This is a genomic window from Erwinia sp. 9145 (assembly GCF_000745075.1).
GTDB classification, from domain to species: Bacteria; Pseudomonadota; Gammaproteobacteria; order Enterobacterales; family Enterobacteriaceae; genus Erwinia; species Erwinia oleae.
Map to the genome: position 1 here is coordinate 173,015 of NZ_JQNE01000001.1, position 459,901 is coordinate 632,915.

Here is a 459,901-nt window from a genome sequence, read left to right on the forward strand (position 1 = left end):
CGCGGCCTATAGCTTTGGAGCGATTTGCTTCGAGTGCTTCGTCCCTGAATAATTTGTTACTCATATCTCTTCTGCTTATCTATTGTTAATGACAGACATAGGTATTTAATGTCGAATAATCTAAATCACCGGTAGACGCTGCCAGTATAATTTTTTGTTTTAGGAAATTATTTTCAGCTTCAGTCAGCTCCTGCATGGATTTAAACAGGTCTCTTTCTGCGCTGAACTGATCGACCAGGGTGCGTAAGCCCACCTCTTTACCAAAGATGGTTGAGGCCAGTTTCTTTTTTGCCGATTCACTGGCTCTTTTATAAGCATTGATTTTCTCAAGGCCATTTTTGACGCCAAGCCATGAGATTTGCGTGTTTTGAATCGTTTTTCTGCGTGCATCCTCAAGCAGCTGCAATGCCTGATCGCGACGGCTTAGCGATTCGAAACTTTGCGATAACTGCCTTCCTCCGGCAAAAATGGGAATAGAGACGTTAACGCCAACATAGGTATTTTTGGTTTTATTGGTGGTACCAAAAATTGAATCCCAGACGTTTTCATTTTCTCCCCTGCTCCAGTTTCCTCCGTAACTGGCCTGCAACGACACCACAGGCAGATGGGCTGCTGATGTGGCGATGATATCTGAACGCGCTTCTTCCAGCTGATGACGTGCGGCAACAATATTTAGATTTTTTTGTACCGCCCTCTCAAGCGCGCTCTGAAGAGACTCATTCGATGAACGGAAAAGACACTGCATATTATCTTCCCGAATGTCTTCGGCCGGCAGGCCGGTCATACGGGAAAAATTAATATGGGCATTGTTCAATTCATTTTCAGCAGAAAGCATTTCAGCAATGGCGCGATCGAAATTTGCCTGCGCTTCATCAATATCGAGTTGTGTGCCATCGCCCACCTGTAACGCCGTTTTGACCTTATTTAACTGGATCTCGTAGGCTCTTTTTTCCTGCTGTAACGTAGCAAGTTGTTTGCGGGAAAAGATAACGGTGAACCAGGCGTTGCTGACATCCTGAATCAGCTTTTGTTGTGCTGACATGAAGGTGATGTCGGCCAGATCGGCTGAGGCATCGGCCCGGCGCCAGGTGGCGTATTTCGCCAAATCAAAAATTGGCTGCGTCATATTCAGCGTATAACTGTGACGTTTAACGCCCGCTGCGTAAGAGGCGTCTGGCTGATCCTGCTTATAATAACTGCCTGATAACGATATTTCAGGCAGAAGACCCGAGAACCCCTGAATACGTTTTTGGCTTTCGGCATCGTGTAGATTAGCGGCGGCGGCAAGCTCACTGTCATACGTACTGGCAGCCAGAACGGCCTGTTGCAAAGTAATACCCTGAGCATTACCTCCCGTCAGAAGAGCAACCAGAACGATTAAAGATTTTTTATCGACTTTCATCTGCTTACAACATTCCATTCAGATAAGCATATTTGAGCAGTTCGCCGTTTGTCGTGACGTTCAGCTTTTTCATGGCGCTGTGTTTTTGCGTCGCAACCGTGCTGACCGCACGATTTTTCCTGGCTGCAATGGTTGAGAGCGAGTGGCCCTGAACCACAAGAAAGATAACCTCCCATTCTTTTGACGTAAGTGCGACGTCTGAAGAAATATTGACGTTATTCTCCTTCGCTTCGCGAAGAGCCTTCGAAACAAAGCTTTTTTCAGTGCCGGAAACCAAATGGCACAGCGCATGATGAAACTCCTCAATGCTGTCATGGGCGCTGATGAGTGCATCAAACTCGCTTTGAATAACTTTATTGATTAAGTGAGGATCGGTTTGTTGAAGAAATATTAGTGTTTTCACACTACGTTTATTGCAAAGCATTTTTAGTTGTTTTTGTTCACCCGTACTACAATTTTTGTGTAAAAAATAATACTCGGTGAATAAAATATCCGTGTCGCCGGACTCAAGTGCTGCATACAGAGAGGTATGATCGCTGCAAACCTTAATGTCCAGGTCGATATCACCGGTTTCTTTTTGAATATATTCACAGATTGCTTTTTCTAATATATTAAAATTGAAATAAATCACTACCCTGAGTCGAGTCTTTAATTCTTCCATTATGCTTTCCATGCTTATTATTGGTGATGCTTAATTATAAAGTTTTTTTGATGTTTTTTAATGTTAACGTTAATGGTTTTAACTTTCTGACGTCATTTGAACGATTGTTGTAAGCATTGACGTTTTTTTAAGTGCATGCGTTTTTTGAAAGCCAGGGCCATTATCCGAATGGCAGATAAAAGCTGGCAAGGATCCCTCCTGCTGGTGTGGTTGATTGTCCCTTTCAACGTATGAGTGTTGTATGGCCGGGTAATCTGTTCCTGTTACCGGTTCAGCTAAACAACAGAGAGCATTCTTCCACTTAGAATTTGTCTTGGCAAGAAAGAATAGAAAATTATCGCATTGTTTTTTTAGTATGCCCCGTGGTTCTTTCTTGGGTTTTTTTACTGCATATCAGGCATTAATATGGATTTTTATGCTGATTTTTATTTGTTTTTTGGGCTAATGGCTTCGGCGGGCTAGTAGTTTTTTTATAATGCTCATTTGAAACTGTGTGTTAACACTTCTGTTTGTTTATCGCCCACATTTTTTTCTGTTAATATGAGAAAATCCCTTCAGAGAAGGCTCACAAAGGCGGCCAATATCGATGTTGCACAGGCTGAAAAAATGTAATAGTGAAGAGTAAACGCACCGTTCTCAGGTAAATCAGAATGACTTTTCATGAATGAATGACGGGCTTTTTACCAGGTTACAGGAGGGTTCTGACGGATAACGGAAAAATTATTGTAAATTTTTTAATTAAGATCGGCGAAGGTCGCTTTTGATTATGACATGGATAGCGTACGAGGAAGATTATGGAACGATATTTCACAGGCGCTGAGGATGTTTCCACTCCAAATGCCCAATCCTTGAGCTCTGTTTACACCAGTGCCGGACAATTTCAGCAAACGCTGGGAAATAACGCCAGCAGGGCTGAAAAAACAGGTTCGCTATTGCGTCCTGAACTGGAGTTGAGCTACAGAAAATTTATTAATATCTTTTCGCCGTTCATGCTTAATGCTGAGCCGGACGAGATATCGCGTAAAAAAAGGCGCTATCGGTTTGATAAAAATGATCAGTGCGTCGTCTATTTTTTGCAGGAAGGCGATTACTTTCTTAGTACGCAAAACGGCCACAAAATAATCGATATCCTGTCTTCACCCTCCATTGCGGGTGTAGTGCCAGGCCTGAGCAAGATGCCGTTATATCTTGAACGCGTCGATTACGGAAAAATTAGTTATCTACCTCACGATGATTTTTGGCGTCTGGTATTTGAATTCGATCTCTTTGACGACGCCATGTTGATTATGTCTGCTCAGCAATCTGAACTGATAAATTATATCGCATTAAACAAAGCCAATGCTCTCGAAGAAGTCCGTTCACTGATTGGGTGGTGGAGTAAAATACCCGATCATCTGAAAAGACGCTTTTCAATTATGTATCTTATTGAAAACAGTTCATGGCTATCGAAAAGTTCAATAAGCCGCGCGCTAAAGGCAATGAAAGAAAAAGGGGAGATCGCCCTGGAAAGAGGACGAATCAGCTGAAGCGTTGATTCAGATGTTTCATTTGATTTAAATTCAGCACCTGAATCGAATAAAAACAGCAAACGCAGGTCGCCCTGGCGGGCGTAGGCGCGATAATTCACCTGTCGGTTTTTTTATCGCGTTCCGGTACTACAATAAAGTCTGCAACGAATTTTTTAAGCAGCCTTTCAAGTTCCGCGCGTTCATGCGCCTGCCAGTGCAAAAAAATACTTTCGTACAGTTTTGCGCGTGTCACATCAATTTTATCGGTCATCGCTTTGCCGGCGGAGGTAATGGCAGCTTCATTAATCCTCTTGTCTTTTGGACTCTTCTGCCGTTTTGCCAGCCCAATTTCCTCCAGTTTCGCCACCTGACGGCTGACCGTGGTGTAATCGCGCCCAACACGATCGGCGAGTTCGACCACGCCAACAGGGCCGAAGCGGCCAATCTGCACCAGCAACGGGAACAGCGCGCGATCGAGCTGTATGCCTGACTTTTCAATCATTAATACATCCCGCTGCGGTCGGTTAAAAGCACCTACCAGCATCAGGAAAGCATCGTGCAAATCCTCAATGTCTGAATTTTTATGTGTATTTTGCACTTTTTTCATTGACGTCGCCTGAGCAGAAATATAGCGTGTATTTTACACATAGTATTTTTATTGATAAAGGATAACGTTGAATGAAAGCAGCCGTCGTACACCACGCCGGAGAGAAGCCCGTTTACGCTGATTTTCCGGAGACTCAGACTGATGACAACTCTGTGATGGTAACGGTGAGCGCTGCCGCGATGAGCCAGTTGGCAAAAGCGCGTGCGACGGGAACCCACTACAGCGCAGCATCGACGTACCCGTTTATTGCGGGCATTGACGGAACGGGACACCTCAGCAGTGGCGCGCCGGTCTATTTTCTGGCATTCAGCTCGCCGTGGGGTAGCATGGCGGAAAAAACGTGGGTGGCGAGCGACAGTATCGTGCCGCTGCCCGCAACGCTTGATCCGGTACTCGCTGCGGCCATCGCCAATCCTGGCATGTCCTCCTGGGCGGCATTAACGCGTCGGGCACATTTTCAAAAAGGAGAAACCGTGTTGATTAATGGCGCGACCGGAACTTCAGGCGGCCTGGCAGTACGCATCGCACGCCAGCTGGGCGCAGGGAAAATTATCGCGACCGGGCGCAATCATCAGGCGCTGGAAAAGCTGTATGCGGAAGGCGCGGATATCACTCTTTCCCTGGAGAGCTTACCCGCCGCACTTCCTGCATTGATGGCTGAGGGTATTGATGTGGTGCTGGATTATCTCTGGGGCCAGAGCGCGCTTGATATCATGACGGCTGCCGTTGCCCGAGGCGAAAAGGCGGTGCGATTTGTGCAAATTGGTTCGCTCAGTGGGCAGGAAATTTCGCTACACAGCAAATTGCTGCGCTCTTCAGGACTGACTCTGATGGGAAGTGGGCTGGGCAGCGTGTCGCAGGCCGGGCTGATTGCCTCAATCGGCGAGCTGCTGCAAGCGGCTGCGGCAGATAATTTTACCGTTCCTTTTCAGCAACGTCCGCTAAGTGAGGTGAACCAGGCATGGGATGAGGACGACAGCCGCTGCCGCACTGTGTTTACGCCCTGATAACGCCAGATTTGAAACGCCGATAAGCAGCAGAAGCAAAAAAGCAAAAACCCCCGCCTGAGCGAGGGTTTGAAATGATGGTGCCCGGACTCGGAATCGAACCAAGGACACGGGGATTTTCAATCCCCTGCTCTACCGACTGAGCTATCCGGGCAACGGGGCGCATTAAACCGTAAAGGCTCTCTTCCGTCAACGGCTTTGTTATAAAAATCACGTAAACCCTGACTGACTGCGCGCTTTTCAGACAGTCAGAGCGTGGGGTGACGGGGTTTACGTCCTTGTCGCCTGATTTGTTGTCAGCATCACGTCAGCGCGCCGTTCTTACGGCATAATGCGAAGTTGAGCACATCCGCAGCAAGCAGGCGGGCGATTTCCACCTCATCGACCTTACGTTTAATCAGCAGGCGGCTCAGACAGCCTTCAAGGATCAGTTCCATCTGATGCGCCACCAGCGCCGGATTATCGGTACCCAGCTCGCTGAGCAGATCGTGCGTGTACTGCCACGAGGCGCGTTTCTGCTGATCGGCAAGCTGATGAATAGGGTGGTCTGGCTGCGGATAAAAGCTACAGGCGGCGATAAACAGACAGCCAGGGTAGCGATTGTTATTGACTGCTTCTTCCAGCACCTGATAGCGCGCCAGCAGCTTTTGTTCGGCATTCATTCCTTCATCCAGCAGCAGCTGGCGCCGCCAGGTATCAATTTGCTGGCTGTGATAGCGCAGCGCGTCATAAAGCAGCGCCTCACGATCGGGCCAAAAGCGCTTTAGTTCCTGCTCATTACACTCCACTTCTTCCGCCATCATCGCGAAGGAAGTGGAGGAAGCCAGCCCGTTTTGCTCGAGTACGTTAAGTGCATGCTCGAGTACCTGTTCACGTTGCAAGTGACTCTCCTCTTGTATGCGTCGGTTCCGGCCGGGGCCGGAAAACTTTCCCAAGTGTCGTTTACCGCGCCAGTTTCTGCAAATGCTGATGAAACGCGTCGGCGTTCATATAGCCTGCCACCCGCGACCGGGGAATTTCTTGCCCTTCAGCGTCGAAGAACAAAATTGTAGGCAGTCCTGGCACGTTCAGATGCCGCAAAAGATCGCGGTCGCGCTGATTGTTCGCCGTCACGTCAGCCTGAATCAGCTGTATGTTGCCCAGCGCGGCCTGAACCTGCTCATTACTGAAGGTTTTCTTCTCAAACTCTTTGCAGGCCACGCACCAGTCGGCATAGAGATCGAGCATGGTGATACGTCCGTCGTTGTGCTGAAGCCTCTGCGCAAGGCTGTCGACGTCGGCGATGCGGGTAAAGTTTAGCGCGATCGGCGTGGGCGCGCGCGTATCCGCCCCAAACGCCCAATCCTGAAGCGGACGCGCGGCAATCAGCGCAGCAACCAGCATAACGATCTGCCCCAGCCGCAACCAGCCGTTGGTGGCGTTGAGGCTGAGAAAAGCCCAGACGAAGAAGGTGACGCCAAGCAGGCTCCACAGGCGCACTCCCCAGGCATCGCCCACCACGCGCTCCAACAGAAAAACAGGCAGCGCGAGGATCACAAAACCAAACCCTTCTTTCACCGTCTGCATCCAGACGCCGCTCTTCGGGAGCAGGCGGTTACCGAACAGGGTGACCGCGATCAGCGGCATCCCCATGCCGAGCGCGTAAAGATAGAGCGTGCCTGCGCCCGCCAGCAGGTTGCCGCTCTGCGCAATATAGAGCAGGATCGCACTGAGCGGCGCGGTGGTGCAGGGCGAGCAGATCAGCCCTGCCAGCGCGCCCATCAAAAACACGCCCGGCAGAGATCCGCCGCGCTGATGGTTGCTCCACAGCGTCAGGCGCGTTTGCAGCGCCGACGGAAGCTGCAAGGTGAACAGGCCGAACATGGAGAGTGCCAGCAGCACAAACAGTATCGACAGTCCGATCAGCACGGCCGGCGACTGAAGCGCGGCCTGAAACCGCAAGCCCGCCGCCGCAACAATCACGCCCATCAGCGTATAGGTCAGCGCCATGCCCTGCACGTAAACCATTGACAGCGCAAACAGACGCTTCAGCGAATAACGGCGGTTGCCGCCAAGTATGATGCCGGAAATCAGCGGATACATCGGCAGCACGCAGGGCGTAAAGGCAATGCCAAAACCAATCAGCAGCGCCCAGAGCGGCGAAAACGGCAGATCTTCACTAATCGCAGGCGGCGGCGAATCAGGAACAGCTGCCGCGCTGACTTCGCTCACCGGAACGGTGCGCGTCTCCGGCGGATAGCAAAATCCCGCCGCCGCGCAGCCCTGATAGGTCACGACCACGGATGCGTCTTTGCCCGCCTGGCGCAGGATAAGCGGTAGCGTCAGATTTTCAGGATAGATCTCGGTTTTGCCATAAAACTCGTCTTCATGGGCCTTTCCGCGAGGAAGCTGCCACGCTGCCAGCGTTGCATTTTTCGATGAAACCACGATCTGTTGACGGTACAGGTAGTAGCCGGGTTTCACCTGCCAGTTCAGGGTCAGCCGGTTGCCCTGCTGCGAAAAATCAAAGGCAAAGGCCTGGTCGACCGTGCCGAAAGGGTTGCCGGATTGCTTGTTAAATAGTGACGCGCCGGCATTAACGCTAATCAGCGCAATTAACAGTAAAAAAAGCGTCGTTGTAATGCGCTGAACCATAAGATTGAACCGCTCACTCCGTTGTTAATTCATTTAACCGATGTTCTACAGGAAAAGGTGCCCGAACAGGAAACCAAACGCAACCGACAGCGCGATAGCCAGCGTACCGGGAATGATAAAGGAGTGGTTAAAAACAAACTTACCAATGCGGGTCGACCCTGTATCGTCCATCTCCACTGCGGCCAGCAACGTTGGATAGGTCGGCAGAACAAACAGCGCCGACACGGCGGCAAAGGATGCCACGGCGGTAATGGGCGATACGCCCAGCAGCAGCGCGGCAGGCATCAGCGCCTTGGTGGTGGCCGCCTGAGAGTAAAGCAGCGTGGAGGCAAAGAACAGGATCACCGCCAGCATCCACGGGAAGTCCACCAGCAACTCGCCCGCGAACTGTTGGATCTCGCCGATATGCGCCTTCACAAAGGTATCGCCCAGCCAGGCAACGCCCATCACACAGACGCAGGCGCTCATGCCGGATTTAAAGGTGCTGGCCGAGAGAATTTTCGCCGTATCCACCTTACAGCTCAGGCAAATCAGCGTCGCGACGGTGAGCATGAAAATGACAATCGCTTCGTTGCGGGGCAGCACAGGATGAGCAATCAGTCCGACGGTATCGCTGATGGCGGTGGCGTACAGCACCACGGCGATGATACCGGCCAAAAACAGCAGAACAGCTCGCTTCGCGCCAGGCTGTTCGTTAAAAACGCTGGCGCCGCGCAGCACCACTTCACCGTTTGCCAGACGCGCCTGGTAAACGGCGTCGTCCTTCAGTTCTTTGCCGAGAAAATTGGTCACCAGCGCGGCGAAAAAAATGGCGAGCAGCGTGGAGGGAATCGACACCGCCAGCAGCGCAAGATAGCTGATGCCTTTTGGCTCAAGAATGCCGGCCAGAAAAACCACCGCCGCAGAAATAGGCGAGGCGGTAATCGCTATCTGTGATGCCACCACGGCGATAGAGAGCGGACGGGAAGGCCGTACGCCCTGTTCCTTTGCCACTTCGGCGATAACCGGCAGCGTGGAGAAGGCGGTGTGGCCGGTGCCCGCCAACAGCGTCATAAACCAGGTCACCAGCGGCGCGAGAAAGGTGATATAGCGCGGATGCCTGCGCAGCAGCTTTTCGGCCAGGCCGACCAGATAGTCCATGCCGCCCGCCACCTGCATTGCCGCAATAGCGGCAATGACCGCCATAATAATTTCGATCACGTCAAAGGGGATGGCGCCGGGTTTAACGCCGAATCCAAGCGTGAGGATCAGCATGCCCGCGCCGCCGGCAAAACCAATACCGATGCCGCCAAGACGCGCGCCCAGATATATCGCCAGCAGGACGATAATGAGTTCAGGCACGATCATTGTTTACTCCTTAAAATTTTGCTAACTAACCGTTAATAACTTGTTTTGTTCAATAAAAAAGGCACGCCGTTATGGGGTTGGCGTGCCTGATAAACCTCAAATCACGTTATTCATTTTCATCGGTATAACGCTTTGCTTTATAAACCGGATACATCAGATTTTGCGTCGAGAAAATGTCATCCAGTTCGGCCTCGGTCAGTAACCCGCGCTCCAGCACCACTTCGCGCACGCTTTTACCGGTTTCAGCGCAGATTTTGCCCACGATATCGCCATTGTGGTGGCCGATGTAAGGATTCAGGTAGGTGACGATGCCGATAGAGTTAAAGACGTAGGCTTCGCAAACCGCGCGGTTAGCGGTAATGCCGTTAACGCATTTTTCCAGCAGATTTGAGCAGGCGTGAGTGAGAATGTGCACTGATTCAAACATCGCCTGACCGATAACCGGCTCCATGACGTTAAGCTGGAGCTGGCCCGCCTCAGAGGCCATGGTGACGGTAACGTCGTTGCCAATCACTTTGAAACAGACCTGATTGACCACTTCTGGCACCACCGGATTGACCTTGGCAGGCATAATTGACGATCCCGCCTGCAACTCCGGCAGGTTAATTTCATTGAGTCCCGCGCGCGGGCCAGAGGAGAGCAGTCGGAGATCGTTACAGATTTTAGACAGTTTCACGGCCAGACGCTTTAGCGCGCTGTGTACCATCACGTAGGCGCCGCAGTCCGACGTTGCTTCGATGAGATCTTCTGCGGGCACGCAGGGCAGGTTGCTGACTTCCGCCAGCTTTTTCACCGCCAGATGCTGGTAGCCGTCAGGCGTGTTGAGCCGCGTGCCGATTGCCGTCGCGCCAAGGTTAACCTCCAGCAGCAGTTCAGCGGTGCGCAGGATGTTTTTAATCTCTTCATGCAACAACACGTTAAAGGCGTGAAACTCCTGCCCAAGCGTCATGGGCACGGCGTCCTGAAGCTGGGTGCGGCCCATTTTCAGGATCGTTTCAAACTCTATCGCCTTGCGCTCAAAACCTCCGCTGAGCTGGCCAATCGCGTCGAGCAGTTTCAAAATGGAGGCGTAAACCGCAATACGAAAACCGGTTGGATAGGCATCGTTGGTGGACTGGCACTTATTGACATGATCGTTGGGATTTAAAAACTGATACTCGCCTTTTTGATGGCCCATCAGTTCCAGCCCGATGTTCGCCAGCACCTCATTGGTGTTCATATTGACCGAGGTGCCCGCGCCGCCCTGATAGACGTCAATCGGGAACTGATCCAGACACTTACCGTTATCCAACACCTCATCGCAGGCCTGAATTATGGCATTCGCCACCGGACGCGGAATGGTTTGCAACTCTTTATTAGCCATCGCCGCCGCTTTCTTGACCATGACCATGCCGCGTACAAATTCAGGGATATCGCTGATTTTATTGTTGCTGATGTAGAAATTTTCAATCGCACGCAGAGTATGAATGCCGTAGTAAGCATCCGCCGGAACTTCGCGCATGCCTAACAGATCTTCTTCGATACGAATGCTATTTGCCATGAGGACCAGAACCTTAATGTGCTTGCTGTCGGAGAACCCACTACGTCGGACGTGAGGGAGGGCATAAACTTAATTGGCGGCATTTTATCTGTTTATGGTTGAAAAGGCACGGCAGAGTGCCCATCTCATCTGTGAGTTAATCTGATTTTATGCCATTGCGCGCGTTGCGCGATGGCTCTGACACAGGAGACCGCGGTGCGCTGGTTACCCTTTTTAGTTCTGTTTCTCGTCGCGTGGATTGAGATAACCCTTTTTATCCAGGTGGCGCACGTTCTCGGTGTGTTGATGACGATGCTGCTGGTGATTTTCAGTTCAGCTATCGGTATTTCGCTGGTGAAAAATCAGGGAATGAAAAATTTCATGCTGATGCAGCAAAAGCTTCAGGCGGGTGAAAGCCCTGCGGCCGAAATGATCAAAAGCGTTTCGCTGATTCTGGCGGGATTTTTACTGCTGGTGCCGGGCTTTTTCACCGACTTCATCGGCCTGCTGCTGCTGCTGCCGCCGGTACAAAAGCACCTGACGCTGAAGCTGATGCCGCACCTGCGCGTCTGGCGCGGTGCTGGCGCAGGCCCGGATAGCGGTTATACCGTAGACGGCGAGTTTGAACGGCGTGACACCGATCGCATCGATTATAAAGACGATGACAAGCCTTAAATTACCTGTCACTCATCGCGCCGGCTACAGCGTGATTCCATAATACTTTTGGTTACTGACGCCAGCCTTCTGCTGGCGTCATTCGTTTTCGTTTCAAACAGTTGCCGTAAAATATTGGCGCGCGCCGCCTGTTTGTCGTCGTGACAAAGCGCGTTTTCTGCCGTGGCGGTCAGCGACGCATTGATCAATTCATGCCCCGCTGCCGGGCGGATCAGCACCTCATTACGTGGATAGGCGGCACGAATGAGCTGACGGCAGGCGAAACAGTCGCGCCAGAAACTGTCAAAAACACTGGCGGTGCTGAGGAAGTAATCGGGCGCGGTAGCCCATCTGATCAGCGTTCATGTCCAGACAGGGCAGACCGGCGGCGGTCAGTTCCGCAATCACTTTTGGCGTATAGCTGCACCAGATAACCTCAATTTCCGGGCAGGCCCGACCATGTCAAGGTAAATATATTTACAGTTATCGGCGACGCTTTCCCGGTCAAAAAACAGTACGCGTGGGCGCTTACTCATGCGAAGCGAGATTTTTTCGAAATTTTCTTTGGTTGTTGCCAGTGCGTTGTTCATTGCCTGAACAGGGTGCGCCAGAGGGAAATGCGCTTTAAAAGCGACAGCAGAATGGAAAACTTAAACCGGCTGATTTTTTTTTGATAAAGCGGCTGAAAAAACAGCAGAGGCAGCATTCAGGAAAAAAATTTGCGCTGCGCACTTGAAACGTTGCCCGCGCGTCCCTATCTCCTTCGTCACGAGGCCGGTGCCATTTGCCCCGGCGTTCATCCCAAAAAACTGATTGGACTTCTCAAAGGAGAGCTATCAATGAAAATTCGTCCTCTGCACGACCGTGTGATCGTCAAGCGTAAAGAAGTGGAATCTAAATCAGCGGGCGGCATTGTGCTGACCGGCTCCGCAGCGGGTAAATCCACCCGTGGCGAAGTGCTGGCTGTTGGCAATGGCCGTATTCTGGAAAACGGTGACGTGAAAGCGCTGGACGTAAAACCAGGCGACGTGGTGATTTTCAATGAAGGCTACGGTGCCAAAACTGAGAAAATCGACAATGAAGAAGTGCTGATCATTTCTGAAAGCGACATTCTGGCAATTGTTGAAGCGTAATTTCGCGTACTCACTGAACGAAACGAATTTAAGGGAAATTTAAGATGGCAGCTAAAGACGTAAAATTCGGTAATGACGCACGCGTAAAAATGCTGCGTGGCGTGAATGTACTGGCAGATGCAGTAAAAGTTACCCTGGGCCCGAAAGGCCGTAACGTGGTTCTGGATAAATCTTTTGGTGCACCGACCATCACTAAAGATGGCGTTTCTGTCGCACGTGAAATCGAACTGGATGATAAGTTCGAGAACATGGGCGCGCAGATGGTGAAAGAAGTCGCCTCTAAAGCAAACGACGCTGCGGGCGACGGCACCACCACCGCCACCGTTCTGGCTCAGTCTATTATCACCGAAGGTTTGAAAGCCGTCGCTGCGGGTATGAACCCAATGGATCTGAAGCGCGGTATCGACCAGGCGGTTATCGCTGCGGTTGAAGAGCTGAAAAAACTGTCTGTACCTTGCGCTGACTCTAAAGCGATTGCGCAGGTTGGCACCATCTCCGCCAACTCCGACGAAACCGTTGGCCAGCTCATTGCTCAGGCGATGGAAAAAGTGGGCAAAGAAGGCGTTATCACTGTTGAAGAAGGCACTGGTCTTCAGGACGAGCTGGACGTGGTTGAAGGTATGCAGTTCGATCGTGGCTACCTCTCTCCTTACTTCATCAACAAACCAGAAACCGGTGCGGTTGAGCTCGAAAGCCCGTTCATCCTGCTGGCTGACAAAAAAATCTCCAACATCCGCGAAATGCTGCCGGTGCTGGAAGCCGTTGCGAAAGCAGGCAAACCGCTGCTGATTATCGCTGAAGATGTGGAAGGCGAAGCGCTGGCAACGCTGGTGGTCAACACCATGCGCGGCATCGTGAAAGTGGCTGCGGTGAAAGCGCCTGGCTTTGGCGATCGTCGTAAAGCAATGCTACAGGATATTGCCGTGCTGACCGGTGGTACCGTTATCTCTGAAGAGATCGGTATGGAGCTGGAAAAAGCGGCGCTGGAAGATCTTGGCCAGGCAAAACGCGTGGTGATCAACAAAGATACCACCACCATCATCGACGGCGTGGGCGAAGAGTCCGCTATTTCCGGACGCGTGACTCAGATCCGTCAGCAGATTGAAGAAGCGACCTCTGACTACGATCGTGAAAAACTTCAGGAGCGCGTTGCGAAACTGGCAGGCGGCGTAGCCGTACTGAAAGTTGGCGCAGCAACCGAAGTTGAAATGAAAGAGAAGAAAGCTCGCGTTGAAGATGCTCTGCATGCGACTCGCGCAGCGGTAGAAGAAGGCGTGGTTGCCGGTGGCGGCGTGGCGCTGGTTCGCGTGGCTTCCGTGCTGGGTAACCTGACCGGTCAGAACGAAGATCAGAACGTGGGGATCAAAGTTGCGCTGCGCGCGATGGAGTCACCGCTGCGTCAGATCGTTGCTAACGCAGGCGAAGAGCCTTCTGTGGTGGCGAACAACGTGAAAGCGGGCGAAGGTAACTACGGTTACAACGCCCAGACCGAAGAGTACGGCAACATGATCGACTTCGGTATCCTGGATCCAACCAAAGTGACCCGTTCTGCATTGCAGTACGCTGCTTCCGTTGCTGGTCTGATGATCACCACCGAATGTATGGTAACCGATCTGCCTAAAGCCGATGCGCCTGACTTAGGTGCTGCTGGCGGTATGGGCGGCATGGGTGGAATGGGCGGCATGATGTAAGCCGGGCTTCCAGCCAAACGAAACCCTCTGTCTCTGACAGGGGGTTTTTCTTTTTGGGGGGAACAGGGTAAAGTCAGAACGCAATAACCGATTTGAACGGCAGGGGCGCCGGGCGAAGCGTAACATGATGGATGCCCTCGCTCAGGAACGACTCTGTAAATAAAAAAATGGGGATTAACATGCGGATTAACGTTTTGCTGGTAGGTGCGGCGGCAGCGATGTTGCTGGCAGGTTGTAGCAGCTCTAAACAACTGTCGTCTTCAGGTGAGCGTGTGACCTTTACCGATCAACAGCCAGCAAAAGAGTGCCAGCTTCTCGGTAACGTCACCGGCTCGCAAAGTAACTGGTTAAGCGGTGCAGGCGGGGCGGAAAGCAGCTCACTACGCGGCGCGGCAAACGATCTGCGCAATCGCGCGGCGGAGATGGGCGGCAATGTGATTTACGGCGCAACCAGCCCGACGCAAAATATCTGGTCAGGGTTCGCTCCGCTGGACAGCAAGATGAGCGGCCAGGTTTATAAATGCCCTTAACGCCCTAATGAGTCAACGTGTTTACCAGGGGAGGAGAGCGTCCTCCCAATTTCCGATTGGGCTTCGATCAGCGAACGCAATTTAACTGCCAGATAATTAACTGGATAACCATTTTTTTCCCTCACGTTTCATGTTTTTCTCCAGCTCACTGCCGCGTGTGGCAAAAACACGTTGCATCGGGAAACCACTTTTTTCCAATACATAGGCAAGCGCTGCATATTCTCGCGGGTACGTCGTCACGATGCTCTGGTCTATTTCCACCAGGCCCAGCGGGAAAGTAAAGGTTCCCATATCGTAAATACTCTGGCGGTGAAACAGTTTCCATACGCCATCGCGCTTTTCAGCCATGTCGTAAAACCGATTATGGCTTTCACAGCCCACGTTAATTTTTACGTTTTCAGCTACAATCATTGCATTCGTTTCGAGAATTGCCTTAGTCCCGCTGGCATTGAACGTGATGGCTGGCGTCGCGATAAGATGTTTGGTTCGTAGATCTGATGCACCCATACGCATTGAACCATTGACGAAATCACTGCCCAGCCCTTCAAACCACGTGATTTCGATCGTGCCATCCGGGTGGAACACATCGCGTAGTTGATCCCATTCCCCGAGATCGCGATGCATCCAGCCGTTGATGAGATCGTTAAGTTGTTGGCGGTCCTGAATTTGGTTTTCCATTTTCTGATTCCTGTGGGTTGACTGAATTCAGTTTGACCGCAGTAAGCGTTAAACTCAAACAAATAGATTTGGCATAGGGACATCTTCGCCGTGACTGAAGAGGCATATTTTGGCAGAACTGCAATAGTGTTCACCCTGCATGAAATGTGCAGATAAAAACGCTGGAAAGGCCATTATTTTTTCTCATCCGTATTGAGCCAACTCACGCCGGGTTACTTTTATGACTGCCGAAGCTGTAAATCCAGCGGCGTTTTGCTCGGTTCACCGCCGATTTCGCGCGCCAGTTTCGGCACCAGGTAACCGGAAACCTGCGTCAGCAGCGCCCGCATAATCATTCTGGCTTCTTCATCCGACACATAGAAATGCGCGGCGCCCTGCACTTTATCCAGCACGTGCAGATAATAGGGCAGAATACCGGCGTCAAACAGCGCATTACTCAGCTCGGCCAGCGCAGCGGCGCTGTCATTCACGTTGCGCAGCAGTACGCTCTGATTAAGCAGGGTTACGCCTGCGCGCTTGAGCTGTTGCATAGCGTCGCGCAGCGCATCGTCAATTTCCTGCGCATGGTTGATATGCGTCACCAGCAGCGTCTGAAGGCGCGTCTGCGCCAGGCGTCGGCAAAGCGCAGGCGTGATACGGGCGGGGATCACCACCGGTAGGCGACTGTGAATACGCAGACGCTTAATATGCGGGATCTGCTCCAGCTCGCCTATCAGCCAGTCCAGCTCGTGGTCTTTTGCCATCAGCGGATCGCCGCCGGAGAAAATAATCTCATCCAGTTCGGGCTGCTGTCGGATATACTCCAGGGCCTGCTGCCAGTTGCGCCTGTTACCCTGATTATCGGCGTAGGGAAAATGGCGGCGGAAGCAGTAGCGACAGTTAACGGCACAGCCGCCTTTAACCAGCAGCAGCGCACGATTGCGATATTTATGTAACAGGCCCGGCACCACGCTGCTCTGCTCGTCAAGCGGATCGGTACTGTAGCCGGCCGCAGTGATAAACTCCTCGCTGGCGGTAATGACCTGAAGCAGCAGAGGATCGTGCGGATCGCCTTTGCGCATTCTTGCAGCAAAGGTGCGGGGCACGCGCAGCGCGAAAAGGCGACGTGCTTCACAACCCGCCACCAAAGCCGGATGAGAATCCAGCCCCAGATGCTGTAATAATTCATGGGGATCGGTGATTACATCTGCAAGTTGATGCAACCATTCTTCTCGCGAAGGGTTATTTAGGGTTACAATGTCTGCCATTTTTTTGGCTACGTACCAGTAATAAATTGTAGAGGGCCTTTATGGCGACTTATTCTAGCAACGATTTCCGTCCCGGTCTTAAAATCATGTTCGAAGGCGAGCCTTACGCTATCGAATCCAGCGAGTTTGTTAAACCCGGCAAAGGCCAGGCTTTCGCCCGCGTAAAAATGCGTCGCCTGCTGACCGGCAGCCGCGTTGAAAAAACCTTCAAATCCACCGACTCCGCTGAAGGCGCAGACGTTGTTGATTTGACGCTGAATTACTCTTACAACGACGGCGATTTCTATTACTTCATGCATCCTGAGAATTTTGAACAATATCAGGTAGAAGCGAAAGCGGTTGAAGACATCGTTAAGTGGTTGCAGGACAACGCCGACTGTATCGTGACGCTGTGGAACGGCCGTGCCATCGCTGTTCAGCCGCCGAACTTTATTGAAGCTGAAATTACGGAAACCGATCCGGGCCTGAAAGGCGATACCGCAGGAACAGGCGGCAAACCGGCAACGCTTTCTACCGGTGCCGTGGTTAAAGTGCCGCTGTTCGTGCAGATTGGCGAAGTGGTACGCGTTGACACCCGTTCAGGTGAATACGTTTCACGCGTAAAATAATGTCAGGCCGCCACGGCGGCCTCTCTTTTCCTTCCTTCCTTTCGTCTTAAATATTCCTTTTTCTCAGTCCGATCTGAGGCGGCAGGTAAAATTACGGCTATGCTTAAAAAGCTGTACTTTACTTCTACTTAAAAGGAAATTCGCATGTTAAAGAAAAGTATTGTTTCTGTCCTTTCCGTACTGGTGCTTTCTTCTGTACTCACAGCGTGCAACACAACTCGCGGCGTGGGTGAAGATGTGTCCGCAGGCGGCCAGGCGATCCAGAGAAGCGCTCAGTAATTCGCGTGCCGGTGCTCAGGCACCGGCCCCGTTCAGTTCTGCTTTATCCACAGTAGCTTCGAGACATCAAACCCTGCCTGACGCGCTTTCAGCAACAGCTTTTCTTTCACCTCGTGACGCAGTTCCGGCGTCCGCGACAGGATCCACAAATAATCACGATTCGGGCCGCAAACCAGCGCATATTGATAGTCATCATCCAGCGCAATCACGTTGTAACCCGCATAAAACGGGCCAAAAAACGACACTTTCAGCGCCGCCTGGTCAGGCGAACCTGTGAAATACGCCTTGCCGATACTCTCCTGCCAGCGCTGCTTCTTCTCACTGAATCCCCGATTGACCACTTTCAGTCCGCCATCGTCGCGTTTGCTGTAGGTGGCGGTAACATTATTCAGGCCGCGTTCAAAACGGTGATCGAAGCGGGCAACCTCATACCAGGTGCCCAGATAGCGTTCGCTGTTAAAGCCGCCGATTGGCACCACGCCTTTTGGCGGCGAGGTGGCGCAGGCAACGGAGAGCAGGGCGGCGGTGCCTGCGGTGATCATTTTCCACAAAGACATAGCTATTCCATTCAGTAATGCACAACCTGATGAGTATAGATGAGTTTGCGCAGGCGGCCCCGCGGCCGCCTGATAAATCAGATCGTTACCACGCCGATGAGCGTGATGAGAGTAAGAATGGCGGCAAAACCATAGAACACCCATTTCCCGGCGGGTACATGGATTTTTATATCGTGCATGCAGTGATGAAGACGATGCACGCTGCACCAGATCGGCAGCACTATTGCCAGCAGCACAAACAGTCGGCCAACGGGCGACTGCGCGAAAGCAAGGAACCGCTCATAGCTCAGCGCAGAGTCCGGCGCGCCGCCCAGCGGCAAAAGCAGGCCGATCAGCAGAACGATCACCGGCGAGACCAGCGCGGCCCACATGCCGCCAGCACCAAAAAGTCCCCAAAAAACAGGTTCGTCGGAACGCCGTGGTTGTACTTTCATTTCGCCTCCTAAGCCCACATTGCCCATGCCAATACCACCAGACTGATCAGCGTCATCGCTATCCACAGGCCGATAATAACCGGACGCGGCGACAGCTTCTTATTGCCGATCACAATCACGCTGGCTTTAGGGGCCAGCTCAAACCAGGTTTTACTGTGCAAAATCGCGGCGGCGAGTGCGATAACGTTCAACAGCAACACGACGGGATGCTGTAGAAAATCGACGAAGCCGATCCATGCAGTCGGCCCGCGCTTAAGGGCAAACAGTCCGGCAATGAGCTCAAGACTAAACCACAGTGCGGGCAGCGCCGTGCCTTCGCGCAGCATATAAAAGCGGAAAAACCCTGATTTCTGCCACCAGTTGGCAGCCATCGGGCGGTGATAAGCGTTACGCCTGGTGGTCATATTTCTCCTCCTCGCGAGGTTTCAGACGGGCGATCAGAAAATCTTTTGCGCTTTCCACTTTGCTTTGCTGGATTGCCGCAGCGGGATCGACATGCTTCGGACATACTTCAGAGCAGAAGCCGACAAAGGTGCAGGGCCAGACGCCGTTTTCCCCATTGAGCTGCGGCATGCGCAGTTTTTTACCACGATCGCGATTATCAAGGTTGTAGCGGTGCGCAAGCGTAATGGCGGCAGGCCCGATAAATTCCGGATTCAACCCAAACTGCGGGCAGGCCGCGTAGCAAAGACCGCAGTTGATGCAGCCGGAGAACTGATGATATTTCACCATTTGCGCGGGCGTTTGCTGACCGGGGCCGTCCGCAGGATCGCGATCGTTGCCGATCACCCACGGCCTGATCGCCTCAAGGCTTTCAATAAAGTGGCTCATATCCACCACCAGATCGCGCTCGATCGGAAAGTTAGCCAGCGCTTCCACGCGCGGGCCTTGAGGATAGTCACGCAGAAACGTTTTACAGGCGAGCTTCGGTACGCCGTCGACCATCATGCCGCAGGAGCCGCAGATTGCCATGCGGCAAGACCAGCGAAAGGAAAGGTCTTCGGCAAGGTTGTCTTTGATATAACCCAGCGCATCAAGCAGTGAAGTTTGTTCGTCCCAGGGCACCTCATAAAAAACGGTGTGGGGCGCGTTATCGACCTCCGGGTTGTAGCGCTGAATAGCAATTTTTATCTTCTTCAGATCGCTCATACCTTGCCTCCTTTTTGCTCGCCTTCCGCACCATAAACGCGCCTGGCCGGCGGCAGTCGGGTAATTTTCACCTCATCCCAGGCGATGGTTGGCGCGCCTGACGGATTGAAAAAGGCCTGTGAATGTTTAAGGAAATTGACGTCGTCCCGGCTGGTACATCCCTCATCCAGACGCTGGTGCGCCCCGCGCGACTCTTTGCGTTCGAAGGCCGCATGCGCCATGCATTCGGCCACGTCAAGGCCGTGCGCCAGTTCAACGGCATAAAGCAATTGCGTGTTAAACACGCTGGAGGTGTCGCTGATGCGCACGCGTGAGAAGCGTGTTTTCAGTTCGGCGAGCTTGTCGATGGTTTTCTGCATCAGTTCCGGCGTGCGGTAGATGCCGCAGCCTTCTTCCATTGAGGTGCCCATTTCATCGCGCAGCACCGACCAGCTCTCATCGCCCTGCTGGTTTACCAGCCCCTTCAGGCGACGCTCGCAGTCGCTGGCCTGCGCGGTCATGGCCGCGCCTGCGCCTTTGTTGTTACCTTCCAGCGCGCGCCGGGCGGCGTGCTCGCCCGCTGCACGGCCAAACACCACCAGTTCTGCCAGCGAATTAGAGCCCAGGCGATTCGCGCCGTGCAGACCCACCGACGAGCATTCGCCAACGGCAAACAGGCCGCGAATACGGGTTTCGCACTGCGCGTCGGTTTCGATGCCGCCCATGGTGTAGTGCGCAGTAGGGCGAACGGGGATCGGCGCGTGAATGGGATCGACGCCGACGTAGGCTTTGCTGAGTTCACAAATAAACGGCAGTCGTTCCAGCAGTTTCTTTTCGCCCAGATGGCGCAAATCAAGATGCACGACGTCGCCGCGCGGCGTGGCAATGGTTCGTCCGGCCCGCCACTCATGCCAGAAGGCCTGCGACAACTTGTCACGCGGCCCCAGCTCCATGTGTTTGTTTTCAGGGTGACCGAGCGGCGTTTCCGGCCCCATGCCGTAATCCTGAAGATAGCGATAGCCATCTTTGTTAACCATAATGCCGCCTTCGCCGCGACAGCCTTCAGTAATCAAAATGCCGGAGCCGGGCAGACCGGTAGGATGGTACTGAACAAACTCCATATCACGCAGCGGCACGCCGTGGCGCAGCGCCATGCCCATGCCGTCGCCGGTGACGATGCCGCCGTTGGTGTTGTAGCGGTAAACCCGGCCAGCGCCGCCGGTTGCCAGCACCACCGCGTTGGCCTGAATATGCACCAGCGTGCCTTCCATCATATTCATCGCCACCAGTCCGCGCGCCTGGCCGTCGTCTACCAGCAGGTCGAGAACAAAATGCTCATCGAACCGTTTGATTTGCGGATACTTCAGCGAGGTCTGGAACAGCGTATGCAGCATATGAAAGCCGGTTTTGTCTGCGGCAAACCAGGTTCGCTCGATTTTCATTCCGCCAAAGCGGCGCACGTTAACCGAGCCATCGTCGCGTCGGCTCCACGGGCAGCCCCAGATTTCAAGCTGCGCCATCTCGCGCGGACACTGTGCGACAAAATAGTCGACCACGTCCTGCTCGCACAGCCAGTCGCCACCGGATACGGTGTCCTGAAAATGGAGATCGAAGCTGTCATGCGCCTGCGTAACGGCGGCGGAACCGCCCTCGGCGGCAACGGTGTGGCTGCGCATGGGATACACTTTAGAAACCAGCGCGATAGAAAGGGTGGGGTGGGCTTCGGCGGCGGCGATGGCGGCGCGAAGACCGGCACCTCCGGCACCGACGATGACCAAATCGGCAGTAACGTGTTGCACGGCTATCTCCCTGTCTGCTTGTTGTAAAGGAAAAAAAGGAGTACCCCTTAATTTCCCAGGGGGATTAAGTATAAGGCTCTTCGTGCGGACGAAATTTGATGTGTTCAGGTATAGGGTGAAGAAATAAACAGAATAAACGCGATCGGCATCTGGTTTTTTTGTGTGAAATTCTGCGTGTCGGCGGCACCGCGCGCGGAGATTAGTTTGTTTTCGCCTGGTGAGGTGGGTAGACTGCTTCACCCTGCTTACTGAGGAATCACCATAATGAGCGATACGGCCAGCTGGCTACCGAGCGCATCCATCCCGAATCTGTTGAAACGCGCGGCGATCATGGCGGAGATCCGGCGTTTCTTTGCCGATCGCGGCGTGCTGGAGGTAGAAACGCCGGCTATGAGTCAGGCGACGGTGACCGATATCCATTTGATTCCTTTTCAAACCCGCTTCGTCGGGCCGGGCGCGTCAGCCGGGCGCGATCTCTTTCTGATGACCAGCCCCGAATACCACATGAAGCGCCTGCTCGCGGCGGGAAGCGGCCCGATTTTTCAGCTGTGTCGCAGCTTTCGTAATGAAGAAGCCGGACGTCACCATAATCCTGAATTCACCATGCTGGAGTGGTATCGCCCGCACTACGATATGTACCGCCTGATGAACGAAGTGGACGATCTGCTCCAGCAGGTGCTGGACAGCGCGCCAGCGGAAACGCTCTCGTACCAGCAGGCGTTTCTGCGCCACGTGGGCATCGATCCCTTATCAGCCGATAAGGCGCAGCTGCGTGAGGCGGCGCAAAAGTTAGGTGAAGGCGAGCTGGCAAGCCGTGAAGAGGATCGCGATACGCTGCTGCAATTGCTGTTTATGATCGGCGTTGAGCCGCATATCGGCAAAGAGAAACCGGCCTTTGTTTACCATTTCCCGGCCTCTCAGGCGGCGCTGGCGGAAATCAGTACGGAGGATCATCGGGTTGCCGAGCGCTTTGAGGTTTACTTCAGGGGCATTGAGCTGGCGAACGGATTTCGTGAGCTGACCGACAGTCGCGAACAACGCTTGCGTTTTGAACAGGATAACCGCAAACGCGCCGCGCGCGATCTGCCGCAGCAGCCGATTGATACGAATTTACTGGATGCGCTGGCGCACGGCCTGCCGGACTGCTCCGGCGTGGCGCTGGGCGTTGATCGTCTCGTTATGCTGGCGTTAAAGGCAGAGAGCCTGAGCGACGTCATTGCCTTTACCGTCGATCGCTGCTGATGGCGTGGCGGCTACAGGCCGCCTGATTTATAGGTGCGTACGGTCGGTGCGCTGTTGGCGGCAGGCGCGCCGCGCCCGACGGTTTCCATTCTGACCTGGAACGGCGGGAATGGCATCTCCAGCCCGTGCTCCTGATAGCCTCGCAGAATGAGCTGATGCAGTTCATGTCGCAGCGGCATCCGGTGTCCCATCTCCGCCGCATAAATGCGCAGTTCAAAAAGCTGAATCCCCTGCTGCAAGTCCACCAGCCACGCCTCAGGCGGCGGCGTATCCAGCACGTACTGGCAGCGCCGCGCGGCGGTCAACAACACCTCGGTCACCTGTTCGCTGCCCGCTTCGGCGGCGGCGGGAATGGTCAGCACCACGCGCGTGACCGAATCAGAGAGCGACCAGTTAACAAACTGCTCGGTGATGAAAGCCTTGTTTGGCACGATGATCTCTTTGCGATCCCAGTCGGTAATGGTGGTCGCGCGGGTGTTGATGCGCGTAATACTGCCGGTCAACTCGCGAATGGTGACGGTATCGCCAATGCGGATAGGCTTTTCAAAAAGAATAATCAGGCCTGAAATAAAGTTGGCGAAGATCTCCTGCAAGCCGAAACCCAGCCCAAGACCCATTGCGGCGACCAGCCACTGAAGCTTGGACCAGTCAACGCCAATCATAGAGAAGCCGGTCAGCCCGCCCACCAGGATCAGCACATATTTGGTCAGCGTGGTGACCGCGTAGCCGGTGCCGGGCGTCAGGCTGAGGTGCTGCAACAGCGCAAGCTCCAGCAGGGCCGGCATGTTTCGCACCAGCTGCGTGGTGATGAGCAGTACCAGGATGGCAATCAGCACCGATCCCAGCGTAACGGGTTGCAGACTCTCCACGCCGTGAACGGTGCTACTGGCGTCCCACAGCCGGATATTTTCCAGAAAGCCAAACGCTGAATGGATCTCTGACCACAGCACAATCACCGACACCAGCGCAATCAGCGTCAGGATTGAGCGCACAAGCCGCAGCGACTGGGCGCTGATGGCATCCAGATCGATGATCGGCTCATCAACGTCCACGTTCTCCGCGTTGAGGGCCTGCGCCGTGATCTCTTCTTCGCCTTTTGCGCGATGGGCCAGAATTTCTGCGCGGCGGTTACGGGCGCGGTCAAAGGCGATGCGGCGGCGCTGGATCAGCATCCAGCGCCGGATAATATGATAGATAACCAGCAGCAGGAACCAGATCGCCACCGAGGTTTCCAGCCTGGCGAGGAGCGCCTGCGCGGTTGCCAGATAACCGATGCAGCTGGCCAGCGCGGCAACCAGAGGAATGCAGATCAGCAGATTCCAGAAGACATTGTTAACAAAGTTTTCGCCGCTTCCCTCTTTGTCCAGATAAAGCGGGATGCCGGCGCGTTTCAGGCTGACGGTGACCACGCTCAGTGCGCCACAGATCAAAATGAAACAGACCCGACCAAGCGTGGCGGAATACTGGCGGTCATCGAGATTATCAAAGCTGATCAATAACATAATCAGCGGGACCACCAGCCAGATGGTAAGCGTATAGAAACGCATGGCGCGCGCGACGCGCGCTTGTGGCCAGCGGAAGTGGACGATAAACAAACCCTGCTTGCGGGCAAATGCGGCGCTGATCATAAACGCCCACAGTAACGGCACGGTGGCGGTGACGCCGTCGCCGATGGCAACCGCAACCGGCCACGGCCAGGCATGTTGCAGGCCATAGCCCAGCGCCATCCACAACACCGGCAGCGGTAGCGCCACCAGGATCGACCAGAAAACGGTGCGCATCGTTAACCCGAAGCGATCCTGCGTCACCTTACCGACTCTACTGGCGGAGCGGGCAAGGAAATCACGATAGTGTCGGCGGGAACTGATGCTGAGGACAACCAGCAGCAGCGCGCCCAGCACCGGCAGCACGGTTTCACGGCTGGTAAACATCATGACCATCGCGTTGCCAAGCTGGCCGAGCGTATCCAGTGAGAGAAGGCTTTTCAGATCGCGCACAAAATCAACAGGAAAGCTCAGGCTCACTGCGTTAACGTCCGCCGTCCAGAACAGGTAACGGTGGGTCGCTTCTTTGACCTCGTTCAGCGCATCCACCAGTTGCCCGTTCGAAACCTTCAGTTTTGTCAGTTCCAGAATCAGGTTGTCACAGCCGGAGAGCAGCGAACCAATCAGCTCGCGCTGGGTTTTGAGCTGCGCATCAAGCACGCGCCGCTGATCGACGGTGAGCGCGCTGCCGTCATCCTGCTTAAGCTGGCGAAGCTGCTGCTGTCTTTCCAGAAGATCTTCATAGTTCAGTCGCTGCACGCGCAGTTCAGCCAGTTCACTGTCTGACTGCTGAGGCTTTGGCATATCCGGCAGACGCGCCACCTGAGCGCGCAGCGCTTCGCCGAGCACGTTTGATACGCCAAGCCACTGTGACTGTTCGCGAAGAGTGCTCAGCGCCTGACGAACCTGAAGCGTCTGATTAACGGCGGTACGCTGCTGCGACGCCACCAGATCCATCCGCTGCGCCTGCATGTTAAGGGCCGAGGAGAGTTCGCGGTTCACCCGGAACTGTCTGCTGATCCCTTCCGGCAGCTCGCCGCTGTTTTCCGCCAGTTGCTCGGTACGCGCCAGGGCAATTTCGGCTTCGCGCTGGCGACGGCTGTTGAGCTGATTGCGCAGATCCTGAAGGTAGCCGTCCAGTTGAGAAGCCAGCCGCTGATGCACTTCGCTGCGCATCCGCGCCAGCTCCTGGCGGTTATTGGCCGAAAGCTGCGCCAGTTCGAGTTCATCGACGCGCGCCTTCTGCGCGGCGGACTCCGCCTGGCGAACCAGACGTTGCGCATGCGCCAGCGGCGTGGCGGCTTCCGGTTGGCCCTGAAGCCTGCGCTCGCTGTCATTCAGCGCGCGGCGGGCTTCGGTCTGCTGCTGCGGCAGCTGGCTGAGCGAGTCGCTGATTTCACGGGCGCGCTCCTGCTCCTGCTGCGCCTGGCGGCTCTCTTCAAGAAGCTGGCTGCTGACCTGAAGGATCTCCTGATCCAGTTCAGACGCGGTCATGGTGCTGCGAACGGTTTTTGGATTCTCCGTCAGCGAGGCGATTTGCTGGCGCAGTTCGCGCGAGAGTTTAGGGAAATCATCAATAATGCGCTGATAATCCTGCGCGTTAGCAAGCGACTTTTTTTGCTCGTCCAGCGCGCTGAGCGCCGCCTGGAAAGCATCAACCACTGCCGCCTGATCCGCGATGTTTTTGTCCGATTTCGCCTCTTCAAGCTGCTGCCTGATCTGCGAAGCGTCGGGTGCGCTGGCGCCCCAGGCGGGCTGGAGCAGCAGCGCGAAAATAACAGCGAGGATCAGACGTATTGGGATCATGGATGATGTAAAACTTCTTCCGCGCTGGTTTTTTGACGCGCAATCGCCAGCGTCTGACCGAGACGGGTCACGGTTTCCGGCGTCAGGCTCTCAGCCAGCATCACTTTATCCGGCGCAAAGAGATTAATCACCGTCGAGCCCAGCTTGAAGCGGCCCATCTCCTGACCTTTCAGCAGCACGACTGAACCTTCTTCATCGGCACCCGGCCAACGCCAGCGTTTAATCACGCCTTCGCGCGGTGGCGTGATGGTACCGGCCCAGGCTGTTTCGATGCTGCCGACGATGGTGGCGCCGACGAGGATCTGCGCCATCGGACCGAATTCGGTATCGAAGAGACAGATAACGCGTTCGTTGCGGGCGAACAGGTTGGGAATATTTTGTGCCGTCAGGGGATTAACAGAGTAAAGGTCGCCCGGCACGTAGATCATTTCACGCAGGATGCCATTACAGGGCATATGCACGCGGTGGTAGTCACGAGGCGCAAGATAGACGGTAACGAATTCACCGCCGCGAAACATTTCAACCATCGCCGCGTTACCGGCCAGCAGCGCTTCCAGCGTATAGGTATGGCCCTTGGCCTGGAAAATGCGATCGTCTTCGATGTGGCCTAACTGGCTGATTGCGCCGTCTGCGGGCAGCACCAGCAGGTTCGGATCGGTTTCAAGCGGGCGCGCATCATCGCGCAGCGGACGAACAAAAAAGTCATTAAAGGTGCGATAGCTGGCGGTATCCGGCTTTTGCGCCTCTTTCATATCAACTTTATAGAACCAGACAAAGAGATCGATAACGGCTTTTGTCAGCCAGCCGCCGCGCTTGCCTGCGCCCCAGCCAGCCAGTTCAGTCAGAGCCTTTTTCGGTAATAGATGATTAAGTCCGAGTTTTATACGATCTAACACGTTAGCCTCCGGGCTGATTACAAAGTAGAAAGGGGGCGGATTGTATCAGCGCCCCGGTATTTAGGCTATGCACCCGTCAGTCACTGCTTTCGGAAAAGTTACGGCGCGTTTTCAACTGCATATCAGACATGCTGTCCAGAATGCGGTGATAGCTTTCAAAGCGCGCTTCATCAATCTCGCCGTTGTTTACCGCTTCGCGAATGGCGCAGCCGGGATCGGTATCGTGTTTGCAGTCGCGAAACTTGCAGTGGCCTAAAAATTCACGAAATTCGACAAATCCCTGGGTGATTTGTTCCGGCTCTAAATGCCATAAACCGAATTCGCGCACGCCCGGCGAATCGATCACGTCGCCCCCGTGAGGAAAATGGTAGAGCCGGGCGGCAGTGGTGGTGTGCTGCCCAAGCCCCGAGACGTCGGAAACGTCGTTGGTGAGGATCTCATTGGTGCCCGGTTCCAGCCCCAGCAGGGCATTCAGCAGGCTGGATTTTCCCACGCCAGACTGACCGGCAAAAATGCTTATGCGATCGGTCAGTTCGGCTTCAAGCGCCGCCAGACCCTGCCTTTCATAGCTGGATACCATCAATACGCGATAGCCGATGCGGCGGTAAATACCCATCTGCTCATCAACAAACGCGCGGCCTTCATCATCGAGCAGATCGGTTTTGTTCAGAACCAGCAGCGGCTCGACGTCCAGCGTTTCGCTGGCAATCAGGTAGCGATCGATAATATTCAACGACAGTTCCGGCAGAATGGCGGAGACAATCACTATCTGGTTGATATTGGCCGCAATGGGTTTTACGCCGTCGTAGAAATCGGGGCGGGTGAGTACCGACGTGCGATCGTGAACCGCTTCGACGATACCCTTTACGGTTGCGCCGCCTTCCTGACCGGGGCGCCAGCGCACGCGATCGCCGGTAACGAGCGAGCGGATGGTGCGACGGATGTTGCAGCGATGCACTGAGGCATCGGCATCCTCCACGTCGGCATGCATACCGAAACGGCTGATGACCACGCCGTCACGCGCTTCGCCAAACAGGCTGTCATCCGGCTCAGGTTTGTCCGCGCGCTGCCTGAGGCGGCGCTGGTGATTAGCACTAACGCGACGTTGCTGACCTTTCGACAGTTTGTTTTTGCTCACTCTTCCTCACACGGTTTGACAGGCTTCGCCCTGACAGGGCAAAACGTCTATGATACACCCTTACGTATTATATAAGCCACGGCGAGGAACCCATGAGCGCAAATGCCAGTAACCTGATTTGGATTGATCTTGAGATGACCGGGCTGGACCCGAAGCAGGATCGCATTATTGAGATCGCCACGCTGGTTACCGATTCAAACCTTAATATCCTCGCGGAAGGGCCGGTTCTGGCCGTTCATCAGACCGATGAGCAACTGGCGCTGATGGATGAGTGGAACGTGCGTACCCATACCGGCAGCGGGCTGGTTGAGCGCGTGAAGACGAGCCAGCACAGCGAGCGCGCTGCTGAGCTGGCAACGCTTGCGTTTTTAAAGCAGTGGGTGCCTGAAAACAGTTCACCCATCTGCGGCAACAGTATCGGTCAGGATCGCCGGTTTCTTTTTAAATACATGCCTGAACTGGAAGCGTACTTCCACTATCGCTACCTTGACGTGAGCACGCTGAAAGAGCTGGCGCGTCGCTGGAAGCCAGAAATTCTGCCAGGCTTCAAGAAGCAGGGCACGCATCAGGCGATGGACGATATTCGTGAGTCGGTGGCTGAGCTGGCCTACTATCGCGAACACTTTATTCAGCGTTGATGGGTGAAGGTTATGCTGCTGCTTAAATCAGCATTCTGTCGTTTTAAACAGCAGTTGAAGGGGCGGCGAAAAAAATTACGCTCAGAGACTTGCAGCGAAAAGTAATTTTCGTATAATTCGCACCCCGTACCGGAACACAATTGTCGCGGTACGCGAAACGCCGTTAAGCGGGAATAGCTCAGTTGGTAGAGCACGACCTTGCCAAGGTCGGGGTCGCGAGTTCGAGTCTCGTTTCCCGCTCCAAAGCGTTACAGCACGGCATCAAACAGTTTGCGGGAATAGCTCAGTTGGTAGAGCACGACCTTGCCAAGGTCGGGGTCGCGAGTTCGAGTCTCGTTTCCCGCTCCAAAATGATTACCGTGCGGCATTAAACAGTATTGCGGGAATAGCTCAGTTGGTAGAGCACGACCTTGCCAAGGTCGGGGTCGCGAGTTCGAGTCTCGTTTCCCGCTCCAGATTACAGATGCGTGCCTTTGACGGCATGCAGCGCTTTTAAGGAGCTTCGGCTCCTTTTTTGTTGTCTTTTTTTAGCTTTTACTTCCTCATTTTCCAGCCCGCCTCGCAAAAAACATTGCAACGTTTTAAACACTGCTCGGTTTGTCTGAAGAGATCCCGCACGGCCTGCTTTTACCGTTTCGCCCGATGCTTCACCGATGCTAGCTTCTCGTTTCACTGTATGGATACGATGACGAGAGGGAATATGCCTTTGATGGAAACAGTTGTATCACCGCTAACAGGATGGGTTGCGCTAACGCTGGCAGGACTGTGTATTGGCAGCTTTCTGAATGTGGTTATTTATCGGCTGCCGTTGATGATAGCCCGAGGCGATAACGACACGTTACCGCCCCTGACGCTGTTTCGTCCGGCCTCGCATTGTCCCGCGTGTGGCGTTCCGCCCGGCTGGCTGGCGTTGATCCCTGTATTGAGCTGGTGGTGGCTTCGGGGAAAGTGCCGCCATTGCGCCATATCTATACCGGTAAGATATCCATTGACCGAGGCCGTCACGTTGGCGATAACGCTTTTTATCGGTTGGCTTCTTCCGCCGGGCGGCGAACTGGTTGGCATGCTGATTTTTAGCTGGCTGCTGCTGGCGCTGGCGGCAATTGACGGCATGACTTACCTTCTGCCGGACGCGCTTAACGGCCTGCTGCTGTGGAGCGGTCTGCTATTCACCCTCTGCTACCAGCGCGACGCACTGCCGGATGCGATAACAGGCGCGGCGGCAGGTTATTGTGTTTTGCGGCTGTTTACGGCGATTGTCAGCAATATGTCAGGTAAAATCTGTATGGGGCAGGGCGACTTTAAGCTTACCGCTGCGCTGGGTGCCTGGACAGGCTGGCAGAATTTACCTCTGCTGCTGCTTATCGCCTCATTATGTGGCATCTCGTGGGCCCTCGTCGCCAGAGGCGTATTCGCCAGAAAACTGTCAGCTCCCATACCTTTTGGGCCGCCGTTGGCGTTAAGCGGCTGGCTGCTGGTTATTTACGCCAGATTTTGAGGCCCGGGAAGCCTAAAGGCGCCATGTGTTGAATTTTCCACGTTGTGACCGGTGCCCTCAGGTAGGGTGAAAAAGATCTTGTCATCGTCAGGCAATGAGTCCATAATGCCTCCCATTCCAAGGCGAAGCACTTATAGATTATTATAAATCAATGAGTTAGCTCACTCTCCGGTTCTGGAATAGCGTAAAGAATCTGCACCAAAAAGCGGGAATAGCTCAGTTGGTAGAGCACGACCTTGCCAAGGTCGGGGTCGCGAGTTCGAGTCTCGTTTCCCGCTCCAAATTTTCTTCATCATCAGTTCAATCTGACATTTATCCACAGCAGCATGCTTGTTGCCCGCTGGCTTTTCCTCTGATGCCAAAATGTTTATAACAGACTTATCCACAGGATACGTTGTAATACATTCATTTTCACCGATATGTGCAAATCTGAATAAAAATAATAATCCATTGTTATTTAACGATATTTTAATATTACAAAGTATGAGCAGAACCGCTTGCGCTTTTTGTGACGATTGAATGACAACGATTTTTTATTTTTATCAACAGCGTGTGGACAACTTAACGGTCAGCAAACAGGCATGTGCGTTATTCAGGCGTCACGCGGTAACCCTTTTTCAACCGCACGCACCAGACGTTTATGTTGTGCGGGCGTTACCTCAATAGCATTTTGCTGCCTTTTCTCCCGCTGACGCGTCAGCGCCCACTCAATATGTTCATCCAACATGGCGTTTTCGCCGTGACGAGCCGTCAACACCTCTACCGCTTCCTCCGACCAGGGCGCATTGCCCAGTGCAACCGCGATATTGCGCAGCCAGCGCAGATGACCAATCCGCCGAATGGCTGAGCCTTCCGTAATTCGTAAAAACGTTGCCTCGTCCCAGCGAAAAAGCGCGGTTAACGGGGGCGCATGCAGCACCGCTCGGGGGCTGAAATCGTCTTCGTCGGTAAGCTGACCATAGCGATTCCACGGGCAGATTAACTGGCAGTCGTCACATCCATAGATTCTGTTGCCAATCAGCGGTCTGAACGCTTCAGGTATAGCGCCTTCCAGTTCAATCGTCAGATAGGAGATGCAGCGTCGTGCATCGACGGTATAAGGCGCGACGATGGCACCCGTCGGACAGGTGGTGATGCAGGCAACGCAGCGTCCGCACTGTTCTGCCTGCGGTGCGTCAACGGGCAGCGGCAGATCAATCAGCAGTTCGCCGAGGAAAAACCATGAACCGGCTTCACGATTGAGAATGAGCGAGTGCTTGCCCGTCCAGCCCAGCCCGGCTTTTGCAGCCAGCGGCCTTTCCAGTACCGGTGCGGAATCGACGAAAGGACGAAACTGCACGCTTTCGCAGCGCTCACGGATCATATCGCCGAGCTTTTTTAATCGATTGCGCAATACTTTATGGTAGTCACGCCCCAGCGCATAACGGCTGACATAGCCCAGCTGAGGATTTTTTAAGGTGCTGGCAAAGGCGGCCCTGGCCGGCAGATAGTTCATTCGCACGCTGATGACCCGCAGCGTGCCGGGCAGAAGTTCATGAGGTCGCGCGCGCATCATGCCGTGACGTGCCATCCAGTCCATCTCGCCGTGATACTGTTTGTCGAGCCATGCCTGAAGCCGCGGTTCTTCCGGGCTGAGATCGGTATCGCAGATACCGACCTGCTGGAAGCCGAGCGTCTGCCCCCATTTTTTAATGTCGAGGGCGAGTTGATTGAGATCGAGAGGATGCGACATGAATAACCTGAACCCGCTAAAAAACCCCGCTAGTTTACCCTATTCTGTCTGGCCTGTAGAGGCGATAAAACAGCTTGAACAACAGGGGGCCGACAGCCTTGGCATCACGTTGTTTGAACTGATGCAGCGCGCGGGAGAAGCTGCTTTTGCAAAAATCCGCGCGCTGTGGCCTGCTAAAGAGCACTGGCTGATCCTGTGTGGGCACGGCAACAACGGCGGCGACGGTTTTATTGTGGCGCGCCTGGCGCAATCCGCCGGACTGACGGTCAGCGTTATCGCCTGCGAAGGCAGTAAACCGCTGCCGGAAGAGGCACAGCAAGCGCGCGATGCCTGGCTGGCGGCTGGCGGAACCCTTCACGATCCTTCCGCGCCCTGGCCGGAAAAAGTGGAGGTTATTGTTGATGCTCTGTTAGGCGTCGGGGGCAATCGTGCACCTGAGGAACCTTACAGGGCGCTGATACAGCAGGCTAATCAGCATGATGCGCCCGTGTTCGCAGTAGACTGCCCGTCCGGGTTAGTGGCCGCTAACGGAACGACGCCCGGCGAAGTCATCGTTGCTGACCATACGCTTACCTTCATCGCACTCAAACCTGGCCTGCTCACCGGTAAAGCCCGCGACGTGACAGGCACACTGCATTTTCATGCGTTATCCCTCGATACCTGGCTTAACGGGCAAATCGCGCCCGTTTCGCGCTTTGACGCCACGTCGCTCAGCCGCTGGCTGAAACCCCGAAAACCCACCTCGCATAAAGGCGATAACGGTAAGCTGGCGATTATTGGCGGCGATCACGGGACGGCGGGTGCGATACGCATGACCGGCGAAGCCGCATTACGCGCGGGCGCAGGGCTTGTGCGAGTACTCACTCACAAAGATAATATTACGCCGCTTGTCACTGCCCGACCCGAACTGATGGTGCAGGAGCTGACCACCAACGCTATTGATGATGCGCTGGAGTGGGCCGACGTTATCGTGATCGGACCCGGGCTTGGCCAGGGCGAATGGGGTAAAAAAGCGCTGCAAAAGGTAGAAAATTCTCAGAAACCGATGCTGTGGGATGCTGATGCGCTTAACCTGCTGGCAATCAGGCCGGAGAAACGTCAAAATCGAATTATCACGCCTCACCCGGGCGAGGCCGCGCGTTTACTGAATGTTAAAGTCAGCGAAATTGAGAGTGACCGCTTACATTCAGCTCAACAGTTAGCAAAGCGCTATGGCGGCGTGGCGGTATTAAAAGGCGCGGGCACGATTATCGCCAGCGCAGACGGTGAGACAGCTATTGCCGATGTAGGCAACGCGGGAATGGGCAGCGGCGGGATGGGTGATGTGCTGTCGGGTATCATCGGCGGATTATTAGGCCAGAAGCTCTCGACGTATGAAGCGGCCTGCGCCGGATGCGTGGCTCATGGCGCTGCCGCAGAGGCGGTGGCGGAAAGCTACGGTACACGCGGAATGCTGGCCACCGATCTGTTTTCAAGACTCTATTTGTTTGTTAATCCAGAGATGTTAAATAAAAAGAATGAAGACCAGCGTAATCACATTGTCCGATGAAACCGCCACGCTCGCGTTGGGCGCCAGCCTCGCCCGTGCCGCCGGCGCGGGCGCTGTCACACTTTATCTGTATGGCGATCTCGGCGCGGGGAAAACCACCCTGAGCCGGGGCTTCCTGCACGCGCTGGGTCATCAGGGAAACGTGAAAAGCCCAACCTACACGCTGGTTGAGCCTTACATTCTGCCCGACAGGCGGGTCTATCACTTCGATCTTTATCGGTTGGCCGATCCTGAAGAGCTCGAGTTTATGGGCATTCGTGATTATTTCACCGAGGATGCGCTTTGTCTGGTCGAATGGCCGGAAAAAGGCGCTGGCGTGCTGCCCGCGCCGGATATTGAACTGCATCTCAGTTATCAGGGAGAGACGCGCAAGGCTGAGGTTATCGCCTGCTCCAGAACGGGCGAAGAGATGATGCAACAGGTCGCGACAAATAAGGATGGGCAATGAATTTGCGTATGAAGTTTGGCTTAGTACTGGCGCTTTTATTGAGTTCGTTTTTCAGCTCGGCAGCAAATTTATCAGATATCAAAGTGTCCAACGGCAGCAGTAGCGCGACCGTTACGCTGAGCTTTAGTGGTCAGCCGATTTATGCTTTTTTCCCGCTGAGTAATCCCAGTCGTGTCGTGCTGGACGTGCGGCAGAGCGGCGTTATTCAGGGGCTACCGCTGAACTTCAGCGGTGAGAACATCGTTAAGCGCATTCGTTCCAGTACGCCAAAAGATAATCAGAGCATTCGACTGGTGTTTGAACTGACCCAGCCGGGGAAAACCCGCGCGGTCACGCAGCGCAGCGGCAACGCGTACAACGTGGTGTTTACTATCAACGGCTCGCGCACCACCGCGGCGAAACAGCCGGTTGAGGTTTCTCCCGCACCTGTTCCGACGCCTTCATCGCCAGCCGAAAACCCGTTCAAATCAAATCCGGTTACGGCTGTCAGCAGTGGTAACGAGGTTGTCAGGCCCGGCGCTACCGCCAGCAAGGGCAACGATTCGGTGATTGTAGCCATCGATGCCGGGCACGGCGGGCAGGATCCTGGCGCAATGGGGCCGGGCGGACTGAAAGAAAAAAACGTCACCATCGCCATCGCGCGCAAGCTGAAAGCGTTGCTGAACGCCGATCCGATGTTTAAAGGCGTGATGACTCGCGACGGCGACTACTTTATCTCTGTGATGGGCCGCTCGGACGTGGCGCGTAAGCAAAATGCCAACATGCTGGTTTCCATCCACGCCGACGCCGCGCCAAATCGCAGCGCGTCCGGCGCATCCGTTTGGGTGCTCTCTAACCGGCGCGCCAACAGTGAGATGGCAAACTGGCTGGAGCAACATGAGAAACAGTCCGAGTTACTGGGCGGCGCGGGCGATCTGCTGGCAAACAGCCAGGCCGATCCTTACCTGAGCCAGGCCGTGCTCGATTTGCAATTCGGCCATTCGCAGCGCGTGGGTTACGACGTTGCTGTAAAAGTTATCGCTCAACTCCAACGCGTCGGATCGCTGCACAAGCGTCGCCCTGAGCATGCGAGCCTTGGGGTGCTGCGTTCACCGGATATCCCTTCACTGCTGGTTGAAACCGGCTTTATCAGTAATCCTTCGGAGGAGCGACTGCTTGGCAGTAGCGCATACCAGGAGAAAATTGCCGAGTCGATCTACAAAGGACTCCGCAACTACTTCCTGGCGCACCCGCTACAATCGCTCCCAAAGGAGGAAAACCGACCGTTGCAGTCCGCAGCGGCGGTTAGCGTAGAGCCCAACCCCGCGCCGGCGAATACGCAATATACCGGCGCCACCCAACGCCACGTGGTTGCGCGTGGCGAAACGCTGTCCGGTATTGCCGCGAAGTACGGCGTGAGCATGGCGACGCTGCGTGACCTGAACGCCCTTAAACGCGATGTGGTTTGGGTCGGTCAGCGTCTGAAAGTGCCTGCTGGCGGCACGCCGGTCAGCGCGCCGAAAAAAGCGGCGCGGCACAAGGTGGTTCAGGGAGATTCCCTCACCGCCATTGCCGCGCATTACGGCGTAAGTGCGAAGTCGATCCAGGAGGCGAACAAGATGAAAACGCAAAACGTCATGCTGGGTCAGACGCTGAAAATACCTACATCGTAATCCACCGAGGAATCGTTATGCCCATTCAGGTGTTGCCTCCCCAGCTCGCCAATCAGATCGCCGCCGGAGAAGTGGTCGAGCGGCCGGCATCAGTGGTCAAAGAGCTGGTAGAAAACTGTCTGGACGCGGGGGCGACGCGCATCGATGTTGAGATCGAAAAGGGCGGCGCAAAGCTGATCCGCATCCGCGACAACGGCTGCGGTATTACTAAAGATGAGCTGGCGATGGCGCTGGCCCGCCATGCAACCAGTAAAATTACCTCGCTGGATGACCTGGAGGCGATTGTGAGCCTTGGTTTTCGCGGCGAAGCGCTGGCGAGCATCAGCTCGGTTTCCCGCCTGACGCTGACTTCACGCACGCAGGCGCAAAGCGAAGCCTGGCAGGCGTACGCGGAAGGACGCGAAATGGCGGTGACGGTAAAACCGGCGGCGCACCCGGTCGGCACCACGCTGGAAGTGCTTGATCTGTTTTACAACACGCCCGCCCGCCGCAAGTTTATGCGTACGGAGAAAACGGAGTTTACGCACATTGATGAAATCATCCGGCGTATCGCGCTGGCGAGGTTTGATGTCGCGTTCTCACTGACGCATAACGGCAAGCTCATCCGACAGTATCGCGCCGTCAGCGAGGCGAGCCAGCGCGAGCGGCGACTGGGTTCAATTTGCGGTACCGCTTTTCTGGAGCACGCCCTGCGCATTGAATGGCAGCATGGCGATCTCAGTCTGCATGGCTGGGTCGCCGATCCGGCCGGTTCGCGCGCAATCACCGATTTACAATATTGCTACGTCAACGGGCGGATGATGCGCGATCGGTTGATCAATCACGCCATTCGCCAGGCGTATCTGGATCGGCTGGGCGACGATCATCAGCCCGCCTACGTGCTTTACCTTGAGATTGACCCGCACCAGGTTGATGTCAACGTACATCCGGCCAAGCACGAAGTGCGCTTTCATCAGTCAAGGCTGGTGCATGATTTTATCTATCAGGGCGTAGCCACTGCCCTACAGGAAACCGTACCGTCCGGCACGTCGCCCGCGCGGGCGCAACCGGAAAATCGTCAGGCGGCGGGTGGCAATCACTTTTCGCTGCCGGTCACGCCGGCTGCGCCGCGCGCTGCGACAGGGGCGTCTCGAGGCGGCGGCGCGCAGAAAGGTTTTGGTGCTCAGCGTCAGGAGCAGCCCACCTACCAGAAACGCGAAGGCGCGCTTTATCAGCAACTGATGAAAGTGGGTGACAAACCCGCCTCGCAGGAGCCTGCGCCTTCCCCTGTCGCAGAGGCGCCGCTGGCTGGTCACCAGCAGAGCTTTGGCCGCGTGCTGAGCGTGGTGCAGAACGGCTTCGCGCTGGTTGAAAGGGGCGACAGGCTGGCGCTTATTTCGCTCGCCGTTGTTGAGCGCTGGCTGAAACAGGCGCAGCTTGAACCCGGCGAAGACGGACTCAAGCCGCAGCCGCTGCTGATCCCACTGCGTATGAAGGTCGACAAAACCGATCGCGATGCGCTTGCCCGCTTTCATTCGTTACTGGTGAAAATGGGCGTTGACGTTGATATTGATGGACATCACGTCACGCTGCGCGCGGTGCCTTTACCATTGCGCCAACAAAATTTACAAATCTTGATTCCAGACCTGTTAGGCTATTTAGCCGGACAGCAGGATGTGACAGTTTTGCAGGTGGCGCAGTGGCTGGCGCGTCATTCGGCGATTGAACATCCGCACTGGAATCACTCGCAGGCGATTGCGCTGCTGGCAGAGGTTGAAAGACTTTGTCCGCAACTGATGAAATCGCCGCCTTCTGGCCTTTTACAGTATATCGATCTGGAACCGGCGTTGAACGCCCTGAAGCATGAGTGAAACATCCAAGGCTGGCCGACCAAAGGCTATCTTTTTAATGGGGCCAACGGCTTCCGGTAAAACCGCGCTGGCGATGGCCTTACGCCAGCGGTTGCCGGTTGAGTTGATTAGCGTCGATTCCGCCCTTATCTATCGGGGAATGGACATCGGCACGGCCAAGCCTTCCGCAGAAGAGCTGCGGCTTGCGCCCCATCGTTTACTGGACATTCGCGATCCCGCTGAGGCTTACTCAGCCGCGGAGTTTCGTCGCGATGCGCTGGTTGAAATGGCGGAAATTACCCAACGCGGGCGAATTCCGCTGCTTGTTGGCGGTACCATGCTCTACTACAAGGCGTTACTGGAAGGATTGTCGCCATTGCCCCCGGCCGATCCTGAGGTGCGTCAGCGTATTGAGCAAATGGCGAGCGAGCGCGGGTGGGACGCGCTGCACCGTCAGTTATGTGAAATAGATCCCACGGCAGCGAATCGTATTCATCCGAATGATCCGCAGAGACTCTCGCGAGCACTGGAAGTTTTTTTTATTTCGGGTAACACTTTAACGGAACTGACTAAAACTTCAGGCGAGGCGTTGTCATACGATGTGACTCAATTTGCGATTGCCCCTTTGCAGCGCGAACAGCTCCATCAACGTATTGAACAGCGTTTCATGCAGATGTTGGCGTCAGGATTTGAAACGGAGGCTCGGGCGCTTTTTGCACGAGAAGATTTGCATACGGACCTGCCTTCCATTCGTTGTGTCGGCTATCGCCAGATGTGGTCATATCTGGCTGGCGAGATCGATTACGATGACATGGTTTATCGGGGAATTTGCGCAACCCGGCAATTAGCGAAGCGTCAGATGACCTGGCTACGTGGCTGGGACGGTGTTCACTGGCTCAATAGCGAACAACCTGACGCCGCGCTGGTCAGAGTATTACAGGTTCTTGATGCGAACACTGGGTGAATGTGTACAATTGGTACGTTATCCTGCGCAATTTTTTACGCTGTATTTCAGGGCCGACAGGTTCTTAAGCAACAAACAACAAGCATATAAGGAAAAGATAGAATGGCTAAGGGGCAATCATTGCAAGACCCGTTCCTGAACGCACTGCGTCGCGAACGGGTTCCGGTTTCGATTTATTTGGTAAACGGCATCAAACTTCAGGGTCAGATTGAGTCGTTTGATCAGTTTGTAATTTTATTAAAAAACACGGTGAGCCAGATGGTATATAAGCACGCTATCTCAACCGTAGTTCCGTCCCGTCCGGTCTCCCATCATAGTAATAATACGGGTGGCGGAAGCAATAACTATCATCACGGTGGCAGTAATCAGGGGGCGTCTTCGCAGCCTCAGCAAGACAGTGACGACACAGAGTAAGTGTGGATTTTACCCGGCGGGGGCGTGATCGTTCCCGACCAGGTAGGTCTTAAGCCGGTTTTTACAGCCAAAGCGGCAGAATATTATGCGGCTTTTACTTAACGAAACGCGCAATTTGAATCTGATTTCCACGCAGTATGGCCATTGTGTAGCAGGTTTAACAAGGTTCTGAGAGGTTTTAAGTTTGTTTGACCGTTATGATGCCGGTGAGCAGGCCGTACTGGTGCACATCTATTTCTCTCAAGACAGAGATATGGAAGATCTTCAGGAATTTGAAACCCTGGTATCTTCTTCGGGTGTCGAGGCGCTGCGAGTGGTAACAGGCAGCCGCAAATCCCCCCATCCTAAATATTTTGTTGGCGAAGGGAAGGCCATTGAAATCGCCGAAGCGGTGAAAACATCCGGCGCTTCCGTGGTGCTCTTCGATCACGCCCTTAGTCCGGCGCAGGAGCGTAACCTTGAGGCACTGTGTCAGTGCCGCGTTATCGATCGTACCGGGCTGATCCTGGATATTTTTGCCCAGCGGGCGCGTACGCATGAAGGTAAATTGCAGGTCGAGCTGGCGCAGCTTCGACATCTTGCCACGCGTCTGGTACGCGGCTGGACGCATCTCGAACGTCAGAAAGGCGGTATCGGCCTGCGTGGGCCGGGCGAGACGCAGCTTGAAACCGACCGCCGTTTGCTGCGCAATCGCATTACATTAATCCTTTCCCGACTGGAACGCGTTGAAAAGCAGCGTGACCAGGGACGACAGTCGCGTAACAAAGCCGATGTGCCCACGGTGTCGCTGGTGGGTTATACCAACGCCGGTAAATCGACGCTGTTTAACCGTCTGACTTCGGCCGACGTTTATGCCGCCGATCAGCTCTTTGCCACTCTGGATCCCACGCTCCGCCGTGTTGACGTCGCAGACGTCGGCGAAGTGGTACTGGCGGACACGGTTGGGTTCATCCGCCATCTTCCGCACGATTTAGTTGCCGCCTTTAAGGCCACGCTTCAGGAAACGCGCCAGGCGGCGCTGCTGCTGCATGTGATTGATGCGGCCGATAACCGCGTTGATGAAAATATCAAGGCGGTCGATATTGTGCTGGAAGAAATTGAATCTGACGAGATCCCGTCACTACTGGTAATGAATAAAATCGATATGCTGGAAGATTTTGTCCCGCGTATCGATCGCAATGAGGAAAATATTCCGGTTCGCGTCTGGCTTTCAGCGCAAACGGGCGAAGGGATTCCGTTGCTGTTTGAGGCGCTCACCGAGCGGCTGGCCGGCGACATAGCACAGTACGATTTGCGTTTGCCGCCTGAAGCCGGGCGATTGCGCAGCCGCTTTTATCAGCTTCAGGCTATTGAAAAAGAGTGGAATGAAGATGACGGCAGCGTGGGTTTGCATATCCGCATGCCTGTCGTCGACTGGCGTCGCCTGTGTAAACAGGAACCGACGCTGGTGGAATACATTGTTTGACTGATTTTGCCTGATACGCGTATCCCGGTTTTGGGATACCACCGCATACACAATTAATGGAGTATAAACATGGCGTGGAATCAGCCCGGAAATAACGGACAGGACCGCGACCCGTGGGGAAGCAGCAATAATCAAGGCGGCAACTCTGGGGGAAATAAGGGAGGGCGCGATAAAGGGCCACCCGATTTGGATGATATTTTTCGCAAGCTGAGCAAAAAGCTTGGCGGCTTTGGCGGTGGTAAAAACGATAGCGGCAGCGGACAGCGTACACCCGGACGCGGCGGACGCGTGCTTGGGATCGTTGTGGTGGCGGCGGTAGTCATTTGGGCCGCCAGCGGTTTCTATACCATTAAGGAAGCGGAACGCGGCGTGGTCACGCGCTTTGGCAAATTCAGCCATCTGGTGGAGCCAGGCCTGAACTGGAAACCCACCTTTATCGATCAGGTCCGGGCGGTTAACGTTGAGGCCGTACGCGAGCTGGCGGCATCCGGCACCATGCTCACCTCAGATGAGAATGTGGTGCGCGTGGAGATGAACGTTCAGTATCGCGTGACCAATCCTGAACGCTATCTGTTCGCTGTCACCAGCGCAGACGACAGCCTGCGTCAGGCCACTGACAGCGCGCTGCGCGGCGTAATCGGCCGTTCTTCCATGGATCGCATCCTGACCGAAGGGCGTACCGTGGTGCGTAGCGAAACCCAGCGCGAACTGGAAGAGACCATTCGTCCTTACGATATGGGCATTACGCTGTTGGACGTGAACTTCCAGGCTGCGCGTCCGCCGGAAGAGGTTAAGGCCGCGTTTGACGATGCGATTGCCGCGCGTGAAAACCGCGAGCAGTACGTACGTGAGGCGGAAGCCTATGCCAATGAGGTCCAGCCGCGTGCGAACGGTCAGGCACAGCGTATTCTTGAAGAGGCGCGCGCTTACAAATCGCGTACCGTTCTGGAAGCGCAGGGTGAAGTGGCGCGTTTTGCCAAACTTCTGCCGGAGTATAAAGCCGCGCCGGAAATCACCCGTGAACGTCTCTATATTGAAACAATGGAACGCGTGCTCAGCCACACCCGCAAGGTGCTGGTTAACGATAAAGGCAACAACCTGATGGTGCTTCCGCTCGATCAGCTCATGCGTGGTCAGAATGACGCAGGGGCCGGTGCTGCGCGCGACAACAGTTCCAGTCTGCTGCGGCTGCCGCCTGCTTCCGGCAGCAATGAACGCGCCAGCGGAAGTTCGTCGTTCAGTCCGGGCGACATCATGGATCAGCGCCGGGTAAACGCTCAGCGCAACGATACCCAGCGCCAGGGGAGGGATTAATCGATGCGTAAGCCATTGATCGTATTATTAGTAGTTGTACTGGTGCTGCTTTACGCGTCACTGTTTGTTGTTCAGGAAGGCCAGCGCGGCATTGTGATGCGCTTCGGCAAAGTTCTGCGCGATGATGAAAACAAACCGCTGGTGTATGCGCCCGGCCTGCACTTTAAGATCCCTTTCCTGGAATCGGTAAAGTCGCTGGACGCGCGTATCCAGACCATGGATAACCAGGCGGATCGCTTTGTCACCAAAGAGAAAAAAGATCTGATTGTCGATTCTTACATTAAGTGGCGCATCAGCGACTTCAGCCGTTACTACCTGGCAACGGGCGGCGGCGATGTTTCTCAGGCGGAAGTGCTGCTGAAGCGTAAGTTCAGCGACCGTCTGCGATCTGAAATTGGTCGTCTCGACGTGAAGGATATCGTTACCGATTCGCGTGGACGGCTGACCACCGACGTACGCGACGCGCTGAATACCGGCACGTCAGGTAAAGATGACGAGGTTGCAACGCCGGCTGCCGACGACGCCATCGCCTCTGTGGCCGCGCGCGTTGAGCGTGAAACCACCGGCGACGCGCCGAAAGTGAATCCTAACAGCATGGCTGCGCTGGGCATTCAGGTGGTGGACGTACGGATCAAGCAGATCAACCTGCCTACTGAGGTGTCAGACGCCATCTACAACCGTATGCGCGCCGAACGTGAAGCCGTTGCTCGCAGCCAGCGCTCGCAGGGGCAGGAAGAGGCCGAGAAACTGCGTGCGGGTGCGGATTACGAAGTGACCCGCACGCTGGCGGAAGCGCAACGTACCGCGCTGATTACGCGTGGTGAAGGCGACGCCGAAGCGGCTAAGCTGTTCGCTGATGCGTTCAGTCAGGATCCTGACTTCTACGCCTTTATCCGTAGTCTGCGCGCCTACGACAACAGCTTCCAGAGCAGTCAGGACGTCATGGTTCTCAGCCCGGACAGCGATTTCTTCCGCTTTATGAAATCGCCCTCTAACGCCACGCGCTAAGAATCTGCTATAAATTGAAGGCCGGATAATCCGGCCTTTTTTTTTGTATTTATCGGATAACGAAATGAACCCAACCATTTGGATGGCGCTGGCGTTGGTGCTGGTTTTAGAAGGTTTAGGGCCGGTGTTGTTGCCGCGCATCTGGCGTCGAATGATACTCGCGATGGCGCAGCTTCCCGATACGGTGCTTCGTCGCTTTGGCGGCGGTTTAGTGGTGGCAGGCGCGGTGATCTACTATATGGTTTCAGCACGAAACGGCGGGTAAAAACGTCGCGGTTCACCGGTTTTAGCGGCTCTGCAATTGCCAGGTTATTTGCGGTGCTGCGGGCAAAAAAGTCGCCAATTGGCGGTTAAAACAGCTGAAAGAGACACTTTACGGTGTTAGAATCCATTTTTAAGCAATCGGTGATTTTGAGAAATGGGTAAGAACGTCGTCGTACTGGGCACCCAATGGGGTGACGAAGGTAAAGGAAAGATAGTTGATCTGCTGACTGAGCGTGCTAAATACGTTGTGCGCTACCAGGGCGGTCATAACGCTGGCCATACGCTAGTCATCAACGGTGAAAAAACCGTACTCCACTTAATTCCCTCTGGCATCCTGCGCGAAAATGTAACCAGCATCATCGGTAACGGTGTTGTGCTGTCGCCTGCTGCGCTGATGAAAGAGATGAAAGGTCTGGAGGATCGCGGCTTCCCGGTACGTGAGCGTCTGTTTATTTCTGAAGCCTGCCCGCTCATTCTTGAATATCACGTTGCGCTGGACGTGGCGCGCGAAAAAGCGCGCGGCGCGAAAGCTATCGGCACCACCGGTCGCGGCATCGGCCCGGCTTATGAAGACAAAGTCGCCCGTCGCGGCCTGCGCGTTGGCGATCTGTTCAATAAAGAGACGTTTGCCGATAAGTTGAAAGAGGTGATGGATTATCACAACTTCCAGCTGGTGAATTACTACAAAGAAGAGGCCGTCGACTATGACACGGTGCTCAGCGATATCATGGCTATCGCCGATATTCTCACTGGCATGGTGGTTGACGTCTCTGAACTGCTCGACGGCGCACGCCAGCGCGGCGACCTGATTATGTTTGAGGGCGCTCAGGGCACGCTGCTGGATATCGATCATGGCACTTATCCTTTTGTCACCTCGTCAAACACCACCGCAGGCGGCGTGGCAACGGGTTCCGGTATCGGCCCGCGCTACGTAGATTACGTGCTGGGTATTGTTAAAGCCTACTCAACCCGCGTCGGTGCAGGCCCGTTCCCTACTGAGCTTTTCGACGAAACCGGTGAGTTCCTGTGTAAAAAAGGTAACGAGTTTGGCGCCACTACCGGCCGCCGTCGCCGCACCGGCTGGCTGGACGCGGTTGCCGTGCGTCGTGCCGTGCAGATCAACTCACTGTCCGGTTTCTGTATGACCAAACTGGACGTGCTGGATGGCCTGAATGAGGTAAAAATTTGCGTGGCGTACCGCATGCCTGATGGCCGGGAAGTCACCACCACGCCGCTGGCGGCAGAAGGCTGGGAAGGGATTGAGCCGATTTACGAAACCCTGCCGGGCTGGAGCGAAAACACCTTTGGCGTGAAAACGCTGGAAGGGTTGCCCCAGGCGGCGCGCGACTACATCAAGCGCGTTGAAGCGCTTACCGGCGTGCCGGTCGATATCATCTCAACCGGCCCGGATCGCAGTGAAACGATGATCCTGCGCGATCCATTTGATGCATAACGCTGCTACTGAGGCCGGGTTTTCCCGGCCTTTTGCTTATTGCGTTGTTTTCCCGCCGATGATTTTCCAAATAAACGAGGCCTGACGGCAGAGGCTGGTTTATTATCATCAATAATATTCCTGTTAATTATCAAATAGCGGCAGTTACCGCGTTATATATCGCGCTTTGAGGTCATCGTGCAGCTAACCAGTTTTACCGATTATGGATTACGAGCGCTGATTTTCATGGCCACTTTGCCGCCGGGCAAACTGACCAGCATCACCGAGGTGACTGAAACCTATGGCGTATCGCGTAACCATATGGTCAAAATTATCAATCAACTTAGCCGGGCAGGTTACGTGGCGGCCGCGCGCGGTAAAAACGGCGGGATTAAACTTGGCAAACCGGCGTCGGAAATTGTGATTGGTCAGGTGGTGCGCGATATGGAGCCGCTCCAGCTGGTTAACTGCCACACCGATTTTTGCCACATTACCTCAGCCTGCCGCTTAAAAAAGGCGCTGAACGAGGCGGTACAGAATTTTCTTGCCATATTGGACGGTTATACGCTGGCCGATATGATTGAAGACAATCAGCCGCTCTATCACTTGTTGTTGGGTGAACGTCCTTCACTCAGCATCTGATGACAACGGAGGAACCGACATGTCACAAGATCCATTTAAGGAACGGGAAGCGGAAAAATACGACAACCCCATTCCCAGTCGTGAATTTATCCTTTCCCATCTCGATAAACGTGAAAAACCGGCCAGCCGCGAAGAGCTGGCCGAAGAGCTGTCCATCTCTGATGAAGAGCAGATTGAAGCGTTGCGACGTCGTCTGCGCGCGATGGAGCGCGATGGACAGTTAGTCTTTACTCGCCGCCAGTGCTATGCGCTGCCGGAGCGCCTCGATCTGCTGCGCGGTAAAGTTATCGGCCATCGCGACGGTTTTGGCTTTTTACGCATCGAAGGCAGTAAAGACGATCTTTACCTCTCTGCCGAGCAGATGAAAATGTGTATGCATGGCGACGTGATCCTGGCGCAGGCAATGGGCGCCGATCGCAAGGGCCGCCGCGAGGCGCGCGTGGTTCGCGTGCTGGAGCCGCGTAACAATCAAATCGTTGGTCGCTACTTTACCGAGGCGGGCGTTGGCTTCGTGGTGCCGGACGATGGTCGTCTGAGCTTCGATATTCTCATTCCGCCCGAGTCGCTGATGAATGCCCGCATGGGCTCTGTGGTGGTGGTCGAGCTGACCCAGCGTCCTACCCGCCGCAGCAAAGCCGTCGGTAACATTATCGAAGTGCTGGGCGACAATATGGGTACCGGCATGGCCGTTGAGATGGCGCTGCGCACCCACGATATTCCGCATAGCTGGCCGCCGGAGCTTGAGCAGCAGATCGCTAAGCTGAAAGAAGAGGTGCCGGAAGAGGCGAAAGCAGGGCGCGTGGATCTGCGCGATCTCCCGCTGGTGACCATTGACGGTGAAGACGCTCGCGACTTTGACGATGCCGTTTTCTGTGAAAGAAAACGCGGCGGCGGCTGGCGTCTGTGGGTGGCCATTGCCGATGTCAGTTACTATGTGCGTCCCGGCACGCCGCTGGATGACGAAGCGGTGAACCGCGGCACCTCGGTCTACTTCCCTTCTCAGGTTGTGCCGATGCTGCCTGAAGTGCTCTCCAACGGCCTGTGCTCGCTCAATCCGCAGGTGGATCGCCTGTGTATGGTATGCGAAATGACCATCTCCGCTACCGGCAAACTCACCGGCTACAAGCACTATGAAGCGGTAATGAACTCCTGGGCGCGCCTGACCTATAACAAAGTGTGGAGCATTCTCCAGGGCGATCAGGCGCTGCGCGAACAGTATCAGCCGCTGGTGAAAGATCTCGAAGAGCTGCACCGCATGTATCTGGTGCTGGATAAGGCGCGCGAGCAACGCGGCGGCATCTCGTTTGAAACGGAAGAGGCGAAGTTTATTTTTAATGCCGAACGCCGTATCGAGCGCGTGGAACAGGTTTCACGCAACGACGCCCACAAGCTGATCGAAGAGTGCATGATCCTGGCAAACATCGCTTCTGCGCGCTATGTCGAGAAAAACAACGAACCGGCGCTGTTCCGCGATCACGATCGTCCGAGCGAAGAGAACGTAAAAAGCTTCCGTTCCGTGTTGAACGAGCTGGGCCTGTCGCTGGGCGGCGGTGCCAAACCGCATCCGCTGGATTACGCGGAGCTGCTGACGCAGATTGCGCATCGGCCCGATCATGAAATGCTGCAAACCATGCTGCTGCGCTCGATGAAACAGGCGGTTTACGATCCGGAAAACCGCGGCCATTTTGGCCTGGCACTGGCGTCCTATGCGCACTTCACCTCGCCGATCCGCCGCTATCCCGATCTGCTGCTGCATCGCGCCATCAAATATCTGCTGGCGAAAGAGAACGGGACGCTGAAGGGTGAAACCACGCCGGGCGGCGGCTGGCACTACGATCTGCAACAGATGTTGCAACTGGGTCAGCACTGCTCTCTGACCGAACGGCGCGCGGATGAAGCCACCCGCGACGTTGCCGACTGGCTGAAGTGCGACTTTATGCAGGACCAGGTGGGCGAAACCTTCAGCGGCGTCATCTCCAGCGTCACCGGTTTCGGTTTCTTCGTGCGCCTGACCGATCTGTTTATTGACGGACTGGTTCACGTCTCCACGCTGGATAACGATTACTACCGCTTCGACGCGGTGGGTCAGCGGCTGGTGGGCGAGTCCGGCGGCAAGTCCTGGCGCCTGGGCGACGCGGTAGAAGTGCGTGTCGAGGCCGTGCACATGGAAGAGCGCAAAATCGATTTCGCGCTGATTTCAGGCGGACGCAGGCCGCGTAGCGAAGGCAAGACCGAGCGCGAACGGACGAAGAGAGGCGCCGCAGCGCCAAACAGCGGCAGACGCCGTCGCGAGCAGCGCAAAGGGAAAAACTTCGAACCTGACAGCGCGTTTCGCGCGCCGAAAGAGAAAGAAAATGCGACCGCCGGACGGCCTGAAAAAACCAAAAAGCCGTCGGACAAAACACGCAAAATTGCGCAGGCCACGCGTTCGAAGCGTGCTGCGAAGAAAGCTGAATAAGCGATAATTTGTTGAGTAACGTGAATGAGTGAAATTGTTTTTGGCATCCATGCTGTACAGGCGCTGCTGGAGCGCGATCCGCAGCGCTTTCAGGAAGTTTTTATTCTGAAAGGGCGCGACGATCGTCGCCTGCAACCGCTGGTGAAAGCGCTGGAAGCGCAGGGGCTGGTGATTCAGATCGCCAGCCGTCAGTGGCTGGACAGCCAGGCAGAAGGCGCGGTGCATCAGGGGATCGTGGCGCGCGTTAAGCCGGGCCGTCAGTATCAGGAGGCGGATCTTCCTGACCTGCTGGAGAGTCTGGATTCGCCGTTTTTACTGATCCTTGATGGCGTCACCGATCCGCACAACCTCGGCGCCTGCCTGCGCAGCGCCGATGCGGCGGGCGTGCATGCGGTAATTGTGCCGCGCGATCGATCGGCCACCCTGAACGCCACGGCGAAGAAAGTGGCCAGCGGCGCGGCGGAAAACGTGCCGCTGATCCGCGTGACCAATCTGGCGCGCACCATGCGCGTGCTTCAGGAAGCGAATGTCTGGCTGGTGGGCACCGCAGGCGAAGCGGATCACTCCCTGTTTCAGAGCAAAATGACCGGCCCGATGGCGCTGGTGATGGGCGCAGAAGGCGAAGGCATGCGCCGCCTGACGCGCGAGCACTGCGACGAGCTGATCAGCATACCGATGGCGGGCAGCGTCTCTTCGCTGAATGTATCGGTAGCAACCGGCATCTGCCTGTTTGAAGCCGTGCGTCAGCGGCGCGGTTAAACGCTAACAACGGCAGCGCCAGCTACGGCTGCGCGCCGCCGTTTGCTGTTGCGTAAAGCACCGCCGTTGCGTACCAGACGCCAGGGATAACGGTTTCGCTGACCAGCTGCACCACATAATAGTTCGCGCCCGCCTCATTCGCCTTCGCCTTAATCGCTCGCTGGGCATCATCCGGTGAACCGCGCTCCTGCACGCTGATGCTGCCCAGACGCGTCAGCCCGCCCGTTTGCGCGCGCGTGATTTCCTGTGCCTGAGCGGTCGGCGCGGGCGCGGGCTGCGGCGTGGTAGCAAACAGGCTACAGCCCGCAAGCAGAAGTGTGACGATCAAGGGAACAAAGCGGCGCATGATGTGGCCTTTTAACAGGGATGGCCTTTAAGTGTAAGCCATCCCTGCGGGATTTCAGGCTTTGACGGTAAAGATGCTGACCAGTTGCGTCAAATGGTGACCTTTTCGACTCAGTTCATGAGCGGTTTGCCCGGAAGCGGCCACCAGTTCGGTGCTCTGATGCGTGGCCTGTCCGATATGCGTCATCGCCTGATTCACCTGGCCAATACCGGCAGCCTGCTCTTTTGAGGCCACGTCGATTTCACTCATCAGCGTTTTTACCTGCTCGATGCGTCCGGTGATCTCCGCCATTGCCTGCTGTGTCTGCTCAGAGAGCGTGTAGCCCTGCACGATTTGACCAAGCGAGTTATCGATGAGCGTGTTGATCTCTTTCGCCGCCTGCGCGCTGCGCTGCGCCAGCGCACGCACTTCCGCCGCCACCACGGCAAAGCCTTTGCCATGTTCTCCGGCGCGGGCGGCTTCGACCGCAGCGTTAAGCGCCAGAATATTGGTCTGGAAAGCGATAGATTCGATAACCTGAGTGATATCCGCAATATTTTGTGAGGCGCTTTTGATGTCCGTCATCGTCATTACCGAGCGCGAAACGGTTTCACCGCCATGCTGAACCGCCGTGGCGGCCTCGCCGACCAGCATCAGCGCCTGTGTGACGTTAGCGGCATTTTGCGCAACGGTCGCGCTGATCTCCTCCATGCTGGCCGAGGTTTGCTCAACGCTGCTGGCCTGGCGTGAAATCTGTTCGCTGATGTTCTCGCTACCCAGCGCAATGGCATCCGTGCCGCTGCTTATCTCCTGCGCGGCGCCGCGAACCTGAAAAACCACGCGCTCCAGACCGTCGCCGATACCGTTAATGGCGGTAATCAACTGGCCTACTTCATCATGACGCGTTGTTTCCAGCGTAGCCAGCAGGTTACCTGAGGAGTAGTGGCGCGCCAGCTCAATGACCTGCTGCAACGGCCTGCTGAGCCAGCGGCGGGTGGTAATGGCAAAGGTGAGGGCGAACAGCACCACCAGCGCGGCGCCAATCAGCAGAAACAGATTACGGATATGGTTAATGGGCGCCAGCAGACTGGCCTTGTCCACCTCACCGATGATCACCCAGTTCCAGCCTGGTAACCGTTGCCAGGTGATAATCTGTGCGTGGTCATCCTCTTCCTGTAACTCTTCTGCACCGTTCGTCTGCGTCAGTAGCCGCGCCTGAAAGTCGGCGGGCCAGTCAGGCTGTTTGCCTTCGAGCGTGGGATGAAAAATAAACTGGCCGTGCGTTTTGCCGGGCGCGCTGCTCAACACAGAGAAGCGTCCGCTATCGCCCAGTTTTCGGCTTAAAACTTTATCCCGAATAAGCGCATACTGTTTGGTGATGTCCACGCCAACGAACAGGATGCCGATTACCTTGCCGCTGCTGTCTTTAACGGGTTGATACTGGGTGATATAGCGTTTGCCAAACAGCATCGTCACGCCCTGATAAGTGTCGCCGTTCAGCGCCAGCTTCCAGACCGGACCGCCGCGATCAAGGCGCGTGCCGACAGCGCGCTCGCCGTTCTCGGTACGCAGCGAAGTGGAAATACGCAGGAAATCATCACCGGTGCGTACAAAAATGGTTGAGATGGCGCCGGTACGCTGTTGGAAGTCGTCCACCATCACCTGATCAAGGTTCAGCGTCTTCAGGCCCGCACGCAGTGTACCTACCTGTTCGGTGCCAACGGTGATGGGCTGCGTATTATCCAGTGAGAAGCGCTTGGGAAGGAAGCTTTGAAGCAGCATCATATAGTTCGCGACTTCTTCGCCCAGCGTACTGTTAAACATGCTGGCCATATCACTGATGCCGCTGACCTGATTTTCCATGTTCTGTTGGGTCAGACTCTCCATCTGGCGCGATGCATTATGCGTCAGGGCCAGCGTCAGGATCAGAAACAGCACGGCCACCGTGGCAGAGGCAATCGCCGACAGCTTGACGCCAAGGCTCCAGCGGCCCAATGAGAAGTGTTTCATAGGTTAGCCTGTAAAGGATGAAAGTGGGTTGTAACGGTTAACGGCAATTTTCGTAAAAAATTTAGTGTGGCAGGTTGTAAATGCGATAATTTTGCGATGCTTTTTAAAGGAGCGTTCCATGATTGAAGTCAGTACAGAAATTTTTGCCGGTATCGAATGCCTGCACGCCGCGCCAGCCGCAAAACGACACGCGCCGTTGCCGACCGTTGTTTTCTGGCACGGCTTTACCTCGTCGAAAGAGGTGTACGCCTGGGCCGCAGTCGGGCTGGCCAACGCGGGCTTTCGCGTGGTGATGCCGGATGCCGATCAGCACGGCTCTCGTTACGGCGGCGATGCTGATTACCGGCTCGGTTGTTTCTGGGAGATCCTCAGGCAAAATATTGACGAAACGCCCCTGCTCGAAACGGCCCTTCGTCAGCAAGCGCTGGTGGAAGGGGGACGATTCGCGGTGGCAGGCGCCTCAATGGGCGGGATGACGGCGCTGGGCGCCATGGCGCGCAATCCGCAGATCGCCAGCGTCGCCTGCATGATGGGATCGGGCTATTTTATGTCGCTCTCACAGACGCTGTTTCCTCCGCTGACGCAAAAAACGCCCGATGAACAAACAGCGTTTGAAGCACGCACAGCGCCGCTGGCTGACTACGAGGTCAGCCATCAGTTGGCGAAAATCGCCGACAGGCCGCTGCTGATATGGCACGGCGAGGCGGATGAGGTGGTGCCGGTGGCAGAAAGCGTCCGGCTGGAAAACGCGATGCGCGAAGCGAACCTGAACCAACAGCTCACTTTTATTACTGAAAAGGGTGTTGGACATCGTATTACGCCACCGGCGCTGGATACGCTGGTGGCGTTTTTCCGGCATCATTTATGACCTGTTAAAGTCGTTCCGCTGTCGCCGGAACGCCGGGTGAGGCTGCTTCCGTCGGAGAGACGAGCCGGTTGATATAGACGTAGCTGTTCGCCGCTTTGCTGGTGTAGCTTTTCACCTGTTGCGCGCAGCCAGTTGTACTGGCAAAGGCGGATGTGGAAAGTTCGATCCCGAGTAAGAGGGCGATTGCGATGGTTTTCATGCGATAACTCCACAATCTGGCTGGCGCTTTCGGCGGCGCCGGGACATAACCTGTTAAGCTTAGCGCGCCTGCAATAAAAAGGTATTAGTAATTCTTGCTTTTTATTGGTTGTTGCCGGGCCTGTTTCTTTAACTGTTTGATATCTGAAAATAAGCAGCGCGTTCTCTGGCTGTGATTTTTCATCACCTGACTAATTTATCTTTTACCGCGACTTTGCCTTGAGTTTCCGGCACTCCGCCAGTATTATTACGCGTCAATTTTTCAGCCGTAATCTCAGGTTGTTTTACACAACCTTTAACGTTCCTTGCTTCCATGGGCCACGGCTGACCCTGACAGGAGGCTGAATAATCCGTAAGGAGCAAATTCGATGCGTCATTACGAAATCGTATTTATGGTTCACCCTGACCAAAGCGAACAGGTTCCTGGCATGATCGAGCGTTACACGGGTGCTATCACCGGTGCAGAAGGCACGATCCATCGTCTGGAAGACTGGGGCCGCCGTCAGCTGGCTTATCCGATCAACAAACTGCACAAAGCTCACTACGTTCTGCTGAACGTTGAAGCGCCGCAGGAAGCGATCGATGAGCTGGAAACTAACTTCCGCTTCAACGACGCCGTTATCCGCAGCATGGTTATGCGCGTTAAGCACGCGGTAACTGAAGCTTCTCCAATGGTTAAAGCGAAAGACGAGCGCCGCGAGCGTCGTGAAGATTTTGCTAACGAAACCTCGGATGATGCTGGGGATTCTGAAGAGTAATTGACCGTGACGGCCAATCGACTGACGCTGTCTGGCACCGTGTGCAAGACGCCGATGCGAAAAGTGAGCCCGTCAGGTATTCCACACTGCCAGTTCGTGCTTGAGCATCGTTCACAGCAGATGGAAGCCGGTTTTAACCGGCAAGCCTGGTGTCGGATGCCGGTGATTATCAGCGGCAAGGCCCATCAGGCACTTACTCAAAGTATAACGGTCGGCACGCTGCTCATCGTTTCAGGTTTCATCAGCTGCCATCAAGGCCGCAATGGACTGAATAAAACGGTGCTGCATGCCGAGCAGATTGAATTGATAGATTCTGGAGACTAGCCTAATGGCACGTTATTTCCGTCGTCGCAAGTTCTGCCGTTTCACCGCGGAAGGCGTTCAAGAGATCGATTATAAAGATATCGCAACGCTGAAAAACTACATCACTGAAAGCGGTAAGATTGTACCGAGCCGTATTACCGGTACTCGCGCAAAATACCAGCGTCAGCTGGCTCGTGCTATCAAGCGCGCGCGTTACCTGTCTCTGCTGCCGTATACCGATCGTCATCAGTAACGGCTGTTGTCCATTAACGACTTTAAGAGGATAAGGTAATGCAAGTTATTCTGCTTGATAAAGTAGCAAACCTGGGCACTCTGGGCGATCAGGTTAATGTTAAAGCGGGCTATGCTCGTAACTTCCTGGTACCACAGGGCAAAGCTGTTCCTGCTACTAAGAAAAACGTTGAGTTCTTCGAAGCACGTCGCGCAGAGCTGGAAGCCAAACTGGCTGACACTCAGGCTGCGGCAAATGCACGCGCTGAGAAAATCAACGCGCTGGGCAACGTTACCATCACCACCAAATCCGGTGACGGCGGTAAACTGTTCGGTTCCATCGGTACTCGCGACATCGCTGACGCTGTAACAGCGGCTGGCGTTGAAGTGAGCAAAAGCGAAGTTCGCCTGCCAAACGGCGTTCTGCGTACTACCGGTGAGCACGAAGTGGACTTCCAGGTTCACAGCGAAGTCTTCGCTAAACTGGTTGTCAACATCGTTGCTGAAGCTTAACAGGCTTCAGGTAACGCATAAAAAACGCCGGCCTCGCGCCGGCGTTTTTGTTTTTGTCGATTGCCGTAACTCTACTGCGCGCGAAGAAACGTACCATCCGGCTGACGCGTAAATAACACCTCTGCACCTGCGCTCTCCACGGTCAGGCCGGTAATCACACCCTGCGCATTTTGACGAATTTTCACCGTCTGGCCGGTTTGCAGATTGCTCAGCGGCTTGTCATTGCCTTCCACCTGTGCCATTGCAAATACGTCATTAACCGGCAACCCATTGTCGCGGAAAAGCTGCGCAAGGGTCTGTCCTGATGCGACCTGATAATCTCGCCATGCGCCCTGAGAGTCCGGGGTGGCGGCAGGCGCCGCTTTCCCGGGCTGTTCGCCGACAATCTCAGCCTGCATTGGCGGCGCGTTATTAGCGAGCGGCTTATCCGGCTGCCGCTGAGTTTGCTGCTGCGGCGCGGGAGACGGCCAGAGGAAGGCCAGCAGCACCACCAGCACGGCAACAATGATGGCGCGGCGGTGAAAGGGCGGCAGCGGATCCATCCAGCGCACCGATTCCGGCAGATGCCAGATCCGCTTGAAGAACTGTAGTGCTGGAGACGTGTTGGGCATGGTGTCGTCCTCCTGGCGCGACTCTCGCGTAAATAGTGTGCATTTCGTCACCCGACGTAAAACGTCGTTGAACGAAAGCGGCTGGCTTTTCCTTCGCCTGCGGGCAGGATGGCCCATATTGACCTCAAATATAGCTGATAACGCGTTGTCCGTACGGAGTTTATTCCGTTTGTGAGATGCTCATATTGTTTACTTTTCAGCGGGGAAAGTCACCTGAAGACGATGAAATTTTACGGCCGTTGCCTGCGCTGTTATGCTTCGTCTTCATTTTTCTATTATGAAAGGAAAACTCATGTCCACTCCTTCTTTTGACAGTGTAGAAGCGCAGGCGAGCTACGGAATCGGTTTACAGGTTGGTCAGCAGCTGCTGGAGTCCGGCCTTCAGGGCCTGGAGCCTGAGGCGCTGTTGGCCGGTTTACGTGACGCACTGGAAGGGAATGCGCCAGCGGTGCCGGTCGACGTTGTGCATCGTGCGCTGCGTGAAGTCCATGAGCGCGCCGACAGCGTCCGTCGTGAGCGTCAGCAGGCGATGGCGGCGGAAGGGCAAACCTATCTGGAAGAGAACGCGAAACGTGACGGCGTGAGCAGCACTGAGTCAGGCCTTCAGTTCAGCGTGCTGAAGCAGGGCGAGGGCGCTATCCCTTCACGTCAGGATCGCGTACGCGTTCACTATACCGGCAAACTGATTGACGGCTCTGTCTTTGACAGTTCCGTTCAGCGCGGCGAACCCGCAGAGTTTCCGGTAAGCGGCGTTATTCCTGGCTGGATCGAGGCGCTGACGCTGATGCCGGTTGGTTCCAAATGGGAACTGGTTATCCCACAAAATCTGGCCTACGGCGAGCGCGGTGCTGGCGCGTCCATTCCGCCTTTCAGTACGCTAATATTTGAAGTTGAACTGTTGGAAATTCTGTAAGTATTAAGCGTGGGATGACATTATTACTCGCTTAACAGGCCAGTGTGCTCTCCGCCGCTGGCTTTTTTATTAATAAAATAATATTCATATGAAGTTTATTTCATTTATTATGTGAGAAATGTTCATGCCTCTCTTTCCAGAATGCGCTGATAGTTGACTGTTTTTAACCAGTTAATAAGTTTAAATATCAATAAATTACTATTTGATCTCCAATAAACAAAAGGTGTAATATTAATTCGCTTTAATGATTAAAGCGAATTAATATATGGAGAGTATAAAATGCGTGAGCTAAATACTAAAGAAATTTCCCATGTTTCAGGCGCGGGTTTTTTTGGTGATATTGGTGAGCAGATGGGTAAAGCAATTGGTACCGCTGTTAGCGAAGCGGTAGCTGAGTCAGCCAGCCTGCTGGGAAAAGGGATTGGCAGCATCCTTGATTTTAATATCATTGGCGCTATTAACGACATGGCTCAGGGTATTCGCGGTATCGTTGATTGGGCAAAAAGCCTGAAAGCGGGTAAAGCTTAATAAACTGTTCTGCCCCTCTGGATACAAACCAGCTCTGACTTTAAAGCTGGTTTGTTATTGCAAAGCGGAAGGCAATTACGTCCTCTTCTTATTCACCTTCACGTCCGACAGCCTCTTTCTGAAGATCAAGCTGATAAATGGCAAAGCCAATTTCATCTGTTCCTTTGGGATGCAGTGGATATTGTGCATGCTGACGTATAAACGCGCTGGCTTTTTCTCCCGGCGAGGTTTCAAAACGTATATCCAGCGGCATTTGGCTGGTAATCGTCCTTAGCTTCCAGTTATTATCCGCCTGTGGTTTTACTTCTCCCTGTGATTTTGTCTGCGCACTGATATACGCTGCTACCACGCTACGATTCTCATCCGGCGAGGCAAAAGCAACATGCGATTCTCCCGTTCCGGCGAATTTGCCGCCATAAGCACGATAGTTATTGGTTGCCACCAGGAAAGTTGCTGCGGGATCGATGGGTTTGCCTTCATAGGTCAGGTCGGTGATCCGTGAGGCGTTCTCATTAATCATCTGGCATTCCGCGTCATAACGTGCCGGCTGCGTCACGTCGATACGGTAGTTCACGCCGTCGATAACATCGAAATTATACGTCCGGAAGTTCCAGTTTATCAGCGCCTGCGGCTTACTGCTGGCGGTATCGATCTGGTTAAACTGTCCCGCAGAGCACTCCAGCCACTCTTTTACCTCTTTTCCGCTGACTTTCATCACCACCAGCGTATTGGGATAGAGATAGAGATCGGCGGCATTGCGGAAGGTGAGCTGGCCTTTCTCAACCTCAACATAGCTGGCCGGATCGTTTTTACGCCCGCCCGCTTTAAACGGCGCAGCGGCAGACAATACGGGCAAGGCGGCTAAATCAGGATCGCCCTGAATAAAATGCTTCACATAGTCGCGCTGGGCATTATTGACGATCTGTACCGTCGGATCGTCCTGGACCAGCGATAAATAGCTGTACATCACATCGGCCGCCTTGCCGATGGGCTTACTGACAAACTCGCGGGTTGCCTTGTGGTCGGGCGCCAGCAGGCTAACCAGCGCCGGATCTTCCGCCGCCAGCGACTTCTTCGCCGCTTTATCATAGATCGGGCGCGCCTGTGCTTTCGCACTGCTCACCTGCCAGCGGCCGGCCTCATTATTCAGCACCAAATCCACAATACCCAAATGATCGCCCCACATACCCGGCATCACCGCCGGTACGCCATTGAGCGTTCCTGCTGAAATGTCAGCGCCCTTGATAGCGGCAAAATCTTTGCCGGGGAAAACGGCATGGGCGTGACCAAACATGATGGCGTCAATTCCGGGCACCTGGCTGAGGTAATAAACGGAGTTCTCCGCCATCGCTTTATAAGGATCGCCCGACAACCCGGAATGGGTAATGGCCACTACCAGATCGGCACCCTGTTTACGCATTTCCGGCACCCAGCGGCGCGCCGTTTCCGTAATATCGTTTACCGTCACCTTACCGCTGAGATTTTTTTTGTCCCACACCATGATTTGCGGCGGAACAAAACCAATAAAGCCTACTTTTAACGAATGCGTTTTGCCCTCGCGGTCAGAAACCTCAAGCTCTTTGATCAGATAAGGCGTGAACAACGGCTTGCCGGTTTTCACATCGATAATATTGGCATTGATATAAGGAAAGCGCGCGCCGCTGATGGCTTTATGTAGATAGTCCAGCCCGTAGTTAAACTCGTGGTTTCCCAGGTTACCCACGGTGTAATTCAGCGTATTGAGCGCTTTATACACCGGATGCACATCACCTTTCTGTAATCCTTTTGCCGCCATATAATCACCCAGGGGGCTGCCCTGGATGACGTCGCCGTTATCAACCAGCACGCTGTTGGTCGCCTCTTTGCGTGCCGCGTTGATCAGCGTGGCGGTACGCACCAGCCCGAACTTCTCGGTCGGCGCATCCTTGTAATAATCGAAATCCATCATGTTGCTGTGCAGATCGGTGGTTTCCAGCAGGCGAAAATCCACCGTTGCGGCGTGGATCGTTGTGCTGACCAGCAGCGCCATCAGCGTCATGCAGGGCTTTTTCATCTTTCTCTCCATGTCAGTGTGTTGCAATGCGCTTAAACATCTCAAATTTTTGTAAGGTTGTTATCTTAAGTTTCATCGTTATGTGATCAATAACAAAATTTCTTTGTTTATCAGCGCACTTCTTGATATTGCGCCTGGCTGCTATGATCAGAGAAAGAACGTTTGCCCGCCACAGCGGCAGGTATCAGGATTCTCCGGCCGATAAAACCGGCACTCAGAGACGAAGCAGGAGGTCAACAATGCTGGATAATATTTGTCAGCTCGCAAGGGACGCAGGCGATGCGATCATACAGGTTTACAACCAACAGGCGCCGCTTGATGTGGCCCATAAGCAGGACAACTCTCCGGTAACGGCTGCCGATATCGCCGCGCATGAGGTGATTTTACAGGGGCTGACACGGCTTTCGCCCGATATTCCGGTGCTCTCCGAAGAGGCGCCGCCAGGTTGGGACGTTCGCCGGCACTGGCAGCGGTACTGGCTGGTCGACCCGCTGGACGGTACCAAAGAGTTCATCAAGCGCAACGGCGAGTTCACGGTGAATATTGCGCTGATCGAGCAGGGCAAGCCGGTGCTTGGCGTCGTTTATGCACCCGTACTCGGCGTGATGTATTCCGCCGCAGAAGGGCAGGCATGGAAAGAAGAGGGCGGACGCCGTGAAGTCATTCAGATCCGTGAAGCGCGTCCGCCGCTGGTGGTGGTGAGCCGTTCGCACGCCGACAGCGAACTGGAAGATTATCTCAGCCAGCTTGGCGAGCATCAGACAATCGCTATCGGCTCTTCGCTGAAGTTCTGCCTGGTGGCGGAAGGAAAAGCGCAGCTCTATCCACGCTTCGGGCCAACGAATATTTGGGACACGGGCGCCGGTCACGCGGTGGCGATTGCCGCAGGCGCGCACGTTCACGACTGGCAGGGGAAAAGCCTCGACTACGCACCGCGCGAGTCGTTCCTCAACCCCGGCTTTCGCGTGTCGATTTTTTGACGCATTGCGGGGCCTGAACTAACGCAGCAGCTGATGCAGCAGCGCCATCACGTTATTGACTTCCTGCTGGCTCAGCGCCCCGTCTTTTGCAAAACGCACCTCGCCATTATTATCCAGCACAATAATGGCCGAACCGCCGTTTTCCAGCTTCCAGGCTTTTTTAGCCACGCCGTTATCGTCGACAATAAACTGCGACCAGGGGAATTGCTTTTTATTACTTTCGATACTGCTGCGCACGAACATGCCGGTACCAGGAATGGCATCATCGGTGTTAACCAGCGTGGTAGTTTGGTAGCGATCGCGAGGCAGCTTAGCGGCCTTGATGGCCTCAATCAGGGCGGCGTTTTTCTCTTTCGCCGACGAGCGCCCGGCAATGTGCTGAATCACCCGCACCTTGCCCGGCAACTGCGCGCTGTTCCAGCTTTTATAGCGAAACGTCTCCTGCTGATAAATCAGCTCGCCTTTATCGGCGATGCCCACAGGCGCAACGCGTTCGCCCGTCACAAAATTATGTGCATTCGCGGTGAAAGCCACAAGCGCGACGGGAAGCGCGCACAGCGTACGATAAAAAATCATTTCGGCTCCTGATGATCTCATCCGACCAGACGGTCACATTCCTGCAATAGTAAGCAGAGAAAATGTCCTTGTCGCCCTTAGGTAACAATTTTGCAACAAGCAGCACAATTCCGTCATATTTGAAGGGATATACTGTTTCAACGTGTCGCAGGCTCAGAGCGTACTGTCATGATATGTAAAAGCAGTAAAATAATTCGGTTTTCGGAATTCGTGAAGGTCAAGTTGGTCTATAGTGAATCCACTTCGCGCTGCAAAGATTCGTACCAATAGTGGTTACGGCGCAGCGTGCATCATAAAGCATAGAGAATTAACAGAATGAAAATATTCCAAAAATACAACCCACTACAGGTCGCTAAATACGTTAAAACCCTGTTCCGCGGGCGTCTTTATATCAAAGACGTTGGCGCGTTTGAGTTTGATAAGGGGAAAATCCTTATCCCGCGAATCAAAGACAAACAGCACTATAGCGTGATGTCTGAAGTGAACCGTCAGGTGCTGCGCTTACAAACCGAATTTAACTGATTTTCAGGCGAAAAAAAGGCGCGAATGCTCGCGCCTTTTTTGTTGCCATCACCTTTCCCGCCTGCACTACTCTTCCAGTACTTTGTTCAACACCGTGGCCGTCACAGGGCGAGCGTCAATGCGCGTGACCAGCAGCTGATCGATACGATAGCTGTCGATATCCACCACCTCAAACTTATAGCCGTGGAACTTGACGAAGTCGGTACGTTTGGGGATTTTGCGCAGCATATACATCATAAAGCCGCCGATGGTTTCGTAATTGCCGGATTGAGGAAACTCGTCGATGTGCAGCACGCGCATAACGTCATCAATCGGCGTGCCGCCCTCAACCAGCCAGGAGTTTTCGTCACGGGCGACGATCTGCTCCTCCAGCCCCTGACCCACCAGGTCGCCCATCAGCGTAGTCATCACGTCGTTCAGGGTAATAATGCCGACCACCAGCGCGTACTCGTTCATGATCACCGCGAAGTCTTCGCCGGCGGTTTTAAAGCTTTCCAGCGCTTCTGACAGCGTCAGCGTGTCCGGCACAATCAGCGCCGAGCGGATCTGTACGCCGCTGTTCAGCGCCATGCTCTGATGCCCGAGAACGCGCAGCAGCAGCTCTTTGGAATCAACATAGCCAACGATATGGTCAATGTCGTCGTTGCAGACAAGGAACTTCGAATGGGGATGGTTGGCGATTTTTTCTTTCAGGCTCTCTTCATCTTCATGAAGATTGAACCAGACCACGTTCTCACGTGAGGTCATGGATGAGGGAACGGTGCGCGACTCCAGTTCGAAGACGTTTTCAATCAGTTCGTGCTCCTGCTTACGCAGCACGCCCGCCAGCGCGCCCGCTTCCACCACCGCGTAGATGTCATCTGAAGTGATATCGTCCTTACGTACCAGTGGAATTTTAAACAGCCGGAAAATAATGTTGGCGCCGCCGTTAAAGAACCACACCAGCGGCCGGAACAGAAACAGGCAAAGACGCATCGGGTTGATGATCTTCAGCGCGATCACTTCCGGCGCAATCATGCCAAGGCGCTTGGGGAAAAGGTCAGCAAACAGAATAAACAGGCTGGTGACGAGGGTAAACGAACAGATAAAGCTGAGTTGATCCGCCAGTTCCGGGCTGACCACGCGCTCAAGCATCGTGCGAAAACCCGGTGAAAAGGCTGAATCGCCGACGATACCACCAAGAATAGCCACGGCGTTCAGGCCAATTTGCACCACGGTAAAGAAGGTGCCCGGCGTCTCCTGCATCTTAAGGACGTGCTGCGCGTTAATGTTGCCATCGTCCGCCAGCAGCTTCAGCTTAATTTTGCGCGCCGCCGCCAGAGAGATTTCTGAAAGGGAGAAAAATGCGCTGACCGCAATCAGCAGTAAAATGACAAGCAAGCTGTCTAACATAAAACATCCATAAAATGGCTCTGTTCAGTTGCTATCACGTGGGAAGCGTACCAAAACTGGCCTTTAGTTAATTACCTGTCATTTTTGGCCTGGGCAGCGATGAGGATCCGCGAACGTTCTTTCGTTCAGTCAAGCTCGGCTGTCCGTGCCAAAAATGTCTGCGCGATATCGGCGCAGAATTCAGTGTGGAACGCCGCGCGTCCCATGCAAGGGATTATAGCTGTGGTCACGAAGGCTTACAATTGCAGCCATCATTGTCACGCTGACAGTATGGCGCATCAGGCGGCTAAGATTAATCCGACTGTCATGCCACTTTGTTCGACTGATTGATATTCCGTTGGGGTTGTTGGTTGTATCAGCGCTATTCTTTGCACACAATAAGTCAAAATTTGGCTTTACGGGTGTGCGTAACAGGCAAAATGCCGCCATGCCCCGGTGAAAACGAAAAAAGAAGACGTTGTGCCTGAAGGGAACCCGGGCCGACCAGATAACCAGGAGTAAGCGTGTCACGAATTTATGCGTATTGTCTGTTCACTCTGCTTGCCGCTGCGCCCGCCGTCGAGGCCGCAACGGTGCGATTGCAGGTAACAGGATTATCCGGCGCGCTGGAGAAAAACGTGCGGGCAAGGCTTTCCACCATTGCCAGCGATGAGATTTCCGCCGATGGTCGCTTTCGGGCTCGGGTCAGTGAAGCGGTAAAAGAAGGCCTGAAGGCGTTAGGTTATTACGATCCCACCATTGAATTTACCCTCCTGCCGCCGCCAGCGGGCGGAAAACGGCCTCTGCTGCTGGCGAAAGTCTCGCCCGGCGAGCCGGTTAAGCTGGTGGGCGAAACGGTGATTATTCGCGGCGGCGCCCGCACCGATGAGGATTATCAGAGTCTGGTGCGTGACGGCAAGAGCAAGATCGGCGGCGTGCTGAATCATGGCGACTACGATCGTTTTAAAAGCTCCCTCAGCAACCTGGCGCTGCGCAAAGGCTATTTCGACGGCGACTACGCAAAAAGCCAGCTTGGCGTCTCCCCGGCGCGGCGCGAGGCGTTCTGGGATATCGACTATGACAGCGGCCAGCGCTACCGCTTTGGCGACGTCAGTTTTGAAGGATCGCAGATCCGCGAAGAGTATCTGCAAAATCTGGTGCCGTTTAAAAAGGGCGACTATTACAGCTCGCGCGATCTGGCCGAACTGAACCGACGCCTTTCCGCAACCGGCTGGTTTAATGCGGTTGTGGTGGCGCCAGAGTTTGAAAAATCGCGTAAAACCAAAGTGCTGCCGCTGCACGGCGTGGTCACGCCGCGCACTGAAAACACCATTGAGACCGGCGTGGGCTATTCAACGGACGTCGGGCCGCGCGTGAAGGCTACCTGGAAGCGTCCCTGGGTTAACAGCTACGGACACAGCTTTACCACCAGCGCTAACGTCTCCGCGCCAGAGCAGCAGCTGGATTTCAGCTATAAAATTCCGCTGCTGAAAAATCCCATCGAGCAGTATTATCTGTTGCAGGGCGGCCTGAAACGCACCGACCTTAACGACACGCGCTCGGATTCCACCACGCTGGCCGCGTCGCGCTATTGGGATTCGTCCAGCGGCTGGCAGCGCGCGCTCAATCTGCGCTGGAGCCTGGATCACTTTACTCAGGGCAACGTGACCAACACGACCATGCTGCTCTATCCGGGCGTCAGCGTTAACCGTACCCGCTCACGCGGCGGCCTGATGCCGGTATGGGGCGATTCTCAGCGTTACTCACTGGATGTCTCCGACACCACCTGGGGCTCGGACATTGATTTCGCCGTGGTTCAGGCGCAGAACGTCTGGATCCGTACTCTGGCGGACAAGCATCGCTTCGTGGTACGCGGCAACCTCGGTTGGATTGAAACCAACGATTTCGATCGCGTCCCGCCCGATTTGCGCTTTTTCGCCGGTGGCGATCGCAGCATTCGCGGCTACAAATACAAAGGCATTTCGCCACGCGACGAGGACGGCAAACTGACCGGTGCCTCAAAGCTGGCGACCGGTTCGCTGGAATACCAGTACAACGTGACCGGCAAATGGTGGAGCGCGGTATTTATCGACTCCGGTGAGGCGGTTAACGACATCAGGCAGAGCAACGTAAAAACCGGCGCGGGCGTTGGCGTGCGCTGGCAGTCGCCGGTCGGGCCGATCAAACTGGATATCGCCCGTCCCATCGGCGATGACGAAAAACGAGACATACAGTTTTATATCGGATTGGGGCCTGAGCTATGAGTTTGTGGAAAAAGGTCCTTATTGGCATCCTGATTTTCCTTTTGCTGCTGCTGGGCGGGGTGGCGTTTTTAATTGGCACCACTACCGGCCTGCATCTGGTGCTGAACGGCGCAACGCGCTGGGTGCCGGGGCTGGCGATCAAACAGGTGAAGGGCGGCTGGCGCGATCTGCGGCTGACCGGCGTGCAGTATGACATGCCCGGCGTGACGGTCAACGCGGGCGAATTCCACCTCGCGCTTCAACCGGGCTGCCTGAAAAGCCGTGCGCTGTGCGTCAACGATCTGTCGCTGAAAGACGTGAACGTGGTGGTGGACAGTAAAAAGATGGCGCCTGCCGGAGAGAAGCCGGTTGAAGACGACGGCACGTCCGGCGAGCTCTCCACGCCCTATCCGATTACGCTGCGCAATCTTGCGCTGCACAACATCAACGTAAAAGTTGATGACACGGCGATTTCTCTGGCTGACTTCACCTCCGGCATGCAGTGGCAGGGGCGCGCGCTGACGCTATCGCCCACGCACATTCAGGGGCTGCTGATTGCGCTGCCAAAGGCGGCGAAAGTGGCCGATGAAGAGGTGGTTCAGCCGAAAGTACAACAGCCGAAGGCCGATGAGCCGCCGCTGGGCGAAACGCTTAAGGCGATGTTTGCCAAACCGCTGCTGCCCGATCTGCCCGACTTTACTCTGCCACTGGATGTGGATGTACAGGCGATCCTTGGCGAACAGTTGCGCATTACCGGCGATACGGATATTGCCGTCAATCGCCTGTTGCTGAAGGCGAAAACGCAGGATCGCCTGCTGCATCTTGAAACGTTGGACGTGGATTCGCCGCAGGGGCAGCTTAACGCCCAGGGCCAGGCGACGTTGCAGAACAACTGGCCGGTCAGTTTTACGCTCTACAGCGCGCTCAATATGGAGCCGATGAAAGGCGAGAAGATCAAAATGACCGTCGACGGTGGGCTGCGCGAGCAGCTCAACGTCGCGCTGAATCTCTCCGGGCCGGTCAGAGTGCAGATGGAGGCACAGACGCGGCTGGCCGAGGTGGGGCTGCCGCTGGCGATGACGTTACAAAGCCCGCAGCTGCGCTGGCCGCTGACGGGCGAGGCGCAGTACCAGGCGGACAATTTCAATTTCAGCATCAAAGGGAAAGCCACAGACTACGCCGTTTCGCTGAAAACCGCCTTACAGGGCCAGAGTATTCCGCCCGCAACGCTGACGCTGGACGGCAAAGGCAACGTCGAACAGTTTGCGCTCGACAAGCTGCGGCTGGCGGCGCTCCAGGGCAATACCGATCTCACCGCGCTGGTTGACTGGAGCAAGGCGATCAGCTGGCGCAGCGAACTGACGCTCTCCGGTATCAACACGGCGAAGCAGTATCCCGACTGGCCTGCGAAACTTGACGGGAAAATCACCACGCGCGGCAGCCTCTATGGCGGAAGCTGGCAGATGCGCGTGCCGGAGCTGAAGCTGCGCGGCAACGTTAAGCAGAATGCGGTCACGGCCGACGGCTCTCTGTACGGCAACAGCTACAACCAGTGGGATATTCCGGGCCTGAAGCTGGTGCTGGGGCGCAATAATATTGACGTGAAAGGATCGCTGGGCGAGAAGCTGGCGCTGGACGCCAATATCGACGCACAGCATCTGGACAATGCGTTGCCGGGCCTTGGCGGCGTGGCAAAAGGGACGATTAAAGCGCGCGGCGATCTGAACACGCCGCAGCTGCTGGCGGATCTCACCGCCACCGGCCTGCGCTGGCAGGCGCTGAGCGTTGGCCGGATCAAACTTGAAGGCGACGTCAGTTCGGGCGAACAGATCCGGGGCAAAGTGGCGCTTCGCGTTGAGCGTCTTAAGCAGGAGACGCTGAGCATTTCGCAGCTCACGCTGGACGCCAGCGGCAGCGAAAAGCAGCATAAGTTGACGCTTAACGTCAACGGCGAACCGGTCTCCGGCCAGCTTGCGCTGACCGGCAGCTTTGATCGCCAGCAGCAGCGCTGGAAAGGCGAGCTGAATAACACGCGATTTGATACGCCGGTCGGCGAATGGCGGCTCACACGCGCCATCGCGCTGGATTATCTGAATGCGAAACAGACCGTCAGCATCGGCCCGCACTGCTGGCAGAATCCGAATGCCCAGCTCTGCGTGCCGCAAACCATCGAAGCAGGCCCGTCAGGGCATGCGAAAATAGTGCTCAGCCGCTTCGACCTGGCGATGGTGAAACCGTTTATGCCTGATGCCACCGCCCTGAGCGGCGTGTTCAGCGGTGATGCAGACGTTAGCTGGCGCGCGGAAGGCGGTTTGCCGCAGGGCCGCGTCGCGCTGAAGGGCAGCGGCGTTAAAGTGGTGCAGGATGTGCAGGGCAATCCCCTGCCGATTGCCTTTGATACGCTCAATCTGAATGCTGCAATGCGTGATAACCGCGCGCAGCTTGACTGGCTGGTCCGTATTGCCAATAACGGGCAACTGTCGGGCAACGTGCAGATCGCCGATCCGCAGGGCCGACGTACGCTGTCGGGCAACGTCAATATCGCCGATCTCTCGCTGGCGCTGCTCAATCCGGCGCTGATGAAAGGTGAGAAGATTGCCGGGATACTCAACAGCGCGCTGCGGCTGGGCGGCAGCCTGCAACAGCCGCAGGTATTTGGTCAGCTTGCCCTGAAAGGGGTCGACGTTGATGGCAACTTTATGCCGGTGGATCTGACGGCGGCGAACCTCACCATGATCTTTAACGGCATGAGTTCGACGCTGGAGGGCGCGGTGCAGACATCGAAAGGTCAGCTTGCGCTGAGCGGCGATGCCAACTGGCAGCAGCTTGATGCCTGGCGCGCGCGCATTGCCGCGAAAGGGAAAAACATTCGCGTAACCGTACCGCCGATGGTGCGGATGGACGTCTCGCCGGATCTGGTCTTCGACGCCACGCCAGAGATGTTTAACCTGGATGGCCGCGTGGATATTCCCTGGGCGCGTATCACCGTGCAGGAAGTGCCGGAAAGCGCGGTGGGCGTTTCAGGCGACGAAGTGCTGTTGGATGAACAGTTAAAACCGATTGCGCCGAAAACGGCCGCCATTCCGATTAACAGCAACCTGATTATTCACGTCGGCGACGACGTGCGGCTCAGCGCCTTTGGGCTGAAGGCTAAGCTGAACGGCGATCTCAAGCTGGTGCAGGACAAGCGCGGCCTGGGACTGAACGGCCAAATCAATATCCCATCGGGGCGCTTCCACGCCTATGGGCAGGATCTCATCGTGCGCAAAGGCGAACTGCAATTCGCGGGGCCGCCTGACCAACCTTATCTGAATATTGAGGCGATCCGTAACCCTGAAGCCACAGAAGATGACGTGACGGCAGGCGTACGCGTGACCGGCCTGGCCGATGAACCGAAGGCGGAGATCTTTGCCGATCCGGCGATGTCGCAGCAGGAAGCGCTCTCCTATCTGTTACGCGGACAGGGGCTGGGTGCCAACGGCAGCGACAGCAGCGCGGTCACGTCAGCGTTAGTCGGATTGGGGCTTGCGCAAAGTGGTCAGGTTGTGGGTAAAATCGGCGAAACCTTTGGCGTAAGCAATCTGGCGCTTGACACCACCGGCGTAGGCGACAGTCAGCAGGTGCAGGTCAGCGGCTATGTGCTGCCGGGGTTACAGGTAAAATACGGTGTTGGCATATTTGATTCACTGGCGACCTTAACCTTGCGTTATCGCCTGATGCCTAAACTCTATTTGGAAGCGGTGTCGGGTATCGACCAGGCGCTGGATTTACTCTATCAGTTTGAGTTTTAGCAATGCGAATAATTGTTTATGGCAGCCTCAGACGCAAACAGGGCAACAGCCACTGGATGACCAACGGCCAGTGGCTGGGCGACCATCAGCTTGAGGGTTACGCGCTTTATAGTCTGGGGCACTATCCCGGTATCGTGGCGGGTGAAGGGCAGGTTTACTGCGAAGTTTACCGTATCGACGCCTCCACGCTGGGCGAGCTGGATGCGCTGCGCACAAAAGGCGGAGAATATAAACGTGAACTGGTGCGAACGCCTTATGGCAGCGCCTGGCTCTACGTTTATCAGCGTTCAGTGACGGGAATGCGGCGTATCAACAGCGGCGACTGGCTGCTGCGCGATGCGCCGGATGCAGACTGACGAAAAAAAACGCCTTCATCAGGAAGGCGTTTTTTATCATGAAAGAGAAAATTATTTCTTCGCGCGTTCGAAAGAAGAGATGATTTCTGCTTTTGCCGCTTCGGCGTTATCCCAGCCTTCAACTTTAACCCATTTGCCTTTTTCCAGCGCTTTATACTGCTCGAAGAAGTGGGTGATCTGCGCACGCAGCAGCTCAGGCAGATCGTTCACATCTTTGATGTGATCGTACTCTTTGCTCAGCTTGGTGTGCGGAACGGCTACCAGCTTGGCGTCTTCGCCAGACTCGTCGGTCATTTTCAATACGCCAACCGGACGGCAGCGGATAACTGAGCCAGGTTGCAGCGGATAGGGGGTTGGGACCAGCACGTCCACCGGGTCGCCATCCAGAGACAGCGTGTGGTTGATGTAACCGTAGTTGCACGGATAGAACATCGCGGTGGACATGAAGCGGTCAACGAACAGCGCGCCGGACTCTTTGTCGACTTCATATTTAATCGGATCGGCATTCGCCGGGATCTCAATAACGACGTAGATATCTTCCGGCAAATCTTTGCCCGCTGGAACCTGGTTCAAACTCATGGTGAATTCCTTTATGCAGTCTCAAATAGAGTGACGCTCATTATAGCCAACTGATACTGAAAGTATCCCCCCTTTTTGGCCTTTCGGAATGCTCCACATTAGCACTCATCGGGATTCGCACAGCTGCCGCTCGCCAGTGACTTGAGCGCCTGCACCTGATTCCTGATCAGCGCTACGCGCTGGGCGCCGAGCGAAACGGTTGCCAGCGTGCCGCCGTCGCGCATCCGTTCCCTGCTGGCAGCCAGCCAGCTATCGCGATAGGTCAGCCACGCGCGCTGCGCCTCGCGCAGTCTGGCTTTCTGCGTCTTATCCAGCGTGGACAATAGCGTGCTGTATTGCTGATTCATCTCGTTGTCCCACGCGCTGCCCGCTTCGCTGTAGCACTGCTGCATATCAACCGTCGAATTGGCTTTATCCAGACAGGCGGCCTGGGCGGTATCAATCGGGTTGGTTTCCGCATGGCCGCTGGCGGCATAAAGCACGCAGGCAATCGCAAAAAGTTTTCTCATCAGGTTATCATCGCTCAGAAGGTTTAATTAAGTTTCAGAAAAATACCTTAGCTGAATCAATCGTTTTTGTCCTGCAAGTGCTAAAGAACACCGCTTTCCTGCCGATAAGAGACCTGTTTTCTGGTGCTTTCTGGAGCTTATTTCAGCCTTTTTGGACTTTAAAATCATGCTTAAAAAAATTTCAATAAGAAGTGGTTTGTTGGTACTGATGGCGATGATGACGTTGATGCTTTTGCTGGTCAGCGTAATGGGAATTCTGGCAATCAATAAAGGTAACCGGTCGCTGGAGGTGGTTAACCGCATTCAGGGCATCGAACTGAACAGCCTGTTTCTGGCGAATACTAAGCTCTTACGCGCCCGTACTTCCGCTGCCACGTCGGTTCGCAAAATGGAGATTGGCATGATGGACGATGCGGCCGCCTCAGTGGCCCGGACGGAGAAATATATCGCTTCTTCACAAACGGAAGTGAAACGTTTTATGGATGCAGGAACGGTCACGCTACGCGGCAAAGAGCTGGCGGATGAGGTTAAAAAAACGTACGACGTTTACCTTGAACAGGGCATTCTGCCGCTGTTTGCGGCAATTAAAAAGCAGGACCCCGACGGCTACTATACGATTCTGGAAGGTAATCTGACGCCGTTGAGCACCGCGTTTTCCGAGGCGGTGGAAAAATTCAACAGCTATGCCAATCAGGTGACGGATGAGCGTCTCGCTGAAGCCAGCCGCAATGAACGCATTCTGATGACGCTTATTATACTGTGTGGCGTGCTGACGCTCGTTCTGCTCAGTATCGCGTGGTATATGCTGCGAACCATTCTGCTCAGGCCGCTGGATGTTGCCATTGCGCATCTCGAATTTGTCTCTGAAGGCGATCTGACGCAACCGCTGCCGGAAAGCGGCAAAAACGAGCTGGGCCGCCTGAATGCCGCGCTGGCGAAAATGCAGGCATCGCTTCAGGACTCGGTGAGCCGCGTGCGCGACGCCAGCATGCAGATCGACGTGGGCAGCCGTGAGCTGGCTTCCGGTAACCTCAACCTCTCGCAGCGTACCGAAGAGTCCGCCGCCTCGCTGGAGCAGACCGCCGCCAGTATGGAGCAGCTTACCGCTACCGTGAAACTGAACGCTGAAAACGCCACCCAGGCGCATCAGTTGGCCCGTTCGGTATCGGACAGCGCCGATCGCGGCAGCGAAGTCGTTTGCTACGTTATTGAGAAAATGCAGGAGATTGCCAGCAGTTCAAAACGCATTGGCGATATTCTTGGCGTGATCGACGGCATTGCTTTCCAGACGAACATTCTGGCGCTCAACGCCTCGGTTGAAGCGGCGAGAGCAGGCGAGCAGGGCCGTGGCTTTGCCGTGGTGGCGAGCGAAGTGCGGAACCTCGCGCAACGCAGTGCGACCGCCGCAAAAGAGATCCGCGAGCTAATCGGCGAATCACAAACGCGGGTGAACGAAGGCTCGCAGATGGCGACGAAAGCCGGCGAAACCATGGATGAAATCACCACGGAAGTAAGCCGTGTAACCACGCTGATGAAAGAGATTTCCAGCGCCTCGCAGGAGCAGAGCCGCGGCATTGAGCAGGTTAACCTGGCGGTGACGCAAATGGATGAGGTGGCGCAGCAAAACGCGGCGCTGGTTGAGCAGGCGTCGGCCGCTACTCAGTCGCTGGAGGAGCAGTCGGTGCAGTTAGTGCAGTCGATGGCCGTATTCCGCCTCAATCACGCCTGAGCGCAGACGCAGAAATAAACGGGGCGATCAAATGATCGCCCCGTTTTCTTTTGCCTGATACCCACGTTATGCGTCCGGGTACTCGCGCAGGAAGCGTTCGGTATCGTCCACCATGTCGGTGTTGCCAACAAAGAACGGCGAGCGCTGGTGCAGCGTTTCCGGCACCAGATCGAGAATGCGGTTTTTACCGTCGCTCGCCTTGCCGCCCGCCTGCTCGGCGAGGAAGGCCATCGGGTTGCACTCATACAGCAGGCGCAGCTTGCCCTGTGGGTGGCTGGCGGTGCTTGGGTAGAGATAGATGCCGCCTTTCAGGAGGTTGCGGTGGAAATCCGCCACCAGCGAGCCAATGTAGCGTGACGTATAGGGACGATGGGTCGCTTTATCTTCTTCCTGGCAGAATTTCAGGTACTTTTTCACGCCCTGTGGAAAACGGATATAGTTGCCTTCGTTGATGGAGTAGGTGTAGCCCTCTTCAGGAAACGCCATTTTCTCCGCGCTGAGGCAGAACACGCCCAGAGAGGGATCGTAGGTAAAGGCGTGAACTCCGCAGCCGGTGGTATAAACCAGCATGGTTGACGACCCGTAAACCACGTAGCCTGCCGCAACCTGCTGGCTGCCAGGTTGAAGGAAATCTTCTTCCGTGACGGGTGTGCCTGGCGGGGTAATGCGGCGGTAGATAGAGAAAATGGTGCCAACTGACACGTTCACATCAATATTTGATGATCCGTCAAGCGGGTCCATCAGCACGACGTACTTGCCGTTTTCCACGCCCTCAAAAATGACGATCTCATCTTCTTCTTCAGAGGCGATACCGGCTACGATGCCGCGTGCTTTCAACGCTGCTTTAAGCTTCTCGTTGGCAAACAGATCCAGTTTCATCTGCTGCTCGCCCTGAATGTTTTCAGCACCGCTGGCGCCCAGAATATCAACCAGCCCGGCTTTATTGATATCGCGATGAATAATTTTTGCGCCAAGCTTGATGGCGGAAATCAGCGCCGTCAGTTCACCTGTAGCGTGAGGAAAGTCATGTTGCTTCTCGACGATAAATTCGCCCAACGTTTTCATAACACAATCCCTGAATCTGCGATTAAATGACAGCCTGGTTAACAAACTGCCAACGTGTTCGGGCAGTTTAGCCGAATGGACGTTAAAGAACATAGGGTAAATCCGTTTATTCCGGGAGAGGGGGGCGTTACACTGTGCGCCGAACTTTAAGTAAACGGACCTGTTATGCGTATTCATATCCTTGGTATCTGCGGTACTTTTATGGGCGGGCTGGCCGTACTGGCACGCGCGCTGGGGCATGAAGTCACGGGCTCAGATGCCAATGTTTATCCGCCGATGAGCACACTGCTTGAAAAGCAAGGTATTGATTTAATTCAGGGATACGATCCTTCCCAACTCGATTCTGCGCCGGATCTGGTCATTATCGGCAACGCGATGACGCGCGGCAACGCCTGCGTGGAAGCGGTACTGGAGCGCAACATTCCTTACCTTTCCGGCCCGCAATGGCTGCATGACTTCGTGCTGCGCGACCGCTGGGTGCTGGCCGTCGCCGGAACGCACGGTAAAACCTCCACCGCAGGCATGTTGGCGTGGATTTTACAGGCCTGCGGTCTTGAACCGGGTTTCGTCATTGGCGGTGTGCCGGGAAACTTCGATGTATCGGCAACTTTAGGAAAAAGCCCATTCTTCGTGATTGAGGCTGATGAATACGACTGCGCGTTTTTCGACAAGCGCTCCAAATTCGTTCATTACTGCCCGCGCACGCTGATCCTCAATAACCTTGAATTCGATCATGCCGACATTTTTGACGATCTGCGTGCTATTCAGCGCCAGTTCCATCATCTGGTACGCATCGTGCCTGGGCAGGGCAAAATTTTACTGCCGGAAAACGACGCCAACCTGAAGCAGGTCATCGCGATGGGCTGCTGGAGCGAGCAGGAGAGCCTGGGTGAAGGCGGTCGCTGGCAGGCGAAAAAGCTGACCGCCGATGCTTCGCACTGGCACGTGTGGCTGGACGGCGAATGCGTGGCAGAGGTGAACTGGGCGTTGGTTGGCGAACACAACATGCATAACGGCATGATGGCAATCGCGGCAGCGCGCCACGTGGGCGTCAGGCCAGAAGATGCCGGCCGCGCGCTGAACGACTTTATTAATGCGCGGCGTCGCCTGGAACTTCGCGGCGAGGCCAACGGCGTAAAAGTGTATGACGACTTTGCGCACCATCCCACGGCGATCCTGGCCACGCTGACCGCCCTGCGCAGCAAAGTGGGCGGCACGGCGCGCATTCTGGCGGTGCTTGAACCGCGCTCAAACACCATGAAAATGGGCGTGAGTAAAGACGATTTGGCGCCTGCGCTGGCGCGCGCCGACGAGGTCTTTCTGCTTCAGCCGCACCATATTCCCTGGCAGGTTGCGGAAGTGGCGGATGCCTGCGTGCAGCCCGCGCACTGGAGCGCCGATGTTGATGCCCTGGCAGAGCGAGTAGTGAAAAGCGCGCAGCCCGGCGACACGATTTTAGTGATGAGCAACGGCGGGTTTGGTGGGATTCATCAGAAACTGCTGGACGGGTTGGCGAAACGGGCAGGAGTATAAAAAATAAGGCGGAGACTATCCGCCTTTTTTTTATCGGGCTTCGGCAAGCTCGCGCAGATATTGAAAAATCTGACGCCAGGCTTTCGGCGGTTTGCTGGCGGCTTTCTCTTTTTGTGCGTTACGGATCATCGCACGTAGCTGCTGGCGATCGGCGTCGGGATACAGATTCAACACCTCCGGCAGGGCGTCGTCACCCTGTTCAACCAGCCGGTCGCGCAGCATTTCCAGCTTGTGAAACAGCGCCACCTGCTGGTTATGACGGTTCTTCAGCTTATCCAGCGCCTGGCGGATCGGATCTTCATCACGCGAGCGCAGCATTTTGCCAATCAGCTGAAGCTGGCGGCGGCGTCCCTCTTTTTTGATCTTCTGCGCCAGTTCGATAGCCGCGCGCAGATCTTCATCCAGCGGGATCTTATCCAGCGAGGTTTTACTGAGATCGACCAGCTCTGCGCCAAGCCGCTTGAGCTCTTCCGCATCGCGTTTGATTTCACTTTTACTGACCCAGATAATCTCTTCGTCTTCTTCTTCTTCGTTATCCGGTACGTCATCGAGCCAGTCGTCGGGCTGCCTGGTCATAAAAGGCTCCTTAAAAAAGATGCCAATGTTAACAGGTTACTTCGCTACTGCGAAATTGTTCTCTGAGTCTGTTAGACTCAAACTATCTCACAGGCAAAATGAGTGCGTTATGTGCGATTGTCACCGGGCAGACAGCACTCACTAATTATATGGCAGGCCGATGAAATTACTCCCCCAGGTTGCAGAACAGCGTAAAATCCTTGAACAGGCGGTCGCGACAGCGCTCGACCTCGCGAAAGCCAATGCTGACGGCGCGGAAGTCGCGGTATCGAAAACCACTGGCATCAGCGTCAGCACGCGCTACGGCGAAGTGGAAAACGTTGAGTTCAACAGCGACGGCGCGCTCGGCATCACCGTTTATCAGCAAAACCGCAAGGGCAGCGCATCTTCAACCGATCTCAGCCCTGAAGCCATTAAACGTACCGTTCAGGCGGCAATCGACATCGCGCGGTACACCTCGCCCGATCCTTACGCTGGCGTTGCGGATCGTGAACTGCTGGCGTTCGAGGCGCCGGATCTGGATCTGTTTCATCCTGCCGATCTCGATCCTGACCGTGCTATCGAGCTGGCAGCCCGCGCGGAGCAGGCGGCGCTGAAATCCGACCCGCGCATCAGCAACACCGAAGGCGGCAGCTTTAACAGCCACGTCGGCGTACGCGTCTTTGGCAACAGTCATGGCATGATCCAGAGCTACGCCTCCAGCCGCCACTCGCTCTCCAGCAGCGTCATTGCCGGGGCGGAAGGCGACATGGAGCGCGACTACGCCTACACCATCGGCCGCGCAATTGACGATTTGAAATCGCCGGAATGGGTTGGCGAAGAGTGTGCCCGTCGCACGCTTTCACGCCTTTCGCCGCGTAAGCTCTCCACCATGAAGGCGCCGGTTCTCTTTGCTGCCGAAGTCGCAACCGGGCTGTTTGGTCACCTGGTGGGGGCCATCAGCGGCGGCAGCGTGTACCGCAAATCAACCTTTTTGCTCGAAGAGATGGGCCAGCAGATCCTGCCGGCGTGGCTGACTATTCAGGAGCAGCCGCACCTGCTGAAAGGATTAGCGTCTTCACCGTTTGACAGCGAAGGCGTCAAAACGCATCAGCGCGATATTATTAAAGACGGCGTGCTGCAAACCTGGCTGTTGACCAACTATTCGGCGCGCAAACTGGGTTTACAGAGCACCGGCCACGCGGGCGGTATCCATAACTGGCGTATCAACGGCCAGGGCGACAGCTTTGAACAACTGCTGAAAAAGATGGGCACGGGCCTGGTGGTCACTGAACTGATGGGGCAGGGCGTCAGCGGCATCACCGGCGACTACTCGCGCGGTGCGGCGGGCTTTTGGGTGGAAAACGGCGAGATCCAGTATCCGGTAAGCGAAATTACTATCGCCGGCAACCTGAAAGAGATGTGGCGAAACATGGTTACCGTCGGCAGCGACATTGAGACCCGCAGCAATATCCAGTGTGGTTCGGTGCTGCTGCCGGAAATGAAAATCGCCGGACAGTAAATTTTCATCCATAGTAAAAGGGCGGTCTTTTTGACCGCCTTTTTTTATGCTTTTTATTCAAAAAATAATAAGGAACCGAGCAATGCGTAAAACACTGTTGGTCATGTTCACCACCACGCTGCTATGTACCAGTATTCCGGCGCTGGCCAGTCTGGAAGATGATATGGATATGCTGAAAGGCGGTCTGCGTACCGTGATGAAATCGGATGATGCCGGAGAGATAAAAAAAGCGCTGACCGATATGCGTTCGGCGGCGGAAGATGCCAAAACGCAGACGCCGGACAAGCTCAAAGGTCAGCCAGCCGACAGCGCTCAAATGAAAGATTTCCGCGCCGGTCTTGATACGCTGCTCGGGCAAATTGATTCAAGTCTGAAGCTGGCGGAGGCGGGCGATGTGGCTGGCGCGAAGGCAGAAGCCAAAAAATTTGCTGATACGCGTGATGCCAATCACAAAAAATTTCGCTAAAGGTAACGGGTCCGGCCGGACCCTTTTATCGGGATGTTAATCATATTCACTTATCTTTAAATAGCGTGAAAATATTGTCGTTTTTATATTAATAACTGCCGCAGATGCCTGATATGGCTGATGCCATTATATTTTTTACTGTGCTTTATTTATCATTTAATAATACGTCAGATAAGTTTTTCCTCTGTAATCCTTTCTTTTTGAATCATTATTCATTGAAAAATCACTTTTAAATGCATGGACTTAGCATAATTAAATGCAGAATTGTGATATCTCTCGCATTTCCTCTCTCTGCATGCACAAATTAACGATTTTGTGGCACAGATCGCATTCCATCTGTCTGTTTCCACTTTGAAACGGAAAAAGTCGTTCTACACAGTCAGGCTTCAGAACGTTAATTTGATGACATCAGAAATTAATGGCCTTTTGTGCCAGCACTATGACGAGGTTCGTAACGTGGAAAATGGAGCGGTATCGGTGAGTACGGCTAACGAGGAACAGGCTATTCAGGCGTTGGCGGATCGCGTAATGGGTCAGATCGCCACGCTTTTTGCTACAAAAGAGATCCATCCCAACGCGGTGCAGCAGCAGATGCTGACCTCGCACGTTAAGGCGATGGCGCTGCGTTCCATCACCGGCGAGCCGCTGCCGGAAGTGGAAGCGGAGCTGTTTGAGGATATCTCTTCTGACTCCATGTCACTGGCGCAGCAGGTGGTCGATCTGTTTGGCAATCTGCCACAAGAAGAGGCCTGGCTATTGTCGGTCCATTTTGAAGTCGCAAAAGAGAACGCCTGATAGTCACGCAATTACGCAGTTATTTTTCAACAAATTAAGGAATAGAACATGTCTCAGGTCATCGTAGTGATTGGCGATCGTTTAGGTAAAGGCCAGAAGGTTGCCGCAGGCGTTGAAAAAGCGGGCGGCAAAGCGATTGTCGTACCGGGCGTGGCGGCGGATATGAAGCTGGGCGACGTCATGAAGGCGGAAAACGCCTCTTTCGGCATCTCTTTCTGCGGCAGCGGCGGCGCAGGCGCAATCACCGCGCAGAACAAACACGGCTATAAAGCGAAATACGGCATGCGCTCCATTGAAGAAGGCGTCACGGCCATCAATGAAGGCGCGCTCGCGCTGGGCTTTGGCTTTATGGATAAAGAAGAGCTGGGCGAGCGTCTGGTGCAGGCCTGGAACAAGAAGCACGGCGGCTGACCGATGAAGGAGCAATTCACCACCACGGTGAACGTCAGCGGCAAGGGCGAGAGCAAAGCGCGCGCTTTTGCCGATGCGCTGAGCCGGGTACAAAACACGCTACTGAAATCCACCAACAAAGTACTGCTTCGCATTGAACCTCAGGATGTGAAAGTGGTTCGGGCGCAGGAGAGCGTCAGAAAAGAGAAGTTTCTTTTCTTTTTTCTGGCGAGAGAGCGACGGAGTTACAGCGTTGAGCTGGATATTACCGTCAACGTGAGCGTAATCGACGCTGATAAGGTCGATTTCGACGCGCAATAAAGCACTGCCCTTCGGGGCAGCAATAACCACGATTTAAAAACGTTGGCGTAAGCCTGAAAGGAAAGACTAATGTTTTTAATTATTTTATTAAAATCGCTCATTATTGGCGGCTTTGTCGGCGTGGGCGTAGGCGCGGGTGCCGCGCGTATGTTTCATGCACCAACGACGCAGGGCATGGGCGCATTTCGTACACTGGGTGAGCTGAATTCCTGTGAGGGCGATCCCGCTTCTCACTTCTCGTTCGGCCTGGGCTTCTTTTTTAACGCATGGGCGTCTTCCGTGGCGGCGGGTTCCTTCACGCAGGACGTTGACCACCGCATTATCCCGCACTGGGGCGCCGCCGCGTTAATGGTGAAAAACCGAAACGTGGCTGAAACGTTGCACAATCCGAAGAAAATGGCGATCGCCTGCGGCATCATCGGCATGATCGTCGTTGCCTTCCTCAACTCCACCGCGTCTGCCGTTCCTGCCGCGCTACAGGTTACCGCCGTTAAGGTGCTGGTGCCTGCCGCAAACCTGCTGGTCAACACCGTGATGCCGGTTATCTTCTGGCTGGCGGCGATCGACGCCGGTAAGAAATCGGGCTTCTGGGCCACCATTTTCGGCGGCCTGGCGCAGCTGATTATGGGCAATGCCGTACCGGGTCTGGTGCTGGGTATTCTGATTGGTAAAGGCGTTGAGGAGAGCGGCTGGAACAAAGTGACCAAAATCATGATGGTGGCTATTGTTCTGCTGTTTGTGTTGAGCGGCTTCTTCCGCGGCTTTGACATGAAAATGCTGCAATCCTTCCAGCTTGGCGTGCCTGGCTGGCTGGAGATGATTCATAACTCCCTGAGCGGCAAATAAGAGGACAATGAAAATGGAAGAAACCAATAAAGGGTTCTGGTATGCCGACTGGTCGTTCCCGATCTTCGTCGGTCTGCTCTCCGCAGGCGTGTTTGCGGGTACGCACATGTACTACGTTTACGGCCTCGGCGCGTTTAACGAAGTCGCTTTCGTCTCCATGCTGCGTGCAGGAATGGAAACCGGTGTGTACGGTGCGGTCGCGGCCTTCGGCGCCAGCTTCCTGTTTGCCCGTATTATCGAAGGTTCGCTGGTGGGAATTCTCGATATCGGCGGTGCCATCCAGACCGGCGTCGGCCTGGGCGTGCCCGCGCTGCTGCTCGGCGCAGGCATTGTCTTTCCCGTGGCAAACTTCGCCGCTTCACTGGTCACCGGACTGGCGATCGGCGTGGCCATTGGCTATGTGATCATTCTGGCGCGTAAGTTCACCATCAACAACAGCGACTCCACCTACGGCGCTGACGTGATGATGGGCGCAGGTAATGCGTCTGGCCGCTTCCTGGGGCCGTTGATTATCCTCTCCGCCATGACGGCTTCCATTCCGATCGGCTTAGGTTCGCTGCTGGGCGCGCTGGCGTTCTATCTCTGGAACAAGCCGATTACCGGCGGCGCTATTCTTGGCGCCATGCTGCTGGGCGCATTTTTCCCGGTAGCCCTCTGATGTAACGGCGGCCTGCTCTCCCTGAGCTGGCCGCTCTGACGGACGCCGCTGGCGTCCGGTTCTACAGGAGTCTGCAATGTTTGACCTCATTATTCGCCGGGCGCGTCTTGCTGACGGCAGCCTGACTGATATCGCTATTCATGACGGTAAAATTGCCGCCCTGGGCGACGTACAGGGTGCAGCGATCCGGGAACGCGACCTCGAAGGGCGCTACTGGCTGAGCGCGGGATGGATTGATTCTCACGTTCACTGCTATCCCAAATCGCCGATTTATCACGATGAAGCCGACCGAATCGGCGTCTACACCGGCGTGACCACCGTGGTCGATGCCGGCAGTACTGGCGCGGACGATATCGATGACTTTTATGAAATTACCCGTGCCGCCAGCACACGGGTTTACGCGCTGCTGAATATTGCCCGCACCGGCATCGTGACGCAAAACGAGCTGGCGGACATGAACCAGATCGACAAGGTTGGCGTGCGTGATGCGGTTCAGCGTCTGCCGGGTTTTATTATTGGCATCAAAGCACGCATGAGCAGCAGCGTGGTGGGCGAGAACGGTATTCAGCCGCTGCTGCGGGCTAAAGAGATCCAGCATGAGAACGACGATCTGCCGCTGATGGTGCATATCGGCAATAACCCGCCGGATCTCGATGAGATAGCCGATCTGCTGAGCAGCGGCGACATCATTACCCACTGCTACAACGGCAAGCCTAATCGCATTCTGACCCCTGCGGGTGAACTGCGCGCGTCAATTACCCGCGCGCTCAAGCGCGGCGTGCGGCTGGACGTAGGGCACGGCACCGCCAGCTTCAGTTTTGAGGTGGCGCGCGTCGCCATCGCGCAGGGCATTCTGCCACATACCATCAGCTCTGATATTTACTGCCGCAATCGCATGAACGGCCCGGTTTACACGCTGGCGCACGTGATGTCCAAATTCTTCAGCGTTGGCATGACGCTGCCGCAGATTATTGACTGCGTCACCCACCAGGCCGCCGACGGCCTGCGTTTGCACGGCAAGGGACGGCTTGAGCCAGGCGCCGACGCCGACCTGACCATTTTTGACGTCAAAGAAGAATCTTGTCTGTTTATCGACTCCGAAGGGCAGTCGGTCAGCGGTGAGAAACAGCTAATGCCGCTGGCGGCTGTGGTGGCCGGACAGTGGTTTATTACCGACGAAGGGAAAAAGCATCATGTCTTCGATTTATGAAAAATATGACCTCAAGCAGGTCATCAACGCCTCCGGCCGCATGACCATTCTTGGCGTCTCCACGCCGAGCGCTGATGTGGTCGACTCGGTGAAATACGGTCTGAACCACTATTTTGAGATCAAGGATCTGGTCAACAAAACCGGCGCCTGGATCGCGAACCTGTTGGGCTGCGAAGATGCGGTCGTGGTTTCCTGCGCCTCTGCCGGGATCGCGCAGTCGGTCGCTGCCGTCATTGTGAAAGATAACGACTGGCTGCTGGAAAACCTGCACGCCGCGCCGCTGATTGTGCCGCACGATATTGTGGTGCCGAAAGGACACAACGTGAACTTCGGCGCGCCGGTGGGCACCATGGTCGCCATGGGCGGCGGCCGTCTGGTGGAGGCAGGCTATGCGAATGAATGCTCGCCGGAACAACTTTCGGCCGCAGTCACCCCGCAGACCGCCGCCATTCTCTATATCAAGTCGCACCACTGCGTGCAGAAAAGCCACCTCAGCGTTGAGCAGGCGGCGGGCGTCGCACGCAAGCACGGCGTGCCGTTGATTGTGGATGCGGCAGCAGAAGAAGATTTGCAGTGCTACTACCAGTACGGTGCGGATCTGGTTATCTACAGCGGCGCAAAAGCGATTGAGGGGCCAACCAGCGGCCTGGTAATGGGCCGTAAACAGTATGTTGAGTGGGTGAAACGTCAGTCGCTCGGCATTGGTCGCGCCATGAAGGTCGGCAAAGAGGGCATCCTTGGCCTGACCCAGGCGATTGAAAACTATCTGGTGCAGGAGAAAGTCTCCGGCGCGAAGATGGTGGAAAAAATGACGCCGTTTATCGACAGCCTCAATTCGCTCAACGGCATCAGCGCGCGCGTGGTGTGGGATGCGGCGGGGCGCGATATTGCGCGTGCCGAGATCCATTTCGATGAAGCGGTTATCGGCCATACCACTGGCGAGGTGGTACAGGCGCTCAAAACCGGTGATATCGCTATTTATTTCCGCGGCTACAAAGCCAACGAAGGCATTGTTGAAGTTGACGTGCGCAGCGTGTCGCCAGATCAGTTAATGACGATTTTCATTTGCATTAAGGCCTTGTTGGCAGGAGAGAAATAAGCATGACGCTGAACCCGAAATTTTATCAGGACCGCGTGTGCCTGAACGTGCTGGCCGGTTCGAAAGAGAATGCCCGCGAAATCTGGCAGGCGGCGGAAGGGCACGTGCTGGTTGGCGTACTGTCCAAAAACTACGACAGCGTTGAAAGCGCGGTTGCCGACATGCGCGAATACGCCGCACTGATCGACAATGCGCTTTCGGTCGGTCTGGGGGCAGGCGATCCTAACCAGTCGGCGATGGTCAGCGCCATCTCGGCGCAGATCCAACCGCAGCACGTCAACCAGGTCTTTACCGGCGTGGCAACCAGCCGCGCGCTGCTGGGCCAGAGCCAGACAGTGGTCAACGGACTGATTTCGCCAACCGGCACGCCGGGCCAGGTAAAAATCTCCACCGGCCCGCTCAGTTCGAAAGCCAGCGACGGCATCGTGCCGATTGAAACCGCCATCGCCCTGTTGAAAGACATGGGCGGCAGTTCGGTCAAATACTTCCCGATGGGCGGCCTGAAGGCAATCGACGAATTCAAAGCCGTTGCCAAAGCCTGCGCTGAACAGGATTTCTGGCTGGAGCCAACCGGCGGTATCGACCTGGAAAACTACGAAGCCATCCTGAAAATCGCGCTGGACGCGGGCGTCAGCAAAATCATTCCGCACATCTACAGCTCAATCATTGATAACGCCTCCGGCAATACGCGCCCGGCCGACGTCAGTACGCTGTTATCCATGACAAAAAAACTGCTTGGCTAAGCACTCCGCGGCGGGCATCCTGCCCGCCGTTTTCAGCTCCTGCGAGGAACAACTATGCGTAACTGGTCTTTTGCAGTCTCTTTTGCTCTGATGGCGGCAACGCCCCTGGCCGCTCAGGCGCAGTTTGCCTGGGTTGGTACCTATAATCCTAACGGCGAAGGCGTCTATCGCTTTCAGGTCAATCCACAGTCCGGCGCGCTTAGCGAAAAAACGCTGGTCAGCCGTCTGGCAAACCCGGCTCAGCTGACTGTGGATGCCGCCGGGAAAACGCTTTATGTCGCCAGCGAGAGTGAAAAAGGCCTGGTTGCCGCCTACGCGGTTGGCGCAGACGGCGGCCTGACCTTGCTCAATCAGGTCAGTTCGCAGGGCGCCGGGCCGGTTTATCTGACGCTGACGCCGGACGGCAAATTCCTGCTGGTGGCGAATTATGTCAGCGGCAGTAAGGCCGTCCTGCCGGTTCTGGCCGATGGACGACTTGCCGAGGCCAGCGACGTGCAGCAGGATAAAGGGCCGGCCGGCGCAGCCAGACCCGCTGCGGCCGCAGAAGGCAGCTTTGCCATCAGCGATCACAACGGGCCGCACGCGCATATGATCGCCGCCGATCCCAGCGGTAAGTTTGTTTTTTCAACCGACTTAGGCCTGGACCGCATTTATCAATACCGGCTTGATCGTAACGGCATGCTTACGCCAAACGATCCTGCATGGATTGAGGCCTCTTCCGCAGGCGCCGGTCCAAGGCACTTTGTTTTTCATCCTGACGGAAAGTCGCTCTGGCTGATTAACGAAGAGGCATCGACGCTGACGCACTACCTGCTCAACAGAGCGACCGGACGGCTGACCGAAGGCGCGACGGTTTCTGCACTGCCTGCCGGATATAAAGGCACCAGCTTTGCGGCCGGACTGGTGATTGACCGGGCAGGGAAAAATCTCTATGTCGCTAACCGTTTACATAACAGCATCGCGCATTTTGCTATTGAGCCCAACGGCGCGCTGAGCCATAAAGATGATATCTGGACGCGCGGTGACTATACGCGCACGCTGACGCTGTCGCCTGATGGAAAAACGCTTTACGCCATGAACCAGCGCAGCGATAACATCACGCGATTTGACGTGGATGCGCAGAGCGGCGCACTCTCTTTCAGCAATGATTATACGGCGGTGGGTGCACCGTCACAGATGGTACTGACGCCATAAAATACGTAAAGTGGGCCGTAACGTTCGGCCCCAATAATATCAGGAAGAAAAGTGAGATTTCCGAACCAGCGGCTTGCACAGCTGTTTGATTTACTGCAAAAAGAGACGTTGCCCCAGGACGAACTGGCGCGACGTTTTGACGTTTCAACACGCACCGTACGCACGGACATCACCGCGCTTAACGAACTGTTGGCCGATCACGGTGCGCGCTTCGTGCTCAGCCGCGGCGAAGGCTATCAGCTCAAGGTCGAGGATGCCGCGCGCTACAGCCAGCTACTGCATCAGTCGCCTTCGCATCTGCGCGTGCCGCGCACCTCTGCCGCACGCGTGCATTATCTGCTGACCCGTTTTCTCACCTCAGCCTTCTCTCTGCGACTGGAAGATCTGGCAGACGAGTGGTTTGTCAGTCGCGCTACGTTGCAAAGCGACATGGCTGAGGTGAGAGAGTGGCTCAATCGCTACCAACTGACGATTGAAACCAAGCCGCGTTACGGCATGAAGCTGTTCGGGAGCGAAGTTGCGATCCGTACCTGCCTGACCGATCTGCTTTATCAGGTGGCACAGGAGGACAGTGACGATCCGCTTTTGACGCTGGAAGCGCTGAACAGCGGCATGCTGGAGACGCTCCAGCCGCTGCTGCACCCGTGCTTTACCCGCTTTGCCATTCGCCTGACTGATGACAGCGAATTTTACCTGCGGCTTTACTGTGCCGTGGCCGTGCGTCGCATCAGCGAAGGCTATCCGCTTTCGGACTTCATCGCCGACGACGTTGATGAAGACGTAAGAAGCGCCGCTCGTCATATCATCAATTTGATGCGGCCCATTACCGGAAAAGCGATATCGCCTTCGGAAGAGTCCTATCTGCGGGTCAATATCGCGGCACGGCGCATTGAAGAGATTGCGCCAAGCGCCATCAGCCCTGACGATGGCGATTCGCTGGTGGACTATATCCTCAGCTACGTTAATACCCACTACAATTTCAACCTGCAAAACGATCCCCAATTGCGCGCCGACCTGCTGACGCACATCAAAACGATGATCACCCGCGTGCGCTATCAAATTAATATTCCCAATCCGCTGCTGGGCAATATTAAGCAGCACTATCCGCTGGCGTACGACGTGACGCTGGCGGCGGTATCAAGCTGGGGAAAATACACGCCTTATGTGATCAGTGAAAACGAAATTGGCTTTCTGGTGTTGCATATTGGCGTCGGGCTGGAGCGCCACTACAACGTGGGCTATCAGCGGCATCCGCAGATTCTACTGGTCTGCGATACCGGCAACTCAACGGTGCGCATGATCCAGGCGCTGTTGATGCGTAAGTATCCGCAGATTGTGGTCAGCAATATTGTTTCGCTGCGCGAGTACGAACAGCTTGAGAGCATTGACGAGGATTTTGTTATCTCTACCGCGCGCCTCAGCGAAAAAGATAAACCTGTCGTGCTGATGTCGCCATTTCCTACCGACTATCAGCTGGAGCAGATCGGTAAGCTGGTGCTGGTCGATCGCACCCGGCCTTATATGCTGGAGAAGTTTTTCGACGCCAGCCATTTCTGTATTATCGATGGGCCGATGGCGCAGTCCGATCTCTTCAGGACGCTGTGCAATCGCCTTGAGCAGGAGGGCGTGGTCGATGACGCTTTCTATCCATCGGTCGAGGAGCGCGAAGCGATAGTCAGTACCATGCTGGGCGAGGGCATTGCGCTGCCGCATTCGCTGGGGCTGTTGGCAAAAAAAACCGTCGTCTATACCGTGCTGGCGCCGCAGGGCATCGCCTGGGGAGATGAAACGGCGTACGTTATCTTTCTGCTGGCGATCAGCAAAACCGAATATGAAGAGGCGATGGCGATTTACGATCTGTTCGTCACCTTTATGCGGGAAAGGGCGATGACGCGCCTGCGCGACAGTCAGGATTTTGAGAGCTTTAAAGCGGTGGCGATGGATTGCCTGAGCAGGCTTTAGAGAGGCATGACCGCCCGCGCTGTCAGACGCGGGCGGCACTTCACTTATTTCAAGGTGGTAAAGGCGGTGGTAACGTGCTTAACGCCGCTTACCCGACTGGCGATGTCCGCCGCCGCTTTCGCTTCCTGATCGGTGACCAGCCCCAGCAGGAACACTTCACCGTTTTCGGTGGTGACTTTCACATTAGACGACTTCACCTGATCGCTCGACAGCAGTTGCGAACGCACCTTGGTAGTGATCCAGGTATCGGAAGAAGCGGTGCCAAAACTGGCTTTGTCGCCGGTGCGGATCTCATTATAGACTTCCGTTGCGCCATCCACGCCCATCGTTATCTGCTTCGCGCGGCTTGCCAGTTCAGCGTTTGGCGACTGGCCGGTCAGCAACACTTTGCCCTGATAGGCGGTTGCCACGATATGCGCATCTTTTTTAATCTGCTCATCTTTTGATAACGCGTTGCTGACGCGCAGTTCTAATGTGCCGTCGTCAACCTGCGTACCCACCGTACGCGGATCGGTAGCGGTTTTAGTCGCCACCGCAGCGCTGCCAACCACCGCCGCGACGCAGCCCTGTAACATCAGCGCAGTAAGCACGACCGCAAGTGCGGAAAATAATTTCATTTAAGCTCCTTTAAGCATCCTGATGGGGAAATAAGGTGTTATCGATTAAATCGCACAGGCAATTTACGGTTAACATATGCATTTCCTGAATCCTCGCGCTTCGGTGCGAAGGAATACGAATTTCCACATCCTGTGGCCCCAGTAAACCGGCGAGTTCGCCGCCATCATAGCCGGTAAGCGCGATAATTGTCATATCGCGTGTTACGGCTGCTTCAACGGCCTTCACAATATCACGCGTGTTGCCGCGCGTTGAGATGGCCAGAAGAATGTCGCCAGCCTGACCCAGTGCCCGTACCTGTTTCGCGTAGATTTCATCATGCAGGCGATCGTTGCCGATGGCCGTTAGCATCACGTTATCCGCGCTGAGCGCAATGGCCGGCAGGCTGGGCCGCTCGCTTTCGTAGCGATTAATCAGGATGGCGGCAAAATGCTGAGCGTTGGCGCTTGAGGCGCCGTTGCCGCAGCAGAGTATTTTGTTGCCGTTGAGCAGCGACTGCACAAGCGCGATCGCCGCGCGGGATATCGCATCCGGTAACGCCTCGGCCGCCGCAATTTGGGTTTGAATACTTTCGGTAAAACAGACTTTTATTCTTTCCAGCACATCTCTCACCTGGTCAGTCACTGGCGGAAAAGTATTCCGCCGAAAAAGCATTGGGTAACCACTCGACCTGGTTTCCGGTCATGGCTACGACGTCAAAGCGGCAGTCAGCAGTATCAACGCTGAGGCCGCGTCCGCTCAGCCACAGCGAGGCGGCTTGCAACAGCTTACGCTGTTTGCTGCGGGTGACGCTTGCCGCCGCGCCGCCAAACAGCGCATTGCGGCGATAGCGAACTTCAACAAAAACCCAGGTCTGCGCATCGCGCATAATCAGGTCGATTTCGCCGCTGCGATAGCGCACGTTGGCGGCGATAAAGCTGAGCCCTGCGCGTTCCAGCAGACGGCGCGCCTGGCGTTCAAAACCCGCGCCAGCCTGTTGCCGGCTCAGGAGGCCGGAACGATTTGCCCCTGGCGGTACTGGTTCCATGTCAACGTCCTGTTGATAACGCAATCCTGATTGGCGCTCAGCTCGCCCGTTTCGCCGCGAATATGCGCACCCGGCGTCTGGCGCATTTCGTTAAAGCGATTCGCCAGCGTCCAGGCGTCCACACCCATCGCGTACAGGCGCACCAGCGAGTAATCATTGTTGAAATTACGCGCGGCCTGCTGCATCAGCGAGGGATTATCGCCGGACAATAGCGGAATATCGCTGAACTGTAAGCCTTCCATTTCAAGACGATAGTCCTGACCTGCACCCGCCTGGTAGCTGCGCGAACTGGCATACATCTGTACCTGGCTGCGGCTGCTGACGCGCATTGAGAGCATGGGCTTAATCAGCGCCATCTCGCTCTGTGAACCGATAATATAAACAGAGTCCACGCTGCTGCCAGCAGAGGAGGCGGGCGTATCCTGCACCGGCGCCGGAATAGTCAGGCCGGCGATGGAAACATCCTGAGGCTGCTGCGACGGTGCCGCAATCGGCGTTCCCGTCAGGCTGAGGCCCGCGCCGCTGTTAATTCCCTGCTTCAGTTCCGCCGTTGAGCCAAACTGCTGTTGCAGCACGGTGTTGCCGCCCAGCGTTTGCCATTCAGCGGCAAAGGTTTTGCTGACACGAGCGCCCAATGCGTTGCGTGGCACAATCAGCAGCGGCGAACGTTTGCCCTGATCCCACATATGATGAGCGGCATCGCGCGCTTCGTCTTCAGGAGAAAGCGCAAAATAGCAAAGATTCGGACGGTTCTGGACGGTTTCCGGCGTGTTCAGCGCAAGGATATTAAGCGGCGTCTGAATATCAGCCAGCTTCTCAACGTTACCTTTGATCAGTGGGCCGACTACCAGCGTTGCACCATCCTGCTGTGCTTTAGCCAGTACCTGATCGACAGGCTGGGTGCTGGTGTCATAGACCTGAACCTGTGTTGAGCTGGCGGCCGGCGCGGTTTGCGCCGATGCGCTGCTCTGCGCCACCGGCTGCGCGGAGGCTGTCTGCGGCGCTTCAACGGGCGCAGCGGACGGGCTGACCGCCGCATCCGGGTTAGCAGGAGAATCGTTGGCTGGCGCGGCGGCCTCAACGGGCTGCGCGGCAGGCTGGGCCAGCGCGCCGTTTTTCGCATCGTTAAAGCCTTTCTGGATGGCGTTAGCAAAGGCCTGGGCCTGGCCGCTCAGCGGCAACAGCAGCGCGATTTTATTGGTTGATGACGGCTGGAAATTTTGAATCTGACTCAGCGCCGAAGGCAACATTTTTGCGCCGGGATTGACCGGATAACGCTTCTGCCAGTCGCTGATGCCTGCCTTAAGCATGTCAGCATCGCTGCCGTTGGCTTTATAGATATTCAGCAGATCCAGCCATCCCTGAAGCGTGTTCTCATCGGCGTTGATAACCAGGTTGTTGACCTGCTCTGGCGTCATCTGCACCAGCGCCTGCCACGTGGCATCAATATTTTTCTGTTTATCGGCAGGCTGCGACAGCAGCGGCTCCTGCGCGATCAACGCGCGCAGGAGATCCAGCCCGCGGCTGGTGGCGATCAACAGCTGGTTGTAGCGAACCTGCTGCTCTTTGGATAGCGACTCTGTATCAATTTGCCTGAGCAGCGCGTTGGCACCGGTGATGTCCTGCTGCGCGATTTTAAGCTGTGCTGCAAGCAGTCGGCTCTCCTGACGCTGAGTGTCGTTCAGGTTTTGCGGCAGTTTTGCAAACTGATCGTTGGCCTGCGGGAACTTTCCTTCCTTAAGAAACGCCCGGATGGCAAGTAATTGCCAGTCAACCTTGTTATCATCAGCGCTTTGCTGCATCTGTTGCAGATAGTAGTCGGATGTGCCCGTCGCCGCGCCCTGCACGTTAACGGCGGGTGTTTGCGGCGCCTGGTTGGTACACCCGGCGAAAATCAGGGCGGCCAGTAATACAGGCACGTAGCGTCCTGCTTTGTTATGAGTGACTTTCAAAGGAAGCATACTCGGTCCAGTAATGTTTTTTCAGGATGCTCAATATTAAATCGGCAATTCGGATCTCACAATGAAACAACGCGAAGATATTTCAGCCAGCACGCTCTATATTGTTCCCACGCCGATCGGTAACCTGGGCGATATCACCCAGCGCGCGCTGACGGTGCTGGCGCACGTTGATCTTATCGCAGCGGAAGATACACGTCACACCGGGCTGTTGCTACAACATTTCGCCATCAATGCGCGCCTCTTCGCATTACACGATCATAACGAGCAGCAGAAGGCCGAGACGCTGCTGGCAAAGCTGCGCGAAGGGCAAAGTATCGCGCTGGTCTCCGATGCCGGTACGCCTTTAATCAACGATCCGGGTTATCACCTGGTGCGTCAGTGCCGCGAAGCAGGCATCCGCGTGGTACCGCTCCCCGGCGCCTGCGCGGCGATCGCGGCGTTGAGCGCGGCGGGTCTGCCTTCGGATCGCTTTTGTTATGAAGGGTTTCTTCCGGCGAAAAGTAAAGGACGCTGCGACGTGCTGCGCGCGCTTGAGCAGGAGCCGCGCACGCTGATTTTTTACGAATCCACTCACCGGCTGCTCGAAAGCCTGGAGGACATGGTGAACGTGTGGGGCGAGGGGCGCTACGTGGTGCTGGCGCGAGAAATAACCAAGACGTGGGAGACGATCCACGGCGCGCCAGTGGGCGAACTGCTTGCCTGGGTGAAAGAGGATGAGAATCGCCGTAAGGGCGAAATGGTACTGGTGGTGGAAGGTTATCACGCTGAGGAAAACGCGCTACCGCCTGAAGCGCTGCGTACGCTGGCGCTGCTGCAAAAGGAGTTGCCGTTAAAAAAGGCCGCTCAACTGACGGCGGAAATTCACGGCGTGAAGAAGAACGCGCTCTATAAGTACGCGCTTGAGCAGCAAGAAGGGTGACAAAGAGCGAGGAATCGCCTATCATCCGCGCCGAAGCTGACCAGACAGTCGCCGCTTTGTTGCCGTCCTCCTTCGGGGGAGACAGACAGAGGGGAGGAAAGTCCGGGCTCCATAGGGCAGGGTGCCAGGTAACGCCTGGGGGGCGCAAGCCTACGACCAGTGCAACAGAGAGCAAACCGCCGATGGCCCTTTAGGGATCAGGTAAGGGTGAAAGGGTGCGGTAAGAGCGCACCGCGCGGCTGGCAACAGTTCGTGGCACGGTAAACTCCACCCGGAGCAAGGCCAAATAGGGGTTCACAAGGTACGGCCCGTACTGAACCCGGGTAGGCTGCTTGAGCCAGCGAGCGATTGCTGGCCTAGATGAATGACTGTCCACGACAGAACCCGGCTTACCGGTCAGCTTCAACTCATTCGACACAAAACCCCGCTTCGGCGGGGTTTTTGTTTTATGGGAGAGAGAGCGATGACTGGCGGGCCATGCCCTCCATTGCTGTCAGGATCGGTCAGATTCTGAAAAGTCTTGGTGCGCAGGTTGCGCAGGCTGTACAATTTATGTTCAGCTATAAAAGAAAGATTTTCCGATTGTCAAAGGAATGAAAATGGCCAACCTGCTGGATATAAAAAGCATTATTCAGCGTACGCTTAGTACGACTAATGACATCTTCAGCGAACTTGAATATAACGTACGTGTTCATGAGTTAACGGCTGAGGATATAGACTGGTGCATTCATTTGTCGAAAATGCTACCGAATGAAAAGCAACTACCCTGGGACAGGAGTGGCTCTACACTTACGGATGATGATGCTTTTAATTTCAGCTTTAAGATAACTGATGCAGATAACAAACCGGCGGGTGCATGTATTAGCAGGTTTTGTCAGGAAAATGATGAAAATCAGGCTTTTTTAAATATCGAAATGATTCAAAATTTCCATATTTATGACTCGATACTTGACGGTAACACATTGAAACTTGCTCTTTTTGCAGCGATATTGTTTATGGCTGAGACGAATTGCGCCGGTTTACGTCTGATTTCCCCTCTTAATGATGAGATCGCCGATTATTATATCGATACATACGCATTCGAAGATATATCAGGCAACAAGGAAATTTTGTTTCGCGATGCACACAGCCTTTTGGCGTGGTTTGCTTCACAAGTGACGCCGGTTGCCGATGCTTAATTAATGAGCGATAATAACTACCGTATCAACTTTCAGGAGGCAATATGGTAAACAGAATGGCTAAATTGTCAGGGCCTCTTCCAGCCTCTTATGATTTAAAAATCCGTCGGGCTGGCGTTAACGGTGCAATGATCGAAAAAACACTTAGTTCCAGCGAGATTGACAAGTTAACACCCAACGGCAAAGCGATCACCACTTCTCGTGAGGAGATTTTGAGTGTCCTCAGACGATCTGGCCGGAACATCAAACGGCAACCGTCGGCGGCGCCTGAGGCTGCGGGCGCGGCAAAAGTTCCTGCAATAAAATAAAATTACTCTCGCCTGTGAGGCTTCACCTAAGCCTTACAGCATCATCAAACCGGCAAATCAATCACCAGCGCGCGCACAGGCGTGTCCGCCGTTAATGTCACGCTCTGCTCTTCTCGTACAAACGCGCCGTCCCCGCATTTCAGTATTTCTCCCGCCTGTGAATGCGCCACGGCGCGCAATGAACCATGAATGGATTGCAGGTAAGCGCGAGGGCCGAGCAGGTCAATGCTCATGCTCTCACCTGGTGCGAGCATGACGTGATGGATCCATACCTGCTGGCGGAGTTGAAGACTGCCTTCCGCGCCGTTTGGCGACGCCAACAGCATGTGGCGCGCCTCCGGCGGGATACGTACCCGCTGCACCGGATCGTTATCCTGTGCGGGACAGGCGTCCAGCCAGAGCTGCATGCGCGTCAGCGTACTCTCTTTACTGATATTGTGTTCGCTATAGCTGACGTTGGGCTGGGTGGCCAGCAGGAGCGCTTCCCCGGTGTCGGCGCTGACGTGATTGCCTTCGCTGTCGCGGTACTCCGCCCGTCCCTGCAAAATCAGGTTCAGCACGTCAACTCTGGGATAGGTTCTGGGTTGAAAACAGGCGGCGGGCCTGAGCACTTCCTGATTAAGGACGCGCAGTGAAGCGTAGCCTAATAAATTTGGATCAAAATAGTGTCCAAAAGAAAAGGTATAACGTGCCTGAAGCCAGCCATAATCGGCCTTGCCGCAGGCCTGCGCGGTACGGCTGGTAATCATGATGTCTCCTCGTTTATCGTCCGGCCACGCCAGCATTTGTTATGCCGCTATGGTAAGTTTCTGGACGGCGGATTGTTAGCCAGTTAATCTGCTCGCTATATTCAAATTTCCTGACAGAGACCCGCTATGGCCAAAGATCGCGCCCTCACGCTGGAAGCGCTGCGAGTAATGGATGCTATCGATCGCAGGGGCAGCTTCGCAGCGGCAGCGGACGAGCTGGGGCGCGTGCCCTCCGCGCTCAGCTATACCATGCAAAAGCTGGAAGAGGAGCTGGACGTGGTGCTGTTTGACCGCTCCGGCCATCGTACAAAATTCACCAACGTTGGGCGTATGCTGCTTGAGCGCGGCAGGGTGCTGCTTGAAGCCGCAGATAAGCTGACCACCGATGCAGAAGCACTGGCACGAGGCTGGGAAACGCATCTGACCATCGTTGCCGAAGCGCTGGTGCCAAGCGACTCGCTCTTCCCGCTGATCGAAAAACTGGCCGGCAAGGCGAATACACAAATTTCGCTGATCACCGAGGTGCTGGCAGGTGCCTGGGAACGGCTTGAACAGGGACGCGCTGATATCGTTATTGCCCCTGATATGCACTTTCGCGCCTCGTCGGAAATCAATACCCGCAAGCTTTACAGCATGTTAAGCGTTATTGTCGCCAGCCCGAACCATCCGATCCATCTTGAACCGGAACCGTTGTCAGAGGTAACGCGGGTAAAATATCGCGGCATTGCCGTGGCGGATACCGCTCGCGAGCGACCGGTGCTGACCGTACAGCTGTTGGACAAGCAGCAGCGGCTGACGGTCAGCACCATTGAAGATAAACACCGGGCGCTGCTGGCCGGGCTGGGCGTTGCCTCCATGCCTTACCCGATGGTTGAGAAAGACATTGCTGAAGGCCGTTTGCGCGTGGTCAGCCCGGAATACACGCGGGAGGTCGATATCATCATGGCCTGGCGACGCGACAGCATGGGCGAAGCGAAAGCCTGGTGCCTGCGCGAGATCCCAAAACTGCTGGCGAAGCGGCAGGGTTAACCGCCGCTCATCTTAACGAAAACGTACGTCGCGCCCGTGTGGCTCATCCCAGTTAAACGCGGGGCCAACGGAGATTATCCCTTCCGGGTTAATCATTTTATGGCTGCGGTAATAGTGATGGCGAATATGGGCCAGACTGACCGTTTCTGCCACACCCGGCATTTGATAAATTTCCCGCAGAAAACCATTCAGATTCAGGTAGTCGCTGATGCGTTGCCGGTCGCATTTAAAATGAGTGACGTACACCGGATCGAACCGCACCAGCGTGGTCCAGAGTCGTAAATCCGCTTCGGTCAGACGATCGCCAGCCAGCCAGCGATGCCGGCCCAGTATCTGCTCCAGACGATCCAGCGCGTTGAAGAGCGCATTCACCGCCTCATCGTAAGCCTGTTGGCTGGTGGCAAAACCCGATTTATAGACGCCATTGTTAACGGTATCGTAAATCCAGCTATTCAGTTCGTCGATTTTGTCACGTAAATCCGTGGGGTAGAAATCACCCGCCCGCGCGCCAACCGCATCAAACGCGCTGTTAAACATGCGCAGAATATCGGCCGATTCATTACTGACAATGGTGTTCTGCTGCTTATCCCACAGCACCGGTACGGTGACGCGCCCGCTGTACTCTTTATCGGCATGCAGATAGAGCTGATAGAGAAATTCGTTTTGATACAGTGAATCGCCGGTCGCATCAGGAAAGTCTTCGTCGAATGTCCAGCCGTTCTCCAGCATCAGCGGATGTACAACCGAAACCGGGATCAATGTTTCCAGCCCCTTCAGCTTGCGCATCAGCAACGTGCGGTGCGCCCAGGGGCAGGCGAGCGATACGTAGAGATGATAGCGATCCTTTTCGGCGCGAAAGCCGCTCTTGCCGGTCGGGCCTGCTTCGCCGTCAGCGGTCACCCAGTTACGCCACGGGGCTTCAGAACGCCTGAAGCGGCCGCCGGCCGATTTGGTGTCGTACCAGGTGTCGTGCCAGACACCCTCAATCAGTTGTCCCATAACGCCTCCCGATAAACGTAGCGCGCGGGGCGATCCCTGCGCGCTGATGTTACTGAGTATAGCGGCTGTCGCTTACCATTTTTTCTTTAACAGGCGATCGATGCTGTATGCGCCCGGGCCGGTAATAAACAGCAGCAGATAGCCACCGGCGATGGTCAGGTTCTTCATAAAGTTGATGGAGTTGCTGTCCACTGAAAAGTCGCCATGGAAAATCAGCGCGGTGATGATGGCAAATACGGCGGTAAAAATAGCGGTAAAACGGGTCAGGAAGCCCAGCAGCACGGCAAGACCGCCGCCCAGTTCAAGCAGGATGGTCAACGGCAGAAAAAAGCCGGGAACGCCCATATGCGCCATATACTGCTGCGTACCTGCGTAGCCGCCAACTTTTCCCCAACCCGCCACAATGAACAGGACAGGCATCAGAATGCGCGCCACCAGAAAGCCAACATCTTCTAATTTTTTCATCATTAACTCCAACAGGATTGATTGGGCGGGAGAGCATCCCGGCCGTCTGATTTTCAGGCCTGACGTGCAGGCGCCGTTCGTTGTTGGAGATAGTAGTGGGAGAAGAAAAGGATTGTAAGCAAGTTAAACTGTCGAAGTCTTTCAGGAAAATTGAAAAGGCCCGGCAAGCCGGGCCTGAAGACAACAGAGCGTAAGGGAAAGCGAGCGAACTAGCGGCCGGGAAGATAGTTACGCATCAAACGCCAGGTACTCCAGACGCCAAGACCGCGTTTGGTCCAGCGGGTAATAAAGCGTGGATTGCGAACCGACCAGACGGCCATCAGACCGCTGCCGATAGCCACATAACGACGCATACTTACCAGCGTTAACCAGCCGCGATCGTACCGCGCGGTGACCTCAAGAAAATGCTTTTTATGCGCACTCAAATCAAGGCGTTGCTGCTGCACCTGGCGCAGCAGTTCGGCTTTACGCTCGTCGCGTTCGCGGCCCATTATTCATCCTCCAGCAGCTTACGGTCGGACTTCAGCTCCCGGCGGGTTGCGCTTAATAACGTTGAGCGCCGTGATTTGGCAAGCGTCCACAGGCCAAAGATGATCGCCAGAGCAAACAGTGCGGCGGTGGTGATGCCGATTGCCATCAGTCTGTATTGCACGTCCACGGCCCAGATAATCAGCACCATCAGGCTCATCAGACCAAATGCGGTGAAGAGCATGGTCAGGCCGATCATGATCAGCATCTGGACGATATTGGACTTTTCTTCTTCCAGCTCAACAACCGCGAGCCGCACACGCGTTTCAACAATGCCTACCAGCGTAGTGATAATCCGCTGACCGATATTAACGACCCCTTTGCCCGGGCCCTGGCTCTGCTGTGAATAGGCCATTTTAACGACGCGTCAGCAGGACGCCCAGCACCACACCGACTGCGGCACCGATACCCACGCTGGTCCAGGGATTTTCTCGTACGTAAACGTCAGCCTGATCGGCGACTTCACGCGAGGTCTGAGCAATACGCTCACCGGAATCGCCCAGGCGTGCACGCGTCTCGCGCAGCGCGCTGTTGGCTTTGCTGCGCAGCTTGTCCAGCTCGAATTTAGACCTGTCGCTGCCGCTGCTTAACACTTCTTCCAGCGTGTCGGCCAGGTTACGCAGTTCTGCACGCAGATGCTCAGATGTTGTATCTTTAGACATAACAAACTCCTTTAGTCATTAGTTATAAGAATCCGGCTCGTTGGCACCTAATAGTGCGCAGCCCGGACTTCCTTTAGTTCACGCTCAGCTTCTGCCAGTTTTTTCTCACGCTTTGCGATTTTTTTACGGTCGTCGCCGTCCGCTTTTTCTTCATTCAGCTCTTTCTGACGCTTTTCGACCGTCTGCTGATGTTCTTTAACTTTCTCCTGATGGAGAGATTTTAATTTTGCATCGCTACAGTCGGCACGCGTTTCAGTCAACGCGCGTTCCAGCCCGTTTACGCGGCGCGCATTGTTGTGCTGACGCGCCAGGTCGATTTCGTGCTGAATGTCCTGTGCTTTTTGCTGACATACCGATCCTGCTGCCTGAGATACAGGCGCAAGAACAAGAAGACTCAGTCCGAGAAGTGTGCGGTATTTCATAACAGGTATTCCCTTCCAGTTTTTCAGGCCGCAGGAACAATACCAATGATTCTGAACGGCTTTCCAGGTTCTCTGACTCAGTAAGCATAGTCATGAAATCTGGAAAGCTCAAAAAGAGAGAGGAATCTTAAGCAGGTGACGCAGGAAGGCGAAAAGCCTCAACCAAATTTGTTACGCGGGTTGGGCATGCCGGAGAGGCTCACCTGGGCTATCTCGAAGTCATAAGGAAGCAGCTGGCGCAGAACCTTTTCTGCGGCGGCGCTTTGTTCTGACGACTCGAACTGGATGATCAATGTATTGTTGTCAGGGGTGATGCTTTTAATATGAATCCCCTGCGCCGACAGGCGTTGCCATACATAGAAGCCGTCTGGCAGCGAGACGCCCTGACGGGAAGGCTCGATCTTCAGCGCGGTGTCATTGTGAAACAACATCGGCAAAGTCGTCATAAGCAGCAGGACAAGTGCGCCCGCCAGCAGAAAAGCGACGGCACGGCGGGTTAAACGAGATCTCAGAGCAGTCAACATTACGCGTTTTATCCTTTTCCCGCACTGCTGCGTTTCCGCCATAACACATAAAGCGAACCCACCAGACCGAATACCAACAGCACCAGCGGCAGGAGCATCAGGCAGAACATCAGCTGATCTTCATATTTAAGGAACAGGGGCGTTTTGCCCAGCGCGAAGCCCATAACGGTCAGGATCAATACCCAAAGCAGAGCGCTCACCCAGTTAAAAAACTGAAAGCGTGCGCTGCTCAAACCCGACAAGCCTGCAATGGTAGGAAGCAGCGTGCGCACAAAGGCGATAAAGCGGCCAATCAGCAGCGCGGAGAGCCCGTGACGGTGAAAAAGCTGGTGCGCGCGCTGATGATACTGCGCGGGAAGATGCGAAAGCCATTTCTGCACCAGGCGCGTATTACCCAACCAGCGGCCCTGAATGTAGCTCACCCAACAGCCCAGGCTGGCGGCAGTGGTTAATATAAAGAGCGTCAGCGGAAAAGACATGGTGCCTTTGGCGATCAGCACGCCTACCAGGATCAACAGGCTGTCGCCGGGCAGGAAAGCGGCCGGGAGCAGGCCGTTTTCGAGGAACAAAATCATAAAGAGAACGAAGTAAATAGCCCAGACCAGCGTGGGATCGGCCAGAGTATCGTAATCCTGCTGCCAGAGCGCGCTGACGAGTGCTTTAAAAATATCCATAGGATGTCCCTGAACGTCATTGTGACATAGGTCTGGCTAAATCCGGCTCGGCGTAGATGTCATTATTATAGATGCAGGCGCTGTCCTGAACACGGATACTTATCTGATAAAGGGGCAAAAAAGGCGCATTCCCTTTATTCGCTGGTGAAAATTCTAAAAACCAGAAACTTTTAACAAATAATTACTTAACATAGCGAGTAAAACGCATCGTCCCGTATGTTTTACAGGGGGTTGCGTTGAGCGAAAAGAAGTTTTACACATGCTGACACTACTGAAGACGCTTTGACGTGCCGGCCCTTTAAAACGCGGAAAGGGCACTTTTAACCGTTTCTGGTCTTAATCTCTTTCGAAGCCGTCATTTTTTTAAGTATTATTGCCTTGTAACGGCCAGGCAGAGCGCCTGACCGTTTCTGGCATTATGATGACACGTTTATGTTATCGCGCTCATCTGCCATGCAGGCTGCGGCGGTAAAGAGAATGTCCGCCGACGAATTCAGCGCTGTCTCTGCGGAGTCCTGTAGTACGCCGATGATGAAACCCACCGCCACCACCTGCATGGCGATGTTGTCCGGGATGCCAAACATATTACAGGCAACCGGGATCAGCAGCAGAGAACCGCCCGCCACGCCTGATGCGCCGCACGCGCAGATAGCAGCCACCACGCTCAGGAGAATCGCCGTTCCGGCATCAACATCAATTCCCAGTGTATTCACCGCCGCCAGCGTCAGTACGGTAATGGTGATGGACGCGCCTGCCATACTGATATTGGCGCCAATCGGAATCGACACGGAATAGGTGTCCTCATCCAGATTGAGTTTTTTCGCCAGCGCCATATTCACCGGTATGTTAGCGGCAGAGCTGCGGGTGAAAAAGGCGGTGATGCCACTTTCCCGCAGGCAGGTTAATACCAGCGGATAGGGATTGCGGCGGATTTTCCAGTAAACCAGAAGGGGATTAAATACCAGCGCCATCAACAGCATACATCCCAGCAGGAGCGCAAGCAGGCTGGCATATTCCATCAGCGCTGAGAAACCGGTTGAGGCTAACACTGAAGCAACCAGACCAAAAATGCCCAGTGGCGCAAAGCGGATGACCACTCTCACCAGCGAGGTCACGGCTTCTGACGCATCGTTCAGGAAAGCGCGCGTGGTGGAACTGCTGTGACGAAACGCGAGGCCGAGGCCGATTGCCCAAACCAGAATGCCGATATAATTAGCGTGCATCAGCGCGTCAATGGGGTTTGCCACCATGCTCATTAGCAATGAATGCAGCACGGAAAGAATGCCGGAAGGCGGCGTGATCTGCTGCGAGGCATCCGCCAGGGTAAGCGTCTGCGGTAGTAAATGGCTTGCGACCACTGCCACGACGGCGGCAAAAAAGGTACTGAGTAAATAGAGCGTGATGATGGGACGAATGCGCGTTTTTTGTCCCTGCTGATGATTCGCGATTGAGGCAATCACCAGAACCATCACCATCAGCGGCGCAACGGCCTTCAGGGCGCTGACGAAGAGTTCGCCAAACAGGCCTGCCGCCAGCGCATTTTCTTTTGAAAACCAGGCCAGCGCCATCCCGGCCACCAGACCGATTAAAATTTGTGTTACCAGACTTCCCTGCATCAGACGCTGAACCAGCCCTGAACGATCTTTTTCCAGACTCATAATTTAAAACCAGTTGTTGTCATATTAATTTAACGCGCGGCGGCGTCGTACATCGTGTTTGCGCAGGGAAGTATAAGGAAATGTGATTGCAGGGGAAGTAAAAAATGCCCGGATGCGGCAGTCCTGCCGCAGGCCGGGCCTTAAGAGAGGAAAAGCTTAACGCTGAGACATTTGACGATCGCGGCGATGATTGACCCAGGCGTTAATCAGCAGGGTCACGGCCAGGATGCCGCCAACGGTACCCAGCGAAACGGCAACCGGAATGTGATAAAGATCGACAATCAGCATCTTGATGCCGATAAACACCAGCACAATCGCCAGGCCGTATTTCAGCATTGAGAAACGTTCAGCTACGTTTGCCAGCAGAAAATACATCGCACGCAGGCCAAGAATGGCGAACAGATTTGAGGTCAGCACGATAAAGGGATCGGTGGTCACCGCGAAAATCGCCGGGATGCTGTCGACCGCGAAGATCACGTCGCTGAGTTCTACCATAATCAGCACCAGCAGCAACGGCGTTGCGAACAACAGACCATTACGGCGCACGAAAAACTTCTCGCCTTCGAGATTTTCCGTCATGCGCAGATGGTTGCGAAGCCAGCGTACCACCGGCTTGTCTCCCGGATCGCCATCGTGACCGCCGCCCGTAGCCATTTTCACACCGGTAAACAGCAGGAAGGCGCCGAAAATGTAGAGTATCCAACTGAACTCGGATACCAGCCAGCTACCGGCGAAGATCATCACCGTTCGCAGGACGATCGCGCCCAATACGCCATAAATGAGCACGCGACGCTGAAGAGAAGTGGGTACGGAGAAGTAGCTGAACAGCATCAGCCAGACAAAGACGTTATCCACCGCGAGCGCTTTTTCCAGCACGTAGCCGGTCAGAAACGCCAGGGTTTGCGTGTGCGCGATTTCAGGGCCAGCGGTGCCTTTGAGATACCACCAGAGCCCGGCGCTGAACAGCAGCGAAACGGAGATCCAGACAATTGACCAGAAGGCAGCCTGCTTGAGCGACATGGTCTGCTCGCCGCGACGGCCCTGCATCAGCAGATCGATCGCCAGCATAATCAAAACAATGACAGCAAAGCTGCCCCAGAGAAGCGGTGTGCCTACGGTATTCATAGGGAGGATCCTGTTAAAATAAAAAAGGCCAACATCGGAAGACGTCAGCCACAGTATTTTCGCTGTAAGCAAACCTCGCCTTCCGGCAAGGTCTCACTTACAACGCAGGATCTTTTCTGGTTGCCCGGTAACCGGGTGCTTGCGCACCGTAATGACGATTGACCGACGAAGAAGTTACTCCCCTTTGCTGCTCAAGAAGATAGGCGGAGCAGCAAAAGAGGTCAAACGTATTTTGCAATATTTAGAAATATTTACACAGCGGCCGGTGCCGCGTCGGCGGGAAAGACCACGCCCGTCTGGCGGCGGATTTCCGTCAGTAATTTTGCTGTAATCCGCGACGTAACTAATCCTTCATGATGTATCTGATGATTTTCTACTAACGAAGCAAAGGTTTCCGCTTCGTAAAGCATGGTATTAATGTGCTGCGGCTGGCTGATATCCTGCGCGCGCGCGCCGCGCGGTACCGCGCTGACGCGCTGGCATTCGGAAATTTGCTCGATAAGCAGCGAACCGGCTTCGCCCTGAATCTCGCTGGCCATCCCCGACTGGCTGACTTTGGAGTGCAGCAACGTCACGTCAAAATCGCCATAATCGAGCACCACGGTACCATGTGCATCAACGCCGCTTTCCAGAAGCGTGGCGCTGGCATGCACCGCGTGCGGTTCGCCCCACAGGCTGACAGCGCTCGCCAGACAGTAAAAGCCAATGTCCATGATCGACCCGTTGGACCAGGCGGGATTGAAAGTATTTGGATTTTCGCCGTCCAGATAGCGCTGATAACGGGAGGAGTACTGACAGTAGCTGAACAGCGCCTTACGCAGTTTGCCAACCTGAGGCAGCGAACGGCGCAGCAGATGAAAGTTGGGCAGGCTGGCGGTTTTGAACGCTTCAAACAGCACCACCTGATTATCGTGCGCGCAGGCGATCATTGTTTCAACTTCCCGCAGATGAGATGCCAGCGGCTTTTCGCAAATCACATGTTTCTTGTGCTGCATAAACAGCATCGCCTGCGGACAGTGCAGCGCATTGGGGCTGGCGATATACACGGCATCAATGTCTTCGCACTGCGCCAACTGCTCAAGAGAGATAAACAGATGCTCAACGGGATAATCATTGCTGAAGGTTTGCGCCTGCGCCAGCGAGCGTGAATAAACGGCAGTCAGCTTCATTTTGCCGGTTTCATGCGCGGCGTCGATAAACTGACGCGTTATCCAGTTAGTCCCTACTACAGCGAAGCGAATCATAGCGCGTGGCCTTCTCCATACGTTCAGAAGATGTCCGGGGCGGCTCTGCCCCGCCGATTTCTCAGAGTAGCACGTGTGATTTGCAGAGTAATGGCTAAAAAAAGCGGCGCTGTCATGATAAATATCATCAGCATAACGGGATAAAATCTCGCATCATTAACGATGATATGGCGTTATTGGCGACAAACATTTCCTGTTTTTCCGGCCAGACAGAGTTAATAACCGATTTTCAGATGGGCAAAATAATGACAATGGGCAGCAGACACGCACTGAACTGGACCAGCATTCTGGTTGCCGTTCCCGTTGGCCTGGTCGCCACGTTAGCTACGTTGGGATTCCGGGCGCTGATCGAACTTATCACCGCAATGATTTTCGGCACACGTCATGACGTGACGCAGGCGATGACGGTTTACCCCTGGTATTTCTGGCCGCTGATTGTAGGCAGTGGTGGGGTGATTGCCGGATTTTTTCTGCGCTACGCCGCCGCCATTGAACAGAAAGAGACGGTGCGCACCGACTATCTGGATGTGATCAACGCCCGGCTCGATGCGGTACCGACCAAAACCTCGCTGTTTCGTGCGCTCTCCTCGCTTGCCAGCATCAGCAGCGGCGGCTCGATTGGTAAAGAGGGGCCGATGGTGCAGCTTTCAGCGCTCAGCGGCAGCCTGATGGGCCGTCTCTGTTTCCGGCGCCTCAACCTGCGCAACAGCGATGTTGTGGCAATGGCGGCGGCGGCGGGGCTGTCGTCGGTCTACCATGCGCCGCTGGCGTCGGCCATTTTTGTGGCTGAGATCGCCTTTGGCATTTCGGCCATGCAGCGCCTTGTGCCGCTGATTATCTCCTCCGGCGTGGCGGTGCTGATGATGTGGTCGCTGGGCTACCGTTCCGCTATCTATCCGTTCTCGCACGTGCTGTTTGAACTCACGCCCGCGACGATACTGTTAACCGTTGCGGTTGGCCTGCTGGCCGGGCTGGTTGGCTGGGCGATGATTTGGCTAATCGCGCAGAGCAGGCAACGTTTTGGCGTTGTCCGGAGCCTGCCGCTGCGGCTGGGATTCGGCGGGCTGATTGTGGGTACGATGGCCATTGGCTCGACAAAAATTCTGGGCAACGGCTATGAAGTGATTGTTGAGATCATGGCCGGCGGCTTTCTGATCAAGGCGCTCTTTATGTTACTGTTGCTCAAGATGTGCGCCACGGCAGTGTCGGTGGGTTCCGGGGCGGTCGGCGGCCTGTTTACGCCTTCACTGCTGATTGGAGCCATTCTTGGTGTGCTGGTGGCCTCGCTGGCGGTTCTGGCTGGGTTGCCGATAAGTAACGTGCTCATTTTTGCCGCTGTCGGCATGGGCGCGGTGCTGGCGTCGGTTAGCCAGGCGCCGCTGATGGCGATGCTGATGGTGTTGGAAATGACCCTGAACAGCAGCCTGCTGTTTCCCGCGATGATCGCCTGCGTGCTGGCTTCCATGACCGTTTACCGCCTGCACGCCAACAGCACCTATCCGGTTATCAAAAACCATTTTCGGCGCTCAGACGCCAAGTTCGATTTTGATAACGGCATCATTTCACAGTTTATCGTTTCCGGCGCGGCGCTGACGCCGACCGCCTCGGTCGGAAAAGCGCTGGCCGTCAGTTCATTAAAGCGCGAGCGTTTTGTGTATGTGATCGGTGAAGAGGGCGAATTCCTGGGCGCGGTATCGATTCACGATATTTCGCGGCAGGTGCTGGATAAAGTTATCACGCTGGACTCGCCGGTGAGCTGCGTGATGGATGAAAGCTTTCCTTATATTTTTGAAAACCAAACCATCACCGAAGGCTGGGAAGCGTTTGCAAAAGTGACGCTGGAGCGCCTGCCAGTGCTGAACAACCCGCGGGAGAAAAAATACCTCGGCGCGCTGACCAAAACCAGCCTGATTCAGAAAGCGAAAGACTTCTTATAAAGACGTCAGCTTTCGCGCCCGTGCAGCGCCTGCTCGGTCAGCCAGAGCCGTGTATCAAACTCTAACTGATGATACTGCGGTTCCATGTGGCAGCAGAGCTGGTAAAACGCCTTGTTATGCGCTTTCTCTTTGATGTGCGCCAGTTCATGTACCACGATCATCCGCAGAAAGGCTTCCGGCGCCTGTTTGAAAATGGTCGCCACACGAATTTCCGCCTTCGCTTTCAGTTTCCCGCCCTGAACGCGGGAAATGGCGGTGTGCAGGCCGAGCGCATCCTTCATGATCCTGATTTTGCTGTCGTACAGCACTTTATTGAGCGGGGGCGCATTGCGCAGCGCCTGATTTTTAAGCGCCATTGCATAGTCATATAGCGCGCGGTCGCTGGTCACGCTGTGGCTCTCCGGATAGCGTTTGCGCAGCACGTCGCCGAGCCGCTGCTGAGCGATGAGCTGACGCACCTGCGCCAGCAGCGATTCAGGATAGCCCTGAAGGTAAATCAATGACATGCCAGCTCCTGCAAGAAAAACGTTTACTGTCGGCGCGATTTAGGGGATAAAGCGCGGGAATTTTACCACTAAGGTTATCCCATGAGCCAACTTGAACTGAGCCACCGCACGCTGACGCTGCATCGCTTTCCCCCCATGCGTGAGGAGAGCCCGCTACAGGCGTGGGATGCCGCTGATGAATACCTGTTAAACACGCTGAACGAGACGTCCGTCAGCGGCCCGACGCTGATCTTTAACGACGCCTTTGGCGCGCTGGCCTGTGCGCTGGCGGACGATGCGGTGTTCAGCATAGGCGATTCGCTGCTCAGCCAGCTGGCGACACGGCAAAACCTGAAGCTTAATGGCAGGGAAGAGGATGCGGTCACGCTGCTGGACAGCCTTGCGCCGCTGCCTGCCGCTCCCGCCCGCGTGCTGATCAAAATCCCGAAAACGCTGGCCCTGCTGGAGCATCAGCTGCGCGCGCTACGCAGCGTGGTTACGCCGGAGACGCAGATCGTCGCCGCCGGGAAAGTCAAAGAGATCCACAGCTCAACGCTTCAGCTTTTTGAGCGCGTACTGGGGAAAACCACCACCTCGCTGGCGGTGAAGAAGGCGCGCCTGATCTACTGCACACCGGATTTGCCCGCGCTGGCGGATGCGCCCGCCACGCTGACCTGGCCGCTCGACGGCACTGATTACCACATCCACAACCATGCCAACGTGTTTGCCCGCAGCAGTCTTGATATCGGCGCGCGCTTTTTTATGGCGCATCTGCCGGAAAATATCGACGGGGAGATCCTTGATCTTGGCTGCGGCAACGGCGTTATTGGCCTGATGGCCCTTGAGAAAAACCCCGATGCGGTGGTGCACTTTGTGGATGAATCGATGATGGCGGTGGCGTCCAGCCAGCTGAACGTTGAGGTGAATCGCCCGCAGGATCTGGCGCGAAGCCGTTTTTCAGTGAACAACGTGCTGTCAGGTTTTCCCTCAGACAGCCTGAGCGCAGTACTGTGCAATCCACCTTTCCATCAGCAAAACGCGGTCACCGATCATGTTGCCTGGCAGATGTTTCGCGATGCCCGTCGTTGCCTCGCCTGGGGCGGCGAACTGCGCATCGTGGGTAACCGCCACCTCGACTATTACCACAAAATGAAAAAGCTGTTCGGCAACTGTGACACCGTGGCGTCGAACCAGAAGTTCGTTATCCTGCGTGCGGTCAAAGTCCGCTAACCACGCCGCTGTATCCATGAATACCGCTGCTGATAGCCATGACTGAAATGGGTGTTGCGACGATAGCTTGCCTGCTCTTCTGCCATACAGTAGGTACAAACGCGACTCAGTTCGATCTGCGTTGCCGGCACACCTTCGCGTAGGGCAATGCGTTTCGCCAGCAGCGGCAGGTCAAACCACACGCCCTGCGTGGTGGCCGCCGCCTGTGTCCGTACGGCGGCCGGGTTGGCTGGCTGGTGTGCGGTAACGGGCAGCAGCGGCGTCAGCCCGTGCGGATTTTCCTGCCCGACGCGCGTTATCAGATCCTTACCCAGCTCGTAGCAGCACGGGCCGATCGACGGGCCGACGGCGATCGTCAGGCTTTCCGGCGTGGCGCCTTGCTCGCACAGACGATGAAGCGTGTTGATCAGCACGCCTTTCAGCGTGCCGGTGAGGCTGGCGTGAACGGCGGCAACCTGCTTGCCGCGCGCGTCGGCAATCAGTATCGGCAGGCAGTCGGCGGTATAGACCGCCAGCGGACGATGGCCGCTGCCGATCAGCCCGTCGGCCTCACGGCTTTTCACCGGCAGCGCTTCGCTGTCGGTGACCACCGTCGCACTGTGGCGCTGATGGTTATAGATGGCATCGTCCGGCGGTGCCTCGCCGGCTGGCAGAAAGGCATGATCGAGCCAGTCAAAGGCAGAGAGCAGCGTTGAGCGGCAGGTATCAGGCATCAGGGCGTCCTTCCGGGTTGGGATCGTATCCTGTCATTATGGCTGAAAGCGTATCGCCGATCCCGCTTAAATCGCCAGCGCCAGCGCGGTGGCCTGGGCGATAGCCCGACGTGCATCCAGTTCCAGCGCCAACTCTGCGCCGCCAATGATATGAACCGTTTTGTTTTTTGCCGCTAATTCATCGGCCAGCGGACGGTAAGATTCCTGCCCGGCGCAGATCACGACGTTGTCAACCGGCAGCAGCTCCGCTTTTCCTTCATGCAGAATATGCAGACCCTCATCGTCTATTTTCAGGTACTCAATGCCGCCCCACATCTTTACCGCGCGCATCTGCAAACTGGCGCGATGTATCCAACCGGTGGTTTTACCCAGCGTCGCGCCGGGCTTTCCTGAACGCCGCTGCAACAGCCAGATTTGACGCGCTGACGACGGCAGCTGCGGCGCGGTGAGACCGCCCGGCTGCGCCAGCGTGCGGTCGATTCCCCACTCTTCGCAGAACGCCGCCACGTCAAGGCTTGCCGACGGACCATGCTGGCTGAGATATTCCGCCGTATCAAACCCAATGCCGCCCGCACCAATAATGGCAACGCGCTGACCAACCGGGACTTTATCTCGCAGCACCGCCAGATAGCTGAGCACCGACGGATGATCGATACCGGGGATGTCGGGGACGCGCGGCGCGACGCCGCTCGCCACGATAATTTCATCAAAGTTTGTCAGCATATCGGCGCTGGCTGCCTGATTGAGGCGCAGCGTGACGTTTTTTAACGCCAGCTGGCGCTGAAAATAGCGCAGGGTTTCGCTGAACTCCTCTTTGCCGGGGATCTGCCGGGCAATGCTGAACTGGCCGCCAATCTCCGGCGCGCGGTCGAACAGCGTTACCTGATGGCCGCGCCCGGCTGCGTTAACGGCAAAGGCCAGACCTGCCGGGCCCGCGCCCACCACCGCCAGTTTTTTCACCTGACGAGCCGGCGTTACCGGCATCTCGGTTTCGTGGCAGGCTCGCGGGTTTACCAGGCAGGAGGTCACTTTTCCGGCAAAAATCCGATCGAGGCAGGCCTGATTGCAGCCAATGCAGGTATTGATTTCATCGCTGCGTCCGGACTGCGCCTTGCTGACGAATTCGGCATCGGCAAGAAAAGGGCGCGCCATCGAGATCATATCGGCGCAGCCTTCATCAAGTAGCGCCTGCGCGACGGCGGGATGGTTGATGCGATTAGTGGCGATCAGCGGCACGCTGACGTGGTGACGAAGCTGTTGCGTTACCCAGCCAAATGCGCCGCGCGGCACGGAGGTGGCAATCGTGGGAATGCGCGCCTCGTGCCAGCCGATGCCGGTGTTGAGAAGCGTCGCGCCGGCCTGCTCAACAGCCTGCGCCAGCTTCACCGTCTGCGCCAGCGTGCTGCCCTCCTCAACCAGATCCAGCATCGACAGGCGGTAAATAATAATGAAATCGCGACCTGTTGCCTCGCGTACCGCACGAACGATCGCTACCGCGAAACGCATTCTGCGCTGCTCGTCACCGCCCCATTCATCGTTGCGCTGGTTGGTGCGCACCGTGAGAAACTGATTTATCAGATAGCCTTCCGAGCCCATGATTTCGACGCCGTCGTAGCCGGCCTGCTGCGCAAGGCGGGCGCAGCGCGCAAAGCTGGCGATCAGCGCGAGAATGTCGTCATGGGTGAGTTCACGCGGTCTGAACGGGTTAATCGGCGCCTGAAGCGGAGAGGGCGCCACCAGCGCGGACTGATAGCTGTAGCGTCCGGCATGGAGGATCTGTAGCGCGATTTTCCCGCCTGCACGATGAACGGCTTCGGTGACCGTGCGATGGTGGTCAAGCTGTTCCGGGCTGTCAAGGACGGACGCGCCCGCCATCACCACCCCTTCCGCCGAGGGCGCGATGCCGCCGGTCACGATCAGCGCCACGCCCGCTGCGGCGCGTTCGGCATAAAATGATGCCAGACGACGCGCGCCGTCGGGATGTTCTTCCAGCCCGGTATGCATTGAGCCCATCAGCACCCGATTTTTTAACCGGGTAAAGCCAAGATCCAGCGGAGAAAAGAGAGAGGCGCTCATAGAATATCAACGGGTAAGTGGTCGGATGAGTTAACTTTAGCGAGGAAAAGCGGCCAGGCAACGGGATGTTCTCGGGAGTGTGACCTGCGTCTGCAAATGAGCGCGCTATCTGTCGGTTGCAAAGGATCAAACATGACAATAAACAATTCAGAAATGAATAAAGGAAACGCGTCAGCGAGGCATTTTGATTGGTGATTATTAGCGTGAGAACATTTTCGCGTACCGTCATTAATGTAAAGATAATTAAATAATCATATTTGATTGCTGACATTTATTGATAAACAGAGTGAGTTTATTTAACCGTTCCCTTCTTGCTATTTAACCTCTTTTAAATTGTGGAAAGAAAAAAGGTCGAGGATTTTCAAAAGAGATACGCGTCTTAAATAAGCGCGTTCGTGATTTCTGAAAAAGTATTTTAAATGAATTATATTTTTATCTTTTTGATTAAAAAGGAAATATTATTACATTGTCTTTGCTATAAGCACATCTTATTGCCTTTGTTTCTAAAAGAGAGATATCGTCAGTAAGAAAGTTTTCAGTTACTAAAATTACAAAATGCGCAGGGTAATTTCCATCCAGGATTAATCTTAATGATTATATTAATGGCAAAGTGTTAGAACTTATTTTTATTATTGCAGACTTACTTAAAGCGGAGCATTTCCGCTAATTATTTTAACCCGGCGCCCAGGTTTATTCCTGTTGTCCTAGAAGAGAGACTCTATTTTGACGACTCTAAAACCCCTGTTAGCGAAAAATCGTAGTTGGGCCTTACAGCGCCGCCAACGCAATCCGCACTATTTTCGACAAAACGTACATTCGCAGCAGCCGCATTCGTTGTGGATTGGCTGTTCAGACAGTCGTGTGCCTGCCGAAGTACTGACGGGTGCGCATCCCGGAGAACTGTTTGTCCATCGTAATATCGCCAATATGGTGGTGAGCGGCGACGACAATTTTATGAGCGTGCTGCAATACGCGCTGGAGTATCTGAAAGTGTCGCGCATTGTGCTGTGCGGGCACTACGGCTGCGGCGGCGTACAGGCGGCGACATCGCTGCCGGATATTCCACTTTCTGATGAAAACTCACCGCTGGCTCGTCGTATCACCCAACTGCGGGAAGCCATATCGCCGGGTCTGGCTGAAGCGACGGACGGGGAAGATGAAACCGCGCGATTGAACCGGCTGGTTGAGGTTAACGTCCTCGCGCAGTTTGCTCATCTCATTGAAGCCGAACCGGTACGTAACGCCTGGCGCGACGGCGTGCAGCTGGATGTATTCGGCTGCGTTTACGATCTCAAAAGCGGTCACCTCAAAGAGCTTATCCAGCAGAATGCGGAGGGAAAAACGGTATGAATTTCAACACGCTTCGCCAGGACATTCCTGCGGGACTGGTGGTTTTTCTGGTCGCGCTGCCGCTGTGTCTGGGGATTGCTCAGGCCAGTGGCCTTCCGCCGTTTGTCGGTTTGCTGACCGGCGTGATCGGGGGATTGGTGGTCACTACCTTCAGCCCGTCCAAATTTGCGGTAAGCGGTCCGGCCGCCGGATTGGTCACCATCGTTACCGGCGCTATCGAGACGCTGGGTTCGTTTTCTGCGCTGCTGCTGGCGCTGGTTATCGCTGGCGTTCTCCAGTTCCTGCTGGGACTGGCGCGCGCCGGGCGGTTCATTACGCTCGTACCCGGCACGGTGATCAAAGGCATGCTGGCGGCGATTGGTATTCTGCTGATTATTCAACAGATCCCCGTCGCACTGGGCGCAGCCGAAGAGAGTGAACTGAGCGATATGGTGACCGGCGGTGCCTTCAGCTTCTCCCTCTCCGCCATCGTGGTATCCGGCATTGGCCTGCTTATTCTGTGGTTCTGGACTACGCCAACGCTGAAAAAGGTTAAGGCGCTGAGCTGGATGCCCGGCCCGCTGGTCGCCGTGCTGTTTGGCTGTCTGGCAACCGTGGTCGGTGGGCGCCTGTTCCCGGAGATCGTCAGCAACCTGCCGCGTATCTCGCTGCCAGCCTTCGACAGCATTCAGGCGCTGACCGGGGAACTGGAAAGCCCTGACTGGGCGGCCTGGCAAAATCCCGCCATCTACGTGGTTGCCGTGACCCTGGCTATTGTAGCCAGTCTGGAAACGCTGCTGAGCCAGGAGGCGTTGAAAAAACTTCGCGCTCAGCATCCTGCGCCGTCGCCGGATAAAGAGATGCGCGCTCAGGGGATCGGTAACCTCATCAGCGGCTTTTTAGGTGGCCTGCCTATTACCGCCGTTATCGTGCGCAGTTCGGTAAACGTCAGCGTAGGCGCGCAGAGCAAACTCTCAATCTTTGTTCATGGCGTTCTGCTGCTGGTGTGTGGACTGTGGTTCAGCGATTTACTTAATGCAATCCCGCTGGCCAGCCTCGCGGCGGTACTGCTTTACACCGGTTACAAACTCGCCACGCCGCGTCTGTTCATCGAACAGTTTCGTCAGGGGGCGCAGCAATATGTACCATTCCTGGCGACCATCGGCGGCATTCTGGTGTTCGGCATGCTGGCGGGCATCGGTATTGGCCTGGCGACGCAAATCCTGTTCAGCGTTTACAAAAGCCATCGCAACGCCATGCTGTTAACGCGCTATGACGATCACTATGTGCTTCGCTTCCAGCAGAATCTGACGTTTATGCACAACCCGCGTCTGAAAGGGCTGCTGGCGCAAATTCCCGAAAACAGCGTGGTGATCGTCGATCACGATAACGCGGAGTATCTCGATCCCGACGTTAAAGCCGTGCTTGAAGATTTCGGCGAAGGCGCGGGCAAACGCGGTATTGTTTTAAATCAGTGGCCGGTGAAAGTCGCGGGGTAAGACGACATCCGTAAACGGTAAAAGAAGGGTCTGATAAGACAGTGTTGTAAAAATGAGGGGCAAAGCGCCCCTCATTTTATTCCTGATGATTGTTGCAAATGGTGTGGCGCGTTCTATGCTTCGGGAGCAAATTTGCTGTTCAGAGGGATTGCTATGAGATTTAAGGGTTTGACGAAAGGATTTTTCATTCTGATTTTGTTTATCGTAACGGTCGCGTTTTTCGACGTTCTTGGCCCTTACTTTTCCGCCATTTTATGGGCGGCGATCCTCGCCGTTATTTTCCAGCCGATGAAAACCCGTCTCAGAACGCTGTTAGCCGACAGAAACGGGCTGGCATCACTGCTGACGCTGTTAATCATCTGCCTGATTGTCTTCACGCCGTTGGCCATTGTCGCGTCATCCATGGCGATTGAATTCAACGTGGTCTATCTCAAGCTTCAACACAACAATACGCAATTGCCGGTCATATTTACCGATGCGATACAGCACCTGCCGCAATGGGCGCGTAATTTCCTCGCCGATCACGATCTGGATAACGCCGCGAGCATTCAGCAAAAACTGTCGCAGTTTGCGCTTCAGGGCAGTCGATACGTCGCAGGAAGCGTTTTCCTGATCGGTAAAGGCACGTTCAGTTTTGTGGTGGGCTTTGGCGTGATGCTTTATCTGCTGTTCTTCCTGTTGAAGGACGGTGCCTGGCTGGTGAATCTGATCCTGGAATCGTTGCCGCTGTCGAAATACGTTAAGCATCACCTTTTTATGAAATTTGCCGCCGTTGCGCGCGCGACGGTGAAAGGAACGGTGGCGGTCGCCATTGTTCAGGGTACGCTGGGCGGCATCGCGTTCTGGTTCGCCGACATTGACGGCAGCCTGCTGTGGGGCGCGCTGATGGCGTTTCTTTCTCTGATCCCCGCTGTCGGTTCGGCAATCATCTGGGTTCCTGCTGCCATCTACCTCTTTGCCACGGGAATGCTGTGGAAGGGCATCCTGCTGGTGGCGTTTTTCGTGGTGGTGATTGGGCTGGTGGATAATATTTTGCGTCCGCTGCTGGTGGGTAAAGACACCAAAATGCCTGACTATCTGATCCTGATTGCCACGCTGGGCGGTATGGAAATTTACGGGATCAACGGCTTCGTGATCGGCCCGCTTATCGCTGCGCTCTTTATTGCCTGCTGGAATCTGCTGTCTGGCCGCGATCATCAGGGCAACAGTGATGAAATCGATGAGGATTTTATCGAAGAAGGTAAAAATCATTCTGAATCAAATGGTTAAATAATTGTTAAGCGCGGCGCCTTCGCGCCGCGTTCCCTGCTGGCGTGCAGGTATTCGGCGTTCTTGCGAGCCAGGTCAAATTCTTTGCACTGAATTTCCCCTCACCGTAAAAAGCATTTCACATTTTTAATAAACAGATGTACTGTGTTTATATACAGTATTTCCTGCGGCCTGTTTCATCTCAGGCCAGCTCTGGCGCGATGCCGCACAGGGCTGTTTCAGTATGCCAAATGTTCATTTCTATCTGAGCCATGACAATGCGGTTATGGTTTGTTCGCCTGTATCCTACGCAGAATATCACCGCGGCATTAACAGGCAGACGTGGCGGAGGATCGGTGTGTCGCTGCTTATAGTGTTCCCCGCGTTTGCGGGGTTAACCGCGATGCCTCCAATGTTAAATTCCTGCTGAAGGGTGAGCGGCATGATTAGAAAGTTTCAGGTCTTCATCTCGTCAACGTTCAATGACCTGCTTGACGAGCGTCAGGCGGCGGTGAGTGCGATTCTCACGGCGGGGCACATTCCGGCGGGTATGGAGCTGTTTAAACCCGGCGATCAAACCCAGCTCGACATTATCAAAAGATGGATAGATGAGTCCGACATTTACCTGCTGGTGCTGGGGGGACGATACGGATCGATTGCGCCGGGCAGCGAGTCCAGCTACACGGAGCTTGAGTATGACTACGCGTTGAAAACCAATAAGCCCCTGTTTTCCGTTGTCATTGATGAAGACTATCTGGCGCATAAAGTGCGCGATTTCGGACAGCGGGTGCTGGAGCTTGACCATCCTGATAAGTACAGAGCATTCAGAAGTAAAGTCGTCAGCTATCCGGTAGCCTTCTTCAGGGATAACAAAGATATACAGATTGCTGTTTATAAAACCTTGCCGGCGCTGGTATCGGAAAGAGACCTTAAGGGCTGGGTATCAGGCAGGGATCTTCCCGATAACCAGGGGCTGATTGAACAGATCTCCCGCCTCACGCAGGAGAACGCAAGCCTGCGCTCGCTGGTGACGTTGCTGTCGACATAAATGCATCGCGGCTTTGCCGCGCCGCTGCCGGAAAAAAATAAACTCATCGTGTCTTGCAGCTCACAGGAACGCCCGTTAAGAGGGTTACCTGTCTTTTTTGTTAGTCCGTAAAAATCGTTAACTCATCTCGTTATAAATACCGGTGACGCGGCCCAACAGTTGAATATCGCTTACGGCGCATTCAAAGGGAACCTTGCCGCCGGTGACGTGAAGTTTTTTGCCCGGCAGGACGGTCAGTTCACGAAGGCTGACCGTATTTTCTATCTCCACCAGCCAAAGGCCATCGGTAAGAGAGAGCGTTTTATCAACAAAATGCAGGCGACCTTCGGTGCGAACGGCGATGCCTTCACCCGGGGGTTTGCTGAAAAAATGTGCATCGATAGCTAAACTGCTCTCTTTTTTCAACGCGCCATCATCAAAAATGAATACCGAAATATTTAAAGATTCACTTTTTGGGATTTCCGAACCGCTACGTTTCTCTCCCAGACCGGTCATCAGCCACTGGATATTCACCCCTGTTTCCAGCGCGCAATGTACGGCAAAATCATAGGACATGTTACCGCGTTTGTAGCGATTTTGCAGCGAACTGGCGGCGATATTGAAGTGATTCGCTAACTGGATCTTCTGGGTGAAACCATACACCTCACAAATCCTGTTCAGTAATTCTTCATTGTTGAAAGTAGTGTCAGATACCATAAATAGCATTCTCTTAATTGACTGATGCTAAAATTAGCATTATCATTATCCGTATTGACCGCTAAGAAGGGCTTTTGAAGAGCGAACGCGGGCAAAGAGGGAATGATGCAATATGGTTTGTGAAATCGCAATCCTCAAAATTTTGTCATGCGATTCTGCACTGAACATTTGTTACCTCTGACAGCGCGTCAATACAGATTGCGCGCCATTGGCGAAGAATTCACTTTCGGGGAATTAACCGACGCGCGCGGCCTTTCAACAGGTGAAAACAGGAGGAGGCAGAGCTATGACTATACCGGTTGTTACCGCCCCGCACCGCGCGGGCGAGCGGCTTTCCGGCCTGAACCATGTTGCCGAATTGCGGGCGCGTTTCTGGCCCGATAGCTGGCAGGATATTGAGCGGTTTTTCACCAGGCTGCGCGACACGCGCGACCTGCACCGTGCGGAAAATGCTCGCGCATTAGCTGCCATCTTCTTTCTGGCAAACATTCCTCTGGCGGCTCACCAGCGTCCTCTGAGCGAACTGACCCGTGAGGAGAAAAAAGCGCTCATTTCTGCCATGAATCATTTACGCGCCGTCGTCAGCCTGTTCCCCAAACGGCTAACCATGCCGCTTTAATCAAGCCAAAAATTAATCAAGGCGTTAAACCCGCCGGGCACTGTATTGCCTGAATCCAGGAGATCTGAGATGAAAAAGAGTACCCGCAGTCACGACGCAGAGCACATTGCTGATTTGCTGCACGAAACCCGCCTCGATGAGCGGCGAACGCGTGCCAATTTACTGTCAGCACGACTGGATAAACTGGCCGATTATCTGTCGGATAACGCGCTGAGCGGCACCGATGCCGTCGGACTGCTGCGTCAGGAAGCGGAAAATATCCAGCGCCAGACCGGGGAGCTGTGCTGATGGGCGACATCGTGGATCGGGCGCAACAACAGGAGCAGGACGATCGCGAGCGGCTGCTGCACGCTATCCTGCATCGTCAGGTCACGCCTTCACGCCTCACCTGCGAAGAGTGTGAGGTGGCGCTGCCGGAAGCCCGCCGGATTGCAGTGCCGGGCGTCAGGCTTTGCGTCAACTGCCAGGCCATCGCCGAACTGAAATCAAAACACTATCGGGCGCTCTAAGGTGGCGATTTCATCCGCTTTTCCGTGGAACGCCCGGCAGTCGGCGATCGTCCGCCCCTTATTAACCTACAAGGAACAGTATCGTCGCGATCGCATGATGGCGGCGCTGCTACATGCCAGAAAATCGCTCTCTTTACAGCCGGAATGCGTGCGCCGTGATGCTTATCGCCTGTTCGATGCACTGGAAGCGCGTGCGGGAAGCCAGCGAGCGAATGCCTGGCTTATCACTTTCAGTAAAAAAACGCTGCCGAGACTTGAGCTGGTCAATAAAAGATATCGGGTGAATACGATCGGCCAACAAACCTCCGCCGCACTGTTTGCCGGGCATTTTGATACGTCAATTTTGCAGCACGTTGCCTCACGGCTGGTCGATATTATCAACCGATACAATCGCCTGGCGGACATGTCAAAAGCCGATATTGAACTGCTGAGTAAAGACGTCGCCCATTTCATTCGCGCCGCGCTGGCCGATATCGACACCACAGGTTTCAGCGATCTGAAAACCCTTTACTGCTGGTATATGCATGCTGCGCGACTGTGCCGACAGCTTAACGTCACGCCGCCGCTCTGGGCGCGCGCCAGCCAGAAATATGTGGCGGAGGAGGAGATTGCGCCTGCCGTCACACGTATGTTCAGCGAAAGCTGGTGGCGCGCGTCACTGCGCCGGACCGCTGCCGCCTGGCGTGAACATCTCTTCATCGCGCTGGGCAGCGTCAGCAAAAAAAAACAGCCGTACGCGAGCAAAAACTGCGTCGCCGACTGGCGGGAACAGAAGCGGCGCACGCGCGAGTTCCTCAAAGGGATGGAGTTAGAGGACGAACAGGGCAACCGCATCAGCCTGATCGACAAATACGATGCCTCGAACGCCAATCCCGCCATTCGCCGCTGTGAACTGATGACGCGCATTCGCGGTTTCGAAACGATTTGTCACGCGCTGGGCTACGTCGGGGAATTTTATACCCTCACCGCGCCGTCAAAATATCACGCCAGCCGCGGCGCGGGTTACCACAATCCCACATGGCACGGCGCCAGCCCGGCGGAAACGCAGCACTATCTGAATCGTTTGTGGGCACGCATCCGCGCGAAACTGCATCGCGATGGTATCCGGCTGTTTGGCATTCGCGTCGCCGAACCTCATCACGATGCCACGCCGCACTGGCATATGCTGATGTTTATGCTGCCGGAAGATGTCGCACAAGTACGTGCAGTGATGCGCGAGCACGCCTGTCAGGAAGACCAGCACGAGCTGGCCAGCGACAAAGCTCAAAAGGCGCGTTTCCACGCCGAAGCCATCGATCCGGCGAAGGGCAGCGCGACCGGCTATGTGGCGAAATATATCGCGAAAAACATCGATGGCTATGCGCTGGATGGCGAGCGCGACAAGGAGAGCGGGGCGCTGCTGAAAGAGGCCGCCGCTGCTGTCTCTGCGTGGGCATCGCGCTGGCATATTCGCCAGTTTCAGTTTATCGGCGGTGCGCCGGTGACGGTCTGGCGCGAGCTGCGGCGCATGGCCGACGCGGAAACCGCCCGCGCGCTGAGCGTTGAGTTTGCCGCCGTGCACGAGGCCGCCGATACCGGCAACTGGGCCGACTACGTTAACGCACAGGGCGGCCCGTTCGTGCGTCGTGATGAATTGCAGGTACGGACGCTGTACGCCCCGCGCGAGGCGCTTAATCGGTATGGCGAAGCGGTGCTGGCGGTTCGCGGCGTTTATGACGCCGCCGTGGGTGCGGGTTGTCCGATAGTCACGCGCCTTGTGCAGTGGAAAATCGTGCCGAAAAAGACGCAGGTTGAGGATATTCAACGCGCGCCCTCTTGGAGTTCTGTCAATAACCGTACGCCGGACGACAGGCATCGGCCGCTGGACTTCACCAGGCCACTCAGCAGGACAGATCGACAACGACTTTTCCAGCGGTTAAAAGCGGCAAGCCCTGTCGGCCGGCGACAAGGGCGAGAGGAAACGAGGTTGTTCAGGTACGGCTGCCGACGGCCTGAAAGCGATGTCAGTACGCGCAGGATTGTGTGCGATACCTCAAGCTTTTTAATGGAATAACAAAGCGTACTGGAAAGGGATTTAATAAATTATCGCTATATATCATCAGCATAAGAAACTTGCCGTTAACAATAATTTTCTTCACTTTTCGAAGTTATTACGCAATACTGTATTTTTGTACAGTATCTTTGAGGGGGATCTGTGAGCAGCGAATTTGAAGAACGGGTCATGCTTGAGCGGGTAGAAATGATCGCGCGGTTAACCACCGAAGGCATTTGTCAGGAGCGGGATCGTGAAATTGCACTGGATCTGATTGCCGAAATTGCACGAGGTAATCTGATTAAAAACGATGCCTGGTCCATTCTCTTTGCCGGGAATCGCCCCAAAAAATAACGATCATAACGGGCGAGAACGGCAGCGGGTTCCAGCGCGACGTTGTTCCATCACTACGCCATCCGGCGTTGCTGGCGGTGATTGGGTGTGAGAAGCAAACTACTCCCACACCCAATCATCCATCAACCAGGGCGGCTGACATGTCAAAAAAATCTCTACATCCTTATCTGTCAGCGCTGGCGGTTGTGCCGTCAGCGCGCGTCGGGGCGAGCATATCGCTATCAACGCTTCCCTGAATATCGCGCCACCGGTTTCCGTCGGTGCCGCGCGCGTCCGGCATTTTACCCTTTTCTGAGAGAGCACATTCTGATGCAGATCATTGCACAACAGGGCGACACCCTTGATGCCATCTGCCTGCGCTACTACGGGCGCACCGAGGGCGTTTTTGAACAGGTACTCGCCTTTAACCCGTCGCTGGCGACGCACGGCGCGGTGTTGCCGCATGGCACCGCCGTTGCGCTCCCGGAGGTAGCCGCGAAGCCGGTTACCTCCACGGTCAACCTCTGGGACTGACGATGGAAAGGATCAGCACCTTTATCACCTACTGGCTGTCCGCCGCGCTCGCCTGGTTTGGCACACAAGCGCCGGAGAAGTACGCATTTTTTATCGGTGGAAGCTGCGCCATTTTTACCGCGCTGGTCAATTTTTGGTATCGACGTAAAACCTATCGCTACCTGACGACAATGGCTAACGACAAAGGGTTGACGCGTGAACTCAATTGTTAAGCGATGCAGCGTGGCCGCCGTGCTGGCGCTGGCGGCGCTGCTGCCGGACTACCGACTGCTTCACACCTCGCCTGAGGGACTGGCTCTGCTCGCCAACCTTGAAGGCTGCCGTCTGCGCCCTTATCAGTGCAGCGCTGGCGTATGGACATCGGGTATCGGGCATACCGCAGGCGTGATGCCGGAAAGCGATATTACCGGACGCGACGCGGCGACAAATCTGGTGGCCGACGTGCTTAACATTGAGCGCCGTCTTGAAGCCTGCGTGCCGGTGAAGATGCCGCAGCCGGTGTATGACGCAGTCGTCAGCTTTGCCTTCAACGTGGGAGCCGGCGCCGCCTGCCGATCAACGCTGGCGTCTCATTTGCGGCGCCAGCAGTGGCGTCAGGCATGCGGGCAGCTCGGCCGCTGGGTCTACATCAACGGCGTTAAAAGCCACGGGCTGGAAAACCGTCGTCAGCGCGAGCGTGAACGTTGCCTTCTGGGGGCTGCGTGAGAACGCTGCTGGTGCTGTTGGCGGTTGCGGTCGTCGGGCTGCTGTGGTTGCGTCATGAAAACGGCGCATTGCGCGCACGTCTGGAAAGTGCGCGCCTGGTCGCCAGCGAGCAGCAGGCTGAGACAGAACGGCTGACGCGTCGGCTTGCCGCAGTGACGTTGCGTGCGGAAAAAAACGAGCGGGCGCAGGTGGAACTGCGTCAGAAACTGAGCGCCGCCGGTGAACGCCAGGCGCAGCGCGAGCAGATCATTAAGAGGTTACTTAACAACGATGAAAACTTTCGCCAGTGGTATGGGGCTGCTCTTCCTGATGCTGTGCGTCGGGTGCACCGGCGCGCCGCCTGCGCCAGCGCCGGTAGCTGTTTACAACCGTTGCCCGAAGGTGAGCCTCTGCCCGATGCCGGGCAGCCGGCCGGAAACGAACGGCGATCTGAGCGCCGATATTAACCAGCTTGAGCGTGCGTTAGTGAGCTGCGCGCTTCAGGTTGAAGCCGTTAAACAATGCCAGGATGAAACAGATGCTGAAACACGAAACCCTTCGCCGGGCGCTGACTGATGCCGTGCCAACGCTGCACGCAAATCCCGACGCGCTGCGTATCTCCCTGACGGACGGCAGTATTGCGGCTACGCTGGCCGCATCATTGTCGTTTGAAAAACGGTTCACGCTTCGCCTTACGGTAACGAACCTGGCGGAGGATATCGACGTGCTGCTTGCGCCCGTCCTCGCCTGGCTGCGTGAGAATCAGCCGGATGTGATGACGGATGATGTGTCGCGATCAAAAGGATTTACCTTCGCCGCGGATTTCAACAGCGACGGCAGCCTCAGCGTCATTATTGACCTGTTGCTGACTGAACGCACGCTGGTGGAGGAAAAAGAAGACGGTCTGCACGTGCAGAGCATTGCTGAGCCGCCTGTGCCGAAGCCGGTGACGCGTCCGGTGGCGCTGTACGTTCATGGCGAACTGATAAGCCGCTGGGAGGAGTAATCGGGCGAGGAAAGACTTGCCGCCGCCGTTGCCGACAGGTCGCGCGGCGGTTTTGCATTGATGAACGGTCGGTTTGAACAATGTTGTGTCATAGGCGGTTAAACGCCTTCACATTGCCGATGAATGCCTTCAGGCGGCATCATTTCTCCCATGAATACACTCGCATCCATCCATGAATTAACCCGTACGCTGCGCAACATGATCCGCATTGGCGTGATTGTTGATATCGATCTTGCAAGCGGGCGCTGTCGCGTGCAGACCGGCGGCATTTGCACCGACTGGCTTCAGTGGCTTACCCAGCGCGCCGGACGTTCGCGCAGCTGGTGGGCGCCTTCCATCGGTGAACAGGTGTTGCTGTTGGCGCTGGGCGGCGAGCTGGAGACGGCATTTGTGCTGCCGGGCATCTTTTCTGACGATCATCCCGCGCCGTCGTCCTCAGCAGACGCATGGCAGGTGACGTTCCCTGACGGCGCGGTTATCGCTTATGAGCCGTTGACCAGCGCGCTGACCGTCCACGGCATCAAAACCGCTGAGGTTAACGCTTCAGATAGCATCACCGCCACGGCGCCCACCCTGACTCTGAACGCATCAAGCCGCGTCACGCTTAATACGCCGGAGGTGGTCTGCACCAGCAAGCTGATTACCGGCACGCTGGAGGTGCAGAACGGCGGCAAACTGAGCGGCAACATCGAGCACGCCGGCGGCGCGCTGTCGTCCAACGGCAAGGTGCTGCATACCCATAAACATCCCGGCGACAGCGGCGGAACCACAGGAGCGCCACTATGACGGCACGCTATATCGGCATGAACCAGACAACCGGCCGAACCCTCACCGACGTTGAGCATATCAGCCAGAGCCTGAGCGATATTTTACGCACGCCGGTGGGGTCGCGCGTGATGCGCCGCGACTACGGATCGCTGCTCTCATTGATGATCGATCAGCCGCAGACCGCCGCCCTTGAGCTGCAAATTATGGCGGCCTGTTACATGGCCATTTTGAAGTGGGAGCCGCGCGTCACGCTGAGCGCGGTGACCATCGAGCGTCAGCTCAGCGGTCAAATGGTGGTCAACCTGACCGGTGTACGTGAGAGCGGCGAAAGCCTTTCGTTAACCCTTCCTGTGAGTTGAAACCATGCCAATTATCGATCTGAACCAGTTGCCTGCGCCAAACGTGGTGGAGACGCTGGATTTTGAAGCCCTGCTCGCCGAACGCAAGGCAACGTTGATTTCCCTGTTTCCCGGCGAGCAGCAGGAGGCCGTTGCCCGCACGCTGGCGCTGGAGTCAGAGCCGCTGACCAAATTCCTTGAGGAGAACGCCTATCGCGAAGTTATCTGGCGTCAGCGGGTCAACGAGGCGGCCCGCGCCGTGATGCTGGCCTATGCGGAAAATGCGGATCTCGACCTGCTGGCCGCAAACAACAACACCGTGCGGCTGACCATCACGCCCGGCGACAGCAGCACCCTTCCGCCGACGCCCGCGGTGATGGAGTCTGATACGGATTTACGGCTGCGCGCGCAGCAGGCCTTTGAAGGGCTGAGCGTGGCGGGGCCGATCGGCGCTTACGAATATCATGGCCGCAGTGCTGACGGGCGCGTTGCCGACATCTCCGTGGTCAGCCCGACGCCTGCCAGCGTCACGATCAACGTGCTGTCACGCGAAGGGGACGGGACGGCAAGCGAAGCGCTGCTGGCGGTGGTGCAGAAGGCGCTCAGCGCCGACAACGTGCGGCCGGTCGGCGACCGCGTGACCGTGCAGAGCGCAGAAATTGTGCCCTATCAGATTGACGCCACGCTCTATTTTTACCCCGGCCCGGAAGCCGAACCCCTTCGTCAGGCTGCGGAGCAGCAGTTAAAAACCTATATCAGTTCGCAGCACCGGCTGGGACGCGATATCCGCCAGTCCGCTATTTATGCCGCGCTTCATGTCGAAGGCGTGCAGCGCGTCGAGCTGGCTTCCCCGCTGGCCGATATCGTGCTCGATGAGCATCAGGCCTCTTACTGCACGCACTACAGCATCACCGCCGGAGGCATGGATGAGTAACGATCGTCTGCTTCCCGTTGGTTCCTCGACGCTGGAGGTTGCGGCGGCCGGGGCGGCGGCAAACATCATGCGCGTGCCGGTGCCGCTGCGCCAGTTGTGGAACCCGGCCACCTGCCCGACGGCGCTGCTGCCGTGGCTGGCGTGGGCGCTCTCCGTCGATCGCTGGGACGAAGCCTGGCCGGAAGCGACCAAACGCAGCGTTATCGCCGCCTCGTTTTTTGTGCATCAGCACAAAGGCACGCTCAGCGCGCTGCGCCGCGTGGTGGAACCGCTCGGCTTTCTGATCCAGATACAGGAGTGGTGGCAGCTCGACGAGGAGCCCGGCACGTTTCGTCTGGTGGTCGGCGTACTCGACAGCGGCATCACCGACGAGATGTATCAGGAGCTTGAGCGGCTGATTAATGACGCCAAACCCGCCAGCCGCCATTTAACCGGCCTGACGATCAGCCTGAGTTCCAGCGGAAGCGTGTATGTCGGTGCGGGCTGCTATGAGGGCGATGCGCTAACGATTTACCCCTGGACCGCAGAGCAGATCGTTGTCGGCGGTGAAACCTGGCCGGCTTCGGCCATCCATTTGATTGATAACCTGAGAGTGAACGCATGACAGCAAAATATTATGCCATTCTGACCAGCCAGGGCGCGGCGAAACTGGCAAACGCGACCGCGCTCGGCACCCGTCTTAACCTGACGCAAATGGCAGTTGGCGATGCCAACGGCAGCGTATCCATGCCCGATGCCGGGCAAACGACGCTGATTAATCAGAAGCGTATCGCGCCGATCAATCAGCTGAGCATCGACCCGAATAATACCAACCAGATTATTGCCGAGCAGATCATCCCGGAGAGCGAAGGCGGCTTCTGGATCCGCGAGATTGGCCTGTTTGATGACGCTGGCGTGCTGGTTGCCGTGGCAAACTGCCCGGAATCCTATAAGCCACAGTTGCAGGAGGGCAGCGGCCGCACGCAGACCATTCGCATGGTGCTGATTGTTTCCAGCACGGCGGCGGTAACGCTGAAAATCGACCCGGCGGTGGTGCTGGCGACGCGGCAATACGTTGACGACAGAGATGCGGCGCACCTCGCTGCCGCCAATCCGCATCCTCAATATCTGAAAGTGGCTGATATTGCCCAATACACGCCGGTCGGCGTGCCGCTGCCCTATCCCTCGGCTACGCCGCCAGCAGGCTGGCTGAGCTGTAATGGAGCGACGTTTGACAAGGCGAAGTATCCTGGCCTGGCGGCAATATTTCCTTCCGGCGTCCTCATCGAACTTCGCGGAGAATTTATTCGTGGCTGGGATGACGGACGAACACTAGACAATGGGCGCAGGATATTAACCACGCAAATCGCGACGTCCTTTCGTACGGCGGCGCTGGATTATCCGGGGATTGACTCAACCAGCGAGGGCGCCACCATCGGTACGGCTTTCGCAGAGGCGGACCAGGTCACCACTTCTCAGCCTGGCGAAGCCAAAGCGCCCAACAACACCGCGCTGGGGGGAGTACTTGCAGATAACCTGATAACGGCAAAACAGCTTAATACGGGCCTGGCAGGCACTGGCGCTATTTGGGTTTCAATGCGTCCTCGCAACGTTGCACTTAACTACATCATAAGGGCTGCCTAATGACTCAGGCTATGTTGAATGAAAAAGGTTTTGCCGCCAACGCCGGTGAAATCACCGTTTACCACTACAACAGTGAAACGCGTGAATACCTTTCGTCCTCGGTGGAATTTCTTGCCGTTGGCGTGGGGGTTCCGGCTCAATCATGCGTCGATGCGCCGCCCGGTGTAAAAGCCGGTTTTGCTGTGTGCCGTACGGCAAGCCTTGATGGATGGGAATACCTGCCTGACCATCGGGGAGAAACGGTTTATAGCACTGTTAATGGTCAGGCCGTTGGAATTGATGCACCCGGAGATTATTCCGCCCAGATTACGCCGCTGGCACCTGCTACCGCTTACGATCGCTGGGATGGCAGCCAATGGGTAACGGATGAGGCGGCACAGAAAAATGGTCAGGTTGCGGAGGCCGAACAGCATAAAGCAGCGCTGCTGACGGAGGCCAAAAGCACCATCAGCCTGTGGCAGACTGAATTGCAGTTGGGAATTATCAGCGAAGAAGACAAAACGAACCTGAAAGCCTGGATGGAATATATTCAGTCACTGCGCAACACCGATACCGCCGCTGCGCCAGATATTAGCTGGCCGCAACAACCATAATTACTCATGGGTAGAAAACTGTCCTCAGATGAAGCAGCGCAGTTGAGCGAGTGGGTTGATTATATTGACATATTAACAGCAACAGATACCGGATACGCTCCAGATATAAACTGGCCTGAGCAACCGGACTAGCCATCTTTTATAAGTAGCGGGCGAAAGCCCGCTTTTTTTTGCCTGTCTCTGTTGTGCCAACCTCAATATAACCCTGACAAATAGCCTGCCACCGTCGCTCAACGGACAATAACTCTCACCCAAAAACCACGGAGTTAAACGGATGAGTGACTTTCATCACGGCGTACAGGTTGTCGAAATCAACGACGGCACGCGCGTCATTTCCACCGTCTCAACCGCGATTATCGGCATGGTCTGCACCGGCAGCGATGCAGATACCGCAACCTTTCCCCTCAATGAACCGGTTCTGATCACGAACGTACAAAGCGCCATTGCGAAGGCGGGCAAAAAAGGCACGCTGGCCGCCTCGCTCCAGGCCATAGCCGATCAGGCTAAGCCGGTGATCGTCGTGGTGCGCGTTGAAGAAGGCACGGGCGACGACAGTGAAGCCGCGCTGGCGCAGACCCTGTCCAATATCATCGGCACCACCGATGAAAATGGTAAATACACCGGCCTCAAGGCGCTGCTGACCGCTGAAGCCGTGACCGGCGTTAAGCCGCGCATTCTTGGCGTGCCGGGGCTGGACACGCTGGAGGTGGCTACCGCGCTGGCGCCCATTTGCCAGAAGCTGCGCGCCTTTGGTTATGTCAGCGCCGGGAACAGCAAAACCCTGTCCGATGCCATCAAGTATCGCGAAAACTTCAGCCAGCGTGAGCTGATGGTGATTTGGCCTGATTTCCTCGCCTGGGACACTAATACCAACGCCACCACCACGGCTGTTGCCACCGCACGCGCGCTTGGCCTGCGCGCCAAAATCGATCAGGAGCAGGGCTGGCACAAAACGCTGTCTAACGTTGGCGTTAACGGCGTCAGCGGCATCAGCGCCTCGGTTTTCTGGGATCTCCAGGAGTCAGGCACCGATGCCGATCTGCTTAACGAAGCCGGCGTTACCACGCTGGTGCGCAAAGACGGTTTCCGCTTCTGGGGCAACCGCACCTGCGCGGACGATCCGCTGTTCCTGTTCGAAAACTACACCCGCACCGCACAGGTGATAGCCGATACCATGGCCGACGCGCACATGTGGGCGGTGGATAAGCCGGTCACCGCGACGCTTATTCGCGACATTATTGACGGCATCAACGCCAAATTCCGCGAACTGAAAACCAGCGGCTATATTATCGACGCCACCTGCTGGTTCGACGAGGCGGCCAACGACGCGGAAACCCTCAAAGCCGGCAAGCTGGTCATTGATTACGACTACACGCCGGTTCCTCCTCTGGAAAACCTGACGCTTCGCCAGCGCATTACCGATAAGTACCTGGCCGATCTGGTTTCTTCCGTTAACAGCAATTAAGGAGCCTGATAAATGGCTATGCCGCGCAAGCTCAAATATATGAATGTCTTTCTGAATGGCTACAGCTATCAGGGAGTGGCGAAATCGATCACGCTGCCGAAACTGACCCGCAAACTCGAAAATTATCGTGGCGCGGGCATGAATGGCGTTGCGCCCATTGATCTCGGCCTGGATGACGACGCGCTGTCAATGGAGTGGTCGCTTGGCGGCTTCCCGGACGCCGTCGTGTGGGAGATGTATGGCGCTAAGGGAGCCGATGGCGTTCCGGTTCGCTTTGCCGGTTCGTATCAGCGCGACGACAACGGTGAAACCGTGGCGGTTGAGGTCATGATGCGGGGCCGTCAGAAGGAGATCGACACCGGCGAAAACAAACCCGGCGAAGATACCGAAGCGAAGATCACCGTGATCTGCACCTACTTCAAGCTGACGATGGATGGCAAAGAGCTGGTTGAAATCGATACCGTGAACATGGTTGAGAAAATCAACGGCGTTGACCGCCTGGCGCAGCACCGTCGCAATATCGGTCTGTAATCTTGACCCGGCCAGCGTGACTGGCCGGTGCCTTCCCACAGAGAAGAGACAAATTTTCTATGACGCAAGCAAATGAACACAGCATAACCCTTGATACGCCGGTGAAACGTGGTGAACAGGTCATTGATGTCGTCACCCTGATTAAACCCAACGCGGGCACGCTGCGCGGCGTGGGGCTGGCGGCGCTGGCTAACGCCGAGGTTGACGCGCTGATCAAAGTCCTGCCGCGTATGACCCTGCCTTCCCTGACTGAGCAGGAAGTCGCAGCGCTCTCGCTGCCGGACCTGGTGACGCTGGCCGGCAAGGTGGTTGGTTTTTTGTCGCCGACTTCGGCGCAATAGACTTCCCGAAAGATCTCTCGGTCGATGATCTGATGGCGGATATCGCGGTGATATTTCACTGGCCGCCGTCAGAACTTTATCTTTTAAGTCTGACCGGGCTCATCAGATGGCGCGAAAAAGCGCTTCAGCGAAGCGGAAACATACATGAGTAACAGCGTACAGATACTCCTCAAGGCTGTTGATCAGGTCACCCGCCCGTTTAAATCCATCCAGTTAGCGAGCCGGGCGCTGTCGGGCGATATTGTGTCAACGGAAACGAAACTGGGCGAGCTGAATATGCAGGCTTCCCGCATCAGCGCGTTTCGCCAGACCCGCGCAGAACTCGCCGCAACCGGGCGGGAACTGCAAACGGCCAGGCAGGAGACGCGCGCGCTGGCTGTCACGTTTAACAGCACGGTGCAGCCCACGCGCGAACAGGGGCTGGCCTTTGAGGCCGCGCGAAGCAACGCCGCGGCGCTGCAAGTGAGGCAGACCGGGCTGCGGCAGTCGGTGCAGCAGCAGCGTCTGGAACTGGGGCGCGCGGGCATCAACACGCGCACTCTGGCGGCGGACGATCGCCGCCTGAGAAACTCGCTGGCACAAACCACCCTACAGCTCAACGCGCAGCGTGATGCGCAGGCGCGGCTCTCAGTGCAGCAGGCGAAGCTCGATGTCATCAGGCAGCGTTATCAGCAAGGCCAGCGGCTGGCGGGCCGGGCGGCATCCGTTGGCGCTACAGGCATTGGCCTGGCAAAAACCGGGCTGACGGCCGGTGTACGCCTGTTGAAGCCGGGTTATGAACAGACGCAACAAAAATCCGCGCCCGGCGAAATAACGAACAAGGAAAGCGCGCCGGTGACAAACCGCCCGGCGGCCCTTGCGCTGAACGGCGGCGTAAGCGCAGCGCCGGATAACCTCGGCGGCGACATTGGCCAGCTTCAACAGGCGTATGACGCGCTGAACGTCAGGATCTTTGAGCAGCAGGAGCCGGGTCTGCGCAAGCTGACGCAAGTGACAACCGATTACTTGTTAAAACTTGACGGCTGGGTGCAGCGAAACCAGTCGCTGGCGCAAATGACTGGCGTTATTGGCGCGGTCGCTATCGGCGTCGCCGGACTGGTCGGCGCGGTGGGTTACGTCGCCGTTCCGGTTATCAGCGGCATCAATCTGCTTATTGCCGGAGCAGGCCTGCTGGGTTCGGTTTTCACCTCTGTGGCAGGCGGCATTGCGGTGGCGATCGGCTCCCTGACCTGGCCGGTTATTGCCGTGGTCGCCGCCGTTGCCGCCGGCGCGCTGCTGATCCGCAAATACTGGGAGCCGATTAGCGCATTCTTTGGCGGCGTGGTTCAGGGCCTGGCGGCGGCATTCGGGCCGGTTGGCGAGATGTTCGCGCCGCTTGAGCCGGTGCTGGGCGCCATCAGTGAGACATTGCAAAGCGTATGGCAGGGGTTCAGTAACCTCATCGCGCCGATCAAATCCAGCCAGGAAACGCTTAACGGTTTTCAGAATGCAGGCGTGGTTTTCGGCCAGGCGCTGGCTGATGCGCTGCTGCTGCCGTTGACCGCGCTGGATACACTGCGCGGCGGCATCGACTGGGTGCTGGAAAAACTCGGCCTGGTCGATAACGCATCGCGCAAGCTTGATCAGACCTCGTCGCGGGCCGATGCCGCCATGCAGAGCGGCAGCTACATTCAGGCGACCAGCTCGCTTAACGTCTATCAGGGTTATCAACCGGCAACGGTGGCGGGCGGCAAGAGCTATACCGATCGGAGCAGCAGTACCTACAACCTCACGTTTAACGGCGAGGCTGCGACGGCTGACGATCTCCCACGCAGGGTACGCGAAGAGTTGGCCAGAGCCGAGCGCGAGAAGGCCAATCGCAATTACTCAAGTCTGATCAACAACGGCTAAGGAGGATAAGAAAATGATGCTTGCACTGGGTATGTTCGTTTTTATGCGTCAGACATTGCCCTATCAGAATTTGCAGCGTAATGCAGCATATCAGTGGCAGTCAAACTCGCGCGTCGGCAAGCGCGATGCGTACCAGTTTCTCGGCGCCGGTGAGGAGAAAGTCCAGCTTGACGGCTCGCTTTATACCGAGCTGACCGGCGGCAAGCTGAGCCTGACGGCGGTGCGGCTGATGGCTGAACAGGGCCGCGCCTGGCCGCTGCTCGATGGCAACGGCACGATTTACGGCATGTACGTTATCAGCAACGTCACTGAGACCGGCAGTGAGTTTTTTGCCGACGGCACACCGCGCAAAATCGATTTCAGCCTGTCGCTGACGCGCGTGGATGAGTCGCTGGCACAGATGTTTGGCGATATTCGCGATCAGGCCAGCATTCTCATTGGTAAAGCCGGAAAAATAGCGAATCAGCTGCCCGGCATGCTGGGGATGGGCTGATGCTTGATGCGCTGACGAATGACCTTGCCCGCGTGCGGGCGCCCGACTATGTCCTCAGGCTCGACGGACGCGATATCACGCCCAATTTCAGCGATCGTCTGATCAGCCTGACCATGACCGATAACCGGAGCCTGGAGGCCGATGAGCTTACGATTGAACTTGACGATAGCGACGGACGGGTCGAACTGCCGACGCGCGGCGAGCGGCTGACGCTTTTTCTGGGCTGGAAAGGGCAGTCGCTGACTGGAAAAGGCGATTTTACCGTCGATCGCATTACCCATGCAGGCGCGCCCGACAGGATAAGTCTTCACGCCTCCAGCGCGGACATTCGCGGCTCGCTCAATTCACGGCGAGAGCAGGCGTGGCATGGTCAGACGCTGGGCGCTATCGCCGACGCTATCGCCGCACGTAATCATCTGACCGCCAGCGTTGTACCGGCGCTGGCAAATATTATCATCCCGCACATCGACCAGTCGCAGGAGTCTGATGCAAAATTCCTGACCCGGCTCGCCGGGCGAAACGGCGGAGAGGTCTCGATCAAAGCAGGAAAGCTGCTGATGTTACAGGCGGGCCGACGCGTGACGGCCAGCAGCAAGCCGATCCAGGAGATAACGATTGCGCGTAGCGAGGGCGATCGGCATGAGTTCTCCATTGCCGATCGTTTTAATTACACCGGCGTGACGGCAAAGTGGCTTGATACCAAAGATCCAAAGCAGCAGCAGCGGCAGGTGTCGACGACACGCAAATTTGAAAAGCCATCGTCACCGGCTCAGCAGCACCCGCAGGCACAGCAGGCGGTGGCATCAGGCGGCGCTGCATCGCAGAAAGCGCAGCAAACAGCCTATATGGTTGGTGAGCCCGATAACGTCTTCGCGATGACGACCACATTTCCCACACAGGCTGAGGCAATCCGGGCCGCGCAGGCAAAATGGGAAAGTTTACAGCGCGGCGCGGCGGAATTATCACTGAACCTGGCGATGGGGCGGGCAGACATTTACCCGGAAATGCCCGTCAGGCTGACGGGATTCAAACCGGCTATTAACCAGCAGCCGTGGATAATCACCCGCGTGGTTCATTCGCTCAGCGCGCGCGGCTTTGTGACAACGCTGACGCTTGAAGTCGACATAGCCGGTGTTGAATATGAAATTAGTGAATAATTTTGTTCCCTTTTTGTGATTCATTACGTATCATTAATTCACTTTATGGGGATTTAAGAGGTGACTAATGTTTCATTGTCCAAATTGCCAACACGCGGCACATGCGCGTACCAGTCGTTATCTCAGTGAGAATACGAAGGAGCGCTATCATCAATGCACCAATATTCACTGTAGCTGCACTTTTGTGACGATGGAAGCGGTAGACCGCTTCATCACGTCGCCGGCGAAAACGGCCGCGCCACAGTCGTCAATGCAGTGATCCGCAGCGCAACACCAGCGCCCGCTTCGGCGGGCTTTTTTTATGGCGGCAACCGCCGCCTCTTGGAGTTCTGTCAATAATTGTAGGGCGCGCAAAGAGGCATAAGCAGTGTTAAAGTCGATAACTGTACGGAGCCGAAACGCCGATCTTAAAAAATCTGTTTACTACGTAATTGCGCAATATCATCGCCCCCCAAAAGCGATTTTTATACAGATAGTTACTACCAACTCAACTTTTTGCCACTCGTTTTCAGGTTTGGTTAAACATCATGTAATGATTGAAAAATTGCACAGAGCCAGTCCGCTGTGGCAGGGGTTATCAATGCCCGTGTTCCTCTGCTTGTCGACAGGCTGACGTATTCCAATAAATACCGGGATCCTGCGGAAAAAGTAATAATGTAAGCCTGGCTGAAAGGAGGGGAAAACTTGCCAAAATATGAACTTAATTCATCAGAAGAACGGTATCAGCCTGGCTCTGGTAATTCAGTCCTGGCGAATAAGCTGGAGATTACTGACATGGAGAAAATGGAGGCACTTGAGTCCGGTTTACTACTGATGCTGTATGAACAGCTATTTATTGAAGGCCAACTGCCTGAGGTGCTGACTTTTGAGCACGTCAGAAGGTGGCATCACCAATGGCTGGGGAATGTATACGACTGGGCCGGGAAGCCGCGTGACGCTAACCTGACGAAGGACGGCTTTCAGTTTGCTGCTGCCGGAAGAATTCGGCCATTGATCGCTGGTTTTGAGAAACAGTTCCTCGCCCGTTATGGTGAGTTGAGAGCGCTGCCTCGTCCGGAACTGGTCAGCTATCTGGCTGAATGTCACGTGGAGTTTATTTTGATCCATCCATTCAGGGAGGGGAACGGGCGTTTGTCGCGGCTGCTTTGCGATGTATTGTCAGTCCAGGCGGGAAAGAGCTTACTGGATTATAGCTTATGGGATGCACATAAGGCTTTTTACTTTAAAGCAATTCAGGCTGGTATATCAGGAAATTACAGACCTATGGTAAAACTGATAAGCGATATTTTGCCTGATTAGCGCGCGAGGCCAACGGCTTTCGCCTGTGCCTGATTGCGTTTAAGTTGCTGCTCAATTTTTTGCACAGTAGCGCCTGTTTCTATCGCGGTTGAACTGGCGACGGCACGGTAGATTTGGGTTTTGGTGATCGGGTTGTGTGTTGTTGTTTTTGTCATGGGGAACGCCTCGTTGTTTCAACCCTGATTCTAGTTCGAACAGGAATGGCTGGCAAGGCTGATACCTATGGTTAGCTTACCAGGAGACGTAGGTTTTCATGGGTTGAGTCGGCGTACTGCGATTCCCCACCTTTACTAAAAAATATATATTTATCAATTTATTGAATGTTATATATGTTTCCGTGCTGCATAGCGTGACTGTCGATTAAACATGTAAGTTCAGTCAGCCAAAAAGCGTAACCCGTCCTGATTCTTCAGGATTCTATCTTGATGTCAGACTCCATGAACAGTTCTCGTTAATCGGGAAGCTCAGATCGCGTTATTCTGTGATCACACTCAGTCATGTGCGTGGGGTTCACCGTAGCACAGTTCCAGATACTGGAAAATCATCCTGAAGAACCGGATATCAGGATGAATCGCCCCGGATAATCCAGACACTTCTCAGCCGTTGGCATCTGCTCGCTCGAGTCATGCCGACGTTTACTGTTATAAAACATTTCGATGTAATCAAAAATATCGCTTCTGGCTTCGTCTCTCGTCCCGTAGATCTTTTTCTTTAGCTCCTTCTGGAGTCGGCGGATTCCGGCCTGAGCATCTGACTGTTCTTTATCGGTGGAGGAGTCCGGCCCGACTTCTTTATCCAGGCGTAAAGACTGTGGGTAATGATATCGAGACGAGTTGCGACGCTGGAAACAGAATGGCCACGCGCAACAACCTGTTTTACCGCTTCAATTTTAAACTCTTCAGGATAACGTTTTTCGCTCATGGGACCTCTCTCTTAAGTCACCTTAAATGACTCTGAGGTGTCTGTTAGACCTGTGGCGATTCATGCGACACTCACAACGTGAATAACAAAAAAGCCACCTCGGAGGTGGCTTAATATCATGATTTTAAAGCTAAAATTTGGTGGCCCCTGCTGGACTTGAACCAGCGACCAAGCGATTATGAGTCCCAATTTGAAGCGAGTGATATCAGTAACTTACTGATTTTTAAGTTTTCATCAGGCCGAATAGTGATGTAAAGTGGCGCATAGCGTTGCGCTCTGCTGCCACTTTGCTGCCAATTTTAGGGGCAAAAATCACCGCATTTTTACTTTCGAGGTTTGATTTTTAAAAATATAAAAGTTGAGAAAATACGCTTTTAACTAAGTTTAATTATTTCTCTGCCTATAATTTCAGCCATTAATGGTGGCACGGCATTCCCAATCTGTCTGGCTTTAGATTGCAAGGCACCAAAAAATTTATAGTCTCTAGGGAATGTTTGTAAGCAAGCAGCCTCACGTACAGATAGAGCACGATTTTGTTCCGGGTGCCCAAAACGACCGTTAGAATAACTAATGCATTTAGTCGTCAAACTACTTGCCGGCTTATCCCAACTGAGGCGGCCATAGACATCAGTATGTCCAGCATGGTGTTTATGACAATTAAGTAGCAACTGCTCCGGCCAGCTTTCTCGCCCACCACCTTCTGGAGTTACTTTTATCCTTTCAATATTCAACGGAGACAATTTAGCTGTTTCGTGGTCAGCTATTTCAGGATGTATGCAACCAGCCTTTATTTCTGGTAAATCATATATCCAATCTTTAACGGTGGAGTAAGGGTTTATTAGACCATCGTGTGTGGCTTTTGGTAATTGAATGATTTTATGTTTAGATGCCACTAAAACTAAGCGTTCTCTTCTTTGGGGAACCCCAAACCATAAAGCAGGAAGCACCTTATGTTCATAAAAGTAACCTAGTTCATTCAACGTCTCTATAAAATCAAGAAAGGGTCGCGATTTACTAGAAACTTTTTGGATTCCAGGTACATTTTCTACAAAAACAAAATCGGGTAAGATACCTTTCACAAATCGAGAAAACTCTCCTAACATATCAATTCTAGGGTCATCATCCGCTTTATTATTGTTTTGAGATGAGAATGGCTGACAAGGAGCGCAGCCAGAAAAAAGAATATAATCTTTTTTAGGGTTTTTTGTTTTTACAATTTCCTTGATTTTAGAAATGGATAGATCTCTAATATCCATATTCATGAATATAGAATCCGAGAAATTGGATTTGAAAGTCTCTCCCGCATCTTTATTTAAATCAATGCCGAAAGCTATCTCCATTCCAGCCTGTTTAAAGCCCTGACTGGTTCCACCGCAGCCAGAAAAGAAATCAAAAACCTTAATTGTTTTTTTCATCTTTCCCTCAAGTTAATTATTAAATTCATCTTTTTTTATTCTACCATAATCGGCAAAGTTTGTAATTATATTTCTTATTTTAACAAAGTCTTCAGATTCGGAATTTATACGGCTTATTATTCTTCTTTGTGTATTAAATATGTCTTCTGAAGTACATTCATCACAATCTAAATCGAGCTTGCAAATTTCTCTGAAAATTACTTTTTCCGATGAGTTTTTATCTATTTCTTCGGCAAGTGAGTTATAATTATCAGGCATGTTTTCTAAAATAAAAGACTCGGGAGTCTTCATAGGTAGATAAGAGACATACTTTTCAATGTAGTCAATGAAATCGCGTTGCATCTTATAAAGAGATTCTTTGTTAACTTGGCCGCCGTTTCCGTTAGCTAGGAATTTTACGTCACATCCTATCATTTCTTTTATCTTTGTACTGAGTGTGTCATTTTCCGATAAAGGTATTGATGAGGAATTGATAAAGTTAACACCGGTATTCTTATCTCCGTCTAATAGGAATATTATTTTTTCATTTCTTGCGGCAGAAAAGGGCGCAATGTACCCTTTTATAATTGCATCAGCACCTCCGGGGATGAATTTTATGTCAAATTGAGAATAGAATGCTTTTCCTTTTTCTTTTATTGCTTTTTTAATGATTTCCACGGCTAGGCAATCTTCAACGAAAATAGTTTTCTTATGAAGTTTGTCTCCTAGATGAAAGAATGCTTCATCGGGACTTATATTGGAAGTAATGACGACTTTATTAGTTTTTTCATTAACATGGAAAAGCTTAATGGCATCTTTAGGAAGATTATTCAAAATGCTTGAAGCATGGGTTGAGATTACAATTTGGTGCTTTTGACTTTTGCACTCTTCTATTAAAAAGTTTACCAGCCTTTCTTGGGCTCCCGGATGCAGTGATACTTCAGGTTCATCTAGTAAGATCAACGAATTAGGTGTAGCAGTTTTAACCTTTATCACAAGCATCGCAACTGCAAATTCGCCACTACCAGCAAATGCTTCAGAATAGTCTAAGTGTGATGTCTCTAATATAGCCGTAGCAGATCTAACATTAAAGAAAGAATGAACTATTAGCCTAACACTGCTATAAGTTCTACCCAGAATTTCGGATATTTTCTTTAATTCTCCATCTGTGCATATTCTATTGGCGAAAACTTTCTTTTTTCCATATCTTTCATATGTTTTTAATTCATTATCAATCACTTTACGTAAGTGAACAGATTCTCTCCTGATAAAATCTTTTTTAGATAAGCTCCCAATGCTATTGCCATGATAAAAGAATTTATCAAATGCACTTAGCTGCGATCTGAAATCAATGTAAACAACTTTTTTATCAATTGCTTTCCATCTGGTTTTAGTTCTATTTGATGAAGTTTCCTCATTTTGAGGCGGGATCATGCCATCCGCAGTTAAAGGTCGAGATGGTTCCCAGTAGTCTGGATCTTCATCTTTTTTTATTCTTGTTTTAATTACTTCAACGATTTTTTTGGTATCTGGATCGAAGTAACCATAAATCATTCTTGAGCGACCCCCATCATCTATGGGGTCAACGCTGGTTGAAAACCAAAGTGAACCCAAACTGTATCCATTTGGAGTGCCATATAATGCTTTTAAGACTGAGCTTTTATTAGTTCCATTCTGGCCGACGAGCACTGTGATAGGAAAGGTAAAATCAATTCGAACGCCTTCAGCTAAATTTTTATAGAAAGGGAATCTGATATGTCTTATGAACGGCTCCATATGATTTTGAGCCAATATAAGGCGCAAAATATTCTCAGTCTTGTAATCCATTATACCATTCTCCTCATTATGAACTGTGTTTTTTTCAATGAAAAATCCCGTAAGATATTGATATTTAATACATATTAATCATTTTATTTGTTTCGTTGCCTTCATTTTCCATTTTACTTATTGGGTTGAGTAGCATAGCTTCAGCCAAATGGTCTGGAGCAAAATGTGCGTAACGCATTGTCACCTTAATGTCAGTATGTCCAAGTATTCTCTGGAGCACTAAAATATTGCCACCATTCATCATAAAATGAGAGGCGAAAGTGTGACGTAAAACATGTGTCAGCTGCCCGGCGGGTGTCTCGATACCGGCACGTTGCATGGCCTTTCTAAAGGCTGAATAGCATGGTTTAAAGAGTAACTGTGCTTTCCTGCCCGATGTTAGCTCGGCCTGTAATTTTACAGTTACCGGCACCGCTCGATTTTTCTTGCCTTTAGTTTTCACAAATATGATCTGACCGGCGCGGATTTGATTTCCCTTCAAGCCTTCGGCCTCACTCCATCGTGCTCCAGTTGACAGGCAGATTTTTACGACAGTCGTCAGATCCTTAGAGCGGCTGTTCTCACATTCAGCGAGTAAAGTTCTAATCTCCTCAATAGTAAGATACGCCATCTCAGATTCACTGATCTTAAACTCACGCACATTCTCTAGCGGATTGGGTGCGGTCCATTCATCCAACCGCCGCAGCTCGTTAAACATCGCCCTGAAATACGCCAGCTCTAAATTTACCGTTCGAGGCGTGACTGTCTTCACTCTACTGGAGCGGGTGATCTTCCCGCTTAACCGCTGTTCGCGATATGACGCGAAAATCTTCGCGTTGAATTCGGTAGCCAGTGGGTTTCCCATCGCTTCGCAGGCGAACGCCATAGTGGTTCGCCGCTTTTCGCCATCCGCTAACGTGATGCCATGCGTATTGAACCATAATTCAACCAGCTCAATTACACGCCGCTTATCTGCCTTCTCACCTAGCCAGGGCTTGTCCTGAGCCTGCTCTTTTACAAACTTCTCATAGGATTGCGCTTCGCCCTTCGTCGCAAACTGGCGGCGTATCCTTTTGCCGTTACGGCCGTTTGGGAAAACTTGTGCCTGCCATTTTCCGTTGGGTAATTTACTAATTGCCATGCTGTGCCTTTATAGGTACTCAGTGCGGGCAACGACTTTGCCCAAAACCTTGATGTCGTCTGCTTTGCATTCGAATGAGGCTTTTCCATTCTCAACGCGAATACGCCCGGCGGGAAAACGGTATAACTCCTTAACGCTGACTAGCTTATCGATCTCGATGAGCCACAGCCCATCGGTAATCTCTGCGGCCGTCATATCAACCAGGTAATTCTGCTTCTCGAAATGTACTAACAGAGGGGCTTTAACATCACTGGGTAAGAGCTGTGCGTCATATTCAACCCAATCAGATGAAATGAAATTCCCATTTGTGATTTTTTTAAGTTCGATTTTGGTCGATGGCTCGTCTTGGTTTGTGATGTTTGAATCACCGCGGCCATACGTCAGCCATTCCAGCGAAGTGCCGGTCTCCATAGAACAGATCAGAACCCAATCAGCGGGAAAATTCCCACGCATTATGCGGTTAGCCATTGTGCTTTGAGATACATTCAAATGGCGACATAGTGCTTGCCGGGACGAGAAACCATAAGCCTGAACGATACGTTCAATGGGTTCTTTACCACCCTCTGGTAAAGTTGGCGCTTTACGACTCGTAAAATCTTTCGTTGACCTTTCCAATTTGTGATCCTAATATTCACTCGTCGTATCAAGACGTGTTTAATAGTGATGAATAGAGTTGGCTAGAACTCAACAGAGGATAGTGCATCATGACCCGTAAACTTTCAATGCGCCCTTCAATCAATCTCGTGATTTCGGAACCCTACATTACCGTAGAGGAGTTCTGCCGTCGCACCGGTTACAAGGAAGGCACCGTTCGCCAGATGTACCGTGAAAACCGTCTACCCATCAGAAAGAAAGAAGGGTTAAACGGGCTGATCGAAATCAACATGGTTGCCCTGACTATCGAAGCTGCGGCTGGCTGCGAAATCACAATGCAGGCTTGATACATCCATATTGGGATAGCAGAAGGGATTTATCATGTTTGATTTCAAAGTTTCCACCCATAACCATTACGACGACGCTTGCCGCCGGTTTGCTCTCGCCCACAACATGACCGAGCTGGCACCGCAGGCTGGCATGAAAGTGCAGACACTGCGTAACAAGCTCAATCCTGATCAGGAACATCAGCTGACCGTGGCAGAAATGCTGCTGCTTACTGATCTGACTGAGGATGCAACGCTGATTGACGGCGCGCTGGCGCAGCTGCAATGTCTGCCTTGTGTGCCGGTAAACGAGATTGCTAAGGAAAAATTTCCGGTATACGTCCTCAAGGCAACGGCAGAAGTCGGAATGCTGGCGGCCAATGCGGCAAGTCAGGGCAGTATTACAACTGCGTGCCGGCGCAATGTGGTCAGCAGCGTTAATACCGGCATCCGTTGCCTGACACTGGCGGCGCTGGCCGTTCAGACGCGTATTCAGTCAAACCCCGCTCTTGCCTCAACCGTAGACGCTATAAGCGGCCTGAGTGCATCAATGGGCATCAACTGAGGATAACGCGATGATCTCCTTTGCAGCTCGTCTCACGCGTCAAAGCCCGTCAGTATCATACGGCAACGGCTGGATTACGGGCGATAAAGGTCAGCGCTGGCACCCGTGCAATGACCAGACAGATTTATTGAAAGAGCTGTCCGGCAGACGAAAAACGGTTAATTCCAGGAAGGTTTCTTTTCGGGGGATAGTATGAGGCACGTTTCCGGCAACACACCCGCACAACATGCACCGGCACCTTTTGCCAAAGCTCATACGGGTAACTGTGGTGAAGCAGTCAGGCCAATGTCATTTGATGAGTTTCGGAAAAGCTGGCGGCAGATGCGTGATAATAACGCTAATCCGTCGCTGCGTTATTTTAATCATCAGAATGATGAATTTAAATTTTGTGTATTAACGCTGGCTAATCGTGAAAAACCAAAAACGTTCAGCATGGAGGAAATAGGAAAACCCTTTGAATATTTCGACGAGCACCGCCGCGAGTTAATTATTTTGGCAATGAATAAAATGGCTCGCTGGGGCCGTATATTACCGAGGCAGTTCTCTGCCGCAGACTGTTTTCTACCTGAGTAAATAAAACTCAAAAATTAATCAGGCGTAAACCCGCCGGGCATTCCTTTGCCTTAAATCAGGAGTTTTTAATATGCGAAATACCGAAACCCGTAAATTTGAAGCTGATGCAGACGCGCTGAATGCAATGCTGCGTAAAGCCAAAAAAGAACAGCGTAGCGATGATGCGCTGTCCGTATCACTCCATCTTGCCGCGCTGGTAATACACATCCGCAATAAAGAATTGTCCGCTGTGGAAATCACCGAACTGCTGGTTCAGGAAGCGGAACGCTTTGAGAACAAGGCGCGGGAGCTGCACTGATGGCTGACTCAATGGATTTAGTACAGCAACGCGTTGAAGAAGAGTTAGCGCGCAACCTCGCAAATGCACGTCACCAGCCCGCCGGGGCGGGTGAATTCTTTTGCGTTTCCTGTGGTGAAGAAATACCTGCAGCACGGCGCCGCGCCGTTCAGGGCGTCACCCGCTGCGTGACCTGTCAGGAAATTAACGAGCTGAAAGGCACCCATTACAAAGGTGGTACGGTATGAATACGATCCTTAAATGGGCGGGCAATAAGTCGCGCCTGATGCCTGAGCTGCGGGCACACCTGCCCGCAGGTGATCGACTGGTCGAACCGTTTGCCGGTTCCTGCGCGGTTATGATGAATGTGGATTATACGGCTTATCTGGTGGCTGACGTTAATCCCGACCTCATCAATATGTACCGTCAAATCAAAGAGCATACACGCCCGTTTATTGTGCAGGCGGCCAGCCTGTTTAACCTGAATAAAACAGAAGAGCGATATTACCGCGTCCGTGAGGCATTCAATAATGACCACACTCTGCCCTTACTGGAGCGTGCGGCGCATTTTCTTTACCTGAATCGCCACGGCTATCGTGGCCTTTGCCGTTATAACCGCCGGGGCCGGTTCAATATCCCGTACGGTAATTATTCAGAGCCTTATTTTCCGCTGGAAGAAATCGAAGCGTTTTCCCTAAAGGCCCTGCGTGCCACCTTTATCTGTGCTGATTTTCGCGAAACGCTGAGCCTGGTCAAATCTGGAGACGTGGTTTATTGCGACCCACCGTATGACGGCACCTTTTCTGATTATCACTGTGCGGGTTTTGGCAAAGACGAGCAGCATAATCTGGCCTGTGAGTTGCTGGGCGTGGCTGAGCACTGTCCGGTCATCGTTTCGAACAGCGATACCCTTTTCACCCGCAGCATTTACCGGGAATTCGACATCACCAGCGTCAGCGCCGCCCGTTCGGTTGGCGTTGCTGCCGGCAAGAGTAAACAGGCATCTGAAATCATCGCCGTTTATCGCCCACTGGCAGAATCAGCGAGAAAGGCATCATGATGAGTAAACGCACGCTGAGTTTGTTTAACGACGACTGTTTTAACGTGCTTCCGACGTTAGAAGCCAGTTCTGTGGATCTGGTTTGCGCTGATGTGCCTTATGGCACCACCGGATGCAAATGGGATTCTGTTCTTGAACTTGAGCGCATGTGGCAGGAGCTTTATCGTGTTGCCAGGCCTGATGCGGCGATCGTTATTTTTTCTGCACAGCCATTTACCAGCGTTCTTGTGGCGAGCAATCTTAAGCACTGGCGCAGTGAGTGGATTTGGGAAAAAGGCAATGCGACCGGCTTTCTCAATGCGAAAAAGCAACCGCTGAGGTCGCATGAAAATATTGAGGTTTTTTACCGCCGCCAGCCAACTTATAACCCTCAGTTTACTCACGGGCATGATCGCAAAACCAGCAAGCGCAAAGCGGTCAATTCAGATTGCTATGGTGAGGCATCCACACTGACCGTTTATGACTCAACATCCCGTTATCCACGCGACGTACAGTTTTTCTCAAGCGATAAGCAAAAAAGAAGTTATCACCCTACTCAGAAGCCCGTCGCATTACTGAGATACCTCATTGAAACCTACAGTAACACCGGCGACACCGTTCTTGACTTTACAATGGGTAGCGGTACCGCTGGCGTAGCGTGTCAGGAAACAGGTCGCAAATTCATTGGCATCGAAAAGGATCGGCAATACTTCGATGTTGCGTTGCTGCGCTTCAATGAAAATCGTCTGGCGTCAGAGGTAGCCTGATGCTGAACGAATATGCTTACCCGTGGAATGCACCACGGGAAGCCATCCCCAGCCCTTATCCTACCTATGAGGAAATGCGCAGCCGCAGTCAGATGATTGCGGCTTTAGCGCACGCGCAGGAATTGCTGGAGCTACAGCCGAAGCTGATCCAGATTGATGTAAAGCGCCGTACCAGTGAGCTTGAAAAAACACAGGGCATTGCCCGCGCCAGTGCGTACTTAACAAAGACCTTTGTTGAGCGCACATTGCCGCGTGTTGAATGTGTAAATGCGCAATATCGCCTTGGTGAAATGACTACCGCCACATTTGCCATTCTGGCGCAGAATGCTGAAACCGCACGCGCCGGCGGCACGCTGTGGGAACTGATGAAGCGATTTAACCGCCTGGCTGATATGGCGCGGGCTGATATTGATTTGCTGGCTGGCGACATAGCCAGCTTCATTCTGGCCGAACTGGTGCAGACGCACGCGCAGGCCGGGGAGGAATCTGATTACCATTACACGCACCGCCTCTACATGACCGCCGCAGCCATTACCCGCGAATTCAGCCAGACGCCGCCGTTATGGGAAAAAGTCACATCCCGCCTGTTCGACCCGGAAGAAGTCACCCCGGCGATCATGCGTATGCAGACAGAAAAATGGTGGAAAGGCCGCCTGCGTCGAATCGCTGCTTCATGGCGCGAGCACCTGCAGATTGCCCTGGCTAACGTGAGTAAAAAGCATACCCCTTACGCCAGCAAAATGACGGTGATGGAATGGCGGGAGCAGAAGCGCCGCACCCGCGAGTTCCTGAAAGGCATGGAGCTGGAAGACGAAGACGGCAATCGCATCAGCCTGATTGAGAAATACGACGGCAGCGTGGCTAATCCGGCGATCCGACGTTGTGAGCTGATGACGCGTATTCGCGGCTTTGAGAATATCTGCAATGAACTGGGCTACGTTGGCGAGTTTTACACGTTCACCGCGCCCTCGCGCTATCACGCCACCATCAAAACCGGCCACCGCAACCGCAAGTGGAACGGGGCCAGCCCGGTTGACACACAGCGTTATCTCTGTGGCATGTGGCAGCGCATCCGCGCCAAACTGCACCGCGAAGATATTCGCATCTTTGGTATTCGCGTGGCTGAGCCTCACCACGACGCCACGCCACACTGGCACATGCTGATGTTTATGCTGCCGGAAAACGTAGAGCAGGTGCGGGCCATCCTGCGCGATTATGCTTATCAGGAAGACGCCGCAGAGCTGACCACGGAAAAAGCCCGTAAGGCGCGCTTTCATGCGGAGGCTATCGATCCCGAAAAAGGTAGCGCTACTGGTTACGTCGCTAAGTACATTTCCAAAAACATAGACGGGTACGCGCTGGATGGTGAACTGGACGATGAAAGCGGTAAAGAGCTGAAAGAAACCGCACCTGCCGTTTCTGCCTGGGCTGCACGGTGGCATATCCGGCAGTTTCAGTTTGTTGGTGGTGCGCCGGTTACGGTTTACCGCGAACTGCGCCGCATGGACGACAGCGAAACCGCGCACGGCCTGAGTGTTGAATTTGCCGCTGCGCATGATGCCGCCGATGCCGGAGACTGGGCCGCCTACGTTAACGCGCAGGGTGGCCCGTTCGTCCGTCGTGACGATCTGGCCGTGCGCACATGGTATCAGCCGGGAAATGATCTGAACGAATACGGCGAGGAAACCTTCCGTATTAAAGGCGTTTACGCAACGGAGATTGGCGCAGATACGCCGATTTTAACCCGCCTCGCACAGTGGAAGATTGTCCCGAAACGGGCCGTTGATTTTGGTTTTGACCTTAAGGACGCGCCGGCGTCCTCTCGGAGTTCTGTCAATAACTGTACGGGAGGTTTGAGATCTGAGGATTCAGGCCCCCCGGAAAGTTATGGGGAAACAGAGCTGCCTGGAATGAGCCGCAAAGAACGGCGGCGTTTACTGAGCCGCATCAGGGCACAACAGCCGGAAAAGCGGCATCTCGAATTAAGGCGATCAGAGAAAATCGAGGTTGCGTGCGACAATGTCATAAGCCAGGTAAAAGACTTGTGCTGCGAAACCATTAGCCGCGGGCTGGCTGTGCGCCTTATAGGCGGACAGCAAATGAAAATAGCCGGAAAAATATTTCGTAGCACGGCCTGCGGCGACTTAGTGCGGCCATTGAATTCGGGTAAGGGAATATCCAGGAAGATGGAAATATTGAGCCGTTTCAATCTGCTGGCTGAAAAGGTAAAGGCGAATAAACAAGAACGTTTGGGAATTAAAACGCAAAAAAATTAGCTCGATAGTGAAAAAACTGTTCACTTTAAGAATTACCTCATATACTGTATTTGTATACAGTACTTAAGTATAGGGGGAAAGACGTGCAAGATTACTTTATGGAGTCTGTTAAACTCCAGCGTATTGATTTATTTATGAAACTTGTTGCATCCAGCGAATGTAGTGATGATGAAAAGTCCGTAGCTATCCAGTGGGTTTCAGAACTTACCGATGAGTTAGTGGCAAAGGTGAAAAATTATGAATATAGCCGCTCAGTGAGTTCTTCTCAGTAGTAAAAAACGCCAACATGAAGGATTGATGATGCGTAAATCTCACTCCGTTGCCAAATGCAATTGGTGCATGGCTATGCCGCATGAGTTCGCATGATCCCGGAAGGATCATTTATGCCTCAGCCTGCCAGTACTGGCGGGCTTTTGCTTATGTCATGCAGTCGCATGAAAACCACTCCTTTAAGCGCGCAGGCGTGGCGGGGGTACGAGCGCGCGCTACAATGTTTGAGGATGCTTTCTGCCTCATTTTCATTTAAAATTTAGGAAAGTTCTCACCCTCGAATCCTTACCAAGGAGTACTCCTAATGCACGAAAAGATTGCAGAACTAAAAGACAAACTTGAGCAAATACATACATCCGTAGAAGAACTTCAATTTCCTCATGCAGATCTTGTAGCTTGGAACTCGACATTATTACCCGCTATACACACTCATGACCTTGCTTTACTGATGTATGATTTAAAAACTAAAGCCTCACGTTTTAAAAAGTTTATCCCCTCCTCTGATGATATTGTCACTATAGACTCTATACTATCAGCCTTAGAGAATTGTAAAATAAACATACCAAACTTAACCAATGCCAATGTAAATATTGCATCCCAATCTATACATAATTTTTTGCTAACAATGTTTTATGTTAGCAACTCAATTAATGAATTATTTTCGTTCGAAACACTAAAGGATAGAAGCTTATTACCCAAAGCAGTTATTAACAGGCTTTCTTTATATGAAGATAACTTAGAAGAGATAAAGGATAAAGCTGGTAACATTGAAAATAAAATTAAAACAATTTTAGAAGCTTATGACGCAGCGGAAGGCTTACCGACTACTGTCAAAGCCCTTCGCAAAACGAATGAAGAGTTAGAAAACCTCCAAGCTGAAGCCACTTTAAATTCCAAGACGATTGAAGAGTATAAGAACCAATCAGAAAGTTATTATGATGAGTTAGTTAAAAAACATACTGATATTTATGATTTGGCTGAGAAAATGCATGAGCAAATACATGATTATATGCAGTCCTACCAAGATCAAGCTCAAACTTATATTGAAAGTTGCGAAATCGCTTTTAGAACCACTACTACAAAAGGGCTTGCTGGGGCTTTTCAGGATAAGGCGCAAAAACTGAATGCAAGCATAAGGTGGTGGGTTGGTGGGTTAATGGGGGCATTAGTCATGGGAGCCGGTGTAGGTTATTTTCGACTTAAGGTTTTGGAGGAGTATTTATTAAGCGATAACGAATCCCCTATTAAATTACTAGTTCAATTATTTCTTGCATTATTAAGCGTCGGAGCACCATTATGGTTTGCGTGGCTTGCAACCAAACAAATTGGTCAAAGATTCCGTCTTGCTGAAGACTATGAATTTAAAGCTTCTGTATCGAAGGCATACGAAGGATACCGTAAGGAAGCCGTGACTATGGATGATTCTTTTGCGCAGAGGCTTTTTGGTAATGCATTAACGCGGTTAGAAGAACCACCATTACGATTTGTTGAGGAAAATACTCACTCATCCCCCTTAATGGAGATATTAAATTCAGTAAAATTTAGGGATTTTGTGGCAAAAAGTGATAAAAGTATTGATGTAGCATTACAGCGAGCAGGACTAAAAAGAAGTAATTCTGAAAATGATAACTTTGAACGTGATATTAAAAAGACCACTCCGTCAATTTCAGAAGCAAAGAATCTCGATATTGATGAAAAAGATGCCGCCCAATAAGGCGGCTTACCCTTATTCGCTTGCTAAATGATAGTTTTCAAAATTAATTATATTCTCGCCCAACCAGTTATTTAGCTCTTGAAGCCGTTTCTGTAATGGCATTAGTTCATTCCGCACAAAGACGCGGCTGGCCTTTTCAACATCGCCAAACCCACCTGTGTTATTCGGAATAATCCCCATCATCTGCGGTGGCACCCGGTGCGCGGCCATCATATCGTCTCGTGACACATTTTTAATGTTCAGAAATTCATCCTTGGCCGCCACCTCTGACAGCGGGATGATCTGAATCCCGTCTTTCTTGCCGTTCGGTGAGTACATAAACAGATTACGGAAGTTGCCCGGCCCCTTCGCGCTTTTCATCGCGCTGCGGATGTTGTTTACATCCTCTTGACTCTGCGCCGCGTCGGTCATGTACATAATAAAACCGGCATGACTGCCATTGATGTAATACTTCCGGCGGAACAGCGTGGCCGACTCGTTCAGCAGTGCCGACGGGATGGCAGACAGGTATTCCGGCAGGCCGTAAATCTCCTGATTTAAATCCGGCTCCATCAGGTGAAAGATACTGCCTTCCGTGAACTGGTACGGCTTGGCGGTCAGGCCGTACTGCACAAACCAGTAGGTATCCAGATCCGTGCCGCGCCGTGTGAATTTCGCCAGCGATGGCTCAAGCGCGATGGCATTTCCCAGGCGGTTGGTGCGCTTTTCCAGATAGGCATTCCCGAACACCAGATAATCCTGCACAAAACGGCTGAATGCCTGCTGGCTTAACAATGGGTGCGGGATAAATGTGCTGGTGAGAATGTTGCGCTTCACTGCAATCGGCGAGCTGTGATGCACGGCGGCGCGGAACGTGCGCGCCAGCCCGTCGAAGCTCACCGGCGGCTCATACCACCGATCCATAACCACGCATTCCACATAGTCCAGCAGTTCGCGGCGATCCAGCACCGGCACCGGGTCACCGAAGCTGAATGCTTCCGCTGCCGGTCCGCTGCGGGCCATCTGTGCTGGCTGGCTGCCCGGCTGTGTGCGGGTGCGGTTCTTACGTTTACTCATCAGAAAATCTCCATAATATTGCCGGTGTGTGCCGCTTCGCCCTGCAGCGGTTCGTGTGCGAGCGCGTGCATGGTTGCCCAGGCTAAATCCGCGTGGCTCGCTTCTTCGCTGCGGCTGGCTTCATAGGTCGGACGGTTGCCGCTGGCCGTGGTGGAGCGGCGGATCGCCATAAAGGACTGCGCAATGTCGGTGTGCCCGGCGTCAAACTCAATCCGCCGGTGGCTGATGATGTCGTAGGCTTTCAGCACCAGGGCATTTTTGACGTTGGGGTTATAGACAAACTCGGTGACGGCCGGGAAAAAGGTTTTCACGTTCTCATAGACGCCGTGGCCAACGCCGGTGGAGTCGATGCCGATATAGGTCACGTTATACTGCTGCGTGAGCTGCTTAATGGAGTCCGCCTGCGCCCGGAAATCCATCCCGCGCCACTGGTGGCGCTCCAGAATGCGGAACTTGCCACCCGGTACGGCGGGCGGCGCAATCACCACGCACCCGGCGCTGTCGCCGTTCTGCGTGCCTTTCGCCGGGTCATAACCGATCCAGACTTCACGCCATCCGAACGGGCGCAGCGCCAGCGCCTCAAAGTCCTGCCACACTTCCCAACTGTCCACCATGCACGCCTGCAGATCGGCCAGCGGGAACACGGACGCGAGGTCGTCAACGAATTCGCACATCAACAGGTTCTGGTATTCCGGCGGGCTGTACTCCAGGCGCAGCTGATCGAGGTCGAACAGGTTACAGCCGCCGCGTACCGCATCTTCCACCGTGACAATCTGGCGGAACTGGCCGTCATCGCAGAAGCGGCCGGGTGCCAGACTGCCGTGGGTCAGATCGATGTCCACACGATCCGTTTTAGCGCGGCCCCGGTTAAAGAGCGCGCCGGACCAGAACGGATAGGCGCTGTGGGTCAGGCTGGAGGGGGTGGAAAAGTAGGTCTGCCGCCATTTCTTGTGCAGCGCCATACCGGACGCCACCTTGCGCAGCTCCTGAAATTTCGGTATCCAGAAATATTCATCAAGGTAGAGGTTGCCGTGATAACTCTGTGCGGTTCGGGCATTGGTTCCGAGAAAATAGAGGCACGCGCCGTTGCTAAGCGTCATCGGATCGCCTTTCAGATCCACATCCGCCTCACGGGCAAACTCAATGATGTACTGTTTGAAGACGTGCGCCTGCGCCTTACTGGCCGACAGGAAAATCTGATTGCGCCCGGTGGTCAGTGCATCCATCAGCGCCTCTCGGGCAAAAAAGAACGTTGCGCCGATCTGGCGGGATTTGAGCAGATTTCTGATGCGGTGTTTATTGCCCGCTTCCCACCACTGGCGCTGGTAGCCGAACATTGTGCTGTGGAAAATCTCCTGCAGCTTTTCGATCTGCTCGTCTGAAAACACGTTTTTTTCCGGCGGCTTGCGCGGTCCGCTGTTGCGGTTCGCCACCTTCGGATTCAAATCGGCCTCATTGCCGCCGTTGCTGAATTTGCCGATGCGGGCGTGACGCTCGGACTGGCGCGCCAGCAGGTCGATTTCCTTGAAGTCTCTCCCTTCCTTTGTCTCCTTCATGATCAACTGACAGTAGCGCGCGGCAGTGGTGAGCTGCATCTGGTCCAGCGGGCCGTAATCACCCCACTTGTCGCGCTTCTTCCAGCTGTGAACGGTTGCGGGTTTCTCTCCCAGCATTTCAGCAATGCGGGCGATGCGGTATCCCTGAAAGTACAGCAGTAAAGCCTGCCTGCGGGGATCGAGGTCGTCGGGGGCGGGTGTCATATTCATGGCCTCAAAATACGGTCACCCGGCGGGCTTTTCTGCCGCCCCGCATTGTGTGGTTACAGACACAATGCCAGCGCATTGTTTCGATACCCCTGCCGCCGCAAACATAGGGCCTCACAGAGTTATTTAAACGGAGCCTGACCTATGGCAGTGGCAGTGAAAGCAAAGCGTTTTCGCATCGGGGTGGAAGGTGCCACCACGGACGGACGCGAAATCCAGCGTGAATGGCTGGTCGAAATGGCGGCGGCGTACTCCCCGACGGTGTACACGGCGCTGATTAATCTGGAACACCTTAAATCTTATTCGTCTGACGGGGAATTCCGCCGCTATGGCCGGGTGACGGCACTGGCTGCAGAGGAAATTACCGAGGGAGCGCTGGCGGGCAAGATGGCGCTCTACGCCGAAATTGAACCTACGCCTGATTTAGTGGCGCTGACGAAGAAGTGGCAGAAGTTATTCACCTCAATGGAAGTGAGTCCGAAATTCGCCGACACCGGCAAAGCCTATCTGGTGGGGCTGGCGGCCACGGACGATCCGGCCAGTCTCGGTACTGAAATGCTGGTGTTCAGCGCCAGTGCCGCACACAACCCGCTGGCAAACCGTAAGAAAGACGCCGCAAACCTCTTTTCTGTCGCAGAGGAAACCGTGATCGAGCTGGAAGAGGTGGCGGAAGAGAAACCGTCCCTGTTTACCCGCGTAACGGCAATGTTCAGCAAAAAGCAGCAGTCCGATGATGCCCGCTTTTCTGACGTGCATCAGGCGGTGGAGCTGATTGCCACGGAGCAGCAGGACTACGGCACGCGCACCGATGCCGCCCTGAGTGCGCAGGCTGAACGCACCGGCACGCTGGAAAGTGAGCTGCAGGATTTCCGTGCGGCGTTTGACGATCTGAAAACGCAGCTAAGCCGCGAAGACAGCCGCAAAGACTATCGCCAGCGGGCACCGGGTGGTGACGCACCGGCTGGCACCCTGACCAATTGCTGATGGAGCAACAATCGTAATGAAACAGAAAACCCGCTTTGCCTTTAACGCCTACCTGACGCAGCTGGCCCGCCTCAACGGTATTGATGTAACTGACCTGTCCAGCAAGTTCAGCGTGGAACCGTCTGTGGCGCAGACGCTGGAAGACCGCATTCAGGAGTCCGCCGCGTTTCTGACGAAAGTTAACGTGATGGGCGTGGCTGAACAGTCCGGCCAGACGCTGGGCCTTGGCGTCGGCGGCTCTATTGCCGGCACCACGGACACCACGAATAAAGAGCGCGTGCCCACCGATCCGACGCTAATGGCGGGCGCGGAATATAAGTGTGAGCAGACTAACTTTGATACCGCGCTGACCTACGCCAAGCTGGATATGTGGGCCAAGTTTCAGGATTTTCAGGTGCGCATCCGTGATGCCATCGTGAAACGCCAAGCACTGGACCGCATCATGATCGGATTTAACGGTGAGCATCGCGCTAAGACGTCAGATCGCACTGCGAACCCGCTGCTGCAGGATGTCAACAAAGGCTGGCTGCAAAAAATCCGTGAAGACGCGCCGGATAACGTTATGGGCAGCAGCACCAAAGACGGCGTAACCACTAAAGGCGCGGTAAAAGTCGGCAAAGGTGGTGATTACACCAACCTCGACGCGCTGGTGATGGATGCCGTGAACGAACTGATCGATCCGATTTTCCAGGACGATGACGAGCTGGTTGTGGTTTGTGGCCGTGAGCTGCTGTCCGACAAGTATTTCCCGCTGGTGAATGCTGAGCAGGCAAACACTGAAAAGCTGGCCGCCGATCTCATTATCAGCCAGAAGCGCATGGGCGGGCTTCAGGCGGTGCGTGCGCCATACTTCCCGGCGAATGCGGTGATGATTACCCGCCTGGATAACCTTTCCATCTACTGGCAGGAAGAAACCCGCCGCCGTTCCGTTATCGACAATCCGAAGCGCGATCGCATCGAAAACTTTGAATCAGTCAACGAGGCGTATGTGGTTGAGGATTACCGCTGCGCCGCGCTGATTGAAAACATCGAAATCGGTGATTTCAGCGCCCCCGCCGAAAATACAGGAGCGTAACGCATGAGCCTGAGTCCCGCACGGCGACACCGCCAGCGCATTCAGGCAGAACAGGCCGCCCGTCCGGGCGGCAGTGTTCGCCATGCCAGCGGCTATGACCTGATGCTGATGCAGCTGGGTGAAGACCGGCGCCGCCTGAAAGGCATCCAGTCCACGGTCAAAAAAGCAGAAATCAAGGTTGAAGTGCTGCCGAAGTATACCGCCTGGGTGGAGGGCGTGCTGGCCGCCGATGGCGCACAGCAGGATGACGTGCTGATGTACGTGATGCTCTGGCGGATCGATGCCGGTGATTATGCCGGTGCGCTGGAGATTGGTCGCCATGCCCTGCGCCACGGCTGGGTGATGCCGCCGGGCTTTAACCGGAACGTGCAGACGCTGCTCACCGAGGAAATGGCCGACGCGGCGAAAGCGGCTTTGCTGGCTGGCGTACCGTTTGATGCCGCGCTGCTGCTGCAGACGCTGGATGTGATCGGCGATATGGATATGCCGGACCAGTCACGCGCGCGCCTGCACAAATCCATCGGGCTGGTACTGCGTGATGGCCAGCCTGTTTCTGCGATGAACCATCTGCAGCAAGCCATGCAGCTTGACGAGCGCTGCGGTGTGAAAAAAGACATTGAGCAGTTGGAGCGGAAAATCCGCAAGGCCAGCTGAAAACCGGACGTGCCAACGCGCGGGGCGGCACGGGGTGAAGACAGGCAGAGCCTGACCTGACCCCCGTCCACCGCCCGACTAATCAGGAGAATGCAGCAATGAAATTCGTTGCGCCGGAGCAGGCACCGGACACGCCGGACATTATCGAAAACACCTTTTTCTGGCCGGACATCGGCCTGGCCGACTTTCGCGAGTCAATGCGTCTGGACGGCACCGTGACCGCCGCCCGCCTGCGTCAGGTGGTACTGACCGCCATCGCGGAGGTGAACGCAGAGCTTTACGGCTTCCGGGAGCATCAGCAGCGGCTGGGCTATGCCCTGCTGGCCGACGTGCCGGCGGAAAAGCTGGCCGGACACAGCCAACGGGTACACCACTACCGTAACGCGGTGATGTGCTGGACGCGGGCGGTGCTGAACGAACGCTATCAGGATTTTGACGCCACGGCGTCAGGCGTGAAGCGTGGCGAGGCGCTGAACGATACCACCGGGGATTTATGGCGGGATGCCCGCTGGGCCATCAGTCGGGTGCGGGATGCACCACACAGCATTGTGGAGCTTATCTGATGAAAGTGCGTGCGCAGCAGCATGACACGGTGGACGCGATTTGCTGGCGTCATTACGGGCGAACGCAGGGACTGACGGAGCAGATTCTGCAGGCCAATCCGGGGCTGGCCGTTTACGGTCCCGTCTTACCTCACGGGCTGGAAATTGAGCTGCCGGACATCGCGCCGGCGGCCACCGTCCAGACCGTTCAGCTTTGGGACTGAATCATGACAACCGAACGTATCAGCGCCTTTATCGCCTACAGCATGGCGGTAGTAATGGGCTGGCTGGGGCAATGGGATTTACAGGAGGTTGCCACGCTGCTGGGCATGGTGCTTGGCGTGGGAATGTTTCTGGTGAGCTGGTATTACCGGCGCAAAACTTTCCAACTGCTGGTCAGCGGAAAAATCAGCCGGAGTGAATATGAGTCTGCAAACCGTTAAGCGCTGTGCCGTCGGTGCGGTGCTGGTAATAGTGGCGCTGCTGCCGGGCTTTCAGCAGCTGCAGACGTCGGTTGAGGGACTGGCGCTGATTGCCGATTACGAAGGGTGTCGCCTGCAACCTTACCAGTGCAGCGCCGGCGTCTGGACGGACGGGATCGGCAATACGCGCGGCGTGGTGCCGGGGAAAACCATCACGGAACGGCAGGCGGCACAGGGCTTTATCAGTAACGTACTCAGGATCGAGGCGGCGCTGGCGCGCTGCGTGCCGGTGACCATGCCGCAACCGGTATACGACGCGCTGGTGTCGTTCGCGTTCAACGTCGGCACCGGCAACGCCTGCGGCTCAACGCTGGTCAGGCTGCTGAAAGAAAAGCGCTGGCGTGAGGCGTGCCGGCAGCTGCCGCGCTGGGTGTACGTTAACGGCGTGGTCAGTCAGGGGCTGGAAAACCGGCGTGCGCGTGAGCTGGCATGGTGTCTGAAAGGCGCCGCGTCATGATGCGCACGCTGGTGATGGTGGCACTGCTGCTGGCCGCGCTGGGCCTGCAGTCGTGGCGACTCGGTAACGCTAAGGAGCAAATCGACACGCAGAAGGCCGCACTGAAAAGCCGTGAGGCGCAGCTGGCACGGAAAAACAGCCAGCTGATGGCCCTGAACATCCTTACGCAAACCAACAGCCGGGAACAGATGCGGCTCTATGCCGCTGCCGAAAACACCGCCGGACTGCTGCAAAAGCGCCAGCGCCGGATCGAGGAACTGACACGTGAAAATGAAGACTTCCGCCGCTGGGCTGCTGCCGCTCTGCCTGATACTGCTTTCCGGCTGCGCAGCAGACCGGCCATCACCGGAGGTCACTCTTACCGTGACTGGCTGTCCACGGATAACCCGTTGTCACCTGCCGCCGTCCGCACCGCAAAGTAACGGCGACCTGCTTCGCGTGCTGGATGAAACAGAGGCCGCCTGGGCCAGCTGTGCGGACAAGGTGGACACAATCGTGACCTGTCAGGAAAAAGACAATGAACAAGCCGCAATCCTTACGCAACGCGCTGAATAAATCCGTGGCCTACGTCCGGGAAAACCCGGACCGGCTGCACCTGTTCGTGGATAACGGCTCACTGGTTGCCACCGGCGCCGCGTCCATCTCATGGGAATACCGCTACACGCTTAACGTGGTGGTGACCGATTTCACCGGTGACCAGAATCTGCTGATGGCGCCGATCCTGTTCTGGCTGCGGGATAACCAGCCGGACATGCTGCACAATGCCGGTGAGCGGGAAAAGCTGTTTACGTTCGAAGTGGATATTCTCGGCAACGGTGCCTGCGATTTGAGCCTGAACCTCACGCTGACGGAACGGGTGATCGCGCGCGAGGTTAACGGCAGTATGCAGGTGGAAGCCGTGCCGGAACCGGATGCGCCGGAAGAAAACTGGACGTCATCACATGAGTGAACTGCATGAGGTGGACGCCTGGCTGGCGGCGCTGCTGGCGAAACTGGAACCGGCGCAGCGGAAACAGATGTTGCGTAACTTGGCGCGGGACGTGCGCTGTATTCAGCAGCAGAACATCACCGCACAGCGCAGCCCGGACGGCACTGCCTGGGAGCCGCGCCGGGTGACGGCCCGCACAAAAAAAGGGCGGATAAAGCGCAGGATGTTTATGAAGCTGAAAACGGCAAAATATCTGAAGGCTACGGCCAGTGCTAACAGCGCCATAGTTGCATTCGATACGAGTGTTCAGCGTGTCGCACGTGTACATCACTATGGACTTAGAGACAAAGTGAATCGGAAGGGTAAAAAAGTAAGATATGCTAAGCGCCCGCTATTAGGATTCGCTCAAAAATCAATTGAAATTATTTATCATCATTTGATATTAAACATGTAAATTTAATGAGCACTAACAATTTTTTAAAAAAAATCCCCGTATAAAGCCATTTGTGACTAACATCACAAAACCCTCCTAAATAATTACTTTTTTATAAGATTAATACGATAACGTATTTTAAGTCATTGTTTATTTTAACCTTTTAAAAATTACGCATAAGAAGTTTTTTAATATTATAAAAACCATTTGCATTAAAATTAGAGATGTAAATTTTCACTATGCGGATTTAAATGCTAAAATAAAATTTCAAAATAGTATTTCTATCTGTTAATTTAATTTTTTACGACCACTTAATCTTAATTTATCCTTATCAATTAAATTTTAGTGATGAATTATTTTTTTATAAGTAGTATCACAGTTGTTATACTACTCTTGGAGATAAAAAATGATTGTTGGACTATTTTTAAGATATTTTAAAATTTATAGTGGAACTAACTACATCCCATTAAGTAGTGGTGATAATTTTTGCGGAATTATAGGTAATAATGGAATTGGAAAAAGTTCCGTTTTAGAAGCACTGGACTGCTTATTAAACAATAAGACTTGGAATGTAAATGCTGGGTTTAGAAAAGCTTCTCATTCAACTTCTTTGCCACATATCGTCCCTTTGTACCTGATTAAGCGAGACGATATCCCAGATGAACTTAGCAATAAAGCTCAAGAGCTAAATGATCTTGTGCTGAATTTTAATGATAAATCTGCTGGCATTACTATTACTCCTACAACCCGGTATCTTTATGCCAGCTTTTCAGCTCATATAAAAAAAATAAGAAGAAATTTAGATCTTGATGATTATTATTTAATCCCTATTGGGGTTAATAAGGAAGGTGCTTTACATTTATCCATTTTAAACAGTAAGCTTCTTGCTGAATTGATTTGTTGTGAAATGGATGAAGACAGTAAGGTATCAGAAAAGGAAATTAATCAGAGGTATGGTGAGTTAAATGTGCTCTTAAAGAACAAGCATCAATATATCTATATACCAAAAGATATAGATCCAGAGTCCTTTACTAAATTAGAGACCACTGAAATACAAAAGTTAATGGGGGAAAGTCTAGAGGAGATAATAAAAGATAAAATAAAGGATGAAACCATTGATAGAATTAATAATGACCTAACTAGCTTCATAAGTGAAATAGAAACCGAACTAGTAGATTATAGCTATAGGATGAGCGGAGGGAAGCAATTCAGACTAAAAAGAAGAGATGTATACAATTTAATCATAGAGGCATTTTTCAAAGTCAGGAAAATAAATAAGAAGAAATCATCAACTTGGATTGAAATATCTGCTTTAAGTTCTGGTGAGAAGCAAAGGGCAATAATAGATATTGCCTACGGATTTTTAACTAACCATAATCAAAATGGAAAGGATTTAATTATTGCTCTTGATGAGCCTGAAAGTTCATTACATATGTCAGCTTGTTTTGAGCAATTCGAGAAATTATACAAAATCAGTAAAAACTGTAAACAATTAATCTTCACATCTCATTGGTATGGTTATTTGCCTACCATAGAAAGTGGTTGCACAACGTCAATTATTGAAAAAGAAAGTGGCGAACATCATTTTGAACTTCTCGACCTTGAAAGTTACAGGGAGGAGATAAAGCAGAAAGTTAAAGGGGCTAATATTAAACTGCCTTATGATATTAGGCTAAAAAGTATAAACGATCTTATACAATCTATCATATCAAGCACCATTTCTGATCCTCATTACAATTGGTTAATTTGCGAAGGAACCACTGAAAAGAAATATTTATCCTATTATTTAAGCGAGTTAGTAAGGATGCATAGACTGAGAATAATACCGGTAGGCGGTGCTGTTGAAGTTAAAAAAATATACAAGTATCTCGAAGCTTCTCATGAGGATATTAAAAGGGATATGAAGGGGAAGGTTTTTCTTTTGTCAGATACAGATGCCGAATTGGTTAGTTATGAAACGATAAAATCCAATGTAATTTACTGTAAGAGACTCATAAATCATTCTTCACTGAATGAAACCCAACTAGTAGATATGGAATCTATAAAAGTTTCTCCTGCTACGGAAATAGAGCACTGTTTAAACGGAAATTCATTTTTGAAAGCATTAAACGGTTTTATCCCTGATCATCCTTATCTTCAGGGATTAGTACAGGGGAAGTCATCTAATGGAAATGAATCATCGTATTTTGCCTTAAATTTAACTCCTAAAGATAATCAGCTTCTTGATAACTTTTTTAATTCAGATGGCATGAAGTATGCCTTTGCAAAGGCTTATCTAATGGAAGAGGACTTTTCTACAACTCCTATGCCTCCATGGATTTCTGAGATTTCGACATTTTTTACTGATTCATAAGTACAAAATCTGGTTGTGCCATCAGTGGCACAACCAGATTGTATTCCTGCCAAGAAAATTTATATTCATATTAGTTTATATGAATATAAACCTTACCGAAATCATGCGCCTTATCACCAACCTTATCCGCACCGGCACCGTCTCGGAAGTGGATAAGGTTAACTGGCTGTGCCGGGTGAAAACGGGCGACCTTGAAACCAACTGGATCAACTGGCTGACGCTGCGTGCCGGCAGTTCGCGCATATGGTGGAAACCAACCGTGGGTGAGCAGGTTGTGCTGCTGAGCCTCGGCGGCAACCTCGAAACTGCCTTTGCGCTGCCCGCGATTTACTCCGACACATTCCCGCCGCCTTCCGACTCGGAAGACGGCAGCGTCACCGCATACCCGGACGGTGGCTGGTTTGAATATGACCCCGCCCGCCAGCTATGGCTGATTAAGGGCGTGCAAAACATCGTGATTGAAGGTGCGGAAAACATGACGCTCAACACGCAGCGGTTTGTGCTCAACGCCGAGCAGGCCGACATCAATGCGGCGGTGACCATTAAGGGCAGTGTAACCCAGACCGGCGGCACACTGAGTTCAAACGGTGTTGTGCTGGACGCGCACAAACATGGCGGCGTGAAATTCGGTGTCGATGTGTCAGGAGGCCCGCAGTGATGTATCTCGGCATGAATCAGCAGACCGGCCAGGCGTTGACGGACACCGATCATATTCGGCAGTCCGTGCGCGACATTCTGCTAACCCCACAGGGAAGCCGCCTTGCGCGCCGGGAATATGGCTCTTTGCTGTTTGCACTGACGGACCAGCCGCAGAACGACGCGCTGAATCTGCAACTGATGGCCGCTATCTACTCTGCGCTGAGCCGCTGGGAACCGCGCATTAAGCTGAGTGCCATTCAGATAAAGCGGAACTATGACGGGTCGCTGCAGGTGGACCTGTCCGGCCAGCGTGCGGACGGCTCGCCGCTTGCCATGAACGTCTCAACGGGAGGAAACAGTGGCGGTAATTGATCTCTCACAGCTGCCGGCGCCGGAAGTGGTGGAGGTGCCGGATTTTGAATCTTTACTGACGGAACGCAAAACAGCGTTTATTGCGCTTTATCCGGCAGACCAGCAGGACGCGGTGAGGCGCACGCTCGCGCTGGAGTCGGAGCCGGTCGTCAAGCTGTTGCAGGAGAGTACGTACCGTGAAATCCTGCTGCGCCAGCGCATCAATGAGGCCGCGCAGGCGGTGATGGTGGCCTATGCACTCGGCAGCGATCTGGACCAGCTCGCCGCCAATTACAACCTGAGTCGCCTGGTGGTGACGCCTGCTGACACCGAAGCCGTTCCGCCGGTTGACGCGGTGATGGAAACGGACGACGCCCTGCGTCTGCGGGTGCCGGATGCATTTGAAGGGCTGAGCATGGCCGGGCCAAAGGCGGCCTATGAGTTCCGCGCCAAAAGTGCGGACGGGCGCGTTTCTGATGTGTCCGCGACCAGCCCCGCTCCGGCGGAAGTGCTGATCACTGTGCTTGGCCGGGAGAACGACGGTACGCCACCGGCTGATCTGCTGGCCGTAGTGGACAAGGCGCTGAACGATGAAAGCGTGCGCCCCGTCGCTGACCGCGTGACAGTGCAGGGGGCGACGATTTTCCCGTATCGCGTGGAAGCCAGGCTGCACCTCTTTGACGGCGTGATGGCCGGTCCGTGTCTGGCGGCAGCAAATGACGCGCTGGCGGCTTACCTCACGGAGCAAAACCGGCTGGGCCGCAGCATTCGTCAGGATTCTTACGGCGCCGTGCTGCGTGTGGCCGGGGTGGACTGGGTGGAAATCATTGAACCGGCCAGCGACATCATCATGGACCGCACGCAGGCGGGCCACTGCACCGGCACGCAGGTAACGGTGGCGGATGATGTCGGGGTGATCGTATGAGTGAGACGGATCGCCTTTTACCGCCGGGTTCGTCAGCGCTCGAGCGCAGGCTGGCAGCCGCATGCAGTGACCTGTCCGGGCTGGATGTGCCGCTGCGTGCGCTGTGGAGTCCGGCAGCGTGTCCGGTATCCTTTCTGCCGTATCTCGCCTGGGCCTTCTCGGTTGACCGCTGGGATGAAAGTTGGGCTGAAAGCGTCAAGCGGCGCGTCGTACAGGACGCGTTTTATATCCATCAGCACAAAGGCACGACCAGCGCCATCCGCCGCGTGGTGGAGCCGTTCGGCTTTATGATCCGCATCCTTGAGTGGTGGCAGACCGGCGAGGCGCCGGGTACGTTCCGGCTGGATATTGGCGTACAGGACCAGGGCATCACGGAAGAAACTTATCAGGAGCTGGAACGCCTGATAAGCGACGCGCGCCCGTGCAGCCGCCATATGCTGGGAATGTCCATCAACCTGCAGAGCAGTGGCCAGTTTTTTACCGGCGCCGCCAGTTATGACGGTGACGATCTCACCGTTTACCCGTACACACCTGATGTTATCTCCGTCAGCGGCCAGTCTTACGCGGGCGCGGCGGTTCACATACTCGATCTGCTGGAAGTGGGACCATGACACAAAAATTTTATGCAATCGTGACGAATCTCGGCGCGGCAAAAATTGCCAATGCCGTCTCACTCGGCATAAGACTGGACATCACGCACATGGCCGTTGGCGACGGTGGCGGCACGCTGCCGACGCCAAACGCCGCACAGACGAAACTGGTTAACGAGGTCAGGCGCGCGGCGCTTAACTCGCTCACCGTTGATGCGGCCAACAACAGCCAGATTATTGCTGAGCAGGTTATCCCTGAAACAGAAGGTGGATTCTGGATCAGGGAAATGGGCCTTTTCGATGCGGACGGCACGCTGATTGCCGTGTGCAATACCGCTGAAACCTATAAGCCGCAGCTGCAGGAAGGCAGCGGACGCACACAGCGTCTGCGAATGCTGATTATTGTCAGCAGCACCGACGCTGTCACGCTGAAAGTAGACCCGTCCGTGGTACTGGCAACGCGCCAGTATGTGGATGAAAAAGTGATCGAGGTGAAGACATATGCTGACAGCCTGATGGCGGCGCATCTGAAAGCCGCAGATCCGCACACGCAGTATGCGCCGAAGGCCAGCCCGACATTCACCGGCACGCCAGAGGCGCCAACGCCTGCTGCCGGTAACAGCTCAACGCAGCTCGCCACCACGGCATTTGTGAGTGCAGCCCTTGCGGCACTCGCCGGGAGTGCACCGGCGACACTGGACACGCTGAAAGAAATTGCTGAGGCGCTGGACAACGATCCGGCCTTCTCTGCAACGATGCTCAACAGGCTGGCCGGAAAAATGGACATTGCCAAAAATGGCGCGGATATTGCCGACGTATCAGCGTTTATCGCCAATATCGGACTGGGTGATGCGAAGTATGTGATTAACCGTGGCAGGAATGTGAACGGCACGTTTGAAATCTGGAACGACGGCACCATTATTATGTCCGGTTCCAGCGGTGCGCCGGTGTCCGGAGTGTTAACCATCACGTACCCGATCCAGCTGCCCGGCAGCAAATCTCCAACAATCCAGATCACTGACATGATTTCAAGTGATCCGGGTAACACGTCTAACATTCACCAGACCATCCTCATTGCCTCGTCCATCTCGCGGACAGGATTTTCAATCCGTCAGCGTTCTACCAATGGGGTGGTGCCTGCGAATGGTTTTCTATGGAGTGCCAGCTATGCGCCTGTTTAATCCGGTAACCCTGACAGAAGTTATCCCCGGCCTGCATGACACGTCGCAGGCGACCGGACTGCCCGACGATCACTGGTTTTTTACATATGATTATCTGCCTGATGGAATGGCGCTGGCCGTCAATGAGGCTGGCGAACCGGCACTTGAAAAAATCGACACATCACACGTGAAATAATCATTCATACGACACGGCAGCCAGGCCTGATTGCCGGGTTGCCTTGTGCCATTCCCTGCACAATGTCTGCCGGGTGCACCGGAAGCCGTCTCATTTCACCATAGCAAAACCCCTTAACAGGAGATTTGCTACATGGCGCAGGATTATCACCACGGCGTGCGCGTTACCGAAATTAACGAAGGCACCCGCTCCATTTCAACGGTAAGCACCGCTGTCGTCGGCATGGTCTGTACCGCAGACGATGCCGACACGGCCACCTTTCCGCTGAATAAACCCGTTTTACTTACCGATGTACTGACCGCCAGCGGCAAAGCAGGCGAGTCCGGCACGCTTGCGCGCGCGCTGGATGCGATTGCTGACCAGGCAAAACCGGTCACCGTCGTTGTGCGCGTGGCGCAGGGTGAAAGTGAAGCAGAAACCACGTCCAACATCATCGGCGGCGTCACCGCCGAAGGTAAACGCACCGGCATGAAAGCGCTGCTGGCCGCGCAGGCGCAGCTGGGGGTGAAACCCCGCATCCTTGGCGTACCCGGTCACGACACAAAGGCGGTGGCAACGGAGTTGTTGTCCGTCGCGCAGAGTCTGCGCGGCTTCGCCTATCTGGCGGCGTACGGCTGTAAAACGGTGGAGGACGTCATTGCCTATCGCGACAACTTCAGCCAGCGGGAAGGGATGCTTATCTGGCCTGATTTCATCAACTTTGACACCGTGCTGAACGCGGACGCAACGGCGTATGCCACCGCCCGCGCGCTCGGTCTGCGCGCAAAAATCGATGAACAAACCGGCTGGCATAAAACCCTGTCAAACGTCGGCGTGAACGGCGTGACCGGTATTTCCGCTGATGTGTTCTGGGATTTGCAGGACCCGGCCACCGATGCGGGCCTGCTGAACCAGAACGATATCACCACGCTTATCCGTCAGGACGGCTTTCGCTTCTGGGGTTCCCGCTGCCTGAGTGACGATCCGCTTTTCGCCTTTGAAAACTACACCCGTACGGCGCAGGTGCTGGCCGATACGATGGCAGAAGCGCAGATGTGGGCGGTTGACGGCGCGCTGAATCCGTCACTGGCCCGCGACATCATCGAAAGTATTCGTGCGAAATTGCGCAGCCTGGTCAGTCAGGGTTATCTCACCGGCGCGGACTGCTGGCTGGATGCCAGCGTGAATGACAGGGACACGCTCAAGGCAGGCAAACTGATTATTGATTACGACTACACGCCGGTGCCGCCGCTGGAAAACCTGATGCTGCGCCAGCGCATCACTGATCAGTATCTGGTCGATTTCGCCAGCCGTGTCAGCGCATAAGGAGACAGACAGATGGCATTACCCCGTAAGCTCAAACACCTGAACCTGTTTAACGCCGGTAATAACTGGCAGGGGCTGGTCGAGTCGCTGACCCTGCCCAAAATCACCCGCAAGTTTGAGAAGTATCGCGGCGGCGGCATGGCCGGTGCGGTGGATATTGATATGGGCCTGGACGACGGCGCGCTGGATACAGAATTTACCATCGGTGGCACCGAGGCACTGCTGTTTAAACAGATGGGCGTTGAAACCGTGGACGGCGTGCAGCTGCGCTTTACCGGTTCGATCCAGCGTGACGACACCGGCGAAGTCCAGGCGGTGGAACTGGTCATTCGCGGGCGTCACAAGGAGCTGGATTCCGGTGAGTGGAAAACCGGCGAGTCCAGCACCACCAAAGTGTCCGGCACCAACACCTACGCGAAGCTGACCATCAATAACGAGGTGCTCTACGAAATCGATCTGGTCAACATGATCCACACCGTGGACGGCAAAGACCTGATGGAAGCGCACCGTAGCGCGCTCGGCCTCTGATAACAGCGGCAGGGGAGCCCCTGCCGGTGTCCCTTACTTCATTCAGGAACTGAAAAATGACGGAAAAGAAAACTGACGCGGCAACGCAGGAAAAAAACATCACGCTGGACACACCTTTGCAGCGTGGAAAGGAAACCATCACCACCATAATGCTGCGCAAGCCGCAGTCCGGCTCCCTGCGCGGTACCCGCCTCCAGGCGCTGATGGATATGGATGTAAACGCGATGATGGTTGTGCTGCCGCGTATTTCAGTGCCCGCGCTCCTGCCGCATGAAATCAACGAAATGGACCCGGCGGATCTGCTGTCGCTGTCCGTGGAGGTGGTCACTTTTTTGTTGCCGAAGTCGGTGCTGTCGGATTTCCCGACGGCCTGACGGTGGACGATCTGGTGGCGGATATCGCCACTGTATTTCACTGGCCGCCCTCCGCAACGGAACACATGCCACTGACGGAGGTGCTGGAGTGGCGGCACAGGGCGGTTTTACGCAGCGGAGCCGGTGACGATGAGTAATACAAACCTGCGTTTGCAGGTGGTGCTTAACGCGGTGGATAAAATAACCCGCCCTTTCAAAAATGCACAGGCTGGCTCAAAGGAGCTGGCCGCCGCGCTGAAGGCCAGCAAAGACGGCCTGAAATCCCTCAACGAACAGGCCGGACGCATTGACGGCTTTCGTAAAACGCGCTCGCAACTTGCCATTACGGAAAAGAATCTGGCCGCTGCCCGACAGGAAGCCGCGCAGCTGGCAACGCAGTTTGCCGCCACGAACCGGCCCACGGCGCAGCAGGCGAAGCTGCTGGCGCAGGCAAAAAGCCGGGCGGGCGAATTACAGCGGACTTATAACGGGCTGCGCCTGTCAGTACAGCGCCAGCGTGAGGCGCTTAACGCAGCGGGGATCGATACGAAGCAACTGAGCGCCGCGCAGCGACGCCTGCGCGCGGATGCGAACGGGGCCAGCGCAGCGATTGCGCGTCAGCAGGCTGAGCTGAGAAAGCTGGGTGAACGCCAGCAGAAACTGAGCGCTATCCGGGCACGGCATGAAAAAACCATGAGCCTGCGCAACAGCCTGGCCGGAAACGGGGCGGGTATGTTGGCAACCGGCGTGACCACCGGTATGACCATGATGGTGCCGGTGCGTGCTTATTCAGAGTCAGAGGACGCGTCCACGCAGCTTGCCGCCTCGCTTATGGGGCCGGGTGCAAAGGTCGCGCCGGAGTTTGAAAAAATCAACCGGCTGGCCGTGAGCCTTGGCGACAAACTGCCCGGCACCACGGCGGACTTTCAGAACATGATGACCATGCTGCGCCGCCAGGGTATGAGCGCGCAGGTGATCTTGGGCGGGCTGGGAGAGGCAACAGCTTATCTCGGCGTACAGTTGAAAATGGCACCAACCGACGCGGCGGAGTTTGCGGCGAAGTTGCAGGATGCCACGCAGACCTCTGAACAGGACATGATGCGGCTGACTGACATCATTCAGAAGGGATTTTATGCAGGCGTGGACCCGAACAACATGCTGCAGGGGTACGCAAAAATTGGCAGCGCGATGGACATCATCAAAATGAAAGGACTTGATGCCGCTAAAACGTTTGCGCCGTTGCTGGTAATGGCCGATCAGTCGAGCATGGCGGGCGAGTCAGCGGGGAATGCATACCGCAAGGTTTTTCAGGGAATGATGAACGCGGACAAGATTAAGGGCGTTAATCAGGATCTGAAAGTAAGCGGCGTAAGCTTTGACTTCACCAATGGTAAAGGTGAATTTGGCGGTATCGACAGGATGTATCGGCAACTGGCGCAACTGAAAAAATTAACCACGCAGCAACGCCTGACCACGCTGAAGGATATGTTTGGCGACGATGCAGAGACGCTGCAGGTGTTGAACATACTGATCAGCAAGGGCATTGATGGTTACCGGGAAACGGCCGCAAAGCTGGAGAATCAGGCATCGCTGCGCGAAAGGGTGGATGCCTCGCTGAATACCCTTGGCAACAAGTGGGAAGCGGCGACTGGATCATTTACTAACTCAATGGCCGCCATCGGCGAAACCGTTGCGCCCGCGCTGAAACAGCTGGCCGACTGGCTCGGCGATCTGGCCGGTAAACTCGGTGCGTTTGTGAAGCAGCACCCGCAACTGACGGCAGGGCTGTTTAAGCTGGCGGCAGTGTTTGTTATTGCTGCCACGGCACTTGGCGCGCTGTCGCTGGCAGCGTCGGCCATCCTCGGCCCGCTGGCATTGCTGCGCATGAGCTGTGGGGTGTTGGGCATCAAAGCCGTCAGTGCATTCGGCCTGATTCGTGGAGCAATGGGTATCGTGGGCAACGGTGTTTTGTGGCTGGGGCGGCTGATGTACGCCAATCCCATTCTGGCCATTATCGGCCTGATTGCTGCCGCTGCGCTCTATATCTGGCAAAACTGGGACACACTGGGGCCGAAGTTCGCCGCGCTGTGGGATGCCATCAGCAGCAAAGTGAGCAGCGTGTGGACCGCCATCCGCACCTACCTGAGCACAAAATGGGCTGAGATTGTCGCCGATGTCCGGGCGCTGCCCGCCCGCTTTCAGGAGGCAGGTTCACAGATGATTGACGGCCTGCTGGCGGGCGTCAGCCAGAAATGGGACATGTTGAAAAACAAACTGACCTCGCTGACGGATTACCTGCCGGACTTTCTGAAGCCCGGCGGAGACAAGTCCGGCGCGCCGGTACTGCCGGGACGCAGCCCACAGTCCGCCTCCGGCTTTGCCGGTCTGTACGACAGCGGCGGGTTTATTCCGTCCGGGCAGTTTGGCATCGCGGGCGAAAACGGCCCGGAGCTTATAAACGGCCCGGCACACATCACCAGCCGTAGTCGCACCGCGAGGCTGGCCGCACTGGCCGCGCTGACGCTGGGCGGCGCAGCCGGGACCGCTGAGGCGAAGCCACTGCACCCTTTGAGCCTGCCCGCACAGGCTTACCGGCAGGAAGCACCACGCCAGCAGGCGCAGGTAAACGCGCCGCCCGTCAGCATTCATGCCCCCATCACTATTGTGCAGCAGCCGGGGCAGAATGCGCAGGACGTGGTGACGGAAGTCATGCGCAGGCTGGAGGCAAAAGAGCGGCAGGCGCAGTCACGCGCCCGCAGCAGTTACCACGACCGGGGAGGATTTGACGCATGATGATGACGCTGGGCCTGTTTGTTTTTATGCTGCAGACGGTGCCTTATCAGGCGCTGCAACACCAGCGCAGCTGGCGCTTTCCGGCCAGCGGTCGCGTGGGCATTCGTCCGTCCCTGCAGTTTCTCGGTCCCGATAACGACACGCTGACCTTATCCGGCGTGCTGCTGCCGGAAATCACCGGCGGCAGGCTGTCGCTGCTGGCACTGGAGCAGATTGCAGAGCTGGGCCGCGCCTGGCCGCTGATTGAAGGCAGCGGCACCATTTACGGCATGTTCGTGATCGAAAGCCTGAGCCAGACGAAAGCGGAGTTTTTCCGCGACGGCACCTGCCGGCGGATTGAGTTCACGCTGACGCTGAAACGCACGGATGAATCGCTGGGGGAAATGTTCGGCAGCCTGAACGACCAGCTGACGGCCATGAAAGGCGCGGCTGCGACTGCCGCCGGCAAGCTGACCGCCGCAGCGGGAGGTTTGTTCTCATGATGGCCGCACAGTGGATAAACGGCCAGAAGAATTCCCCGGCGTTCAGGCTGACGCTGGAGGGCGCCGACATCACGCAGAAAATTGAGCGGCGGCTTATCAGCCTGACGCTCACCGATAACCGGGGATTTGAGGCGGATCAGCTGGACGTTGAACTGGATGATGCGGACGGCCAGCTGCAGCTGCCGCGCCGGGGCGTGTCTCTCACGCTGGCACTGGGCTGGCAGGGTGAGGCGCTTTTTGTCAAAGGCTCGTACACCGTGGACGAGATTGAACACACCGGCACGCCTGACCGGCTGGTGTTGCGGGCGCGCAGTGCCGATTTTCGCGAAACGCTGAACATCAGGCGTGAGAAATCATGGCACCGGACCACCGTGGGCGACATGGTTAAGGACATAGCCAGCCGGCACAAGCTGAAAACGGCGCTGGGTGATGACATGGCGAAAATGCAGATTGACCATCTTGACCAGACCAACGAATCAGACGCCAGCTTTCTGATGCGGCTGGCGCAGCAGTGCGGCGCCACTGCCTGCATCAAGGAGGGCAACCTGCTGTTTATCCGTCAGGGTCAGGGCAGGCGGGCCAGCGGTAAGGCGCTGCCGGTTATCACGCTGCAACGCCGCGACGGCGACAGCCACCGGTTTACCCTGGCTGACCGCGACGCTTACACCGGCGTGATCGCCAGCTGGCTGCACACCCGCGAACCCGCAAAAAAGCCGGTGGCAAAAGTGAAACGCAGGCGCAAAACCCCGGCGAAGAAAAAGGAACCGGAGGCGAAACAGGGAGATTATCTGATTGGCACTGATGAAAACGTGCTGGTGCTGAGCCGCACCTATGCCAACCGGAGCAATGCGGAACGGGCTGCTAAAACGCAGTGGGAGCGACTGCAACGCGGCGTTGCCTCATTCTCTCTGCAGCTGGCGCGGGGGCGCGCCGATCTCTATACGGAAATGCCGGTGAAGGTCAGCGGTTTTAAACAGCCGATTGATGGCGCCGAGTGGATTATCACCACGCTGACGCACAGCCTGACGGCTGACAGCGGCTATACGACCAGCATTGATCTTGAAGTAAAAGTAGACGCGCTTGAAATGGAATAAGAGCTACCCCAAAATGGTTTGTTTATGTATTATTTATCTCAATTGTGATTAGGGGCGTTGAAAAAATGATGAATTGTCCGGTGTGTGGAAATGCAGCGCATACGCGTAGCAGCACTCAGATTTCAAAAGAAACGAAAGAACGTTATAACCAGTGCCAGAACATAAATTGCAGTTGCACATTTAAATCGCTGGAAACTGTGTCAGCTATCATTACTCAGCCTGCAAAAGTAAATCCGGTGCCGCCGCATCCCGACAGGAGGCTGCAAGGTGCGTTATGGCTTTAGAATTTGACCCGCTTAGCGGGTTTTTTTATAGCTTTAGAAAAAAAAGCTGCTGCCACTTTGCTGCCAATGGCGAATACAGAAAACAAAAAAGCCACCTCGAAGGTGGCTTAATATCATGATTTTAAAGCTAAAATTTGGTGGCCCCTACTGGACTTGAACCAGTGACCAAGCGATTATGAGTCGCGTGCTCTAACCAACTGAGCTAAGGGGCCTGCGGCGCAGGATTATAATGTAACTTCATGGTGCAATCCAGCGTTAAACAACCAGTTGCTGATTTTTAAACCATCATGGCTTACTGTGTAACCCGGTGAAATGCCATCTTTTTCTCCCCGCCGCGACGACAGCCCAGAAAGGAGTGCACATGAGTAATAACACCCGCGAGCAGCAGGCGGAAAGCCGTCGCCAAAAAATGGCAATGCTGATCGGCGAGCTGGCGCCTGAAAATGGTTACACTCAATCGTTGCTCGACGACGTGCGCTTTTTGCGATCCGATCTGCCGCTGGAGCACACGCCGGTACTTTATGAGCCGTCGATTGTCATCGTGTGCCAGGGGCGCAAGCGCGGTTTTCTTGGCGATGCGGTTTACCTCTACGATGCCCAACACTTTTTGGTGGTGGCGGTGCCGCTGCCTTTTATCAGCCAGACGGAAGCTTCCAGCGAAGAGCCAATGCTGGCGGTGGCGATCCGCCTGGATCTTCAGGCTCTGGCCGATCTGCTTATCTCGCTGGATATCGCGCCGATGCGCGATTGTCCACCTGCGGGCATGCACTCGACCGCGCTGGATGAAACGCTTGGCGACTGCGTGCTGCGCCTGCTTGATGTGCTGCGCTCGGCACAGGAGGGCAAAATTCTGGGGCCGGGCCTGCTACGCGAGATTTATTACCGCGTGCTGATGGGCGAGCAGGGCGCAATGTTACGGGCGGCGCTGGGCCAGCAGGGTTATTTTGCACAGGTGGGACGCGCGCTACATATTTTACAGACGCGCTATCGTGAACGTCTTGAAGTGGCGGATCTGGCGCGGGAAGTGGGAATGAGCGTCGCCGTGTTTCATGCGCATTTTAAAACCGTCACGCAAAGCTCGCCGATGCAGTATCTGAAGTCAACGCGCCTTCATCAGGCGCGGCTGCTGATGGTGCGGGGCGGCTTTTCGGCCGCCGCCGCCGCGGTGGATGTCGGCTATGAAAGCCCTTCGCAGTTCAGTCGGGAATTTAAGCGCTTCTTTGGCCGCAGTCCGGTGCAGGAAGCGCGCTATATGAAAGAGGTTCTGCGGCTTTCGCCCGCCGTGTCATCGGCGGAACGGGCTGCATCGTAAACCTCAGTGCGGGCTGGCGGTGGGGCGGATAATCATCTCGCTGACGTCCACGTCGTCCGGCTGGCCAATAGCCCAGGCGACCGCACGGGCAATCGCTTCAGGTTCGAGCGCAACGTTGCGCCAGCTTTTCATTGCTTCGCGCGCGGTAGCGTCCGAAATAGTGTCCGCCAACTCCGACGTCACCACGCCGGGCGAAATTACCGTCACGCGCAGTTTATCCGTTTCCTGCCGCAGCCCATCTGAAATGGCCCGCACGGCAAATTTCGTGGCGCAGTAGACCGCTGCCGTGGGTGAAGCCGACAGCCCGCCGATAGACGAAATATTAATAATGTGACCGTGCTGCTGTGCCTCCATCAGCGGCTGAGCCGCAGCGATACCGTGGAGCACGCCGCGAATATTCACGTCGATCATGCGGTTCCACTCATCAACCTTGCGCGATGAGAGCGGCGAGAGCGGCATGACGCCCGCATTATTCACTATCACATCCAGCCCGCCGAAACGCTGCTTCGCCTCGGCAACGAAATCCTCCATGCTGGCGAGGGTAGTCACGTCCAGCGCCTTATAAAAGGCGTGGCCGCCCGCTTCACGAATTGCGTCGACCAGTTTTTCCAGCCGATCGGTGCGTCGCGCACCAACCAGTACGCGCGCGCCGCTGGCGGCCAACACGCGTGCCGTGGCTTCGCCGATGCCGCTGCTGGCGCCGGTGATAGCAACAATTTTACCGTTGAGTTCAGACACAGGACTCTCCTTACAGATAAACGTCGACGGCCTCTCCGTCGACAGCATCAAGCGTAAAGAAGAACCCGGACGCTGCGAATATCCGGGACTCTTAAGGCCTTGCCTGTTTCTCTTTAAATCACCTCAGACGCGACGATCTATTGAAGGCGTCATCCTTTCTGCGCCTCCGGCGCGAAAGGTCGCTGTTTTCACGCAGTGATTCAATCACTTTCATCATGCTGAAACATAAGGCGAGGTAAACTACCGCACGCTGAGCCTGAAGAGGTTTTACAACGTCTGTCGGCAAGAATAACGATTGCTTGCAATATCTACGCGCGTAGATACAATGTCGACGTTGTAAAATTCACGGTGCTTGACGTTTGTCAGCTCGCTAAGATCATCGTTGCCTCACGTTATAGAGTTGATTGGTTAATGAAAACCAACAGATGTGAAGGCAATAGCCGGATTCCAACACCAGGGAATTTGATATCGATCTTTAGTTTGGCTTAGCAAAATAACGTCCTCACTGGCGAAGCACTCTCCTGATAAAGGACTGGCCAGGGAAGGCAAATAAAAACCTCTCATACCATGGAATTTTCATGTCCACACAACACGAGCTTCAGCAAGGTTCGGCGGCGGATGAGCGTCTGAACACCCCGGAAGGGCGCAAGGATTTCTGGCAGGCAACGCTCTCCTGCTGGCTGGGAACGGCAATGGAGTATGCGGACTTCGCGCTCTATGGTCTGGCGGCCGGCATCATTTTTGGCGACGTTTTCTTTCCTGAAGCCACTCCGGCGATGGCGCTCCTCTCAAGCTTTGCTACCTGGTCCGTCGGTTTTATCGCGCGGCCCATTGGCGCGCTTTTCTTTGGCTGGCTCGGCGATCGTAAAGGACGCCGGGTAGTGATGTTCTCCACCATCATCCTGATGGGCGCCTCCACCACGTTAATCGGTCTGATCCCTGGCTATGCCTCTATCGGCGTATGGGCGCCTGTCTGTCTGGTGCTGCTGCGCTTTAGCCAGGGGTTTGGCGCCGGGGCAGAATTGTCCGGCGGCACGGTTACGCTGGGCGAATACGCACCGGCAAACAAGCGCGGTCTGGTTTCCTCCATTATCGCGCTGGGATCGAACAGCGGTACGCTGATTGCTTCGCTGGTCTGGCTGGCGGTGGTGCAGATGGAGCCGCAGTCGTTGCAGGAGTGGGGTTGGCGCATTCCTTTCCTTTGTAGCTCACTGATTGCGCTGGCGGCGCTGTGGATCCGTCGTCATCTGAAAGAGACGCCGGTATTTGAACGTAAAAAAGCGGAAATGGAGGCCCGGCGCCATCAGCAGGCGCTCGCGCAGCCTCGCGACACCCGCAGTTTCTGGCAGCGTAGCCGTTCGTTTCTGGTGATGATTGGCCTGCGTATCGGCGAAAACGGCCCCTCTTACCTGGCGCAGGGTTTTATCATTGGCTACGTGGTGAAGGTGCTGGCGGTGGATAAATCCGTTGCCACCACGGCAGTATTTATTGCTTCGCTGCTGGGCTTCCTGATCATTCCGTTTGCCGGCTGGCTGTCCGACCGCTTTGGTCGCCGCGTAACCTATCGCGGCTTCTGCCTGCTGCTGATGATCTATGCGTTTCCGGCGTTTATGCTGCTCGATTCACGTGAGCCGGTTATTGTGATTTCAACCATTGTTGTCGGCATGGGGCTGGCCTCGCTGGGTATTTTTGGCGTGCAGGCCGCGTGGGGCGTGGAGCTGTTCGGCGTCAACCACCGCTATACTAAAATGGCGACGGCGAAAGAGGTGGGATCGATCCTTTCCGGCGGAACGGCACCGCTGGTCGCGGCCGGGCTGCTCTCCTGGACCGGGCACTGGTGGGCGATTGCCGCCTACTTTGCCATCATGGCGGCGATCGGTTTTCTGACAACCTTTGTCGCGCCGGAAACGCGCGGGCGCGATCTTAACGCGCCGGAAGATGCTATCTGACGATGGACAGATGCGGTTCGCGGTTCGGTCATTGACATTCACAGGGCGACGTTTGATAAAAAATACGCTTAACCGCACCACGCGGGCTGATGTGGCCCGCGAAGCAGGCACCTCCGTAGCGGTGGTCAGCTATGTAATCAATAACGGGCCGCGACCGGTGGCGGACGCCACGCGTCATCGCGTGCTGGAAGCAATCAAAAAAACCGGCTATCGGCCTAACAGTCTGGCGCGCGCGCTGGCTTCCGGCACCACCAAAACCTACGGGCTGGTGGTGCCGAATATCGCCAATGCGTTTATTGCCTCTTTTGCCCATGCGCTTCAGCAGGAAGCGCTACGCAACGGGATGGTGATGCTGCTGGGCGATGCCGGCGACAGCCGTCAGCGCGAGCTGGAACTGATAAATAATCTGCTCAGCCAGCAGGTTGACGGCCTGTTTTACAACAGCGTTGACCGCCATCCCTACATTGATGTGATCCAGGCCAGCGGTACGCCGCTGGTGATGTTGGATCGCGTCGAACCCGACCTTAACGTCAATATCCTGCGCGTGGATGAACAGGAAGCCGCGCGTCAGGTCACCGCCCATCTGCTCAGCCACGGCTATGAAGACGTGGGCATCATCTGTGGCCCGATCGAGATGTTCAACACGCAGGATCGCCTTTCCGGCTGGCGTCAGGCGCTGGCGGAAGCAGGCGTCACGGAGCATCCGGAGTGGATTTTTCCGGCGAGCTACACGCGGGAAGGCGGCTACTTCGCGGCGAAACAGATGCTGAAGGGCGAACGCCTGCCGCGCGCGCTGTTTGCCTCCAATGAAACCCAGGCCATCGGCTGCATCCGCGCGCTGGCCGAGCACAATATCACCGTTCCGGCGCAGATCGCGCTGGTCTGCTTTAACGGCACCGAACAGTCGGCGTTTCACGTTCCTTCGCTGACCACCGTGCGGCAGCCGGTCAGCGAGATGGCAAAAAAAGCGCTGGCGATGCTCGCCGCGCCGAAGAATGAGGCGCAGCTGTGTGAGTTTTCACATCAGTTGGAAATAGGCGAGTCGTGCGGCTGTCGGGCAGGAAAGATCGGAAAGAATGAAACGTATCATTATTGATTGCGATCCCGGAAACGGCATCGCCGGGGCCAACGTGGACGACGGGCTGGCCCTCGCGGTGGCGCTGGGTTCGCCAGGCATTGCGCTGGAGCTGATTACCATTGTGGCGGGCAACACGCCCGCAGAGGTCGGTTTCAACGTGGCGAAGGATTTGATCGACAGGCTGGGCCTCGCGGTGCCGGTGTTGAAGGGCGCCGGGCAGGCGCTGGTTGAACCGCATGGCCCCTGGCGCGAAGCGCTGGATAACCGCGTCCATAGCAGCGGCCTGAGCCATCTGTGGAACGGCGTCCGCCAGCCGCAGCGCTTTACGGCACCGGCGAAGACGGCGGCCGACGCCATTGGCGAACGTATCTGCGCCAGTCCGGGCGAGATTACGCTGGTGGCGCTCGGCCCGTTGACCAACGTGGCGCTGGCGCTGGAACGCTATCCGGCTATGGCCGAGGCGGTGCAGGAGATTGCGATCATGGGCGGCGTATTCGCGCTTGATGACTTTATCAAAGACACCAACTTCGGGCTGGATCCTGAAGCGGCGAAGGCAGTGCTGAACAGCGGCGCGAATATCACGCTGGTGCCGATGGATGTCACCACGCAAACGCTGTTGACCCATGCGGATCTGGATCGTATCGCCAGCCTGGAGACGCCGCTCTCCCGCTACGTGGTGGAAACGCTGCGTCCGTGGCTGGACTACTCAATGCACACGCGTCGTTTGTCAGGCTGCTGGATCCACGACGCGCTGGTTGTTGCCTGGCTGATGAATCAGCAGATTGCGACGGCGGCGGACTACTTTGTGGATGTGGAGATCCGCCCCGGCCAGACGCGCGGGAAGTCATGGCGTTATCGTCCGCCGCTGCGGGTGAACATCGGCATTGAGGCACCCGCGGGCGGCCCGATCCACGTGTTGAAAACGGTGGATAACGCGCGGCTGCTCTCGCTGATTGAGTACGCGCTGGCGGGATGAGAGGCACAGCCGCCGCGTCCTTGCGGCGGCGGGTTTACCGGCTGACGCTTACCGCTCGCCGCCAGCGGACGGCATCAATTATCAGCAGAACGACCAGGCTGGCGCCCATCACCGGCAGGCAAAGAGCCAGCGCCAGCGTAAAAGTCATTACCACAAGGCGCGCGCCGAATGAAAGCCGTCGCCAGCAGTGACGCAGGGTATCGGCCGGATGCACGCCCGCCGCCGGACGCCGCTGCCACCACAGGCGATAACCCAGCACGATCGTTACGCACAGCCCCAGCCCGAAGACCGCCAGCATCAGCTGGTTAGGCAGGCCGAACAGCACGCCCATATGCGCATCCACGCCCCAGCGTGTCAGCTTCGCCAGCAGGCCGAACTGCGCGAATTCAACCTTATCCACCACCGCAAAGGTCTGCGGATCGACCGCCGCGCTGTCAACCTGCGTCGGCCAGCGCCTGTCCACCTCGCTCACCGTCCACGCTTTGTTTGCCGCCTGCGTCGGGCGCACCTCAATTTTTCCGGCGTCAATACCTGCCGCCCGCGCGGCGGCAACCACCCGATCAAACTGCATTGGCGAGATAGTGACGGCAGCGCTTTCGGTCATCTCTGCCATAGTATGCCCGGCGTGTTCGTCGGTGTGCATCTCATCAGCGTCCGCCTGCGGCAGCAGACGGGTGTTCACCGCCGGCGTCGTCCAGCCGAAGTGCGTCCGCATCAGAGCAATGTTATCGCCTGCCCAGCGTGACCAGGTGAGACCGGTGGCGGAGAAAAACAGCAGCCCCAGCAGCAGTCCCAGTCCCAGCGTGCCGTGCCAGTAACGGTAGCGCTGCCGACCGTGAGCGCGCGAGGTGGTACGCTGCGTCGCCCACAGCAACAGCCCGCCGAGCGCGGCGATCCACAACCAGCTGGCGGCCAGCTCGCTGTAGTTGCGGCCAATGTCGCCCAGCAGCAGATTACGATGCAGGTAATCCAGCCAGGTACGCAGCGGTAACACGCCGCTGGTGCCATACACCGGCTCCACGCCGTGCGACGCCAGCGTGACCGGATCGATAAACACCGCCGTGCTCTCTGACGGGCCGGAGGTTGCGGTCGTGAACATCACGCGCGTGGTGTCACCCGGCGCGGGCGACGGCCTTACCGCCGCAATCACTGGCGCATCGCCCCTCATCTGCTGCGCGGCAACAACCTGTGCGGCCTGAATCTGTGCTGAGAGCGGCTGTGCTGCACCACGCGATGAGGTGTAGAGCTGGTCGGCATAGAGAAGGTTTTCAAGCTGCGGCGTCAGCACATAGAGCGTGCCGGTCAGGGCCGCGATAAAAATAAACGGGGCGATGAATACCCCAATATAGAAGTGCAGGCGTTTGAGCAGCGGCAGCATTGCGCTGCGGCTTTTTTCGGCATGCGCGGGCGCCGCCAGCGTTTTTTCTGACATGGTTTTTTCCTCCGCCTGTCGCCAGGCATAAGCAGGATGCCCGCCGTGGCAACGGCGGGGGAACAGAGACGATTAAAAAGCGGTAAATCGCTCTGTTGGCGGCGCTCGCGGATGGAAAAAGTGGGCGACGATACGCGGGATGGCGATCTGAAAACGCGGCGGTACGGGCTGACGTGCCGCCTGAAGCGCTGACCAGAGCGGAGGAAGCGAGGTGAGGTCGAGCGGCAAATGGGCCAGCAACACACAATAGCCGCAGGCGCTGTCATCCATCATCGATAATGGATGCTCCATCATCATTCGCGCGTGTTCGGCGGGCGACATCGTTGCCATCTCGTGCATGTCGTCATCCATCATCATGCCTGAATGAGAGGCAGACGAAAGCGCCAGCGATTTGGAGATCGCAGGCGCAATGAACAGCAGCAAAATGGCGCACAGGCCGAGCCACGCAGCAAAGCGACCCGGTGACTGATGCATTTTTATCAGCGACAAACCGTGCGGTTCCCGTCAGTCAGTTAGCCCGGCGAGTGTAACAGAAAAAAATAGTGCTGGCCGGAGGGAATAAACCTGCGGCTGGTTCGTTCTGTTTGTTCTTATCTCATCGTGAGCAATGATAATGACTTCATCCACCGCAACATCTTCCCGTCTGATCCGCCTGGCGCTGGTCGGCGGCATTCCACTGCTGCTGGCGCTGCTGTTCTTGTGGGCGGGCGGCTGGCTCACCCCGCAGCGGCTGTCGGCTGATAAGTTGGTTGATACGCTCCAGGCAGCACCCGGCGCGCAATCGGGCTTTCGTCGTAATCATGCCAAAGGGCTGTGCGTGATCGGCGAATTTACCTCAAGCGGCCGCGCAGGCGCGCTTTCTCGTGCCGCGCTCTTTGGCGAAGGAACAACGCCGGTGACTGGTCGCTTCGCCATTGCGGGCGGCAATCCCCACGCGCCGGATTACGCCGTGCCGGTACGCAGCCTGGCGCTGGAATTTACTTCGCCTTCCGGCCAGCAGTGGCGAACGGGCATGAACGCGATGCCGTTTTTCCCCGTCGCCACGGTGCAGGGTTTTTACGATCAGCTGCTGGCGTCGAAACCCGATCCCGCCACCGGCAAGCCCGATCCAAAAAAGATGCAGGCCTTTCTGACCGCACACCCTGAAGCAAAGCCTTTTCTGGCCTGGGCGAAACAGGCCGGGCTTTCAGCCAGTTGGGCGGTCGATCGCTATAACAGTATCAATGCCTTCCGCTTTATCGACAAAGCGGGACAAAGCCATCTGGTGCGCTGGAGTATGGTGCCGCATCAGCGCTGGCAGCCCATCGCCGCCGAACAGAAAGTGGATAAAGACTTTCTCCAGCGTGACTTAACCCGTCGTCTGGCAGAGGGGCCGCTGGCGTGGGATCTGATTATCACCCTCGCCGGGAAAGGCGACCGGGGCGATGATGCCAGCAAAGCCTGGCCTGCCGACAGGCAGACGGTGAACGCAGGCACGCTGGTGCTGCGTCGCGCCGTGCCGCAGGAGGGCGGTCCCTGCAATAATATTAATTACGATCCGCTGATTTTGCCGGACGGCATCGCCGCCTCGGACGATCCGCTGCTTAACGCGCGCTCGTCAGCCTATGCGAAATCCTACAATCGCCGTACCCATGAAGAAGCGCGCGGCGCGGCGGGAGAAAGTTTATGAAACAGGTGACACATTTTCATCCGGCGCTGCGTGCGCTGCACTGGCTGATGGCTGCGGCTATTATCGCAATGCTGTTTATTGGGGTGGCCATGGTCTCTACCGTTTCGTCGCTGCACGCGCTGCTGGTGGCGATCCATAAACCGCTTGGCGTGGCGATCCTGCTGCTGGTGGTGGTTCGTCTGTGGCTGCGCTTTACCACGCCAACGCCGCCGCTGCCGGCCTCGCTGCCGCCGTTGCAAAAAATGATGGCGCGCCTTTCGCACGTGCTGCTGTATACGCTGATGCTGGCGCAGCCGCTGATTGGCTGGGCAATGTTGTCGGCGGCGGGCTATCCTGTCAGCCTGGGGCCGGATTTTCTGTTACCGGCCATCGTGCCGATCAATAATACGCTGTATGCACTGTTGCGCCCGCTGCACACCTGGGTCGCGCTGCTGCTGTTCGCTACGGTGATGCTTCACCTGGCCGCGGCGCTGCTGCATGGGTTGCTTCTGCGCGATGGCGTATTCAGCAGCATGGCCGGATTCAAACGTCGGAGGTAAAAACGATGCCGCCGTTATCGGATGAGCAGATACGTGAGGTATTGCCCCATTTGCAGCGTTTTGCCCTCTGGCTGACGCGCAACCCGCCCCAGGCGGAAGATCTGGTGCAGTCCTGCCTGACAAAAGCGCTGAGCAGCCGACGCGGTGGGCAGGCGCCGCAGAGTCTGCGCGCGTGGCTGTTTGCCATTCTGTATCGGCAGTTTATTGACGGTGAACGGCGGCGAAAGCGTTATCAGCGCATCCTTTGTTTTTTTACCGGCGACGAGGCGACCGCACCCTCTGCGGAAGCGCTGGCGATCACTGACGATACCCTGGCGCAGTTTGCGCAGCTCGCGCCTGAATCGCGTGCGCTACTGCTGATGGTCAGCGTGGAGGGCATGAGCTATCAGGAGGTGGCGGTCGCGCTGAATATTCCTGTTGGCACGGTTATGTCGCGCCTGTCACGCGCGCGTAAACAGTTACATCAACATCTGGAAGGACACGCGCCCTCTGTCGCGCTGAGGAGACTGAAATGAAACGTCAGCAACCTGATGAGGCTGAGCTGCACGCCTGGCTGGACGGTCAGGCGGATGCAGACACGACGCAGCGCGTGGTGCGCTGGCTGGCGGAGCATCCGGCCACTGCCGCCGAGCTGGAAGGATGGCGACAGGACGCGCGGCAGCTTCGGCTGGCGATACACCAGCATCAACCCACGCTGGAAACGCCGCCGCCTGCGCTGTTTCGTCAGCGTCTTCGCCGTCAGCGACAGTGGAAAATGGCGACCGCCTTCGCACTGGTATTGACGCTCAGTCTGGGCGGCTGGTCGGGCTGGCAGCTTAAGGATGCGCAGCTTGCCGGGCGTCATCTGCCGATGGAGGATGCCGTGCAGGCGTTCAGGATCTTTGGACGCGACGGCGGTGCCAGCCTTGACGTCACCGCCGGGCAGGGCGGCGAGCTGGCCGCCTGGGTCAGGCGCTATTTTATCGATGGCTCGCTGCCGCCCAATCTTGAGCAGTTTGGCTTCAGGCTGTTAGGCGCGCGGCTGACGGCAACCAATAACGGCCCGGCGGCGCTGGTGATGTATCAGGATCCGCAGGGCATGCGCGTGGCGTGGTATATCCGGCCGATCCAGCCGGTCAGGCTGCCGCACGGCGAGCGCAAGGCAAGCGATTTGATGGCGCAGTACTGGAGCGATAATCACTATAACTATGCGCTGGTCACGCCTGCCGCATCGGAAAAGGCGAACGGCCTGCGTAACGTTTTCAGACAGACAACCAGTTAGGTGTCAGAGGGCAGGCCCGTCATTCAGACGGGCTTCAGCGTACAGTTGCCGCAGCGTTGTACCGCAGGCAGGCGATAGCGCTGGCAGCAGGTGCGGCGTTGCATTTCACCGTCGCGCGGCAGCATAGTGCGATAGAAGGGATTGTCCGAACCGTCGAGCAGCGTTTTGGAAAAGAACATGGCATGCTCCAGCTCGGCGTGCAGGCTTTCGCCCAGCAGCGGCGCAAGTTCACCCAGGAACCACCAGACGGAGAAGCCGGTGTTGCTCCAGATGAGCTTGCCGTTGATGTCGCCGTGCCGTTCAATGCCCTGCACCACCGGGATCAGATGGCGCTGGATCAGGCGATCCATCCGGCGGCGCGGGCTGAGAAAGCGCGCCTCCTCATCCTCCCGCACGTCAAGCCAGAAGGTTTCCGGACGGCCCGTTTCATGAAAGGCAACGTGGCAGTGCTCCGGCGCGCAGTCGAGCGCGCGCGATTCAAGCAGCAGCGCCATCATCATCGGCGGCAGGATCAGCCCAAAATACCACTGTGCCCACAGTGATTGCAGCGGCTTATTCTCACGGGCGTCTTCGGGATGATCCCGATAGATAAAGTCGCCGTAAAGCGCGTTAAGGCGGGTAAAGTTTTCCGTTTCTGACCAGCGCGCCAGCGTCATGCAGCGCGGCGGCGCTTCTTCGCCCAGTTTGACCGTTTCCAGAAAATAGTCCCGATGCTCGCTGAACAGCGCGCGCAGCGATGCCGCCAGCGGACGATCGCTCTGCAAAAAAATCAGCGGGTGCGCGCCGTAATCTGCAACCTGATGGACAATCATGGACATAGCGGATCCAGAATCGAAGTATAAAAACAAATGATAATCGTTCTTGATTGTATCTGAGGTCAGCGCGCCGCACAAGCCTTCTGAGGCTTGCGTCAGCAGAAACGGGTAAGGCCAGTGATAAATAAAATGTTAAACAGATCACACTTTTCATTTACCGCAAATGTGCAGAAAAAAACATATTATGTGCATAACTATGCTGATGGTAATTGTCGTAATGTAAAAAATATAAATGCTATTCGAGGTTATTCGAATAAGTAAGCGGAGGCTTATTTAAATATAAAGAAATTCTTATTGGCTAATCGTATTCGTAAAATAATTCTCTGTAAAAACAGAGCGAGACGCGGCGTGTCCGTTTGTAATTTGAATTAAAAAGACTTATTACCTGACAATATTACTCAGGTAATACGTCAGGCGTTAACGCGCACTCGCAGAAGTAAGCTGGCCGGCAATATCTTCATAGGGGACAATGGTATTTCTTCCGCAGCTCTTGGCAAGATAGAGCGCGCGATCGGCATTGACCAGCGCGCTGTCGAAATCATCATTGATCAGCGGCGCAAACCCGGCGCTGATGGTGACATGCGTGGCCACGCTCTCGTTAAAACGATGAGGGATCGCCAGATTAAGCACGTAGAGGCGAATGCGATCTGCCAGCTTCATGGCAATGGAGGCGTTAACGTTCGTCAGCAGCACCAGGAATTCCTCGCCGCCGTAGCGGGTGACAATATCGCGCGAACGCACCGCATCGCGGATGGCGACTGACACGCGGGCCAGCGCCTGATCGCCCATCGCATGCCCATAGTTGTCGTTATAGGCCTTGAAGTTGTCGATATCGATCAACAACACAAAATGGCTGCCAGAATGGTTGGCCAGCGTGTTATCCAGACGGTTCTTCAGGCCACGGCGATTATAAAGACCGGTAAGCGGATCGAGCATGCTCAGGTCGCTGTAGGTCTGCTTCTCTTCATAGAGCTGGCGCATCAGGCGGCGGGTGAAGTGGTCGCGTCGCCGCTGCATCATGTGGTGCAGGGTCAGACCGGTCAGCGGCAGCGCGATGCTGAAGAGGATCAGTAGCGTATTGTGGCCCTGATCCAGCAGCAGCACGGCCGCGGACGGCGGCGTAATATGCAGGCAAAACGCAGAAAGGTAATCGCCCAGCGCGATAGCGCCAATAAAGAAAATGCCCACCAGACTGACAATAAGGAAGCTATCGCCGAAATAAGATTCCGGGTGCTTCAGGACTATTTGCCAGGTCCACAGCAGTCCGCTAATAGATGCCACAACATTTAATATCGGCAATTTGACCGAACGCTTTAAAAGCATCCAAAACAATATAATTATGCCAAGAGAAGCAATGATAATCTCAGGGGCCGTCAACAGCTGATGTATATTTTTTTTGGTGCTGAACATAAAAAAGAGTGACGTTGCTGAGTTAAGAAAAAGGAATAGCATCAGCGACAGCCTGTGCTTGCTGTTAAGCAATTCATCGTAGCTTTGTAATTTCATTTTGTTCTACTCGCAACTGCTATAAATTGCGCCGGGCGGGAATGAAATACGCCAGGTCATTTCGTGTGAATAATTTAAGACTGTTATTATATGGTTTTTTATTTAATCGTTTTCAATCTATCACGCCGCCACAAAACTGTCATCCGCTGGCACACAGTTTCAGATAATGGCGTTGAAATTCTGCTGCAATATGATAAAAGTTCTTATATGCTAGTGGGAATCATTATCATTTAAACTGTGAGGTTATCAGGCTGCTGCCTCAGCAGAGTGCGGCATCTGAGCCAGAGGGAACAAACATGATATCAGGTAAAAGACTCGACAGCGCCTGGGGTATCGTATTGCCTTGCGCACTGGTCATGCTGATGGATCTCACCTTTCGCGAGTGGCGGATGGTTATCGCGGTTGCGCTGTTGGCGACCGTGGTGATGCTTTATCATAAACGATTGCGTCACTACCTGCTGCTGCCGTCCTGTCTGGCGCTTGCGGGCGGCGCGGCGGCAATATCGATGAATTTTACTACGTTTTGAAAGGTGTGAAGACCACAGGGAACGGGCAGGAAGAGCGGAGGGGAGATTCAACGTGGTGCGAAGAGAGGGACTTGAACCCTCACGTCCGTTAAGACACTAACACCTGAAGCTAGCGCGTCTACCAATTCCGCCACCTTCGCATCTTTGTTGAATATTTTGCTTATCTCACTGCGTTGGTGCGAAGAGAGGGACTTGAACCCTCACGTCCGTTAAGACACTAACACCTGAAGCTAGCGCGTCTACCAATTCCGCCACCTTCGCGCATACACAGCGATTTTTTTGAACAACGTGGTTTGGTGCGAAGAGAGGGACTTGAACCCTCACGTCCGTTAAGACACTAACACCTGAAGCTAGCGCGTCTACCAATTCCGCCACCTTCGCCTGCCTGCAATACAGCTATTCTGTATTGTTACCACGGAGGCGCATTCTAGAGGTTTTACGCAACAGGTCAATAATTATTTAGTGTCTCTGCGGCGATCGCTGCAAAAAGCAACATCCTTCGCCGCGCCTTTGCCACCGGGCTCAGCGTGCGCTTTTGCCGCTGCGCGTCAGTACCGCGCGATACACTTTAAAGCGGCCATTTTGCGTTAACATTTCATGGTTGCCGAAGGTTTCATCCAGCACCTGCGGATAGGGAAGAAAGGCGTTTGCCACGATACGCAGTTCACCACCGATATTCAGATGCTTCGCCGCGCCGCGGATCAGCATCTGCGCCGCCTCCAGGCTGGTTTGCATGCCGTCGTGAAACGGCGGGTTAGAGATGATCATATCAAAACGGCCATTAACCTCGGAGTAGACGTTGCTGGCAAAAACCTCGCCCTCAAGCTGATTGACCGCGAGGGTTGCCCGGCTGGCCTCAACCGCAGCGGCGCTGACGTCGGTCAGGGTCAACCGCACTTTTGGCGAGAAGCTGGCCAGCATCGCCGAGAGCACGCCCGCGCCGCAGCCGACATCCAGCACTTTGCCCTTGGTATGCGGCTTCAGCGTGGAGAGCAGCAGATTGCTGCCCGCATCCAACCCGTCACGGCTGAACACGCCCGGCAGCGTTTTAATGGTCAGCGCGCCCAGCGGATAGGCATCCCACCACGCCTCTGCGTCAAAGCCCGGTCGCGTAACAAGCTGTCCATGATAAAGTCCGCAGCGACGCGCGCTGTCAATTTTATTCAGCGTTACCCAGGACTCAACCATCTGCTCTGCGCTGCGGACGCCGCTGCGGTTTTCACCCACCACAAACAGCTCACTGCCCACCGGCATCAGCGACAGCAGGTTTTCCAGTTGAAACTGCGCTTCGGGTTTATTCTTAGGCCAGAAGTAGATCAGCGTATCGCAATCAGCAACCATGTCAGCCGTTGCGGTCAGTCCGAAACAGGCGTTTTCTCCCAGCGTGCGGCTCAGGATCTGCCAGTGATGGTACTGCTGGGTGTGCACCCGGCTCAGCGCGGTTTCCAGCCGGGCAGGCAGATCATCCTGCATGTCGCCAGCGAACAGAATGCGGCGTTGTGTAAATTCATCACTGTGGCGCAGTAACACTTCGCTGGCCGGGGTAAAAGCAGACATGGGTGGCTCCTCAAAAATCAGAGCGGCGATTATACGCAAATTTCACGCAAGAAGGGGAGAGAGGTTTATTGGCGCAGGCCAGTGGGTTTGTTAGCATAGCGACGTATTCGGGCGGAGAAAGTAAACGATGTCTTCCAGACGCGACCGGTTATTACAGCAAATGGGTATTACGCAGTATACGCTGCGGCGTCCGCGCGCGCTTCAGGGCGAGGTGTCCATCTCGCTTGCGTCAGAGACGCGCCTGCTGATTGTTGCCAGCGTGCCGCCACCGCTTTCCGATCCGCTACTTTGTGATGTGCTGCGTGCAATGCAGGTGAAAGAACCGCAGGTAATGGTGCTGACGCCTGAACAACTCGCGATGCTGCCCGATGAGACGCGCTGCGTTAGCTGGTGCCTTGGCCTTGACGCGCCGGTTCCCCTTGCGGGCTCGCAGATTGCTTCGCCTGCGCTTGCGGAGCTTTACCACAACCCCAACGCTAAAAAGGCGCTCTGGCAGCAGATTTCCCACTATGAATCCGATTTCTTTACTGACGCAGAACGATCTTGAGGCCGCATTTGCCATTGAGCAGCGCGCGCATGCCTTCCCGTGGACCGAACAAACGCTGGCCAGCAATCAGGGCGAGCGATATCTGAATTATCGGCTGGACGTTGACGGTAAAATAGCGGCTTTCGCCATCACGCAAATTGTGCTGGATGAGGCTACGCTGTTTAACCTTGCGGTTGATCCCGCCTTTCAGCGCCAGGGTCTTGGGCAGGAGCTGCTACAACATGTGATTGCTGCACTGGCGCAGCGCCATGTGCATACGCTCTGGCTGGAAGTCCGTGCCTCCAATCATCCGGCTATTGCTCTTTATACCAGGCTGAATTTCAATGAGGTCACGGTGCGCCGCAACTATTATCCCGCAGCCAACGGTCGGGAAGACGCCGTCATTATGGCGCTGATTATTTAAAAAAAGGGTTTATCAACATGTTAAATGAGTGGGACTGGATCCTCTTCGACGCAGACGACACGCTGTTTCACTTCGACGCGTTTGCCGGTTTGCAGCGCCTGTTCCAGCAGTATGACGTGACCTTTACCGCACAGGATTACGACGATTACCAGGCGATCAATAAACCGCTGTGGGTTGATTATCAGAACGGCGCCATTACGGCGCTCCAACTCCAGCATCAGCGCTTTCAGGGATGGGCGGATCGGCTGAACGTGATGCCGCACGATCTGAACAGCGGTTACCTGGCGGCGATGGCGGAGGTTTGCGTTCCGCTTGCGGGCGCGGTGAACCTGATCAACAGCCTGAAAGGGCGCGTCAATATGGGCATCATCACCAACGGCTTTACCGCGCTTCAGCAGGCTCGTCTGGAACGTACCGGCTTTATCGACTGTTTTGATCTGCTGGTTATTTCAGAACAGGTTGGGCATGCCAAACCGCATCCGGCAATATTCAACTATGCACTGGAAAAAATGGGAAACCCACCCCGCGATCGCGTGTTGATGGTGGGCGATAATCCGGATTCAGACATTCTGGGCGGCATGAATGCAGGCCTGGCGACCTGCTGGCTCAACGCCGACGGACGCGTTTTGCCAGAGGGAATTCATCCGACCTGGCAGGTAAAAACGCTGAAAGAACTGGAAACGATTCTTATCACTTAAGTTTGCTTTTTCCGAATATTTATCCTCTCTAAGGCGCTATTTTCTGGTGTTAAATCCTGAAAAGGCGCTTTCATATCAAGAAAAACCTCATTTTTCTCTGGAGACGGCTGTCTCAATATCTCAGTTGTTGTAAATATGTATCCAAAAAGAAATATTTAAGCCCTTCTTATATAATTTCTTAATATAAAAAATTCTATTTTTATCTCAAAGAGAAATAAAGCAAGGGGTAAATTAGCGTGTGATTATGGTTAATGTGCGATTTTCAGGGCCAATTCACAAGAATTTACCTTATTTCTCTCAGTTAAAATTCGCTTAACTTTATTGTTGTGCTACCGGCAATCTTGAATAAACAGCGTGACTCTGTAAACTTGCATGAAATTACTCATTGAGCTGTAGCGTTGTCATCGCGTAGTGCGTCACGTGCGTACTCGTGCGGTAGCTATGGCACTGCGCGATATCTTACTGGTATGATTTATATGGATTAATCGATACCGTTACGCAGTTGACTTACTGAGTGTCATGTTTTGCAACATGTGTTATTGATCGATTAATATAAATATATCTGACATTTATTAGCGCTTTTCAGCACAGGATGCTGCTATGACAGCGACGTGACAGGTTTTTTTAAGCGTCTGACGCCATAGTAACCCAGGGAAGGATTCAATCGGATTGATGTTTTTCCTCCATTCAACCAGGTTTTAACCTTTTCTCTGCAAAAAAACACAGGTCTTACTTTCCGTGCTGTGAAGCGTGCTTTCGGCCATGTTATGCCTTGGGGTTTTTATGCGCTGTTCATCCCATTAATAGCGTAATGCGTCTCATTGCACCTTCACACTTCAAATTTTTTATACGCTATTGCCCTCTGGCGATGGTTATGGCGAAGCTCCAGCCGGAGCGGCGCTTTTTTACTCTCTAAAACTACATGAGGATCATGGTGAATAGTCGAATTGCGCTCAGCCTGCTTTTTGTTTTGATGGTTTCCGGATGTAAAACGCCACCGCCGCCGATGACGGATGACACTGTCGTCTCCAGCACGGTTGATGGCGTTAAGCTCACTCACCGCCATGCTGTACAGCCACCCAAAACATTTACGCCAGTGAATGAGGCGTATCGCGCGTTATATAGCGCGTCGGTCATGACGCGGCCAGACTTTGGCGGCAAGGTGGTGAGCTATCTGGAGAACGGCAAAACCTATACGGTGCTTGGCAGCGTTGAAAATAACTGGTTCGCCATTGCGGAGCAGGATCAGGAACAACTGCTTGGATATGTTCCGTTGCGTGCGGTTGTAAAGAGCGATCTTTATGACAGCACGGTGAAGGCCGATTCGCGTCGCAAACGTCCCCGGACGCCAGCGAAAAAAACCTGTGTTGCCGTCGATGGCGACAGCAAGGCCTGCCAGAACAATAACAACGGCACCTGGATCATAGAATAAACATGCGCTTATGGCTGTAATATGATGAAAATAAACCTGTTTCAGCGCCTGATCCTTCAGGCGCTTTTCCTTATCACGTTCGGCCTGTTGACGGGCTGTTCTTCCTCTTCACACAGCGATCCTTCTCAATACAACCTGATGTTTCAGGCTCACCCGCAGGTCAATAATGCTGCGCCGCTCAAAGTCAGGGTCATGCTGCTGAAGTCGGATGCCGACTTCATGTCCGCTGATTTTTATTCGTTGCAAAACAATGCCGCTGCCCTGTTGGGCGGCAACCTGCTTAACAGCGAACAGTTCTTCCTGATGCCAGGACAACTCAACAAAACGGTGAGCGGACAAAGCATCCCGGAGGCGCGTTACATCGGCATTCTGGCAGAATATCAAACGCTTGACGGGAAAAAATGGCGACTCTCTCTGCCGTTGCCCGCGCCGGGAAGCGCCAGCTTTTACAAATTCTGGCAGAGTTCGACGGACGAGCTGAAAGCGGAAATCATCGCCGATATTGGCGGTTTGCGCGTCGTGGGCCAATAAGCATTGACTGTAAACGGAAGCCATTATGAATAATGCCAAGAAAGTGGTCTGGACCGAGGGCATGTTTCTGCGCCCGCATCATTTCCAGCAGTCAGAAAGTTACCAACTCAGCGCGCTCCGCCAGTGGGGCAGCGCGCAGCGCCCGTGGATGTGGGGCTTTCTCGATTATGAAATTGACGAAGGGATGCTGCAACAGGGGAAAATCGCACTCAGTTCTGCCAGCGGACTGCTGCCTGACGGAACGTTTTTCTCTTTTCGTGACGCGAACGGCGCACCGCCGCCGATTGAGATTGCCGACAATCAGATCGGCGAGAAAGTCGTGCTGGCGCTACCCGCGCGGCGCAACGGACGCGAAGAAGTGATCTTTAGCGAAACAGCCGACTCCCTCGCGCGCTACGTCAGTTTCGAGCAGGAAGTGGACGACTTCAACGCCATGTCCGTCGGCGCGGCGGCGGTACAGTTCGGTAAACTACGCCTGCGGCTGATGCCCGAGAGCGAGCTGTCGGCGGAATGGACGGCGATGGCGGTGGTCAGCGTGGCGGAAAAACGCAGCGACAATCAGGTACAGCTCGACAGCAGCTACATTCCGCCGATGCTGCACAGCGGGGCTCATTCGCAGCTCGATAGCTGGCTCAATGATATCGCCGGCCTGCTGATGCAGCGAAGCCAGCAGATCGGTCAGCGCCTGCAACAGCCGGGACGCTTCAACACCGCCGATTTAGTCGATTTTATGCTGCTGGCGCTGATTAACCACCACGTCGGCCAGGCCAGCCATCTTAAAAATCTGCCGCTGCTCCATCCTGAAAAGCTCTTCGCCCACTGGTTGGCTTTCGCCTGCGAACTGACCACGTACACGCCGTCGCGTACCCCGGATGCCTTGCCGGTCTATGACCATGACGACCTGGCGCGCTGCTTCAGCAAACTGATGCTGACGCTGCGTCAGGGATTGTCGCTGGTGATGGAAGAGAACGCGATCCAACTGCCGCTGACCGAACGTTCCCACGGCCTGAACGTGGCGACGGTGCCGACCAGCTCCATGGTGCACGATTTCGGTTTTGTACTGGCCGTTCGCGCCAACGTGCCGGGCGACATGTTGCAAACGCACTTCCCCGCACAGATGAAGGTGGCGCCGGTAACCAAAATCCGCGATCTGGTTCAGCTCCAACTGCCGGGTATGGTGCTGCGCGCTATGCCTGCCGCGCCGCCGCAAATTCCCTGGCATGTCGGCTACAGCTACTTCGAGCTGGAGAAGGGGAGCGAACTGTGGCTGGAGATGGAAAAATCCGGCACCTTTGCGCTCCATCTCGCCGGCGACTTCCCTGGCCTGACCATGGAGTTCTGGGCCGTTCGTAATCACTCAGCCTGACGCAGGGAACAGAAAAGATGCAGGAACGACAGGCTACTCAGAACGATCTCTTTACCGGCGCCAGCAGCAGCAATCCGCTGGTGGCGGCGGCAAACGGTTTGCTCAACGCCATTCCACAAATTCGTCACTCGGTCACTCATGACGATCCCGCAGGTTTGCGCCAGCGACTGATTGATGAAATCCGTCAGTTCGAAATGAACTGCCAGCGGGCGTCGCTGCCGTATGAGGTCATTATTGGCGCACGCTATTGTCTTTGCACCGCGCTGGACGAAGCCGCCGCGCTCACGCCGTGGGGCAGCCGCGGCGTCTGGCCGGGGCAGGGGCTGCTGGTCACCTTTCATAATGAAACCTGGGGCGGCGAAAAGTTTTTTCAACTGCTCGCCAAACTTTCGCAAAATCCGCGCGAGCAGATTGCACTGCTGGAACTGATCAACTACTGCCTGCAACTGGGTTTTGAAGGCCGCTACCGCGTGCTGGACAATGGTCGCTCCCAGTTGGAAACCATCAAACAGCGTCTGTTGCAGATGATCCGCTCCGTGCGTGGCGGTTACGCGCCGCCGCTCTCTCCCCATCCGGAAGATCATCCCGTTATGCGCAAACTGTGGCGACCAGTCGTGCCGCTGTGGGCCTGCGCCGCGCTGGTTGGTTTCCTCGCCTGTCTGTTTTACATCCTGCTCAACTGGCGTCTCGGCGACGCGACCAGTCCGGTGCTGGCCGCCGTTTATCAAACGCCGCTGCCGGAAGTGACCATCAATAACCCGGCACCGCCGCCGCCGGCTGCGCTCAACCTGAAGGCCTTTTTACGCCCTGAAATTGAGCAGGGATTGGTGGCGGTTCGCGATGAAGCCGATCGCAGCGTGGTGACGCTGAAGGGCGATGGCCTGTTCACCTCCGGCTCGACCGCCGTACGCGGGCGCTATGAGCAGGTGCTTGATCGCATTGCCCAGGCGATGAACAACGTTAACGGCCGTATTCTGGTGGTGGGCTACAGCGACAATGTGCCGATCCGCAGCGCCCGCTTCGCCTCCAATTATGAACTTTCCCTCGCGCGTGCGCAGTCGGTACAGGAGCGGCTGCAACAGCATCTGAGCCAGCCGCAGCGCGTGAAGGCGGAAGGACGAGGCGAAACCAATCCGCTGGTGCCCAACACCACGGCGGAAAACCGCGCGCGCAACCGCCGGGTGGACATCACGCTGTTAGTTTCTCCGCAGAATACGCGTGCGGAGATCAACGGCTTGCAGCAAGGAAATTAACGGATGCTGAATATTTTTTTCGCCATTATGACTAACCGGCTGATGTGGGGATTTGTCGGTATCACCGCGCTCTCCTTCATCATCTGGGTGATCGGGCCGGTGTTTTCCATTGTCGATTCACGTCCGCTCGAACCGGAAGTCAACCGTCAAATCAGTATCGCGCTGCTCTATATCGTCTGGGGTGTGAGTAATCTTGTGCCGCGACTCTACAACGCCTGGCTCAACCGCAAGCTGATGGGCAGCCTGAAATCCACCTCAGAAGAGAGCGCCGATCCCGATCGCAAACGCCTGACCAATGAGGATCGGGTGCTGGCCGAGCGCTTCTCCGAAGCGTCAGATCTGCTGAAAAAAGCGCATTTCAGCCGTGCAGGCAACCGCCGCTGGACGCAACGCTTCAGTCGCCAGTATCTCTATCAGCTTCCCTGGTACGTGATCATTGGCGCGCCCGGCGCGGGCAAAACCACCGCGCTGGTTAACTCCGGGCTTCAGTTTCCGCTTGCCGACCGCTTTGGCAAGGCGGCGCTACGCGGTATAGGTGGAACGCGCAACTGCGACTGGTGGTTCACCAATGAAGCGGTGCTGCTGGATACCGCAGGCCGCTACACCATGCAGCAAAGTGAAGAACAGCAGGACGCGGGCGAGTGGAACAATTTTATCGGCCTGCTGCGCAAATACCGCGGGCGTCAGCCGATCAATGGCGTGATCGTCACTATCAGCGTATCCGATCTGCTCACCCAATCCGCAGAAACGTCGCAGCAGCAGGCGATTTCGCTGCGCCAGCGGCTGACTGAGCTGCACGAACAACTCGGCATTCGCTTTCCGGTCTACGTGCTGGTAACGAAAACCGATCTGCTGAAGGGCTTTCGCGCCTATTTTGCAAAGTTCGATAAAGCGCAGCGCGACCAGGTGTGGGGCTTCACCTTTCCGTGGGAGCGCTCGAAGCATGCGGATTTTGACCTGTTAAGCACCTTCACCCAGGAGTTCGCGCTCCTTCAGCAGCGGCTGGACGCCGGACTGCCGGACACGCTGCTTCAGGAGAGCGACGCCCGGGCGCGCGCAGAGAGCTATCTCTTCCCGCAGGAGTTTGCCGCGCTCCGCCCGCTGCTTCATGACTACCTTGATACGGTGTTTGCCCGTTCCAACTTTGAAACGCAGTTTTCGCCGCGCGGTATCTACTTTGCCAGCGGCACGCAGGAAGGCCTGCCGTTTGACCGGGTTATGGGCGAGCTGAGCCGTGCGCTACAGCTCCCTGATACCGAAAGCGGCACCAGCGGCAACTGGAACAACGTCAACAAAGAGGCTCCGATCCCGGCCAACAAAGGCCAGAGTTTTTTCCTTAAAGATCTGCTGCAAAATGTCATCTTTCAGGAAGCGGGCCTGGCGGGCAGTAACCGCTGGTGGGAACTGCGCAACCGCGCGGTGCTGTGGTCGGGCTATCTGCTGCTGGCGGCGGTGCTGGTGATCGCGGCGCTGCTATGGACAACCAGCTTCCGTAACAATAAAGCCTATCTGCACGCCGTGAATGCGAAAGTGCCGAAGGTGGTGCAACTGAGCCGCAACCTGGAGGCCGGCGATCTGAGCGATCTCTATGCGCTACTTCCCTTCCTCAACGGCGTGGTGAAACTCCCTGAAAGCGACGATTTCGATCTGAACGATCCGCCGATCACCCGGCGCATGGGGCTGTATCGCGGCGTGGAGGTGACCGACGCCACCCAGGCGCTGTATCAGAAATCACTGCAACAGTTACTGATGCCGCAGGTTGCCAGGATGATCACCACCTGGCTGCGTAACGACAACGGCAGCGATGCGGATTACAGCTACGAAGCGCTGAAGGCTTACCAGATGCTTTATCAACCGAAGCATTACGACGGCAAATTTCTGCATGCGTGGGTGATGCTCAATATCCAGCGCAATCAGCCGCAGAACGTGACGCGTGAGCAGACCAAACAGCTCGAATGGCACCTGATGCAGCTGCTGGAGACGCAGATCCAGGCGTCCCCTTACGCGCGGGATGATGCGCTGGTAAAGCGCGAGCAGGCGCTGATTAATCAGATGCCGCTGTCGCAGCGGGTCTACGGACGCCTCAGGCGCCTGCTACAAAGGGATGAAAGCCTGAAACCGGTATCGCTGGCTTCGCTGGGCGGCCCGCAGAGCGAGCTGGTGCTGGCGCGCAAAAGCGGTAAATCCATCGGCGACGGCATTCCCGGTCTGTTCACGCCGGAAGGCTACTGGAACAGTTTTGATAAGAATATCGACAGCGTGACGGCGGCACTGCACGACGACGATCGCTGGGTGCTGGGCGGACAGGTTGGCGGCGAAACCAAAGCGCAGACCGACCTCGCCGTGCGTCAACTCTACATGGCCGATTACATGCGGCAATGGGATGCGCTGTTACAGGATATTCAACTGAACAGCAGCGCGGATCTTTCCCAGCGCATCAACGCTGCGCGCCTCCTTTCCGGCAGCAACTCGCCGCTGCGCAAGCTGGTGATTAACCTCAGTCACTATCTGGTACTGGAAAAAACAGTGCCTGTGGACGACAAAACCCAGGCGGAAAACAAGACCGGCAGCATGGCAAGCAATACGCTCGACGCGCTGTTCCGTTCCCGACAGAACACGACCGATACCGGCCAGCAGCAGGCGCCTGAACAGTCAGTAACTGCTCACTTTTCGCCGATCATCGAGCTGGCGCAGCCGCTGGAAAAAGGCGGAAAAACCATCGCCTTTGATGATTTCCTGAAGCAGATCGACGATCTCTATCGCTATCTGACAGCGGTGCAGGACGCGGCAAACAGCGGTATGCCGCCGCCTGCCGGCGATGCGATCAGCCGTCTTCAGGCCAGCGCGGGACGGCTGCCGGGCGCGCTGCAAAACATGTTCACCAGCATGGCGGTGGGCGCCAGCAGCGACACGCAGCGCCGCGATCTTGATAACGTGCGCAAGCGCATCAACATGGAAGTCGGCAGCTTCTGCCGCCAGGCGATTGCCGGACGCTATCCGCTTTCGCGCAACGGCCGCGCGGAAGTGACGCCGGACGACCTGGCGCGCATGTTTGCGCCAGGCACTGGCCTGATGGACAGCTTCTTTCGCGATAACCTGGCGAACAAGGTCGATACCACCCAGGCGAACTGGCGCTTTACCCCAGGCATCGATGGCAAAACGCTGCCCGGCGGCGAAAGCGTGCTGCGACCGTTTCAGCAGGCGCAAAGCATTCGCGACGCTTTTTTCGCCAACGGCGCCGCCTCGCCCGCGTTTCGCGTGACGGTACGCACGGTGCAGATGGATAACAATATTCTCACGCTTTCGCTGGACGTTGATGGTCAGCTGTTGCGCTACAGCCACGGGCCGCAGGCGGTACAGCTGATGAACTGGCCGGGGCCGGGCGGCACCAGTCAGGTGAGAATGCAGCTCGGTCTGGCCGATGGCACGACCGCAACGCTGGTAACCAACGGCGCCTGGGCGCTGAACCGTTTCTTTGATCGCGCCCAACAAGCACGCGGCGCAGGCAGCCTCAGCCGTCAGGCGACATTTAACGTCAACGGCCACCGCGTGGTGCTGGAATTCACCCCGAACAGTATTCGCAACCCGTTTCAGCTTCCCGGGTTCTCATGCCCATAACTGCAAGGAAATGATGATGAGCCAGACGCCCGCGATTGGCTGGTATGGAAAATTGCCCAGTGCCGGCGATTTCTTAAAGCGCCGTTTTCCTGATGCCATCTGGCAGCAGTGGACCCACTGGTTTCAGGTAGGGTTACTTAACTGGCAACAGAACGAAGAGCAGCGCCCCGACAGCGAACAAAAGTTCAGCAGTGCGCCCGTCTGGAATTTTATCGTACCGCCGATGCTCGGCAGCCAGCTGGTGCAGATGGGCTGTCTGCTTCCTGCGCGTGACAGCGTCGGGCGGCAGTATCCGGTCTGCGCGCTGATGACCTTTTCGCCGCAGAGCTGGGCGCATTCGCAGCTGTCGATGGCCGGAGAATGGTATCAACAACTGGGGCGCGTATTGATACAGGCGGTGCGCGAAGGCTATTCCGCCACGCGGTTAGACGAGGCATTGCTGTCGGTTCCCACGCCACAGGTGCCTTCCGATGCGCAGCGTTCGGAAATTCTCGAGGTCATCGGCCCCGTCGATCAACCCTGCACGCTGAGCTGGCGGCAGGCGTGCGAGAGCTTCGATCCGCAGCGACCAACCAGCTTCTGGTGGACGAATCAGACCGACGGCTATCCGCTTTATACCCACATTCACAGCGGCAACTTTACCAGCCAGCTCTTTACCATGTTGTTCGACCCGGCGGCAGGGGCTAAACCGGGGCGGCACGGCCTCTACCCGCCGATGTTTGAATAAGGAATCACGATGAATATTGATGCGCTTCTCGTACCGGTCAGTGACGACCGCCCCTGCGGCGAGAATCTGGAATATGACGCGGACTACATGGCGATGGATCAGGCCAGCGAAGGCAAAGCCGAGCAGCAGTTTGGCACAACCATCATTCCTGCCGAACCGCCGGACTGGAACAAAGTGGAGCGGCTGGCGAGCGATCTGCTCACCCGTACCAAAGATCTGCGGGTGATGCTGGCGCTGACGCGGGCCAGAACACAGCTCAAAGGGCTGCCCGGTTACGCTAACGGGCTTGCGCTGATCGAGCAGGCGCTGAACCAATGGTGGACGGCGCTCTGGCCGATGCTGGAAGAGGATGGGCATCACGATCCTTTTTATCGAATCAATGCGCTGGGCGCGCTTGGTGATAAGTCAGCGCTTACTAACGCTGTGCGTCAGGCGCCGTTGCTACGCAGCGCCTCGGATGAGATTTCGCTGCGTGACGCCTGCGCGCTGTTGGACGGCAGCAAAACAGACTGCCCGGACTATCCGGGCGGGCGCGCGCGTTTAATCGACGAACTGGCGCGCGGCGGCCAGCCTGGCGTTGAGGCTCTGCTGGATATAAGTGAGCGTTTGCAAACGATACAGGCCACGCTGGTCAGCTATTTAGGTGAAACCGGGGTGCCTGAAATGACGCAGTTGATGAAAACTGTTCAGACCGTTGCGCAGGCGTGCGTCGCCACCGATCTTTCAACGCTGATACCTGCCGCCCAACCGCAGGACATCACGTCGGAAAGAACGGTGCAAAAGAAGGTGAGCCACGGCGTTGACTGGCGCAGCGCGCAGCCCACCTCGCGCGCGGATGCACAACTGATGTTAGAAAAAGTAAAGCAGTACTTTGTGCAGCATGAGCCAAGCCATCCGGCTCCGCTGATGATCGACCGCGTACAGCGGATGATCGAAATGGACTTTATGGACATCATTCGCGACCTGGCTCCGGACGGCGTTCATCAGTTGGAAAACATTTTCGGACGCCGCGACGGATAACCCCGGCGTTCACCCTTTTTACCGCGCATACCAATGGAGAACACCATGGCAATCAGTAAATCCAGTGGGCAGAAGTTTATCGCCCGTAACCGCGCGCCGCGCGTACAAATTGAGTACGACGTGGAGATCTATGGTGCGGAACGCAAAATTCAGCTGCCGTTCGTTATGGGCGTCATGGCAGATCTGGTCGGCAAGCCGGTCGAAGGCCTGCCCGCCGTCGATGAGCGAAAATTCATGGAGATCGACATCGATAATTTCGATGAGCGTATGAAGGCGCTGAAGCCCCGCGTGGCTTTTCAGGCCGACAATACGCTGACCGGCGAAGGCCGTCTGAATATCGATCTTACCTTTAACAGCATGGAAGACTTCTCGCCAGATGCCGTGGCGCGCAACGTTGAGCCGCTGAATAAGCTGCTGGAAGCGCGTACCGAGCTTTCTAATCTGCTGACCTATATGGATGGCAAAAACGGCGCGGAAGAGCTGATCTCGAAAATTTTGCAGGATCCAACGCTGCTTAAGTCGCTCAGCCATCTGCCAAAGCAGGATGATGCTGAGAACAAAGGCGGGGAGGCATAAACGATGAGCAATCCATCACAGCAGCAGCAGGAACAGCAGCAGGGCTGGAGCCAGGACGAGTTCAGTTCATTGCTGAACAAAGAGTTCCGTCCGAAAACCGACACCGCGCGCTCAGCGGTTGAAAGTGCGGTAAAAACGCTGGCGCAGCAGGCGCTGGAAAACAGCGTCACCGTCTCCAGCGATGCCTACCGCACCATTCAGGCGCTTATCGGTGAAATTGATGAGAAGCTGTCGCAGCAGGTCAACCAGATCATCCACCATGAAGACTTTCAGAAGCTGGAAGGCGCGTGGCGTGGACTGAGCTACCTGGTGAACAACACCGAAACCGACGAGATGCTGAAAATTCGCTTTATGAGCATCTCCAAGCAGGAACTGGGCCGCACGCTGAAGCGCTATAAAGGCGTGGGCTGGGATCAGAGCCCGATCTTCAAAAAAATCTACGAAGAGGAGTATGGTCAGTTCGGCGGCGAGCCGTTTGGCTGCCTGGTGGGCGATTACTACTTCGATCACAGCCCGCAGGACGTGGAGCTGCTGGGCGAAATGGCGCGCATTGGTTCTGCGTCGCACTGTCCGTTCATCACCGGCACCGCGCCGGAAGTGATGCAGATGGAGTCCTGGCAGGAGCTGGCGAACCCGCGCGATCTGACCAAAATCTTCCAGAACAGTGAATACGCCGCCTGGCGCAGCCTGCGTGAATCAGAAGACGCGCGCTACCTGGGTCTGGTTATGCCGCGGTTCCTTGCGCGTCTGCCTTATGGCATTCGCTCGAACCCGGTCGACACCTTTGATTTTGAAGAAGAGACCGAAGGCGCCAACCACGCCAACTACACCTGGACCAACGCGGCTTATGCCATGGCTGCCAACATCAACCGCTCGTTCAAAGAGTACGGCTGGTGCACCGCCATTCGCGGCGTTGAGTCCGGCGGCGCGGTAGAAAATCTGCCCTGCCATACCTTCCCGAGCGACGACGGCGGCGTGGACATGAAGTGCCCGACCGAGATCGCCATCAGCGATCGTCGTGAAGCCGAGCTGGCCAAAAACGGCTTTATGCCGCTGGTTCACCGCAAGAACTCCGACTTTGCTGCCTTTATCGGCGCGCAATCGTTGCAGAAGCCGGCGGAATATCACGACGCAGACGCCACCGCCAACGCGCGTCTGGCTTCACGTTTGCCGTATCTGTTCGCCTGCTGCCGTTTTGCGCACTATCTGAAGTGCATCGTGCGCGACAAGATCGGTTCTTTCCGCGAGCGTGATGAAATGCAGCGCTGGCTGAACGACTGGATTATGAACTATGTCGATGGCGATCCGGCTAACTCATCCCAGCAGGACAAATCCCGCAAGCCGCTTGCTGCTGCGAACGTTGAGGTGCAGGAGATCGAGGACAACCCGGGCTATTACGCCGCCAAGTTCTTCCTGCGTCCGCACTATCAGTTGGAAGGCCTGACGGTATCATTGCGTCTGGTCTCTAAGCTGCCGTCGTTGAAGGCGGATAACGCGTAATCAATTTTACAGAGGTGACGACAGTTACCTCTGAATAAATTCGTGGGAATATTACCGCAATATTCCAGCGATCCTCTGAATATTCCATGTAGCGATATTCGAGAGTGAGGCAGAGGTAAAATATGGACTGTTTTATTCAGCCCCATGCTTTCCTGTTTGCCATATCAGTGCTTTATCTAAAGCAAATTTCAACTAATGAAGAGTAGATAATCATGGCTATTGATATGTTTTTAAAAGTAGATGGTGTTACGGGTGAATCTAAGGATTCTAATCATACAGGTTGGACAGATATCACTTCATTCTCATGGGGTGCAACACAGCCAGGGAATATGTCCGTTGGCGGCGGCGGCGGTGCGGGTAAAGTTAATTATAACGATCTTCATGTAAATGCTTTGATCGATAAATCTGCTACGGCAATTCTAAAATATTGCTCAAGTGGGAAGCATATAAACAAAGTTGAGCTTTCGATATGCAAAGCTGGCGGAAATCAAGTTGAATATACTCGTATTACTTTAGAAGATGTTTTGGTAACCTCTGTGGAATATAGTGGTGAAAATGATGGAGATTTAGTTGGTCTGGCTTACGCTTTCCAGGCAGCAAAAGTCAAGCAACAATATTGGGAGCAAAGCTCATCAGGTGGTAAGGGAGCTGAAAGCAGCGCAGGCTGGAATATAAAAGAAAATAGAGAGGCATAATCTCAACCTCCGCCCATATTATTTTATGGGCGGAGGATTTTAATTATATAATCTTTCTCAAGGCTGAACAAGATGACGGTACTTAGAAAAGGTGATCGCGGGATAGCGGTTAAAAGGCTTCAGGAACTTCTGAACAGTAAAGGTATAAACACCAGTACTGATGGTATGTTTGGGATTAAAACAGAAACAGCCGTAAGAAAATTTCAAATGAAAAGTAACATCCATAAGGATGGCGTTGCGGGGCGTGAAACTTTTTTAAAATTAGGTCACTCAGTTATTGAGAGAGCACCACAACCGCCAATAGGAAGAAGATTAGGAAGGCAAACTTCAGGGGCAATGGCTATATCCGCTAATGGCTTGTACTTTATTTTCAAAAGAGAAGCATGGCCTGGACATAGCTGTTACTTACACTGGCCTGGGGGAGCTAGTGGTGTGACATTAGGGCCAGGATACGATATGAAGGAGCGCTCTGAAATTTCAATAAAAAACGCAATGATTCAAATTGGGATTCCTGAAAAAATTGCTGCAGAAATCAGTAAAGCTTCTCATTTGATCAATGGCGAAGCTAAGCGATTTTCAGAAAATAACAAGGCGCTTGTCAAGCTTACGTCTTTACAAGAAACTGCCCTGCTCAAATTTACAATACCGCCATATGTAAAAATGGTAAAAAATAATATATTTGTACGAATTACTCAAACTGAATTTGATGCGCTAGTTTCTTTTGCTTATAATCCTGGCGGTAGATTCAAAAAAGTTTGCGCATTCATAAATCAAGGGAAAGTATCTGATGCCATGAATGAAATAAATAAGGCAATAACCTCTGGGGGAAAAGTGTCTCGGGGGCTAATTAACCGAAGACGTTATGAGGTTGATTTGTTTTTGAATGGTATATATCAATGATTAATGGAAGGGTTTATTTAATGAAAAGATTGGTTTTTTTTATTTTGTTAATTAACTTTACCCCCTTGGCAAAATTATCATTTGCTGGAGCGCCTGAAATTCCTGAGGGTATATGGATGGTTGAAAAAACTAGCATCAATATAAACTCTGAAAGAACCTTAAACTATCAGTATAATGATCCTAGATTGAACGGGAGATACATTAGTTTTAATAAAAATGTTGTTAGAACTAATCTACCTGAAAAATTTGAATGTAATTCCCCAGGTTATTCGTCTTCTACATCAGATCTCAATGAATTGATCTTGACCTCAATCGGAAATGCTAACGCAAGTGATTATGAAGTAGAGTCTGGTAGCGACAAAATCACTGCTATTAAGATAGTCTGCAAGAGTGGGAGTTTTGGTGGGGCTGATACCGGAGTTAACTCTTGGGTAGCCCTAATTAATGATCATACCATAATTATCAACTGGTATGATGATACTTTACTTACTTTAAAAAAGACCGGGAATCTTTCAGCTCCTAACCCTTCTTTCGATTGTAAAAAAGCGACAGCTAAATCAGAAATAAAAATTTGTTCTGATGCAATTCTATCATCGTATGACCAAAGTGTTAATAAAGCCTGGTGGCTGGTAAAAAACAGTCCTGATTTAAAAAATGATCTGCGTTCTAAGGAGAATATGTTAAATATGCAGAAAGCTTGGTTAGTTAAACGTAACCGATGTGATGATGATACTGAATGCCTGACCAGAAATATGATTCAAAGATTAAATGAGCTAATGGCACGTAGTAACCAGTAAAAATTCAGATAAAGTTTTTTATTTAAAAGATAGTGATGAAAATGACTCCATTACTATCTTTCACATTGTCTGTCAGCTAATATGCTGCATTATAAAAAGATGTAAATAAATGAGTCGGTTTTTCCATTGCCTACTCAATGTATAATATAGTATTAATTTTTGCCAGAAGCTCCAGAAAACAAGGTGCAATACAATTAATTTGCTTAATGTTGCATTCCTGGATGGGTTCACTTTAAATTATTTTCTTTATCGATCTTTCTGGATATACAGCAAAAAAATGAAGTTTAAATCACTAATATTAGAATAAAGATGTACTTCATTACATGTGAATTTAAAAGCATTAAATAAAGTAAAAATATTTAAGAGGTTTTTCCTGGTTAACAGTTTCATCGTTTCTTTTTCAATAGCAGACTTTTCTATAATCTCAACCAAAAAAAATCAACAGGGAGTAACTATGCCAATACTGAAAGAAGGGAACTCCAGACCGTTAACCGCGGGTGAGAAATTGTTGGCGATGAAAATATTTGGTGATGCGATACATTATCAGTCGGTCAAAATTCATAACGGCAGTTATCTGCCCTTCAATATGCAGTCTCAGGATGTGGCAATGACACCAAATGGTGAAATTTACTTCAGAGAACCACACTATATGGATGATTTCTCGACATCAGAATCGCGATATATTCACTGGTTTATTCATGAAATGGTGCATGTGCTTCAACACCAGCTTGGTATGAATGTCAGAACGCGTGGCGCGTTTAGTTGGGCAGTAAACTATAAATACACATTACCACCAGATAAGATTTTATCAGAGTATGGGATGGAGCAGCAGGCTTCTATTATTGCTGACTACTTTTATCTGACGCACTTCGGTAAAGATAATTTTCAAGAAATAATGAGCTTTGAGGGCATTGTCGGGCCAGATCTTTTGGATAAATACAGAAACAATCTCAGCGTATTTCTTGCAAATCCGGGTGATAAAAAGGCATTTTTATGAAAATCAAATACGTTATTCTGGTAACAATATTCCTGCTGGCAGGATGCCACCTCGAACGTCCCTGGTTTACTGTTATGAAAGTCAGGATTGAAAATAACCAACCCTGTTTTTTAATCCCTGAAAATGCCGCCCGTGCTGATGAAACTCTGCAAAGCCATGGCGTTATGGTCGAGCGCCATGAGGGAGGAAAATGGCAGGTGATCTCACCACCATCGACAACGTCTCCAGTAAGAAACGTCAGGGCGGGCGAGTGTACGCGCTGGGAGGGGACTACCTGGACTGCCGGGGAATATTCAGCTCTGATGCGTGTTGATAATATTTCCACCGAAAACACCGTGCGCTACGCAGTAAAGTTTTATCTTACCGAAGACGCCTCTGGTCAGTTGAGCGTCATTAATAAATAACTGCCTGCCTGAAACGAGCTGTGGTGCCTGAAGAACTCGCCCTTTTACAATCTCGGGGCAAAAAAAGGACTTTTATGAAATGCATCTGCATGGTTCCGGCAATCATCTTCCTGCTGGCAGGATGCCACTTTGGCGAACCCAGGTACGGGGTCATGAAGGTGAAGATTGAAAATAACCAACCCTGTTTTTTAATCCCTGAAAATGCCGCACGCGCTGGTCAAATCTTACGTAGCAATGGCGTGACGGTTTCCCGCCGCGAAGGAGCGAAATGGCAGATGATCTCTCCGTCAGCGGCTGCCACGCCCGCAAGCGATGTCAAACCGGGTGAATGCACGCGCTGGGAGGGTACTCCCTGGGGAGCCGGAGAATATGGCACCTTGATGCGCATTGATAGCGTCTCCACCGAAGATACGGTGCGCTACCTTGCAGAATTTTACCTTACCGAAGACGCGTCAGGCCAACTGAGCGTCATCAATAAATAATCGCCCGCCTGCACCCCCGTTCGTCGGCTGCGGCAATGCATAAAGTACTCGCCCTCCAATAATCGTTTTTGCGCCTGTTTTCACCATGGATGTAACTCATGGAACAGGCTTTACATCCAATGCAGGAATCCGTTATGCGATTTACGATAATAGCGAATAAACCGGGTCACCAGCCGCCGCAGAGCAGTTTCGACTTTGCGCCGCCGGGCGGCACTGTAGGCCGCGGGCCTGAAAATAACCTTGTGCTGCCGGACGATAAACGCACCATCTCCCGCCTTCAGGCGCTGGTGCATATTAACGCCGAGGGCGAATGTCGCATCACCAATCGCGGCAATGTCACACAGGTTCATCTCAACGATATTCCGCTGGCGCGTGGGCGTCAGGTGGAGTTGCAGGAGGGCGACGTTCTCACGATTGATGAGTACCGCATCCAGGTCAGCGAACTCTCCGCCAGCGTGCCGCAGGCTGCGCCGGTAGTGCAGCCTGTTGTCGCGCAGCAGCCCGCTCCGCAACCGGCGGCAACGGAAAGCACGCCTGCCGCGATCCCCAGTGAAATCTGGGACAGCCTGGCGCAGGAGTTCTCAATTACCGATAACCTTTCCAGCCGCAGCAAGCCCGCGCCGGTCAGCGGCAACCCGCTCACCGAAGGGCCGACGCCGGATCGCAATCCGGTCGATCCGCTGGCGCAGTTCAGTTCCGCCGATCTGAATCTGGATCGCCGCGAAAGCACGCCGGATGCGCTGTTTAACGAGGATCCTCTGTTTAAACAGCAGAGCATTTTCGATGACAGCACGCCAAGCACGCTGCTTCAGCAGCCTGCCGCCACACCGCAACAGCCGGTAAAAGGTCATGACGAGGTCGATCCGCTGGCGCTGTTCGGCGGCGGCGGGGTGCCTCAACAAACCCACCGCGATGACCCGCTGGGCCTGATGATGGGCAATGCGGTGCCGCTGACGCCGCCGGAAGGGCAGACAGCGAAGCAGACCGACAACGATGTCAATCTCCAGGGCGGGACGTCGTCAACGGCGATTCCCGCGCAGCCGGACGCATTGAACAACTCGCCGCTCTTCGATGCGCAGCCGGACGCAATGAACAACTCGCCGCTCTTCAACGCGCAGCCGGACGCAATGAACAACTCGCCGCTCTTCGACGCGCAGCCGGACGCATTGAAAAACTCACCGCTTTTCAACGAGCCGCAGGAAGCAAGCCAACGCACGCCCCCTGCTGACGAGCTACCGCAGGCCTCGCCGCTGTTTGAGGAGCGCGGCGCGCAGCCCGACTACGGCGGCATCACGCTGCCGACGCCGCAGGCGGTTGCCCGCAATACCACGCCGCCACCGAAAGGGCGTCTGCGTATCGATCCGGTTTCCGAGCCGGTTTCACATCAGGCCAGTGCGGCTTCCAGCGGCGAAATGCTGGAAGGCGAACTGCTTGATGCGCTGATTGGCGGTATGGGACTGAACGATCTCCAACCCACGCCGCGTTTCGATCGCGACTCAATGCAGGAGTTGGGCCAGATGCTCAGCATGTTCTCGCAGGGCACCGTGGCGCTGCTCTCGTCGCGCTCAATCCTCAAGCGTGGCGTTAAAGCAGAAATGACGGTGATCCTTGACGAGGCCAACAACCCGTTCAAGCTGCTGCCGTCGGGCAAGTCGGTGCTGATGCAGATGTTCGGCAGCCGCATGCCGGGTTTTATGCCGCCGAAACAGTCGGTGCGCGATGCGCTGGTCGATCTTCAGGCGCACCAGTTGGGCATGATCGCCGGGATCCGCGCCATTATCGCGTCAATGCTTCAGTCGTTTAACCCGCAGCAGCTTGAGGAAGAAGCGCGTCAGGAGGGCATCACCTCGCGCCTGTCGCTGCCGGGCAGCCGCAAAGCCGCGCTGTGGGATCACTTCACCAAACGCTACGGCGAAACGGCAGGTGAAATTGAAGATGACTTCCATACGCTGTTTGGCGAAGCCTTCTTACATGCTTACGACATGGAAGTGAATCAGTACAAAGACTCTCAAATCAGATCGGAAGAATAATGAATATCACCCTTGCCTCTATGTCGAATCAGGGCGCCCGCGACAGCAATCAGGACCAGACCGGCGAGCGCATCGGCGAGCGCTCCGCCTGCTTTGTGGTCTGTGACGGCGTGGCCGGCCTGCCCGGCGGCGATGTCGCGGCGGAGCTGGCGCGCAACACCATCCTGGAACGCTTCGACGGCGACCAGCATCTCAATGCGCAGAGCATTCGTCGCTATGTTAACGATGCCAATCGCGCCATTCGCCAGCAGCAAAAAGCGACCAGCGATTACAAACGCATGGGCACCACGCTGGTCAGCTTATTCATCGACAGAGATTACGAGCTGGCCTACTGGGCGCACGCGGGCGACAGCCGCCTCTATCTGTTTCGCCGCGGCTATCTGTACGAGGTCACGACCGACCACAGCCTGGTGCAGCAGATGAAGGATGCCGGGCATCCCACCGAGGGCATCAACAGCAATATGCTCTATTTCGCACTGGGAATGGGCGATGAGGAGCGCGACGCCAGCTACAGCGACGTGGTACCCATTGAAGATGGCGATGCGTTTCTGCTCTGTACCGATGGCTTCTGGCATGGACTGACGCCGAATCATATGCAGCAGTCGCTGCACATGGTTAACACGCCTGCCGAATGGCTGACGCTGATGCAGGAGGTGATCCGTAAAAACGATCGTGAATCCTCCGGCAGTCAGGACAATTACAGCGCCGTCGCCGTCTGGATAGGCGACCCGCAAGACACCACGCTGCTGCACTCTTTATCAGAAGCAGCCCAGTTTTTCCCTCTTCGTGATTAAATTACGGCCTTCAAGGAACCCTATGAAATATTGGCTAACAGGTGCGTTTTCCCTGCTTATCGCGTCAGGCGCCTGGGCGCAGAATTACAACATCGTCTCCTCGCCTTCGCTGAAACTGAATATCTGGATCGACAACGTGAAGAGCAACGCGCCGGCAAGCTGGTGCGCCAGCGAGCTGCCGCTGCGCATTGTGGCGAACGGCAGCAAAGATCCCGCCGTGCTGAATGAGTTTCTGCCGCGCGTCGGTAGCCTGCTGGCGAAACAGTGCGCAAAGCTGACCACTATTCGCTGGCAAATGAATGACGGCAGCGGGCAGACGCTGGCGAAAGGCAGCGCCAGCAAAGCACAAAAATGGGCAGTGCAGGTTACGCCGGAAGCCGCGGCGCCGGTTGCTGAACCCGCCACCGCGTCCGCTCCCGAACAGACACCCGCCACCGCGTCTGTTCCTGAACAGGCGCCCGCGGTCGCGCCGGAAACGCTTTCCCCGCCTGCGGACACCACGCCGTGGAGCCAGTTCAGCCTGATGGACGGCTGTCACTTCCGCACCTGGTGGCGCAGCGGCCAGACCCACGCGCTGTTTGTACCGGCGAAAGGCGGCGTGACCTGCGGCAGCGACGGCTGGCTGAGCGGCGAAAGCCAGATAGAGCGTTCAGACTCCCGCGCGGCCAAAAGCCAGCGCGTGATCTTCCTTCAGGGATTCCCGGTAGCCGGCCTGAGCGCGAAAGCGCTGGGACGCGATCTGCAAATCACCACGGTAAATAACGAGCGCATGGTGCTGAGCGATGAGAAATCGCCGCAGAGCTGGATGCTGGTGCCCTATGCGCCGACGCTGAACGGCTGGCAGGCCGATGGCACGGTGGCGATACAGATATCGCCCGCTGAGGCCAGCGACGAAAGCGCGCTCAAGGCGCGTCTCGATGAAGTTCGCAAAGTGTGGTCGCCGTATCTGGCAAACGCCAAATCACTGTCGTTCAGGCTGGTTCCCGCGCTGCATCCGCAACTGCGCGATCCTGCTGCTGGCGCGTTTCGCACCATCAATTAGTTTATCGTCTGGCTGAGGAAAGGCTATGCACTCTCTTAATCAACTGATGGCTGGCGCGACGCTGGCAGACACCCTGACGCGCGTTGAAGCGGATATCAGGCGACGCCCGGCAGACGCCGATCTTCGCGCCGCGTTTGTGCAACTGCTGTGCCTGGCAGGCAACTGGCCGCGGGCGCAGATGCAGCTTAAGTCCTGGCTGGCGATGAAGCCGCAGGCGCAGCCGACGGTAACGCTGTTGGAGCAGGCGGTGGCGGGCGAGATGCAACGTGCCGATGTGTTTGCCGGTCAGGCGCAGCCGCGCATGCCTGGCGAAGCATTTGGCTGGGCCAGCTTGCTGCTGGGCGCATTGCAGGCTGATGTTGCGGGCCTGCACAGTGAAGCTGAAACGCTGCGCGCATCGGCTTTTGAGGCCGTCGACGTTAATCCGGCTACCCTGACGGAGCAGGGAAGCGACGCGCTTCATTCCGTTGAGTGGCTCATTGATGGCGACGTTCGGCTTGGCCCGATATGCGAACTGATTGTAAACGGTCGCTATACGTGGCTGCCCTTTGCCGCCGTCAGCGAGCTGCGTTTTCAGGCGCTCGCCAGCGCGACCGACCTGGTCTGGCGGCACACGCTGGTGCGGCTGATCGACGGCAGCGAGCAGGTCTGCCAGATCCCGGTGCGCTATCCGTTTGCCAGCGACGCCGCCGATGCGCTGCTTCTGGGTAGCGTCACAGAGTGGCATCCGCTCGGCGAGCAGTTTATCGGTCACGGACAGAAAACCTGGCTGAGCGCGGAGGCCAACTTTCCGCTGTTAAACCTGGACGTTGTCACCTTTAACCCTGATGGCCGCGCACCATGAGTAATGATTTCGAGCGCAATCCGCAGCAGGATCTGCTGCGCGGCGGTCATCGCCATCGCAGCAAGCAGGATGCGTTGAACGTACGTGACAAAATGCAGCCTTCGCTGCTGGATCGCCTCACCGATGACGCGCCGGATAAACAGCAGGAGCCGCTGAGCAGTACGGTGATTTCGCACAGCGCGCTGCGCCGCAACGTCCTGCGCGATCTGCAATGGCTGTTTAACAGCATCAATAATGAAGCACAGCAGGATCTCCAGCCGTTTGCACATGTTCAGCGCTCGGTGGTTAATTTTGGTGTGGCGGCGCTGGCCGGTCAGCTGATGTCGGATATTGAATGGGCCGATATTGAACGAAACCTCGCGCAGGCGATTTTGCACTTCGAGCCGCGCATTTTGCCGGCGGGCCTTGCGGTGCGGTGCGTCTCCGATGATAAGAAAATCCAGCTGCACAACATGCTGTCGATTGAGATCAAAGGGCGGCTGTGGTGCGTACCTTATCCGCTGGAGTTTCTGTTTCGCACCGATGTCGATCTGGAAAACGGTCATTTTGAGCTTAAAGACGTAGGGTAACCATGGACAGCAAACTGCTCGATTATTACAACCGCGAACTGGCCTACCTGCGTGAGATGGGCGCGGAATTTGCCGAACGCTATCCAAAGGTCGCCGGGCGGCTCGGCATGCGCGGTATTGAAGTGGCCGATCCTTATGTCGAACGGCTGATGGAAGGGTTTGCCTTTCTGACCTCACGCGTGCAGTTGAAAATGGATGCGGAGTTTCCCCGTTTCTCTCAGCGGATGCTGGAGATGATCGCGCCGAACTATCTGGCACCAACGCCATCAATGGCGATTGCGGAACTGCATCCCGATGCCAAAAAAGGCGACATCACCCGTGGCTTTCTGGTGCCGCGCGGCACGTTGATGGACAGCCAGGCATTGAAAAAGAACGGCGTAACCTGTAGCTACACCACCGCGCATGACGTCGTGCTACAACCGGTGAGCATCGAACGCGTGGAGCTGGGCGGCGTCCCGGCGGATATCCCGTTGGCGTCGCTGGGCCTTAGCCAGCGCGGTGCGGTGAGCGCGTTGCGGATACGTCTGACTACCCGTAACGAGATGATGCTGAATAACCTGACCTTCGATAATCTGATGTTCTTTCTCAGCGGGCCGGATATTCAGGCGCAGCAACTGCTGGAGCTGATTATGCAGCACAGCGTCGGCTTCTTCTGCCAGACCGTGGAGGCCAACCCGCAGCGCGTAGTCATGGGCGATGACGCGCTGAAGCAGGAGGGCTTCGCGCCGGAACAGTCGCTGCTGCCGGACGACCTGCGTAACTTTGACGGTTATCGCCTGCTCCAGGAATACTTTGCCTTTCCCGCGCGCTTCCAGTTTGTCAGCATCGGCCAGCTCAGGCCGCTGCTGGCGAAGTGCGGGCCTGGCGTGAAAACGATGGAGATCGTTCTGCTGCTGGACAAAGCCGATTCCGCGCTGGAGCGGGTGATCGATAAAAGCCATCTGGCGCTGCACTGCACGCCGGTGATCAACCTTTTTCCCAGAACGGCCGAGCGGCAAAAAATCAGTGACGACGTGCATGAGTACCATCTGGTTGCTGATAATATCCGGCCGCTCGATTATGAAATTTTTTCGGTACAAAAGCTTTACGTCTCCGGGGAAAACAGCCGTGAAGAGCAGGTCTTCCGGCCGTTCTGGAGCACCTTCGGCCGCGACGAAGGCGACTATGGCGCCTACTTTTCGCTGCGCCGCGAGCCGCGCACGCTGTCGGAACACGCCCGGCGCTACGGTACGCGAACCGGCTACGTGGGTTCGGAGGTTTTTCTCTCGCTGGTGGATGAACGCCAGTCGCCGTGGCGCGACGATCTGCGTCATCTGACGGCGGAAGTCATGTGCACCAGCCGCGACCTGCCGCTGATGCTGCTTCAGCAGGATCAGGGACACTTTATGATGGCGGACTCCATTCCCGTTGGGCAACTGACGCTGCGCAAAGGCCCGACGCCGCCGCGTCCGGCCCTGGCGGAAAACATGGCGACGTGGCGATTGATAAGCCATCTGCAAATGAACTACCTGAGCCTGATGGACAGCGAAGACGGCCAGGGCGCATCGGCGCTGCGTCAACTGCTTGGCCTGTATGCCAACCTGGCCGAACCGTCAGTCGCCCGGCAGATCGACGGCATTCGTCACTGTCAGCTCAAGCCGGTTTACCGGCGCGTGCCGGAACCCGGCCCGATTGTTTTCGCGCGCGGCATCGGCATCGATTTGAGCGTGGATGAACAGGCCTTTTCGGGCGCCAGTCCGTGGCTGCTGGGCAGCGTACTGGAGCGCGTTTTCGCGCGTCTGGTGGCGATCAATGCCTTTACGGAAGTCACGCTCAATAGCCAGCAGCGCGGTGAAGTGGGCTACTGGGCGCCGCGTATGGGTAAAAGGGCGCTGATATGACCGCGCCGCTGAAAATCTGGTCTCTCCAGCGGCTGCCGAAATCGTTTTGGCAGACGGTAAGCCATAAGCCCTGGCGATACGATCTCTTTCAACTGCTGCGTCGGCTGGATGCGCAGGGCGGCGAACGTTATCCGCTGGGCCGTGCGCCGCTGCCGCGTCATGAGCCGCTGCGCATCGGTCAGGAACCCTCGCTGGCGTTTGCCCCGTCAACGCTGGCGAAGGTGAGCCCGCGCGAGAACACGCCATACCATGACGTCTCTGTTTACAGCTTTGGCCTGTTTGGCCCGAACGGCCCGCTGCCGGTTCACCTCACCGAATACGCGCGCGAGCGCATTTATCATCATCAGGATCACAGCCTGTCGGCGTTTGCCGACCTGTTTCATCATCGCCTGACGCTGCTGTTTTATCGCGCATGGGCCGACGCACAGCCGACCGTGTCATTGGATCGCGCCGACAACCGTCGCTTCGAACACTATCTGGCCAGCCTGATTGGTATGGGGCAGCCGGGGCAGCTTAACAACGGCAGCCTGAGCGCGCATGCACGCTACGCGGTAGCGGGCCATTTGTCCCGCAACGGGCGGGACGCCAGTGGGCTGGAGAAAATTCTTCGTCACTATTTTAACGTGCCGGTCAGGCTGGTTGAGAACGTACCGCACTGGCAGCCTGTCAGCCCACGCGAACGGGCAAGGCTCGGTGCCGGACGGCATATGCCGAGACTGGGAGAGTCCGCCTTTTTGGGCGTGGCGGTGCGCGATATTCAGCACAAACTCCGCATCGAGCTCGGCCCGATGCCGCTGGAAGACTACACGCGGTTTTTGCCCGGCAAACCGTGGGCGACGCAGCTTCGCGACTGGGTGAGGCAGTATCTCGGCATTGAATACGTCTGGGATGTGCGGTTGATCCTGCGTGCCGACGAGGTGAAAGGCGCGACCCTCGGCGGCCAGTCTCTGCTGGGTCTGAGCTGCTGGCTGGGGCAGGCGGCCCGGTCAACTCCACGGGGCGAGCTGTTGTTCAGCCCGGAACCACGCGAGGGCACCGGCGAATAAGCAATATAAAGGACGCATTCAGGACGTATTACTATAAGGAAAATAGTATGTTCAGGACGACAGGCAGTAGTGAATTTAACAACGCTGTTCAAGCGTTAAAGACGGTCAGTAATGCGCTGGGGTTCCACTATATCAACGGTCACGAGGCCCGGCGGCGATTCTTTGACGAAATAAATCAGTTAATTGCCTGGGTAAAGCATGAAGTGGATATCCACTGTATGTCGCAGAGCGGCGCCATCAAAACGTTGCAAGAAGAAACCGCCAGCCTGCGGCAGCAGGAATTTCAGATGATCACCCGACACGTAAATCACTTTGCGGGGGTAGAGAAGAAGAGCGAAAACGGTAAGGCAAACCTTGTGCTTAAGCAGGTGGGATTCGTCGGCGGCGGGACGCAGATATTTGCCGGTTTTGGCGTCTGTATGGCCTCAATGGGTGCGGCCTGCGCCGCCTTCGGCAGCCCGTTGATAGCGCATGGTCTGAATAATTTTTATGAAAATGGCTATTACCTGCTGTTCAGAAAAGAGGTAAGCGGCTATACGCGGGAAAGCTACCGGAAAGTCGCGCGGGTGCTGGGATACAGTGGCAACCAGGCTGATATGGCTTATAGCGCGGTAGATATAGGGTTGTCTGCTTATGGTACAGGCAGGCTGGTTTTAAAGGAGAATACTTATCGGCTCTTCAGACATATTAATAAAGATTTTATTCGCAACTGGAGAACAATGGGTAAAATTCCACTGGCACTGGAGGCATTTGGTAGCGGCGTTAACCTTTACGGAATTCATCAGCTGAGTAAAGGAGATGAGTGATGTATGATGATGTTACTCTCTATCAGCAAAATGCGTGGCTGGGCGTAATCTACATGGCAGTGTCTGCAATTTTCGCCTGGTGCTTTTGGGTATTGAAAAGGAAAAAATATTTTTCTTCCTCATCTGTAAAGGTTTCAGTTTTTATTACCATTCTGTCTTTGGCGTTTTCTCAATACCTGATATTCAGATTTGGTATGAGTGATATCTATGAATTGCTCTCACTGTATCCTGCTCGCGATTTATATATCAGGTTAGCTGCATTACTTTTCTGCATAGTCTATTTGTATTTTCTTCCCATCAGAATGAAGACGGACTTTGATGCAAGAAAACAGTGAGTAAGGGAATGCCAATATACAGTATGCTGGCTGGCAACTGGAGCAGAGGCGGTAAGGATAGAAGCTCGATGGAAACGGAGTTTCGCAGCGTGGTACACTCTCGCAAAGCTCATTGGGTTATTTTTTTCATTTTCTTATCTCAATTTTAATTATGATGGTAATGACATTGGTTAAGCTTAAAATAAGCCTTCAATCAAGGTGTTATCAATTCTGTTCTTATTGTGTCGTTATGCTTTTGGCCACCATCCAGTTAATCATATCACAAGATAGCATTGACGACGTCTATCGTTACTTCGGCTATCCGATATGGGACGACACTTACGTCAGATATTCAGCGCTTTTTTTCTTTATTCTTTATCTTTTTTATACGCCAGAGTGGCGAACAGATAAGACGTAAATATTAATACAGCAGTGAGACGTTAAAATCTACTTCACAGCAATTCCGCTTAATCAGTTAATTAACCACTGAGAATCATTATGTCTGAAATCAGCCGCGCCGTACTGTTCGGCAAACTGGACACGCTGTTATTCACTTCGCTGGAAAGCGCCACCGCCTTTTGCAAACTGCGCGGTAATCCCTATGTGGAGCTGGTGCACTGGCTGCATCAGCTGATGCAGCAGCAGGAGGGCGATCTGCAACAGCTGATCCGTTATTTTTCACTGGATGAAGAGGCGCTGACGCGGGATATTGTCGCCGCGCTGGATCGCCTGCCGCGCGGCGCCAGCGCGGTGTCAGATCTCTCGGAGCACATCGATAGCGCCGTAGAACGCGCCTGGGTGTACGGTTCGCTGAAATTTGGCGTACAGCAGATCCGCGGCGGACATCTGATTATCGGCCTGCTCAAAACCTTCAACCTGGCAAACCTGCTGAAAAGCATCTCACCGCAGTTTGCCCGCGTCAGCGCCGACACGCTGCTTGAGCAGTTCGACAGCGTGTTCGAAGGCAGCAAAGAGACGCAGCAGATGGCCGCTGCGCCACAGGATCCCGCCGCCGCGCCGCAGCAGAAAGGCACGCTGGCGCAGTATGCGCAGGATCTCACCGCGCGGGCGCGGGAAGGAAAAATCGATCCGGTTGCCGGTCGTGATGAAGAGATCCGACAAATGGTCGACATCCTGATGCGCCGTCGCCAGAACAATCCGCTGCTGACCGGCGAGGCGGGCGTGGGTAAAACGGCCGTCGTCGAAGGGCTGGCGCTGCGCATCGCGGCGGGCGACGTGCCCGCGCCGCTTCAGGCGGTGCAGCTATGGCTACTGGATATCGGCATGTTGCAGGCGGGCGCAGGCATGAAAGGCGAATTTGAGGCGCGGCTTCAGGCGCTGATCAACGAGGTGCAAAGCAGCCCGACGCCGATCGTTCTCTTTATCGATGAAATCCATACGCTGGTCGGCGCGGGAGGCCAGCAGGGCACCGGCGATGCGGCCAACCTGCTTAAGCCTGCGCTGGCGCGCGGCCAGTTGCGCACCATTGGCGCCACCACCTGGGCTGAATACAAAAAATATATTGAAAAGGATCCGGCCCTGACGCGCCGTTTTCAGACCGTACAGGTGCATGAGCCGGACGAGCAGAAAGCGCTGCTGATGCTGCGCAGCACCGTCTCGCCACTGGAAAAACATCACCGCGTGCTGCTGCTGGATGAGGCGGTGTCGGCGGCGGTCACGCTGTCCCATCGCTATATTCCTGCCCGCCAGTTGCCTGATAAAGCGGTGGCGCTGCTTGATACCGCGTGTGCGCGCGTCGCCGTCAGCCAGAGCGCGCAGCCGCCGCAGCTTGAGGACTGCCTGCACCGCATTCACGCGCTGGAGATCGAAAAAGAGATTGCCGCGCGGGAAACCAAAGTCGCCATTGGCGATGCCGGGCGCATTGATGCGCTGGACGCGCAACTGGCCGATCTGGCTGCGCAGCGCGACGCACTGAACACACGCTGGCAGCAGGAGCGGGAACTGGTCGGGGGCATTATTGCCCTGCGTGCGCAGCTCCATGACGAGGCGGCGGCAGACGTTGACGCCCTTCATCTGGCGCTGGCCGACCGGCAGCAGCAGCTCCAGGTGCTTCAGGGCGATGCGCCATTGCTGTTTGCCGCCGTTGACGCCAACGTGGTGGCGGCGGTGGTCTCCGACTGGACCGGCATTCCGCTGGGCCGCATGGTGAAAAATGAGATCGACGCCGTGCTGAATCTCGCAGACACGCTGAATGAGCGGGTAATAGGCCAACGTCACGGGTTGGATCTGATCGCTAAACGTGTGCGCACGTCCCGCGCGCGGCTTGACGATCCTGACAAACCGGTCGGCGTCTTTATGCTGTGCGGCCCGTCCGGCGTCGGTAAAACTGAAACCGCGCTGGCGCTGGCTGAAACGCTCTACGGCGGCGAGCAGAACATCATCACCATCAATATGAGCGAGTTCCAGGAGGCGCACACCGTTTCAACGCTGAAGGGCGCACCGCCGGGTTACGTGGGATATGGCGAAGGTGGCGTGCTGACCGAAGCCGTGCGCCGTCGTCCTTACAGCGTGGTGCTGCTTGATGAGATCGAAAAGGCGCACCCGGACGTGCATGAGATCTTCTTTCAGGTCTTCGATAAAGGCTGGATGGAAGATGGCGAAGGGCGTCATATCGACTTTCGCAACACCATTATTATCCTGACCTCCAACGTTGGCACGCAGTTGATCAGCGCAATGTGCGCCGATCCTGAGCTGATGCCGGAACCGGACGCGCTGAGTGGCGCGCTGCGTGCGCCGCTGCTGGAGGTTTTCCCGCCTGCGCTGCTGGGCCGCCTGCTGGTGGTGCCTTACTATCCGCTGAGCGATGAGATGCTGGCCAGTATTGTTCGCCTTCAGCTTAAGCGCATTCAACGCCGCCTGGAGCAGAATCACGGCATTGTTTCCGAGGTGGATGAGAGCGTGATTGCGCAAATTGTGCAGCGCTGTACCGAAGTCGAGTCCGGCGGACGCATGGTCGATGCGATTCTCACCAATACCCTTCTGCCGCAAATGAGCCAGATATTGCTTTCCGCCAGCGCGCGCGATGAACGCTATCGCCGCCTGCGCGTAACCCTGGAACAGGGCGAATTTACCTGCCAGTTTGAGGCGTAAGCCCTTAACACTCAGAGAGTTGTCCATTATGTCAGAACACGATAATCCGCACGCAGTCCCGAAGGCCTTACCGGTGGGCTACCGCTTTAACGAGTTTGAAATCAAGGAAGTGATTGGCGGCGGCGGCTTTGGCATTGTCTATCGCGCCTGGGATCATCAACTTGAACGTACCATCGCCATTAAAGAGTTCATGCCTGCCTCGCTGGCGGTGCGTAATGACGATTTAACGCTGGTGCTGCGCAGCGATCGCTTCAGCAAAACCTTTCTTGCCGGTCTGAACAGCTTTATTCAGGAAGCGCGGCTGCTGGCCCGCTTTAATCACCCCAATCTGCTGCATGTGCTGCGCTTCTGGGTGCAGAACGATACCGCCTATATGGGCACCGCTTTTTATACCGGCACCACACTTTCTCAACTGCACAGCAAACGACCCGAAATGGTGAGCGATGCGTGGATACGCACGCTGCTGCCGCCGCTGTTCGGGGCCATCAACACCATCCATCAGGAAGGCTATCTGCATCGCGATATCTCGCTGGACAATATCCAGATTCAGGAGAACGGCGTGCCGGTGCTGCTGGATTTTGGCTCCGCGCGCAAGGCGATTGGCAACCTTTCTGACGAAACGGAAACCATGCTCAAGCCTGGCTTTGCGCCTATTGAGCAGTACAGCGACGACAACGAAAGCGAGCAGGGCACCTGGACTGATATTTATGCACTGGGCGCGGTGCTGCATACGCTGGTGGTGGGCGCGCCGCCGCCGGTCAGCGTGGTGCGCAGCATTGAAGACAGCTATCAGCCGCTGATGACGCTGCGGCCGGCGGGGTATTCGCTGTCGTTGCTGAACGCAATCGATCGTGCGCTGGCGCTACAGCCGGAAGATCGTCCGCAAACCGTGGACGATCTGGCCGCGCTGATGGAGCTGTCGCCAACCGATATCAACGAGATACACGAGGTGAAAATCAGCGGGCCAGGCACCATGTTGGTGCCGGTGGAGCCAGAGGCAGAGGTGCCGCCGAAAAGCGCAACCCTGAAGCGTTTTATTGTACCCGGACTGATTGCTGCTGGCGTGCTGGTCGGCATTGGCGTCGGCGCGATGATAGCCGGCGGCGACAGCAACCCGCCGCCGCCGACCGCGACTGTCCGCACCGACGCGGCCGCGCCTGTGGCGCCCTCTGAAACGGCGAGCGTTGCCGCGCCGGTTGAAACCACCAAACCGGTAGAAAAACCGGTCAGCCCGCCGCCGCCGGAGCCTGTTGCGCAGGTTTATATCAAGCTGCTGCCGGGCGACAGGGTAGCCATGAACGGCGATCCTCAGGCGCTGGTGCCGTCACCGAATGGATTCGCACTGCTCCAGCTACCGCCAGGCAACTACCGCTTCAGCATCAGCAACAGCGGTAAAACGCGCGATCAAAGCATTACCGTCGATCGTGAAGGTGTCTGGCTGCTGGATCCGCAAAGTTAACCTTTTTCCGCCCACCCCTACAGGGAGTTTATTATGTTTGATCGCATTACCGCGCAGCTGCCGGTGGAAGGTCTGCGCTTCTGGAAATTCGGCGGCAGCGAGGCCCTCTCAGGCGCCTTCATCTTCACGCTGCAACTGCTGGGCGAGGACGCCCGCGTTGACGGCCGGGCGCTCCTCGGCAAACCGGTCACCGTCACCGTTCCTCTGCCGGGCCTGGTCAGCGCGCCGCGTTATTTCAACGGAAAAATCACCGCCGTCTCGGTCGGCAGTCAGGCGCTGAACGACACGCGCTACGCCGTTTACACCCTCACCGTGGAATCTGACCTGTGGCCGCTGACCCGCGACAGGAACCAGCGCATTTTTCAGGGACAGACGGTGCCGCAGATGGTGAAAACGGTGCTGGGCGGCTACGGGGTGACGGTGGAAGACCAGCTGCGCGGGCGCTACCGCGTCTGGGAATACTGCGTGCAGTACCAGGAAAACAGCTTTGAATTCATCAGCCGCCTGATGGCGCTGGAAGGCATCTACTGGTACTTCCGCCATGCGGCAGACAGCCACACGCTGGTGCTGGCGGACGCGGCAGAGCAGCACACGCCGTTTCCCGGTTATGAAAGTATCCCGTACCACGTCACGGCTTCCGGCGGCACCACGTCGGAAGAAGGGCTTACCGGCTGGTTCGCCACGGAGCGCGTGACGCCGGGACTGTACAGCACCGACGACTACGACTTCCGCAAGCCGAACGCGTGGCTGCTGCATGCGCGGCAGAACCCGGCGTCGCCCTCGCCGGGGCAGATTGACGTCTATGACTGGCCGGGGCACTTCGTCGACCACGACCACGGCGAGGCCTACGCGCGCATCCGCCAGCAGGCGTGGCAGGCAGAGCACCGCCGCATCAGCGCCGGCGGCACCGCGTCGGGCCTGGCGCCCGGGCACACCTTCACGCTGACGAAGGCGCCGCATCCGGCCGATAACGGCGACTACCTTATCCTGTCGGCGACCTACGCGTTTGAGGAGAACAGCTACGCCAGCGGCGGCGGCACAGGCTCGCATCACACCGATATCACGGTGATACCGGCGGCGGTGACCTTCCGGCCGGTGTATGACAAGCCGTGGCCGCGCACGCACGGCCCGCAGACGGCGAAGGTGACAGGCCCGGCGGGCGAGTCCATCTGGACCGACAAATACGGCCGCATCAAGGTGAAGTTCCACTGGGACCGGGAAGGAAAAGGCGACGACACCAGCTCGTGCTGGGTGCGCGTCTCAAGCGCATGGGCGGGCCAGGGCTTCGGCGGGGTGCAGATACCGCGTGTGGGGGATGAGGTGGTGGTGGACTTCATCAACGGCGACCCGGACCGGCCGATAGTGACGGGCCGGGTGTACAACGAGGCGAGCATGCCGCCGTGGTCGCTGCCGGCGGCGGCGACGCAGATGGGTTTTCTCAGCCGCTCAAAGGACGGGTCGGCGGAGAGCGCCAACGCGCTGCGCTTTGAGGACAAAGCGGGTGAGGAGCAGCTGTGGGTGCAGGCGCAGAAGGACATGGAGGTGAACGTGAAGGCGGACGCCAGCCGGTCGGTGGGAAAGAACCACACGCATTACGTGGGTGAAAATGAAGCGCACCGGGTGGCGGGCGGTCGCATCCAGGGGGTGAAGGCGAATGAAACGGTGCTGACCGGGGGCAGAAAAAGCGATGCCGCGGTTGATGAGTACGTGCTGGGGTCAGGAACCACGCTGCGGCTGGTGTGTGGTGACAGCGCGATTGAGCTGACGGCGGCCGGGCAGATAAACATGACCGGGAAAGGTTTTAATATATTTGTGGAGGGGCACGGCTACATCAATACCAGAGACGGTAAGCTGAACCTGAACGACGGCACGGCCGCGGCGACCGTCGCGCCGGGGGCCGGACACAAAGGGGATATTGTCAGCGCATTGAAGGCGCTGTTTCCGGCAAATAAAGAATGAAAGGATGTTGCCTGCTACAGGCTCTTCACAAGCGGAGCAGGCTTTAGCAAATCCTCCCAAACTTACGCCATTTGGCAAACAAGTTGATAGTTTGGTGAGTAAATCACCAACTTTGAGCAGGGATCTGGATACACTGGATAAAAGGAGATGGTTGATTAAGGAAGGTCCGGCAGGGAAAGGCACTTTTGCTGACAGAAGTAATAAGTCTGTCAATATCGATAGTAATGAGCTTACACAACCTGAACGGGCTGTGCAGGCTTTATCACATGAGATCGGATATGCGCTCTATACGCCTGAAACAGACTTAACGTCGAAAGAGGCATATCTCAATAGTGCATTGAGCGATGAGGGTGCCGCCACGTTAAAGAATATTGAAGTGCAAAGAGAAATATTAAAGAATGGTGGTAATGATATCAGTATTGCAGGAAACTCCGCAAATAAGGATAGCTACAATATGATTTACGATAAAATGGTGAGTAAATCAATAGGGAGAAAAACGGCTGAAGAGCAAATTGGTCGGATCTTCGGGAAAGGGGAAGTTACATCGACTACTGGTGACAGTTACGAAAAATATTATGGAGGTTGGTATGATAAAACTTACCCGAATAAATAAAAAATTCGTTTTTCTGGTTCTGTTTTTAATAAAAATTAATACAACCTGGGGGATGGAAATGAAAAATAAAATATTTGGGAATTTATTAAAACTGTGCAAATAACCTTGCAGCAATCTCAAAGTAAAATAATTGACTCTGCTGGCCTTTCTTTTAAATTACAACGAGAAACAAATAATACAGTTTATTTTACTGGACAGGCACTGATGTTAAAAGACCAGACCGCCATTAATAACGTGGATCTCAGGGTCAGTAAAGGGAAAAACGTCCAACCTGCTTTCTTATCTTTCGAGGTGTCAGGTAAGTGCATTTCTAAATCGGATGTAAAAGAAAAATATCCTGATTTAAGCCTGACAGGTACACCTGGTGGTAGGTCACTGGATGAAACAACCAGTTACACAACTGTACCTGATGCTAATGGTATGACGCTTACCTTCAGTTTTGCCGAGAGAAATCCCGATTGTCTTAAAAGAGTGATCTTCGATTCAATTTGATTCAGGTTTAAATAACACCCTCGCTTATTCAGGCGTAATATTAAACGGCTGCTTTCTGGCATATAATATATAATTTAGTCCTCCATCGTAAGCACCTGATGGCACCACATCAAACTGATGGATGTTTATTGAAAAGGTCTGGTTAAGCGATATGAAAAAATTATGAGTTTTTTAATTTGTCAAACAATGGGAATGTAATATGAAGGGTTTGGCAAAAATTACAATCTTGATATTGTATTTTCTTCTGAGCTTTAATGCGTCCTCTGTGGGCGAGGTGCGTCAGTTTTCTTTACCCGATAATCCGGAGTTAATATTTAAAGATAAAGAGTTAAACAGGAAGCTGAAAATATTACTGGGTGGGTGTTATAGTGATTTTATCAATAATTTCGAGATTTATGGTGAGCCAAAGTTAACGCCATCAGGTGGATTTTTTATTGAAGGTTGGATGCAAGATTTACGAATGGAAAATGCTTCAGCCATGGTTGTTGAACCCAACGGGGGAATATACGTAGCCTGGTTGATTCCTGAGAATGAAAAGATTGAATATCGCACTAACGTTAAATCTGGCAGAGCCATTAATTCATATATAAAAGATTGGGCGGAGCGATTCAGCAATGTTTCATTTGATGAGAAAAAATATACTTCAAATCAGATAAGTGAGGAACCATTAGTTCGCCATTTCGATAGTCAGAAATTCACTATTAACCTCACCTTAATCTGCTCTGAAGAAGATTCTGGTTGCAATAGTGTATTATATGAGGGGAAGCGGCGTTCCGATGGCGCAACATTGATGCTAAAAGGTAAAGCAATAAGATCTCGCTGTGAAAAAGATATTTGCCCTGTAAACTCTTATCGGTTTGTTAACAATGGTACGGTTTATCTACTGGATACTCACCTGTCCTCTTTGATGGTTATTGATAAAAAGGGCATAGTTCTGCTCGATGAAAAAGGTAGCTGGTCTTACAGTAATAAGTAGAATCTAATACTCAATAAAAATGCTGACTCAGCGAGTTACGCCTTGAAAGTGCAACGGCTCTTGCTATTAATGCCGGATGGTAAATTTAACATGCTCCGGGTAACTATTTTGATAACAGATTGATCCCTCTCCGGGAAAGTGATGATTTTATTATGTCCGGGAAATTAAATGTGTTTTGTCTGTGTTTTTTTATTGTGTTTCTTTTAATTCCTGTATGTCAAAGTAAAGCGTATCAACAAGTTAAAACTGTCAGGCAGCATGAAAATCAAGAGGATCGCGCGGTAATGGCCGTTTATCAGGCGGTTAAGAAATATAATCTCTCCACGCTAAACGATCATTGTATTGCTTATGATTTTGACGATATTTCTGATATTCACTATTTCATTGTCAGAGTGCGCGAGATCAATACAGACACTATCTGTAAAGGTGATTCCAATATCTCAGTTAATTTATTCAGCTTTAAAGTAAGTCGTAAAGACTATTCTTTGCTGACGGATAAAGATTCGAAAGATGGGATTTTTCACCTTCTGCATTAGTTTAAGTTTTTTTAATAAACTGATTTTCTAAAGGAGATTTTTTATAAGGAAAGGGTACGCTGGGGCCGGTTTTGGGAGACAGCTGTTATCTTAAAATGAAAATGGGAAGAGCCAATTTCTTTTCAAATAATAAAAATAAGTAAGCTGAATAATTCATCAATTATACCTATCGAAATTTCTCATATATCACTAATCAGGTAATACCTATGCAATATCATCTTAATGAAGGATCTTTTTCGCTGCATAACAGCAGTTGGCTGGACAACAGCATGAACGTGCTGCGGGATGATGCGCATGGCATTACGATCGTGGTCAGCCGTGGCCCGGTTCCTGAGGGCAGCGACTTTGAGCAGGAATTCCATCGCCAGTGGGAGACGTTACGCACACAGATGACCGGCCTCCGGCAGTCTGATTTTGTCCGTGTCAACGTGGGCGAGCGTCAGCACATTCGCGGGGTACAGGTAAGCAGCCATTTCGAACGTAACGGTCAGACGCTGTATCAACATCAGCTTGCCGTACAGGCGGAAGGAAAACCAACGCTGATGGTCTTCACGTTTTCCGCGCTGCGCCCTTTTACCGATGAGGATGCGGTACGTTGGGAACAACTGAAAAACACCTTAATGCTTCATAATCCGGGACAGGATGCCTGAGTAATGAGTAATAAACCGGCAGCACGAAAGGATGACGATCTCATCCACTCCAGTATTTTTGCAGATATCACCAGTATCATCGTCGAGGGCGCCGCCTATGCGGCCATTGGCGCGGCAGTGGGCGTGGCGGCCACGGCGGCGGCACCGCTGGCCGGTGCAGGAGTCGCGGCGGCAGGGTTGACGGCGATAGGATCGAGCTGCGTACTCAGCGGCATCATTGGCGGCGTGCTGGCAAATGTGGCGGGCATTACCGATGATATTTCCCATTTCGCCAGCGGCGTCGGCGATTTTCTGTTTCCGCCTTCCGTCAGCGGAAAAATTTCCAGCGGATCGGGCAACGTCCTGACCAATCAAAAAATGGCGGCCCGTGCCGCCGGTAAACAGCTTCCGGCCGGAACCGACACGCCGGAGGAGCAGTCTCCGCTGAGCTTTCTGGACTACGGCCGTAAACTGTTAAACAGTCTGGAGCAGATCGCCAACGCTTTCTGGCAGCCGTCTGTCGCGGGCCCGGCAGAGAATACCGAAACCTGCCAGCAGGATACCGCCGCCTGTGAAAAACATTCCGGCCCGCAGTTTATGGCGGAGGGATCGTCATCGGTGTTGATAAACGGTCAGCCGGCCATCAGGGCGGGCGACCGTACCACCTGTGAAGCCACGGTGGCCGATAACGTCTCGCCGGACGTGATTATCGGCGGTGAAAGCGTGGTGGTGCGCGAAATCAAAAGCGGTAAAACGCCCGGACTGGCGCTGGCCATGATGGTTTTACCTTTACTGCGCGGCCGTCCCGGCCAGGTCATGCGCAACCTGCCCTGCGTGGTCTCAGGCGCGATTGGCGGTATGGCGGCCGATATGCTGGTCAACGCCCTGTTTTCATCATCCCATCCTGTTCACGCCGCCACCGGCGTCAAGGTGCTTAATGATGAGAACGATCTCGATTTTACGCTGCCCGGTCGTTTCCCGCTGGCCTGGCAACGCAACTATAACAGCCGCTCAACGACAGAAGGCCTGTTCGGCACCGGCTGGACCACCGTTTTTGATACCCGCCTGGAAGTGACCGGCAGTGACTGTCTGTGGTTCGACGAGTCCGGCCGTGAACTTCGCTTCAGCATGCCCGCCGAAAACGAACCGCTTTACAGTCCCGCAGACGGGCTTATTTTCCGTCGCGGTCCGGGTGGCGAACTGGCAATAGCCGATGATGACGGCAGCGTCTGGCGCCTTTACCGGCCTTTGCGCGCCAGCCCGCAGCTGCTACAGCTGGCTTCGCTCAGCGATGAGTACGGCAACATGCTGGAGACGGGCTATGACGAACAGGGGCGCCTCGTCCGTATTCATGACGCGCCGGGCGCCATTGACGTGCAGATTGACTATGCCGATCCGCGCTTTCCACAACGCGTCACCTCCCTCAGTCATTACGACGGCACCACCACCTGGCCGTTAATGACCTATTCCTATGCCGACTCGGGCCAGCTTGCGCAGGTCACCGACGCGGCCGGGATCGTCACGCGTGAATTCAGCTACAACGAGCAGGCGCTGATGACCGCGCACCGCCTGCCTGGCGGCATGCTCTGCGAATATCGCTGGCAGCATTTTGATGCGTGGCGGGTGGTGGCCGCCCGCGACAGCGCGGGCGACAGCTGCACCCTGCATTACGACCTGGCGGCGGGGCAGACCACGGTGACGCACGCCGATGGCCGTCAGCATCAGCACGTCTGGAATGCGCAGGCGCTGGTCACCCGCTATGTGGATGAGCGCGGCGGCAGCTGGCTGTACGACTGGGACGAGAACCAGCAGCTCACGCGGGCGGTCGATCCGTCCGGCAACGCGGTGTCGTTTCGCTACGATGACGCCGGCAACCGGGTGGAAGAGCGGGATGCCGCCGGTCACGTGCGCACCACGCAGTGGCTGGAAACGCGGGCGCTGCCCGTGTGCATTACCGACGCCGGCGGGGCCGCCACCCGCTTTATCTATGACGAACGCTACGGTCTGGCGCAGGTGTTTTCAGCGGGCGGGTGCGTGGAGGCGCTGGCGCGTGATGAGCACGGCCAGGTCATCAGCCGCACCGATGCGGCCGGGGGCGTCAGCCGCTACGACTATAACCGCGCGGGCCAGGTGGTGGCGGCCACGGACTGCTCCGGCTTCACCACCCGCTATGGGTATCATCCGCTGGGCTGGCTGGCGGAAGAGGTGGCGGCGGACGGCGAAACGACGCGCCACACCTGCGATGCGGCCGGGCGGCCGGTGAGGCTTGAGCGTGCGGAGGGCTGGGAAGAGTCGCTGCACTGGAACGAGCGGGGCCAGCCTGCGGCGCACCGTGGCGCGGACGGGCGGGAAAGCCGGTTCCGTTATGATGCGGCGGGCCGGCTGGTGGTCACGCGTAATCCGCAGGGCGACGAGGTGCGGCGGGAGTATGACAGCCGTAGCCGGTTAACCGGCCTGATAAATGAAAACGGCGAGCGCTACGGCTTCACCTGGGGCGCGGACGCGCTGCTGCTGGAAGAGCGCGGCCTGGACGGTGGGCTGACCCGCTACGCGTATGACGCCGTCGGACGCGTGGTCCGCCGGACCTTTGCCGCCGACACGCCTGCGGCCTTCAGCCACGTCTTTCGCTACGACGCGCGCGGCCTGGTGACCGGCAAAGGCACGCCGGACGGAGAGACGCGCTTTGCCTGGTCGGCGACGGGGCAGCTGCTGCGGGCGGCGTTCCACCCGGCGTCGGCCGGGGAGGTGACGGACGCGGCGGCGCAGGTGGTGACGTTTCAGTACGACGAACAGGGGCAGCTGACTGAAGAGACGGGCGACCGGGGCACGGTGGCGTACCGTCGTGACGCCCTGGGTAACCGCACGGGCACCACGCTGCCGGACGGGCGGACGCTGCGCCAGCTGTACTATGGCAGCGGGCATCTGCTGGGCATTGCGCTGGACGGCCTGACGGTGACGGAGTTTACGCGCGACAGCCTGCACCGGGAAACCGGGCGCACGCAGGGCGGGCTGATGAGCCGGGTGAGGTATGACCGTCTCGGGCGGCTGCGGGAACGGGATGTGTTCCGTGGCACGCAGCAGCGTCCGGCGCCGCGCGTCTGGTCGGCGCGCTGGCAGCACGACTACCGCAACAACCTCATCCGCGAGGAGCGTGACGACAACCCGTTTGCATGGCGGCAGTGGCAGTACGACGCGGCGGGGCGGCTGCTGAACCAGGGCGGCAGCCTGCCGGACGGGGAGCAGTGGCGGTGGGACGCGGCGTCGAACCCGCTGGACGCGGGCGTGACGCAGGTGGCGCACAACCGGGTGACGCGGCTGCACGGGGCGACGTACCGCTATGACCCGCACGGTCGGGTGGCGGAGAAGGTGGGCGGGGGCACGCGCTGGCGCTACCGTTATGACGGCGAGCACCGGCTGACGTCGGCGGAGAGTGAGACGCGCAGCGGCGTGCAGACGCAGGTGAGTTTTGTCTATGACCCGCTGGGGCGGCGCATCAGCAAGACCAGCCGCCGCGCCCGGCAGGGAGAGGCGCCGGGGCATCCCCGCACCACGTATTTTGTCTGGGAAGGGCTGCGTCTGTTGCAGGAAATCCGCGGGGACGTGCCGCTGACGTACGTGTATGCGGACCCGGACAGCTATGAGCCGCTGGCCCGTATTGACGGGGTGAGCGACCCGGCGATTTACTGGTATCACTGCGCGCCGAACGGCACCCCGGAGCGGCTGACGGATGCGGCGGGCGGGGTGTGCTGGCAGGGTGACAACAGCGCGTGGGGAAAACTGCTGCGCGAGGCACCGCTGAAGGGGCCGGTTTACCCGCAGAATCTGCGGATGCAGGGACAGTACCTGGACAGGGAGACGGGGCTTCATTACACTCTGTTCCGGTACTACGATCCGGACTGCGGACGGTTCACGCAGCCGGACCCGATAGGGCTGGCGGGCGGGCTGAATCTTTACCAGTATGCGCCGAATGCACTGGGGTGGGTGGATCCGTGGGGGTTGAGTAAGTGTTCAAATAATGGCCGCTCAGATCCTTATAAAGGTGCAAAAGATGCATCTGCGTATCTTCGCTCTAAGGGAGTAGATAGAGATACAAGGAAACAGATAATTAATTCTTTTGAGTTAGATACTATATCTGTACAAAAGGCAGGGAATAATCAGTTTGGAACACGTTTCCATGATTATGGAAAATCGGCCTGGCCTCTAGGTCAATATGTTTTTGAAACATTTACCCCTCTAACCAATAGATCAGGCCTTGCATTACCTTATGACTGGAATCGTATGACAGGGATCAAACAGTGGCAGATAAAACCAGGTTCTACGATAATCAGGGGCAGAGCAGCTCCGCAATTTAAATATGGCCCACAATTTAGTGGTGGTGAAGAGCAAATTTTTGTCCTACAGCCTTGGAAATATGGAACTTTATTATGATTTCTTCTTTTGAATTGTTATTGAATGACGCTCTTAATAAAGTAGCTGATGCTATTAATCGGCATGAACGCAATGAGAAAGCCCCTCTTTCTATCCAAGCATTGGCTCAGGTAAAAAAAGAGCTGGAAGAAATGATCAGGGTGATGGATCCAAAGGTTTATATGCCAGGATATCCGCGCTTTATCATAGATTGGCCAGGTGAAGACGTACTGATAAAAGAATTAGTTCATGTCGCCGCTCTATACGAAAAAATAAGGAAAAGCTAAATAAAATCTGGAAACGACCGCAAAGATCCTTCCGGCTTTTATTATGATCAGTCAGTCACTGCCCGTAATCCCCGCAAGATCCAGCTCGCTGGGAAAAGCTCCCAGCCACTCGGCGGTGGTGCGCTCATCGAACGGGGAGCGGCTCAGTCCCGGCAGCATAAACCACAGTTCGCAGATATCCTGCGTGGTGATGATGAGGCACCCGGCATCACGCGCAGCTTGAGCGGCTGCCCGGTGCTGAACCTGACTTCCTGTAGCCACGCCACAGAGGCTAATCGCCGACGTGGAGGTATCGCCCTTGTTGGGCCGGTAGCCAACACGCAGATAGCGCTCCGGCTGTGAGATTTTAAAAACGGTGATGTCTGGCGTAGAATGCGTATTCAGGGTGGTAGCATGCATGATTTCCTACACTATGACGACGATATGAAGGTAATTCACAGCCGATACAGGTAGTACGACGCGGGAATCGGATGAATTGTTGCACTTGACCCGATAGGGCTGGCGGGCGGGCTGAATCTTTACCAGTATGCGCCGAATGCACTGGGGTGGGTGGATCCGCTGGGGTTGAGTCGTAGATGCAAAGATCCTTCTAAAGAAGCAACAAAGTGGCAAGGACCTGCGAATGATGATTATCCGGGAATTGATGTTTATAAGAATAGGAAATTGAGAAAAGGTACAATACTTTATGCATTGTATCCCAATGGAGATCAATTACCTGCATATACTGTAACTCATCCTACAGTTAGGAAATATAAAGGGAACCCTATTGGATATCATGAAGCGCTTCAAGTTAAACTTGATCCACGATGGCCTGTTAGGGGGAAAGTAAGAGCATTCTACGTATCTGAGGATATAAATGTAGCGTATGGAAGGGCATCTGCTAACAAATTATATGGTGATGGTGGTGGTCTTCAATTCTTTATTCCAGAAGAGTCAAGGCACTTACTAGTACCCGGAAAGGTGATAGACATATGATGAGTTTCGATATTGATGTCGATACTGGTAATGTTAGTATTGACGGTAAAAGTCTAAGAAATGAAGAAATGAAGGAGCTAGATTTCACTAGTTCAGCCTTTTATAATAATTTATCAGGCAAAGGGTTAATAAAAAAGCTAATTCCTCATCACTATGTGATTAATGAGATATCGTGGGGGAAGGAGGCGTTTGAGTTAATTATACGACCGCAATGTTTCGATAATTTTCCATTTTTATTGCAATTTTTAGGCAAGGATTGGGAATATTTTCACTGTTTAGATAACTGGGACAAAAAAACGAATATTTCCATGTTAGATAGACAAGTTGTTGTAATGTCAAACTGGCTAACTGAAAATATCTCTTTGCCTTCAGATGTTGAAGTCATAGAAAATGGTAACAGGTGGAATTTTAGTTGGGGACGGATATCTGCATCATATGAAACGAAATCATTCAATTGTGGTATTTACATCTCCTATTTATGAAAGGGCGGTAAATAGCCATTATATTTATCTTGGTTTAAATTTAATTTATTAGGTTAATGCTATATTAAAGAGACTTTAGTTAATTCTAAAAATATCGCTGGTTGTATTGAGATAATAGCGAGTAATGGCTGTTTATTCACCTGTTATTATTATAAATTTAATGAGCTCGTGTTCTTCCGCTCTTTGCTGCCAGAGCACCGCCCGCCTTAAGCCTGGCATAGTGACCGGCAGAGATATGTATGGATTAAATAATATTTAAACGTTATGGATGTTTATCAGTGAAAATGAGGAGAGGTATTACATTAATTATGATTCGGGTGAGGTAATAAATAGAAGTGAAGATGTAAGATAAGTTAAGCACAAAGAGCCCAGCCCAGCAGAGCGGGCAGGATGCTTGCGATATAATACTGATTGCTAAATAAAGTGGTAAAATAAATTATAGGTATAGAGTTTAATATCATGCTGTCATTTTAAATACCTTGGAAGTTATTATGCTAATAATATGGGTCATGAAAAATAAACTGATCTTATAAATGACTTTAAGAAGAAGCTGAATAAAGCGAAGTAAATAAAGTATGAAGCGATCCTCTAATCCTTCCGGCCTTTTACTTGCAGCCGCCTGTTTTCTGCTCCGCCGTCAGGATCAGACAAAGTTCGTCAATCCTCATCGTGACCGGGAATCCGCTATCAAATCCCCCCGAGCTAGTCGCCCTTAATATACGCGCTGGCGCTACCGTTATGACGGCGAGCACCGGCTGACGTCGGCGGAGAGTGAGACGCGAAGCGGCGTGCAGACGCAGGTGAGTTTTGTCTATGACCCGCTGGGGCGGCGCATCAGCAAGACCAGCCGCCGCGCCCGGCAGGGAGAGGCGCCGGGGCATCCCCGCACGACATATTTTGTCTGGGAAGGGCTGCGTCTGTTGCAGGAAATCCGCGGGGACGTGCCGCTGACGTATGTGTATGCGGACCCGGACAGCTATGAGCCGCTGGCGCGAATCGACGGGGTGAGCGACCCGGAAATTTACTGGTATCACTGCGCGCCGAACGGCACCCCGGAGCGGCTGACGGATGCAGGGGGCGAGGTACGCTGGCAGGGTGACAACAGCGCGTGGGGAAAACTGCTGCGCGAGGCACCGCTGAAGGGGCCGGTTTACCCGCAGAACCTGCGGATGCAGGGACAGTACCTGGACAGGGAGACGGGGCTTCATTACACTCTGTTCCGGTACTACGATCCGGACTGCGGACGGTTCACGCAGCCGGACCCGATAGGGCTGGCGGGCGGGCTGAATCTTTACCAGTATGCGCCGAATGCAGTGGGGTGGATTGATCCGTGGGGGTTGAGTAAGTGTGGTCTGCACGGTAAATATAAAGAAATAGATAAGGCCAGCTTACCCGGTTGGATTAAAAATTCATTTAAAAATGGCGAATATAAAACAGTCATGACAACTGAAGATGTTACTTTGTATCGGGTGTTTGGCGGTCATGCGAAAATAGATGGTTCATTTGTTAGTACATCTCCTGCGTTAAACAGAATTCAGTCTAAAATAGATTCCGCTCTATTACCTGAATGGAAGAATACAAGGCAGTTTGAAACGATAATTAACGTACCTAAAGGAACTATTCTTCAGGTAGGTAAAGTTGAAAGACAAACTATGCTCTCTGGTTCTGTACTTGAAGGAGGCGCAGACCAGATACTATTACCACAGGGTTATCCTCTATCCTGGATAAGTGATGTGAGATTTTTATGAAGGATATTACTCTTGGACAAAAAAACATTTTTATCTGAAATAGATAAAACAATTAATAACATTGAAGTAGTTATAAAAGCTGAGCGCAAAGAAGATTTGCGAAATTTTATTGATGATCTTGAACGTTTGAAAGTGAAAGTCATTAATAATGAAATAAAGAATAATCCGTTAAGAGGTTTTGCCCGTCGTTATGCAGAAATGTATAACGACTATCTTAATCCAATTACAGATGTTTTGGACAGAATGGAAAAGGCAGTCGATAGCTATTTAGAAAGAGAATTATAGTTAAATAAGCCGGAAGCGATCCCCAATGATCCTTCCGGCTTTATTTTTAGCAACTGAACTGAACTGAGCCAGCAGCGCCAGCGTCTGCTGGCGGGTCTGTTCAATCTCCCGCTTCTGCTGCTCAAGCTGCGCCTGTTCCCGGCGTAACCGCGTCTCCACGCGGCTGGCAGGGATCGGCACCAGATAACCGTCCAGCACCTTCAGGCTGCCGCTGACCTACGAGTATGCGGACCCGGACAGCTATGAGCCGCTGGCCCGTATTGACGGGGTGAGCGACCCGGCGATTTACTGGTATCACTGCGCGCCGAACGGCACCCCGGAGCGGCTGACGGATGCGGCGGGCGAGGTGCGCTGGCAGGGTGACAACAGCGCGTGGGGAAAACTGCTGCGCGAGGCACCGCTGAAGGGGCCGGTTTATCCACAGAACCTGCGGATGCAGGAACAGTACCCGGACAGGGACAGATTTGTCGGGAACAAATTTGAACAGCGCGCAAGCGCTGGCCCCGGAGGGGCGAGCCTCATGGATGAGGCGAGTATTCGGGGCTTCATTACACTCTGTTCCGGTACTACGATCCGGACTGCGGACGGTTCACGCAGCCTGACCCGATAGGGCTGGCGGGTGGCTTAAATCTTTACCAGTATGCGCCGAATGCCTTAACATGGATCGATCCGCTGGGATTGATGAAGTGTTCTAATCCTCCAAAGGGCAGGAAAGTTAATCGGACTGTCTACAGATTTGAAGAGCCTGACAGAATGAGTACAACATGGACAACTCATAAATGGAATGTAGGGGCAAACCATAGATATACAGGAAAAGGTTTGGGTGGCGTGTATGGGGCAAACTCTCGGAAAACTGCTCTTGCTGAAGTTAATGCATGGAAAGTTGATTTATCTACTCGTAAATTAACTAGCAAGAAAGTACAGCTCAATAATGTCTTAGATCTGACAAGTCCAAATGTCAGAGATCAACTTGGTGTCTCCTTAAAAGATATTACTGGAAGTAAATATGATGTTACACATCAGATTGGAGTATGGGCTAAGTCTCAAGGGTATGACGGGATATTAGCTCCTTCAGCACGAAATCTAACTGGTTCAAATTTAATTGCTTTCTTCGGATTTTAATATGCATAGATTAGAAAGATATTATTCTGGTGACGCTGACTGGAATGACTTTGTAAAGCTCTACGCTGAGGATTATCTAGATGAGAATGCACGTATTTTATCTAGTAAACTCAATGGCACCCTTGACTTAGCAATCGTTATTTACGGAAAAAGAGGGATAAAAGAAGGGGAATGGTGGATAGAGCAGGAAGTACCTATGCTTGACAACATCAGACCCTTAGACTGTCTTGATGATCCCGAGTTACTCAAACGTCTTCGGGAGTGTTTAATGCGGATGCCATAAAGAAATATGGTGATAGCGTAACCGGTTTCCTACAACTATGACGATGATATGAAGGTAATTCACAGCCGAAACCGGTAATACGATCCGAACACCGGATTGATTGTTGCACAAGACCCGATAGGGCTGGCGGGCGGGCTGAACTTATACAGTTACGCTCCTAATCCATTGAACTGGGTTGATCCGCTGGGGTTGAGTCGGTGTTCTTCAGATGCTTATAAGGGCGTCAAAGATGCTTCGGCTTATTTGAAGAAACAAGGTGTTCCCCGGAAATTCAGGAAGCAGATTTTAGAATCTTTTGAAATAGATTCCCTTCGGGTTCGTAAAGCGACAGATTCAGAATACGGATTAAGATATTTCGATGGGATAAATGCAAAGGCAAGAGGACGCTATATATTTGAAACGTTCCCTGCGACAAGAGAAAGTCTGGCAGTGAAAACTGAATGGAATCAGATGACTAATGTTTCTCAATTTAAAGTTACGCCAGGCTCTGTCATTCTTGAAGGTAGAGCCTCATCTCAAGGAGTAGGATTGTCGGGTGGCCAGATACAAAAATACATCACTGACCTCAATAACTTAATAGATTTATAAATATGAATAATAAAGATAACGCGATTTTTAAGTTGAAAAAAGCGATTAATGAACTGAACAAAGTTCTTGCTGGAAATAATATCAACGTTTTAGCTATAAGCTCACATCAACAAATAGGTGAGTTTATAAAAGTGTTTGAAATTACTTTGCAGAAGATATTATCGGATAGTATTCCCCCTAAAAATGAAAGGACACTGGGAATAGCACACTTAATCGCAGACCAATGGCCCTTTGACCTTGAGTTGGGAAGTATAATTATTGATGCAGAACAAGCCTATAAAGAAATATAGTTAAATAAGCCGGAAGCGATCTCCACGATCCTTTCGGCTTTATTTTTAGCCGCTGGCCCGAGCCAGCAACGCCAGCGCCTGCTGTCGGGTCTGCTCAATCTCCCGCTGCTGCTGCTCAAGCTGCGCCTGCTCGTGGCGAAGTCGCGTCTCTTCGCGGCTGTCGGGGATCAGCACCAGGCAGCCGTCCAGCACCTTCAGGCTGCCGCTGACCTACGTGTGTGCGGACCCGCACAGCTATGAGCCCTTGGCCCGTATAGACGGGGTGAGCGACCCGGAAGTTTACTGGTATCACTGCGCGCCGAACGGCACCCCGGAGCGGCTGACGGATGCGGCGGGCGGGGTGTGCTGGCAGGGTGACAACAGCGCGTGGGGAAAACTGCTGCGCGAGGCACCGCTGAAGGGGCCGGTTTACCCGCAGAACCTGCGGATGCAGGGACAGTACCTGGACAGGGAGACGGGGCTTCATTACACTCTTTTCCGGTACTACGATCCGGACTGCGGACGGTTCACGCAGCCTGACCCGATAGGGCTGGCGGGTGGCTTAAATCTTTACCAGTATGCGCCGAATGCCTTAACATGGATCGATCCGCTGGGATTGATGAAGTGTTCTAATCCTCCAAAGGGCAGGAAAGTTAATCGGACTGTCTACAGATTCGAAGAGCCACGCAGAATGAGTACGACGTGGACTACTCACCCGGGAAATATCGGCTCAAGACACCGTTATACTGATGTAGGAAGCGGTGGCGTTTATGGAGCAAACTCTAAAAAAACAGCTTTGGCGGAAGTAACGCATTGGAAAGTGGATTTATCTACTCGCGAATTGACCAGTAAAAAAGTACAGCTTAATAATGTATTGGATTTAACTCGACGGGATGTTAGAGACCAGCTTGGTATATCGTTAAAAGATATTACCGGAAAAGAATATGATGTTACTCACCAAGTGGGGGCATGGGCTAAAATACAGGGTTATGATGGTATATTGGCACCTTCAGCTCGAAATCTAACGGGAACTAATTTAATTTCATTTTTAGGGTTTTAATTATGGCGGGATTAGAAAAATATTATGCTGGAGATGAGACATGGAAGCTGTCAGTAAAAATATTTTCAGAAGCTTACCTGGATGATAATGCCCATTTACTGGCAGAGAAGTTAAATGGCTATTTGGATCTGGCCGTAATTATTTATGGTAAAAGAGGAATAAAGGAAGCTTTATGGTGGATAGAACAAGAAGTTCCAGCATTAGAAGGCATCAGGCCGGTCGATTGCCTTAAAGATCCGTCACTATTAAAACGTCTTCGGGAATGTGTGATGCGAATGTCATAAACATTTTGATTAAATAAACCGAAAGCGATCATATTGATCCTTCCGGCTTTATTTGTAGGCGATCACCTCTTGCTCCGTCAGCTAGGAATCCAACTGGTTCTAATTTAATATCATTTAGTGGATTTTAAATATGCCTTCCTTAGAACATCATTACGCTGGTGATAAAAAGTGGAAAAGCTATTCTGACTTTTATGCCGAAGACTATTTAGATGATAATGCTCATTTACTTTCTGAAAAATTAGAAGGTCATTTGGATTTGGCCGTAGTTATTTACGGTAAAAGGGGAATAAAAGAATCTTTATGGTGGATAGAGCGAGAAGTTCCGGCATTAGAAGGAATAAAGCCGGTCGATTGCCTTAAAGATCCAGAATTATTGAAACGTCTTCGGGAATGTGTGATGCGAATGTCATAAACATTTTGATTAAATAAACCGAAAGCGATCATATTGATCCTTCCGGCTTTATTTGTAGGCGATCACCTGGCTCAACAGCCTCTACCCGTCTAGCCAGGTCAGCTCAATCTCCCGTGTCTGCTCGTGTAGCAGCCGCGTTTCTTCGCGGCTGGCGGGGATCCGCACCAGAGAGCCGGACCTTTGCCGCCGACATGCCTGCGGCCTTCAGCCACGTCTTTCGCTACGACGCGCGCGGTCTGGTGACCGGCAAAGGCACGCCGGACGGGGCGACGCGCTTTGCCTGGTCGGCGACGGGGCAGCTGCTGCGGGCGGCGTTCCACCCGGCGGCGGCCGGGGAGGTGACGGACGCGGCGGCGCAGGTGGTGACGTTTCAGTACGACAAACAGGGGCAGCTGACTGGATGCCGGGAACAAAAGCAAACCGGATTTCTATGTCGGGCCAGACGGACCGAGTGCGACAATGCCTTCTACTGCTTATCGTTATATGAGATATTTGAATGATGACGGCACGCCTGATAGGTTTGTAGAGTCAACCCTGAAAAATAAATCAGCTCCGATCACATATTTCGGTTTTGAAAAATTTGAAAGTGGGCGAGCTACTCGTGATGCTTTTCAAATTAAAGGTGTTAATCCAAAAGATCCTTTAGATGTTTCATGGAGTGATGGGCGATTAAGAGGCACTTTTGATACTTTGCAGTTATATGAAAACGGTGTGCCGCAAGCTAAAGTTCCTACAATGTTTGGTAATAAAGAAGGTGCTCCGCTTGAACCATTCACGAAAGCTTATCCAAAATATGGGAAAGGTGGAGTGCAGCAATTAATTTCTGATAGAAGACAAGTTCAATTCGATGAGATTGATATTTTACCAGAGGGTGATAATGGACCTTGAATCGTATGAAGAGGTTTTGGATTTTCTAATTGAATATTTTACAGTCAGGGTTAAAGATGAAAAATACCTGATTGACTTAAAATGCCTTATTGAAGGTTCTAGAAAGAAAAAGACCGTAACGATTAGGCCAATTCAATTACTTTTCTTAGAATATAGGGAGAAGTTTAATGATTACAGCATTATGAATGAAGGAGAAAGGGAATTGTGGATAGATCTATTGGACTATTGGCAATGATCTTCTACCAACATAATTTTAACAAAATTTCTTTATATGTGATCTCTTTAACCCAAACAATAAGCTTGGAACATCTACGGTGGAAGAGAGGAAGACGGGTAACTTGCTGATATTGTTGTGATGGAATGTGATTAAAATCGCTACGAGAAGAAAGGCTGGACGGTCTGACGGTGACGGAGTTCACGCGCGACAGCCTGCACCGGGAAACCGGGCGCACGCAGGGCGGGCTGATGAGCCGGGTGAGGTATGACCGGCTGGGACGGCTGCGGGAACGGGATGTGTTCCGCGGCACGCAGCAGCGTCCGGCGCCGCGCGTCTGGTCGGCGCGCTGGCAGCACGACTACCGCAACAACCTCATCCGCGAAGAGCGTGACGACAACCCGTTTGCATGGCGGCAGTGGCAGTACGACGCGGCGGGGCGGCTGCTGAACCAGGGCGGCAGCCTGCCGGACGGGGAGCAGTGGCGGTGGGACGCGGCGTCGAACCCGCTGGACGCGGGCGTGACGCAGGTGGCGCACAACCGGGTGACGCGGCTGCACGGGGCGACGTACCGCTATGACCCGCACGGTCGGGTGGTGGAGAAGGTGGGCGGGGGCACGCGCTGGCGCTACCGTTATGACGGCGAGCACCGGCTGACGTCGGCGGAGAGTGAGACGCGAAGCGGCGTGCAGACGCAGGTGAGTTTTGTCTATGACCCGCTGGGGCGGCGCATCAGCAAGACCAGCCGCCGCGCCCGGCAGGGAGAGGCGCCGGGGCATCCCCGCACCACGTATTTTGTCTGGGAAGGGCTGCGTCTGTTGCAGGAAATCCGCGGGGACGTGCCGCTGACGTACGTGTATGCGGACCCGGACAGTTATGAGCCGCTGGCCCGTATTGACGGGGTGAGCGACCCGGAAATTTACTGGTATCACTGCGCGCCGAACGGCACCCCGGAGAGGCTGACGGATGCGGCGGGAGAGGTGTGCTGGCAGGGTGACAACAGCGCGTGGTGAAAACTGCTGCGCGAGGCACCGCTGAAGGGGCCGGTTTACCCGCAGAACCTGCGGATGCAGGGACAGTACCCGGACAGGGACAAATTTGTCGGGAACAAATTTGAACAGCGCGCAAGCGCTGGCCCCGGAGGGGCGAGCCTCATGGATGAGGCGAGTATTCGGGGCTTCATTACACTCTGTTCCGGTACTACGATCCGGACTGCGGACGGTTCACGCAGCCGGATCCGATAGGGCTGGCGGGCGGGTTAAATCTTTATCAGTATGCGCCGAATGGACTGGGGTGGGTGGATCCGTGGGGGTTGAGTAAGTGTTCTCCAGAAATTATACCAATCAAACGAAATTCAGGCAGGAAACTATCAAGAAGTCGTGGGCTAAATAAGCAAATACAGCATGACACTATTAATAGTTTTGACGGGAAAGTATATGCTTCCAGAGGTGCGTCGGGAGATATGTTTACTATTACGGAACATGCTCCAGGAAGTGCTTCACAAGTATATGTTACAAGAGGGAGTGCCGGACTTACCCCGGCGGAAAGGCGTGCAAATCTGGCTTTACCACCCAGTAATTTGGCAACGTATGAGGGGAAAATTGCATTAACCAGAGCACAGGTGCTTCTTGAAGGTAGAGTTGCGCCACAGCTTCAATGGGGTGCAGATAAAATTGGTGGCGGATGGCAAGTAGTAACTGCTGGCGGTAGATATTCAGGAGCAACAGAATTGTTATGAATCTGGAACAAATCAGCGAAAAAATATGTGATATGTTAATCGCTTCTTCTTATTTTGATGAGGCTAATGATATCAGGGTGCTGATGATGAAAATATTAGCGCTAAATAAAAATGACCCTAACAGAGTGAACGCTATAGATAGTTTAATATCACGCTGTCATCCTAAATGGCTTGGGGATTATTACATTAATAATGTCACTTACAAAGAATGGACTGACCTAATTACTCAATTTAAAAATAAACTTAACAATGTGAAATAAAATATAGCCGGAAGTGATCCCAACGATCCTTCCAGCTATATTTTTAGCCACCGACCTGAGCCAGCAGCGCCAGCGCCTGCTGGCGGGTCTGCTCGATCTCCCGCTTCTGCTGTTCACGCTGCGCGAGGTGCGCTGGCAGGGTGACAACAGCGCGTGGGGAAAACTGCTGCGCGAGGCACCGCTGAAGGGGCCGGTTTACCCGCAGAACCTGCGGATGCAGGGGCAGTACCCGGACAGGGACAAATTTGTCGGGAACAAATTTGAACAGCGCGCAAGCGCTGGCCCCGGAGGGGCGAGCCTCATGGATGAGGCGAGTATTCGGGGCTTCATTATCCTCTGTTCCGGTACTAAGATCCGGACTGCGGACGGTTCACGCAGCCGGACCCGATAGGGCTGGCGGATGGGCTGAATCTTTACCAGTATGCGCCGAATACACTGGGGTGGATTGATCCGCCGGGGTTGAGTAGGTGTTCTCTTGGGAAAGAGACTGGCAGATACTCAGCAATAAAACCTGGGCCTTTAGATAAAGACTTAGCTGAAACTTTCTCTGGTGGGAAATATAGAGAAATAATCCTTTCTCAAGATACATCTTTTTTCCGGGCTGGAGTGACAACAAATCCATTTGGTCGTTTCTTTAGTTTGGATAAGCCACAAAGTATTATCCAGGCACGAGTAGATAAAGCAGTATTACCAAAATGGCCTAATGGCTCTGCTTCACCACTTGATAGTGTATATGAAATAAAAATCCCTGCGGGTACTAAAGTTTATGTGGGCGAGGTTGGTTATCAGAATGGTTTCTATCTTGGTGGGACAGAGCAGATAGTTATATTAGAACCCTGGAATGTAGGAACAGTGATAGGAAAATGGCCGCTGCTATGAAAGATGAAATTAAACGAGTGGTAAAAGAAATAATAAGAATGCTATTAGATAATGGCGAAGTACCCTGGGTCAGATATTTTGACAAGTGTTTAAGACAACTGGATGATGATTATCATGAAGGTGTTTATAATATAAGAACGGCCTATGGTGGCATGGGATCTTTCAATGATTTAGTTTTGCACAGTAATGGAAATCCTTTAAAAAAGGAAAATGAACAGTTAGATAAGTTGCGAAAAGAACTTTATCAAATAACAACTTAAAATATTCATATATCCGGAAGTGATCCTGACGATCCTTCCGGCTTTTTTATTTCATCTGTCAGCCTGCGGTTCCACGGTGAGGATCAGGCGCCCTTTGTCGATCTTCACCGTGACCGGGCAGCCGGTATCAAATCCCGCCTCGGGGAGCCAGGCGCCCTTCAGATGCAGGCTGGGGCTGCGTAAGTAGCAGGTGGCGGTAATATGTCACCACCCCGCATAATCGTGCCGTTCACTTTTGGTAATCTTCCGGCATGATAATGTGCGTCAGCAGATGCGGCAAAGCAGAGCGCGGCGTCCATGCCGCGATCTGCCTTAATTACGTGAGTATGCTAAACATTACAACGTTAATGACTGCCCTGATTCATTCCTGTTGCGATGCCATCGCTCGCACCGTCTGATGCCGATGCCAGTAATAACCCAGCGTGTTTTTAAAGTTTTCAATGTCCTTTTTCAGACCCGGCAGGCGGATCTCACTGCGTTTTTTGCCTTGCGCGTCAGGCTGCTTATGTTGCACATAAAGCGTATCCCGTCCAAAACTGCGGGTCACATTGATGTTTTTAACATTATCCCACGCCAGTAACTCAGCACTTTCCGGCTTCACAATGCCCAGGTAGGTGATTTCGATCTGAAAACCATTTTTCAGCGTAAAGGGCACATTCGGGAAATGTTTCAGCACCAACGCGGTTTCTTTTTCACCCGTCGGCTGAAAACGCCATGCCAGGCTCTCCTCATGGGCGGAAGAGAAGTTACGCTCGTATTTCTGCCACAGCTGTTGCTCAATATGTTCAGCAACCGGCATCAGATCAACCCAGCTTTCTGTCGGCAATTCAGATGCGATAGCGGCATAGCCAGCTTCTTCGACCGTATAACCCACGTTGCGCATCCTGTCGGCCAGCGGTGGGTGTGAGTCAAACGGGTGCGGTACATTCTGCTCGCGCATCATGCTGACAAAATCTGGCGAACTAACGTGCTGAGGCAGCCCGCCGGCAATCGCTTTACCGATCCCCAGTTCGTTCTCATGCAACGTTCCGTTCTCGAAAAGATTTCGCTCAACTTCAGTGCGATAGCTGGCATAGGCGGAAACTTTGATCAGCGATTCAACAATGGCAGCGGGTGAAATCAGCGTTGATGCGTTGAGGTCAGCCACAAACTCGCGTTCACGACTGTTACGCTGCCACGCCAGTTCAAACAGTATGCGATACAGGTATAGCGGGTAAAAGACGATGAGCGTCGCCACATTCCTGCCCATTAACTGCATATAGAGATCGAAACGGTGTAGCTTTGGCCCCAATAAAGCGCCCGAGGCGGTATCGCCCTCATGCAAGTGTGTAAGCTCATGCACCATGACGCCGTCAGCCTGTGCCGTGGTCAACTGGCGAAGAAGTGGAATACTGACGTAAAGCTTACGACCAGAAAGCTGATGCTCATTGACGCTAAGTGGCGCTTCCGTGACGTAGAAGTTGATATCAATGCCGGCAACGATGTGTTCGGGCGGCGTGGTACCCACTTTGGCAGCCAGCGCATCAACTCGTGACCAAAGCGCAGGCGCGGCTTCACGCGTGACCACTTCGCCTTCAATGCTCTCCTCAGGTGGCAGCTTTTTAAAGATGCCTTTAATGATGTAGTAAATACCACCCAGCACCATCAGACCGACCGCAATCACCACTTTTGGATAGTAGGTTTGCGTGAAAAAGGCAGTGCACCAAAAAGATAGCCACACCAGCATCGCGCCCTGCACCAGCACTTCCAGCGTGCTGGCGAGCATCAGAAACGGACGAGCCAACGTCAGGCTCAGCAGCTGCCCCTGACGGCTTTTAAATGCCAGGGCGCTGAAGAGCAGCACCATCAGTACCACCACAACGCTGGCGATCAGCGTCCAGAATGCCAGCTTATCCATCATAGAGAATTGCCACAGTTCAGAGTTCTGTGCGCAGACTGCATTTTTATAATCGAGCAGGTTCTCTGCTACCGGCCCGCAAACGCTGGAAGGGGGATTCTGATGAAGGAATGCCGTGAGCTGACCGATATCCTGTCTTTGCGCTCGGGCATCCTCAATAAAGATCTGCGTATATTGCTGGTTAAGCTGGCTCTTGCCATATTCAGCAAATACAAGCACGATCGCAGGAACTAAAAATAATGTGATCAGAAGCCAGAAGCATACCTTTGCATAACCTTTCTTCAATGCCGTTAATTTATCCAAAATAATAAACTCGCTAACTGTCGATAGGGAAGAAGCTGCGTGTATCAGGCAATGTAGAAAAGGATTCCCGGTATAGTGAAAATGGCGTGAGATCCTTCTCTGCATATGTCAGCTCAAGTTGATTTATAAATACCACAACCTGGCTATAAGACAATTTTCAGGCGCCCGGAACAAGCAATAATTAAAGTTTCAGACATTTTTTTATGGCATGCACTTTTTTCATGTTTTCCATCGACAGGATGCTCAGTCGCTGTCAGCGAAAACTGAGTGACAGCATTACCAGCGCATTCCTTTAAAAGGGCTCCACCCCTGCTCGCCTTTTTTCTCTTTCAGGTAATACGCATAGTTAGTCGCAATGCCGTACGCTACATTAAATCCAAACCCCAACCCGGCGTCGAGATACTTTGGCCAGGCTGTCCCTGACAAAGTAAAGGTTATATTCAGGCCAGTACTAATGGCTATGATAAGCACAATTAGCGTTATATTTTTCTTCCAGAGACCGAGAAAAAACAGATAAATCGGCCCAAAGAAGAAGGCAATAAAATTGAAATTGATTTTAACTTTTTGCTTGTAGGGCAGCATTTTTAGCGCAGGTTTGTAGCCCGGTGCGTTGGGCGCACCATGTAAATCAAAGAAATCAAAACGTGCCCGCCATTTAGCACTGTAAGCTTTCTCCGGTTTACCTTTTTCAGTGCTTCTGATCGGCTGATTCATTACGACTCCAACGAGTTATAGGCTGGTTTTATAGTTAACTTGCTGATTTAAAGTATTTTGTGTTTTGTGAAGAGGAAAGTAACCGCACAGATAACGCATATCGCTAAAGCTGGCCACTGCATGGGAATATAAAAAAAATGATGATGCACGCCATCATTATGAATTCTTCGGTTAAGTAACAATCCCACTACGGTATTAATCGCAGAGCCAACGCCCACGCCGATAAGAAACTGCGCCAGTGATGTATTACCGGCTTTGACCGTCGGATCGGGAAATAACCACATTATCAACAGGACCATACAGACTGGCGTTAAAAGCGTCATAATTCCGGCACCACGATAAATCATAAGTAAAGAACCTCTCGCCATAATGTAAAAAATACGTTAATTTTAGCGGGAAGTATGCCGGGTTCGATTTAAAATTCAAGGATAAAACGGATGATAGTCTGGAGCGGAGTGGGTTTTTTCATTGCCGTTTTAATTTGTGCGGCCTACGTTCTTTGTAAATGGCTGTTCGATATAATTTGGGTCGATGGCTATTTTGCCACGCACTTATGGGCAACCGGCGCGACGTTTATCGTGTCCGCTGTGCTGTGCACCGCCTTTGTTTATGCGATCAAACAGGAAAAACTACTGGATTACCTTGCTAAGGTGACTCAAAGCCAACCAATGATTGCGCCCGAAAAAACACATAAGTTCTTTTTGATTCCGGTTCTTTATTGGCCGGTTATTCTGTTTTTGTTTGGTTCCGGAATATGTATTTACGACCTGATGAAGTAACTCTCTCCTGTATTGTGGATATTTAGCGTACTGACGATACGCCAGCGCAACAGGGAAATTAACAGCATGAAGGAGTTCGACGTGAAGTTGAGAAAAACGTTAAATATTATGGGCGCGTTATGCCTGGTGACTACGCTCGGCGGACCGGCTGTTATGGCATCTGCCGCTGAAGTCAAACCAGCGACCACGGCTGAAGCGAAGACCGAAACGCTGACGCTGCTGGACGGTAAGCTGCCTTTTAAATTACAGGGTTACGAAGTCCAGCCGGTTCCGGGCGGTGCGCCAGGCAAAATGTATGTTAACAAGCAGGCCAAACGCGTGCTGATTATTGGCGAAGAGGACGTTCCGTTGGTGGCCCGCGGCATCAGCGAGACTGATTTTCTCGACAGCATGAAAGTCATCAAGGACAAACAAAAGCAGGCCTCGCCGGCTTATCACGTCACCAGCGAAACCACTGAAAATGTTAAGGGTATGCCGGTGTATCACATCGAAGCGACCAGCAATATGGGAGGTAACGATGTACTACAGGCGACGTTACTCGCCACCGCCAACAAGAAATTTACCATCATCCAGGTTATCTCCAATCACAGAGACAAAGCGGGACATCTCGCTGCGGTGAATAATATTCTCGGCAGATAAACTGACGACGCGCCTTTTTACAGCGGCGGATTCGAAAGAGAGCTGCAAAACAGTTCTCTGAGATCACCTGGCGGAACGCATCCGTGCTCTTTAAAGAGTAAGAAAAAACGCCCTACATCAGGTAAACGCCAAATCGCTTGAGTAGTCTCGCCCAAAGTAAAAAGATCACGAGGGTCATCGCACACGATATGGCCAGCGTAGGCCAGAAGCCGATGCGCTGATAGAAAAAAGGAAACAAAATAAACATCGGCAGGGTCGGCACGACGTACCAAAACGTGTACCAGGCATGCGCGGCAATTTTTGCCTGCGGCAGTCCTTCCAGCTTCATCCAGATGAGCACCAGCACCGTTACCAGCGGCAATGCCGCCAGCAAGCCGCCCAGCCTGTCGTTATGTTTTGCCGTCTCGGAAATCAGCACCACCAGCAATGCGGTCAACGCGTACTTAGTAAAGAGCCAAAGCATCTATAACCTCCGGGACGAGCTGATAATCAGTGCAGAAGACGGCTGCGTAACGCCGCCGGCAGTCTCAAGTGATCAGGTGTTTACTGCTCCCTGTTATTGCCGAAAGGCAACATTCTGAGCAGCGTATTATCGCGAAGGAAATAATGATGAAAGAGCGCGGCCACTGTATGCAACCCGATAAGCCAGTAGCCAGCGGGTGCCAGTGTTTCATGCCAGTCAATCAGTGTGGAAGCAAGATCGGGATTGGGTAAACCGGACACAGGCATGCTGACGCCGAACAGTTTCCACTCATTCCCTCGCAGGTAACGCGAGCTGAGGCCCAATACAGGCAACGCGATAAAGAGCGCGTAAATGCAGGTATGGACGAGATGAGAAAGCCCGATCTGCCAGCGTGGGGCCGGTGGCACGATTTCCGGCGTTTTGTGGCGCGTACGCAGGTATAAACGGGTTAGCATGATCAGTAACACACAAGCACCGGCGCTAAAGTGGGTGATGATTATTGCACTTCTCTGCCAGGTACCGCGCTCTGCCAGCCCTCTCAGCTCAATTGTTGAATAGGCAATAATCAGCAGCAAAACCGTTAGCCAGTGAAAAATCATTTGTGACGCCGCATATTTTTTATGCATAACTTAACCTCATAAATAACCTGGGTTTACTTTACCACCTGATTATTTACAGAGCATCAGAGTTTATTTCCACCGTCCGATCGAAAAGCCGGGCAGAGGCGTGACAACGTCAGATGCGGCAGGAAGAAATGCGAATGCGTTCACTCCATACGCGGCGCCTGCACCACCGTATAGGTCGTCAGGTGATGACCTTTGCTGTCCGTACTGTACGCCACGTCGGTGGCGACAATTTCAGGGCTGCGCACTTCAATCAGATCTGCCAGCTCACGGAGCTTCTCGGCCAGGCAGCCGGGCACGGCGGAGATGTAAGGGGGTGGAGTTGCTCTGGCCATCGCTTTCTTCTCTCGTAACAGGGGGATTTCTACTGTTATCGGTAAAAGTCGCTAATAGCTGAGCACTGCTTCGGTAAAAGTCCGGTTGATGCCGTCGCCATGCGAACAGCAAACTCTGGCCTGACCCACGTCAGGCCAGTTCGTCCTGCTTTTTGCGGCGTTACTTCGCCAGCTTATCCTGCGTTTTAAGATCGAAATCGGCGGCGTCATGACGTTCGTGTAGCTGCTCTGAGGGTTCGCCAAAGGTGCGATTCACTATACGTCCGCGCTGCACGGCTGGCCGCATCGCAATCTCTTCCGCCCAGCGGTTGACGTGCTGATAGGAACCTGCATCCAGAAACTCTGCGGCGTTGTAAACCTGCCCGCGAACCAGCGCGCCGTACCACGGCCAGATAGCAATATCGGCAATGGTGTATTCATTACCTGCGATATAGCGATGCTGCGCCAGTTGGCGATCCAGTACGTCAAGCTGGCGTTTGGCTTCCATGGTGAAACGGTCGATGGCGTATTCAATTTTCTCCGGCGCGTAGCTATAAAAGTGGCCGAAACCACCGCCGAGGTAAGGTGCGGAGCCTTGCAGCCAGAACAGCCAGTTCAGCGTTTCGGTGCGGCCTGCGGCGTCTTTTGGCAGGAAATGCCCGAACTTCTCGGCCAGATAGAGCAAAATAGCGCCAGATTCAAACACGCGCGTTGGCGGAGTCGTCGAAACGTCCAGCAGCGCAGGAATTTTTGAATTCGGATTCACCTCAACAAAACCCGATCCAAACTGGTCGCCTTCGCCGATGCGGATCAGATACGCGTCATATTCTGCATCATTAACGTTCAGCGCCAACAGCTCTTCCAGCAGAATCGTCACCTTCTGACCGTTCGGCGTGCCCATTGAGTAGAGCTGGAGCGGATGCTTGCCCTGCGGCAGCGTGACCTCGCTGCGTGGCCCTGCGGTAGGGCGGTTAATGCTGCCCCAGGTGCCGCCGGTGCCTTTCTTTTCTGTCCAGACTTTGGCTGGCTGATAGTCATTGTTGCTCATAACCAAAAGTGTCCTTATCGTTAGGTGAGTGGCTAACCATAGCGTTCTTCGCTGGAAAAAACCAAACCAGAGGGGGCAGGTATAGCATTACCTCTGGCCTGACGTTTGTCCTGAACGAGCACTTGAGGAGAAAATTGATGGATGAAAAGCACGCTGATGCAGGCCTGATCGAAACCAGCGATGGCCGGATTTGCTGCTACTGGCAGCCTGCCATGCCGGACTATCATGATAACGAGTGGGGCAGGCCGGTGGTTGACGATCGCCGCCTGTTTGAAAAGGTCTGTCTGGAAGGTTTTCACTCCGGCATGTCGTGGCAGCTTATCTATAACAAACGCGAAAATTTTCGGCGGGCCTTTGCGGATTTCGATTTTCACATCGTGGCGACGTTTACCGATGAGGACGTGGCCCGTCTGCTAAACGATAAAAGCATTGTGCGTAACCGCGCCAAGATCCTGTCGACCATTAATAATGCGCAGCGGGCTATTGAACTGGTGGATGAAGCGGGTTCGCTTGCCGCCTGGTTCTGGCAGTTTGAACCTGCGCCGGAAGATCGCCCGGCGCGCATCGATCCCCACTACTGGCGCATCACGAAAACCTCACCGGAGGCGATCCGTATGTCGAAGGCGCTGAAAAAGCGCGGCTGGACGTGGGTCGGGCCGGTCACTACATTTTCATTAATGCAGGCGCTTGGGCTGATCAACGATCATCTTGAAGGCTGCCAGTGTCGCGACAAATTTGAGAAGGCGCGGCAGGCGCTGACGCGGCCTGTTGGTCTTTGAAGCGGAAGCCGCCACGCAAAAAATTTTAAAATTACCGGGCAACTTGCAGCGTGCTGCGGCACGTTTGCCATTTCTGCGCTTTACGCCGCGTTCCGCATTGTTTATCACCGCCGGATCGGTGAAAATGCCGGCCATTGATGATTAATTACCTGTGATTTCTGCCGTCAGGCAGACACAGCACCGGACCAGAAGAACTGTCATGTCAAATGCACCCTTTATGCAAGAGGTCGCGCGCCGCCGCACTTTTGCCATTATTTCTCACCCGGACGCCGGTAAAACCACCATTACCGAAAAAGTGCTGCTGTTCGGGCAGGCCATTCAAACTGCCGGAACGGTAAAAGGCCGCGGCAACGCGCAGCATGCCAAATCAGACTGGATGGAAATGGAGAAGCAGCGCGGCATCTCTATTACCACCTCGGTGATGCAGTTTCCCTACCGCGAGTGCCTGGTCAACCTGCTGGATACGCCCGGCCACGAAGACTTCTCGGAAGATACCTATCGTACGCTGACCGCCGTGGACTGCTGTCTGATGGTGATTGATGCGGCGAAAGGCGTTGAGGATCGTACCCGTAAGCTGATGGAAGTGACGCGTCTGCGCGATACGCCGATCCTGACCTTTATGAACAAGCTGGATCGCGATATACGCGATCCGATGGAAGTGCTGGATGAAGTCGAAAGCGAACTGAAGATCGCCTGCTCGCCCATCACCTGGCCCATCGGCTGCGGCAAGCTGTTTAAAGGCGTCTATCACCTCTATAAAAATGAGACCTATCTTTACCAGTCGGGCAAAGGCCACACCATTCAGGAGGTTCGCGTGGTGAAAGGGCTGGATAACCCGGATCTGGACGACGCCATCGGCGACGAACTGGCGGCCCAACTGCGGGAAGAGCTGGAACTGGTGCAGGGCGCGTCTCATGAATTCGACAAAGAGGCGTTTCTTGCCGGTCAGCTTACGCCGGTGTTCTTCGGCACCGCGCTGGGTAACTTCGGTGTGGATCACATGTTGGATGGCCTGGTGGACTGGGCGCCCTCACCGATGCCGCGCAAAACCGATCTCCGTACGGTCACCGCCAGCGATGAAAAATTCACCGGCTTTGTCTTTAAGATCCAGGCCAACATGGATCCGAAACACCGCGACCGCGTTGCCTTTATGCGCGTGGTATCCGGTAAATATGAGAAGGGCATGAAGCTGCGTCAGGTGCGCCTTGGCAAAGACGTGGTGATTGCCGATGCGCTCACCTTCATGGCCGGCGACCGTTCGCACGTGGAAGAAGCCTGGGCGGGCGACATTATTGGCCTGCACAACCACGGCACCATCCAGATTGGCGACACCTTTACTCAGGGCGAAAATATGAAGTTCACGGGTATTCCGAACTTCGCGCCGGAACTTTTCCGCCGCATTCGCCTGCGCGATCCGCTGAAGCAGAAACAGCTGCTTAAAGGGCTGGTCCAGCTCTCGGAAGAGGGCGCGGTACAGGTGTTCCGCCCGGTGCACAATAACGATCTGATCGTTGGCGCCGTGGGTGTGCTTCAGTTTGACGTGGTTGTGGCGCGACTCAAAAGCGAATACAACGTTGAAGCGATTTATGAAGCGATTAACGTTGCCACCGCACGCTGGGTTGAATGCAGCGATGCAAAAAAATTCGAGGATTTTCAGCGGAAAAACGAAGTCAACCTGGCGCTGGACGGCGGCGATAACCTGACCTACATTGCGCCGACCATGGTGAACCTCAATATCACCCAGGAACGTTACCCGGACGTCATCTTCCGCAAAACGCGCGAGCACTAAGCCCCACTTCTCCTGACAAAAGCGATGCCGGGCGCATCGCTTTTTTTATCCGATGACCGCCCCTCAGGTCACTGAAATCTCTCCAGACTCATCTTAAAAAAAACCTTTTTGTGTATTAATCCATCATATCAATCGCAAGCAGCGGTGAAATTCTGATTACCGTCTATATTTACTTCTACAGGACGCAAAATATGCGGCGCGGTAGCTGCAACGTCTTACTACTCCAGCCACGTCGTTTGTGGTTGAAAGCCTGTAATTGCAGGTGCATGTACAAATAAGGAAGAAATCGATGAACAAGACTAAGATTGCTAAAACTCTGATGGCTGTACTGGTGGGTTCTGCGCTTGTTGGTGGTTCTGCAATGGCAGAAGACATGTCAACCAAGGCACAAAACACGGCCGACAGCGCGAGTTCGAAAGTCGATAGTTCTATGAAAAAAGTCGGTGGGTATATGGATGACAGCGGCGTCACTGCCAAGGTCAAAGCGGCCCTGGTTGACGACGACATGATTAAAAGTACGGATATCTCGGTGAAAACCCACAATGGCGTTGTTGAGCTGAGTGGTTTTGTTCCGTCGCAGGATCAGGCAGAACGTGCTGTTGCAGCGGCGAAAAAAGTCGAAGGTGTGAAATCCGTCAGCGATAAACTACACGCAAAAGACAGCACAAAATCAAGCGTTAGCGGCTACGCGGGTGATGCAGCAACAACCAGCGAAATTAAAGCTAAACTGTTAGCGGACGATATCGTGCCATCGCGTAATGTGAAGGTAGAAACCACTAATGGCGTGGTGCAGCTTTCAGGTGAAGTGAAAAGTCAGGCGCAGTCCGAGCGCGCTGAAGGCATCGCTAAAGCAATTGAAGGCGTTAAAAGCGTTAAAAACGATCTGACCGTGAAATCGTAACGGGCATTCAGGCCGCTGTGCAAACAGCGGCCGGGCAAGGAAGTTCAGTAACACAATAACCAGCTATGCCGTAAAGCGGCAGGTTTTAATAACAGAAGCAGTTCATTTTCAAAATAGGGTAAGGAGAGGCTTATGTTTCGTTGGGGCATTATATTTCTGGTTATCGCATTGATTGCGGCGGCGTTAGGTTTTGGTGGTCTGGCTGGTACAGCCGCGTGGGCAGCCAAGATTGTTTTCGTTGTAGGTATCATTATCTTCCTGATCAGCCTGTTTACCGGCCGCAAGAAGCTATAACCTGCAACTCGCAGTATGCTTTAATGAAGACCAGCCCAGGCTGGTCTTCTTTGTTTCTGGGCTGGCTCACAGCGGTACTGGCTCACAGCGGTAAAGGAACGCTGGTATGACACCTTCATTTGTGGATACCCACTGTCATTTTGATTTTGCCCCTTTCTGCGGCGACGAGGCGAACAGTCTGCGGCTGGCGGCTGACGCAGGCGTGGAAAAAATCATCGCCGTGGGCGTCTCTGCCGACCGTTTCGCGGGTGTGATGGCGCTGGCGGAACGCTATCTGCCGGTTTATGCCTCACTGGGCATCCATCCGATGGCCATTGCGGCGTATCACGAATCGCATCTGACGCAGCTGGAAGGGTGGCTCAAAAAGCAGCCTGAAAAACTGGTCGCAATAGGTGAAATCGGGCTGGATCTGTATATTGATAACCCTCAGTTTGAACGTCAGCAGGCGTTGCTGGACGATCAGTTGCGGTTAGCAAAAAAATACGATTTACCGGTTATCCTGCACTCGCGACGCGCTCACGATAAGCTGGCGATGCATTTGCGAAAGCACGATTTGCCGCGCCGTGGCGTGGTACACGGCTTTGCCGGCAGCGAGCAGCAGGCGCTGGCTTTCATTCGCGCCGGCTATGCGATTGGCGTTGGCGGCACCCTGACTTACCCACGGGCGACGAAAACCCGCAACACGCTGGCACGTCTTCCGCTTACCTCTCTGCTGCTGGAAACCGACTCGCCGGATATGCCGTTACAGGGGTTTCAGGGGCAGCCAAATCGCCCGGAGCGCATTAAAAATGTCTGGCGCAGCCTGTGTGACATTCGTGATGAGTCACCCCAGGAGATCGCCGAAACCCTTCGGGACAATACCCGCCGCCTGTTTCACCTTTAACCGTTCCCGCTGGTTTAAATGTTACAATTATAACATTTTCTGTTTGGTGTATTCTCAGGCTTCTCTTTTATTGACGTTCATTGAGTGTGAATGTAATCACTAAATTCCCGCAGCTTTGCATGTTATAATTTTAACATTGAGTGCTTACATTCCTGGAGAAAAAAATGACTGATGCAACCCAAGCCGCCGTTCGCGCGCTGAAACTGATGGATCTGACTACGCTGAACGATGACGATACCGCCGAAAAAGTGATTGCGCTGTGCCATCAGGCCAAATCGCCTGCGGGCAATACCGCAGCCATATGTATCTATCCGCGCTTCATCCCTGTCGCCCGCAAGGCGCTGCGCGAGCAGGGTACGCCGGATATCCGCATTGCTACCGTCACCAACTTCCCGCACGGCAACGATGATATTGAGATTGCGCTGGCTGAAACGCATGCGGCCATCGCCTATGGCGCCGATGAAGTTGACGTGGTTTTTCCCTATCGCGCTCTGATGGCGGGCAACGAGGAGATCGGTTACGAACTGGTCGGCGCCTGTAAAGAAGCCTGCGCCGACGCCGACGTGCTGCTGAAAGTGATCATCGAAACCGGCGAACTGAAAGAGGCCGCGCTGATCCGTAAAGCGTCTGAAATCGCGATTGATGCAGGCGCCGATTTTATTAAAACATCCACCGGGAAAGTGCCGGTAAACGCCACGCCGGAGGTGGCTGAAATCATGCTGCGCGTTATCGCGGACAAAGGCGTGAAGCAGACCGTTGGCTTTAAACCTGCCGGAGGCGTGCGCACCGCCGAAGACGCGGCCCTCTATCTGCAACTGGCCGATGAGATTCTGGGCAGCGACTGGGTCAGCCCGCGTCATTTCCGCTTTGGCGCCTCAAGCCTGCTCTCCAGCCTGTTGAATGCGGCGGGCCACGCCAGTGCTGAAAGTAAATCTGCTTATTAGTCCCGGGGGACACCGTGTTTCTGGCACAAGAAATTATTCGAAAAAAACGTGATGGTCAGGCGCTGAGTGAAGAAGAAATTCGCTTCTTTATTAACGGCGTGCGTGATAACGCCGTTTCCGAAGGGCAAATCGCCGCGCTGGCGATGACTATCTGGTTTCACGATATGACGCTGACAGAACGCGTGGCGCTGACCATGGCTATGCGCGATTCCGGTTCAGTACTCAACTGGCAGGCGCTGGATCTTAACGGCCCGGTAGTGGATAAGCACTCTACCGGCGGCGTCGGCGACGTGACATCGCTGATGTTGGGGCCGATGGTGGCGGCCTGCGGCGGTTTTGTCCCGATGATCTCCGGGCGTGGGCTTGGTCATACCGGCGGTACGCTGGATAAGCTGGAGGCGATCCCCGGCTTTGATATCTTCCCTGACGACGAGGCGTTTCGTCAGATCATTAAAAACGTGGGCGTGGCGATTATCGGCCAGACCAACTCGCTGGCACCGGCGGACAAACGTTTTTACGCCACGCGCGATATTACCGCCACGGTGGACTCTATTCCGCTGATCACCGCCTCGATCCTCGCTAAAAAACTGGCCGAAGGGCTGGATGCGCTGGTCATGGACGTCAAAGTGGGCACCGGCGCCTTTATGCCGAATTTCGAGCAGTCAGCGCTGCTGGCGCAGGCGATCGTGGGCGTGGCGAACGGCGCAGGCTGTAAGACTACCGCGCTGCTAACCGATATGAATCAGGTGCTGGCTTCCACCGCCGGGAACGCGCTGGAAGTTCGCGAGGCGGTGCGCTTTCTTACCGGCGATTACCGCAATCCGCGCCTGCTGGAAGTCACGCTGGCGCTCTCTGCCGAGATGCTGATTTCCGGCGGTCTGGCCGCCACGCAGCAAGAAGCGACCGGCAAACTCCAGGCCGTGCTGGACAACGGCCGTGCGGCAGAGGTGTTTGCGCAGATGGTCGCCGCGCAGAAAGGCCCGACGGATTTTGTCGGGAAGGTGGACAGCTACCTTCCGGCGGCGATGCTGAGCAAAGCGGTTTACGCCGAGGCGCCCGGCGTGGTCAGCGCGATGGATACGCGCGCGCTGGGGATGGCGGTGGTGGCATTGGGCGGCGGACGCCGTCGCGCCAGCGACGCCATCGATTACAGCGTTGGCCTGAGCGACATGGTGCAGATCGGCGATGTTGTCGATGCGCAGCGGCCGCTGGCCGTGATCCATGCGGCCAGCGAGTCCGGCTGGCAGCAGGCCGCGCAGGCGGTGAGGCAGGCGGTGACGCTGAGTGAAACGGCGCCGGAGAAAACACCGGTTATCTATCGCAGAATTGCCGGATAAAGAGCATACTGTTCTGATCGATAAAATTTATGCTCATCGCGTGATACGCGCAGGAGAGGATGATGAAACGTGTATTTATTATGGTGCTGGATTCTTTCGGCATCGGCTCCAGTAAAGATGCTCACACCTTCGACGATGAAGGTTCCGATACGCTGGGTCATATTGCTGAAGCGTGTTTCAATGGCGAAGCGGATAAAGGCCGGAAAGGGCCGCTGCATCTGCCGAACCTGACCGCGCTGGGGCTGGGCAAAGCCGCAGAAGCATCAACCGGACGCTTCCCATTGGGTCTGGATAAAGACGCTGAGATTATTGGCGCTTATGCCTACGCCAGTGAGCTTTCCTCCGGCAAAGATACGCCGTCGGGCCACTGGGAAATCGCCGGCGTGCCGGTGCTGTTTGACTGGGGCTACTTCTCCGATAAAGAGAACAGCTTTCCGCAGGCGCTGCTGGATGAGCTGGTGGAAAAAGCGGACCTGCCTGGCTACCTTGGCAACTGCCACTCTTCCGGCACGGTGATCCTCGACCAGCTTGGCGAAGAGCACATGAAAACCGGCAAGCCGATTTTCTACACCTCTGCCGACTCGGTATTCCAGATTGCCTGCCACGAAGAGACATTTGGCCTGGATCGTCTGTACGCGCTGTGCGAAATCGCCCGCGAAGCCCTGACTGAAGGCGGTTACAATATTGGCCGCGTGATTGCCCGTCCGTTTGTGGGCGATAAAGCCGGTAATTTTGAGCGCACCGGCAACCGCCACGATCTGGCCGTTGAGCCGCCTTCGCCCACCATCCTGAAAAAGCTGGTGGAAGAGAAGAACGGGCAGGTTATTTCCGTCGGGAAAATCGCCGATATTTATGCGCACGTCGGTATCACTAAAAAGGTAAAGGCAACCGGGCTGGACGCGTTATTTGACGCGACGATCGAAGAGATGAAGATCGCGCCGGACAGCAGCATCGTGTTCACCAACTTCGTCGATTTCGACTCAACCTGGGGACATCGTCGCGACGTGGCCGGCTATGCGGGCGGCCTGGAGCTGTTCGATCGTCGTCTGCCGGAACTGATGAAGCTGGTAAAAGAGGGCGATATTCTGATCCTCACCGCCGATCACGGCTGCGATCCTACCTGGAAAGGCACCGAACATACGCGCGAACATATTCCTGTGCTGATTTATGGCCCTGACGTGAAGCCCGGCTCGCTTGGCTATCGCGATACCTTCGCCGATATCGGTCAGACCGTGGCGGCTTATTTCGGCCTCTCCGACATGGAATACGGCAAAAGCATGCTGTAAAACGTAATCCGCCGACGTGATGGCGTCGGCACACATTTAATAAGGACAAAAGATGGCTACGCCTCATATTAATGCGGAAATGGGTGATTTTGCTGACGTGGTGCTGATGCCGGGCGATCCTCTGCGTGCAAAACATATTGCGGAAACCTTTTTGCAGGACGCGGTTGAAGTGAACAACGTGCGCGGCATGTTGGGCTATACCGGCACCTATAAAGGTCGCAAAATTTCAGTAATGGGTCACGGTATGGGCATTCCTTCCTGCTCAATCTACGCCAAAGAGCTGATCACCGAATTCGGCGTGAAGAAAATCATTCGTGTGGGTTCGTGCGGCGCGGTACGTGCCGACGTCAAGCTGCGTGACGTGGTGATTGGCATGGGCGCCTCAACGGATTCAAAAGTAAACCGTATGCGCTTTAAGGATCACGATTTTGCCGCCATCGCCGATTACGACATGGTGCGCAACGCGGCAGACGCGGCGAAAGCGCTGGGCGTGAACGCGCGCGTTGGCAACATCTTCTCTGCTGACCTGTTCTACACGCCCGATCCGCAGATGTTTGATGTTATGGAAAAATACGGCATTCTTGGCGTGGAGATGGAAGCGGCGGGAATCTACGGCGTCGCCGCTGAGTTTGGCGCGAAGGCGCTGGCGATTTGCACCGTTTCCGACCACATCCGTACCCATGAGCAGACCACTGCGGCAGAGCGGCAGACCACCTTCAGCGAAATGGTGCACATCGCGCTGGAGTCCGTGCTGCTGGGCGACAAAGAGTAACGTTCAGAAACATAGCGAGCCGGGGAAACCCGGCTTTTTTTATGTGCTTTATCTGTTCACCAGGCTGCTTGCGGCACATTCTGTCGCCGCAGATTGCGCGCATGGCCTGACGCTCAGGGCTTCTCAGACGGCACGCCTGATTGACGCTCTTCCTCGCTGTCTTCCTTAACCGGGTTGTTGGCGGTTAACAGAAACGGCGACTGCTGCCAGCGCGTGCGGCGATGGCGCAGCAGCGTGCGGCTCAGAATAATGCCGACAGCCAGCGCCAGCAGCATCATCAGGCGCAGAATATTGGTGGTGTTATCCACCTGGCGAGACTCGGTGACCAGCACGTGCGTATCGAGCGTCACGCGCAGAAAACCGTGCGGCCCTTCGGCGCTCTCCAGCGGCTGGACAATCTGATGATTAAAATAGCTGCCGGCGCGCTGTCCATCCAGTGCCAGCCGATCGCGCACGCTGATGGTTTCGCCGCTGTGCGCCAGCAGCGTGCCGTCGTTATCGTAGATTGAGGCGTCAAGAATGCGGCTGTCTTTCGTCAACTGTGCGAGCGTGGCTTCTATCTGCGTATGATTATCATCGCTGTTTTCCATCAGCGGCGTCAGGCTCCACGCCACCTGACGCGTCAGCGTACGCGCAAGCTCTTCAACCTGACCGGAACGCGCCATCTGATGACCGAGGCTGAACCACGAGGCGCCCTGCATCAGCACCACCAGCAGCGCAAGGCAGATCAACACGATTGCCGTGCGGTGCAGTTGAAATTTAAGTTTGGCCTTTGGCATGGTAATTCTTCACGCTTTGAACGACGAACCGTCGTTCCTCTTTGCGCTTTATGTTGCCAGAAGCAGGGCTGTCAGGGTAGCCTCTTGCGTGGTTAAAATGTCTCTACAGGAACTGTAATGCCAAATAGTCTGACCTGGTGCGACCTGCCTTCAGAACTCTCTCTCTGGCCGGGGTTACCTCTCTCTCTCAGCGGCGATGAAGTGATGCCGCTGGACTACCGCGCCGGCCGCACCGGCTGGCTTTTGTACGGACGTCAGCTGGACAAAGACGTGCTCACCCGGCTTCAACATCGTTTAGGGGCGGCGATGGTTATCGTCAGCGCCTGGCGCGTTGAGGATTATCAGGTCGTTCGCCTGGCCGGATCGCTCACGCCGCAGGCGACAACGCTGGCGCACGAGGCCGGGCTGGACGTGGCGCCGCTCGGCAAAATTCCGCACCTGAAAACGCCGGGCCTGCTGGTGATGGACATGGATTCCACCGCCATTCAGGTGGAGTGTATTGATGAGATCGCCAGGCTGGCGGGCTGCGGCGAACAGGTGGCTGAAGTGACGGAACGCGCGATGCGCGGCGAGCTCGACTTTACCGCCAGCCTGCGCCAGCGCGTGGCCACGCTTGCCGGGGCCGATGCGTCTCTTCTTGACCGCGTGCGTGATGAGCTGCCGCTGATGCCGGGCCTGCAAACGCTGGTGCAAAAACTTCAGTCGCTCGGCTGGCACGTGGCCATCGCCTCCGGCGGTTTCACCTTCTTTGCTGACTATTTGCGCGATACGCTGCACCTCTCCGCCGTGGTTGCTAACGTGCTGGAGGTGCGTGACGGCAAACTGACCGGTGAAGTATCGGGCGACATCGTTGACGCGCAATACAAAGCCGATACGCTTGCAAAGCTGGCGGCGCATTTTGAGATTGCACCAGAACAGACCGTGGCGATTGGCGACGGCGCCAACGATTTACTGATGATTAAGGCGTCCGCGCTGGGCATTGCCTATCACGCCAAGCCCACGGTAAATGAAAAAACCGAAGTGAGTATTCGCCATGCGGATCTGATGGGCGTGTTCTGCATTCTCAGCGGCAGCCTGATCTTCGACGAACGATAGGGGAACGAATTGGCGAAAGCGGCAAAACGCGCGTTTGTATGTAACGAGTGCGGCGCAGACTATCCGCGCTGGCAGGGGCAGTGCAGCGCCTGCCACGCCTGGAACAGCATAACCGAGGTGCGCCTGGCGGCGTCGCCCACCGTGGCGCGCAACGAACGCCTCAGCGGCTACGCGGGCAGCGCCGGCGTCAGCCGCGTGCAGAAGCTCTCGGAAATCAGCCTGGAAGCGCTGCCGCGCTTCAGCACCGGTTTTAAAGAGTTTGACCGCGTGCTGGGCGGCGGCGTGGTGCCGGGCAGTGCAATCCTGATCGGCGGAAACCCTGGCGCGGGTAAAAGTACGCTGCTGCTGCAAACCCTTTGCCGTCTCTCGGCCGAAATGAAAACGCTCTACGTGACCGGCGAAGAGTCGCTTCAGCAGGTCGCAATGCGTGCGCATCGCCTCGGTCTGCCTGCGGATAACATCAATATGCTGTCGGAAACCAGCATCGAACAGATCTGCCTGATCGCCGAGCAGGAGCAGCCGAAGCTGATGGTGATCGACTCGATCCAGGTCATGCATATGGCGGATATCCAGTCCTCACCGGGCAGCGTGGCGCAGGTGCGTGAAACGGCCGCTTACCTGACCCGCTTTGCCAAAACGCGCGGCGTGGCGATCGTGATGGTGGGGCACGTCACAAAAGACGGCTCGCTGGCCGGGCCAAAGGTACTGGAGCACTGCATCGACTGCTCAGTACTGCTCGACGGCGACGCCGACTCGCGCTTTCGCACGCTGCGCAGCCATAAGAACCGCTTCGGCGCGGTCAATGAGCTGGGCGTCTTCGCCATGACCGAGCAGGGGCTGCGCGAAGTCAGCAACCCGTCAGCGATCTTCCTGAGCCGTGGCGATGAAGTCACCTCTGGCAGCTCGGTGATGGTGCTGTGGGAAGGCACGCGTCCGCTGCTGGTGGAGATTCAGGCGCTGGTCGATCACTCGATGATGGGCAATCCGCGCCGCGTGGCGGTGGGACTGGAGCAGAATCGCCTGGCGATCCTGCTGGCGGTGCTGCATCGTCACGGCGGGTTGCAGATGGCCGATCAGGATGTGTTTGTCAACGTGGTTGGCGGCGTTCGGGTCACCGAAACCAGCGCCGACCTGGCATTAATGCTGTCGATGGTCTCCAGCCTGCGCGATCGTCCTTTGCCGCAGGATCTGGTGGTCTTCGGCGAAGTAGGTCTGGCCGGTGAAATCCGCCCGGTGCCCAGCGGTCAGGAGCGTATTTCCGAAGCGGCGAAGCACGGCTTTGGCCGCGCCATCGTGCCCATCGCCAACGTGCCGAAAAAACCGCCGGAAAACATGAAGGTCTACGGTGTGAAAAAGCTGGCCGATGCGCTGGCGATCCTTGATGAACTTTAGCAGCGGCAGCGTTCGCTATGCAGGAGGCAACAGATGTCCTTTGATTACCTGAAAACGGCCATTCGCCAGCAGGGATGTACGCTTCAGCAGGTTGCGGATGCCAGCGGCATGACCAAGGGCTATCTCAGCCAGTTGCTGAATGCCAAAATCAAAAGCCCAAGCGCGCAAAAGCTGGAGGCGCTGCACCGTTTTCTGGGGCTTGAGTTTCCGCGCCGTGAAAAAACCATCGGCGTGGTGTTCGGTAAATTCTATCCGCTGCACACCGGGCACATTTACCTGATCCAGCGTGCCTGTAGTCAGGTGGACGAGCTGCACATCATTATGGGTTACGACGAGCCGCGCGATCGCCAGCTGTTTGAAGACAGCGCGATGTCGCATCAGCCGACCGTCAGTGACCGCCTGCGCTGGCTGCTGCAAACCTTTAAGTATCAGAAAAATATTCGCATCCACGCCTTTAACGAAGAGGGCATGGAGCCCTATCCGCACGGCTGGGACATCTGGAGCCGCGGCATGACCGGATTCATGGCGCAGCAGGGCATTGTGCCAAACCGCGTCTACACCAGCGAGGAGCCGGATGCGCCGCAGTATCAGCAGCATCTGGGGATCGAATCCGTATTGATCGATCCCAAACGTTCGTTTATGAACATCAGCGGCGCGCAGATCCGCCAGGATCCGTTTCGTTACTGGGAATACATTCCGACTGAGGTGAAGCCGTTTTTCGTGCGCACCGTGGCCATTCTTGGCGGCGAGTCGAGTGGGAAATCGACGCTGGTGAATAAGCTGGCAAACATTTTCAACACCACCAGCGCCTGGGAATTTGGTCGCGATTACGTCTTCTCCCATCTGGGCGGCGACGAGATGGCGCTGCAATATTCAGACTACGACAAAATCGCGCTCGGCCAGGCACAGTATATTGATTTTGCGGTGAAATATGCCAATAAAGTGGCGTTTATCGATACCGACTTCGTCACCACGCAGGCGTTCTGTAAAAAATATGAAGGACGCGAGCATCCGTTTGTGCAGGCATTGATCGACGAATATCGCTTCGATTTGGTGATCCTGGTGGAAAATAACGTCCCCTGGGTGGCCGACGGCCTGCGCAGCCTTGGCAGTTCGGTCGATCGTAAGGAATTTCAGTCGCTACTGGTTTCCATGCTCAACGCCAATAATATCGATTATGTGCACGTGGAACAGGACAGCTACGACGAGCGCTTCCTGCGCTGCGTTGACCTGGTAAAACAGATGTTGGGGGCGTAGGCCGCCCCCTGATGATGTGTCAGGCCAGCGCGCGCAGGGCATTGACGCTCTGCTGGCGAACGAATAGTCCTAACAGGGCGATACCTACCAGCGCCAGCAGGCTGGCGAGTAAAAAGGCCGAGGCGTAGCCACCGCCGTACTGGATCAGAAAACCGGTGATGCCCGGCGAAAGGATGCCAGCCAGGTTTGCCAGCAGATGGACAAAACCGCCCGCCGTACCGATTCGCTCTGACGGCACAATATCCTGAAGCAGTGACCAGCACGCCTGCGGTGTCATATAGGCGAATATGCTGGCAAGTGTGATCAGCGAAACGGCCACCGTCACGCTGCTGCTCCAGGCCGTTAACATCACGCAAACCGCAGCAATTGCCAGCCCACAAAAGATAACCAGTTTGCGCGACAGCAGAAAATTGCCGGTGCGATGGTAAATCGCGTCCGATATAATCCCGCCGCCAATAAAACCCACCGTTGCGCCCAGCCACGGCAGAATGCCGATCAGGCTCATACTTTTAATATCCAGATGCTGGAAGTCAGTCAGGTAGCTCGGCAGCCACGACAGGAAAAAATACTGGATATAGTTGAAGCAGAAGAAGGCGGAGGCGACACCCAGTACCGGCAGCGAAAACACATAGCGCCAGAGCGATATCGACGATGCTGCCGGGCTTTTTCCCGCACGGCTTGCCGGGCGCTGCGTAACGATTAGCTGCCGCTCAGCATCCGTCACGCGGCTGTGCTGCTCAGGCTTGTCGCGGAACAGCCACAGCCAGAACAGCAGCCAGATAAAACCCAGCACCGCGATCACTACAAAAGAGATACGCCAGCCGAAGTGCAGGCCGACAAGACCGACTACAGGCGCGGCGACCGCTGCGCCCAGCGGCTGACCGGCGTTGGTAAAGCCGACGGCGCGTCCCACCTCTTTGCGCGGGAACCAGTTGGCGATGGATTTGTTTGTCGTCGTACCCATCGGCCCTTCACCAATGCCGAAAAGCACGCGTACGATCAGCAGATGGGCAAAGTTGCCCGCCAGCGCGGTCGCACCACAGAACAGTGACCAGACCGCCGCCGCCCAGCCAAAAACGCGACGTGGTCCGAAGCGATCCGCGCCCCATCCGCCCAGGAAACAGAACAGGCAGTAGCCGATGAAAAAGCAGCTAAACAAGATGCCCATCTGTGCATCGTCGATCTGCAAATCTTTTTTGACCAGCGGTGCCATGACAGACAGTGCTGCGCGATCGAGGTAGTTCAGCATGCCAGCGAAAAACAGCAGCAGCGCCACAACGCTACGATAGTTTTTAAACATGATGCGCATCCTCAAAGTTAAATGTCATCTGACTGACGGTATGCGCTTCCAGCACCTGGCGATCCGGCTCGAAACCGAGGCCCGGCGTATCCGGCAGGGTAAGCGTTGGCTTGAAATCGAGCTGCGGCCACAGCAGGGGAGAGAAGCGAATCCAGGGCACCTCCAGCAACACATCTTCAGGCAGCGTGGCGACAAGGTGTGCTGTCGCCATCAGGCCTGCGCCATAATAAAAACAGTGCGGCACCACCTTCACCCCGAACTCACGGGCGCGGGCAAAAACGCGCAGGGAAGCGGTGATCCCGCCAACCTTCGCGACGCTCGGTTGCACCACATCAACAGCGTGCTGGCTCAGCAGTTCTTCAAATCCCCATTCGCCGGAAGCGTTCTCGCCTGCGGCAAGCGGCGTACCGGCCCGGCGAACGGCGGCCAGTCCGGCGGCATCATCCGGCGGCCAGACGGGCTCTTCCAGCCAGCCCAGTTTTAGCGGTGCCAGGCGTTCCGCATGCTGGCTGGCCTCGTCCACGCGCCAGGGACAGTTCACATCCACCATCAGCGTTGCGTCTTCCGGCAGCGCGGCGCGGGCGGCGGCAATGGCTTCATACGTCGTTTCATGAAGTTTGAGCGTAGTAAAACCGGCCTGCCATGCCCGACGAACCTGTCGAGCCACTTCCTGGGGCTGATTGTTGTAGCTTACCAGACTGGCATAGAGGCCTATTTGCCTGCGCTTCGCGCCGAGAAGCTGCCACAGCGGCTGATTTAACTGTTTTCCCAAAAGATCCCAGAGCGCAATGTCGATGGCGGAGAGGCCGTAGCGAACCGGGCCGCTTCGGCCAAAAGCATGCAGTGCTTTTTCCGCCTCCTGCATCAGCGCCGCCAGTGTTGACGGACTGTCAGGCAGGTTTTTCCCCAGAAAGCATGGCACGATCAGATCCTGCAATGCCTGAACAGTCACAGAGTTCGACAGATGACCAAAGGCTTCCCCCCAACCGTGTAATCCGTTATCTGTTTCGATGCGAACCAGCAGGGTTTCCATCTTTTTGAGCGCCGGTGAGGCGGCGTTCCACGCTGTTTCATTCGCAGGCGCCATGCTTCTTCCGCTTTCGAAAGGAATGGCGAGGCGAACAACCTCGATGTGAGTGATTTGCATACCGTAAACCTTATTTTGTAGGGCCGTCAGCGCCTTATTATTTTTCACTGGCGTGTTCATCAGGCTAAGTGAATAAACCTGAAACCGGCAGTCAGGATTCAGTATAAAAAGTGTATTGATGAGGTTCATCGTTCATGCGCACAAGGTTAACGGCCTAAAAACGCTGCGGTTTTGGCATTTGTTGTAAGGCGTGCGGGGTGAATCACAAAAGAGTGGGTAAGCCGGCGTGAATAAAACAAACAATGGCGTATCGAATGCAGCAGAAAGCGTTCTCGATACGCGCTTTTATTATAAGTAATATGGCATGACGTGGTTGTTTGCAGGCGTATGCGGATAACTCGCGGGTCATCATTCAGAAAAGTTAAGGGCTTTATATTATGAATACCAGTTTTGACACATTCATCTCGCCGCTTCTTTCTCTTATTGATAATAAGCTTCTGCTTTTTATAGTGGTTTTTATCATAACGGTTGCTTCACTCTATTATATTAAGCACAAGGCAAAGTCAGGCTTCAGTATCTCAGACAGATTCTGGATTTTCTGGACTGGCCATAAAAGAAAGGAGGGTAGCGATCTTATTGACGATATTATTGAAATTGAAAAATTTAACTATCATTACAATACCAACGCCGTATCAAAAAGGGAGAAGGTGCAGTTTGAAAATTGGGTAAGGAAATATGAGTTAGATTTTAAGCTGCTTTCTAAACTTAAAGGCTATTTTTCGATCGATATCCTCAAGGTGAAAAAGGTAAAAACGAGATGGTCGCTGGCGGCATTTCTGCTGATTTTTGTTCCTTTCTTTCTTCTTTGGGGATCGTTGATGGTGGCACTAAAACCCGCAGGCCTGATAAAAATGAAAGAAACAAGCTGGTTTTGGCTTAATAAAAATGAAGCCGCAGAATATAATTACTTCGGCGGAAAAAATGAAGGGTGGGTAATTAAACCTGCACAGTGTAATCAGCGTGAAACGCTGCCCGAGGCATTACCCGGCGTTGATGCTATATGCCGTTCCTTTACCGATCAAAAATTTCTGGCTGCCATAGCGGTTTTGATAAAACAGCAGCGATGGTTCTTTGGTGTAATAAGCGGCTTCATGTTGCTGGTTACTGTAGGACTTTTTAAAGCAACCATCACCATGATGATGACCTGGGATGCCAGAAAAATGATTTGCAGGAAAATAAAACACTATCGTGCGACGAGAGTGAAACAACAGACGGGGCAATAGTCAGCGCTGAAATAAAGGGCGCTTTCGCGCCCTTTATTGTGACTTCTGTTATTACTTCGCCATACGTTTGTACTTAATGCGTTTCGGCTCCAGCGCGTCGGCGCCGAGCGTGCGTTTCTTGTACTCTTCGTATTCGGTGAAGTTACCTTCAAAGAACTCCACCTTGCCCTCATCCTGATAATCAAGGATATGCGTGGCGATGCGGTCAAGGAACCAGCGGTCATGCGAGATAACCATTGCGCAGCCGGGGAACTCCAGCAGGGCGTTTTCCAGCGCGCGCAGGGTTTCGATGTCCAGGTCGTTGGTTGGCTCATCGAGCAGCAGCATGTTGCCGCCCACCTGGAGCAGTTTGGCAAGGTGCAGACGCCCGCGCTCGCCACCGGAAAGCTCGCCGACGCGTTTGCCCTGATCGACGCCTTTAAAGTTGAAGCGGCCAACGTAGGCGCGGCTTGGCATTTCCGTGGTGCCGATGCGCATAATGTCCTGGCCGCCGGATACTTCTTCCCAGACGGTTTTTGAGTTATCCATGCTGTCGCGGAACTGATCGACAGACGCCAGCTTGACGGTATCGCCCAGCACGATCGTGCCGGAGTCCGGCTGTTCCTGACCGGACATCATGCGGAACAGCGTGGATTTACCCGCGCCGTTCGGGCCGATGATGCCAACGATCGCCCCTTTTGGCACCGAGAAAGAGAGATCGTCAATCAGCAGACGATCGCCATAGGATTTACGCAAGTTGCTGACTTCAACCACCTTGTCGCCGAGGCGGGCGCCAGGTGGAATAAAGAGTTCGTTGGTTTCGTTACGCTTCTGGTAGTCGGTATTGTTGAGTTCTTCGAAGCGCGCCAGGCGAGCTTTGCCTTTTGACTGGCGGCCTTTCGCGCCCTGACGCACCCACTCCAGCTCTTTCTCAATGGATTTACGGCGTGCCGCTTCAGAAGAGGCTTCCTGCGCCAGACGCGCGTCCTTCTGCTCCAGCCACGAGGAGTAGTTGCCTTCCCACGGAATACCTTCGCCGCGGTCAAGCTCCAGGATCCAGCCGGCCACGTTGTCGAGGAAGTAGCGGTCATGGGTGATCGCCACCACGGTGCCTTCGAAATCGTGCAGGAAACGCTCCAGCCAGGCCACGGACTCGGCGTCCAGGTGGTTGGTCGGTTCGTCCAGCAGCAGCATATCGGGTTTTTCCAGCAGCAGGCGGCACAGCGCCACGCGGCGGCGCTCACCACCTGACAGGGTGGCGACCTTCGCTTCCCAGTCCGGCAGGCGCAGCGCATCCGCCGCGCGTTCAAGCTGGGTATTCAGGTTGTGGCCGTCATGCGCCTGAATAATCTCCTCCAGGCGGCCCTGTTCAGCGGCCAGCTTGTCGAAGTCGGCGTCTTCTTCCGCATAAAGCGCGTAAACCTCATCCAGCCTTTTCAGCGCGCTGACCACTTCTTCCAGCGCCTCTTCCACCGATTCGCGGACGGTATGTTCAGGGTTGAGCTGCGGCTCCTGCGCCAGATAACCAATTTTGATGCCCGGCTGCGGGCGCGCTTCCCCTTCGATATCGGTATCAATACCGGCCATGATACGCAGCAGGGTGGATTTACCTGCGCCATTCAGGCCGAGTACGCCGATTTTGGCGCCGGGGAAGAAGCTCAGAGAGATATTTTTCAGGATATGGCGCTTCGGCGGAACCACTTTGCCGACGCGGTGCATGCTATAGACGAATTGAGCCACGTTATTTTGAGCCTCTTGATGTCTGGGTGATAAATGGGGCAGAAACTCGCCCGCTCAGACCGGCAAGTTTAGCGGGTTTCCGTGGTTAATCACAGCCGTCGCCTGCGGATTATCCTGATATGTCGCTCCCTGAGCGATAAGCGTTTGATTTTTGAACAGCGCGGTTTATGCTGATTTTTTATCTTATAAAGCAGGGAGATATCGATGAAGGTTCTGATTGCCGCCGATGAGGATGCGTGGGGCGGAATGATCCAGCAATTTCGTCAGCGGCTCCCTGACGTAGAGTTTACTGCCTCGGCGCAGCAGGCGACAGAAAGCCTTGCCGGTTTTGACGTGCTGATCCCCGGCTCCGCAGAGGTATCTGCTTCGCTGCTGAGCACGGCCGATCGACTCAAGCTGATTCAGCAGCCGGGCGCCGGACTGGAAAGCGTAGATATCGACAGCGCCAGCGCGCTGGGAATTCCGGTGGCGAACGTGCCTTCCGACAGCTCAGGCAATGCGGATTCCGTGGCGGAACTGGGGATCTGGCTGATGATCAGCCTGGCGCGCGGCGCGCGTGAGATCCCGCAAATGATAGCTACCAGGCAGACAGGCCTGCCGGTGGGGATTGGGCTGGCCGGAAAAACCGTCGGGCTGGTAGGCCTGGGCGGTATCGGTAAAGCGCTGGCGAAGCGCCTGCTGCCGTTCGGCGTACGGCTGATTGGCGTGAAGCGCACGGCGGACAGCGCCTTCGCCAAAGCGCATCGCCTCGACTGGCTGGGCACTATGGAGCACCTGCCCGCGCTGTTGAGCGAGTCCGATTTTGTGGTGCTCAGCCTGCCCAATAATGACGCCACGCATCATATTATCGATGAAACGGCGCTGGCGCAGATGAAGCGGGGCAGTTTTCTGATTAACCTGGGACGCGGCGGTCTGGTTGAGAAGCCTTCCCTCCAGGCGGCGCTGGAAGTTGAACATCTGGCGGGCGCAGGGCTGGATGTGTTCTGGCAGGAGCCGCCGGATCCGGACGATCCGTTGTTTGATTACAACGTCATTGCCACGCCGCATATCGGCGGCGTAACGGATAATTCACTCAGCGGCAACGTCGAAAAAGTGTGTGAGAATCTGCGCCGATTGCGCGACGGGGAAGAGATCCTCAATCGCTGGAACTGACTAACTTCACGCCCTGCTGCGCCAGCCGATCCCCCAGCTTTTTCGGCGGCGGCTCATCGCTGATCAACATTGTAAAGGCGTTCAGCTCGCCAATGCGGGCGGGCAGCACTTTGCCAAACTTGCTGCTGTCCGCCAGCAAAATTTTTTGTGCGGCGCGCTGCATGGCCTGATGCTTCATTGGCAGTTCATTAAGGTTATAACAGGTCGCGCCCTGTTCGGCATCAATGCCCGCCGCAGAGATGAACGCTTTGCCCGGACACAGGCTGTCCATGACCGATCCCGCGCCGAGCGGGGTGAAAATAGCGTTATCGGCATGAAACTCACCGCCGTTGAGGATAACCCGGCACAGCGGCTTCTCCTTCAGCGCCAGAAAGGTGTTCATTGCGCAGCAGATGGCGGTAAACGCCAGCGTATCGTCAATGGCCTCAATCACCCACGGCATCGTGGTGCCGCAGTCGAAAAATACCGTCTCACCCGGCGTTATCAGCGCGGCGGCCAGCGCGCCGAGACGCCGCTTCTTCGCCACGTTCTGCGCCTGCTGATCGGAGACGAAATAGTGCGGCTGGTGCCGTTTGGGATCGCTGACGATATAGCCGCCCAACAGCACCAGCGAAGCGGGCTGCTCGTTAAGATCGCGGCGCACGGTCATCTCAGAAACGGTCAGCAGCTTTGCCGCTTCTTTCAGGTGAATTTTATCGGTTCGCCGCAGCGCCTGCTCAAGCTTGTTAATGCGCTCGTCGCGCCGGGTTTCCATGATCGATGGCTCCTGAGTCTTGCAGTGAAAAATTCTGGTCTGAACGCAGCCTGTCGATATTACCTTTATTGCGTTCGCGCCGTAAACCGCCAGCCGAATGGCAGGTTACGTAAATTTTTATGCTTAACATAGCGGGACGGCCTCAGCCTGGTTAGCATGAAGTCATATCAGGCGTGGGACAACAGAGAGGCGTAACGTGAGGAAAGTCATGGCGGACAAGTGGCAGTGGGGAATTGCAGGCGCCTTATTGGTTATCACCAGCACAGCACAGGCGGATTCGCTGGACGCACAGCGTAGCCGCTATCAGCAAATTAAGCAGGCATGGGACAGCAACCAGATGGATACGGTGGCGCAACTGATGCCGACGCTGCGTGACTATCCTCTCTATCCCTATCTCGAATATCGCCAGCTGGCGCAGGATCTCGATCAGGAGACGGGGCTGGCGGTGAATGCTTTTTTACAACGCTATCCCACGCTCCCGCCGGCGCGCTCGCTGCCGTCGCGCTTCGTCAACGTGCTGGCGTATCGTCAGGACTGGCGCGGCCTGCTGGTCTTCAGTCCTGAAATGCCGAAGCCCGTCTCCGCGCAGTGCAACTGGTATTACGCTAAATGGTCGACCGGGCAGCAGCAGGTTGCGCTGGACGGCGCCAAAACGCTCTGGTTGCGCGGCACTGCGCTGCCCACTGCCTGCGACAAGCTGATTAGCGTCTGGCAGGCGGCGGGGCAGCAAACACCCATCGCTACGCTGGCGCGCATTCGTCTGGCGATGAAAGAGGGCAATACCAGCCTGGTCAACGCGCTTGCAGCTCAGCTACCTGAAGATTATCAAACGATTGCCAGCGCGGTGAAGGATCTGCAAAACAATCCGGGCAGCGTGGAAAATTTTGCCCGTAGCGTGGGGCCAACCGACTTTACCCGTCAGGCTACCGTTATTGCCTTTACGCGCGCGGCGCGCGATGACGCGGAAAACGCGCGACTGATGATCCCTTCGCTGGTGCGGCTGCAAAAAATGGACGAGAGCGACGAGCAGGCGCTGAGCGAGGCAGTCGCCTGGCGGCTGATGGGTAACGATATCACCAGCGAACAGGCGCGCTGGCGCGACAACGTTGTGATGCGCAGCGAGTCCACCGCGCTGATTGAGCGCCGTATAAGAATGTCGCTGGGTAATCACGATCGTCGCGGGATGAATACCTGGCTCGCTCGCTTGCCCATTGAAGACAAACAAAAAGATGAATGGCAGTACTGGCAGGCCGATCTGCTGATAGGTGAAGGGCGTCAGGAAGAAGCGGAAAAGATTTTGCGCACGCTGATGCAGGCGCGCGGTTTCTATCCGATGGTGGCTGCGCAACGGCTGAATGAACCCTACAAAATGCAGATAGATGAGGCGCCTTCGCCGGAAAGCAGCCTGACACAGGGGCCGGAGATTGCCCGCGTACGCGAACTGATGTACTGGGGCATGGATAACCTTGCGCGCAGCGAGTGGAGCTCGCTGGTAACCAGCCGAACGCGCGGCCAGCAGCAGCAACTGGCGCACTATGCGTATCAGCAGAACTGGTGGGATCTCAGCGTGCAGGCGACCATCACCGGTAAACTGTGGAATCAGCTTCAGGAGCGCTTCCCGCTGGCGTATCAGGATCAGTTTCAGCGCTACTCGTCAGGTAAAGCGATTCCGATCAGCTACGCAATGGCGATTGCCCGTCAGGAGAGCGCATGGAATCCAAAAGCGCGTTCGCCGGTCGGCGCGTCGGGGCTGATGCAGGTGATGCCCGCGACGGCACAGCATACGGTCAACAAATACAGCCTGCCGGGCTACAGCAACAGCAGCCAGCTGCTCGATCCTGAAACCAACATTCAGATCGGTACGCAGTATCTGGAATCGGTTTATCAACAGTTCGGGCAAAACAGGATTTTCTCTTCAGCGGCCTACAACGCCGGCCCGTCGCGTGTTAAAACCTGGCTGGGCAACAGCGCCGGGCGGCTGGATGCGGTAGCCTTCATCGAAACCATTCCGTTTTCGGAAACGCGCGGCTACGTGAAAAACGTGCTGGCCTATGATGCTTACTACCGACATTTCATGGATAAACCGGACAGCATCCTCTCTGAGAACGAGTGGCAGCGACGCTACTGATTGCCAGTCGGTTATGGTATGCTTTTGTACTAGTTTATGAGTATGGAGCATCTATGACCGATTTTTCTGCGCTTGTCTCAGCAGAACCGCACAATGAAGAGTGGCAGCGTTTCGTCCGGCTGCTTCAGCAGGCGTTTGAAAGCGGGCTGCATTTGCCGCTGCTGCAACTGATGATGACGCCTGATGAGCGTGAAGCATTGGGCACGCGTCTGCGCATTGTCGAAGAACTGATGCGTGGGGAGCTCAGCCAGCGCGAATTGAAAAACGATCTGGGCGTGGGTATCGCGACCATTACGCGCGGCTCCAACAGCCTGAAGAGCGCGCCGCCAGCGCTGAAGTTGTGGCTGGAGGCACAGTTACTGAACGGGTCAGATAAGGTCTGATTCCGTTTTCATCTGGTAGATTTCATTGTGGAACGGGCAGAGGGCAAGGATCAGCGCCTGGTGATAGACGCTGGTGCGGCTCAACAGTCCGTTGGTAAACGCGCCAATGGCACCGCCTTTCTGTTTAATATTCTCCACGCCCGTCAGACGCGCCATCTCGTCGCCCAGTTCACGGCCCTGATGAATGCCTTTCATTACCACGGCAGGCAGCGTAAAGCTCGCGGAGCGGGATTCACCGCGCTGACGCTGGTTTTCAATCACCATCCAGGCAAATGCGCAGTCGTCTTCGATTCCCGCCTCAATCGCCACCCAGAAACTGGCTTCCGGCCTGACCTTTCTGGCGTTCATCACGCGCTGGCGTGCGCCAGTTCTCGTTTCTGTGTTTGAAACGGGCTGAGGGGCGACGCCGCTGTCGACCTCAACACCTTCTATATGGCAGGATCCCTCCCCAAACACATCGCTGAACGCTTGAGAAATTGCCTTAATTTTTGCCGGATTAGTGGTGGCAGCGACAACATGGTGCATAATTGTTTGAGTCCTTTACGTAAATTTGTCGCAGTATAACGGAAAATCGCATGTTACAGGTCTATCTTGTTCGCCACGGAGAAACGCTCTGGAATGCAGCACGACGCATTCAGGGCCAGTCAGACAGCGCGCTGACGGAAAAAGGAGAGAGGCAGGCGCACCAGGTTGGTGAGCGGGTCAAAAACCTCGGTATTACCCACGTTATCGCCAGCGATCTGGGACGCACACGGCGCACGGCAGAGATCATCGCCGATGCCTGTGGGTGCGAGGTGATCCTCGATCCCCGTTTGCGTGAACTGAATATGGGCGTGCTGGAGCAGCGCGAGCTGGATCTGCTGACCGCCGAAGAAGAAGGTTGGCGATCGGCGCTGGTGGACGGCACGCCGGACGGCCGCATTCCTGAAGGCGAATCCATGACGGAGATGGCGGAAAGAATGCATCAGGCGCTCAACGCCTGTCGCGAACTGCCGGAAGGAAGCCGCCCTTTGCTGGTCAGCCACGGCATGGCGCTTGGCGTGCTGGTCAGCACCATTCTGGGGCTGCCTGCGTACGCGGAACGTCGCCTGCGGCTGCGCAACTGCTCAATCTCGCGGGTGGATTATCAGCAGAGCGCGTGGCTTGCATCGGGCTGGGTGGTGGAAACAGCGGGCGACGTCTCGCATCTTGACGCGCCCGCGCTGGATGAAATACAGCGTTAGCCATGACGGGGCGATAACGCCCCCGCGCAGTCAGGCCTGTTGAGAGCGGATGGGGATCAGATATTCGCAGCGGATCTCCATCGGCGGTTCCGGACGTTTTTTTCCGCCGTGGGTATGAAAACGCTCAATGTCCTGGCCGTGTCGGCGGGTAAGCTGAAGCGTCGGCATGCAGGTTCCGTAAATCAACAGGATAAAATCCTGTAAGTTGGTGCGCGGCCCTTCATAATTAAACTGCACATACTCGCCCGGCTCCAGCAGTACCGTCTGCGTGGCGGGCATGTTCTCTGACACGCGATCGGAAGGGACCGCCGTGGTGTAGAGAATTTCCTGTTCGTCATCTTTTTCCACGCTGGGGCGGGACTGATGCAGGCCGTACAGCTCCGGCGGCACCATATCGGTCTCGGTCAAAAACTGACGCCAGAAGTGAATGCGCATATCGTCACGATAGCTGGAGATCTGCTCCAGCGTACAGGTGTAACTTTGGGTCTGGCCAATCAGCACGGTTTCCGGCAGCGTCACGAAGGTGGCTTCCGGCATGGTGAAATCACCCAGGCGGATCGGCGGGCGCAGGCCATAAGAGTTCCAGTCCGATACGCGGCGATACCAGGCAGGCGTCTGGTTAAACTGCTTTTTAAACGCGCGCGTAAAGGTTTGCTGTGAATCGAAACGGTACTGAAGGGCAATATCCAGGATGGGGCGGCTGGTCAGACGTAGCGCAACGGCCGCTTTTGACAGCCGACGCGCGCGGATATAGGCGCCGATCGCATGACCGGTCACATCCTTAAACATTCTTTGCAGGTGCCATTTGGAATATCCTGCTCTGGCGGCGACATTATCCAACGACAGAGGCTGATCGAGGTGGCTTTCAAGCCAGACAAGCAAATCGCGAATGATACCGGCTTGATCCATAAAGGGCCCTCATCCTGTTTAAAATTAATGCGGGAAGACAATTTGTCGGGTAATGATGCTAACACAGCGTCATTATTATGTTGACGAATGTGATGTATGAGTTTGTTACGAGCGTCGGCATGCTATCACACGCGGCGACGGACCGAACAGATAACTTACAATGTCATCTATTTTTTTTGCAATGGTAACGGAATGACAATGAAAAAAATGCTAATAGTTACATCTGTAATATTTGCCTCACTCACGGCACGGGCAGAACAGGTGGGTTCGGTTGATACGGTTTTCAAAATTTTTGGCCCGGATCATAAGATTGTGGTCGAAGCGTTTGACGATCCGGACGTAAAAAACGTCACCTGCTACATCAGCCGGGCAAAAACCGGCGGCATTAAGGGCGGGCTGGGACTCGCGGAAGATACCTCGGATGCGGCAATTTCCTGCCAGCAGGTTGGGCCGGTGGAACTGAGTGACAAAATCGCCCAGGGAAAAGCGGAAGGCGAGGTGGTTTTTCGCCAGCGAACGTCGCTGATTTTTAAGAAACTCCAGGTGGTACGTTTTTTTGATAAGAAACGTAACGCGTTGATTTACCTGAGCTATTCTGACAGGGTTGTTGATGGATCGCCGAAGAATGCCCTCAGCGCCGTACCGATTATGCCGTGGGTAAAATAGCCAGCAAAAAGGCCGGATTGCCGGCCTTATGGGTTACTGATTAATCCTGCAAATCGCCACAGAAACGGTAGCCTTCGCCGTGAATGGTGGCGATGATTTCCGGCGTGTCGGGCGTGGATTCGAAATGCTTACGAATGCGGCGGATGGTCACGTCAACGGTGCGATCGTGTGGTTTCAGCTCGCGACCGGTCATTTTTTTCAGCAAATCGGCACGCGTCTGTATTTTGCCCGGATTTTCGCAGAAGTGCAGCATGGCGCGGAACTCGCTGCGCGGCAGCTTGTACTGCTCGCCCTGAGGGCTCACCAGTGAACGACTGTTGATATCCAGTTCCCAACCATTGAAGCGATAGCTCTCGACCAGTTTCCGCTCTTCGCTGTGTGGCGCAAGGTTCATGGTGCGCGACAGCAGGTTGCGAGCGCGGATGGTCAGCTCGCGCGGGTTAAATGGTTTGGTGATGTAGTCGTCAGCACCGATCTCAAGGCCCAGAATTTTATCCACTTCATTATCTCTGCCCGTCAGGAACATCAGCGCCACGTTAGCCTGTTCGCGCAGTTCACGCGCCAGAAGCAGACCATTTTTACCAGGCAGGTTAATGTCCATAATGACAAGATTAATGTCGTTATCGGTTAAAATCTGATGCATTTCAGCACCATCCGTAGCTTCATAAACCATGTAGCCTTCGGCCTCAAAAATACTTTTGAGAGTATTGCGAGTAACTAATTCGTCTTCAACGATAAGTATGTGCGGGGTCTGCATGTGTTTGCTACCTAAAATTGCCTACAAAATCAAAACCGGGATACAGCGATGCGCCGCCTCTGTCACTGAGTAAAGGCGATACGGCGCGAAACGACGGCTGTACGGAATAATGTTCCAGATACGCTAATCACTCTGCCGATAACGGAAACGATGCATATGTGTCCGATTCGGCTTATAAAGGGCGTATATCCTAACCACATTAACAGTCATATAACAGTGCAAATGCCAGGCAATGGCGACTAAAACAACGCTATCTTGACTTATATCAAATCAATTGTAGCACATTAACATTTTTGTGAAAAACTCTTCCCTGATTGCCAGCTTAGCTCACAAATTTACTCTTTTGAGTAAGCGCTGTTCTAAAAATCCCTTTTTCTGTCGGGTTGATTTTAACAATTGTTAACTTATTGAAACGTAAATGATTAAGCAAGATAACTCATTTTTATTCGTCAATTCAATGAGAAGTGCTCATAACTTTTGTTTATTACAGCAAAAAGTATGATTTCAATGTTAATTAAATGTTAATTTACGCATTCTTTTTTTTAACGTCAAGTCATGCCACAGTAGACGCTGTATTCATTAACCTGAAAGGTTGCTATGCGTTTTCCTCTCATTCTTGTTTCGCCCGCGCGCCCGGAAAATATTGGCGCAGCCGCACGCGCGATGAAAACAATGGGTTTTGATGAACTGCGTATCGTCAACAGTCAGGCGCATCGGGAACCCGCAGCTCGTTGGGTGGCCCATGGCGCCAGCGAGATCCTTGACAATGCCACCCACTGGGATTCGCTGGCGGCGGCGCTGGCGGATATCGACTTCAGCGTGGCAACCACGGCGCGCAACCGCGCAAAATATCACTATTACGCCACGCCTCAGCAGCTTGAAACGCTGCTGGAAGAAAAAAGGCAGTGGGTAAGCAGCGTGGCGTTGGTATTTGGCCGCGAAGACAGCGGCCTGACCAATGAAGAACTGGCGCTGGTGGATATTCTGACCGGCGTGCCGATGGCGGCCGACTATCCGTCGCTGAACCTTGGGCAGGCCGTCATGGTGTACTGCTACCAGCTCTCTGCGCTGCGCCAGGTCAGCGCGGTCACCGAAGCCGCCGCCGACGGCCAGCAGCTTTCCGCACTGCGGGAACGCTGCGAACGGCTGCTGGTACATCTTGAGGTGAGCGAGGATCGCAAGCTGGCGGAGTGGCTCAATCAGCGCATCGGCCTGTTGGCGCAGCGAGACAGCGCCATGTTGCACCGTTTGCTGCACGATATCGAAAAAAAATTAGCAGATAAAAACGCTGATTAACGTTATTCGTATAGCGTGACTTGCTGTATTTTTTTTGTCATGCCGAAGATTCATTCGGAGGGCGCGATGCAAAAAGCCTTTACGTATTACCCGGACAGTCCGCCTGCACAGGAAATAAATTGACATGGCGGGACGATTGCTTTACTTCTGAGTGCAGACAAATCAATAGCGATGACCAACTTTACATGCGTAATCTCAGCCTGATGACCACCATCATTATTACCACCACCATTACCACAGGTAACGGTGCGGGCTGACGCATCCAGGAAATAAAAAAAAGCCCGCACCTGAACAGTGCGGGCTTTTTTTTCGGCAAAAATTCAGGAGAAAGTAAGAATGAGAGTGCTGAAATTCGGTGGAACCTCAGTGGCGAATGCAGAAAGATTTCTGCGCGTCGCCGATATTCTGGAGAGCAATGCGAAGCAGGGACAGGTTGCTACCGTGTTATCCGCACCTGCAAAAATCACCAACCATCTGGTGGCGATGATTGAAAAAACCATCAGCGGACAGGATGCGTTGCCGAATATCAGCGATGCAGAAGCGATTTTTACCGCGCTGCTCGACGGCCTGGCGGAAGCGCAACCCGGTTTCGACCACCCACGCCTGAAAACGCTGGTGAGCCAGGAGTTCGCCCAGCTCAGGCAGGTCCTCCACGGTATCAGCCTGCTGGGGCAATGTCCTGACAGCGTCAATGCCGCCATTATCTGCCGTGGCGAAAAACTCTCCATCGCCATTATGGACGCGCTGCTCCAGGCGCGTGGGTATGCGGTCAGCGTGATCGATCCTGTCGAAAAGCTGCTGGCCGTTGGTCACTATCTGGAATCAACCGTTGATATCGCCGAATCGACCCGCCGCATCGCCGCCAGTCAGATCCCTGCCGAAAATATGATCCTGATGGCTGGCTTCACCGCAGGAAACGAAAAGGGCGAACTGGTGGTGCTCGGACGCAACGGTTCCGACTACTCTGCCGCCGTGCTGGCCGCCTGCCTGCGCGCCGACTGCTGTGAAATCTGGACCGATGTGGACGGCGTCTACACCTGCGATCCGCGCCAGGTGCCCGACGCGCGGCTGCTGAATTCGATGTCGTATCAGGAAGCGATGGAGCTCTCCTACTTCGGCGCCAAAGTGCTGCATCCACGTACGATTACGCCTATCGCCCAGTTTCAGATCCCGTGCCTGATAAAAAATACCGCCAACCCGCAGGCGCCGGGCACGCTGATCGGCGGCGACAGCGTCGATCCGGTTGAAAACCCGGTTAAGGGCATCACCAACCTGAATAACATGGCGATGTTCAACGTTTCCGGCCCCGGCATGAAGGGCATGATCGGTATGGCGGCCAGGGTGTTTGCCGCCATGTCGCGCAGCGGCATTTCTGTGGTGCTGATCACGCAATCCTCTTCCGAATACAGCATCAGCTTCTGCGTACCGCAGAGCGATCTGGCGCGGGCGCGGTCGGTACTTGAAGACGAATTTTACCTTGAGCTGAAAGACGGGCTGCTTGAGCCGCTGGACGTCATTGAACGCCTGGCGGTGATCTCCGTCGTCGGCGACGGCATGCGCACGCTGCGCGGCATTTCGGCGAAATTTTTCTCAGCGCTGGCGCGTGCCAATATCAATATTGTGGCTATCGCGCAGGGCTCGTCCGAACGATCGATCTCCGTGGTGGTGGACAATGACGATGCGACAACCGGCGTTCGCGTGGTGCACCAGATGCTCTTCGCCACCGATCAGGTAATTGAAGTTTTTGTGATCGGCGTGGGCGGCGTGGGCGGCGCGCTGTTGAATCAGCTCTATCGCCAGCAGGCATGGCTGAAAAACAAGCATATCGATCTGCGCGTCTGCGGCATCGCCAATTCCAGGGCGCTGTTGACTAACGTCCACGGTATCCCGCTGAATAACTGGCAGGAGGCGCTGCAACAGGCGAAAGAGCCGTTTAACCCTGGCCGCCTGATCCGCCTGGTGAAGGAATATCACCTGTTGAATCCGGTGATTGTCGACTGTACGTCAAGCCAGGCGGTGGCCGATCAGTATGCCGATTTCCTTGCCGAGGGTTTCCATGTGGTGACGCCGAACAAAAAGGCCAACACCGCCTCGTGGGATTATTATCAGCAGATGCGCGCGGCGGCGGCCAAATCGCGCCGCAAGTTCCTCTATGACACCAACGTGGGCGCGGGCCTGCCGGTAATTGAGAACCTGCAAAACCTGCTCAACGCCGGTGATGAACTGATCCGCTTCTCCGGTATTCTTTCCGGCTCGCTGTCGTTTATTTTCGGCAAGCTGGACGAGGGTGTTTCGCTGTCGGAGGCGACGAAAATGGCGCGCGAGATGGGCTTCACCGAGCCGGACCCACGAGACGATCTCTCCGGCATGGACGTGGCACGCAAGCTGTTGATCCTCGCGCGTGAGGCGGGTTATCAACTTGAATTAAGCGACATCGACATCGAAGCGGCATTACCCGCGTCTTTTACGGCCATTCCTGATGTGGAAACCTTTATGGCGCGCCTGCCGGAGCTGGACGACGCGTTCGGCGCGCGGGTGGCGGCCGCTCGCGAAGAGGGCAAAGTATTGCGCTTCGTTGGCGCGATTGAAGAGGGCGGACGCTGCCGGGTGAAAATCGCGGCGGTAGACGGCAACGATCCGTTGTATAAAGTAAAAAATGGCGAGAATGCGCTGGCCTTCTACAGCCGCTACTATCAGCCGATTCCGCTGGTGCTGCGCGGCTACGGCGCGGGCAACGATGTGACGGCGGCGGGCGTATTCGCCGATCTGCTGCGTACGCTTTCATGGAAGCTGGGAGTCTGAATATGGTTAAAATTTATGCGCCGGCATCTATCGGCAACGTCAGCGTGGGCTTTGACGTGCTGGGCGCGGCGGTATCGCCGATTGACGGCACGCTGCTTGGCGACTGCGTCAGCGTGGAATCCGCCAGCCGGTTCAGCCTGCGCAACGAGGGCCGCTTTGTGAGTAAACTGCCCACCGTGCCAGAGGAAAACATCGTCTGGCAGTGCTGGGATCGCTTCTGTGAGGAGATCGGTGAGCGTGTCAACGTTGCGATGACGCTGGAAAAGAACATGCCGATCGGATCGGGCCTCGGCTCCAGCGCCTGCTCGGTGGTGGCCGGGCTGATGGCGATGAACGAACACTGCGGCAGGCCGCTTGACGACACGCGGCTGCTGGCGCTGATGGGCGAGCTGGAGGGACGTATATCCGGCAGCGTTCATTATGATAACGTCGCGCCCTGTTTTCTGGGCGGCATGCAGTTGATGCTGGAAGAGAACGGTATTATCAGCCAGCCTGTGCCATGCTTTGATGAGTGGCTGTGGGTGATGGCCTATCCGGGTATTAAAGTGTCCACCGCCGAGGCGCGGGCCATTCTCCCGGCGCAGTACCGTAAACAAGACATTATTAAGCACGGTCGCTACCTGGGCGGGTTTATTCATGCCTGCCACACGCAGCAACCGGCACTGGCGGCCGCGCTGATGCGCGATGTCATTGCTGAACCTTATCGCACGAAACTGCTGCCGGGATTCGCACAGGCGCGCGAGGCGCTTGCCGATATCGGCGCGCTGGCCTGCGGCATTTCCGGCTCCGGCCCAACGCTGTTTGCCGTCTGCAACCGGGCGGATACCGCTCAGCGCACCGCAGACTGGCTCCGGCAGCACTATCTGCAAAATGATGAAGGCTTCGTCCATATTTGCCGCTTAGACACGGCGGGCGCACGTAACCAGGATAACGCATGAAACTCTATAACTTAAAGGATCACAACGAGCAGGTAAGCTTTGCACAGGCGGTAAAGCAGGGACTGGGCAAACAGCAGGGGCTGTTTTTCCCGCTGGAACTGCCGGAATTTGAATCGACCGACATCGATGAGATGCTGGAGATGGATTTTGTCACCCGCAGCAGCAAAATTCTTTCGGCGTTTATCAGCGACGAAATCGCGCCGCATCAGCTCCATGAGCGCCTTAAAACCGCCTTCACCTTTCCTGCGCCGGTGGTTAACGTCACCGACGATATTGCCGCGCTGGAGCTGTTTCACGGGCCAACGCTGGCCTTTAAAGACTTCGGCGGGCGCTTTATGGCGCAGATGCTGGCCTGGGCCAGCGGCGCCGACGAGAAAATCACCATTCTGACCGCCACTTCCGGCGATACCGGCGCAGCGGTTGCGCATGCGTTTTACGGCATGGATAACGTGCGCGTGGTCATTCTCTATCCGCAGGGCAAAATCAGCCCGCTTCAGGAGAAGCTGTTCTGTACGCTCGGCGGCAATATTCAAACCATCGCCATCGACGGTGATTTTGACGTGTGTCAGTCGCTGGTTAAACAAGCGTTTGATGATGAGGTGCTGAAAAAAGCCATCGGCCTGAACTCTGCCAACTCAATCAATATCAGCCGCCTGTTGGCGCAGATTTGCTACTACTTCGAAGCGGTGGCGCAGTTGCCGCAGGAGAAACGCAACCAGCTGGTGATCTCTGTGCCGAGCGGCAACTTTGGCGACCTGACCGCAGGCCTGCTGGCGAAATCCCTTGGCCTGCCGGTGAAGCGTTTTATCGCCGCCACCAATGCCAACGATACCGTGCCGCGTTTCCTGACCGGCGGCGAATGGCAGCCCAACGTGACGGTCGCCACGCTGTCGAACGCGATGGACGTCAGCCAGCCTAATAACTGGCCGCGCGTTGAGGAGATTTTCCGTCGCAAGACCTGGCGCTTAACCGAGTTGGGCTTTGGCGCGGTTGATGATGACACCACCAAATCCAGCATGCGCGAGCTGGCGGATCTGGGCTATTTCTCCGAGCCGCACGCCGCCATTGCGTATCGCCTGCTGCGCGATCAGCTTCAGGACGGAGAGTTTGGTCTGTTCCTTGGCACCGCGCATCCGGCGAAATTCAAAGAGAGCGTTGAGGCGATCCTGGAACGCACGCTGCCGCTGCCGGACGCGCTGGCCGAACGTGCTGAACTGCCGTTGTTATCGCATAAAATGGCGGCGGACTTCGCCCCGTTACGCGAGTTCCTGCTGCACAAATAAACGCCCCGTCGTGCGTTCAGGTCGCCGGGCCTGAACGCGCTGTGACGGAAGCCGGTGCCGGCTCTTCCCTGTCCCTTATCTGAGTAATACGGTCATTGTCGGCGCTCTCAGGTGCCGGTTCTTCGCTGTCCGTCACATCGGTGATGCGATCCTCATCAGCAATTTCCGGATGAGGCGGATGGTTTTCCGCCTGCGCCACGGCGGCACGCACCTTACTGTGTGCCTGGTAAATCTGATTAACCATTTTGTAGGTTAAACCAAAGGCGGCGGCGGTACCCGCGTTGTTGAACAGGCTTGAAAAAGCAGGCGAAACCTTGCCTTTCGTTATGGCGTTCAGAACCTGTTGAGCTGCAAGCGTGCTGCCGCTGGCGAAATTGTTCCAACTAAGGCGCGCCACCGAGTGATCCAACAGGCGCGCATAATCCTTCATTGGCAGCGACAGGGATAATTTCTGCCCATCGCCAACCTGTTTGCTGTCGTAGTGTTTACCGAGAAATGCATCGCCGGTTTCGATGACGGTATTGCAGGCAGCTCGAATACCCGAAACCAACGCGCCCATTTGGTGCAGTTCCTGGCCACTGAGTCGCTGACCGGAAGCGTCCCGAATTTCCGGGCCGGAAACGCTGTACCCCTCAGGAAGCGCCCGCTGGATTAACGCATCCTGGAGCATGCCCATTGCCAGCGTTGAGCAGGTGTACCAGGCGCCATTGGTGCTCATATTGTCATCGTTGACGCCGAAACTGGGCTTACCGTCGCGGGAGGCCACCGCGCTTCCTGTGGCATTCAGCGTTTCCCGCGCGGCGGCATAGCCCACATTGCGTATCTGCGAACTGAGGACGCGCGTAGTGAGCGCCGGATTTCCCGTTACCGCGCCGGCGACCGACAGGCCAATATTCATGAGTTCGGCCATCACCTGCTGTCCGCTGACGCGCTTCGAGTCGTTCTGATGCTGCGTCTGCATGGCCGTCCACAGTGCAGGTTTATCCTGCTTAATCACCGCCGCCTGGCTGGGACTCAGGCCGAAATGGCCGCGAACGGCAACCTCATTGTTCTGTGGGTCACGCGCCAGACGCGGTTCGCGAATGTAATGATGCGCGGCAATATTCGCCAGCGACAGCGCAACCTGCAAGCCGACCGCCGCCGCCGGGCTTTTTTCAACCATATGAGGCAGCATCAGGTTATAGGTTTCAATAAAGGCTTCTTCGCGCATCATGGTCGGTAAGCCGCAGGTGACCATCTGTTGCAGCGTATGTCCGCACAGCGCGCCCCATGCCTTATTTTGTAGCGGCGCTGCGGTAAATTTCGCCAGAGAAACGGCAGTGGCCTGGCCCTCTTTCCAGCCTTCCTTGCCCACGCATTTCGCACCTTTCCAGGCGAGATCTCCGGTGGTTTTCATCCCGCTCCAGGTATATTTCCCGCCCGTTTTCATTCCGCTCCAGGTGTATTCGCCGCCTTTTTTCATGCCACCCAGCACGCGTTCGCCGCCGTTTTTTGCATGTTTGAAGCCGCTGCCAGCCATTGACGCTGTATTGCCAGGCAGAGTGGAGAAAAATTGCGAAACGGCGCTGGCGACCCGTGCTGAACGAGGCGGCGGCGTCGCGGCCGGCGCTCCGCTCTCAAGGTCGGCATGTTGCCCGGTTGCGGTCATGGCAAAACTGCCGGTTGAATGCTGTACAGGATTGCTCATTGTTACCTCCCTGCTGAGTTGGCGATTTGTTTACGACGATCGAGGGCGATGCTCAGGGTCATAAAGTCTGCCAGCCAGGCGGCAAGCGCGTCGCCGTCAAGTCCGGAAGAATCCCAGCGACACACCAGGCACAGCGTGTCGCCCGAGAGGGCCAGCGAGCAGTGCGTGAGAACCTGAAGTTCACTGTTCGCTAACAAAAGCGGCTTCGCCTCAACGTCCTGAGAGAGTTGGAGAGCCAGCGGTGCAAGGAGGTGCAGGTGGCGTCCGTCGCCGTCAGCCAGCACGGAAATAGTTTTTTCCGACAGACGTAACTGGCAGGAACAGCCATCCTGAACATATTGAGAGGGCGATAAACGCAACTGCGTTACGGCCTGTTGCAGCAAAGAATAATGCCATTGCGAAGACACGGCCCGTTTTGCCAGGGCATCAATTCTGGCAGCATGTTGCTGCTGCCAGTCGGCGATCCACGGCGCCAGCGGCGCAGCAGCCGGTTCTTCGGGGGGTTGCGTTGCTCCCGCCTGCGCTGCGGAAAATGTTAAATCGATCAGGCAGGACGCTAAGCTGTTAAAATCATTAAGAATGTCTGCCAGCGCATCGGCATCGTCGACCTCATCCACCGCCAGTCGCCGGGTGAGTAATGCATTACCTTCCTCATCAACCGCCAGGCCGATGCCGTTCATCGTCATGGCAACATCATTGATGCGCAGGAGGGATTCGTACCAGAAGTCGGCGTGCAACGCGGACGGCTTGCGCAGGTAACCGGTTGCCAGCCAGAGCGGTACCGGCGTCGCCTGCTGGCACACCATGACGGCATGCAGCGCATCAAGCTTGATTAACCCGTTTTCGCTGAAGCGACGACAGGCATCCTCCGGGATAGCGAATTGCGCAGCGGTGGCGGTCAGCCACGGCCGCGCAGAGGAAGGCAGAGCGTTTTCAAGGCGTGCATCCGCAGGGTTCGCCCGGGGTTGCGCGGCCTGCCAGGCTCGTTCATTAATCGATTTGCATAACGCCCGCTGATCCATAACCACTCCTGCATCGTGACAAGCAATGGGAGTGGGTGAGTCATAAAACTGTCACAGTTCCTCCAGCGGGGGCAGGTATAAACAAACGGTATGGCAGCACGAGGAATAAGGCAGATTCAGGCGCCCAAACCACGCTGAGAGTAATAAAAAGTTATGCCCTTTCGGCACGTTTAAACACCAGTTCGCTGTCGCTGCTCTCAGCGGCTGAATATGCATAGCCGTCAACGTCAAATTTTTTCAGATCGGCTACCTTGCTCAGCCGGTGCTGAATAATAAAGCGGCTCATCAGTCCGCGCGCTTTTTTAGCGTAAAAGCTGATGACCTTGTATTTGCCGTTCTTCTCATCAAGAAACACCGGTTTAATAATCTGCCCGTTAACCTGCTTTGGCCTGAGGGCTTTAAAATACTCATCCGACGCAAGGTTGATTACTACCTCGTCGCCCTGTTCCGCCAGCGCCGCGTTCACCGCCTCTGTCAGCTTCTCTCCCCAGAAAGCGTAGAGATCTTTGCCCTGTGGATTCGCCAGACGGATACCCATCTCCAGCCGGTAGGGCTGCATCAGATCCAGCGGGCGTAGCAGGCCGTAAAGGCCGGAAAGAATGCGCAAATGCTGCTGGGCGAAGTCGAACTCTTTTTTCCTGAAGGTTTCTGCCTCAAGCCCGGTGTAGACATCGCCTTTGAACGCCAGGATCGCCTGCCGTGCATTTTCCAGCGTGAAGGGCGGCTGCCAGTCATTAAACCGTTCTGCATTGAGACCCGCGAGCTTGTCGCTGATTCTCATCAACGATCCAATCTGTGCTGGCGTCAGTTTACGCGCGACCTCAATCAGCTTTTGTGAATCATCCAGCAGCGCGGGCTGGGTAAACTGCCGTGTGGCCAGCGGGCTTTCAAAATCCAGCGTTTTCGCCGGAGAAATGACCATCAGCATGCCTGAGTCCTTATGTAAATGTGCCCGTGCGGGCGAAAGCGGAAAAGCGTTACTGTAGCAAAAAAGAGGTGGCAAGCGGCAAATCGCTGCCATAGCGATAAGCGACGCGGACGCGCCATGAAACGCTGACCTTGCGCGGCTTCCGACGCGTGATATTATCGCGGGCAGACCCTTTTGATAACTTCACTCTGATGAGAAAGGCCACCATGACGGATAAACTGACTTCCCTGCGTCAACTTACGACTGTTGTTGCCGACACCGGCGACATCGCAGCGATGAAGCTCTACAAGCCCCAGGACGCGACGACGAACCCTTCCCTGATCCTCAGCGCTGCGCAGATCCCGGAATACCGCAAGCTGATTGACGATGCGGTGAGCTGGGCGCGTGACCAGAGCAGCAACCGGGACGAGCAGATCCAGCACGCGGCCGATAAGCTGAACGTCAATATTGGTCTGGAAATTCTCAAGCTGGTGCCCGGCCGTATTTCGACTGAAGTGGATGCGCGCCTCTCTTACGACACCGAGGGCAGCATTAACAAAGCCCGGACGCTGATCAAACTCTATAACGATGCAGGCATCAGCAACGATCGTATCCTGATCAAACTCGCGTCGACCTGGCAGGGCATCCGTGCCGCAGAGCAGCTGGAAAAAGAGGGTATCAACTGTAACCTGACGCTGCTGTTCTCCTTCGCTCAGGCGCGTGCCTGCGCGGAAGCGGGCGTGTTCCTGATCTCGCCTTTTGTTGGCCGTATTCTTGACTGGTACAAAGCCAATACCGATAAAAAAGAGTACGCCGCGCACGAAGATCCGGGCGTGGTTTCCGTCAGCGAAATCTACAAATATTACAAGCAGCACGGTTATGAAACCGTGGTGATGGGCGCCAGCTTCCGCAACATTGGCGAAATCATTGAGCTGGCCGGCTGCGATCGCTTAACCATCTCTCCCGGCCTGCTAAAAGAGCTGGCAGAGAGCGAAGGCGCGCTGGAACGCAAACTGGCCTGGGCTGGCGACGTGAAGGCGCGTCCGGCGAAAATGACCGAGTCTGAGTTCCTGTGGCAGCATAACCAGGACCCGATGGCGGTGGACAAACTGGCGCAGGGCATTCGCAACTTCGCCGTTGATCAGGGCAAACTCGATAAGATGATTGCCGATCTGCTGTAAGCCTGACATGCCGCTGGTTTCGGCCAGCGGTTTTACCTCGCCTGGTACTTCCTGGTTATCACCTCAGCCCGCGCCCTCTCCGGCCGGGGATCGGGTAAAAAAATAATGAATACACTACGCATAGGATTAATTTCAGTATCCGATCGCGCTGCTAACGGCGTTTATCAGGATCAGGGGCTGCCCGCCCTGGAAAGCTGGTTGTCGCAGGCGCTGTCAACGCCGTTTGAACTGGAAAAGCGCCTCGTGCCGGATGAGCAGCCGATGATAGAGCAGGCGATTTGCGAGCTGGTGGACGAGCTTTTTTGCCATCTGGTGCTGACCACCGGCGGTACCGGCCCGGCGCGCCGGGATGTTACGCCCGATGCCACGCTGGCGATCGCCGACCGCGAGATGCCTGGCTTCGGCGAGCAGATGCGCCAAATCAGCCTGAACTTTGTGCCCACAGCGATCCTCTCCCGACAGATGGGCGTGATCCGCAAGCAGTCGCTGATTATCAATTTACCGGGCCAGCCGAAATCGATTAAAGAAACGCTTGAAGGCGTCAGGGATGCCGCAGGCAAGCAGAAGGTTCATGGCATTTTCGCCAGCATTCCTTATTGTATCCAGCTGCTTGAGGGGCCATATGTTGAAACAAATGAGAATGTGGTAGCAGCTTTTCGCCCCAAAAGCGCCCGACGCGAAACAAACGGCTAAAAAAAGAGAATTTCAGGCATAAAATCCAGCCTCGCTGGTGTATCGGTAAATGGACGGTATAGTAAAGCCAGCTTTACGGGCGCGCGTCAGCGTCTCATACCTTTTACTGTGGATATGCCTGAAAAATTATGCATCACGATAGCCATCGCCGCCTGAACCGACAGGATTACAAAACGCTTTCTCTCGCCGCACTCGGCGGCGCGCTCGAATTCTATGACTTTATCATTTTCGTTTTTTTTGCCGCGGTGCTGGGCGATCTGTTCTTTCCGGCAGACATCCCGGACTGGCTGCGTCAGCTGCAAACCTTTGCCATTTTCGCCGCAGGCTATCTGGCGCGCCCGCTGGGCGGCATCATCATGGCGCACTTCGGCGACAGCAAAGGGCGCAAAAAAATGTTCAGTCTCAGCATTCTGCTGATGGCATTGCCGACCCTGGCAATGGGCCTGCTGCCCACTTATCAAACAATCGGCATCGCCGCGCCGGTACTGCTGCTGTTGCTGCGCGTTTTGCAGGGCGCGGCGATCGGCGGCGAAGTGCCCGGCGCCTGGGTTTTTGTAGCTGAACACGTGCCCGAAAAGCGTATCGGCCTTGCCTGCGGAACGCTGACCGCCGGACTCACCGCAGGTATTTTGTTAGGCTCAGTGGTGGCGACGCTGGTGACCAGCACGATGTCGCCGCAGCAGGTGGCGGCAAACGGCTGGCGTATTCCCTTCTTTTTAGGAGGAATTTTTGGCCTGATTGCGCTCTGGCTACGGCGTTGGCTGCATGAAACACCGGTATTTGTCCGGATGCAGGCGCGTAAGGCATTGTCGGCAGAGCTGCCGCTGAAGGCGGTGGTGATGAAGCACAAAAAAGAGGTGGCGGTCTGTATGCTGCTGACCTGGCTGCTTTCCGCCTGTATCGTGGTGGTGATCCTGATGACGCCAACCTGGCTGCAAAAACAGTACGGCATTGCCGCTGAGCAGGCGCTTCAGGCAAACAGCCTTGCCACCCTTGCGCTGATCGCCGGCTGTATCAGCGCAGGCCTGGCCGCCGATCGCGTTGGCGCCAGCAAAACTCTCATTGTCGGCAGCGCGTTGTTAGCACTGTGCAGTTGGCTGTTCTATCACTCGGTGGGCACGCACCCGGAGATGCTGTTTGCCAGCTACGCGCTGGCAGGTTACAGCGTTGGCGTGGTGGGCGCGGTGCCTTACGTGATGGTGCGCGCTTTCCCGGCCGAAGTGCGTTTTACCGGCATCTCCTTCTCCTATAACGTGGCGTACGCCATTTTCGGCGGCTTGACGCCAATCTGCGTCACGCTGGTGATGGCGGTAACGCCGCTGGCACCCGCTTATTATATTCTCGCGCTGTCGCTTATCGGGCTGCTCACCGGCGTTTACCTGCGGCGCGACCTGAACAGCAGCGCGCGACTTATTCACGGATAAAAAAAAGCCCTGCGTAACCGGCAGGGCATTTTATTTCACAATGCAGGGCGCGTTTATATTTCGCCAGTCGGCAACTTTTTGCCGCCCAGCTGTTCGTTAATGACTTCTGCCATTGCCAGATAGATCGCGCTGGCGCCGCAGAGGATACCTTCATAACCAGCCAGCTTCAGCAGCGCCGCATTGCCGCTGATATTGCCGATTGCCAACATCGCGAACAGCAGCGTCAGGCTGGCGAAAACGAACTGCAACGCGCGGTTAGCGCGCAGCGTGCCAAAGAACATAAACAGCGTAAAGACGCCCCACAGCGCCAGCCAGACACCGAGGAATGCCGGAGGGGTCGGTTCTGCCAGTCCCATGCGCGGCAGGACTAAAATTCCCACCAGGCTCAACCAGAAGCAGCCATAAGAGGTAAAAGCGGTCAGGCCGAACGTGTTGCCTTTTTTATATTCCAGCAGGCCGGCAAAAATCTGTGCCAGACCGCCAAAAAAGATCCCCATGCTGACGATCACGGAGGTCAACGGGAAAAAGCCTGCGTTATGCAGGTTAAGTAAAACGGTGGTCATCCCGAATCCCATCAGGCCCAGCGGACCAGGATTCGCCAACTTCGTGTTATGCATATGTCCTCAGCGGAAACAGAAATAATAGAAAAGAGCGGTCAGTGACGTACAGGCATCGCCTGCCGCCGGATTAGCCAGCAGCGCGGCATCATAATGATCCGGGGAGGAGTAAACATTGATCTGGGAAATATAAAACGAAATATTTTTCGCCTTGCCCCTTGATGCGGGGGTGGATGGCCCCATCTTATTTGGCATCCAGGGTTATGGATATTGAAAAAAAGCGTGGCGACGACGGTTGAAACGGTCAAAACAGCCCGCATTAAGTGTGCATAACCTGATTTGAACCAAATTTAAGTGGGAGAAGTGTAGATGGGTAAAATTATTGGTATTGACCTGGGTACGACCAACTCTTGTGTCGCGATTATGGACGGCGGCAAAGCGCGCGTTCTGGAAAATGCTGAAGGCGATCGCACCACGCCATCGATCATCGCCTACACCCAGGACGGTGAAACGCTGGTTGGCCAGCCTGCTAAACGTCAGGCCGTGACGAACCCACAGAATACCCTGTTTGCTATCAAGCGCCTGATTGGCCGTCGTTTCCAGGACGAAGAAGTCCAGCGCGACATCAAAATCATGCCTTACAAAATCACCGGTTCTGATAACGGTGACGCATGGCTGGACGTGAAAGGCCAGAAAATGGCACCGCCGCAGATTTCTGCCGAAGTGCTGAAGAAAATGAAGAAAACCGCAGAAGATTACCTGGGTGAGCCGGTTACCGAAGCCGTGATCACCGTGCCTGCTTACTTCAATGATGCACAGCGTCAGGCAACCAAAGACGCAGGCCGCATCGCCGGTCTGGACGTTAAACGTATTATCAACGAACCTACCGCAGCCGCGCTGGCTTACGGTATGGATAAAGGCCAGGGCAACCGCACCATCGCGGTGTATGACCTCGGCGGTGGTACGTTCGATATCTCCATCATCGAAATCGATGAAGTAGATGGCGAAAAAACCTTTGAAGTGCTGGCGACCAACGGTGATACCCACCTGGGTGGCGAAGACTTCGACAGCCGTATGATCAACTATCTGGTGGCTGAATTTAAGAAAGATCAGGGTATCGATCTGCACAACGATCCGCTGGCAATGCAGCGTCTGAAAGAAGCCGCCGAGAAAGCGAAAATTGAGCTTTCTTCTGCCCAGCAGACCGACGTTAACCTGCCGTACATCACGGCGGATGCAACCGGGCCTAAGCACCTGAACATTAAGGTGACCCGTGCGAAACTGGAATCACTGGTTGAAGATCTGGTAACCCGTTCTATCGAGCCTCTGAAGGTGGCGCTTCAGGACGCAGGCCTGTCCGTTTCCGATATCAACGATGTGATCCTGGTGGGCGGTCAGACCCGTATGCCAATGGTGCAGTCGAAAGTTGCCGAGTTCTTTGGTAAAGAGCCACGCAAAGACGTTAACCCGGATGAAGCCGTTGCCGTTGGCGCGGCGGTTCAGGGCGGCGTGTTGGCCGGCGACGTGAAAGACGTGCTGCTGCTGGACGTTACTCCGCTTTCGCTGGGTATCGAAACCATGGGCGGCGTGATGACCTCGCTGATCAGCAAGAACACCACGATTCCGACCAAGCACAGCCAGGTGTTCTCTACCGCTGAGGACAACCAGTCTGCGGTAACCATTCACGTGGTTCAGGGTGAGCGTAAGCGCGCGGCGGATAACAAATCGCTGGGCCAGTTTAACCTCGACGGTATTCAGTCCGCACCGCGCGGTATGCCGCAGATCGAAGTGACCTTCGATATTGATGCCGACGGCATCCTGCACGTTTCCGCTAAGGACAAAAACAGCGGTAAAGAGCAGAAGATCACCATTAAGGCGTCTTCTGGCCTGAACGACGATGAGATCGAAAAAATGGTTCGTGACGCGGAAGCAAATGCCGAGTCGGATCGCAAATTCGAGGAGCTGGTGCAGATTCGCAACCAGGCCGATCATCTGTCCCACAGCACGCGTAAGCAGCTGGACGAAGCGGGCGATAAACTGCCGGCGGACGACAAGGCGCCTATCGAAGCCGCGTTGACCGAGCTGAATACCGCGCTGAAAGGCGAAGACAAAGCTGAAATCGAAGCCAAAATGCAGGCGCTGATGCAGGTATCCAGCAAGCTGATGGAGTTTGCTCAGCAGCAGGCTGCGGGCGGCGCGACCGACGCAGGCGATGCGTCTGCGAAGCAGGACGACGATGTGGTTGACGCAGAGTTTGAAGAAGTCAAAGACAACAAAAAATAATCGCCCTTGAGCGGGCACGGTGGCTCTGACCGGAGCCACTGATTAACCAGCACGGGCGCGGAGTTTCTCCACGCCCGTGCATGCATGTTAAGGGCAGGACCACCAGAATGGCGAAAAAAGACTATTACGAGATTTTAGGCGTCTCCCGATCGGCGGAAGAGCGTGAAATCAAAAAGGCCTATAAACGCCTGGCGATGAAACTCCATCCCGATCGCAATCCGGGTGACAAAGAATCGGAAGCCAAATTTAAAGAGGTCAAGGAAGCCTACGAAATTCTGACCGACGCGCAGAAGCGCGCGGCCTACGATCAGTACGGCCATGCCGCTTTTGAACAGGGCGGTATGGGTGGCGGCGGAGGCTATGGCGGCGGCGGCGCCGACTTCAGCGATATCTTCGGCGACGTGTTTGGCGATATTTTTGGCGGCGGTCGTCGCCAGCAGCGTGCGGCGCGCGGCTCGGATCTGCGCTACAACATGGAGCTGACGCTGGAAGAAGCCGTGCGCGGCGTGAACAAAGAAATTCGTATTCCCACGCTGGAAGAGTGCGACGTTTGTCATGGCAGCGGCGCAAAAGCGGGCACGCAGCCGCAGACCTGTCCAACCTGTCATGGTCAGGGCCAGGTGCAGATGCGTCAGGGCTTCTTTACCGTACAGCAGGCCTGTCCGACCTGTCATGGTCGCGGTTCGATCGTTAAAGATCCCTGCAACGCCTGCCACGGCCACGGCCGCGTTGAGCGTTCAAAAACGCTGTCGGTGAAAATTCCGGCGGGCGTGGATACCGGCGATCGCATTCGTCTTACCGGCGAAGGCGAAGCGGGCGAACACGGCGCGCCTCCGGGCGATCTTTACGTTCAGGTGCAGGTGCGTAAGCACCACATTTTTGAACGTGAAGAGAACAACCTCTATTGCGAAGTGCCGATCAACTTCATTATGGCCGCGCTGGGCGGCGAGATTGAAGTGCCGACTCTGGACGGGCGCGTTAAGCTGAAGGTACCCGCAGAAACACAGACCGGTAAGCTGTTCCGCATGCGTGGCAAGGGCGTGAAGTCCGTACGCGGCGGCGCGACAGGCGACCTGCTGTGCCGCGTGGTGGTTGAAACGCCGGTTAATCTCAGCGACAAGCAGAAATCGCTGCTGCGTGAACTGGATGAAAGTTTCGGCGGCCCGGGCGGCGAGAAGAACAGCCCGCGTTCGAAAACCTTTTTCGACGGCGTGAAAAAGTTCTTTGATGACCTGACGCGCTAGTTCAAACGCTGTAAACGACAAACGGGCGGCCTTCAGGCTGCCCGTTTTACTTATGCTTCCGTTAACGGACGATCTTCAGTTTGGCCGAATAAAGATGCCACTGCTCTGCCTCCGCGGACGCGCCAACGCCCCGGGCCACACGGTGCAGGGTATAACGTCCGTGAAAATGCTGCTGTTGGCCGCTCTTAAGCGTTGCGAAGACGTCGACCGGCACGTCGATCCAGCGCTGGCTCATGCCGGCGTCTGCGTTTTCAGCTTTACCGGTGATGACGCGCGTGTGGGCTGTCTGACTGAAGCCGTCGCGAAACTGTTTGCAGGTTTTTCCGCTTGCCTCTCCCGCCCGGCTCCAATACAGGTACGCTGAACGATACTCTTTATGTTCGAGCGCCGCATAATAGGCCTCCACTATCTGACGTGGATCGACCGGAGCGCTGCCTGCTGTGGTGGTCGAGAGGGCGGCGGTCAGGAACAGGGGGATCATTTCCTTTCCTTTTAACGGGTTGAGTGATGAATAAGGGTCAGGACTGACGAATACTATCGTTGATGCTGACGCCATTTGCAATCGACGGAAAACCGGCCGCCACCGCGCGCCACCATATAGAATGCCAGGAATGCCATCAGAATCGGATATTCGATTCCCCGATCGATCCACGGCCATGTAGGGCCGAGTGCCACGCTGATACCCACCATCTCGCCAGCAAAGATCATGGCTATGACGCGTGTCGCCAGGCCCAATACCAGCATCATGCTGCCGACCGTTTCCAGTAACATAATCAGAAAAGCCACCTGTGGCGCAAAGGGTAATCCCATGACATCACCGATAAGATGAATCGATCCTGCCATTGGATCACCCATGGAACCGTGTGAGGCGCCAAGCGCCTTAGGAAGGCCATGGGTAAAAAGAATAACACCAAAGGCGATGCGTAACAGGGCGTATGCAGCAGGTTCAAATTGCGCTGCCCGGCTGGCAGCCTGGCTGTAAACATTCTGCGCATAATTTTTCATCACGTTCTCCTTTCCTTTCGATGCGTCGGGCCATTATTGAGCCGTGGTAGATGACGGTGTATTGACGTGGCGCTGCCACGCATGGGCAAGGAACCCGGCCAGGGTGCCGAGGGTTGCCGCAAGCCCAAGGTCAAAGAGCGCGCCAGGTGAGGGAGGCAGATGCGCAGCAAACCAGGCAACCAGTCCGAGAAAGAAAGCCAGCAGGTTATTGAATACAGGCGCTCTGGCCAGTGAGAGAGCGATCGCGGTGATCACCACGACCACCACGCTGATGGCGTAAGCACCGAGTAGCGGACCAAGAACAGGTAACGCGTTGGCGGCGGCGATGCCCAGTAACAACCCGATTAATACACAGGCAAGATTGACCAGACCGCTGCGCAAATTTAAACCGCGCGTGAAAAAAGCGATCCAGCCGATGAACATCGCCCACACCGGCACCTCAAATACCAGCGTCCCGATCGTAGCGGCTGATGAGGCGACGAAAGACTCGCCCAATACAATCCTGAGATGTTTACCCCAGCCGTTATTTACCATGGTGAACGACTCCCTTTTGACGGGGTGATAACAGGTCGCCCATATGAATGCGGCGCAGAAACTCTGCCCGGATACGGTCGGCCACGGCATTAACGACGGCACAGCCATCATCGGAAGGATCGATATGTACACGAAAGGGTCGGTGACCAAAAGGCGTATCGACCACGTCGACGATGGCGCGCGCGACGCTGGCCGGATCGGCATCGGGCGGCTCACAGGCGGCGAGATTTTTCAGAACGTCATCCGGCAACCCGGCAGTGGGGCCTGTATCATATTCGCCCTGCCGCGCGGTATCGGCGGGTTCGCCGGCGTGCAGGAAATGGTTTGTGCCACCGGTAAATGCGCCCGGCACGACAATACTGGTTTCGATACCCCAGGGCGCCAGTTCGGCCGCATAGCTGACCGCCAGGGCGTCCATGGCTGCTTTGGCCGCAAAATAGGGGGCCAGCAGGGGAGGCGTGCCGCCACGATGGCTTGTACTTCCGACCCAAACCAGCAATCCCTGCGCCTGACGCCGCATGACGGGCAGGGCAGCGCGATTAACCCGCTGTGCGCCAAGGACGTTAATGTCATAGAGTTGGGCAAATTGTTCTGGCGTGAAGGCTTCCGCCGGGCCGAATGCCATATGCCCGGCATTATGAACAACCACATCCAGGCAACCGTTCTCATTCACAATATTCGTGATGGCCGCAGCGATGGAGGTTTCAGACTGTACGTCGAGTTCAACCGTGCGGAGATCCACCGCATGATCTGTGGCCCACCGGGTAATGTCGACCACGCGTTGCGGCCCTGCGTTTCGCGCATTGATGCATAGACGACGTGTCCTGCCCCGGCAAGCGCACGTGCTGCCATCAGCCCAAAACCCGATGACGCACCCGTAACCAGTATGGTGTAAGCCATAGTTCTCTCCTGTAAATGGGAAGTCTTAACAGGCGGCCGTCGCGGCGAAGCCTGTCTGTAAAATGAGAGTCCCACTGTTCCAGGAAAAGATAAATGGTGTGAAATGAATATGACTATTCAATATGCATCAATAATTAAATGCAGAAAAGCGCTTTTTTAGCGTAAAAATAGCCAATGCAGCGAGGAATGCACCGTAAAAGATTACATTAGTTGACAGTTTTTACAATAATAAGGCGGTATGATGAGCCACCCTTTTTCCGGCGGATTTACTGCGACAAACTATGGATCGTCTGGCTGCACTGCAACTCTTTACCCGTATTGTTGAACTGAACAGTTTCAGCCAGGCGGCCGATACGCTGGGGATCCCACGTGCAACGGCCACCCACGCCATCAAGGCACTGGAGGCCCGGCTCCAGGTGCGATTGCTTGAACGCTCGACACGTCATGTTCGGCCCACCCTGGACGGGAATACGTTCTATAAGCGCTGCGTACAAATCCTGTCGGATCTGGATAATGCAGAGTCATCCCTGCGCCATATAGCGATCAATCCCCGAGGGATCTTGCACGTGGGAATGCATGGTATTCATGCGGCACATATTGTCCTGCCTGAGATCGATACTTTCCACACGCGCTATCCTGATATTGAGCTGGTTATCAGCAGTGGCGATCGGTTAGCCAACCTGATCCCTGAGGGGATTGATTGTGTCATCCGGGCGGGAGAGCCCAGAGATTCCAGTCTGGCGGCGCGCCGACTGGCTGTTATGCCGCAACTCATTTGCGCCAGCCCACGTTACCTGCGCCGTTTCGGCACGCCCACGCATCCTGATCAACTGGCATCCCACCAGGCTGTCAGGTTTTTTGCCAGCAGTGGGGCATCAGACTATCCGGTTGAACTGTTTGTCGGGGGACAACGTCGCAGCTTTGAGACTGGCGGCTGGTTGTCGGTGAACGATGCCGGGAGCTATGTCAGCGGAGCGATGCAGGGCTGCGGGTTAATCCAACTTCCTCGCTTCCATGTTGAAGATGCCCTGTTCGACGGCGATCTGGTTGAAGTTCTGAAGGGATGGAAAAGCCCCGATATGCCTGTTTCAGCGCTCTATCCTCATCAACGACAGCTTTCCCAACGCGTGCGGGTTTTTATCGACTGGCTCAGCCCGCTATATGAAAAAAAATTTGGCCCATTGAGCACGGTTAATGATACCGCAGGTTAATGGCTATATGACGTTTTCCATTCTTACACAGGCACATTACGCGTATGCTGTTGCCCACGTTTTTATTCTGTTTTAAAGGAATGCCCTGATGAAATGGGGACTGAAAAGAGTACTGAAAAGTGAAGCAACGGGCGGCGTGGTGTTAATCATTGCCGCGGCGGTGGCGATGATCCTGGCGAACAGCGCGGCAAGCCAACAGGCCTATCACGCGTTACTGGCTATGCCGGTTGAGTTTCGCTTTGGCTCGCTTGATATCAGCAAAAATCTGCTGCTGTGGATCAACGACGCGCTGATGGCGCTCTTTTTCCTGATGATTGGCCTTGAGGTTAAGCACGAACTGGTTTCAGGCTCGCTGGCCACGCGGCAGCGCGCGATGTTTCCACTGATTGCCGCCATTGGCGGCATGGCAATGCCGGGCGCGATTTATACGCTTCTTAATCATAACGATCCGCTGGCCATACATGGCTGGGCGATCCCCACCGCCACCGATATCGCTTTCGCACTGGGCATTTTAGCCCTGCTTGGCAGTCGCGTTCCGCCTGCGCTGAAGATGTTTTTGATGGCGCTGGCAGTGATTGACGATCTTGGCGCCATTCTGATCATCGCCTTCTTTTATACGCAGGATCTCTCTCTGGCGTCGCTGAGCGTCGCGGCGGGGGCGGTAGCGGTGCTGGCATTGCTGAATCGCCTTGGCGTGCGCAGCGTGGCGGTTTATATGCTGGTTGGCATTGTGCTGTGGGTGGCGGTACTGAAATCAGGTATCCACGCGACGCTGGCGGGCGTCATTGTGGGCTTCTTCGTCCCGATTGAAAAACAAAATGGCCATTCGCCCGCCATCCATCTTGCTCATGGCCTGGCGCCGTGGGTGGGCTGGCTGATCCTGCCGTTATTCGCTTTTGCCAATGCGGGTGTGACGCTGAGCGGCGTGTCGCTGGACGGTCTGGTTTCTGCCGTGCCGCTCGGCATCATACTTGGGCTGTTTGTCGGCAAACCGGTGGGCATTACGCTGATTTGCTGGCTTGCGGTGAAAACAGGCATTGCTGCGCTGCCGGAAGGCACCAGAATGCGCGACATCGCCGCTATCGGCGTGCTTTGCGGCATTGGTTTTACCATGTCGATTTTCATTGCATCGCTGGCGTTTGATGCCGCTCATGAAGAGATGGTCACGCTGGCGAAGCTCGGCATTCTTACCGGGTCCATCGTTTCTGCGGTGGTGGGCTACGTGCTGCTGCGGATAAAACTTCGCTGAGAGTATTCAGGCTGGCTCTTCAGGAGCTGGCCCGTTACTGAATGGCGGACATAAAAAAAACCGGCAAAGAGCCGGTTTCCTTTCAAAGCCGATTAACAGCTGGCGATTAAGCCAGTTTGTTGATCTGTGCAGTCAGATTTGATTTATGACGTGCCGCTTTGTTTTTGTGGATCAAGCCTTTAGCAGCCTGACGGTCCACAATTGGTTGCATTTCATTAAATGCGTTCTGCGCAGCCGCTTTATCGCCAACAGCGATAGCCGCGTATACTTTCTTGATAAAAGTACGCAACATTGAACGACGGCTAGCGTTTTGCTTACGACGCTTCTCAGACGTTACGGCGCGTTTCTTAGCTGATTTGATATTAGCCAAGGTCCAACTCCCAAATAGTTCTATGAGGACAATTCAAAGGCCGAGGAATATGCCTCTTCCGCCCCAGGTTGTCAATGGATTTGTGCAAATAAGCGCCGCTGAAATGACGACGCCTGGTTACGTTTTGATGGCGCAAGATTCTACCAGCTTCGGGCTGGCGAATACAGCTTAATCATAATAAAAATGAGAATGCCGCACGCAGGCCGCTTCTGTGGCATAAAATGCCCCGTAAAGCCGCATTCGCGGGTTAATTTTCATCGCTGTACAAGGTATAATCCGCCGATTTCCACCCAACTGAGCCAGCCATGAAGTTTATCCGCGGGATACATAATCTCAGAGAGCAGCATCGAGGCTGCGTGCTGACTATCGGCAATTTTGATGGCGTGCATCGTGGCCATCAGGCGCTGCTGGCGCGACTGTGCGAAGAGGGTCGCAGGCGAAACCTGCCGGTCATGGTGATGCTGTTCGAACCGCAGCCGCTTGAGCTGTTTGCCGCCGGTAACGCGCCCGTGCGCCTTACCCGGCTGCGGGAGAAACTGCGCTACCTCAGCGAAGCGGGCGTGGATACCGTTCTCTGCATTCGTTTCGATCGCCGCTTCGCTGAGATCGACGCGCAGAGTTTTGTGAACGACCTGCTGGTAAATAAGCTGGGCGTGAAGTTTCTTGCCGTGGGTGATGATTTCCGCTTTGGCGCTGGTCGCAAAGGCGATTTCCTGTTATTACAGGAGGCGGGCGCCGCACACGGCATGGACGTTATCAGTACGCAAACGTTCTGCAATGACGGCAAGCGCATCAGCAGCACGGCCATCCGTCAGGCGCTGGCGGATGACAACCTCGAACTTGCGGCCTCGCTGCTGGGCCATCCCTTCAGCATCTCGGGCCGCGTGGTACACGGCGACGCGCTGGGCCGAACCATCGGTTTTCCTACCGCCAATTTGCCGCTCAAACGTTATGTTTCGCCGGTAAAAGGCGTGTATGCCGTTGAGGTTCGCGGCATTGCGTCGCATCCGCTGCCCGGCGTGGCAAACATTGGGACGCGTCCTACCGTTGCCGGTATGCGTCAGCAGTTGGAAGTTCACCTGCTGGACGTTGCAATCGACCTGTATGGTCGCCATATCGAGGTGGTGCTGCGTGAAAAAATACGAAATGAGCAGCGTTTTGCTTCACTTGACGCGCTTAAAGAACAAATTGCTAAAGATGTGGTGAGCGCCCGGACTTTCTTTGGGTTGAAAACACCGATTTAAACAGAATCGAAATACGGAACTGAGAATCTGATGAGTGACTTTAAATCTACCCTGAATTTGCCGGAAACCGGGTTCCCGATGCGTGGCGATCTGGCCAAACGCGAACCGGGCATGCTGCAACGCTGGTATGATGACAACCTGTACGGCATCATTCGCGAAGCCAAAAAAGGGAAAAAAACCTTTATCCTGCACGATGGCCCTCCCTACGCCAACGGCAGCATTCATATTGGTCACTCAGTTAACAAAATTCTGAAAGATATTATCGTTAAGTCCAAAGGCCTGGCGGGTTTCGATTCGCCCTACGTGCCGGGCTGGGACTGCCACGGCCTGCCGATTGAGCATAAAGTTGAACAGATGATTGGCAAGCCGGGCGAAAAAGTCACTGCCGCCGAGTTCCGTGAAGCCTGCCGCAAATACGCTGCGGAACAGGTCGACGGGCAGAAAAAAGACTTTATCCGCCTTGGCGTGCTGGGCGACTGGGATCGTCCCTATCTGACGATGAACTTTAAAACCGAAGCCAATATCATTCGCGCGTTGGGCAAAATCATCGGCAACGGCCATCTGCACAAAGGCGCCAAGCCGGTGCACTGGTGTATGGACTGCCGCTCCGCGCTGGCCGAGGCCGAGGTTGAGTATTACGACAAAATGTCGCCGTCCATCGACGTGATGTTTAACGCCACCGACGCCAGCGCCGTGCGCGCAAAATTTGGCGCCGACAGCGTTAACGGCCCGATCGCGCTGGTTATCTGGACCACCACGCCGTGGACCATGCCCGCTAACCGCGCCATCTCTCTGCATCCTGAGTTTGATTATCAACTGGTGCAGATTGACGGTCGCGCGCTGATCCTGGCTAAAGACCTGGTTGAGAGCGTGATGAAGCGTGCCGGTATCGCCGAATGGCAGGTATTGGGCGAAGCGAAAGGCGCCACGCTGGAGCTGATGACCTTCGCGCACCCGTTCCTTGACTACGCCTCGCCGGTGGTGATGGGCGAACACGTAACGCTGGATGCCGGTACGGGAGCGGTGCATACCGCGCCGGGCCACGGCCCTGACGACTACGTTATTGGTCAAAAATACGGTCTTGAAACGGCCAATCCGGTTGGCCCGGACGGCTGCTATTTGCCAGGAACGTATCCGGGGCTGGACGGCGTCAACGTGTTTAAAGCCAATGACAGCGTGGTTGAACTGTTACGAGATAAAGGCGCGCTGCTGCATGTGGAAAAAATGCTGCACAGCTATCCGCACTGCTGGCGCCACAAGACACCAATCATTTTCCGTGCCACGCCGCAGTGGTTTATCAGCATGGATCAAAAAGGGCTGCGTGCGCAGTCGCTTTCCGAAATTAAAAGCGTGCAGTGGATCCCGGACTGGGGCCAGGCGCGTATTGAATCAATGGTCGCTAACCGTCCGGACTGGTGTATCTCACGCCAGCGCACCTGGGGCGTGCCGATGGCGCTGTTTGTGCACAAAGACACCGAGCAGCTGCATCCCGATACGCTGGAACTCATGGAAAAAGTCGCGCAGCGCGTTGAGCAGGACGGCATCCAGGCCTGGTGGGATCTTGATGCGAAAGATCTGATGGGCGATGACGCAGAAAACTACGTTAAGGTGCCCGATACACTTGACGTCTGGTTTGATTCCGGCTCAACCAGCTATTCGGTTGTCGATGCGCGTCCTGAATTTGAGGGGCATTCGCCGGATATGTATCTGGAAGGCTCGGATCAGCATCGCGGCTGGTTTATGTCTTCACTGATGATTTCAACGGCGATGAAAGGCAAAGCGCCTTATCGTCAGGTGTTGACGCATGGTTTTACCGTTGACGGCCAGGGCCGCAAGATGTCGAAATCTATCGGCAATACGGTGTCGCCGCAGGATGTCATGAACAAGCTGGGTGGTGATATTCTTCGCCTGTGGGTCGCCTCAACGGACTATTCAGGCGAAATGGCCGTTTCCGATGAGATCCTCAAACGCTCCGCCGACGCCTATCGTCGCATCCGCAACACTGCGCGCTTCCTGCTGGCGAACCTGAATGGCTTCAACCCGGAAACCGACAGCGTCAGGCCGGAAGAGATGGTGGTGTTGGATCGCTGGGCGGTCGGACGCGCTAAAGCGGCGCAGGACGATATCATCGCTTCCTACGACCGCTATGATTTCCATGAAGTGGTGCAGCGTCTGATGCAGTTCTGCTCGATTGAGATGGGGTCTTTCTATCTTGATATCATCAAAGATCGCCAGTACACCGCGCAGCGTGACAGCCTGGCGCGCCGTAGCTGCCAGACCGCGCTGTTCTACATTGTCGAAGCGCTGGTGCGCTGGATGGCGCCGATCATGTCCTTCACGGCGGATGAGATCTGGAACGAACTGCCCGGCAAGCGTGCGCAATACGTCTTTACCGAAGAGTGGTTTGACGGGCTGTTTGGTCTCGCAGAAAACGAGTCAATGAACGATGCTTACTGGGCGGATCTGCTGAAGGTGCGCGGTGAAGTCAACAAGGTTATCGAGCAGGCGCGTGCCGAGAAGCGCGTGGGTGGTTCGCTGGAAGCAAGCGTTACGCTTTACGCCGAGGCCGGACTGGCGCAAAAACTGACCAGCCTGGGCGACGAACTGCGGTTTGTGCTGCTGACTTCAGGCGCGCAGGTGGCCGATCTTGAGCTCGCCACTGCCGATGCGCAGCAAAGCGAACTGCTGAAAGGTCTGAAAATTGCGTTGAACAAGGCCGAAGGCGAGAAATGCCCGCGCTGCTGGCACTACACTACTGACATTGGTCAGAATGCGGAGCATCCGGATATTTGCGGACGCTGTGTTACCAACGTAGCCGGTGACGGCGAACAGCGTAAATTTGCATAATGCGTAAACCTTTACTCTCAACCGGACTTCGCTGGCTGTGGCTGGTGGTGGTGGTGATCGTCGTCGACTTTGCCAGCAAGCAGTGGATCATGAACACGCTGCAACTGCATCAGTCGATGTCGATCATGCCGTTTTTCAACTTTTTTTATGCACACAACTACGGCGCGGCGTTCAGCTTTCTGGCCGACAAGGGCGGTTGGCAGCGCTGGTTCTTTGCCGGTATTGCGGTAGCCATTGTGGTCGCGCTGCTGGTGATGATGTATCGCACGCCAGCCAGTAACCGGTTAAACAACGTGGCCTATGCGCTGATCGTCGGCGGCGCGACGGGCAACCTGTTCGATCGTGCTTATCACGGCTTTGTGGTTGATTTTATCGACTTCTATGTCGGCAACTGGCACTTCGCGACGTTTAATATCGCTGACTGCGGCATCTGTATCGGTGCCGCGCTGATCGTGCTGGAGGGCTTTCTCAGTCCGTCCGGCAAACGTGCAAAAAATTAAGGGCAGGTCATGACGGATTCTGTACAGCATGACAGCGCAGTACTGGTGCATTTCACGCTGAAGCTGGAAGACGGCTCCACGGCGGAATCGACGCGCGATAATGGCAAACCGGCGCTGTTCAGCCTTGGCGACGGCAGCCTGTCGGACGCGCTGGAAGCGGAACTGATCGGTCTGCGCCAGGGTGAGAAAAAAGCCTTCTCGCTGGTGCCGGAGGCGGCTTTTGGCCTCACCAGCCCCGATTTGATCCAGTATTTCTCCCGCCGTGATTTCACCGAAGCGGGCGAGCCGGAAATCGGCGCGATTATGCTGTTCAGCGGCATGGACGGCAACGAAATGCCAGGGGTGATCCGCGAAATTTCCGGCGACTCCATCACCGTAGATTTTAACCATCCGCTGGCCGGACAGACCGTTCATTTTGACGTTGAAGTGCTGGAGATCGATCCGGCGCTGGAGGCAACCAATGCAAATTCTGCTGGCTAATCCTCGCGGCTTCTGCGCGGGCGTTGACCGCGCCATCAGCATCGTTGAGCGCGCGCTGGAGATGTACGGCGCGCCGATCTACGTTCGCCACGAAGTGGTGCACAACCGCTACGTTGTTAACAGCCTGCGTGAGCGCGGCGCAATCTTCATTGAAGAGATTACAGAAGTGCCGGACGGCTCAATCCTGATTTTCTCCGCGCACGGCGTTTCTCAGGCGGTACGCGCTGAAGCAAAAGCGCGCGATCTGACCATGCTGTTCGATGCAACCTGTCCGCTGGTCACAAAAGTGCATATGGAAGTGGCGCGTGCCAGTCGTAAAGGCACCGAGGCAATCCTGATTGGTCATGCGGGGCACCCTGAAGTGGAAGGCACCATGGGCCAGTACAATAACCCGAAAGGGGGCATGTACCTGGTTGAGTCGCCCGCCGATGTCTATAAGCTTCAGGTTAAAGATGAGGCGAACCTCTGCTTTATGACGCAAACCACGCTGTCGGTCGATGATACTTACGAGGTCATTGATGCGCTGCGCGACCGTTTTCCGAAGATCGTCGGGCCGCGCAAGGACGATATCTGCTATGCCACCACTAACCGGCAGGAAGCGGTGCGCACGCTGGCGAAGGATGCCGACGTGGTGCTGGTGGTGGGCTCGCGTAACTCCTCTAACTCCAACCGCCTTGCGGAACTGGCGCAGCGCGCCGGTAAGCTGGCCCGCCTGATCGACTCTGCGGATGATATTCAGGAAGAGTGGGTGAAAGGCGTAAGCTGCGTTGGCGTGACGGCTGGCGCCTCCGCGCCGGACGTGCTGGTGCAGGAGGTGATCCAGCGGCTGCGTGACTACGGCGGCGATGTGGCGATTGAACTGATTGGTCGCGAAGAGAATATTGTTTTTGAAGTGCCGAAAGAACTGCGGGTCGACGTACGCGAAGTGACCTGACAGCGGCTTTTATTAAAAATGCCGGAAGGTTAACGCCTTCCGGTATTTTTTTGCCGGTACAGTAGCAAAAGAAGACGACAAACGGCCAAATGCTATGAAAAGGCGGGGTTTGCCTGTTGAGACAATGCTGGCCAACAGTGTCGCTTCGCTCCTCTTTTTATTATCCGGTAAACAGCCCCAGCGCCGTGCCTGCTGCTGCCAGAGCCAGCAGCAAGAGCATCGCTTTCACCGGCGACAGGGCGCGTTTTGCCATCAGAAACCAGATGCCAATGACCACGCTGAGCGGCAGCAGTTGCGGGAAAATACCGTCCAACATCTGCTGAACATGAATGTTGACGCCGTCCCGTGTGATAAATTCCAGGCCGGTGCCGAGTTTCACGTAACTTGCCGCTACGCCACCCATCACGAAAACACCCAGCAGCGACAGCGCTTCGCGCAATCGGTTTGATTGACTGCTTACCAGCATCTCAACCGAGCCAGAGCCCATGTGGTAGCCTTTTAAAAACAAAAACCACGAGCCTGGCAGGATAATTGCCAGCCACGCCACGCAATAAAACAGCGGGCCGAGAAGGCTGCCGCCCGCGGCGAGCGCCATGCCGATGCTGAGCAGAATAGGGATCAGCATGCCGGGGATCATGGAATCGCCAATACCCGCCACCGGCCCCATCAGGCCAACTTTCAGCGTGTTGATCGTCTCGCCGTCGATAGGCTCACCGTTGGCGCGTTTTTCCTCCAACCCCAGCACCATGCCGTTAACAATTGCGCCTAACTGCGGTTCAACGTTATAAAAAGAGGCATGTCGTTTCAGCATCTCCTTACGTTCCTGCTCATCGGGATAGAGCTTCTTCGCGGCCGGCATCATGCTCAGGCAAAAGCCAAAGGACGCCAGTCGTTCAAAACTCATCGATGAGAGGCTATACATCATCCAGCTGCGCCAGCAACGGCGCAGATCCCGGCGGTTTAGTTTCCGTTCTTCCATCAGAATTCTTCCTCTTCATCACCCGGTTTCATCATGCCTGTCGACCGGGGCTCTGGTTTATAGTTGTAATGGATCAGCGCCAGCAGACTGCCCACCACCACCAGCGCCACCATATTCAGCTTGAGAAACACGATGCAGATAAAGCCCACCAGAAAGTAGATCAGCATGCTGTAGTTTTTGATGATCTGCTTTAGCAGAATGGCGATGCCTACCGCAGGCAGAATGCCGCCAAGCACGTTCATTGTCGACAAAACCAGCTGCGGCAGGCTTTCCATAAACCCGTTGATATAGCGTGCGCCGTAATAGACTGCGATAAAGGTGGGTATGAAGCGCATCAGAAAGTTGGTGATCTGCGGCCAGACAGCACTATTGAGGTAAACCCCCCGCTCATCGCCTTTTTCCAACGCCATGTCGGCGCGGTGGTTCCACCATGAGTTCAGCACCAGCATGGCGTTAAACAGTACCGTACCGGCAATACCAATTGTGGCGGCCAGCGCCACCGCCACTTCCGGCCCTTTATCAGAGAGAATGCCCAGCGCAATCGCGGGAAAGGCGACGAAATTCAGATCGGCAGGCATCGATCCGCCAGGCGTCACCATAGCAATGTAAACGGCCTGCACGGCCACGCCAACAATGATGCCGGTTTGCACATCGCCAAGAATTATGCCGACCAGCATTCCCGAAACCAGCGGACGGGTGAGCAGATACCAGCCGCCGGTAAGGCCAAAAAGCCAGGGCGTGCTGAGCGCGCCAAGGTAACAGAGAATACCGATGAGTATCGCTTCCAAAGCCATAGCGGCCTCCTTATTTTATTTTTTGCCGGGCATCCTGCCAGCGGTAGCTACCGGCGTCAGGCACCAGACGAAACTCAATCTGATGTCCGCGCTGCGCCAGATAGTCGAATGCCGTCGCCTCGTCTGCCGTGACGGCCTGGTTAGGGCCGATAGTGGTTGTGCTGGCGCGAGCGCTCATGGGCCCGACGTTAATTTTTTTATTCATGTTTTGCAGGCTGATGCCCGCTTCCTCAATACGCTTCAGGGTAAGCGGCGATTTGCCAATCACGAAGTAGCGTTTCTCGCTGGCGATAATTTTGGGCAGCTTTTCAATCGCCGTCGCGGTATCGAACAGCCAGATTTTGATGTCCTGCATCGCACCTTTCATGACGGATGAGAGCAGCGGATCGGCGGCGACGCCATCATCAATCGCAATAATGCCATCGCACGGCAGCTCTTTGGCCCAGCGGGTAACCAGTTGTCCGTGGATCACACGGTCGTCGATGCGTACAAAAGAAATACTCATAGTGACCTCTTAAAAGTCGTCAGATTGCGTGGTTTCAACCGGTCGCGCCTGTACGGTCGCTTCTTTCGCCAGCGATAACAGCTGTGCGGCAGCCTGTTCAACGTTCGTCATTGATTTCAGATCGTCGCTTTCCAGCAGCATAGGAAAATTAACGCCGCTCAGTACCGCTACGGGCGGCGAAGTATCAGTATTGAAAGCATGATGACAGGCGATATTCCATGGCGTGCCGTTCTGAAGATCGCAAAGCACCAACACGCCATCGGTTCCCTGACCGGCCTGGCGCAGCACGGCGGTAAACTCATCCCGAAAATCATTGATGTCTTTTGTTTCGCCAAGCGTGACCGGAAAAACGTGCGGCAGTTCGCCATAAACCATTCGCGCGCTGGCTAACAGCGCCTCAGCCAGCGGGCCGTGCGTAGTGAGAATCACATTTATCATTGTTACCCCCTGACCCAGGCTTTCATGGTAGCGAGTTGCTTTCCTGCACTGCTGCCATAAGGTGAAATGCGGTATTCGCCCACCGCAGCCGGAACAATAAAGGTTTCGGCATAGTGGACGACAAAAGGCTCAAAGGCGTTTTCCGGACTCTCGACCAGCGCCTCGCTGCCCTCGACTAAATTGAGGACATTGACGCCGCCGCAGGTATGGTGCGTGACCGGTTTAGTGAACCAGTGTCGGCGGGTTTCAATAAATTCGCGTGCGTGCAGGCCGGTACGTTCTTCCCGCCAGCCATCGCCTTCGGCGATCTGCTCGACACGGTTTATCAGATGCTCGCTGACCCACTCGCTATCCCGCTGCCAGTCGATAACCTGTGCGCCATGCTCCAGATGCACGGGACGCGGCAGGCCGTCCAGTCCCACTCTTCCCCAGTCCCAAAGTTTGAAGGTGAAAATATAGGGCGTCGCGCTGATCTCCAGCACCACCGCGCCCTGGCCGGAGCAGTGCACCGTCCCTGCCGGGATGAGGAAGTGATCGTGTTTGCGTGCCGGAAAGCGATTAATAAATTTTTCATCATCAAACGCTTTTTCACCGCGCTGCGCACATGCCAGGTCATCCAGCATTGCCTGCGGATCGATGCCGGTTTTGGTACCGAGAAAGACCTCAGCGTGCGGTTCTGCCTCCAGCAGGTAGTAGCTTTCATCCTGTGTGTAGTGCATGCCGAAATTTTGCTGGATATAGTTGGTCAGCGGATGAACCTGAAGACTCAGGTTCTGGCCGCCGATAGTGTCGAGAAAATCAAAACGGATGGGGAACTCTGCGCCAAAACGACCGTGAACCTTTTCACCCAACAGCGGGCGGGGATAAAGCAGCACCAGGTCCTGGGAGGGGATCTCGATGCGTACGTCGCCGACACGCAAAAAAAGGCTGTTCTCCTCGGGTACACAGTCAAAACACCATGCGTAATTAGGCGCCGAGGGATCGAGATCGAACTGGTTCTTCATCCACTGGCCTCCCCAGACGCCGGGATCGAAGAAGGGCACCACCCGAAATGGGTGCCGCGCAGTTTGCCGTAGCGCCTCACGTAACGCTTCGCCGGTAATTAATGCGGGATCGTTCTGCTGGTTTGTATCAAGCAGAAAGTCGGTGCGCCGAAGCAGCGGTGTTTTGTAACGGTCAAACACGCGCCACTCGATAAAGAAAGCGCGCTTGTAGCGACGCAGGAGATCTTCATGGATGTTGTCAGCGCCCCAGTTGCCCAGTTCACCGCGTCGGAATCGCTGCTGAATCTCCCAGCGCGCCAGATCGGCATAAACCAGCACGTCGCCCGAATGGACGAGCGCGGCACCTGAGCCATATATCACCACCAGGCCGTCCTGCACCGCCTCCGCCTTTCGTTGAAGCTGCGCCAGCGTCATAGTGGAGAAGAAATCGGTGAGCTGGTGACAGGAAAGCAGGCCAAAAACCCGATCGTCGGTCAGGTTAAATGCCAGCAATTCACTCAGGGACGTTTCGTCCTTACGCGCCTCTTCAACGTTGATTATCAGCACCGGATCAAGATGCGCGATAAGCTGCGTCACTATTTCATCAAGGCGAACGCCGGGATAGCAATCGATAACCAGCACCCTTTTTGCTGAACATTGTGCAAGCTGGTCACGTAAACGCTGTCTGGTGGCTGACCAGCCCCGGCAGGCATGATGATTAAACCCTTTAATACGGACTTCCGGATATTTGTCATAAGCACTATTTTTCATCACAGGCTCCTTATTGTATTCTGCGGGTAAGATTAATCGATTAACCTCTTTTGAAAAGAGTGGTTAATCGCATTAACCACCTAATTTCAGTGATTATTTTCAGCTCATTTGATGGGGTTGAGGTTTTTTATGGAAAAAAAGTGGCGATTAAGTTATTCGATTAACCTTAAGTCCGGGTAAATGAAAAGGAGAAGAAATGACTTCCGTAACGCTTGCACAAGTAGCAGAAAGGGCGGGTGTTTCATCCGCAACGGTGTCAATGGTACTGCGGAATCAGGGACGTATTTCTGCCGCCACACGACAACGCGTGCTGGCCGTGCTGAAAGAGATGGGATATGTCTACAACCAGACGGCCGCAAACTTGCGGAACCGCAGCAGTAATCAGGTTGGGCTGCTGTTGCACGATATTACTAATCCTTTTTATAGCGAAATGACGGCAGCTCTGAGTCATGAAATGGAGCGCCACAATCTGCTGCTGTTTCTGGCAAACAGCGAAGAGTCCGGCCAGCGTCAGCAAAAATTTGTTGATTCACTGATGCGTAATAACGCCTGCGGCATGTTGCTTTGCGCCGCGCGAGGCACTTCTCCGCTCTTTTTCGACACGCTGAAGCGACATAACATTCCTGTCATTATGGTGGTACGGCCGCTGGATGATGTGGATTTTGATTTTGTCGGCACCGACAATTTTCTCGGCGCCCAGCTTGCCACCCGGCATTTGCTGCGTCTTGGCCATCGTCACATCGCTTTTATTGGCGGCAGTGAGGGATCAACCAGTCGGGCACAGCGTATTGGTGGCTATACAAGCCGGCTTCTGGAGCAGCATATCGCGCCAGTCGCTGACTGGATTGTGCCGTCGCAGGCGTCGCAAAGTGACGGCGCTCGCGTCTCTGAAGACCTGTTCCGTCGCTTTCCACAGATTACCGCTGCCGTCTGTTATCAGGATATTGTGGCGCTGGGCGTTATGCAGACGCTGCGTAAGCTGGGGCGAGCGCCCGGCAAAGATTTCGGGCTAATCGGCTTTGATGATATTACCGAAGCGTCGCTGGTTCAGCCTGCGCTGACAACCATCTCCGTCGCGGCAAAGGAGATTGGTCGTAAGGCGGGTGAGCTGCTTTACAGCCGCATTCAGGGTAATGACGAGCCGCCAAAACGTATTATTTTGCCGCCTGCGTTAGTGGTACGCGAGTCATGTGGTTTTGGTCAGGTATAGTCCCTGAGCAATAAAAGCGTTAATCCATCCTGTTAATAGCAGGGTGGATTTGATGGTAAATATTAATGGTCGCGCTTTTCCGCTGGCTTTAAAGGCGCGTTAAATGTTTTCATTAGGGATTGCCTTTATTCTTCTCGCAGTAGGTGGCTGGAGAATCAACTCAGGGATATATCATGAATGATAAAACAATTCGCATTGCCATCGTGGGCGCAGACGGCCGGATGGGGCGTCAGCTGTTACAGGCAGTGGCAGAGACGAAAGGCGTCGGGCTTGGCGCAGCGGTGGTAAAACGTGGCTCGTCGCTTGTCGGCGCGGATGCGGGTGAACTGGCAGGCAGCGGTGCGTGTGGCGTTCGTATCGTTGATAATCTGCCTGCGGTCGCATCGGACTTTGACGTACTGATTGACTTCACCCGACCTGAAGCCACGCTGGACTACCTCTCTTTCTGTCGCCAGCACCGCAAAGCGATGGTGATTGGCACTACCGGTTTTGATGAGGCGGGTAAAGCCGCCATAAAAGCAGCCGCTGAAGAGATCGGCATCGTATTCGCTGCCAATTTCAGCGTAGGCGTTAATCTGGTACTGAAGCTGCTGGAAAAAACCGCCAAAGTAATGGGCGACTATGCGGATATTGAAATTGTTGAAGCGCATCATCGCCACAAAGTTGATGCGCCGTCAGGCACCGCCCTGGCAATGGGAGAAGCCATTGCCGGTGCGATGGACTGGACGTTAAATGAGCACGCCGTGTACGCGCGAGAAGGGCACACCGGCGAGCGGGCGGCGGGCACCATCGGTTTTGCCACCGTCAGAGCGGGCGATATCATTGGCGAACATACCGCCATGTTTGCCGATATTGGCGAGCGGGTTGAGATAACGCATAAAGCGTCAAGCCGAATGACTTTTGCGAAAGGCGCCGTTCGTGCAGCGGAGTGGGTTTTAGCGTCAGAAAAAGGACTTTATGATATGAAAGATGTGCTTAATCTGGATGATTTATAGGTTTTATTTTTTTGTAACCCGCTGAGGCTACAACAGGTTGTAGCCTTAAAATTTTATAAAACCTGTTCTATTGCTATTTTATTTTCAGGGCGGTATTAATCCTCTTTTTTACTGGTTTTTTTCTTTGTCAGCCCTGCTGGTCGGGCCGTTCCTCCTCTTTTTGTCTGTTTTATACCACTATCACACTCTTTTTCTCGCGCAATCGATTTTATCCGTAGGTATTCTGCCTCTTTCAGCGGTAATCTGAGCATAATCCGCCGGGCCTGCTAAAAAACAGAGAAAAAACGCTGCGCAGGCTGGACAACGACAGAGGTGATCATTAGAATGCGCGCAATTTGCCAAAAATCGAGATTCAGGCGGTTTTTGCGTTGATTTCAGGCTCTCACCTGAATTAATATGCAAATAATGTGACTGTTTATTCTCAGGAGGACGTTTTGATTAAGTCAGCGCTATTGGTTCTGGAAGACGGAACCCAATTCCACGGTCGGGCCATCGGGGCAACGGGGACGGCAGTGGGGGAAGTCGTTTTCAACACGTCAATGACCGGTTATCAAGAAATCCTCACTGATCCTTCCTATTCCCGCCAGATTGTCACTCTCACTTATCCCCATATTGGTAACGTCGGCACCAACGCCGCTGATGAAGAATCTTCCAGAGTTCATGCGCAGGGCCTCGTTATCCGCGATTTACCGCTGATTGCCAGCAACTTCCGCAATGAAGAGGGGCTCTCGGACTACCTCAAGCGTAATAACGTTGTGGCTATCGCCGATATCGATACGCGTAAGCTGACCCGCCTGCTGCGGGAAAAAGGCGCGCAAAATGGCTGCATTATCGCCGGTGACGCGCCGGATGCCGCGCTGGCGCTGCAACAGGCACAGGCATTTCCTGGCTTAAAGGGCATGGATCTGGCAAAAGAAGTTTCCACGCGTGAAACCTACCGCTGGCAACAGGGGAGCTGGACGCTGGCGGGCCTGCCCGCCTCTGCCGATGAGGCGGCGCTGCCGTTCCACGTGGTGGCTTATGATTACGGCGTGAAGCGCAATATTTTGCGCATGCTGGTCGATCGCGGCTGCCGTTTGACCGTTGTTCCGGCGCAGACGCCTGCCGCCGACGTGCTGAAGATGAATCCCGATGGCGTTTTCCTGGCAAATGGCCCCGGCGATCCTGAGCCGTGCGATTACGCTATTACGGCGATCAAAACCCTTCTTGAAACCGATATTCCAGTTTTTGGTATCTGTCTGGGGCATCAACTGCTGGCGCTGGCCAGCGGCGCGAAGACCGTCAAAATGAAGCTGGGCCATCACGGCGGCAACCATCCGGTTAAAGATCACGATAACAATACCGTGATGATTACCGCACAAAACCACGGCTTCGCAGTGGATGAGTCAAATTTGCCGGCAAACCTGCGCATTACCCATACGTCGCTGTTCGACCACACGGTGCAGGGTATTCATCGTACCGATAAAGCCGCCTTCAGTTTTCAGGGACACCCGGAAGCCAGCCCCGGCCCGCACGATGCCGCACCGCTGTTCGATCACTTTATCGAACTGATCGAAGCTTACCGTTCAACCGCGAAATAATCAGGAGCGAGAAAATGCCAAAACGTACCGACATAAAAAGTATCCTGATCCTTGGCGCTGGCCCCATTGTGATCGGCCAGGCCTGCGAGTTTGACTATTCGGGCGCCCAGGCGTGTAAAGCGCTGCGCGAAGAGGGTTATCGCGTCATTCTGGTTAACTCCAATCCCGCCACCATCATGACCGATCCCGATATGGCCGACGCAACTTACATCGAGCCAATACACTGGGAAGTGGTGCGTAAAATCATTGAAAAAGAGCGTCCTGACGCGGTATTGCCAACCATGGGCGGCCAGACGGCGCTGAACTGTGCGCTGGAGCTGGAGCGGCAGGGCGTGCTTGCCGAGTTTGGCGTCACGATGATCGGCGCGACGGCAGACGCCATTGATAAAGCGGAAGATCGCCAGCGCTTCGATAAAGCCATGAAGAAAATTGGTCTGGAAACGGCGCGTTCCGGTATCGCACACACCATGGAAGAGGCGCTGGCGGTGGCCGCTGACGTTGGTTTCCCGTGTATTATTCGCCCCTCTTTCACCATGGGCGGCACCGGCGGCGGTATCGCCTATAACCGTGAAGAATTTGAAGAGATTTGCGAGCGTGGCCTGGATCTCTCACCAACCAATGAGCTGCTGATTGACGAGTCGCTGATTGGCTGGAAAGAGTATGAAATGGAAGTGGTGCGCGACAAAAATGATAATTGCATTATTGTCTGCTCCATCGAAAACTTTGACGCGATGGGCATCCATACCGGCGACTCCATTACCGTGGCGCCTGCGCAGACGCTGACCGATAAAGAGTATCAAATCATGCGTAACGCCTCGATGGCGGTGCTGCGTGAAATCGGCGTGGAAACCGGCGGATCGAACGTGCAGTTCTCGGTCAATCCGGAAAACGGCCGCTTAATCATCATCGAGATGAACCCGCGCGTATCGCGCTCGTCGGCGCTGGCGTCAAAGGCGACCGGCTTCCCTATTGCGAAAATCGCCGCCAAGTTGGCCGTGGGCTACACGCTTGACGAGTTGATGAATGATATCACCGGTGGCCGGACTCCGGCATCGTTCGAACCTTCTATCGACTACGTCGTGACCAAAATTCCACGCTTCAATTTTGAAAAATTTGCGGGTGCCAATGACCGCCTGACGACGCAGATGAAGTCGGTCGGAGAAGTGATGGCGATTGGCCGCACCTTCCAGGAGTCGATGCAGAAAGCGCTGCGCGGGCTTGAAGTGGGCGCCGCAGGCTTTGATCCGAAGGTTGACCACAACGATGCCGAGTCGCTGACCCATATCCGCCGGGAGTTGAAGGACGCGGGCTGCGATCGCATCTGGTATATCGCTGATGCTTTCCGCGCGGGCATGTCCGTTGACGGCGTGTTCAACCTGACCAACGTTGACCGCTGGTTCCTGGTGCAGATTGAAGAGCTGGTGCGCCTGGAAGAGCGCGTAAGCCGCGAAGGCATTAATGGCCTGACGAAAGACTTCCTGCGGGATCTGAAGCGTAAAGGCTTTGCCGATGCGCGACTCTCCACGCTGGCGGGCGTTGCCGAGGCGGAAGTACGCAAATTGCGTGAGCAGTACAATCTGCATCCCGTTTACAAGCGCGTTGATACCTGCGCCGCCGAATTCTCTACCGACACCGCCTACATGTACTCCACTTATGAAGAAGAGTGCGAGGCGAACCCCAACCAGGATCGTGAAAAAATCATGGTGCTGGGCGGCGGGCCAAACCGTATCGGCCAGGGTATTGAGTTTGACTACTGCTGCGTGCACGCCGCGCTGGCGCTGAGCGAAGACGGTTTTGAAACGATAATGGTTAACTGTAACCCCGAAACCGTTTCCACCGATTATGACACCTCCGACCGCCTCTACTTTGAGCCGGTAACGCTGGAAGACGTGCTGGAAATCGTGCGCATTGAGCAGCCGAAAGGCGTCATCGTGCAGTACGGCGGCCAGACGCCGCTGAAGCTGGCGCGCGATCTCGAAGCCGCTGGCGTACCGATTATCGGCACCAGCCCGGATGCCATTGACCGCGCGGAAGACCGCGAACGTTTCCAGCAGGCGGTGGATCGCCTCGGTCTCAAACAGCCCGCTAACGCCACCGTCACCACTACGGAGCAGGCGATTGAGAAAGCCCTGCTGATTGGCTATCCGTTGGTGGTGCGCCCTTCCTACGTGCTCGGCGGCCGCGCGATGGAGATCGTTTACGATGAGGTCGATCTGAAACGCTACTTCCAGACGGCGGTGTCGGTTTCCAACGATGCGCCGGTGCTGCTGGATCGCTTCCTGGATGACGCGGTGGAAGTGGACGTTGACGCCATCTGCGACGGCGAACGCGTGTTGATTGGCGGCATTATGGAGCATATCGAGCAGGCGGGCGTGCACTCCGGCGACTCGGCCTGTTCTCTGCCTGCCTATACGCTGAGCGCTGACATTCAGAACGTCATGCGTCAGCAGGTGGAAAAACTGGCCTTTGAGCTCTGCGTTCGCGGCCTGATGAACGTGCAGTTTGCCGTGAAGGATAACGAGGTTTACCTGATTGAGGTTAACCCACGCGCGGCGCGTACCGTGCCGTTCGTCTCCAAAGCCACCGGCGTGCCGCTGGCGAAAGTGGCCGCGCGCGTGATGGCCGGTAAATCACTGGCGGAGCAGGGCGTGACTGAAGAAGTTATTCCGCCCTACTATTCGGTGAAGGAAGTGGTGCTGCCGTTCAACAAATTCCAGGGCGTTGATCCGATTCTCGGCCCGGAAATGCGCTCAACCGGTGAGGTGATGGGCGTGGGACGCACCTTCGCTGAGGCGTTCTCTAAGGCGATGCTGGGCGCGCAAAGCAACATGAAGAAAAGCGGACGCGCGCTGCTGTCGGTTCGCCAGGAAGACAAAAAGCGTATTGTTGACCTGGCGGCAAAGCTGCAAAAACTGGGCTTTGAACTTGACGCCACCCACGGTACGGCCGTGGTGCTGGGCGAGGCGGGCATCAATCCGCGCCTGGTGAACAAAGTGCATGAAGGCCGCCCGCATATTCAGGATCGCCTGAAGAACGGAGAGTATGCCTATATCGTCAATACTACGGCGGGACGCCAGGCCATTGAAGATTCAAAGCTGATCCGCCGCAGCGCGCTTCAGTACAAAGTGCACTATGACACCACGCTGAACGGCGGCTTTGCCACGGCGATGTCGCTCAATGCAGATCCAACGGAACAGGTGATTTCGGTGCAGGAGATGCACGCGCAGATACAGCGGTAATGTGTGACTGGCCCCGCTTCGGCGGGGTTTTTTTCAGGAAATAAAACATTTCTTGTTACAACTATGTCAGTTTTGTGACAGTGTTAATAGCAAGCGCCAGCGGGTTTCCTTAGTATTGAAAGTGATACTGATGTCTCACTTTTAATGCCTATGCTGGAACCCTTATGAAAAAAATCCTGTTAACCTCACTGATCTGCGCTTTCACCACCCAGCTTGCCTTTGCGGCAAAAGACGTCACCACAAAACCCGACGTCTATTTTCTAAAAGAATCCCAGAGCATTGACAGCCTGGCGCTACTGCCGCCGCCGCCGGCAATGGACAGCATCGATTTCCAGAATGATAAAGCACAGTATGACGTGGGCAAAATGCTCAGGAATACGCCGCGCGGCAAGCAGGCATGGAAGGATGCCCACGTTGCCGGTGATGGCGTAGCGGAAGCGTTATCCGACGCGTTTGGCATGGCGATCAGCAAAGAGAAAACCCCGGAAATCTATCGGCTGGTGATGAAAATGCGTGAAGATGCAGGGGATCTGGCGACGCGCGGCGCAAAAGAACATTACATGCGCATCCGGCCTTTTGCCTTCTACAATGAGCCAACCTGCCGCTCCGACGAAGAGAGCAGCCTGTCTAAAAATGGCTCTTATCCGTCAGGTCACACCACCATTGGCTGGGCCACGGCGCTGGTACTGGCAGAAATAAATCCTGGCCGCCAGGCGGAAATTTTCAAACGCGGCTACGAAATGGGGCAAAGCCGGGTGATCTGCGGCTATCACTGGCAAAGCGACGTGACGGCGGCGCGCGTTGTGGCGTCGGCTATCGTGGCGCGCCTGCATGCGGAACCCGCTTTCAACGAGCAGTTACAAAAGGCGAAAGACGAATTCAAACGCGGTAACGCCTCCTGATAGTAAAAAAACCTGCCGCGGCAGGTTTTTTGCTTCTATGACAGCGCGACTTTTATGCCCAGCGCGATCAGCACGCCGCCGAGCAGCTTATCAACCAGCTTTTGCGCTTTCGCCAGTCCGCGACGCACCGGCGCGCTCTGAATCAATATCACCAGCAGCGGCCACCACAGGCAGGAGAGGGCAATAATAATGCCTGCGTACCACAGTTTTTCCCCAAAGCCGGAATGGACGTTAAGCACCTGAGTAAACATCGACAGAAAAAAAAGCGTCGCTTTAGGATTCAGCAGGTTACACAGATAGCCCTGCATAAACGCTTTCTTATAAGAGGTTGACTCCGCCTTCACGCCGCTGAGATCCATCTTGCCGCCTCCGCGTGAGAGCAGGGCCATCGCGCCGACGTAAATCAGATACGCTGCGCCGGCATATTTAAGCAGCATGAACAGCCACGGCGTGGTGGTGATCACCACCGCCAGGCCAGCCACGCAGTAGGTCATATGGGTGATGACGCCACAGATGACGCCCAGCGAAGTGACCAGCGCCGCGCTGCGACGATAGCGCGCCGCATTTTTGATAATCAGAAAAAAATCCGGGCCGGGGGAGAGCATCCCCAGCGTGGCAATCGTGGCAATAAATAAGCTGGTTTCTAACATGGTCACATCTGCGTTAAATCGAAAGACGGATCTTAGCATGGATGATGAATGATGTGCGGTGGATGGAAAAAATCAGCCTTTTTAACTTTGTGTAAAACGTCCGGTTTAGCTATCGACGAAAGTTTCGCCTTTACGTATGATGGCGCGAATTTTATCGCCTGTTGAGTGTTAATGAATGATTAGCTTTATTGCGGCTATCGCAGCCGATCGCGTGATTGGCATGGAGAACGCTATGCCCTGGCATCTTCCAGCCGACCTGGCGTGGTTTAAACGTAACACGCTGGGTAAGCCTGTGATTATGGGACGCCGGACATGGGAATCAATTGGCCGTCCTTTGCCCGGACGCCTCAATATCGTGATCAGTAGCCAGACAGGCGAAGCGGAAGGCGTAACCTGGGTGAGTTCCATCGACGATGCGCTGCTGGCAGCCGGTGATGCGGAGGAGATCATGATCATTGGCGGCGGCCGGATTTATGAGCAGCTTTTACCCCGCGCCAACCGGCTCTATCTGACGCATATTGACGTGGAAGTGGAAGGCGATACCACCTTCCCGGACTACGAGCCGGATCAATGGCAGTCAACTTTTAGCGAGTTCCACGACGCTGACGAGAAAAACAGCCACAGCTACTGCTTTGAGATCCTCGACCGCCGTTAGCAGAAGGGCGGAACTGTCTCCGCCCGCTGCTACTCTTCCAGCGCGCGCTCGCGGTTAGAAGGCTGCACGAAGAGGCGCTTGTCTTCCCAGCGCAGCATGGTCAGCGTTCCGCCCCAGCAGCAGCCGGTATCCAGACCGATGATGCCCTCGGGCGTGCCTTTGCCCTCCAGCGATGCCCAGTGACCAAAAATAATGGTGTACTCTTTTGACACCGGGCCGGGAATGGCGAACCACGGCTTCAGCGGCGGCGGCGCGGATTCCGGCGAGTCCTTGCAGATCATATCCAACTGACCATTGGGGAAGCAGAAGCGCATTCTGGTCAGCGCGTTGGTGCTGAAGCGCAGCCGCGCGAGTCCGGTCAGTTCAGGCGTCCAGTTATTCGGCATATCGCCATACATGGCATTGAGAAACAGCGGATAGGTATCGCTGGAAAGCACCGCCTCCACCTCTTTCGCGCAGATCTTTGCCGATTCCAGATCCCACTGCGGCGTGATCCCGGCGTGCGCCATCACCAGCTTCTTTTCTTCATCAACCTGAAGCAGCGGCTGACGGCGTAGCCAGTTAATCAGTTCATCGGCATCGTCTGCCTCCAGCAGCACTGAAAGGCGGTCTTTTGGCTTGTTACGACTGATGCCGGCGAAAACGGCCAGCAAATGCAAATCGTGGTTACCCAGGACCAGGCGAACACACTCGCCCAGCGAGCGCACAAACCGCAGTACCTCAAGCGAACCGGGGCCGCGCGCGACCAGATCGCCTGTCAGCCAGAGCGTGTCCTGAGTGGGATTGAAATCAACCTGCTGAAGTAAAGACTGAAGTTCGTCGTAGCAACCGTGGATGTCGCCAATTAAATACGTACTCATTAAGTCTGCCTGCGACAAGACGCCTGTGAACAGGCTTTAGTGAATTTTACTGGGAATGGCCAGCCTGAATACCGGGATCTCAACCTGGAACGTGGTGCCCTGTTGATCAATCATCTCGTAGTGGCCCTGCATGGTGCCCATTGGCGTTTCAAGTACCGCACCGCTGGTATACTGGAACTCGTTACCCGCCGCAATGTGCGGCTGCTCGCCAATCACGCCTTCACCCTGAACTTCCGTTTCACGACCGTTGCCGTTAGTAATCAACCAGTAGCGGCTGAGCAGCTGTACGGCGGACTGCCCAAGGTTGCGAATGGTAATGGTGTAAGCGAAAACGTAGCGGTCCTCTTCCGGGGAAGACTGCGAAGGTATCCAGACGCTCTGCACGTGAACACAAACCCTGGGCGTGTCGGTCATGAATCAGTTCTCCTGCGGCTGAGGATGCGCAATCAGCCAGTTTGCCAGCTGGCAATACTGTGCCACCGAGATATTCTCAGCGCGTAAAATCGGATCGATATTCATCTCTTCCAGAACCTCGGTAGTAAACAGGTGACCAAGGCTGTTACGCAGCGTTTTACGACGCTTGCCGAAGGCTTCCGTGGTAATCCGGCTCAGGGTGCGGATATCCTCTACGGGATACGGCAAACTGGCGTAGGGTACCAGGCGAACCACCGCGGAATCGACTTTAGGCGCGGGCGTGAAGGAGGCCGGCGGCACTTCGAGTACCGGAATTATCTGGCAATAGTACTGCGCCATCACCGACAGGCGCCCATACGCTTTACTGCCCGGCCCGGCAACCAGCCGATTCACCACCTCTTTTTGCAGCATAAAATGCATGTCGCGGATCGCATCAGTATAGCTGAAAAGGTGGAACATCAACGGCGTGGAGATGTTATACGGCAGGTTGCCGAATACGCGCAGCGCCTGACCCTGCTCGCGTGCATAGGCGGCAAAGTCAAAGGTCATGGCATCCTGCTGGAAAATCGTCAGTTTGGGGCCGAGAAACGGATGCGTTTGCAGACGTGCGGCCAAATCGCGATCCAGCTCAATCACCGTCATGCGTTCAAGACGTTCGCCGACCGGTTCGGTCAACGCGCCCAGGCCGGGACCGATTTCGACAACGGCTTCGCCTGGCTGCGGGTGAATGGCGGAGACAATACTGTCGATAATGTACGGATCGTTAAGGAAGTTCTGGCCGAAACGCTTGCGGGCGAAGTGGCCCTGATGGACGCGATTATTCATTGACATTCAATCATGGTGATGGCGAGGTTAAGCGCCGTAGTAAAGCTGCCCGCATCAGCGCTGCCAAGGCCAGCCAGCTCAAGAGCGGTGCCGTGATCGACGGAGGTGCGGATAAAAGGCAGGCCGAGGGTGATATTCACCGCCCGTCCAAACCCCTGATATTTTAATACCGGCAGGCCCTGATCGTGGTACATCGCCAACACCGCATCGGCCTGTTGCAGATACTTGGGTTGAAACAGCGTGTCGGCCGGCAGCGGGCCGGTCAGTAACATGCCGCTGTTGCGCAGTTCGCTCAGCGCCGGGTTGATCACGTCAATCTCTTCGCGGCCCAAATGTCCGCTTTCTCCCGCGTGCGGATTCAGCCCGCAAACAAAAATATGCGGCGACGCGATGCCGAATTTACTTTGCAGATCGGCATGAAGAATGCCAATCGTTTCGAGCAGGCTTTCGCGAGTGATCGCGGCAGAGACGTCTTTCAGCGGAAGATGCGTGGTGGCGAGCGCGACGCGCAGCTCTTCGGTCGCCAGCATCATCACCACGCGCGCCCGACCGGCGCGCTCGGCGAAAAACTCAGTGTGGCCGCTGAAGGGGATACCGGCGTCGTTGATGACGCCCTTATGAACCGGGCCGGTGATCAGCGCAGCGAACTCGCCGTTCAGGCAGCCATCGCAGGCGCGAGCCAGCGTGTCGAGCACGTAATGACCATTCGCCACGCAGAGTTCACCTGGCCTGACCGGCTGTTGGACGGGTACCGACAACACGGTGAGCGTTCCGGCCGCCTGCGGCTGTGCCGCCACGCCGGGCTGGTAATCGCGCAGCGTAAGGGGAAGCCCCAACGCCTGCGCACGCTGTCGCAGTACCACCGGATCGCCGCAAATGACCAGCTCAACGGGCCAGGCGCGCTGGGCAAGTTGAACGGTGAGATCGGGCCCGATCCCGGCGGGTTCGCCGGGCGTGATCACAACACGTGCGTTACTGCGCATTCGTATCCAGAATCTTCACGTAGGCCGATGCACGCTGTTCCTGCATCCAGGTCTGGGCCTCTTCCGCAAATTTGCGGTTAAACAACAGACGATAGGCGCGCTCTTTCTGCGCGGCATCGGTCTTATCGACCTTACGCGTGTCCATTAACTGAATCAGATGCCAGCCGAACGAGGAGTGAACCGGCGCGCTCATCTGGCCTTTATTCAGGCGCAGCAGCGCGTCGCGGAACGCAGGATCGTAGATTTCCGGTGAACTCCAGCCCAGATCGCCGCCCTGATTCGCGGAACCCGGATCCTGAGAAAGCTGTTTCGCCGCTTCAGCGAAGGTGGTTTTGCGGCTGTTAATATCCGCAGCAATCTGTTGCAGCTTCTGGCGCGCCTGATCGTCGGTCAGCACCGGCGATGGCTTCAGCAGGATATGACGGGCATGAACTTCGGTCACGGAGATGCTCTGCTTATCACCGCGCATGTCGTTAACTTTTAAAATATGAAAGCCAACGCCAGAACGAATCGGGCCGATAATGTCGCCTTTTTTCGCCGTCGACAGCGCCTGAGCAAACAGCGATGGCAGTTCCTGAATGCGACCCCAGCCCATGTTGCCGCCTTTTAAGGCCTGCGGATCGGAAGAGTAGGTGATGGCCAGCTTGCCGAAATCGGCGCCGCCTTTGCTTTCGCTGACTAACTGCTTCGCCAGCGTTTCCTGATCGTCAACCTGTTGTTGAGACGGGTTTTCCGGCAGCGGCAGCAAAATATGACTCAGGTTCAACTCGGTGCCTGCATCGTTCTGCGAGGCGACCTGTTTCGCCAGCGAATCCACCTCCTGCGGCAGAATGGTCACGCGGCGGCGCACTTCGTTATTGCGCACTTCGGCAATGGTCATCTCTTTGCGGATCTGCTCGCGGTAGGTGGCGTAGTTCATGCCGTCATAAGCCAGACGGCTACGCAGCTGATCCATGCTCATCTTGTTCTGCGCGGCAATATTGCCAATGGCCTGATCGAGCTGGGCATCGGAAATTTGCATGCCGCCCTGTTTGGCCATTTGCAACAAAATATTGTCCATGACCAGGCGTTCAACGATCTGGTGGCGCAGCGTTTTGTCATCCGGTAACTGCTGACCCGCCTGCTGGGCCTGCCCTTTCACTGACTGCATCATGCCGTCAACGTCACTTTCCAGAACCACGCCGTTATTCACGACGGCGGCAACTTTATCAACAACCTGCGGGGCTGCAAACGCGGTGCTGGCTGTCAGCGCTGCACCAAGGATCAGCATTCTCCAGTTCTTCATACCTTTTCCATTCTTCTATCCGCACTGCGGGTTTGCATACTATCGAACAACATCAGAAAGAGCGCTGGTACGGCAGGATACCCTGACGAAGCATTTCACCCGTGCCCAAACTGTACGAAGGACTCAGACCCCGTAGCTCAATGTTGAATGAGATTTTATTGTCATACTTACTGCTGTCGTTTTCCCAACTGGTGATCTTCCGCTCGTAGCCGAGACGAATCGCGTAACAGCAGGAGCTGTATTGCACGCCAAGCAGCTGGTCGGCCGGTTGTTTCGCTTTGGTATCGTAATACCATGCGCCTACTACTGACCAGGCGTCGGCAATCGGCCAGCTGGCCGTGGTGCCTACCTGTGAAATCCCCTGCTGATAGCCGGGGTTTCTGACCTGACTTAAGGTTTGCTCAATGTACTCCGGGCTGGTATAGCGATAGTTCAGCTGTACCATGCGGTCGGCGTCGCGACGGTACTCCAGTACGGCATTGCCCTGCGAAACATCATCAAGGCGCGTATCGTACTGAACGCCGCCGCGCGCCCCCCAGCGATCGCTGATCTTCCAGTAAGTGTCGCCTGCCCACACCAGGCTGCCACGGTCGTCGTTGTCTGCCGTCGACAGGCCGGTACGGGAAGGCGTGAACGAGTAGATTTGACCTATAGAAGCGTTAAAACGTTCAACCAGATCGTTATCAAAAATTCGCGTGGTCACGCCGCTGGTTAACTGGTTGGCGGAGGCAATACGATCAAGACCGCTGTAGGTACGGTCGCGGAACAGGCCGGTGTAATCACTTTGCAGCAGCGTGGAGTCGTAGGCGCGAATGTCGCTCTGATCGCGATAGGGAATATAGAGGTACTGCATACGCGGTTCCAGCGTCTGCGTATAGCCCGGCGACCAGTCCATATTACGATCGAACACCATTTTGCCATCCATTTTAAACTGCGGCATGGTGCGGTTAACGGTGCTTTTCAGCTGGTTAACTTTAGTGGTGTCGACATTGTCGTTGTAGTACTCAATATTCTCCTGCTGATAGTGCGTCGCCAGCAGTTTCGCTTCCGTATTCAGGCTGCCCCAGCCGTTAGAGAGCGGCAGATTAATCGTGGGTTCAACGTGCAGGCGCGTCGCGTCAGGATAGTCGTCGTTCACGTTAGTGAATTTGACCGCCTGCGCATAGAGATGCGTATCAAACGGCCCGACGTCGTTCTGATAATAGTTGTAATCTAACTGCGGCTCGGCACGGTAAACGTCATTATTGGCATTGGTTGAGAAGATCTGGAACTGCTTGGTTGATAAGGTCGCATCCCAGTTCTTTTCGGCGTAACCCACGCTGAATTTCTGCGTGACGTAGCCGTCAGTCGAGTTACCGTAGGTCGAATCCAGATCGGTGAAGTAGTAAGGATCGCTGACCTTGGTGTAATCGACGTCGAAGCGCCAGTTCTGCTCGTAGACGCCGGAATGCTTCCAGAAGAACAGCCAGCGATTCGAATCTTTCTCATCGGAAATGTTGCGCGCATCAGCGTCTTTGTTGAACTGATCGTCGGTCGGCAGGTAGTCGAACTCCATCAGCCCCGCGCCCGCTTTAGTCAGGTAGCGGAACTCATTCTGCCATTGTAAGCCGCGCTTGCTCATATAGTGCGGCGTGATAGTGGCATCGGCCTGCGGCGCAATGTTCCAGTAATAGGGCAGAATGAATTCAAACCCGTTGGAACTGCCATATTTGGCGTTCGGGATCAGAAAACCTGAACGGCGGCGGTCGCCGATCGGCAACTGCAAATAGGGGCTGTAGAGCACCGGCACTGCGCCGATTTTAAAGCGAGCGTTCCAGATTTCAGCAACCTGCTCTTCACGATCCTCAATCACCTCGGTTCCCGCCACGCTCCAGCTGTTATCGCCGGGCAGACAAGACGTGAACGTTCCGTTTTCAAGAATGGTGTAGCGATTTTGTCCGCGCTGCTTCATCTGATCGCCGGTGCCGCGGCCCTGGCGACCCACCATCTGGTAAGAACCGTCCCAGACGTTGGTGTCTTTGGTATTCAGGTTCGACCAGGCTTTCGGACCTTTCAGGATGACCTGATTATCGTCGTAATGTACATTTCCTAACGCATCAACGGTCCGAACCGGCGTGGCCTCTCCGGGCTGCTGCTTCTGATGAAGCTGCACTTCGTCAGAGAGCATGCGGCTGTTGCCCTGCTGAATATCGACGTTACCGCTGAATACCGCGTTATCGGGATAGTTACCCTTCGCCTGGTCGGCATTAATCGTTACCGGCAGATCGTTGGTATTCTTGCCCTCAATCAGCGGACGATTATAGCTGGGCACGCCCAGCATACACTGCGAGGCGAGATCGTCGGCCAGACCCTGCTGGCTGTAGAGCGCTGAACCGATAAGCGTGGCCAGCAAAGTAGGTAGTCTTTTTTTCATACGCGGTATCGAAAATTCCGTGATAGCTGGCATCATGCCGACAAACGGTCAGAGACTAACGTACTCAACTGCGTTGCGCTAGTGCTATGCCCTTCATCTTACAATTTACAGACGCGTTGCCGTTAGGCTCGTGGCGAAATGACAGGTATGATAATGCAATTTTCAGCCGGGAGCATGGCGAATTGAGGAGTATATGCGCTATTGGGGAAAAGTAATTGGCCTTGTGCTGGGTTTGTTAAGCGGCGCCGGCTTTTGGGGAGTGGCCTTCGGCCTGCTGATTGGTCATCTGTTTGATAAAGCGCGCGCGATAAAAGGGCAGGGCTACTTCGCCAATCAGCAAACGCGTCAAACGCTGTTCTTCAGCACCACCTTTCAGGTGATGGGCCATCTGACCAAGTCAAAAGGGCGGGTGACCGACGCCGACATACAGATGGCGTCGCTGCTGATGGACAGAATGCAGCTGCACGGCGAAGCCAGAACTGCCGCACAGCGCGCCTTTCGCGAAGGCAAAGAGAGCGGCTATCCGCTGCGCGAAAGACTCCGCGAACTGCGCAGCGCCTGCTTTGGTCGTTTCGATCTGATCCGTATGTTTCTGGAAATTCAGATTCAGGCGGCGTTCGCCGACGGCTCGCTTCATCCCAACGAGCGTCAGGTGCTCTACGTGATCGCAGAAGAGTTGGGTATATCTCGCCTACAGTTCGACCAGTTTCTGAAAATGATGGAAGGCGGTCAGCAGTTTGGCGGCGGGCACAGCTACCAGCAGTCAGGCGGCTTTAACCCGGGCCGGCAGCGCGGGCCGACGCTGGAAGCCGCATGCAGCGTGCTCGGCGTAAAACGCAGCGACGACGCCGCCACCATTAAACGCGCCTACCGCAAGCTGATGAGCGAGCACCATCCCGACAAACTGGTGGCCAAAGGGCTGCCGCCGCAAATGATGGAGATGGCGAAGGAAAAGGCGCAGGAGATCCAGGCGGCTTACGACCTGATCAAGCGCGAAAAAGGCTTTAAGTAACCTCGGGAGCGGTCTGCTCCCGGTTCAATACGCTAAAAGTCCGCCGGTTGGCGAAAGGTCATCGGCGTTTTATACAGCGGATGGGTGATGGTCAGCGTCTCTGCATGAAGCTGTAAACGGGGCGCCATCAGCCGTGCGGCGTCGTCAGCGTAAAAGTTATCGCCTAAAATCGGATGCCCCAGCGCCTGCATATGCACGCGTAGCTGATGGGAGCGTCCGGTGATGGGCTTAAGCTGCATGCGCGCGCAGTTGTCCTTCTCATATTCCAGCACCTGATAGAGCGTTTGTGCCGGTTTTCCGGTGTCAAAACAGACCTTCTGCTTTGGCCGGTTCGGCCAGTCGCAAATCAGCGGTAAATCCACCAGGCCTTTCTCCTGCGCCGGATGTCCCCAGACGCGGGCGATGTAGGTTTTCTGCGGCTCCCGCTCGCGAAACTGTCGCTTCAGCTCGCGCTCGGCGGCCTTGTTCAGCGCCACCACGAGAACGCCGCTGGTCGCCATATCCAGACGATGCACCGACTCCGCCGTGGGAAAATCGCGCTGAATACGCGTCATCACGCTGTCCTTGTGCTCTGCCAGACGGCCCGGCACGGAGAGCAGTCCGCCTGGCTTATTCACCACCATGATTGCGCTGTCCTGATAGAGGATGTGCAGCCAGGGCTCTTGCGGTGGGTTATAGGGTTCCATTTCTTTGCCTGTAAAGGGCGGATTGCGCCGCCCTTGCGAAGTTACTGATGCGTAACGACGATCAGGCGCAGCGCGTCAAGACGCCAGCCCGCATCGTTAAGCGCGGACAACACCTGTTCGCGATTGCTCTCCAGCGCGTCGATCTCATCCTGACGAATGTTCGGATTGACGGCACTGAGCGCAGAAAGGCGCGACAGTTCCGCGCTGAGCTTCTCATCGGCCTCCTGACGCGCGGCATCAATGACGTTGCGCGCCTCGGCCGCCGCCTGATCTTCTGCCAGCGTCAGGATCGCATGCACATCCTGTTGCACCGCATTGACCAGCTTGCTGCCGTTATGGCGATTGACCGCATTGAGCTGACGGTTAAAGCTTTCAAACTCAACCTTGCCCGCCAGGTTGGTTCCCTGACGATCGACCAGCATTCTGATCGGCGTGGGCGGCAGGAAGCGCGTGAGCTGAAGATGGCGCGGCGCCTGCGCTTCCACCACGTAAATCAGCTCCAGCAGCAGCGTGCCGACCGGCAGCGCCTTATTTTTCAGCAGCGAAAGCGCGCAGCTTCCGGTATCGCCGGAGAGGATCAGATCCAGTCCGTTACGAATGATCGGATGCTCCCAGGTCACATACTGCGCATCTTCCCGTGAAAGCGCCTGGGCGCGATCGAAGGTGATGGTGCAGCCATCCTCCGGCAGGCCCGGAAAGTCCGGCACCAGCATGTGATCGCCCGGCGTGAGTACGATCAGATTATCGCTGCGATCTTCCTGATTGATGCCGACAATATCGAACAGGTTAAGCGCAAAGTTAACCAGCTCAATATTATTATCCTGCTCGCTGATGACGTCCGCCAGCGCCTGCGCTTTTTCGCCGCCGTTGGAGTGCAGCTCCAGCAGGCGATCGCGTCCCTGTTCAAGCTGCGCTTTCAGGGCCGCGTGCTCTTTACGGCATTCGTCGATGAATGCATCCAGCCCTTCGGTATTTTCCGGTGCGGCGAGGAATGAGACCAGCTGCGGCTGTACCCGATCGTAAATGGCGCGGCCGGTCGGACAGGTGTGTTCGAAAGCGTCCAGCCCTTCGTGATACCAGCGGATCAGCACCGACTGCGCCGTTTTTTCCAGATAAGGAACGTGGATCTGAATATCATGAACCTGACCAATACGATCCAGGCGGCCGATGCGCTGCTCCAGCAGATCCGGGTTGGCAGGCAGGTCGAACATCACCATCTGGCTGGCGAACTGGAAGTTACGCCCTTCAGAGCCGATTTCAGAACAGAGCAGCACCTGCGCGCCATCCTCTTCTGACGCAAACCAGGCGGCGGCGCGGTCGCGTTCGATAATGGACAAGCCTTCATGGAACACCGCCGCACGGATGCCTTCGCGCTCGCGCAGTACCTGCTCAAGCTGAAGGGCGGTATCGGCTTTGGCGCAGATCACCAGCACTTTCTGGTCACGGTGGCTGGTGAGAAAGCCCATCAGCCACTCAACGCGCGGATCAAAGTTCCACCAGGTGCCGCTGTCGCCTTCAAATGCCTGATAAATCTGTTCGGGATAGAGCATGTCGCGGGCGCGCTCATCAACGCTTTTACGGCTGCTCATGATCCCGGAGACTTTAATGGCGGTTTGGTACTGCGTCGGCAGCGGCAGACGGATCTGATGGAGTTCGCGATGCGGGAAACCCTTCACGCCGTTGCGCGTGTTGCGAAACAGCACGCGGCTGGTGCCGTGACGATCCGTCAGCATGCTAATCAACGCCTGACGCGCTTCGTGCTTGCCCGCGCCGTCGCCGTTGGCCGTTTGCAGCAGTGGCTCAATATCCTCTTCACCCATCAGATCGTTAAGCAGATTCATCTCCTGCTGGCTGATGGATTTATCGGCCAGCAGCATCGCCACCGCATCGGCAATCGGGCGGAAGTGCTGCTGCTCCTCAACAAAAGCGGCAAAGTCGTGGAAGCGATCCGGGTCCAGCAGTCGCAGACGCGCAAAATGGCTCTCCATACCTAACTGTTCCGGCGTGGCGGTGAGCAGCAGCACGCCGGGGATCTGCGCGGCAAGCTGCTCAATAACCTGATATTCACGACCTGGCTTGCCCTCTTCCCAGGCGAGGTGATGCGCTTCATCAACCACCATCAGGTCCCAGCAGGCATCGGCCAGCTTTTCCAGGCGCGGCTTGCTGCGGCGCACGAAATCCAGCGAGCAGATAATCAGTTGTTCAGTTTCGAAGGCGTTGTCGCTGTCCAGTTCGGCCTGCGCGTAGCGCTCGTCGTCAAACAGGGCGAAGCGCAGGTTAAAGCGACGCAGCATCTCGACCAGCCACTGGTGCTGGAGCGTTTCGGGTACGACGATCAGCACGCGCTCGGCGCGGCCTGCCAGCAATTGCTGGTGAATGATCATGCCGGCTTCGATGGTTTTCCCCAGGCCGACTTCGTCCGCCAGCAGCACGCGTGGCGCATGGCGGCGCCCGACGTCATGCGCGATATGCAACTGATGCGGGATCAGGCTGGTGCGCATCCCGCGCAGGCCGCTTACCGACAGGCGATACTGCTCGCTGTGATATTTACGTGCGCGAAAGCGCAGGGCGAAGCGATCCATGCGATCGAGCTGACCGGCGAACAGCCGATCCTGCGGTTTGCTGAACGCAAGCTTGCTGTCCAGCATCACTTCGCGCAGCGACACGCCCGGTTCAGCGGTATCCAGTCGCGTACCCACGTAGGTGACCAGATCGTTTTCCGTTACCACCTCATCGACGACTAACTGCCAGCCTTCATGGCTGGTGACGGTATCGCCCGGATTAAATATCACGCGGGTTACGGGAGAATCGCTTCTGGCGTAATGACGGTTTTCACCGGTGGCAGGAAAAAGCAGCGTCACCATGCGCGGTTCTACCGTGACGACAGTTCCCAATCCCAGTTCGCTTTCCGTATCGCTTATCCAGCGTTGACCAAGTGTAAAAGGCATAAATATTCGGCTCGATTCTCGTAAGATGATTTCAGATTTTTTGAGGCAACAGTACAACCGCCCGGCGCAGACGCCCGGCAGGAGGGTTCAGATAATCAGGAAGGGCGCTATGGTACTGGAAGGCCGCGCGTTCGTCACCTGTCAAAAAAGCCCCAGTTGTCCGGTAACCAGTGTAGCAAAGTCATCCTGCAAAAAAGGAAGGATGCCGTCGGCCACCGGCTGAAGCTGACGCTCCAGGTAATGTTCATAGTCAAACGGCGTCGTGCGCGCCTCCAGCGGCTCCGGCCCTGACGTGGCCATCACGTAGCGAATGCGCCCGCCGTTCTGGTAGAGCAGCGGGCGGCCCAGCTTCTGATTCTGTTCATCGGCAATGCGCGCGGCGCGCACGTGCGGCGGCACATTGCGCTGATAGTCACTGAGGGGGCGACGCAGCCGCTTGCGGTAAACCAGCTGCGCGTCCAGTTCGCCCTCAAGCAGCTGTCGCACCGTTTCGCGAATGTAATCCTGATAGGGTTCGCCTTTGAAAATTTTCAGGTAGAGCGTCTGCTGAAACTGCTGCGCCAGCGGTGTCCAGTCGGTACGCACCGTCTCCAGCCCTTTGAACACCATTTTTTCTTCGCCGCCGGTGCAAATCAGTCCGGCATAGCGCTTTTTACTGCCCTGCTCGGCGCCGCGAATGGTTGGCATCAGAAAGCGGCTGAAATGCGTTTCATACTCCAGCTCCAGCGCGCTTTGCAGACCGTATTCCGCAAGAAGGTGTTCGCGCCACCAGCCGTCGATTTTATCCACCAGGCGCCGCCCGATTTCAGCCGCCGCGGCCTCATCGTGCGGGGTTTTCAGCCAGACGAAGGTGGAATCGGTGTCGCCATAAATCACGTCATAACCTTCCGCTTCAATCAGCGTTCTGGTCTGACGCATGATCTCATGGCCGCGCAGAGTGATAGACGACGCCAGTCGCGGATCGAAAAAGCGGCAGGCGCTGGTGCCGAGCACGCCATAAAACGCGTTCATGATGATTTTCAGCGCCTGTGAGAGCGGCTTGTTGCCCTGTTTTTTGGCCCTTTCGCGGCCCAGCCAGATCTGGCTGACGATTTCCGGCAGGCAGTGATTACTGCGCGAGAAGCGCGCGCCGCGAAAGCCGCTGACCGAATCGGCGTCATCAGGATGCGCCAGCCCCTCAATCAGGCCGACCGGATCGATCAGGAAGGTACGAATAATCGAGGGATAGAGGCTTTTGTAATCCAGCACCAGCACCGAGTCGTAGAGGCCGGGACGCGAATCCATCACATAGCCGCCGGGACTGGCCTCCGGCGCCACTTCACCCATCCCTGGCGCAACGAAACCGGCGCGGTGCATGCGCGGCAGATAGAGATGGCTGAACGCGGCGACGGAGCCGCCGTGGCGATCCACCGGCAGACCGTTAACCGACGCGCGCTCCAGCAGGAAAGGCATCAGTTCGGTATGCTGAAAAATCCGCGTCACCAGCTCGCAGTCCTTCAGGTTGTAGCGTGCCAGCGCGGGCTTGTCTTCTGCAAAGCGCTGATCGATCTCCTGCATACGATCCCAGGGATTATCAATCGCTTTACCTTCACCGAGCAGCGTCTGAGAAACCGTTTCAAGGCTGAACGAACTGAAGTTCCAGAATGCGGATTTCAGCGCGTCGATACCGTCGATAATCAGCCGACCGGTGGCCTGAGCAAAAAATACGCCGGGCTTGAAGCCGTGTTCGCGCCACTCAAGCGCCTCGTTGTTACGGCCCAGACGCAGCGGAATAGCGTAGCGGTCGGCGTGCTTTTGTAGCATGCGCAGATCGAACTGCACCACGTTCCAGCCGATCAGCACATCGGGATCGTGGCGGGCGAACCAGGCGTTAAGCTGCTCCAGGAGCTGCGGGCGGCTGGTCACATAATGCAGGTTAAAATCCAGCCCGCGCGCGTCGCCGTTTTCCGGGCCAAGCATGTAGACATCGCGCTGGCCGCACCCCTCCAGACCGATACAATACAGCTCGCCGTGGCGCGTGGTTTCAATATCCAGCGATACCCACTTCAGGGGCGGACGGTAGTCGGGATGGGGTTTAAGGCGCGCGTTAATCAGGCTGGCGCCGTGCGCCTCGCCGCTGAACCACACCGGTGCGGTAATGAAGCGCTCCATGAGAAAGCGGTCGGGCGGACGGACGTCGGCTTCGTAAACCATGATGCCGTTTTCACGCAGCAGTTTTTCCAGCTTCAGTAGCTGACGATAGTGCGTGCAGTAGAGGCCGAAAACCGGGCGCTGGCGGAAATCTTTCAGGGTCAGCGCAGCGAGTCGACAATGGCGCTCCTGTTTGAGCAGCGCGACGGTTTGCGCCCGGTAAGCTTCCGGTATAAAGGCAACGGACTCCTGCGCAGGCAGCACCACGCGCTGCGGGCCCTGGTCGGTCGCCAGCCAAAGCACCACTTCCGTTCCCGTTGACGTATCACGCCAGTGGCGGGTCAGCACAAAGCCTGCGCGCGCGTTATTCACCCGATGCCCCTTTTGATGATGAAGTGAGCGATAATAGCATGTTTATTTATACAGTGTCTTCAGGCGGGTTTGGTGTGGCTGCGCGCACCGTCAGCATTCCCATACAAAACATCCCTTGACGGCATGTTAACGGCTCAGGACAATCCGTGCTCCAATCAGCAGAGTGTGGATTGTATGGAAGCCTGGCTGCAACATTTAATTACGCAATCCCTGGCCTGGTCGTTACTGGCCGTCGGGCTGATCGCCTTTTTCGAATCGCTGGCGCTGGTGGGGCTGTTACTGCCCGGCACGGTGCTGATGGCCTCTTTCGGCGCGCTGATTGGCAGCGGTCAGGTCGGGCTCTATCCGGCCTGGGGCGCCGGTATCATTGGTTGCCTGGCGGGAGACTGGATCTCCTGGTTTATCGGCTGGCAGTTTAAAGGCCCGCTGCACCGCTGGTCGTTTATTAAAAAGCATCAGGCACTGATGAATAAGACCGAACATGCGCTTCATCAGCACAGCATGTTTACGATTATTGTTGGTCGTTTTGTCGGGCCGACGCGCCCGCTGATCCCGCTGGTGGCAGGCATGCTTGAGCTACCGCTCAAGAAATTCATTCCGCCTAATCTGATTGGCTGCCTGCTGTGGCCGCCGCTTTACCTGATGCCCGGCATACTGGCAGGGGTGGCGATCGATGTCCCAAAGGACGCCCACAGCGACGGGTTCACATGGCTGCTGTTGGCGGTGGCGCTGCTTGTCTGGCTGGGCGGGTGGCTGTGCTGGCGCTGGCTGCGTGCGAAAAAACAGTCTGACTGGGCGACGTCTTATCTGCCTGCCGCGCGCCTGCGCTGGCTGGCGCCGTTAACGGTCGTGGTGGCGCTCGGCAGCCTGGCAGCAATCCAGTTCCATCCCATGATGCCGCTGTTCCGTCATCTTCTCTGGCAGGTGTTTATCGGACGTTAACGCCCAGCACTTTTGCTTCCTGCACCTCGCCGTTGAGTAGTGCTGCGGTGCTGCCGTCCCAGTAAACGCGCCCTTCGACGATCAAAATGCTGCGTTCTGCGATGCGCGCAGCGTCTTCCAGACTGTGTGACACCATCAATAGCGTGATAGCGCGCTCCCTGCACACTTCATCGACCAGGTGCAGCATCTCGTTGCGCAGTGCCGGATCGAGCGCCGAGAACGGCTCATCCAGCAACAGCACCGGCTGCCGCCGCACCAGGCAACGCGCCAGCGCGGCACGCTGGCGCTGGCCGCCGGAAAGCTCGCCAGGCAGACGCGACAGGTATGCCGTCAGGCCGACGCGTTCAGCGATGGCGTGCAGCTGTGCGGTTTGCGCCGGTTTCAGTCGCAGGCCGGGATGCAGCCCTAAACCGATATTTTGCGCCACCGTCAGATGGGGAAACAGATTGTTTTCCTGAAACAGCATCGATACCGGGCGCTGCGCGGGCGGCGTACGATCGTGCGCCTCGCCGTTAATGCGCAGGCTGCCGCTTTCGGCGTGAATAAAACCGGCAATCAGGCTCAGCAAAGTGCTTTTTCCCGCGCCGCTGGGGCCGAGCACCGCCACTCTTTCTCCCTGGTGAACGGTAAAAGAGAAACGCATTGGCAGGTGATGATAGAGCCAGGTGAGATCAGTCAGCGTTAGCATGGCGCCCCGGTAGTTTTTCAATCAGCGTAAAAAGTAAAAAGCAGAGCAGCAGCAGCAGCAGGGCGGTGACCGCGCCGTCCGCGCTGCGGTAAGCGCCAATCTGTTGATAGAGATAGAAAGGAAGCGTGCGAAACGCATCGTTGCCGAAAAGCGCCACCACGCCAAAATCGCCAATTGAGAGCACGCAGGCAAAGGCCAGCGCCTGCGCCAGCGGTCGCTTCAGCGCGCGCATTTCGATTAAACGCAGGCGATGCCAGCCACGAATATCCAGCGACAGGCAGAGCCGCCCGTAGCGTTCCGCCACGTCGCGCATCGGGTTTTCCAACACCTTCATTGCGTAAGGCACCGCCATCAGCGCGTTAGTGAATATCACCATGCCGTCCGCGCGCTGCGGCAGCCCGACGCTGGCGTTGAGCAGCAGAAAAAAGCCGGTCGCCAGTACAATCCCCGGCATCGCCAGGATCAGCATGCCGCTCAGTTCCAGCAGTTGACCAGGCAGGACATGCTGCCTGAGCCGCAGCTCGCGGCTGCTCCACAGCAGCATCATGGTCAGCGTGACGCTGACGACGCCCGCCCCCAGCGCAATACGCAGCGAGGTCAACGTCGCCTGCCACAGCGCGGGCTGATGGAACACCGCGTTCAGGCCCTGTCTGAGACCGTCCGCGATGACGGCCAGTAACGGCGGCAACAGCAACAGCAGCGCCAGCGCGATCGGCAAGGCATCAGTGATTTTCGCCCGCAGGCTATCCTGCGGGTCGCGCCAGCCGCCGACCACCGCGCTCCCTGACGGGATCGCCTTGCTCAATCGCTGACTCAGCATTACCAGACCGAGGCAGCAGACCATCTGGATCATTGCCAGCAGCGCCGCGCGGCCGGGATCGTAATCAAAACTGAGCGCCTGAAAGATCGCCAGTTCGAGAGTGGTGGCTTTAGGGCCGCCGCCCAGCGACAGAACGGTGGCGAAGCTGGCGAAGCAGAGCATAAAAATCAGCGCGCCGGCGGGGAAAATTTGCCGCCGCAGCCACGGCCATTCAACGACAGAAAAAAAGTGCCAGCCGCGCAGGCCCAGCTGCGCGGCCAGCTGGCGCTGCTCGCCGGGGATCTGCTCCAGCGCCTGAAGCAGCAGGCGCGCGGCAAGCGGAAGGTTGAAAAAAATATGCGCCAGCAGGATGCCCGCCAGGCCATAAGGCGAAAAGGTGTAATCAATGCCCAGCAGCGCGCAGAGCTTAGCCAGCCAGCCGGTTCTGCCGTACACGCTGAGTATGCCAAAAACGGCGACCAGCACCGGCAGTACCAGCGTCATTGCGCACAGGCGCAGCAGCAGCGCCCTGCCGGGAAAGCGCCTGCGGTATAGCGCCCGTGCCAGCGGCAGCGCAGGCAGCACCGAAAACAGCGCCGACAGAAAAGCCTGCCAGAAGGAGAAACGCAGCACGTGCCACAGATAGTCATCACGCCACAGCGCCTGCCACGCGATGTCCGGCGCGTGACAGAGCAGGGCGGTAAAGGCCAGCAGAGCGGTGGCGGTCAGTAGCGCTGCCGCCACGCTGCCGGGCAGCAGGCCCCTGATCAATGGCTGACGGCGCGTTGCCAGGCGGCAATCCACTGGCTGCGCTGGCGGGCTACCTCTTCCGGCGTGAACTGGAGCGTGGTAGCGGGAACGGTCAGCGTATCAAAACCGGCAGGCAGATCGCTTTTCACCGCCGGATACATCCAGTTGCCGGTCGGGATGGTCTGCTGAAAACGCTTATCCAGCACAAACTGCATGAATTTTTGCGCCAGCGCTGGTTGCTGACTGGCTTTCAACCGCCCGGCCACTTCAACCTGAAGATAGTGACCCTCGCTGAAATCTGCGGCGGCGTACTGAGTCTTTTTCTCTTCAATCAAATGGTAAGCCGGTGAAGTGGTATAGCTCAGAACCATATCGCCTTCGCCCTTCAGGAACAGCCCGTAGGCTTCGCTCCAGCCTTTGGTGACGGTGACGGTTTTCTTCGCCAGCTTCTGCCACGCGCCGTCGGCCTTGTCGCCGTAGACCTTTTGCATCCACAGCAGCAGCCCCAGGCCAGGCGTGCTGGTGCGCGGATCTTCGTAAATCACCCTGAGCGGACGATCGCTCTCGACCAGCTCTTTCAGGCTTTTTGGGGGATTCGGCAGTCTGGTTTTGTCGTAGACGAAGGCAAACCAGCCGTAGTCGTACGGAACGAAGGTCGCGTTATGCCAGCCGCCAGGCACGGCGGTGTTGCTGGCATCAACCTGCGCCGGGGCGAAGAGACCGGTTTTCTCTGCGGCGTCCAGCAGGTTATTGTCCAGCCCGAGCACCACGTCGGCCTTGCTGTTTTTTCCTTCCATCCGTAAACGGTTGAGCAGTGAAACGCCATCTTCCAGCGCAACGTACTTCAGTTCGCAGCCACAGTCGGCTTCAAACGCTTTTTTAATGGCTGGCCCCGGCCCCCAGTCGGCGGAGAACGAGTCATAGGTGTAGACCGTCAGCGTGGGCTTTGCGGCAGCGGCGGGCAGGGCGATGAGCATCAACAGTGGAAAAACTTTTTTTAACACTTTGCGTTCCTTGGTTGCAGGGCGTCGCAAAGGATCTGAGCAGATGGAGCAGTCTCAAATCCCTACGCCGGTATTATCCGGATCAGGTTCGACGGGTCAGTCTCAGCGAAAACAGACGTTTTTCGCACCCCGTTGAGAAGGCTTCATTCTAGTGCGTATGCGCGCGAAGCGAAAGGCCGACTACGCATCGGGCGGCGCAAACCAGGCGGAGGTGAAGTCGAACCAGCCCAGCGTGTTCATTCGCACGCCGCGCATGCCGCGTTCGCCCTCCAGCAGCAGCCAGTGGTGAAACAGCGGATGCAGGAAATCGCGCGCCAGCAGGCTCTGGCACCATTCCGCCAGCGACAGCGTCTGTTCCCGCCAGCGCTGCGCCTCCCGCAGCCAGTCGATCGGGATGCAGTGCTGCATTAGCGGAATGTCATACAACAGCGCGAAAAGGGAATATTCCAGCGGCAGCGTAAAGTTGGCGCTGCCCAGCCAGATATCGCTGGCGGCATCGCCCCGGTGCCAGCGCTCGTAATCCACCTGCTGCGTCACCAGCGTCACGCCGTGCGCCGCCAGCATCGGCGCAATGGCGTTAGCAATACCGACGTGCTCAATATGATCTGAATACCAGGTCAGCGTCAGCGTGGTCAGCCCTGCGGGTTTTTGTGGCGCATTGACGCCGCGCCGGTGATGCCAGCGCGGCAGCAGCCCCCAGGCGGGAAACCAGTAGCGCTGATAGCCCACGCCAAGGTGGTTCAGCAGCGCGATAGGATTCAACACCGCACTGACCCAGCGGCGGATCTCGTCGTTGCGGCCCTGTTCGGAACGACGGTCGAACAGCAGAAAATAGCAGCCTTCTTCGAGCCGGCTCTCTTCTGATTTTTCGCCTGCGCTGAGGCCCTCCAGCCTGACGCCAGCGTAAACCAGCTCCTCCGTAATATCCGGCAGCACCCAGATATTCACCTCGTCGATCAGCGCACGATAGCCAAAATAGTCGTCAAAGGCCCGAATGCGCAGCTGGGTTTGCTCATTGCGCACCACGGCATACGGCCCGGTTCCCACCGGCTGGCGGGCGAAACCGGGCAGCGTGGGCCACTCCTGCGGGAGGATCATCGCGCTGACGCTGGCCAGCAGCCAGGGCAGCCACCGGTCGGGCTGGCGCAAATGAACGTCCAGCGTCCAGGGCGCGGAAGAGGCCACGCGCTCAATATTGGCAAAGAGCGGCTGTGGACGCTGCCGTTCCAGCGTGCCGATCACGTCGTCCATATGCAGTTCGCGGCCGTGATGAAAGCGGATCGCCGGGCGCAAAAAAAAGCGCCAGTGAAGCGGCGTCACCGCCTGCCAGTGATGGGCGATATCCGGCTCGATTTCCCCGTTTTCCTCATTTATATGCGTCAGCCCGCTGAAAATCTGCCGCGCCAGATGCGTTTCCGAACGGCGCAGCGGCGTGCCGGGCAGCAGGTTGGGGAGGGAGCGGTAATAGAGTACGCGCAGGATGTGTTTGCCTTCGCGAAAGCTGCGCCCAAGGTGGGAAATCAGCATCTGACGCACGGCGTTTTTATCGCCAACCAGCTGCACCAACTGATCGATGCGATCCTGCTCAAGCAGATCTTCGGCGCGCTGCTGAGAAAGCGCCAGCCCGGTATAGAGAAAGGTAAGCGTTGAGCGTTTGCCTCTTCCGGCTTCAGCCTGCCACGACAGCCAGCCCGCTTTTTGCATTGCGTTCAGCAGGTTGCGCATGTGTCGGCGCGAACAGTTCAGCCGTTCGGCCAGATCGTTAAGGGTGGTTTCCTGCGTCTGGCCCTGACAGCTTTGCCACAGGCGGATGAACTGCTGCTGCATGCGCGGAGAAGACATAAAAGGGGAATCCTTGTCAGAAAGCAGACTGTTTTTTGTACCCTTTATTATGACGATAATGGATAAAGATGAAAGAGCGGGAGACCTCTTCTCTGAAGAGGGCTCTGACATCGTTAATCTGAGTATGGTGCAACTTCACCAGCCAGCGTGCACAACGACGCTGGCTTTTTTTATGTTACCGCAGGAAGGCAGGCTGCTGCTGTTCGTAAGCGCTGATGGCGTCTTCGTGCTGAAGCGTCAGGCCAATGCTGTCGAGGCCGTTCAGCAGGCAGTGGCGGCGAAAGCCGTCGATAGTGAACGCGTAGCGTTTGTCACCGGCCAGAACCCACTGGTTTTCCAGATCGACAGTAAAGGCGATCCCCGGCTGTGCGGCCACCATCCGGAACAGCGACTCGACTTCTTCTTCGCGTAATGAAACCAGCAGAAGCTGATTGTTAAATGAATTATTGGCGAAGATGTCGGCGAAATCGCTGCCGATAATCGCCTGGATGCCATAGTCGGTCAGCGCCCAGGGCGCATGCTCACGCGAGGAACCGCAGCCGAAATTTTCCCGCGTCAGCATAATGCTCGCGCCGCTGAATTCGGGCTTGTTCAGCACAAAGTCAGGATTCGGGATCTGGCCTTCCGCATCGCTGTAGCGCCAGTCGTAGAAGAGATTGCGGCCAAAGCCGGTGCGGGTGACCATCTGCAAAAACTGTTTGGGAATGATTGCATCGGTATCCACGTTGGCCGCATCCATCGGCACCACAACGCCGGTGTGCCGGGTGAATTTTTTCGCCATTATGCCTTCCTCAATTCACGAATATCGACAAAGTGACCGTTTACCGCCGCAGCCGCAGCCATTGCCGGGCTGAGCAGGTGCGTGCGTCCACCCCGGCCCTGACGGCCTTCAAAGTTGCGGTTGCTGGTGGAGGCGCAGCGTTCGCCAGGGCTGAGACGATCGTTATTCATCGCCAGACACATTGAGCAGCCGGGCAGCCGCCACTCGAAACCCGCCTCGATAAAGATTTTGTCCAGCCCTTCGGCTTCGGCCTGCGCTTTGACCGGGCCGGAACCGGGCACGACGTAAGCCTGCACGCCCGCCGCGAGGGTATGACCTTTCACCACCGCCGCAGCCGCCCGCAGATCTTCGATCCGCGAGTTGGTGCAGGAGCCGATAAAAACCTTGTCGATACGCACATCGGTCAGGCGGATGCCGGGCCTGAGATCCATATAAGCCAGTGCTTTTTCCGCCGAGGCGCGGTCAACCGGGTCGCTGAACGAAGCGGGATCGGGAATGCAGTCGCTAACGGCAATGACCTGGCCCGGATTGGTTCCCCAGGTGACCTGCGGCGCGATATCGGCCGCGTTGATCGTCACCACTTTGTCATAGACCGCGCCGGGATCGCTTTTCAGCGTGCGCCAGTACGCCAGCGCGTTTTCCCAGTCGCTCTCCTTCGGTGCAAACTGACGGCCTTTGACATAGCTGAACGTGGTGTCATCCGGCGCCACCAGGCCCGCTTTCGCGCCCAGTTCAATCGCCATATTGCACAGCGTCATGCGGCCTTCCATGCTCAGTTTCTCCACCGCCGGGCCGCAGAATTCGACCACATGGCCGTTGCCGCCGCCGCTGCCGGTTTTGCCGATGATCGCCAGCGCGATATCTTTGGCGGTGATGCCCGGCGCGGTTTCGCCGACAACCTCAACTTTCATCGTCTTCGCACGCGCCTGCTTCAGCGTTTGCGTCGCCAGCACGTGTTCCACTTCAGAGGTGCCGATACCAAACGCCAGCGCGCCGAAGGCGCCGTGCGTCGAGGTGTGTGAATCACCGCAGACAATGGTCATGCCGGGCAGCGACATGCCCTGTTCCGGGCCGATAATGTGCACAATTCCCTGAAAAGGGTGCTTAAGATCGTACAGCCGCACGCCGAAGGCTTCGCAGTTTTTCATCAGCATCGACATCTGAATACGTGCCATTTCACCGCTGGCGTTGATATCACGCGTTTGGGTGGAAACGTTATGATCCATCGTGGCGAAGGTTTTTCCCGGCTGGCGCACCGTACGGCCGTGCGCGCGCAGCCCGTCAAACGCCTGCGCGGAGGTCACCTCGTGCACCAGATGCCGGTCGATATAGAGCAGCGGCGTCTCGTTGGGCGCCTCAAACACCACATGCGCATCAAACAGCTTTTCGTAAAGTGTTTTCATCATCAGGACTCGCTGATAAATCCGGCAATTATGCCGCCCATTTCGTCGGTGCCAATCGATGCGCCATCGCCCGCCAGATCGCCAGTGCGGTAGCCCTCTTCCAGCGCGCGGCTGACGGCCTGCTCAATCGCATCAGCCGCTTCGCCTGCGTCCAGGCTGTAACGCAGCAGCAGCGCCAGCGACAGAATTTGCGCAATCGGATTGGCAATGTTTTTTCCGGCAATATCGGGCGCGGAGCCTCCTGCCGGTTCGAACAGGCCAAAACCCTGCTCATTCAGGCTGGCGGACGGCAGCATGCCCATTGAGCCGGTGATCATTGCGCACTCGTCGGAAAGAATGTCGCCAAACAGGTTAGAACAGAGCACCACGTCAAACTGCGACGGCGCCTTGATCATCTGCATGGTGGCGTTATCAATATACATGTGGCTAAGTTCGACATCGGGGAAGTCGCTGGCCACTTCACTGACGATTTCACGCCAGAGGATCGACGATTGCAGCACGTTGGCTTTGTCAATTGAGGTGACTTTTTTGCGGCGCTTGCGGGCGGATTCGAAGGCGATACGCGCAATACGCTCAATTTCAAAGCGGTGATAGACCTCAGTATCGAAGGCGCGCTCGTGCTGGCCGCTGCCTTCGCGGCCCTTGGGCTGTCCAAAATAGATGCCGCCGGTCAGTTCGCGCACCACCAGGATATCAAAACCCTGTTCAGCGATATCGCTGCGCAGAGGGCAAAACGCTTCCAGCCCCTGATAAAGACTGGCCGGGCGCAGGTTACTGAACAGCTTGAAATGTTTACGCAACGGCAGCAGCGCCCCGCGCTCCGGCTGCGCAGCGGGCGGCAGGTGCTCCCATTTTGGGCCGCCAACCGAGCCAAACAAAATGGCATCCGCCTGCTCGCAGCCCGTCACCGTCGCCTTCGGTAGCGGCTCACCGTGACGATCGATGGCGATGCCGCCTACGTCATAGTCGCTGGTGGTGATCCGCATGTTGAAACGCTGACGCACCGCGTCCAGAACCTTCCTGGCCTGCGCCATCACTTCGGGGCCGATGCCGTCGCCGGGCAGAATGGCAATATGGTAAGTCCTTGACATCATTACACCGATTCCTTTTGTTTGGCTTGAGATTTGCGTTGCAGTTCCTGCTCAACCAGGCGAGAGCGCCAGATGTTGTTCAGCGCGTTAATCATCGCCTTCGCAGATGATTCAACGATGTCCGTCGCCAGACCGACGCCGTGGAATTTGCGGCCGTTATAGTTGACCACGATATCCACCTGACCCAGCGCGTCTTTGCCCTGGCCTTTCGCGGTGAGCTGGTAGGTCACCAGTTCGGCGTCAAACTCGGTAATGCGGTTGATCGCCTGATAGACCGCATCGACCGGGCCGTTGCCGGTGGCCGCTTCGGATTTCATCTCTTCACCGCAGACCAGTTTCACCGAGGCGGTTGCCATCACGCTGGAGCCGGACTGCACGCTGAAATAGTCCAGGCGGAAATGCTCCGGCTCCTCGTTCTGTTTATTAATAAACGCCAGCGCTTCCAGATCGTAGTCAAACACCTGGCCTTTTTTGTCCGCCAGCTTCAGGAAGGCGTCATACAGCGCATCCAGGCTGTAGTCATTCTCTTTGTAACCCATCTCATCCATGCGGTGTTTTACCGCCGCGCGGCCGGAGCGAGAGGTCAGGTTCAGTTGGATCTTGTTCAGTCCAATCGATTCCGGCGTCATGATTTCGTAGTTTTCGCGGTTTTTCAGCACGCCGTCCTGATGGATGCCGGAGGAGTGGGCAAACGCGCCGGTGCCGACGACGGCTTTATTGGCCGGGATCGGCATATTACAAATCTGACTGACAATCTGGCTGGTACGATAAATTTCGTGGTGGTTGATCGCGGTATGGACGTTCATCAACTGGCTGCGGGTTTTAATGGCCATGATGACTTCTTCCAGCGCGCAGTTGCCGGCGCGCTCGCCGAGGCCATTCAGCGTACCTTCTACCTGGCGTGCGCCTGCCTGCACGGCGGCAATCGCGTTGCCTACCGCCATACCCAAATCGTCATGGGTGTGCACCGACAGAATCGCTTTATCAATGTTCGGCACGCGGTTGATCAATTGGGTGATGATGTTGCTGTACTCGTCCGGCAGCGTATAGCCCACGGTATCAGGAATATTGATGGTGGTGGCGCCTGCGTTGATTGCAGCTTCCACTACGCGACACAGATCGTCGATGGGGGTGCGTCCGCCGTCTTCACAGGAGAACTCCACGTCGTTGGTATAGTTACGCGCGCGTTTTACCGTACGCACCGCGCGCTCAATCACCTCTGGCAGGGTGCTGCGCAGTTTGGTGGCGATATGCATCGGCGATGTCGCCAGAAACGTATGAATACGGTAAGCGTCCGCCACGCGCAGCGCCTCGTAAGCAGCATCGACGTCTTTATCCACACAGCGGGCAAGCGCACAAACGCGACTGTTTTTCACCTGCCGGGCGATAGTCTGCACCGATTCGAAATCACCCGGTGAAGAGACCGGAAAACCGACTTCCATCACGTCCACGCCCATGCGCTCAAGCGCCAGTGCAATCTGCAATTTTTCCTTTACACTCAGACTGGCCTGCAACGCCTGCTCACCGTCGCGCAGAGTGGTATCGAAAATAATCACTTGTTGGCTCATTGGTTAATTCCTTGTCGTGGTTGCGTCGCCCTTGCCGCGAGCAAAAAAAAACCCGCGCAGTGGCGCGGGTTTTTTAAGTTTGTGGACCTGAATCAGTGACTGTTTCCGTCCACAAGGCTACCGCGCAGTTGAGATGCGTTAAGTAGTAGGCCTGGTAGACGGGTAAAACGAATCATTAATTCAAACCTCAGAAATTATGCTGTTGCTTTATTGATACTTGATCCGCAGGGGTGATGTCAACCCGGCACGGCGTTCGGGCGCGGATTCAGCGACCGTTCCGGAGCTGCCGCGCAGTAATAATGTGATAAAAGGCGCTTTTTTAAGACGTACGCGTGCCGGTTAATTCGTCAATTATTTTATTAACAAAACAATTACACTAATATTTATTTAACCGGCAGAACAAATCACTTTTTTCACCGGCGATGGCTGGTTTAATTACCGATATTTTTTATCCCAAAGCAGTGCCATAGCGAGCCGACAGGCATCCTTGCTTACCGCGTGGTGTTTGCCTGCCAACTTTTCTACGGTTATGGTATTTCCTCAACTCTACGTAAAAATAGCTAAACCCAGTACCCGGATTCGGGAAATGAGTTCCTGAGTCTTCGCATAAACACAGGTTTTGACCTTATCGGGTGGCTTTCCGCTGCGCGTCGTGGCGGCTGTTCTGCCGGTAAATCAGCACCTTAAAGCCTGGAGGCAAAAATGGAGATGTTGTCAGGAGCCGAAATGGTCGTTCGATCGTTGATCGATCAGGGCGTTAAACACGTATTCGGCTATCCCGGCGGAGCCGTTCTTGATATTTATGACGCGCTTCAGACAGTCGGCGGAATCGATCACATTCTGGTGCGCCACGAACAGGGCGCCGTGCACATGGCCGACGGCTACGCGCGCGCCACCGGCGAGGTTGGCGTGGTGTTGGTGACGTCGGGCCCAGGCGCGACTAACGCCATTACCGGTATCGCCACCGCCTATATGGATTCGATTCCTTTAGTGGTGCTTTCTGGCCAGGTGCCCTCGACGCTGATCGGCTATGACGCCTTTCAGGAGTGCGACATGGTTGGGATCTCCCGGCCGGTGGTGAAGCACAGCTTTATGGTTAAACACGCTGAAGATGTGCCCGCCATTATAAAAAAAGCATTCTGGCTGGCGGCCAGCGGACGTCCCGGCCCGGTGGTGGTCGATCTGCCAAAAGATATGATGAGCCCGGCCAATAAGCTGCCCTACGTCTGGCCCGACAGCGTCAGTATGCGCTCGTATAACCCGACGACGCAGGGCCACAAGGGCCAGATCAAACGCGCACTGCAAACGCTGATTGCGGCCAAACAGCCGGTCATTTACGTTGGCGGCGGCGTTATTAATGCGTCATGCCATGACGAGCTGCGCCAGATTGTGGAAACGCTGAATTTGCCGGTCGCGTCTTCGTTAATGGGCCTTGGCGGTTTCCCCGGCACGCACCGCCAGAGCCTGGGCATGCTGGGCATGCACGGCACCTATGAAGCCAATATGGTGATGCACAATGCAGACGTGATTTTTGCCGTCGGCGTGCGTTTTGACGATCGCACCACCAATAATCTGGCCAAATATTGCCCGGATGCAACGGTGCTGCATATTGATATCGATCCCACGTCTATTTCCAAAACCGTGGCGGCGGATATTCCTGTCGTTGGCGATGCGAAGCAGGCGCTTTCGCAGATGCTGGAGCTGCTTGCCCAGGGCGACAACACGCAGGATTTCGACAGCCTGCGCGACTGGTGGCAAAAAATTGAAGGCTGGCGCGCCCGTCAGTGTCTCGCTTTTGAACAGGGACATGAGAAAATTAAACCGCAGGCGGTGATTGAAACTATCTGGAAACTGACCCACGGCGACGCCTTCGTGACCTCGGACGTCGGGCAGCACCAGATGTTCGCTGCGCTTTACTATCCCTTTGATAAACCACGCCGTTGGATCAACTCAGGCGGCCTCGGCACGATGGGATTCGGTCTGCCTGCGGCGCTGGGCGTGAAACTGGCGCTGCCGGAAGAGACGGTGATTTGCGTTACCGGCGATGGCAGCATTCAGATGAACATTCAGGAGCTGTCCACCGCGCTGCAATATGATTTGCCGGTGCTGGTGCTGAGCCTTAACAACCGCTATCTCGGTATGGTAAAGCAGTGGCAGGACATGATCTATTCAGGTCGCCATTCGCAGTCTTACATGCAGTCGCTGCCTGATTTCGTCCGTCTGGCGGAAGCTTACGGTCACGTCGGTATTGGCATCAATCACCCTGACGAACTGGAAAGCAAACTGGCGCAGGCGCTGGAAGAAGTTGGAAAAGGACGGCTGGTCTTTGTTGACGTGAACGTTGACGGAACCGAACACGTTTACCCGATGCAGATTCGCGGCGGCGGGATGGATGAAATGTGGCTTAGCAAAACGGAGAGGACTTAACTATGCGTCGTGTTTTATCGGTACTGCTGGAGAACGAATCCGGCGCATTATCCCGCGTGGTGGGGCTGTTTTCCCAGCGGGGTTACAACATTGAAAGCCTGACCGTGGCGCCGACCGACGACCCGACGCTTTCACGCATGACGATCCAGACGGTGGGCGACGCGAAGGTGCTGGAGCAGATCGAAAAGCAGCTTCACAAGCTGGTGGATGTGCTGCGCGTCAGCGAGCTGGGGCAGGGGGCCTTTGTTGAGCGCGAAGTCATGCTGGTGAAAATTCAGGCGACCGGCTACGGTCGCGAAGAGGTGAAGCGCAGCACCGAAATTTTTCGCGGGCAGATTGTCGACGTCACGCCGTCGTTGTATACGGTTCAGCTGGCCGGCACCAGCGACAAGCTGGACGCATTTCTCACCGCCGTACGTGACGTGGCGGAGATTGTGGAAGTGGCGCGTTCGGGCGTCGTGGGCGTGGCGCGCGGCGATCGCATTATGCGTTAAACCGTCTGCGTGAATGCGCGCCGCACTGTACTCAATGCGTCAAACAGGAACCGCCGCCGCGGTTCCTGTTTTTGATCCGGGCGGCATCCGTCATCCATGACGCTGAGATACAATCCCCTTCGTCTGAGGCGGCAAAAACGCGAAAGCAGTTGCTCGCTAAACTGATCTGCTGTTAGATGTTACAAATGTTTTATCCATAGTCGTAATGCGGCTATTTTTTGCGCCAGAAAGGTGCCAGCGTGGGGTTATTGTGAAACTGGATGAAATTGCGCGCCTTGCCGGAGTATCGCGCACCACGGCCAGCTACGTTATTAACGGTAAAGCCAGACAGTATCGCGTCAGTGATAAAACCGTCGAAAAAGTCATGGCGGTGGTGAGAGAGCATAATTACCATCCCAATGCGGTTGCCGCAGGTTTGCGCGCCGGACGAACGCGCTCTATCGGTCTGGTTATCCCCGATTTGGAGAATACCAGCTATACACGGATCGCGAATTATCTCGAACGTCAGGCAAGGCAGCGCGGTTATCAGCTTCTGATCGCCTGTTCGGAAGATCAGCCGGATAACGAAATGCGCTGCGTTGAGCATCTGCTTCAGCGCCAGGTGGATGCCATTATTGTTTCCACCTCATTGCCGCCGGAACATCCTTTTTACCAGCGCTGGATCAACGACTCGCTGCCCATTATTGCTTTGGATCGCGCGTTAGATCGTGAACACTTTACCAGCGTTGTCGGCGCCGACCAGGAAGATGCGAATACGCTGGCGGCGGAACTGCGTAAGCAACCGATAAAAAATGTGTTGTTTCTGGGCGCGTTACCGGAGCTGTCGGTAAGCTTCCTGCGGGAAATGGGCTTTCGTGAGGCGTGGGAAGGAGACGAACGTCAGCAGGACTTCATTTATGCTAACAGCTTTGAACGCAGCGCGGCGGCGGCGCTGTTTGAAAAATGGCTTGAGACGCACGCCATGCCTGACGCGCTGTTCACCACCTCGTTTGGCCTGTTGCAGGGCGTCATGGATATCACGCTGAAGCGGGAAGGGCGACTGCCCACCGATCTGGTGATTGCCACCTTCGGCGATCACGAACTGCTCGACTTCCTTGAGTGCCCGGTTTTTGCCGTGGCGCAGCGGCATCGGGACGTGGCGGAGCGCGTACTTGAGCTCGTGTTAGCCAGCCTTGATGAACCGCGCAGACCAAAACCAGGATTAACCCGAATTCGTCGTAATCTCTATCAACGTGGAAGACTCAGCCGAAAGTCCGGTTAGGCTTTTCGCGACACGCAGCGTTAATGTTTTTATAAAAAAGACGGTCATCCCGTCTTTTTTAGTTTGAATCATATTTTGTCGGTCTTTTATCTGTACGTAAAACCAGTTATTCAACGCTATTTGTTAATATTCATTTCCGGATTATCTGTAATGGCAACGTTTTTTTCATTGAAGAAGAGTTTCTTACATTTAAAAGCGTCAAAATTATTAAATGTTTAGGACAAGAGTAAGCCGCTTCACAACGGATGCGCGTTCAGACTGGCCTGAAAACCAGAAATACCCTAAAATGCAGCGCGCCTCGCAAAGTCAGTAATGAATTTTCTTGTCGTCAGAAAGTGACATATTTGGGTTTAAATAAAAATTTTTGGTTTTTTTTATCTTTATTCATTAGCTTAATTTTAATTTCCCAAAAGTTTCGTCCTCTTTTTATCTCATCGCATTTTAAATTAGTGAAGAAATAATCCTTTCAGACCGTCGCTGTCGCTTGACAATGATTTCCCTCGCTCCGTACACTCTCCAGGTGGGATTTTGTGGTGTAAAGTGGTGAAAAGAGGGCGAGGCTGGCATGTTCCGTGGGGCAACGATAGTCAACCTCGACAGCAAAGGGCGTATGGCCGTTCCAACACGCTATCGCGAAACGCTGATTGAGGAAGCGCAGGGGCAAATGGTATGCACCATTGACCTTCATCAGCCATGCCTGCTGCTTTACACCCTCCCGGAGTGGGAAATTATCGAACGTAAACTGGCGCGTTTATCCAGCATGAATCCTGCTGAGCGCCGGGTGCAGCGTCTGCTGCTGGGGCATGCCAGCGAATGCCAGATGGATAATGCAGGTCGATTGCTGGTGGCAGGCACGCTGCGCCAGCATGCGAATCTGACTAAAGAAGTGATGCTGGTCGGGCAGTTCAACAAATTTGAATTGTGGGATGAACAGACATGGTATCAACAGGTCAGGGAGGATATTGACGCAGAGCAAACGACTCAGGAGCCGTTGTCTGAGCGCTTACAGGACTTGTCACTATAGCTATGCAGGCAAATTATAATCACACCACGGTGCTGTTGGACGAGGCGGTAAACGGCCTCAATATCCAACCCGACGGCATCTATATCGATGGCACCTTTGGACGAGGGGGCCACTCGCGACTGATTCTTTCGCGTCTGGGCGCGGAGGGACATCTCTACGCTATTGATCGCGATCCGCAGGCTATCGCCGCCGCCGCTCACATTACCGATCCCCGCTTCACAATTATCCACGGTCCCTTTTCTGCGCTTGCTGACTACGTTGAAGCGCGCGGCCTCAGCGGGAAAGTAAACGGGATCCTGCTGGATCTCGGCGTCTCTTCACCCCAGCTTGATGACGCCGAACGCGGATTTTCTTTTATGCGCGACGGGCCGTTGGATATGCGTATGGACCCGACAAAAGGGCTGTCTGCCTCGCAGTGGCTGCTTCAGGCGGAAGAGAGCGATATCGCGTTTGTGCTCAAAACCTTTGGCGAAGAGCGCTTTGCCAAACGCATTGCGCGCGCCATCGTTGAGCGCAACCGTGAACAGCCCATGACGCGCACCAAAGAGCTGGCCGACGTTATCTACGCCGCCACGCCGGTAAAAGATAAGTACAAACACCCCGCGACGCGCAGTTTTCAGGCAATCCGCATCTGGGTCAATAGCGAACTGGAAGAGATCGAACAGGCGTTGAAAGGCGCGGTAACGGTACTGGCGCCGGAAGGTCGACTGTCGATTATCAGTTTCCACTCACTGGAAGATCGCATTGTAAAACGCTTTATGCGCGAACAGAGCCGCGGGCCGCAGGTGCCGGCCGGTTTGCCGATGACCGAAGCGCAGTTGAACGAACTCGGCGGCCGTCAGCTGAAAACGTTGGGAAAAATGATGCCTGGCGAGGCAGAAGTGGCGGAAAACCCACGCGCGCGTAGTTCGGTGCTGCGTATTGCAGAGAGAACCGCGTCATGATTGGCAACGAGCGCCACAGCCTGCCCACCGTGATCGGTGGCGATCTGCTGCGTCACGGCAAGATCGCGCTGATCCTTACCGTCGCCGTACTGGTTTCGGCGTTGCTGGTGGTGACAACCGCGCACAAAACCCGCCTGCTTACCGCGCAGCGGGAACAGCTGGTGCTGGAGCGTGATGCGCTGGATATCGAATGGCGTAACCTGATCCTGGAAGAAAATGCGCTCGGCGATCACAGCCGGGTAGAGAGGACGGCAACTGACAAGCTACAAATGCAGCATGTCGATCCATCGCAGGAAAATATTGTGGTTCAGCCCTGAGAGAGTGAATGAAAGCCGCAGCTAAGACGTTGAAGTTAAAACGACCGGAAGATCAGGCCAGCTTTGTGAGCTGGCGTTTTGCGTTGATTTGCTGCGGGATTTTACTGGCGCTTTTCGGACTGCTGGCGCGTATGGCCTATCTTCAGGTGATCAACCCGGACAAGCTGGTCCGCGAAGGCGATATGCGTTCGCTGCGCGTGCAGGCAGTACCTACCGCGCGCGGGATGATCTCCGATCGCGCAGGTCGTCCGCTGGCGGTCAGCGTGCCGGTAAATGCTATCTGGGCCGATCCTAAAGAGCTGCATGATAAAGGCGGTATCACGCTGGACAGCCGCTGGAAAGCGCTCTCCGACGCGCTTTCAATTCCTCTGGATCAGCTTGCCGCTCGCGTGAACGCCAACCCGAACGGCCGCTTCGTTTATCTCGCGCGTCAGGTCAATCCCGCCATTGGCGACTACATCAAAAAACTGAAGCTTCCCGGCATCTTTCTGCGCGAAGAGTCGCGCCGTTACTATCCGGCAGGGCAGGTGACATCGCATCTGATCGGCTTCACCAATATCGACGGTCAGGGCATTGAAGGCGTTGAAAAGAGCTTTGATAAGTGGCTGACCGGCAAGCCTGGCGAACGAACGGTGCGTAAAGATCGTTTCGGCCGGGTGATCGAGGATATCTCGTCGGTGGACAGCCGCGCTGCCCATAACCTGGCGCTGAGCATTGACGAGCGTCTTCAGGCGCTGGTTTACCGCGAGTTAAACAACGCTGTGGCGTTCAACAAAGCAGAATCCGGCACGGCGGTACTGGTGGATGTGAACACCGGCGAAGTGCTGGCAATGGCGAACAGCCCGGCCTATAACCCGAATAACCTGACCGGCACCACCAAAGACGTCATGCGCACCCGGGCAATTACCGACATCTTCGAACCCGGTTCCACGGTAAAACCGATGGTGGTGATGACCGCGCTTCAGCGCGGCGTGGTGAAAGAAAATACCGTACTGAATACCGTTCCGTATCGCGTCAACGGCCATGAAATCAAAGACGTGGCGCGCTACAACGAACTGACCCTGACCGGGGTTTTGCAAAAATCGAGTAACGTTGGCGTTTCAAAGCTGGCGTTAGCGATGCCCTCCTCAGCGCTGGTAGAAACCTACGCGCGCTTTGGATTGGGTAAGGCGACCAATTTGGGGTTGGTCGGAGAAAGCAGTGGCTTATATCCTCAAAAACAACGGTGGTCTGACATAGAGAGGGCCACCTTCTCTTTCGGCTATGGGCTAATGGTAACGCCGTTACAGTTAGCGCGAGTCTACGCCACGATCGGCAGCTATGGCGTTTATCGTCCGCTGTCGATTACCAAAGTTGATCCGCCGGTTGCGGGTCAGCGCATCTTCCCGGAGAGCCTTGTTCGCACCGTGATGCACATGATGGAAAGCGTTGCGCTGCCCGGCGGCGGCGGCGTAAAGGCGGCGATCAAAGGGTATCGTATTGCTATAAAAACCGGCACTGCAAAAAAGGTCGGGCCGGATGGGCGCTACGTCAACAAATACATTGCTTACACCGCGGGCGTTGCGCCGGCGAGTCGTCCCCGCTTTGCGTTGGTGGTGGTTATCAACGATCCGCAGGCGGGGAAATATTATGGCGGTGCGGTTTCCGCGCCTGTTTTTGGCGCGATCATGGGTGGCGTGCTGCGCACCATGAACGTCGAGCCTGATGCGCTGCCGCCAGCGGGCCCTGTGGATAAAAATGAGATGGTAGATAACAGAAGTGAGAGATCGAGTGACCGTTCGTAACCTGCGCGACCTGCTGGCGCCGTGGGTGCCTGGCGCACCTTCGCTGCCGCTCAGCGAAATGATTCTGGACAGCCGTGTTGCGGCGTCCGGCGATCTCTTTGTGGCGATAAAAGGCCACGCGGCGGACGGTCGCCGTTTTATTCCGCAGGCCATTGCGCAGGGCGTTGCAGCCGTGGTGGCAGAAGCTGAAGGCGAAGCGGAAGACGGCAGCATTACCCACCTTCACGGCGTGCCGGTGATCTGGCTGGCGCAGCTTTCTCAGCGCCTTTCCGCGCTGGCAGGCCGTTTCTACCAGCAGCCTGGCGAAAAGCTGCGGTTGATAGGCGTGACCGGGACGAACGGCAAAACCACCACTACGCAGCTGCTGGCGCAGTGGGCCACTCTGTTGGGTGAAACGGGCGCGGTGATGGGTACTGTAGGCAATGGTCTTTACGGCCAGTTGCAGCCCGCTGAGAACACGACCGGTTCCGCCGTTGACGTGCAGCAGACCCTGAGCTCGCTGGTCGAACAGGGCGCCACGCTGGCGGCGATGGAAATCTCCTCGCACGGTCTGGTTCAGCATCGCGTGGCCGCGCTGCCGTTCGCCGCTGCCGCTTTTACCAATCTCAGCCGCGATCACCTGGATTATCACGGCGATATGGCGCATTACGAATCCGCTAAATGGCTGCTTTTCTCCGAGCACCTGGTGGCCCAGGCGATCGTCAACGCTGACGATGAAACCGGCCGCCGCTGGCTGGAAAAACTGCCGGACGCCGTGGCGGTAACGATGGAGAACAATCTCCAGGCCGGCTGTCGGGGGCGCTGGCTCAAGGCCGTTGACGTGGTGTATCACGACAACGGCGCGACCGTACGATTTGACTCCAGCTGGGGCTTTGGTGAAATCGAAAGCCGCCTGATGGGTGCCTTCAACGTCAGTAATTTGCTGGTGGCGCTGAGCACGCTGCTGGCGCTGGGCTATCCGCTGGCTTCGCTGGTGGCGACCGGCCAGCAGCTTCAGCCTGTTACCGGGCGCATGGAAGTCTTTTCCGCTCCGGGTAAACCCACGGTGGTGGTCGATTATGCACACACGCCGGACGCGCTGGAAAAGGCGCTTCAGGCGGCGCGGCTGCACTGCAAAGGCACGCTGTGGTGCGTCTTTGGCTGCGGCGGCGATCGCGATAAAGGTAAGCGCCCGCTGATGGGCGCTATCGCTGAGCAGTTTGCGGACGTGGTCGTTATTACCGACGACAATCCGCGCAGCGAAGATCCGGCGGCTATCGTTGCCGACATCCTTAGCGGTTTTATGGACGGCGGCCGCGCCCGCGTGGTGGCCGGACGTGCGCAAGCGGTCACTAACGCGGTCATGCAGGCGCAGGAAGGGGATATCGTCCTGGTGGCCGGTAAAGGCCATGAAGATTATCAGCTTGTCGGCAACCGTCGGCTGGACTACTCCGACCGGGTGACGGTCGCGCGTTTACTGGGGGTAATGGCATGATCGCGCTTTCCCTGCAAACGCTGGCGGAAGTGACCCGCGGCACGCTTTTCGGCGGTGACCTGACGTTCAACGCGGTGACGACCGATACGCGCGCGGCCACCGCAGGCTGCCTGTTTATTGCCCTGAAGGGCGAGCGTTTCGATGCGCATGAATTTGTCGGCGATGCGATTGCCGCCGGTTCGGCAGCGCTGTTGGTCAGTAAGCACTTACAAGTCGCGGTGCCGCAGGTCGTTGTCACAGATACCCGCGTTGCGCTGGCGCAGCTTGCGGGCTGGGTGCGTCAGCAGTCAACGGCGCGGGTAGTGGCGCTGACGGGGTCCTCCGGAAAAACCTCAGTGAAAGAGATGACCGCCGCAATCCTGCGCGAATGTGGCGAAACGCTCTTTACCGCCGGTAACTTTAATAACGATATTGGCGTGCCGCTCACGCTGCTGCGTCTGGATGATCAACATCGCTATGCGGTTATTGAACTCGGCGCCAATCATCAGGGTGAAATTGCCTTTACCACCGCCATCACGCGCCCTGAAACCGCGCTGATTAATAATCTGGCGGCGGCGCATCTGGAAGGCTTTGGCTCGCTGGCTGGCGTGGCGAAAGCGAAAGGCGAAATTTTTGAAGGTCTGTCGGTTAACGGCACGGCGATTATTAACGACGAAAGCAATGATCTGCCGAACTGGCAGCCTCTGTTGGACGGCAAACGCGTCTGGCGCTTCTCGGCGCAGGGCGAAAGCGATTTCTCTGCGTCAAACGTGCGTATTTCCGCCAGCGGTACGGCGTTTGTGATGAGCACGCCGGTGGGCGAGGTGGATATTCATCTGCCGCTGCCGGGCCGTCACAACATTGCCAACGCGCTGGCCGCCGCCGCGCTGTCGCTGTCGGTCGATGCCCCGCTCAGTGCGGTGCAACATGGTCTGTCTGCATTGAAAGCGGTGCCGGGGCGGCTTTTTCCGGTTCAGCTTGCCCGGGGCAAGCTGCTGCTGGATGACACCTATAACGCCAATGTGGGTTCGATGACCGCAGCGGTACAGGTTCTGGCCGATATGCCGGGATTTCGCGTGCTGGTGGTGGGCGACATGGGGGAACTGGGCGCCGATGCCGAAGCCTGCCATCGCGAGGTGGGCATGGCTGCACGCAAGGCGGGGATTGACTGGGTGGTGAGCGTTGGCGTGCTGAGCAGGCTTATCAGTGAGGCCAGCGGCAGCGGCGAGCATTTTGCCGATAAACCGTCCGCCGTTACGCGTCTACGCGCGCTGTTGGCGACCCATGCCGATATCACCATTTTAGTGAAAGGTTCACGTAGTGCCGCCATGGAGCAGGTAGTACAGAGCTTAAAGGAGAAAGGAACATGCTAGTCTGGCTGGCCGAACATCTGGTCACTTTTTATTCGGGCTTCAACGTCTTTTCGTATCTGACGTTTCGCGCCATTGTCAGCCTGCTGACCGCGCTGTTTATTTCGCTGTGGATGGGGCCGCGCATGATTGTGCGTCTTCAGGAGATGTCTTTCGGCCAGGTGGTGCGTAACGACGGCCCGGAGTCGCACTTCAGCAAGCGCGGCACGCCGACGATGGGCGGCATTATGATCCTGTTTTCCATTACCATTTCCGTACTGATGTGGGCCTATCCGTCCAACCCCTACGTCTGGTGCGTGCTGTTTGTGCTGGTAGGTTACGGCATCATTGGCTTTATCGACGACTACCGCAAAGTGGTGCGCAAAGACACCAAAGGGCTTATCGCGCGCTGGAAATACTTCTGGCAGTCGGTGATCGCCCTGGCGGTTGCTTTTGTGATGTACATCGTCGGGAAAGATACGCCAGCCACTGAGCTGGTTGTGCCGTTTTTTAAGGACGTGATGCCGCAGCTTGGCCTGCTCTACCTGCTGTTGACCTACTTTGTGATCGTCGGCACCAGCAACGCGGTCAACCTGACCGACGGGCTGGATGGCCTGGCGATTATGCCTACCGTTTTCGTGGCGGCGGGCTTTGCGCTGGTGGCATGGGCCACCGGCAATATGAATTTTGCTGGCTATCTGCATATTCCTTACCTGCGCCATGCGGGCGAGCTGGTGATTGTCTGTACCGCCATTGTCGGCGCCGGGCTTGGCTTCTTGTGGTTTAACACCTATCCGGCGCAGGTGTTTATGGGTGATGTCGGTTCACTGGCGCTGGGCGGCGCGCTGGGCACCATCGCCGTGCTGCTGCGTCAGGAGTTTTTACTGCTGATTATGGGCGGTGTGTTTGTGGTGGAAACGCTGTCGGTGATCCTTCAGGTAGGCTCCTTCAAACTGCGCGGGCAGCGCATTTTTCGCATGGCGCCTATTCACCATCACTATGAACTGAAGGGCTGGCCGGAACCGCGCGTGATCGTGCGCTTCTGGATTATTTCACTGATGCTGGTGCTGATTGGCCTGGCAACGCTGAAGGTACGGTAAACAATGGCCGACTATCAGGGTAAAAAAGTTGTCATCATCGGGCTGGGGCTGACCGGCCTCTCCTGCGTTGATTTCTTTTTAGCGCGTGGCGTTACGCCGCGCGTGGTGGATACCCGCGTCGCGCCGCCAGGCCTGAACAAACTGCCGGAAAACATTGAGTGCTGGCTGGGATCGATCAACGACGACTGGCTGCTGAACGCCGACCTGATTGTTGCCAGCCCCGGCATGGCGCTGGCGCATCCGTCGCTGGCGGCGGCGGCGGAAGCGGGCGTGGAGATTGTTGGCGATATCGAACTGTTCTGCCGCGAAGCGCAGGCGCCCATTGTCGCCATTACCGGTTCTAACGGCAAAAGCACCGTGACCATGCTGGTTGGCGAAATGGCGAAGGCCGCGGGCTGGCAGGTGGGCGTCGGCGGCAACATCGGCCTGCCTGCGCTGACGCTGCTGGATACGCCGGCACAGCTTTACGTGCTGGAACTGTCGAGCTTCCAGCTTGAAACCACCCACAGTTTGCAGGCGGCGGCAGCCACCCTGCTGAACGTGACCGAAGATCATATGGATCGCTATCCGCTCGGAATGCAGCAGTACCGCGCCGCGAAGCTGCGCATCTACGAGCAGGCAGCGGTTTGCGTGGTGAATGCCGATGATGCCATGACCATGCCGGTGCGCGGCGCGGATGCGCGCTGCGTCAGTTTTGGTGTGGACGTGGGCGATTATCATCTGAACCGGCAGCAGGGAAACATCTGGCTGCGGGTGAAGGGCGAGAAGGTGCTGAACACGGCAGAAATGGCGCTCACCGGGCAGCATAATTTTACTAACGCGCTCGCCGCGCTGGCGCTGGCGGATGCGGTTGGCCTGCCGCGCGCCAGCAGCCTGAAGGCGCTGACCACGTTTAGCGGTCTGGCGCACCGTTTTCAGCTTGCCTGGGAGCACAATGGCGTGCGCTGGATCAACGATTCCAAAGCCACCAACGTGGGCAGTACCGAAGCCGCGCTGAAGGGGTTACAGGTGCAGGGCACGCTGTGGCTGCTGCTCGGCGGCGACGGTAAGTCGGCTGACTTCAGCGCGCTGGCGCCGTTTCTGACCGATAACGTGCGCACTTGGTGCTTTGGTCGCGATCGCGAGGCGCTGGCCGCGCTGCGCCCGGATATCGCCGTACAGACGGAAACGCTGGCCGAGGCGATGACGCAAATTGCCGCGCAGGTGAAGCCAGGCGATATGGTGCTGCTGTCGCCCGCCTGCGCCAGCCTCGACCAGTTCAAGAACTTTGAGCAGCGCGGCGATGTCTTTACGCGCCTGGCGAAGGAGCTTGGCTGATGAATATACGTGGTATGAGCCTGGCGAGTGGTTTCACGAATCGTCTGAAAGAGTGGGTGATGGGCTCGCGCGAGAGCGACGCCAGCTCGATGGTTTTGTACGATCGCACGCTGCTCTGGCTGACCATCGGCCTGGCGGTGATTGGCTTTGTGATGGTGACGTCGGCATCGATGCCGGTCGGGCAGAGACTGTCGGACGATCCGTTCTTTTTTGCCAAACGCGATGCGTTCTATCTGGTGCTGGCGCTGGGTATGGCGATGGTCACGCTGCGCATCCCGATGGATTTCTGGCAGCGCTACAGCAACATCATGCTGCTGGTAACGGTGGTGATGTTATTGATTGTGCTGGTGGTCGGCAGTTCGGTTAACGGCGCATCGCGCTGGATTGCGCTCGGGCCGCTGCGTATTCAGCCTGCTGAGCTGTCAAAGCTGTCGCTGTTTTGTTACCTGGCCAGCTATCTGGTGCGCAAGGTGGAAGAGGTTCGCAATAACTTTTGGGGCTTCTGTAAACCGATGGGCGTGATGGTGGTGCTGGCGGTGCTGCTGCTGGCGCAGCCGGATCTCGGTACGGTGGTGGTGCTGTTTGTCACCACGCTGGCGATGCTGTTCCTCGCCGGTGCAAAACTGTGGCAGTTTCTGGCGATTATCGGCTCCGGTATTTTTGCCGTGATACTGCTGATTATTGCCGAACCGTACCGTATGCGTCGTGTGACGTCGTTCTGGAATCCGTGGGATGACCCGTTCGGCAGCGGCTACCAGCTTACGCAGTCGCTGATGGCCTTTGGCCGCGGTGAATTGTGGGGCCAGGGGCTGGGCAACTCCGTACAAAAACTGGAGTATCTGCCCGAAGCGCATACCGACTTTATCTTCTCGATTATCGGGGAAGAACTGGGTTATATCGGTGTGGTTTTGGCGCTTTTGATGGTATTCTTCGTCGCTTTTCGCGCGATGTCCATCGGCCGACGCGCGCTGGAAATCGACCAGCGTTTTTCCGGCTTTTTGGGCTGTTCAATCGGCGTATGGTTCAGTTTCCAGGCGCTGGTTAACGTCGGCGCGGCGGCGGGCATGCTGCCGACGAAAGGCCTGACGCTGCCGCTGATCAGTTACGGTGGATCGAGCCTGATTATTATGTCGACCGCCATCGTATTTTTACTACGTATAGATTATGAAACGCGACTGGCGCGCGCGCAGGCGTTTACGCGGGGGACTCGATGACAGGGAAGCGACTGATGGTGATGGCGGGCGGAACCGGCGGACACGTTTTCCCGGGGCTGGCGGTTGCGCACCACCTGATGGCGCAGGGCTGGCAGGTTCGCTGGCTGGGCACCGCAGATCGTATGGAAGCCGATTTAGTGCCGAAGCACGGCATCGACATCGATTTTATACGCATCAGCGGCTTGCGCGGTAAGGGACTGAAAGCGCTGCTGGCCGCGCCGGTAAGGATTTTTACCGCCGTACGCCAGGCCCGCGCCATCATGAAGGCGTACCAGCCGGATGTGGTGCTGGGCATGGGCGGTTACGTGTCCGGCCCTGGCGGCCTGGCGGCCTGGAGCTGCGGGATCCCTGTGGTGCTGCATGAGCAGAACGGCATTGCGGGCCTGACTAACAAATGGCTGGCGAAAATCGCGAAAAAAGTGATGCAGGCATTTCCGGGCGCGTTTCCCCACGCCGACGTGGTGGGCAACCCGGTTCGCGTTGACGTGCTGGCGCTGCCCGCGCCGCAAACGCGTCTGGCAGGGCGTGTCGGCCCGATACGCGTGCTGGTCATTGGCGGCAGCCAGGGCGCGCGCGTACTGAACCAAACCCTGCCGCAGGTGGCCGCGCAATTGGGCGATACCATCACGCTCTGGCATCAGGTAGGGAAGGGCGCGCTGGCGAGCGTGAATCAGGCTTACGCGCAGGTAAACCAGACGCAGCATCGCGTCACCGAGTTTATCGACGATATGGCAGAAGCCTACGCCTGGGCCGATGTGGTGGTGTGTCGATCCGGCGCGTTGACCGTCAGTGAAGTAGCCGTCGCAGGCTTACCGGCGATTTTTGTGCCTTTTCAGCATAAAGATCGTCAACAGTACTGGAACGCGCTGCCGCTTGAGCAGGCAGGCGCGGCAAAAATTTTTGAGCAGCCGCAGTTTACGGCGAACGCAGTTGCGGAAACGCTGGCCGGTTGGGATCGACAAACGCTGCTGGCTATGGCGATCAACGCCAGAGCAGCCTCGATTCCCGATGCGACCGAACGCGTTGCGGCAGAAGTCAGCGCCGCAGCGTTATAAAAGAAAGGCAGATGCCGGACAAACCGGCCTCCATAGGTGTTTCCCCATCCCGGTGGGGACAAAACGGTGCGCTAACGCACTGACAGGCAAAAAAGATGAATATTCAACAATTGGCGAAACTGCGTTCTATTGTGCCCGAGATGCGTCGCGTCCGGCACATCCACTTTGTCGGCATCGGCGGTGCCGGCATGGGCGGTATTGCCGAAGTGTTGGCCAACGAAGGCTATGAAATCAGCGGTTCAGATCTGGCGCCTAACGCGGTGACGCAGCATTTGAGCGGCCTGGGCGCGACGATCTATTTCAACCATCGCCCGGAAAACGTCAGCGACGCCAGCGTGGTGGTGGTCTCCACCGCGGTATCGCAGGATAACCCGGAAATTGTTGCGGCCCGTGAGGCGCGCATTCCGGTGATCCGCCGCGCCGAGATGCTGGCGGAACTGATGCGTTTTCGTCACGGCATCGCCGTTGCCGGAACGCACGGCAAAACCACCACCACGGCGATGGTGTCCAGTATTTATGCGGAAGGCGGTCTGGATCCTACCTTCGTTAACGGCGGACTGGTCAAAGCCGCAGGCACGCACGCGCGCCTTGGTAGCAGCCGCTACCTGATTGCGGAAGCTGATGAAAGCGACGCCTCGTTTCTGCATCTGCAACCGATGGTGGCGATTGTCACGAATATTGAAGCCGATCATATGGATACCTACCAGGGCGACTTCGAAAATCTGAAGCAGACGTTTATTAATTTTCTGCACAATCTGCCGTTTTATGGGCGTGCGGTATTGTGCGTTGACGACGCGGTGATTCGCGATCTGATCCCGCGCGTTGGGCGTCAGGTCACCACGTACGGTTTTAGCGAAGACGCCGATGTGCGTATTGCCAGCTATGAGCAGCACGGCGCGCAGGGGCATTTCACGCTGGCGCGGCTCGATAAGCCGCTAATGCACGTTACGCTCAATGCGCCAGGGCGACATAATGCGCTGAATGCCGCGGCAGCGGTGGCGGTGGCGACGGAAGAAGGTATTGAAGACGACGAGATCCTCAGCGCGCTGGAGAGCTTTCAGGGCACCGGCCGTCGCTTCGATTTCCTTGGTGAATATCCGATCGTCGACGTCAACGGTAACGCGGGCACGGCGATGCTGGTTGATGACTACGGCCATCATCCCACCGAGGTGGATGCAACGATCAAAGCAGCGCGCGCGGGCTGGCCGGATAAGCAACTGGTGATGATTTTCCAGCCGCATCGCTATACGCGCACCCGCGACCTGTATGACGATTTCGCTAACGTGCTCTCTCAGGTTGACGTGCTGCTGATGCTGGACGTGTATTCCGCCGGAGAAACGGCGATACCCGGTGCGGACAGCCGCTCGCTTTGCCGCACCATTCGCGGCCGCGGAAAGGTCGATCCGATCCTGGTTTCCGATCACGAGGCGGTACCCGACATGCTGGCGCCGAAGCTCTCCGGTAACGATTTGATCCTGGTGCAGGGCGCCGGAAACGTGGGACGTATTGCGCGTCGGCTGGCAGACCTTAAGTTACAACCACAGACAACTGAAGGGGAACATCATGGCTGAGAAAGTAGCTGTTTTGCTGGGTGGCACCTCTGCCGAACGCGACGTTTCGTTGATGTCAGGCAACGCCGTGCTGGCCGGACTGATTGAAGCGGGTATTGACGCGCAAGCGGTCGATATTCGCGATTTTCCGGTAATGCGCCTGAAAGAAGAGGGCTTCGACAAAGCCTTTATCGCACTTCACGGTCGCGGCGGCGAAGACGGCACGCTCCAGGGCGTGCTGGAGTTTCTCGCTATTCCCTACACCGGCAGCGGCGTAATGGCATCAGCCATCACCATGGATAAACTGCGCACCAAACTGCTCTGGCAGGGCTGCGGACTGCCCGTTTCCCCCTATGTGGCAATCACGCGTGATGAAATGAACGCCGGTCTGAACGAGGAGGCCCGCGCGCGCATCGCGGCGCTGGGGCTGCCGCTGTTCGTTAAGCCGAGCTGTGAAGGCTCCAGCGTGGGTATCACCCGCGTTAATCATGCTGACGCGCTTCAGGCGGCGCTGGATGAAGCGTTCCGCCACGACGACGAGGTGTTAATTGAGGCATTTTTAAGCGGCCCGGAATACACCGTTGCCGTCATTGGCGATGAAATCCTGCCTTCTATTCGCATCCAGGTGATTTCTGAGTTCTATGACTATGAAGCAAAATACTTTTCTGACGATACTCAATACTTCTGTCCGAGCGGCCTGAGTGCAGAACAGGAGTCAGTGCTCAGTACCATCGTCACTGATGCCTGGCGCGCGCTGGGCTGTAGCGGCTGGGGCCGCGTGGACGTAATGATGGGCGACGACGGCCAGTTTTATCTGCTTGAGGTCAATACCTCGCCAGGTATGACCGGCCACAGCCTGGTGCCGATGGCGGCGAAGCAAGCCGGCATGAGCTTCCCGCAGCTGGTTGCGCGCATTCTGGAGCTGGCCGACTGATATGTCCCAGGCGGCTCTGAACGTTCGTAACCGCGAAGCGCAGGAAAAAGCGCGTTCCGGCAGGAGCAATGGCTCGCGGCTGGCAGGCATCATCTTTTTAATGATGGTGCTGGGCGTGATGGTCGCGGGCGGGCTGGTCGTGGTGAAGTGGATGAACGATGCCTCAAGGCTGCCGCTTTCCAGGCTGGTCGTCACCGGGCAGATGCACTACACCACGCACGATGACATTCGCCAGGCGATATTGTCGCTTGGCGCGCCGGGCACCTTCATGTCGCAGGATGTGGATGTGATTCAGCAGCAGATTGAACGGCTGCCGTGGATCCAGCAGGTGAGCGTGCGCAAACAGTGGCCGGACGAGCTGAAGATTCATCTGGTGGAGTATGTGCCGGTCGCACGGTGGAATGATTTGCATATGGTTGACGCCGAAGGGAAATCCTTCAGCGTGCCGGCCAGCCATCTTGGCAAAGAGGCGATGCCGATGCTTCACGGGCCGGAAGGCAGCGAAGCAGAAGTGCTGGCAGGTTACCACCAGATGCGTGATGCGCTGGCTGCCAGCAAACTTAAACTGAAAGTGGCCTCAATGACCGCGCGGCGATCCTGGCAACTGGTGTTGGACGATGACATCCGCCTTGAGCTGGGACGAAATGACGATATGAAGCGGCTGAAGCGTTTTACCCAGCTGTATCCTTCGCTGCAACAGCAGGCGCAGGCGGAAAACAAGCGAATCAGCTACGTTGACCTGCGGTACGACTCTGGCGCGGCAGTAGGTTGGGCGCCAGCGCCCCTTGAGAAAACTGACAGTAAACAGGAACAGAATCAGGCACAGGTTAAACAACAATGATCAAAGCGACGGACAGAAAACTGGTAGTTGGACTTGAAATCGGCACTGCGAAGGTCGCCGCTTTGGTAGGTGAGGTTCTGCCCGATGGCATGGTCAATATTATTGGCGTGGGAAGCTGCCCTTCGCGCGGCATGGATAAAGGCGGCGTAAACGATCTGGAATCCGTTGTGAAGTGCGTGCAGCGTGCGATCGACCAGGCGGAGTTGATGGCTGACTGCCAGATCTCATCGGTTTACCTTGCTTTATCGGGGAAACATATCAGTTGCCAGAACGAAATAGGGATGGTTCCTATTTCGGAAGAAGAAGTGACTCAGGAAGATGTGGAGAACGTGGTGCATACCGCTAAATCGGTTCGCGTGCGCGATGAGCACCGAATTCTCCATGTTATTCCACAGGAATACGCCATCGATTATCAGGAAGGCATTAAAAATCCGGTGGGTTTGTCGGGCGTGAGGATGCAGGCAAAAGTGCACCTGATTACCTGCCACAATGATATGGCGAAAAACATCGTCAAAGCCGTTGAACGATGCGGGCTGAAAGTTGACCAACTGATTTTTGCCGGCCTGGCTTCAAGCTTTGCGGTGTTGACAGAAGATGAACGCGAGCTGGGCGTCTGTGTGGTCGACGTCGGCGGCGGCACCATGGATATCGCGGTTTACACCGGCGGCGCGCTGCGTCATACCAAAGTGATCCCATACGCGGGCAACGTGGTCACCAGCGATATCGCCTATGCATTCGGTACGCCGCCCACCGATGCCGAGGCGATCAAGGTTCGTCATGGCTGCGCGCTCGGCTCGATTGTCGGCAAGGATGAAAACGTTGAAGTGCCAAGCGTGGGCGGCCGCCCGCCGCGCAGTTTGCAGCGGCAAACGCTGGCTGAGGTCATTGAACCTCGCTATACCGAATTACTGAATCTGGTGAATGACGAGATCCTGCAACTTCAGGAGCAGCTTCGCCAGCAGGGCGTGAAGCATCATCTGGCGGCAGGCATTGTTCTGACCGGCGGCGCGTCACAAATTGAAGGTTTAGCGGCCTGCGCCCAGCGTGTGTTTCACACGCAGGTGCGAATTGGACAGCCGCTGAATATTACCGGGCTGACGGATTATGCGCAGGAGCCTTACTACTCAACGGCGGTAGGCCTGCTGCACTATGGAAAAGAGTCTCACCTGAACGGTGAGGCCGACGTGGAAAAAAGAAGCTCGGTGGGCAACTGGTTTAAGCGAATCAACAGCTGGCTGAGAAAAGAGTTTTAATTTTAATAAAAGGAGATCATGCTAGCCTTATTTATGATCTCCAGGCGACAGGCACATAACGGAGAGAAATTATGTTTGAACCTATGGAATTAACCAATGACGCGGTGATTAAAGTCATCGGCGTCGGCGGCGGCGGCGGTAACGCCGTAGAGCATATGGTGCGCGAGCGCATCGAAGGCGTTGAGTTCTTTGCCGTCAACACCGATGCGCAGGCTCTGCGCAAAACGGCGGTGGGTCAGACCATCCAGATCGGTAACGGTATCACCAAAGGTCTGGGCGCCGGGGCAAATCCCGAAGTCGGCCGTAACTCCGCAGAAGAAGATCGTGAAGCACTGCGTCAGGCGCTGGAAGGCGCGGACATGGTGTTTATTGCCGCAGGCATGGGCGGCGGCACCGGTACGGGCGCCGCGCCGGTTGTGGCAGAAGTGGCAAAAGATTTGGGTATCCTGACGGTTGCCGTGGTCACCAAGCCGTTTAATTTTGAAGGCAAAAAGCGCATGGCGTTTGCCGAGCAGGGTATTGCCGAGTTATCCAAGCACGTTGACTCGCTGATCACTATCCCGAACGACAAGCTGCTGAAAGTGCTGGGCCGCGGTATTTCGCTGCTGGACGCCTTCGGCGCCGCAAACGACGTGCTGAAAGGCGCGGTACAGGGTATCGCCGAGCTGATCACCCGTCCGGGCCTGATGAACGTCGACTTCGCCGACGTGCGCACCGTGATGTCCGAAATGGGCTACGCGATGATGGGTTCCGGCGTTGCCTGCGGTGAAGACCGTGCGGAAGAAGCAGCAGAAATGGCGATTTCCAGCCCGCTGCTGGAAGACATCGACCTTTCTGGCGCGCGCGGCGTGCTGGTAAACATCACGGCTGGCTTCGATCTGCGTCTGGACGAGTTTGAAACCGTGGGTAACACCATTCGCGCCTTCGCCTCTGATAACGCGACCGTGGTGATCGGTACGTCTCTCGATCCGGAAATGAACGATGAACTGCGCGTAACCGTCGTGGCTACCGGTATTGGCATGGACAAACGTCCTGAAATTACCCTGGTGACCAACAAACAGCAGCAGCAGACGCAGCCGGTTATGGATCATCGTTATCAGCAGCACGGTATGGCTCCGCTCCCGCAAGAGCAAAAGCCAGCGGCGAAAGTGGTTAACGACCAGAGTTCGCAGCCAAACAAAGAGCCTGACTATCTGGATATCCCGGCCTTCCTGCGTAAGCAGGCGGATTAAGATATTCCTGATAATTGGGATTCTCCGCTCTTTGTGCTAAAGTGCTCGCCCGTCGGTGATTTATACTGGCGGTCGGATGAGTAATTTTGCGAGATAATGCGATGATCAAACAACGGACTTTAAAACGTATTGTTCAGGCGACAGGTGTCGGTTTGCATACCGGCAAGAAAGTCACGCTGACGTTACGCCCTGCGCCGGCTAATACCGGGGTCATCTATCGCCGCACTGACTTGAATCCACCGGTTGATTTCCCGGCCGATGCCAAATCCGTGCGTGATACCATGCTCTGTACTTGCCTGGTTAATGAGCATGACGTGCGTATTTCAACGGTAGAACACCTGAACGCCGCACTGGCTGGCCTCGGCATTGATAACATTATTGTGGAAGTCAACGCGCCTGAAATTCCTATTATGGATGGCAGCGCCGCTCCCTTTATTTATCTGTTGATGGACGCGGGCATTGATGAGCTGAACGCCGCGAAGAAATTTGTGCGTATCAAGCAGACTGTTCGGGTTGAAGACGGCGACAAATGGGCTGAGTTCAGGCCGCACAATGGTTTTACGTTGGATTTCACTATCGACTTCAACCATCCTGCGATTGACGCCAGCTCTCAGCGCTACAGCATGGATTTTTCCGCTGAAGCCTTCGCTCGCCAGATCAGCCGCGCCCGCACCTTTGGCTTTATGCGCGACATCGAAGCGTTGCAGGCACGCGGCCTTTGCCTGGGCGGCAGCTTTGACTGTGCCATCGTGGTCGATGACTATCGCGTGCTGAACGAAGACGGCCTGCGTTTTGAAGACGAGTTCGTGCGTCACAAAATGTTAGATGCTATCGGTGACCTGTTCATGTGTGGCCACAATATTATTGGTGCATTTACTGCATTCAAATCGGGCCATGCGCTGAATAACAAACTGCTACAGGCGGTTCTCGCGAAGCAGGAAGCCTGGGAATGGGCGACCTTTGAAGATGAAGCTGAGCTACCGGTAACCTTCCGGGCGCCGAACCTGGTTCTGGCGTAACTACTTATTACGACTGGTTGAGCTGGTACTCTCTCCGGCCAGTAAGGCCAGTCGTTCTATTACTTTTCGCAGTTTTTCAGGACTCAGTTCCGCCACGCCTCTCAAAATCTCCGCGCTTTCTGCACTCAGGCGTCTCCCTGACGTTTTGCTTTCTTTCTCAGATTGATTGCTGCTTTCCTGAACGCTTTCATGCCCTTTTCCCGCCAGCGATGGATTTATCCTGATGTCGATTGACGTCAATGATGGTAATATTTGCGTTCGTAAAGCCGACAGCAGGCTGGATTGTTCATAGCGTAAGCGCATCATCCAGCTGGCATTGGCCGTTTCAAGCACCAGAATGCCCTGGCGAAAGTTCGCCACGCGGCACCAGGGATGAAGCTGGGCGGGAAGCATTCCCCGCACGGCACGGTTCAGTTTATTCAGGGCAAGCGCGCGTTGCTGAATCGCCTGAAGCGTACTCTGGCCTTCTGTGGCTTCAATTAAATTTTCAACAGATTGCGGGCGACTATCGCGCATAGCGGGCTCCGGCGGAAAAAAGTGATTGGTATTCTAAATCGTTGGCGACAATTTGGCAGACGTTATTTCTGGCCGCATCTCCTGTTAGGGATGGTCGCGGCGAGTATCGGCGCGCCTCACACTTTTGCCAGCGAACAGGCTACGTTACCAGAAACCTCCACAAGAAGCCTGAATATTGGCAGCGTGGTGCGTTTCGACGGCCTTGCGCTGTTGCAGGAGAGCACGCGTCGATCGGGCGTTAACGTTGATTACTGGCATCAACATGCTATTCGCACCGTTATTCGTCATCTCACTTTTACGCTTGCGCCGGTTCGCGATCCCATTGCTCAGCAAACGCTCAACGTGCAAAAGCTGGTGCTGCTGGATACGCTCAGCACGCTGCTGACGCATGAAGCGCGCCCGCCGGTAATTGTTCGCCAGACGGCGCAGCCCCTGCTGGCCACCGGGACGCAGTGGCAAACCGGCCTCTGGCTGGCGCAGGTGCAGGGTATTCGCGCCGGGCCCTTTTCTCTCACATAAAATTTGTCGCTTTATCCACCTACATTTACATGCTTTACCGCCGGAGGCGGTGGCTGAGAGAAATTATTAATCATGCTTATTAAATTATTAACCAAAGTTTTTGGCAGCAGTAACGAACGTACCCTGCGCCGTATGCGCAAAGTTGTTGATCAGATCAATAAAATGGAACCGGATTTCGAGAAGCTTTCTGATGAAGAACTGAAGGCGAAGACTAACGAATTCCGCGCACGTCTTGAGAAGAACGCGTCTCTCGAAAGCCTGATCCCCGAAGCATTTGCCACCGTGCGCGAAGCCAGCCGCCGCGTGTTCAATATGCGCCACTTTGACGTACAGCTCTTGGGCGGCATGGTGCTGAACAATCGCTGCATCGCAGAGATGCGTACCGGTGAAGGTAAAACCCTGACGGCAACGCTGCCGGCCTACCTTAACGCCCTGAGCGGTAAAGGCGTACACGTTGTGACGGTGAACGACTACCTGGCACAGCGCGATGCGGAAAACAACCGTCCGCTGTTTGAATTCCTCGGCATGAGCATCGGTATCAACCTGCCCGGCATGCCTGCACCGGCCAAACGTGAAGCCTACGCGGCGGACATCACTTACGGCACTAACAATGAATACGGTTTCGACTACCTGCGCGACAACATGGCCTTCAGCCCTGAAGATCGCGTTCAGCGTAAGCTGAACTACGCGCTGGTGGATGAGGTTGACTCCATTCTGATCGATGAGGCGCGTACGCCGCTGATCATTTCCGGCCCGGCGGAAGACAGCTCTGAACTCTACATTCGCGTAAACAAGATCATTCCTGGCCTTATTCGTCAGGAAAAAGAAGACTCTGATACTTTCCAGGGCGAAGGTCACTTCTCCGTGGATGAGAAAGCGCGTCAGGTTCATCTGACCGAACGCGGTCTGGTCGCCATTGAAGAGCTGATGGTCAGCGAAGGCATCATGGAAGAGGGCGAATCACTCTACTCGCCGGGCAACATTATGATGATGCATCACGTGACGGCTGCGCTGCGCGCGCATGTGCTCTTTACCCGCGACGTGGATTACATCGTGAAAGATGGCGAAGTGATCATTGTCGATGAACACACCGGTCGTACCATGCAGGGACGCCGCTGGTCAGATGGTCTGCATCAGGCGATTGAAGCGAAAGAAGGTGTGGAGATCCAGAACGAAAACCAGACGCTGGCTTCAATCACCTTCCAGAACTACTTCCGCCTCTATGACAAGCTGGCAGGCATGACCGGTACAGCGGATACGGAAGCCTTTGAGTTCAGTTCAATCTACAAGCTGGAAACCATTGTCGTGCCGACTAACCGACCAATGGTGCGTAAAGATCTGGCGGATTTGGTCTACATGACCGAGAAAGAGAAGATTGATGCGATCATTGAAGACATCCGTGAACGTACCGCCAACGGTCAGCCGGTGCTGGTCGGCACCATCTCAATTGAAAAATCGGAGGTGGTTTCTGCCGAACTGACTAAAGCGGGCATCGAGCATGCGGTACTGAACGCCAAGTTCCACGCCCGCGAGGCAGACATTGTTGCCCAGGCCGGACAGCCAGGCGCGGTCACCATTGCCACCAACATGGCCGGACGCGGTACGGATATCGTGCTGGGCGGTAGCTGGCAGGCAGAAATTGCTGGGCTGGACGAGCCAACGTCAGAGCAGATTGAAGCGATTAAGGCGGCGTGGAAGATCCGTCATGAAGCGGTGCTGGCCTCTGGCGGTCTGCATATTATCGGTACCGAGCGTCACGAATCACGCCGTATTGATAACCAGCTGCGTGGTCGTTCCGGTCGTCAGGGTGATAACGGTTCCTCACGCTTCTACCTGTCAATGGAAGATGCGCTGATGCGTATTTTCGCCTCGGATCGCGTGTCCAATATGATGCGCAAGCTGGGCATGAAGCCGGGCGAAGCGATCGAGCATCCCTGGGTGACAAAAGCCATCGCTAACGCGCAGCGGAAAGTGGAAAGCCGCAACTTCGATATTCGCAAGCAGCTGCTTGAATATGATGACGTAGCCAACGATCAGCGCCGCGCCATTTACTCGCAGCGTAACGAGCTGCTGGACGTATCAGACGTATCAGAAACCATTGCCAGTATTCGCGAAGACGTCTTTAAAACGACGCTGGACAGCTACATTCCCCCGCAGTCGCTTGAGGAAATGTGGGATGTGCCGGGTTTGCAGGAGCGTCTTAAAAACGACTTCGATCTTGAGCTGCCCATCGCTGAATGGCTGGACAAAGAGCCGGATCTGCACGAAGAAACGCTGCGGGAACGTATTCTTGAACAGGCTAAACAGCATTACCTGCTCAAAGAAGAGATTGTTGGCGTTGAGATGATGCGCAACTTCGAGAAAGGCGTGATGTTACAGACGCTGGACTCCCTGTGGAAAGAGCATCTGGCGGCGATGGACTACCTGCGTCAGGGCATCCACCTGCGTGGCTATGCGCAAAAAGATCCGAAGCAGGAGTACAAGCGCGAATCCTTTGCGATGTTCGCAGCCATGCTGGAATCGCTGAAGTACGAAGTGATCAGTACGCTGAGTAAGGTGCAGGTTCGTATGCCGGAAGAGGTCGAGGCGATGGAAGAGCAGCGCCGTGAAGAGGCCGAGCGTCTGGCCCAACAGCAGCAGCTAAGTCACGTTGATACCGAGACGGAAGCGGCAATCGCGCTGGCCGATCAGACCGGCGAACGTAAAGTCGGGCGAAACGATCCCTGTCCGTGCGGTTCCGGTAAAAAGTTTAAGCAGTGCCACGGGCGCCTTGCATAAACAAACACATCAGACTGAGGCCGGAGAAATACCGGCCTTTTTTATGGCCGCAAAAAAATTTTCGCCTGCCGGAAGGTTGTCATCACAGGTTAAGACTGAAATAGTATCAGCAAAATCAGGATGACAAAGTGAGAAGAAAATGAAGCATCTGCAAGTAGCCGTGGGGATCATTCGTAATTCGCAACGGCAGATATTCCTGGCGCAGCGGTCTGCAAGCGCCTACATGGCGAGTATGTGGGAGTTTCCTGGTGGAAAAATTGAAGCAGGTGAAACACCCCTGGAGGCACTAAAGCGCGAGCTCCTGGAAGAAACCGATATCACCGTGCTGAACGCGGTGCCCTATGAGTCCTTCGACCATACTTACGACGATTTAAAAGTGTCACTCTATTTCTTTATCGTTGAGGAGTGGCAGGGAGAGCCATATGGCCGCGAAGGGCAGCCCTCGCGCTGGGTTGCGCAGGCGGAGCTGATTGCTGAAGATTTCCCGCCCGCTAATGTAGGCATTGTTGCCCGTCTCAGAGCTGAAGCGTAGCCGGCTGCCCGCATCAGCGGGCACCATTATCGGTCAGGATCTGCTTCGCTCCAGTCGTCGCTTTCCGACAGATCGCCGCTGCTGCTGATGCGTTTTTCTTCCGCTGCCCACTCTCCCAGGTCAATAAGCTGGCAGCGCTTACTGCAAAATGGCCGCCATGGGCTCAGTTCGTCCCAAATCACGTCTTTGCCACAGGTTGGGCAGTTAACCATCGTTACATCATTATTCATAAAACACCTTTAACAGCAGGCTAGTTCAAAATCAAGCCGGGCCGGGATCTCACCGCGTTCGCTGTCGAGCGGCATAAAGCGGATAGCGAAACGGCTTTTATGCCCGGAGACCTGTGGGTAGAGCGCGTCATCCAGCGACAGCATCAGGCGCAGTAGCTCTGCGCCGTCCGCATTATCCTGAAAGAAACCGTTCAGGCTGGTCTGCGTACGGAAGTTGCCCGACTGACGGATCAAATCGAGCAGCAGCGTCAGCGCATGGCGAATAGGAGCGAGCGAAGACATCCACAGTGCGACCTGTTCATCGCGCTGTGACTGCCCGATATGTAGCCAGGTATGCAACGTCGGAAGATCAAAACTACAACAGCCGCCGGGAATACTGAGGCGCTGGCGTACCAGCCCGATCAGGCGATCTTCACGCAGCAGCTGGCCCATACGCGGCGCGGCAATCAGCACCGCCGCACGCGCTTTAAGGTTGTCGTTCAGCACATTTACCCGTTCCATATCAACACCCGGAACTTCAGCCCATGAACGTAGCTTTTGCTGCTGTTTTTCCAGTTCTTTTAATATTTCAGTGCGCAACTCGCCGCGCTCAAAAACGTCCAGCAACTCGGCCGCGTTGCGAAAAAAAGTCAGGGCGCTCAGGTGATCGGTAATGGTCTGACACTGATCCAACTGTTGAAGAAGGAATTCAATACGCAGCCAGGTGCGCATTTTTTCATTTAAAGGATATTCAAATAGTATGGTTGTGCTCATGTATTAATCCTGCTGTGTTGCCGAAGCCAGCTGCCTGTAGCGCTGGTCAAGAACGGCAACCTGGGCGGCCACTGCATCGGGTGACCCGCCGTTATTAATAATATCGTCTGCCGCCGCAAGTCGGGTTTCACGTGAGGCCTGCGCCGCGAGAATATGTTCCGCCTGCGCGCGGGATACGCCGTCTCTCGCCATCGTACGCGAAAGCTGTGTATTGCGATCCACATCCACAACCAGCACCCGGTTCGCCAGGTGCTGCAAATTATTTTCTACCAGCAGAGGGACAACCCACAGGCACCATACTGATTGCGCCATCGCCAGTTGTCTGCGGGTCTCTGCCTGAATCAGAGGATGCAACAGCGCATTCAGCCACGCTTTATCTTCAGGTGCGGTGAAGATTTGCTTACGTAGCCGCGCGCGGTCCAGCGAACCGTCTTTCAGGAGGATCCGCGGACCAAATTTTTCATGTATGGCGTTCAACGCTGGCCGGCCTGGTTCAACGACCTGGCGGGCGATGACATCCGCATCGACAACGTCCACGCCTCTGGCGGCAAAGGCATTAGCGATAGTGGTTTTTCCGCTGCCGATGCCTCCGGTCAGCGCAACAGTATAGCGCATAAGCTCCTGTGCCTCTGGCCCACGAATGGATACAGTTGGTGTGGCTCGTTATCAAATACGGCACGCGATGTCGCAGTCTCATCCGCATCCGAAGAATTTCGGTAAATTTATGGGATTGTAGCGTAAATAAACCGGTTTTCGCAGTCTTGTCGCCGCGTTTTTAGTGCGTATGATAAGCTCACTGGAGCTGGCAGCACGCCTGTTAGATTGCGCCATTAACCAGGAAAAGATCATGCGTATCGAAGAAGATATTAAGTTAGGTTTTAAAGATGTTCTTATCCGGCCAAAGCGTTCTACGCTTAAGAGCCGTTCTCAGGTGGATTTGACACGTCATTTCACCTTTAAGCATTCTGGCGTGGTCTGGTCAGGCGTGCCCGTCATCGCCGCCAATATGGATACGGTGGGCACCTTTAGCATGGCGGAAGCACTGGCATCTTTTGACGTGCTGACCGCCGTACATAAACACTACAGCATCGAGCAGTGGCAGGCGTTTGTTTCACGCGTGCCGGAAAGCGTATTGCGGCACGTCATGGTATCAACCGGAACATCTGAGTCCGACTTCGTTAAGCTGAAACAAATTCTGGCGCTGTCGCCCGCACTGAACTTTATCTGTATCGATGTGGCTAACGGCTATTCTGAGCATTTTGTCGATTTCCTGAAACGCGCGCGTGAAGCCTGCCCGGATAAAACGATTTGCGCCGGTAATGTTGTCACCGGCGAGATGGTTGAAGAACTGATACTTTCCGGCGCGGATATCATTAAAGTTGGCATCGGGCCTGGCTCAGTTTGTACTACGCGCGTTAAAACCGGGGTAGGCTATCCTCAGCTTTCTGCCGTTATTGAATGCGCAGACGCCGCCCACGGGCTTGGCGGTCAGATCGTCAGCGACGGAGGCTGTTCCGTACCCGGCGACGTCGCAAAAGCCTTTGGCGGCGGCGCAGATTTTGTCATGCTCGGTGGAATGCTCGCTGCACATGACGAATGTGAGGGCACTGTGGTGGAGGAAAACGGCGAGCAGTTTATGCTCTTCTACGGTATGAGCTCCGAGTCAGCCATGAAGCGCCACGCTGGCGGCGTGGCAGGTTACCGTGCCGCTGAAGGTAAAACGGTGAAGCTGCCTGTTCGCGGACCGGTAGAGCATACCGCGCGTGATATCCTTGGCGGTCTGCGTTCGGCCTGTACGTACGTTGGTGCCGAACGTTTGAAAGAGCTGACCAAGCGCACTACCTTTATTCGCGTGGCCGAACAGGAAAACCGGGTGTTCAACCGCTAATACTTAACCCTTCATTATGAGGTATTGATGATGAAGGGTTCTCTTCTTTGTGGTGTTTCCGCCCGGTGTTTCACTCTGTTTTTGCGCCTTCGTTCTGTTAAATGCTAGCCAAGCGCATCGCCAAGATTGAAGATGGGAAGATACATGGCAACCACCAGCGCGCCGACTATCGATCCTGTCACTATCATCATTAACGGCTCCAGCGCCGCCGCCAGATTATCCGCCAGTTCTGCGGTGTGTTCCTCATGAAAAACGCCCAGCCTGACCAGCAAACTGTCCAGCGAACCGGCTTCTTCGCCCACTTTAATGAGCTGGTAGCAAAGGGGCGTGAACAGCACATGCTGTTTTAGCGCATGGTTTAGCGGTCGTCCGGATGAAATATGCGTTTGTAGCATCACGATGGCATCACGCCAGAGTGTTTGCGTTAGCGTCCGCTCCACGGCCTGAAGGCTTTGCAGCAGGGTTAAACCGGCCTGCTGCGTCATCGCCAGCGTCATAAATATTCTGCCTAACTGCCCACCGCGATAAAGCCGTCCAATTAACGGAAGGCGTAATAACGTTAACTGTATTTTTCTTTGCCAGGGTGCTGAGCGATGAAAATGCCACTTAGCGCTATATCCTGTGGCTATTATGCCAGGAAGGATAAAGAGCCCGTACTGACGCAGCCAGTCGGAAAGCGTCATCACTGCCGCTGTAAACGCCGGTAGCGGTGCATCGAAAGTTTGGTAAATGGATACAAACTCAGGTAATACCCATACCAGCATGCCAGTGCTTACTATCAGAGCAACCGCAAGAATGAACAGCGGATAGCGCATCGCCTTGTGCACTTTTTTTTGTAACGCCTGTTGCCGTTCCTGCTGACTTGCCAACTGCAAGCAGCACTCGTCCAGGCGGCCAGTGAGTTCGCCTACTTTTATCAGCGCAGGATAGAGGGGCGGAAAAACGTCGGGCCACTCTGCCAGCGCATCGGAAAAAGGAATGCCTTCCGATACGCTCTGCTGAATGTGCGTAATTAAGGCCTGCCACGCCAGCTCATCATGGTCTTCGCCTGTCAGCGTTAAGCTATCTGATAGCGTCAGGCCAGCTTTAAGCAAGGTCGCAAGCTGGCGGAAAAAAGCAGTTTTATGTGGCCACTTCCAGTCTTTGGCCTGATATCTGCGCCCGGCAACAAGCGTTGTGGGCAGGCAGTTTTTTTCAACCAGCCTTTCCATTGCCTCGTGACGGGAGAGGCAAAAAAAAGCACCCTGACTAAAATGGCCTTGACTATCCATTCCGCGCCAGTGAAATAGCCGTTTATCAGCCATCCTCCGGCCCCACTACGCGATTAAGCTCTTCAAGCGTTGTTTCGCCACGATTCACACAGTGTAATCCTTCAATAAATAAAGGCTGCATTCCCTGATTTTTGGCTAAATCGGAAAGCTCTTCCGGGCCTTTCTCAGCGATGATGGCGTTTTGCAGGCGAGGCGTTATCTGTAAAAGCTCAAATATCGCCAGGCGACCATAGAAACCTGAGCAGCAGCGTTCGCATCCTCTGGCTCGCCAGTTTTGTACCGTGCCAGGCCAGATGTTGGAGGGAAAGTGCGCTAAGGCTTCCGCCGGTTCTCGGCAGTGAATGCAGAGACGGCGAACTAACCGTTGGGCGATCACCAGTTTCAGCGCAGAAGCAAGCAGGTAGCCCGGGATCCCCATCTGCGCCATACGGGTAAGCGTTTCCGTGGTCGAATTAGTGTGTAATGTCGACAGTACCAGATGCCCTGTTTGCGCGGCTTTAACTGCTATCTCAGCGGTTTCGGCATCACGAATTTCGCCAAGCATAATCACATCATGATCCTGGCGCAGAAGCGCGCGCAGCACCCGGCCAAAATCAAGCCCGCTTCTGGGATGAATCTGGGTTTGATTTACGCCCGCCAGCGGTATTTCTATCGGATCTTCTACGCTACATACGTTGCGCTGGGGATGGTTCAGCCAGCTCAGTCCGCTGTAAAGCGTAAAGGTTTTACCGCTGCCGGTTGGGCCGGTAACAAGGATGAGGCCTTGTGGTCGTGACAGCGCTTTCTGAAAGCGACGCAGCGAGGCTGATGTCATCCCCAGATTTTCTAACGTAACGGCATTGGTATCGCTTTGCAGCAGGCGAATGACCGCTTTCTCGCCAAAGCGTATGGGCAGCGTTGAAAGGCGAAACGTTTCTGATTTTCCATTAAGGTCAACCGAAAACTGACCATCCTGAGGCGTTCTTCGCTCTGCAATATCCAGCCCTGCAAGGATCTTCAGGCGGGCAACGAGCGTGGCGGCAGAATCTGCCGCGCTGGTGGGAACGTCTTGCAGCACGCCATCAACCCGAAAGCGAATTCGTAATAATTTCGCCTGCGGTTCAAGATGGATATCAGATGCGCGCTGTTGTATGGCCAGTAATAACAGCTGATTGATGCGCTCAGGCGCTGCTGTTTGATGATTAGTCTCTGTCTGCGGCGTTGCATCCTGCGTTTGTAAAAATTGCGCCAGGCGTGCCTCAGGCCAGTGTTCAATATCAATAACGGCCTGTGTGGCGAAGCGTAGCGATTCCATCATGGCTGTTGAGGGCATTTCGCTAACGGCCAGATGTAATCGCTCCTGCGTCATTTCTAATATCACGGCCTGATTCTGCTGGCAGAGACTTTCTATAGCTTTGTGAGAGGGCAACTGCGTCATTCTTCACCGCCGGTACTTTCATCATCGAAGCGGAACAGGTTCTCGCAGGCTTCTTTTAACGTTGGTTGCTCGCTGTTACAGCTACGCTGCCAGCCCATTTGCCCTTCATTATTCCACTGCGGCTTCATGATCACGCTCAGTCCGGTCAGGCTCTCCTGCCCGGTCAGGGTGAGGGTGCCTGTCTGAACGGAAACGGCGGAGACATAGCGTGAGCCTTTACCTGAAGGCACGCCGTTAACGCCCTCAGAACAGCTGCCCGGCCCACCGTGTTCAAGCGCGCATAGTTCGACGGCCGTTTTATACGGCATTGCCGTTTGCAACATATCCGTCAGCGCCGCTTTTTGCAGGTAGTTCTGATAAGCAGGAAGGCCGATTGCGCTCAATATGGCGATGATGGCAATAACAATCATCAGTTCGATCAGGGTGAAACCACGTTGCTTTTCCATAGCACTACTCCTTTAGGGATGAGGAGTGCAGCCTAATAGCGGGCATCGTGCGTTTCCAGCGGCAAAAAAAGAGGTCTGGAGCCAGATTCAGAAATGATTTCTCTGTTGCATTATTAAGCAATAAGCGTGGAAGGCATGCCGCAAATTAATATCACAGCCAAAATAAACGCCACACTTAACGGGTGGCGCATGATACAAAAAGTTGCGGTTAACGAAAGCGCATGGAGAGATCGAGTGCATGGATATGTTTAGTCAGCGCGCCCACGGAAATATAATCAACGCCTGTTTCGGCAAAGGTTTTCAGTGTTTCAGCGGTAACGTTGCCGGAAACCTCCAGCAGCGCGCGACCATCGGCAAGCTTCACGGCGTCCCGCATAGCCTCAAGGGTGAAATTATCGAGCATGATAATATCCGCCCCGGCATCGATCGCCTGGTTGAGTTCATCAAGCGTTTCCACCTCTACCTCAACGGGAACGTCGGGATGCAGCCAGCTTGCTTTATTGATGGCATCGCGAATGGAACCCGTCGCGATGATGTGATTTTCCTTTATAAGGAAAGCATCAGACAACCCAAGACGATGGTTAGCGCCACCGCCACACAGCACGGCATATTTCAGCGCGGTACGCAGGCCGGGCAGTGTTTTACGCGTATCCAGCAGTTGAGTACGCGTACCTTGCAAAAGGGCAACGTAGCGACTGACCTCGGTAGCCACGCCGGAAAGGGTTTGCACAAAATTCAGTGCCGTACGTTCTGCGGTCAGAATCAACGCAGAAGGGCCCAACACTTCAAACAGCGTTTGGTTAGCCTGAATGGCATCGCCATCGTCCACATGCCAGATAATCTGTGTTTTGTTGCCAAGTTGGATGAAGATCTCTTCTACCCAGCGCTTACCGCAAAAAATACCGGGCTCGCGGGTGATAACAACGGCATGGGCGCGGGCCTCGGCGGGAAGCAGGCTGGCGGTAATGTCTTTTCCAGCGTCGATATCGCCGCCCAGATCTTCACGCAAAGCCAGTGCAACGGCAGGAGGAATATCGTCATCAATACGGGCCAGCAGCGCGGCGTGGCGGCTGTTCGGATCGTAGCGGCGGGTGGTCATGGTTGGGCTCCGAAACGTCGGATAAAATGTTCGATTATGCTAGCCTGGTTCAGGGGGCCTTGTCAGCCGGCCAGAACGCTATTTAATGCGCATCACATGTTGCATTGCCAAAAAATGATTCATGTTACTCTGATGATATCGTTAAGAAAGGAGAGTATCGCATGCACTTACAAGCAGGCTGGATCCATGAGGCGAGAAGGGTGCCCTCGCCGCATTTCGATGAGCGGCCAGCCGGTGTCGCGCCCACGTTGCTGGTTATTCACAATATTAGCCTGCCGCCAGGCCAGTTCGGCGGGCCGTGGATTGATGCGCTGTTTACCGGAACGCTGGATCCTGACGCGCATCCCTGTTTTGCCGATATTGCCGCTCTTCGTGTTTCAGCACATTGTCTGATTCGGCGCGATGGCGAAATCGTGCAATACGTTCCTTTTCATCTGCGCGCCTGGCACGCCGGAGTTTCATCTTATCAGGGGCGTGAGGCATGTAATGACTTCTCCATCGGTATTGAACTGGAAGGAACCGACACGCTCCCTTACGCCGATGCGCAGTATCGTGCGCTTGAGAAGGTGACCCGGTTGCTGATTAAGTACTATCCGACCATCGCAGAAAATATTACTGGTCACAGCGATATTGCGCCGATCAGAAAAACCGATCCCGGGCCGTCGTTTGACTGGGCGCGATACTATGCTGCGCTAAGGCAATTTGACTCAAAGCCTGTTGATAAGGAGTAACCAGCATGACGCTCTTTTGTTTACTGTTGGTATCAGGCTGGGAACGCTTGTTTAAAATGGGTGAGCACTGGCAGCTCGATCATCTTTTGACGCCACTTTTTCGTAAACAACATCGTTTCTCGTTACCGCGTACGCTACTGATGTTTCTGGCTGCCATTGGCGTTACTGCGGTTTGCGTGCTGGCGCTGAAAGGCTGGTTCTATGGTGTGTTGCAACTGCTGTTCTGGACCGCCGTTGGGCTTTTATGTATCGGCGCCGGCTCGGTGCGTTTGCACTATCATGCCTATCTGAAGGCGGCCAGCCGCAATGATACTGATGCACACAACGCCATGGCTGAAGAGCTCACGCTTATTCATGGCCTGCCCGTCAATTGTAGTGAGCGCGAATACCTGAGCGAACTGCAAAATGCGCTGTTATGGATTAACTATCGTTTTTATCTGGCACCGATTTTATGGTTTGTGGCGGGAGGAACATGGGGGCCGGTACTGCTGGTGGGGTATGCCTTTCTGCGCGCCTGGCAAACCTGGCTGGCACGACATCGTTCGCCGCTTGAGCGCGCGCAGGCCGGTATTGACAGGGTGCTGCACGTAATTGACTGGCTGCCGGTCAGACTGGTGGGCGTCGCATATGCGCTGCTTGGCCACGGTGAGCGCGCATTGCCTGCCTGGTTTGCGTCATTAACCGATCGTCGTACATCGCAGTATCAGGTGTTAACCCGTCTGGCGCAGTATTCACTGGCGCGCGACCCACATACCGATAGGGTTGAGACGCCTCGTGTGGCGGTGGCGCTGGCTAAAAAAGTTTCACTGGTCATTGTGGTGGTGGTGGCGCTGTTAACCATCTACGGCACGCTTATTTAAAGAGGCGTATGTTCAGGCAATAAAAAAGGGGCCGGAAGCCCCTTTAGATAAAACTTTCACCTTATGCTTTTTGCATGCGGTTTTTTAGTGCATAGCCTACCGCCAGAACGGCAATCCATACAGGGATCAGCCATACTGAAATCGCCATGCCCGGCGTCATTGCCATAATCACCAGGATCCCCGCAAGGAAGACCAGACAGATCCAGTTACCTGCCGGATAAAACAGCGCTTTAAAGCGTGTCTGTACACCCTGACGATCCTTTTTACGACGGAATTTCAGGTGAGCAAGGCTGATCATCGCCCAGTTAATCACCAGTGCAGAAACCACCAGTGCCATCAGCAGACCAAACGCCTCGCCCGGCATCAGATAGTTGATCAACACGCAGAGCGCCGTTGCCAACGCCGAGATACCAATTGCCGCTACCGGGACGCCGCGTTTATCAACCTTCATCAGCATCTGCGGGGCGTTGCCCTGCTGAGCGAGACCAAACAGCATGCGGCTGTTGCAGTACACACAGCTGTTATAGACCGACAGTGCCGCGGTAAGGATTACCACGTTCAGCGCGTTTGCCACCAGGGTATCGCCCAGATCATGGAAAATCATAACGAAAGGACTGGAACCGCCGATAACTTTCGTCCAGGGATAAAGAGACAGCAGAACGGTGAGTGAACCGATATAGAAGATTAAAATGCGGTACAGCACCTGGTTAGTGGCTTTGGGGATGGTTTTCTCGGGATCGTCGGCCTCTGCTGCGGTAATGCCGACCAGTTCAAGACCCCCGAAAGAGAACATTAACACCGCCATTGCCATCACCATGCCGGAGACGCCGTTGGGGAAGAAGCCGCCTTTGTCCCACAGGTTGGAAACCGTTGCTTCCGGCCCGGCGCTACCGCTGAACAGCAACCAGCCGCCAAACAGGATCATGCCGATGACTGCCGCCACTTTAATAATGGCAAACCAGAACTCCATTTCACCGTAAACTTTAACGTTAGTAAGGTTGATGGCGTTGATCAGCACAAAGAACACGGCCGCAGACATCCAGGTCGGGATTTCGGGCCACCAGTATTGAATATATTTGCCAACGGCGGTCAGCTCGGCCATGGCGACCAGCACATACAAAATCCAGTAATTCCAGCCGGAGGCAAAACCGGCAAAGTTACCCCAGTACTTATAGGCAAAATGGCTGAACGATCCGGCTACGGGTTCTTCAACGACCATTTCCCCTAGCTGTCGCATAATCATAAACGCGATAAAACCACCGATTGCATAGCCCAGCAATACGGATGGGCCGGCCATTCTAATCGTGTCCGCGATCCCCAGAAACAGGCCGGTACCTACGGCACCTCCCAACGCGATCAGCTGTATATGGCGGTTTTTTAAACCACGCTTCAGCGTCTCGCCCTGATGTTGTCCCATATAAACCTCTTGATGTCGTTATTCTTCTTGACGGACGATTGCTCGTGTAAGACAGATATGACAAGTAACGTATTGAAAAGTGTACAGAGCCCTGGCCATTAAATTATGACCCCGGCTACCTTCGCGACAAGAATAGTGATAAGTGCAGCGCATTGCACTCGCTTTCGCTTTCTGTGCGGCGGTATGCGTAAAAAAGCATCGACCGGTCACATTTCTGAGTCATGTCATATTCGTTGAATAAAGGCGAATAGTATTCGCTTATGATTAACAATGCTTTTACTTAAGCGTTTGCCTTCTTTGATGAAAGTTAAGCCGTTTGACCTTTAAGCCACCCGGATTTATGACCGCTTTATACAGACTCATGCCGTCTGTTAAAGCGTGAAGCTGTTCTGATTTCGGGCTGATGCCATATAGACACAAGGTGAATACTTTGTTACTTTACGGGCACCATTTTTCAATTGGTATTACCAATTTACTTCGGTGAAGAGCATGAGAAGGGATAATGGCCTACAGTAAGATTCGCCAGCCAAAGCTTTCCGATGCCATTGAGCAACAGCTTGAATCCCTGATCATGGAAGGGACGCTTCGACCGGGTGAAAAACTGCTCCCTGAACGCGAGCTCGCAAAACAGTTTGATGTCTCCCGTCCCTCTTTGCGTGAAGCTATCCAGCGTCTGGAAGCGAAAGGTCTGCTGCTGCGCCGTCAGGGCGGCGGCACTTTTGTTCAGACCAGCCTTTGGCAAAGCCTGAGCGACCCGCTCGTTGAACTGCTTGCCAGCCATCCTGAATCCCAGTTCGATCTGCTGGAAACGCGTCACGCGCTGGAAGGGATTGCCGCCTATTACGCCGCGCTTCGGGGAACTGATGACGATCTTGAGCGTATCCGTGACTGCCATTTGCAGATTCAGGCTGCCCAGCAGAGCGGCGATCGGGATGCTGAAGCCGATGCGGTGATGCAGTATCAAATTGCCGTAACAGAAGCAGCGCATAACGTAGTGCTGTTGCATTTGCTACGCTGCATGGGGCCGATGCTCGAACAGAACGTAAGACAGAATTTTGAATTGCTCTACTCGCGCCGCGAAATGCTGGCAACAGTGAGCGGTCACCGCGCCAGTATTTTCGAGGCGATTGTAGCGCGTGAGCCCGAACGGGCGCGCGAGGCTTCACACCGTCACCTGGCGTTTATCGAGGAAATACTGCTGGACAGAAGCCGGGAGCAGACGCGTCGTGAACGCTCTCTGCGACGTTTACAGCAACGCAAGGATTAACGCGTAGAGATATACGTGAAAATTCGCCCCCACGCCGAAGGCGAAGGGAATACACCAGGGCCTGTCTCTTTGTGCTTTGAAAAGAAACAAAGTACAGAGAGACAGGCTCCAGATAATTCAACGTAGTAGACACAAATAAGGAATACCGCCCATGTCAGAACGTTTACAAAATGACGTGGATCCGATCGAAACTCGCGACTGGCTACAGGCGATCGAATCGGTCATCCGTGAAGAAGGTGTTGAGCGCGCACAGTATCTGATTGACCAGGTGCTGAGCGAAGCACGCAAAGGTGGCGTGCAGGTAGCTTCTGGTAAAGGCGTCAGTAACTACGTCAACTCAATTGCCGTTGAGGACGAGCCAGACTATCCGGGCAATACTTCTCTGGAACGTCGTATTCGTTCCGCGATCCGTTGGAACGCTATTATGGCCGTTCTGCGCGCATCGAAAAAAGATCTGGAGCTGGGTGGACACATGTCTTCCTTCCAGTCTTCCGCAACCATTTATGAAGTGTGCTTCAACCACTTCTTCCGCGCGCGCAGCGAGAAAGACGGCGGCGATCTGGTCTATTTCCAGGGCCACATCTCTCCCGGCGTTTACGCACGCGCCTTCCTGGAAGGCCGCCTGACCGAAGATCAGATGAACAACTTCCGTCAGGAAGTGCACGGTAAAGGGCTCTCCTCTTACCCGCACCCAAAACTGATGCCTGAGTTCTGGCAGTTCCCGACCGTATCAATGGGCCTTGGCCCGATTGGCGCAATTTATCAGGCCAAATTCCTGAAATATCTTGAGCATCGCGGCCTGAAAGATACCGCGCAGCAGACCGTTTACGCCTTCCTTGGCGACGGCGAAATGGATGAACCGGAATCCAAAGGCGCCATCACTATCGCCACCCGCGAGAAGCTGGATAACCTGGTCTTCATCATCAACTGTAACCTGCAACGCCTGGACGGCCCGGTCACCGGTAACGGTAAGATCATCAACGAACTGGACGGCATTTTTGGCGGCGCCGGTTGGGAAGTTATCAAGGTTATCTGGGGCAGTCGCTGGGACGAACTGCTGCGTAAAGACACCAGCGGTAAGCTGGTTCAGCTGATGAACGAAACCGTTGACGGCGACTATCAGACCTTCAAATCACGCGACGGCGCCTACGTGCGCGAGCACTTCTTCGGCAAATATCCTGAAACCGCCGCGCTGGTTAAAGATATGTCCGACGATGAGATCTGGTCACTGAACCGCGGCGGTCACGATCCGAAGAAAATCTATGCGGCGCTGAAAAAAGCGCAGGACACCAAAGGCAAACCGGTGGTGATCCTGGCGCATACCATCAAAGGTTATGGTATGGGCGACACCGCAGAAGGTAAAAATATCGCGCACCAGGTGAAGAAAATGAACATGGATGGCGTTCGCTACATTCGCGATCGCTTCAACGTGCCGGTTGAAGATGCCCGGCTCGAAGAGATGCCATACATCACCTTTGAAAAAGAGTCTGAAGAGTACAAATATCTGCACGGCCAGCGCGAAAAGCTGGGCGGCTATCTGCCGACCCGTCAGCCCAACTTCAGCGAGAAGCTGGAGATGCCTGCGCTGGAAGACTTCAAATCCTTGCTGGATGAGCAGAACAAAGAGATCTCCACCACTATCGCCTTCGTGCGTGCGCTTAACGTGATGCTGAAGAACAAGTCGATCAAAGATCGTCTCGTGCCGATCATCGCTGATGAAGCGCGTACCTTCGGTATGGAAGGTCTGTTCCGTCAGATTGGTATCTACAGCCCGAACGGCCAGCAGTATACGCCGCAGGACCGTGAGCAGGTTGCTTACTATAAAGAAGACGAAAAAGGCCAGATCCTTCAGGAAGGGATTAACGAGCTGGGCGCAGGCGCCTCGTGGCTGGCGGCGGCAACGTCATACAGCACCAACAACCTGCCGATGATCCCGTTCTATATCTACTACTCGATGTTCGGCTTCCAGCGTATCGGCGATCTGTGCTGGGCGGCAGGCGATCAGCAGGCGCGCGGCTTCCTGATCGGCGGCACCTCCGGCCGTACCACGCTGAATGGCGAAGGTTTGCAGCATGAAGATGGCCACAGCCACATTCAGTCGCTGACCATTCCTAACTGTATCTCTTACGATCCGGCTTACGCGTATGAAGTGGCGGTTATCATGCACGATGGCCTGGTCCGCATGTACGGCGACGCGCAGGAAAATATCTACTACTACATCACTACGCTGAATGAAAACTACCACATGCCTGCGATGCCGCAGGGTGCGGAAGAAGGCATTCGTAAGGGGATCTACAAGCTGGAAACCCTTGAAGGCAGCAAAGGTAAAGTCCAGCTGCTGGGTTCAGGCTCTATCCTGCGTCACGTGCGTGAAGCGGCACAGATTCTGGCGAAAGAGTATGGCGTTGGCTCAGACGTTTACAGCGTGACCTCGTTCACTGAACTGGCCCGCGACGGTCAGGACTGCGAGCGCTGGAACATGCTGCACCCAACCGAGGAGCCGCGCGTGCCGTACGTCGCGCAGGTGATGAACGATGCGCCAGCCGTGGCATCAACCGACTACATGAAACTGTTCGCCGAGCAGATCCGCACCTTCATGCCAGCCAGCGATTATCGCGTGCTGGGCACCGATGGTTTCGGACGCTCTGACAGCCGCGAAAACCTGCGTCACCATTTCGAAGTGGACGCATCATACGTGGTAGTTGCAGCGCTGGGTGAACTGGCCAAACGTGGTGAAATCGATAAGAAAGTGGTCGCGGAAGCGATTACCAAATTCAATATCGATGCCGATAAAGTCAACCCACGTCTGGCATAAGAGGTAAAGATTAATGGCTATCGAAATCAACGTACCGGATATCGGTGCAGATGAAGTGGAAGTCACCGAGATTCTGGTCAAGGTGGGCGACAAGGTTGACGTTGAGCAGTCGCTGATTACCGTAGAGGGCGATAAAGCCTCGATGGAAGTGCCTTCGCCGGAAGCGGGCGTGGTCAAAGAGATCAAAGTTGCCACTGGTGACAAAGTGGAAACCGGCAAGCTGATCATGATTTTTGATTCTGCTGAAGGCGCAGCCGCGCCGGAAAAAGCTGAAGCGAAAGAAGCGCCGAAAGAAGAGAAAAAAGCGGACGAGAAGCCAGCAGCAGCGGCGGCCGAAAGCAAAGACGTGAACGTGCCGGACATCGGCGGCGATGAAGTCGAAGTGACTGAGATTCTGGTGAAAGTTGGTGATACCGTCGACGCTGAGCAGTCGCTGATCACCGTTGAAGGTGATAAAGCCTCAATGGAAGTCCCTGCGCCGTTCGCCGGCACCGTTAAAGAGATCAAAATTGCCACCGGTGACAAAGTCAGCACCGGTTCGCTGATTATGATCTTCGAAACGGCAGGCTCAGCACCGTCTTCTGACGTGAAACCAGAAGTTAAAGAAGACGCGGCCGCCGCGCCTACCGCTGCCAGCGGCATAAAAGACGTTGAAGTGCCTGACATCGGCGGTGATGAAGTTGAAGTTACCGAGGTGATGGTGAAAGTCGGCGATAAAGTTGAAGCCGAGCAGTCGCTGATCACCGTTGAAGGCGATAAGGCCTCAATGGAAGTCCCTGCGCCGTTCGCCGGCACCGTGAAAGAGATCAAAATCTCGACCGGCGACAAGGTGAAAACCGGTTCGCCAATCATGGTGTTCGAAGTGGAAGGCGCAGCGCCTGCGCCAGCCGCGAAGAAAGAAGAAGCGGCTCCGGCTAAGCAGGAGGCGAAGCCCGCGCCGGCGAAAGCTGATGCTGCTGCGTCAAAAGACGAGTTCGCTGAAAATGACGCTTACGTGCATGCGACGCCGGTTATTCGTCGTCTGGCGCGTGAGTTCGGCGTAAACCTGGCAAAAGTGAAAGGCTCTGGTCGTAAGGGCCGTATCCTGAAAGAAGACGTTCAGGCCTACGTGAAAGAGGCGGTGAAACGCGCCGAGTCTGCCCCTGCCGCAGCAACGGGCGGCGGCCTGCCGGGCATGCTGCCGTGGCCGAAAGTCGACTTCAGCAAGTTTGGTGAGATCGAAGAAGTTGAACTGGGCCGCATCCAGAAAATTTCTGGTGCAAACCTCAGCCGTAACTGGGTGGTGATCCCGCACGTTACGCATTTCGACAAAACGGATATCACCGATCTGGAAGCATTCCGTAAACAGCAGAACGTGGAAGCCGAGAAGCGTAAGCTGGATGTGAAGATCACCCCTGTTGTCTTCATCATGAAAGCCGTCGCTGCCGCGCTTGAGCAACTGCCGCGCTTCAACAGCTCGCTGTCTGAAGATGGTCAGAAGCTGACGCTGAAGAAGTACATCAACATCGGCGTGGCGGTGGATACGCCTAACGGGCTGGTTGTGCCGGTATTCAAGGATGTGAATAAAAAAGGCATCGTTGAGCTGTCCCGCGAACTGATGACCATTTCCAAAAAAGCGCGTGACGGCAAGCTGACCGCGGGTGAGATGCAGGGCGGCTGCTTTACTATTTCCAGCATTGGCGGCCTGGGCACCACGCACTTCGCGCCTATCGTCAACGCGCCGGAAGTGGCCATCCTTGGCGTCTCCAAGTCTGCGATGGAGCCGGTCTGGAACGGTAAAGAGTTTGTGCCGCGCCTGATGCTGCCCATCTCCCTGTCGTTCGACCACCGCGTAATCGACGGTGCTGATGGTGCGCGCTTTATCACCATCATCAACAACACGCTGAGCGACATCCGCCGCCTGGTGATGTAATCGAAAAAGCCGGCCTGACGGCCGGTTTTTTTCTGATAATCTCATGATGCTGATGAGATTGTTGAGACCAGATATATTCGTTTGTTGTTTCAAAATTGTTAACGATTTTGTAAAATGCGGACGGATTGAACGACCCGGTGGATAGGGGGCGACAGGCTCCCGGCATCGCCGTAAATAATTAAGAGGTCATGATGAGTACAGAAATCAAAACTCAGGTCGTGGTACTTGGGGCAGGACCGGCAGGCTACTCTGCCGCATTCCGTTGCGCTGATTTAGGTCTGGAGACCGTCATCGTCGAGCGTTTCAGCACCCTGGGCGGGGTTTGTCTGAACGTAGGCTGTATACCTTCTAAAGCGCTGCTGCACGTTGCGAAAGTGATTGAAGAAGCGAAAGCGCTGGAAGAGCACGGTATCGTGTTCGGAAAACCGCAGACCGACATCAATAAAATCCGCGGTTGGAAAGAGAAAGTCATCAACCAACTGACCGGCGGCCTGTCCGGCATGGCAAAAGGCCGTAAAGTGAAAGTCGTGACCGGCCTGGGCAAATTCACCGGTGCCAATACGCTGGTGGTTGAAGGCGAAAATGGCGCGACGACGATCAACTTTGATAACGCCATCATTGCGGCGGGCTCGCGCCCAATTCAACTGCCGTTTATCCCGCATGACGATCCTCGCGTGTGGGATTCTACCGATGCGCTGGAACTGAGAGAAGTCCCGGAGCGCCTGTTGGTTATGGGCGGCGGCATCATCGGCCTGGAAATGGCCACCGTCTACCACGCGCTGGGTTCACAGATTGACGTGGTTGAGATGTTTGACCAGGTGATCCCGGCCGCTGATAAAGACGTGGTGAAAGTTTTCACCAGGCGTATCAGCCAGCAGTTCAACCTGATGCTGGAAACGAAAGTGACCGCCGTAGAAGCAAAAGAAGACGGCATTTATGTTTCGATGGAAGGCAAAAAAGCGCCTGCCGAACCACAGCGTTACGATGCGGTTCTGGTGGCGATTGGCCGCGTACCTAACGGTAAAGGTCTGGATGCAGGCCAGGCGGGCGTTGAAGTGGATGACCGTGGCTTTATTCGCGTTGACAAGCAGATGCGTACTAACGTTCCGCACATTTATGCTATTGGCGATATCGTGGGTCAGCCAATGCTGGCGCACAAAGGCGTACATGAAGGCCATGTTGCGGCAGAAGTCATTTCTGGTAAGAAGCACTACTTCGATCCGAAAGTCATTCCTTCTATCGCCTACACCGAGCCAGAAGTGGCATGGGTTGGCCTGACGGAGAAAGAAGCGAAAGAGAAGGGCATCAGCTATGAAACGGCAACCTTCCCGTGGGCAGCATCTGGCCGCGCCATTGCTTCAGACTGTGCAGATGGCATGACCAAGCTGATTTTCGATAAAGAAAGCCACCGCGTTATTGGCGGCGCCATCGTCGGTACCAACGGCGGCGAACTGCTGGGTGAAATCGGTCTGGCTATCGAAATGGGCTGCGACGCGGAAGATATTGCGCTGACCATTCATGCCCACCCGACGCTGCATGAATCGGTCGGTCTGGCAGCCGAGATTTATGAAGGCAGCATTACCGACCTGCCGAATGCGAAAGCAAAGAAAAAATAGGCCTCGTTGCCGCTTATTAAAGCTCCCGTCCGGGAGCTTTTTTTTGCCTTTTTTATAAAGAGATCGGCGTTGGGTGGCCGGAAACGACTCGATCGTTTTAATACGCACTATGACTTTTTCTGTAGAATATAGCAGGAACTGTGACGCTTAAATTTTACCTGAATAGCCGGTAGAATTTATCTGATGATAAAAAGCTATTACTTTCAGTAGGTTATTTTTAGAGTGTTCCCCACATGCGTGGGGTTAAACCATCATCCGATGGGACAGAGAAAACGTCGCCGGTTTGTCCCCCAAGCCCGCGGGATTAAACGGTGCGCCTTTCTGGCCTCACAACTGACTCCGCAGTATTTAACAGTGAATTCACTGGTAAGCGACGTTGTTAACACGCATGAAAATGAGTTAAAAGGCAAATGTCCATTTTGTGATCTGTATATATTTAAATTAAAACTATATAGTTTTTAATGCGTATCACACAGTGAGTTTGTCCAAAAGGATTTGATGATGAAGACAACGTTTCCAGAGAATTTTTGGTGGGGATGCGCTGAATCGGCGGCACAGACGGAAGGTGAAGCAGATACATCCGCCTCCATCACCAACTGGCAGCATTGGTATCAACAGCAGCCGGAGCGTTTTTTCAATCAGCACGGCCCACAGCACACACGCAATAGCTATTCCTGCTATAAACAGGACGTTAAGCGGATGCGTGATATCGGTTTAAATAGTTTTCGCACCTCAATTTCCTGGGCGCGACTCCTCCCTGATGGAAAAAACGCTGATCCAAAAGCCATCGACTATTACCGCAGTTTTTTTAACGAGCTGAAAAATAGCGGTATCGAACCCGTCGTTACGCTAATGCATTTTGATATGCCTTATTTAATGCAGCAAAAGGGCGGTTGGACCAATCGTGCTGTTGTTAACGATTTTGCTGATTATGCCGCGCGCTGTTTTGAATTATTTTCGAATGAAGTGAAACATTGGATAACGTTTAATGAACCTATTGTTCCGCTGGAAGGCGGGTATTTATATGATTTTCATTATCCCAATCAGCGTGACTTCAGGATGGCGGCACAGGCGGCTTTTTTCACCCAGCTTGCTCACGCAAAAGCAGTTAACGCCTATCGGGCCAGCGGGCAGAAAGGTAAAATTGGCATTGTATTAAATCTCACCCCGTCCTATCCCCGTTCAATAAATCAGGCGGATAAAAAGGCTGCACATATCGCCGACCTGCTATTTAACCGAAGTTTTCTTGATCCTTCATTAAAGGGGCACTATCCCTTCGAACTGATTACATTACTGAAAAAATATCGTCAGCTACCGGAATATACTGCGGAAGATCTCCGTGAAATAGCCACGGCGACCATTGATATGCTGGGTGTCAATTATTACCATCCGCGACGAGTACAGGCAAAGATACACGCTATACATCCTCAGGCGCCTTTTATGCCTGAATGGTTCTTTGATAATTATGAAATGCCTGGTTGCCGGATGAATCCTTATCGTGGCTGGGAAATCTATCCGCAAGGGCTGTACGATATTCTGACTAATCTGCGTGACCACTACGGTAATATACCCTGCTTTATTTCTGAAAATGGCATGGGCGTTGAAAACGAAGAGCGCTTTATCCGCAAAGGCATCGTTGAAGATGACTACCGAATAGAATTTATGCAAGACCATCTACGCGGTATCAGTCAGGCGATTAGCGAAGGAAGCGCTTGCTTTGGTTATCACTGCTGGACGTTTACAGATAACTGGTCATGGTTAAATGCCTATAAAAATCGCTATGGGCTGTATCGCTTTGATCTGTCGGATGGCAGTATCAGCCCAAAGCGAAGCGCTTATTGGTATCAGGACGTAATTAAAAAGAATGGTTTTTAATACTTTACAAGGGAAAATCATGATTGAAAATATGGACTATGAAGAAATTGTTATGGGCATAATTGTTAATGCCGGACAATGCAAAAGTTTTGCTTTTCAGGCATTACAGCAGGCTAAAAAAGGGAACGTCGCAGAATCTGCGGCGTTGATGGCGCAATCTCAAACTATGGCTAAAGAAGCGCATATTCTCCAAACGCAGTTAATTGAATTCGATGAGGGAGAAGGTAAAATTCCGGTTCATTTGATCATGGTACATGCGCAGGATCATTTAATGACCGCAATGTTGGCTAAAGAGTTGATTCAGGAAATTATTGAATTACATCAACGCTGATTAAAACCATATTCTCATTATCACACCGTTAAAACAGGTGGCCTTATGTCCGATTCAACATTTCTTGGGCGTATTACTGATATATCACAAAAGATGGCTTCTGAGGTGCATTTACGGAGCCTGCGGGATAGCTTTGTCATTGCAATACCTTTTCTGGTATTGGCAGGGCTGTTTATTATGCTCAATTTTGTTATTCTTTCGCCTTCCGGAATATTTTCGGATTGGCTGTCACCAGAAAGGTTAGCATCCCTCAGTAATATTGGCGATCGTGTTCTTAATGGCACGATGAATATTTTATCAATAATGCTGGTGGTGTTGGTTTCTTATAATATTGCCAGTAAAAAAAGGTTTGATACACCGATCATCCCGGCGATGGTATCGCTGGCCGCTTTCTTTGTCTTAATGCCCATTAACACGCAGGTACTCGCGCCGGGCGGCGATGCGCCAGTCGAGGTAGGCGGCGTTGTTTCATACAGTCTGACCAATGCGGGGGGCGTTTTCCTCGCTATTCTCACCGCTGTCATTGGCACAACCATTTTCCTGTGGATATCAAAAAACAGGTATTTGACCCTTCATCTCGGCGATGATGTTCCCCCGATGGTTGCGCAATCATTCCAGTCAATGTTCTCTATCATGCTGACTATCGGGATATTCGCACTGGCGGCATTCGGTGTAACGACACTGACGCATCTGGAAATTTATCAGGTTATCCAGCAGGCTATTCAGGCGCCGCTTGTGCATCTGACTACAAACCTGTCAGGTTTTATTGCGTTAACCACATTAACGAACGTGCTTTTTTCACTCGGTATACATCCATCCGGCATTATCAATCCAATTCTGGAACCACCTTTACTGGTCGCAATGCAGGAGAATATGTCCGCATTTGCGCAAGGACTTATTCCTCCGCATATTATTGTACTGCCGTTTCGCGATTTATATGGACATCTGGGCGGCACCGGCAGCACATTATCGCTGTTGCTTGCCATCATGCTGCGCAGCAAAATGTCCAGCCACCGTAACTTTTCGCGTACGGTGATAGCACCAGGAATATTTAATATTAACGAGCCCGTTATTTTTGGTTTTCCGGTGCTTTATAATCCACTGATCATGATCCCCTTCATTATTGCCCCGCAGGTTAACTTTATTATTGCTTATTTTGCTACCGACCTTGGAATGGTTTCCCGCATCGTTGCTTATGTGCCTTGGTCGGTTCCGCCGCTGTTATCTGGCTGGTTAGGCTCCGGTGGCGATTTCCGTAACGTCATTTTGCAAGTTATTCTGCTGGTCTTTGGTGTGGTTGCTTACCTGCCGTTCCTGATGGCGTATGAACGCTCTCTTATTGAGGGGAAAAGCAAAAAAATTATCGATGCAGCGGGTGAGCAAGGTCAGTCTGCTTCAGTGGATATCAGCGACGCAATAACGTTGCCGGAGAATCAGTCAAAGGCCAAATCATCACCTCTTGAAAAAGCAAACGATAAAACCATCATACTGATGTGCAATGAGGGAATGTCGACGTCTATCGTTGCCGCTAAAATGCGTAAATATGCCGAAAGTCAGGGGTGTAATTTACAGGTCTACGCAATCAATCTGGGTAAATTAAGCCTTGAATATCCTAAAGCCGATCTTATTTTGCTCGGCCCACAACTCACTTATATGGCGGAAAACATCAGCAGTGAAATAAACCATCACTGTACGGTTTTACCGATTGATCCACAGCATTTCAGTAAGCTCGATGGCAAAGCCGTTATTGAAGCCGCATTGCCTTATATCAGCAAATAAAAAATAATTGAAAGGACGAGAGAATGACGATTACAAGTGCATTTATCGGATTCGGCAAAAGCGCCACGCGTTATCATTTGCCCTATGTGCTGGCACGAAAGGACAAATTTACGGTTAAACGTATTTACGACATTAAACGGCAGGCTGATAAAGAGAACCAGCAAGCGTATCAACATATTTTATTTACCAGCGAGCTGGCAGATATACTGAACGATGCAGACATTACGCTGGTGACGATATGTACGCATCCGGACAGTCATTATTACTATGCGCACCTGTGTCTGGAACACGGTAAAAATGTGCTGGTGGAGAAACCGTTCACCACTACGCTGGAAGAGGCGAAAACGCTGTTTGCCATTGCGCGTGAAAAAGGACTGACCGTTTCTCCCTTCCAGAATCGCCGCTTTGATAGCTGCTTTCTAACCATGAAGCAGGCCATTGAGAGCGGCAAACTGGGTAAGATTGTTGAGGTGGAAAGTCATTTCGACTATTTTCGCCCGGAAGCTGAAACCAGCCCCGGTGGTCATTTTAACGGGGCGTTTTATGGTCTTGGCGTGCATACCCTCGACCAGATTATCTCGCTGTTTGGCCGCCCACAGCAGGTCGGTTACCACCTGCAAAAACTGCGTAACCCGCTCAACCCTGATGATACGTTCGAAGTTCAGCTCTATTTCAAAGAGATGAAGGCGATTATTAAAACCAGCCATCTGGTGAAAATAGATTATCCAAAATTTATTGTCCATGGCACTCATGGCTCGTTTATTCGTTATGGTATTGATCGGCAGGAAACCAGTCTGAAGGCAGGCGTGATGCCGGGTGAGCCCGATTTTGCGCACGACCCGCAGCAGGCCGTTCTGGAATATACAGATCGTTCAGGAGAAACCGTGCGTGAGCAATTACCTGCGGTGCAGGGTGATTACGGACGCGTTTATGATGCGCTCTATGAAACGCTGGTAAATGGCGCGCCGAACTATGTTAGCGAGCAGGAAGCGCTGACCAATCTTGATATTCTCGAAACAGCTTTCAAACAACCTTCTCCTGCTGTAGTGACTCTGTGATAAGGGACAATCATGAAACGTATTTTGAACTGTCGAACCACTGATTTTGCTTTATCTGTAACAGGCCCGGAGCTGGCGCAGGCTATCGCAAGTTCTGAAGGCCGCGTCATTATGACGGAAGTCGCTGCCAGCGCCGCACCGTTATATGCTGAAATCACTAACGCAGAATTACTGAGTGCATTTGGGGCCGATTTAATCTTACTTAAAGGCCTTAACTGTCAGCAGCAGCAGGTCAGCGGAAGTTCCGTCGCATTTGGTGAAACGGCCGTGGCGCAAATTAAACGGTTAACGGGTCGTTTGGTGGGCGTGAGCCTGGAGGTGCTGGCAGAGGACGCGGCGCAAGGGACAACGGGGTTCAGCAGTGAAAATCTTGCGCGAGTGCAGGATGCCGATTTTATTTGCCTGACGGGTTATGACAAACCTGGCGTAACCACACAGCGTATGCATCAGGTTATTGGTCAAACCTGTGAAGCATGCTCAAAAATGGTTTTGGTTGCGAAATTTTGCAGCCAGGGCGTTGCGCAACCGGAAGAGTATGCCAGCTATATCACTGCGGGCGCGCATGGCGCGATCGTTCCCGCTCCGGCCAGTTGTCGCGGTGCCAGCGAGGCAACTGTCAGCGCCGCGATAGCGGCGATACAGCAGGCCAGTGGCCTTGCTGTTACCACTATCAGCAGTAGTCAGGAAGGCGCGGACTGTGCTACGGTTCGCGAAATTGGCCTTGCCAGCAAGCGCTGTGGCAGCGACATGCATAACTTTGGTGATGCGGGCGTGGCCGGAATGGCCGATCCGGAAGCGGTAAAAGCGCTGTCGATTGCGATCCGGGGCCGCCGGCATACCTGGGTGCGCATGGCTGCGTCATTACATCGCTAACGGCCAGACGTACGGATCAGAGGAGCCGCTTCGGAGTGTACTATGCCTAAATATATGGAAATTTACCGCGAAATTCGCCTGCGAATTGAGTCGGGAAACTATGCTCCAGACAAAAAGCTTCCGGAGGGCTCGAAACTTGCCAGCGAGTTTTCATGCAGTGAATTAACGATTACTAAAGCGCTTGATTTACTGGTGCGTGAAGGATTAGTTCTGCGCAAACGCGGGTCGGGATCGTTTGTAAAACGTCTGGCCTCCTCAGCCAGTAATTCTCACTTATCAGGTACGGCGGAACGTTGCGCCAGAGCGGGGAAAAAGCTGGAAACGCGGGTGATCAATTTTACCGCAGAGCCTGCTGATGAGCATGTTGCCCAAAAACTGACCATACCCCACGGTCAGCTCGTTTATGTTATCCATCGCGTACGCGTTATCGATGGCGTGCCTTCAATTATTGAATATACATGGATGCCGGTCGATCTCATTCCGCAGCTCACCCTGACTTACGTTAATCAATCTATTTATCACTACATCACTAAGCAACTTGGATGGGTCATTCACAGTGCGCATATGACCATTACCGGGCAACAGGCTACGCATCATGAATGCCAGCAGCTGGCGCTCGTTGAACCTACTGCCCTGATTCAGGTAGAGCAGGTGGCTTTTCTCGATAACGGGAAACTGTTTGAATATTCTATTGCCCGCCATCTGTGGAATTCATTTAACTTTGAAACCGATTTTGTACGCGTTTGAATATGATGGGTATTAACGGTAAAGGCAATATGTAAATTGATGCCCGTCGCTATCAATACATTAATATAGCGTGTTTTACTGGGTTGTACACTTCGTTTGGAAACGTTGTAAGGGGTAAAAATGCCTTGTTCAAGAGGCAGGTTTTTCTGTTTAAAATAAAACTGGAAGGGACTTCATGAATAAATTACTTTTGTCCGTATTAATTACCGGGGCCGCATTAACTGGCAACAGTTATGCAGCATTATCTTCAGAGCTGGAAGGCCGTCTGTTGCTGCTTGAACAGCGCGTAAAACAGGCTGAAGCTCGCGCAGACAAGGCAGAGGAAAAGATCCAGCAACGCAGTCATGACGATCGAACCGTCAATACAGCCGTAGCTGATCAACAGAAGACACCAACGGATACGCAGGTTCTTACGCTTGCCGGTTTTAATAATCTCAAACTGTATGGCGATGTCGAGCTTAATATGGACGGCGCGAGCCGCAGCGGGCAGTTAACCTCACTCAAAACAAGCGATGATAAACACTGGAAACCGGGAAGCCATGAGCGCTGGGATATCAATGGCCGCATACTAATTGGTCTGGACGGATATACGCGTCACGATAACGGCTTCTTTTCTGGTTTTACCGTGCAGCCGCTGGCGAATATCAACGGAAATATGAATGTCGATGATGCCGCTTTTTTCTTTGGGGAAGAAAAAAACTGGCAGGCGAAAGTGGGGCGTTTCGAAGCGTACGACATGTTCCCGCTTAATCAGGATACGTTTGTGGAATATTCAGGTAATACGGCCAACGATCTCTATTCCGACGGTTATGGTTATATTTACATGATGAAAGAAGGGCGGGGGCGTAGTAACAGCGGTGGTAGTTTCAATTTGAGTAAGAATATCGGTAACTGGTATCTGGAATTAAATACGCTGCTTGAAGAGGGAACCGCACTGTTTGTTGATAAGCGCTATCATGGTAATGATCTGGTCAGCAATAAAAACGCAGTTTATTTACGACCTGTTGTCGCATGGAAAAAAGAGGCTTTCTCCGCCGCCGTGGCGATGGAGAGCAACGTCGTTAAAAATGCCTGGCGTTATGAAAATGCACAAGGCGAAATGAGCGACCCGTCGCGTCGTCATGGCTATGGTTTGACGCTGAGCTGGAACGGGCAGGCGACCGATCCGCAGGATGGCGTTATTGCCAGTTTCAGTACGGCTTATCTGGACGCGCAGGATGAGCAAGACTTCTCGATCGGTGCTAATACGCTCTGGCGTCGGTTTGAGATCGGTTATATTTATGCCCACAATAATATTGAAAAATTTAACAGCAGCAGCGTTATTCAGGACGAAGGCGGCGTGTTTGACGGCGCAGGGAAATACAGTATTCACACCGTGCATACCTCGTATCTCTTTCCTGACATCATGAATATGAAGAACTTCAACCTTTATCTGGGCGCCTACGCCTCACTGCTGAATACCGCTGATGCAGGAAGCGATGGCGATACGCGCTATGGCATGCGCGCACGATTTAAATATTTTTTCTGATGCATGCTGTCCGTACGTTAATAACGGCATCTGAGCAGGATGCCGTTATTGTTTAACACGCCTTTTTTATTATCCGTTGTTATAAAAATTGCGACATTCCTTCGCAGGGCAGCAATGGAACTCCGGGACGATCAGATACACACAACCAACGGTAAAACCTCTGCCCGGAACCTTTAAGGAATGGTGTGATGATAAAGAATATTGGCGACTATGCCGTGCGGACTGCCGGTGCGGCTATAGAAAAAGCGCAACATACGGCGGCGAATACGCTTCATAAAACCGGACTCCCACAGGGGGCGGCGCATACGGCCAACGCGCTGGGTGTGCCCGAATATGCTCAACAGAAAGTCAGTTCCATATTCGAGCGCCTGGGATTAACAATTAAATCAGGGACGTCATCGGTTCCACGGCTTCCACAGGAAATTCTCGAGCTCATCAGCAATAATGCAGATAAAAAAACCAACGCGGCGTTTGCAGCAGCCAGCCACAGTTTTGCGCAGGCCGCCGGAAGTACCGTGCAATCGCTGACATTTTATGGTCCGCACGATCTGCATCTGAGTGCAGAGATGCTCAAACAAAACGAAAGTCTGATTGGCTTTGCCGCACACGGGCTCAAACATTTAACGCTGAATGCCGATCGATCGCCGGAAGGGGAGTACGATCTCCATGATTTGCAGCAGATCCCGGACTGGATGCGGGCATCCTTACAGCAGGTAACGGTTAAAGCGCCGCTCACGGGCGAGGCATGGGATTTTCTGCAAACGTTTCCCAATATGAAAAAGATTGAAATGGCGGATATGACGGGGCCGGTACACAACACGGTGCTTGATCATCTCCCCGCCGGCCAGCCGGAATTGCACCTGCGTATGCCTCTTTCGCCGCATGAGATGGCGCAGCTTCAGCGTTTTAACCAGTTGAAAACCGTCCACGTTAGCGTTGTACCCGGCAAATCTCTTGCCGAGGTGCTGGAACCTTTCACCGCACCTGAATCGGGTGATGAAGACGCACCGGAAACAGCATCGGTGCTGCATAATGCCGCTATCGCAACGCTGGATTTCACGGTGGATCGTAGCGGCAATCATCAGCAAACCCATTCGCATTTTCAGGAAAACGATGTGGATCTGCTGCCGGAAAGCCTGAAATCATTGAAGCTGCACGGTATTTCTCCGTCGATAGCCACGCTTGAACAGCTTAAGGAAACGAAACTTACCTCGCTGACCCTGGATGAGGCCACGCTGCTCAGCGGTGATTTGCTGAAACATGTGCTTGACCATCCGACGCTGACGGAGTTTCACGCCGCCAATGCCGGACTGAACGCGGCTGATGCGAAAACAATCGCCGCCAGCCCGAGGCTGTCTGCCGTGTATTTGCCGTCCAATAACAGAATCGGTGATGAAGGGCTCCGCGCGCTTACCGCCAACCCGCGCATTACGCATCTCGATATTGCCCGCTGTGGCGGCAGCGATCGTCTGTTGCACAACCTGGCATTCAACAAACCAGAGCATATTCAACACATTAATTTTGATATCTGAAGACGTTACCGGTTCTGCACATGCCCACCAGCGCGGGGAGGCAGCTCGTGCGCCAGTGCCGCGCCCAGTTCGGCAATCGCCGCATTGCGCGCTGCCAGGGTGGCGGTCGTTTCGGTGATAAACACAGCGACAACCACCGGCGCATGCGAAGGTGGCCACATGACGGCAATGACGCTGCGCGAACCGTGCCCGCCTGCGCCCGTTCTGTCGGCAATGCGCCATGTTGATGGAATGCCCGCGCGCAGCAGCGGCCCGCCAACGGCGTCTTCAATCATCCAGCGCGTCAGTTTTTCACGAGACGCGCCAGAGAGCGCATTCCCGAGAACCAGTTTGCGCAGGGAGGCGACAGCCGCTGCGGGCGTGGTGGTGTCCCGCAGATCGCCCGGCGTCGCCTCGTTGAGATCCGGCTCGCGGCGATCAAGACGCGTCACGCTGTCGCCAATTTCACGCATAAAGCGCGTCATACCTTCGGGGCCGCCAATGCTGGTAACTATTTTGTTGGCCGCCACGTTATCGCTGGTGCGCATCGTCGCGGCGCACAGGCGATCGAGGCTGACCGACTGCCCAATGAGCGTTTCCGTTACCGGCGCATAAGGGATCATCTCTTCCCGCGTAACCCTCGTCGTTTTATTCAGATCGTTCTTGCCCGCGTCGGCCTGGTACAGCAGCGCGCCGCAGGCGAAGGCTTTAAAGGTGCTGTTGAGCGGGAAACGTTGTTCGGCGTTATATAACCAGCGCCTGTCGCTGCCGGTATCGATAACGGCCACGCCGACGCGTGCGTTAAGACGCTTTTCAATCGCCTGCGCCTTAAGCGCAATGGCATCACCGACGGCAAAACTGTTTTTGGTCATGACAAACGACAATACGATTGTACCGAGCGCGTACGTTAAGCGTCTCATTAAGCAGATTTCTCCTCATCAATGGCTTTGCGCTACCGGGCGGGGCATTATTCATAACGCTCCGGACAGAATAAACCCGCCCTTAGCGCGTAGCGTAATGCATTTTATTTCAGCCGACATTTTACGCTTCAAAAAATGTTGCTTTTTTGTAAACAGATTAACATTTTCCGGAAATCCTGCTATGCTGGCCGTCGCTGTACCGGGCTCCTTACCCTACCTTTACGCGTTCACGATCGTACGCTGAACCTTTCGGGCGCCCGGAAGCCATTACACTGTGAGCGAGGAGAACGTCGTGCTAGAAGAATACCGTAAGCACGTTGCCGAGCGTGCTGCTGAGGGGATCGTTGCAAAACCGCTGGATGCTTCCCAAATGGCCGCGCTGGTTGAACTGCTGAAAAACCCGCCAGCGGGTGAAGAAGAATTCCTGTCTGATCTGTTAATCAATCGCGTTCCGCCTGGCGTGGACGAAGCCGCCTACGTTAAGGCCGGTTTTCTGGCCGCTATCGCAAAGGGTGAAGCCACTTCTCCTCTGGTCACGCCTGAAAAAGCCGTAGAGCTGCTCGGCACCATGCAGGGCGGCTACAATATCCATCCGCTGATTGAGGCGCTGGATAATAACAGGCTCGCGCCCATCGCTGCGAAAGCGCTTTCCCATACGCTGCTGATGTTCGATAACTTTTTCGACGTGGAAGAGAAAGCCAAAGCGGGCAACGCCTACGCTCAACAGATTATGACCTCGTGGGCCGAGGCCGAGTGGTATCTCTCCCGCCCGGAACTGGCTGAAAAAATCACCGTGACCGTCTTTAAAGTGACCGGTGAAACCAACACTGACGATCTCTCTCCTGCGCCGGATGCCTGGTCGCGCCCTGATATTCCTCTGCACGCGCTGGCGATGCTGAAGAACGCCCGCGAAGGCATTGAGCCGAACGAGCCGGGTAACATCGGCCCGATCAAACAGATTGAAGCGCTCCAGGCGAAAGGCTATCCGCTGGCCTACGTCGGCGACGTGGTGGGAACCGGTTCTTCCCGTAAATCCGCCACCAACTCGGTGCTGTGGTTTATGGGCGACGACATCCCCTTCGTGCCGAATAAAAAAGGCGGCGGCGTGGTGCTGGGCGGTAAAATCGCCCCCATTTTCTTCAACACCATGGAAGATGCGGGCGCACTGCCGATTGAAGTGGATGTCGATAACCTGAATATGGGCGACGTGATTGACATCTTCCCCTATAAAGGCGAAGTGCGTAATCACCTTACCGGCGACGTGCTGGCAACCTTTGCGCTGAAAACCGACGTGCTGCTGGATGAAGTCCGTGCCGGTGGCCGCATCCCGCTGATTATCGGTCGTGGTCTGACTACCCGCGCGCGTGAAGCGCTCGGCCTGCCGCACAGCAACGTGTTCCGCCAGGCGAAAGACGTGGCGGTGAGCACGCGCGGCTTCTCGCTGGCGCAGAAAATGGTCGGCCGCGCCTGCGGCACCGATGGCATCCGTCCTGGTCAGTATTGCGAACCTAAAATGACCTCGGTCGGTTCACAGGATACCACCGGCCCGATGACCCGCGACGAGCTGAAAGATCTGGCCTGCCTGGGCTTTTCGGCAGACCTGGTGATGCAGTCCTTCTGTCATACCGCCGCCTATCCAAAACCTGTGGACGTAACCACGCACCACACGCTGCCGGACTTCATCATGAACCGTGGCGGCGTGTCGCTGCGTCCGGGCGATGGCATCATCCATAGCTGGCTGAACCGCATGCTGCTGCCGGATACCGTCGGTACCGGCGGCGACTCGCACACCCGTTTCCCTATCGGCATCTCTTTCCCGGCCGGTTCTGGCCTGGTCGCCTTTGCGGCGGCAACGGGCGTGATGCCGCTGGATATGCCGGAGTCGGTGCTGGTGCGTTTCAAAGGCAAAATGCAGCCTGGCATCACCCTGCGCGATCTGGTGCACGCGATTCCGCTGTACGCCATCCGTCAGGGGCTGCTGACCGTGGAGAAGAAGGGCAAGAAAAACATCTTCTCCGGCCGCATTCTGGAAATCGAAGGCCTGCCGGATCTGAAAGTCGAGCAGGCGTTTGAACTTTCTGACGCCTCCGCCGAGCGTTCTGCGGCAGGCTGTTCGATCAAGCTGGGCCAGGCGCCGATTATCGAATATCTCACGTCCAATATCGTCCTGCTGAAGTGGATGATCTCGGAAGGCTACGGCGACCGCCGTACGCTGGAGCGTCGTATTCAGGGCATGGAGAAATGGCTGGCCGATCCGCAACTGATGGAAGGCGATGCCGATGCGGAATACGCAGCGGTGATCGACATCGATCTGGCGGAGATCAAAGAGCCTATTCTTTGCGCGCCAAACGATCCTGACGATGCGCGTCTGCTGTCGGACGTGCAGGGCGAGAAGATCGACGAGGTCTTTATCGGCTCCTGTATGACCAACATCGGCCACTTCCGCGCGGCGGGCAAGCTGCTGGACAGCCATAAAGGCCAGTTGCCAACGCGTCTGTGGGTCGCGCCGCCAACCAAAATGGACGCCGCGCAGCTCACCGAAGAGGGCTACTACAGCGTGTTTGGTAAGAGCGGGGCGCGCATTGAGATCCCTGGCTGTTCGCTGTGCATGGGTAACCAGGCACGGGTGGCAGACGGCGCGACGGTGGTCTCTACCTCAACCCGTAACTTCCCGAACCGTCTGGGAACAGGCGCGAATGTCTACCTCGCCTCGGCCGAGCTGGCTGCGGTCGCGTCCCTGTTGGGCAAGCTGCCAACGCCGGACGAATACCAGCAGTTCATGAATCAGGTCGATAAGACGGCGGTGGACACCTACCGCTACCTGAACTTTGACCGCCTGCCGCAGTATACGGACAAAGCGGACAACGTGATTTTCCAGACCGCGATTTAACGAAACGGCCAGAGCCATAACGATAAAAGGGACGCAGAGGCGTCCCTTTTTTATAAACTTATTTTTACATCGTGGTTGATTGCCTGACGGGCGGAGTTCAGATAATCATGCTGCGTAAAAAATCCAGCGAGCGCTCGTTTTCTAACTGGCCCAGCCGCTGAAAGAGGGCAGCGCTCTCGGGTAACGTCTTGCAGCAGTCGGCAAACTTCTGCGCGCGCTCGTCGGCGCTGAAGGGCTCAGCGAGCGAGCCTTTTGCGCTCAGGCGCTGATGGCGAAGCGTGCGCCCGTCCTTCAGCACGATCGCCACCTGATGAGGCAGATTGTCCGCCTGCGCTTCTTCGTCTTCACGCCAGCTCTCCATGGTGATGCGCGACATCAGCGGATTCGCGGCCTGCTCGCGTACGCGCGCTGGCGTGAAGTCCGCCACGCTCAGCGAGCCGGATTCCAGCATGCGCATCACGCAGTAGTTCATTGAAAAACGCGCCTGCATCTCGTCTTCCGGCGCGGTATACGCCAGGTTGCGGAAGTTAGAGATGCCCACTTTGCACTTCACCGAGACCACGTCGTCGGCAGTAAAGTGCGTTTCCTGTTGCAGATCCGCAATCACATCCAGCACACGATGGGTGGAGCCGCAACAGGGATGCTTTTTCGGCATCACGCCAACGGTTTCGACCACGTGCTGCGTCCCGGTCAGCCAGCGCTGCATCTTTTCCGGGGTAAAGCGGCTGCCCGCAAAAAGCTGATAAAACCCCATTTCGCCTTCCAGAATATCCAGCCTGCCGCTCATACCGCAGGCGGCAAGCGTGGCGGCATCCACCGCATTTCGTGCCGCCATACCGGCATGGAAAGGTTTCAGCGGCGTACCGAACTGCCCCTTGACGCCGCTGGCGAGACTCACCGCCACGCTCAGCGATCGGGCAATGCCTGCTTCGTCCAGCCCTTTCAGCCAGGCGACGCCTGCGGCGGTGCCGATGCAGCCAACGGTAGAGGTGCCGTGCCAGCCTGCGGTGTAGTGTGACTGACTCACCAGCTCACCCACGAACGCCTGCGCCTGAAGGCCGACCAGCCAGGCATTAACCAACGTCTCGCCGTCACGATCCTCCTCCAGCGCCACCGCCAGCAGGGCCGGCACCAGCACCGCCGAGGCGTGGCTCATGCCGGGGCCAAAATTATCATCATAGTCAATGGCATGGGCCGCCGTGCCGTTCAGTAAGGCCGCAATGGCGGTAGGACGGGGGGTATAACTGGCCCACGCCTCACGAACGGCAAGCACAGAGAAATCATCCCGTCCGGCGTAAAGGCAGGCCAGCGTGTCGGTGATGGCTTCCCGCGCCAGGCGACGGGCCGTTGCGCTGAAGCGCGGTTCACGCGCGCACCAGGCGGCGATAGTTTCAATCACGGTCATTTAGCGTTCTCCCAATTCGTCCAGCAACAGTTGCACTATTTTTCCTGCCTGAAAGCGATTTACCTCGCGGCCCGGGCTGTCGGTGTCGACACGATGCACTACCACGCAATCTAACGCGGGCATCACCAGGCAGAGGTGACCGCCAGCGCCCTGTGCCGAATAGCTGCCTTCCGGCAGAACCGCCTCCGGCCAGCCGATACCGTTGCGCGTCACCCACCACATATAGCCATAGGCACCGTGGCTCCCGGCGTGCGAAATGGGGCGGGTGCTGGTGTCTGTCCAGCGGGCGGGGATCACCTGCTGCGTCTGCCAGCGGCCCTGTTGCAGAAAAAGCTGGCCGAAGCGGGCAAGATCGCGCGTGGAGAGCCGGAAAGGCCAGGCGGGGTGATCGGAGAAAGGGCCGTCTTCGTACCAGCCATCCCGTTCGGCATCAAAATCTTCCATGCCGATGGGTTGCGCGATGCGCTGCGCAAAAGCCTGATGAATGTTTTCGCCGGTCAACTGGCGCCAGATGCTGCCCAGCGCGTTGAAATCCCAGTTGCTGTAGCACCAGTTTTCACCGGGCGCATGGCAATGGCGGGGCGGTTTGATGCGCTGCATCCACGGCGTTTCATAATTCGCCGGATGGTAGATCCCCGACCGCGCCGTCAGCAAATCGTACACCGTCGCCTGCTTTTCAACCTCAGACAGCGGCTGGCGATCGTCAATTCCCAGCGCGGCGAGCGTCAGTGAAAGATCGAACCGTCCCTCCGCCACCGCCTGGCCGATCAGCGCGCTGAGAAAGCTTTTACGCATTGAGTGGCACTGATAGCGACGTTCGACGTCGCCGTAGTGATATATCAGCTTGCCGTACTGCAAAATCATCACGGCAGCGGTATCCATGCCGCGCAGCGTGTTTTCCAGGCGAGTAAACATCGCTTCTCCTTACGCTTCGCTGGCTGCCAGAAAGCGCTGAGTGTACGCCTCGCGAGCCACGCCGCCGCGAACCTCCTCTGCCGTCAGCTCCTCCAGCAGCCGGCCCTGATGCATTATTGCCACCCGCTGGCACAGGTGCGTCACTACCGCCAGATCGTGCGTGACCATCAGCCAGGTCAGCTGACGCTGCCTGCGCAGAGCGGCGAGGAGGTTGAGAATTTCGGCCTGTACCGAGACGTCAAGCGCCGAGGTCGGCTCATCCAGCAGCAGCACCTTCGGTTCTATGATCAGCGCGCGCGCAATCGCCACGCGCTGGCGCTGCCCGCCGGAGAGCTGATGCGGATAGCGGTAGCGAAAGGCGTTGTTCAGCCCTACCGCATGCAAAATGTCGCTGATGCGCGACGCCTTACGATCAAAACCGTGCAGCGTCAGCGGCTCCAGCAGAGCGTCGCAGACCATCTTTCGGGGGTGAAGCGACGCGTACGGATCCTGAAACACCATCTGCACCTGACGATAAAATTCTTTATCGCGTCGTGGCTGCTGCTCCTTGTTGTTAAACAAAATGGCGCCGTGATAATCGCTGTTCAGGCCGGCAAGCGCGCGCAGAATGGTTGATTTGCCGCAGCCAGATTCGCCGATGAGTCCGTACGCGTCGCCTGACGCCAGGGTCAGACTGACATCGTCCACCACCTGGCGTCGCTGGCTTCCCTCGCCGAAGGCGATGGAGAGATTGACCGTTTCGATACGTCTTAACTGTGTTGGGATCATAATGCCACTCCGTTACGCCAGGCCGGGCCGTGCAGCCACGCCGGATCGCGGGCCGGCACGCTCAGCGTGTCAACCGGATGATGCAGACGCGGCTGGCTGGCGAGCAGCGCCTGAGTGTAGGGATGCTGCGCGAGATGCAGCTGGTTTGCGGCGATCTCTTCAACGATGCGTCCGGCATACATCACCAGCACGCGGTCGCAAAAACGCGAAACCAGGTTGAGATCGTGGGTAATGAACAGCAGGCCGGTATTGCGTCTGGCCAGTTGCTCATCAAGGATGGCGAGCACCTGCTGGCGCACGGTCACGTCCAGCGCGGAAGTCGGTTCGTCAGCGATGATCAGATCCGGTTCCGGGATCAGCATCATGGCGATCATGACCCGCTGGCCCATGCCGCCGGAAATTTCATGCGGATAGAGACGGCAAACTTTTTCCGCATCGCGAATATGCACCGACTCCAGCATCGCCAGGGTGCGTTCGCGGGCGACGCGTTTCGAGGCTTGTGAATGCAGGCGGTACGCTTCCGTAATCTGGTCGCCGATGCGCATCAGCGGATTCAGCGAAAAGCGGGGATCTTGCAGGATCATTGAGATGCGGTTGCCGCGTATGGTGCGCATCTTTTTTTCGCTGGCGTTGAGCAGATCCACGTCGCAGAACTGCATCAGATCGGCGCTGATGCGGGCAATATTGGGCGTGAGTTTGAGCAGGGCGCGACAGGTCTGCGACTTACCCGAGCCTGACTCGCCCACGATGGCGACTTTTTCCCGACCGACGCTGAAGGAGACGTCCCGGACCGCATGGTGATCCTCATGGGCGCCTTTAAACACAATATTCAGGTTCTGCACCTGGAGCAGGGAATCAGTCATGGCGAAGATCCATTACGTCGCGCAGGCCGTCGCCCAGCAGGTTAAAGGCCAGGCTGGTAAACAGGATCGCCAGGCCAGGGATGGCAGCAATAAAACCGTTGTTCAGCATAAATTCCCGCCCTGACGCCAGCATCGCGCCCCATTCCGGGCTGGGGGCCTGCGCGCCGAGGCCAAGAAAGCCCAGCCCGGCGGCGGTCAAAATAATCGCGGCCATGTTCAGCGTCACGCGCACCACTACCGACGGCAGGCAAACAGGGATGATGTGCCGGATAATAATATGCAGCGAGCTGGCGCCCTGTAAGCGCACCGCGGCAATGTAGTCCATCTTGCGGATTGAGAGCGTTTCCGCGCGCGCCAGGCGGGCAATCGGCGGCCATGACGACAGCGAAATGGCGATGATCGCATTCTCGATGCCCGGCCCCAGCGCGGCCACAAACGCCAGCGCGAGGATCAGGCTGGGGAAAGCGAGAAAAATATCCACCAGCCGCATCAGCAGCGTATCGACCCAGCCGCCGAGATAGCCCGCGCTGGTGCCAATCAGCAGGCCGAGCGGAGTGATGATCACTGCCGTCAGAAAAGCGATATACAGCGTGATGCGCGCGCCCCAGAGCAGGCGGCTGAAGATATCGCGACCCAGCTCGTCGGTGCCCAGCCAGAACTCCGCGCCCGGCGGTTGCAGACGATGCGCCAGATTCTGCGCATAAATGTCGTGGTTGCTCAGCCAGGGCGCGAACATTGCCGCAAAGACGATCACCAGCAGGACTGCCAGACCAAACAGCGCGGAGTGATTGGCGCAAAACCGCCGCCACTGTAGCCAGATTTGCTGTATGCGCGCCTGAAAGGACGAGGCAGGCTCAGGCGTGCTCAGCCAGTGACGGAGCGCCGAGCGGCGTGGCGCGGGCAGAGATTTACTCAGAGAGTCGGTCATATTGCCTCCTGACGCGTGCGCGGATCGAAAATGCGATAGAGCAGATCGCAAAGCAGGTTGAGCGCCACAAAAATCGCGCCGGTCAGTAAGGTGCAGCCGACCACGGCGTTCATGTCGCCCGCCAGCAGAGCGTTAGTCAGGTAGCGACCAAAGCCCGGCCAGGCAAAAACGGTTTCGGTTAATACCGCACCTTCTAACAGCCATGCCCAGGAGAGGGCGATCACCGTCAGGGTGGGCACGGCGATATTGCGGAAGGCGTGGTTCCAGACGCAGCGCGCGCGGGAAAGCCCCTTCACGCGGGCGGTAATGATGTACTCCTGCGACAGCTGTTCAATCATAAAGCTGCGCACCATCCGGCTGATATAGGCCAGCGAACTGAGGCCGAGGATCGACGCCGGCAGAATGATATGGCTGAAAACGTTTTTAAATACCGCCATGTTGCCGCTCATCGCGCTGTCGATCAGCCAGAAGCCGGTGACCGGCTGGAGATCGAACTCGTAGATGAAATCTATGCGGCCCGGCCCGCCGATCCAGCCCAACGTGGCGTAGAACAGCAGCAGCCCCATCAGTCCCAGCCAGAAATGCGGCGTCGAGTAGCTGAGCAGGCCAATAAAGCGGATCAGATGATCGAACCAGGTGTTGCGATACATTGCCGAAAGCACGCCCGCCGGCACGCCGAGCCCGACGCCGATGATTGCCGCAACCGTCGCCAGTTCCAGCGTCGCCGGAAACACGCGGGCAATATCCGTCGCTACCGGCTGGCTGGTGGTCAGGGCGGTGCCGAAGTCGAGGTGAACCAGCTGCCACAGATAATCGACAAACTGTCTCCACAGAGGCTGATCCAGCCCCAGTTGACGGTACATCTGGTCATACGCTTCCTGACTGGCGTTGTCGCCGATCACCGCCACCACCGGATCGATCGGCAACAGGCGACCAATAAAAAACGTCAGCGCGGCCAGCCCCAGCAGCGTACAGAAAACCGAAAGCGTGCCTTTCAGGCCCCGTTTCAGGCGTCGGAACAGCGGCGATGCCTGCGGAGAATGTAAAGTGACCTGCGACATACCCGCCTCCGTTATTTTTCTGCGGCGCCGTACCACACGCGAAAACCATTCCACGTCCAGTTTTTCACCGTCGGGCTGACCCCTGCGGTGTTATACATCTGGAACATGATCGCCATCGGGCCTTTCTCCATCACCGCACGCTGCAAATCGGCGTACATGGCGCTGCGCCTGGCGTCATCCGGTTCCAGCAGCGCCGTGTTTACCGCGTCGTTCATTGCCTTGTCAAAATAAGCGGCGCGCCAGCTTGGGTACTGCGTCGCTCGCGCTTCTTTACGGTTGTCCGGGTTGTAGACCAGCCGCGAGGCGTTGCCATAGGCATCCGGCACCGAGGTTTGCCAGGCCATCATCGCGCTCTGAAATTCACGACCGCGTGCGCGACTGAACAGCTGCGCATTCGCCATCCGCTCCAGCGAGAGCTTCACACCCACTTTGGCGGCATTTTGCTGAATGCTTTGCGCAATCGGCGCGGAGTGCGGCAGGGTGCCGAAAATCACCGAGGCGGAGAAGCCGTTGGGATAGCCTGCTTCGCTCAGTAGCTGTCTGGCTTTCGCCAGATCGAGTTTGAACGGCTGCCCCTCTTTTTCGTCCAGCGCGCCAAAGGCGCCCTGCTGCGCGAAGCTGGCGCGAGGGACGCCGAGGTAAGGCATTACGCTTTTCGCCAGCCCGTCGTAATCAATCAGATAGCGCATCGCCAGACGCACTTTCTCATTTTTGAAGATCGGATCTTCATTGTTGAAGGTCCAGAAAAAGAGCTGCGGCTTCAGAACTTTATCAACCCTGACCTTGCCGCCTTCGTCCAGCGTTTTGAGATCGTCCGCCGAGAGATCGCGGGCGATATCCACGTCGCCTTTGGTTAACAGCAGACGCTGGGTGCCGGTTTCCGCCACGTGACGGATCAGCACGCGCTTCAGTTTCGGCGCCGTGCCCCAGTAGTTCGGCGCGGCCTGGAGCACCACGCCTTCGCCTGCGTTCCAGCGCATCAGCTGGTACGGCCCGACGCAGGCGGTGTGGGTGGAAAGGTATTTATGGCCCATATCGTCGCCAACCGCCTCTTTCTCCAGCAGCTTGCGGTTCAGCAGCGTGGCGACGTTGTTGGCGGCAATCGCCTGAAGCAGCAGGTTAGTGGGATAGGCTTTGTCAAAGGCCATTACCAGCGTGGCGTCGTCCGGCGCGGTAATCATCCGATCGACGTTTTCCTTGCTGAAGCCATACTCGGTGAGCGTGGCGCCGTTGCCGTAGCCCAGTTTGACCACGCGCTGTAGCGACCAGGCAAAGTCTCTGGCGGTAGCCGGTGAACCATCGGCAAATTTGAGGTTGGGTTGCAGATGAAAGGTAAGGGTTTTACGATCGTCGGATACCTCCCAGCTTTTCGCCAGTTCCGGCACCACTTTCTTCTCATCTTTCACGTCAAACGACGCCAGCGTGTCGCAGGTGTTCATAATAATTTCATTGGTGACCACCTCACCAATCTGTGCCGGGTCCCAGGTGCTGATCGCATCGATATTCCACGCCATGACCAGCGAGTCGGGCGGCGTGGCCGCGTGTGAGATGCCGCTGTAACAACCTGCGGCCAGCACGGCGGCGCTCAGTGCATTGCGTTTTAGCATAAACGTTAACTCCCAAAGGTTGAGCGGTTTACAGCGTGTCCGGGCGTGGCTGAATCGGCGGTTTCACCTCCGCAGGGATCGGGCAGCGGTAAGGCGTTTCGCTGGTCTGCTCGAAATGGGCTTTTTTCACCTGCGCCAGCAGCATTTTGTCGGTGAGAACGTCCACGGCGGTGGCAGCCATGATTTTTGCCACATGCGTCAGCCCTTTGTGCGCGGCGGGCATTTTTCCCTGCGCGGTGAGCTGCCACGAGTGGCCGGGCGTGCCCAGCGCCATGGTCGGCACGTGCGCCTGGACGGTAGGAATGACCCAGCTCACGTCGCCAACGTCGGTGGAGCCAATCATTGGTTCGCCGTGGGTATCAAGAGGAATAATAAAGTCGCTGAGCGGTTTGGGATTGTTGGGCTTCACGCCTGCTCTACGGTAGTCGCTGGCGATCTCTTCCGCGCTGAGCGTCGCCTGAATCTCGGCGGCAAAGGCCAGGTCGGCTTCGTCAAAGGGAACGGTGCCCAGCGCCTCAAAGTTGCGCTGCATCGCCTCTTCCAGCGGACGGTTGCCGAGCAGGTTGGAGACGGCGCTCATGATGCTGATCTCCACTTTCGTATCGGTCATCAGCGCGGCGCCTTCCGCCACGCGTTTCACCCGCTCGTTTAATTCGAACATGCCGTGCACGTCACGCGAGCGAATGGCGTAGCGCACCGCGGCTTTTGCCTGCACCACGTTGGGCGCAATGCCGCCAGAGTCCAGCATCGCATAGTGGATGCGGGAGTCTTGCGGCACATGTTCACGCAGAAACTGCACGCCGACGTTCATCAGTTCGACGGCGTCCAGCGCGCTGCGGCCCAGGTGCGGCGACGCGGCGGCGTGCGACGAACGGCCGGTGAAAAAGAAATCCATCCGGGTATTGGCCAGCGACAGCGCCTTGGTGACCTCATGATGACCGCTGGGGTGCCAGCTTATCGCCACGTCCACGCCGTCAAAGGCGCCGGCGCGGGCCATAAAGGATTTCGCCGCGCCGCCCTCTTCGGCAGGGCAGCCGTAATAGCGAACCCGGCCCGGCAGCCCGCTTTCTGCCAGCCACTCTTTCAGCGCCGTTGCCGCCAGCATCGCGGCGGAACCCAACAGGTTGTGGCCGCAGCCGTGGCCGTTACCGTTGCCCGGCAGGGGCGACGGATGCGCTACGCCGGAAGCCTGGCTCAGGCCCGGCAACGCGTCGTACTCGCCGAGGATGGCGATAATCGGCCCGCCTTCGCCCGCCTCGCCCATCACTGCGGTGGGGATCTCCGCCACGTTTTCGGTAACGCGAAACCCCTGCTGCTTCAGCATGGCGGTGTGCTCGGCCACCGAACGATATTCGGTGTAGCAAATCTCCGGCATACCCCAAACCCGGTCGCTCAGTTCACAGAACTCGGTGCGGTGCGCATCCACTAACTTCCAGACTAACGCTTTGTTTTGCATGGTTGTCCCCAGAAGGCATGTTGGGTAAGAAACGAAGGCCGCGCAGGCCCGGTGCGTTTTCAGCATGCAAGAGAAGCGCAGTTAATTACCAATGAGCAATTTGCCTGCCCCATTCCAAAATTGCATAGTTTCCGTTTTCAGGCGGCCGACGGGGTTTTCTCGCCGTCGACGGCGCACTGCCAGAACGCCTCTGCCGCCTCTGCGCGCAGCACCGGCTGGCGATAGAGCCGGATATCCAGCGGCATATCCCACCGGCTGTCGCCCGCTCTGACCAGCGCGCCGCTCTCCAGCTCCGCCTTCAGCAGGCTCTCCGGCAGCCAGGCGACGCCACCGCCGGAGAGCGCCATGGCCTTCAGGTTGATCGACATGCCGTTTTCATAAATGGCCACCAGCGGCAGCGAGGCAATCTGCGGCGAGCGTGCCAGCGCATGGGCGAAAAAAGAGTGCTGCCCGTAGCTGAGGAACGGCACCGGCGCCTGGCTGACGCCCACCGGGTAGAGCGGCCTGCCGTCGCTGTCCGGGCGGCACACGGCGATGGCCCGCTCCCGACCCAGCCGCAGCATCGGGTAGTGATTAAGCTGCTGAATAAGCCCGACGGCGTCATGCGCGTAGGTCAGCAAAAAATCCGTTTCGTCCGAATGAAGTTGAGAGATGTGCTCAACAAAGGTGGGTTTCTGATCGCACAGCCGGATGTAGCCAAGCTGCTGCTGCTGTTTGAGCTGCTCGATCCAGTTCGGAAAGAAGGTTAACGACAGCGTATTCAGCATGGCGAAGCGCAGTACCGAGGTGCGCGACTGGTAGCGCTGGTGCAGATCGCTGCGCAGGTGGCCGAGTGAAAAAACCGTTTCGCTGGCGGTGTTCAAAAAAGCCTGGCCTTCAGGCGTCAGGGTGACGGGATAGGTTTTTCGGTCAAAAAGGGGGACGCCCAGCCACTCTTCAAGCTGCCTGATGCGGCGGCTGAGGGCAGACTGGGTAATATGTCGATCGTCGGCGGCGCGGGTAAAACTGTAACAGCGCGCCACGCTCAGGAAATCTTCAAACCATTTCAGCTCCATCGTTAAACCTCGTTGTGGACGAAAAGGAAACCGACTCAGGAAATACGCAAAAAACGCGCCATAGTGAGAAGAGGGGCCGGAATCGCTTTTATTCAGGCTGCCGCCTGCGATAATGCGATTTTGTCGCGGCGTATATGCACCATTGAGGTGCGCCCGTGGTCAGGGGAGAGCAGGATGGAATATGAATTTTTACGCGACGTCACCGGTGCGGTGAAGGTGCGCATGACGATGGGCCACGAAGCGTTAGGCCACTGGTTTAATGAAGAAGTGGATGGCGACGCATCGGTACTCGACGCGGTCGAGGCAGCGGTGAAAGAGATAAAAGGCAGCGAGCGGCAGTGGCAGCGCGTGGGCCGCGAATATACGCTGTGGATGGATGAGGAAGAGGTGATCGTGCGCGCCAATCTGCTCAGTTTTGAAGGCGATGAGCTGGAAGAGGGTATGAACTACTACGACGAAGAGAGTCTGTGTTTCTGCGGCGTGGAGGATTTTCTGGCGGTAGTGGCCGCCTGGCGGGCCTTCATGCAGGGGCGCTGAGCGCCCCGGTTATTTACAGGACGTGCAGCACTTGCCGAAAAAAGTTACGCACAATCTCGAAGGTCGACCAGATGCCAATCAGCGAAATCACCCCGAGCAGCGCCTGCTCCCACAAACGGTTGGCCTGGCCTTCCATCATAAACCGTTTGCGGCTGGTCATGATGAATAACCCAATCAGCAGCGGCGGCAGCACCAGCGAGGTGGCGACGCTGGTGCCCAGAATATTCAGCACCACCAGATCGGGCGCGCTCGGCAGGGTGACCATGATGGGCAGAATGATATAGACGCCGATCTGCACGCGTCTGAACCAGGGGTTATCATCCGGCGTGGCGTAACGCTCGTTGAGCCGGCCGCCGTGGTGCACACAGCTGAAAATCAGCGAGCAGAAACCGCGCGATTGCGACGGAAAGCTGGTAAAGCTGGCGAGAAAAATACAGATCCACAACAGATAAGGGCCAACCGGGCCGACCACGCTGAGCATCATTGCAGAGAGATCGCTCTCACCGGCGATGGTATTACCGGAACCGTGTACCACCTCTGCCGCCACGCTCCAGAACAGCACGTTGATCACCAGCATCGGCAGCATGCCAAACAGCAGATCCAACTGCTGAAGCCGGCGGTATTTCGGGCCAACCCAGCCCTTATCGCGCATAAAACCCGGATAGAGCAGGTTGCTGGTGGAACCGCCGATCGCGCCAATGGTGGATACGGCAATAAATACCGCAAAGAACGGCCCGGCGTTCTCCGGCAGGCCAAAGGTCAGGCCGCGCATAAAGCCGCTGAAATCAAAGTGGCCGACCTTGTACATGGCATACAGAAAAGAACCCACCATGATCACCGACGCCACGCGAGCCAGCGTTTCAAGGTGGCGATACTGATTGCGGGTGAGCATCATCAATAACGTCATGCCGACGATCGCCACGCTCCACAGGAACACGCCCCAGGTTTCTCCGCCCGCTTTGCCGAAAAGCTGATAGAGGCCGACGGCTCCCGCGCGCAGAAAACTCATCTGTACCACAAAGGCGACGATGGCGATCAGGATACCGAAAAACAGCGGAAAACCGCGCCAGACGCGCTTGTAGCCCTGAATAATATCGTTATCGCCAAAGCGGTTCATCAGCGTGTATTTGGCGATATAGGAGATCATAAAACCGCGTGCCAGCAGCGCAATGACCAGCGTCCAGAGCAGGTCATAGCCGTAGTTCGCCCCCGCCACAGTCGACGCGACCAGATCGCCGGTGCCGAGAAAGGTCATGGCCAGCACCAGGCCAGGGCCAAAGCTGCGCACGTAGCCTTTTACGGTGGTGGGAAGGCGGTGGTCGGCATTGGAGAGGGGTGCTTCCTGTTGCGATGTACTACTCATGATGAAGCCTCACGGTAGGGTCGATTGGCATGGCATTGTGCTCTTTTGCCGCTCGCTGTAGGGTCGGGCGGGGCACGCTGTTACGGCGTGCCCCGCGGCAGGTGTTATTGTTCAGACATTCAATTACGTGCGTTAACGTTAAACGCGTCCTGGCGAAGGCGCGCCCGCGTGGGCCGGTTCGTCCTCCTCTATAGGCTCGACTTTACCCATCAGGAACAGATAGTTGATGATGCCGACGACGACCAGCACGGCCGAAAAGACCAGCGCCCAGGTGAAGGAGCCTGTTGCGGCGACGATGGCGCCGGTCACAATCGGGCCCACTGCGCCGCCCAAATTCGACACGGTGTTTTGCAGCCCGGCGACTATCGACACGCTGTTTTTCGGCGCGACGTCGCCCGGCAGCGCCCATACCTGCGAGGCGGCCACGGTGGTGCCGGATTTCGCCACGCAGAGCAGGAAAACGGTCATGAATACTGAGTCGGTAAAGGGCGCAAAACCGATACAGAGCGCCATCAGCAGGCCGATAGTCAGGAACAGCTTGCGGGTGGCGGTCAGCGACAGCACTTTTTTATGCACCATGCGATCCGACGCCCAACCGGCGGCGACTTCAATAATCATCCCGCACAGCAGCGGCAGCGCGGCGATCATGCCCATCTTAATGAAATCCATGCCTTTCTCTTTCACCAGGTAGGTTGGCAGCCAGGTGATAAAGAAATAGGAGGTATAGTTGATGGTGAAGAAACCAATACACATCGCCCAGATATTGCGATAGCGCAGCAGCTTGTACCATTTCATCGGTCTGACGTTTTTGTCGCCGTGCTTGCGCAACTGGCCGTCGCGGATCAGGCTCACTTCGCTGCGGCTGATGTGTTTATGATCTTCCGGGTTCTCTGCATAGATAAAGTACCAGGCGATCACCCACAGCAGACCCACTGCGCCGATGATCAGAAAGGTCAGACGCCAGTCAACCATGTAGATCATCCAGACGATCAGCGGCATTGCCACCGCGCCGCCAAATTTCGAGGCGCTGTCAAACAGGCCGGAAACCGTGGCGCGCTCTTTGTCCGGGAACCAGCGCGCGGTAATGCCTGCGTTACTGGGGTAAGCCGCCGCTTCACCGACGCCCAGCGCCAGCCGCAGCGCGAGCAGTGATTTAAAGCCGGTTGCCAGTCCCATCATCGAGGTGGCGATCGACCACCAGGCGACCGCCAGCCCCAGCCCTTTTTTCTGACCGAAGCGGTCAGCAAACCAGCCTGCCGGGATTTGCAGCAGCGAGTAAGACCAGAAAAACGCCGCCATAATAAAGCCCATCATTTCCGGATCAAGGCTCAGTTCGTCAATCAGGTGCGGCGCCGCCGCGGAGAGCACGGTGCGGTCGATATAGTTGATCGCGATAGCCAGCCACATCAGGCCCGCTATCCACCAACGGATACGTGTATTTCCAGCAGTCGTATTCATAGTTTTTGCCCGGTACAAAGGTTGTTATGGGCCGGATCGGCGTCCGGCTTTTTCATGGCAGGGCCTTACAGCGTGTTCATCACGTTGACGGGCCGCTGCTGTTCTTTCACGCACTGAATAATTTGCTGCACGCAGCGCTCGCCGATCGCGCCGATCGCCCCGTCGGTATAGCCCGCGATATGTGAGGTAGGAATAAAGTTATCCAGCGAGAACAGCGGATGCGTCTCCAGCGGCTCGCTGTCGAAGACGTCGGCTGCCGCGCCGGCAATCACCTTGTCGGAGAGCGCGCTAAAGAGATCGGCTTCATTGACCACGCCGCCGCGCGAGACGTTAATTAAAAACGCTGATTTCTTCATTTCGCCGATGCGTTTGCTGTCGAACAGGTTGCGCGTTTCCGGCGTCAGCGGCGTGTGCAGGGTGATAAAATCGCTCTGCGCGGTCAGCGCATCCAGCGAGACAAACTCAACGTTATGCTCAGCGGCGAATGTCTCGTCGGGGTAAAAATCAAATGCCAGCACGCGCATGTTGAAGCCGCTGGCACGCAGGGCAACCTGCTTGCCGATATTGCCCAGCCCGATAATGCCCAGCGTTTTGCCACAGACATCGGTGGCAAAAATGCGCGGCCACGCCCCCGCGCGCGTCGCTATGGCCGCCTGCGTGACCTGACGCGCGGCGTTGAGGATCAGCGCGAAGGCAAAGTCGGCCACCGCGTGTTTATTGGCATCCGGCACGTTGGTGACATAAATGCCGCGCGCTTTGGTCGCATCCAGATCGATATTGTCGACGCCCACGCCGTGTTTGCAGACGATTTTGAGCTGCGGCGCGCGATCCAGCAGCGCATCGTTGACCTCAGTGAACGCCACGATCATCGCCACGGTATCCGCCAGGTGTGGTTCCAGCGCGCTCAGCGGCGCGTCGGCGGGCAGCACGACCAGCTCAAAACCCTGCTGTTGCAGCGTGGTAGCGGGCTGGTCGTCATATTTTGCAAAAGAGGGTGATGTACAAATCACTTTCATTTTGATTGTCCCGGTGTAAGGCGGGCAGCGCCCGCACAAATTTATTGCGTGTACTGGTTGACGATCTGGCGAATACGCTGCGCTTCATCGGCGCTGAAGCGCACCGCATAGCGGCTTTCGCCAACGTCATGACCCATCAGCGCCACGGCTTTTTTCACCGCCGCCGGAGAGAACGCCACGCTGTAGAGATCGGTGCGCAGTCCGGTAACGTTCTCCTGCGCCTTACGCGAGCCGTCGATATCGCCTGCGTTAAAGCGTTCCCAGATAGCGTTGATCTCTTTCGGCGCGACGTTAGCCAGGCCAGAAATACAGGCGGAGCAGCCGTCAACGAAGCCCTGATGGATCAGCGAATCCGGCCCGTTCAGCACGTCGAAATTGTCGATGCCGTTGGCGACCTGCAAAAAGCCGCTCAGGCTCTCGTAGCTGCCCGCGCTGTCCTTGATGCCGATAATATTCGGATGCGCCGCCAGCGTGCGTACCGTTTCCGGCTGGAGCGTGTTGCCGGTGCGCACCGGGATGTTGTACAGGAAGATCGGCACCTCAAGCGCATCGGCCACTTCTTCATAATGTGCGATCAGCTCTTCCTGCTTCAGCGGCACGAACCACGGCGTGATCACCGACACGGCGTCAACGCCCAGTGCGGCAATTTTTTTGCCGAGGCGAAGGGTTTCACGCGTGGAAATTTCGCCGATGTGCGCCACTACCGGCGCTTTCCCGCCAACCTCCTCTATGCAGGTTCTGGCGACGGCCAGCTTCTCGTCGGCGTTCAGCACAAAAAATTCGCCGTTGGTGCCGCCACAGAAAATGCCGTTGCCTGCGGCGAGCTGGCGCTGGATTTGCACGCGCATCGCCGGTTCGTTGTAGTCGCCGTCAGCGGTAAAAGGCGTGACGATGGCGGTTAATACGCCGGTAATTTTTTTACTCATAATGTCCTCGTAAGCGGTGAGTGAGGTCGGGCCGGAAACAGCGTCAGATAGACGTCGCGGACGTCATCGGCATTCACGGGGGCGGGCACGTTTTTCATCAGGCGCTGCACGTCCAGCGCGGCTTCCACCAGGAAGGGAAGGTGATCGGCGTTAATACCCAGTTCGTCAAGGCTGGCGGGCAGCTTCAGGCGTTTCACCAGCGCGGAGAAATAGTCCACCAGTGCGACGGATTTCTCCTCTTCGCTCAGTGTCGTATTGGCGTCGGGCAGCAGATCGTACGCCTGTGCAAATTTGCTCACCGCCGCCGGACGTACGAAGCGCATGCAGGGCGCCAGCAGGATCGCATTGGCGACGCCGTGCGGAATATGGTATTTGCCGCCGAGCGGGTAGGACATGGCATGCACCAGATGCGTCCCGGCGTGAGCAATCGCGGCACCGCCATAGTAAGAGGCCCACAGCATATCCAGCCGTGCGGCGAGGTTGTCCGGCTCGGCAATCGTTTTTTCCAGGCTGGCAAACAGCTTTTTCATGCCGATCAGCGCATAGTTGTCGCTCACCGGATTCGACACGGTGGCGGTAAAGCACTCGATCAGATGGCAAAGCGCGTCGATGCCGGTAGAAGAGGCGATGTGCGCGGGCATGCTGGTGGTCAGTTCTGGTGCCAGGATCACACGATCGGGCAGCATCACCGGCGAAATAATACCGACTTTCGTTTCACGTTCCGGGATCGCCAGAATCGCGTTCGGCGTCGCTTCGGAACCGGTGCCGGCAGTAGTGGGGATCAGCAGCGACGCGGTACGCGTTTGCGGTTTTTCCCCCTCCAGCAGCGCCTCCAGCGTCGGCGCGCCTTTCACGCAAAGCACTGACAACAGCTTCGCCACATCCAGCACGCTGCCGCCGCCCACGCCGATCACCAGATCCACATCCGTGGCATCCAGCGCAGCCACAATCTCCGCCACGTCGTGCCGGGCGGGCTCCGGCGGCACCGAGTCGATTTTGCTGATCTTCGGCACTTTTGCTTGCAGTTGCTCAGTCAGCGCCTGTACCGCAGGAATACCGGAGATGTTTTTATCGGTCACCAGCAGGACATGCCGGTGGCCCTTAAGCAGATAGCCGATGTCGTTAAGCGTCTGATAGCCGCTGATAACGGTGCTGTTTATATTCATTTGCCTTACCTTGTTTCTTTCCATTCGCCTTCGCTATGGAATGATTGCATTTCATCATTTGCTCGCTTGCAGTCGCGAGCGGTGCCTAATTTTATAGGATAAATTGATTTCAGTTAATTTGATCTTGCTCACATATAATCAATCATGATTGAATATAATCATTCAGGTGGGCATTACCCGCCTTATCAGATTCAGGAGTAAACATGACGCAGCGGCAGTGGAAAACGCCCGTACTGGTCATTGCGGATGACTTTACCGGCGCGAACGACGCCGGAGCGGGGTTTGCGCAGGCAGGCGCCCGGGTCAACGTGCTGTTCGATATTACGACGCGTGATCAATCCGCAGCGGCGGACGTATGGGCGATTAGCACCGACAGCCGCGCCGTTGACGCCGCAGAAGCGGCAAGACGCACGCACGCTGTACTTGATAACTGGCGCGAGGTGGCGCGCAGCGGCTGGGTATTTAAAAAGATCGACTCCACGCTACGCGGCAATCCCGGCGCGGAAACGCAGGCAGCGTTACTGGCCAGCGGGGCGAAAGCCGCGTTGATCGTGCCTGCGGTGCCGCGTCTGGGCCGCATCACGCGGGAAGGACAGTGCTATATCCACGGCGTGCTGCTTACCGAAACAGAATTTGCCAGCGATCCGAAAACGCCGGTGACGCAGGCCAGCGTGGCGGCGCGGTTTCGGGCGCAGAGCGAATTCTCCGTCGGGCAAATCGGGCTGGCAACGGTACGCCAGCCCGGTCTGGCGGACGCGCTGGAACGCGCCATAGAAGCAGGCGAGCGGCTGATCGTGCTGGATGCGGAAAGCGACAACGATCTGCATTGCATTATGCGGGCCGCCGCGCAGCTCCCCCATCGGCCGCTGCTGGTCGGCGCCGCCGGACTGAGCGATGCGCTCAGCACGCACCTGGCTGCCGCGCCCGCCGCGCCCGCGCTGGCGGTGGTCGGCTCAATGAGCACGATCGCCGCCAGGCAGATAGCCCGTGCGCAGCACGGGAACACGGCGGTGGTGGATGTTGATATCGCGCAGTTATTCACCACGCCCGCCTGGCCCGATGCCACCGCGTGGCAAACGGCAGCGATCGGCGCGCTACGCGAAGGGTGCCACTGCATTATTCGCACCTGCCAGCAGGCCGGACAGCGGCTGGAAATTGACGCGTTGTGCGCGCGGCATGGCGTGACGCGCCAGCAGCTTGGCGAGCGCATCTGCGATTTTCTGGCGGTGCTGACGCGCGACATCCTGCGCGATGTCCGGCCTGCGGGCCTTTATTTGTCCGGCGGTGACGTGGCGATAGCGGTATCCCGCGGAATGGGCGCGACGGGCTTTCAGATTCAGGGGCAGGTGGCGGGCTGTGTTCCGTATGGCCGCCTGCTCAACACAAAAAATAACCTGCTGGTGCTGACTAAGGCCGGAGGCTTTGGTGATGAAAGCACCCTAACAGACGTATTCCGTTTTATTGAGGAGAAGGCGAGTGAATAACGTAATAGCGGTAACCATGGGCGATCCGGCGGGTATTGGCCCGGAAATTATCATCAAATCACTTGCTGAGGGCGAACTTTCGGGCGCGCCCGTGGTGGTGGTGGGATGTGCGGCCACGCTGCGTCGGGTGCTGAGCAAAGGCATTACGCCGCAGGCTGAACTGCGCGTGCTGAACAGCGTGGCCGGGGCGCAGTTTGCGCCGGGCATCATTAACGTGATTGATGAGCCGCTGGCCGATCCTGACGCGTTAAAGCCGGGCGTGGTACAGGCCGAAGCGGGCGATCTTGCCTGGCGCTGCGTAAAGCGCGCTACCGAACTGGCGATGGCGGGCGAGGTACAGGCCATCGCCACCGCGCCGCTGAATAAAGAGGCGCTGCACTCCGCCGGGCATCTCTATCCGGGCCATACCGAGCTGCTGGCAACGCTGACCCACAGCAAAGACTATGCCATGGTGCTCTATACCGATCGCCTGAAGGTGATCCACGTCACCACGCACATCGCATTGCGTAAGTTTCTCGACACGCTGAGCCGGGAACGGGTGGAAACGGTGGTGCGCATGGCGGACACCTTCCTGAGGCGCGTCGGGTTTGACAATCCGCGCATCGCCGTGGCAGGCGTCAATCCGCACGCGGGCGAGAACGGCCTGTTCGGTGACGAAGAGATTACCACCGTCGGCCCGTCCGTTGAGGCGATGAAGGCGGAGGGCTATAACGTCTACGGCCCGTGCCCGCCGGATACCGTTTTTCTTCAGTGCTATGAAGGTCAGTACGACATCGTGGTGGCGATGTATCACGACCAGGGACACATTCCGCTTAAGCTTCTGGGCTTTTACGACGGGGTGAATATCACCGCCGGCCTGCCGTTTATTCGCACCTCCGCTGACCACGGCACCGCATTTGATATTGCCTGGACAGGAAAAGCGAAGTCTGAGAGCATGGCGATCTCCATCAAGCTGGCAATGCAACTCGCATAAGAAGATATGAAGGGACAAAGTCGCCTCGATCAGATTATGGACTATCTGAAAAGCCATAATCTGGTGACCGTCGATCAGCTGGTGGCAGCGATCTCCGCATCGCCCGCCACCATCCGGCGGGATTTAATCAAACTCGATCGCGAAGGCGTGGTCAGCCGCACCCATGGCGGCGTGACCCTCAATCGTTTTATTCCTGCGCAGCCCACCACGGTAGAGAAAATGCAGCGCAATCTGGCAGAAAAGCAGGCTATCGCGCGCGCGGCGGCCGAGCGGGTGAAGTCTGGCGATTCGGTGGTGCTTGATGCGGGCACCACCATGCTGGAGCTGGCTCGCCAGCTGACGCATCTGCCGCTGCGGGTGATCACCTCGGATTTGCATATTGCGCTGTTTCTGTCGGAGTTTAAGCAGATTGAAGTGACGATCATCGGCGGGCGTATCGACGACTCCAGCCAGTCCTGCATCGGCGAGCACGGCCGCCGCCTGTTGCGCAGTATCAATCCTGACGTGGCCTTTGTGAGCTGTAACTCCTGGAGCCTTGAGAAGGGCGTAACCACGCCAACGGAAGAGAAAGCCGGACTGAAAGAGGATCTGCTGGCGAACGCGCGTCGCCGCGTTTTACTGGCGGACAGCAGCAAATATGGTTCGTGGTCGCTGTTCTGCGTGACGCCGCTGCACGCGCTGACCGATATCATTACCGACGCGCGGTTGGGCGAGGAAGAGCGGCGTGAACTGAGCGGGCAAGGATTCAACCTGACGCTGACGCAGCCCTGAAAGCAAAACGGACGGCTCGTCGGCCGCCCGTTTTTCGTTCTCTTTTTACAGCGTTTTCAGTCCGACGGACGGAATATTGCGCCCGTAATAGATCTCCCGCATCTCTTTCCACAGCAGGTCGGTAATACGCTTGTGCTCCTGTGGGCTGAGGTCTTCCGGTTTGGTGTTGAAGAGATAGTGCTTGAGATCGAACTCTCTCAGCAGCATCTTGGTGTGGAAGATGTTCTCCTGATAAACGTTTACGTCCATCATGTCGTACATCGACTTCATATCGTCCGACATAAAATTCTGAATTGAATTGATCTGATGATCGATATAGTGCTTCACGCCCTTGATGTCGCGGGTAAAACCGCGCACGCGATAGTCGATGGTGACGATATCGGATTCCAGTTGGTGGATCAGGTAGTTCAGCGCCTTCAGTGGCGAAATAACGCCACAGGTTGACACTTCGATATCCGCGCGGAAGGTGCACAGATCGCCCTGCGGATGGCTTTCCGGATAGGTGTGCACGCAGATATGGCTCTTATCCAGGTGCGCAACCACCGAACTGGGCAGCGGGCCCGGATGTTCAGAGTTATCGATATCTTTTGGATCGATGGGCTCTTCGCTGACCAGAATGGTGACGCTGGCGCCCTGTGGCTCATAGTCCTGGCGCGCGATATTCAGCACGTTTGCACCGATGATCGAGCAGGTTTCGCTCAGGATCTCAGTGAGGCGGTTAGCATTATACTGCTCATCAATGTACGCAATGTATCCGTCACGCTCAGCATCTGTGTTGGCGTAGCAGATATCGTAGATACAAAAACTCAGGCTTTTGGTCAGGTTGTTGAAGCCATGTAGTTTCAGCTTTTGCAATTTCGTTCACCCCCTTAAAATGCCCGGTCAGTTGGCCAGCGCATTCAACAGATATTGCGGCAGAGCAAAGCTGCCGTTATGGATTGCCGGATTGTAATACCGGCAGGTCAGGTTCGCGGCGGTAAAGCGCGCCTGCAACGTCGCGATATCAGTCTGGCGCAGCGCCGGATTATCGCTCGCCCAGGCAAAGGTCATGATGCCGCCGTAGTAGGTCGGGATCGCCGCCTGATAAAAGCTGACGTCGCTGAAATAGTGGCCCAGTTTGCGATGGCTGCCGATCGCCTCATCCTGCTGAAGGAAACAGACGCCGTTCTGCGCAACAAAAATACCGTTCTCATTCAGACAGCGGCGGCAGCCTTCATAAAATTCGGAGGTGAACAGGCTTTCACCTGGCCCGACCGGATCGGTGCAGTCAGAAATAATCACGTCAAATTTTTCGTCACAATGGCTGACAAAATTCACGCCGTCGTCAATCACCAGCGTAAAGCGCGGATCGTCGTAGGCGCCTGCGCTGTGGTTGGGCAGGTATTGCTTACAGAACGTCACCACGCCTGCGTCAATTTCTACCATGGTTATCTGTTCGACGTTTTTGTGTCGGCTGACTTCGCGCAGCATCGCGCCATCGCCGCCACCGATGATCAGGACGCGCTTTGCGTCTCCATGCGCCAGCAAGGGCACGTGCGTCATCATTTCATGATAGATGAATTCATCGCGTTCGGTGGTTTGTACCACGCCGTCAAGCGCCATGACGCGACCAAACGCCGCATTTTCGAAAATAACCAGATCCTGGTGGCCGGTTTTTTCACGGTACAGGATATTGTCGACAGAAAAATATTGTCCGAACCCGGCATGAAGCGTTTCATACCACATCTCTTTATCGGCCATGGTAGGGGCTCTCCTTCCTGATAACAGCCACGAAAAATGGGCGCGACATAATAGCTAACTCTGACCGTGGTTGCACGGTCAAATTATCAGCAAAGAGGGGAAAGCAGGGGATTATTTGACGTAGGCGAGCAGGCTGAGAGAGTCGCGGGCCAGAGACTTGCATTTTTTGTCGTTCGACACGGCGATGCCGCTCAGATCGCGATAGCTCTCTTCGCCCAGCGATTTCATATTAAAGCTGGCGTAGTTGCTCAGATCCCAACGATTTTGTTCTGCAAAAAAGACCAGCGCCTTGCGAATCTGGTTATCCGGCAGGTTCTGGTAGCCGCAGTCATTTTTTAAATAGACAAAAACGGCGGTTAAATCCGCCAGGTCTTCCGCTTCCGACTCGCTCAGGGCAAAGCTCGCAGACGAGAAGCCAAAGAGGCTCAATAACAACAGAGCCTTGATGCATTTCTTCATAACTGTTCTCAAGGGATGGCAATAACCAAACGTTAACACAGTTATCGGCAGGCTTCAGGCAATTTTCATCCGCTGCGCGATTTCTTTATCGCGCCCGCCAGGCCAGCCAGGGAAACTTGACCTTATCGGGTGAGAACGGGTTATCCTGCCCGCAGACAAATGCACAGGACAGGTTCAATGCAACGACGAGATTTTATCAAGCTGAGCGCCGCGATGGGCGCGGCCAGCGCGCTGCCGTTATGGAGCCGTGCTTTGATGGCCGCCGAATCGCAGCCGGCGATGCCGATCCCCACGCTGATGACGCCCGACCCGCGCGGCATCATGAACCTGACGGCGCAGCAGGGAACCACCACCTGGCGGGGCCAGTCGGTGTCGACCTGGGGCTATAACGGCAGCCTGCTCGGCCCGGCGTTGCTGCTCGATCGCGGCAAGCCGGTCACCCTAACTATTCACAACACGCTGCCGGAAGCGACGACGGTTCACTGGCACGGTCTGGAGGTGCCCGGCGAGGCAGACGGCGGCCCGCAGGCGCTGATTGCGCCAGGCGACAGCCGCAGCGTGAGCTTCACGCCGGATCAGCCAGGCGCCACCTGCTGGTTCCATCCGCATCCGCACATGCGCAGCGGCTATCAGGTAGCGCAGGGCCTGGCCGGCCTGTTAGTGGTCAGAGACGATGCGACGGAAAAGCTGCTGCTGCCGAAAATCTGGGGCGTGGATGACATTCCCGTCGTGCTTCAGGACAAAAGGCTGAGCGTTGACGGCAACAAAATCGACTATACGCTGGATGAAATGAGTGCGACGGTGGGCTGGTTTGGCAACGTGCTGTTGACCAACGGCGCAATCTACCCGCGCCAGGCCGTCCCGCGTGGCTGGCTGCGATTAAGGTTGCTGAACGGCTGCAATGCGCGATCGCTTAATCTCACCGCCAGCGACGGACGCACGCTCTACGTTATCGGCGGTGACGGCGGCCTGCTTGGCGAGCCGGTTGCGCTGCAAACCCTGCTGATGATGCCGGGCGAGCGTTTTGAAGTGCTGGTGGACACGCACGACGGCAAGCCCTTCGATCTGCATACGCTGCCGGTGCGTCAGATGGGCATGACGCTGGCGCCGTTTGACCAGCCGCTGCCGGTTCTGAGCATCATCCCCTTACAGGTTATGGCCAGCGGCACGCTGCCGGATACGCTGGTTGAGCTCCCTGCGCTGCCCTCACCGGCGGGCCTGAAAAGCCGCTGGCTACAGATGTCGATGGATCCTGAACTGGAGCGGCGCGGCATGCTGGCGCTGATGGAAAAGTACGGTCAATCGGCGATGGCAGGCATGAGCGGCGACGGGCACGATAACGCCGCGCCTGCTGAGAAAGGTAAAGCGGCCCCCCTTGATCTGATGCACAGCAACAAAATCAACGGCGCCGCTTTCGATATGGCGTCGCCTGCGTTTGACGTTAAGCGTGGCGAAACGGAAATATGGACGATCTCCGGGGAAGGCGATGAAATGCTTCATCCTTTCCATATTCACGGCGCGCAGTTTCGTATTGTTTCCGAAAACGGCAAGCCGCCCGACGCGCATCGTCAGGGCTGGAAGGATAGTGTGCGCGTGGAGGGCTGGCGAAGTGAGGTGCTGGTACGCTTTAACCATCTGGCAACGAAAGAGAGCCCCTATATGGCGCACTGTCACCTGTTAGAACATGAAGACACCGGCATGATGCTGAGTTTTACGGTGAGCGCCTGAAACGCGGTTACCCAATGATTAATTGGAAATTACTGGTCAATAAATCATCTGAAAAAGGTATGATGTCGGCAAAGTTTGCGGTCAATGATAAATCGACTGTCTTCACCGTTGCGTAACTATCTCTAATTTTGATCACCACTCAGGGAGAAAAATAGTGTCACGTATTTTAACCACCCATGTCGGCAGCCTGGCGCGTCCCAGGGCGCTGCTTGATGTGATGAAAGCGAACATTGAGGGCGCGGACAATCGTCCGGCGCTGGAAGCGGGTATTCGCGACGCGGTGTTTACCTCGGTTGAGCAGCAGGTTGCCGATGGCATTGATATCGTGGCGGACGGTGAAATGTCGAAAGTGGGCTTTTTCGCCTACGTGCGCGATCGCATTTCCGGCTTCGAGCCGCGTCCCGGCCAGGGCTATGCCGCCTTTGATGCCGAAGTGGAAGCCTTCCCTGAGTATTATCAGCACTACTTTGGCGAAGCGATGCTGGGCGGCAACCTGGTGCCCTTTGTGCCGGTTGCCTGCACCGGGCCGGTCAGCTATCACGGCACCGAACAGCTTCAGCGCGATCTGAAAAACCTTCGCGATGCGGTCGATGCGTCGTCTGCGCAGCATGCCTTTGTGCCGTCCGTTGCGCCAACCGGCGTCGGCAGCAATGAGTTTTACCCGCGTGAAAGCGACTACCTCGCCGCCGTCGCCGACGCGCTGCGCGTGGAGTATACGGCAGCGATTGACGCGGGTTTCAGCCTGCAAATCGACGATCCTTTCCTGCCCGATCTGTTTGCCGATCGTCACCTGACCAGCGCGCAGATCCGCGAAAAAGCGGACGATTATATTCAGATCCTCAACCATGCGCTGCGCGGTATCCCGCAGGAACGCATCCGTTATCACACCTGTTACAGCATCAACGAAGGTCCGCGCATTCACGACGTGCCGTTCATTGAGTTTGTGAACTACATGTTGGCGCTGAATGCCGCCGATTACTCTTTCGAAGCGGGTAACGTGCGCCATGAGCATGAATATCACATCTGGGAGCAGGTCAAACTGCCACAGGGGAAACGCCTGATCCCCGGCGTGATTTGCCACGCCAGCAATACCGTCGAGCACCCGGAGCTGATCGCCGAGCGGCTGATCCGCTTTGCGGAGCGCGTTGGCAAAGAAAACGTCATTGCGGGCGTGGACTGCGGCTTCTCATCGCAGGCCACCTATAAACCGGAAGTGCACCCATCGGTGGTTCGCGAAAAATTCCGCGCGCTGCGCGCCGGGGCCGATCTGGCCAGCCAGAAGCTGTGGTCGCGGTAACGGGCTTCTGCTGAATACGGCGCGGCGGCGGCGCCTGTTCAGGGTGACAAAGCCACCTCAGGCGCGTAGCGCCTCGTACGACACCATGACATGCTCGCGAAAAGCCGGGCGCGCCTCTAACCGCTCATAATAGGCGCGCAGATTCGGCAGCGGTTTCCGCGCAATCTCAATATCGTAATAACGATACAGCACATGGCCAAACTGGATATCAGCCAGCGTGAATGCCTCACCGACCAGAAACGCCTGCGTGGCAAAGCGTTTCTCAGCAATATCAAATTTCTGCTCAAGTTTCGTTATCGCCTCACGGATTGCCGTCGGGTCGCGTTTCTCCGCCGGCGTTCTCACCACGCGCCAGAAAACGGGAGCGGTAAATGCCTCCGCGATATTCAGTTTGGACCACTCCATCCAGCGGTCAACCTCCGTTCTCGCCAGCAGATCCTCTGGCCAGAAAGCATCGCGGGCATAGCGATTCGCCAGATAGCGTAGGATCGCACCGGTTTCCCACAAGGGCGGATTGTCGCCATCCTGAAGAACAGGAATGGTGCGATTAGGATTCAGCGCGAAAAAGGCGTCGGTATCGGTGCCGCCATAGTGATGGCCGATATCATGACGCTTAAAGGGCAGGTTCATTTCACCGATGCACCACATCAGTGCCTGCACGTTGGACGAGGTTTTACGGCCCCAAACGGTTAACATACTGCCTCCGGGCGGATGAATATTGCGTGCGAGTCAGCTTGCCTGCACGCGATGAAAAGGTTAAAGGTATACCCATTCCGACCGGGCTGCTGAAATATCAGCACGCTTTCGCCGCCGCACCGGGTTGCGAAAGCCGGTTATTTTGCTTATATACACTGCTTCCTTGCAAAGATGGCTGAAAACATGTCGATGAATGTCGATCTGAACGACCTCTACGCCTTCCGCGCGCTGATTAAGCACGGCAATTTCCGTAAGGCGGGCGAAGCAATCTGTCTCTCTCAGTCCGCTTTTAGTCGCAGAATCGACAAGCTGGAAAGCGCGCTCGGCGTAAAGCTGTTTGAAAGAACCACACGGCGCGTCAGCCTGACGCTGGTGGGGCGCACCTTCGCCGAGCGGGCGGAGCGTCTGCTGGCGGATTTTGAAGACGTCGTCTCTGATATCAGCGAAACAGGGCAGATGCGTCCTGGCCTGATTACCGTCGCCTGCGTACCCTCTGCGGCTTTATATTTTATGCCGGATGTGATCGTGCGCTTTCAGCAAAAGTACCCACGCGTGCGCATCAAGCTTATCGACAGCAGCGCGGGCGAGGTCTACAACGCCGTGGTCAACGGCGAGGCCGATTTTGGCATCAGCTTCTCCGGTTCTCCGCAGCCGGATATCGAGTTCATTTCGCTGGTAGAAGATACCTATGTCGCCGCCTGCCGCCACGATCATCCGCTGGTTGGGCGGGAAAGTATCAGCTGGGCCGAGTTTTACCGGCACGACTGGGTGAGGCTGGATAAAACCTCGGGGAACAGAAACCTGCTCGACCGGGCGGTGGGGCATATCGTCCCGGCCCGTCCCAGCATTTGTGAAACGCAGCATGTCACCACCCAGCTCGGCATGGTGGAAGCGGGGATCGGTATTGCTGCCGTTCCGGCGATGTCCGTCCCGTCTTCAGGCCATCACGCGCTGACCTGGCTTTTGTTAACCGAACCGGTGGTGAAAAGAGAAATGGGCCTGCTCAGGCGCAGCGGCAGAACGCCATCGCATATCGCCGGCGAGCTGGCCCGACTGATTATTGCACAGCATGCTTCTCCGCCATCGGGGCAGTCGTTACCGACTTAAGGCCGGTTTCGTGCACAACCTTTTGCGCTTCCGCCGAGGCAAGGTAGTTCAGCAGCGCTTTTGCTTCCGGTTCGTTTTCCGCGCCTTTGGGGATCGCCCCTGCAAAGCGCGTAATATACTGAACGCTGTCCGGCAGTTCGCCGATAAAGGTGACGCCATGTTCGGGCATCAGTTCGCTGACCTGTTGGAAGCCGAGCTGATACGTTCCTTTCGCCACCTGTGATGCCACCGGGATCCTCTCTACCTGATGGGCTTTATTGCCCACTTCTTTTTCGATACCGAGTTTTTTAAACAGCTGAGTACTGATGTATTTTCCGCTGGCGCTATCCGAATAAGCGATGGATTTGGCGTTAAGCAGGGCCGTGCGCAGCGCTGCTTCGGTACTGATGTCCACCTTCGGCTGGCCTTCCTTTACCACCGCGCCAATCGGCGAGTCGGCCAGTTCCACGCGAGAATCGGGCACGACTTTGCCATCACTCTCCAGCGCCTTCAGCGCATCGCCCACCATAATCACCACGTCAGCCTTTTCGCCGCGCGCCAGACGGTTGGGGATGGCCTGCGGCGTTTTACCCATTGACGGGCCGGAAACGATCACCACTTTATCGCCATGTTGCGCTTCATAACGCGGCGCAAGCTGCGTTAAGGCGGCCTTGAAACCGCCGGAGATCATGACGGTAATCTCCTTCGCCTGTGCGCCGCCTGCGATAAACAGCAGCGCGGTCACCAGTAGCGGACGCGTTTTAATTTTCATTATTTTTCCTTATCCTGCTGAGTTGCGGGCAGACTGAAACTGACCCGTGCTGCGGCGATAGAGATAAAGCGTTGCAAAGAACGCACAGACGGCGGCGAAACTCATCCAGTAACCCGGCGATGCTTTATCGCCGGTGAGCTGAATCAGGCCGGTGGACATGGCAGGCGTGAAGCCGCCAAACACCGCCGTCGCCAGACTGTAGGCCAGCGAGAAACCGGCTACTCTGACCTCACCCGGCATGATTTCGGTCAGCGCCGGCACCATCGCGCCGTTATAAAGACCATAAATAAATGAGAGCCACAGCAGTACGCCAAGCATCATGGAAAAGCTGGGCGCGCCAGCCAGCAGGCGAAGCGCGGGGTACGAGGTCGCCATTGCCAGCAGCGTCATGGCAATCAGCACCGGTTTGCGACCGAGCCTGTCGGAAAGCATGCCGCCGATGGGCAGCCAGATGAAATTCGATATGGCGACCAGCAGCGTGACCAGCAAGCTGTCTGACGCGCTGAGCATCAGCACTTTTTTGCCGAACGTCGGCGCGTAGACGGTGATCAGGTAAAATGCGGTGGTGGTCATTGCCACCATCAGCATGCCTGCAATAACCACCTGCCAGTTACCGAGCAGCGTACGGAAAGCCTGTCCCATCTCAGGGTGGCTGCGCCGGGTTTTAAACTCCTCCGTCTCTTCCAGGCGGCGACGCAGAATAAAGATGAAGGGCACGATCAGGCAGCCGACCAGGAAGGGAATACGCCATCCCCAGTCACGAATGGCGGACTCTTCAAGCATGTTGCTGAGCGCAAAGCCCAATACGGCGGCAATCATGATTGCCACCTGCTGGCTACCCGATTGCCAACTGGTATAGAAGCCTTTACGGCCAGGCGTGGCAATCTCTGCCAGGTAAACCGATACGCCGCCCAGTTCCGCGCCCGCCGAAAAGCCCTGCAACAGGCGGCCAATCAACACCAACAGCGGAGAGAGCAGCCCGATGCTCTGGTAAGAGGGGATCAACACAATCATAAAAGTGCCGACGGCCATTATCGACAGCGTAACAATCAGCCCTTTTCGTCTGCCCACTTTATCGATGTATGCGCCGAGCATCACGGCACCGATAGGCCGCATCAAAAAGCCTGCGCCAAACACGGCAAACGTCATCATCAGTGAGGCGAATTCGCTGCTTGCGGGGAAGAATGTGTGTGCGATGTAGGTGGCATAAAATCCAAACAGAAAGAAATCAAACTGTTCAAGGAAGTTGCCCGATGTCACGCGGAAAATCGCGCCGACCTTCGAACGGGCGGGTGAGGTAGCGGTGGTCTGCATTATTTTCTCCGGTTACTGAGTGGCGCTTTTCCTGCACCAGTAAAGAAAGACTGGATCAAGAATAGCGGGGTAATAAGTGCATTTAATCGATTTATTGATGCGTGACGCGCATCAGTTGCCGTGAAATTTCTCTGACGTGGCGTCTTTACTGATGTTTACGAAGCGATGACAAAAATACGCATTTAACAATTATGAAACATTTTTGCCGGTTTTGTGATGGAGGTCATATTGTGATGGCGGCGTAAAGGTCAGCCGCCGTTTGGGATGAAGATTTTATGGCTAAGCATAATCCGGGCGCAGACCCCTTTATTTTTACCTTTCGCTAAGTTTTTGTATTTTAGTAGAGTTTATGTGAAGTGAAAAAAGGGTTGCTGTCGGATTATTGAAGAATAGCCTTTCTGTTCAGAGGGTTGATGCATATACTTACTATTCACTGCCGTACAGGCAGTTCAGAAAAGATGATTGGTATGCATACAGCGCTGGGCCACAAATTCCCCGCCGGACTTCCGGCCAGCCTGATCGGCCAGGCCCGCCACGATAATGAACCTTGGTTTAACATACGCCGTCAATGAACCCATCAATGCGCATGCCGCTAATCAGCCACGCCGGCCGCCAGAAATATCTGCGAACGCAGCCACTGGCTGGCCGGATCGTCGTTATTACGTGGATGCCAGTAGACGCTGACGGAAATAGTTGGCAGCGGTAACGGCGGTTCGAAAAAATCCAGCGTCTCGCCAAAGCGTTGCAGCATCCTGCGCGGCAGGGTGCAGAGCAGATCGGTTTCCGCCACGATGGGCGGCGCCATCGCGTAGCTCTGCGTCGACATCACCACGCTGCGCCGTCGTCCTGATCCGGCGAGCGCCCGATCGACAAAACCGGTAAAGGCGTCGCCCTCGGAAGAGACAATCAGGTGAGGCAGGGCACAGAAGGCATCCACATCGAATGCTTCACGTCCGCGCGGATGCTGCTTACGCTGCGCGGTGGCGAAGGTATCTTCAAACAGCCTGCGGCCAATCCAGGATTCATGCGCGCTGGCGCTGAGACCAATGTAGATATCGATGTCGCCATTCTCAAGTTCGCCAGCCAGCCTGTCTTTCTCCGGCAGGGCAAAGCGCAGACGGGCATGCGGTGCGGCGCGAGTCATCTGATTCAGTAAATCGGCGCCCAGCATCAGCGCCGGATTCTCATGCAGAGCGATAACAAACGTTCGATTACTGCTTGTTGGATCAAAAGTCTCAGGGGCCAGCATGGCCGTCATCGCCTGTAAAACCTGGCTGACCAAAGGGCGCAACGCTTCGGCGCGCGGCGTGGGCAGCACGCCGCGGCCATGCGGGGAAGGAACAAACAGTCGTTCGCCGAACAGCGAGCGAAGGCGCGTCAACCGGGCAGACATCGCGGGCTGGCTGATCCCCAGCCTGCTTGCCGCATGCGTAATATTCTGCTCAGCGAGCAACGCATCCAGCGCCAGTAAAAGATCGGTATCAATGTCGGGAAAGCCGTTCATTCCTTTGCTCCGTCAATAGCGTTGCGCGCTATTTGCCCGCGCGATTAGTGTAGGTGACAGGCACCCAGTGATAACCGCCGCGATCGTTCTCCGCAACGTGACCGATGCCGGGGAAAGGCAGGTGCGGCGCGGCAATCAGATCGCCCTGGCTGGCAAACTGCGCAAACGCGGTTTGCCTCACGGCGGCGGCCTTATTCTGATCTTCATCGTAGGCGATGGTAATGCCCGGCTGGGGGAACTGCACGGCCGCAACGTGAATGATATCGCCAACGAAGGTTATCTTCTCGCCCGCACTGGTGAGCGTGTAGAACGCGGAGCCTGGCGTGTGGCCGGGGTGAACGGTGCCGGTGATGCCTGGCAAAATCTCTGCGGTATTCGAAAAGGTTTTCACCTTACCGGCGTCCAGATAAGGTCTGAGGGTCTTTTGCGCAACGGTGAAATACTGTTTGTCGTAGCCGGTTTTTTTCTGGTTGGCGTCATTGAAGAAGAAGTCCACGTCAGGTTTACCGAGCCAGATGCTGGCGCGAGTAAAGACGCGCTGGCCGTCTTTCACCAGGCCGCCGGAATGGTCGGAATGCGCGTGCGTCAGCAGCACATCCGTGATGTCTTCCGGCTTAATGCCTTTCGTCGCCAGGCTCTCAATCAGTCGTCCGCCGTTTCCCGGCCCGAAAAGCTGCCCGGAGCCGGTATCAACCAGAACCCGATGGCCAGGAAGTTCAATCAGAAACGCATTGATTGAAGCCTCAACCGGGTTGCTCTGATAATTTCTGGCAAGCAGCCTGTCGATATCGGCCTGCGTGGTATGCCGCAGCAACGTATAAAGATCCTGCGGCACGCTGCCGTCGGTGAACGAGGTCACGCGAATCTTACCCACCTGCACGCTGTAGCCGCCCGCCTGCTGCGCAACAACGTGCTGCGGGCCGGGAACGGCGCCATAAACGCCGGGCGCCTGGCTCAGCGCGCCCGCTAACAGCATCAAACCTGCGGTTTTTTTTAACATAAACATAAGTGTGCTCCTGATTAAAACCTTAACTTAAAACGCGCAAAGGTATAAAAGAAGCTTTACGGCTTTTATAGGCGTCATCCATGTGATGGATAGGTCGGAGGAAATAAGGGCTGCCTGACGCCATTGTTCTGAAAACTGACGCGTATTTATTTACTGTTGCATCCTCTTTCTTCGTAAACTCATCCTGTTGCGTTCAGACATCGTCGAGGTTTATCAATGAGCCAGTCATCATCGTTATCAATAGGCATGCTGTTGTTTCCCGGGCTTACCCAGTTGGATCTTACCGGGCCTTATGAGGTCTTCGCCAGAGCGCCGGAAGCCCGTGTTCATCTCATAGGGAAAACGCGGCAACCGGTGATATCGGATCGCGGGATGGGTATTTTACCCACCCACACCTTCGATGACTGCCCGGTACTGGATGTGATATGCATACCGGGCGGGCCCGGACAGATTACCTTGATGGATGATGATGAAACACTCTCTTTTATTCGTCATCACAGTGAAAACGCGAAGTTAGTGACCTCGGTCTGCACGGGATCGCTGGTTCTCGGTGCGGCAGGACTTTTGCAGGGATATAAAGCAACGACTCACTGGGCTTCTCTTGACCAACTCGCGCTGCTTGGAGCGGAGCCGGTGAATCAGCGGGTAGTCAGAGATCGTAACCGAATTACCGGTGCAGGCGTGACGTCAGGGATTGATTTCGCCCTGAGTGTGATTGCCGATCTCTACGGAGCAGACACAGCGCAGCATATTCAGTTGCAGATGGAATATAACCCGGAACCGCCATTTTTATCCGGCTCCCCCGCAGTTGCCTCTGCGACGCTTGTCGAACAGGCTAAAAAGCAGATGGCGCCGTTTATTGAGAAAAGACGACTGGCGACGGAAGCGGCCGGTCGTAAACTGGTTAAACGGTAGAGCCAGCAGCCTGCATGCTGGCCCGGCGGCGTAATATTCACCTCTTAAGAAAGGCGGCGTGCTAAACCCGATCCAGCGCCAGGCGCAGATCCTCTATCAGATCGTCTCTGTTTTCGATACCGATTGAGACGCGGACGGTGGATTCGCTAATGCCAATGCGCGCACGGACGTCAGCAGGGACGCCGGAGTGTGTGGTGCTGGCCGGATGGCTGGCAAGCGACTCGGTGCCTCCCAGGCTCACCGCCAGTTTGAACAGCTGGAGCGCGTTGAGCAGTTTAAACGCTGCCGCTTCGCCGCCCACCACGTCGAAAGAGAAGGTTGAACCCGCGCCGCTGCACTGCCGGCTGAAAGTTTGCCCGGCGGCCGAGTCGGCATCCAGAAAAGAGAGATAATGCAGCTTCTCAATTTTGTTGTGATCGCGCAGGAAGGCGGCCACCGCAGCAGCGTTGTCATTGGCTTTTTCCATCCGCAGCGACAGCGTTTCCAGCGAACGGCCAATCATCCAGCACGAATGCGGATCGAGCTGCGTACCGATAGCGCCGCGTAGCGCTTTTATCTGCTTAATCAGCGCTTTATTGCCCATCGCCGCCCCGGCGATCAAATCAGAATGGCCGCCGACGTATTTGGTCAGTGAATAGAGCGAAATGTCAGCGCCGTGCTCGGTGGGACGCTGAAAAACCGGGCCAAGCAGCGTATTGTCACAGGCGATAACCGGGCGATGCTGCTGCTTCTGCGCGATAACGTCCGCCACGCGATGAATGAGGGCAATATCCACCAGGCTGTTGGTTGGATTCGCCGGCGATTCAATCAGAATGACTGAGACGCGGCCCTGCCTCATCGCCTCATCGGCGGCGGCCTGCACCGACGCTTCGTTCAGGCCGTCGGCAAAGCCTACCGTCGCCACCTTAAGACGCCGGAACGTTTTGGTCAGCAGAGTTTCGGTGCCGCCGTACAGCGGCTGCGAATGAAGAATGGCATCGCCCGGCTCGGTGAATGCCAGCAGAGCGGTGGAGATGGCGGACATGCCGGAAGAGAACAGCGCGGCGCTGTCGGTGCGTTCATAAATCGCCAGCCGATCCTCAACGATTTCACTGTTGGGGTGGTTAAAACGTGAATAGACCAGCCCGTTGGTTTCGCCTTCTGGCGGTTCGCGGCGGCCGGAAACATAGTCGAAGAAGTCTTTTCCCTCTTCGGCGGTGTTGAAAACAAAGGTTGAGGTCAGAAACACCGGCGGCTTCACGGCACCTTCAGAGAGCGAAGGATCGTAGCCGTAGTTAAGCATCTGCGTTTCGGGCTGAAGCTCGCGGTTGCCAATATGGGTTTTCTTTGAATGTTGGGAGGCCATGCTCTCTCCTGTTGGCGCGGCTGCGCCGGTCGACGCAGTTGCGCTACGTTACCATGCGGGTTATTACGCCGGTAAATGAATTAACGTTCTAATGTTAAAACAAAAAGCATTATTAAATTTTGCAAAAAAGACATTTAGAAGTCTGTACGTCTGGAGAGAAGATTGCGCCGTAAGAAGCGAATGAACTGCAAAATATGATAAACTCCGCTGCTTTCATCGTTCCACCGACAATATCGACGCAATTTATGAAACATACTGTAGAAATCATGATCTCCGAACAGCAGCTCGTCAAACGCATTAACGAGCTGGGTCAGCAAATTAATGAACATTATCGCGACAGCGGCAGCGAGATGGTGCTGGTCGGGCTGCTGCGCGGCTCGTTTATGTTTATGGCGGATCTCTGCCGGAAAATTGAGGTGCCGCACGAGGTCGATTTCATGACCGCTTCCAGCTACGGCAGCGGCATGTCTTCCACACGCGATGTTAAGATCCTGAAAGATCTGGACGAGGACATTCGTGGTAAAGACGTGCTGATCGTCGAGGACATTATCGATTCCGGCAACACGCTCAGCAAAGTGCGCGAAATCCTGCGGCTGCGTGAGCCAAAGTCGCTGGCTATCTGCACCCTGCTGGATAAGCCAGAGCGGCGCGAAGTGGATGTGCCGGTCGAGTTCGTGGGCTTCACCATTCCCGATAAGTTCGTGGTCGGCTACGGCATCGACTACGCGCAGCGCTATCGCCACCTGCCTTACGTGGGCAACGTGATTATGCTGGAAGAGTAGGCATTCAGCCACCGCACAAACAACCAGGTCCGATAGTGTCGGCCTGGTATACTGTGCGGCGCCTGGCGTTACTCCGGGCTTTGCAGATTGTTGAGCAGGTGCGCAATACCGTGACGGTAGCGCTGTTCGAGGATCTCGCGGTTGGTGGCGGTCACTTCCAGATCGCGCAGGTAGCCATCCTGAATACCGTAAACCCAACCGTGAATGGTCACTTTCTGACCGCGCTTCCAGGCCGACTGCATCACAGTCGAGTGTCCCAGGTTGTAAACCTGCTCAATCACGTTGATTTCGCAGAGTTTATCGAAGCGTTTTTCCGGCGGCAGCTCACCCAATAACGAACTATGCTTGTACCACAGGTCGCGGATGTGCAGCAGCCAGTTGTTGATCAGGCCCAGCTCCGGGTTTTCCACCGCCGCCTGCACGCCGCCGCAGCCGTAGTGACCGCAAATGATGATGTGTTCAACTTCCAGCACCTCAACGGCGTACTGCACCACGGAAAGACAGTTTAAATCCGTGTGTATCACCAGGTTAGCCACATTGCGATGAACAAAGAGTTCGCCAGGCTCGAGGCCGGTCAGACGCTCGGCAGGAACGCGGCTGTCAGAGCAGCCAATCCAAAGAAAACGCGGCTTCTGAGCCAGTGAAAGGCGTTCAAAAAAGCCCGGGTCTTCCTCTTTCAGCAGTTTGGACCAGGCGCGATTGTTGCTGATAAGAGCATCGATATCTTTCATGTCAGTGTCGACCAATACGTAAAAAGCGTGGCAGTAATATAGGCCAATGAGACGCGATTTAAAACGGTTAACAAAAAATCCACATAAAACAGGGCACGCTTCAACCTATGACTTATGCACTGGAACTTGAAAAACTTACCAAAACCTACGCTGGCGGCGTTCAGGCGCTGAAGGGCATTGACCTGAACGTGGAGGCTGGCGATTTTTATGCGCTGCTCGGCCCCAACGGCGCGGGCAAATCCACCACCATCGGCATCATCAGCTCGCTGGTGAATAAAACGGCGGGCAAGGTGCGCGTCTTCGGCTACGACCTGCAACAGGACGTAGTGAACGCCAAGCGCCAGCTGGGCCTGGTGCCGCAGGAGTTTAACTTTAACCAGTTCGAAACCGTGCAGCAGATTGTCGTCAGCCAGGCGGGACTGTACGGCGTGGAGAAGGCGGATGCGCTCAAACGTGCGGAAAAATACCTGAAGCAGCTCGATCTGTGGGAGAAGCGCAGCGAAAAAGCGCGGATGCTCTCAGGCGGGATGAAGCGTCGCCTGATGATTGCGCGTGCGCTGATGCATGAGCCCAAACTGCTGATCCTGGATGAGCCAACGGCGGGCGTCGATATCGAGCTGCGTCGCTCCATGTGGAGCTTCCTTCAGGATCTCAATGCCAAAGGCACCACGATCATTTTGACCACCCACTACCTGGAAGAGGCGGAAATGCTCTGCCGCAATATCGGCATCATTCAACGCGGCGAACTGGTTGAAAACACCACCATGAAAGGGCTGCTGTCGAAACTGAAATCGGAAACCTTTATTTTCGATCTGGCGGCGAAAAGTCCGCTACCACATCTTGAAGGCTTTCAGTACCGGCTGGTCGATACCGCGACGCTGGAGGTTGAAGTGCTGCGCGAGCAGGGCCTGAACAGCGTATTCAGCCAGCTCAGCCAGCAGGGCGTGCAGGTGTTGAGTATGCGTAACAAGGCGAACCGTCTTGAGGAGCTGTTTGTGGACCTGGTGAACGGTCGCAAAGGAGAAAAAGCATGACACATTTGTACTGGGTTGCCCTGAAAAGCATCTGGGGAAAAGAGATCAACCGCTTTGCGCGTATCTGGATACAGACGCTGGTGCCGCCGGTGATCACTATGACGCTCTATTTTATTATTTTCGGCAACCTGATCGGTTCGCGTATCGGCGAGATGCATGGCTTCTCCTACATGCAGTTTATCGTGCCGGGATTGATCATGATGGCGGTGATCACCAACGCCTACGCCAACGTGGCATCGTCATTCTTCAGCGCCAAATTCCAACGCAACATTGAAGAACTGCTGGTTGCGCCGGTGCCAACGCACGTCATCATTGCTGGCTATGTGGGCGGCGGCGTGGCGCGCGGCATCTGCGTAGGTATTCTGGTAACGGCAATTTCGCTGTTTTTCGTTCCCTTTCACGTGCATTCGTGGCTGATGGTCGCGGTAACATTGCTGTTGACGGCGATTCTGTTTTCGCTGGCGGGTTTACTCAATGCGGTATTCGCCCGCACCTTTGATGATATCAGCCTGATCCCAACCTTTGTGTTAACGCCATTAACCTATCTGGGCGGAGTTTTCTATTCACTGACGCTGCTGCCGCCTGTCTGGCAATTGATTTCGAAACTGAACCCGATTGTTTATATGATCAGCGGCTTCCGTTATGGCTTCCTCGGTATTAACGATGTGCCGTTGGTGTTTACGCTGGGCGTGCTGGTGGCATTTATTGTGGTGTTTTATGCGCTTGTGTGGGTGTTGATCCAGCGCGGCAGAGGTTTACGAACTTAATTCACTGTACGGACGTTTATTAAGCGAGCCACGCGGCTCGCTTTTTTTATCATTCTTAAATATGCCTGTCGGGAAATATCCGTTTTTTACCGGTAAGTATTACTCAAATGAAGTTTAAACTATCTAATTTCGAATTTCTTCGAGTTTACTTCTTGTGCCGTATTTAATAGAGTGCATACAGGGTGAAGTTATGGCAATAACCCTTTATAAGTGTTAATAACGACCACACATAGTTTTATACTGATTGACTATCATCAACACACAAGGAAGAAAAAATGAACGTTATTAAAAAAGAAGAAATGAAATTTATCTCTGGTGGTTTCAGCAACATCGATATGGGGCCTCTTAAAATCGATCCCATTTTCTCTCGTCAGGTAGAGCAGGGTATCCACGATGCTGTAACCCCTATTTATATCACCGACAAGCCAATTTTTACGTTACCTGAAATTCAGGTGCCTCAGTTTTTTGCTGATGTTCTCTCTTTCTTCGGCATTAAATTTTCCTGATAATAGCGAGCGTAAACCTTTTTAGTATCCGTTATATTGACTTAAGCCTGCACGAGACAAGTACGTAAAACAACGGAAACTGAACAGAGAACCTCAGTGCTATAAGATAACAGGATCTGATGATATTCAGATCCTGATGTTTTTCTTCCCGTAATGGATCCCTGATTTACTCTCCGATAAGCGCCTGCTCCGAAAAACCGCCCTCCAATCTGAAAAATCAACAAGCAGTGTTCTCGATTTATGGCAGCGATCACAAAACATAAGTAAAGCTTATTCTCTGGCGACCCTTTTTGTGCGGGTAACCACTTACACCACAATCGTGAACACGTTGTACTGGTATCTGGATTCACCGGGTTTGGCACGAGGTAAATTTTCAGTCGGCAGGCCGGTGCCTGACGCACTTTCTTTTTTTCGGAGTGAGAGTTATGACCAGTATCAACCGTTTACCTCCCTCGAGATATCCCGCAGAAAACGACACATCACGGCCGGACTACAGTGGGGAGCAATCCCCTCCACCTGAAAGGCAAATGAATTTCAGCTATCCCGGACGCTATAAACCAGAAAGCCTGACGGCGGATCCGGCCAGTCATCATCGTCATACAGCAGGCGGAGCCAGGAACGCGACTCAGAACGTGCCTGGCGGATCGGATACGATTACACCGGCAAAAAATCAGACACTGCCGCCAAAAGCGACCACTGATGCCGCAAAAGCAGCTGCAACGGCAAAAGCAGAGGCAGCCGCAAAAGCAGAGGCGACGGCAAAAGCCGCTGCGGTGCAAAAGCAGAATGAAATTAATCTGATCGCTACGCAATTACGGCAATATTTTCCTGGCAGTAACGACCTCAAGGAGATTGTAGATACTCGCGCCGCAGAGTTGCATGACATGGGTGAAACGCCAGACAGTATTGCCGCCAATATGACCAAAGCGCGACAGATGGATCACATCAGCGAACTGGCTGGCGGTGCGGTGAAGGCATTTCCTTTTGCTATCTCGGGTTTTGCCTCTGGCGCAATGAAACTGGGATTGGGCGTAGAAGGTGCTTCGGTAGGGATGGAAGCGCTGGCGGGTGCCATTGACGGCGGCACGGCAATGGTACTGAAATCGGTAGGCGATAAGGTTTTCGCCGATACGGTTAAAGGTACCAAATGGCTTGAAGCGGATGCATCGAAACTTGAACCAGCCATGCAGGAAGTGCTGAAACATCGGGATGGCCTGGGCGAGCGCCTGAGGCTGGCGCCGCTGGGAGGCCAGGGTTTTAACGGACGTAATGTCGTGACGTCTACTGTCGCCGCCCTCACGAAAAATAATCCCAATGCCGTATCGAATACCAACAACGGGCTGAGTCTCGCGGCGGGGGCGGCAGGAGGCGTGTTGACTAACATGGCCAGCGCCACGCACGGCCCGGAATTCCTTTTAGGTCGTACCGACTGGAAAGAACAATATACGGCCCTCAAAGATACCAGCATTGGCAGGCAAATGGCGTCAGGCGGTTGGGACAGGACAAAGACCCTCGCCGCGAGTCTCGTAAAACCACAAAATTATGTGAAAGGCGTCGCCAATATTGTCTCACCGAATATGCTGGCGGAAATCGGCACCCTGGCAGGCGGGGTGGCAGGGGCAAATGTTGTGGGTAACGTTGTGCGCAATGCCGTCGGTAGTGCGCCACTCAGCTCTGCGTCCACAGCGACAATTGATGCCATCACCAATCGCCTCAGCGCGGCACAGCTCTCTTCGCCAGGCGCTATCGCTAAAGACCGCTTTCTTAATGTTGCGATGTCGTCCGTCGCCTATGCCGCTCAGGGCGTCGCCGGCGCGCTGGTTGGCCCTTCATCATCAGCAAAAGACGATTGGGTTGATGCAAAAACCGATCAGTTAGCGAATACCCCAGCCGGCAAAGCGGTTTCAAAGGCAAAGACAAGTTCTGTCGAGTGGATGGCCAGTCTGATACGCGGAAAAGTTGAAAACCAGACGAATGATATAGAGATGCAGCGACCGCGTAATGCCAATCCCACCACCACAGGCACCTGAGGGAAAGAGACCGGCGGGAGAAGGCCGTCAGGTGGCGCTCGCGCTATCGATAATAGCCGTCCAATCCCGCTGTTCCCTGGTCGCTCTGGAAAAACAGGATTTAATGAGACAGATCAAGAAACATAAGTAAATCTTATTTTTTTTCGACCTGTTTTACGTTGGTGACCACTCACTATGTAATCGTGAAGACGCTGTATCTGTATGCACCGGTTTTGACACGATAATCGGGCAGGTCGATGGCCTGTCGCCCATTTTCTGAACACTGGAGCAATTTTATGGCAGGTATTGGTTCCACATCACCTCATTCCAATCCAATGACGTCTTCTCATGCCACCGGGCAGGATATTTCCAGCCAGAGCACGCGCATCCGGCATACCAACACCGGTCAGGCGGCCACGGCTACAGCAGAAGCCAATGATGCCCGGGAGCGCGCCATTGAGGTGCTCACAACGCAGTTGAGCAACTATATTATCGGCGAAAATACGGAGGCCCTGATTCGGGATCGCGCAGAGGGACTGCACGAAATGGAGGAGTCGCCGCACGACCTCGCTGAAACGATGGCCTGGGGAGAGACGCTGGATAATATCAGCAAAGCGGTAAAAAACGCAGTGGAGGCCATTCCTTTCGCTGTATCAGGCCCCATAGCGGGAGCCATTAAATTAGGTGCTGACAAATTAGGCGCTGATTTTTCCGGTACATCTGTTGCCTCAGAAGCGGCAAGTGGGGCGATAGATGCGGCAACGGCAATGACACTTAAAGCGTTTTTCGATAAGATCTGCGCTGATGCGGGGAAAGATTCGCTCTGGCTGGAGGCGGATGCCGAAAAACTGGCGCCGGTGATGCAGGAAGTGCTGAAAAAGCGTCAGGGATTGGGTGAAAATTTGAAACTCGCGCCGTTAGGCGGGCAGGGGTTTAACGCACGTAATGCTGTTGTGGGCGGTGTTGCCGTAGCAAGCCAGAATAATCCCCAGGCAATCTCCCACACCAGTAATGTTTTGAGTCTGGCGGCAGGCGCAGCAGGTGGGGTGCTCACGCAAAGGTTTAGCGCTTCTCACGGACCGGAATACCTGTTAGGGCGTAACGACTGGAAAGACCAATACAAGGCGCTGAAAGAGACATCGGCTAAGCAACAGATGGCTCACGGCGGCGCAAGGCTGAAAACGCTGGCGGGCAGTCTGCTCACACCACGCAATTATGCCAAAGGCGCACTGAATATTGCCAAAGGGGATATGATTGCCGAAATTACAACGCTAGCGGCCTTCGTGGCAGGGAGCAATGCGTTACGTAACGTTGTCCGTAACCCTGGCGTGAGCGGCGCAGTGAGTTCGGCCCCCTCAGCGGGTGTTGATCAGCTCACCGGGCGAATTGGCGCGGCTAAGTTGACCGATCGTAAAGAGATTGCGAAAGATCAGGGGATTAATGTTCTTAATTCAGCCGTAGCCTATACAGCCCAGGGGGTTGCGGGGGCGTTAGCCAGATCCGACGGCGACGAAGCGGTAGATTATGTGGCCGATAAGATTGTAAACAGCGCGGTGGGCCAGAAAACCGGCGAGATAAAGGATAAAACCAGTACTCTGGCAACGCAGGGCTACACTACGCTGGCGGATGGGGCGGGTAGTCTGGCGAAGGGGGCAGGTAAGGTGGCAACGCAGGGCTACACTACGCTGGCGGATGGGGCGGGTAGTCTGGCGAAGGGGACAGGTAAGGTGGCAACGCAGGGCTACAATTCTCTGGCAAGTGGGGCAGGTAGTCTGGCGAAGGGGACAGGTGAGTTGGCAACCAGCGCAAAGAATCGCGCTTCGCAGGCCTATAGAGATCTCAATCTTCGGAGGGGAAACCAAATGCAAAGCAGCGGTACTTCCTCTGCCCCGACAAACCAGCCGATTCTGCCGCTGTCAGCCGCACCGGCCGCAGCACCGGTGACACCAGCCGCTGCGGCGCAGACGACAGCACCCGCCGCCCCGCCAGTTTCCTCGCAAACGGCACCACCCCCCCGCGCTCAGGCGAGTTCATCGCAGACGGTGCCGACACGCGGCGCCTCACCCGCTGAGGAAATAGAAATGCAGCCGCTTGAGGGGAAAAGTAAGCAGGCGTAAGCGCGACAGGCAACCCTGGCAGCGCTGAAGGATGAATGATTGCCGTATCATGAGCGGGGGAGACTTCCCCCGCTTGTGGATCAGGCAACCTGCACCGGAACCGCTTTCGCCAGGCGCTTCATCTGATTATCGCCTTCGAAATAGGCCACTTTAGGCTGCCATTCGCGGGCTTCTGCATCCTCCATGGTGACATAAGAGCAGATAATCAGGATATCGCCTTCGCAGGCGCAGCGAGCGGCCGCGCCGTTGACAGAGATGATTTTAGAACCGCGCTCGGCGGCGATGGCATAGGTTGAGAAACGCTGACCGTTAGTCACGTTATAAATGTCGATCGCCTCATACTGAAGAATGCCGGAAGCGTCGAGAAAGTCCTGATCGATGGCACAGGAGCCTTCATAATTGAGATCCGCCTGAGTGACTTTCACCCGGTGAAGTTTGCCCTGCAACATGGTACGAATCATAGTATTGCTACCTTTGTTACATCATCATGACAGACGCCTGAGCGCCTGAACCGGTTACTGCGTTAAATCGACCTGCTGATTATCGATAAGGCGCGCCATACCGAGCCAGGCGGCCATCAGGATCACCGCGCGCTGACTGTCGACGTTCAGCGGCAGCAGCGTATCCGCATCGCAAATCGCCAGGCCATCCGGGCGCAATCCTTTCAGCGTCAGCGCCGCTTCGGCATCGGCAATAATCTCTTCCACGTGACGTTCGCCGCTGGCAAGGCGATCCGCCATACTGTTCATCACCTTGCTTAAGGCGGGAGCCAGCTTGCGTTCATCGGCACTCAGATAGCCGTTGCGCGAACTGAGCGCCAGCCCGTCTTTGGCCCGCACGGTCGGTACGCCAATGATGTCGATGTCATAACCCATATCCGCCACCATCTTACGGATCAGCGCCAGCTGCTGGTAATCTTTCTCGCCGAAGCAGGCGAGATCCGGCTGCACCAGGTTGAACAGCTTGCTGACGATGGTCGACACGCCGCGAAAATGTCCCGGACGGCTGGCGCCTTCCAGCAGTCCGGAAAGGCCGGGCACCTCAACAAAGGTCTGCTCGCTGAGGCCGAGCGGATAGATATCGCCGGGCGCGGGCGCAAAAATCAGATCCACCTTGCGCTTGTTCAGCTTTTCGCAATCGTCCTGAAGCGTGCGCGGGTAGCGCGCCAGGTCGTCAGGCCGCTCAAACTGCATCGGGTTCACAAAGATTGAGACCACAACAATGTCGGCGCGTTCTCGCGCATCATCAACCAGCGTCATATGGCCGTCGTGCAGGTTACCCATGGTGGGCACCAGCGCAATACGTTTACCGTCCTGTCGCCAGCGGCGAATCTCCCGACGCAGCATCGGCAGGGTTTCAATAATCAGCACAAACCTTCCCCCGGTTAATTAAAACTGTGTTCGTCAGCAGGGTAAGCGCCTGCTTCGACATCCGCCACATACTGCCGGATTGCCGCGCGCATGTCGCCGGTTTCAGCAAGGAAATTTTTGGCGAATTTGGGGATGTGGCCGCCGGTAATGCCGAAGGCGTCATGCATCACCAGAATCTGCCCGTCGGTAGCGTTACCGGCACCAATACCAATCACCGGGATCGACAGCGCGTCAGTGATGCGCTTCGCCAGCGAAACCGGCACGCACTCCAGCACCACCAGCTGCGCGCCAGCCGCTTCCAGCGCCAGCGCGTCGGCAAGCAGGTTGTCGGCGGCAGTGCTTTCACGGCCCTGCACCTTATAACCGCCAAAAATATTAACCGACTGCGGCGTCAGGCCCAGATGACCGCAGACCGGAACGGCGCGCTCGGTCAGCTGTTTCACCGTCTCCGCCAGCCACTTGCCGCCCTCCAGCTTGACCATGTTCGCGCCTGCGCGCATCAGCGCCGCCGCGTTCTCAAAGGTCTGCTCCGGCGTGGCGTAGCTCATAAAGGGCAGATCGGACATCAGCAACGCGTTGGGCGCGCCGCGCCGTACGGCCTGCGTGTGATACACAATGTCCGTCACGGTGACGGGCAGGGTGGAATCGTGCCCCTGCACCACCATGCCCAGCGAATCGCCAACCAGCAATACCGGCACGCCCTCATCGGCAAACAGGCGGGCAAAACTGAAATCATAGGCGGTGATAGAGGCGAATTTGCGCCCCTCTTTTTTCCACTGGTGAAGCGTGGAAACCGTTGTTGGCTTCATCGTAACCTCTGTCGGATAGCTGTTGAGCGTATTTTAATGGAAGGACGAGCGCTTTGCATCCGCACGCGGCGGCGCTACCAGGGTTGAATTTGTGTGGTATCGAGTGAGGCGAGCAGGTCGGCGATGCGGACGCCGTCCGGCAGTTGCGCATCGGGCGCGATCTCCAGCAGCGGCAGCAACATAAATGCGCGATTGCGCATATCGTAGTGCGGCACGGTCAGTCGCGGCGTATTCAGCTGTAAATCGCCGAAAAGCATAATATCGAGGTCAAGCGTGCGCGGCCCCCAGCGTTCATCTTTTCGAACGCGGCCCTGCTCCCGTTCGATGCGCTGCGTGAGGTCGAGCAGCGCCTCCGGCGCAAGCCCGGTATCCAGCGCCACGGCGGCGTTGAGATAGTCAGGCTGGTCGGGCGGGCCGTAGGGCGGCGTGCGATAAAACGATGAGGTGGCGACGCGCAGGCTGTCAGGCAGCGCGTCAAGCGCCTCCAGCGCGGCCTGCACCTGATGCAGCGGATCGGCCAGGTTGCTGCCCAGCGCGAGGTAAACGCGCGTCATACGTTGTTGTTATCGCTGCTGTTACGGCGCGGGCCGGGTACGCGTTTGCGTGGGCGACGCGTGCGACGACGCGGTTCGGGATCGCTGTCCAGCGTCGTAAGCATGTTTTTCTGCTGAGGCGGCGCGGCAACCTGAAAATCGTTCCACCAGGCGGCAAGCCGGAGCAGTTCCGTGTTGTTCTCCACCTCGGCGCGCAGCGCCAGTAGATCGTAGGCGGCGCGGAACTTAGGATGTTCCATCAGCTTCCAGGCGCGCTTGCCGTTGCGGCGCGAGAGCCGCAGTTGAAGCTGCCAGATATCACGGATTAGCGTGGTCAGACGCTTAGGGATCGCCAGCGAGCGGCACGCTTCGTCCAGCACGTCATTCATCGCCATCGCGAAAGCGTCGTAGTAGGACAGCCCGCTCTCCTGAGCAATTTTCTGGGCGGTTTCAAGCTGCGGATACCAGAACATGGCGGCAAACAGAAACGCAGGGTTAACGCGCATCTGATTGTGGATACGGCTGTCGGTGTTTTTCAGCACCTGCACAATCATCCGCTCCATATTGCTGTCGCCCTGCTCGGTAAAGTAGCGGGTGATCAGCGGGAAGAGCGGCTGGAACAGTTGATATTCACGCAGTTGCAGCCAGGTTGCGTAGCCGTAGCCCGTTTGCAACAGTTTAAGCGTCTCTTCAAACAGGCGCGCAGGCGGAATATCGTGCAGCAGCGTTGCCAGACGCGGAACAGGTTCGGCCGTTTCCGGCGCGATGGTCATATCCAGCCGCGCAGCGAAACGGATCACGCGCAGCATGCGCACCGGATCTTCGCGGTAGCGGGTTTCAGGATCGCCAATCAGGCGAATGATGCCCTGTTGAAGGTCGCTCAGCCCGCCGACATAGTCGCGCACCGTAAAGTCGGCGACGCTGTAGTAAAGGCTGTTGATGGTCAGATCGCGGCGCTGTGCGTCGTCTTCGATGCTGCCGAAAATATTGTCGCGCAGCAGCATGCCGTTCTGGCCGCGTTGCGAACCGTTGCGATCGGCTTCGTCCTGCTCCACTTCGTGATGCCCGCGAAAGGTCGCGACTTCAATAATTTCAGGGCCAAACATCACGTGCGCAAGGCGAAAACGGCGGCCGACAAGGCGGCAGTTGCGGAACAGCTTACGCATTTGCTCCGGCGTGGCGTTGGTGGTGACGTCAAAATCTTTCGGCGTTTTGCCCAGCAGCAAATCACGTACGCCGCCGCCAACCAGATAGGCCTCATAGCCCGCTTTGTTCAGGCGATACAATACCTTGAGGGCATTTTCACTAATGTCTTTGCGCGAAATGGTGTGATGATCGCGCGGGACCACGTTCATCCGTGGCGCCTGTATCGGTTCAACCGGCGCGTCGCCTTCGCGGCTTAAAACTTTTCGGCAAAAATTAGCAACTCGGGTAAAAATGGGACACCTCGATAGTGACAATAAGCTGGGCAATAAAAAAACAGCGGCTAATATAGCTCAGTGCGGCGCATTTGAGAATGCTCATTGCGGCATTGATGCGTCCTGACGCGGAACGGCGGCGAGATCCCAGCGATCAACAGCCTGTTCCAGCAGCGCGGTTTGCGACAGATCCTGCCATTCTTCGCCGACCGGCTGACCGAGAAAACGCAGCGCCTGCACCAGCGCAGGCCGCGCGTCGCCTGCGGGCAACGGCGCGGCATGATTTTGCTTGGAGAGTTTATTGCCGTCCGGATTAATCACCAGCGGCAGATGCAGATAATCAGGCGCCTGCCAGCCAAACTGCCGAAACAGCGTGAGCTGCCGCACCGTTGGCTCAATCAGATCCGCGCCGCGTACCACTTCCGTTATGCCCTGAAAATGATCGTCCACCACCACAGCCAGATTGTAAGCAAACAGGCCGTCGCGGCGGTGGATAATAAAATCTTCACGCGCGAGCGCGGCGTCAGCATGGATCTCGCCACGCAGCACATCCTGAAAACAGAACACCGGGCTGACGGACTTCAGACGCAGCGCGGCATTTTCCGCAGGATGGTTCAGGCTGCGGCAGTGGCCGTCGTAGACGCCGTCAGGCAGTTGCTGAATACGGCTGCGGGGACAGGTGCAGTAGTAGCTGTGATGTTGGCGTTGAAGCCAGCTCAGCGCCTCGCGATAGGCCTCATGACGCTGTGACTGCCAGAGCACGTCGCCGTCCCAGTGCAGACCATGCTGCTCAAGCTGTTGCAGAATGCGCGCGGCCGCGCCGGGGACTTCTCGGGGTGGGTCGATGTCTTCGATGCGCACGCGCCAGCGGCCCTGCTGCGCACGCGCGCGCAGAAAGCTGCCAAGCGCGGCAATCAGAGAACCAAAATGCAATTCACCGGAAGGAGAGGGGGCGAAGCGCCCTGTATAAGAAGCGGACATTATTTCATAACGGCAGTGAAGCGGCTGCTTCACTGCGCGTCTTCAGCCATTAACCTGCCATCTGCTTTTCGCGAATTTCCGCCAGCGTTTTGCAATCAATGCAAAGATCGGCGGTGGGACGCGCTTCGAGACGACGGATACCGATCTCAACGCCGCACGATTCGCAGAAGCCAAAATCATCGTCTTCTACTTTCTTAAGCGTCTTCTCAATCTTCTTGATCAGTTTGCGTTCGCGATCGCGGTTACGCAGTTCAAGACTGAACTCCTCTTCCTGCGCGGCGCGGTCAACCGGATCGGGGAAGTTGGCCGCTTCATCCTGCATATGAGAAACCGTGCGATCGACTTCATCGCGCAACTGGTTGCGCCAGGCCTCAAGGATCTTCCTGAAATGGTCCAGCTGGGCTTCATTCATGTACTCTTCGCCCGGCTTCTCCTGATACGGCTCTACGCCAGCAATGGCGAGAATACTCAGAGACGAGGTTTTACGGGTTTGCCCTTCTTGCATGTTGCTTCTCCTGGATAACACGCACTATCGATCCCCAGAGGGGAAAAAAACAGGCCGCTATAAATAACAGAAGCGATTCTGATTGGCAATTATTCCTCAACATGCCTTGACAGCACTGTGAAGAAAAGCGTAATTAGCGCAGCGTGACGCATCTTTTTTTAACAAAAAGTGCGTAATCCTGTCTTAAACCGCTACGTTCAGCGCTTTTTCTAACTGCATACCGTCGGGAGAAAGCCGCGCGTTATAACACAGCACCTCCACGCCGCTCTGTCGAGCCTGAACCAGTAGTTCTGCGTAACGCACATCAATGTGATGCGCGGGGGAAACGTCCTCAATTCCCGTGTGCAAAACGGCAAAAAAAAGAACCGCTCGCTGGCCATTTTCTGAAATCTTCGTCAGTTCACGAAGGTGTTTCTGGCCTCGTTCGGTTACCGCATCCGGGAAATACCCTTTGCCCTGCTGTAGTAGCGTCACGGATTTGACTTCAATATAGCAGTTCGCCTGATTATCTGCCTGTAACAGGAAATCAATTCGGCTTTTTTCAGCGCCGTATTTTACTTCGCTGCGCAGCGTGCAGTAAGCGGACAATTCCGGAATGCATTTTGCCGTCAGCGCCTCTTTGACTAACAGATTAGCGCGTAACGTATTTACGCATATCCAGTGGCCCTGCTGCGTCTGCGTCAGCTCCCAACTGTGCGGGTACTTGCGCGTCAGGCTGTCAGATGTTGAATACCAGACGGTATCGCCCGGGGTCGCGCAGCCGGTCATCGCGCCAGTGTTGGCGCAGTGCAGCGTCAGCGCAACGCCTTCCGGGGTGATGACATCGGCGAGAAACCGTTTATAGCGCTTTACCAGCCGGGCCGGTTGCAGCGGCGGCGTAAACTTCATGGTTGCTCCAGCGGCCAGTGAGCGACTTCGCTATAGCGCGTCCGTCCCTGGCTGTACGATGAGTGATACAGCGCAAAGCGCGACACGCGGAACGGCCAGCTGAAATTACGCGGCGGCAGCGCGACCGGCTGTGAAGCATTACGCAGTAATGTGACGTGCGGATGAAAGGGCAGCGTACTTTGCGGGCAGCCGCTGCGCGCCGCCTGCGACCGTAAAAGTTCCGCCAGCTGGAGCAGCCCGCGCGGCGCGCGCTTTGGCCCCAGCCAGACCACGCCGGATCGTGGCCAGTGTCCGGCATCGTCCAGCGTAAGTGTAAACGCCGGTTGACGGATGCGACCCGCAGAATGTTGCAGCATCAGCGACCTTTCTTCGCTGATCTCACCCAAAAAAGCCAGCGTCAGGTGCAGATTTTCTGCCGCTACCGGCCGGCCAGCTTCCGCGGCGAAGGTCTCTGCGCGCCATTGAATGATGCTTTGTCGGCTCTCCCGGGGTAATTCAATGCCAAAAAACAGCCTTTTTTGCTCGCTCATGGTGCTCTCCGGTATTCCCTGAACAGGGATGCTACAATGCCGGGCAGGATAAGGCTATGGAGTTAAGACGTGAGTTCATTACCGGTCAGCGCCGTGCTGCCTGAACTGCTTGCCGCGCTGCGCGAGTCATCGCAGCTGCTGCTCGCCGCGCCGCCGGGCGCCGGAAAATCGACCTGGCTGCCGCTGCAAATTCTGCAACAAAGCGGCTTAAGCGGCCGCATTCTGCTGCTGGAGCCGCGGCGGCTGGCCGCGCGCAATGTCGCACAGCGCCTCGCCGGGCAGTTGGGTGAACAGCCCGGCGAAACCGTGGGTTACCGCATGCGCGCTGAAACCCGCAGCGGGCCGAACACGCGGCTGGAGGTGGTAACCGAAGGTATTTTAACCCGCATGTTACAGCGCGATCCGATGCTGGAAGGCGTGTCGCTGGTGATCCTTGATGAGTTTCATGAACGCAGCCTGGAAGCCGATCTGGCGCTGGCGCTGCTGTTGGATGTGCAGCAGGGGCTGCGCGACGATCTGAAAATCATGCTGATGTCCGCCACGCTGGATAACGCGCGCTTGCAGGCGATGCTGCCCGATGCGCCGGTTATTTGCTGCGAAGGGCGCGCCTTTCCGGTTGAACGCCGTTACGCTTCGCTCCCTGCCAGCCTGCGCGTTGAAGAGGCAGTGGCGCGCCAGGTGAGCCAGCTGCTGCGCGAGGAGCCCGGCTCCCTGCTGCTGTTTCTGCCGGGCGTCGGGGAGATCAAACGCGTACAGATGCAGCTTGCGTCGCAGGTATCCAGTGAGGTCGAACTCTGTCCGCTGTATGGCGCGCTGTCGCTGGCCGAACAGCGCAAAGCTATCCTTCCGGCGGCGACGGGGCGGCGTAAAGTGGTGCTGGCGACCAACATTGCAGAAACCAGTCTGACTATTGAGGGTATCCGCCTGGTGGTGGATTGTGCGCTGGAGCGAACGGCGATGTTTGACGTGCGCACCGGCCTGACCAGGCTGCAAACGCAGCGCGTCAGTCAGGCGTCAATGACGCAGCGCGCCGGACGCGCCGGACGTCTCGAACCCGGCATTTGTCTGCACCTGATCGCTCGTGAGCAGGCGGAACGCGCTGCCGCCCACGCCGATGCGGAAATGCTGCATGCCGATCTGGCCTCGCTGTGGCTGAATATTTTGCAGTGGGGCTGCTATGATGCGCGGCAACTGCGCTGGCTGGATGCGCCGCCCGCAGCCGGTCTTCGTCAGGTGCAGGCATTGCTGTCTCAGTTGGGCGCCACCGACGCAGACGGAAAACTGAATGCGAAAGGCCGACAGATGGCGGCGCTGGGCGCAGAGCCGCGGATCGGCGCGATGCTGATTGCGGCCGGAGACGATGCCGACAGTATTGCTACCGCCGCGCTGCTGGCGGCGATGCTGGAAGAGCCGGATCGCAGTGGTGCCGATTTACGCGATGCGTTTCATCGCCGTCTGCCGCACTGGCTGGCGCGGGCGAAACAGCTGCAAAAACGCCTGAAGGCAACGACCGGTTCGCCGGACGCCGGACGGATAGCGCCGCTGCTGGCGAGCGCCTTCCCGGACCGGATCGCTCGTCGGCGCGGCGCGGAGGGACGCTACCAGTTAGCGAACGGCACCGGCGCCATGCTGGACGGTGCGGATGCGCTGACGCGTTACGAATGGCTGCTGGCGCCCGGCCTGTTGCAGGGGAGCGCGCAGCCGGACGCACGAATTTTACAGGCTATTCCGCTGGATATCGCGGCGCTGGAAAACGCGCTGCCTCAGTTGGTGACAACGCGCACCGAAGTAGAGTGGGATGAGGCGCGCGGCACGCTGCGCGCCTGGCAGCGCGAACAGATTGGCGAACTGGTGCTCAGGGCGCAGCCGCTGACCAAACCGGAGGAGGCCGAACTTCATCCGGCCATGCTGCGCTGGATCCGGCAAAAAGGGCTATCGGTGCTGAACTGGACGCCGCAGGCGGAACAGCTGCGGATTCGGCTGGTGTGCGCCGCTCAGTGGCTTCCTGAGGAGAACTGGCCCGACGCTACCGAAAGTGCGCTGGTTGCGACGCTGGATCAGTGGCTGCTGCCTGCGATGAACGGCGTGCGCGACGCGCGCGGCCTGAAGCATATCGACGTCGTCGCGGCGTTATTACATTTACTCACATGGTCGCAGCGACAGCAACTGGATACTCTGTTACCAACTCATTACACTGTGCCCACCGGAAGTCGGCTGCCCATCCGTTACGATGAGGAGAAGCCGCCCGCGCTGGCGGTTCGTCTCCAGGAGATGTTCGGCGAAGCGCAGAATCCCTGCGTGGCGGCCGGGCGTATTCCCCTGGTGCTGGAGCTGCTTTCGCCCGCGCAGCGTCCGCTCCAGATCACTCGCGACCTGGCCGCGTTCTGGCAGGGGGCGTGGCGGGATGTGCAAAAGGAGATGAAAGGACGCTATCCCAAACATTCATGGCCGGACGATCCGGCCAGCGCGCTGCCCACGCGGCGCACGAAAAAGTATTCCGCGCCCTCGTGAACCTCGCTATTTAGGAAGGTTCCCGTTCCGAAGCGCATTAAGCCATAACAGAGTAGTCGGCCTGGCCGACGGCTACCCGGAGAAGAGAAGAGCATGTCAGACGATCGCGAACCTATTGGTCGCAAAGGCAAACGGCCCCCGCGCAATCTGGCGGGCCAGGGTCGCCGCAGGGATGAGGACTATGAAGACGATTATCAGGATGACGAAGACGACGAGGAGAGTGAACCCGTGCCACGTAAAGGAAAAGGGCGCCCGCCGCGCAAGAAAAGAGGCTGGCTGAGCCTGCTGCTCAAACTGTTGCTGATTTTCATCGTGGTAATGGTTATTTATGGCGTCTACCTTGACGCGCAGATCCGCAGCCGCATTGACGGAAAAGTCTGGCAGCTTCCCGCCACGGTGTACGGGCGCATGGTCAGTCTTGAACCGGGCATGTCCTGGGACAAAAAAGAGATGATCGCCCTGCTGGAAGGCACGCAGTATCGTCAGGTCACGCGCATGACGCGTCCCGGCGAATTCACCGTGCAGGCCAACAGCATTGAGATGATCCGCCGCCCGTTTGACTTCCCGGACAGCAAAGAGGGGCAAATCCGCGCACGATTGAGCTTCAGCAACGATGCGCTGAGCGAAATCAAAAACCTCGACAGCGGACGTGACTTCGGCTTCTTCCGCCTCGATCCTCGCCTGATCACCATGCTGCAATCGCCGAAGGGCGAGCAGCGCCTGTTTGTGCCGCGCGCGGGTTTCCCGGATCTGCTGGTGGATACGCTGGTCGCCACTGAAGATCGCCATTTCTATCAGCACGATGGCATCAGTTTCTACTCAATTGGCCGCGCTTTTCTGGCCAACATTACCGCCGGTCGCGCGGTGCAGGGTGGCAGTACGCTGACGCAGCAGCTGGTTAAAAACCTGTTTCTGACCAACGAGCGTTCTCTGTGGCGTAAGGCAAACGAAGCCTATATGGCGCTGATCATGGATGCGCGCTACAGCAAAGATCGTATTCTCGAGCTTTACCTGAATGAGGTGTATCTGGGCCAGGCGGGCGGCGATCAGATCCGCGGCTTCCCGCTTGCCAGCCTCTATTACTTTGGCCGTCCGGTGGATGAACTGAGCCTCGATCAGCAGGCGCTGCTGGTGGGCATGGTGAAGGGCGCATCGCTGTACAATCCGTGGCGCAATCCCAGGCTGGCGCTGGAACGCCGCAATCTGGTGCTGCGTTTGCTTCAGCAGCAAAAGGTTATCGATCAGGAACTGTATGACATGCTCAGCGCGCGACCGCTGGGCGTGCAGCCGAAAGGCGGCGTGATCACGCCGCAGCCGGCCTTTATGCAGATGGTGCGTAACGAGCTACAGGCGAAGCTGGGCGATAAGATAAAAGATCTGTCGGGCGTGAAGATCTTCACCACGCTGGATTCGGTGTCGCAGGATGCGGCTGAAAAAGCCGCGGAAGAGGGCGTGCAGACGCTGCGCAAGCAGCGCAAGCTGAACGATCTGGAAACCGCGATGGTGATTGTCGATCGCTTCAGTGGGGAAGTCCGCGCGATGGTCGGCGGCGCCGATCCGCAGTTCGCCGGTTATAACCGCGCGCTTCAGGCGCGTCGTTCGATAGGTTCGCTGGCCAAACCGGCCACCTATCTCACCGCGTTAATGCAGCCGGATAAATATCGCCTCAATACCTGGATTGCCGATAATCCGATCGCCCTGAAGCAGCCAAACGGTCAGATCTGGAAGCCGCAGAACGACGATCGCCGCTTCAGCGGTCAGGTGATGTTGGTGGACGCGCTGACTAACTCGATGAACGTGCCGACGGTGAATCTGGGCATGACGCTCGGCCTGCCGCAGGTGGTGGATACCTGGACGCGGCTGGGCGTGCCGAAAGATCAGCTTCAGCCGGTTCCGGCGATGCTGCTGGGCGCGCTCAACCTGACGCCGATTCAGGTGGCGCAGGCGTTTCAGACCATCGCCAGCGGCGGTAACCGCGCGCCGCTCTCCGCCGTTCGCTCGGTGATTGCGGAAGATGGCACCGTGCTTTATCAGAGCTTCCCACAGGCTGAGCGCGTGGTTCCCGCGCAGGCCGCTTACCTGACGCTCTATACCATGCAGCAGGTTGCCGATCACGGCACCGCGCGCGCGCTGGGCGCACGCTATCCTCGCGCGCATCTGGCGGGCAAAACCGGCACCACTAACAATCAGGTGGATAGCTGGTTTGCGGGCATTGATGGCAAAGAGGTGGCGATAACCTGGATCGGTCGCGACAACAACCAGCCGACCAAACTCTACGGTGCCAGCGGCGCGATGCAGATTTATCGTCACTATCTTGATAATCAGGCGCCCATGCCGCTGTTGGCGACGCCGCCGGAAGATATTGCCCCGATGAATATCGACTCCGCCGGAAACTTTGTTTGTGGCAGTGCCAGCAGTAGCTGGCGAATGCTGCCGGTGTGGACCACCGATGGCAACGCGCTCTGTCAGCAACAGCAGCAGGTGATGCAGCAGCAACAGCAAATGCTGCAACAGCAGCAGGCGCCCCAGCAGCAGCCTCAACAGCAGCAGGCGCCGCAAAACGAGCAGAAAGACAGCGACGGCGTGGCGGGATGGATTAAAGATATGTTTGGTCAATAATCTTCATCCGATCAAAAAAGCCGGTTCATCCTGAACCGGCTTTTTTATCGTTCAGCAGCCATTGTGACAACAAATCAGCAGCAAACAGAGTGTTCAGATTAACAAGCCCGTTACCGGCCTGTTTCTGGCAAACTACATTCGTCTGTTCGTGAATCAAATGGCGTTTGAGCCGGGCATTTCTTCTTGCAGAATTCACTGCGTTTCGCATATTATCCCTCCGTTATAATAATAATTCTCGTTTACGTTTACGACTTATCAATTTCATTCAGAGAAATGCCACATGCCAACCGCATCTTTGATTCGTTCGTCTTTGCCAGTGAAATGCCGCCTTGCCCTCCTTGTTGCTCTGGCCGTTTCCTCTTCCACTTTTGCCGCCGAACAGACGATTACCGTTGACGCCAGCACCAGTGATGCGCCACAGGAAAACGCATGGGGCCCTGCGGCCACCATCGCCGCCAAACACAGTGCAACCGGTACCAAAACCGACACGCCCATCGAGAAAAACCCACAGTCGGTTTCGGTGGTGACGCGTCAGGAGCTGGATATTCACCAGCCGATCTCGGTTAAAGAGGCGCTGGGGTACACGCCTGGCGTGACGGTAAGCAGCCGTGGCGCTTCTGACACTTACGACTTCGTGATTATTCGCGGGTTCTCCTCGCGCGGCCTGAACCAGAACAACTACCTGGACGGGCAGAAACTCCAGGGCGATTTCTATAATGACGCCTCAATCGATCCCTACATGCTTGAACGCGTGGAATTGATGCGCGGGCCCACCTCGGTGCTTTATGGTAAAAGCAGCCCCGGCGGCATCGTGTCTATGGTCAGCAAACGCCCGACCACCGAACCGCTACGCGAAGTGCAGTTTAAAATGGGCAGCGACAACCTGATGCAGACCGGGTTTGACTTCAGCGATGCGCTGGACGATAACGGCGAGTTTTCTTACCGTCTGACCGGCCTGGCGCGCTCTGCGAATGAGCAGCAGACCAACGCCGAAACCCAGCGCTACGCCATTGCCCCTTCCTTCAGCTGGCGTCCGGACGAAAAAACCAATTTTACTTTCCTCTCCTATTTCCAGAACGAACCGGAAACCGGCTATTACGGCTGGTTGCCGAAAGAGGGCACGGTCGAACCTCTGCCGAACGGCGGCCATCTCTCAAGCGCCTTTAATGAAGGCGCGACCAACAATACCTATTCGCGTAACCAGAAGATGGTCGGTTACGCTTTTGAACATGGGTTCAATGATACGTTCACCGTTCGACAGAACCTGCGCTTCTCTGAAATGAAAACGGCGCAGAACAGCGCCTACGGCACCGGCCTGTGTAACAACAGCATGAACGGCTTTAATGTTTACTGTCAGGCGCTGACGCCTGCTCAGCAGGCGCACTATCTGGGCCGCGGCACCGTTGTCGATCATGAACGTTTGCAGAATTTCAGCGTTGATACGCAACTGGAAAGCAAGTTCGGCACCGGCGATGTTCAGCACACCCTGTTAACCGGCGTCGACTATTCACGGATGCGTAACGATATCAGCGCACTGTTTGGCAATGCGCCCGCGCTGGATCTGAATAATCTGCCTTCCATGAGCGACGTCGATTTTGGCGATGCGGTGCCGTACCAGATGAACGAGTCCAAACAGACCGGCCTGTACGTTCAGGATCAGGCGGAATGGGATAAATGGGTATTCACCCTGGGCGGTCGTTACGACTGGTCAACTCAGGCAACCACCGTGCGCGCTGATAACGGCTACATTGAGCGCAACGACCGCCAGTTTACCTGGCGCGGCGGCGTTAACTACCTGTTTGATAATGGCATCACGCCTTACTTCAGCTACAGCCAGTCTTTCGAACCCAACGCGTTCAGCCTCTACAGCGATCCGCGCGTGGCCTATGCGCCTTCCAAAGGCGAGCAGTACGAAGCGGGCGTGAAGTATGTGCCGAAAGATCGTCCGATTGTGCTGACGGGGGCAGTCTATCAGCTCACCAAGAGCGATACGCTGATGGCCGATCCTGATAACGCGCTCAACCAGGTGCCTGCGGGCGAAGTGCGCGCGCGTGGCGTGGAGCTGGAAGGTAAAGCTGCGCTGTCGGCCAACGTCAATATGACCGCCTCTTACACCTATACCGATGCGGAATTTACCAAAGACACCACGCTGAAAGGCAATACGCCGGAGCAGGTGCCTGAGCACATGGCGTCGCTGTGGGGTGACTACACCTTTAACAACGGCGCGCTGAGCGGGGTAACCCTGGGCGCCGGTGGTCGGTTTATCGGCTCAAGCTATGGCGACCCGGCGAACACCTTTAAAGTGGGCAGCGCGACGGTGATGGATGCCGTGGTGAAATACGATCTTGGTCGTTTTGGCCTGTACGGTTCCAACGTGGCGCTGAACGTTAAAAACCTGCTGGATCGTGAATATGTCGCCAGTTGCTTCCAGACCTATGGTTGCTTCTGGGGAGCAGGCCGCCAGGTTGTCGCAACCGCCACGTTCCGCTTCTAATCCTTTACCTACACGGGCGCGGTTCACCCGCGCCCTCCAATCAGAAGACCGCTATGTCGCACGTAACAGAAACAACCTTCACGCTGGATGGCGCGACGTTCACCGTACCAGGCCGTACGCTGCTGCAACCGCTTTCTCTGACGTTTCCTGCCGGCAAGGTGTGCGGGCTGATCGGCCACAACGGATCGGGGAAATCGACGCTGCTTAAACTGCTCGGAAGACACCAGGCCGCGACGGCGGGCAAGGTGCTGCTTAACGGTCAGAACGTGGAGACGTGGAATACCAAAGCGTTCGCCCGCGAAGTGGCCTATCTGCCGCAGCAGTTGCCGGCCGCCGAAGGGATGACGGTACGCGAGCTGGTGGCCATGGGACGCTATCCGTGGCACGGCGCGCTGGGGCGGTTTGGTGCCGAAGATCGTGAGCGGGTTGAAGAGGCAATAGCGCTGGTTGGTCTGAAACCCTTTGCCAGGCGGCTGGTGGACAGCCTCTCCGGCGGCGAACGCCAGCGTGCGTGGATTGCCATGCTGGTGGCGCAAAACAGCCGCTGCCTGCTGCTTGATGAACCGACTTCCGCGCTGGATATCGCGCATCAGGTGGAGGTGCTGGCGCTGATCCAGCGGCTGAGCCACGAGCGCGGGCTGACGGTGATCGCCATCCTGCATGATATCAATATCGCTGCCCGCTACAGCGATTCGCTGGTGGCGCTGCGCGAGGGCGCGATGATCGCGCAGGGCGATGCGCTGGACATTATGCAGGCGGAGGTGCTCGATCGTATTTATGGCATCCCGATGGGAACACTCCCTCATCCGAACGGCGGCGCGCCGGTAAGTTTCGTTTACTGAAGGATGGATATTACCATGCCGGATCCTGTTCGCCGCCGCCTGCTGATGGCGATGGCGCTTTCACCCTTACTTCCCGTGCTGCGCAGTCGCGCGGCGTCACCCGTCGATCTCAGCCGTATCATCACCATTGAGTGGCTGCCCACTGAACTGCTGATGGCGCTGGGCGTCGCGCCGATGGGCGCAGCGGAACAGCATGGTTATCGCAACTGGGTGGCCGAACCGGCACTGCCCGCCTCCACGGTGGATGTCGGCCTGCGCACCGAGCCGAATCTGGAACTGATGATCCAGATGAAGCCGTCGCTGATCCTCTGCTCGTCAGGCTACGGCCCGGATCTCAGCAGGATCCGCCAGATCGCCCCAACGATGGGGTTTTCCTTCAGTGATGAAAGCGGAAAACCGCTGGATGTGACGCGTAAGTCATTGTTAAGGCTGGGCGAACATCTTGATCTTCTGCCACAGGCGCAGGCGCACCTCGCGCAGTACGACAGCTTCATTGCCGCTGCCAAAGTGCGCATGGCGCGGCGAACCAAACGGCCGCTGCTGCTGATCTCGGTGCTGGATAGCCGTCATACCATGGTGTTTGGCAAAGGCAGCCTGTTTCAGAACGTCATGGATGAGCTGGGTATCGAAAGCGCATGGAAGGGGGAAAGCTCTTTCTGGGGCAGCGCGGTCATTGGCATTGAACGGCTGATTGGCATGACGGGCGTTGATGCGATCTGCTTCGATCACGGCGACGATGCCGTCATGCAGCAGGTTGAGGCGATGCCGCTCTGGCAGGCGATGCCTTTCGTGCGCGAAAAACGTTTTCACCGCGTGCCGCAGGTCTGGTTTTACGGCGGCACGCTGTCGGCGATGCGCTTCTGCCGTTCGCTGGACAGCGTTCTGGGGACGACGGCATGAAAACATCCATTCGTATGCCGGCGGCGCTGCTGACGGGACTGTTCGTGCTGGCGCTGAGCCTCACCTGGTACAACTTCAGCCAGCATTTGCCGCGCGACCAGTGGCTGCATGCCCTGTTAACGCCCGACAATAACAGCGGTGCGCAGATGGTATTCCACTTCAGCCTGCTGCCGCGCTTTGCGCTGTCGCTGTTGGTGGGGGCGGGACTGGGGCTGGTGGGACTGTTGTTCCAGCAGGTATTGCGCAATCCGCTGGCGGAACCCACCACGCTTGGCGTGGCGACAGGCGCCCAGCTTGGCCTGACCGTGGCGACGCTATGGGCGGTGCCGGGTGGGCTTTTTTCCCCGCAGGTGGCGGCCATGAGCGGCTCGTTGATTGTCGGAATGCTGGTGTTCGGTATCGCCTGGGGCAAACGCCTCTCGCCGGTGACGCTGATTCTGGCCGGGCTGGTGATTTCGCTCTATTGCGGCGCGTTGAATCAGCTTATCGGCCTGTTTAACCACGACTACCTGCAAAGTATTTTCCTGTGGGGCACCGGCACGCTCAACCAGATGGACTGGAGCAACGTCAGCTTTCTCTGGCCTAAACTGCTGGTAGGATTTTTGCTGTCGCTGCTGCTGCTCCGCCCGATGACGCTGATGGGGCTGGACGATGGCGTCGCGAAAAATCTGGGGCTGGCGCTGTCAGCGGCGCGCTTTGCCGTGCTGGTGCTGGCCATCGTCCTCAGCGCGCAGATCGTCAACGCCGTTGGCATCATCGGTTTTATCGGCCTGTTCGCGCCGCTGCTGGCGAAGCTGCTCGGCGCACGACGTCTGCTCAGTCGTCTGCTGCTGGCACCGCTGATTGGCCTGCTGCTGCTCTGGCTGGCGGATCAGCTGGTGATCTGGCTCACTGACAACTGGCGTGAGGTCTCCACCGGCACCGCGACGGCGATTATCGGCTCACCGCTGCTGTTGTGGCTGTTACCGCGTCTGCGCACCGGCGGAACGCCGCCTGCGATGAACGCGGGCGACAAAATACCCGTGGAGCGCCATCGTGTCCTGCTCTGGAGCGCGGTCGGCTGCGCCGTCCTGCTGCTGATTGCCCTGGTGGCGCTCAGCTATGGCCGCGATGCCAACGGCTGGCGATGGGCGACAGGCGCGCTGTGGGAACAACTTCTGCCGTGGCGCATGCCACGGGTCGCCACCGCGATGGCGACCGGCATGATGCTGGGCGTGGCGGGATGTATTGTTCAGCGCCTTACCGGTAACCCGATGGCCAGCCCGGAAGTGCTGGGTATCAGTTCCGGTGCCGCATTCGGCGTGGTGGTGATGATGTTTTTGGTGCCGAATGACGCCTTCACCTGGCTGTTGCCTGCGGGGAGCCTGGGCGCCGCGCTGACGCTGCTGCTGATCCTGGTCACCGGCGGGCGGGGCGGTTTTTCGCCGGAGCGTATGTTACTCGCCGGTATGGCGCTGAGCACTGCCTTTTCCACGCTGCTGATCCTGCTGATGGCCAGTAACGATCCGCGCATGACTAACCTGATGGCGTGGATTGCGGGCTCGACCTACAAGGTGAGCGCGCTTCAGGCGCAGCGCACGGTAATTATTGCAGCAGTGCTGATTGCGCTGGTGCCGTTGTGCCGACGCTGGCTGACGCTACTGCCGCTGGGCGGCGAAACGGCGCGCTCTGTCGGTATCGCTTTAAAGCCGACGCGTATCGCGCTGCTGCTGCTGGCAGCGGCGCTGACCGCTGCGGCCACGCTGAGCACCGGCCCATTGAGCTTTATCGGCCTGATGGCGCCGCACATTGCGCGAATGATCGGTTTCCGCCGGACGGTGCCGCAGCAGATCATGGCTGCGCTGTTGGGCGGCGGTTTGATGATGGTGGCGGACTGGTGCGGTCGGATGGTGGCGTTTCCCAGCCAGATCCCGGCCGGGATGCTGGCGAGCTTTATCGGCGCGCCATACTTTATCTATCTGCTGCGGAAAATATAGTCAAGGGCAGGTGCAAACCTGCCCTTCCGGGTTAATCCAGCTTAGCGAAGCAGCGCCGCGCCGCGTCAACGGTGTGCTGAATATCCTCATTGCTGTGTGCCAGCGACATAAAACCGGCTTCCCAGGCGGACGGGGCGAGGTAAATGCCTTCCGCTAACATCAGATGGAAAAATTGCTTAAAGCGCGGCAGGTTGCAGCGGGTGACGTCCTCGTAGTGAGTGACCGTTTCGGCATCGGTAAAAAACAGGCCGAACATGCCGCCAACGTGGTTGACCACCAGCGGTATATTTTCCGCTTTCGCCGCGGCCAGCAGGCCGTCCGCCAGTTTGTCGGTGAGCGCGGTAAGGCGGTCGTGCGATCCGGGTTTAGCAATTTCATTCAGGCAGGCCAGGCCGGCGGCCATCGCAATCGGATTGCCGGAAAGCGTGCCCGCCTGATAAACCGGGCCGGTGGGCGCCAGCGCGGCCATAACTTCGCGGCGACCGCCGAACGCGCCAACCGGCATTCCGCCGCCGATAATTTTACCCAGACAGGTCAGATCCGGTTTCACGCCATAATGTGCCTGCGCGCCCGCCAGCGCCACGCGAAAACCGGTCATCACTTCGTCGATAATCAACAGTGCGCCAAACTCGTCGCACAGCGCACGCAGGCCCGGCAGGAAGTCAGGCAGCGGTGGAATGCAGTTCATGTTGCCGGCAACCGGTTCAACGATAATGCAGGCGACTTCATGCGGATACTGCTCAAACGCCGCGCGCACTGTCTCAAGGTCGTTAAAGGTGCAGGTCAGCGTGTGTTTGGCGAAGTCCGCAGGCACGCCAGGGGAGTTGGGCTGGCCGAGCGTCAGCGCGCCCGATCCCGCTTTGACCAGCAGACAGTCGGCGTGACCGTGATAGCAGCCTTCAAATTTGATAATTTTATCGCGGCCGGTGAAGCCTCGCGCCAGACGGATCGCGCTCATCGTCGCTTCCGTGCCGGAGTTCACCATGCGCACCATGTCCATGGTGGGCACCAGTTCGGTCACCCGTCGAGCCATGGTGATTTCCATTTCGGTGGGTGCGCCAAAACTCAGGCCGCGCGCGGCGGCCTCAATCACCGCATCGCGGATCGCCGGATGATTATGGCCCAGCACCATCGGCCCCCAGGAGCCGACGTAGTCGATATAGGCTTTGCCATCGACGTCATAAATCTTTGCGCCGTCTGCGCGTTCGATAAAGAGCGGTATGCCGCCAACGCCAGCGAAGGCGCGAACCGGCGAGTTGACCCCGCCGGGAATGAATTGCTGCGCCTGAGCATAGAGATTTTCTGACTGACTCATGGTTCCGCTCCTGAAGATTCATTAAAAAACCCCTATATTCTAGGGAACAAGCCAGCCGGATAAAAGGAGAGTTGCAGAACGAAAAGTTTTTTGTCGGATCTTACCCGCCGCTTTGCGGAAAATACGGGTGGGTTTGCCACTGGTGTCTGCGCTTTTTTATAGACCCATCGTTCTTATCATGTGATGGGTGAGGTGTAATGACCGCATGCTGGCAAAACAGCAGCAGGAGAATGTAGAGCAGGTAGCAGGCCGTGCCATAATCGCGCCGGACACTTGATTGCTATACTTGCGTATAAGATAATGACGCAAGACATGGTCGTTTTATGACCTGATCGCTTACTGGAGTATCAAATGAGTGACGATATCGTTCTGCCCCTGCAATTTACTGAAGCAGCGGCCAGCAAAGTTAAAAACCTGATTTCAGATGAGGACAATCCCGATCTGAAACTGCGCGTCTATATTACCGGCGGCGGCTGTTCAGGCTTTCAGTATGGTTTTACCTTTGATGATAAGGTAAACGATGGCGATATGACCATTGAGAAAGCGGGCGTGGCGTTGGTTGTTGACCCGATGAGTTTGCAATATCTGGTTGGCGGCTCGGTCGACTACACCGAAGGGCTGGAAGGCTCGCGCTTTGTGGTGACGAACCCGAATGCGAAAACCACCTGCGGCTGCGGCTCCTCATTCAGCATCTGAGTTTTTCCCCAACGCCTTAAAGTTGGGGATTTTTCTGCCTTTTCCCCGTTTTTTCTTCAGGTTCAGCGTGCAATTGCTGACAGAGCGCCTGCGCCGCCAGCACAATGCGCGGGCCGGCCCTGCTGATCCAGTCTTCGTTTATTGCTATAACCGGCACGTTAAGCTGTGAACGCCAGAAGGCGCGAACCGACGCCGCGTGGTTCGCATCGCCGCCGGTGACGATCGCTGCCGGATGGCGCATCAGTACCTGTTCGCGGCTCACCTGCGGCCAGGCCACGCGCGCGTCGGCAAAAATGTTGTCGCCGCCACACAGATCAAGCACCTGGTTTTGCAGCGTATTGCGTGAGGCGGTGAACAGCGGCTGCTGCCCGAATTGCAGAAAAACCGCTTTGCGCGGCGCATGGCCGTAACGCTGACGCAGCGCAGCAAGCTGGTTTTCAAGCGATCGCGCCGCGCGATCGGCTTTCTCAGGCTGCGGACTCCAGATCTTGAGCCGCCGCAGCGTCGCGATAACCTGTTCTATGGTTTCTGGGTCAATCCACTCAACCTGAATGCCAAACGCCTGAAGCTGCTCAACCTGCCGCTGCGGATTGCCGCCGCGCCAGGCCAGCACCAGATCGGGCCGGAGCGCCATAATGCGCTCGACGTTAATGCCCTGCCAGTCGGCAACCTGCTCGATCTGCGTGGCTCCCGGCGGGAAATCAGCGTTGCTGCTGACGCCAACGGGCGTAATGCCTGCCGCAAATGCCAGTTCGGTCAGATTGGGCGCCAGAGTAATAACAACCGGTGCCGCTGACGCCGTCAGGCTGCTCAGCAGCAGTAACGCGGCCAGCCATTTAGCCACGCGAGAGATGGGCCAGCAGCGTTTCCACCATCAGCGAGGACTGTGCTGCGGCGACGGCGAGAAACTCGTCGAAGCTCAGATGGGATTCGCGATCGGCCACGTCGGAGATGGCGCGCACCACCACAAACGGCGTGCCAAACTGGTAGCAGACGTGCGCGATCGCGGTGGCTTCCATTTCAACGGCAATGGCCTGAGGGAACGTGTTGCGGATGCGCGCCAGCGGTTCTGCACCGTTGATAAAGGCATCGCCGCTTACTACCAGACCGCGCACCGCGTTCAGGCCAAGCTCGCTGATGCACGACTCCGCCGCCGCGATCAGCGCGTCATCGGCACGAAAAGCAGCGGGACAACCTGCCATCTGACCGGGTTCGTAACCGAAGGCGGTGACGTCGGCATCGTGGTAGCGCACTTCGTCAGATACGACGATATCACCCACCGTCAATGAGGCCGCCAGGCCGCCAGCAGAGCCGGTATTAATAATGAGATCCGGTTTACACCGCTCCAGCAACAGCGTGGTGCCCATCGCCGCCGACACTTTGCCAATCCCAGACTTCAGCAACGCTACCTCGACGCCGTTCAGCGTGCCGGTATAAATTTCGCAGCCAGCCAGCGTCAGCGTTTGACGGTTTTCAATTTTATCGCGGAGCAGGGTAACTTCCTGCTCCATTGCACCAATTATGCCTGCTTTCATAGGGATACCCGCTAATGTTGTGGAATTCGTCTGCGTTTTCAGCGCATAGTCTATCATGGCAGCATAAGGGACATAATCCGCAAAACGCACTTCGCACAGGTGCCCGAACACGGGAAGCAGGCATGAACCATATCGATTTCAGGAAGAAAATTAACTATCAGCGCCGCTATCGACCGCAGCAGGGCGTTAAAGATGAGCATGAAATTCTGCGCATTTTTGAAAGCGATCGCGGGCGTATTATTAACTCAGCGGCCATTCGCCGTTTGCAACAGAAAACGCAGGTCTTCCCGCTTGAGCGCAACGCGGCGGTGCGCTCCCGTCTGACGCACTCGCTGGAGGTGCAGCAGGTGGGTCGCTACATCGCCAAAGAAGTTATGACGCGACTGAAAGAGCTGGGCAGGCTGGAAACTTATGGCCTGGCGCAGTTGACCGGCCCGTTCGAAAGCGTGGTGGAGATGGCCTGCCTGATGCACGATATCGGCAATCCGCCGTTTGGCCACTTTGGCGAATCAGCCATTAACGACTGGTTCGGTCAGCGGCTGGACGCGACGTTCCGCCGTGGCGATAACCGTCAGGATTACTGCGAGCCGCACGCGTTGCGCTATCAGGACGACGGTTTCAATGAACTGCGTGCCCGCATCCGTCAGGATCTTTCGCACTTTGAAGGCAACGCGCAGGCCATTCGTATGGTGCATACGCTGTTTAAAATGAACCTGACCTGGGCGCAGGTTGGCTGCATCCTGAAATATACACGTCCGGCGTGGTTCAGCGGCGACATTCCGCCATCGCACGCCTATTTAATGAAAAAGCCAGGCTATTATCTGGCAGAAGAAGAATACGTCGGTCGTTTGCGTAAAGAATTAGATTTAAAACCGCACTGCCGTTTTCCGCTGACCTATATTATGGAAGCCGCCGATGATATTTCTTATTGCGTGGCGGATTTAGAAGATGCGGTTGAGAAGAAGATATTTACCGTTGAGCAACTTTATGACCATTTATATGCGTTGTGGCCAAACCATCAGGCGGGCGATCTGTTCAGTTTAGTGGTGACCAACGCGCTGGAGAAATCGCGTAACGCGCAGTTCAGCCGCAGCAGTGTCGATCAGTTCTTTATGTATCTGCGAGTGAATACCGTTTCACGACTGGTGCCGCATGCCGCCAGTCGTTTTATTGACAATATTTCGGCGGTGTATGATGGCGAATTCAATGAAGCGCTGCTTGAAGACGGCAGCCCACAAAATTTGTTATTGGAAATTTTCAAAAAAGTAGCGTTTAGTCATGTATTTAACCACCCCGATGTGGAACAGCTTGAGCTTCAGGGCTACCGGGTGATTAGCGGGCTGCTGGATATTTATCGTCCGCTGCTTTCGCTCAGTCAGCACGATTTTTCAGAACTGATTGAGAAAGATTATTTAAAAGGCTACCCAATAGAGACGCGCCTTTTCCATAAACTCTCCACGCGTTTTCGCCTGGCTTACAGTGAGGCGGTAGGGCGGCTGGATAAACGATCTGACGATATTGCTATCTGGGAATACTATTTCCGCGCGCGAATGTTACAGGATTATGTTAGCGGTATGACGGATTTGTATGCATGGGATGAATATCGTCGTTTAATGGCGGTGGAATAACCCGTCGCGCGGGTTAGTTTTGTAAAGGATTAATATAAATATTTACCTTTAGCTGAAACTTCCTGATGAACTTAGCGGTAAAACATGAATCTCATCATCACGACCACAGCAATGGTTGCATAACAGGACACAGTGAGAATCAGACGTATGAAAAAAACACTTCTGGCCAGTGCGCTGGCATTAAGCCTTGGAATGGCGACTATCCCTTTCTCTGCCGTTGCGGCGGAAACCGCTTCTTCATCAAGCCAGCAGCTTCCCAGCCTGGCGCCGATGCTGGAAAAGGTCATGCCTTCGGTGGTCAGCATTAATATTGAAGGCAGCACCACCGTTCGTAATCAACGTTTACCGCAGCAGTTCCAGCAGTTTTTTGGCGACAATTCGCCGTTTTGTCAGGAGGGTTCGCCGTTCCTGAATTCACCGTTCTGCCAGGGAGGCGGACAGGGCGGTGCAAATCCGCAGCAGGAAACGTTCCGCGCGCTGGGATCGGGCGTGGTGATTGATGCCGCCAAAGGCTATGTGGTGACAAATAATCACGTTGTCGATAAGGCGACCAAAATTCAGGTGCAGCTGAGCGATGGCCGCAAATATGATGCAAAGGTTATTGGTAAAGATCCCCGTTCTGATATCGCGCTGATCCAGCTCAATGAAGCGAAAAACCTGACGGCGATTAAAATGGCCGACTCGGACGATATCAAAGTGGGCGACTACACGGTGGCAATCGGTAACCCTTACGGCCTGGGCGAAACGGTTACCTCGGGCATCGTATCTGCGCTGGGCCGAAGCGGTCTGAATGTGGAGAACTACGAGAACTTTATCCAGACGGATGCGGCGATTAACCGTGGCAACTCCGGCGGCGCGCTGGTGAACCTGAACGGCGAACTGATCGGCATTAACACTGCGATCCTCGCGCCGGACGGCGGCAACATCGGCATCGGTTTCGCTATTCCCAGCAACATGGTGAAGAACCTGACGGCGCAAATGGTGGAATACGGTCAGGTGAAACGCGGCGAACTGGGGATCATGGGTACCGAACTGAACTCGGAACTGGCGAAGGCAATGAAAGTTGACGCGCAGCGCGGCGCGTTCATCAGCCAGGTGGTGCCGGGATCGTCCGCAGCGAAAGCAGGCGTTAAGGCAGGCGATGTGGTGACCTCGATCAACGGCAAGCCAATATCCAGCTTTGCCGCCCTGCGTGCGCAGGTGGGTTCACTGCCGGTGGGTACAAAAATGGTGCTCGGCCTGATCCGCGACGGCAAGCCGCTGACGGTTAACGTTGAACTTCAGCAGAGCAGCCAGAGTAAAGTCGATTCCGGCAATATCTACACGGGCATTGAGGGTGCCGATCTGAGCAACTACGACGTGAAAGGCGTTAAGGGCGTGAAGATTGACAGCGTGAAGCCGGGTTCTGCTGCGGCGGGCATCGGATTGAAAAAGGACGACGTGATCCTCGGTGTCAATCAGCAGCCCGTGACCAACCTCGGTGAACTGAGGAAGATCCTCGACGCCAAACCCGGCGTGCTGGCGCTGAATATCAAACGTGGCGACAGCAGCATCTATTTGCTGATGCAGTAATCTCTCCGGGCGCCGATGTCCGTCGGCGCCATTCTGGCTGTAAATCGTGAGTCTCTTCGCAGTTTTTGTATTCCATGCTTTTCTTTGTGCATTTGCACAATGCTCTGCTGTTGTACCCCGGCTATTCTGACTCGATAACTTTTTTTCAGGAGCTGTCTATGTCAACCTGCCATCTTGACGCCCGTCTGGCGCAGGAGATTGTGGCCCGAACCATGCAGATTATTGACAGCAATGTCAACGTGATGGACGCGCGCGGCCGCATTATCGGCAGCGGCGATCGGGAGCGAATAGGGGAAATGCACGAAGGGGCGCTGCTTGCCCTTTCCCAGGCGCGCGTGGTGGATATTGACGAGGCGGTGGCAAAACATCTGCACGGCGTGCGGCCCGGCATTAATTTGCCGATGCGCATCGACGGCGAAATTGTCGGCGTGATTGGTCTGACCGGCGAGCCGGTGGCGTTG

The 459,901-nt window shown here is 55.4% G+C and carries 450 protein-coding genes, 9 tRNA genes, 1 other RNA gene, 12 pseudogenes, 1 riboswitch and 1 other annotated feature (2 of these 474 cut by a window edge); of the genes and pseudogenes, 304 read left to right on the forward strand and 168 right to left on the reverse strand.

The features are described 5' to 3' along the window. The 3 genes in view from FA91_RS00810 to FA91_RS20000 are tightly spaced (at most 21 nt apart) and all read right to left on the reverse strand, a layout consistent with a single transcriptional unit that may run on beyond the window. Positions 1–64 carry the 5' portion of an HlyD family efflux transporter periplasmic adaptor subunit gene (locus FA91_RS00810; RefSeq protein ID WP_034911635.1) on the reverse strand. The gene continues 1,196 nt to the left of window position 1, outside the view, so 64 of the gene's 1,260 nt are visible here — the first part of the coding sequence; its start codon is at positions 62–64; the stop codon falls past the left edge of the window. A gap of 21 nt (positions 65–85) precedes the next feature. Then, the gene (locus FA91_RS00815; RefSeq protein WP_034911637.1) at positions 86–1,402 is read right to left on the reverse strand and encodes a TolC family outer membrane protein; all 1,317 of its coding nucleotides are present in this window, start codon (positions 1,400–1,402) and stop codon (positions 86–88) included. Between the two features lie 4 nt (positions 1,403–1,406). Beyond that, on the reverse strand, positions 1,407–2,063 hold the full coding sequence (locus FA91_RS20000) for a LuxR C-terminal-related transcriptional regulator (RefSeq protein WP_197060460.1): 657 nt from the start codon (positions 2,061–2,063) through the stop codon (positions 1,407–1,409). A gap of 794 nt (positions 2,064–2,857) precedes the next feature. On the opposite strand from FA91_RS20000, the gene FA91_RS00825 reads away from it, so the two are divergent. Then, entirely contained in the window at positions 2,858–3,589 is a 732-nt protein-coding gene (locus FA91_RS00825) for a transcriptional regulator (RefSeq protein ID WP_231566734.1), read from the forward strand. 97 nt (positions 3,590–3,686) lie between these two features. Here the strand turns inward: FA91_RS00825 and FA91_RS00830 are convergent, their stop codons facing one another. Beyond that, entirely contained in the window at positions 3,687–4,178 is a 492-nt protein-coding gene (locus FA91_RS00830) for a MarR family winged helix-turn-helix transcriptional regulator (protein ID WP_034911639.1), read from the reverse strand. Between the two features lie 71 nt (positions 4,179–4,249). Here FA91_RS00830 and FA91_RS00835 point away from each other — a divergent pair, with 71 nt between their 5' ends. Next, positions 4,250–5,185, forward strand: a complete 936-nt coding sequence (locus FA91_RS00835; protein ID WP_034911641.1) for a zinc-binding alcohol dehydrogenase family protein — start codon at positions 4,250–4,252, stop codon at positions 5,183–5,185. A 78-nt stretch (positions 5,186–5,263) separates the two neighbouring features. Here the strand turns inward: FA91_RS00835 and FA91_RS00840 are convergent. The 5 genes from FA91_RS00840 to aspA all read right to left on the reverse strand — a co-directional run bounded on the left by FA91_RS00840 (position 5,264) and on the right by aspA (position 10,706). Beyond that, a tRNA-Phe gene (locus FA91_RS00840) sits at positions 5,264–5,339 on the reverse strand. Between the two features lie 148 nt (positions 5,340–5,487). Further along, positions 5,488–6,066, reverse strand: coding sequence for a transcriptional regulator (locus FA91_RS00845; RefSeq protein ID WP_034911644.1), 579 nt, complete (start codon positions 6,064–6,066; stop codon positions 5,488–5,490). A 61-nt stretch (positions 6,067–6,127) separates the two neighbouring features. Then, entirely contained in the window at positions 6,128–7,819 is a 1,692-nt protein-coding gene (locus tag FA91_RS00850; RefSeq protein ID WP_034911646.1) for a protein-disulfide reductase DsbD, read from the reverse strand. Between the two features lie 45 nt (positions 7,820–7,864). Next, positions 7,865–9,166, reverse strand: a complete 1,302-nt coding sequence (locus FA91_RS00855) for an anaerobic C4-dicarboxylate transporter (protein WP_034911649.1) — start codon at positions 9,164–9,166, stop codon at positions 7,865–7,867. Positions 9,167–9,272: 106 nt separating this feature from the next. Continuing rightward, a complete protein-coding gene (gene aspA, locus FA91_RS00860; RefSeq protein ID WP_034911651.1) occupies positions 9,273–10,706 on the reverse strand; it encodes an aspartate ammonia-lyase in 1,434 nt (477 codons plus the stop codon). Between the two features lie 195 nt (positions 10,707–10,901). Between aspA and FA91_RS00865 the strand changes: the two genes are divergently transcribed. After that, complete coding sequence (locus tag FA91_RS00865; protein WP_034911652.1) at positions 10,902–11,360, forward strand: FxsA family protein; 459 nt, start codon at positions 10,902–10,904, stop codon at positions 11,358–11,360. 8 nt (positions 11,361–11,368) lie between these two features. On the opposite strand, the gene FA91_RS00870 is transcribed toward FA91_RS00865, so the two are convergent. Further along, positions 11,369–11,578 carry a hypothetical protein gene (locus FA91_RS00870; protein ID WP_156103015.1) on the reverse strand — a complete coding sequence of 70 codons (210 nt, stop codon included), beginning with the start codon at positions 11,576–11,578 and terminating at the stop codon, positions 11,369–11,371. A 600-nt stretch (positions 11,579–12,178) separates the two neighbouring features. Here FA91_RS00870 and FA91_RS00880 point away from each other — a divergent pair. The 3 genes from FA91_RS00880 (at position 12,179) to FA91_RS00890 (ending at position 14,693) form a co-directional block, all read left to right on the forward strand. Continuing rightward, positions 12,179–12,472: a co-chaperone GroES gene (locus tag FA91_RS00880; protein WP_034911660.1), complete on the forward strand. Its 294-nt coding sequence runs from the start codon at positions 12,179–12,181 to the stop codon at positions 12,470–12,472. A gap of 44 nt (positions 12,473–12,516) precedes the next feature. Beyond that, on the forward strand, positions 12,517–14,163 hold the full coding sequence (gene groL / locus FA91_RS00885; protein WP_034911663.1) for a chaperonin GroEL: 1,647 nt from the start codon (positions 12,517–12,519) through the stop codon (positions 14,161–14,163). Between the two features lie 179 nt (positions 14,164–14,342). Continuing rightward, positions 14,343–14,693: a DUF4156 domain-containing protein gene (locus FA91_RS00890; protein WP_034918756.1), complete on the forward strand. Its 351-nt coding sequence runs from the start codon at positions 14,343–14,345 to the stop codon at positions 14,691–14,693. Between the two features lie 96 nt (positions 14,694–14,789). Here the strand turns inward: FA91_RS00890 and FA91_RS00895 are convergent, their stop codons facing one another. Both FA91_RS00895 and epmB read right to left on the reverse strand, forming a co-directional pair. Next, positions 14,790–15,371 (reverse strand): nuclear transport factor 2 family protein, encoded by a 582-nt coding sequence (locus tag FA91_RS00895; protein WP_034911665.1) that lies wholly within the window; start codon positions 15,369–15,371, stop codon positions 14,790–14,792. Positions 15,372–15,589: 218 nt separating this feature from the next. Then, positions 15,590–16,618, reverse strand: coding sequence for an EF-P beta-lysylation protein EpmB (gene epmB / locus FA91_RS00900; RefSeq protein ID WP_034911666.1), 1,029 nt, complete (start codon positions 16,616–16,618; stop codon positions 15,590–15,592). Positions 16,619–16,659: 41 nt separating this feature from the next. Between epmB and efp the strand changes: the two genes are divergently transcribed. Then, entirely contained in the window at positions 16,660–17,226 is a 567-nt protein-coding gene (gene efp, locus FA91_RS00905) for an elongation factor P (RefSeq protein WP_034911669.1), read from the forward strand. A 144-nt stretch (positions 17,227–17,370) separates the two neighbouring features. Beyond that, entirely contained in the window at positions 17,371–17,505 is a 135-nt protein-coding gene (locus FA91_RS00910) for an entericidin A/B family lipoprotein (protein WP_034911673.1), read from the forward strand. 32 nt (positions 17,506–17,537) lie between these two features. Here the strand turns inward: FA91_RS00910 and blc are convergent, their stop codons facing one another. The 5 genes from blc to frdA form a co-directional block, all read right to left on the reverse strand. Then, positions 17,538–18,062 (reverse strand): outer membrane lipoprotein Blc, encoded by a 525-nt coding sequence (gene blc, locus FA91_RS00915; RefSeq protein ID WP_034911676.1) that lies wholly within the window; start codon positions 18,060–18,062, stop codon positions 17,538–17,540. A gap of 77 nt (positions 18,063–18,139) precedes the next feature. Further along, complete coding sequence (gene frdD / locus FA91_RS00920; RefSeq protein ID WP_034918759.1) at positions 18,140–18,496, reverse strand: fumarate reductase subunit FrdD; 357 nt, start codon at positions 18,494–18,496, stop codon at positions 18,140–18,142. A gap of 8 nt (positions 18,497–18,504) precedes the next feature. Next, positions 18,505–18,900, reverse strand: a complete 396-nt coding sequence (gene frdC / locus FA91_RS00925) for a fumarate reductase subunit FrdC (protein WP_034911678.1) — start codon at positions 18,898–18,900, stop codon at positions 18,505–18,507. After that, positions 18,884–19,645 carry a succinate dehydrogenase/fumarate reductase iron-sulfur subunit gene (locus tag FA91_RS00930; RefSeq protein WP_034911681.1) on the reverse strand — a complete coding sequence of 254 codons (762 nt, stop codon included), beginning with the start codon at positions 19,643–19,645 and terminating at the stop codon, positions 18,884–18,886. Before FA91_RS00930 ends, frdC begins: the two co-directional genes overlap by 17 nt. After that, positions 19,642–21,423: a fumarate reductase (quinol) flavoprotein subunit gene (gene frdA, locus FA91_RS00935; RefSeq protein WP_034911683.1), complete on the reverse strand. Its 1,782-nt coding sequence runs from the start codon at positions 21,421–21,423 to the stop codon at positions 19,642–19,644. Before frdA ends, FA91_RS00930 begins: the two co-directional genes overlap by 4 nt. 264 nt (positions 21,424–21,687) lie before the next feature. On the opposite strand from frdA, the gene epmA reads away from it, so the two are divergent. Further along, positions 21,688–22,665: an elongation factor P--(R)-beta-lysine ligase gene (gene epmA, locus FA91_RS00940; protein ID WP_034911685.1), complete on the forward strand. Its 978-nt coding sequence runs from the start codon at positions 21,688–21,690 to the stop codon at positions 22,663–22,665. A gap of 11 nt (positions 22,666–22,676) precedes the next feature. Here epmA and mscM read toward each other — a convergent pair whose 3' ends face one another. From mscM to rsgA, 3 genes are all read right to left on the reverse strand, one after another. After that, positions 22,677–26,015: a miniconductance mechanosensitive channel MscM gene (mscM, locus tag FA91_RS00945; RefSeq protein ID WP_082212555.1), complete on the reverse strand. Its 3,339-nt coding sequence runs from the start codon at positions 26,013–26,015 to the stop codon at positions 22,677–22,679. Next, complete coding sequence (asd, locus tag FA91_RS00950; RefSeq protein WP_034911688.1) at positions 26,012–26,911, reverse strand: archaetidylserine decarboxylase; 900 nt, start codon at positions 26,909–26,911, stop codon at positions 26,012–26,014. Before asd ends, mscM begins: the two co-directional genes overlap by 4 nt. Before the next feature lie 76 nt (positions 26,912–26,987). Beyond that, positions 26,988–28,049 carry a small ribosomal subunit biogenesis GTPase RsgA gene (gene rsgA, locus FA91_RS00955; RefSeq protein ID WP_034911690.1) on the reverse strand — a complete coding sequence of 354 codons (1,062 nt, stop codon included), beginning with the start codon at positions 28,047–28,049 and terminating at the stop codon, positions 26,988–26,990. Positions 28,050–28,141: 92 nt separating this feature from the next. On the opposite strand from rsgA, the gene orn reads away from it, so the two are divergent. From orn to FA91_RS00985, 6 genes are all read left to right on the forward strand, one after another. Further along, entirely contained in the window at positions 28,142–28,687 is a 546-nt protein-coding gene (gene orn / locus FA91_RS00960) for an oligoribonuclease (RefSeq protein WP_034911691.1), read from the forward strand. A 167-nt stretch (positions 28,688–28,854) separates the two neighbouring features. Continuing rightward, a tRNA-Gly gene (locus FA91_RS00965) sits at positions 28,855–28,930 on the forward strand. 29 nt (positions 28,931–28,959) lie between these two features. After that, a tRNA-Gly gene (locus tag FA91_RS00970) sits at positions 28,960–29,035 on the forward strand. Between the two features lie 31 nt (positions 29,036–29,066). Beyond that, a tRNA-Gly gene (locus FA91_RS00975) sits at positions 29,067–29,142 on the forward strand. Between the two features lie 254 nt (positions 29,143–29,396). Further along, a complete protein-coding gene (locus FA91_RS00980; protein ID WP_034911695.1) occupies positions 29,397–30,185 on the forward strand; it encodes an A24 family peptidase in 789 nt (262 codons plus the stop codon). A gap of 205 nt (positions 30,186–30,390) precedes the next feature. Then, a tRNA-Gly gene (locus FA91_RS00985) sits at positions 30,391–30,466 on the forward strand. Positions 30,467–30,777: 311 nt separating this feature from the next. Here the strand turns inward: FA91_RS00985 and queG are convergent. Continuing rightward, entirely contained in the window at positions 30,778–31,917 is a 1,140-nt protein-coding gene (queG, locus tag FA91_RS00990; protein WP_034911697.1) for a tRNA epoxyqueuosine(34) reductase QueG, read from the reverse strand. On the opposite strand from queG, the gene nnr reads away from it, so the two are divergent. The 14 genes from nnr to rlmB all read left to right on the forward strand — a co-directional run bounded on the left by nnr (position 31,916) and on the right by rlmB (position 48,115). Then, positions 31,916–33,466, forward strand: a complete 1,551-nt coding sequence (gene nnr / locus FA91_RS00995) for a bifunctional ADP-dependent NAD(P)H-hydrate dehydratase/NAD(P)H-hydrate epimerase (RefSeq protein ID WP_034911698.1) — start codon at positions 31,916–31,918, stop codon at positions 33,464–33,466. The genes queG and nnr overlap by 2 nt on opposite strands. Then, positions 33,435–33,914: a tRNA (adenosine(37)-N6)-threonylcarbamoyltransferase complex ATPase subunit type 1 TsaE gene (tsaE, locus tag FA91_RS01000; RefSeq protein WP_034911700.1), complete on the forward strand. Its 480-nt coding sequence runs from the start codon at positions 33,435–33,437 to the stop codon at positions 33,912–33,914. The genes nnr and tsaE overlap by 32 nt, the downstream gene beginning before the upstream one ends. Further along, entirely contained in the window at positions 33,911–35,566 is a 1,656-nt protein-coding gene (gene amiB / locus FA91_RS01005) for an N-acetylmuramoyl-L-alanine amidase AmiB (RefSeq protein ID WP_034911702.1), read from the forward strand. The genes tsaE and amiB overlap by 4 nt, the downstream gene beginning before the upstream one ends. Before the next feature lie 17 nt (positions 35,567–35,583). After that, complete coding sequence (mutL, locus tag FA91_RS01010) at positions 35,584–37,416, forward strand: DNA mismatch repair endonuclease MutL (RefSeq protein ID WP_034911705.1); 1,833 nt, start codon at positions 35,584–35,586, stop codon at positions 37,414–37,416. Beyond that, on the forward strand, positions 37,409–38,359 hold the full coding sequence (gene miaA / locus FA91_RS01015; RefSeq protein WP_034911708.1) for a tRNA (adenosine(37)-N6)-dimethylallyltransferase MiaA: 951 nt from the start codon (positions 37,409–37,411) through the stop codon (positions 38,357–38,359). The genes mutL and miaA overlap by 8 nt, the downstream gene beginning before the upstream one ends. A gap of 102 nt (positions 38,360–38,461) precedes the next feature. Beyond that, positions 38,462–38,773, forward strand: a complete 312-nt coding sequence (gene hfq, locus FA91_RS01020; RefSeq protein ID WP_034911711.1) for an RNA chaperone Hfq — start codon at positions 38,462–38,464, stop codon at positions 38,771–38,773. 184 nt (positions 38,774–38,957) lie between these two features. Beyond that, positions 38,958–40,238: a ribosome rescue GTPase HflX gene (gene hflX / locus FA91_RS01025; protein ID WP_034911713.1), complete on the forward strand. Its 1,281-nt coding sequence runs from the start codon at positions 38,958–38,960 to the stop codon at positions 40,236–40,238. Between the two features lie 69 nt (positions 40,239–40,307). Next, complete coding sequence (gene hflK, locus FA91_RS01030; protein ID WP_034911716.1) at positions 40,308–41,552, forward strand: FtsH protease activity modulator HflK; 1,245 nt, start codon at positions 40,308–40,310, stop codon at positions 41,550–41,552. 3 nt (positions 41,553–41,555) lie between these two features. Then, the gene (gene hflC, locus FA91_RS01035; protein WP_034911719.1) at positions 41,556–42,560 is read left to right on the forward strand and encodes a protease modulator HflC; all 1,005 of its coding nucleotides are present in this window, start codon (positions 41,556–41,558) and stop codon (positions 42,558–42,560) included. Positions 42,561–42,624: 64 nt separating this feature from the next. Beyond that, the gene (locus FA91_RS01040; RefSeq protein WP_034918763.1) at positions 42,625–42,825 is read left to right on the forward strand and encodes a DUF2065 domain-containing protein; all 201 of its coding nucleotides are present in this window, start codon (positions 42,625–42,627) and stop codon (positions 42,823–42,825) included. Between the two features lie 153 nt (positions 42,826–42,978). Next, entirely contained in the window at positions 42,979–44,277 is a 1,299-nt protein-coding gene (locus FA91_RS01045) for an adenylosuccinate synthase (RefSeq protein WP_034911722.1), read from the forward strand. A 177-nt stretch (positions 44,278–44,454) separates the two neighbouring features. Then, complete coding sequence (gene nsrR / locus FA91_RS01050; protein WP_034911724.1) at positions 44,455–44,898, forward strand: nitric oxide-sensing transcriptional repressor NsrR; 444 nt, start codon at positions 44,455–44,457, stop codon at positions 44,896–44,898. A gap of 19 nt (positions 44,899–44,917) precedes the next feature. Beyond that, positions 44,918–47,356, forward strand: coding sequence for a ribonuclease R (gene rnr / locus FA91_RS01055; protein ID WP_034911728.1), 2,439 nt, complete (start codon positions 44,918–44,920; stop codon positions 47,354–47,356). Between the two features lie 24 nt (positions 47,357–47,380). Then, the gene (gene rlmB / locus FA91_RS01060) at positions 47,381–48,115 is read left to right on the forward strand and encodes a 23S rRNA (guanosine(2251)-2'-O)-methyltransferase RlmB (protein ID WP_034911729.1); all 735 of its coding nucleotides are present in this window, start codon (positions 47,381–47,383) and stop codon (positions 48,113–48,115) included. 22 nt (positions 48,116–48,137) lie between these two features. On the opposite strand, the gene bsmA is transcribed toward rlmB, so the two are convergent. After that, positions 48,138–48,461: a biofilm peroxide resistance protein BsmA gene (gene bsmA / locus FA91_RS01065; RefSeq protein ID WP_034911732.1), complete on the reverse strand. Its 324-nt coding sequence runs from the start codon at positions 48,459–48,461 to the stop codon at positions 48,138–48,140. Between the two features lie 54 nt (positions 48,462–48,515). Further along, complete coding sequence (locus FA91_RS01070) at positions 48,516–50,450, reverse strand: Cache 3/Cache 2 fusion domain-containing protein (RefSeq protein ID WP_034911733.1); 1,935 nt, start codon at positions 50,448–50,450, stop codon at positions 48,516–48,518. A 118-nt stretch (positions 50,451–50,568) separates the two neighbouring features. Between FA91_RS01070 and yjfP the strand changes: the two genes are divergently transcribed. Continuing rightward, the gene (yjfP, locus tag FA91_RS01075; protein WP_034911735.1) at positions 50,569–51,318 is read left to right on the forward strand and encodes an esterase; all 750 of its coding nucleotides are present in this window, start codon (positions 50,569–50,571) and stop codon (positions 51,316–51,318) included. A gap of 4 nt (positions 51,319–51,322) precedes the next feature. On the opposite strand, the gene FA91_RS01080 is transcribed toward yjfP, so the two are convergent. Then, a complete protein-coding gene (locus FA91_RS01080) occupies positions 51,323–51,517 on the reverse strand; it encodes a hypothetical protein (RefSeq protein ID WP_034911738.1) in 195 nt (64 codons plus the stop codon). A 367-nt stretch (positions 51,518–51,884) separates the two neighbouring features. Here FA91_RS01080 and rpsF point away from each other — a divergent pair, with 367 nt between their 5' ends. Genes rpsF through rplI form a run of 4 tightly spaced genes read left to right on the forward strand, consistent with a single transcriptional unit; the run spans position 51,885 to position 53,321 of the window. Then, on the forward strand, positions 51,885–52,274 hold the full coding sequence (rpsF, locus tag FA91_RS01085; protein WP_034911740.1) for a 30S ribosomal protein S6: 390 nt from the start codon (positions 51,885–51,887) through the stop codon (positions 52,272–52,274). A 6-nt stretch (positions 52,275–52,280) separates the two neighbouring features. Then, positions 52,281–52,598, forward strand: coding sequence for a primosomal replication protein N (priB, locus tag FA91_RS01090; protein WP_034918765.1), 318 nt, complete (start codon positions 52,281–52,283; stop codon positions 52,596–52,598). Positions 52,599–52,602: 4 nt separating this feature from the next. Then, a complete protein-coding gene (gene rpsR, locus FA91_RS01095; protein WP_000135199.1) occupies positions 52,603–52,830 on the forward strand; it encodes a 30S ribosomal protein S18 in 228 nt (75 codons plus the stop codon). 38 nt (positions 52,831–52,868) lie between these two features. Further along, the gene (gene rplI, locus FA91_RS01100; RefSeq protein WP_034911746.1) at positions 52,869–53,321 is read left to right on the forward strand and encodes a 50S ribosomal protein L9; all 453 of its coding nucleotides are present in this window, start codon (positions 52,869–52,871) and stop codon (positions 53,319–53,321) included. A 71-nt stretch (positions 53,322–53,392) separates the two neighbouring features. Here the strand turns inward: rplI and FA91_RS01105 are convergent, their stop codons facing one another. Beyond that, on the reverse strand, positions 53,393–53,932 hold the full coding sequence (locus tag FA91_RS01105) for a LysM-like peptidoglycan-binding domain-containing protein (protein WP_034911749.1): 540 nt from the start codon (positions 53,930–53,932) through the stop codon (positions 53,393–53,395). Between the two features lie 292 nt (positions 53,933–54,224). Between FA91_RS01105 and fklB the strand changes: the two genes are divergently transcribed. Beyond that, complete coding sequence (gene fklB, locus FA91_RS01110; RefSeq protein ID WP_034911752.1) at positions 54,225–54,845, forward strand: FKBP-type peptidyl-prolyl cis-trans isomerase; 621 nt, start codon at positions 54,225–54,227, stop codon at positions 54,843–54,845. Positions 54,846–55,124: 279 nt separating this feature from the next. Continuing rightward, positions 55,125–55,373 carry a hypothetical protein gene (locus tag FA91_RS01115; RefSeq protein ID WP_034911755.1) on the forward strand — a complete coding sequence of 83 codons (249 nt, stop codon included), beginning with the start codon at positions 55,125–55,127 and terminating at the stop codon, positions 55,371–55,373. Between the two features lie 88 nt (positions 55,374–55,461). Here the strand turns inward: FA91_RS01115 and FA91_RS01120 are convergent, their stop codons facing one another. Further along, on the reverse strand, positions 55,462–57,426 hold the full coding sequence (locus FA91_RS01120; RefSeq protein WP_034911758.1) for a bifunctional 2',3'-cyclic-nucleotide 2'-phosphodiesterase/3'-nucleotidase: 1,965 nt from the start codon (positions 57,424–57,426) through the stop codon (positions 55,462–55,464). A gap of 239 nt (positions 57,427–57,665) precedes the next feature. On the opposite strand from FA91_RS01120, the gene cysQ reads away from it, so the two are divergent. Then, complete coding sequence (gene cysQ, locus FA91_RS01125; RefSeq protein WP_034911761.1) at positions 57,666–58,406, forward strand: 3'(2'),5'-bisphosphate nucleotidase CysQ; 741 nt, start codon at positions 57,666–57,668, stop codon at positions 58,404–58,406. An 18-nt stretch (positions 58,407–58,424) separates the two neighbouring features. On the opposite strand, the gene FA91_RS01130 is transcribed toward cysQ, so the two are convergent. After that, positions 58,425–58,982 (reverse strand): YtfJ family protein, encoded by a 558-nt coding sequence (locus FA91_RS01130; RefSeq protein ID WP_034911762.1) that lies wholly within the window; start codon positions 58,980–58,982, stop codon positions 58,425–58,427. Between the two features lie 315 nt (positions 58,983–59,297). Between FA91_RS01130 and FA91_RS01135 the strand changes: the two genes are divergently transcribed. Next, the gene (locus tag FA91_RS01135; protein ID WP_034911764.1) at positions 59,298–59,504 is read left to right on the forward strand and encodes a DUF1107 domain-containing protein; all 207 of its coding nucleotides are present in this window, start codon (positions 59,298–59,300) and stop codon (positions 59,502–59,504) included. Positions 59,505–59,570: 66 nt separating this feature from the next. Here the strand turns inward: FA91_RS01135 and FA91_RS01140 are convergent, their stop codons facing one another. Next, positions 59,571–60,896: a hemolysin family protein gene (locus FA91_RS01140; RefSeq protein ID WP_034911767.1), complete on the reverse strand. Its 1,326-nt coding sequence runs from the start codon at positions 60,894–60,896 to the stop codon at positions 59,571–59,573. Positions 60,897–61,399: 503 nt separating this feature from the next. Between FA91_RS01140 and FA91_RS01145 the strand changes: the two genes are divergently transcribed. Genes FA91_RS01145 through FA91_RS01155 form a run of 3 tightly spaced genes read left to right on the forward strand, consistent with a single transcriptional unit; the run spans position 61,400 to position 67,265 of the window. Further along, positions 61,400–63,139, forward strand: a complete 1,740-nt coding sequence (locus tag FA91_RS01145; RefSeq protein WP_034911768.1) for an autotransporter assembly complex family protein — start codon at positions 61,400–61,402, stop codon at positions 63,137–63,139. Continuing rightward, entirely contained in the window at positions 63,136–66,909 is a 3,774-nt protein-coding gene (locus FA91_RS01150) for a translocation/assembly module TamB domain-containing protein (RefSeq protein WP_034911771.1), read from the forward strand. Before FA91_RS01145 ends, FA91_RS01150 begins: the two co-directional genes overlap by 4 nt. 2 nt (positions 66,910–66,911) lie before the next feature. Continuing rightward, the gene (locus FA91_RS01155; protein WP_034911774.1) at positions 66,912–67,265 is read left to right on the forward strand and encodes a gamma-glutamylcyclotransferase; all 354 of its coding nucleotides are present in this window, start codon (positions 66,912–66,914) and stop codon (positions 67,263–67,265) included. Between the two features lie 51 nt (positions 67,266–67,316). Here FA91_RS01155 and ppa read toward each other — a convergent pair whose 3' ends face one another. Continuing rightward, positions 67,317–67,844, reverse strand: coding sequence for an inorganic diphosphatase (gene ppa / locus FA91_RS01160; protein WP_034911776.1), 528 nt, complete (start codon positions 67,842–67,844; stop codon positions 67,317–67,319). 98 nt (positions 67,845–67,942) lie between these two features. Further along, the gene (locus FA91_RS01165; RefSeq protein WP_034911779.1) at positions 67,943–68,353 is read right to left on the reverse strand and encodes a lysozyme inhibitor LprI family protein; all 411 of its coding nucleotides are present in this window, start codon (positions 68,351–68,353) and stop codon (positions 67,943–67,945) included. Between the two features lie 166 nt (positions 68,354–68,519). Between FA91_RS01165 and FA91_RS01170 the strand changes: the two genes are divergently transcribed. Continuing rightward, positions 68,520–70,082, forward strand: coding sequence for a methyl-accepting chemotaxis protein (locus FA91_RS01170; protein ID WP_034918768.1), 1,563 nt, complete (start codon positions 68,520–68,522; stop codon positions 70,080–70,082). Between the two features lie 66 nt (positions 70,083–70,148). On the opposite strand, the gene fbp is transcribed toward FA91_RS01170, so the two are convergent. Continuing rightward, the gene (gene fbp / locus FA91_RS01175) at positions 70,149–71,147 is read right to left on the reverse strand and encodes a class 1 fructose-bisphosphatase (RefSeq protein WP_034911782.1); all 999 of its coding nucleotides are present in this window, start codon (positions 71,145–71,147) and stop codon (positions 70,149–70,151) included. Between the two features lie 165 nt (positions 71,148–71,312). Here fbp and mpl point away from each other — a divergent pair, with 165 nt between their 5' ends. Continuing rightward, complete coding sequence (gene mpl, locus FA91_RS01180) at positions 71,313–72,680, forward strand: UDP-N-acetylmuramate:L-alanyl-gamma-D-glutamyl-meso-diaminopimelate ligase (RefSeq protein ID WP_034911784.1); 1,368 nt, start codon at positions 71,313–71,315, stop codon at positions 72,678–72,680. A 30-nt stretch (positions 72,681–72,710) separates the two neighbouring features. On the opposite strand, the gene yjgA is transcribed toward mpl, so the two are convergent. Further along, the gene (yjgA, locus tag FA91_RS01185; protein WP_034911786.1) at positions 72,711–73,256 is read right to left on the reverse strand and encodes a ribosome biogenesis factor YjgA; all 546 of its coding nucleotides are present in this window, start codon (positions 73,254–73,256) and stop codon (positions 72,711–72,713) included. Positions 73,257–73,416: 160 nt separating this feature from the next. Here yjgA and pmbA point away from each other — a divergent pair, with 160 nt between their 5' ends. The 12 genes from pmbA (at position 73,417) to FA91_RS01245 (ending at position 84,441) form a co-directional block, all read left to right on the forward strand. Then, positions 73,417–74,757, forward strand: a complete 1,341-nt coding sequence (pmbA, locus tag FA91_RS01190; protein ID WP_034911789.1) for a metalloprotease PmbA — start codon at positions 73,417–73,419, stop codon at positions 74,755–74,757. Between the two features lie 82 nt (positions 74,758–74,839). Then, positions 74,840–75,223: a cytochrome b562 gene (gene cybC / locus FA91_RS01195; RefSeq protein WP_034911792.1), complete on the forward strand. Its 384-nt coding sequence runs from the start codon at positions 74,840–74,842 to the stop codon at positions 75,221–75,223. A 402-nt stretch (positions 75,224–75,625) separates the two neighbouring features. Then, positions 75,626–76,018 carry a glycine dehydrogenase gene (locus FA91_RS01200; protein ID WP_152601355.1) on the forward strand — a complete coding sequence of 131 codons (393 nt, stop codon included), beginning with the start codon at positions 75,626–75,628 and terminating at the stop codon, positions 76,016–76,018. A 48-nt stretch (positions 76,019–76,066) separates the two neighbouring features. Beyond that, positions 76,067–76,429, forward strand: coding sequence for an SFCGS family glycine-rich protein (locus FA91_RS01205; protein ID WP_034911802.1), 363 nt, complete (start codon positions 76,067–76,069; stop codon positions 76,427–76,429). A 3-nt stretch (positions 76,430–76,432) separates the two neighbouring features. After that, positions 76,433–76,729, forward strand: a complete 297-nt coding sequence (locus tag FA91_RS01210) for a DUF4312 family protein (RefSeq protein WP_034911805.1) — start codon at positions 76,433–76,435, stop codon at positions 76,727–76,729. Between the two features lie 69 nt (positions 76,730–76,798). Then, positions 76,799–77,575 (forward strand): DUF4311 domain-containing protein, encoded by a 777-nt coding sequence (locus FA91_RS01215; RefSeq protein ID WP_034911808.1) that lies wholly within the window; start codon positions 76,799–76,801, stop codon positions 77,573–77,575. A gap of 13 nt (positions 77,576–77,588) precedes the next feature. Then, positions 77,589–78,233 carry a DUF4310 family protein gene (locus tag FA91_RS01220; protein ID WP_034911810.1) on the forward strand — a complete coding sequence of 215 codons (645 nt, stop codon included), beginning with the start codon at positions 77,589–77,591 and terminating at the stop codon, positions 78,231–78,233. 76 nt (positions 78,234–78,309) lie between these two features. Continuing rightward, the gene (locus FA91_RS01225; RefSeq protein ID WP_034911813.1) at positions 78,310–79,443 is read left to right on the forward strand and encodes an amidohydrolase/deacetylase family metallohydrolase; all 1,134 of its coding nucleotides are present in this window, start codon (positions 78,310–78,312) and stop codon (positions 79,441–79,443) included. Beyond that, on the forward strand, positions 79,427–80,542 hold the full coding sequence (locus FA91_RS01230; protein ID WP_034911818.1) for a DgaE family pyridoxal phosphate-dependent ammonia lyase: 1,116 nt from the start codon (positions 79,427–79,429) through the stop codon (positions 80,540–80,542). Before FA91_RS01225 ends, FA91_RS01230 begins: the two co-directional genes overlap by 17 nt. A 2-nt stretch (positions 80,543–80,544) precedes the next feature. Continuing rightward, on the forward strand, positions 80,545–81,285 hold the full coding sequence (locus tag FA91_RS01235) for a KDGP aldolase family protein (RefSeq protein WP_034911820.1): 741 nt from the start codon (positions 80,545–80,547) through the stop codon (positions 81,283–81,285). Between the two features lie 54 nt (positions 81,286–81,339). After that, positions 81,340–82,479, forward strand: a complete 1,140-nt coding sequence (locus tag FA91_RS01240) for a lactonase family protein (RefSeq protein ID WP_034911823.1) — start codon at positions 81,340–81,342, stop codon at positions 82,477–82,479. A gap of 51 nt (positions 82,480–82,530) precedes the next feature. After that, entirely contained in the window at positions 82,531–84,441 is a 1,911-nt protein-coding gene (locus tag FA91_RS01245; RefSeq protein WP_034911825.1) for a PRD domain-containing protein, read from the forward strand. A 44-nt stretch (positions 84,442–84,485) separates the two neighbouring features. Here FA91_RS01245 and dolP read toward each other — a convergent pair whose 3' ends face one another. Genes dolP through FA91_RS01265 form a run of 4 tightly spaced genes read right to left on the reverse strand, consistent with a single transcriptional unit; the run spans position 84,486 to position 88,044 of the window. Next, on the reverse strand, positions 84,486–85,058 hold the full coding sequence (gene dolP / locus FA91_RS01250; protein WP_034911828.1) for a division/outer membrane stress-associated lipid-binding lipoprotein: 573 nt from the start codon (positions 85,056–85,058) through the stop codon (positions 84,486–84,488). A 10-nt stretch (positions 85,059–85,068) separates the two neighbouring features. Next, positions 85,069–85,659, reverse strand: coding sequence for a DnaA initiator-associating protein DiaA (gene diaA, locus FA91_RS01255; RefSeq protein ID WP_034911831.1), 591 nt, complete (start codon positions 85,657–85,659; stop codon positions 85,069–85,071). A 13-nt stretch (positions 85,660–85,672) separates the two neighbouring features. Next, a complete protein-coding gene (locus FA91_RS01260) occupies positions 85,673–86,083 on the reverse strand; it encodes a YraN family protein (protein WP_034911834.1) in 411 nt (136 codons plus the stop codon). Then, entirely contained in the window at positions 86,041–88,044 is a 2,004-nt protein-coding gene (locus FA91_RS01265) for a penicillin-binding protein activator (protein WP_034911836.1), read from the reverse strand. The genes FA91_RS01260 and FA91_RS01265 overlap by 43 nt, the downstream gene beginning before the upstream one ends. Before the next feature lie 61 nt (positions 88,045–88,105). Between FA91_RS01265 and rsmI the strand changes: the two genes are divergently transcribed. From rsmI to FA91_RS01280, 4 genes are all read left to right on the forward strand, one after another. Continuing rightward, positions 88,106–88,963 carry a 16S rRNA (cytidine(1402)-2'-O)-methyltransferase gene (gene rsmI, locus FA91_RS01270; protein ID WP_034911839.1) on the forward strand — a complete coding sequence of 286 codons (858 nt, stop codon included), beginning with the start codon at positions 88,106–88,108 and terminating at the stop codon, positions 88,961–88,963. 32 nt (positions 88,964–88,995) lie between these two features. After that, an RNA gene (gene rnpB / locus FA91_RS20200) (RNase P RNA component class A) lies at positions 88,996–89,371 on the forward strand. A gap of 191 nt (positions 89,372–89,562) precedes the next feature. After that, entirely contained in the window at positions 89,563–90,141 is a 579-nt protein-coding gene (locus FA91_RS01275) for a hypothetical protein (RefSeq protein WP_034911840.1), read from the forward strand. A 44-nt stretch (positions 90,142–90,185) separates the two neighbouring features. After that, a complete protein-coding gene (locus FA91_RS01280; RefSeq protein ID WP_051936936.1) occupies positions 90,186–90,449 on the forward strand; it encodes a hypothetical protein in 264 nt (87 codons plus the stop codon). A gap of 44 nt (positions 90,450–90,493) precedes the next feature. Here the strand turns inward: FA91_RS01280 and FA91_RS01285 are convergent, their stop codons facing one another. Next, positions 90,494–91,198, reverse strand: coding sequence for a pirin family protein (locus FA91_RS01285; RefSeq protein WP_034911843.1), 705 nt, complete (start codon positions 91,196–91,198; stop codon positions 90,494–90,496). A gap of 126 nt (positions 91,199–91,324) precedes the next feature. On the opposite strand from FA91_RS01285, the gene FA91_RS01290 reads away from it, so the two are divergent. Next, positions 91,325–92,227, forward strand: coding sequence for a LysR family transcriptional regulator (locus FA91_RS01290; protein WP_034911846.1), 903 nt, complete (start codon positions 91,325–91,327; stop codon positions 92,225–92,227). Positions 92,228–92,239: 12 nt separating this feature from the next. Here the strand turns inward: FA91_RS01290 and FA91_RS01295 are convergent, their stop codons facing one another. The 11 genes from FA91_RS01295 to FA91_RS01345 form a co-directional block, all read right to left on the reverse strand. Then, the gene (locus FA91_RS01295; RefSeq protein ID WP_034911848.1) at positions 92,240–93,226 is read right to left on the reverse strand and encodes a glutathione S-transferase family protein; all 987 of its coding nucleotides are present in this window, start codon (positions 93,224–93,226) and stop codon (positions 92,240–92,242) included. A 72-nt stretch (positions 93,227–93,298) separates the two neighbouring features. After that, positions 93,299–93,691 (reverse strand): DoxX family protein, encoded by a 393-nt coding sequence (locus FA91_RS01300; protein ID WP_034918775.1) that lies wholly within the window; start codon positions 93,689–93,691, stop codon positions 93,299–93,301. A gap of 209 nt (positions 93,692–93,900) precedes the next feature. Then, a complete protein-coding gene (locus FA91_RS01305) occupies positions 93,901–94,185 on the reverse strand; it encodes a YqjK-like family protein (RefSeq protein ID WP_231566789.1) in 285 nt (94 codons plus the stop codon). After that, positions 94,182–94,574 (reverse strand): phage holin family protein, encoded by a 393-nt coding sequence (locus FA91_RS01310; RefSeq protein ID WP_034911852.1) that lies wholly within the window; start codon positions 94,572–94,574, stop codon positions 94,182–94,184. Before FA91_RS01310 ends, FA91_RS01305 begins: the two co-directional genes overlap by 4 nt. Position 94,575: 1 nt before the next feature. Continuing rightward, complete coding sequence (locus FA91_RS01315) at positions 94,576–94,881, reverse strand: YqjD family protein (protein ID WP_034911855.1); 306 nt, start codon at positions 94,879–94,881, stop codon at positions 94,576–94,578. A 47-nt stretch (positions 94,882–94,928) separates the two neighbouring features. After that, entirely contained in the window at positions 94,929–95,303 is a 375-nt protein-coding gene (locus FA91_RS01320; RefSeq protein WP_034911858.1) for a DUF1090 domain-containing protein, read from the reverse strand. A 158-nt stretch (positions 95,304–95,461) separates the two neighbouring features. Then, positions 95,462–95,827: an EnvZ/OmpR regulon moderator MzrA gene (mzrA, locus tag FA91_RS01325; protein ID WP_034911861.1), complete on the reverse strand. Its 366-nt coding sequence runs from the start codon at positions 95,825–95,827 to the stop codon at positions 95,462–95,464. An 8-nt stretch (positions 95,828–95,835) separates the two neighbouring features. Next, positions 95,836–96,501 carry a DedA family protein gene (locus FA91_RS01330; RefSeq protein WP_034911863.1) on the reverse strand — a complete coding sequence of 222 codons (666 nt, stop codon included), beginning with the start codon at positions 96,499–96,501 and terminating at the stop codon, positions 95,836–95,838. A gap of 416 nt (positions 96,502–96,917) precedes the next feature. Further along, positions 96,918–98,153 carry a serine/threonine transporter SstT gene (gene sstT, locus FA91_RS01335; RefSeq protein WP_034918777.1) on the reverse strand — a complete coding sequence of 412 codons (1,236 nt, stop codon included), beginning with the start codon at positions 98,151–98,153 and terminating at the stop codon, positions 96,918–96,920. 162 nt (positions 98,154–98,315) lie between these two features. Continuing rightward, complete coding sequence (locus FA91_RS01340) at positions 98,316–99,284, reverse strand: TerC family protein (protein WP_034911864.1); 969 nt, start codon at positions 99,282–99,284, stop codon at positions 98,316–98,318. Between the two features lie 251 nt (positions 99,285–99,535). Next, entirely contained in the window at positions 99,536–100,528 is a 993-nt protein-coding gene (locus tag FA91_RS01345) for a Gfo/Idh/MocA family oxidoreductase (protein ID WP_034911867.1), read from the reverse strand. 245 nt (positions 100,529–100,773) lie between these two features. Between FA91_RS01345 and FA91_RS01350 the strand changes: the two genes are divergently transcribed. Next, positions 100,774–102,465, forward strand: a complete 1,692-nt coding sequence (locus FA91_RS01350; protein ID WP_034918780.1) for a chloride channel protein — start codon at positions 100,774–100,776, stop codon at positions 102,463–102,465. A gap of 5 nt (positions 102,466–102,470) precedes the next feature. Here FA91_RS01350 and FA91_RS01355 read toward each other — a convergent pair whose 3' ends face one another. Continuing rightward, entirely contained in the window at positions 102,471–102,971 is a 501-nt protein-coding gene (locus FA91_RS01355; RefSeq protein ID WP_034911869.1) for a M48 family metallopeptidase, read from the reverse strand. Between the two features lie 81 nt (positions 102,972–103,052). On the opposite strand from FA91_RS01355, the gene rlmG reads away from it, so the two are divergent. After that, a complete protein-coding gene (gene rlmG, locus FA91_RS01360) occupies positions 103,053–104,180 on the forward strand; it encodes a 23S rRNA (guanine(1835)-N(2))-methyltransferase RlmG (protein ID WP_034911872.1) in 1,128 nt (375 codons plus the stop codon). Here the strand turns inward: rlmG and FA91_RS01365 are convergent. Both FA91_RS01365 and FA91_RS01370 read right to left on the reverse strand, forming a co-directional pair. Continuing rightward, complete coding sequence (locus tag FA91_RS01365) at positions 104,177–104,893, reverse strand: polyphenol oxidase family protein (protein WP_034911873.1); 717 nt, start codon at positions 104,891–104,893, stop codon at positions 104,177–104,179. The genes rlmG and FA91_RS01365 overlap by 4 nt on opposite strands. A gap of 66 nt (positions 104,894–104,959) precedes the next feature. Beyond that, positions 104,960–106,969 carry an NADPH-dependent 2,4-dienoyl-CoA reductase gene (locus tag FA91_RS01370; RefSeq protein ID WP_034911875.1) on the reverse strand — a complete coding sequence of 670 codons (2,010 nt, stop codon included), beginning with the start codon at positions 106,967–106,969 and terminating at the stop codon, positions 104,960–104,962. Between the two features lie 723 nt (positions 106,970–107,692). Between FA91_RS01370 and FA91_RS01375 the strand changes: the two genes are divergently transcribed. From FA91_RS01375 to FA91_RS01390, 4 genes are all read left to right on the forward strand, one after another. Then, the gene (locus FA91_RS01375) at positions 107,693–108,319 is read left to right on the forward strand and encodes a carbonic anhydrase (protein ID WP_034911876.1); all 627 of its coding nucleotides are present in this window, start codon (positions 107,693–107,695) and stop codon (positions 108,317–108,319) included. After that, the gene (locus FA91_RS01380) at positions 108,316–109,797 is read left to right on the forward strand and encodes a SulP family inorganic anion transporter (protein WP_034911879.1); all 1,482 of its coding nucleotides are present in this window, start codon (positions 108,316–108,318) and stop codon (positions 109,795–109,797) included. Before FA91_RS01375 ends, FA91_RS01380 begins: the two co-directional genes overlap by 4 nt. Before the next feature lie 153 nt (positions 109,798–109,950). Further along, positions 109,951–111,066: an AI-2E family transporter gene (locus FA91_RS01385; RefSeq protein ID WP_034911880.1), complete on the forward strand. Its 1,116-nt coding sequence runs from the start codon at positions 109,951–109,953 to the stop codon at positions 111,064–111,066. A gap of 421 nt (positions 111,067–111,487) precedes the next feature. Further along, positions 111,488–112,093, forward strand: a complete 606-nt coding sequence (locus FA91_RS01390) for a DUF4062 domain-containing protein (protein ID WP_051936937.1) — start codon at positions 111,488–111,490, stop codon at positions 112,091–112,093. Between the two features lie 117 nt (positions 112,094–112,210). Here the strand turns inward: FA91_RS01390 and FA91_RS01395 are convergent, their stop codons facing one another. Further along, a complete protein-coding gene (locus FA91_RS01395) occupies positions 112,211–112,789 on the reverse strand; it encodes a phage repressor protein CI (protein ID WP_034911882.1) in 579 nt (192 codons plus the stop codon). Positions 112,790–113,075: 286 nt separating this feature from the next. On the opposite strand from FA91_RS01395, the gene FA91_RS01400 reads away from it, so the two are divergent. The 26 genes and pseudogenes from FA91_RS01400 to FA91_RS01515 all read left to right on the forward strand — a co-directional run bounded on the left by FA91_RS01400 (position 113,076) and on the right by FA91_RS01515 (position 129,938). Then, entirely contained in the window at positions 113,076–113,408 is a 333-nt protein-coding gene (locus tag FA91_RS01400; RefSeq protein WP_034911883.1) for a DUF5347 family protein, read from the forward strand. Positions 113,409–113,477: 69 nt separating this feature from the next. Next, a complete protein-coding gene (locus FA91_RS01405) occupies positions 113,478–113,696 on the forward strand; it encodes a DUF2732 family protein (RefSeq protein ID WP_034911885.1) in 219 nt (72 codons plus the stop codon). After that, the gene (locus tag FA91_RS01410; protein WP_034918783.1) at positions 113,696–113,917 is read left to right on the forward strand and encodes a TraR/DksA family transcriptional regulator; all 222 of its coding nucleotides are present in this window, start codon (positions 113,696–113,698) and stop codon (positions 113,915–113,917) included. Before FA91_RS01405 ends, FA91_RS01410 begins: the two co-directional genes overlap by 1 nt. 1 nt (position 113,918) lies before the next feature. Next, positions 113,919–115,970 (forward strand): replication endonuclease, encoded by a 2,052-nt coding sequence (locus FA91_RS01415; protein WP_231566735.1) that lies wholly within the window; start codon positions 113,919–113,921, stop codon positions 115,968–115,970. 168 nt (positions 115,971–116,138) lie between these two features. Continuing rightward, positions 116,139–116,282 (forward strand): annotated as a pseudogene (locus FA91_RS01420) (DinI family protein); the annotation flags it as partial. Between the two features lie 330 nt (positions 116,283–116,612). Continuing rightward, positions 116,613–116,816 carry a tail protein X gene (locus FA91_RS01425; protein WP_034911886.1) on the forward strand — a complete coding sequence of 68 codons (204 nt, stop codon included), beginning with the start codon at positions 116,613–116,615 and terminating at the stop codon, positions 116,814–116,816. After that, complete coding sequence (locus FA91_RS01430; RefSeq protein WP_034911888.1) at positions 116,807–117,028, forward strand: hypothetical protein; 222 nt, start codon at positions 116,807–116,809, stop codon at positions 117,026–117,028. Before FA91_RS01425 ends, FA91_RS01430 begins: the two co-directional genes overlap by 10 nt. Beyond that, positions 117,012–117,521 (forward strand): lysozyme, encoded by a 510-nt coding sequence (locus FA91_RS01435; RefSeq protein WP_034911889.1) that lies wholly within the window; start codon positions 117,012–117,014, stop codon positions 117,519–117,521. The genes FA91_RS01430 and FA91_RS01435 overlap by 17 nt, the downstream gene beginning before the upstream one ends. A gap of 11 nt (positions 117,522–117,532) precedes the next feature. After that, positions 117,533–117,865 (forward strand): annotated as a pseudogene (gene lysB, locus FA91_RS01440) (Rz-like lysis system protein LysB); the annotation flags it as partial. Beyond that, on the forward strand, positions 117,792–118,076 hold the full coding sequence (gene lysC, locus FA91_RS21260) for an Rz1-like lysis system protein LysC (RefSeq protein WP_231566737.1): 285 nt from the start codon (positions 117,792–117,794) through the stop codon (positions 118,074–118,076). The pseudogene lysB (FA91_RS01440) and the gene lysC (FA91_RS21260), both read left to right, overlap by 74 nt. Then, entirely contained in the window at positions 118,039–118,506 is a 468-nt protein-coding gene (locus FA91_RS01445) for a phage tail protein (protein ID WP_034911892.1), read from the forward strand. The genes lysC (FA91_RS21260) and FA91_RS01445 overlap by 38 nt, the downstream gene beginning before the upstream one ends. Before the next feature lie 150 nt (positions 118,507–118,656). Further along, entirely contained in the window at positions 118,657–119,292 is a 636-nt protein-coding gene (locus FA91_RS01450) for a phage baseplate assembly protein V (RefSeq protein ID WP_034911893.1), read from the forward strand. After that, positions 119,289–119,633 (forward strand): GPW/gp25 family protein, encoded by a 345-nt coding sequence (locus tag FA91_RS01455; protein ID WP_034911894.1) that lies wholly within the window; start codon positions 119,289–119,291, stop codon positions 119,631–119,633. Before FA91_RS01450 ends, FA91_RS01455 begins: the two co-directional genes overlap by 4 nt. A gap of 4 nt (positions 119,634–119,637) precedes the next feature. Continuing rightward, positions 119,638–120,546, forward strand: a complete 909-nt coding sequence (locus FA91_RS01460; RefSeq protein ID WP_034911897.1) for a baseplate assembly protein — start codon at positions 119,638–119,640, stop codon at positions 120,544–120,546. Beyond that, positions 120,539–121,150 (forward strand): phage tail protein I, encoded by a 612-nt coding sequence (locus tag FA91_RS01465; RefSeq protein WP_034911899.1) that lies wholly within the window; start codon positions 120,539–120,541, stop codon positions 121,148–121,150. Before FA91_RS01460 ends, FA91_RS01465 begins: the two co-directional genes overlap by 8 nt. Further along, positions 121,147–122,169 carry a phage tail protein gene (locus FA91_RS01470; RefSeq protein WP_034911902.1) on the forward strand — a complete coding sequence of 341 codons (1,023 nt, stop codon included), beginning with the start codon at positions 121,147–121,149 and terminating at the stop codon, positions 122,167–122,169. Before FA91_RS01465 ends, FA91_RS01470 begins: the two co-directional genes overlap by 4 nt. An 11-nt stretch (positions 122,170–122,180) precedes the next feature. Continuing rightward, positions 122,181–122,894, forward strand: a pseudogene (locus FA91_RS01475) (tail fiber assembly protein). A 142-nt stretch (positions 122,895–123,036) separates the two neighbouring features. After that, positions 123,037–124,227 (forward strand): phage tail sheath protein, encoded by a 1,191-nt coding sequence (locus tag FA91_RS01480; protein ID WP_034911908.1) that lies wholly within the window; start codon positions 123,037–123,039, stop codon positions 124,225–124,227. A gap of 12 nt (positions 124,228–124,239) precedes the next feature. Then, positions 124,240–124,758 carry a phage major tail tube protein gene (locus FA91_RS01485; protein WP_034911911.1) on the forward strand — a complete coding sequence of 173 codons (519 nt, stop codon included), beginning with the start codon at positions 124,240–124,242 and terminating at the stop codon, positions 124,756–124,758. Between the two features lie 59 nt (positions 124,759–124,817). Continuing rightward, a complete protein-coding gene (locus tag FA91_RS01490; RefSeq protein ID WP_034911913.1) occupies positions 124,818–125,099 on the forward strand; it encodes a phage tail assembly protein in 282 nt (93 codons plus the stop codon). Between the two features lie 32 nt (positions 125,100–125,131). Next, a complete protein-coding gene (locus FA91_RS01495; RefSeq protein WP_034911915.1) occupies positions 125,132–125,251 on the forward strand; it encodes a GpE family phage tail protein in 120 nt (39 codons plus the stop codon). Further along, positions 125,244–126,989: a phage tail tape measure protein gene (locus tag FA91_RS01500; RefSeq protein WP_034911916.1), complete on the forward strand. Its 1,746-nt coding sequence runs from the start codon at positions 125,244–125,246 to the stop codon at positions 126,987–126,989. Before FA91_RS01495 ends, FA91_RS01500 begins: the two co-directional genes overlap by 8 nt. Positions 126,990–127,002: 13 nt before the next feature. Further along, a complete protein-coding gene (locus FA91_RS01505; protein ID WP_034911919.1) occupies positions 127,003–127,482 on the forward strand; it encodes a phage tail protein in 480 nt (159 codons plus the stop codon). Next, positions 127,482–128,639: a phage late control D family protein gene (locus FA91_RS01510; protein WP_034911921.1), complete on the forward strand. Its 1,158-nt coding sequence runs from the start codon at positions 127,482–127,484 to the stop codon at positions 128,637–128,639. The genes FA91_RS01505 and FA91_RS01510 overlap by 1 nt, the downstream gene beginning before the upstream one ends. A gap of 67 nt (positions 128,640–128,706) precedes the next feature. Continuing rightward, positions 128,707–128,898, forward strand: coding sequence for an ogr/Delta-like zinc finger family protein (locus tag FA91_RS20225; protein ID WP_072032269.1), 192 nt, complete (start codon positions 128,707–128,709; stop codon positions 128,896–128,898). Between the two features lie 425 nt (positions 128,899–129,323). Continuing rightward, positions 129,324–129,938 carry a Fic family protein gene (locus tag FA91_RS01515; protein WP_034911923.1) on the forward strand — a complete coding sequence of 205 codons (615 nt, stop codon included), beginning with the start codon at positions 129,324–129,326 and terminating at the stop codon, positions 129,936–129,938. Here FA91_RS01515 and FA91_RS20890 read toward each other — a convergent pair. After that, positions 129,935–130,093: a hypothetical protein gene (locus FA91_RS20890; protein WP_152601477.1), complete on the reverse strand. Its 159-nt coding sequence runs from the start codon at positions 130,091–130,093 to the stop codon at positions 129,935–129,937. The two genes, FA91_RS01515 and FA91_RS20890, sit on opposite strands and share 4 nt — an antisense overlap. Positions 130,094–130,350: 257 nt before the next feature. Here FA91_RS20890 and FA91_RS20895 point away from each other — a divergent pair. Next, positions 130,351–130,478, forward strand: a pseudogene (locus FA91_RS20895) (IS3 family transposase); the annotation flags it as partial. A gap of 172 nt (positions 130,479–130,650) precedes the next feature. Here the strand turns inward: FA91_RS20895 and FA91_RS20235 are convergent. From FA91_RS20235 to FA91_RS01535, 5 genes and pseudogenes are all read right to left on the reverse strand, one after another. Continuing rightward, positions 130,651–130,859, reverse strand: a pseudogene (locus tag FA91_RS20235) (transposase); the annotation flags it as partial. Between the two features lie 374 nt (positions 130,860–131,233). Further along, positions 131,234–132,274: a DNA cytosine methyltransferase gene (locus FA91_RS01520; RefSeq protein ID WP_051936939.1), complete on the reverse strand. Its 1,041-nt coding sequence runs from the start codon at positions 132,272–132,274 to the stop codon at positions 131,234–131,236. A gap of 12 nt (positions 132,275–132,286) precedes the next feature. Then, positions 132,287–134,080 carry an AAA family ATPase gene (locus tag FA91_RS01525; RefSeq protein ID WP_051936941.1) on the reverse strand — a complete coding sequence of 598 codons (1,794 nt, stop codon included), beginning with the start codon at positions 134,078–134,080 and terminating at the stop codon, positions 132,287–132,289. A gap of 64 nt (positions 134,081–134,144) precedes the next feature. Next, positions 134,145–135,200, reverse strand: coding sequence for a tyrosine-type recombinase/integrase (locus FA91_RS01530; RefSeq protein WP_051936944.1), 1,056 nt, complete (start codon positions 135,198–135,200; stop codon positions 134,145–134,147). Positions 135,201–135,209: 9 nt separating this feature from the next. Further along, positions 135,210–135,815, reverse strand: coding sequence for a phage repressor protein CI (locus FA91_RS01535; protein ID WP_034911925.1), 606 nt, complete (start codon positions 135,813–135,815; stop codon positions 135,210–135,212). 89 nt (positions 135,816–135,904) lie between these two features. On the opposite strand from FA91_RS01535, the gene FA91_RS01540 reads away from it, so the two are divergent. From FA91_RS01540 to FA91_RS01580, 11 genes are all read left to right on the forward strand, one after another. Next, positions 135,905–136,141, forward strand: coding sequence for a hypothetical protein (locus tag FA91_RS01540; protein WP_034911927.1), 237 nt, complete (start codon positions 135,905–135,907; stop codon positions 136,139–136,141). A gap of 34 nt (positions 136,142–136,175) precedes the next feature. Next, the gene (locus tag FA91_RS01545; protein ID WP_034911930.1) at positions 136,176–136,685 is read left to right on the forward strand and encodes a phage regulatory CII family protein; all 510 of its coding nucleotides are present in this window, start codon (positions 136,176–136,178) and stop codon (positions 136,683–136,685) included. A gap of 10 nt (positions 136,686–136,695) precedes the next feature. Next, the gene (locus tag FA91_RS20240) at positions 136,696–136,881 is read left to right on the forward strand and encodes a phage filamentation protein Fil family protein (protein WP_072032271.1); all 186 of its coding nucleotides are present in this window, start codon (positions 136,696–136,698) and stop codon (positions 136,879–136,881) included. Beyond that, positions 136,878–137,258, forward strand: a complete 381-nt coding sequence (locus tag FA91_RS01550) for a hypothetical protein (protein ID WP_034911933.1) — start codon at positions 136,878–136,880, stop codon at positions 137,256–137,258. Before FA91_RS20240 ends, FA91_RS01550 begins: the two co-directional genes overlap by 4 nt. Positions 137,259–137,328: 70 nt before the next feature. Continuing rightward, complete coding sequence (locus FA91_RS01555; protein ID WP_034911935.1) at positions 137,329–137,556, forward strand: DUF2732 family protein; 228 nt, start codon at positions 137,329–137,331, stop codon at positions 137,554–137,556. Continuing rightward, complete coding sequence (locus tag FA91_RS01560) at positions 137,556–137,783, forward strand: TraR/DksA family transcriptional regulator (protein ID WP_034911938.1); 228 nt, start codon at positions 137,556–137,558, stop codon at positions 137,781–137,783. The genes FA91_RS01555 and FA91_RS01560 overlap by 1 nt, the downstream gene beginning before the upstream one ends. Continuing rightward, the gene (locus tag FA91_RS01565; protein ID WP_034911941.1) at positions 137,780–138,595 is read left to right on the forward strand and encodes a DNA adenine methylase; all 816 of its coding nucleotides are present in this window, start codon (positions 137,780–137,782) and stop codon (positions 138,593–138,595) included. Before FA91_RS01560 ends, FA91_RS01565 begins: the two co-directional genes overlap by 4 nt. After that, positions 138,592–139,341: a site-specific DNA-methyltransferase gene (locus FA91_RS01570; RefSeq protein ID WP_231566738.1), complete on the forward strand. Its 750-nt coding sequence runs from the start codon at positions 138,592–138,594 to the stop codon at positions 139,339–139,341. Before FA91_RS01565 ends, FA91_RS01570 begins: the two co-directional genes overlap by 4 nt. Beyond that, positions 139,341–141,617, forward strand: a complete 2,277-nt coding sequence (locus FA91_RS01575) for a replication endonuclease (protein WP_034911944.1) — start codon at positions 139,341–139,343, stop codon at positions 141,615–141,617. Before FA91_RS01570 ends, FA91_RS01575 begins: the two co-directional genes overlap by 1 nt. An 83-nt stretch (positions 141,618–141,700) precedes the next feature. Beyond that, positions 141,701–141,889, forward strand: a complete 189-nt coding sequence (locus FA91_RS20245; protein WP_072032332.1) for a hypothetical protein — start codon at positions 141,701–141,703, stop codon at positions 141,887–141,889. A 302-nt stretch (positions 141,890–142,191) separates the two neighbouring features. Beyond that, positions 142,192–143,601, forward strand: coding sequence for a hypothetical protein (locus FA91_RS01580; protein ID WP_072032272.1), 1,410 nt, complete (start codon positions 142,192–142,194; stop codon positions 143,599–143,601). Positions 143,602–143,613: 12 nt separating this feature from the next. Here FA91_RS01580 and FA91_RS01585 read toward each other — a convergent pair whose 3' ends face one another. Both FA91_RS01585 and FA91_RS01590 read right to left on the reverse strand, forming a co-directional pair. After that, a complete protein-coding gene (locus FA91_RS01585) occupies positions 143,614–144,657 on the reverse strand; it encodes a phage portal protein (protein ID WP_034911947.1) in 1,044 nt (347 codons plus the stop codon). Next, positions 144,657–146,423 (reverse strand): terminase ATPase subunit family protein, encoded by a 1,767-nt coding sequence (locus tag FA91_RS01590; protein WP_034911949.1) that lies wholly within the window; start codon positions 146,421–146,423, stop codon positions 144,657–144,659. Before FA91_RS01590 ends, FA91_RS01585 begins: the two co-directional genes overlap by 1 nt. A 147-nt stretch (positions 146,424–146,570) precedes the next feature. On the opposite strand from FA91_RS01590, the gene FA91_RS01595 reads away from it, so the two are divergent. The 26 genes from FA91_RS01595 to FA91_RS20255 all read left to right on the forward strand — a co-directional run bounded on the left by FA91_RS01595 (position 146,571) and on the right by FA91_RS20255 (position 165,028). Further along, a complete protein-coding gene (locus FA91_RS01595; protein ID WP_034918801.1) occupies positions 146,571–147,404 on the forward strand; it encodes a GPO family capsid scaffolding protein in 834 nt (277 codons plus the stop codon). A gap of 16 nt (positions 147,405–147,420) precedes the next feature. Next, a complete protein-coding gene (locus tag FA91_RS01600) occupies positions 147,421–148,479 on the forward strand; it encodes a phage major capsid protein, P2 family (RefSeq protein WP_034911951.1) in 1,059 nt (352 codons plus the stop codon). A 3-nt stretch (positions 148,480–148,482) separates the two neighbouring features. Continuing rightward, positions 148,483–149,133 carry a terminase endonuclease subunit gene (locus FA91_RS01605; RefSeq protein WP_034911953.1) on the forward strand — a complete coding sequence of 217 codons (651 nt, stop codon included), beginning with the start codon at positions 148,483–148,485 and terminating at the stop codon, positions 149,131–149,133. Positions 149,134–149,231: 98 nt separating this feature from the next. Further along, positions 149,232–149,696, forward strand: a complete 465-nt coding sequence (locus tag FA91_RS01610) for a head completion/stabilization protein (protein ID WP_034911956.1) — start codon at positions 149,232–149,234, stop codon at positions 149,694–149,696. Beyond that, on the forward strand, positions 149,696–149,899 hold the full coding sequence (locus FA91_RS01615) for a tail protein X (protein WP_034911959.1): 204 nt from the start codon (positions 149,696–149,698) through the stop codon (positions 149,897–149,899). Before FA91_RS01610 ends, FA91_RS01615 begins: the two co-directional genes overlap by 1 nt. A 3-nt stretch (positions 149,900–149,902) precedes the next feature. Then, on the forward strand, positions 149,903–150,118 hold the full coding sequence (locus FA91_RS01620) for an HP1 family phage holin (RefSeq protein ID WP_034911961.1): 216 nt from the start codon (positions 149,903–149,905) through the stop codon (positions 150,116–150,118). Continuing rightward, positions 150,099–150,614, forward strand: coding sequence for a lysozyme (locus FA91_RS01625; protein WP_034911964.1), 516 nt, complete (start codon positions 150,099–150,101; stop codon positions 150,612–150,614). The genes FA91_RS01620 and FA91_RS01625 overlap by 20 nt, the downstream gene beginning before the upstream one ends. Then, a complete protein-coding gene (gene lysB, locus FA91_RS01630; protein WP_034918804.1) occupies positions 150,614–151,036 on the forward strand; it encodes an Rz-like lysis system protein LysB in 423 nt (140 codons plus the stop codon). The genes FA91_RS01625 and lysB (FA91_RS01630) overlap by 1 nt, the downstream gene beginning before the upstream one ends. After that, positions 150,927–151,169 (forward strand): Rz1-like lysis system protein LysC, encoded by a 243-nt coding sequence (gene lysC / locus FA91_RS21265; RefSeq protein WP_231566791.1) that lies wholly within the window; start codon positions 150,927–150,929, stop codon positions 151,167–151,169. The genes lysB (FA91_RS01630) and lysC (FA91_RS21265) overlap by 110 nt, the downstream gene beginning before the upstream one ends. Further along, the gene (locus FA91_RS01635; protein ID WP_034911965.1) at positions 151,132–151,563 is read left to right on the forward strand and encodes a phage tail protein; all 432 of its coding nucleotides are present in this window, start codon (positions 151,132–151,134) and stop codon (positions 151,561–151,563) included. The genes lysC (FA91_RS21265) and FA91_RS01635 overlap by 38 nt, the downstream gene beginning before the upstream one ends. Further along, complete coding sequence (locus tag FA91_RS01640; RefSeq protein WP_034911968.1) at positions 151,556–151,996, forward strand: phage virion morphogenesis protein; 441 nt, start codon at positions 151,556–151,558, stop codon at positions 151,994–151,996. The genes FA91_RS01635 and FA91_RS01640 overlap by 8 nt, the downstream gene beginning before the upstream one ends. A gap of 385 nt (positions 151,997–152,381) precedes the next feature. Continuing rightward, positions 152,382–154,328, forward strand: a complete 1,947-nt coding sequence (locus tag FA91_RS01645) for an AAA family ATPase (protein WP_034911971.1) — start codon at positions 152,382–152,384, stop codon at positions 154,326–154,328. 79 nt (positions 154,329–154,407) lie between these two features. Continuing rightward, positions 154,408–154,986 carry a phage baseplate assembly protein V gene (locus FA91_RS01650; RefSeq protein WP_034911973.1) on the forward strand — a complete coding sequence of 193 codons (579 nt, stop codon included), beginning with the start codon at positions 154,408–154,410 and terminating at the stop codon, positions 154,984–154,986. Beyond that, positions 154,986–155,339, forward strand: a complete 354-nt coding sequence (locus FA91_RS01655; protein ID WP_034911974.1) for a GPW/gp25 family protein — start codon at positions 154,986–154,988, stop codon at positions 155,337–155,339. The genes FA91_RS01650 and FA91_RS01655 overlap by 1 nt, the downstream gene beginning before the upstream one ends. Next, positions 155,326–156,243 (forward strand): baseplate J/gp47 family protein, encoded by a 918-nt coding sequence (locus FA91_RS01660; protein ID WP_034911976.1) that lies wholly within the window; start codon positions 155,326–155,328, stop codon positions 156,241–156,243. Before FA91_RS01655 ends, FA91_RS01660 begins: the two co-directional genes overlap by 14 nt. After that, positions 156,240–156,854 (forward strand): phage tail protein I, encoded by a 615-nt coding sequence (locus FA91_RS01665; RefSeq protein ID WP_034911978.1) that lies wholly within the window; start codon positions 156,240–156,242, stop codon positions 156,852–156,854. The genes FA91_RS01660 and FA91_RS01665 overlap by 4 nt, the downstream gene beginning before the upstream one ends. Beyond that, positions 156,851–158,014 (forward strand): phage tail protein, encoded by a 1,164-nt coding sequence (locus FA91_RS01670; RefSeq protein ID WP_034911981.1) that lies wholly within the window; start codon positions 156,851–156,853, stop codon positions 158,012–158,014. Before FA91_RS01665 ends, FA91_RS01670 begins: the two co-directional genes overlap by 4 nt. Then, positions 158,001–158,189, forward strand: coding sequence for a hypothetical protein (locus FA91_RS01675; protein WP_034911984.1), 189 nt, complete (start codon positions 158,001–158,003; stop codon positions 158,187–158,189). The genes FA91_RS01670 and FA91_RS01675 overlap by 14 nt, the downstream gene beginning before the upstream one ends. Before the next feature lie 132 nt (positions 158,190–158,321). Continuing rightward, positions 158,322–159,494: a phage tail sheath protein gene (locus tag FA91_RS01680; RefSeq protein ID WP_034911985.1), complete on the forward strand. Its 1,173-nt coding sequence runs from the start codon at positions 158,322–158,324 to the stop codon at positions 159,492–159,494. Positions 159,495–159,506: 12 nt separating this feature from the next. Next, on the forward strand, positions 159,507–160,022 hold the full coding sequence (locus FA91_RS01685; RefSeq protein ID WP_034911988.1) for a phage major tail tube protein: 516 nt from the start codon (positions 159,507–159,509) through the stop codon (positions 160,020–160,022). Between the two features lie 56 nt (positions 160,023–160,078). After that, positions 160,079–160,396: a phage tail assembly protein gene (locus FA91_RS01690; RefSeq protein ID WP_034911990.1), complete on the forward strand. Its 318-nt coding sequence runs from the start codon at positions 160,079–160,081 to the stop codon at positions 160,394–160,396. Between the two features lie 14 nt (positions 160,397–160,410). Further along, complete coding sequence (locus tag FA91_RS01695) at positions 160,411–160,533, forward strand: GpE family phage tail protein (RefSeq protein ID WP_034918807.1); 123 nt, start codon at positions 160,411–160,413, stop codon at positions 160,531–160,533. Then, complete coding sequence (locus FA91_RS01700; RefSeq protein ID WP_034911993.1) at positions 160,526–163,168, forward strand: phage tail tape measure protein; 2,643 nt, start codon at positions 160,526–160,528, stop codon at positions 163,166–163,168. Before FA91_RS01695 ends, FA91_RS01700 begins: the two co-directional genes overlap by 8 nt. After that, on the forward strand, positions 163,165–163,650 hold the full coding sequence (locus FA91_RS01705) for a phage tail protein (RefSeq protein ID WP_034911995.1): 486 nt from the start codon (positions 163,165–163,167) through the stop codon (positions 163,648–163,650). The genes FA91_RS01700 and FA91_RS01705 overlap by 4 nt, the downstream gene beginning before the upstream one ends. After that, entirely contained in the window at positions 163,647–164,744 is a 1,098-nt protein-coding gene (locus FA91_RS01710; protein WP_034911996.1) for a phage late control D family protein, read from the forward strand. Before FA91_RS01705 ends, FA91_RS01710 begins: the two co-directional genes overlap by 4 nt. Positions 164,745–164,809: 65 nt before the next feature. After that, entirely contained in the window at positions 164,810–165,028 is a 219-nt protein-coding gene (locus FA91_RS20255; RefSeq protein WP_072032274.1) for an ogr/Delta-like zinc finger family protein, read from the forward strand. Between the two features lie 135 nt (positions 165,029–165,163). Here FA91_RS20255 and FA91_RS01715 read toward each other — a convergent pair. Then, positions 165,164–165,240 (reverse strand) — tRNA-Ile (locus FA91_RS01715). Positions 165,241–165,389: 149 nt separating this feature from the next. On the opposite strand from FA91_RS01715, the gene FA91_RS01720 reads away from it, so the two are divergent. After that, complete coding sequence (locus FA91_RS01720) at positions 165,390–166,340, forward strand: AraC family transcriptional regulator (protein ID WP_051936946.1); 951 nt, start codon at positions 165,390–165,392, stop codon at positions 166,338–166,340. 3 nt (positions 166,341–166,343) lie between these two features. Here FA91_RS01720 and FA91_RS01725 read toward each other — a convergent pair whose 3' ends face one another. Next, on the reverse strand, positions 166,344–167,126 hold the full coding sequence (locus FA91_RS01725) for an SDR family oxidoreductase (protein WP_197060510.1): 783 nt from the start codon (positions 167,124–167,126) through the stop codon (positions 166,344–166,346). Positions 167,127–167,656: 530 nt separating this feature from the next. Between FA91_RS01725 and FA91_RS01730 the strand changes: the two genes are divergently transcribed. The 3 genes from FA91_RS01730 to FA91_RS01740 are packed head-to-tail and all read left to right on the forward strand — an operon-like array spanning position 167,657 to position 171,081. Further along, positions 167,657–169,027: an MFS transporter gene (locus FA91_RS01730; protein ID WP_034912001.1), complete on the forward strand. Its 1,371-nt coding sequence runs from the start codon at positions 167,657–167,659 to the stop codon at positions 169,025–169,027. A 52-nt stretch (positions 169,028–169,079) separates the two neighbouring features. Beyond that, a complete protein-coding gene (locus FA91_RS01735) occupies positions 169,080–170,123 on the forward strand; it encodes a LacI family DNA-binding transcriptional regulator (RefSeq protein WP_034912003.1) in 1,044 nt (347 codons plus the stop codon). Further along, positions 170,104–171,081: a nucleoside hydrolase gene (locus FA91_RS01740; protein ID WP_034912005.1), complete on the forward strand. Its 978-nt coding sequence runs from the start codon at positions 170,104–170,106 to the stop codon at positions 171,079–171,081. The genes FA91_RS01735 and FA91_RS01740 overlap by 20 nt, the downstream gene beginning before the upstream one ends. 34 nt (positions 171,082–171,115) lie before the next feature. On the opposite strand, the gene FA91_RS01745 is transcribed toward FA91_RS01740, so the two are convergent. Next, entirely contained in the window at positions 171,116–172,513 is a 1,398-nt protein-coding gene (locus FA91_RS01745) for a PepSY-associated TM helix domain-containing protein (protein ID WP_034912006.1), read from the reverse strand. Positions 172,514–172,585: 72 nt separating this feature from the next. After that, positions 172,586–173,002, reverse strand: a complete 417-nt coding sequence (locus FA91_RS01750) for a DUF2946 domain-containing protein (RefSeq protein ID WP_231566739.1) — start codon at positions 173,000–173,002, stop codon at positions 172,586–172,588. A gap of 124 nt (positions 173,003–173,126) precedes the next feature. Here FA91_RS01750 and FA91_RS01755 point away from each other — a divergent pair, with 124 nt between their 5' ends. From FA91_RS01755 to FA91_RS01770, 4 genes are read left to right on the forward strand one after another with little or no spacing between them, the layout of a single operon-like run. Continuing rightward, positions 173,127–174,182, forward strand: a complete 1,056-nt coding sequence (locus tag FA91_RS01755) for a catalase family peroxidase (RefSeq protein WP_034912008.1) — start codon at positions 173,127–173,129, stop codon at positions 174,180–174,182. Next, positions 174,179–174,721 (forward strand): cytochrome b/b6 domain-containing protein, encoded by a 543-nt coding sequence (locus FA91_RS01760; protein WP_034912010.1) that lies wholly within the window; start codon positions 174,179–174,181, stop codon positions 174,719–174,721. The genes FA91_RS01755 and FA91_RS01760 overlap by 4 nt, the downstream gene beginning before the upstream one ends. A gap of 5 nt (positions 174,722–174,726) precedes the next feature. Next, complete coding sequence (locus FA91_RS01765) at positions 174,727–175,236, forward strand: sigma-70 family RNA polymerase sigma factor (RefSeq protein WP_034912012.1); 510 nt, start codon at positions 174,727–174,729, stop codon at positions 175,234–175,236. Further along, positions 175,233–175,982, forward strand: coding sequence for an anti-sigma factor (locus tag FA91_RS01770; protein WP_034912015.1), 750 nt, complete (start codon positions 175,233–175,235; stop codon positions 175,980–175,982). Before FA91_RS01765 ends, FA91_RS01770 begins: the two co-directional genes overlap by 4 nt. Positions 175,983–176,005: 23 nt before the next feature. On the opposite strand, the gene fhuF is transcribed toward FA91_RS01770, so the two are convergent. Continuing rightward, the gene (fhuF, locus tag FA91_RS01775) at positions 176,006–176,800 is read right to left on the reverse strand and encodes a siderophore-iron reductase FhuF (protein ID WP_034912017.1); all 795 of its coding nucleotides are present in this window, start codon (positions 176,798–176,800) and stop codon (positions 176,006–176,008) included. Between the two features lie 414 nt (positions 176,801–177,214). Further along, entirely contained in the window at positions 177,215–178,303 is a 1,089-nt protein-coding gene (locus tag FA91_RS01780) for a GGDEF domain-containing protein (protein WP_034912018.1), read from the reverse strand. Positions 178,304–178,599: 296 nt separating this feature from the next. Here FA91_RS01780 and FA91_RS01785 point away from each other — a divergent pair, with 296 nt between their 5' ends. Continuing rightward, on the forward strand, positions 178,600–178,830 hold the full coding sequence (locus tag FA91_RS01785) for a DUF1435 domain-containing protein (protein WP_051936948.1): 231 nt from the start codon (positions 178,600–178,602) through the stop codon (positions 178,828–178,830). Positions 178,831–178,883: 53 nt separating this feature from the next. Here FA91_RS01785 and FA91_RS01790 read toward each other — a convergent pair. The 4 genes from FA91_RS01790 to rsmC form a co-directional block, all read right to left on the reverse strand. Continuing rightward, positions 178,884–178,970 (reverse strand) — tRNA-Leu (locus FA91_RS01790). 34 nt (positions 178,971–179,004) lie between these two features. Continuing rightward, positions 179,005–179,091, reverse strand: a tRNA-Leu gene (locus FA91_RS01795). 33 nt (positions 179,092–179,124) lie between these two features. Beyond that, positions 179,125–179,211: transfer RNA gene (locus FA91_RS01800), tRNA-Leu, on the reverse strand. A gap of 141 nt (positions 179,212–179,352) precedes the next feature. Continuing rightward, positions 179,353–180,387, reverse strand: coding sequence for a 16S rRNA (guanine(1207)-N(2))-methyltransferase RsmC (gene rsmC / locus FA91_RS01805; RefSeq protein WP_034912024.1), 1,035 nt, complete (start codon positions 180,385–180,387; stop codon positions 179,353–179,355). 127 nt (positions 180,388–180,514) lie between these two features. Here rsmC and FA91_RS01810 point away from each other — a divergent pair, with 127 nt between their 5' ends. The 37 genes from FA91_RS01810 to FA91_RS01990 all read left to right on the forward strand — a co-directional run bounded on the left by FA91_RS01810 (position 180,515) and on the right by FA91_RS01990 (position 222,127). After that, complete coding sequence (locus FA91_RS01810; protein WP_034912026.1) at positions 180,515–180,934, forward strand: DNA polymerase III subunit psi; 420 nt, start codon at positions 180,515–180,517, stop codon at positions 180,932–180,934. Next, complete coding sequence (gene rimI / locus FA91_RS01815) at positions 180,897–181,337, forward strand: ribosomal protein S18-alanine N-acetyltransferase (protein WP_034912028.1); 441 nt, start codon at positions 180,897–180,899, stop codon at positions 181,335–181,337. The genes FA91_RS01810 and rimI overlap by 38 nt, the downstream gene beginning before the upstream one ends. Before the next feature lie 17 nt (positions 181,338–181,354). After that, positions 181,355–182,035, forward strand: coding sequence for a pyrimidine 5'-nucleotidase (gene yjjG / locus FA91_RS01820; RefSeq protein WP_034912030.1), 681 nt, complete (start codon positions 181,355–181,357; stop codon positions 182,033–182,035). A 934-nt stretch (positions 182,036–182,969) separates the two neighbouring features. Then, positions 182,970–183,467 (forward strand): SH3 domain-containing protein, encoded by a 498-nt coding sequence (locus FA91_RS01825; RefSeq protein ID WP_197060511.1) that lies wholly within the window; start codon positions 182,970–182,972, stop codon positions 183,465–183,467. 24 nt (positions 183,468–183,491) lie between these two features. Next, positions 183,492–183,998, forward strand: a complete 507-nt coding sequence (gene tssJ, locus FA91_RS01830; RefSeq protein ID WP_051937374.1) for a type VI secretion system lipoprotein TssJ — start codon at positions 183,492–183,494, stop codon at positions 183,996–183,998. A 25-nt stretch (positions 183,999–184,023) separates the two neighbouring features. Then, entirely contained in the window at positions 184,024–185,364 is a 1,341-nt protein-coding gene (gene tssK, locus FA91_RS01835) for a type VI secretion system baseplate subunit TssK (RefSeq protein WP_034912032.1), read from the forward strand. A 17-nt stretch (positions 185,365–185,381) separates the two neighbouring features. Then, entirely contained in the window at positions 185,382–186,617 is a 1,236-nt protein-coding gene (locus FA91_RS01840; protein ID WP_034912033.1) for a DotU family type VI secretion system protein, read from the forward strand. Between the two features lie 3 nt (positions 186,618–186,620). Continuing rightward, entirely contained in the window at positions 186,621–190,235 is a 3,615-nt protein-coding gene (gene tssM / locus FA91_RS01845; protein WP_034912034.1) for a type VI secretion system membrane subunit TssM, read from the forward strand. Positions 190,236–190,251: 16 nt separating this feature from the next. Next, positions 190,252–190,962 carry a type VI secretion system-associated protein TagF gene (tagF, locus tag FA91_RS01850; RefSeq protein WP_034912035.1) on the forward strand — a complete coding sequence of 237 codons (711 nt, stop codon included), beginning with the start codon at positions 190,252–190,254 and terminating at the stop codon, positions 190,960–190,962. 9 nt (positions 190,963–190,971) lie between these two features. Continuing rightward, the gene (tssA, locus tag FA91_RS01855) at positions 190,972–191,982 is read left to right on the forward strand and encodes a type VI secretion system protein TssA (RefSeq protein WP_034912038.1); all 1,011 of its coding nucleotides are present in this window, start codon (positions 190,972–190,974) and stop codon (positions 191,980–191,982) included. Positions 191,983–192,027: 45 nt separating this feature from the next. Continuing rightward, positions 192,028–192,558 (forward strand): type VI secretion system contractile sheath small subunit, encoded by a 531-nt coding sequence (tssB, locus tag FA91_RS01860; RefSeq protein WP_034912039.1) that lies wholly within the window; start codon positions 192,028–192,030, stop codon positions 192,556–192,558. A 3-nt stretch (positions 192,559–192,561) separates the two neighbouring features. Further along, entirely contained in the window at positions 192,562–194,058 is a 1,497-nt protein-coding gene (gene tssC / locus FA91_RS01865; RefSeq protein ID WP_034912040.1) for a type VI secretion system contractile sheath large subunit, read from the forward strand. A gap of 212 nt (positions 194,059–194,270) precedes the next feature. Beyond that, positions 194,271–194,753 carry a type VI secretion system tube protein Hcp gene (locus tag FA91_RS01870; protein ID WP_034912043.1) on the forward strand — a complete coding sequence of 161 codons (483 nt, stop codon included), beginning with the start codon at positions 194,271–194,273 and terminating at the stop codon, positions 194,751–194,753. A gap of 72 nt (positions 194,754–194,825) precedes the next feature. Continuing rightward, entirely contained in the window at positions 194,826–195,653 is an 828-nt protein-coding gene (locus FA91_RS01875) for a peptidoglycan-binding protein (protein ID WP_034912044.1), read from the forward strand. 20 nt (positions 195,654–195,673) lie between these two features. Beyond that, positions 195,674–196,450 (forward strand): hypothetical protein, encoded by a 777-nt coding sequence (locus tag FA91_RS01880; RefSeq protein WP_072032333.1) that lies wholly within the window; start codon positions 195,674–195,676, stop codon positions 196,448–196,450. A gap of 454 nt (positions 196,451–196,904) precedes the next feature. Continuing rightward, positions 196,905–197,447: a hypothetical protein gene (locus tag FA91_RS01885; RefSeq protein WP_034912045.1), complete on the forward strand. Its 543-nt coding sequence runs from the start codon at positions 196,905–196,907 to the stop codon at positions 197,445–197,447. Next, entirely contained in the window at positions 197,444–197,851 is a 408-nt protein-coding gene (locus FA91_RS01890; RefSeq protein WP_034912046.1) for a putative T6SS immunity periplasmic lipoprotein, read from the forward strand. The genes FA91_RS01885 and FA91_RS01890 overlap by 4 nt, the downstream gene beginning before the upstream one ends. Positions 197,852–197,874: 23 nt before the next feature. Next, complete coding sequence (locus tag FA91_RS01895) at positions 197,875–198,333, forward strand: putative T6SS immunity periplasmic lipoprotein (protein ID WP_156103021.1); 459 nt, start codon at positions 197,875–197,877, stop codon at positions 198,331–198,333. A gap of 134 nt (positions 198,334–198,467) precedes the next feature. After that, positions 198,468–200,363 carry a type VI secretion system-associated FHA domain protein TagH gene (gene tagH, locus FA91_RS01900; protein ID WP_034912050.1) on the forward strand — a complete coding sequence of 632 codons (1,896 nt, stop codon included), beginning with the start codon at positions 198,468–198,470 and terminating at the stop codon, positions 200,361–200,363. After that, a complete protein-coding gene (locus FA91_RS01905; RefSeq protein WP_034912051.1) occupies positions 200,363–201,157 on the forward strand; it encodes a protein phosphatase 2C domain-containing protein in 795 nt (264 codons plus the stop codon). The genes tagH and FA91_RS01905 overlap by 1 nt, the downstream gene beginning before the upstream one ends. Positions 201,158–201,179: 22 nt before the next feature. Then, a complete protein-coding gene (locus FA91_RS01910) occupies positions 201,180–202,199 on the forward strand; it encodes a hypothetical protein (RefSeq protein WP_034912052.1) in 1,020 nt (339 codons plus the stop codon). 25 nt (positions 202,200–202,224) lie between these two features. Next, complete coding sequence (locus FA91_RS01915) at positions 202,225–203,043, forward strand: type VI secretion system accessory protein TagJ (protein WP_034912054.1); 819 nt, start codon at positions 202,225–202,227, stop codon at positions 203,041–203,043. Beyond that, positions 203,040–203,612 (forward strand): type VI secretion system baseplate subunit TssE, encoded by a 573-nt coding sequence (tssE, locus tag FA91_RS01920; protein WP_034912056.1) that lies wholly within the window; start codon positions 203,040–203,042, stop codon positions 203,610–203,612. Before FA91_RS01915 ends, tssE begins: the two co-directional genes overlap by 4 nt. 2 nt (positions 203,613–203,614) lie before the next feature. Then, a complete protein-coding gene (gene tssF / locus FA91_RS01925; protein ID WP_034912057.1) occupies positions 203,615–205,492 on the forward strand; it encodes a type VI secretion system baseplate subunit TssF in 1,878 nt (625 codons plus the stop codon). Beyond that, the gene (tssG, locus tag FA91_RS01930) at positions 205,489–206,538 is read left to right on the forward strand and encodes a type VI secretion system baseplate subunit TssG (protein ID WP_034912058.1); all 1,050 of its coding nucleotides are present in this window, start codon (positions 205,489–205,491) and stop codon (positions 206,536–206,538) included. The genes tssF and tssG overlap by 4 nt, the downstream gene beginning before the upstream one ends. A 47-nt stretch (positions 206,539–206,585) precedes the next feature. Beyond that, complete coding sequence (locus FA91_RS01935; protein ID WP_034912059.1) at positions 206,586–207,344, forward strand: DUF4225 domain-containing protein; 759 nt, start codon at positions 206,586–206,588, stop codon at positions 207,342–207,344. Then, positions 207,344–207,679, forward strand: coding sequence for a hypothetical protein (locus FA91_RS01940; RefSeq protein ID WP_034912060.1), 336 nt, complete (start codon positions 207,344–207,346; stop codon positions 207,677–207,679). Before FA91_RS01935 ends, FA91_RS01940 begins: the two co-directional genes overlap by 1 nt. Positions 207,680–208,156: 477 nt before the next feature. Continuing rightward, a complete protein-coding gene (tssH, locus tag FA91_RS01945) occupies positions 208,157–210,769 on the forward strand; it encodes a type VI secretion system ATPase TssH (RefSeq protein WP_034912065.1) in 2,613 nt (870 codons plus the stop codon). 28 nt (positions 210,770–210,797) lie between these two features. Further along, positions 210,798–212,228, forward strand: coding sequence for a serine/threonine-protein kinase (locus tag FA91_RS01950; protein ID WP_034912066.1), 1,431 nt, complete (start codon positions 210,798–210,800; stop codon positions 212,226–212,228). Positions 212,229–212,261: 33 nt separating this feature from the next. Then, on the forward strand, positions 212,262–214,187 hold the full coding sequence (gene tssI, locus FA91_RS01955; RefSeq protein WP_034912067.1) for a type VI secretion system tip protein TssI/VgrG: 1,926 nt from the start codon (positions 212,262–212,264) through the stop codon (positions 214,185–214,187). Between the two features lie 4 nt (positions 214,188–214,191). Further along, the gene (locus FA91_RS01960; protein WP_034912068.1) at positions 214,192–214,800 is read left to right on the forward strand and encodes a hypothetical protein; all 609 of its coding nucleotides are present in this window, start codon (positions 214,192–214,194) and stop codon (positions 214,798–214,800) included. Between the two features lie 93 nt (positions 214,801–214,893). After that, positions 214,894–215,292: a hypothetical protein gene (locus FA91_RS01965; RefSeq protein ID WP_156103024.1), complete on the forward strand. Its 399-nt coding sequence runs from the start codon at positions 214,894–214,896 to the stop codon at positions 215,290–215,292. A gap of 199 nt (positions 215,293–215,491) precedes the next feature. Beyond that, the gene (locus FA91_RS01970; RefSeq protein WP_034912069.1) at positions 215,492–216,268 is read left to right on the forward strand and encodes a hypothetical protein; all 777 of its coding nucleotides are present in this window, start codon (positions 215,492–215,494) and stop codon (positions 216,266–216,268) included. 152 nt (positions 216,269–216,420) lie between these two features. After that, positions 216,421–216,804 (forward strand): hypothetical protein, encoded by a 384-nt coding sequence (locus FA91_RS01975; RefSeq protein WP_156103025.1) that lies wholly within the window; start codon positions 216,421–216,423, stop codon positions 216,802–216,804. Positions 216,805–217,010: 206 nt separating this feature from the next. Further along, positions 217,011–217,454: a DcrB-related protein gene (locus FA91_RS01980; RefSeq protein WP_034912072.1), complete on the forward strand. Its 444-nt coding sequence runs from the start codon at positions 217,011–217,013 to the stop codon at positions 217,452–217,454. 3 nt (positions 217,455–217,457) lie between these two features. Continuing rightward, positions 217,458–221,861 (forward strand): RHS repeat-associated core domain-containing protein, encoded by a 4,404-nt coding sequence (locus FA91_RS01985; protein ID WP_034912075.1) that lies wholly within the window; start codon positions 217,458–217,460, stop codon positions 221,859–221,861. After that, positions 221,858–222,127: a hypothetical protein gene (locus tag FA91_RS01990; RefSeq protein WP_034912076.1), complete on the forward strand. Its 270-nt coding sequence runs from the start codon at positions 221,858–221,860 to the stop codon at positions 222,125–222,127. Before FA91_RS01985 ends, FA91_RS01990 begins: the two co-directional genes overlap by 4 nt. Before the next feature lie 51 nt (positions 222,128–222,178). Here the strand turns inward: FA91_RS01990 and FA91_RS01995 are convergent, their stop codons facing one another. Further along, the gene (locus FA91_RS01995) at positions 222,179–222,526 is read right to left on the reverse strand and encodes a type I toxin-antitoxin system SymE family toxin (protein WP_231566740.1); all 348 of its coding nucleotides are present in this window, start codon (positions 222,524–222,526) and stop codon (positions 222,179–222,181) included. 150 nt (positions 222,527–222,676) lie between these two features. Between FA91_RS01995 and FA91_RS20900 the strand changes: the two genes are divergently transcribed. The 4 genes and pseudogenes from FA91_RS20900 (at position 222,677) to FA91_RS02010 (ending at position 225,617) form a co-directional block, all read left to right on the forward strand. After that, positions 222,677–223,102, forward strand: coding sequence for a hypothetical protein (locus FA91_RS20900; RefSeq protein ID WP_343205744.1), 426 nt, complete (start codon positions 222,677–222,679; stop codon positions 223,100–223,102). Continuing rightward, a complete protein-coding gene (locus FA91_RS02000) occupies positions 223,099–223,584 on the forward strand; it encodes a hypothetical protein (protein ID WP_034912077.1) in 486 nt (161 codons plus the stop codon). The genes FA91_RS20900 and FA91_RS02000 overlap by 4 nt, the downstream gene beginning before the upstream one ends. Positions 223,585–224,303: 719 nt before the next feature. After that, positions 224,304–225,332, forward strand: a pseudogene (locus tag FA91_RS02005) (RHS repeat-associated core domain-containing protein); the annotation flags it as partial. 12 nt (positions 225,333–225,344) lie between these two features. Further along, positions 225,345–225,617, forward strand: a complete 273-nt coding sequence (locus tag FA91_RS02010) for a hypothetical protein (RefSeq protein WP_034912082.1) — start codon at positions 225,345–225,347, stop codon at positions 225,615–225,617. Here FA91_RS02010 and FA91_RS20005 read toward each other — a convergent pair whose 3' ends face one another. Further along, entirely contained in the window at positions 225,618–225,815 is a 198-nt protein-coding gene (locus FA91_RS20005) for a hypothetical protein (protein ID WP_051936956.1), read from the reverse strand. Positions 225,816–225,825: 10 nt separating this feature from the next. Here FA91_RS20005 and FA91_RS21155 point away from each other — a divergent pair. The 5 genes and pseudogenes from FA91_RS21155 to FA91_RS02035 all read left to right on the forward strand — a co-directional run. Continuing rightward, positions 225,826–226,307: pseudogene (locus FA91_RS21155) on the forward strand (RHS repeat-associated core domain-containing protein); the annotation flags it as partial. Continuing rightward, on the forward strand, positions 226,299–226,739 hold the full coding sequence (locus FA91_RS21165) for an RES family NAD+ phosphorylase (protein WP_343205760.1): 441 nt from the start codon (positions 226,299–226,301) through the stop codon (positions 226,737–226,739). The pseudogene FA91_RS21155 and the gene FA91_RS21165, both read left to right, overlap by 9 nt. Position 226,740: 1 nt before the next feature. Then, entirely contained in the window at positions 226,741–227,022 is a 282-nt protein-coding gene (locus tag FA91_RS02025) for a hypothetical protein (protein WP_034912086.1), read from the forward strand. A 90-nt stretch (positions 227,023–227,112) separates the two neighbouring features. Beyond that, positions 227,113–227,610 (forward strand): annotated as a pseudogene (locus tag FA91_RS20010) (RHS repeat-associated core domain-containing protein); the annotation flags it as partial. A gap of 2 nt (positions 227,611–227,612) precedes the next feature. Continuing rightward, a complete protein-coding gene (locus FA91_RS02035; RefSeq protein WP_034912087.1) occupies positions 227,613–227,900 on the forward strand; it encodes a hypothetical protein in 288 nt (95 codons plus the stop codon). A gap of 45 nt (positions 227,901–227,945) precedes the next feature. Here the strand turns inward: FA91_RS02035 and FA91_RS21270 are convergent, their stop codons facing one another. Further along, positions 227,946–228,092 (reverse strand): hypothetical protein, encoded by a 147-nt coding sequence (locus FA91_RS21270; protein ID WP_231566741.1) that lies wholly within the window; start codon positions 228,090–228,092, stop codon positions 227,946–227,948. A 10-nt stretch (positions 228,093–228,102) separates the two neighbouring features. Here FA91_RS21270 and FA91_RS21170 point away from each other — a divergent pair. The 12 genes and pseudogenes from FA91_RS21170 to FA91_RS02080 all read left to right on the forward strand — a co-directional run. Beyond that, positions 228,103–228,510, forward strand: a pseudogene (locus FA91_RS21170) (RHS repeat-associated core domain-containing protein); the annotation flags it as partial. Positions 228,511–228,555: 45 nt separating this feature from the next. After that, positions 228,556–228,939 (forward strand): annotated as a pseudogene (locus FA91_RS21275) (RES family NAD+ phosphorylase); the annotation flags it as partial. Between the two features lie 2 nt (positions 228,940–228,941). Beyond that, positions 228,942–229,223 (forward strand): hypothetical protein, encoded by a 282-nt coding sequence (locus FA91_RS02045; RefSeq protein ID WP_034912091.1) that lies wholly within the window; start codon positions 228,942–228,944, stop codon positions 229,221–229,223. Positions 229,224–229,353: 130 nt separating this feature from the next. Continuing rightward, positions 229,354–229,635, forward strand: coding sequence for a hypothetical protein (locus FA91_RS20270; RefSeq protein ID WP_072032277.1), 282 nt, complete (start codon positions 229,354–229,356; stop codon positions 229,633–229,635). 113 nt (positions 229,636–229,748) lie between these two features. Further along, positions 229,749–230,135 carry an RHS repeat protein gene (locus tag FA91_RS02050; protein ID WP_156103029.1) on the forward strand — a complete coding sequence of 129 codons (387 nt, stop codon included), beginning with the start codon at positions 229,749–229,751 and terminating at the stop codon, positions 230,133–230,135. Continuing rightward, positions 230,095–230,523 carry a hypothetical protein gene (locus FA91_RS20905; RefSeq protein WP_156103031.1) on the forward strand — a complete coding sequence of 143 codons (429 nt, stop codon included), beginning with the start codon at positions 230,095–230,097 and terminating at the stop codon, positions 230,521–230,523. The genes FA91_RS02050 and FA91_RS20905 overlap by 41 nt, the downstream gene beginning before the upstream one ends. Beyond that, the gene (locus FA91_RS02055; protein WP_082212563.1) at positions 230,513–230,758 is read left to right on the forward strand and encodes a hypothetical protein; all 246 of its coding nucleotides are present in this window, start codon (positions 230,513–230,515) and stop codon (positions 230,756–230,758) included. Before FA91_RS20905 ends, FA91_RS02055 begins: the two co-directional genes overlap by 11 nt. 155 nt (positions 230,759–230,913) lie before the next feature. Beyond that, positions 230,914–232,475 (forward strand): annotated as a pseudogene (locus FA91_RS20750) (RHS repeat-associated core domain-containing protein); the annotation flags it as partial. Beyond that, positions 232,472–232,735, forward strand: coding sequence for a hypothetical protein (locus FA91_RS02070; RefSeq protein WP_034912095.1), 264 nt, complete (start codon positions 232,472–232,474; stop codon positions 232,733–232,735). The pseudogene FA91_RS20750 and the gene FA91_RS02070, both read left to right, overlap by 4 nt. Before the next feature lie 13 nt (positions 232,736–232,748). Next, positions 232,749–233,126, forward strand: a complete 378-nt coding sequence (locus tag FA91_RS21280) for a hypothetical protein (protein ID WP_034912096.1) — start codon at positions 232,749–232,751, stop codon at positions 233,124–233,126. 68 nt (positions 233,127–233,194) lie between these two features. Next, positions 233,195–233,614, forward strand: coding sequence for a hypothetical protein (locus FA91_RS21290; protein WP_072032279.1), 420 nt, complete (start codon positions 233,195–233,197; stop codon positions 233,612–233,614). Further along, positions 233,611–233,874, forward strand: coding sequence for a hypothetical protein (locus FA91_RS02080; protein ID WP_072032280.1), 264 nt, complete (start codon positions 233,611–233,613; stop codon positions 233,872–233,874). Before FA91_RS21290 ends, FA91_RS02080 begins: the two co-directional genes overlap by 4 nt. A 78-nt stretch (positions 233,875–233,952) precedes the next feature. Here FA91_RS02080 and FA91_RS21295 read toward each other — a convergent pair. Together FA91_RS21295 and FA91_RS02085 are read right to left on the reverse strand one after the other, a co-directional pair. Further along, a pseudogene (locus FA91_RS21295) lies at positions 233,953–234,127 on the reverse strand (SymE family type I addiction module toxin); the annotation flags it as partial. 108 nt (positions 234,128–234,235) lie between these two features. Beyond that, entirely contained in the window at positions 234,236–235,774 is a 1,539-nt protein-coding gene (locus FA91_RS02085; protein ID WP_231566742.1) for a M48 family metallopeptidase, read from the reverse strand. A 99-nt stretch (positions 235,775–235,873) separates the two neighbouring features. On the opposite strand from FA91_RS02085, the gene FA91_RS21420 reads away from it, so the two are divergent. Then, the gene (locus FA91_RS21420) at positions 235,874–236,005 is read left to right on the forward strand and encodes a hypothetical protein (RefSeq protein ID WP_255350077.1); all 132 of its coding nucleotides are present in this window, start codon (positions 235,874–235,876) and stop codon (positions 236,003–236,005) included. A gap of 345 nt (positions 236,006–236,350) precedes the next feature. Here FA91_RS21420 and FA91_RS02090 read toward each other — a convergent pair whose 3' ends face one another. Next, positions 236,351–236,788, reverse strand: coding sequence for a DUF2628 domain-containing protein (locus FA91_RS02090; RefSeq protein WP_034912098.1), 438 nt, complete (start codon positions 236,786–236,788; stop codon positions 236,351–236,353). Between the two features lie 47 nt (positions 236,789–236,835). After that, positions 236,836–237,135 (reverse strand): membrane protein, encoded by a 300-nt coding sequence (locus tag FA91_RS02095; protein WP_034912099.1) that lies wholly within the window; start codon positions 237,133–237,135, stop codon positions 236,836–236,838. Positions 237,136–237,225: 90 nt separating this feature from the next. Between FA91_RS02095 and FA91_RS02100 the strand changes: the two genes are divergently transcribed. Further along, positions 237,226–237,567, forward strand: coding sequence for a hypothetical protein (locus FA91_RS02100; protein ID WP_034912103.1), 342 nt, complete (start codon positions 237,226–237,228; stop codon positions 237,565–237,567). Between the two features lie 81 nt (positions 237,568–237,648). Then, on the forward strand, positions 237,649–238,206 hold the full coding sequence (locus FA91_RS02105; protein ID WP_231566743.1) for a hypothetical protein: 558 nt from the start codon (positions 237,649–237,651) through the stop codon (positions 238,204–238,206). Positions 238,207–238,318: 112 nt separating this feature from the next. On the opposite strand, the gene FA91_RS02110 is transcribed toward FA91_RS02105, so the two are convergent. The 4 genes from FA91_RS02110 to yghU form a co-directional block, all read right to left on the reverse strand. Beyond that, positions 238,319–238,669 (reverse strand): DUF3147 family protein, encoded by a 351-nt coding sequence (locus FA91_RS02110; RefSeq protein WP_034912108.1) that lies wholly within the window; start codon positions 238,667–238,669, stop codon positions 238,319–238,321. A gap of 80 nt (positions 238,670–238,749) precedes the next feature. After that, positions 238,750–239,295 carry a cytochrome b561 gene (gene cybB / locus FA91_RS02115; RefSeq protein WP_034912111.1) on the reverse strand — a complete coding sequence of 182 codons (546 nt, stop codon included), beginning with the start codon at positions 239,293–239,295 and terminating at the stop codon, positions 238,750–238,752. 140 nt (positions 239,296–239,435) lie between these two features. Next, entirely contained in the window at positions 239,436–239,627 is a 192-nt protein-coding gene (locus FA91_RS02120) for a hypothetical protein (protein WP_034912113.1), read from the reverse strand. Between the two features lie 160 nt (positions 239,628–239,787). Further along, positions 239,788–240,654: a glutathione-dependent disulfide-bond oxidoreductase gene (gene yghU, locus FA91_RS02125; RefSeq protein ID WP_034912115.1), complete on the reverse strand. Its 867-nt coding sequence runs from the start codon at positions 240,652–240,654 to the stop codon at positions 239,788–239,790. Between the two features lie 137 nt (positions 240,655–240,791). Between yghU and FA91_RS02130 the strand changes: the two genes are divergently transcribed. The 9 genes from FA91_RS02130 (at position 240,792) to deoD (ending at position 249,639) form a co-directional block, all read left to right on the forward strand. Continuing rightward, the gene (locus FA91_RS02130) at positions 240,792–241,433 is read left to right on the forward strand and encodes a DNA-3-methyladenine glycosylase I (protein ID WP_034912117.1); all 642 of its coding nucleotides are present in this window, start codon (positions 240,792–240,794) and stop codon (positions 241,431–241,433) included. Positions 241,434–241,632: 199 nt separating this feature from the next. Beyond that, the gene (prfC, locus tag FA91_RS02135) at positions 241,633–243,222 is read left to right on the forward strand and encodes a peptide chain release factor 3 (RefSeq protein WP_034912118.1); all 1,590 of its coding nucleotides are present in this window, start codon (positions 241,633–241,635) and stop codon (positions 243,220–243,222) included. Positions 243,223–243,511: 289 nt separating this feature from the next. Continuing rightward, positions 243,512–244,123 (forward strand): molecular chaperone OsmY, encoded by a 612-nt coding sequence (osmY, locus tag FA91_RS02140; RefSeq protein WP_034912119.1) that lies wholly within the window; start codon positions 243,512–243,514, stop codon positions 244,121–244,123. Positions 244,124–244,255: 132 nt separating this feature from the next. Continuing rightward, positions 244,256–244,417, forward strand: coding sequence for a DUF1328 domain-containing protein (locus FA91_RS20295; protein WP_071995405.1), 162 nt, complete (start codon positions 244,256–244,258; stop codon positions 244,415–244,417). 106 nt (positions 244,418–244,523) lie between these two features. Beyond that, entirely contained in the window at positions 244,524–245,300 is a 777-nt protein-coding gene (locus tag FA91_RS02145) for a TatD family hydrolase (RefSeq protein ID WP_034912120.1), read from the forward strand. A 164-nt stretch (positions 245,301–245,464) separates the two neighbouring features. After that, positions 245,465–246,244 (forward strand): deoxyribose-phosphate aldolase, encoded by a 780-nt coding sequence (gene deoC / locus FA91_RS02150; protein ID WP_034912121.1) that lies wholly within the window; start codon positions 245,465–245,467, stop codon positions 246,242–246,244. A 14-nt stretch (positions 246,245–246,258) separates the two neighbouring features. Continuing rightward, positions 246,259–247,581, forward strand: coding sequence for a thymidine phosphorylase (gene deoA / locus FA91_RS02155; RefSeq protein WP_034912122.1), 1,323 nt, complete (start codon positions 246,259–246,261; stop codon positions 247,579–247,581). A 62-nt stretch (positions 247,582–247,643) separates the two neighbouring features. After that, positions 247,644–248,867, forward strand: a complete 1,224-nt coding sequence (gene deoB / locus FA91_RS02160) for a phosphopentomutase (protein WP_034912123.1) — start codon at positions 247,644–247,646, stop codon at positions 248,865–248,867. A gap of 52 nt (positions 248,868–248,919) precedes the next feature. After that, positions 248,920–249,639, forward strand: a complete 720-nt coding sequence (gene deoD, locus FA91_RS02165) for a purine-nucleoside phosphorylase (protein WP_034912126.1) — start codon at positions 248,920–248,922, stop codon at positions 249,637–249,639. Positions 249,640–249,752: 113 nt separating this feature from the next. Here deoD and FA91_RS02170 read toward each other — a convergent pair whose 3' ends face one another. Beyond that, complete coding sequence (locus tag FA91_RS02170; protein ID WP_034912127.1) at positions 249,753–250,418, reverse strand: YtjB family periplasmic protein; 666 nt, start codon at positions 250,416–250,418, stop codon at positions 249,753–249,755. Between the two features lie 117 nt (positions 250,419–250,535). On the opposite strand from FA91_RS02170, the gene serB reads away from it, so the two are divergent. The 3 genes from serB to nadR are packed head-to-tail and all read left to right on the forward strand — an operon-like array spanning position 250,536 to position 254,162. Next, complete coding sequence (gene serB, locus FA91_RS02175; RefSeq protein ID WP_034912128.1) at positions 250,536–251,513, forward strand: phosphoserine phosphatase; 978 nt, start codon at positions 250,536–250,538, stop codon at positions 251,511–251,513. A 9-nt stretch (positions 251,514–251,522) separates the two neighbouring features. Next, the gene (gene radA / locus FA91_RS02180) at positions 251,523–252,905 is read left to right on the forward strand and encodes a DNA repair protein RadA (RefSeq protein WP_034912129.1); all 1,383 of its coding nucleotides are present in this window, start codon (positions 251,523–251,525) and stop codon (positions 252,903–252,905) included. Positions 252,906–252,938: 33 nt separating this feature from the next. Beyond that, entirely contained in the window at positions 252,939–254,162 is a 1,224-nt protein-coding gene (nadR, locus tag FA91_RS02185) for a multifunctional transcriptional regulator/nicotinamide-nucleotide adenylyltransferase/ribosylnicotinamide kinase NadR (protein ID WP_034912130.1), read from the forward strand. Positions 254,163–254,181: 19 nt separating this feature from the next. Here the strand turns inward: nadR and FA91_RS02190 are convergent, their stop codons facing one another. Together FA91_RS02190 and FA91_RS02195 are read right to left on the reverse strand one after the other, a co-directional pair. Next, the gene (locus tag FA91_RS02190) at positions 254,182–255,462 is read right to left on the reverse strand and encodes an MFS transporter (RefSeq protein WP_034912131.1); all 1,281 of its coding nucleotides are present in this window, start codon (positions 255,460–255,462) and stop codon (positions 254,182–254,184) included. Further along, positions 255,455–256,609: a mandelate racemase/muconate lactonizing enzyme family protein gene (locus tag FA91_RS02195; protein ID WP_034918835.1), complete on the reverse strand. Its 1,155-nt coding sequence runs from the start codon at positions 256,607–256,609 to the stop codon at positions 255,455–255,457. The genes FA91_RS02190 and FA91_RS02195 overlap by 8 nt, the downstream gene beginning before the upstream one ends. A gap of 377 nt (positions 256,610–256,986) precedes the next feature. On the opposite strand from FA91_RS02195, the gene FA91_RS02200 reads away from it, so the two are divergent. After that, entirely contained in the window at positions 256,987–257,832 is an 846-nt protein-coding gene (locus FA91_RS02200) for a DUF6216 family protein (protein ID WP_034912132.1), read from the forward strand. Positions 257,833–257,883: 51 nt separating this feature from the next. Here FA91_RS02200 and ettA read toward each other — a convergent pair whose 3' ends face one another. Further along, a complete protein-coding gene (gene ettA, locus FA91_RS02205; protein ID WP_034912134.1) occupies positions 257,884–259,551 on the reverse strand; it encodes an energy-dependent translational throttle protein EttA in 1,668 nt (555 codons plus the stop codon). A gap of 204 nt (positions 259,552–259,755) precedes the next feature. Here ettA and FA91_RS02210 point away from each other — a divergent pair, with 204 nt between their 5' ends. Continuing rightward, positions 259,756–260,703 carry a 2-hydroxyacid dehydrogenase gene (locus tag FA91_RS02210; RefSeq protein WP_034912135.1) on the forward strand — a complete coding sequence of 316 codons (948 nt, stop codon included), beginning with the start codon at positions 259,756–259,758 and terminating at the stop codon, positions 260,701–260,703. Here the strand turns inward: FA91_RS02210 and deoR are convergent. Next, positions 260,687–261,457, reverse strand: coding sequence for a DNA-binding transcriptional repressor DeoR (gene deoR, locus FA91_RS02215; RefSeq protein ID WP_034912136.1), 771 nt, complete (start codon positions 261,455–261,457; stop codon positions 260,687–260,689). The two genes, FA91_RS02210 and deoR, sit on opposite strands and share 17 nt — an antisense overlap. A gap of 208 nt (positions 261,458–261,665) precedes the next feature. Between deoR and sltY the strand changes: the two genes are divergently transcribed. Both sltY and trpR read left to right on the forward strand, forming a co-directional pair. Beyond that, positions 261,666–263,585 carry a murein transglycosylase gene (sltY, locus tag FA91_RS02220; protein WP_034912139.1) on the forward strand — a complete coding sequence of 640 codons (1,920 nt, stop codon included), beginning with the start codon at positions 261,666–261,668 and terminating at the stop codon, positions 263,583–263,585. 53 nt (positions 263,586–263,638) lie between these two features. Next, on the forward strand, positions 263,639–263,968 hold the full coding sequence (gene trpR, locus FA91_RS02225) for a trp operon repressor (protein WP_034912140.1): 330 nt from the start codon (positions 263,639–263,641) through the stop codon (positions 263,966–263,968). Here the strand turns inward: trpR and yjjX are convergent. Then, entirely contained in the window at positions 263,954–264,493 is a 540-nt protein-coding gene (gene yjjX, locus FA91_RS02230; RefSeq protein WP_034912141.1) for an inosine/xanthosine triphosphatase, read from the reverse strand. The two genes, trpR and yjjX, sit on opposite strands and share 15 nt — an antisense overlap. 50 nt (positions 264,494–264,543) lie before the next feature. Here yjjX and gpmB point away from each other — a divergent pair, with 50 nt between their 5' ends. Then, positions 264,544–265,191, forward strand: coding sequence for a 2,3-diphosphoglycerate-dependent phosphoglycerate mutase GpmB (gene gpmB, locus FA91_RS02235; protein WP_034912142.1), 648 nt, complete (start codon positions 264,544–264,546; stop codon positions 265,189–265,191). Between the two features lie 30 nt (positions 265,192–265,221). Here gpmB and robA read toward each other — a convergent pair whose 3' ends face one another. Beyond that, entirely contained in the window at positions 265,222–266,100 is an 879-nt protein-coding gene (robA, locus tag FA91_RS02240) for an MDR efflux pump AcrAB transcriptional activator RobA (protein ID WP_034912143.1), read from the reverse strand. A gap of 192 nt (positions 266,101–266,292) precedes the next feature. Between robA and creA the strand changes: the two genes are divergently transcribed. Continuing rightward, positions 266,293–266,766 (forward strand): protein CreA, encoded by a 474-nt coding sequence (creA, locus tag FA91_RS02245; protein ID WP_034912146.1) that lies wholly within the window; start codon positions 266,293–266,295, stop codon positions 266,764–266,766. 40 nt (positions 266,767–266,806) lie between these two features. Here creA and arcA read toward each other — a convergent pair whose 3' ends face one another. Next, a complete protein-coding gene (gene arcA / locus FA91_RS02250) occupies positions 266,807–267,523 on the reverse strand; it encodes a two-component system response regulator ArcA (protein ID WP_034912148.1) in 717 nt (238 codons plus the stop codon). Positions 267,524–268,120: 597 nt separating this feature from the next. On the opposite strand from arcA, the gene FA91_RS02255 reads away from it, so the two are divergent. From FA91_RS02255 to thrC, 4 genes are all read left to right on the forward strand, one after another. Further along, positions 268,121–268,819, forward strand: coding sequence for a tRNA/rRNA methyltransferase (locus FA91_RS02255; RefSeq protein ID WP_034912150.1), 699 nt, complete (start codon positions 268,121–268,123; stop codon positions 268,817–268,819). Between the two features lie 192 nt (positions 268,820–269,011). Then, positions 269,012–269,130: a sequence feature (Thr leader region), on the forward strand. A 25-nt stretch (positions 269,131–269,155) separates the two neighbouring features. Continuing rightward, on the forward strand, positions 269,156–271,621 hold the full coding sequence (gene thrA / locus FA91_RS02260) for a bifunctional aspartate kinase/homoserine dehydrogenase I (protein ID WP_034912151.1): 2,466 nt from the start codon (positions 269,156–269,158) through the stop codon (positions 271,619–271,621). Positions 271,622–271,623: 2 nt separating this feature from the next. Then, the gene (thrB, locus tag FA91_RS02265) at positions 271,624–272,559 is read left to right on the forward strand and encodes a homoserine kinase (protein WP_034912153.1); all 936 of its coding nucleotides are present in this window, start codon (positions 271,624–271,626) and stop codon (positions 272,557–272,559) included. Next, the gene (gene thrC / locus FA91_RS02270) at positions 272,556–273,842 is read left to right on the forward strand and encodes a threonine synthase (protein ID WP_034912154.1); all 1,287 of its coding nucleotides are present in this window, start codon (positions 272,556–272,558) and stop codon (positions 273,840–273,842) included. Before thrB ends, thrC begins: the two co-directional genes overlap by 4 nt. A 16-nt stretch (positions 273,843–273,858) precedes the next feature. On the opposite strand, the gene FA91_RS02275 is transcribed toward thrC, so the two are convergent. The 3 genes from FA91_RS02275 to yaaA all read right to left on the reverse strand — a co-directional run bounded on the left by FA91_RS02275 (position 273,859) and on the right by yaaA (position 277,479). Next, positions 273,859–275,529 (reverse strand): hypothetical protein, encoded by a 1,671-nt coding sequence (locus FA91_RS02275; protein WP_051936963.1) that lies wholly within the window; start codon positions 275,527–275,529, stop codon positions 273,859–273,861. 2 nt (positions 275,530–275,531) lie between these two features. Continuing rightward, positions 275,532–276,551, reverse strand: a complete 1,020-nt coding sequence (locus FA91_RS02280) for a hypothetical protein (RefSeq protein ID WP_034912155.1) — start codon at positions 276,549–276,551, stop codon at positions 275,532–275,534. 151 nt (positions 276,552–276,702) lie between these two features. Continuing rightward, positions 276,703–277,479 (reverse strand): peroxide stress protein YaaA, encoded by a 777-nt coding sequence (yaaA, locus tag FA91_RS02285; protein WP_034912156.1) that lies wholly within the window; start codon positions 277,477–277,479, stop codon positions 276,703–276,705. A gap of 206 nt (positions 277,480–277,685) precedes the next feature. Between yaaA and tal the strand changes: the two genes are divergently transcribed. The 3 genes from tal to FA91_RS02300 all read left to right on the forward strand — a co-directional run bounded on the left by tal (position 277,686) and on the right by FA91_RS02300 (position 280,756). Further along, complete coding sequence (gene tal / locus FA91_RS02290) at positions 277,686–278,639, forward strand: transaldolase (protein ID WP_034912157.1); 954 nt, start codon at positions 277,686–277,688, stop codon at positions 278,637–278,639. 105 nt (positions 278,640–278,744) lie between these two features. Continuing rightward, positions 278,745–279,332 carry a molybdopterin adenylyltransferase gene (gene mog, locus FA91_RS02295; protein WP_034912158.1) on the forward strand — a complete coding sequence of 196 codons (588 nt, stop codon included), beginning with the start codon at positions 278,745–278,747 and terminating at the stop codon, positions 279,330–279,332. Between the two features lie 128 nt (positions 279,333–279,460). After that, positions 279,461–280,756: an MFS transporter gene (locus FA91_RS02300; RefSeq protein ID WP_034912159.1), complete on the forward strand. Its 1,296-nt coding sequence runs from the start codon at positions 279,461–279,463 to the stop codon at positions 280,754–280,756. Between the two features lie 53 nt (positions 280,757–280,809). Here FA91_RS02300 and satP read toward each other — a convergent pair whose 3' ends face one another. Then, the gene (gene satP, locus FA91_RS02305; RefSeq protein ID WP_034912161.1) at positions 280,810–281,373 is read right to left on the reverse strand and encodes an acetate uptake transporter; all 564 of its coding nucleotides are present in this window, start codon (positions 281,371–281,373) and stop codon (positions 280,810–280,812) included. 309 nt (positions 281,374–281,682) lie between these two features. Between satP and dnaK the strand changes: the two genes are divergently transcribed. Continuing rightward, a complete protein-coding gene (dnaK, locus tag FA91_RS02310) occupies positions 281,683–283,596 on the forward strand; it encodes a molecular chaperone DnaK (RefSeq protein ID WP_034912162.1) in 1,914 nt (637 codons plus the stop codon). Positions 283,597–283,703: 107 nt separating this feature from the next. Continuing rightward, complete coding sequence (dnaJ, locus tag FA91_RS02315; protein ID WP_034912164.1) at positions 283,704–284,840, forward strand: molecular chaperone DnaJ; 1,137 nt, start codon at positions 283,704–283,706, stop codon at positions 284,838–284,840. A gap of 61 nt (positions 284,841–284,901) precedes the next feature. Here the strand turns inward: dnaJ and FA91_RS02320 are convergent, their stop codons facing one another. From FA91_RS02320 to FA91_RS02335, 4 genes are read right to left on the reverse strand one after another with little or no spacing between them, the layout of a single operon-like run. After that, positions 284,902–285,321 (reverse strand): hypothetical protein, encoded by a 420-nt coding sequence (locus FA91_RS02320; protein ID WP_051936965.1) that lies wholly within the window; start codon positions 285,319–285,321, stop codon positions 284,902–284,904. Between the two features lie 53 nt (positions 285,322–285,374). Continuing rightward, positions 285,375–285,845 carry a DoxX family protein gene (locus FA91_RS02325; RefSeq protein WP_051936967.1) on the reverse strand — a complete coding sequence of 157 codons (471 nt, stop codon included), beginning with the start codon at positions 285,843–285,845 and terminating at the stop codon, positions 285,375–285,377. Positions 285,846–285,878: 33 nt separating this feature from the next. Beyond that, positions 285,879–286,379, reverse strand: a complete 501-nt coding sequence (locus tag FA91_RS02330; protein ID WP_034912165.1) for a DUF1097 domain-containing protein — start codon at positions 286,377–286,379, stop codon at positions 285,879–285,881. Further along, the gene (locus FA91_RS02335) at positions 286,369–287,157 is read right to left on the reverse strand and encodes an SDR family NAD(P)-dependent oxidoreductase (protein WP_231566744.1); all 789 of its coding nucleotides are present in this window, start codon (positions 287,155–287,157) and stop codon (positions 286,369–286,371) included. The genes FA91_RS02330 and FA91_RS02335 overlap by 11 nt, the downstream gene beginning before the upstream one ends. A 403-nt stretch (positions 287,158–287,560) precedes the next feature. Here FA91_RS02335 and FA91_RS02340 point away from each other — a divergent pair, with 403 nt between their 5' ends. After that, positions 287,561–288,490 (forward strand): LysR family transcriptional regulator, encoded by a 930-nt coding sequence (locus FA91_RS02340; RefSeq protein ID WP_034912167.1) that lies wholly within the window; start codon positions 287,561–287,563, stop codon positions 288,488–288,490. An 88-nt stretch (positions 288,491–288,578) separates the two neighbouring features. Then, positions 288,579–289,739 carry a Na+/H+ antiporter NhaA gene (gene nhaA / locus FA91_RS02345; protein ID WP_034912168.1) on the forward strand — a complete coding sequence of 387 codons (1,161 nt, stop codon included), beginning with the start codon at positions 288,579–288,581 and terminating at the stop codon, positions 289,737–289,739. A 106-nt stretch (positions 289,740–289,845) separates the two neighbouring features. Here nhaA and rpsT read toward each other — a convergent pair whose 3' ends face one another. Further along, positions 289,846–290,109, reverse strand: coding sequence for a 30S ribosomal protein S20 (gene rpsT / locus FA91_RS02350; RefSeq protein WP_034912170.1), 264 nt, complete (start codon positions 290,107–290,109; stop codon positions 289,846–289,848). Between the two features lie 305 nt (positions 290,110–290,414). Between rpsT and ribF the strand changes: the two genes are divergently transcribed. Genes ribF through ispH form a run of 5 tightly spaced genes read left to right on the forward strand, consistent with a single transcriptional unit; the run spans position 290,415 to position 296,114 of the window. After that, positions 290,415–291,353 (forward strand): bifunctional riboflavin kinase/FAD synthetase, encoded by a 939-nt coding sequence (gene ribF / locus FA91_RS02355; RefSeq protein ID WP_034912172.1) that lies wholly within the window; start codon positions 290,415–290,417, stop codon positions 291,351–291,353. Positions 291,354–291,383: 30 nt separating this feature from the next. Next, complete coding sequence (gene ileS, locus FA91_RS02360; protein ID WP_034912173.1) at positions 291,384–294,200, forward strand: isoleucine--tRNA ligase; 2,817 nt, start codon at positions 291,384–291,386, stop codon at positions 294,198–294,200. Continuing rightward, positions 294,200–294,700 (forward strand): signal peptidase II, encoded by a 501-nt coding sequence (gene lspA, locus FA91_RS02365; protein ID WP_197060467.1) that lies wholly within the window; start codon positions 294,200–294,202, stop codon positions 294,698–294,700. Before ileS ends, lspA begins: the two co-directional genes overlap by 1 nt. A 9-nt stretch (positions 294,701–294,709) precedes the next feature. After that, positions 294,710–295,180: an FKBP-type peptidyl-prolyl cis-trans isomerase gene (gene fkpB, locus FA91_RS02370; RefSeq protein WP_034912176.1), complete on the forward strand. Its 471-nt coding sequence runs from the start codon at positions 294,710–294,712 to the stop codon at positions 295,178–295,180. After that, positions 295,161–296,114, forward strand: coding sequence for a 4-hydroxy-3-methylbut-2-enyl diphosphate reductase (gene ispH, locus FA91_RS02375; RefSeq protein WP_034912178.1), 954 nt, complete (start codon positions 295,161–295,163; stop codon positions 296,112–296,114). Before fkpB ends, ispH begins: the two co-directional genes overlap by 20 nt. 160 nt (positions 296,115–296,274) lie before the next feature. Here ispH and FA91_RS02380 read toward each other — a convergent pair whose 3' ends face one another. The 5 genes from FA91_RS02380 to FA91_RS02400 are packed head-to-tail and all read right to left on the reverse strand — an operon-like array spanning position 296,275 to position 300,584. Continuing rightward, complete coding sequence (locus tag FA91_RS02380) at positions 296,275–297,093, reverse strand: PTS system mannose/fructose/sorbose family transporter subunit IID (protein WP_034912180.1); 819 nt, start codon at positions 297,091–297,093, stop codon at positions 296,275–296,277. Next, the gene (locus FA91_RS02385; RefSeq protein ID WP_034912182.1) at positions 297,093–297,887 is read right to left on the reverse strand and encodes a PTS sugar transporter subunit IIC; all 795 of its coding nucleotides are present in this window, start codon (positions 297,885–297,887) and stop codon (positions 297,093–297,095) included. The genes FA91_RS02380 and FA91_RS02385 overlap by 1 nt, the downstream gene beginning before the upstream one ends. A gap of 10 nt (positions 297,888–297,897) precedes the next feature. Then, positions 297,898–298,392: a PTS sugar transporter subunit IIB gene (locus tag FA91_RS02390; protein WP_034912184.1), complete on the reverse strand. Its 495-nt coding sequence runs from the start codon at positions 298,390–298,392 to the stop codon at positions 297,898–297,900. A 9-nt stretch (positions 298,393–298,401) separates the two neighbouring features. Continuing rightward, on the reverse strand, positions 298,402–298,830 hold the full coding sequence (locus tag FA91_RS02395; RefSeq protein ID WP_034912185.1) for a PTS fructose transporter subunit IIA: 429 nt from the start codon (positions 298,828–298,830) through the stop codon (positions 298,402–298,404). A 2-nt stretch (positions 298,831–298,832) separates the two neighbouring features. Next, on the reverse strand, positions 298,833–300,584 hold the full coding sequence (locus FA91_RS02400) for a class I mannose-6-phosphate isomerase (protein WP_034912186.1): 1,752 nt from the start codon (positions 300,582–300,584) through the stop codon (positions 298,833–298,835). 196 nt (positions 300,585–300,780) lie between these two features. Here FA91_RS02400 and FA91_RS02405 point away from each other — a divergent pair, with 196 nt between their 5' ends. From FA91_RS02405 to FA91_RS02425, 5 genes are all read left to right on the forward strand, one after another. After that, positions 300,781–301,794, forward strand: a complete 1,014-nt coding sequence (locus FA91_RS02405) for a LacI family DNA-binding transcriptional regulator (RefSeq protein WP_034912189.1) — start codon at positions 300,781–300,783, stop codon at positions 301,792–301,794. A 173-nt stretch (positions 301,795–301,967) separates the two neighbouring features. Then, on the forward strand, positions 301,968–302,789 hold the full coding sequence (gene dapB, locus FA91_RS02410) for a 4-hydroxy-tetrahydrodipicolinate reductase (protein ID WP_034912190.1): 822 nt from the start codon (positions 301,968–301,970) through the stop codon (positions 302,787–302,789). 407 nt (positions 302,790–303,196) lie between these two features. Further along, complete coding sequence (gene carA, locus FA91_RS02415; protein ID WP_197060475.1) at positions 303,197–304,369, forward strand: glutamine-hydrolyzing carbamoyl-phosphate synthase small subunit; 1,173 nt, start codon at positions 303,197–303,199, stop codon at positions 304,367–304,369. A 14-nt stretch (positions 304,370–304,383) separates the two neighbouring features. Beyond that, positions 304,384–307,608, forward strand: coding sequence for a carbamoyl-phosphate synthase large subunit (carB, locus tag FA91_RS02420; protein ID WP_034912196.1), 3,225 nt, complete (start codon positions 304,384–304,386; stop codon positions 307,606–307,608). Between the two features lie 164 nt (positions 307,609–307,772). Further along, on the forward strand, positions 307,773–308,510 hold the full coding sequence (locus FA91_RS02425; protein WP_034912197.1) for a phosphatase PAP2 family protein: 738 nt from the start codon (positions 307,773–307,775) through the stop codon (positions 308,508–308,510). 35 nt (positions 308,511–308,545) lie between these two features. On the opposite strand, the gene FA91_RS02430 is transcribed toward FA91_RS02425, so the two are convergent. Next, positions 308,546–309,160 carry a LysE family translocator gene (locus tag FA91_RS02430; RefSeq protein WP_034912198.1) on the reverse strand — a complete coding sequence of 205 codons (615 nt, stop codon included), beginning with the start codon at positions 309,158–309,160 and terminating at the stop codon, positions 308,546–308,548. Between the two features lie 175 nt (positions 309,161–309,335). Here FA91_RS02430 and folA point away from each other — a divergent pair, with 175 nt between their 5' ends. Beyond that, the gene (gene folA, locus FA91_RS02435; RefSeq protein WP_034912199.1) at positions 309,336–309,815 is read left to right on the forward strand and encodes a type 3 dihydrofolate reductase; all 480 of its coding nucleotides are present in this window, start codon (positions 309,336–309,338) and stop codon (positions 309,813–309,815) included. 29 nt (positions 309,816–309,844) lie between these two features. On the opposite strand, the gene apaH is transcribed toward folA, so the two are convergent. Genes apaH through lptD form a run of 6 tightly spaced genes read right to left on the reverse strand, consistent with a single transcriptional unit; the run spans position 309,845 to position 316,631 of the window. Further along, entirely contained in the window at positions 309,845–310,675 is an 831-nt protein-coding gene (apaH, locus tag FA91_RS02440) for a bis(5'-nucleosyl)-tetraphosphatase (symmetrical) ApaH (RefSeq protein WP_034912200.1), read from the reverse strand. Positions 310,676–310,711: 36 nt separating this feature from the next. Continuing rightward, positions 310,712–311,089, reverse strand: a complete 378-nt coding sequence (apaG, locus tag FA91_RS02445; RefSeq protein WP_034912203.1) for a Co2+/Mg2+ efflux protein ApaG — start codon at positions 311,087–311,089, stop codon at positions 310,712–310,714. Between the two features lie 3 nt (positions 311,090–311,092). Continuing rightward, positions 311,093–311,914, reverse strand: coding sequence for a 16S rRNA (adenine(1518)-N(6)/adenine(1519)-N(6))-dimethyltransferase RsmA (gene rsmA / locus FA91_RS02450; RefSeq protein WP_034912204.1), 822 nt, complete (start codon positions 311,912–311,914; stop codon positions 311,093–311,095). Further along, positions 311,911–312,897, reverse strand: coding sequence for a 4-hydroxythreonine-4-phosphate dehydrogenase PdxA (pdxA, locus tag FA91_RS02455; protein ID WP_034912207.1), 987 nt, complete (start codon positions 312,895–312,897; stop codon positions 311,911–311,913). Before pdxA ends, rsmA begins: the two co-directional genes overlap by 4 nt. After that, positions 312,887–314,182: a peptidylprolyl isomerase SurA gene (gene surA, locus FA91_RS02460; protein WP_034912209.1), complete on the reverse strand. Its 1,296-nt coding sequence runs from the start codon at positions 314,180–314,182 to the stop codon at positions 312,887–312,889. The genes pdxA and surA overlap by 11 nt, the downstream gene beginning before the upstream one ends. Before the next feature lie 52 nt (positions 314,183–314,234). Continuing rightward, the gene (lptD, locus tag FA91_RS02465; RefSeq protein ID WP_034912211.1) at positions 314,235–316,631 is read right to left on the reverse strand and encodes an LPS assembly protein LptD; all 2,397 of its coding nucleotides are present in this window, start codon (positions 316,629–316,631) and stop codon (positions 314,235–314,237) included. Positions 316,632–316,788: 157 nt separating this feature from the next. Here lptD and djlA point away from each other — a divergent pair, with 157 nt between their 5' ends. Beyond that, entirely contained in the window at positions 316,789–317,607 is an 819-nt protein-coding gene (gene djlA, locus FA91_RS02470) for a co-chaperone DjlA (protein WP_034912212.1), read from the forward strand. A 32-nt stretch (positions 317,608–317,639) separates the two neighbouring features. Here djlA and rluA read toward each other — a convergent pair whose 3' ends face one another. From rluA to polB, 3 genes are all read right to left on the reverse strand, one after another. Further along, complete coding sequence (gene rluA, locus FA91_RS02475) at positions 317,640–318,293, reverse strand: bifunctional tRNA pseudouridine(32) synthase/23S rRNA pseudouridine(746) synthase RluA (protein ID WP_034912215.1); 654 nt, start codon at positions 318,291–318,293, stop codon at positions 317,640–317,642. A 41-nt stretch (positions 318,294–318,334) separates the two neighbouring features. Continuing rightward, on the reverse strand, positions 318,335–321,241 hold the full coding sequence (gene rapA / locus FA91_RS02480) for an RNA polymerase-associated protein RapA (protein WP_034912216.1): 2,907 nt from the start codon (positions 321,239–321,241) through the stop codon (positions 318,335–318,337). Positions 321,242–321,382: 141 nt separating this feature from the next. Next, complete coding sequence (gene polB, locus FA91_RS02485) at positions 321,383–323,743, reverse strand: DNA polymerase II (RefSeq protein WP_034912218.1); 2,361 nt, start codon at positions 323,741–323,743, stop codon at positions 321,383–321,385. Between the two features lie 174 nt (positions 323,744–323,917). Here polB and FA91_RS02490 point away from each other — a divergent pair, with 174 nt between their 5' ends. After that, positions 323,918–324,685 carry a DedA family protein gene (locus FA91_RS02490; protein WP_034912220.1) on the forward strand — a complete coding sequence of 256 codons (768 nt, stop codon included), beginning with the start codon at positions 323,918–323,920 and terminating at the stop codon, positions 324,683–324,685. Here FA91_RS02490 and thiQ read toward each other — a convergent pair. From thiQ to leuA, 8 genes are all read right to left on the reverse strand, one after another. Then, entirely contained in the window at positions 324,672–325,373 is a 702-nt protein-coding gene (thiQ, locus tag FA91_RS02495) for a thiamine ABC transporter ATP-binding protein ThiQ (protein ID WP_034912223.1), read from the reverse strand. The two genes, FA91_RS02490 and thiQ, sit on opposite strands and share 14 nt — an antisense overlap. Beyond that, entirely contained in the window at positions 325,357–326,964 is a 1,608-nt protein-coding gene (thiP, locus tag FA91_RS02500; protein WP_034918844.1) for a thiamine/thiamine pyrophosphate ABC transporter permease ThiP, read from the reverse strand. Before thiP ends, thiQ begins: the two co-directional genes overlap by 17 nt. Beyond that, positions 326,940–327,926, reverse strand: a complete 987-nt coding sequence (gene thiB, locus FA91_RS02505; RefSeq protein ID WP_034912225.1) for a thiamine ABC transporter substrate binding subunit — start codon at positions 327,924–327,926, stop codon at positions 326,940–326,942. Before thiB ends, thiP begins: the two co-directional genes overlap by 25 nt. Before the next feature lie 41 nt (positions 327,927–327,967). Continuing rightward, a riboswitch (TPP riboswitch) is annotated at positions 327,968–328,068 on the reverse strand. A gap of 38 nt (positions 328,069–328,106) precedes the next feature. Further along, positions 328,107–329,768 carry an HTH-type transcriptional regulator SgrR gene (gene sgrR / locus FA91_RS02510; protein ID WP_034912227.1) on the reverse strand — a complete coding sequence of 554 codons (1,662 nt, stop codon included), beginning with the start codon at positions 329,766–329,768 and terminating at the stop codon, positions 328,107–328,109. Between the two features lie 175 nt (positions 329,769–329,943). Beyond that, complete coding sequence (gene leuD / locus FA91_RS02515; RefSeq protein WP_034912228.1) at positions 329,944–330,549, reverse strand: 3-isopropylmalate dehydratase small subunit; 606 nt, start codon at positions 330,547–330,549, stop codon at positions 329,944–329,946. Beyond that, positions 330,549–331,952 carry a 3-isopropylmalate dehydratase large subunit gene (gene leuC / locus FA91_RS02520; protein WP_034918847.1) on the reverse strand — a complete coding sequence of 468 codons (1,404 nt, stop codon included), beginning with the start codon at positions 331,950–331,952 and terminating at the stop codon, positions 330,549–330,551. The genes leuD and leuC overlap by 1 nt, the downstream gene beginning before the upstream one ends. Before the next feature lie 2 nt (positions 331,953–331,954). Continuing rightward, positions 331,955–333,043 carry a 3-isopropylmalate dehydrogenase gene (gene leuB, locus FA91_RS02525; RefSeq protein ID WP_034918852.1) on the reverse strand — a complete coding sequence of 363 codons (1,089 nt, stop codon included), beginning with the start codon at positions 333,041–333,043 and terminating at the stop codon, positions 331,955–331,957. 2 nt (positions 333,044–333,045) lie between these two features. After that, on the reverse strand, positions 333,046–334,611 hold the full coding sequence (gene leuA, locus FA91_RS02530; RefSeq protein ID WP_034912229.1) for a 2-isopropylmalate synthase: 1,566 nt from the start codon (positions 334,609–334,611) through the stop codon (positions 333,046–333,048). Between the two features lie 702 nt (positions 334,612–335,313). On the opposite strand from leuA, the gene ilvI reads away from it, so the two are divergent. From ilvI to lpxC, 19 genes are all read left to right on the forward strand, one after another. Next, a complete protein-coding gene (gene ilvI, locus FA91_RS02535; RefSeq protein WP_034912230.1) occupies positions 335,314–337,038 on the forward strand; it encodes an acetolactate synthase 3 large subunit in 1,725 nt (574 codons plus the stop codon). A 2-nt stretch (positions 337,039–337,040) separates the two neighbouring features. Then, positions 337,041–337,532 carry an acetolactate synthase small subunit gene (gene ilvN, locus FA91_RS02540; protein ID WP_034912234.1) on the forward strand — a complete coding sequence of 164 codons (492 nt, stop codon included), beginning with the start codon at positions 337,041–337,043 and terminating at the stop codon, positions 337,530–337,532. A 250-nt stretch (positions 337,533–337,782) separates the two neighbouring features. Continuing rightward, on the forward strand, positions 337,783–338,793 hold the full coding sequence (gene cra, locus FA91_RS02545; protein WP_034912237.1) for a catabolite repressor/activator: 1,011 nt from the start codon (positions 337,783–337,785) through the stop codon (positions 338,791–338,793). 565 nt (positions 338,794–339,358) lie between these two features. Beyond that, positions 339,359–339,817 (forward strand): division/cell wall cluster transcriptional repressor MraZ, encoded by a 459-nt coding sequence (gene mraZ, locus FA91_RS02550; RefSeq protein WP_034912240.1) that lies wholly within the window; start codon positions 339,359–339,361, stop codon positions 339,815–339,817. Positions 339,818–339,819: 2 nt separating this feature from the next. Further along, positions 339,820–340,761, forward strand: a complete 942-nt coding sequence (gene rsmH / locus FA91_RS02555) for a 16S rRNA (cytosine(1402)-N(4))-methyltransferase RsmH (protein ID WP_034912241.1) — start codon at positions 339,820–339,822, stop codon at positions 340,759–340,761. Then, positions 340,758–341,078 (forward strand): cell division protein FtsL, encoded by a 321-nt coding sequence (gene ftsL, locus FA91_RS02560; RefSeq protein WP_034912244.1) that lies wholly within the window; start codon positions 340,758–340,760, stop codon positions 341,076–341,078. Before rsmH ends, ftsL begins: the two co-directional genes overlap by 4 nt. Before the next feature lie 8 nt (positions 341,079–341,086). Beyond that, positions 341,087–342,862 (forward strand): peptidoglycan glycosyltransferase FtsI, encoded by a 1,776-nt coding sequence (locus FA91_RS02565; protein ID WP_034912247.1) that lies wholly within the window; start codon positions 341,087–341,089, stop codon positions 342,860–342,862. Beyond that, positions 342,849–344,336: a UDP-N-acetylmuramoyl-L-alanyl-D-glutamate--2,6-diaminopimelate ligase gene (murE, locus tag FA91_RS02570; protein ID WP_034912249.1), complete on the forward strand. Its 1,488-nt coding sequence runs from the start codon at positions 342,849–342,851 to the stop codon at positions 344,334–344,336. The genes FA91_RS02565 and murE overlap by 14 nt, the downstream gene beginning before the upstream one ends. Beyond that, a complete protein-coding gene (gene murF, locus FA91_RS02575) occupies positions 344,333–345,688 on the forward strand; it encodes a UDP-N-acetylmuramoyl-tripeptide--D-alanyl-D-alanine ligase (RefSeq protein WP_034912250.1) in 1,356 nt (451 codons plus the stop codon). The genes murE and murF overlap by 4 nt, the downstream gene beginning before the upstream one ends. Further along, a complete protein-coding gene (gene mraY / locus FA91_RS02580) occupies positions 345,682–346,764 on the forward strand; it encodes a phospho-N-acetylmuramoyl-pentapeptide-transferase (protein ID WP_034912253.1) in 1,083 nt (360 codons plus the stop codon). Before murF ends, mraY begins: the two co-directional genes overlap by 7 nt. Positions 346,765–346,767: 3 nt before the next feature. Next, on the forward strand, positions 346,768–348,081 hold the full coding sequence (murD, locus tag FA91_RS02585) for a UDP-N-acetylmuramoyl-L-alanine--D-glutamate ligase (protein WP_034912254.1): 1,314 nt from the start codon (positions 346,768–346,770) through the stop codon (positions 348,079–348,081). Next, the gene (ftsW, locus tag FA91_RS02590) at positions 348,081–349,295 is read left to right on the forward strand and encodes a cell division protein FtsW (RefSeq protein ID WP_034912256.1); all 1,215 of its coding nucleotides are present in this window, start codon (positions 348,081–348,083) and stop codon (positions 349,293–349,295) included. Before murD ends, ftsW begins: the two co-directional genes overlap by 1 nt. After that, positions 349,292–350,350, forward strand: coding sequence for an undecaprenyldiphospho-muramoylpentapeptide beta-N-acetylglucosaminyltransferase (murG, locus tag FA91_RS02595; protein ID WP_034912257.1), 1,059 nt, complete (start codon positions 349,292–349,294; stop codon positions 350,348–350,350). The genes ftsW and murG overlap by 4 nt, the downstream gene beginning before the upstream one ends. Before the next feature lie 95 nt (positions 350,351–350,445). Beyond that, positions 350,446–351,921 (forward strand): UDP-N-acetylmuramate--L-alanine ligase, encoded by a 1,476-nt coding sequence (gene murC / locus FA91_RS02600; protein WP_034912259.1) that lies wholly within the window; start codon positions 350,446–350,448, stop codon positions 351,919–351,921. After that, a complete protein-coding gene (locus FA91_RS02605) occupies positions 351,914–352,834 on the forward strand; it encodes a D-alanine--D-alanine ligase (RefSeq protein ID WP_034912261.1) in 921 nt (306 codons plus the stop codon). The genes murC and FA91_RS02605 overlap by 8 nt, the downstream gene beginning before the upstream one ends. 1 nt (position 352,835) lies before the next feature. Continuing rightward, on the forward strand, positions 352,836–353,675 hold the full coding sequence (gene ftsQ, locus FA91_RS02610; protein WP_034912262.1) for a cell division protein FtsQ: 840 nt from the start codon (positions 352,836–352,838) through the stop codon (positions 353,673–353,675). Further along, positions 353,672–354,928, forward strand: coding sequence for a cell division protein FtsA (gene ftsA, locus FA91_RS02615; protein WP_034912263.1), 1,257 nt, complete (start codon positions 353,672–353,674; stop codon positions 354,926–354,928). The genes ftsQ and ftsA overlap by 4 nt, the downstream gene beginning before the upstream one ends. Positions 354,929–354,999: 71 nt before the next feature. Beyond that, positions 355,000–356,160, forward strand: a complete 1,161-nt coding sequence (gene ftsZ, locus FA91_RS02620) for a cell division protein FtsZ (protein ID WP_034912264.1) — start codon at positions 355,000–355,002, stop codon at positions 356,158–356,160. A gap of 101 nt (positions 356,161–356,261) precedes the next feature. Beyond that, entirely contained in the window at positions 356,262–357,179 is a 918-nt protein-coding gene (gene lpxC, locus FA91_RS02625) for a UDP-3-O-acyl-N-acetylglucosamine deacetylase (RefSeq protein WP_034912265.1), read from the forward strand. Here lpxC and FA91_RS02630 read toward each other — a convergent pair whose 3' ends face one another. Next, positions 357,180–357,695, reverse strand: a complete 516-nt coding sequence (locus FA91_RS02630) for a DciA family protein (protein ID WP_034912266.1) — start codon at positions 357,693–357,695, stop codon at positions 357,180–357,182. It lies immediately after the preceding gene. A gap of 21 nt (positions 357,696–357,716) precedes the next feature. Between FA91_RS02630 and secM the strand changes: the two genes are divergently transcribed. The 3 genes from secM to mutT all read left to right on the forward strand — a co-directional run bounded on the left by secM (position 357,717) and on the right by mutT (position 361,524). Next, positions 357,717–358,214 (forward strand): secA translation cis-regulator SecM, encoded by a 498-nt coding sequence (gene secM / locus FA91_RS02635; protein WP_034912267.1) that lies wholly within the window; start codon positions 357,717–357,719, stop codon positions 358,212–358,214. A 72-nt stretch (positions 358,215–358,286) separates the two neighbouring features. Continuing rightward, on the forward strand, positions 358,287–360,992 hold the full coding sequence (gene secA / locus FA91_RS02640; RefSeq protein ID WP_034912268.1) for a preprotein translocase subunit SecA: 2,706 nt from the start codon (positions 358,287–358,289) through the stop codon (positions 360,990–360,992). A gap of 139 nt (positions 360,993–361,131) precedes the next feature. Next, on the forward strand, positions 361,132–361,524 hold the full coding sequence (gene mutT / locus FA91_RS02645; protein ID WP_034912271.1) for an 8-oxo-dGTP diphosphatase MutT: 393 nt from the start codon (positions 361,132–361,134) through the stop codon (positions 361,522–361,524). Positions 361,525–361,550: 26 nt separating this feature from the next. On the opposite strand, the gene yacG is transcribed toward mutT, so the two are convergent. Genes yacG through coaE form a run of 3 tightly spaced genes read right to left on the reverse strand, consistent with a single transcriptional unit; the run spans position 361,551 to position 363,122 of the window. Further along, positions 361,551–361,754 carry a DNA gyrase inhibitor YacG gene (gene yacG, locus FA91_RS02650; protein ID WP_034912275.1) on the reverse strand — a complete coding sequence of 68 codons (204 nt, stop codon included), beginning with the start codon at positions 361,752–361,754 and terminating at the stop codon, positions 361,551–361,553. A 9-nt stretch (positions 361,755–361,763) separates the two neighbouring features. Further along, on the reverse strand, positions 361,764–362,507 hold the full coding sequence (gene zapD / locus FA91_RS02655) for a cell division protein ZapD (protein ID WP_034912276.1): 744 nt from the start codon (positions 362,505–362,507) through the stop codon (positions 361,764–361,766). Positions 362,508–362,510: 3 nt separating this feature from the next. Then, positions 362,511–363,122 (reverse strand): dephospho-CoA kinase, encoded by a 612-nt coding sequence (gene coaE / locus FA91_RS02660; protein ID WP_034912279.1) that lies wholly within the window; start codon positions 363,120–363,122, stop codon positions 362,511–362,513. Between the two features lie 232 nt (positions 363,123–363,354). On the opposite strand from coaE, the gene FA91_RS02665 reads away from it, so the two are divergent. Next, positions 363,355–364,395 (forward strand): GMP reductase, encoded by a 1,041-nt coding sequence (locus FA91_RS02665; protein WP_034912281.1) that lies wholly within the window; start codon positions 363,355–363,357, stop codon positions 364,393–364,395. A 104-nt stretch (positions 364,396–364,499) separates the two neighbouring features. Here FA91_RS02665 and hofC read toward each other — a convergent pair whose 3' ends face one another. The 4 genes from hofC to nadC form a co-directional block, all read right to left on the reverse strand. Beyond that, complete coding sequence (gene hofC, locus FA91_RS02670) at positions 364,500–365,699, reverse strand: protein transport protein HofC (protein ID WP_034912284.1); 1,200 nt, start codon at positions 365,697–365,699, stop codon at positions 364,500–364,502. Beyond that, positions 365,692–367,083 carry a type II secretion system protein GspE gene (gene gspE / locus FA91_RS02675; RefSeq protein ID WP_034912285.1) on the reverse strand — a complete coding sequence of 464 codons (1,392 nt, stop codon included), beginning with the start codon at positions 367,081–367,083 and terminating at the stop codon, positions 365,692–365,694. The genes hofC and gspE overlap by 8 nt, the downstream gene beginning before the upstream one ends. After that, positions 367,080–367,529 (reverse strand): prepilin peptidase-dependent pilin, encoded by a 450-nt coding sequence (ppdD, locus tag FA91_RS02680; protein ID WP_034912287.1) that lies wholly within the window; start codon positions 367,527–367,529, stop codon positions 367,080–367,082. Before ppdD ends, gspE begins: the two co-directional genes overlap by 4 nt. Before the next feature lie 208 nt (positions 367,530–367,737). Continuing rightward, complete coding sequence (gene nadC, locus FA91_RS02685; RefSeq protein WP_034912289.1) at positions 367,738–368,628, reverse strand: carboxylating nicotinate-nucleotide diphosphorylase; 891 nt, start codon at positions 368,626–368,628, stop codon at positions 367,738–367,740. Positions 368,629–368,789: 161 nt separating this feature from the next. Here nadC and ampD point away from each other — a divergent pair, with 161 nt between their 5' ends. Further along, positions 368,790–369,359, forward strand: a complete 570-nt coding sequence (ampD, locus tag FA91_RS02690) for a 1,6-anhydro-N-acetylmuramyl-L-alanine amidase AmpD (protein ID WP_034912292.1) — start codon at positions 368,790–368,792, stop codon at positions 369,357–369,359. A gap of 5 nt (positions 369,360–369,364) precedes the next feature. After that, positions 369,365–370,219, forward strand: a complete 855-nt coding sequence (ampE, locus tag FA91_RS02695) for a beta-lactamase regulator AmpE (protein WP_034912295.1) — start codon at positions 369,365–369,367, stop codon at positions 370,217–370,219. A gap of 61 nt (positions 370,220–370,280) precedes the next feature. On the opposite strand, the gene aroP is transcribed toward ampE, so the two are convergent. After that, the gene (gene aroP / locus FA91_RS02700) at positions 370,281–371,636 is read right to left on the reverse strand and encodes an aromatic amino acid transporter AroP (protein WP_034912297.1); all 1,356 of its coding nucleotides are present in this window, start codon (positions 371,634–371,636) and stop codon (positions 370,281–370,283) included. Between the two features lie 502 nt (positions 371,637–372,138). On the opposite strand from aroP, the gene pdhR reads away from it, so the two are divergent. The 12 genes from pdhR to FA91_RS02760 all read left to right on the forward strand — a co-directional run bounded on the left by pdhR (position 372,139) and on the right by FA91_RS02760 (position 388,969). Next, complete coding sequence (gene pdhR, locus FA91_RS02705; RefSeq protein WP_034912300.1) at positions 372,139–372,903, forward strand: pyruvate dehydrogenase complex transcriptional repressor PdhR; 765 nt, start codon at positions 372,139–372,141, stop codon at positions 372,901–372,903. Between the two features lie 151 nt (positions 372,904–373,054). Further along, a complete protein-coding gene (aceE, locus tag FA91_RS02710) occupies positions 373,055–375,718 on the forward strand; it encodes a pyruvate dehydrogenase (acetyl-transferring), homodimeric type (protein WP_034912302.1) in 2,664 nt (887 codons plus the stop codon). A 13-nt stretch (positions 375,719–375,731) separates the two neighbouring features. Further along, on the forward strand, positions 375,732–377,630 hold the full coding sequence (aceF, locus tag FA91_RS02715; protein ID WP_034912304.1) for a pyruvate dehydrogenase complex dihydrolipoyllysine-residue acetyltransferase: 1,899 nt from the start codon (positions 375,732–375,734) through the stop codon (positions 377,628–377,630). A gap of 191 nt (positions 377,631–377,821) precedes the next feature. Then, positions 377,822–379,246 carry a dihydrolipoyl dehydrogenase gene (gene lpdA, locus FA91_RS02720; protein ID WP_034912307.1) on the forward strand — a complete coding sequence of 475 codons (1,425 nt, stop codon included), beginning with the start codon at positions 377,822–377,824 and terminating at the stop codon, positions 379,244–379,246. Between the two features lie 501 nt (positions 379,247–379,747). After that, the gene (locus FA91_RS02725) at positions 379,748–381,121 is read left to right on the forward strand and encodes a glycoside hydrolase family 1 protein (RefSeq protein WP_034912310.1); all 1,374 of its coding nucleotides are present in this window, start codon (positions 379,748–379,750) and stop codon (positions 381,119–381,121) included. Positions 381,122–381,140: 19 nt separating this feature from the next. Beyond that, positions 381,141–381,452, forward strand: a complete 312-nt coding sequence (locus FA91_RS02730) for a PTS lactose/cellobiose transporter subunit IIA (RefSeq protein ID WP_231566745.1) — start codon at positions 381,141–381,143, stop codon at positions 381,450–381,452. Between the two features lie 45 nt (positions 381,453–381,497). Continuing rightward, entirely contained in the window at positions 381,498–383,231 is a 1,734-nt protein-coding gene (locus FA91_RS02735; RefSeq protein ID WP_034912312.1) for a PTS transporter subunit EIIC, read from the forward strand. Between the two features lie 23 nt (positions 383,232–383,254). Further along, the gene (locus FA91_RS02740; protein ID WP_034912314.1) at positions 383,255–384,289 is read left to right on the forward strand and encodes an oxidoreductase; all 1,035 of its coding nucleotides are present in this window, start codon (positions 383,255–383,257) and stop codon (positions 384,287–384,289) included. A 12-nt stretch (positions 384,290–384,301) separates the two neighbouring features. Beyond that, positions 384,302–385,162: a hypothetical protein gene (locus FA91_RS02745; RefSeq protein ID WP_034912316.1), complete on the forward strand. Its 861-nt coding sequence runs from the start codon at positions 384,302–384,304 to the stop codon at positions 385,160–385,162. A 42-nt stretch (positions 385,163–385,204) separates the two neighbouring features. Next, positions 385,205–385,909 carry a GntR family transcriptional regulator gene (locus FA91_RS02750; protein WP_034912317.1) on the forward strand — a complete coding sequence of 235 codons (705 nt, stop codon included), beginning with the start codon at positions 385,205–385,207 and terminating at the stop codon, positions 385,907–385,909. Between the two features lie 175 nt (positions 385,910–386,084). Then, positions 386,085–387,437 carry a carbohydrate porin gene (locus FA91_RS02755; protein ID WP_034912319.1) on the forward strand — a complete coding sequence of 451 codons (1,353 nt, stop codon included), beginning with the start codon at positions 386,085–386,087 and terminating at the stop codon, positions 387,435–387,437. 188 nt (positions 387,438–387,625) lie between these two features. Further along, positions 387,626–388,969, forward strand: a complete 1,344-nt coding sequence (locus tag FA91_RS02760) for a hypothetical protein (RefSeq protein WP_034912320.1) — start codon at positions 387,626–387,628, stop codon at positions 388,967–388,969. Positions 388,970–388,974: 5 nt separating this feature from the next. Here the strand turns inward: FA91_RS02760 and bla are convergent, their stop codons facing one another. Further along, positions 388,975–389,868 (reverse strand): class A beta-lactamase, encoded by an 894-nt coding sequence (gene bla / locus FA91_RS02765; protein WP_034912322.1) that lies wholly within the window; start codon positions 389,866–389,868, stop codon positions 388,975–388,977. Positions 389,869–390,160: 292 nt separating this feature from the next. On the opposite strand from bla, the gene acnB reads away from it, so the two are divergent. Continuing rightward, on the forward strand, positions 390,161–392,758 hold the full coding sequence (gene acnB / locus FA91_RS02770) for a bifunctional aconitate hydratase 2/2-methylisocitrate dehydratase (protein WP_156103033.1): 2,598 nt from the start codon (positions 390,161–390,163) through the stop codon (positions 392,756–392,758). Between the two features lie 97 nt (positions 392,759–392,855). Here the strand turns inward: acnB and FA91_RS02775 are convergent, their stop codons facing one another. From FA91_RS02775 to FA91_RS02815, 9 genes are all read right to left on the reverse strand, one after another. Then, positions 392,856–394,163, reverse strand: coding sequence for an MmgE/PrpD family protein (locus tag FA91_RS02775; protein ID WP_034912327.1), 1,308 nt, complete (start codon positions 394,161–394,163; stop codon positions 392,856–392,858). Continuing rightward, positions 394,164–395,078 carry a serine hydrolase gene (locus FA91_RS02780; protein WP_034912328.1) on the reverse strand — a complete coding sequence of 305 codons (915 nt, stop codon included), beginning with the start codon at positions 395,076–395,078 and terminating at the stop codon, positions 394,164–394,166. A gap of 9 nt (positions 395,079–395,087) precedes the next feature. Next, positions 395,088–395,846 (reverse strand): ABC transporter ATP-binding protein, encoded by a 759-nt coding sequence (locus FA91_RS02785; RefSeq protein WP_034912330.1) that lies wholly within the window; start codon positions 395,844–395,846, stop codon positions 395,088–395,090. Further along, complete coding sequence (locus FA91_RS02790; RefSeq protein WP_034912332.1) at positions 395,843–396,709, reverse strand: ABC transporter ATP-binding protein; 867 nt, start codon at positions 396,707–396,709, stop codon at positions 395,843–395,845. Before FA91_RS02790 ends, FA91_RS02785 begins: the two co-directional genes overlap by 4 nt. Further along, positions 396,702–397,637 (reverse strand): ABC transporter permease, encoded by a 936-nt coding sequence (locus FA91_RS02795; protein ID WP_051936969.1) that lies wholly within the window; start codon positions 397,635–397,637, stop codon positions 396,702–396,704. Before FA91_RS02795 ends, FA91_RS02790 begins: the two co-directional genes overlap by 8 nt. Continuing rightward, positions 397,634–398,698, reverse strand: a complete 1,065-nt coding sequence (locus tag FA91_RS02800; protein WP_034912333.1) for an ABC transporter permease — start codon at positions 398,696–398,698, stop codon at positions 397,634–397,636. Before FA91_RS02800 ends, FA91_RS02795 begins: the two co-directional genes overlap by 4 nt. A gap of 11 nt (positions 398,699–398,709) precedes the next feature. Next, entirely contained in the window at positions 398,710–400,305 is a 1,596-nt protein-coding gene (locus FA91_RS02805) for an ABC transporter substrate-binding protein (protein ID WP_051936970.1), read from the reverse strand. Between the two features lie 28 nt (positions 400,306–400,333). Continuing rightward, a complete protein-coding gene (locus FA91_RS02810) occupies positions 400,334–401,761 on the reverse strand; it encodes a M20 family metallopeptidase (RefSeq protein WP_034912334.1) in 1,428 nt (475 codons plus the stop codon). Between the two features lie 137 nt (positions 401,762–401,898). Continuing rightward, positions 401,899–402,816: a LysR family transcriptional regulator gene (locus FA91_RS02815; protein ID WP_034912335.1), complete on the reverse strand. Its 918-nt coding sequence runs from the start codon at positions 402,814–402,816 to the stop codon at positions 401,899–401,901. A 174-nt stretch (positions 402,817–402,990) separates the two neighbouring features. Here FA91_RS02815 and yacL point away from each other — a divergent pair, with 174 nt between their 5' ends. Next, positions 402,991–403,353, forward strand: a complete 363-nt coding sequence (gene yacL / locus FA91_RS02820) for a protein YacL (protein ID WP_034912337.1) — start codon at positions 402,991–402,993, stop codon at positions 403,351–403,353. A gap of 13 nt (positions 403,354–403,366) precedes the next feature. Here yacL and FA91_RS02825 read toward each other — a convergent pair whose 3' ends face one another. The 5 genes from FA91_RS02825 to FA91_RS02845 form a co-directional block, all read right to left on the reverse strand. Continuing rightward, positions 403,367–404,716 (reverse strand): Nramp family divalent metal transporter, encoded by a 1,350-nt coding sequence (locus FA91_RS02825; protein ID WP_082212565.1) that lies wholly within the window; start codon positions 404,714–404,716, stop codon positions 403,367–403,369. Between the two features lie 138 nt (positions 404,717–404,854). After that, a complete protein-coding gene (locus FA91_RS02830; protein ID WP_034912341.1) occupies positions 404,855–406,174 on the reverse strand; it encodes an MFS transporter in 1,320 nt (439 codons plus the stop codon). 65 nt (positions 406,175–406,239) lie between these two features. Further along, positions 406,240–407,190 carry a phosphoglycerate dehydrogenase gene (locus tag FA91_RS02835; RefSeq protein WP_034912344.1) on the reverse strand — a complete coding sequence of 317 codons (951 nt, stop codon included), beginning with the start codon at positions 407,188–407,190 and terminating at the stop codon, positions 406,240–406,242. 41 nt (positions 407,191–407,231) lie between these two features. Further along, positions 407,232–408,116: a dihydrodipicolinate synthase family protein gene (locus FA91_RS02840; protein ID WP_034912346.1), complete on the reverse strand. Its 885-nt coding sequence runs from the start codon at positions 408,114–408,116 to the stop codon at positions 407,232–407,234. After that, positions 408,113–409,282, reverse strand: a complete 1,170-nt coding sequence (locus tag FA91_RS02845) for an iron-containing alcohol dehydrogenase (RefSeq protein WP_034912349.1) — start codon at positions 409,280–409,282, stop codon at positions 408,113–408,115. The genes FA91_RS02840 and FA91_RS02845 overlap by 4 nt, the downstream gene beginning before the upstream one ends. Before the next feature lie 203 nt (positions 409,283–409,485). Between FA91_RS02845 and FA91_RS02850 the strand changes: the two genes are divergently transcribed. Genes FA91_RS02850 through FA91_RS02860 form a run of 3 tightly spaced genes read left to right on the forward strand, consistent with a single transcriptional unit; the run spans position 409,486 to position 412,510 of the window. After that, entirely contained in the window at positions 409,486–410,766 is a 1,281-nt protein-coding gene (locus tag FA91_RS02850; protein ID WP_034912350.1) for a four-carbon acid sugar kinase family protein, read from the forward strand. Further along, the gene (locus tag FA91_RS02855) at positions 410,759–411,739 is read left to right on the forward strand and encodes a D-threonate 4-phosphate dehydrogenase (protein WP_034912353.1); all 981 of its coding nucleotides are present in this window, start codon (positions 410,759–410,761) and stop codon (positions 411,737–411,739) included. Before FA91_RS02850 ends, FA91_RS02855 begins: the two co-directional genes overlap by 8 nt. A gap of 6 nt (positions 411,740–411,745) precedes the next feature. After that, on the forward strand, positions 411,746–412,510 hold the full coding sequence (locus tag FA91_RS02860) for a DeoR/GlpR family DNA-binding transcription regulator (protein ID WP_034912355.1): 765 nt from the start codon (positions 411,746–411,748) through the stop codon (positions 412,508–412,510). A 45-nt stretch (positions 412,511–412,555) separates the two neighbouring features. On the opposite strand, the gene speD is transcribed toward FA91_RS02860, so the two are convergent. The 3 genes from speD to FA91_RS02875 all read right to left on the reverse strand — a co-directional run bounded on the left by speD (position 412,556) and on the right by FA91_RS02875 (position 414,709). Beyond that, positions 412,556–413,365 (reverse strand): adenosylmethionine decarboxylase, encoded by an 810-nt coding sequence (speD, locus tag FA91_RS02865; protein ID WP_034912357.1) that lies wholly within the window; start codon positions 413,363–413,365, stop codon positions 412,556–412,558. A 27-nt stretch (positions 413,366–413,392) separates the two neighbouring features. Then, positions 413,393–414,250: a polyamine aminopropyltransferase gene (gene speE / locus FA91_RS02870; protein WP_034912360.1), complete on the reverse strand. Its 858-nt coding sequence runs from the start codon at positions 414,248–414,250 to the stop codon at positions 413,393–413,395. A gap of 111 nt (positions 414,251–414,361) precedes the next feature. Further along, on the reverse strand, positions 414,362–414,709 hold the full coding sequence (locus FA91_RS02875) for a YacC family pilotin-like protein (RefSeq protein WP_034912363.1): 348 nt from the start codon (positions 414,707–414,709) through the stop codon (positions 414,362–414,364). A 177-nt stretch (positions 414,710–414,886) separates the two neighbouring features. On the opposite strand from FA91_RS02875, the gene cueO reads away from it, so the two are divergent. Next, the gene (cueO, locus tag FA91_RS02880) at positions 414,887–416,437 is read left to right on the forward strand and encodes a multicopper oxidase CueO (protein ID WP_051936971.1); all 1,551 of its coding nucleotides are present in this window, start codon (positions 414,887–414,889) and stop codon (positions 416,435–416,437) included. A 154-nt stretch (positions 416,438–416,591) separates the two neighbouring features. Further along, positions 416,592–417,734, forward strand: coding sequence for a methionine synthase (locus FA91_RS02885; RefSeq protein WP_034912367.1), 1,143 nt, complete (start codon positions 416,592–416,594; stop codon positions 417,732–417,734). Between the two features lie 57 nt (positions 417,735–417,791). On the opposite strand, the gene FA91_RS02890 is transcribed toward FA91_RS02885, so the two are convergent. Next, positions 417,792–418,430, reverse strand: a complete 639-nt coding sequence (locus FA91_RS02890; protein WP_034912368.1) for a glutathione S-transferase family protein — start codon at positions 418,428–418,430, stop codon at positions 417,792–417,794. Between the two features lie 183 nt (positions 418,431–418,613). Between FA91_RS02890 and FA91_RS02895 the strand changes: the two genes are divergently transcribed. Then, positions 418,614–419,537 (forward strand): LysR family transcriptional regulator, encoded by a 924-nt coding sequence (locus FA91_RS02895; protein ID WP_034912369.1) that lies wholly within the window; start codon positions 418,614–418,616, stop codon positions 419,535–419,537. Here the strand turns inward: FA91_RS02895 and FA91_RS02900 are convergent. The 4 genes from FA91_RS02900 to FA91_RS02915 form a co-directional block, all read right to left on the reverse strand. Continuing rightward, positions 419,488–420,288 (reverse strand): substrate-binding domain-containing protein, encoded by an 801-nt coding sequence (locus FA91_RS02900; protein ID WP_034912370.1) that lies wholly within the window; start codon positions 420,286–420,288, stop codon positions 419,488–419,490. The two genes, FA91_RS02895 and FA91_RS02900, sit on opposite strands and share 50 nt — an antisense overlap. A gap of 9 nt (positions 420,289–420,297) precedes the next feature. Next, positions 420,298–421,602, reverse strand: coding sequence for an MFS transporter (locus tag FA91_RS02905; protein ID WP_034912373.1), 1,305 nt, complete (start codon positions 421,600–421,602; stop codon positions 420,298–420,300). A gap of 592 nt (positions 421,603–422,194) precedes the next feature. Beyond that, positions 422,195–423,106, reverse strand: a complete 912-nt coding sequence (locus FA91_RS02910) for a LysR family transcriptional regulator (RefSeq protein WP_034912375.1) — start codon at positions 423,104–423,106, stop codon at positions 422,195–422,197. A gap of 28 nt (positions 423,107–423,134) precedes the next feature. Continuing rightward, positions 423,135–424,112 carry an MBL fold metallo-hydrolase gene (locus FA91_RS02915; RefSeq protein WP_034912379.1) on the reverse strand — a complete coding sequence of 326 codons (978 nt, stop codon included), beginning with the start codon at positions 424,110–424,112 and terminating at the stop codon, positions 423,135–423,137. A 216-nt stretch (positions 424,113–424,328) separates the two neighbouring features. On the opposite strand from FA91_RS02915, the gene FA91_RS02920 reads away from it, so the two are divergent. Next, the gene (locus FA91_RS02920; RefSeq protein WP_034912381.1) at positions 424,329–425,027 is read left to right on the forward strand and encodes a DJ-1/PfpI family protein; all 699 of its coding nucleotides are present in this window, start codon (positions 424,329–424,331) and stop codon (positions 425,025–425,027) included. A gap of 61 nt (positions 425,028–425,088) precedes the next feature. Here the strand turns inward: FA91_RS02920 and FA91_RS02925 are convergent, their stop codons facing one another. Continuing rightward, positions 425,089–426,372, reverse strand: coding sequence for a cystathionine gamma-synthase family protein (locus tag FA91_RS02925; protein ID WP_034912384.1), 1,284 nt, complete (start codon positions 426,370–426,372; stop codon positions 425,089–425,091). 245 nt (positions 426,373–426,617) lie between these two features. Between FA91_RS02925 and hpt the strand changes: the two genes are divergently transcribed. After that, positions 426,618–427,154 (forward strand): hypoxanthine phosphoribosyltransferase, encoded by a 537-nt coding sequence (gene hpt, locus FA91_RS02930; RefSeq protein ID WP_034912386.1) that lies wholly within the window; start codon positions 426,618–426,620, stop codon positions 427,152–427,154. A 68-nt stretch (positions 427,155–427,222) separates the two neighbouring features. On the opposite strand, the gene can is transcribed toward hpt, so the two are convergent. Further along, positions 427,223–427,885, reverse strand: a complete 663-nt coding sequence (gene can, locus FA91_RS02935; RefSeq protein WP_034912387.1) for a carbonate dehydratase — start codon at positions 427,883–427,885, stop codon at positions 427,223–427,225. A gap of 107 nt (positions 427,886–427,992) precedes the next feature. Between can and FA91_RS02940 the strand changes: the two genes are divergently transcribed. The 5 genes from FA91_RS02940 (at position 427,993) to FA91_RS02960 (ending at position 434,318) form a co-directional block, all read left to right on the forward strand. Beyond that, complete coding sequence (locus FA91_RS02940) at positions 427,993–428,919, forward strand: ABC transporter ATP-binding protein (protein WP_034912389.1); 927 nt, start codon at positions 427,993–427,995, stop codon at positions 428,917–428,919. Further along, positions 428,916–429,686 (forward strand): ABC transporter permease, encoded by a 771-nt coding sequence (locus FA91_RS02945; RefSeq protein ID WP_034912391.1) that lies wholly within the window; start codon positions 428,916–428,918, stop codon positions 429,684–429,686. Before FA91_RS02940 ends, FA91_RS02945 begins: the two co-directional genes overlap by 4 nt. Before the next feature lie 275 nt (positions 429,687–429,961). Continuing rightward, positions 429,962–430,192: a hypothetical protein gene (locus tag FA91_RS02950; protein ID WP_034912394.1), complete on the forward strand. Its 231-nt coding sequence runs from the start codon at positions 429,962–429,964 to the stop codon at positions 430,190–430,192. A gap of 527 nt (positions 430,193–430,719) precedes the next feature. Further along, a complete protein-coding gene (locus FA91_RS02955) occupies positions 430,720–432,222 on the forward strand; it encodes a hypothetical protein (RefSeq protein WP_034912397.1) in 1,503 nt (500 codons plus the stop codon). Between the two features lie 275 nt (positions 432,223–432,497). Continuing rightward, complete coding sequence (locus FA91_RS02960; RefSeq protein WP_156103035.1) at positions 432,498–434,318, forward strand: hypothetical protein; 1,821 nt, start codon at positions 432,498–432,500, stop codon at positions 434,316–434,318. 80 nt (positions 434,319–434,398) lie between these two features. On the opposite strand, the gene panD is transcribed toward FA91_RS02960, so the two are convergent. From panD to thpR, 9 genes are all read right to left on the reverse strand, one after another. Then, positions 434,399–434,779, reverse strand: a complete 381-nt coding sequence (gene panD / locus FA91_RS02965; RefSeq protein WP_034912399.1) for an aspartate 1-decarboxylase — start codon at positions 434,777–434,779, stop codon at positions 434,399–434,401. 54 nt (positions 434,780–434,833) lie between these two features. After that, complete coding sequence (panC, locus tag FA91_RS02970; RefSeq protein WP_034912400.1) at positions 434,834–435,688, reverse strand: pantoate--beta-alanine ligase; 855 nt, start codon at positions 435,686–435,688, stop codon at positions 434,834–434,836. A gap of 14 nt (positions 435,689–435,702) precedes the next feature. Further along, positions 435,703–436,497, reverse strand: coding sequence for a 3-methyl-2-oxobutanoate hydroxymethyltransferase (gene panB / locus FA91_RS02975; protein WP_034912403.1), 795 nt, complete (start codon positions 436,495–436,497; stop codon positions 435,703–435,705). 74 nt (positions 436,498–436,571) lie between these two features. Continuing rightward, positions 436,572–437,051, reverse strand: coding sequence for a 2-amino-4-hydroxy-6-hydroxymethyldihydropteridine diphosphokinase (gene folK, locus FA91_RS02980; protein ID WP_034912406.1), 480 nt, complete (start codon positions 437,049–437,051; stop codon positions 436,572–436,574). After that, entirely contained in the window at positions 437,048–438,469 is a 1,422-nt protein-coding gene (pcnB, locus tag FA91_RS02985; RefSeq protein ID WP_231566793.1) for a polynucleotide adenylyltransferase PcnB, read from the reverse strand. The genes folK and pcnB overlap by 4 nt, the downstream gene beginning before the upstream one ends. An 81-nt stretch (positions 438,470–438,550) precedes the next feature. After that, positions 438,551–439,429 carry a tRNA glutamyl-Q(34) synthetase GluQRS gene (gene gluQRS, locus FA91_RS02990; RefSeq protein WP_034918860.1) on the reverse strand — a complete coding sequence of 293 codons (879 nt, stop codon included), beginning with the start codon at positions 439,427–439,429 and terminating at the stop codon, positions 438,551–438,553. 49 nt (positions 439,430–439,478) lie between these two features. Beyond that, entirely contained in the window at positions 439,479–439,934 is a 456-nt protein-coding gene (dksA, locus tag FA91_RS02995; protein ID WP_034912413.1) for an RNA polymerase-binding protein DksA, read from the reverse strand. Positions 439,935–440,117: 183 nt separating this feature from the next. Further along, the gene (sfsA, locus tag FA91_RS03000) at positions 440,118–440,822 is read right to left on the reverse strand and encodes a DNA/RNA nuclease SfsA (RefSeq protein WP_034912416.1); all 705 of its coding nucleotides are present in this window, start codon (positions 440,820–440,822) and stop codon (positions 440,118–440,120) included. Continuing rightward, positions 440,819–441,352 (reverse strand): RNA 2',3'-cyclic phosphodiesterase, encoded by a 534-nt coding sequence (thpR, locus tag FA91_RS03005; protein ID WP_034912419.1) that lies wholly within the window; start codon positions 441,350–441,352, stop codon positions 440,819–440,821. Before thpR ends, sfsA begins: the two co-directional genes overlap by 4 nt. A 69-nt stretch (positions 441,353–441,421) precedes the next feature. On the opposite strand from thpR, the gene hrpB reads away from it, so the two are divergent. Continuing rightward, a complete protein-coding gene (hrpB, locus tag FA91_RS03010) occupies positions 441,422–443,863 on the forward strand; it encodes an ATP-dependent helicase HrpB (RefSeq protein ID WP_034912422.1) in 2,442 nt (813 codons plus the stop codon). 93 nt (positions 443,864–443,956) lie between these two features. Next, on the forward strand, positions 443,957–446,482 hold the full coding sequence (mrcB, locus tag FA91_RS03015) for a bifunctional glycosyl transferase/transpeptidase (RefSeq protein WP_034912425.1): 2,526 nt from the start codon (positions 443,957–443,959) through the stop codon (positions 446,480–446,482). Positions 446,483–446,507: 25 nt separating this feature from the next. Here mrcB and FA91_RS20915 read toward each other — a convergent pair whose 3' ends face one another. Beyond that, the gene (locus tag FA91_RS20915; protein WP_152601445.1) at positions 446,508–446,690 is read right to left on the reverse strand and encodes a hypothetical protein; all 183 of its coding nucleotides are present in this window, start codon (positions 446,688–446,690) and stop codon (positions 446,508–446,510) included. A gap of 72 nt (positions 446,691–446,762) precedes the next feature. Between FA91_RS20915 and fhuA the strand changes: the two genes are divergently transcribed. Genes fhuA through fhuB form a run of 4 tightly spaced genes read left to right on the forward strand, consistent with a single transcriptional unit; the run spans position 446,763 to position 452,694 of the window. After that, on the forward strand, positions 446,763–448,976 hold the full coding sequence (gene fhuA, locus FA91_RS03020; protein ID WP_051936973.1) for a ferrichrome porin FhuA: 2,214 nt from the start codon (positions 446,763–446,765) through the stop codon (positions 448,974–448,976). Between the two features lie 53 nt (positions 448,977–449,029). Continuing rightward, on the forward strand, positions 449,030–449,818 hold the full coding sequence (gene fhuC, locus FA91_RS03025) for a Fe3+-hydroxamate ABC transporter ATP-binding protein FhuC (RefSeq protein ID WP_034912428.1): 789 nt from the start codon (positions 449,030–449,032) through the stop codon (positions 449,816–449,818). A 15-nt stretch (positions 449,819–449,833) separates the two neighbouring features. After that, entirely contained in the window at positions 449,834–450,718 is an 885-nt protein-coding gene (fhuD, locus tag FA91_RS03030) for a Fe(3+)-hydroxamate ABC transporter substrate-binding protein FhuD (RefSeq protein WP_034918864.1), read from the forward strand. Then, a complete protein-coding gene (gene fhuB / locus FA91_RS03035; RefSeq protein ID WP_034912431.1) occupies positions 450,715–452,694 on the forward strand; it encodes a Fe(3+)-hydroxamate ABC transporter permease FhuB in 1,980 nt (659 codons plus the stop codon). The genes fhuD and fhuB overlap by 4 nt, the downstream gene beginning before the upstream one ends. 31 nt (positions 452,695–452,725) lie before the next feature. Here the strand turns inward: fhuB and hemL are convergent, their stop codons facing one another. After that, positions 452,726–454,009, reverse strand: a complete 1,284-nt coding sequence (hemL, locus tag FA91_RS03040; RefSeq protein WP_034912433.1) for a glutamate-1-semialdehyde 2,1-aminomutase — start codon at positions 454,007–454,009, stop codon at positions 452,726–452,728. Between the two features lie 351 nt (positions 454,010–454,360). Between hemL and erpA the strand changes: the two genes are divergently transcribed. Next, on the forward strand, positions 454,361–454,705 hold the full coding sequence (gene erpA / locus FA91_RS03045) for an iron-sulfur cluster insertion protein ErpA (protein WP_034912434.1): 345 nt from the start codon (positions 454,361–454,363) through the stop codon (positions 454,703–454,705). 16 nt (positions 454,706–454,721) lie between these two features. On the opposite strand, the gene btuF is transcribed toward erpA, so the two are convergent. Then, on the reverse strand, positions 454,722–455,549 hold the full coding sequence (gene btuF, locus FA91_RS03050; protein ID WP_034912435.1) for a vitamin B12 ABC transporter substrate-binding protein BtuF: 828 nt from the start codon (positions 455,547–455,549) through the stop codon (positions 454,722–454,724). Next, positions 455,542–456,240, reverse strand: a complete 699-nt coding sequence (gene mtnN, locus FA91_RS03055) for a 5'-methylthioadenosine/S-adenosylhomocysteine nucleosidase (protein ID WP_034918867.1) — start codon at positions 456,238–456,240, stop codon at positions 455,542–455,544. The genes btuF and mtnN overlap by 8 nt, the downstream gene beginning before the upstream one ends. Positions 456,241–456,362: 122 nt before the next feature. Here mtnN and dgt point away from each other — a divergent pair, with 122 nt between their 5' ends. The 3 genes from dgt to FA91_RS03070 form a co-directional block, all read left to right on the forward strand. Continuing rightward, entirely contained in the window at positions 456,363–457,868 is a 1,506-nt protein-coding gene (dgt, locus tag FA91_RS03060; protein ID WP_034912436.1) for a dGTPase, read from the forward strand. A gap of 147 nt (positions 457,869–458,015) precedes the next feature. Continuing rightward, positions 458,016–459,440 carry a serine endoprotease DegP gene (gene degP / locus FA91_RS03065; RefSeq protein WP_034912437.1) on the forward strand — a complete coding sequence of 475 codons (1,425 nt, stop codon included), beginning with the start codon at positions 458,016–458,018 and terminating at the stop codon, positions 459,438–459,440. 158 nt (positions 459,441–459,598) lie between these two features. After that, positions 459,599–459,901 carry the start of a CdaR family transcriptional regulator gene (locus FA91_RS03070; RefSeq protein ID WP_034912438.1) on the forward strand. It continues 855 nt past the right edge of the window, so 303 of the gene's 1,158 nt are visible here — the first part of the coding sequence; it begins with the start codon at positions 459,599–459,601; its stop codon lies off the right edge, out of view.

Bases quoted from the DNA above. Each gene is read 5' to 3' on its own strand.
- FA91_RS00815 (WP_034911637.1), bottom strand. From the start codon at position 1,402: ATGAAAGTCGATAAAAAATCTTTAATCGTTCTGGTTGCTCTTCTGACG.
- FA91_RS20000 (WP_197060460.1), bottom strand. From the start codon at position 2,063: ATGGAAGAATTAAAGACTCGACTCAGGGTAGTGATTTATTTCAATTTT.
- FA91_RS00825 (WP_231566734.1), top strand. From the start codon at position 2,858: ATGGAACGATATTTCACAGGCGCTGAGGATGTTTCCACTCCAAATGCC.
- FA91_RS00830 (WP_034911639.1), bottom strand. From the start codon at position 4,178: ATGAAAAAAGTGCAAAATACACATAAAAATTCAGACATTGAGGATTTG.
- FA91_RS00835 (WP_034911641.1), top strand. From the start codon at position 4,250: ATGAAAGCAGCCGTCGTACACCACGCCGGAGAGAAGCCCGTTTACGCT.
- FA91_RS00850 (WP_034911646.1), bottom strand. From the start codon at position 7,819: ATGGTTCAGCGCATTACAACGACGCTTTTTTTACTGTTAATTGCGCTG.
- FA91_RS00855 (WP_034911649.1), bottom strand. From the start codon at position 9,166: ATGATCGTGCCTGAACTCATTATCGTCCTGCTGGCGATATATCTGGGC.
- aspA (WP_034911651.1), bottom strand. From the start codon at position 10,706: ATGGCAAATAGCATTCGTATCGAAGAAGATCTGTTAGGCATGCGCGAA.
- FA91_RS00880 (WP_034911660.1), top strand. From the start codon at position 12,179: ATGAAAATTCGTCCTCTGCACGACCGTGTGATCGTCAAGCGTAAAGAA.
- groL (WP_034911663.1), top strand. From the start codon at position 12,517: ATGGCAGCTAAAGACGTAAAATTCGGTAATGACGCACGCGTAAAAATG.
- FA91_RS00890 (WP_034918756.1), top strand. From the start codon at position 14,343: ATGCGGATTAACGTTTTGCTGGTAGGTGCGGCGGCAGCGATGTTGCTG.
- FA91_RS00895 (WP_034911665.1), bottom strand. From the start codon at position 15,371: ATGGAAAACCAAATTCAGGACCGCCAACAACTTAACGATCTCATCAAC.
- epmB (WP_034911666.1), bottom strand. From the start codon at position 16,618: ATGGCAGACATTGTAACCCTAAATAACCCTTCGCGAGAAGAATGGTTG.
- efp (WP_034911669.1), top strand. From the start codon at position 16,660: ATGGCGACTTATTCTAGCAACGATTTCCGTCCCGGTCTTAAAATCATG.
- FA91_RS00910 (WP_034911673.1), top strand. From the start codon at position 17,371: ATGTTAAAGAAAAGTATTGTTTCTGTCCTTTCCGTACTGGTGCTTTCT.
- blc (WP_034911676.1), bottom strand. From the start codon at position 18,062: ATGTCTTTGTGGAAAATGATCACCGCAGGCACCGCCGCCCTGCTCTCC.
- frdD (WP_034918759.1), bottom strand. From the start codon at position 18,496: ATGAAAGTACAACCACGGCGTTCCGACGAACCTGTTTTTTGGGGACTT.
- frdC (WP_034911678.1), bottom strand. From the start codon at position 18,900: ATGACCACCAGGCGTAACGCTTATCACCGCCCGATGGCTGCCAACTGG.
- FA91_RS00930 (WP_034911681.1), bottom strand. From the start codon at position 19,645: ATGAGCGATCTGAAGAAGATAAAAATTGCTATTCAGCGCTACAACCCG.
- epmA (WP_034911685.1), top strand. From the start codon at position 21,688: ATGAGCGATACGGCCAGCTGGCTACCGAGCGCATCCATCCCGAATCTG.
- mscM (WP_082212555.1), bottom strand. From the start codon at position 26,015: ATGATCCCAATACGTCTGATCCTCGCTGTTATTTTCGCGCTGCTGCTC.
- orn (WP_034911691.1), top strand. From the start codon at position 28,142: ATGAGCGCAAATGCCAGTAACCTGATTTGGATTGATCTTGAGATGACC.
- FA91_RS00980 (WP_034911695.1), top strand. From the start codon at position 29,397: ATGGAAACAGTTGTATCACCGCTAACAGGATGGGTTGCGCTAACGCTG.
- nnr (WP_034911698.1), top strand. From the start codon at position 31,916: ATGAATAACCTGAACCCGCTAAAAAACCCCGCTAGTTTACCCTATTCT.
- queG (WP_034911697.1), bottom strand. From the start codon at position 31,917: ATGTCGCATCCTCTCGATCTCAATCAACTCGCCCTCGACATTAAAAAA.
- tsaE (WP_034911700.1), top strand. From the start codon at position 33,435: ATGAAGACCAGCGTAATCACATTGTCCGATGAAACCGCCACGCTCGCG.
- amiB (WP_034911702.1), top strand. From the start codon at position 33,911: ATGAATTTGCGTATGAAGTTTGGCTTAGTACTGGCGCTTTTATTGAGT.
- mutL (WP_034911705.1), top strand. From the start codon at position 35,584: ATGCCCATTCAGGTGTTGCCTCCCCAGCTCGCCAATCAGATCGCCGCC.
- miaA (WP_034911708.1), top strand. From the start codon at position 37,409: ATGAGTGAAACATCCAAGGCTGGCCGACCAAAGGCTATCTTTTTAATG.
- hfq (WP_034911711.1), top strand. From the start codon at position 38,462: ATGGCTAAGGGGCAATCATTGCAAGACCCGTTCCTGAACGCACTGCGT.
- hflK (WP_034911716.1), top strand. From the start codon at position 40,308: ATGGCGTGGAATCAGCCCGGAAATAACGGACAGGACCGCGACCCGTGG.
- hflC (WP_034911719.1), top strand. From the start codon at position 41,556: ATGCGTAAGCCATTGATCGTATTATTAGTAGTTGTACTGGTGCTGCTT.
- FA91_RS01040 (WP_034918763.1), top strand. From the start codon at position 42,625: ATGAACCCAACCATTTGGATGGCGCTGGCGTTGGTGCTGGTTTTAGAA.
- FA91_RS01045 (WP_034911722.1), top strand. From the start codon at position 42,979: ATGGGTAAGAACGTCGTCGTACTGGGCACCCAATGGGGTGACGAAGGT.
- rnr (WP_034911728.1), top strand. From the start codon at position 44,918: ATGTCACAAGATCCATTTAAGGAACGGGAAGCGGAAAAATACGACAAC.
- rlmB (WP_034911729.1), top strand. From the start codon at position 47,381: ATGAGTGAAATTGTTTTTGGCATCCATGCTGTACAGGCGCTGCTGGAG.
- bsmA (WP_034911732.1), bottom strand. From the start codon at position 48,461: ATGCGCCGCTTTGTTCCCTTGATCGTCACACTTCTGCTTGCGGGCTGT.
- FA91_RS01070 (WP_034911733.1), bottom strand. From the start codon at position 50,450: ATGAAACACTTCTCATTGGGCCGCTGGAGCCTTGGCGTCAAGCTGTCG.
- yjfP (WP_034911735.1), top strand. From the start codon at position 50,569: ATGATTGAAGTCAGTACAGAAATTTTTGCCGGTATCGAATGCCTGCAC.
- FA91_RS01080 (WP_034911738.1), bottom strand. From the start codon at position 51,517: ATGAAAACCATCGCAATCGCCCTCTTACTCGGGATCGAACTTTCCACA.
- rpsF (WP_034911740.1), top strand. From the start codon at position 51,885: ATGCGTCATTACGAAATCGTATTTATGGTTCACCCTGACCAAAGCGAA.
- rpsR (WP_000135199.1), top strand. From the start codon at position 52,603: ATGGCACGTTATTTCCGTCGTCGCAAGTTCTGCCGTTTCACCGCGGAA.
- rplI (WP_034911746.1), top strand. From the start codon at position 52,869: ATGCAAGTTATTCTGCTTGATAAAGTAGCAAACCTGGGCACTCTGGGC.
- FA91_RS01105 (WP_034911749.1), bottom strand. From the start codon at position 53,932: ATGCCCAACACGTCTCCAGCACTACAGTTCTTCAAGCGGATCTGGCAT.
- fklB (WP_034911752.1), top strand. From the start codon at position 54,225: ATGTCCACTCCTTCTTTTGACAGTGTAGAAGCGCAGGCGAGCTACGGA.
- FA91_RS01115 (WP_034911755.1), top strand. From the start codon at position 55,125: ATGCGTGAGCTAAATACTAAAGAAATTTCCCATGTTTCAGGCGCGGGT.
- FA91_RS01120 (WP_034911758.1), bottom strand. From the start codon at position 57,426: ATGAAAAAGCCCTGCATGACGCTGATGGCGCTGCTGGTCAGCACAACG.
- cysQ (WP_034911761.1), top strand. From the start codon at position 57,666: ATGCTGGATAATATTTGTCAGCTCGCAAGGGACGCAGGCGATGCGATC.
- FA91_RS01130 (WP_034911762.1), bottom strand. From the start codon at position 58,982: ATGATTTTTTATCGTACGCTGTGCGCGCTTCCCGTCGCGCTTGTGGCT.
- FA91_RS01135 (WP_034911764.1), top strand. From the start codon at position 59,298: ATGAAAATATTCCAAAAATACAACCCACTACAGGTCGCTAAATACGTT.
- FA91_RS01140 (WP_034911767.1), bottom strand. From the start codon at position 60,896: ATGTTAGACAGCTTGCTTGTCATTTTACTGCTGATTGCGGTCAGCGCA.
- FA91_RS01150 (WP_034911771.1), top strand. From the start codon at position 63,136: ATGAGTTTGTGGAAAAAGGTCCTTATTGGCATCCTGATTTTCCTTTTG.
- FA91_RS01155 (WP_034911774.1), top strand. From the start codon at position 66,912: ATGCGAATAATTGTTTATGGCAGCCTCAGACGCAAACAGGGCAACAGC.
- ppa (WP_034911776.1), bottom strand. From the start codon at position 67,844: ATGAGTTTGAACCAGGTTCCAGCGGGCAAAGATTTGCCGGAAGATATC.
- FA91_RS01165 (WP_034911779.1), bottom strand. From the start codon at position 68,353: ATGAGAAAACTTTTTGCGATTGCCTGCGTGCTTTATGCCGCCAGCGGC.
- FA91_RS01170 (WP_034918768.1), top strand. From the start codon at position 68,520: ATGCTTAAAAAAATTTCAATAAGAAGTGGTTTGTTGGTACTGATGGCG.
- fbp (WP_034911782.1), bottom strand. From the start codon at position 71,147: ATGAAAACGTTGGGCGAATTTATCGTCGAGAAGCAACATGACTTTCCT.
- mpl (WP_034911784.1), top strand. From the start codon at position 71,313: ATGCGTATTCATATCCTTGGTATCTGCGGTACTTTTATGGGCGGGCTG.
- yjgA (WP_034911786.1), bottom strand. From the start codon at position 73,256: ATGACCAGGCAGCCCGACGACTGGCTCGATGACGTACCGGATAACGAA.
- pmbA (WP_034911789.1), top strand. From the start codon at position 73,417: ATGAAATTACTCCCCCAGGTTGCAGAACAGCGTAAAATCCTTGAACAG.
- cybC (WP_034911792.1), top strand. From the start codon at position 74,840: ATGCGTAAAACACTGTTGGTCATGTTCACCACCACGCTGCTATGTACC.
- FA91_RS01200 (WP_152601355.1), top strand. From the start codon at position 75,626: ATGACATCAGAAATTAATGGCCTTTTGTGCCAGCACTATGACGAGGTT.
- FA91_RS01205 (WP_034911802.1), top strand. From the start codon at position 76,067: ATGTCTCAGGTCATCGTAGTGATTGGCGATCGTTTAGGTAAAGGCCAG.
- FA91_RS01210 (WP_034911805.1), top strand. From the start codon at position 76,433: ATGAAGGAGCAATTCACCACCACGGTGAACGTCAGCGGCAAGGGCGAG.
- FA91_RS01215 (WP_034911808.1), top strand. From the start codon at position 76,799: ATGTTTTTAATTATTTTATTAAAATCGCTCATTATTGGCGGCTTTGTC.
- FA91_RS01220 (WP_034911810.1), top strand. From the start codon at position 77,589: ATGGAAGAAACCAATAAAGGGTTCTGGTATGCCGACTGGTCGTTCCCG.
- FA91_RS01225 (WP_034911813.1), top strand. From the start codon at position 78,310: ATGTTTGACCTCATTATTCGCCGGGCGCGTCTTGCTGACGGCAGCCTG.
- FA91_RS01230 (WP_034911818.1), top strand. From the start codon at position 79,427: ATGTCTTCGATTTATGAAAAATATGACCTCAAGCAGGTCATCAACGCC.
- FA91_RS01235 (WP_034911820.1), top strand. From the start codon at position 80,545: ATGACGCTGAACCCGAAATTTTATCAGGACCGCGTGTGCCTGAACGTG.
- FA91_RS01240 (WP_034911823.1), top strand. From the start codon at position 81,340: ATGCGTAACTGGTCTTTTGCAGTCTCTTTTGCTCTGATGGCGGCAACG.
- dolP (WP_034911828.1), bottom strand. From the start codon at position 85,058: ATGAAATTATTTTCCGCACTTGCGGTCGTGCTTACTGCGCTGATGTTA.
- FA91_RS01260 (WP_034911834.1), bottom strand. From the start codon at position 86,083: ATGGAACCAGTACCGCCAGGGGCAAATCGTTCCGGCCTCCTGAGCCGG.
- FA91_RS01265 (WP_034911836.1), bottom strand. From the start codon at position 88,044: ATGCTTCCTTTGAAAGTCACTCATAACAAAGCAGGACGCTACGTGCCT.
- rsmI (WP_034911839.1), top strand. From the start codon at position 88,106: ATGAAACAACGCGAAGATATTTCAGCCAGCACGCTCTATATTGTTCCC.
- FA91_RS01275 (WP_034911840.1), top strand. From the start codon at position 89,563: ATGGCCAACCTGCTGGATATAAAAAGCATTATTCAGCGTACGCTTAGT.
- FA91_RS01280 (WP_051936936.1), top strand. From the start codon at position 90,186: ATGGTAAACAGAATGGCTAAATTGTCAGGGCCTCTTCCAGCCTCTTAT.
- FA91_RS01285 (WP_034911843.1), bottom strand. From the start codon at position 91,198: ATGATTACCAGCCGTACCGCGCAGGCCTGCGGCAAGGCCGATTATGGC.
- FA91_RS01290 (WP_034911846.1), top strand. From the start codon at position 91,325: ATGGCCAAAGATCGCGCCCTCACGCTGGAAGCGCTGCGAGTAATGGAT.
- FA91_RS01295 (WP_034911848.1), bottom strand. From the start codon at position 93,226: ATGGGACAACTGATTGAGGGTGTCTGGCACGACACCTGGTACGACACC.
- FA91_RS01300 (WP_034918775.1), bottom strand. From the start codon at position 93,691: ATGAAAAAATTAGAAGATGTTGGCTTTCTGGTGGCGCGCATTCTGATG.
- FA91_RS01310 (WP_034911852.1), bottom strand. From the start codon at position 94,574: ATGGCCTATTCACAGCAGAGCCAGGGCCCGGGCAAAGGGGTCGTTAAT.
- FA91_RS01315 (WP_034911855.1), bottom strand. From the start codon at position 94,881: ATGTCTAAAGATACAACATCTGAGCATCTGCGTGCAGAACTGCGTAAC.
- FA91_RS01320 (WP_034911858.1), bottom strand. From the start codon at position 95,303: ATGAAATACCGCACACTTCTCGGACTGAGTCTTCTTGTTCTTGCGCCT.
- mzrA (WP_034911861.1), bottom strand. From the start codon at position 95,827: ATGTTGACTGCTCTGAGATCTCGTTTAACCCGCCGTGCCGTCGCTTTT.
- FA91_RS01330 (WP_034911863.1), bottom strand. From the start codon at position 96,501: ATGGATATTTTTAAAGCACTCGTCAGCGCGCTCTGGCAGCAGGATTAC.
- FA91_RS01340 (WP_034911864.1), bottom strand. From the start codon at position 99,284: ATGAATACCGTAGGCACACCGCTTCTCTGGGGCAGCTTTGCTGTCATT.
- FA91_RS01345 (WP_034911867.1), bottom strand. From the start codon at position 100,528: ATGATTCGCTTCGCTGTAGTAGGGACTAACTGGATAACGCGTCAGTTT.
- FA91_RS01350 (WP_034918780.1), top strand. From the start codon at position 100,774: ATGACAATGGGCAGCAGACACGCACTGAACTGGACCAGCATTCTGGTT.
- FA91_RS01355 (WP_034911869.1), bottom strand. From the start codon at position 102,971: ATGTCATTGATTTACCTTCAGGGCTATCCTGAATCGCTGCTGGCGCAG.
- rlmG (WP_034911872.1), top strand. From the start codon at position 103,053: ATGAGCCAACTTGAACTGAGCCACCGCACGCTGACGCTGCATCGCTTT.
- FA91_RS01365 (WP_034911873.1), bottom strand. From the start codon at position 104,893: ATGCCTGATACCTGCCGCTCAACGCTGCTCTCTGCCTTTGACTGGCTC.
- FA91_RS01370 (WP_034911875.1), bottom strand. From the start codon at position 106,969: ATGAGCGCCTCTCTCTTTTCTCCGCTGGATCTTGGCTTTACCCGGTTA.
- FA91_RS01380 (WP_034911879.1), top strand. From the start codon at position 108,316: ATGAATTTCAACACGCTTCGCCAGGACATTCCTGCGGGACTGGTGGTT.
- FA91_RS01385 (WP_034911880.1), top strand. From the start codon at position 109,951: ATGAGATTTAAGGGTTTGACGAAAGGATTTTTCATTCTGATTTTGTTT.
- FA91_RS01390 (WP_051936937.1), top strand. From the start codon at position 111,488: ATGATTAGAAAGTTTCAGGTCTTCATCTCGTCAACGTTCAATGACCTG.
- FA91_RS01395 (WP_034911882.1), bottom strand. From the start codon at position 112,789: ATGGTATCTGACACTACTTTCAACAATGAAGAATTACTGAACAGGATT.
- FA91_RS01400 (WP_034911883.1), top strand. From the start codon at position 113,076: ATGACTATACCGGTTGTTACCGCCCCGCACCGCGCGGGCGAGCGGCTT.
- FA91_RS01405 (WP_034911885.1), top strand. From the start codon at position 113,478: ATGAAAAAGAGTACCCGCAGTCACGACGCAGAGCACATTGCTGATTTG.
- FA91_RS01410 (WP_034918783.1), top strand. From the start codon at position 113,696: ATGGGCGACATCGTGGATCGGGCGCAACAACAGGAGCAGGACGATCGC.
- FA91_RS01425 (WP_034911886.1), top strand. From the start codon at position 116,613: ATGCAGATCATTGCACAACAGGGCGACACCCTTGATGCCATCTGCCTG.
- lysC (WP_231566737.1), top strand. From the start codon at position 117,792: ATGAAAACTTTCGCCAGTGGTATGGGGCTGCTCTTCCTGATGCTGTGC.
- FA91_RS01445 (WP_034911892.1), top strand. From the start codon at position 118,039: ATGCTGAAACACGAAACCCTTCGCCGGGCGCTGACTGATGCCGTGCCA.
- FA91_RS01450 (WP_034911893.1), top strand. From the start codon at position 118,657: ATGAATACACTCGCATCCATCCATGAATTAACCCGTACGCTGCGCAAC.
- FA91_RS01455 (WP_034911894.1), top strand. From the start codon at position 119,289: ATGACGGCACGCTATATCGGCATGAACCAGACAACCGGCCGAACCCTC.
- FA91_RS01460 (WP_034911897.1), top strand. From the start codon at position 119,638: ATGCCAATTATCGATCTGAACCAGTTGCCTGCGCCAAACGTGGTGGAG.
- FA91_RS01465 (WP_034911899.1), top strand. From the start codon at position 120,539: ATGAGTAACGATCGTCTGCTTCCCGTTGGTTCCTCGACGCTGGAGGTT.
- FA91_RS01470 (WP_034911902.1), top strand. From the start codon at position 121,147: ATGACAGCAAAATATTATGCCATTCTGACCAGCCAGGGCGCGGCGAAA.
- FA91_RS01480 (WP_034911908.1), top strand. From the start codon at position 123,037: ATGAGTGACTTTCATCACGGCGTACAGGTTGTCGAAATCAACGACGGC.
- FA91_RS01485 (WP_034911911.1), top strand. From the start codon at position 124,240: ATGGCTATGCCGCGCAAGCTCAAATATATGAATGTCTTTCTGAATGGC.
- FA91_RS01490 (WP_034911913.1), top strand. From the start codon at position 124,818: ATGACGCAAGCAAATGAACACAGCATAACCCTTGATACGCCGGTGAAA.
- FA91_RS01495 (WP_034911915.1), top strand. From the start codon at position 125,132: ATGGCGGATATCGCGGTGATATTTCACTGGCCGCCGTCAGAACTTTAT.
- FA91_RS01500 (WP_034911916.1), top strand. From the start codon at position 125,244: ATGAGTAACAGCGTACAGATACTCCTCAAGGCTGTTGATCAGGTCACC.
- FA91_RS01505 (WP_034911919.1), top strand. From the start codon at position 127,003: ATGATGCTTGCACTGGGTATGTTCGTTTTTATGCGTCAGACATTGCCC.
- FA91_RS01510 (WP_034911921.1), top strand. From the start codon at position 127,482: ATGCTTGATGCGCTGACGAATGACCTTGCCCGCGTGCGGGCGCCCGAC.
- FA91_RS20225 (WP_072032269.1), top strand. From the start codon at position 128,707: ATGTTTCATTGTCCAAATTGCCAACACGCGGCACATGCGCGTACCAGT.
- FA91_RS20890 (WP_152601477.1), bottom strand. From the start codon at position 130,093: ATGACAAAAACAACAACACACAACCCGATCACCAAAACCCAAATCTAC.
- FA91_RS01520 (WP_051936939.1), bottom strand. From the start codon at position 132,274: ATGAAAAAAACAATTAAGGTTTTTGATTTCTTTTCTGGCTGCGGTGGA.
- FA91_RS01525 (WP_051936941.1), bottom strand. From the start codon at position 134,080: ATGGATTACAAGACTGAGAATATTTTGCGCCTTATATTGGCTCAAAAT.
- FA91_RS01530 (WP_051936944.1), bottom strand. From the start codon at position 135,200: ATGGCAATTAGTAAATTACCCAACGGAAAATGGCAGGCACAAGTTTTC.
- FA91_RS01540 (WP_034911927.1), top strand. From the start codon at position 135,905: ATGACCCGTAAACTTTCAATGCGCCCTTCAATCAATCTCGTGATTTCG.
- FA91_RS01545 (WP_034911930.1), top strand. From the start codon at position 136,176: ATGTTTGATTTCAAAGTTTCCACCCATAACCATTACGACGACGCTTGC.
- FA91_RS20240 (WP_072032271.1), top strand. From the start codon at position 136,696: ATGATCTCCTTTGCAGCTCGTCTCACGCGTCAAAGCCCGTCAGTATCA.
- FA91_RS01550 (WP_034911933.1), top strand. From the start codon at position 136,878: ATGAGGCACGTTTCCGGCAACACACCCGCACAACATGCACCGGCACCT.
- FA91_RS01555 (WP_034911935.1), top strand. From the start codon at position 137,329: ATGCGAAATACCGAAACCCGTAAATTTGAAGCTGATGCAGACGCGCTG.
- FA91_RS01560 (WP_034911938.1), top strand. From the start codon at position 137,556: ATGGCTGACTCAATGGATTTAGTACAGCAACGCGTTGAAGAAGAGTTA.
- FA91_RS01565 (WP_034911941.1), top strand. From the start codon at position 137,780: ATGAATACGATCCTTAAATGGGCGGGCAATAAGTCGCGCCTGATGCCT.
- FA91_RS01570 (WP_231566738.1), top strand. From the start codon at position 138,592: ATGATGAGTAAACGCACGCTGAGTTTGTTTAACGACGACTGTTTTAAC.
- FA91_RS01575 (WP_034911944.1), top strand. From the start codon at position 139,341: ATGCTGAACGAATATGCTTACCCGTGGAATGCACCACGGGAAGCCATC.
- FA91_RS01580 (WP_072032272.1), top strand. From the start codon at position 142,192: ATGCACGAAAAGATTGCAGAACTAAAAGACAAACTTGAGCAAATACAT.
- FA91_RS01585 (WP_034911947.1), bottom strand. From the start codon at position 144,657: ATGAGTAAACGTAAGAACCGCACCCGCACACAGCCGGGCAGCCAGCCA.
- FA91_RS01590 (WP_034911949.1), bottom strand. From the start codon at position 146,423: ATGAATATGACACCCGCCCCCGACGACCTCGATCCCCGCAGGCAGGCT.
- FA91_RS01600 (WP_034911951.1), top strand. From the start codon at position 147,421: ATGAAACAGAAAACCCGCTTTGCCTTTAACGCCTACCTGACGCAGCTG.
- FA91_RS01605 (WP_034911953.1), top strand. From the start codon at position 148,483: ATGAGCCTGAGTCCCGCACGGCGACACCGCCAGCGCATTCAGGCAGAA.
- FA91_RS01610 (WP_034911956.1), top strand. From the start codon at position 149,232: ATGAAATTCGTTGCGCCGGAGCAGGCACCGGACACGCCGGACATTATC.
- FA91_RS01615 (WP_034911959.1), top strand. From the start codon at position 149,696: ATGAAAGTGCGTGCGCAGCAGCATGACACGGTGGACGCGATTTGCTGG.
- FA91_RS01620 (WP_034911961.1), top strand. From the start codon at position 149,903: ATGACAACCGAACGTATCAGCGCCTTTATCGCCTACAGCATGGCGGTA.
- FA91_RS01625 (WP_034911964.1), top strand. From the start codon at position 150,099: ATGAGTCTGCAAACCGTTAAGCGCTGTGCCGTCGGTGCGGTGCTGGTA.
- lysB (WP_034918804.1), top strand. From the start codon at position 150,614: ATGCGCACGCTGGTGATGGTGGCACTGCTGCTGGCCGCGCTGGGCCTG.
- FA91_RS01635 (WP_034911965.1), top strand. From the start codon at position 151,132: ATGAACAAGCCGCAATCCTTACGCAACGCGCTGAATAAATCCGTGGCC.
- FA91_RS01640 (WP_034911968.1), top strand. From the start codon at position 151,556: ATGAGTGAACTGCATGAGGTGGACGCCTGGCTGGCGGCGCTGCTGGCG.
- FA91_RS01645 (WP_034911971.1), top strand. From the start codon at position 152,382: ATGATTGTTGGACTATTTTTAAGATATTTTAAAATTTATAGTGGAACT.
- FA91_RS01650 (WP_034911973.1), top strand. From the start codon at position 154,408: ATGAATATAAACCTTACCGAAATCATGCGCCTTATCACCAACCTTATC.
- FA91_RS01655 (WP_034911974.1), top strand. From the start codon at position 154,986: ATGTATCTCGGCATGAATCAGCAGACCGGCCAGGCGTTGACGGACACC.
- FA91_RS01665 (WP_034911978.1), top strand. From the start codon at position 156,240: ATGAGTGAGACGGATCGCCTTTTACCGCCGGGTTCGTCAGCGCTCGAG.
- FA91_RS01670 (WP_034911981.1), top strand. From the start codon at position 156,851: ATGACACAAAAATTTTATGCAATCGTGACGAATCTCGGCGCGGCAAAA.
- FA91_RS01675 (WP_034911984.1), top strand. From the start codon at position 158,001: ATGCGCCTGTTTAATCCGGTAACCCTGACAGAAGTTATCCCCGGCCTG.
- FA91_RS01680 (WP_034911985.1), top strand. From the start codon at position 158,322: ATGGCGCAGGATTATCACCACGGCGTGCGCGTTACCGAAATTAACGAA.
- FA91_RS01685 (WP_034911988.1), top strand. From the start codon at position 159,507: ATGGCATTACCCCGTAAGCTCAAACACCTGAACCTGTTTAACGCCGGT.
- FA91_RS01690 (WP_034911990.1), top strand. From the start codon at position 160,079: ATGACGGAAAAGAAAACTGACGCGGCAACGCAGGAAAAAAACATCACG.
- FA91_RS01700 (WP_034911993.1), top strand. From the start codon at position 160,526: ATGAGTAATACAAACCTGCGTTTGCAGGTGGTGCTTAACGCGGTGGAT.
- FA91_RS01705 (WP_034911995.1), top strand. From the start codon at position 163,165: ATGATGATGACGCTGGGCCTGTTTGTTTTTATGCTGCAGACGGTGCCT.
- FA91_RS01710 (WP_034911996.1), top strand. From the start codon at position 163,647: ATGATGGCCGCACAGTGGATAAACGGCCAGAAGAATTCCCCGGCGTTC.
- FA91_RS20255 (WP_072032274.1), top strand. From the start codon at position 164,810: ATGATGAATTGTCCGGTGTGTGGAAATGCAGCGCATACGCGTAGCAGC.
- FA91_RS01720 (WP_051936946.1), top strand. From the start codon at position 165,390: ATGAGTAATAACACCCGCGAGCAGCAGGCGGAAAGCCGTCGCCAAAAA.
- FA91_RS01725 (WP_197060510.1), bottom strand. From the start codon at position 167,126: ATGCTGTCGACGGAGAGGCCGTCGACGTTTATCTGTAAGGAGAGTCCT.
- FA91_RS01730 (WP_034912001.1), top strand. From the start codon at position 167,657: ATGTCCACACAACACGAGCTTCAGCAAGGTTCGGCGGCGGATGAGCGT.
- FA91_RS01740 (WP_034912005.1), top strand. From the start codon at position 170,104: ATGAAACGTATCATTATTGATTGCGATCCCGGAAACGGCATCGCCGGG.
- FA91_RS01745 (WP_034912006.1), bottom strand. From the start codon at position 172,513: ATGTCAGAAAAAACGCTGGCGGCGCCCGCGCATGCCGAAAAAAGCCGC.
- FA91_RS01755 (WP_034912008.1), top strand. From the start codon at position 173,127: ATGACTTCATCCACCGCAACATCTTCCCGTCTGATCCGCCTGGCGCTG.
- FA91_RS01760 (WP_034912010.1), top strand. From the start codon at position 174,179: ATGAAACAGGTGACACATTTTCATCCGGCGCTGCGTGCGCTGCACTGG.
- FA91_RS01765 (WP_034912012.1), top strand. From the start codon at position 174,727: ATGCCGCCGTTATCGGATGAGCAGATACGTGAGGTATTGCCCCATTTG.
- FA91_RS01770 (WP_034912015.1), top strand. From the start codon at position 175,233: ATGAAACGTCAGCAACCTGATGAGGCTGAGCTGCACGCCTGGCTGGAC.
- fhuF (WP_034912017.1), bottom strand. From the start codon at position 176,800: ATGTCCATGATTGTCCATCAGGTTGCAGATTACGGCGCGCACCCGCTG.
- FA91_RS01780 (WP_034912018.1), bottom strand. From the start codon at position 178,303: ATGAAATTACAAAGCTACGATGAATTGCTTAACAGCAAGCACAGGCTG.
- FA91_RS01785 (WP_051936948.1), top strand. From the start codon at position 178,600: ATGATATCAGGTAAAAGACTCGACAGCGCCTGGGGTATCGTATTGCCT.
- rsmC (WP_034912024.1), bottom strand. From the start codon at position 180,387: ATGTCTGCTTTTACCCCGGCCAGCGAAGTGTTACTGCGCCACAGTGAT.
- FA91_RS01810 (WP_034912026.1), top strand. From the start codon at position 180,515: ATGTCTTCCAGACGCGACCGGTTATTACAGCAAATGGGTATTACGCAG.
- rimI (WP_034912028.1), top strand. From the start codon at position 180,897: ATGAATCCGATTTCTTTACTGACGCAGAACGATCTTGAGGCCGCATTT.
- yjjG (WP_034912030.1), top strand. From the start codon at position 181,355: ATGTTAAATGAGTGGGACTGGATCCTCTTCGACGCAGACGACACGCTG.
- tssJ (WP_051937374.1), top strand. From the start codon at position 183,492: ATGAAAATAAACCTGTTTCAGCGCCTGATCCTTCAGGCGCTTTTCCTT.
- tssK (WP_034912032.1), top strand. From the start codon at position 184,024: ATGAATAATGCCAAGAAAGTGGTCTGGACCGAGGGCATGTTTCTGCGC.
- FA91_RS01840 (WP_034912033.1), top strand. From the start codon at position 185,382: ATGCAGGAACGACAGGCTACTCAGAACGATCTCTTTACCGGCGCCAGC.
- tssM (WP_034912034.1), top strand. From the start codon at position 186,621: ATGCTGAATATTTTTTTCGCCATTATGACTAACCGGCTGATGTGGGGA.
- tagF (WP_034912035.1), top strand. From the start codon at position 190,252: ATGAGCCAGACGCCCGCGATTGGCTGGTATGGAAAATTGCCCAGTGCC.
- tssA (WP_034912038.1), top strand. From the start codon at position 190,972: ATGAATATTGATGCGCTTCTCGTACCGGTCAGTGACGACCGCCCCTGC.
- tssB (WP_034912039.1), top strand. From the start codon at position 192,028: ATGGCAATCAGTAAATCCAGTGGGCAGAAGTTTATCGCCCGTAACCGC.
- tssC (WP_034912040.1), top strand. From the start codon at position 192,562: ATGAGCAATCCATCACAGCAGCAGCAGGAACAGCAGCAGGGCTGGAGC.
- FA91_RS01870 (WP_034912043.1), top strand. From the start codon at position 194,271: ATGGCTATTGATATGTTTTTAAAAGTAGATGGTGTTACGGGTGAATCT.
- FA91_RS01875 (WP_034912044.1), top strand. From the start codon at position 194,826: ATGACGGTACTTAGAAAAGGTGATCGCGGGATAGCGGTTAAAAGGCTT.
- FA91_RS01880 (WP_072032333.1), top strand. From the start codon at position 195,674: ATGAAAAGATTGGTTTTTTTTATTTTGTTAATTAACTTTACCCCCTTG.
- FA91_RS01885 (WP_034912045.1), top strand. From the start codon at position 196,905: ATGCCAATACTGAAAGAAGGGAACTCCAGACCGTTAACCGCGGGTGAG.
- FA91_RS01890 (WP_034912046.1), top strand. From the start codon at position 197,444: ATGAAAATCAAATACGTTATTCTGGTAACAATATTCCTGCTGGCAGGA.
- tagH (WP_034912050.1), top strand. From the start codon at position 198,468: ATGCGATTTACGATAATAGCGAATAAACCGGGTCACCAGCCGCCGCAG.
- FA91_RS01905 (WP_034912051.1), top strand. From the start codon at position 200,363: ATGAATATCACCCTTGCCTCTATGTCGAATCAGGGCGCCCGCGACAGC.
- FA91_RS01910 (WP_034912052.1), top strand. From the start codon at position 201,180: ATGAAATATTGGCTAACAGGTGCGTTTTCCCTGCTTATCGCGTCAGGC.
- FA91_RS01915 (WP_034912054.1), top strand. From the start codon at position 202,225: ATGCACTCTCTTAATCAACTGATGGCTGGCGCGACGCTGGCAGACACC.
- tssE (WP_034912056.1), top strand. From the start codon at position 203,040: ATGAGTAATGATTTCGAGCGCAATCCGCAGCAGGATCTGCTGCGCGGC.
- tssF (WP_034912057.1), top strand. From the start codon at position 203,615: ATGGACAGCAAACTGCTCGATTATTACAACCGCGAACTGGCCTACCTG.
- tssG (WP_034912058.1), top strand. From the start codon at position 205,489: ATGACCGCGCCGCTGAAAATCTGGTCTCTCCAGCGGCTGCCGAAATCG.
- FA91_RS01935 (WP_034912059.1), top strand. From the start codon at position 206,586: ATGTTCAGGACGACAGGCAGTAGTGAATTTAACAACGCTGTTCAAGCG.
- FA91_RS01940 (WP_034912060.1), top strand. From the start codon at position 207,344: ATGTATGATGATGTTACTCTCTATCAGCAAAATGCGTGGCTGGGCGTA.
- tssH (WP_034912065.1), top strand. From the start codon at position 208,157: ATGTCTGAAATCAGCCGCGCCGTACTGTTCGGCAAACTGGACACGCTG.
- FA91_RS01950 (WP_034912066.1), top strand. From the start codon at position 210,798: ATGTCAGAACACGATAATCCGCACGCAGTCCCGAAGGCCTTACCGGTG.
- tssI (WP_034912067.1), top strand. From the start codon at position 212,262: ATGTTTGATCGCATTACCGCGCAGCTGCCGGTGGAAGGTCTGCGCTTC.
- FA91_RS01960 (WP_034912068.1), top strand. From the start codon at position 214,192: ATGTTGCCTGCTACAGGCTCTTCACAAGCGGAGCAGGCTTTAGCAAAT.
- FA91_RS01970 (WP_034912069.1), top strand. From the start codon at position 215,492: ATGAAGGGTTTGGCAAAAATTACAATCTTGATATTGTATTTTCTTCTG.
- FA91_RS01975 (WP_156103025.1), top strand. From the start codon at position 216,421: ATGTCCGGGAAATTAAATGTGTTTTGTCTGTGTTTTTTTATTGTGTTT.
- FA91_RS01980 (WP_034912072.1), top strand. From the start codon at position 217,011: ATGCAATATCATCTTAATGAAGGATCTTTTTCGCTGCATAACAGCAGT.
- FA91_RS01985 (WP_034912075.1), top strand. From the start codon at position 217,458: ATGAGTAATAAACCGGCAGCACGAAAGGATGACGATCTCATCCACTCC.
- FA91_RS01990 (WP_034912076.1), top strand. From the start codon at position 221,858: ATGATTTCTTCTTTTGAATTGTTATTGAATGACGCTCTTAATAAAGTA.
- FA91_RS01995 (WP_231566740.1), bottom strand. From the start codon at position 222,526: ATGCATGCTACCACCCTGAATACGCATTCTACGCCAGACATCACCGTT.
- FA91_RS02000 (WP_034912077.1), top strand. From the start codon at position 223,099: ATGATGAGTTTCGATATTGATGTCGATACTGGTAATGTTAGTATTGAC.
- FA91_RS21165 (WP_343205760.1), top strand. From the start codon at position 226,299: ATGAAGTGTTCTAATCCTCCAAAGGGCAGGAAAGTTAATCGGACTGTC.
- FA91_RS02025 (WP_034912086.1), top strand. From the start codon at position 226,741: ATGCATAGATTAGAAAGATATTATTCTGGTGACGCTGACTGGAATGAC.
- FA91_RS02035 (WP_034912087.1), top strand. From the start codon at position 227,613: ATGAATAATAAAGATAACGCGATTTTTAAGTTGAAAAAAGCGATTAAT.
- FA91_RS02045 (WP_034912091.1), top strand. From the start codon at position 228,942: ATGGCGGGATTAGAAAAATATTATGCTGGAGATGAGACATGGAAGCTG.
- FA91_RS20270 (WP_072032277.1), top strand. From the start codon at position 229,354: ATGCCTTCCTTAGAACATCATTACGCTGGTGATAAAAAGTGGAAAAGC.
- FA91_RS20905 (WP_156103031.1), top strand. From the start codon at position 230,095: ATGCCTTCTACTGCTTATCGTTATATGAGATATTTGAATGATGACGGC.
- FA91_RS02055 (WP_082212563.1), top strand. From the start codon at position 230,513: ATGGACCTTGAATCGTATGAAGAGGTTTTGGATTTTCTAATTGAATAT.
- FA91_RS02070 (WP_034912095.1), top strand. From the start codon at position 232,472: ATGAATCTGGAACAAATCAGCGAAAAAATATGTGATATGTTAATCGCT.
- FA91_RS02080 (WP_072032280.1), top strand. From the start codon at position 233,611: ATGAAAGATGAAATTAAACGAGTGGTAAAAGAAATAATAAGAATGCTA.
- FA91_RS02085 (WP_231566742.1), bottom strand. From the start codon at position 235,774: ATGATGGATAAGCTGGCATTCTGGACGCTGATCGCCAGCGTTGTGGTG.
- FA91_RS21420 (WP_255350077.1), top strand. From the start codon at position 235,874: ATGAAGGAATGCCGTGAGCTGACCGATATCCTGTCTTTGCGCTCGGGC.
- FA91_RS02090 (WP_034912098.1), bottom strand. From the start codon at position 236,788: ATGAATCAGCCGATCAGAAGCACTGAAAAAGGTAAACCGGAGAAAGCT.
- FA91_RS02095 (WP_034912099.1), bottom strand. From the start codon at position 237,135: ATGATTTATCGTGGTGCCGGAATTATGACGCTTTTAACGCCAGTCTGT.
- FA91_RS02100 (WP_034912103.1), top strand. From the start codon at position 237,226: ATGATAGTCTGGAGCGGAGTGGGTTTTTTCATTGCCGTTTTAATTTGT.
- FA91_RS02110 (WP_034912108.1), bottom strand. From the start codon at position 238,669: ATGCTTTGGCTCTTTACTAAGTACGCGTTGACCGCATTGCTGGTGGTG.
- cybB (WP_034912111.1), bottom strand. From the start codon at position 239,295: ATGCATAAAAAATATGCGGCGTCACAAATGATTTTTCACTGGCTAACG.
- FA91_RS02120 (WP_034912113.1), bottom strand. From the start codon at position 239,627: ATGGCCAGAGCAACTCCACCCCCTTACATCTCCGCCGTGCCCGGCTGC.
- yghU (WP_034912115.1), bottom strand. From the start codon at position 240,654: ATGAGCAACAATGACTATCAGCCAGCCAAAGTCTGGACAGAAAAGAAA.
- FA91_RS02130 (WP_034912117.1), top strand. From the start codon at position 240,792: ATGGATGAAAAGCACGCTGATGCAGGCCTGATCGAAACCAGCGATGGC.
- prfC (WP_034912118.1), top strand. From the start codon at position 241,633: ATGTCAAATGCACCCTTTATGCAAGAGGTCGCGCGCCGCCGCACTTTT.
- osmY (WP_034912119.1), top strand. From the start codon at position 243,512: ATGAACAAGACTAAGATTGCTAAAACTCTGATGGCTGTACTGGTGGGT.
- FA91_RS20295 (WP_071995405.1), top strand. From the start codon at position 244,256: ATGTTTCGTTGGGGCATTATATTTCTGGTTATCGCATTGATTGCGGCG.
- FA91_RS02145 (WP_034912120.1), top strand. From the start codon at position 244,524: ATGACACCTTCATTTGTGGATACCCACTGTCATTTTGATTTTGCCCCT.
- deoC (WP_034912121.1), top strand. From the start codon at position 245,465: ATGACTGATGCAACCCAAGCCGCCGTTCGCGCGCTGAAACTGATGGAT.
- deoB (WP_034912123.1), top strand. From the start codon at position 247,644: ATGAAACGTGTATTTATTATGGTGCTGGATTCTTTCGGCATCGGCTCC.
- deoD (WP_034912126.1), top strand. From the start codon at position 248,920: ATGGCTACGCCTCATATTAATGCGGAAATGGGTGATTTTGCTGACGTG.
- FA91_RS02170 (WP_034912127.1), bottom strand. From the start codon at position 250,418: ATGCCAAAGGCCAAACTTAAATTTCAACTGCACCGCACGGCAATCGTG.
- serB (WP_034912128.1), top strand. From the start codon at position 250,536: ATGCCAAATAGTCTGACCTGGTGCGACCTGCCTTCAGAACTCTCTCTC.
- nadR (WP_034912130.1), top strand. From the start codon at position 252,939: ATGTCCTTTGATTACCTGAAAACGGCCATTCGCCAGCAGGGATGTACG.
- FA91_RS02190 (WP_034912131.1), bottom strand. From the start codon at position 255,462: ATGTTTAAAAACTATCGTAGCGTTGTGGCGCTGCTGCTGTTTTTCGCT.
- FA91_RS02195 (WP_034918835.1), bottom strand. From the start codon at position 256,609: ATGCAAATCACTCACATCGAGGTTGTTCGCCTCGCCATTCCTTTCGAA.
- FA91_RS02200 (WP_034912132.1), top strand. From the start codon at position 256,987: ATGAATACCAGTTTTGACACATTCATCTCGCCGCTTCTTTCTCTTATT.
- FA91_RS02210 (WP_034912135.1), top strand. From the start codon at position 259,756: ATGAAGGTTCTGATTGCCGCCGATGAGGATGCGTGGGGCGGAATGATC.
- deoR (WP_034912136.1), bottom strand. From the start codon at position 261,457: ATGGAAACCCGGCGCGACGAGCGCATTAACAAGCTTGAGCAGGCGCTG.
- sltY (WP_034912139.1), top strand. From the start codon at position 261,666: ATGGCGGACAAGTGGCAGTGGGGAATTGCAGGCGCCTTATTGGTTATC.
- trpR (WP_034912140.1), top strand. From the start codon at position 263,639: ATGACCGATTTTTCTGCGCTTGTCTCAGCAGAACCGCACAATGAAGAG.
- yjjX (WP_034912141.1), bottom strand. From the start codon at position 264,493: ATGCACCATGTTGTCGCTGCCACCACTAATCCGGCAAAAATTAAGGCA.
- gpmB (WP_034912142.1), top strand. From the start codon at position 264,544: ATGTTACAGGTCTATCTTGTTCGCCACGGAGAAACGCTCTGGAATGCA.
- robA (WP_034912143.1), bottom strand. From the start codon at position 266,100: ATGGATCAAGCCGGTATCATTCGCGATTTGCTTGTCTGGCTTGAAAGC.
- creA (WP_034912146.1), top strand. From the start codon at position 266,293: ATGACAATGAAAAAAATGCTAATAGTTACATCTGTAATATTTGCCTCA.
- arcA (WP_034912148.1), bottom strand. From the start codon at position 267,523: ATGCAGACCCCGCACATACTTATCGTTGAAGACGAATTAGTTACTCGC.
- FA91_RS02255 (WP_034912150.1), top strand. From the start codon at position 268,121: ATGCGTTTTCCTCTCATTCTTGTTTCGCCCGCGCGCCCGGAAAATATT.
- thrA (WP_034912151.1), top strand. From the start codon at position 269,156: ATGAGAGTGCTGAAATTCGGTGGAACCTCAGTGGCGAATGCAGAAAGA.
- thrB (WP_034912153.1), top strand. From the start codon at position 271,624: ATGGTTAAAATTTATGCGCCGGCATCTATCGGCAACGTCAGCGTGGGC.
- thrC (WP_034912154.1), top strand. From the start codon at position 272,556: ATGAAACTCTATAACTTAAAGGATCACAACGAGCAGGTAAGCTTTGCA.
- FA91_RS02275 (WP_051936963.1), bottom strand. From the start codon at position 275,529: ATGAGCAATCCTGTACAGCATTCAACCGGCAGTTTTGCCATGACCGCA.
- FA91_RS02280 (WP_034912155.1), bottom strand. From the start codon at position 276,551: ATGGATCAGCGGGCGTTATGCAAATCGATTAATGAACGAGCCTGGCAG.
- yaaA (WP_034912156.1), bottom strand. From the start codon at position 277,479: ATGCTGATGGTCATTTCTCCGGCGAAAACGCTGGATTTTGAAAGCCCG.
- tal (WP_034912157.1), top strand. From the start codon at position 277,686: ATGACGGATAAACTGACTTCCCTGCGTCAACTTACGACTGTTGTTGCC.
- mog (WP_034912158.1), top strand. From the start codon at position 278,745: ATGAATACACTACGCATAGGATTAATTTCAGTATCCGATCGCGCTGCT.
- FA91_RS02300 (WP_034912159.1), top strand. From the start codon at position 279,461: ATGCATCACGATAGCCATCGCCGCCTGAACCGACAGGATTACAAAACG.
- satP (WP_034912161.1), bottom strand. From the start codon at position 281,373: ATGCATAACACGAAGTTGGCGAATCCTGGTCCGCTGGGCCTGATGGGA.
- dnaK (WP_034912162.1), top strand. From the start codon at position 281,683: ATGGGTAAAATTATTGGTATTGACCTGGGTACGACCAACTCTTGTGTC.
- dnaJ (WP_034912164.1), top strand. From the start codon at position 283,704: ATGGCGAAAAAAGACTATTACGAGATTTTAGGCGTCTCCCGATCGGCG.
- FA91_RS02320 (WP_051936965.1), bottom strand. From the start codon at position 285,321: ATGATCCCCCTGTTCCTGACCGCCGCCCTCTCGACCACCACAGCAGGC.
- FA91_RS02325 (WP_051936967.1), bottom strand. From the start codon at position 285,845: ATGAAAAATTATGCGCAGAATGTTTACAGCCAGGCTGCCAGCCGGGCA.
- FA91_RS02330 (WP_034912165.1), bottom strand. From the start codon at position 286,379: ATGGTAAATAACGGCTGGGGTAAACATCTCAGGATTGTATTGGGCGAG.
- FA91_RS02340 (WP_034912167.1), top strand. From the start codon at position 287,561: ATGGATCGTCTGGCTGCACTGCAACTCTTTACCCGTATTGTTGAACTG.
- nhaA (WP_034912168.1), top strand. From the start codon at position 288,579: ATGAAATGGGGACTGAAAAGAGTACTGAAAAGTGAAGCAACGGGCGGC.
- ribF (WP_034912172.1), top strand. From the start codon at position 290,415: ATGAAGTTTATCCGCGGGATACATAATCTCAGAGAGCAGCATCGAGGC.
- ileS (WP_034912173.1), top strand. From the start codon at position 291,384: ATGAGTGACTTTAAATCTACCCTGAATTTGCCGGAAACCGGGTTCCCG.
- lspA (WP_197060467.1), top strand. From the start codon at position 294,200: ATGCGTAAACCTTTACTCTCAACCGGACTTCGCTGGCTGTGGCTGGTG.
- fkpB (WP_034912176.1), top strand. From the start codon at position 294,710: ATGACGGATTCTGTACAGCATGACAGCGCAGTACTGGTGCATTTCACG.
- ispH (WP_034912178.1), top strand. From the start codon at position 295,161: ATGCAAATTCTGCTGGCTAATCCTCGCGGCTTCTGCGCGGGCGTTGAC.
- FA91_RS02380 (WP_034912180.1), bottom strand. From the start codon at position 297,093: ATGGAAGAACGGAAACTAAACCGCCGGGATCTGCGCCGTTGCTGGCGC.
- FA91_RS02385 (WP_034912182.1), bottom strand. From the start codon at position 297,887: ATGGCTTTGGAAGCGATACTCATCGGTATTCTCTGTTACCTTGGCGCG.
- FA91_RS02390 (WP_034912184.1), bottom strand. From the start codon at position 298,392: ATGAGTATTTCTTTTGTACGCATCGACGACCGTGTGATCCACGGACAA.
- FA91_RS02395 (WP_034912185.1), bottom strand. From the start codon at position 298,830: ATGATAAATGTGATTCTCACTACGCACGGCCCGCTGGCTGAGGCGCTG.
- FA91_RS02400 (WP_034912186.1), bottom strand. From the start codon at position 300,584: ATGAAAAATAGTGCTTATGACAAATATCCGGAAGTCCGTATTAAAGGG.
- FA91_RS02405 (WP_034912189.1), top strand. From the start codon at position 300,781: ATGACTTCCGTAACGCTTGCACAAGTAGCAGAAAGGGCGGGTGTTTCA.
- dapB (WP_034912190.1), top strand. From the start codon at position 301,968: ATGAATGATAAAACAATTCGCATTGCCATCGTGGGCGCAGACGGCCGG.
- carB (WP_034912196.1), top strand. From the start codon at position 304,384: ATGCCAAAACGTACCGACATAAAAAGTATCCTGATCCTTGGCGCTGGC.
- FA91_RS02425 (WP_034912197.1), top strand. From the start codon at position 307,773: ATGAAAAAAATCCTGTTAACCTCACTGATCTGCGCTTTCACCACCCAG.
- FA91_RS02430 (WP_034912198.1), bottom strand. From the start codon at position 309,160: ATGTTAGAAACCAGCTTATTTATTGCCACGATTGCCACGCTGGGGATG.
- folA (WP_034912199.1), top strand. From the start codon at position 309,336: ATGATTAGCTTTATTGCGGCTATCGCAGCCGATCGCGTGATTGGCATG.
- apaH (WP_034912200.1), bottom strand. From the start codon at position 310,675: ATGAGTACGTATTTAATTGGCGACATCCACGGTTGCTACGACGAACTT.
- apaG (WP_034912203.1), bottom strand. From the start codon at position 311,089: ATGACCGACACGCCCAGGGTTTGTGTTCACGTGCAGAGCGTCTGGATA.
- rsmA (WP_034912204.1), bottom strand. From the start codon at position 311,914: ATGAATAATCGCGTCCATCAGGGCCACTTCGCCCGCAAGCGTTTCGGC.
- pdxA (WP_034912207.1), bottom strand. From the start codon at position 312,897: ATGCGCAGTAACGCACGTGTTGTGATCACGCCCGGCGAACCCGCCGGG.
- surA (WP_034912209.1), bottom strand. From the start codon at position 314,182: ATGAAGAACTGGAGAATGCTGATCCTTGGTGCAGCGCTGACAGCCAGC.
- lptD (WP_034912211.1), bottom strand. From the start codon at position 316,631: ATGATGCCAGCTATCACGGAATTTTCGATACCGCGTATGAAAAAAAGA.
- djlA (WP_034912212.1), top strand. From the start codon at position 316,789: ATGCGCTATTGGGGAAAAGTAATTGGCCTTGTGCTGGGTTTGTTAAGC.
- rluA (WP_034912215.1), bottom strand. From the start codon at position 318,293: ATGGAACCCTATAACCCACCGCAAGAGCCCTGGCTGCACATCCTCTAT.
- rapA (WP_034912216.1), bottom strand. From the start codon at position 321,241: ATGCCTTTTACACTTGGTCAACGCTGGATAAGCGATACGGAAAGCGAA.
- FA91_RS02490 (WP_034912220.1), top strand. From the start codon at position 323,918: ATGGAAGCCTGGCTGCAACATTTAATTACGCAATCCCTGGCCTGGTCG.
- thiQ (WP_034912223.1), bottom strand. From the start codon at position 325,373: ATGCTAACGCTGACTGATCTCACCTGGCTCTATCATCACCTGCCAATG.
- sgrR (WP_034912227.1), bottom strand. From the start codon at position 329,768: ATGTCTTCTCCGCGCATGCAGCAGCAGTTCATCCGCCTGTGGCAAAGC.
- leuD (WP_034912228.1), bottom strand. From the start codon at position 330,549: ATGGCGAAAAAATTCACCCGGCACACCGGCGTTGTGGTGCCGATGGAT.
- leuC (WP_034918847.1), bottom strand. From the start codon at position 331,952: ATGAAAACACTTTACGAAAAGCTGTTTGATGCGCATGTGGTGTTTGAG.
- leuB (WP_034918852.1), bottom strand. From the start codon at position 333,043: ATGTCAAGGACTTACCATATTGCCATTCTGCCCGGCGACGGCATCGGC.
- leuA (WP_034912229.1), bottom strand. From the start codon at position 334,611: ATGAGCCAACAAGTGATTATTTTCGATACCACTCTGCGCGACGGTGAG.
- ilvI (WP_034912230.1), top strand. From the start codon at position 335,314: ATGGAGATGTTGTCAGGAGCCGAAATGGTCGTTCGATCGTTGATCGAT.
- ilvN (WP_034912234.1), top strand. From the start codon at position 337,041: ATGCGTCGTGTTTTATCGGTACTGCTGGAGAACGAATCCGGCGCATTA.
- mraZ (WP_034912240.1), top strand. From the start codon at position 339,359: ATGTTCCGTGGGGCAACGATAGTCAACCTCGACAGCAAAGGGCGTATG.
- rsmH (WP_034912241.1), top strand. From the start codon at position 339,820: ATGCAGGCAAATTATAATCACACCACGGTGCTGTTGGACGAGGCGGTA.
- ftsL (WP_034912244.1), top strand. From the start codon at position 340,758: ATGATTGGCAACGAGCGCCACAGCCTGCCCACCGTGATCGGTGGCGAT.
- FA91_RS02565 (WP_034912247.1), top strand. From the start codon at position 341,087: ATGAAAGCCGCAGCTAAGACGTTGAAGTTAAAACGACCGGAAGATCAG.
- murF (WP_034912250.1), top strand. From the start codon at position 344,333: ATGATCGCGCTTTCCCTGCAAACGCTGGCGGAAGTGACCCGCGGCACG.
- mraY (WP_034912253.1), top strand. From the start codon at position 345,682: ATGCTAGTCTGGCTGGCCGAACATCTGGTCACTTTTTATTCGGGCTTC.
- murD (WP_034912254.1), top strand. From the start codon at position 346,768: ATGGCCGACTATCAGGGTAAAAAAGTTGTCATCATCGGGCTGGGGCTG.
- ftsW (WP_034912256.1), top strand. From the start codon at position 348,081: ATGAATATACGTGGTATGAGCCTGGCGAGTGGTTTCACGAATCGTCTG.
- murG (WP_034912257.1), top strand. From the start codon at position 349,292: ATGACAGGGAAGCGACTGATGGTGATGGCGGGCGGAACCGGCGGACAC.
- murC (WP_034912259.1), top strand. From the start codon at position 350,446: ATGAATATTCAACAATTGGCGAAACTGCGTTCTATTGTGCCCGAGATG.
- FA91_RS02605 (WP_034912261.1), top strand. From the start codon at position 351,914: ATGGCTGAGAAAGTAGCTGTTTTGCTGGGTGGCACCTCTGCCGAACGC.
- ftsQ (WP_034912262.1), top strand. From the start codon at position 352,836: ATGTCCCAGGCGGCTCTGAACGTTCGTAACCGCGAAGCGCAGGAAAAA.
- ftsA (WP_034912263.1), top strand. From the start codon at position 353,672: ATGATCAAAGCGACGGACAGAAAACTGGTAGTTGGACTTGAAATCGGC.
- ftsZ (WP_034912264.1), top strand. From the start codon at position 355,000: ATGTTTGAACCTATGGAATTAACCAATGACGCGGTGATTAAAGTCATC.
- lpxC (WP_034912265.1), top strand. From the start codon at position 356,262: ATGATCAAACAACGGACTTTAAAACGTATTGTTCAGGCGACAGGTGTC.
- FA91_RS02630 (WP_034912266.1), bottom strand. From the start codon at position 357,695: ATGCGCGATAGTCGCCCGCAATCTGTTGAAAATTTAATTGAAGCCACA.
- secA (WP_034912268.1), top strand. From the start codon at position 358,287: ATGCTTATTAAATTATTAACCAAAGTTTTTGGCAGCAGTAACGAACGT.
- mutT (WP_034912271.1), top strand. From the start codon at position 361,132: ATGAAGCATCTGCAAGTAGCCGTGGGGATCATTCGTAATTCGCAACGG.
- yacG (WP_034912275.1), bottom strand. From the start codon at position 361,754: ATGAATAATGATGTAACGATGGTTAACTGCCCAACCTGTGGCAAAGAC.
- zapD (WP_034912276.1), bottom strand. From the start codon at position 362,507: ATGAGCACAACCATACTATTTGAATATCCTTTAAATGAAAAAATGCGC.
- coaE (WP_034912279.1), bottom strand. From the start codon at position 363,122: ATGCGCTATACTGTTGCGCTGACCGGAGGCATCGGCAGCGGAAAAACC.
- FA91_RS02665 (WP_034912281.1), top strand. From the start codon at position 363,355: ATGCGTATCGAAGAAGATATTAAGTTAGGTTTTAAAGATGTTCTTATC.
- hofC (WP_034912284.1), bottom strand. From the start codon at position 365,699: ATGGCTGATAAACGGCTATTTCACTGGCGCGGAATGGATAGTCAAGGC.
- gspE (WP_034912285.1), bottom strand. From the start codon at position 367,083: ATGACGCAGTTGCCCTCTCACAAAGCTATAGAAAGTCTCTGCCAGCAG.
- ppdD (WP_034912287.1), bottom strand. From the start codon at position 367,529: ATGGAAAAGCAACGTGGTTTCACCCTGATCGAACTGATGATTGTTATT.
- nadC (WP_034912289.1), bottom strand. From the start codon at position 368,628: ATGACCACCCGCCGCTACGATCCGAACAGCCGCCACGCCGCGCTGCTG.
- ampD (WP_034912292.1), top strand. From the start codon at position 368,790: ATGCACTTACAAGCAGGCTGGATCCATGAGGCGAGAAGGGTGCCCTCG.
- ampE (WP_034912295.1), top strand. From the start codon at position 369,365: ATGACGCTCTTTTGTTTACTGTTGGTATCAGGCTGGGAACGCTTGTTT.
- aroP (WP_034912297.1), bottom strand. From the start codon at position 371,636: ATGGGACAACATCAGGGCGAGACGCTGAAGCGTGGTTTAAAAAACCGC.
- pdhR (WP_034912300.1), top strand. From the start codon at position 372,139: ATGGCCTACAGTAAGATTCGCCAGCCAAAGCTTTCCGATGCCATTGAG.
- aceE (WP_034912302.1), top strand. From the start codon at position 373,055: ATGTCAGAACGTTTACAAAATGACGTGGATCCGATCGAAACTCGCGAC.
- aceF (WP_034912304.1), top strand. From the start codon at position 375,732: ATGGCTATCGAAATCAACGTACCGGATATCGGTGCAGATGAAGTGGAA.
- lpdA (WP_034912307.1), top strand. From the start codon at position 377,822: ATGAGTACAGAAATCAAAACTCAGGTCGTGGTACTTGGGGCAGGACCG.
- FA91_RS02725 (WP_034912310.1), top strand. From the start codon at position 379,748: ATGAAGACAACGTTTCCAGAGAATTTTTGGTGGGGATGCGCTGAATCG.
- FA91_RS02730 (WP_231566745.1), top strand. From the start codon at position 381,141: ATGATTGAAAATATGGACTATGAAGAAATTGTTATGGGCATAATTGTT.
- FA91_RS02735 (WP_034912312.1), top strand. From the start codon at position 381,498: ATGTCCGATTCAACATTTCTTGGGCGTATTACTGATATATCACAAAAG.
- FA91_RS02740 (WP_034912314.1), top strand. From the start codon at position 383,255: ATGACGATTACAAGTGCATTTATCGGATTCGGCAAAAGCGCCACGCGT.
- FA91_RS02745 (WP_034912316.1), top strand. From the start codon at position 384,302: ATGAAACGTATTTTGAACTGTCGAACCACTGATTTTGCTTTATCTGTA.
- FA91_RS02750 (WP_034912317.1), top strand. From the start codon at position 385,205: ATGCCTAAATATATGGAAATTTACCGCGAAATTCGCCTGCGAATTGAG.
- FA91_RS02755 (WP_034912319.1), top strand. From the start codon at position 386,085: ATGAATAAATTACTTTTGTCCGTATTAATTACCGGGGCCGCATTAACT.
- FA91_RS02760 (WP_034912320.1), top strand. From the start codon at position 387,626: ATGATAAAGAATATTGGCGACTATGCCGTGCGGACTGCCGGTGCGGCT.
- bla (WP_034912322.1), bottom strand. From the start codon at position 389,868: ATGAGACGCTTAACGTACGCGCTCGGTACAATCGTATTGTCGTTTGTC.
- FA91_RS02775 (WP_034912327.1), bottom strand. From the start codon at position 394,163: ATGACCGTGATTGAAACTATCGCCGCCTGGTGCGCGCGTGAACCGCGC.
- FA91_RS02780 (WP_034912328.1), bottom strand. From the start codon at position 395,078: ATGTTTACTCGCCTGGAAAACACGCTGCGCGGCATGGATACCGCTGCC.
- FA91_RS02785 (WP_034912330.1), bottom strand. From the start codon at position 395,846: ATGATCCCAACACAGTTAAGACGTATCGAAACGGTCAATCTCTCCATC.
- FA91_RS02790 (WP_034912332.1), bottom strand. From the start codon at position 396,709: ATGACTGATTCCCTGCTCCAGGTGCAGAACCTGAATATTGTGTTTAAA.
- FA91_RS02795 (WP_051936969.1), bottom strand. From the start codon at position 397,637: ATGACCGACTCTCTGAGTAAATCTCTGCCCGCGCCACGCCGCTCGGCG.
- FA91_RS02800 (WP_034912333.1), bottom strand. From the start codon at position 398,698: ATGTCGCAGGTCACTTTACATTCTCCGCAGGCATCGCCGCTGTTCCGA.
- FA91_RS02805 (WP_051936970.1), bottom strand. From the start codon at position 400,305: ATGCTAAAACGCAATGCACTGAGCGCCGCCGTGCTGGCCGCAGGTTGT.
- FA91_RS02810 (WP_034912334.1), bottom strand. From the start codon at position 401,761: ATGCAAAACAAAGCGTTAGTCTGGAAGTTAGTGGATGCGCACCGCACC.
- FA91_RS02815 (WP_034912335.1), bottom strand. From the start codon at position 402,816: ATGGAGCTGAAATGGTTTGAAGATTTCCTGAGCGTGGCGCGCTGTTAC.
- yacL (WP_034912337.1), top strand. From the start codon at position 402,991: ATGGAATATGAATTTTTACGCGACGTCACCGGTGCGGTGAAGGTGCGC.
- FA91_RS02825 (WP_082212565.1), bottom strand. From the start codon at position 404,716: ATGAGTAGTACATCGCAACAGGAAGCACCCCTCTCCAATGCCGACCAC.
- FA91_RS02830 (WP_034912341.1), bottom strand. From the start codon at position 406,174: ATGAATACGACTGCTGGAAATACACGTATCCGTTGGTGGATAGCGGGC.
- FA91_RS02835 (WP_034912344.1), bottom strand. From the start codon at position 407,190: ATGAAAGTGATTTGTACATCACCCTCTTTTGCAAAATATGACGACCAG.
- FA91_RS02840 (WP_034912346.1), bottom strand. From the start codon at position 408,116: ATGAGTAAAAAAATTACCGGCGTATTAACCGCCATCGTCACGCCTTTT.
- FA91_RS02845 (WP_034912349.1), bottom strand. From the start codon at position 409,282: ATGAATATAAACAGCACCGTTATCAGCGGCTATCAGACGCTTAACGAC.
- FA91_RS02850 (WP_034912350.1), top strand. From the start codon at position 409,486: ATGACGCAGCGGCAGTGGAAAACGCCCGTACTGGTCATTGCGGATGAC.
- FA91_RS02860 (WP_034912355.1), top strand. From the start codon at position 411,746: ATGAAGGGACAAAGTCGCCTCGATCAGATTATGGACTATCTGAAAAGC.
- speE (WP_034912360.1), bottom strand. From the start codon at position 414,250: ATGGCCGATAAAGAGATGTGGTATGAAACGCTTCATGCCGGGTTCGGA.
- FA91_RS02875 (WP_034912363.1), bottom strand. From the start codon at position 414,709: ATGAAGAAATGCATCAAGGCTCTGTTGTTATTGAGCCTCTTTGGCTTC.
- cueO (WP_051936971.1), top strand. From the start codon at position 414,887: ATGCAACGACGAGATTTTATCAAGCTGAGCGCCGCGATGGGCGCGGCC.
- FA91_RS02890 (WP_034912368.1), bottom strand. From the start codon at position 418,430: ATGTTAACCGTTTGGGGCCGTAAAACCTCGTCCAACGTGCAGGCACTG.
- FA91_RS02895 (WP_034912369.1), top strand. From the start codon at position 418,614: ATGTCGATGAATGTCGATCTGAACGACCTCTACGCCTTCCGCGCGCTG.
- FA91_RS02900 (WP_034912370.1), bottom strand. From the start codon at position 420,288: ATGAAAATTAAAACGCGTCCGCTACTGGTGACCGCGCTGCTGTTTATC.
- FA91_RS02905 (WP_034912373.1), bottom strand. From the start codon at position 421,602: ATGCAGACCACCGCTACCTCACCCGCCCGTTCGAAGGTCGGCGCGATT.
- FA91_RS02910 (WP_034912375.1), bottom strand. From the start codon at position 423,106: ATGAACGGCTTTCCCGACATTGATACCGATCTTTTACTGGCGCTGGAT.
- FA91_RS02915 (WP_034912379.1), bottom strand. From the start codon at position 424,112: ATGTTTATGTTAAAAAAAACCGCAGGTTTGATGCTGTTAGCGGGCGCG.
- FA91_RS02920 (WP_034912381.1), top strand. From the start codon at position 424,329: ATGAGCCAGTCATCATCGTTATCAATAGGCATGCTGTTGTTTCCCGGG.
- FA91_RS02925 (WP_034912384.1), bottom strand. From the start codon at position 426,372: ATGGCCTCCCAACATTCAAAGAAAACCCATATTGGCAACCGCGAGCTT.
- hpt (WP_034912386.1), top strand. From the start codon at position 426,618: ATGAAACATACTGTAGAAATCATGATCTCCGAACAGCAGCTCGTCAAA.
- can (WP_034912387.1), bottom strand. From the start codon at position 427,885: ATGAAAGATATCGATGCTCTTATCAGCAACAATCGCGCCTGGTCCAAA.
- FA91_RS02940 (WP_034912389.1), top strand. From the start codon at position 427,993: ATGACTTATGCACTGGAACTTGAAAAACTTACCAAAACCTACGCTGGC.
- FA91_RS02945 (WP_034912391.1), top strand. From the start codon at position 428,916: ATGACACATTTGTACTGGGTTGCCCTGAAAAGCATCTGGGGAAAAGAG.
- FA91_RS02950 (WP_034912394.1), top strand. From the start codon at position 429,962: ATGAACGTTATTAAAAAAGAAGAAATGAAATTTATCTCTGGTGGTTTC.
- FA91_RS02955 (WP_034912397.1), top strand. From the start codon at position 430,720: ATGAATTTCAGCTATCCCGGACGCTATAAACCAGAAAGCCTGACGGCG.
- FA91_RS02960 (WP_156103035.1), top strand. From the start codon at position 432,498: ATGGCAGGTATTGGTTCCACATCACCTCATTCCAATCCAATGACGTCT.
- panD (WP_034912399.1), bottom strand. From the start codon at position 434,779: ATGATTCGTACCATGTTGCAGGGCAAACTTCACCGGGTGAAAGTCACT.
- panB (WP_034912403.1), bottom strand. From the start codon at position 436,497: ATGAAGCCAACAACGGTTTCCACGCTTCACCAGTGGAAAAAAGAGGGG.
- folK (WP_034912406.1), bottom strand. From the start codon at position 437,051: ATGACGCGCGTTTACCTCGCGCTGGGCAGCAACCTGGCCGATCCGCTG.
- gluQRS (WP_034918860.1), bottom strand. From the start codon at position 439,429: ATGTCCGCTTCTTATACAGGGCGCTTCGCCCCCTCTCCTTCCGGTGAA.
- dksA (WP_034912413.1), bottom strand. From the start codon at position 439,934: ATGCAAGAAGGGCAAACCCGTAAAACCTCGTCTCTGAGTATTCTCGCC.
- sfsA (WP_034912416.1), bottom strand. From the start codon at position 440,822: ATGAAGTTTACGCCGCCGCTGCAACCGGCCCGGCTGGTAAAGCGCTAT.
- thpR (WP_034912419.1), bottom strand. From the start codon at position 441,352: ATGAGCGAGCAAAAAAGGCTGTTTTTTGGCATTGAATTACCCCGGGAG.
- mrcB (WP_034912425.1), top strand. From the start codon at position 443,957: ATGTCAGACGATCGCGAACCTATTGGTCGCAAAGGCAAACGGCCCCCG.
- FA91_RS20915 (WP_152601445.1), bottom strand. From the start codon at position 446,690: ATGCGAAACGCAGTGAATTCTGCAAGAAGAAATGCCCGGCTCAAACGC.
- fhuA (WP_051936973.1), top strand. From the start codon at position 446,763: ATGCCAACCGCATCTTTGATTCGTTCGTCTTTGCCAGTGAAATGCCGC.
- fhuC (WP_034912428.1), top strand. From the start codon at position 449,030: ATGTCGCACGTAACAGAAACAACCTTCACGCTGGATGGCGCGACGTTC.
- fhuD (WP_034918864.1), top strand. From the start codon at position 449,834: ATGCCGGATCCTGTTCGCCGCCGCCTGCTGATGGCGATGGCGCTTTCA.
- fhuB (WP_034912431.1), top strand. From the start codon at position 450,715: ATGAAAACATCCATTCGTATGCCGGCGGCGCTGCTGACGGGACTGTTC.
- hemL (WP_034912433.1), bottom strand. From the start codon at position 454,009: ATGAGTCAGTCAGAAAATCTCTATGCTCAGGCGCAGCAATTCATTCCC.
- erpA (WP_034912434.1), top strand. From the start codon at position 454,361: ATGAGTGACGATATCGTTCTGCCCCTGCAATTTACTGAAGCAGCGGCC.
- mtnN (WP_034918867.1), bottom strand. From the start codon at position 456,240: ATGAAAGCAGGCATAATTGGTGCAATGGAGCAGGAAGTTACCCTGCTC.
- dgt (WP_034912436.1), top strand. From the start codon at position 456,363: ATGAACCATATCGATTTCAGGAAGAAAATTAACTATCAGCGCCGCTAT.
- degP (WP_034912437.1), top strand. From the start codon at position 458,016: ATGAAAAAAACACTTCTGGCCAGTGCGCTGGCATTAAGCCTTGGAATG.